Genomic DNA, 454,962 nt, shown 5'->3' with positions numbered 1-454,962 from the left:
GGACGGCCGCGCGATGGTCCACCCCATCGCCGGGACGAGGCCGCGCGGCGCGAGCCCGCAGGAGGACCGCGAACTGGGTGAGGAACTGCTCAAGGACCCCAAGGAACGCGCCGAGCACCTCATGCTCGTCGACCTCGGCCGCAACGACCTCGGCCGCGTCTGCGCGCCCGGCAGCGTCGAAGTCGTCGACTTCATGTCCATCGAGCGGTACTCGCACGTCATGCACATCGTCTCGACCGTCACCGGGCAGGTCGCCGAGGGCCGTACCGCCTTCGACGTCCTCACCTCCTGCTTCCCCGCGGGCACCCTCTCGGGCGCGCCCAAGCCGCGCGCCCTGGAGATCATCGACGAGCTGGAGCCCTCGCGGCGCGGCGTGTACGGCGGCGCCGTCGGCTACCTCGACTTCGCGGGCGACTCCGACACCGCGATCGCGATCCGCACCGCCGTGCTCCGCGAGGGCACCGCGTACGTGCAGGCGGGAGCCGGGGTCGTCGCCGACTCCGACCCGGCCGCCGAGGACCAGGAGTGCCGCAACAAGGCCGCGGCCGTGCTCCGCGCCGTCCACAGCGCCGACCGCCTGCGGGCCGCGCGGGGCGGTGAGGGATAGTGGACGGGTGACTGCTGTCCCGCACCCCCGTACCGACGCCCCCCCCGCGCCCGCGCAAGCGGCGGCCCCCGCCGCCCCGCGCGCCCCGCGCGGAGCGCGCCGCAGCCTCGCCGCCGCGCTCGTGCTCGGCGCCGCGGGCGCGGCGCTCGCCCTCCTGTGCTCGCGCCAGACCTGGGCACACGGCACAGCGACCGTCGTGGGCGGCACCCTGCCGCTCTCGGTCAAGGGCGGCGACGTCACCGGCGCGCCCGCGGCCCTCGCCATCGTCGGCCTCGCCTCGCTCTTCGCCGTCTTCGCCGTCCGCCGCGCCGGCCGCGTCTTCGTCGCCGCGCTCCTCGCGCTCAGCGGCCTCGGCACCGTCGTCGCGGGCGTCGTCGGCGCGCGCGACCACGGCGCGCTCGACGACAAGGCCGCCGAGGCGTCCGGGCACGCGGCGGCGACCGTCCACGCCTTCGGCGCCACCGCCTGGCCCTGGGTCTCCACGGGCGCCGGCGCCCTCCTCCTCGTCGCGGGCGTCCTCGCGCTGCTGCACGGCCGCCGCTGGCCGGCGATGTCCGGGCGCTACGAGCGCGGGGGCACCGCGCCCCGGCCCCGTACCCCCCGCCGCGCGGTCGACCCGGACCGTCCCGAGGACCTGTGGAAGGCCATCGACCGGGGCGAGGACCCGACCGGCGAACACTGAGCCGCGCTGCTCAGGGGGCCCACCCCGGTGCGCGCCGTCGCACCCCGTGCGCGACAATGAACGCGTAGATCCACCGTACCGAGGAGCAAGTCATGTCGAAGAGGAGCCACGGGCACACCCCGGCGGCGTGGACCGGCGTCCTGATCGCCTTCGTCGGGTTCATCGTTTGCAGCGTCTTCATCGTGATGTCCGTTCCTGTCGGCTTCTGGGTCGGGATCGGGATTCTGCTGCTCGCCGCGATCGTCGGCGGCGCCATGAGCGCGGCGGGCCTGGGCAACCGGCCCACCGGCAAGAGCGAGCTGGGCCACGGCGCCCACTGAGCCGCCGCACGAGGGCCACGGCGGGTGCGTGCGCCGCGCGGGCACAAGCCGCACAATGACCGCGTGACCACCCCGCCCGTACTCGCGCGCCCCGCCCGTCGTCTCGTCGCCCCCGCCACCGCCCTCCTCGGCGTGGTGGGGGCGTTCGCGTATGTCGGGGCCGTGGACCCGAACCAGCCCGGGCACTATCCCCCCTGCCCCCTGCTCCGTCTCACCGGGATCTACTGCCCCGGCTGCGGCGGGCTGCGCAGCGCGCACGCCGTCGCGCACGGGGACCTCGCCGCGGCCCTCCAGGACAACGCGCTCGCCGTCGCCGGGTACGGGATCGCCGCCGTGCTGTGGCTCGTATGGGCCGTCCGCGCCGCACGGGGCAAGGACCTCGCGGTGCTCCAGCCCCCGGCCGGGCTGCGCTGGGCGCTCGGCGCCGTCGTGCTCGTCTTCACGCTCGTACGGAATCTGCCGCTCGGCGGCTTCCTGCACCCCTGAGCCACCCGGTACGGCGAATCCGCTGGTCAGCCTCGCCACCGTCAACCGGATGCGCGGCTTACGCCCTGCGGCCGCTACCATCGCAGGAGGTCCACCGCCCCCCGTACCGCCGGGCCGGGCCGGGCCCGAACCACGTTCCCCCTCCCCGTGCGGGAGGCTTGAGAGGAGTCCGCCGGAGTGAGTGTGCTCGACGAGATCATCGACGGCGTGCGTGCCGACCTCGCGGAACGGCAGGCGCGCGTCAGCCTCGACGAGCTGAAGGAGCGTGCCGCCCGCGCCCCGGAGGCCCGCGACGGGCTCGCGGCCCTCGGCGGCGAAGGCGTGCAGGTCATCTGCGAGGTCAAGCGCTCCAGCCCCTCCAAGGGCGCGCTCGCCGCGATCGCCGACCCCGCCGCGCTCGCCGCCGACTACGAGGCGGGCGGCGCCGCCGTCATCTCCGTGCTCACCGAGCAGCGCCGCTTCGGCGGCTCGCTCGCCGACCTCGAAGCCGTCCGCGCCAAGGTCGACATCCCCGTCCTGCGCAAGGACTTCATCGTCACCTCGTACCAGCTCTGGGAGGCCCGCGCCTACGGGGCCGACCTCGCGCTCCTCATCGTCGCCGCCCTGGAGCAGCCCGCGCTCGAATCGCTCATCGAGCGCGCCGTCTCGATCGGCCTCACGCCGCTCGTCGAGGCGCACGACGAGGCCGAGGTCGAGCGCGCGGTCGACGCGGGCGCCCGCCTCATCGGCATCAACGCGCGCAACCTCAAGAACCTGAAGGTGGACCGCAACACCTTCGAGCGCGTGGCCCCCGAGGTCCCCGCGGGCGTCCTCAAGGTCGCCGAGTCGGGTGTACGCGGCCCGCACGACCTCATCGCCTACGCCAACGCGGGCGCCGACGCCGTCCTCGTCGGCGAGTCCCTCGTCACCGGGCGCGACCCCAGGACCGCCGTCGCCGACCTCGTCGCCGCAGGCGCCCACCCCGCGCTGCGCCACGGACGGGACTGACCCCTCCGCCATGACCACCGCTTCCCCCGCCCCCGCGACCCGGCAGGCCCCGTGCCCGTCCGGGGTCGCGGCGTGCGCGGCGGAGAGCGGCCCCGCGGGGCTCGCGCGGACCGGGCTCCTGCGGGAGCGGGCGGTGTGCGCGCAGGCCCGTGACCCGTACGCGCGGCTCGCCAGGGGCTGCCGCCCGCGCGGCTGCCGCGCCCCGGCCCGCCGCGTCCACGGCCGCCGGGTGCGGTACGTGATCGGGGACGAGCCGGGACAGGTCAACGGCATGCGATGGCGCCGCTTTGGCCGCTGAGGGCCCGACGCGGCGTGCCGCCCGTACCGTACGTGCCCGGGCGCGCACACGCCGTACCCTCGTGGCCACCGTGCCGTCCCTGACCACCTCTCCCGGGCCGCCCCCGCGCGCCCCGGTACCGGAGCGTCCATCCATGACACACGAGGCATCCCAGGGGCACGACTTCTTCGTGCCCGATCCCGAGGGCCTGAGCCCGAACCCCGAGGGCTACTTCGGCCGCTTCGGCGGCGCCTTCATCCCCGAGGCGCTCGTCGCCGCCGTCGACGAGGTCGCCGTCGCCTACGACAAGGCCAAGAGCGACCCGGCCTTCGCGGCCGAGCTGAACGACCTCCTCGTCCACTACACCGGGCGCCCCAGCGCGCTCACCGAGGTACCGCGCTTCGCCGAACACGCGGGCGGCGCCCGCGTGTTCCTCAAGCGCGAGGACCTCAACCACACCGGTTCGCACAAGATCAACAACGTGCTCGGGCAGGCGCTCCTCACGCGCCGCATGGGCAAGACCCGCGTCATCGCCGAGACCGGCGCGGGCCAGCACGGAGTCGCGACGGCGACCGCCTGCGCCCTCTTCGGGCTCGACTGCACGATCTACATGGGCGAGATCGACACCGAGCGGCAGGCACTCAACGTGGCCCGCATGCGGATGCTCGGCGCCGAGGTCGTCGCGGTGAAGTCCGGCAGCCGCACCCTCAAGGACGCCATCAACGAGGCGTTCCGCGACTGGGTCGCCAACGTCGAGCACACGCACTACCTCTTCGGCACCGTCGCGGGCCCGCACCCCTTCCCCGCGATGGTCCGCGACTTCCACCGCGTCATCGGCGTCGAGGCCCGCCGCCAGCTCCAGGAGCGCACCGGCAGGCTCCCCGACGCCGCGGTCGCCTGCGTCGGCGGCGGTTCCAACGCGATGGGCCTCTTCCACGCCTTCCTGCCCGACGAGGGAGTCCGCCTCGTCGGCTGCGAGGCCGCGGGGCACGGCGTCGCCTCGGGCGAGCACGCGGCGACCCTCACGGCGGGCGAGCCGGGGATACTGCACGGCTCGCGCAGTTACGTCCTCCAGGACGAGGAGGGCCAGATCACCGAGCCCTACTCGATCTCCGCCGGGCTCGACTACCCCGGCATCGGCCCCGAGCACGCGCACCTGCGCGAGTCCGGGCGCGCCGAGTACCGGCCCGTCACCGACGGCGAGGCGATGGAGGCGCTGCGGCTCCTGTCGCGCACCGAGGGCATCATCCCGGCCATCGAGTCGGCGCACGCGCTCGCCGGGGCCCTCGACATCGGCCGTGAACTCGGCCCCGACGGGCTCGTGCTCGTCAACCTGTCCGGGCGCGGTGACAAGGACATGGACACCGCCGCCAAGTACTTCGGCCTCTACGACGACGCGTCCGTCGTCGTGGACGGCATCGTCCGCGCCGACGCCGATGGGGAGCCCCAGTGACCACGCACCACTCCGGACAGTCCGCGCTGCTGAGCGCCACCCTCGCGGGCGCCCGCGCCGAGAACCGCGCCGCGCTCGTCGCGTACCTCCCGGCAGGTTTCCCGTCCATCGAGGGCGGAGCGAAGGCCGTACGGGCGGCGCTCGAAGGCGGCGCCGACGTCGTCGAGGTCGGCCTTCCGCACTCCGACCCGGTCATGGACGGCCCCGTCATCCAGACCGCCGACGACATCGCGCTGCGCGGCGGCCTCAAGATCAGGCACGTCATGGACACGGTCCGCCAGGCCTTCGAGGCGACCGGCAAGCCGGTCCTCGTCATGACGTACTGGAACCCGATCGACCGCTACGGCATCGAGCGCTTCACGCGCGAACTCGCCGAGGCGGGGGGAGCGGGCTGCATCCTGCCCGACCTGCCCGTGCAGGAGTCCGCCGAGTGGCGCGCGCACGCCGAGAAGCAGGGCCTCGCGACGGTCTTCGTCGTCGCGCCCAGCAGCACCGACAAGCGGCTCGGCGAGATCACGGCCGCGGGCAGCGGCTTCGTCTACGCGGCCTCGCTCATGGGCGTCACGGGCACACGCGACTCGGTCGGCGAGCAGGCCAAGGACCTCGTGACCCGCACCCGCGCCACCACCGACCTGCCCATCTGCGTCGGCATCGGCGTCTCGACCCCGGCCCACGCCGCCGAGGTCGCCGCCTTCGCCGACGGCGTCATCGTCGGCTCCGCCTTCGTCAAGCGCCTCCTGGAGGCACCCGACGAGGAGGCGGGACTCACGGCGGTACGGGAACTGGCGGGCGAACTGGCGAAGGGCGTCCGGCAGCGGGGCTGAGGGGCTGCGGGGGCCGGGGGCCGGCCGGGGATCATCCCAGCCGGGGCTGAGTCCGGCCGGGGACGCGCCTGGCCGGGGATGAGCGGATCGTCGTACCGCGCCCCGGCAACTCCGCACCCCGCGCTTCACTCGTCCGCGTGAAGAACCGGCCCGGCAGGCACGACTGCCGGGCCGGTTCGTTGGCGGGGGTGTGAGCGAGAAGAATCGTCAGGGAAAGCTGTCCGCGCGGGACCGCATCGCGGCCGACCGCCGACGCGAGGAGGCCCGCGAGAAGCGGCGCAAGAGCCTCGTGATGGGCGCCGTCGTCCTCGGGGTCCTCGTCGTCGTGGGGGGTGTCGGGGCCGCCGTCACGATGGGCAAGAAGGGCAGTACGGACGCGGCGGGGCCCGTCGTCGCGCCCAAGGGCGCGACGGGCGAGGACGGCCTCGCCATCCCGCTCGGCGAGAAGTCGGCCCCCTCCGTCCTCACCGTCTGGGAGGACTTCCGCTGCCCGGCCTGCGCCCAGTTCGAGAACGGCTTCCGGTCCACGATCCACGAGCTGACCGGCTCGGGGAAGCTCCGCGTCGAGTACCACCTCGCCACCCTCATCGACGGCAACATGGGCGGCAGCGGCTCGGCGACCGCGGCCAACGCGGCGCTGTGCGCGCAGGACGAGGGCAAGTTCCCCGCGTACCACGACGTCCTCTACGCCAACCAGCCCGCCGAGACGAGCGACCCCTACGCCGAGCCGGACAAGCTCATCGCCCTCGCCAAGAAGGTCAAGGGTCTCGACACGCCCGCCTTCCGCACCTGCGTCACCGAGAGGACCCACCGTGCCTGGGTCGCCAAGTCCCACGAGAAATTCCAGCAGGGCGATTTCCGCGGCACCCCCGCGGTCATCCTCGACGGCAAAGACGTCTTCAAGGACCCGAAGCCTGCCTTCACCCCGGAACGCCTGAAGGAGCTGGTGGAGGAGAAGGCGAAGAACTGAGCCACGCGCTCGGGAACGCCGCATCCGGCCCCCCGGAACGCCTCCCGGCCGAAGGAGGGAGTTCGGCGACACGGCCGCAGGCCGCACGGGCCCGCCCCACCGAAGGGCGACGTTACGGAGACGTTGCCAACACTCGGGCCCGCCCCGCTCCCGCCCCGCGATAGCGTGGACCGCGTCATGGACCTTGCCTACATCCCCAGCCCGTCGCGCGGAGTGCTGTACCTCGGCTCCATCCCGCTGCGCGGATACGCGTTCTGCATCATCATCGGCGTCTTCGTCGCCGTGCTCATCGGCAACCGGCGCTGGATCGCGCGCGGCGGCCGGGCGGGCACGGTGGCGGACATCTCCGTCTGGGCCGTGCCCTTCGGGCTCGTCGGCGGACGGCTGTACCACGTCATCACCGACTACGAGCTGTACTTCACCGAGGGCAAGGACTGGGTCAACGCCTTCAAGATCTGGGAGGGCGGCCTCGGCATCTGGGGCGCCATCGCCTTCGGTGCCCTCGGCGCCTGGATCGGCTGCCGCCGACGCGGTATCCCGCTCCCGGCCTGGGCGGACACGGTCGCCCCCGGCATCGCCTTCGCCCAGGCGATCGGCCGCTGGGGCAACTGGTTCAACCAGGAGCTGTACGGCAAGCCGACCGACCTGCCCTGGGCCGTGAAGATCACCAGCGACAGCGGCGGCCGCATCCCCGGCACGTACCACCCGACGTTTCTCTACGAGTTCCTGTGGTGCATCGGGGTCGGCCTCCTCGTGCTCTGGGCCGACCGCCGCTTCCGCCTCGGCCACGGGCGCGCCTTCGCGCTCTACGTCGCCGCGTACTGCGCGGGCCGCGGCTGGATCGAGTACATGCGGGTCGACAGCGCGCACCACATCCTCGGGGTCCGCCTCAACGTGTGGACGGCGATCATCGTCTTCATCGCCGCCGTCACCTACTTCGTGCTCTCCGCCCGGCTCCGCCCGGGCCGCGAGGTCATCGTCGACAAGGGCGGCGACGGGGACGAAGGGGACGGCGGGAACACGGCGACCTCGGAGCCGCGGGACGCCGAAAAGCCCGAGGCCGCGAAGGACACCGAGGACGCGAAGGGCACCGAAGACGCGAAGGGCGCTGAGGCCGCGAAGGGCGCTGAGGACGTCGAGGGCGCCCAGGGCAGCGGGGCGAAGACGGCCGGGGCCGGGGACGAGGCGGACGACACCGTCCCCGAGAACGCCGAGCCCTCCGGGTCCACCGCCTCGCTCAAGAAGAGCTGACCCCGGGCGCCACCGCCCCAGGCACGGCCCTTGGGCCACGGGCCACGACACTCCGCGGGGCGGGACGGATCACCTCCGTCCCGCCCCGTTCCGTACCGCACCGGGGGCCGGGGACCAGGCCCCCGGCCCTCACCTCACCCCACCCCGAGCCGCTCAGCGAGCGCCTTGGTGCGGCGCGCCACCGCGACGACCGCCGCGTCCACCAGGCGGCCGTCGGGAAGCGCGAGCGCGCCGCCGTTCCCGGCCGCCGCACGCAGCACCTCCTCCGCCGCCTCGACCTCGGCGCCACCGGGGCGCCAGGCGTGCTCGATGACCGAGAGCTGACGCGGGTGGATCGCCGCGCGGCCGAAGAAACCGAGGTCCCTGCCGTGCCGGCAGGAGGCCGCGAAACCCTCCTCGTCCCGTACGTCCGGGTACACCGACTGCGCGGGCGGCGCGAGCCCCGCCGCGCCCGCGGCGAGCACCACACGCCCGCGCGCGTGATCGAGCCCCGCGTCCCCGCGCGCCCCGAGCGCCGCCCGCAGGTCCGCCTCACCGAGCGCCACGCCCCGTACCGCCGGGTGCGCCGTCGCCACCTCGAAGGCGCGCTCGACCCCCAGCGGGTCCTCCAGGATCGGGTACAGCTCGGGGATCGGTGACCCGCCGCAGGCGACAGCGGCGCGCCGTACGTCCTCCGCGCCCCGCGACTTCGGCAGCCGCAGGCCCGACAGGTGCGGCAGCCCGACGAGCGCCGCCACGTCGTGGGCGCCCCAGGGACCGTCCAGGTGGTTGACCCGCACGTGCACGGGGACGGGGACAGGGGCCGAGAGCAGTTCGACGACGGCGGCCCGCGCGTGCTCCTTCCCGTCGGGCGCGACCGCGTCCTCCAGGTCCACGATCACCACGTCGGCCCCGGCCGACAGGGCCTTCTCGACCCGCGCGGGACGGTCGCCCGGCACGTACAGCCAGGTCAGCGGCGTGGTGGCCAGGCTGTTCTCCCTCGCCTCGTTCGTCATACCGCACCCGCCGCCCGCAGCCGCGCGATGTCCTCCGTGCCGAAACCGGCCTCGCCGAGCACCGCGTCCGTGTCCGCGCCGTGCGGTCTGCCCGTCCAGCGGATGTGCCCCGGTGTCTCCGAGAGCCGGAAGAGAACGTTCTGCATCCGCAGGGGCCCCAGCTCCGGGTCGTCGAACACGGGCAGCGAGCCGAGCGCCCCGTACTGCGGATCGGCCATGACGTCGGCGACGTCCTGCACCGGCGCGATCGCCGCCTGCGCCTCCTCGAAGGCGTCCACGACCTCCTTGCGCTCGCGCGCGGCGATCCAGGAGCCCACCGCCTCGTCGAGCACGTCCGCGTGCGCCGCGCGCCCCGCGCCGCTCCCGAACCACTCCTCGTCGATCAGCTCGGGGCGTCCCACGAGCCGCATGACCCGCTCGGCGACCGACTGCGCCGAGGTCGAGACAGCGACCCAGCGGCCGTCGGCCGTCCGGTACGTGTTGCGCGGGGCGTTGTTCGTCGAGCGGTTGCCCGTGCGCGGCTGGACGTAGCCGAGCTGGTCGTACCAGAGCGGCTGCGGGCCGAGCACGGTGAGGATCGGCTCGATGATCGCGAGGTCGACGACCTGGCCGCGCCCCGTGCGCTCCCGCCCGGCGAGCGCCGTCATGACCGCGTACGCCGTCGCGAGCGCGGCGATCGAGTCGGCGAGCCCGAACGGCGGCAGCACCGGCGGCCCGTCCGGTTCCCCCGTGATCGCCGCGAACCCGCTCATCGCCTCCGCGAGCGTCCCGAACCCGGGGCGCTTCGCGTACGGCCCGAACTGCCCGAAGCCCGTCACGCGCGCGAGCACGAGCCGCGGGTTGACCTCGCTCAGCTCCCGCCAGCCGAGGCCCCAGCGCTCCAGCGTCCCCGGCCGGAAGTTCTCGATCACGACATCCGCTTCGGCGACGAGCCGGAGCAGCACCTCGCGCCCCTCGGGCCTGGACAGGTCCGCCGTCGCGTTCCGCTTCCCGCGCCCGAGCAGCTTCCACCACAGCCCCACACCGTCCTTGCCGGGACCGTGCCCGCGCGAGGGATCGGGGCGCGTGGGGTGCTCGATCTTGACGACGTCCGCGCCGAAGTCCGCGAGCATCGTCGCGGCGAGCGGCCCGGCGAAGAGCGTCGCGAGATCGAGCACGCGGGTGCCGTGCAGGGGCCCCGGCTCCTCGGGCGCCTCGGGTCTGTCGGGCTCGTACGGGCTCGGGGCGGGGCCCGCCTCGTACGGACCGTCGGCGGCGCTCACGCCACCACCCCCGCGCTCGCGTCGATCTCGGCCCGGTCGGGCATCGAGGGCGCCGCGCCCGCTCGCTGCACCGAGAGCGCCGCCGCCGTGCCCGCCCACGCGAGCGCGTCCGGCATCGCGCGGCCCTCGCCGAGCGCGACAGCGAGGGCCCCGACGAAGGTGTCCCCTGCCGCCGTCGTGTCCACCGGGTCCACATCGGGCGCGGGCACGAGGAGCTGGGCCGCGCCCCGCGCCGCGTACAGGCAGCCGCGCGCGCCGAGCGTCACGACCACCTCGGGCACGCGGTCGAGCAGGACGCGCGCGGCCTCGGCGGGGTCGCCGCTCCCGGTCAACGCGGCGGCCTCGTGCTCGTTGGGGACGAGCAGGTCGGTCGCGGCGAGGAGACCGGGTGGCAGGGTCTGCGCGGGCGCGGGCGTGAGGACCGTGCGCACGCCGTGGCGGCGCGCGGCCTCGGCGCCCGCGAGGACCGTGCCGAGCGGGATCTCCAGTTGCAGGAGCAACGTGTCGGCGGCCGCGATGAGGTGCTCGTCGCCGGGCACGAGCCCGGTCAGGCTCGCGTTCGCGCCGGGGACGACGACGATCGCGTTGCCCCCGGCGTCGTCCACGACGATGTGCGCGGTGCCGCTCGGGCCGGGGACGAGCCGGAGCAGTTCGGTGTCGACCCCCGCGTCGGCGAGTTCCTGCCGCAGCCGGGTGCCGAAGGCGTCCTCGCCGACGGCACCGATCATCGCGACGGTGCCGCCCGCGCGCGCGGCGGCGACGGCCTGGTTGGCGCCCTTGCCGCCGGGATGGGTGCGGAAGCTGCGCCCGGTGACGGTCTCGCCGCGCTCGGGGGCGCGGGCGACGTGGGCGACGAGATCCATGTTCGTGCTGCCGAGGACCACGATGTGGCTCATGGCGTGGGGCTCCTGGTGGCGGTCGGGGGCGGCGCCTCGCCGTCCGTGGCGGCCACGTCCCGTACGAGGACGCGCTCCCCGGCGGCGGGGCGGCGGGCTGTCGTGTCGTCGGCGGCCTCGGGGGCGAGGGCGAGTTCCGTCGTGAGCCGGGCGAGCGTGTCGTAGTCCGCGCCGGTCTCGCCGGGACCGTTCCAGCTTCCCGTGACCGCTGTCCTCCATCGGTTCCCCAGCGGAGCGGTCCACACCCCGGGGACCCCGTGGAGCACTCCTGCGACGGACCCGGCCGTCGCTCCGTTCGAATCCGTGTCCCAGCCGCCCGACACGGTACGGGTCACCGCGGCCGTGAAGAAGTCCTCCTCCGCGCCCGCTTCGACCGCGAGCGCCGCGTGCGTGAGCGCGGCGGTGAGCAGCGCGGTGTTCGGGACGACATGGACCCAGTGCGTGCCCCGGTGGGCGGCGTGCAGCGCGTCCACGACGGTGTCGAAGTCCGCGTGGGCACGGGCGAGGGCGAGCGCCTCGCGGACGGCGCGGGCGAGGCGGGAGCCGGGCGGCACGACGCGCAGCCCGGTCGCGAGGCAGTGGTGGACGGCCCGCGCGCCCGCGAAGCCGCCGGGCCGTGCCGTCCCGCCGCCCCCTGCCGTCCCCGTCGCCTCGGCGAGCACGGCCGCGGCGAACATCGCCCCGTACACGCCGTTCCTGGTATGGCTGAGCACCGCGTCCCGCCACGCCTGTGCCGCCGCGCCCGCCGGGTCGCCCGGGTGCGTCCAGCCGTGCACGTCGGCCCTGATCAGGGCGCCGATCCACTCCCGGAAGGGGTTGCGGTGCCGGGCGGTCTCCGGGGGCTCCAGGCCGCGCAGGAGGTTCGCGTATGCGACCCGCTCGGCCGTGAAGAGCTTCCCCGCAGGCAACTGCTCCAGCCACAGCGCCGCGAGGTCCGCCGTCGTGAAGCCCCGCCCGTGCCGCAGCAGCAGCTCAAGGGTGAGGACGGGGTGGTCGAGATCATCGTCCTCGGGCGCCCCCGCGATGTTCTCGGCGAGGCAACTGCCCGCGCTGCGCCGGTTCCACGGGTACGCGGCGAGCAGGTCGGCCGGTACCCCGTGGGCCGTGAACCACGTCCGCAGCGGCCAGTTCCCCGCGGCGCGCGCGAGCGCCCTGATCCCGTCGAGCGGCAGCTTCTCGACCGGCTTGCCGAGCACGCACCCGGCCGCGCGCCCGCGCCAGGCGGCTTCGAGCCGCTTCTCCAGGGCCACGGGATCGCCGTCGTACACGCGCGCCCCCGGCCACTCGGGACACGCGGCGACGATCTCGCCCAGCTCCGTCGGCTCCGCGCGGTCCGCCGCCTCGGGCACCTCCGCGATCCTGGCCATCAACTCCTCGGCGAGCGCACGCAGTTCCCTCGGTACGGGGACGGGGGACGCCCCGGCCCGTACGGGAGCGGCGGTGCCGCCCGCCGCGTACCAGCGCGCCGCGATCCCGGCGACCTCGCGCCCCTCCTCGCCCGCCTGCCGCAGCTCGTGCCCGATCAGGTCCTCGGGCTGCACCCACGTGAGGCGCAGTCCCGCGCCCGTACGCGCTCCGCCCGCGTCCGTGCCGCTCACGCGCGTTCCCCCGCTTCCAGTGCCGCGAAGGCCGCCTCGTGCGCCCGTCGCCTTGCCAGGTCCCTGCCGTGGATCTCCCGTGCCACCGCCGTGAGTTCGGCCGCGGGGCCGTCGACGTCGAGGCGGCTCGCGCGGCACACCTCCTCGGCCCACTCCGCGGGGATCGCGGCGCTCCCGCCGAGCGCTCCCGCGAGCGCCCCGCCCATCGTCGCGATCGAGTCGCAGTCCCTGCCGTAGTTGACCGCGCCGAGCAGCGTGTCCCTGCCCCGCCCCCCGCACACGAGCAACATGCCGAGCGCGATGGGAAGTTCCTCGATCGCGTGCAGCCGCGAGGGCCTGCGCGCGCCGAGCGAGGGCGCCCTGTACTCCTCGCCCACCGTGTCGTACGGCGCGATCGCCGCGCGCAAACCGCCCTGCGCCGCCTCCGGTTCGCTGTACCGCTCCGCGACCGCGCACACCGCCTCGATCGCCGCGCGCGTCCCGTCCTTCGCGAGCCGCAGACACGTCTCCACGACGTCCCCGGGGCCCGCCCCTGGACGGCACGCCGCGGCGACGCCCGCCGCGAAGACCGCGGCCGCCTCGCGCCCGTACGAGGACTGGTGCGCGCCGGCGATCTCGGCGGCCTCCGCGTAAGCCCCTTCCGGGTCACCGGCGTTGACGAGCCCGACCGGCGCCATGTACATCGCGGCGCCGCAGTTCACGACGTTCCCCACGCCCGCCTCGCGCGGATCGGCGTGCGCGTAGTGCAGGCGCGTCACGAGCCACTTCTCGGCGAGGAACACCCGTTGCAGCGGCAGTGCCTCGGCCTCCAGCTCCGGAATCCACCGGGGATTGCCGATGAGGTCGGGCACGAGGTGCGCGGCGATCGCGTGCGCGTCCAGGTGGTCGCGGACCGTGCCGTAGACACGGATCAGCGCGTGCGTCATGAGGGTGTCGTCGGTGACGTGTCCGTCGCCCTTGTGGTACGGGGCCAAGGGGCGTGCCGTACGCCACTGTTCCCCCGCCCACGGGCCGACGATCCCCGTCACCCTGCCCCCGTGCCGCGCCACGATCTGCTCCGGGCTGTACCCCTCGACGGGCCCGCCGAGCGCGTCGCCCACGGCGGCGCCGAGCAGCGCGCCGCGGATGCGGTCGGCGAGTCCTGGCCCCGGTGCGGGGACGCCGCGGGCAGGGGGAAGCGGTGAGACTGCCGTCATGAGGGGGTGCCGTCCTTTCCCGCGCCCGCGGGGGGCGCGGTGGTCGTGTCGGGGAGGGGGCCGGGTACGAGCGCGTCGAGGCGCGCGGCGAGCGCGAGCAGGTCGGTGCCGGCGAGCCGGGGCACGGCGCAGCCGCTGAGCCACCGGCAGGCCGCGCGCCAGGGCGCGGGCACGACGGAGCCGAGCGCCCCGGTGAGGGCCCCGGTGAGCGCGGGCGCCGAGTCGGCGACGCGGGCCAGGCAGGCGGCGGCGGGGAGCGCGGCATCGGCGCGGCCGCGCGCGGCGAGCGTCAGCGCGAGGGCGACGGGCACGGTCTCCGCGGCCGCGACGCCGTAGCTGTAGACGTGGTCGACGATCTCGTGTTCGAGGACCGGCACGAGGGCGAAGGCGGAACCGTCCTCCCGCACGGCCGTGCGGGCGTACCCGAGCGCCTCGCGCGCCGCCCGCCCGATCGCCGTCCCCGCGGGCAGTTCGTCGAGCGCGGCCCCGACCGCCTCCTCCGCGTCCGCGCCGCCGAGCCCCGCGGCGACGGCCGCGGCGACGGCCCGCGCGCCGAGCACCCCGTCCCCGTCCTGCGTGTAGCGCGCGTCGAACTCGGCGAGCGTCGCTGCGGCCCGGGGCGCGCCGGCGTGGAGCGTCGCGAGGACGGCGGCGCGGACGCAGGCCGCGTCGTCGAAGTAGTGCGGATTGTCGTGCCCGCAGGCGGGAGGGGGGAGCCCCGCGGCGAGGTTCGCGAGCGAGGCGCGCACCGAGATGCGGGCCCGGAAGGCGGGGGGCGGCTCGGCGTGCGGGTCCCCGGGCGGGTCGGGGTCGGGTGCGGGTGCGGGGTGGGGTCCCTGCGCGGCGTGCGGCGCGGTGAGCTGCGCGGCGAGCGCCGTCCAGTGCCGGTCGAGCGCCTCCCGTACCCCGCGCTCGTCCGGCGGCACCGCGTCGAGCAGCGCGTACGCCGTCAGCGCCGCCCACTCCGCGTCGTCCGAAGGCCCGAGCCGCAGCGGCCCGGGGGCCTGGTTGAGCGCGACGGGCACCGGGAGCGTCGTCACGCCGCCCTGCTCGGCGAAGAGGTCCAGTTCGCGCGCCAGGCGCCGCGTCCACGCGGGCATCCCGTACGCGCGGTGCCGCCCGGCCGGCCACCCCGCCGCGTCCCCCGCGGCGAGCCCGAGCAGCACGCGGGCGGCGGGGGAGCGGGGAGCGGCGTCGGGCGCGGGCGTGCGGGCGGGGGCGTGGGGAACGACGGTGGGGGACTCTGCGGGGGCGCTCATGGCGTGGCTCCGGAGGAGGAGGGGAGGGCGGCGGGGCGGGGCGTACGGCGGGCCGCCACGAGCTGGTCGGCGAGGTCGAGTACGTGGCGGCCCGCCATCGCGGGGAGGCAGGAGCCGCGTGCGGGTCCGATGCGGTGGGCCCACTCCGGCGGGATCGCGTCGACGCCGCCCGCCGCCCCGGCGAGGGCGCCCGCGATCGCCGCGGTCGTATCGGCGTCGCGGCCCATGTTCACGGCGGCGAGCACCGCGGCGCGGAACGCGCCGCCCGCGAGCGCGTACGCGCCGAGCGCGAGCCCCACCGCCTCGGGCGCGAGGTCCGTCCACGGGTACGCGCGCACCACGACGGCTGCGCGCAGCGCCCGTTCCCCCTCGCGCGCGGCGACGAGGGCGCGGGCCAGCGAGCGGTACGTCCACGAATCGGCCGGTACGGAGCCGAGTGCCGCCTGCGTCACCTCGCCCGGCCCCGCGCCCGTCATCGCCACGGCGACAGCGGCGGCGACGGCCTGGCCGCCGTACACGCCCTCGCCCTCGTGGCTCACCGCGCCGTCCACGGCGACGAGCCGCGCCGCCTCGGCAGGATCGCCCGCCGCATAGACGCCGAACGGCGCGGCGCGCATCGCGAGGCCGTCGCTCCACGGGTGCCTGTGCTGCGCGCTCGCCGGGGCGCCGAGCCCGCGCCGCAGGTTCTCCACGGTGCCGCGCTCGCTGAACCCGGCGCCGCGGAAGGCCCCCGCGTCGATGTCGGTGAGCCACTCGCGCCAGGCCGCCTCCGCGTGCGCCACGGTGAGCCCGGCCCCGTACCGGACGAGCAGCAGGCCGGAGAACAGGGCGTACTCGGTGTCGTCGGTGCCCGCGGGCCGCTCCGCCACGTATCCCGTGATCCGGCCCCAGCGGCGCCTGATCTCGCTCGGCTTGAGGTTCTCGGCGGGTGCCCCGAGCGCGTCCCCGACCGCGAGCCCGAGCAGCGCGCCGCGCGCCCGCGAGGCCACGCGGTCCCGTGCCGTGCTCACCGTCGTGGCCATCGGGTGCCTCCTCGGACGATCTGCGGCGGGACCTCGCGTTCCGCTCCCCGTCCGCTGATCCTGCGTCATCCCCCGCGCTGTTCGGCCGACGTTCGAGGCGAAGGAGGGACGGCCGTGGGAGAGAACCACTCTTTCGGCGGTCGCGGGAGCGGGGGGCGACAGGAGGCAGGCGCACGGTCCGCGCGTGTGCGCCCGCCGTGCGCCGGGGGCCGCGTACGAGAGGCGTTCCGCGGCTCCGCCCGCCCCCGGTAAGTACGGCCTTCCTTGCTGGCAGCGGACATTTTTCGCGCGTATTTTCGAGCGTCCCGCTCCACTCGTACGCACTGTGAAGGACGGCCCCGGGCATGACCGCGCTCGACACCGCCACGACCACCCCGCCGCACCCCGAACCCACCCCCGCGACCTCGGTCCCGGCCCCCGCCGCCGGGGACTCCGCGCCCGCCTCGCCCGTCCCCGTCCCCCCGCACCCCCACCACCGCGACGTCAACGGCGGGTGGCTGCGGCCCGCCGTGTTCGGGGCGATGGACGGGCTCGTGTCGAACCTCGCGCTCATGAGCGGGGTGGCGGGCGGGGCCGTCGCGCCGCACACCGTCGTGCTGACCGGGCTCGCCGGGCTCGCCGCCGGGGCGTTCTCGATGGCGGCGGGGGAGTACACCTCGGTCGCCTCGCAGCGCGAACTCGTCCTCGCCGAGCTGGAGGTCGAGCGGCGCGAGCTGCGGCGCAACCCGGAGGAGGAGCTGGCGGAGCTGGCCGCCGTCTACGAGGCGCGCGGCGTCGAGCCGCGCCTCGCCGCCGAGGTGGCCCGCCAGCTCTCCGCCGACCCCGAGCAGGCCCTGGAGGTGCACGCGCGCGAGGAGCTGGGCGTCGACCCCGGCGACCTGCCCTCGCCGCTCGTGGCCGCCGGGTCCTCCTTCGTCTCCTTCGCGCTCGGCGCGCTCCTCCCCGTCCTGCCGTACCTCCTCGGCGCGAGCGCGCTGTGGCCCGCCGTGGCGCTCGCGCTGCTCGGGCTCTTCGGCTGCGGCGCCGTCGTGGCCAGGGTGACGGCGCGCAGCTGGTGGTACGGGGGACTGCGTCAGCTCGCCCTGGGCGGGGCCGCGGCCGGTGTGACGTACCTCCTGGGCAATCTCTTCGGGGCCGCTCTAGGATGAGGCGACTGAGCGCCTATACGGAACTTTGCATAAGTAGTCGTTACTTGGCGGTTTCAGTCACGCGACGGCAGGGCATGAGCCGTACGCGCCACGGGCAGCGTCGCCCGTTCCACGGCCTGCCGGGCACGACCCCCGCCCCCGGCCAGGCCCCCCGCCCGGTTCCGCCGGGCTTTTCAGGCCCCCGATCGCCCCGCTCGACCAGCACCCTGATCGGTGCCGCCACCAGACCGCCGCAGGCGGCCGGACCCACCCCCGTGGGCCGGTCGCCCTACGTGTCTCAGCACGACCCCAGAAGTACCGAAGGCGTACCGTCACCACCCCGCCGAGCTGCGGGTTCCTTCGGGTGACTGTCCGCATGATGGAACGCGGTATCCGGTTTCCGGGATTGCTTCCATCATGTAACCTGCTCGAAATTTCGCAGAGGGCCAACGTCGTCCCTCGGCACATGTCATATGCCACCGACGACGACGGGAGAGCCGATGCGTACTCCGCGCCCGCAGTCCCCGCGGACAGCGGCCAAGGGCTCCGCGGTCACCTCGACCTCCTGGGCCCACATGGACGCCCGCCCTGCCGCCCAGGGACTGTACGACCCCAGCAACGAGCACGACGCCTGCGGCGTCGGCTTCGTGGCGACCCTCACCGGCGAGGCGAGCCACACGCTCGTCGAGCAGGGACTCACGGTGCTCAAGAACCTGGAGCACCGCGGCGCGACCGGCTCCGAGCCCGACTCCGGCGACGGCGCGGGCCTCCTCTCCCAGATCCCCGACGCCTTCCTGCGCGAGGTCGCCGGCTTCGAACTGCCCGCCCCCGGCGCCTACGCCGTCGGCATCGCCTTCCTCCCCGACAACGAGCCCGACGAGGTCGCCGACGCCGTCGCGATCCTCGCCGGGGAGGAAGGGCTCACCGTCCTCGGCTGGCGCGAGGTCCCCGTGGCCCCCCAGCTCCTGGGCGCCGCGGCACGCGCCACCATGCCCGTCTTCCGGCAGCTCTTCGTCGCCGACGCCGGCACGGACCCCGCCACCGGCGCACCCGCCACGGGCATCGCGCTCGACCGCCGCGCCTTCCTGCTCCGCAAGCGCGCCGAACGCGAACTCGGCGTCTACTTCCCCTCGCTCTCCGCACGCACGATCGTGTACAAGGGCATGCTCACCACGGGGCAGCTGGAACCTTTCTTCCCCGACCTCTCGGACCGCCGCTTCGCGAGCGCCGTCGCCCTCGTGCACTCGCGCTTCTCGACGAACACCTTCCCGAGCTGGCCCCTCGCCCACCCGTACCGCTTCATCGCGCACAACGGCGAGATCAACACCGTCAAGGGCAACCGCAACTGGATGCGCGCCCGCGAGTCCCAGCTCGCGTCCGACCTCTTCCCCGGTGAGTCCCTGGAGCGGATCTTCCCGATCTGCACCCCCGACGCCTCCGACTCCGCGTCCTTCGACGAGGTACTCGAACTCCTCCACCTCGGCGGCCGCTCGCTCCCGCACAGCGTGCTCATGATGATCCCCGAGGCCTGGGAGAACCACGCCTCGATGGACCCGGCACGGCGGGCCTTCTACGAGTACCACTCGGCGCTCATGGAGCCCTGGGACGGCCCCGCCGCCGTCGCCTTCACCGACGGCGTCCAGATCGGCGCCGTACTCGACCGCAACGGTCTGCGCCCCGGCCGGTACTGGGTCACCGACGACGGCCTCGTCGTGCTCGGCTCCGAGGTCGGCGTCCTCGACATCGACCCCGCCAAGGTCGTCCGCAAGGGCCGCCTCCAGCCGGGCCGCATGTTCCTCGTCGACACCGCCGAGCACCGCATCATCGAGGACGACGAGGTCAAAGCCGCACTCGCCGCCGAGCACCCCTACGAGGAGTGGGTCGGGGCCGGCGAGATCGAGCTGCCCGACCTGCCCGAGCGCGAACACGTCGTGCACACGCACGCCTCCGTCACGCGCCGCCAGCAGACCTTCGGCTACACCGAGGAAGAGCTGCGCATCCTCATCGCGCCGATGGCCAAGGCCGGTGCCGAGCCCATCGGCTCGATGGGCACCGACTCGCCGATCGCCGCGCTCTCCGCCAGGCCCCGGCTCCTCTTCGACTACTTCACACAGCTCTTCGCACAGGTCACCAACCCGCCGCTGGACGCGATCCGCGAAGAACTCGTCACCTCGCTGCGCTCCACGCTCGGCCCGCAGGGCAACCTCCTGGAGCCCACGGCGGCCTCCTGTCGCGGCGTGACCCTGCCCTTCCCCGTCATCGACAACGACGAGCTGGCCAAGCTCATCCACATCAACGCCGACGGCGACCTGCCCGGCATGACCTCCGTGACGCTCTCCGGGCTCTACCGCGTCTCGGGCGGCGGCGACGCGCTCGCCGCCCGCATCGAGGAGATCCGCGCCGAGACCGACGCCGCGATCGAGGCCGGGGCACGCCTCATCGTGCTCTCCGACCGGCACTCCGACGCCGAGCACGCCCCGATCCCCTCGCTGCTGCTCACCTCCGCGGTGCACCACCACCTCATCAAGACCAAGCAGCGCTCCCAGGTCGGCCTCCTCGTCGAGGCCGGGGACGTCCGCGAGGTCCACCACGTCGCGCTCCTCATCGGCTACGGAGCCGCCGCCGTCAACCCGTACCTCGCGATGGAGTCCGTCGAGGACCTCGTCCGCGCCGGGACCTTCCTCCCCGACACCGAGGTCGAGCAGGGCATCCGCAACCTCATCAAGGCGCTCGGCAAGGGCGTCCTGAAGGTCATGTCGAAGATGGGCATCTCGACCGTCGCCTCCTACCGGGGCGCGCAGGTCTTCGAGGCCGTCGGCCTCGCCGCCGACTTCGTCGACACGTACTTCTCCGGCACCACGTCCAAGATCGGCGGCATCGGCATCGACGTCGTCGCCGAGGAGGTCGCCGCCCGCCACGCCAAGGCGTACCCGCCCACCGGCATCGCCTCGGCGCACCGCGCCCTGGAGATCGGCGGCGAGTACCAGTGGCGCCGCGAGGGCGAACCGCACCTCTTCGACCCCGAGACGGTCTTCCGCCTCCAGCACGCCACGCGCAGCCGCCGCTACGACATCTTCCAGAAGTACACGGAGCGCGTGAACGAGCAGTCCGAGCGGCTCATGACGCTGCGCGGCCTCTTCCACTTCAAGAGCGAACGCCCCGCGATCCCGCTCGACGAGGTCGAGCCCGTCTCCGAGATCGTCAAGCGCTTCTCGACCGGCGCCATGTCGTACGGCTCCATCTCCAAGGAGGCGCACGAGAACCTCGCCATCGCGATGAACCAGCTCGGCGGCAAGTCGAACACCGGCGAGGGCGGCGAGGACGCCGACCGGCTCTACGACCCCGCCCGCCGCTCCGCGATCAAGCAGGTCGCCTCGGGCCGCTTCGGCGTCACGAGCGAGTACCTCGTCAACGCCGACGACATCCAGATCAAGATGGCCCAGGGCGCCAAGCCGGGCGAGGGCGGGCAGCTCCCCGGCCACAAGGTCTACCCCTGGGTCGCCACCACCCGGCACTCCACCCCGGGCGTCGGCCTCATCTCGCCGCCCCCGCACCACGACATCTACTCGATCGAGGACCTCGCCCAGCTCATCCACGACCTGAAGAACGCGAACCCCCGGGCGCGCGTGCACGTCAAGCTGGTCTCCGAGGTCGGCGTCGGCACCGTCGCCGCCGGTGTCTCCAAGGCCCACGCGGACGTCGTCCTCGTCTCCGGGCACGACGGCGGTACGGGCGCCTCGCCGCTCACCTCGCTCAAGCACGCGGGCGGCCCCTGGGAACTCGGCCTCGCCGAGACCCAGCAGACCCTGCTCCTCAACGGTCTGCGCGACCGCATCGTCGTGCAGACCGACGGGCAGCTCAAGACCGGCCGCGACGTCGTCATCGCCGCACTCCTCGGCGCCGAGGAGTACGGCTTCGCGACCGCCCCGCTGGTCGTCTCCGGCTGCGTCATGATGCGCGTCTGCCACCTCGACACGTGCCCCGTCGGCATCGCCACGCAGAACCCCGTCCTGCGCGAGCGCTTCGCGGGCAAGCCCGAGTTCGTCGTCAACTTCTTCGAGTTCATCGCCGAAGAGGTCCGCGAACTCCTCGCCGAGCTGGGCTTCCGCACCCTCGACGAGGCCATCGGGCACGCCGAGTACCTCGACACGACCCGCGCGGTCGACCACTGGAAGGCGCAGGGCCTCGACCTCGCCCCGCTCTTCCACGTACCCGAGCTGCCCGAGGGCGCCGCCCGCCGCCAGGTCACCGAGCAGGACCACGGCCTCGCCAAGGCGCTCGACAACGAGCTGATCAAGCTCGCCGCCGACGCCCTCGCCGCCGCCTCGCCCGAAGCCGCCCCGCCGGTACGCGGCCAGCTCGCGATCCGCAACATCAACCGCACCGTCGGCACGATGCTCGGCCACGAGGTCACCCGCCGCTTCGGCGGCGCCGGCCTCCCCGACGACACGATCGACATCACCTTCACCGGGTCCGCCGGGCAGTCCTTCGGCGCCTTCCTCCCGCACGGCGTCACACTGCGCCTGGAGGGCGACGCCAACGACTACGTCGGCAAGGGCCTCTCGGGAGGCCGCGTCGTCGTCCGGCCCGACCGCGGCGCCGACCACCTCGCCGAGTACTCCACGATCGCGGGCAACACGATCGCCTACGGCGCCACCGGCGGGGAACTCTTCCTGCGCGGCCGCACCGGCGAGCGCTTCTGCGTGCGCAACTCGGGCGCCACCGTCGTCTCCGAAGGCGTCGGCGACCACGGCTGCGAGTACATGACGGGCGGCCGCGCCCTCGTCCTCGGCCCGACCGGGCGCAACTTCGCCGCGGGCATGAGCGGCGGCATCGCCTACGTCATCGACCTCGACCGCAACCACGTCAACGGCGAGTCACTCGGCGCCGTCACCGACGTACTCGACGACACCGACACCGCGTGGCTGCACGAGACCGTGCGCCGCCACCAGGAGGAGACAGGCTCCACCGTCGCCGCCAAGCTCCTCGCCGACTGGGACAGCGCCGTCCACCGCTTCAGCAAGATCATTCCCCGTACGTACCAGGCCGTGCTCGCCGCCAAGGACGCCGCCGAGCGGGCCGGGCTCTCGGAGAACGAGACCCAGGACAAGATGATGGAGGCGGCGACCAATGGCTGACCCCAAGGGCTTTCTCACCCACGGGCGCGAGGTCGCCCGCACCCGTCCCGTCGCCGAGCGCGTCCAGGACTGGAACGAGGTCTACGTCCCCGGCTCCCTGCTGCCGATCGTCTCGACCCAGGCGAGCCGCTGCATGGACTGCGGCATCCCCTTCTGCCACCAGGGCTGCCCGCTCGGCAACCTCATCCCCGAGTGGAACGACTACGCCTACCGCGAGGACTGGTCGGCGGCCGCCGAGCGCCTGCACGCGACGAACAACTTCCCCGAGTTCACCGGGCGGCTCTGCCCGGCGCCCTGCGAATCGGCGTGCGTCCTCGGCATCAACCAGCAGCCGGTGACGATCAAGAACGTCGAGGTCTCGATCATCGACAAGGCGTGGGACACCGGCGACGTCGCGCCCAGCGTCCCCGAGCGCCTCTCCGGCAAGACCGTCGCCGTCATCGGCTCGGGCCCCGCGGGACTCGCCGCGGCCCAGCAGCTCACCCGCGCCGGGCACACCGTCGCCGTCTACGAGCGCGCCGACCGCATCGGCGGGCTCCTGCGCTACGGCATCCCCGAGTTCAAGATGGAGAAGCGGCACATCAACCGCCGCATCGAGCAGATGCGCGCCGAGGGCACCAAGTTCCGCACCGGCGTCGAGATCGGCCGCGACATCGACGCGGCGAAGCTGCGCCGCCGCTACGACGCCGTCGTCATCGCCGCGGGCGCCACCGTCTCGCGCGACCTGCCGGTGCCGGGGCGCGAACTCAAGGGCATCCACTTCGCGATGGAGTACCTGCCCCTGTCGAACAAGGTGCAGGAGGGCGACTACGTCACCTCGCCGCTCTCGGCCGAGGGCAAGCACGTCGTCGTGATCGGCGGCGGCGACACCGGCGCCGACTGCGTCGGCACCGCGCACCGCCAGGGCGCCGCCTCCGTCACGCAGCTGGAGATCATGCCGCAGCCGGGCGCCGAGCGGAACCCGCTCACGCAGCCCTGGCCGACCTTCCCGATGCTCTACAAGGTCACTTCGGCGCACGAGGAGGGCGGCGAGCGGATCTACTCCGCAGGCACCACCCACTTCGAGGGCGACGAGGACGGCAACGTCCGCTTCCTGCACCTCGCCGAGGTCGAGTTCGTCGACGGCAAGCTCACCCAGAAGCCGGGTACCGAGCGGAAGATCCCCGCCGAGCTGGTCACCCTCGCGATGGGCTTCACCGGCACCGACCAGTCCAACGGCCTCGTCGAGCAGTTCGGCCTCGACCTCGACGCGCGCGGCAACATCGCCCGCGACGAGCACTTCGAGACCAACGTCCCCGGCGTCTTCGTCGCCGGGGACGCGGGTCGCGGCCAGTCCCTCATCGTGTGGGCCATCGCCGAGGGCCGTTCCGCGGCGCGCGGCGTGGACCGCTACCTGACGGGGGCCAGCTCGCTGCCGGCCCCGATCCGCCCCACCGACCGCTCCCTCGCGGTCTGAGACCGACCCTTCCGAGGGCCCTCACTGTCCCGTACAAAGGCGTACGGAACTGAGCGCGGCGCCCGCCTCGTCCCCGACCGGACGGCGGGCGCCGCAGCGCGTCCAGGGGCCCTCGGAACCGCCCCGTCCACCACCCGGCACCGCCCCGTCCACCACCCGGCGAACCGCCCGCCGACCACCCCCGCGCCACCCCCTGACCTGCGCCGCGACACGCCCGAGTGGCTTGGCTCACGCACGGGACGCCCTGTGCGTGTTAGGCTGGTGATGTTGCAGTTTTGGTACCCATAGAACTTTCTTATGTGCGCCTGACGGAATGCTTCGTCGGGCGCATCGTTTGTTTGGTCCCGGTTCTCCGGGTGGGGCTCATGGTGCGACACGGTGCGTGCACAGGGTACGTACCGCTCTCATCTCTCGACCTCTCAGGAGATTGATATGGCCACCGGTACCGTGAAGTGGTTCAACAGCGAAAAGGGCTTCGGCTTCATCGAGCAGGACGGCGGCGGCCCCGACGTCTTCGCCCACTACTCGAACATCGCGTCCTCGGGCTTCCGTGAGCTCATCGAGGGCCAGAAGGTCGAGTTCGACGTCACGCAGGGCCAGAAGGGCCTGCAGGCGGAGAACATCACGCCCAAGGGCTGATTTTTGCGCGCGGCCCTCACGGGGGCCGAAAACGCCGCGTGAGCGGGGCTCGCACCAGCAGGTGCGGGCCCCGTTTCCGTGCCGACGCCTTCCGCGCACGGGCGTCACCCCACCCGCCCGCCGCCCCCAGAGGAAGGCACCCGTATGACCACCCCCCAGGACCCCGCAGGCCGCCCCGCGGCCCGACGCCCCGCCCGCCGCCGAGGCGGCAGCACCGGCGCCACCGCCCGCACCGAGGCCCCCCGCTCCGCCCGCGCCGAAGGCTCCCGCACGGCACGCGGCGAAGCGCCCCGCACCGGCCGCGGAGAGCCCCGCGCCGCCCGCGGTGACGCCGCCCGCGCCCCCCAGCCCCGCCGTCGCGGCCCCGCGTCCGGCGGCTCGCGCGGCAGCGGCTCGCGCGGCGGCGCCAAGCAGGGCGGCGCCTCCCGCGACTTCGCCGCGCCCGAGCCGCGTACCCCCGCGCTCCCGCCCGTCGCGGCCTTCGAGGACCTCGACATGCCCGAGGCGCTCCTCAAGACCCTCGCCGCGCAGGGCGTCACGACGCCCTTCCCGATCCAGGCGGCCACCCTGCCGAACTCGCTCGCAGGCCGCGACATCCTCGGCCGGGGCCGTACGGGCTCGGGCAAGACCCTCGCCTTCGGCCTCGCGCTCCTCGCCCGTACGGCGGGCCGCCGCGCGGAGGCGCGTGCCCCGCTCGGCCTCGTCCTCGTGCCCACGCGCGAACTCGCCCAGCAGGTCACCGACGCCCTCACCCCCTACGCCACCTCGGTGAACCTGCGCCTGACGACCGTCGTCGGCGGCCTCTCGCTCACCAAGCAGGCGAACGCCCTGCGGCGCGGCGCCGAACTCCTCGTCGCGACCCCCGGCCGCCTGAAGGACCTCATCGACCGCGGCGACTGCACTCTCCAGGACGTCCGCACCACCGTCCTCGACGAGGCCGACCAGATGGCCGACATGGGCTTCCTGCCCCAGGTCACCCGGCTCCTCAACCAGGTCGAGCCCGAGGGCCAGACGATGCTCTTCTCGGCGACGCTCGACGCCAACGTCGACCGCCTCGTCCGCGACTTCCTCGACGACCCGGTCGTCCACTCCGTCGACCCCTCCGCGGGCGCCGTCACGACGATGGAGCACCACCTCCTGTACGTGGCCGACGCGACCGTCAAGCGCGCCGTCACGCACCACATCGCCGCCCGCGAGGGCCGGCTCATCATGTTCGTCGACACCAAGCACGGCGCGGACCGGCTCGCCAAGCGCCTCCTCGCCGACGGCGTCCCCGCCGCCGCCCTGCACGGCGGCCGCAGCCAGCCCCAGCGCACCCGCACCCTCGACCAGTTCAAGAACGGGCAGGTCACCGCGCTCGTCGCGACCAACGTCGCCGCGCGCGGCATCCACATCGACGCGCTCGACCTCGTCGTCAACGTCGACCCGCCCGTCGACCACAAGGACTACCTGCACCGGGGCGGGCGCACCGCCCGCGCGGGCGAGTCGGGCAGCGTCGTCACGCTCGTCCTGCCCGAGCAGAAGCGCGACACGCAGCGCCTCTTCTCGGCGGCCGGTATCCGCCCGCACACCGCGAACGTCACCGCGAGCGACCCGGAACTCACCCGCGTCACGGGCGCGCGCGAGCCCTCCGGCGTCCCCGTGGTCCTGGCCCCGCCCGTCACCGCGACCCCGCCCGCCCAGCGCGGCGGCGGCAGCGGCAGCGGCACCCGGAACGGCTCGGGCAGGCGGCGCGGCGGCGGTGGTGGTGGCGCGAGCCGGCGCGGCAGGGGCCGCGGCCCGCGCTCGCAGGCGAGCTGACGGGCCGGGCGGAACGCGTCTCCGTACGGGGCGTCCTGGGGTCATCCCGGGGCGCCCCTTCGGCGTAACCGTCACGCATCCCCGCCCGTCTCGTTGGGCAGACTCCCCGCCGACGCCCCAACCGGCGCCCCGGCCACCGGAGCACCCCCAGCGAAAGGGCCCCCCGTTGCCGTACCGCACCTTCGGCGCCGTCCTCGCCGCCATCGCGCTCACCTTCGGCGGCACCGCCGCCCACGCCGCGCCCCGCCCCGTCGTCGGCGGCGGCGAGGCCGCCCCCGGCGAGTACCCCTGGACGGTCCACCTCTCGATGGGCTGCGGCGGCTCCCTCTACGCCGATGACCTCGTCCTCACCGCCGCGCACTGCCTCGACGGGACGGTCAGCCCCGACCAGGTCACAGCGACCCTCGGCACCACCGACCTCGACAGCCCCGACGCGCTCACGGTGCGCGGCACACGCGCCGTCCTCGCCCCCGGCTACGACGGCGTGGGCAAGGACTGGGCGCTCCTCAAGCTCGCCGAGCCCGTCGACCTCCCCACCCTCCCGATCACCCCGTCGAAACGATTCGACAAGGGCACCTTCACCGTCGCGGGCTGGGGCGCCACCACGGAGAACGGCACCGAGGTCCGCACCCTCCGCGCCGTCGACGTCCCCTTCGTCGACGACCGCACCTGCGCCCGCACCTACGGCAAGGACCTCGTCCCCGCCGAAGAACTCTGCGCGGGCACCCCGAAGGGCGGCGCCGACGCCTGCCAGGGCGACTCGGGCGGCCCCCTCTTCCGCCCCGGCCCCTCCCGCGAACCCGTCCAGATCGGCATCGTCAGCTGGGGCCAGGGCTGCGGCCGCGCCCACACCCCCGGCGTCTACACCGAACTGAGCCACTTCCGCGAGGACATCGCGAAGGCGGCACAGACGCTGTGACGACGGGGGAGCGGGGGGGGGGGCAGCGCGGCGGCGGCGAGGCGGCCGGACGGCGGCGTCGCCGACGCCCCCGTGACGGCGGTACGGGCCTCTCGCGGGGGACGGATTCCTACGGCCGTGCGGCTTTCCGCGCCCGTGCGGCTCTTCGCGTGTCCGTGCGGCTCCTTCCCGTGTCCTGCGGGTCCCCGTGTCCGTGCGGCTCTTCGCGTGTCCGTGCGGCTCTTCCCGTGTCCGTGCGGCTTTCCGCGCGCCTACGGGCCGACTCAGCTCTCGACCGGCCGCAGCCGCACCGCCCCGGCCGCCGCTCCGCCGGAGCCCTCGCCCTCGGGACCCGCCAGCTCCAGGACCCGTAGCTCGTTCGCGCCCTCCGCCTTCAGGACGGGCCCGGGGACGAAGAGTTCGCTCTGCGGACCCGCCGACCAGTAGCGCCCCAGGCACACGCCGTTGAGCCACACGAAGCCCCTGCCCCAGCCGGGCAGCGAGAGCCACGCGTCCCCGGGGGCCGGGGCCGTGAACGTGCCCAGGTGCAGGCCGCGCGCGCCCGGAGCAGGCGGGGCGGCGAGGGGGAGCGGGGGCAGCGCCCCCTCCAGGTCCCGCAGCCGCAGCGGCGTCGCCCCGATGCCGTGCAGGTACTGCGTCGCGTGCAGCACACCGCCGGGTATGCCCTTCGGCTCGCCCACACGCGGCCCGTAGTTGACCCGGCCCAGCGACTCCACCCACAGCTCGACAGCGGCCCCGCCCCCGACCGGCGTCCCTGGCGCGACGCGGACCCCGTCCACGTACACCTCGCACAGGTCCCGTACCTCCGGCAGCCGCAACGGGCGCGGCGCGCGCGGGCCGGGGACGCGCAGCCGGTAGCGCACCAGGCCCCGGTCCACGCCCAGGTCATCGAACGACGGCGCCCACGCCGACACGTGCTCGTCCCCGCCCACGGCGTCCACGACCGCGCCGAGCGGCGCCCAGCCCGCCGGCCGTACGGACACCTCGGCGCCGAGCGCCGGGGGAGCGGGAGGCAGCGCGGGGAGCGGGGCATCGGCGTACGCGGCCAGGACCTCGCGCATGAGGTGGAACTTGCGCGTCGGGCGGCCCGCCTCGTCGACCGGCGCGTCGTAGTCGTACGAGGTCGTCGTCGCCGTGTACGCGCCGTCGTGCCACTCGCCGAGCCTGTTCGCGCCCTCCCAGCCGCCGTTGGAGCCGCCGTGCGCCATGTAGATGTTCACCGAGGCGCCCGCTTCGAGGATCGCCCGCAGCTCGGCCGCCGCGTCCGCCGCGTCCCTGCGCTCCACCGCCTTGTCCCCCCAGTGCGTGAACCACCCGCACCAGAACTCCATGACCATCAAGGGCCCGTCGGGCCGCGCCCGCCGCAGCGCGGCCAGCGCCTCCGCGCTCCCCGAACCGAAGTTCACCGTCGCGAGCACCCCCGGCACCGTGCCGCCCGACAGCATCCAGTCCTCGGGACCGTCCGACGTGCACAACGGCACCGACACCCCCACCTCACGAAGGAGCCCCGTCAGCCACTCCAGGTACACCGCGTCCGAGCCGAAACTCCCGTACTCGTTCTCCACCTGCACCATGACCACAGGCCCGCCCCGGTCCGCCTGCCGCTCCACGACCTGCGGCAGCAAGCGCCGGAACCAGCGCTCCACCGGCGCGGTGAAACTCGCGTCCCGCGTCCGCAGCGGACCCCTGAGCCACACGGGCAGCCCGCCGTTCTCCCACTCGGCGCAGATGTACGGGCCCGGGCGGACGATCGCGTACAGGCCCGCCTCCGCCGCCGCGTCCAGGAACCTGCCGAGCGCCGCCACGTCCTCGTACACGCCGGGCTCCGGCTCGTGCAGGTTCCACGGCACGTACGTCTCGACGCAGTTCAGGCCCAGCGCCCGCAGCATCCCGAGCCGGTGCGCCCACTGCCCCTCGTGCACCCGGAAGTAGTGCAAAGCCCCCGAAAGCAGCCGCACAGGGCGCCCGTCCACCAGGAAATCCCGCTCGCCGACCTCGAACATCGCCTACCCCTGTCCGCCCCGGTGCCCCGGCCACCGTAGGCTCCGTGTCCATGACCACCAGCAACGCCGAGGACGCCCGCGCCGAACTGCTCCGGCTGCGGGACAGCATCGACAACATCGACGCCGCTGTCATCTACATGCTCGCGGAACGCTTCAAGGCCACGCAGCAGGTCGGCCACCTCAAGGCCGCCCACCAGCTGCCCCCCGCCGACCCCGCCCGCGAGGCCCAGCAGATCGCCCGCCTCCGCCGCCTCGCCGAAAGCGCCAAACTCGACCCCGCCTTCGCCGAGAAGCTGCTCAACTTCATCGTGGCCGAGGTCATCCGCCACCACGAGCGCATCGCGGAGGAAGCGGGCGGCAAGAGCTGAGCGCTACGAGCGGCGCGGGGCAGGGAACACCGTGCCCCTCGCCCCCGTACCGCTACACCCCCGGCACCGACTCCACGTACCGGTACACCCCCTCCTCCCGCCGGTACACGAGCGTCACGGCCTCGTCGGCCCGCGCCCCCTCCCACCTCGGCACGGCCGAAAACCGCAGCTCCACCCCCAACTCCCCCTCCACCTCGTGCCGCTTCCCGTCCAGAGGACCCCCGAACAGCTCCACCACCGTCACACCAGCCACCTCGCTCCTCCCGCACAACCCGGACGCGCACAGTAGACCTCCCCGCCCCCGCACGTCCCCATGCCGCGCCCTGCCTCCCGCGTCCCCGCCAGTCTCCGGCAGCATGTCCCCATGTCCGTACTGACGCGCGACGAAGCGCACACCCGCTCCGCACTCCTCGACGTCCAGCGCTACGAGGTCCACCTCGACGTCACCCAGGGCCCCGACACCTTCGGGTCCGCCACCACCATCCACTTCACCGCCCGCACCGAAGGCGACACCTTCGTCGAGCTGAAGCCGGACACGCTCCACCGCATCACCCTCGACGGCACCCCGCTCGACCCCGCCCGCCTCGACGGCAACCGCTACCCCCTGCCCGCGCTCGCCGCAGGGGAACACACCCTCACCGCCGACGCCACCATGCGCTACTCCCGCACCGGCGAGGGCATGCACCGCTTCACCGACCCCAGCGACGGCGAGACGTACCTCTACACCCAGCTCTTCATGGAGGACGTCCAGCGCGTCCTGACCGCCTTCGACCAGCCCGACCTCAAGGCCGTCTTCGACCTCACCGTCACCGCCCCCGAAGGCTGGACCGTCCTCGCCAACACCGTCACCACCCACGACGGCCACGGCACCTGGACCGCGGCGCCCACCCCCCTCATCTCCACCTACCTCCTCGCCGTCGCCGCCGGACCCTGGCACTCCGTCCGCACCGAACACCGCGGCCTCCCCTTCGGCATCCACTGCCGCCGCTCCCTCGCCCCGTACCTCGACGCCGACGCCGAGGAGATCCTCGGCGTCACGCGCGCCCTCTTCGACCGCTATCACGAGAAGTTCACCGAGCCCTACCCCTTCGACTCCTACGACCAGGCCTTCGTCCCCGAGTTCAACGCCGGCGCGATGGAGAACCCCGGACTCGTCACCTTCCGCGACGAGTTCGTCTACCGCTCCGCCGTCACCGAGACCGAACGCCAGACCCGCGCGATGGTCATCGCCCACGAGATGGCACACATGTGGTTCGGCGACCTCGTCACCCTGCGCTGGTGGGACGACATCTGGCTCAACGAGTCCTTCGCCGAGTACATGGGCTACCAGACCCTCGCCGAGGCCGGCACCCGCTTCGCCGACACCTGGACCGAGTTCGCCGTCTCCCGCAAGACCTGGGGCTACGAGGCCGACCAGCGGCCCTCCACCCACCCCGTCGCCCCCGACGACGTCCCCGACACCGCCGCGGCCCTCCTCAACTTCGACGGCATCTCCTACGCCAAGGGCGCCTCCGCGCTCCGCCAGCTCGTCGCCTGGCTCGGCGAGAAGGACTTCCTCGCGGGCATCAACACCCACTTCGCCCGCCACAAGTTCGCCAACGCCTCGCTCGCCGACTTCCTCGACTCGCTCGCGTCGGCCACCGACCGCGACGTCCACGCCTGGGCCGAGTCCTGGCTGCGCACCACGGGCGTCGACACCCTCACCCCCGCGCTCGACGAGACCGGCACCCGCCTCACCGTCCGCCACGAGGGCACCCGCCCCCACCGCGTCCGCCTCGGCCTGTGGGACCTCGACCCCGAGGGCGCACCGCGCCGCCGCCCCGGCACCTGGCTCGACCTCACCCCCAGCACCCCCACCACCGTCACCGTCGACGCCCCCCGCCCCGCCCTCGTCCTCCTCAACGACCACGACCACACCTACGCCAAGACCGGCTTCGACGACGTCTCGCACGCCACCCTCACCGCACACCTCTCCGGCATCGAAGAACCGCTCAGCCGCGCCGTCATCTGGACAGCCCTGCGCAACGCCGTACGCGACAACCGCCTCGCCCCCGCCGACTACCTCGCCGTCGTCCGCACCCACCTCCCGCACGAGGACGACGCCGCCGTCGTCCGCGGCGTCCTCCAGTTCGCCCACATCCAGGTCGCCGACCAGTACACCGACGCCGCGCACCGCCCCGCGGCCCTCGCCCTCCTCGGCGACACCTGCCGCGACCTCCTGCGCCGCACCGAGGACGGCCACAACCCCTCGCTGCGCCTCACCGCCGTACGCAACCTCCTCCACCTCGCGACCCGCCCGGAGACCCTTCAGGACTGGTACGACAACGGCACCGTGCCCGGCGGCCCCGCCCTCGACCCCGAGCTGCGCTGGATGCTCCTCACCCGCCTCGCCGTCCTCGGCGCCACCGACGAGACCGCCATCGCCGCAGCACTCGACAGCGACCCCAGCGCCACGGGACACGAGGGCGCCGCCCGCTGCCGCGCCGCCCTGCCCACTCCCGAGGCCAAGGAAGCCGCCTTCCACTCCCTCTTCGAGGACGACACCCTCTCCAACTACCTGTTCACCGCCACCGCACAAGGCTTCTGGCAGCCCGAACAGGCCGAACTCCTCGCCCCGTACGTGGAGCGCTACTACCCGGCCGCCCTCGCCCTCGCCGCCCGCCGCGGCCCCGCGCTCGCCCAGGCGGCAGGCAAGACCGCCTTCCCCACGAGCGCCGTCACGCCCCAGCACCTCGCCCTCGGCGAGGAAACCCTCCGCACCGCCACCGACGCCACCCCCGCCCTGCGCCGCGCCCTCACCGACCAGCTCGACGACCTCCGCCGCGCCCTGCGGGTACGCGAGGGGGTGGGGGGCTGACGGTCGGCCACGGGGCCATGCAGCCGCGGGCCGTGCAGCCGCGGGGCCGTGCAGCCACGGGGCCATGCAGCTGCGGGGCCATGCAGCTGCGGGGCCGCGGGGCCACGGGGCTTATCGGGGGCTGAAGGGGAGCGGGGGTGTGCGGGGGTATGAGGGGGTGTGCGGGGGCGGGGTGCTTCTGGAGAGAGCGCCGCTCTCGTACTACCCGCGCCGCCGGCCTGCGTGCCGCCGGTCTGCGTGCCGCCGGCCTGCGTGTTGCGGGGCTGCGTGTTGTCGGGCTGCGTGCTCCCGGGCTGCCCGTTCCGCGAGCGGACGGCCCCCACCCGCCCTGGGGGGCGACCCCAACACCAAGTCTTCCGCACCCACAACCCCGCTCCGCCCCTCCGCTCAAATCTGTGGACAACTCCGCGAAACCCGGAAAACCGCTCACTCCCAAGAGTGAGCGGTTTTCCGCTTCAGGCCGAGTTATCCACAGGCAAGGGCGAACGCCACGCGCCACCCCGCCCCCGTACGCGCCACCCCGCCCTGTACCGCCGCCACCCCCGCCCCGCTGCCCTCGCGCCGCATTCCGTGCCGCCGCCCCGTCATCCCGCCTCGCACGCGCCGTCCCCGTACGCGCCCCCCGCGCCGCACGCCCCCGCCCCGCCGCACGCCCCCACCCCGCCGTACCCACCCCGCCGTACCCACCGGCCCCCACCCCGCACATCCGCCCCTATACCAGACCGACCCCGCCCAGAGGTGGATTCACCCCACCCCCATACCCCTTTCGGGTTCCGTTCGTTGGGCTCTGTGGACCTCGCACGCGCAGCGCCGGGCAGGCTGACCGCCGACCCGCAGACCCGAAGGACGAGCCGTCATGCCCCGCACCCTCCCGCCCCTGTCCGGCGGCCCGCACGGACCCGAGGCCCTGCGGCCCCTGCTCGACACCGTCCTCACCGCCCTCACCGACGGCACCCACCACCGCAAGGGCCCCCTCCCCGCCGGCGGACCCGCCCCCGTCGCCGCGGCCCTGCACACCGCGGCGACCCCCGTACTGCCCGAGACCGGCACCGACCCGCACACGGCACTCGCCACCCTCGTCACCGCACTCGCCGCCGGCGCCGCCGACCCCGCCCACCCCCACTGCGCCGCCCACCTGCACTGCCCCCCGCTCGCCGTCGCCACCGCCGCCGACCTCGCGGCGAGCGCCCTGAACCCCTCACTCGACTCCTGGGACCAGGCCCCCGCGGCCACCGCACTCGAAGAACACGTCACCCACACCCTCGCCGCCGAGATCTACCCCCAGGCCGTCGCCGCCCAGGCCCTCGTCACCACCGGCGGCACCGAGGCCAACCAGCTCGCCGTCCTCCTCGCCCGCGAAACCGCCCAGGACCGCGCGCCGCTCCTCCTCCACGGCGCCAACGCCCACCACTCCCTGCCCCGCGCCGCCTGGCTCCTCGGCCTCCCCCCGGCCCACCGCATCCCCACCCCCACCGGCCGCATCACCCCCGCCGACCTGCGCACCGCGCTCGAAGCCCACCGGGGCCGCCCCCTCCTCGTCGCCGCCACCGCCGGCACCACCGACGCGGGACTCATCGACCCTCTCGACGAACTCGCCGACCTCTGCGAAGAGTTCGGCGCCCGCCTGCACATCGACGCCGCCTACGGCGGCCCCCTCCTCTTCAGCCCCGCCCACCGCCACCTCCTCACCGGAATCGACCGCGCCCACACCGTCACCGTCGACCTCCACAAACTCGGCTGGCAACCCGTCGCCGCAGGAATCCTCGCCACTCGCGACCCGAACGACCTCACCCCCCTCACCCACCAGGCCGACTACCTCAACGCCGACGACGACACCGACGCCGGACTCCCCGACCTCCTCGGCCGCTCCCTGCGCACCACCCGCCGCCCCGACATCCTCAAGATCGCCGTCACCCTCCGCACCCTCGGCCGCGAAGGACTCGCCCACCTCGTCGACACCGTCCAGGAGCAGGCCCGCACCCTCGCCGCCCTCATCACGGACCGCCCCCACCTCGACCTCTGGGCACCCCCCACCCTCAGCACCGTCCTCTTCCGCCCCACCCACGCCACCGACCACGACCTCGCCCACCTCCGCCGCACCCTCCTCACCGAGGGCACCGCGGTACTCGGCCGCGCCCGCCTCGCGGGGCGCCTCTGGCTCAAGGCCACCCTCCTCAACCCCCACACCACCCCCCAGGACCTCACCGCCCTCCTCGACCTCGTGGAAGGACACACCCCCCGATGAACCTCCCGCCCCGCCCCTTCCGGAGCCACACCCCCGCCGTGCCCGCGCCCCGGGCCGCGGACCCCGTGGACCCCACCGAGGAACCCGAACCCCCCGAGACCGCCCCGGCCCCTGAACCCCCCACTCCCGCACCCGCAGCCCCCACCGACACTCCCCTCGACCTCGCCGGCATCGGCATCGGCCCCTTCAACCTCTCCCTCGCCGCCCTCGCCCACCACCTCCCCACCGGCACCGCGCCGCTCCGCACCGCCTTCTACGAGCAACGCCCCGCCTTCCACTGGCACCCCGGCCAGCTCATCGACGGCGCGACCCTCCAGGTCCCCTTCCTCGCCGACCTCGTCACCCTCGCCGACCCCGCCAACCCCTGGACCTTCCTCAACTGGCTCAAAGCGAACGACCGTCTCTACCCCTTCTACTTCGCCGAGCGCTTCCACATCCACCGCGCCGAGTACGACGCCTACTGCCGCTGGGTCAGTGAGAACCTCCCCGGACTCCACTTCTCCCACCAGGCCGACGCCGTCCGCTGGAACGCCGACCGCTCCTGCTTCGAGATCGACTACACCCAGCTCGACACCGACGGCGAAGCCCACGCCCTCGGCCGCACCCACACCCGCAACCTCGTCATCGGCATCGGCACCGCCCCCCACATCCCCGAACCCCTCCGCCCTCTCGCCGAAGCCCCCCACGTCCCCGTCGTCCACTCCGCCGACTACCTCGGCCACCGCGAACAACTCCTCACCGCGGGACACATCACCGTCATCGGCTCAGGACAGTCCGGCGCCGAGATCTTCCTCGACCTGCTCCGCCACCGCCCCCCGGGACACGAACGCCTCGCCTGGCTCGCCCGCACCCCCGCCTTCGCCCCGATGGAGTACTCGAAGCTCGGCCTCGAACACTTCACCCCCGACTACACGCGCTACTTTCACGCCCTCCCCGAAGCCACCCGCGACCAGCTCACCACCCAGCAGTGGCAACTCCACAAGGGCATCGACACCGACACCATCGCCGCCATCCACGACGAGCTGTACCACCGCACCCTGGGCGGCGGCTGGCCCGACGCCACGCTCACCCCCGGCGTCAGCGTCCGCACCGCAGGCCGCGTCGCCACCACCCAGATCGAACTCCACCTCGAACACCGCGAACAAGGCACCCGCTCCCGCCTCACCACCGACGCCGTCGTCCTCGCCACCGGCTACCGCGAACGCCCCCTCGACCAGCTCCTCGCCGGACTCGACCCCTACCTCCACCGCGACAACGCCGAACGCCCCCGCGTCGACGCCCAGTACCGCCTCCACCTCGACGACGCCATCACCGCCACCGGCTCCCACGTCTACGTCCAGAACGCCGAACGCCACACCCACGGCGTCGGCGCCCCCGACCTCGGCCTCGCCGCCCACCGCAGCGCCACCATCCTCAACGCCCTCACCGGCACCACCCCCTACGCCCTCCCCACCCGCACCGCCTTCACCACCTTCGGCCTCACCCCCCAACCCGCCCCCACCACCCGCCCCCACCACCTGGTCCGCCTCAACGAACAACCCTGAACACACACCGACGGCCCCGGAGAACCGCCCCCGGGGCCGTCGGCACACCCCACAACCTCAGAACACCGGCGTCCCCTCCCGCACCAACCGCCAGTCCACCGCGGCGAAATCAGCAGGGTCGACCGTCCCCGCCTCCCGCACCCACGCGATGATCGTGTTCCGGATCTCCTCCGAATTCGCCCACACCTGCGTCGACGCCGGCACATGCGGGAAGTTCCCGCCACCGCTCGCCCGGTAGTTGTTCACCGCCAGCACGAACCGCGCGTCGTCCGCGACAGGCGCCCCCTCGAACCTCAGGTCCACGATCCGCGCGCCGACCTCCTTCGCGATGTCGATGTCGTACGAAACCCCGGACACCACGTCGTAGTTGTAGTCCGGCGTCCCGTCCGCGTTCGTCAGCGCCGCCGGATCGACCGGCGCCCCCACCGCCGTCCGCACGAAGAACTTCGCCGAGAACTCCAAGTACTCCTTCAACTGCGCGCCCGTGATCAGCCGCGCCTCCAGCGTGTTCTCGAACGTGTACAGACCCGCCGCGTCCTTGATCGTCACCTCCCCCGCAGGGAACCGCGCCGTACGCGAGAACGGCGACGCCTGCGACAGGACGGGGACCTCCGCGTACTCCCCGCCCGCCAGCGCACCCCGCACCGTCTCCGCCTGCACATGGTTGATCAGATCGACCATCGGGACATCCTTGTACGTCCCCTCCGCCGTCGACATCTCCACCACCGACGAACCGATCACCTGATTCACGTACGCCACCACCTCACGGTGCTCCTTCACGAGCAACCGCGTGATCCGTACGTCCTCCTCCACCTCGTTCGAGTTCAGCACCCGCGAAGCCACCCGCTCCACCGACCACCGCCCCCGCTCCCACACCAGCGAGAAGTCGAAGACCGACAGCCGCTGCCCCCACTTCAACGGCTCCGAGAGCACCACCTCACGGCCCGAATCCGCGTTCACCACGCGCCGCTCCGGGATCTCCACGTGCGCGTGCCCCACCAGGATCGCGTCGATCCCCGGCACCCGCTCCGCCACCCGCGCCGAAGCGTTCTCCACGTACGGCAGCTGATCACCCCACGACGAGGAACCGTCCGCGCCCGAGTGCGCCGCCACGAGGACCACGTCCGCACCCATCGACCGCAGCTTCGGCACCCAGTACGCCGCCTGCTCCTCAAGACCGGGGAACTTCAGCTTCCCCCGCACGTTCACCTTGTCCCAGATCGCGATCCCCGGATTCGTCAGCCCCAGCACCGCCACCCGCACATCCCGCCCGTGCGGCGTCCGCAACCGCTTCATCACGTACGGGCGAAACGCCGGCCGGCCCGAGCGCGCGTCCACCGCGTTCGCACCCAGCAACGGGAAATCGCACTGCTCCTCGAACTTCCGCAGCACCTCGATCCCGTAGTTGAACTCGTGGTTCCCCAGCGCGGCCGCCTCGTACCCGATCGCGTTCATCGCCTTCGCCATCGGATGGACAGGGCCCCGCCGCGCCGTGATCGGATCGATCCGCGCGTAGTAGTACGAGAGCTGCGTCCCCTGAATCGTGTCGCCCGCGTCGATCAGCAGCGTGTTCCCGCGCCCCTTCTCCTTCCGCAGCCGGTTCACCAGCGTCGAGATCTTCGCGAGGCCGACGTCATTGTGCTCCGCGTCGTCGTACTCCTTATCGGTGAAATAATCCCAGTTCATCGCATTGCCGTGCAGATCCGTCGTCCCGAGTACCGAAAACCCGTACCGACGCGGCTCCTTGCCCCGCCCACCCCCCTTCGCCGCCTCGGCGGGCGCCGCCGCACCCAGCGCCACCGCCGCCCCGGTCGCCGCCGAAGCACCCAGGAACACCCTGCGATCCACGCTCATCACACAAACCCTCTCGTCCAACCACGGGGACAACGCGCGTAGATGATGGCCCGAAACGCCACTCCCGCAACACCCCCGCCACGTTGCGATCGGATGACCACCCCCGCACACCCGGACAAGCCGCTCATCGGAGACCGCGACCGCTCATTCAACATTTGTCAAATCCCATACACCCAAAGGCCGTTGACTCGTCACCACCGCCCAGCCCCCTACCCGCCGGTAAGCCCTAGGCTCGAAGCATGCGCCGAGCGAAAATCGTCTGCACCCTGGGCCCCGCCACCGACTCCTACGACCAGATCAAAGCCCTGGTCGAAGCCGGAATGGACGTAGCCCGCTTCAACCTCAGCCACGGCAGCTACGCCGAACACGAGGAGCGCTACCACCGCGTCCGCGAAGCCGCCGAGGAAACCGGCCGCAGCGTCGGCATCCTCGCCGACCTTCAAGGACCGAAGATCCGCCTCGGCCGTTTCCGTGAAGGCCCCGTACTCCTTGAACGCGGCGACACCTTCACCATCACCACCGAAGACGGCTACCAGGGCGACCGCACCAGCTGCGGCACCACCTACGCGGGACTCGCCGCCGACGTCACCCCCGGCGAACGCGTCCTCGTCGACGACGGCAAGGTCTGCCTCCAGGTCACCGCCGTCGAAGGCCCCCGCGTCCGCACCACCGTCGTCGAAGGCGGCATGGTCTCCGACCACAAGGGCCTCAACCTCCCCGGCGTCGCCGTCTCCGTCCCCGCCCTCTCCGAGAAGGACATCGAAGACCTCCGCTGGGCCCTGCGCACCGGCGCCGACATCATCGCCCTCAGCTTCGTCCGCAGCGCCCGCGACATCGTCGACGTCCACCGCGTCATGCGCGAGGAGGGCCGCCGCCTCCCCGTCATCGCCAAGGTCGAGAAGCCGCAGGCCGTCGAGAACATCGAGGAGATCGTCGACGCCTTCGACGGCATCATGGTCGCCCGTGGCGACCTCGGCGTCGAAATGCCCCTCGAAGCGGTACCACTCGTGCAGAAGCGGGCCGTCAAACTCGCCAAGCGGAACGCCAAACCGGTCATCGTCGCGACCCAGATGCTCGACTCCATGATCGAGAACAGCCGCCCCACCCGCGCCGAGGCCTCCGACGTCGCCAACGCCGTCATCGACGGCACGGACGCCGTCATGCTGTCCGGCGAGACCAGCGTCGGGAAGTACGCCGTCGAAACCGTCCGCACGATGGGACGCATCGTCGAAGCCGCCGAGGAGGAGATCCTCGACAAGGGCCTCCCGCCCCTCACCGACCGCAACAAGCCCCGCACCCAGGGCGGCGCGGTCGCCCGCGCGGCCGCCGAGATGGGCGACTTCCTCGGCGCCCGCTTCCTCGTCGCCTTCACCCAGTCCGGCGACACCGTCCGCCGCCTGAGCCGCTACCGCTCACCGATCCCGCTCCTCGCCTTCACGCCGGACCCGGCGACCCGCGCGCAGCTCAATCTCTCCTGGGGCGTGGAGACCTTCCTCGGACCGCACGTGGACTCCACGGACGCGATGGTCGAGCAGGTCGACGACATGCTCCTCAAGCTCGGCCGCTGCGAGCGGGGCGACGTCGTCGTGATCACGGCCGGCTCCCCTCCGGGGGTGGCGGGCACGACGAACCTGGTGCGGGTCCACCACGTCGGCGAGGACGACGCCCCGAAGTAACGGCGGACGGCGAGGAGGGGGCGACCTCACTCGCGGTCACCCCCTCCGCTGCTCTCCCCGGCGACCGCCCCGACAGCCGTCCCGGTACTCGTCTCGGTACTTGGGACCGATGTGGGTGTCCATGAGGGCGACGGAGGCTTTGCGGGCGACGGAGATGGTGTACGGGTTTCCGTGGCGGTAGCACTCGGTCCATTCGAGGCCGAGGAGGTCGAGAGTGTCGGTGTACAGCTCGCGGATGTCGTCGGACACATTGGTGAACCAGTAGCGCGGGTATTCGTACCGCTTTCGTTCGCCGGCGACGATGCGGGTGGTCCAGTTCGTGATCCGGCAGCCGTCGGATTGGATGAGGCCGCGGAGAAAGTCCCAGGGGTGTGCGTCGATAATTTCCTGTTGCCAGGACTCCAGGGCGATTTTCCGCTGGTGCTTCTTTCCCGGGCCGTGCTGGGGGAAGAGGTGGAACAGATGGGCCGAGTAGACCTTGATGTGGTGACAGCCCTTGCTTCGTACGCGGCACGTCGCCCGCTCGGGAAACACGAGACGTATCACTCGCTCGCACTCGTCCTGGATGCCGGGCCAGGCATCGTCAAGGGTGACCGTGAGGCTGGGTGTGCGGTGTTGTCTCGGGAAGCTGATGTGCCCGTCGCCGAGGTACAGGCCGGGCAGCTGGCTGTAGGCGCGTTTGTCCAGGGGCGCCGCGCGGTCGCAGGCGAAGCGGACGGTGCTTCTTTTCCTGCCGGGGCATTCACCCCGCTTGGCCCGGTCCTTGTGCTTCCAGTAACTGATGGTGCCGTAAGGGATATCAAGGCGCCGGGCCACGTCCGCATTGGGAATTCCGTCGCGCAGGAGCGTCAAGGCCGTTTGCCGCACTTCGAGGCTGTGGTGGGTCATGCGTTTATCGTGCGGGGCGCCGGAGATGACGACAGAAAAGCGGCGGGGATTCACTCGAAAGTGAATCCCCGCCGCTTCTTGTGCCGGGTGCGGGACTCGAACCCGCAAGTCCTTTCGGACGGATGCTTTTGAGACATCTGTGTATGCCGATTCCACCAACCCGGCGCAGCCAGAAAGGAGCATACCCGTTAACCCTGGCGCGGCGCACCTGGGTACCCTGTTTCCAGCAGTCCCCTGCCCTATAGAGGAGCCCCCGTGAGCGCCCCCGAGCCCGAGTCGTCCACCGCCGCCGCCCAGGGCGAGTCGTCACACGTCCCGCCCCTCACCACCCGTGTCGTCATCGCCGAGGACGAGGCGCTCATCCGGCTCGATCTCAAAGAGATGCTGGAGGAGGAGGGGTACACCGTCGTCGGGGAGGCCGGGGACGGTCAGTCGGCGGTGGAGCTGGCGCGCCGGCACCGGCCGGATCTCGTCATCCTCGACGTGAAGATGCCCGTGCTCGACGGGATCTCGGCGGCCGAGAAGATCGCCGAGGAGTCCATCGCGCCGGTCCTCATGCTCACGGCGTTCTCGCAGCGCGACCTCGTGGAGCGCGCGCGGGACGCCGGGGCGATGGCGTATCTCGTGAAGCCGTTCAGCAAGAGCGACGTCGTGCCGGCCATCGAGATGGCGGTCTCGCGGTTCACCGAGTTGCGGGCGCTGGAGAAGGAGGTCGAGGACCTCTCGCAGCGGCTTGAGACGCGCAAGCTCGTGGACCGGGCGAAGTCGGTGTTGCAGACGGAGTACGGGCTCACCGAGCCGGCGGCGTTCCGGTGGATCCAGAAGACGTCGATGGACCGGCGGATGTCGATGCGGCAGGTCGCCGAGGCCGTGATCGAGGACGCGGCGGAGAAGAAGGCGGCGAAGGAGCAGAAGGACACGTAGCCGCCCGGTACGCCGCCGGGGGTACGTACGGGGAAGGGGCGCCCACCACGCGGTGGGCGCCCCTTCCCCGTACGTACCCCCGGGCCGGTCAGTCCTCGCCGAGGTATGCCTTGCGGACCGACTCGTCGTGGAGGAGGTCGGTGCCGGTGCCGCTGAGGACGATCGAGCCGATCTCCATGACGTGGGCCTGGTCGGCGAGCGAGAGCGCGGCCTGCGCGTTCTGTTCGACGAGCAGGATCGTGGTGCCCTGTTCGCGGAGTTCGGCGATGGTCGCCATGATCTTCTGCATCATGATCGGCGAGAGCCCCATCGAGGGCTCGTCGAGCATGAGGAGCTTCGGCTTGGACATGAGCGCGCGGCCCATCGCGAGCATTTGCTGCTCGCCCCCGGAGAGCGTGCCTGCGGCCTGCTTCCTGCGTTCCCCGAGGATGGGGAAGAGGTCGTAGGCGTGCTGGATGTCCTTGGCGATGCCTTCGGCGTCCTTGCGGAGGAAGGCGCCGAGGCGGAGGTTGTCCTCGATGGTCATGCGGGGAAAGATGTGGCGGCCTTCGGGGGAGTGGGCGAGGCCGAGTGCGACGATCTGGTCGGCGCGGTATTTGTGGAGCGGCTTGCCGTCGAAGGTGATGGTCCCCGTGAGGGGTTTGAGGAGTCCGCTGAGGGTGCGGAGCGTGGTGGTCTTGCCGGCGCCGTTGGTGCCGATGAGGGTGACGACCTGTCCGGCCTCGACGGTGAAGCTGATGCCCTTGACGGCTTCGATCTTGCCGTAGGCGACGCGGAGGTTGTCGACTTCGAGGAGCGCGGTCACTCGCCGTCCTCCTTCGTGGTGCGGGGGGTCTCGGTCTTCGCGGCGGCGGCTTCGGCTGCCTGGACCTCGGCGAGGGCCTCGTCCTCGGGGGCGGTGTCCATCGGGGTGCCGAGGTAGGCGGCGATGACGCGTTCGTCGGCCTGGACGACCTCGGGGGTGCCTTCGAGGAGTTTCTGGCCCTGGACGAGGACGGCGACGCGGTCGCTGAGGTTGAAGATGAACCGCATGTCGTGCTCGATGACGAGGACGGCGGTGCCCCGGTCGCGGATGGCGAAGACGAGTTCCTCGGTGGCGCGGGTCTCCTGGGGGTTCATTCCCGCGGTGGGTTCGTCGAGGAGGAGGAGCCCGGGGTCGCTGGCGAGTGCGCGGGCGATTTCGAGCTTGCGCTGTTCGCCGTAGGGGAGGTTCCTGGAGAGGTGGTCGGCCTTGTGGGCGAGGCCGATGAACTCCAGGAGTTCCAGGGCGCGTGCGGTGGAGGCGGCTTCGGCGCGCTTGAACCCGGGGCCGCGCAGGAGGGCGGAGAAGAGCCCTTCGCGGGTGCGGGTGTGGCGGCCGACGAGGACGTTCTCCAGGACGGTCATGTTGGCGAAGAGCCGGATGTTCTGGAAGGTGCGGGCGATGCCGGCCTTGGTGACGAGGTGGGGTTTGGGCGGGAGGGTGGTGCCCTTGTAGGCGACGCGGCCCTCGGTGGGGACGTAGAGGCCCGTGAGGCAGTTGAAGAAGGTGGTCTTGCCCGCGCCGTTGGGGCCGATGAGGCCGACGATCTCGCCGCTGTTGACGGTGAGGGAGACGTCCCGCACGGCGGTGAGGCCGCCGAAGCGCATGGTGACGCCGGTGGCTTCGAGGATGGCGGTGCTGGTGGGGGCGGGGGTGTTCGTTGTGGTGGTCATGGTGGTCAGGCCCCCGCTGTGGTCGTGCCGGAGAGGGTCTTTTCGGGCTGGGCCTGTCCGGGGACGGTGGCTTCGTCCTGCTCGTGGAATTCGAGCTGTTTGCGGCGGTCGGGGACGATGCCTTCGGGGCGCAGGCGCATGAGGACGATGAGGGCGAGGCCGAAGAGGAGGAGCTGGTAGTCCTTCATGAAGGAGAGCTTCTCGGGGATGAGGAAGAGCAGGGCCGCGCCGATGAGGGGTCCGCTGATGGTGCCCATGCCGCCGAGGATGACGGCGGCGATGAGGAAGGCGGAGTTGGGCGGGGAGGAGCCGGCGAACTGGTACTGCTCGGGGGTCACGCTGTAGTTGACGTGGGCCTGGACGGTGCCCGCGAGTCCGGCGAGGGTCGCGCCGAGTGCGAAGGCGAGGAGCTTGAGGCGGAAGCCGTTGATGCCCATCGCCGACGCGGCGGTCTCGTCCTCGCGGATGGCGACCCAGGCGCGGCCGATGCGGGATTGTCCCGAGCGGTGGAAGACGAGGAGGACGATCGCGGTGAACAGGAGCATCAGCAGGAAGTAGTTGCCCGACCTGCCGAGGCTGAAGCCGAGGACGTCGTGGCCTTCGCCGAACTTGAAGCCGAACATTTCGAGGTCGGGGATGTTCGGGATGCCCTGGGAGCCGTTGGTGACATCGGGTCCGCTGTTGCCGTTGAGGTTGTTCATCGTGATCCGGAAGATTTCTCCGAATCCGAGGGTGACGATGGCGAGGTAGTCGCCGCGCAGGCGCAGGGTGGGTGCGCCGATGAGGACGCCGAAGACGAGGGAGACGGCGGCACCGGTGAGGACGGCGAGGGGGAAGGGGAAGTGCACGCCGATGGTGGACTGGGGGGAGCCGGAGACGAGGGCCGCGGTGTAGGCGCCGACGCCGAGGAAGGCGACGTATCCGAGGTCGAGGAGTCCGGCGAGGCCGACGACGACGTTGAGGCCGAGGGCGACGGTGGCGAAGATCAGGATGTTGGTCCCGATGAGCGCGTAGGTGTCGTTGTCCTGGGTGAAGGGGAAGCAGATCGCCGCGGCGAAGAGCGCGGCGAGGCTGACGGCGCGGTGGCGTGCGGTGAGTTGCGAGAGGCGCCGCAGGAGTCCCGCGCGGCCGAGGGAGAGGGCTCCGAGGGCGACGAGGATGAGGTAGCCGATGAAGAGTTCGCTGTAGCTGGTGTCGATGCCGTAGGTGAAGACGTAGAGCCCGACGCCGTAGGTGACGGCGATGAGGAGGATCTCGGCCCAGGCGGGGAGGGTGCGGGCCGCTGCCTTGGGGGCGGGGGCCTTGAGGGAGTGGGCGAGGTGGTGGAGCGCGTTGTCCTGGGGGCCGGGGGTGCGCGGGACGTCGTCGGTGAGGCCGAGGGCGGCGACGAGGGCGAGGGCGCTCCCGGCGAGGGATATCCAGGCGCCGGGGTCGAGGGCGATGAGGCCGTCGAGTTCCACGGCGATGGCGATGACGGTGTAGAGCGTCGTGCCGAGGGTGCCCAGTGCCATGAGGCGGACGGCGCTGTGGGGTCCGCCGGGGGTGATCCAGCGCAGTCCCGGGGTGCCGAGGGCGCTGAGGGTGAGGAGGAGGGTGAGGGCGGCACCGGTGAGGGTGATGAGCTGGAGGCCGCCGGGGTAGCCGGTGACGGTGAGGTCGCCGGGGAACTCGTCGGTGTAGGTCCAGGAGAGGAAGGTGCCGACGAGGGCGAGCGCGGCGCCCGCGAGGGTGCCGTAGCGGGCGGCGGGCGCGGGAAGGTTCAGGAGTCGTGTGTCTGTCATGGTGTTCACGCCCTGTCCGCGACGCGTTCGCCCAGGAGTCCCTGGGGCCTGATGAGGAGGACGACGATGAGGAGGACGAAGGCCCAGACGTCCTTCCAGGCGCCGCCGCCGAAGAGGTCCATCGCGGGTATGTCGCCCATGTAGCCGATGGCGAGGGATTCGGCGATGCCGAGGACGAGGCCGCCGAGCATGGCGCCGTAGAGGTTGCCGATGCCGCCGAGCACCGCGGCGGTGAAGGCCTTGAGGCCCATGATGAAGCCCATTTTGAAGCCGACCTGGCCGTTGTGGAGGCCGTAGCCGACCGCGGCGATGGCGGCGAAGGCGGCACCGATGGCGAAGGCCATGACGATGATGCGGTCGGTGTTGATGCCCATGAGCTTGGCGGTGTCGGGGTCCTGGGCGGTGGCCTGCATGCCGCGTCCGGAGCGGGTGCGGTTGACGAACCAGCCGAGGGCGAGCATGCAGACGGGGGCGGCGATGATGATGAAGAGGTCGCCGCGCTGGACGGTGGCGCCGAGGATGTCGAAGGCGTCGCCGTGGAATTGGGGGAAGGAGATGTCGGACTTGGCGTCGGGGTAGAAGGCCCAGACGAGTTGCTGGAGGAAGAGGGAGAGCCCGATGGCGGTGATGAGGGGGGCGAGGCGGGGGGCGCCGCGCAGGGGGCGGTAGGCGAGTCGTTCGGCGCCCATCGCGACGAGGACGGAGCAGAGGACGCCGCCGATGATCATGAGGGGGATGACGGCGGCGAGTGAGGAGCCGTCGGGGAGGAGGGTCCAGACGGTGTAGGCGCCGAATCCTCCGATCATGAAGATCTCGCCGTGGGCGAAGTTGATGAGCTGGACAATGCCGTAGACCATCGTGTAGCCGATCGCGATGAGTCCGTACATCGCGCCGAGGATGAGTCCGTTGGCCAGCTGTTGCGGCAGTTCGTGCACCGCAGGGCCTCCGTGGTGTCGGATAAGGGCGCCGCGCGGGACGCTGGTGCATCCCGCGCGGCGTGTGGTGGGTGCCCGGTAGGGGCGGGTGGGGCGGGGTGACGGGCCTCGGGGGCCGTGGAGGGGGTCCCCGTCAGCGGGTCACGGCTTGTAGACCTCGCTCTTCTTGGGCACCCACTTGCCGCCGGTGACCTGGTAGGCGGTCATCATCGTGTTGGTGGTGTCGCCGTACTCGTCGTACGAGACGTCGCCGGTGACGCCGGAGAACTTGACGGTGCTCATGGCGTCGAGGACCTTGGTGCGGGCGTCCGAGGGGAGCTTGCCGTCGTTGTCGTCGACGACCTTCTTGACGGCCTCGATGATGGACCAGGCGGCGTCGTAGGTGCCGCCGCCGTAGGCCTCGTAGTCGTCCTTGTAGTTGGCCGCCTCGTAGTCGGAGATGAACTGCTTGGCGGAGTCGAGCTTCTCGACGGGGGCGCCGACGGAGGTGGCGAGGTCGCCCTCCGCCTTCTTGTTGAGCTTGATGAAGTCGGCGCTGTAGATGCCGTCGCCGCCCATGAGCGGGATCTTGTTGCCGGCGTCCTTGAGCTGCTGGCTCAGGGGACCGGCGGCGGGGTACTCGCCGCCGTAGTAGACGGCCTTGGCGCCGGTCTTCTTCACCTTGGCGACGACGGCGTTGAAGTCGCGGTCGTCGGGGTTGACGTGGTCGGAGCCGACGATCTTGCCGCCGAGCTTGGTGAAGGTGTCCTTGAAGGAGGCGGCGAGGCCGGCGCCGTAGGGCTTCTGGTCGTCGAGGAGGTAGACCTCGTTGATCTTCGCCGTGTCGTGGAGGTACTTGGCGGCGAAGGAGCCCTGGATCTGGTCCGTGGTGGCGGTGCGGAAGTAGGTGGCGAAGGGCCGCTTCTTGTCGCCGGTCTTCCAGTTGTCGCCCTGGGTCAGCTCGGTGCCGGTGTTCGCGGGCGAGACCTGGGTGAGCTTGGCGTCGTTGAAGGGCTTCTGCATCGACTGGGCGACGCCGGAGTTCAGGGGGCCGACGACGCCGAGGACGGTCTTGTCGCCGATGAACTTGGTGGCGTTCTGCTGGCCGATGGTCGGCTGGGCCTGGTCGTCGAGCGCCTGGATCTTGAAGGTGACGCCGGGGACGAGGTTCTGCTTGTTGGCGATCTTGGTGGCGAGGTCGGCGGAGTTGCGGATGCCGAGGCCGAGCGCGGAGAGGTCGCCGGTGATGGGGGCGTCGACGCCGATGACGACGGTGGTCTTCTTGCCGCTGCTCGAACCGCCCTTGTCGTCGCCGGAGTCGTCGTCGCGGGAGCCGCAGGCGCTGAGGGTGAGTGCCCCGGTGGTCAGGACGGTGGTGAGGATGAGCAAGGAACGGTGTCGCACGGATGGGTCCTTTCCCTGGCGCGGCCTCCTCGCTGGAGGTGCCGTGTCGATCGCGCCGGGCAGGACGGTGGTGCTCGGTGGTGCGGTGGTGCTCGGGGTGGTGCTGCCCGGCGTAATGGTGACTGGCCGTGACTCTAAGCGCAGGTGAAGGGGTGTGGGGTGGAGAGCGGACAGGATGTGACTGTCTTGTTATGCGAGAAGGGTTCAGGGTCGGCGGAGTGGGGGGTGTTTGTTTCGCATCCTGAGAACTCCCTGCATGTGTAAGTAACTTAAGGGGGTTTTGGTGCTGGCGGCAGTCTGTCCCCTGCTGCCCGTGGTGGTGGGTGGGGGTCGTTTTGGTGCGTGAACGGGGTGTGCGGACCGTATTGCGTGCGTGTTACGCAACGTGACGAAAGCCGGGGTGCGGCGAGGGCGGTACGGGGGGTGCGCGGGGCGCTCGCCGGGTGGCCGGGGCGGGGCGGTGTCCGGTGGCCGGTGCGCGGGTGCGGAAATGCGAACGGCGGGGCCCGCGCCCGGTGTTGGGGCGGGCCCCGCCGCGGCGGGGAGGAGTGCTCAGGCGGTCGCGGGGGGTCGCGGGGCGTCGCGCAGGAGACAGGTCAGGCGGGAGGAGCAGACGCGTCGGCCGCTCTCGTCGGTGATGACGATCTCGTACGTGGCGGTGGAGCGGCCCCGGTGCACGGGGGTCGCGGTGCCGGTGACGAGGCCGCTGGAGAGACCGCGGTGATGGGTGCAGTTGAGGTCCACGCCGACGGCGACCTTCTCGGGACCGCCGTGGAGCATGGCGCCGACGGAGCCGAGTGTCTCGGCGAGCACGGCGGAGGCGCCGCCGTGCAGGAGGCCGTAGGGCTGGGTGTTGCCCTCGACGGGCATGGTGCCGACGACCTTCTCGGGGGCGGCTTCGACCACCTCGATGCCCATGCGGGTGCCGAGGTGACCGGCCGAGAAGTAGGAGGGGAGGTCGACGCCGAGGCTGCTGAAGCGGTCGAGGACTTCCTGGGGGAACTTCACACCGGGGTGCTCGCCCATGTGCGGCTCCGTTTCTGTCGCGTCTGCCGCGCGGCCCGCGTGGCCACGCCGCCCGCGGCGGGTGCCGCGCGCGGTTCTGTCCTATCAGGTGCGCTGAGCGAACGCTTAGTGCGGTTGGTCACGTACGCGGGCCCCCGGCGCGAAAAGGGCGTACGTGTGTCGTGAACGCGTGTGTGATCACGAGGAATCGGGCGCGAGCGGCCGGTCCCCCGCCCCGCTGTGCCCGGGCGGCAACGTCGTCGGCCGGACCGCCGGCCGCGTCCCCTGCTCCGCGCTCGGGGGTCTTGCGGTTCACGGACGCCGGGCTCCGCGCGGCGCACACGGCCCCCGCCTGAGACGGGCCACCGGGGCGCGGCCCCCGCGCGGACGTGCCCGCTCAGTCGGCGGGCGCGTCCGCGCGGGCCGGTTCGAGGCGCACGACCAGGGACTTCGAGGCCGGTGTGTTGCTCGTGTCGGCGGTCGCGTCGAGCGGGACGAGGACGTTCGTCTCGGGGTAGTAGGCGGCGGCGCAGCCGCGCGCGGTGGGGTAGTGCACGACGCGGAAGCGGGGCGCGCGGCGCTCGGTGCCGTCGCGCCACTCGCTCACGAGGTCCACGTACGCCCCGTCCGCGTACCCGAGCGCCGTGGCGTCCTCGGGGTGGACGAGGACGACGCGGCGGCCGTTGGTGATGCCGCGGTAGCGGTCGTCGAGCCCGTAGATCGTGGTGTTGTACTGGTCGTGCGAGCGCAGCGTCTGGAGCAGGAGCCGTCCTTCGGGCAGGCGCGGGAACTCCACGGGCGCCGCGGTGAAGTTGGCCTTGCCCGTCGCGGTCGGGAAGCGGCGTTCGTCGCGCGGGGCGTGCGGGAGGGCGAAGCCGCCGGGGTGGGCGACGCGCGCGTTGAAGTCGTCGAAGCCGGGGATCACGCGGGCGATGCGGTCCCGCACGCGCCCGTAGTCGGCGGCGAACTCCTCCCAGGGCAGCGGCGACCCGGGGCGGACGGCGCGGGCGATACGGGCCACGATCGCGGGCTCGGAGAGCAGCGTGGGGCTCGCGGGGGCGAGGCGCCCGCGCGAGGCGTGGACCATGCCCATCGAGTCCTCGACGGTGACGAACTGCTCGCCGCCCGCCTGGACGTCGCGTTCGGTGCGGCCGAGCGTGGGGAGGATGAGCGCGCGGGCGCCTGTGACGACGTGGGAGCGGTTGAGCTTCGTGGAGACGTGCACGGTGAGGCGGGCGCGGCGCATCGCGGCCTCGGTCACGGCGGTGTCCGGCGAGGCGGCGACGAAGTTGCCGCCCATCGCGAGGAAGACCTTCGCCTCGCCGTCGCGCAGCGCGCGGATGGCGCGGACGACGTCGTAGCCGTGGTGACGGGGCGGTGCGAAGCCGAACTCGCGCTCCAGGGCGTCGAGGAAGGCGGGTGCGGGGCGTTCGAAGATGCCCATCGTGCGGTCGCCCTGCACGTTGGAGTGCCCGCGCACGGGGCACACGCCCGCGCCGGGACGGCCGATGTTGCCCCGGAGCAGGAGGAAGTTGACGACCTCGCGGATCGTGGGCACGGAGTGCTTGTGCTGGGTGAGGCCCATCGCCCAGCACACGATGGTGCGTTCGGAGGCGAGGACGAGGCGCAGGGCGGCCTCGATGTCGGCGGGGGACAGGCCCGTCGCGGCGAGAGTCTCCTCCTGGTCGGCCTCGCGCGCTGCCTTCGCGAAGTCGTCGAAGCCGTGGGTGTGCGCGGCGATGAAGGACTCGTCGAGCGCGCCCTCGGTCTCCAGGATCAGTTTGTTGAGGAGGCGGAAGAGGGCCTGGTCGCCGCCGATGCGGATCTGGAGGAAGAGATCGGTGAGCGCGGTGCCGCTCGCGAGGCCCTTGGGGGTCTGCGGGTTCTTGAACCGTTCGAGTCCGGCTTCCGGCAGCGGGTTGACGCTGATGATCTTCGCGCCGCCCGCCTTCGCCTTCTCCAGCGCGGAGAGCATGCGGGGATGGTTGGTGCCCGGGTTCTGCCCGGCGACGATGATCAGGTCGGCCTGGTGGAGGTCGTCGAGCGAGACGCTGCCCTTGCCGACGCCGATCGTCTCCGAGAGCGCCGAACCGCTCGACTCGTGGCACATGTTGGAGCAGTCGGGCAGGTTGTTCGTGCCGAACTCGCGGGCGAAGAGCTGGTAGAGGAACGCGGCCTCGTTGCTCGTACGGCCGGAGGTGTAGAAGACGGCCTCGTCGGGCGAGTCGAGCGCGGTCAGTTCCTCGGCGACGATGCGGAAGGCCTCGTCCCAGCTCACGGGCGTGTAGTGCGAGGCTCCCTCGGCGAGGTGCATGGGCTGGGTGAGGCGGCCCTGCTGGCCGAGCCAGTAGCCGCTGCGCTCGGCGAGGTCGGCGACGGAGTGCGCGGCGAAGAAGTCCGGGCCCACGCGGCGCAGGGTCGCCTCCTCGGCGACGGCCTTGGCGCCGTTCTCGCAGAACTCGGCGGTGTGCCGCTTGTCGCCCTCGGGCCAGGCGCAGCCAGGGCAGTCGAAGCCGTCCTTCTGGTTGACGCGCAGCAGCGTGAGCGCGGTGCGCCTGAGGCCCATCTGCTGCCGCGCGACGCGCAGCGAGTGCCCGACGGCGGGGAGCCCGGCCGCGGCGTGTCGTGGGGCGCTGACGCGCGGTGCGTCCTGGGCCGGGTCGCTCGCGGGCGGCTTCGTCGCCATGTGGTCCCTCCGCTGCTCGTACGTACCGCCTCGATCCTCGCACGGCGGCGCGGGACCGTACGGGGGCGGGGCGGGGCTTTTCCCGGCCGTACGGGGGCGGGCGCGGCCGTCGCCGCGGCGGTACGGGGCGGTGGGGCGCCCCTCGCGGGAAGCGGGCGCCTCCCGTGCCCGGGCGCGCGAGCGATCGCCTGCCGCGTCGCGCGGTCCGGGCTGTCAGTGCTCCGTGGCAGGATCGGGGGCGTGGCACAGACAGCAGCGAAGAAGAAGTCCGCACCCGCCGAGCAGAGCCCCGCCAAGGGGGGTTCCGGCCGTCCCAGGCTCATGCTCATGGACGGGCACTCCCTGGCGTACCGGGCGTTCTTCGCGCTGCCCGCGGAGAATTTCACGACGTCCACGGGGCAGCCGACGAACGCGATCTACGGATTCGCCTCGATGCTCGCGAACACGCTGCGTGATGAGCGGCCCACGCATTTCGCGGTCGCCTTCGACGTCTCGCGCAAGACGTGGCGGGCCGAGGAGTTCACCGAGTACAAGGCGAACAGGGCGAAGACCCCCGACGAGTTCCGCGGGCAGGTCGAGCTGATCGGCGAGCTGCTCGACACGATGCACGCGGACCGCTTCGCCGTCGAGGGCTTCGAGGCGGACGACATCATCGCGACGCTGGCCACGCAGGCGGAGGCGGCCGGCTTCGACGTCCTCGTCGTCACGGGCGACAGGGACTCCTTCCAGCTCGTCTCGGAGCACACGACCGTGCTCTACCCGACGAAGGGCGTCTCCGAGCTGACCCGCTACACGCCCGAGAAGGTCGAGGAGCGGTACGGGCTCACGCCCGCCCAGTACCCGGACTTCGCCGCGCTGCGCGGCGACCCCTCCGACAACCTGCCGGGCATCCCCGGCGTCGGTGAGAAGACGGCGGCGAAGTGGATCACGCAGTTCGGCTCCTTCGCCGAGCTGGTCGCGCGCGCCGAGGAGGTCAAGGGCAAGGCGGGACAGAACTTCCGCGACCACCTGGAGGCCGTGAAGCTCAACCGGCGGCTCACCGAGATGGTCAGGGACGTGCCGCTCGGCAAGGGCCCCGAGGAGCTGGAACGCGCCCCGTACGACCGCAAGCAGCTCGCCGTGCTCCTCGACACGCTGGAGATCCGCAACCCCTCGCTGCGCGAGCGGCTCCTCGCCGTGGACCCGGGCGCCGAGCAGGAGCAGGAGCCGGTCACGGAGGACGTGGCGCTGGACGCGACGCTCGTGCCCGCGGGCGGCAGGCTCGCCCCCTGGCTGGAGGAGCACGGGCACGCGGTGCTCGGCGTGGCCACGGTCGACACGTGGAAGCTCGGCGCGGGCGAGGTCGCCGAGGTGGCGCTCGCCGCCGCGGGCGGGGCCGCCGCCTGGTTCGAGCCGTCCGCGCTCGACGAGGACGACGAGCGGGCCTTCGCCGCCTGGCTCGGCGACCCGGAGCGGCCCAAGGTCATGCACGACGCGAAGGGCCTCATGCGGGTCTTCGGCGAGCACGGCCTGCGCGTCGCCGGTGTCACGATGGACACGGCGCTCGGCGCGTACCTCGTCAAGCCGGGCCGCCGCACCTTCGCGCTCGACGCCCTCTCCCTCGAATACCTGGGCCGCGAGCTGGTCCCCGCGCAGGAAGCGGACGGGCAGCTCGCCTTCGGCGCCGACGACGAGACGCAGGCGCGCACGCTCATGGTGGAGGCGCGCACGATCCTCGATCTCGGCACCGCGCTCGGCGCGCGGCTGCCCGAGGTCGGCGCCGAAGGGCTCCTCACCGACATCGAGCTGCCCACATCGGCGCTCCTCGCGCGCATGGAGCGGGCCGGGATCGCCGCCGACAGGGACCACCTGGAGGAGATGGAGCGGCAGTTCGCCGGCGCCGTCGAGCAGGCCGTGCGCGAGGCGCACGCCGCGGTGGGGCACGAGTTCAACCTCGGCTCGCCCAAGCAGCTCCAGGAAGTCCTCTTCGGCGAGCTGAACCTGCCCAAGACCCGCAAGACGAAGACCGGTTACACGACGGACGCCGACTCGCTCGCCTGGCTCGCCGCGCAGACCGAGCACGAACTGCCCGTCATCATGCTGCGCCACCGCGAGCAGGCGAAGCTGCGGAGCACCGTCGAGGGGCTCATCAAGTCGATCGCCCCCGACGGCCGTATTCACACGACGTTCAACCAGACCGTCGCGGCCACGGGCCGGCTCTCCTCGACGGAGCCCAACCTCCAGAACATCCCCGTGCGCACCGACGAGGGCCGCGCGATCCGCCGCGGCTTCGTCGTCGGCGAGGGCTACGAGGCGCTCATGACCGCCGACTACAGCCAGATCGAACTGCGCGTCATGGCGCACCTGTCGGAGGACGAGGGCCTCATCGCCGCGTTCACCTCGGGCGAGGACCTGCACCGCACGGTCGCCGGGTACGTCTTCGGCGTCGAACCCGCCGCTGTCGACGCCGAGATGCGGCGCAAGATCAAGGCCATGTCGTACGGGCTCGCCTACGGCCTCTCCGCCTTCGGCCTCTCGCAGCAGCTCGGCATCGAGGCGGGCGAGGCGCGGGCCCTCATGGACACGTACTTCGAGCGCTTCGGCGGCGTACGGGACTACCTGCACCGCGTCGTCGAGGAAGCCCGCGCCACCGGTTACACGGCGACGATGCTCGGCCGCCGCCGGTACCTGCCCGACCTCAACAGTGACAACAGGCAGCGGCGCGAGGCCGCCGAGCGCATGGCGCTCAACGCGCCGATCCAGGGCACGGCCGCCGACATCGTGAAGATCGCGATGCTCAACGTGGACCGCGCGCTGCGCGAGGCGGAGCTGACCTCGCGGATGCTCCTCCAGGTCCACGACGAAATCGTCCTGGAACTCGCGCCGGGCGAACGCGAACCTGTCGAGGAGATCCTGCGCCGCGAGATGGCGGCGGCGGCCCGGCTGAGGGCCCCGCTCACGGTGTCGGTCGGCGTCGGCAGGGACTGGGAGGCGGCGGCGCACTGAGGCCGGGGCGGCGCGGGCCGTCGGGGCGGGCGGCGCGGACCGCCCCGCGCAGGGGCGGGCGGTACGGGTACGGGACCGGGGCGGCCGGGGCCGCGCGGCACACCCCGTACCCGTGCGCCCCGTACCCGTGCGCCCCGCACACCCCGTACCCACCCATGCCGTCATGCCCCATGCCGCCCGTGCGTGCGCGCTCACTCCGTGTCCGCGCGGGCTGAACGGGGGGCGAAGGGGCGGGGGCGAGATATGGCCAAGTGGTGAAAGCCGGTCACCCTCGACTGCCCCGGTGCGGGAAGTTGTCGTAGTGTCACCTGGGTCAACACGCCGGGGCGCGTGGCGGGCGGCGGACGGGAGGGGCGGACCGGGATGGCGGCGCAATTCGGGATACGGCTGCGTAAAGGGGCCGCGGCGACGGCGGTCACGGCGGCGGTGATGGCGGCGCTCGCCGGCTCACAGGGCCCCCACGCGACCAAGGACCTGTCCGACGGCGCCCGTCACTCGGCCGAGGCGGGCGACCAGGTCCCGCCGAGCGACGACCACTACTACACCGACCTGCCCCCGATCCGCCCGAGCGACCCCCAGTCCTCGCACGACCTGCCGGGCACCCGGAAGCCGGGCGGCGAGACCGACCCCGTCGAGGCCCAGGCCGGCATCCCTGCCACGGTGCTCGCCGCGTACAAGAAGGCGGAGGCGGAACTCGCCCGCACGCGCGGCGAGTGCCGCCTGCCGTGGGAGCTGCTCGCCGCGATCGGCCACGTCGAGTCGGGCCACGCGAGCGGCGGGAAGGTCGACGCGGACGGCACCACGGTCGGCAAGATCCTCGGCCCGCCGCTCAACGGCCAGGGCTTCGCGCTCATCAAGGACACCGACCACGGGCGCTACGACGACGACACGACGCACGACCGCGCGGTCGGCCCCATGCAGTTCATCCCCTCGACGTGGGCGACATCGGGGCGGGACGGCAACGGTGACGGCATCGAGGACCCCAACAACGTCTACGACGCGGCACTCGCCGCCGGTTACTACCTGTGCGGAGACGGCCGCGACCTCGCGACGAGCGACGGCATGCACGCGGCGATCCTCAGCTACAACCACTCGGCCGAGTACCTCGCGACGGTCCTGACCTGGTACGACTTCTACCGCGACGGCGCCCACGAAGTCCCCGACGGCACCGGGCCGGTGCCCAGCCGCCCGCACACCCCGGCCTCACCGAGCCCTTCGACGCCGCCCTCCACCCCGCCGTCCGTACGGCCGACGCCGCCCGGGCACAGCACCTCGCCCACGCTGCCGGACAGCTCCACGCCCCCCGCGACGAAGCCCCCCACGAGCCCGGGCACGCCGAGCACACCTCCCACGACGCCGCCCACCACCCCGCCCACCACGCCGAAGCCGCCCGCCGAGCGGGTCACCTCCCTCGCGAAGACCGGGCCCGCGACGCTCGCCACCCTCACCGGGCTCGACTTCGATGTGCGGCCCGCCGTGCGCGCGCTCGACAAGGAGGGCAAGCCGGTGGCCGGGCTCAAGGTCACCTTCGGCCTCGTCGGCGACACCGACGCGCGCTTCTCCGGCGCCAAGAGCGTCGTCGTCACGACGAACGCGCAGGGCACGGCGACGGCCCCGACCCTCACCGCGGGCAAGACCGCGGGCAGGTTCACCGTCCGCGCGAGCCTCGCGTCCGGCACACCCGGCCCGGTCGACTTCGCCGCCACGGTCACCGAACCTGCCGCCGACACCCTCAGCCCGGTGGACGACGAGGCCACGTACGAGGCGAAGGCGGGCGACGCCTTCGAGGAGAGCCCGGACCTCAGGGCCACGCTCGAAGGGAAGGCCGTCGCGGGCGTCCGCACGACGGTCGCGGTACTCGACAAGGACGGCGAGGAACTCGCCGAGGACACCGGCCCCTTCGTGCGCGACGCCGACGACAACGAGACCCGCGCCCTCACCCTCGTGAGCGACAAGGACGGCGTCCTGCGCCTGCCCAACCTCCACGCGGGGGACCAGCCGGGTACCTACGTCCTGCGGTTCACCGCGGGCAAGGCCACGGTGGACGTCGCCCTGAAGGTGACGGACCCGAAGCCGGAGGAACCCGGCGAGGGAGGCTCCGAGAGCCCGGAGCCCGGCACGGGGAGCGAGAGCCCGGCCGCGTAAGGCACACGCCGACGGTGGTCCCGGCCCGCGGGACCACCCCGGGCCCGGGGCCGCCACCGTCCGGGGCCGCCCCACCGCTCAGGGCCGCTCCGGCCACGCGTGCTTCGGGTACCGCCCGCGCAGATCCGCCCGCACGGCCCGGTAGCCCTCCGCCCAGAAGGACGCCAGGTCCGAGGTCACCGCGGCGGGCCGCCCCGCCGGGGACAGCAGGTGCACCAGGACGGGCACCCCCGCCACGCGCGGCGTCTCGCGCAAGCCGAACAACTGCTGCACCCGTGCGGCGAGCACAGGAGGCTCGCCCGCCCCGTCCTCGGGATAGGCGAGCCGCACCCGCCTCCCGTCCGGCAACTCCACCGATTCCGGGGCGAGTTCGGCGAACCGCCCCGCCTCGCCCGAGGCCCAGGGCAGCAAGCGCCGCAGCGCCTCGGCGACCCTCACGCGCGCCAGGTCGGCCCGCCGCCGCGCCCGCGACAGCTCCGGCTCCAGCCAGTCGTCGGCGCGCGCGAGGAGCGCCGCGTCCGACACGTCCGCCCACGGCGCACCGAGCGCCCCGTGCAGGAACGCCATCCGCGCCCGAAGGCCCCGCGCCGCCTGCGTCCACTCCAGGAGCCCGAGCCCGGTCTCCGCGAGCCCTTCGAGCAACGCCGCACGCACGCGCGCCGGTTCGGGCGCCGCCAGGTTCCGTTCGCGCAGCACGACCGCGCCGATGCGGCTCACCTCGCGGGCCCGTACGTCCCCGTCCGCCCAGCGCACCTCCTGCCCCTCCGTGTACAGCGGCGCGGCCGCCTCGCGGGCCGTCCGCTCGTCGATCGCCGCCGCGAGCCGTACCCGCGCCGACGCGGCGCCCGCGGGACGGTCGGCGACAGCGACGGCGAGCCACGCCGCCTCGCGCAGCCGCGACGCGCGCTCCGGCTCCGCGCCCGTACCGGAGACCATGAGGAAGCCCCCGCCGCGCGCCCGCGCGACCCGCTCCGGGTGCGCGAGCGCCGTCACGACACCGGCCGCCGCGTCCTCCGTGAGCAGCGCGTCGCCCGTGTCGGCGCCCGCCTGCCGCAGCGCCCCGCGCAGCCGCCGCACCTCCTGCCGCCACCGGCCCCCGTACCCGTCACCGCCCTGCCTGGCCCGCCGCAGCACGAGCGCCAGGTCATCCCCGTAGGCGCGCGGCGGCTCCTCGCTCAGGAGCGCCACGAACTCGGCGGCGAGCCGTCCCCCGACCTCCCCCGCCCCGTCGAGCAGCGCACGCCCCAGACGCGGGTGCAGCCCGAGGCGCGCGAGCCGCTCCCCGCGCGCCGTCGCCCGCCCGTCCGCACCCGTCGCGCCGAGCGCGGCGAGCACCGTGCGCGCGGCCGCGAGCGCACCGGCGGGGGGCGGGTCGAGCAAGGCGAGCGAGGACGCCTCCGGATCGCCCCAGCACGCGGCCTGGAGCGCGAAGGCGGTGAGGTCGGCGACGGCGATCTCCGGCGCGGGGAAGGACGCCATGCGGTGCTCGTCGGCCCGGTCCCAGCAGCGGTACGCGGTCCCCGGGGCCTCCCGCCCGGCCCGGCCCGCACGTTGCGCGGCGGCGGCGAGCGAGGCCCGTACCGTCGTGAGCGCGGCGAGCCCGCGCGCGTGATCGACCCGCGGCTCCCGCGCGAGCCCCGCGTCCACGACGACCCGCACCCCGGGCACCGTCAGCGAGGACTCCGCGACCGAGGTCGCGAGCACGACCCTGCGCAGCGCCCCCGGCCCCGCGAGCACCGCGTCCTGCGTCTCGGCCGGAGCCCGCCCGTGCACCTGCGACACCTCGATGCCGGGCTCCCCGGCGAGCAGCCCGGCGACCTTCGCGATCTCGCCGACACCCGGCAGGAAGCACAGCACGTCGCCCGTCCGCTCCGCGAGCGCCTGCCGCACGACCGCCGCGACGTGCTGGAGCTGCGCCGGGTCCACACGCAGCCCGTGCGGCGGCCTGAAGGGCCGCCGGGGCGGCACCCATACCGTCTCGACGGGATACGAGATCCCCTCCGCGCGCACGACGGGCGCGCCGTCCAGCAGCCGCGCCCAGCCCTCGGCGTCCGTCGTCGCCGAGGCCGCGAGCAGCCGCAACTCCGGCCGCAGCGCCGCCCGTACGTCGAGCAGGAACGCCGTCGCCGTGTCCGCGTCGAGGTGCCGCTCATGGCACTCGTCGAGGATCACGGCATCCACGCCCGCGAGTTCCTGGTCGCGCTGGAGCCGCTGGAGCAGGACACCCGTCGTGACGACCTCGACGCGGGTACGCGGCCCCGTGCGCCGCTCGCCGCGCACCCGGAAGCCGACGCGTTCGCCCACCTCCTCACCCAGCAGCCAGGCCATGCGCCGCGCCGCCGCCCGTACCGCGATCCTGCGCGGTTCGGCGACGAGCACGCGCCGCTCGGGCGTCCCGTCCCCGAGCAGCCCGGCGAGCGCGAGCGGCACGAGGGTCGTCTTGCCGCTGCCCGGGGGCGCGGTGAGCACCGCCGTACCGCCCGCGCCAGGCCCGTACAACGCGGAGGCGAGCGCGGGGAGCGCGGTGCGGACGGGCAGGGCGTCGAGCGCGGCGGTACGGATCACGGGGCCAAGTCTCGCGCAGGGCCGGGGGCGGGAGCGCCCGAGGGCCCCGCGGCGCACGGGGAAGCGCTCAGGCGTCCTTCTCGCACACGAAGATCGCCGTGCCGGGGATGAGGTGTCCGCGCAGCGGGGACCAGCCGCCCCACTCCTGCGTGTTCCACTCGGGCCACTCGGGCTCGACGAGGTCCACGAGCCGCAGGCCCGCGCGCACGACGTCGCGGACGCGGTCCCCGACCGTGCGGTGGTGCTCCACGTACACGGCCTCGCCCTCCTCGTCCTCCTCCACATAGGGAGTGCGGTCGAAGTACGAGCCCGAGACGCTCAGCCCCTCGGGGCCCGGCTCGTCCGGGAAGGCCCAGCGCATCGGGTGGGTCACCGAGAAGACGAAGCGCCCGCCCGGCCGCAGTACGCGGCGCACCTCGCGCAGCACCCGTACCGGATCGGCGACGAAGGGCAGCGCCCCGTACGCCGAACAGGCCAGGTCGAAGGAGGAGCCGGCGAAGGGCAGCGCGCTCGCGTCCGCCTCGACGAGCGGGAAGCGCGCGGAGTGCTCCTCGGCGATGCGCAGCGCGTGCTGGAGCTGGCGGTGCGCGAGGTCGAGCGCGACGGGCCGTGCGCCCTGCGCGGCGAGCCAGCGCGAGCACTGGGCCGCGCCCGCGCCGATCTCCAGGACGTCCTTGCCCGCCAGTTCCTCGGCGGGGCCGAGGAGCTGCGCCTCGACCTCGTCGAGCCCCTCGGGGCCCCAGACGAAACGGTCGTCGCCGAGGAAGGTGCCGTGCTCGGCCTGGTACTCGTCCGCGTTGCCGTTCCACCAGCCCCGGTTGGCGTGGCTGCTCTCGGTGACGCCTGCGGCACGCCGCGTCGCGGTGACGGTGTCGTCCTCGGCGGTCTCGCCTGCCGGGTCGAAGGGGGTCTGGGGGGCTTGGATGATGTGCTCCATCGTCGTACTGTTCGCTCCAGCCGTCGCCGCCGTGTCCTCAAGGAGGCGCCGTGTGCCGGGAATGCGGGGATCGCCCTCGCGTGGGCGCCTTCGCGCATTGACCCTGTCCGGCTGCCCCCGTATGCTACAAGTTGCGCTGCGAGCCTGCGCTCCTCAGACCTAGCAGGCGGTGCTCGCAACTGTTGTTTGTCTCGCGGTTCGAGGCGGCCGGCCCCCGGGGTGCGGCGGCCGCGGGCCGCTCGGGCTCCACAGTGCGAAATGGGCTCCAGCGCTAGCAGTGCCTACGACTTCAATGTCCGTACCGGAGCCCTTACCCACATGACGAGCAGCACCGAGACCACCGCCACCACCCCGCAGGTAGCGGTCAACGACATCGGTAACGAGGAAGCCTTCCTCGCCGCGATCGACGAGACGATCAAGTACTTCAACGACGGCGACATCGTCGACGGCGTCATCGTGAAGGTCGACCGGGACGAGGTCCTGCTCGACATCGGTTACAAGACCGAAGGCGTCATCCCCTCCCGCGAGCTTTCGATCAAGCACGACGTCGACCCCAACGAGGTCGTCAAGGTCGGCGACGAGATCGAGGCCCTTGTTCTCCAGAAGGAGGACAAGGAGGGTCGGCTCATCCTGTCCAAGAAGCGCGCGCAGTACGAGCGCGCCTGGGGCACGATCGAGAAGATCAAGGAAGAGGACGGCATCGTCACCGGTACCGTCATCGAGGTCGTCAAGGGTGGTCTCATCCTCGACATCGGCCTCCGCGGCTTCCTCCCGGCCTCCCTGGTCGAGATGCGCCGCGTCCGCGACCTCCAGCCCTACGTGGGCAAGGAGCTTGAGGCGAAGATCATCGAGCTGGACAAGAACCGCAACAACGTGGTCCTGTCCCGCCGTGCCTGGCTGGAGCAGACCCAGTCCGAGGTGCGCCAGACCTTCCTCACGACCCTCCAGAAGGGTCAGGTCCGCTCCGGCGTCGTCTCCTCCATCGTCAACTTCGGTGCCTTCGTGGACCTGGGTGGCGTGGACGGTCTGGTCCACGTCTCCGAGCTGTCCTGGAAGCACATCGACCACCCCTCCGAGGTTGTCGAGGTCGGCCAGGAGGTCACCGTCGAGGTCCTCGACGTCGACATGGACCGCGAGCGTGTCTCCCTGTCGCTCAAGGCGACGCAGGAAGACCCGTGGCAGCAGTTCGCCCGGACGCACCAGATCGGTCAGGTCGTCCCCGGCAAGGTCACCAAGCTCGTTCCCTTCGGCGCGTTCGTCCGCGTCGACGAGGGCATCGAGGGCCTGGTCCACATCTCCGAGCTGGCCGAGCGCCACGTGGAGATCCCGGAGCAGGTCGTCCAGGTCAACGACGAGATCTTCGTCAAGGTCATCGACATCGACCTGGAGCGCCGCCGCATCAGCCTCTCGCTGAAGCAGGCCAACGAGGCCTTCGGCGCCGACCCGGCCGCGGTCGAGTTCGACCCGACCCTGTACGGCATGGCCGCGTCCTACGACGACCAGGGCAACTACATCTACCCCGAGGGCTTCGACCCCGAGACCAACGACTGGCTCGAGGGGTACGAGAAGCAGCGCGAGGAGTGGGAGGGCCAGTACGCCGAGGCCCAGACCCGCTTCGAGCAGCACCAGGCCCAGGTCATCAAGTCCCGCGAGGCCGACGAGCAGGCCGCTGCCGAGGGCACCGAGGCGGCTCCGGCCGCCGCGGGCGCCAGCAGCAGTGGCGGCAGCACCGGCGGTTCGTACTCCTCGGACACCGGTGACAACTCGGGCGCCCTCGCCTCGGACGAGGCGCTCGCGGCCCTGCGCGAGAAGCTGGCCGGCGGCCAGAGCTGATCGCCTGACCGCACGCGGTAAGCGGTAGTACGAAGTCCCGGTCCCCCTTCCGGTGGGGGCCGGGACTTCGGCGTCTCCGGACGCGACGGTACGGGGCCGCCGCGCCCCCTCGCCGGGGCTGTGGCCCTCGCGGGCGTCGGCCCGGGGCGGGCGTTGCCCCCGGGCGGGCCTGGCCTCTTGCGGGCGGTGGCTCCTGGGGGCGGTGGCTCCTGTGGGCGGTGGCTCCTGTGGCGGTGCCCCTCGCGGGCGGTGGCTCCTGCGGGGGGGCCTTGGCGGCGGCGCGCCCCGTGTGGTGGGCCGCCTCGCCCTCGTACCGCCGCTCCGGCTCGTAACACCCGGAAACGTGTGCGATACAGCTGTGGGACGAGGCCCGTAACCCCGCGCTGCGAAGCTCCTCGCCATCCAAGATCACGCCCGGCCGCCACCGGCGCGTGTCCCGAGGGAGAGGAAGCCGCACGTGGAAGAGATGCAGCCGGGCAGCACTCGTCGTTCCTTCCTGCGCAATGTCGGTGTGACCGGCGGTGCGGGCGTCATGTTCGCCACGATGGGCGCCCTCGGGCTCGCCCCCGACGCGGCCGCCGCGGCCCGCCACGAACCGGAGTTCACCGCGCCGCGCACCGGCGACTTCACACTGCGCGGCAAAGCGGCGGCGAAGGTCGTCGTCATCGGCGGCGGCATCGCGGGGCTCGCCTCCGCCTACGAACTCGGCAAGGCCGGGTACGACTGCACGATCCTGGAGGCCCGCGAGCGCACCGGGGGCCGCAACTTCACCGTCCGCGGCGGGGACACCACCGTCGACCTGAACGGCCACCGGCAGACCGCCCGCTTCTCCAAGGGCCAGTACATGAACGCCGGGCCCGGACGCATCGCCCAGTGGATGAACACCCTCGACTACTGTCGCGAACTCGGCGTCCCCATCGAGGTCTTCACCAACACCAACGCGAGCGCCTACCTCTACAACGAGCAGGCCGGGATGACGGCCCCGACCCGCTACCGCACCGCCAAGGCGGACGTCTACGGCTACGTCTCCGAACTCCTCGCCAAGGCCACCGACACGGGCGCGCTCGACAAGGAACTCACCGCCGACGACCGCGAACGCCTCCAGAGCTTCCTCAAGTCCTTCGGCGACCTCGGCGCCGACCGCACGTACACGGGCAGCGAACGCCGCGGCTACCTCACCGATCCCGGCGCGGCCGGGAGCCCCGGCGAGGAACTCGGCGCCCCCGCCTCCGTCTCCGAGGTCTTCGCCTCCAACGTCGGCCGCTACTTCTCCTTCGAGTTCGGCTACGACCAGGCCATGCTCATGTTCCAGCCCGTCGGGGGCATGGACCGCATACCCGCCGCGCTCACGCGCGCGATAGGCGAGCGGCACATCCGTACCGGAGCCGCCGTCACCGACCTCAAGAACACCGCGCACGGCGTCACCGTCACGTACACGCAGGGCGGGCGCAGCCACCGTATCGACGCCGACTACTGCATCGCCGCGCTGCCGCCCAACATCCTCGCCAAGACCTCGCACAACCTCGGCTCCGCTGTGCAGAGCGCCCTGGAGGCGTGCAAGCCGTCATCGGCGGGGAAGATCGGCCTCGAATACCGCACCCGCTGGTGGGAGACCGAGCACCGCATCTACGGCGGCATCACCGAGACCGACATGGATCTCGACCACATCTGGTACCCCTCGCACGGCTACCACGACGACCGCGGCCTGCTCATCGGCTACTACAACACCGGCGCCCACGCCGACTCCTACGCGGCGCTCACGCCCAAGGAGCGCGAGGCGCGCGCCGTCGCCCAGGGCGTCAAGATCCACGGCGAGTCCTACCGCAAGCACCTCTCCTCCTCCTTCTCGCACCACTGGCGCCAGACCCCCTACCTCGAAGCGTCCTGGCACTCCCTCGCGGGCGGCCCCGACGCGCCCGCCTTCGCGCCGCTCAACGAGCCCGCGGGGCACGTCTACTTCGCGGGCGACTGGCTCAGCTACCTCGACGCCTGGCAGCACGGCGCGTTCTCCTCGGCGCGCAAGGTCGTGGGAAGCCTGCACCGCCGGGTGCTCAGCAGTTGAGGGAAGCCGAGGGGGTCCGAGGGACTTTCGAGTGGACTTCCTCGCTCCGGTTCTCCGGCCGGATGTGATCAAGTGTGATCAAGGGGGCGGTGCGGGAATGATCCGTGCCGCCCCCGGCGTTCTCGTCCACGGAGTAAGAGAGGACCGGAGGGCCTTACCGTGCTTGATCCGCAGGATTTGTACTCATGGGTGCCGAAGGGCCTGGCGGTGGTCGACACCGCGCTGGCCCAGGAGTCCGCCGGGCTCGTCATGCTGTGCCACTTCGACGGCTACATCGACGCGGGGGAGACCGGCGAGCAGATCGTCGAGCGGATGCTCGACACCCTGCCGCACCAGGTCGTCGCCCGCTTCGACCACGACCGCCTCGTCGACTACCGCGCCCGCAGGCCGATGCTCACCTTCCGCCGCGACCGCTGGACCGACTACGAGGAGCCTGTCATCGAGGTCCGCCTCGTCCAGGACGCGACCGGCGCCCCCTTCCTGCTGCTCAGCGGCCCCGAACCGGACGTCGAGTGGGAGAGGTTCGCCGCCGCCGTCGGGCAGATCGTCGAGCGTCTGGGCGTCCGCCTCGTCGCCGACATCTACGGCATCCCGATGGGCGTCCCGCACACCCGCCCCGTCGGCCTCACCCCGCACGGCAACCGCAGCGACCTCGTTCCCGGTCACCCGAGCCCCTTCGAGACGGCCCAGGTGCCCGGCTCGGCGGGCGCCGTCGTGCAGTACCGGCTCGGCCAGGCGGGCCACGACATCCTCGGCATCGCCGCGCATGTCCCGCACTACCTGGCCCGCTCCGCGTACCCCGACGCGGCACTCACCGCGCTCGAAGCCTTCACCGCGGCGACCGGGCTCGTGCTGCCCGGCCTCGTGCACTCCCTGCGCAACGACGCCCACCGCACACAGACGGAGATCGAGCGGCAGGTCCGCGAGGGCGACGAGGAACTCACCGCGCTCGTCCAGGGCCTTGAGCACCAGTACGACGCGGCCGCGGGGGCCCTCGCGCGGGGCAACATGCTCGCCGAGCCCGTGGACATCCCGACGGCGGACGAGATCGGCCGCGAGTTCGAGCAGTTCCTCGCCGAGCGGGAGGGGGACGCCTGAGGGGCCGGGGCGGAGCCGCCCGCGGGCGGGACGCGGGGCGCGCGCAGACGGCACGTGGGGTGCGGGCAGACGGGAGGCGGGGCGGGCGCGGGTGCGCGCAGACGGGAGGCGGGGCGCGCGCGGGTGCGCGACCCGCAGGCTCTAGGCTGCGCTCATGTCTTCGGTACTTTCGGTAGGGCTGACCGGCGGGATCGGCGCCGGCAAGAGCGAGGTGTCACGGCTGCTCGTCTCGTACGGGGCTGTGCTGATCGACTCCGACCGGATCGCCCGCGAGGTCGTCGAGCCGGGCACAGAGGGTCTCGCCGCGCTCGTCGCCGCCTTCGGCCCCGAGATCCTCGCCCCCGACGGCAGCCTCGACAGGCCGCGTCTCGGCGCGCTCGTCTTCGCCGACGAGGAACGCCTGCGCACGCTCAACGGCATCGTCCACCCCCTCGTACGGGAGCGCTCAGCGGCGCTTCAGGCGGCGGCACCCGCCGGTGCCGTCGTCGTCAACGACGTCCCGCTCCTCGTCGAGAACGGCCTCCAGTCCCTCTACGACCTCGTTCTTGTCGTCGACGCGCGCCCCGAGACACAGCTGGGGCGCCTGACCGGGGACCGCGGCATGAGCGAGGCCGACGCCCGCGCCCGCATGGCAGCGCAGGCCACGCGCGCACAGCGCCTCGCCGTCGCCGATGTCGTGATCCCCAATGACGGCACGCGCGAGGAACTGGCCGCGCGGGTGCGCGAGGTGTGGCAGTCGCTGGCACGGCGGGCACGGGGGGAGTCGTCCGCGCGGGGCGCGGTGGGGGACTGAGCGCCCGCCGCGCGGGGGAGGAATACGCGCGGGCGCCCGCGTGTTGCGCCCGTGCCGGGAGAGGAGGCCCCGCTGTGCCCGCGAACAGCCCCGAGGACCACGTCATCGACTACCGCGCCGCCGAGCATCTGCTCGCGGCCAAGGACCCGCGCGGAGCGATCAAGCTGCTCGACAACGTGATCGCCGCGCACCCCGAGAACACCGCCGCCCGCCTGCTGCGCGCCCGCGCCTTCTTCGCGGGGGCCCAACTGCGCGGCGCCGAGCTGGAATTCAGCCTCGTGCTGGAGCGCGAGCCGGACAATGCCTTCGCGCACTTCGCGCTCGCCCGCACTTTCGAGCGCGCCAACCGCCCCGAGGCGGCCCAGCGCCATTTCCGCCTCGCGGCGGCCCTGGACCCGCGGCCCGACTACCTGCGCGCGGCGAAGTTCGGCGGCGCGGGCGGGGCCGGGCAGGACTGAGAACCGTGCGCGGGGGCGGGGGCGGGGCTCGACGGCTCCTGCGGGGGTGTGTTGGGCGGACTGGGGGCGTGCCGCGGGGGTGTTGGGGCCGGTGGCTCCCGTGAGGCCGGTGGGGTGGGAGGTTCCCCCGGGGCTGCTGGGGCCGGGGGTTCTCGTGGGGCTGGTGGGGTCGGTCTGGACGGTCGGGTCCGTGGGGGCAGTCCGGGCGGCCGGGTCGGTGGGGGCGGCTCAGCGCCACGGCGACGGAGGCTGCCGGTCCTTGCGCAGCCGTACGGAGACGACGACGAGGTCGATCGTCACGAGCAGCCACAACACCGCGCTCACCACCGCCCACCCCGGGTGACCGGTGAGGACGAAGACAACCGTCGCGACGATCGTCACCACCTCGCCCCACACACTGAGCGCGAGCCGCAGCCCCAGCGGACTGCGCGCCGTGAGCGGCTCCGTGCCACTGCGCCCGGGTCGCTCGGTGTTCGCCCTGGTCAGATGGCCACCGGCGGCCGCGGACGTCCGGTGGTGGTGCGCATGGTGCGTTCCAGCAGGCATGACTTTCACCGCTCCCTCATCGGGGCTCTCCTTCCGGTGTACCTCGATCGGCTGAGGAAGGGAAACGGGGGAACCGGGGCGGCGGCCGAGCCGTTGCCCGGACAGGAGCGCCGCGGGACGAGGCGGGCGCCGAGGGAGGGAGCGGGCACATGGCGGGTGAGGGGACGACGACCGAGTACCGCCCGGGGTACGGGGCGAGCGGCCCGGGCGCGCTGACACCGGACGGCTGCGCGGTCGAGCTGTACACGCGGCTGCCGGTGAGGGACGAGCCGGACGTCATCGCCTCGGTCGCCCCGCCGGGGGCGCGTCTCCTGGAGCTGGGCTGCGGCGCCGGGCGGGTCACGCACCCGCTGCTGGAGCGCGGCTTCGACGTGACGGCGGTGGACGAGTCGGCGGCGATGCTCGACCGGGTGCGCGGGGCCCGCACGGTGTGCTCCCCGATCGAGCGGCTCGACCTCGGGGAGACCTTCCCCGTGGTCCTGCTCGCCTCCTTCCTCATCCACGCCGGGGACCCCGAGGTGCGGCGCGGCCTGCTGCGCGCGTGCCGCCGCCACCTCGCGCGGGGCGGCAGCCTGCTGCTCCAGCGCGAACCGGCCGACGCCCACGACCACCTCCCGCGCGAGCGGCACGACGAGGGCTTCACGACCAGGATCGTCTCCTCGGTGCCGTACACGAAGGGGCCGTACGCGGAAGGGGTCCGCCAGGTGCGCGCCGAGTACGAGTTCCCGGACGCGACATGGACGCAGACCTTCCTCTCGCGCCCCCTGGACGACGAGGCCTTCGCTGCGGTGCTCGCGGAGGAGGGGCTGCGTCCGGTGGAGCGGCTGAGCGAGGACGGGGTGTGGTGGCGGGCCGCGGCGGCCTGAGGCCCGGGCGAGGCGGGGACGCCGGATACGTGGGCTCCACCCGGGGCGGCGGGCAGGAGGCACGGATTCAGGAGGCGCGGACTCAGGAGGAGGTGGGGAATCCGGGGTGGGGGACTTCGGAGGCGCGGACTCAGGCGTTGGGGACGGTGTCCTCGGAGGCTGGGCCCGCCGTGCGGTAGGCGGCGATCTGCGTGTTCACCTGCCGCGGGGGGGCGAGGTCCTGGCCCTTGACGTGCGGGTCGCGGTCGATCCGCACGTCGCAGGCGCGCGGTGTCGTCGAGGTCCGGCCCTTGTCCGGCCCTCCGGGGCGATGAGCCCCCTGGCCGAAGGCGATCGACATGGGCGTCTCGGGCAGGCACATGGCGTCGTCGGCGCCGAACTCGGTGCCGGCGACGTCGTACGTGATCCGCTGGTCGTCGATCGTGAGGGCGGGTCGTGCCGGACGGTGCGGGACCGGCACTGGCGGGACGCGGTGTCCTGTCCTGGCTGACGGCCTCCCAGCGGTGCGGCCGGTAGGCCCCGCCCGCTCGCTCGCTCAGTCCCGCGCCCGTCCCGCCTCCCACTCGTACGACGGCAGCTGCGGCGCCCCGAGCGCCGCCGCCCCGCGCAACCGCTCCATCTCGCGCCGGTCGCGCTTGGTGGGCCGGCCCGCTCCCCGGTCCCTGACACCGGCGGGCGCGACGGCCTCGCGAGGCGGCGGGGGCGGGCTGTGGTCCTCGTAGCACGTGACCGCGACGGGCGCGCCGACGCGCTTGCGGAGCAGGCCACGTACGACGAGGACCCGGTCGCGCCCCTCGTGCCGCAACCGCACCTCGTCACCGACCCGGACCGCTGCCGCCGCCTTGGCCGGGGCGTTGTTGATCCGTACGTGCCCGGCCCGGCAGGACGCGGTCGCCGCCGACCGTGTCTTCACCATCCGCACCGCCCACAGCCACACATCGACCCGCACACTCCCGGTCTCCGTCCCCACCTCGCTCGCCATGCCCCCGAGCCTAAACGGCACCACCGACGACCGGCCCTGCTCGGCGGGTCAGTACGCCAGGAGCGGACTACTCCGGACGCTCGCCACGCTTTCGGGTGAGAGAGATGACGACTTCGGCGAAGTTATCCACAGATTTCGGCGGGTGGGGGCGAGGGGGGTTCGCGCCCTGGAAGAATTGATGCAGGGGCGCCCCCCTGGGAGGGCGGGGGTCTGTCCCGAGCCCCCCGCGCCCCACAGCAACCTTCCCACCCCAAGTCCCTCCCCCCACCCGCCCAACACGGCCTCCCCGCCTCCCCACCCGCCCATCCCTCGCTCCCCCCGCCCCGCCCCCTCACCCCACGCTCACTCCCGCCGCCTCCCGCAGCACCCCCCTCAGCATCTCCGGTGTCAGTCGGCCCGTGAACGTGTTGCGCTGGCTCACGTGGTAGCAGCCGAAGACGTCGAGCGGCTTGCCCCCGTCCCGTGCCGCCAGCCGGACACGGGCGCCGTGGCCGAAGGCCGGGCGCGGGCGCGGCACCGTCCAGGCCGCCGCCGTGAAAGCGGGCAGCGCCGCCTGCCAGCCGAAAGCCCCGAGGACAACTACCGCGCGCAGTGTGGGCCGCAGCAGAGCCAGCTCTTCCACCAGCCAGTGCCGGCACGTGTCGCGCTCCAGCGGCGTCGGCTTGTTCGCCGGGGGAGCGCAGTGCACCGGGGAGGTGAGCCGGGTCCCGTACAGCCGCAGGCCGTCGTCGGCCGTGTGCGCTCGCGGCGCGCTCGCGAGGCCGACGTCGTACAGGGCGCGGAAGAGTACGTCGCCCGCGCGGTCGCCCGTGAACATCCGCCCTGTACGGTTTCCGCCGTGCGCCGCCGGGGCGAGCCCGAGCACGAGCAGCCGCGCGTCCCCCGGCCCGAAACCGGGTACGGGCCGGGCCCAGTACTCCTCGTCCGCGAACGCCGCCCGCTTCACCCGGCCCACCTCCTCCCGCCAGGCCACGAGGCGCGGACAGGCACGGCACCGCGTGATCTCCGCGTCGAGCGTGTGCAGGTCCCCGCCCGCACCGTCGTGGACCCCGTCACCCAGAACCATGACCCCACCGTAGAACCCACCGCCCGGCCCCCCACGGAACGCGCCCCACCGCCAACCCCACCGCCAACCCCACCGCCCCGCCGCGCGAGCCGGCCCCGCCGCGCGAGCCCGCTCTGCCCCGCCGACCCGCGCCCGCCCACCCCGTCCCCCGGCCCCGTCCGGCCCACCACCGCACGCGCCCCGCCATCGCGCTGCCTAGCGTGAGGATCGTGAACGCCTACGAAGCGGCCGGTGGCCGGCCCCGCGCGGCGGGGGCCTCGCGCGCGGGGAGCCGCGGCACGAGCCGTACCGCCGTGCCCGGCGCGGCGTACCGCAACCTCGTCATGGCCACCGTCGGCTTCGGGCTGACCTTCTGGGCGTGGAACCTCATCTCCCCGCTCGGCGACCACTACAAGGGCCGGCTCGGCCTCTCCTCGTTCCAGCAGTCGCTGCTCGTCGCGATCCCCGTCATCGTCGGCTCGGTCGGCCGCGTCCCCGCGGGCGCGCTCACCGACCGCTACGGGGCGCGGATCATGTTCCCGCTCGTCTCGGCGCTCAGCATCATCCCGACGCTGCTGCTCGTCCCTGCCGGTGGCAACTACGGGGTGCTGCTCGTCGTCGCCTTCTTCCTCGGCCTCGCGGGCACGACCTTCGCGATCGGCGTGCCGCTCGTCAACTCCTGGTTCCCGCCCGAACGGCGCGGCTTCGCCGTGGGCATCTTCGGCATGGGCATGGGTGGCGTCGCCCTCTCCGGCTACTTCACGCCACGTATCGCCAAGCACGGCCAGGACCTGCCGTTCTACGTCGTCGCGCTCGGCCTCGCCGTCTACAGCGTGCTCGCGCTTCTCCTCATCGAGGACCACCCCGACCGCGTCGTCCCCGATCAGCCCCTCACCCGCCGCCTCGGCCGCGCCGGACGCCTGCGCGTCACGTGGGAACTCTCCGCGCTGTACGCGATCGGCTTCGGCGGCATCGTCGCCTTCGGCGTCTACCTGCCCACGTACCTCAAGAACTGGTACGGGCTCTCGGCGACCGACGCGGGCACGAAAGCGGCGGGCTTCGCCCTCGTCACCGTCCTGTTCCGGCCACTCGGCGGCCGCCTCGGCGACAAGATCCACCCCGCGATCGTCTCCGCGTGGGCCCTCGGGATCGTCGCGCTCGGCGCCATCGTGCAGGCCTTCGACCCCGGCCTCTACCCGGCGGGAACGATCTGTCTGCTCGTGATGGCCGCCGGGCTCGGCACCGCGAGCGGCAGCGTCTTCGCCCTCGTCTCACAGGTCACGCCGCAGGCCCAGGTCGGCAGTGTCACCGGCATCGTCGGCGCGATGGGCGGCCTCGGTGGCTTCGTACCACCACTGGTCATGGGCTCGATCTACAGCGCGAAGCACGCGTACTCGATCGGTTTCATGCTCCTGTCGGACCTCGCGCTCGCGGGCTGCGTCTACGCGTACGGGCGGATGCGCGAGGCCCGGCCCGACGGATAGCCGGCCCGTTGAAACGGCCCACGGCCCCGTACGCGCGAGGCGTACGGGGCCGTGGTGCACCACAGGCGTCAACCCGTCGTGTGCGGTGCGGGCGTCAGCCCGTCACACAGGCGTCAGGCCTTGAGCGAGGCCAGCGCCTCGTTGAACGCGGCCGACGGGCGCATGACCGCCGAGGCCTTCGCGGTGTCGGGACGGTAGTAGCCGCCGATCTCCGCGGGGGAGCCCTGGACGGCGATCAGCTCGCCGACGATCTTCTCCTCGTCGGCAGCGAGCTTCTCGGCCAGCGGCCCGAAAGCGGCCGCCAGCTCCGCGTCCTCGGTCTGCGCGGCCAACTCCTGCGCCCAGTACAGGGCCAGGTAGAAGTGGCTGCCGCGGTTGTCGATGCCGCCGAGCTTGCGGCTGGGGGACTTGTCCTCGTTGAGGAAGGTCCCGGTGGCGCGGTCCAGGGTGTCCGCGAGGATCTGGGCGCGCGCGTTGCCGGTCTTCTGCGCGAGGTGCTCGAAGCTCACCGCGAGCGCGAGGAACTCACCGAGCGAGTCCCAGCGCAGGTAGTTCTCCTTGACGAGCTGCTGCACGTGCTTCGGCGCCGAGCCGCCCGCACCGGTCTCGAAGAGGCCACCGCCGTTCATGAGCGGGACCACCGAGAGCATCTTGGCGCTGGTGCCCAGCTCCAGGATCGGGAAGAGGTCGGTGAGGTAGTCGCGCAGCACGTTGCCGGTCACCGAGATGGTGTCCTCGCCGCGGCGGATGCGCTCCAGGGAGTACGCGATGGCGTCCTCGGGCGACTTGATCTCGATGGTCAGGCCCTCGGTGTCGTGCTCCGGGAGGTACTGCTTGACCTTCGCGATGAGCTGCGCGTCGTGGGCGCGGGTCTCGTCGAGCCAGAAGATGGCCGGGGTCCCGGTGGCACGGGCGCGCGAGACGGCGAGCTTGACCCAGTCGCGGATCGGCGCGTCCTTCGCCTGGCACATACGGAAGATGTCGCCCGCGCCGACGGCCTGCTCCAGGACGGTCTCGCCGGCCTTGTTGAGCACGCGGACCGTGCCGGTGACCGGGATCTCGAACGTCTTGTCGTGACTGCCGTACTCCTCGGCCTTCTGGGCCATGAGGCCGACGTTCGGCACCGAGCCCATCGTGGCCGGGTCGTAGGCGCCGTGCGCGCGGCAGTCGTCGATCACGACCTGGTAGATACCGGAGTAGCTGCTGTCCGGAATGACCGCGAGGGTGTCCGCCTCCTTGCCGTCCTTGTCCCACATGTGACCGGAGGTGCGGATCATGGCGGGCATCGAGGCGTCCACGATGACGTCCGAGGGGACGTGCAGGTTCGTGATGCCCTTGTCCGAGTCGACCATCGCGAGCGCGGGGCCCTCGGCCAGCTCGGCCTCGAAGGACTCCTTGATCTTCTGGCCGTCGGCCAGCGCGTCGAGGCCCTTGAGGATGCCGCCGAGCCCGTCGTTCGGGGTCAGGCCGGCGGCCGCGAGCTGGTCACCGTACGCGGCGAACGTCTTGGGGAAGAAAGCACGCACGACGTGACCGAAGATGATCGGGTCCGAGACCTTCATCATCGTCGCCTTGAGGTGCACGGAGAAGAGCACGCCCTCGGCCTTGGCCCGCGCGACCTGCGCCGTCAGGAACTCGCGCAGCGCGGCCACGCGCAGCACGGCGGCGTCCACGACCTCACCGGCGAGTACGGGTACGGACTCGCGCAGCACCGTCGTCGAGCCGTCGTCGCCGCTCAGCTCGATGCGCAGGCTGTCGTCCGCCGGGATGACGGTGGACTTCTCGGTCGAGCGGAAGTCGTCGTGCGTCATCGTCGCGACGTTCGTCTTGGACTCGGGGGTCCAAGCGCCCATGCGGTGCGGGTGGGCCTTCGCGTAGTTCTTCACCGACGCGGGGGCGCGGCGGTCGGAGTTGCCCTCGCGCAGGACCGGGTTGACGGCCGAGCCCTTGATCTTGTCGTAGCGGGCGCGGACGTCCTTGTCCTGGTCCGTCTGCGGGTCGTCCGGGTAGTCCGGCAGCGCGTAGCCCTGCGCCTGGAGCTCGGCGATCGCGGCCTTGAGCTGCGGGATCGACGCCGAGATGTTCGGCAGCTTGATGATGTTCGCCTCGGGCGTCTGCGCGAGGCGTCCCAGCTCGGCGAGGGCGTCCTCCATGCGCTGGCCCTCCTCCAGCCACTCCGGGAAGCTCGCGATGATGCGGCCGGACAGCGAGATGTCGCGGCTCTCCACGCCGACCCCGGCGGTGGAGGCGTACGCCTCGATGACCGGCAGGAACGAGTACGTCGCCAGCGCGGGCGCCTCGTCGGTGTGCGTGTAGATGATGGTCGAGTCAGTCACCGGGTGCTCCGCTCCGTCTCCACTGTCTGCGTCTTGCTGGTACTGCGGGTGTTGCTCGTCTTGCGGGTCTTGCCTGTCTTGCTTCGCGTCTTTTCAATATTGCTCGATATCAAGATATCCCGAGAGGGCGGCTCTCCCGAAAGGGCCCTTCGTCCTGCGGACGGCGGCATCCCCACCCGCGTCACCCCTCGGGTACGCGGCGTGAGGGCCCGGTACGCGGGGGCCGCGCCACCGGTACGTGCTACCCGCGCCGCCGGCTACGTGCCCGGGCGTGCCACCGGCTACGTACCCGGGCGTGCCACCGGCACGTACCGCCACACCCCATCCCGCGCACGGCCCCGCGCTCGCGTAATCCCCTCGCCCCCGGCCGCACCCCTCTCGTACGCTGCCGGGATGCCCACCCCTGTACCGCTGCACGCGGACTCCGCCCCGCACGCCCACGGCCACCTCCCCACCGACGACGGGCACGAGCTGTACTGGGAGACCTGCGGCAATCCGGAGGGCCTGCCCGCCCTCGTCCTGCACGGCGGTCCGGGCTCGGGGTGCTCGCCTTCCTTCCGACGCTACTTCGACCCGGCCCGGTACCGGATCGTGCTGCTCGACCAGCGCGGCGCGGGCCGCAGCCGCCCGCACGCCTCCGATCCCGCTCACGACCTCACCACCAACACCACTCCGCACCTCATCGCCGACCTGGAGGCGCTCCGCGCGCACCTGGGCATCGACCGCTGGCTCGTCTGGGGCGTCTCCTTCGGCTCGGTCCTCGGCCTCCGGTACGCGCAACTGCACCCCGACCGCGTCCGCGCCCTCGTCCTCACCGGTGTGGCGACCGGCAGCCGCGCCGAGGTCGAGGTGCTGACCCGGGGCCTGGGCCGCTACTTCCCCGAAGCCTTCGCGCGTTTCCGCGCCGGAGTGCCCGAGGCCGCACGGGACGGCGACCTCGCGACCGCCTACCGCGAACTGCTCGCCTCGCCCGACCCGGCCGTCCGCGCCCTCGCCGCGCGCGACTGGACCGACTGGGAGACCGCGATCATCCCCGCCCCGCCACGTTCCTCCCCTCGCTACGAGGACCCCCGCTTCCGCCTCGGCTTCGCGCGCACCGTCACGCACTACTTCAGTCAGGACCACTTCCTCGGCGGCGACGAAGTGATCCTGCGCGAGGCCCACCGTCTGCACGGCATCCCCGGCACCCTCGTGCAGGGACTGCTGGACCCCGGCAACCTCACCGGCGCCGTCCACCGCCTCGCCGCCGCCTGGCCCGAGGCGAGCCTGCACGTCGTCAACGACGGCGTCCACGGCGCGAACGCCGAGATGGCCGGACACCTCGTCGCCGCGACCGACCGCTACGCGGACGAGGCCGGGGCCTGAGACACGCGCCGCCACGCCTCAGCCGAGGGCCGCCGGCAGCACCGCGTGCTCCGTGTAGACACCGAACGACCGGAAACCGAGCCGCCGGTACAAGCGCTCCCCCTCCTCGCTCGCCTGAAGCACCGCCGTCCCGAAACCCGCGGCACGCGCCGCCCCCAAGGCCGCGAGCGTCACCGCCGTCCCGTACCCCCGCCGCCGGAACCCCTCCCGCGTCGACACGTTGTACAACCCCGCGACCCCCTCCGACAGGAACACCTCCGCGCTCGCCACGACCTCCCCCGCCACCTCGCCCACGAAGAGCAGCGCCGGACAACCCGGGCGCGACAACGTCTCCACCGACTCCGCGTAGAAACGCCGCACCGTCGCCGCGGGTGGCTCCCAGTTCGCCGCGAGGACCGCGGCGAAACCGGCGAGGTCCTCGGGCGTCCGGACCCGCCGCACCACGAGCCCCCTCCGAGCCCCTGCTCGTGGCAGGGCGCGCCGCAGGCTGCGTGACATCCCCGCCTCACGCGCGGCCACGGGCGCACCAGCGGCGGCGAGCAGCGCCGACAACCCCTCGGGACGCGAGCCGGGCCCCACCCACCACGTGAACCGCCGCCCCGTCGTCCGCAACGCGGCGAGCGTCGCAAGGACCCGCGCCGACGAAGCCCGCCCCGGGAACCGCGCCCCCGCCACGACATTGAACGTGTCGTCGTCGAGCCCGCTGTCCGCGACGTGCACCTCCCCGCCCGGCGGCACGCTTACCGCCCGACCCGGGTGGCCGTGGTGCAGATGGCAGGCGTGCGCCACGAAGTTCCGCTCGGCCCGCCCCACCAGATCCCTCACGCGCAGACCTCCTCCGGCGCCCGCGGTACGGGCAGCAGCCCGGCCAGAGCGTCGGCGGGCACCTCGTAGGGCCGCTCGACGGGCAACAGCGCCCGCGCGGCGTCGAGTTCCCCCTCGCGCACGAGCCCGTGCACCTCCTGGGCGAGCGGTGTCACGTCCCGGATTCCGACGATCCACTCGTCCGCGTACCGGCGGCTCGCCTCTCCCGCGAGCCCCAGTTGCAGCGAGCGGTGCGCCAGCGGCCGCGAGTGGAAGTCCCGTTCCGGGTCCCACTGCACCCGCGCCGGCGCCTGGCGCACCGCCCACTGCCACGCCGCCCTGTCCTCGTGCACGCCCCGCACGTAGTGCGAAAGCGCCGCGTGCCGCAGGGCCCACAGAAATCCCTCCCGCGTGATCTCCACGGCGAGCACCGTCTCCTGCCCCTCCTTCGTCCCCCACCCGCAGCGGTACATCATCCACAGGAACGACGGCTTGACCCACGTCATCCGTCCCCGCCCCCACTCCGCAGGAAACCGCCCGTCGCGCGCCGCGGGACCACCGAGCGAGGGCCGGTACGCCTGGTAGACGGTGAGCGTCTCCTCCGTGTGCCGCGCCCGTATCTCGTACGGGGGGACAGCCCCCACAGCGCGGGGGACAGCCCGCCCGGCGCGCTCCCCGGGATGTTCGTAGCTCTCCATGCGCCGAGCCTGACGCCCGCGGACCAGCGCGGCAAGGCATTTCCGGCCGTGCGGTGTCCCCGGCCACACCGCCGTAACCCGCCCGTTTCCTCCCCACCTCACCCCTCCCGTACCCTTGGAGAAACAGCCACGGCCACCGCCGTCCGCAGGCAGCCGCGCGTTCGTACCGCGCGACGTACCCAAGACCTGCCGACGGGAGTGAGCTTGTCCGCACGCGGATTCCGCCCTCACCACCTTCTCCGTTTCCGCCACCGGCCCCTGCCCGCCTGGCTCGCCCACGCCCTGCACCTCCCGCGCGTCCCGGTGCCGCGTGGCGCCATGCTGCGCGGCCTGCTCGGCGCACTCCCGCTCGTTCTGGCCGTCGTCGCGGGCCAGCCGGGGCTCGCTGTCATGGCCGCGCTCGGCAGCCTGTTCGCCGCCATCAACGACCGGCCCGGCAGCCGCCGTATCGCGGGACTGCGCCTCGGTGCCCCCGCCCTCGCGGGCACCTGTGGTCTGCTGCTCGGCAGCGGCGCCACCGTGCTCCTCCCACACTCCACGCAGCCTCTCCTCCTGCCTCTCGTCCTTGCCGCGCTCGGCCTCTTCGCCGGTGCCGTGAGCGCGATCGGCCCGGTCGCCTCGGGCGTCGGCACCCAGGTGCTCGTCGCGACGGCCATCGGCGCAGGAATGCCCCTGCCCGAGCCGGGCTGGCAGCGTGCCCTCGCTTTCCTCACCGGAGCGGCCTGGCTCCTCACCCTGCGCCTCCTGCTCCCGTCCCCGGACGACGGAGCCCGCCACCCCTACCGCCTCGGCACCGAACGCGCCGCTGTCGCCTCCGTCTACACCGCGATCGCCGCTCTTCTCGACGCCACGGGTACCCCCGCCGCTCCCGCCCGCCGCTCCGCCCTCACCGCCGCACTCGACCAGGCCCAGGACGCCCTGCTCGCGCCCCGGTTCCGTCGCTTCGCGAGCAGCCCGGCCGAACGCCGCCTCCACGCCCGCCTCGATGCCGCTCTCCCCCTCGCGGAGGCCGCCACCGCCCTTTTCTGGGCCGGATGCCCGCTTCCGGCCCGTACCGTACGGGGCCTCCTCGCCCTCGCCGATGCCGCACGCCACGACACCGTGCCCGGACCCGTCCCGGCGCCCGAACGCGATGCCCCCGGCCTGCGCGCACTCGACGCGTCCCTCCTCTCCGCCCTCGCGGTCTTCGACTCCGACCCCTCTCCCGCCGCCCGCACCCCTCGCGGCGCCCGCGCCCGCCTGCGCGCCGCGATACGCCGTGCCACCGGACCGGCGGGGCGCGAGTACGGAATCCGCGTCGCGCTCAGCATGGGTGCCGCCACCGCCGTCGCGCAGACCCTCCACCCCGAGCACTGGTACTGGCTTCCCGCCACCGCCGTCTTCCTCGTCAAGCCCGACCTGGGCCCCCTCGCCTCACGCGTCCTGTGCCGGGTCGCCGGTACGGTCGCCGGAGCCGGGCTCTTCGTCGCGCTCACCGTCGCCGTGGCCCCCGTACCGCTGCCACCCGAGACGGGGCTCGTCGCCCTCGCCGCCGTCTGCGGGGCGCTCGTCCCGCTCGCCATGCGTCATTTCGCCCTCCAGACCGGTGTCGTCACTCTCCTCGTCCTCGCCCTGGTCGGTCTCGGCGGCGACACCCAGGCCACCTGGAACCGCCTCACCGACACCCTCCTCGCCTGCGGCATCGTGCTGCTCGCCGGACACCTCCCTCTCCCCGGCCGGGCGGGCACCGTCGCCCGCGGCCGACTCGCCGCCGCCTCGCAGGCCGCGACCGACTATCTCGGCCACGTGCTCAGCGGCTCGCCCGACCTGCCGGGCCGCTGGGCACTGCGTCGCGCCGCCTACCGCTCCCTCGCCCAGGCCCGCGCCGCCGTCGAGGTCTCGGCCGCCGAACTGCCCCCGCTCGCCCGCCGCAGTGCCGGAGCCGCCGAACTCACCGCCGTACTCGAAAGGCTCGTGGACACCACCACGGCCGCCGCCGTTCACGCCGACGACGCCGGCACCCTGCCCCCGCGCGACAGCGCCCGCCTCCGCGCCCTGCTCGGCGAACTCGGCGCCCACGCCCACGACCGGACCCCTGTGGCGCACTGACTACGCCAGGTCCGACCCCCGCTCAACATGCACTGTGGGTGCTGTTGCGTGCACCGTACGTCACCTTGGCGGCGGCGTGCGTTGAGTGAAAAATCTGCTCACACGGACGAGTGAGAGGTTTTGCGGATTTCTCGAAGTTATCCACAGATTGGCGGAGATGGGGGGAGTGGGTGGGTGGGGGCTGGGAGGATTGAATTGGGGTCGCCCCCCTGGGAGGGCGGGGGACTGCCCTTGTGCGGTCGTCCAGTCCAGTCCAGTCCAGTCCTCCAACCCTCGTGCGCAAGAGGGGCCCCTCCCGCGCAAGAGGCCCCTCGTGCGCGGGAGGGGCGGCAAGCAAGAAGTGGCAAGGGAAGGCCCCTCATGCAGGCCCCCCACGCCCCACCCCTCGCGACGCCATCACCCTCTCCATCGCTCCCCATCCACCCCACACCCGCGTCCACCCGTCGCCCCAGCCCCCTCACCTCCAGCATCCACCTCCTCCCTCGCCCCGTCCCTCCCGCCACCTCCACCACGTCCCAGCTGCCGCCCCTCGCCGTAGCGGTCCCGGGGCTCCGAGTGTCACACCCGCACCCGCCGCGCCAGGGAGCGCGTCGACCGGCTCACGCTCAGCTACTCCCTTACTCCCTGCGCATCGGTGAGCAGCCCTTCCATGCGTATTCGGCATATGCCTGTGGCCTCGACCGTCCCGGTAGTGCGAGCGCCCTCCCCGATCTCACCGCGCTCGGCCGCCGCGACCATCCCGCCCGGCTCACCTCCTGACCTGCCGCATCCCGCTCACCACCGCCCGGCCGGATGCGCCGCCGGTCGCGCCCCCCGCGACCCTCGCGGGCGACGTATGCCGTTACGAGCCGGGGCGAACAGGTGACGGTACGGTCACGGCGCCTACGCCGCGGGCCCTCGCTGCGTCATTCTCGACGCACTGTCCGGCGCGGCGTGACGTGGCGGCGGGTGCACTCGTTACTCCATGCGAGTGAGTGGAGGGTGGGGTTCGGGTGGACGCGTGTTGCGGCGGCGTCGACGGCAGGGGAGTGCGACCCGGGTACGACAGGACGGAGTTGCGGCCGTGAGGACTGAACGAGTGGTGCTGGAACGCTTCCCCGCGGGCGGACCGCGGGGCTCTTGGCCCGCCGAGGAATTCGCCCGTCAGCGACGCTGCGAGGGCACGGCGGCCGAGGTCGTCATGGATCTCGACCAGGACGCCTTCCTCGTCATCGTCCGCGCCCGCTCGGCGCCGGAATGATCCTTTTCTCGCGCTCCGGTTGAGCCTGCCCGCGTCATGGCGCGGCCGCTCCACGCAAAGCCGGGCCTGCTCGGGCGGGAATGGGAAGGGGCGCGACAAACTTCAGGGGATACGAGCTAATGTCCCGCCAGCCGCCAGCCGCCAGCCGCCAGCCGCCAGCCGCCAGCCGCCAGCCGCCAGCCGCCAGCCGCCAGCCGCCAGCCGCCAGCCGCCAGCCGCCAGCCGCCAGCCGCCAGCCGCCAGCCGCCAGCCGCCAGCCGCCAGCCGCCAGCCGCCAGCCGCCAGCCGCCAGCCGCCAGCCAGTGCTCGGGCGGACGGCGTCATGACCGGCGTGCCGGTCAGTCCGTCAGTCCTCCGCCTGTGTCGGTCGCGACCACGGGGGGAGGGTGTCGGTGAGGCGGCACAGTGTCACGTAGAGCGGGATCGGCGGGGTGTACGGCGCCTTGCCGGCAGGCTGGTGGACAAGCTGCGGCTCCCTGCGGGCGTCCGGTACGAGCGCCCCGGCCGCGTAGTGCACGGGCGCGGGCCACTCCAGGGCCACGTCGGACCCCGAGGGCACGATCCACCACCAGCGGCCGCCGTCCGCGAAGACGCAACCCATCCGGGGCAGCCGCCCCATCACCCGCCGGGCCAGCGCCTCCGGCACGCCCACCGCGTCCACGCCCATCGACGTGGTCATCCCGCTCGGCACCGTCAAACGCACCAGTGGCGTTCGCGCCGCTCTCCGGGGGGCCCTGCCCCGGCTGAGCGAGGCGAGCGTGTCGAGGCTCAGCGAGCCTGCCGTCCACGTGTGCATTCAGCGTGCCTCTTCCCAAGACAACTCGGCCCACACGACCAAGCCGGACCCCTGTTCCGCCTCCTGTGTCCCCCAGGTCAGGCTCATGGCGGAGACCAGGAAGAGGCCGCGCCCGTGCTCGTCCTGCGGGTCCTGGCGAGGGCTCGCGGGCTGTCTGCCGCACTGCCCCTCGTCGCGCACCGCTATGCGCAGTCGCGTCCCGTCCGTCGCGTCGCTCGCTCCGCCGACACGCCTGCGCGGGTCGTGGGGCTGTCGTGGGGCCGACTCGCGCTGCTCGACCTCACGCAGCTCGCACACGATCTGCCGACTGCCCGTGTGAACAAGGGCATTGGTGACGAGTTCGGAGACGATCAGGATCGCCGCCTCGCACGTCTCCTCGGGCGCCGACCAGCCGTTGAGCTGCGCACGGGTGAGCCGCCGGGCCTGGGCGGCGGAGCCCGGGTGAGCGGCGAGTTCGAAACTCGCGCAGCGCTCACCGATCTGGGGGGTGATTAACGGAGCGGACGGAATCACGTGTGCCACTATCGCCCCGGCGTGAACACTTGGCAAGGGTCACTCTGAAAAATTCAGAGTGCAGTGTGCTGGGGTTGCGGCGCATGGCACACTGCTCGGGAACTGTTCGCCAAGGGGAGGTCGACGTGAGCGAACCGAGGTCCGCGCCGACCGTGGGCCAGGTGGTGTTGGGGCGGCGGCTCCAGGACCTGCGCGAGCACGCGGGCTTCAGTCGCGAACAGGCGGCCAAGGTTCTGCGCGTCGCCCCGGCCACGGTCCGGCGCATGGAGACGGCAGAGGTCGCGCTGCGGATTCCGTACGTCCAGCTCCTCCTTCAGTCGTACGGGGCCTCGCCGGAGGAGGTCGAAACCTTCGTCACGCTCGCCGAGGACGCCAATAAGCCAGGCTGGTGGCAGCGTTACCACGGAGTGCTCCCCGGCTGGTTCAGCATGCACGTCAGCCTGGAGGGGGCCGCGAGCCTCATCCGCAACTACGAACCGCACTTCGTGCCGGGCCTGCTCCAGACCGAGGAGTACGCACGGGCCGTCATGCGGGCCGGTTCGCTCGGGCGCAGCGAGCCGGAGGAGATAGAGCGTCATGTCGACTTGCGACTGCGACGCCAGAAGCTCCTGGTACGCGAGGACGCTCCACGACTGTGGTACGTCCTGGACGAAACGGCGGTACGCCGTCAGGCGGGGGACGCGACGGTCATGCGCCGGCAGATCGACCATCTGCTCGACGTCACCGAGCTGCCCAATGTGACCCTCCAGATCGCCGAGTTCAGTGCCGGGCCCCACCCCGGCACCTTCGGTCCCTTCGTGCTCTTCCGTTTCCCCATGCCCGAACTCCCGGACATGGTCTTCGTGGAGTACCTGACCGGTGCCGTCTATCTCGACAGCCGGCCCGAAGTCGCCACGTATCTGGAGGTCATGGACCACATGGCGGCACATGCCGCCACTGCACAACGCACAAAGGAGATCCTGAGGGATGTCCGCAAGGAGCTGTGAATGGACCGCGTCCGGATATACAACGGCATGCCCGCCGCCCAGCTCGGCAACGCGGGATGGCGCAAGCCGTGGAGCGGCGGTAACGGGGGGAACTGCGTCGAGGCGATGAAGCTCGCCGACGGCAGGATCGCGTTCCGTCAGTCCTCCGATCCAGAAGGGCCCGCACTCATCTACACCCCGGCGGAGATCACCGCCTTCATCCAGGGAGCCAAGGCCGGGCAGGCCGACTTCCTCCTCTCCTGACCTCCTCCGCACCCGGGACCGCGTCCCGGAATCCTTTCCGGGGGCGTGCCACAGCGCGCCCCCGTTTTTCGTGCCCGCTCACTGGCTTCCGCCCCGCCCCCCCCGCTTCTCCGTGCCCGCCTCCCCAGCGCCCGCCCCCCGGCCGGCCGCGTGCCCTCTCCGCCGCCTGCCCGCCTGCCTGTCCGCCGTCCGCGTGCCCTCCGCCGCAGGCCCCCACCCGTGCGTCACGTGCCCCTTGCGTCACCATGAACCCGTGCGATTCGAAGCGATCACCTGGGAACGCCTGACCGAGGACCTCACCGAGCGACTGCTCACGACCACCCCCGCCGACGGCGGCGCCCATGTCAGGGTGGCCGTCGACGGCGCCCCCGCAGCCCGCCCCGAGGACCTCGCGGAGCGGCTCGCCGAAGCGCTGCGCGCCGCCGGCCGGCCCGCGTTGCCGCTCGCCACGAGCGGCTTCCTGCGCCCCGCCTCGCTCCGCTTCGAGCACGGCCACCACGACCCCGACAGCTACCTCGCCGGCTGGTTCGACATCCCGGCACTGTGGCGCGAGGTCTTCGCCCCCCTCGACCCCGGAGGGAGCGGTCGCGTCCTGCCCGACCTGTGGGACCCGGCCACCGACCGCGCGACCCGCACCCCGTACGTCACACTGCCGCCCGGCGGCTTCCTCCTCGTCCACGGCCCCTTCCTCTTCGGCCACTGGTTCCCCTTCGACCTCGGCGTCCACCTCTCCCTCACCGAGGCGGCACTGCGCCGCCGCACCCCGGAGGAGGAGCGCTGGACCCTCCCCGCCTTCGCCCGTTACGAAGCCGAACAGGAACCCATCGACGTGGCCGACCTCGTCGTCCGCACGGACGACCCGCGCCACCCGGCCCGTCGCGTCCCTCAGGGCTGACCCCCGCAAGGGTCCGCGCCAGTCCGGGCCGGGCAGTACGCGGCCCCGCGCCGTACACCTCGCACGGCCCCCGTACCCCCCGCTCAGGTCCGCCCGCCGCCCGACGGCTCTCAGAACAAGGGCTCCGGCAGTACTCCCTCCAGCGCCAGCAGTTGCCGCTTCGTCTCCACGCCGCCCCCGAATCCCCCGATCCCGCCGTCCCGCTCGACCACCCGGTGACAGGCCACGAAGAGCGGCAGCGGATTCGCTCCCATCGCCAGCCCCACCGCCTGCGCGGCGCCCGGCTGCCCCACCCTGCGCGCCAGCTCCCCGTACCCGACCACCGCCCCGAACGGCACCTCCGCCGCCAGGACCCGCAGCACCTCGCGCTGGAAACCGGTGACGAGCGACCAGTCCAGTGGTGGTGCGGCGAGGGCGCCGTCCCCCGCGAAGTACCGGTCCAGCGCCTTGCCCGCGGCCTCCACCGTGCCCGCCCCCGTCGCCGGGTCCTCCGGAGCGCCGAGGCGGGCGGCGAGCGCCGCCCGTTCCCCGGCCGCCGTCCGCGCGTTCGCATGGAAGGCGACCCGGACGAGGCCGGTGCCCGTCGCCGCCAGGAGGAGCGGGCCGATGGGGCTCTCCACCACCGCCGAGGTCCAGCCCCGGGGCCCCTCCGGCGCGTCGTCGTGCCCCGGCACGGGCTCCGGGGCCCCCGGCTCCGCGGACGTGTCACTGTTCATGCGCACACCGTACGACCGCCCACTGACAACGCCTCCGGCACGGCGGCTGACCAGGCGATTTCCGGTCAGCCCCCGTCGGTCCCCGGTCCTCGGCGCCGGTCCTCAGCCTCCCGTCATCAGCCCGCGGTCCTCAGCCAGCCCTCAGCCTTCAGCCAGCCCTCGGCCCTTCCCTCGCCCTCGCCGCCGAGCGCGTCGCGCACGACGTCGGGGGCGTTGCTGATGATCCCGTCCACGCCCTTGTCCGCGGCCGCCACCGTGTCGTTCGGGGTGTCGACGGTCCAGGTGAAGACCTCCAGCGGCTTGTCGTGCGGGCCCTTCAGCGCGTGCGCCGCCGCGACCCAGTCCGCGCCGATCGTCGTGTGCGAGGGATTGATCTGGTCGGCGAACCGGGAGTACTCGGGCAGCTCGGCCTGCGTCGGGGTACCGAGGAAACCGGTCTTCACGTCGGGCCGCTGCTTGTGCACCTCCTTGATGCTGTTCGCGTCGAAGCTCTGCACCACCAGGCGATTGCGCACGTGCCTGCGGTCGAGCCAGCCGTTGCTCCGCAGCTCGGCCAGGGTCTGGGCCTCGATGCCCGGGTAGAGATCGGGGCTCTTCAGTTCCAGGATCAGGTTCTGGTGGGTGCGCGTGATCCGGCTCAGGTACTGCTTCAGGGTCGGGATGCGCGTACCGGCGAACGCGGGGTCGTACCAGGTCCCCGCGTCGAGCCGCGCGATCTCCGCCGCGGTGAAGTCCCGCACGTTCCACGGCGCCCGGTCGGGGAAGACCTGCTCCACGTCGGTCGTACGGGTGAGGGTCGTGTCGTGCAGGACGATCAGCTCTCCGTCCTTGGTGCGCTGGACGTCGTTCTCCACCCAGCGGAATCCGAGCCGCGCCGCCTTGTCGACGGAGGGCAGGGTGTTCTCGGGGGCGTAGGCGGGCGCACCGCGGTGTCCCACGACGGTGATTCCGGCGGGAGTGTGCGCGCTGTCGGCTGCCGAGGCGGACGCGGCGGGGAGACCGACGAGGGCTCCGCTGCCGAGGATCGCGACGGTCACTGCTGTGGCGGCTCGTGCGGACAAGAAGGCTCCTGGAGTTCGCGGGATCACTGACAGTAGGAGCGTGACCGCTGCGGGGTGCGCGCAGACAGATGCGCGATGGCCACACCCCGAACGGAGCGCGACCGGTCGGACGCACGTCGCTACCACACCCGCGCGCCGCCAGGGAAAGCGCAGGTCAGAAAGGTATGGGCGCATACGAGGGCGCGCGCGGCACACGGGGCGCGCGGTCACCGCCCGTACCGCGACACGCAGCGGCCTCCCGCGGCGCGGGGACCCCCGGTGACCGGATCGCGGCCGGAATCGGACGGCGCGCCGCGCACGCCGGGGGCGCGCGCCTCCGTCGTACGCGCCCCCGCCCGTCCGTGCCCCCGCCCGTCCGTGCCCCCGCCCGTCCGTGCCCCCGCCCGTCCGTGCCCCCGCCCGTCCGTGCCCCCGCCCGTCCGTGCTGCGGCCCGTCCGCGCTCCCGCCCGTCCGTGCCCCCGCCCGTCCGTGCTGCGGCCCGTCCGCGCTCCCGCCCGTCCGCGCTCCCGCCCGTCCGCGCTCCTGCCGGGTCAGGGACGTGCCGCCCTCCGGGCGCCGGGCCGTTTGCCAGGCCGGTTGTCAGTGGTCGGTCGTACCGTGGATGACATGCGGCCCGTAACTCAGATCGAACGCACGGTGGCGCCTTTCGAGGTCGTCAGCCCGTACTCGCCCAGCGGTGACCAGCCCACCGCCATCGCCGAGCTGGAGAAGCGCGTCAAGGGCGGCGAGAAGGACGTCGTCCTGCTCGGCGCGACCGGCACAGGCAAGTCGGCGACCACCGCGTGGATGATCGAGCGGCTCCAGCGCCCGACCCTCGTCATGGCGCCCAACAAGACCCTCGCGGCCCAGCTCGCCAACGAGTTCCGCGAGCTGCTCCCGAACAACGCGGTCGAGTACTTCGTCTCGTACTACGACTACTACCAGCCGGAGGCGTACGTCCCGCAGTCGGACACCTACATCGAGAAGGACTCCTCGATCAACGAGGAGGTCGAGCGGCTGCGTCACTCCGCGACGAATTCGCTGCTCACCCGCAGGGACGTCGTCGTGGTCGCCTCCGTCTCCTGCATCTACGGCCTCGGTACGCCGCAGGAGTACGTGGACCGCATGGTTTCCCTCAAGGTCGGTGACGAGGTGGACCGCGACGAGCTGCTGCGCCGCTTCGTCGACATCCAGTACACGCGCAACGACGTCGCCTTCACGCGCGGCACCTTCCGCGTGCGCGGCGACACGATCGAGATCTTCCCGGTCTACGAGGAGCTGGCCGTCCGCATCGAGATGTTCGGTGACGAGATCGAGGCCCTCTCGCTGCTGCACCCGCTCACCGGCGAGGTCATCAGCGACGACCGGCAGGTCTACGTCTTCCCCGCCTCGCACTACATCGCGGGTCCCGAGCGCATGGAACGGGCGATCAACGGCATCGAGACGGAGCTGGAGCAGCGGCTCGCCGAGCTGGAGAAGCAGGGCAAGCTGCTGGAGGCGCAGCGGCTGCGGATGCGCACGACGTACGACATCGAGATGCTCCGCCAGATCGGCACCTGCTCCGGCGTGGAGAACTACTCGATGCACTTCGACGACCGCGAGCCCGGCTCCCCGCCGAACACCCTGCTCGACTACTTCCCCGAGGACTTCCTCCTCGTCATCGACGAGTCCCACGTCACGGTCCCGCAGATCGGCGCGATGTACGAGGGCGACGCCTCGCGCAAGCGCACCCTCGTCGACCACGGCTTCCGGCTCCCCTCCGCGCTCGACAACCGGCCGCTGAAGTGGGAGGAGTTCCAGAAGCGCATCGGCCAGGCGGTCTACCTCTCGGCGACCCCGGGGAACTACGAGCTGTCCCGCGCGGACGGCTTCGTGGAGCAGATCATCCGACCGACCGGGCTCGTCGACCCGGAGATCGTCGTCAAGCCGACCGAGGGCCAGATCGACGACCTCGTCCACGAGATCCGGGGGCGCACCGAGAAGGACGAGCGCGTCCTCGTCACGACGCTCACCAAGAAGATGGCCGAGGACCTCACCGACTACTTCCTCGAACTCGGTATCAACGTGCGCTACCTGCACAGCGACGTCGACACGCTGCGGCGCATCGAGCTGCTGCGCGAGCTGCGGGCCGGGGAGTACGACGTCCTCGTCGGGATCAACCTGCTCCGCGAGGGCCTCGACCTGCCCGAGGTCTCCCTCGTCGCGATCCTCGACGCCGACAAGGAGGGCTTCCTGCGCTCGGGGACCTCGCTCATCCAGACCATCGGGCGTGCCGCCCGTAACGTCTCCGGGCAGGTCCACATGTACGCGGACAAGGTCACGCCCGCGATGGAGCGGGCGATCGACGAGACCAACCGCCGCCGCACCAAGCAGATCGCGTACAACACCGAGCGCGGAATCGACCCGCAGCCGCTGCGCAAGAAGATCAACGACATCGTCGCCTCGATCGCGCGCGAGGAGGTCGACACGGACTCCCTGCTCGGCACGGGCTACCGGCAGGCGAAGGAGGGCAAGGGCGCCAGGACACCCGTGCCCGCGCTCGGCGGCAAGGCCAACGGCGAGGCGGGCAAGGCGGCGAAGGGCAAGAGCAAGGCCAAGGGCGCCAAGGGCAAGGCCGCGGCCGCGCCGACCGACCAGCCGGGTGCCGCGCTCGCCCAGCAGATCGAGGAGATGACCGACCGCATGCGGGCGGCCGCCGCCGACCTCCAGTTCGAGGTGGCCGCGCGGCTGCGCGACGAGGTCTCCGAGATGAAGAAGGAGCTGCGGCAGATGAAGGAGGCAGGAGTCGCCTGAGGGGTGCGGGCCGCCGCGGCCCACCGAGACGGACGCGAGCGCTGTGCCGGGCGCGGGGCCGTCACCAGGGCGGGCACCGCGTCCACGCGGCGTCACCCGGGCGGATGGTCCGTCCCCGGCCCCTGACCGGGTCACTCGCCCGGGTCACATCGAGCGCCCGCGTGTCCCGGGACGGCCACAATCCGCCGTACGGGGGCTGTGCCATCCCCCGCCGCCGTGCAAGGGTCGTGGGGCGGGCGCTCTACGGGGGAGCGCCCTGGTACGCAGGCACGGAAGGTGGGGACACGTGACGGTCAACTTGGCCAAGGGTCAGGGCATCAGTCTGGAGAAGGGCGACGGGGGAGCGCTGACGGCGGTCCGGATGGGGCTCGGCTGGCAGGCCGCCCCGCGCAAGCGGGGGCTGCTGGGGCTGGTGCGTCCCCGGGAGATCGACCTGGACGCCTCCGCGGTGCTCTTCAGCGGCAAGAAGTCGGTCGACGTCGTCTTCTTCCAGCACCTCACGAGCAACGACGGCTCGATCCGGCACACCGGGGACAACCTGGTCGGGGGCGCGGGACAGGGGGACGACGACGAATCGATCCTCGTCGACCTCCAGCAGGTGCCCTCGCACATCGACCAGATCGTCTTCACGGTGAACTCCTTCACCGGTCAGACCTTCCAGGAGGTCCAGAACGCCTTCTGCCGCCTGGTCGACGAGACGAACGGGCAGGAACTGGCCCGGCACACCCTGGCCGGCGGCGGCCCGTACACGGCGCAGATCATGGCGAAGGTGCACCGCGCCGACGGGGGCTGGCGCATGACCGCGCTCGGCACGCCCGCGCAGGGCCGCACCTTCCAGGACCTCGTACCGGCGATCCTGCCCCTGCTCTGAGAGCGCGCGAGGGGTGCCGGAGCGGCTGAGTGGGGCCCTTCCGGCACCTCTCCGGGCACCCCCGCCCACCTGCGTCTTTTGGATTCCTTTTACCTTCGCCTTTACATCTCTTGGGTATCGCCGTAGCTTTGTGGGCAGCGGAGGGGAGTACTCCTCAAGCGGCGTACCCGTCAATACGGACCGTTCAGGTCCCGGGGCGTCGGCCACGCGCCCACCGGCCGTGGTGGAAGAGACCTCCGGCAGCGACGAGCTGATCGAATGCCGTGACGTACTGCCGGAGGCGCAGTGAACATCTCTCTCACCGTGTGGCTGATCACGATCGTGGCCCTGCTGGCCATGATCGCGGTCGACTTCCTCATCGGACGCAAACCCCATGAGGTCTCCCTCAAGGAGGCCGGGATCTGGACGGTCGTCTGGGTCGCCCTCGCCTGTCTCTTCGGCGTCGGGCTCCTGGTCTTCGCCGGAGGCAAGCAGGGTGGCGAGTTCTTCGCCGGGTTCATCACCGAGAAATCGCTCAGCGTCGACAACCTCTTCGTCTTCGTGCTGATCATGGCGAAGTTCGCGGTTCCCGCGAAGTTCCAGCAGCGCGTGCTCCTCGTCGGCGTGCTCATCGCGCTGGCCCTGCGGACCGTCTTCATCCTCGCGGGCGCCGCCATGATCGAGAATTTCTCGTGGATCTTCTACCTCTTCGGCGCCTTCCTCCTCTACACCGCCTGGAAGCTCATCAAGGAGGCCCGCGAGGACGACGGGAGCGAGGAGGAGTTCGAGGAGAACAAGCTCCTCAAGTCCCTGGAGACCCGCTTCGGCGTCGCCGACAGGTACCACGGCACGAAGCTCTTCGTCCGGCAGCACGGCAAGCGGATCATGACGCCGATGCTCGTCGTGATCCTCGCCATCGGCACGACCGACGTCCTCTTCGCCCTCGACTCCATCCCGGCGATCTTCGGGCTCACGCAGGACCCGTACATCGTCTTCACCGCCAACGCCTTCGCGCTGATGGGGCTGCGCCAGCTCTACTTCCTCATCGGCGGACTGCTCAAGAAGCTCGTCCACCTCAGCTACGGCCTCTCGGTCATCCTCGGCTTCATCGGGGTCAAGCTCGTGCTCCACGCCCTCCACGAGAGCGGCGTACACGTCCCCGAGATCCCGACGGCCGTCTCGCTCGGCGTCATCGTCGCCGTCCTCGCGGTCACGACCGTCACGAGCCTGCTCGCCACCCGCAGGCAGCGCGAGGCCGGGAAGACCGCAGCGAGCGATCCCGAGCACGCCGCGGTGGGCACGGGCACCGAGCGGCAGCGGCACACAGACGCGGCCCAGCCGTCCAGGGACGGGGACGACGGGGCCGGACCGAGGCGCTGACCGCACGCGGCGCGCCTCACGCGTGGTCCTCGCCCGCTCATGGGGACGGGCGGGGACCACGCTTCTTCCTGCCGGGGACCGGCGTGATAGACCTCGGTCGAGCTTCAGCCCAGGACCGGAGGACCCCATGCCGCACACCTTCACGACCGCCCCGCTCATGGTGCTCAACGGGCCCAACCTGAACCTCCTCGGCAAGCGGCAGCCCGAGGTCTACGGCACCGACACGCTCGCGGACGTCGAGGCGCTGTGCGCCCGTACCGCGCAGAAGCTCGGCGGCCGCGCGGACACCCGGCAGAGCAACCACGAAGGGCAGCTCGTCGACTGGGTGCACGAGGCGCGCGAGCACCACTGCGGCATCGTGATCAACCCCGCCGCGTACACGCACACCTCCGTCGCCCTCCTCGACGCGCTCCAGGCCTGCGAGGGCCTGCCCGTCGTCGAGGTCCACCTCTCGAACATCCACAAGCGCGAGCAGTTCCGGCACCACTCCTACGTCTCGCTGCGTGCCGACGCCGTCATCGCGGGCTGCGGCATCCAGGGCTACGAGTTCGCCGTTGAGCGCGTCGCCGCGCTGCTGGGCTGACGGCTCCCTGCCGCCCGGAGGGGAACGGGCCCCGTACGGGAACGGGCCCCGTACGGAACGAGCATCCTTGCCCGTACGGGCGCGGGGCGTCACCAGCCCCGCGCCCGCCATTCCGCGAGGTGGGGGCGCTCGGCGCCGAGCGAGGTGTCGTCGCCGTGGCCCGGGTAGACCCAGGTCTCGTCCGGCAGGGGCGCGAAGACGCGCTCCTCCACGTCGCCGATGAGCTGCGCGAAGGCCGCCGCGTCGCCGTGCGTGTTGCCGACGCCGCCAGGGAAGAGGGAATCGCCCGTGAAGATGTGCGGGGCGCCGTCCGGGTCGTCGTAGACGAGCGCGACCGAGCCCGGGGTGTGGCCCCTCAGGTGCCGTACCCCCAGTTCCACCCGGCCCACCCGCACCACGTCCCCGTCGTCGAGCGGGACGTCCGTGGGCACCGGGATGCCCGCCACGTCCTCGCGCCCCGCGCACGTCAGCGCCCCGGTCGCGGCGACGACCTCGGCGAGCGCCTGCCAGTGATCGGGGTGCCGGTGGGTCGTGACGACCGTGCGCACGCCGTCGGGCCCGATGAGCCGGAGCAGGGTCTGTGGCTCCGCCGCCGCGTCGATCAGCAACTGCTCGCCCGTCTCCCGGCAGCGCAGCAGGTAGGCGTTGTTCTCCATCCGGCCGACGGCGACCTTGGAGATGATCAGCTCGCCCAGTTCGTGCGCCTCGGCGGGCCCGCCCACCCGCACCTTTCCGCTGTACGTCATGCGGCACACCCTAGAACGCCCCACTGACAGCCCCGGGGACCGCCCGTGACGGCGGCGTCCCGCGCGCCGTTGTGACGGTGGGCACAGTCGGGAGGGGGCCGGGCGCGTCCCCGGCGGGCCCTGCGCGTCAAGCCACCTCCGCCACCTTGACTCGTACGGGTGAAGAAGTCCGGAGGCGGCTCAAAATCGAAAGTGCGTGCTATACGCTCGGAGGTGCGGTCACGAGGCATGCTGGAAGGGACGACCGGGACGGGGTGGCAAACCCTGCGGAATCACCACGGTTCCCCCGGTGTTCTCGACAGGGGCGGTGGCGGCGCGATCGCGCAGGCGCCCCGTCCCCGTGACAGCCCATCGCCGGGACGGCGCGCGCGGACCGGACCGCAAGGTCCCGTACCGCGGGCACAGACCCGTCCGTGCCCGATGGTCCAGACATTTCCCGAAGCGGGGTGCGCCCGGCTTCACCGATCAGAAAGGTGCGGACCGGCGTGGCCGACCGTCTCATCGTCCGTGGAGCACGCGAGCACAATCTGCGGAACGTCTCGCTCGACCTCCCCAGGGACTCCCTGATCGTCTTCACGGGACTCTCCGGCTCGGGCAAGTCATCCCTCGCGTTCGACACGATCTTCGCCGAGGGGCAGCGGCGTTACGTGGAGTCGCTCTCCTCGTACGCCCGGCAGTTCCTCGGCCAGATGGACAAGCCGGACGTCGACTTCATCGAGGGGCTCTCGCCGGCCGTCTCGATCGACCAGAAGTCCACCTCGCGCAACCCGCGCTCCACGGTCGGCACGATCACCGAGGTCTACGACTACCTCCGCCTGCTCTTCGCGCGCATCGGCAAGCCGCACTGCCCCGAGTGCGGGCGCCCCATCGCCCGCCAGTCGCCGCAGCAGATCGTCGACAAGGTCCTCGGCCTGCCCGAGGGCAGCCGCTTCCAGGTCCTCTCGCCGCTCGTGCGCGAGCGCAAGGGCGAGTTCGTCGACCTCTTCGCCGATCTCCAGACCAAGGGCTACAGCCGCGCCCGCGTGGACGGCGAGACCATCCAGCTCAGCGAGCCGCCCCAGCTCAAGAAGCAGGAGAAGCACACGATCGAGGTGGTCGTGGACCGCCTCACCGTCAAGGAGAGCGCCAAGCGCCGCCTCACCGACTCGGTCGAGACCGCCCTCGGTCTCTCCGGCGGCATGGTCGTCCTCGACTTCGTCGACCTCGACGCCGACGACCCCGAGCGCGAGCGGATGTACTCGGAGCACCTGTACTGCCCGTACGACGATCTCTCCTTCGAGGAGCTGGAGCCCCGCTCCTTCTCCTTCAACTCGCCCTTCGGCGCCTGCCCCGAGTGCACCGGTATCGGTACGCGCATGGAGGTCGACCCCGAGCTGATCGTCCCCGACGAGGACAAGTCGCTCGACGAGGGCGCCATCCACCCCTGGTCGCACGGGCACACCAAGGAGTACTTCAACCGCCTCGTCGGCGCGCTCGCCGACGCCCTCGGCTTCCGCACCGACATCCCCTGGGCCGGACTGCCGCAGCGCGCCAAGAAGGCGCTGCTGCACGGGCACCGCACCCGCATCGAGGTCAGCTACCGCAACAGGTACGGGCGCCAGCGCACGTACACCACCGCTTTCGAGGGCGCGGTGCCCTTCGTGAAGCGCCGCCACTCCGAGGCCGAGAGCGACACGAGCAGGGAGCGCTTCGAGGGCTACATGCGCGAGGTTCCGTGCCCGAGCTGCCACGGCACCCGGCTCAAGCCGATCGTGCTCGCGGTCACGGTGATGGGGAAGTCCATCGCCGAGGTCTCCGCGATGTCGATCACCGACTGCGCGGACTTCCTCGCCGAACTGCGGCTCAACGGGCGGGACAGGAAGATCGCCGAGCGCGTGCTCAAGGAGGTCAACGAGCGGCTGCGCTTCCTCGTCGACGTCGGCCTCGACTACCTCTCGCTCAATCGCGCGGCCGGCACGCTCTCCGGCGGCGAGGCCCAGCGCATCCGGCTCGCGACGCAGATCGGCTCCGGTCTCGTCGGCGTCCTGTACGTACTCGACGAGCCCTCCATCGGGCTGCACCAGCGCGACAACCACCGGCTCATCGAGACCCTCGTGCGCCTGCGCGACATGGGCAACACGCTCATCGTCGTCGAGCACGACGAGGACACGATCAAGGTCGCCGACTGGGTCGTCGACATCGGCCCGGGCGCCGGTGAGCACGGCGGCAAGGTCGTGCACAGCGGCGAACTGCCCGGCCTGCTCAGCAACAAGGAGTCGCTGACCGGGCAGTACCTCTCCGGGCGGCGCGCCATCGCCGTCCCCGAGGTGCGGCGCCCCGCCGACCCCAAGCGGAAGCTGACCGTCTTCGGCGCGAAGGAGAACAACCTCCGCGACATCGACGTCTCCTTCCCGCTCGGTGTCCTCACGGCCGTCACCGGGGTCTCGGGCTCCGGCAAGTCCACGCTCGTCAACGACATCCTGTACACGCACCTGGCGAGGGAGCTGAACGGCGCCCGCTCGGTGCCCGGTCGGCACACCCGGGTCTCCGGCGACGACCAGGTCGACAAGGTCGTGCACGTCGACCAGTCGCCCATCGGCCGCACCCCGCGCTCCAACCCGGCCACGTACACCGGTGTCTTCGACCACGTCCGCAAGCTCTTCGCCGAGACCACCGAGGCGAAGGTGCGCGGCTACCTGCCGGGCCGCTTCTCCTTCAACGTCAAGGGCGGCCGCTGCGAGAACTGCTCAGGCGACGGCACGATCAAGATCGAGATGAACTTCCTCCCGGACGTCTACGTGCCGTGCGAGGTCTGCCACGGCGCCCGGTACAACCGGGAGACCCTGGAGGTCCACTACAAGGGCAAGTCCATCGCCGAGGTCCTGGACATGCCCATCGAGGAGGCGATGGACTTCTTCGAGGCCGTGCCCTCCATCGCGCGCCACCTGCGCACACTCAACGACGTCGGCCTCGGCTACGTCAGGCTCGGCCAGTCCGCGCCGACCCTCTCCGGCGGCGAGGCGCAGCGCGTCAAGCTCGCGAGCGAACTCCAGAAGCGCTCCACGGGCTCCACGGTCTACGTGCTCGACGAGCCCACGACGGGGCTGCACTTCGAGGACATCAGCAAGCTGATCAAGGTGCTGTCCGGGCTGGTCGAGAAGGGCAACACCGTGATCGTCATCGAGCACAACCTCGATGTGATCAAGACGGCCGACTGGGTCGTCGACATGGGCCCCGAGGGCGGCAACGGCGGCGGCACGGTGGTCGCCGAGGGCACCCCCGAGGAGATCGCCCAGGAGCCCGAGAGCCACACCGGCCGCTTCCTGAAGGAAGTACTCGGCACTCCTGCGGCCCCCGCGCCCGCCCGCAAGACCACCGCGCGCAAGCGGGCCACGAGCAAGACGGCCGGCCAGATCGTCACGGGCCAGGGCGCCGCACGCAAGGCGGCCGCCCCGCGGGCGACGAAGACGGCCAAGACCGCCAAGTCCGCGGCGGCGAAGCGGGCGACGGCGAAGGACTGAGTCCCTGGGGGAGGAGCACCTCCACCGGGGCGGGGCGGGGCGGGAGCGGCACACGCGGTACGTGTCGCTCCCGCCCCGCCCTCATGCGTGCCCGCGCCGGGGGCGGACCCGGCCTCAGCTCAGGCCGAGTTCGCGTGCGTACGGGGGCTGGGCCCCCGCGCGGGAACAGGTGAGCGCGGCGGCACGGGCCGCGAAGCCGAGGACGTCCCGCCAGCCCTCCTCGCCGAGCGCGGCCACCGCGTCACGGTGCAGCGGGCCGAGCGCGTCCATGCGGTGCAGGAGCGCCGCGTTCACCGTGTCGCCCGCGCCGATCGTGTCCACGACGTCGACGGGGACCCCCGGCACGGAAAAGTGCTCACCCTTACGGGTGGTGACGTGCAGCCCGTCCCCGCCCCGCGTCACGACGACGGCGGCAGGACCCGCCGTCGCCCACCCCGCCACGTCGTCCCCGAGCCAGGCGGCGTCCTCCTCGGAGAGCTTCAGCAGGTCGACGTACGGGAGCCAGGAGCGGAAGCGGGCCCGGTAGGCGTCGGGATCGGGGATGAGCCCGGCCCGGATGTTCGGGTCGAGCAGCGTGAAGACCCCCGCCGCCGACTGCTGCCGCAACAGCTCCTCGTACGCGCTCGCGCCGGGCTCCAGGACGAGCGAACACGTCCCGAAGCTGATCGCCCGCACCCCCTCGGGAAGCGCGCCGGGCACGGTGAAGAGCCGGTCGGCCGTGCCCTGCGCGTAGAACGAGTAGCCCGCCGAACCCTGCGCGGTGAGCGTCGCCACCGCGAGCGTCGTCGGTTCGGGGCCCCGTTGTACGGGAGCGGTGTCGACACCGGCCGTGCGCAGCCCTTCGAGCAGCGCCGTGCCGAAACCGTCCGTCGACAGGCGCGAGCAGAAGCCGACCTCGGCGCCGAGCCTGCCGAGCGCGACCGCCGTGTTGTACGGGCCGCCGCCCGGGCAGGGCACCAGCGGGGCCAGCGGCCCCTCCTCCGCCGGCCCCGAGGGGCGCGGCACGAGATCGATGAGGGCCTCTCCAGCGACGAGGAACACGGTGCATCCTTTCGCCCGGGCGGTGCCGGGAGGGACGTGCGAACGGGCCGCACCGAGTTTTCCACAGCGCCGGCCGCTCATCCGATGATCAACCCGGGTTCTCCACAGGCGGAGCCGGAGCCGCCCGGACTGTCGCAGGGCGCAAGTAGGGTGTGTGACATGGCCGATCCGTCCAGCTACCGCCCCGCACCGGGACAGATCCCGGACTCGCCGGGCGTCTACCGATTCCGCGACGAGCACCGCAGGGTGATCTACGTCGGGAAGGCCAAAAGCCTGCGCCAACGCCTGGCCAACTACTTCCAGGACCTGGCGGGCCTGCACCCGCGCACCCGCACGATGGTCACCACCGCGGCCTCGGTGGAGTGGACGGTCGTTTCCACGGAGGTCGAGGCGCTCCAGCTGGAGTACTCCTGGATCAAGGAGTACGACCCCCGGTTCAACGTCAAGTACCGCGACGACAAGAGCTACCCGTACCTCGCCGTCACGATGAACGAGGAGTTCCCGCGCGCGCAGGTCATGCGGGGCGCCAAGCGCAAGGGAGTGCGGTACTTCGGGCCCTACGGGCACGCCTGGGCCATCCGCGACACCGTCGACCTGCTCCTGCGCGTCTTCCCCGTACGCACCTGCTCCGCAGGGGTGTTCAAGAACGCGGCCCGCACGGGGCGCCCCTGCCTCCTCGGCTACATCGACAAGTGCTCGGCCCCCTGCGTGGGACGTATCTCGCCCGAGGACCACCGCGACCTCGCCGAGGACTTCTGCCACTTCATGGCCGGCCACACAGGCACCTACCTGCGCCGCCTCGAACAGCGCATGACCGAGGCCGCCGAGGACATGGAGTACGAGCGCGCCGCCCGGCTCAGGGACGACATCGGCGCCCTCACCCGCGCGATGGAGAAGAGCGCCGTCGTCCTCGCCGACGCCACCGACGCCGACCTCATCGCGCTGGCCCAGGACGAGCTGGAGGCGGCCGTGCAGATCTTCCACGTACGCGGCGGGCGTGTGCGCGGGCAGCGCGGCTGGGTCACCGACAAGGTCGAGGCGGTCACGACGGGCGACCTCGTCGAGCACGCCCTCCAGCAGCTCTACGGCGAGGAGCGCGGCGACTCGGTGCCGAAGGAGGTCCTGGTTCCCGCGCTGCCCGAGCCCGTGCAGCCCGTCCAGGAGTGGCTGAGCGAGCGGCGCGGGGCCCAGGTCTCGCTGCGCGTGCCCCAGCGCGGCGACAAGCGCGCGCTCATGGAGACCGTCGAACGCAACGCGCAGCAGTCCCTCGCACTGCACAAGACCAAGCGCGCCTCCGACCTCACGACCCGCTCCCGCGCCCTGGAGGAGATCGCCGCCGCACTCGACCTCGACGGGGTGCCGCTGCGGATCGAGTGCTACGACATCTCGCACCTCCAGGGCGACGACGTGGTCGCGTCGATGGTCGTCTTCGAGGACGGGCTCGCCCGCAAGAGCGAGTACCGGCGCTTCCAGATCAAGGGCTTCCAGGGCCAGGACGACGTGCGTTCGATGCACGAGGTCATCACCCGCCGCTTCCGCCGCTACCTCGCCGAGCGCGAGAAGACGGGGGAGTGGACGGAGGAGGAGCTGGACGGTCCGGTGGAGACCGGCGGTCTCGACGAGGACGGGCGCCCCAAGCGCTTCGCGTACCCGCCGCAGCTCCTCGTGGTCGACGGCGGACAGCCGCAGGTCGCCGCCGCGCAGCGGGCCCTGGACGAACTCGGCATCGACGATGTCGCGATCTGCGGGCTCGCCAAACGACTGGAGGAGGTCTGGGTCCCGGGCGAGGAGGACCCGGTCGTGCTCCCGCGCAGCAGCGAGGGCCTGTACCTGCTCCAGCGCGTCCGCGACGAGGCGCACCGCTTCGCCATCACCTACCAGCGCAGCAAGCGCGCCAAGCGCTTCCGGGCCGGTCCGCTCGACGAGGTCCCGGGGCTCGGCCAGGCCCGCAAGCAGGCCCTCCTCAAGCACTTCGGCTCGGTGAAGAAGCTGCGCGCGGCGACGATCGAGCAGATCTGCGAAGTCCCCGGCATAGGACGCAAGACCGCGGAGACGATCCTCGCCACCTTCGCCCGCAGCGAGCCGGGCGCCCCGGCGATCAACATGACGACGGGCGAAATCCTGGACGACGGTGCGGGGGAGGCGGCGGTCGAGCCGACGGAGCCGGACGACGCGCGGCCGTCGGCCGACGGCGAGGGGTCCCGCGACGGTGACGGCGAGCCCGTCGCACCACGGGCGGCGCGGGGACCGGAGCGTACGGGCGGTACGCCGGACGTGCGCGGGCGGGACGGGCACGACGAAGCGACCGGGACTCCCGGAGGGACGCGCGAGGAGCGCGAGCCGGAAGACCCCGGGGAGAGCGCGGGAGGTGGCCCGGCGCCGGAGGAACACGGTGCGGCCGGTCCGGCGCCCGCCGCGCCCCCGGAGGACGAGCGCGCCGAAGCCGCCGGGACCCGGGAACCGGGGCACGAGGAGCGAGAACCGGCGGGTGCGCCAGGGGCGGGTAACGAAAGGGATACGCCCCGTGAGCAAGGTGAGCCCGCGGGGCCTGGGACCGCTCCCGAGGGCGGCTTCGCGTCGCGGGGGACGCCGGGGCATTCGACGTGGCAGGCTTCGGCGAGCACGATGGAGTACGGAACCTCCGCGGGAGGACCCGGGGACGAGGGCGTCTCCGCGCACCCCGGAGCCCCCACGGACCGGGACGAGCGCACGCCGGACCACGGCGCCCCGGGCGGCAGGCCGACGGCAGGCCCGGCCGAGCAGGCGCACCCCGCCCCTGACCAGGGCGGCACGGGCGACGGCACCCCCGCCGGCGCCTTCGGCGCGCGGCGGGACGACGCGGACGACGACGGCCGTACGACGGACGGTGGCAGAACAGATGCAGCAGGAAGAACGGGACGGAGCGCAACAGGTGAGCACGGCCACGAGCAGTGAACCGGGGGAGACGGGGGAGACCCCGATCCCCGAGCTGGTGATCATCTCCGGCATGTCGGGGGCGGGCCGCAGCACCGCCGCGAAGTGCCTGGAGGACCTGGGCTGGTTCGTCGTCGACAACCTGCCGCCCGCGCTCATCCCCACGATGGTCGAACTCGGCGCCCGCTCCCAGGGCAACGTGGCGAGGATCGCCGTGGTCGTGGACGTCCGCGGCCGGCGCTTCTTCGACAACCTCCGCGAATCGCTCGCCGACCTGGAGAGCAAGCACGTCACGCGCCGGATCGTCTTCCTGGAGTCCTCCGACGACGCCCTCGTGCGCCGCTTCGAGTCGGTGCGCCGCCCCCACCCGCTCCAGGGCGACGGCCGCATCGTCGACGGCATCGCCGCCGAGCGCGATCTGCTCCGCGAACTCCGGGGCGACGCCGACCTCGTGATCGACACATCCAGCCTCAACGTCCACGAACTACGCGCGAAGATGGACGCCCAGTTCGCCGGCGAGGAGGAGCCGGAACTGCGGGCCACGGTCATGTCCTTCGGCTTCAAGTACGGGCTCCCCGTCGACGCCGACCTCGTCGTCGACATGCGCTTCCTGCCCAATCCGCACTGGGTCCCCGAACTGCGTCCCTTCACGGGACTCAGCGAGGAGGTCTCGAACTACGTCCTCAGCCAGCCCGGGGCCAAGGAATTCCTCGACCGCTACACCGAGTTGCTCCAGCTCGTCGCCGCGGGCTACCGGCGCGAGGGAAAGCGGTACGTGACGATCGCCGTCGGCTGTACCGGCGGGAAGCACCGATCCGTCGCGATGGCCGAGAAGCTCGCTTCGCGACTCGTCTCGGAAGGGGTGGAGACCGTGGTCGTCCACCGGGACATGGGCCGCGAATGAAGGGAAGGCCCGGTCGCGTCCGCCGCCTGCGCCGGCAGGACGCGGGCCCCGCGCCCCGGCCCCGGCGGCGCGGGACCCAGCCGAAAGTGGTCGCACTCGGCGGCGGCATGGGGCTGTCCGCCTCGCTCGCCGCGCTGCGCCGCATCACGGGCGAGCTGACCGCCGTCGTCACCGTCGCCGACGACGGCGGCTCCAGCGGGCGCCTGCGCGACGAACTCGGCGTGCTGCCACCGGGCGACCTGCGCAAGGCGCTCGCCGCGCTGTGCGGGGACGACGACTGGGGCCAGACCTGGTCCCGGGTGATCCAGCACCGCTTCGCGAGCCAGGGCGAGCTGCACGGCCACGCGGTCGGGAACCTTCTCATCGTCGCGCTGTGGGAGCAGCTCGGGGACCACGTGGCCGCGCTCGACCTCGTCGGCACCCTGCTCGGCGCCCACGGCCGGGTGCTCCCGATGTCGGCAGTCCCGCTCGAACTCCAGGCCCTGGTACGGGGACACGACCCCGAGCGGGCCGAGGAGGTCCAGCTCGTACGGGGCCAGGCCACGGTGGCGCTGACGCCCGGCGAGGTGCAGTCCGTGCACGTCGTGCCCACCGACCCGCCCGCCGTGCCCGAGGCGGTCGAGGCGGTGCTCGACGCGGACTGGGTCGTGGTCGGTCCCGGGTCCTGGTTCTCCTCCGTGATCCCGCACCTGCTCGTCCCCGAACTCCTCGACGCGCTCACCAGGACGAGGGCCAGACGGGTGCTTTCGCTCAACCTCGTTCCGCAACCGGGAGAAACCGAGGGCTTCTCCCCGCAGCGTCATTTGGAGGTTTTGGCCCGACACGCACCTAAACTCGCCTTCGACGTGGTGCTGGCCGACGAGGCAGCCGTACCTGACCGCGCCTCGCTCGTCGAGGCCGCAGAGCGGTTCGACGCAACGGTGGAGCTGGCCCCGGTCGCCCGGCCCGACGGCGTTCCGCGGCATGACCCGGAGCTGCTGGCAGCCGCGTACGACCGTATTTTTCGGATGCATGGAAGGATCGGCCCATGGCGATGACGGCGGCGGTCAAGGATGAAATCTCGCGGCTGCCCGTGACCCGGACCTGCTGCCGGAAGGCGGAGGTCTCGGCGATCCTGCGCTTCGCCGGGGGGCTGCACCTGGTGAGCGGGCGCATCGTGATCGAGGCGGAACTCGACACGGGCATCGCGGCCAGGCGGCTGCGCAAGGACATCCTGGAGATCTTCGGACACGCGTCGGACCTCGTGGTGATGGCGCCTTCCGGACTGCGGCGCAGCTCCCGCTATGTCGTCCGGGTGGTCAGCGGTGGCGATCAGCTCGCGCGGCAGACCGGGCTCGTGGACGGCAGGGGGCGCCCCATCAGGGGCCTGCCGCCGCAGGTCGTCTCAGGTGCCACGTGCGATGCGGAGGCCGCGTGGCGGGGGGCGTTCCTCGCCCGCGGTTCGCTCACCGAGCCGGGCCGTTCCTCCTCTCTTGAGGTCACCTGCCCCGGCCCGGAGGCCGCGCTCGCGCTCGTCGGTTCCGCGCGGCGGCTCCAGATCGCGGCGAAGGCGCGCGAGGTGCGGGGCTCCGACAAGGTCGTCGTACGGGACGGGGACGCGATCGGCGCGCTGCTCACCCGGCTCGGAGCGCACGAGTCGGTGCTGGCCTGGGAGGAGCGCAGGCTGCGCCGCGAGGTACGCGCGACGGCGAACAGGCTCGCCAACTTCGACGACGCCAACCTGCGCCGCTCCGCCCGCGCGGCGGTGGCCGCGGGGGCGCGCGTCGGGCGGGCCCTGGAGATCCTCGGCGAGGAGGTGCCCGAGCACCTCGCCGCGGCGGGCCGGCTCCGCATGGAGCACAAGCAGGCGAGCCTCGAAGAACTCGGCGCGCTCGCCGACCCGCCGCTCACGAAGGACGCCGTCGCGGGGCGTATCCGCCGCCTTCTCGCGATGGCCGACAAGCGCGCGACGGACCTCGGCATCCCCGGTACGGAGGCGTCCTTGACGGAGGAACTGGCCGACAGCATCGCGGGTTGAGCCGCCGTCGGGCCGTTACGGTGGCTGGTGGGCACTCACGAGCCGCGCCATGAGAGAAACGTGACGCCCCGTTCCCGCCCCGCCCGTCGGGCCCCATGACGCGGGTCGGCCCGCCCTGCGGCAGCGCGGCGCCATCGACGACGGGCCGTCAGGGCGCGAGCGCGCGGCCGCGTGCGGGAGGGCGGGGGTGCGGCGGGCGGTGTGTCCCCTCGTCACTTCGCGCGGGCGGTGTGTCGCCCCGCTGCCCCGCGTGCGGCCCGGCCTCCGGCCTGGCCGGGCGGGCGAGCCGGCGCGCTTGTACCTCTGTACGCGCGCGTACACCCGCGCGTGCCTCCCCCGTTGTGGACGCCCGGAACTTCGCGCCGCCGTACGGGGACAGGCGCGCTCCGCGCGGATGCTGCCGCCAATCCCCGGCGGGCGGCGGCGTGCTCAGGCGTCCCAGCCGCCGTACGGCACGGTGATCACCTCCAGGGCGTGGCCCGAGAGGTCCACGAAGGAGACGCCGCAGGTCGGCGTAGTGCCCGATGCCGCGCCGCGTGATCCGCGCGTACGCCACCGCGAACTCCTCACCGGAGGCGAGGAGGGCCGAGGAGGGCGAGGAGGGCGAGGAGGACCCACTCGGCGTCGATCGCCGGTCCGGGCAGGCAGGCGACGGGCCGTGGCCGTTCCCGTCCCGGGCGGCAATGCGGTTGCTCCCGCTAAAGCGAAGCGGACGCGGCGTCGGTAATCCGTCCGGCTGATCCTCCGGCCGCTCCCGAGAGGAATTCGTGGTGGGGGTGCGAGAGGTATTCCGGAAGGTGTTCCACGCTCATTTCCGTATCGCCCGCGCTCCTTTGTGCGCACGAACGAGCGGGAAGCGGAACGAGTGAGCGCAAGATGTTCGGAATTCGGTCACTGTTCCGTTCCTTGAGATGGAGGGCCGGGGTATCGGTGCAGGTCGGAACGGGTGGGAACGGGAGAGGAATGAGAGATTCCGCTTCCTTGGACGGGATGTTCGCCGCTTGTTCCCCGGGTGGCGGGGAAAGCGAAAAGGTGGTAGCGAAGGGGCGTTACTGACGGGTAGAAAGCGTCTCGGTCGCCAAGCCATGCTCAATGTCACCCGGCAGGCCCATGCGAGGTAGGGTCAGAGGCGGTCGGGGACATCCCATACAACTCGCCGGCGTCGAAAACCGGCGTACCAACGAGGAGATCGGTTCGTGACGATCCGCGTAGGCATCAACGGCTTCGGCCGCATCGGGCGCAACTACTTCCGCGCGCTGCTCGCGCAGGGTGCGGACATCGAGGTCGTGGCTGTCAACGACCTCGGTGACACCGCGACCACCGCCCACCTGCTCAAGTACGACACGATGCTCGGCACCCTGAGCGAAGAGGTCTCGCACACCGCCGACACCATCACCGTGGGCTCGCGCACCATCAAGGTGCTCTCCGAGCGCAACCCGCAGGACATCCCGTGGGGTGAGCTGGGTGTGGACATCGTCATCGAGTCCACCGGCATCTTCACGAAGAAGGCCGACGCCGAGAAGCACATCGCGGGCGGCGCCAAGAAGGTCCTGATCTCGGCCCCGGCCAAGGACGAGGACATCACGATCGTGATGGGCGTCAACGAGGACCAGTACGACGCGGCGAAGCACAACGTCATCTCGAACGCCTCCTGCACCACCAACTGTGTGGCGCCGATGGCGAAGGTTCTCGACGAGAACTTCGGCATCAAGCGGGGCCTGATGACCACGGTCCACGCGTACACCAACGACCAGCGCATCCTTGACTTCCCGCACAAGGACCTGCGTCGCGCCCGTGCCGCCGCCGAGAACATCATCCCGACCACCACGGGCGCGGCGAAGGCGACCGCGCTGGTCCTCCCGCAGCTCAAGGGCAAGCTGGACGGCCTCGCGATGCGCGTGCCGATCCCGGTCGGCTCGGTCACCGACCTCGTGGTCACGCTGGAGCGCGAGGTCACCAAGGACGAGGTCAACGCGGCCTTCGAGAAGGCGGCCCAGGAGGGCCCGCTCGCGGGCAAGCTGGTCTACACGACCGACCCGATCGTCTCCTCGGACATCGTCGGCACCCCGGCCTCCTGCACCTTCGACTCGGCGCTCACGATGGCCGAGGGCGACCAGATCAAGATCATCGGCTGGTACGACAACGAGTGGGGCTACTCGAACCGTCTCGTGGACCTCACGGTCTTCGTCGGCGAGAAGCTCTGAGCCGGTAAGCAGCACTGATCGCGGGCCGCTGAGGCACCTCGATGCGGACAGGGTCCGGGCGGCGCGACTCGCGCGGCACGGGCCCTGTCCCCGTGCGGGGCGACGGCAGCGGCGCCCGCGTTCCGCGTACGGGCCGAAGCCGCTCCGTACGCGCTGAGCCACCGCGCACGCGGAACGGCGCGCACAGGCCCGTACCCCGGGAGCCGGGCGGGCCCCGTACCCGGGCGGCGCGCGTCCCCCGTCCGGGGGACCGCGCCGCACCGCGCGGAGGGCGGCGACCTACGCTGCCTCTCGCGGCCGGCCCGGTCGCCCCGCCGCCCCAGCCGCCACCGCCGGCGCGCCCTTCGCCACCGTCAGCCAGCCAAGGAGTCTGCAAGTCCCATGAAGACGATCGACGAACTCATCTCGCAGGGAGTGTCCGGCAAGCGGGTCTTCGTCCGCGCCGACCTCAACGTGCCCCTCGCGGACGGTGTCATCACCGACGACGGCCGTATCCGCGCCGTCCTGCCGACCCTCGCCGCGCTCGTCGAGGCCGGTGCCAAGGTCATCGTCGCCTCGCACCTCGGCCGCCCCAAGGGCGCGCCCGACCCCGCCTTCTCGCTGCTGCCCGCCGCCGAGCGGATCGGTGAACTGCTCGGCCGTCCCGTGGCCTTCGCGCAGGACACCGTGGGTCCCGCCGCGCACGAGGCCGTGGACGGCCTGGAGCCCGGTCAGCTCGCCGTCATCGAGAACCTGCGCTTCAACCCCGGCGAGACCAGCAAGGACGACGCCGAGCGCGGCGACTTCGCCGAGCGGCTCTCGCACCTCGCCGACGTCTACATCGGCGACGGCTTCGGCGCCGTGCACCGCAAGCACGCCTCCGTCTACGACCTGCCGAAGCTGCTCCCGCACTACGCGGGTTACCTCATCGCCACCGAGGTCGGCGTCCTGAAGAAGCTCACCGAGGACGTCCAGCGCCCCTACGCCGTCGTCCTCGGCGGTGCCAAGGTCTCCGACAAGCTCGGCGTCATCGACCACCTCCTGGAGCGCGCCGACCGCATCCTCGTCGGCGGCGGCATGGTCTTCACGTTCCTCGCGGCCAAGGGCTACGAGGTCGGTGCCTCGCTCCTCCAGGAGGACCAGATCCCGGTCGTCCAGGAGTACCTCAAGCGCGCCGCGGAGAAGGGCGTCGAGTTCGTGCTCCCGACCGACGTCGTCGTCGCGCGCAGCTTCCCCGACCTCAAGGCCAAGGCGCCCACCGAGCACGAGACGGTCGCCGCCGACGCCATCCCCGCCGATGGCATCGGCCTCGACATCGGCCCCGAGAGCCAGTCGCTCTACGCCGCCAAGCTCGCCGACGCGAAGACGGTCTTCTGGAACGGCCCGATGGGCGTCTTCGAACACCCCGACTTCGCCGCCGGTACCCGCGCCGTCGCGCAGGCGCTCGTCGACAGCGAGGGCTTCACCGTGGTCGGGGGCGGCGACTCGGCCGCGGCCGTCCGTATCCTCGGCTTCGACGAAAGCGCTTTCAGCCACATCTCGACCGGCGGCGGCGCCAGCCTCGAATATCTTGAGGGCGCAAGCCTGCCCGGCCTCGCCGCACTGGAGGACTGAACACCCGTGACCACCCGCACTCCGCTGATGGCGGGCAACTGGAAGATGAACCTCAACCACCTTGAGGCCATCGCGCACGTCCAGAAGCTCGCCTTCGCCCTCTCCGACAAGGACTACGAGGCCGTCGAGGTCGCGGTCCTCGCACCCTTCACCGATCTGCGCTCCGTGCAGACCCTGGTCGACGGCGACAAGCTGAAGATCAAGTACGGCGCCCAGGACGTCTCCGCGCACGACTCGGGTGCGTACACCGGGGAGATCTCCGGTGCCATGCTCGCCAAGCTCAAGTGCACGTACGTCGCCATCGGGCACTCCGAGCGGCGCCAGTACCACCACGAGACCGACGAGCTGATCAACGCCAAGATCAAGGCCGCCTACAAGCACGGCCTGACCCCCATCCTCTGCGTCGGCGAGGAGGAGCAGGTCCGCGAGGCGGGCGAGCACGTCGCGCACACCCTCGGCCAGGTCGAGGCCGCGCTCAAGGACCTGCCCGCCGAGCAGGCCGCCACGATCGTCGTCGCCTACGAGCCCGTGTGGGCCATCGGCACCGGCAAGGTCTGCGGTCCCGACGACGCGCAGGAGGTCTGCGGGGCGATCCGCGGCAAGCTCGCGGAGCTGTACGGCCAGGAACTCGCCGACGCCGTCCGCATCCAGTACGGCGGCTCGGTCAAGGCGGCGAACGTCGCCGAGATCATGGCGCGCCCCGACATCGACGGCGCGCTCATCGGCGGTGCCTCGCTCGACACCGACGAGTTCGTCAAGATCGTCCGCTTCGGCGAGCAGTGAGGGCCTCCGCCTCCCGCACCGCCTGATCGCGGCTGTGAGCTGCGGTGAGTAGGCGCCGGGGCGGATCGCCAGTACCCTGACGGGGGCCGGACCGCGTCCGTGCGGCGCGCCGGCCCCCGTCCTCCGCCAAGAGACGGCCCCGCCCCGGCGGGGACCTCTCCCGAGAAATTCGCTGAAAGTAGGGTCAAGCCGTGGTTATGGGGTTCTCGATCGCCCTGATCGTCTTCAGCCTGCTGCTGATGCTGCTCGTGCTGATGCACAAGGGCAAGGGCGGTGGCCTCTCCGACATGTTCGGCGGCGGCATGCAGTCCTCGGTCGGCGGTTCCTCGGTCGCCGAGCGCAACCTCGACCGGATCACCATCGTGCTCGGTCTGTGCTGGTTCGCCTGCATCGTCGTGCTCGGGCTGCTGATGAAGTTCGACAACTGAGGGACGAAACACACCCACCGGGGAGCGCGCGCTCCTTGCCCGGTACGCCGCGGAAGGACGCGGCCTATCATGGTGACTCGCGCCCCGGGTGGGTGTAACTCCCTTCTGGGGGTGCGCGTTGGGCCGTGCACGTACACAAACCCCGTACGTGCACGAGGCGCCCGCGGCGGAGTGCGTGGCCCGGTCCCGGGCGCGGCGCCCCGCGGCACCATCACGCAGGGAGTTACGACCGTGGCAAGTGGCAACGCGATCCGGGGCAGCCGGGTCGGGGCGGGCCCGATGGGTGAGGCCGAGCGCGGCGAGTCGGCCCCGCGCCTGCGCATCTCCTTCTGGTGCGCCAACGGGCACGAGACGCAGCCGAGTTTCGCGAGCGACGCGCAGGTCCCCGACACGTGGGACTGCCCCCGCTGCGGTTTCCCGGCGGGGCAGGACCAGGAGAATCCACCGGACCCGCCGCGCAACGAGCCCTACAAGACCCACCTCGCGTACGTGCGGGAGCGGCGCAGCGACGCCGACGGCGAGGCGATCCTCGCGGAGGCGCTGGCGAAGCTGCGGGGGGAGATCTGAGGCGGAGGACCGGCGGCCCGGGCCGCGGAACGGGCCCGCTGCCGCGAAGACGTCGACGGCCGGGTACCTGAGGGCGCCCGGCCGTTCGCGTGCGCGGGGCAGGGCGACGTGCGTCGGGGCGCCTGGGATCTGCCGCGCCGATCCGGCCAAGGGTTCGCTGTTTCCGCAGGTCAGGGCGATTGTCCGTGGGTGCGGTTACAGTCCGCGCAGACGAGAGGCCGTGCGCACCCTGGCGTGCGGCGTGTCAGCGGGACGGGGGCAGGCGCCGTGGCGGAGGCAGCCGTGGGCGGGGCGCGCGAGAGCGCGCCCGCGTGGCGTGGCGGGTTCGGCCGGTTGTGGGGGGCGGCGGCCGTCTCGTCCTTCGGGGACGCCGTACGGGCCGCCGCGCTGCCCCTGCTCGCCACGACCCTCACGCGTGAGCCGCTGCTCATCGCCGCCGTCTCGGCCTGCGGGTACCTCCCCTGGCTGCTCTTCGGGCTGCTCGGCGGGGCCCTCGCCGACCGCGTCGACCAGCGGCGCGCGATGGTCGCCGTGGATCTCGTACGGGGCGTGCTCGTCGCGGTCTTCGCGGTCGCCGTCGCGAGGGGCCACGCCACGATCGGGCTGCTCCTCGCCCTCGCCTTCGCGCTCACGAGCATGGAGACCCTTTTCGACAACGCCGCGACGGCCCTCCTGCCCGCGCTCGTCCCACCGGAACAACTCGGCCGCGCCAACGGCCGGTTGATGACCGGGCAGCAGCTCGTCAAGACCGTCGCGGGGCTCCCCGCCGCGCCCCTGCTCCTGGCCGGGGGCGCCGCGCTGCCCTTCGCCACCGACGCGGCGAGCTACCTCGTCGCGGCCGTGCTCGTCGGCCCCCTGCGCCGGGTCCTGCCCGGGCGACCACCGAGACGCGCCGGGTCCACGCTGCGCGCCGAGATCGCCGAGGGCCTGCGCACGCTCGCCGGGGACCGGGCGCTGCGCGGGCTCTGCGCCGCCACGACGCTGTGCAACATCGGTGTCGCCTCGCTCGTCGCGACCCTCGTCCTCGTCAGCGGCCGCCACCTGCACCTCGGCACCACCGGGTACGCGCTCCTCCTCACGGCGTACGGGGTCGGCGGGATCTGCGGCGGCCTCCTCGCCACGCCGCTCGCGCGCCGCGTCGGTCAGGCCCGCACCGTGCTCCTCGCGGGGACCGGGCAGATCCTGTGCCTCCTCGTCCTCGGCCTCGCTCCCGGCGGGCTCGTGGCCGGGGCCGCCCTCGGGGTGTTCGGCGGGCTCGGCATGGCGTGGAACGTCAGCTCGCGCACGCTCATGCAGCGTGCCGTGCGACGGGAACTGCTCGGCCGGGTCTCTGCCGCCTTCCGTACGTGCGCGGTCGCGGGGGCGCCGCTCGGCGCGCTCACCGGAGGGGCCGTCGTGCGCTGGTGGGGCCCTGCCGCGCCGCCCTTCCTCGCCGCCGTGTTCTTCGTGCTCTCCGTCCTCGCCCTGCTGCCCGCCGTGCGGGCGGTGGCGGGTGGAGCGCCCCGGGAATCAGGGGGTGGCTCGCCGTTGCTGACGAAGAAGGACACCGGCGATGCCGGGGTACCCGTATCGCGCAGTGGCCAAGGCGGCCCGGACGACGCCTGATCGTTTAGGTTGGGGGCCGGCGGGGCGGTACGTATGGACGAAAGAAGGCAGAAGTCCCTGATGAACGCGGAAAGCCGGACCCGGCTCAACCAGACGCCCGAGTGGAACGCCCTCGGCAAGCACCGGGACGCCCTCGGCGAGGTGCGGTTGCGGGAGCTGTTCGACGCCGATCCCGAGCGGGCCTCGCGGTACCGCCTGACGGCCGGTGACCTCTATCTGGACTACTCCAAGCACCTCGTGACGGACGAGACGCTCGACCTGCTCCGTCAGCTCGCGCGGGCGACGGGCGTCGAGAAGCTGCGGGACGCGATGTTCCGCGGCGACAGGATCAACACGACCGAGGACCGCGCGGTGCTGCACACCGCGCTCCGCGCCCCGCGCGACGCCGTGATCGAGGTCGACGGCGAGAACGTCGTCCCGGCCGTGCACGCCGTGCTCGACAAGATGGCGGCCTTCGCCGAGCAGGTGCGCTCCGGGGCCTGGACCGGGCACACCGGCAAGCGCATCAAGAACGTCGTCAACATCGGCATCGGCGGCTCCGACCTCGGGCCCGCGATGGCCCACGAGGTGCTGCGCCCGTACACGGACCGCTCGCTGACCGTCCGTTTCGTCTCCAACGTCGACGGCGCCGACCTGCACGAGGCCGTGCACGACCTCGACGCGGCCGAGACGCTCTTCATCATCGCGTCGAAGACCTTCACGACGATCGAGACGATCACCAACGCGACCTCCGCGCGCTCCTGGCTCCTCGACGCGCTCGGCGCCGGGCAGGAGGCCGTCGCCAAGCACTTCGTCGCGCTCTCGACCAACGCGGGGAAGGTCTCGGACTTCGGCATCGACACGGCCAACATGTTCGAGTTCTGGGACTGGGTCGGCGGCCGGTACTCGTACGACTCCGCGATCGGCCTCTCGCTCATGATCGCGATCGGCCCGGACCGCTTCCGCGAGATGCTCGACGGCTTCCACCGGATCGACGAGCACTTCCGCACCGCCCCGATCGAGGAGAACGCGCCCTTCCTCCTCGGCCTCCTCGGCATCTGGTACGGGAACTTCCACGACGCGCAGTCGCACGCCGTGCTCCCGTACTCGCACTACCTCTCCAAGTTCACCGCCTACCTCCAGCAGCTCGACATGGAGTCCAACGGCAAGTCCGTGGACCGCGAGGGACGCCCGGTGCAGTGGCAGACGGGTCCCGTCGTCTGGGGCACGCCGGGGACGAACGGGCAGCACGCCTACTACCAGCTCATCCACCAGGGCACGAAGCTCATCCCGGCCGACTTCATCGGCTTCGCGCGGCCCGTGGACGAGCTGGAGCCGCAGCTCGCCGACCAGCACGACCTGCTCATGGCGAACTTCTTCGCGCAGACGCAGGCGCTCGCCTTCGGCAAGACCGCCGAGGAGGTACGGGCCGAGGGCGTCGCCGACGACCTCGTCCCGCACAAGACCTTCCGCGGCAACCACCCGACGACGACCCTGCTCGCGCCCGAGCTGAGCCCGTCCGTGCTCGGGCAGCTCATCGCGCTCTACGAGCACAAGGTGTTCGTGCAGGGCGCGGTGTGGGACATCGACTCCTTCGACCAGTGGGGTGTCGAACTGGGCAAGGTGCTCGCCAAGCGGGTGGAGCCGGCCCTCACCGAAGGCGCGGAGGTCCCGGGGCTCGACGCCTCGACGCAGGCGCTCGTCGCGAAGTACCGGGAGCTGCGCGGGCGCTGACGGCCCCGGGAAAAACCGTGTGCGGTGGCGGGGCGGGTCGGTGAGACTGGGCGCGTCCCGCCCCCGTACGAGAGGTGAATTCCTGTGGAGACCCATCCGGCCCTGGGCGCGCTCGCCGACCCCGCGCGGCTGCGGCTCTTCGCCCGCCTCGTCCTCGGCGAGCGCGTCGAGAACGCGCCGCGCGCCCAGCTCGTGCCGCTCCTGCACGCGGGCCTCGTCCGCCGCGACGGCGACGGCACGCTGCGGGCGCGCCCCAGCGCCTTCCGTACGGCCGCGTCCGACGCGGCGTCCACCGCCGCGTCCGGGCGGCTGCCCGCGTGGGTGCCCCCGCACCTGGCCGGGCACTTCCGCGAGGGCCGCCTCAGCTCCGTACCGGCGAAGCAGCGCGTGCGCGCGGAACTCCTGACGCGCCTGGCCGAGGCCGAGTTCGCGCCGGGCCGCGCGTACACGGAGGACGAGGTGAGCGAGACGCTCGCGCGCTACAGCGCCGACCCGTCCGCACTGCGCCGCTACTGCGTCGAGTACCGCGTCCTGACGCGCGAACGGGACGGGAGCGGGTACCGGCTGGGCGAGGGCGGGACGCGGGCCGCGCACCTGGCGGCGGTGGCCTGAGACGGTGGCCGTCGAGCTGGAGTTGCACGTGCGGCGGCCTCGGGGCGGGAAGCGGTCCCGTGAGTCGCTGTCGCACGGGTCGTATGCGCACGGTGAGGCCCGGGTGGCGGTGCTTCCCGCGTACGAGCCGCACGGTTCTTCGCGCCTCGCCTGGATCGACCCGTACGGTGACACGTTCTTCGACGAGCAGGCCGCGGAGATCGCGCACGGCGAGGCGCTCGCGTTGCTCGCGGAATGCCGGGACGCGCGCGGGCGGGCGGCGCTGGGCGACCTCGTCGAGGTGCTCGCCCGATGCGTGCGGACGCCGGGCAGCCGGGTGTGGTGCGCGGGGGACTGAGGGCGGGGTGTCGCGGGGGCCGGCCGAGGGCGGGACGCGGGCGGCGCACCTGGCGGCGGTGGCCTGAGGCGGTGGGGGACCGCGCACGGGGGTGCCGGTCAGGCGGTGACGCGGATCAGGGTCTGCTGGCCGGAGGCGATGAGTTTCTCCCGGCCGTCCTGGGTGCCGAAGACCTCCAGGCGGCACACGGTGAGCGTGCGTCCGGGGCGCAGCACCGTGCCCACCGCCACGATCTCCTCGCCGGCCGCGGGGGAGAGCAGGTTGAGTTTGTACTCGACCGTGAGGACCTCGGAGTCCTCCGGGAAGAGGGTGAGGGCCGCGTAGCCCCCCGCGCTGTCCGCGACGGCGCTCGTGGCACCGGCGTGGATGTAGCCGTGCTGCTGGCCGACCTCGGGGCGGTGGGGCAGCGCGATGTGGACGCGGCCGGGAGCGATGAGGGTCAGGCGGGCCCCGAGGTGGCGCATCAGTCCCTGGCGGGCGAAGCTGTCGCTGATGCGGGCGCGCGTCTTAGGGGACGCCTCCGCGTTCTCCTCGGGCACGGTGTTCTCGCGGGCGGGCTGCTCTCGCATCGTCTCTCCTGTGCGGTGGCGCGGCGGGAGACACACCCTAGGGCGGGTACGCGCGAAGGCCCGCGCCGGGGAGTCCGGTGCGGGCCTTCGCACGTATGTGCCGCTCAGGCGACGTCCCTCGGGTACAGCTCAGGAGGGAGCTTCGACGCCGCGTCCCGGTCCAGGAGCCACAGGGTGCGGCGGGTGCCGTAGGCGCCCGCGGCGGGGGCCTGGAGTTCGCCGGTGCCCGACAGGGCGATCCGGACCGCCTCGGCCTTGTCCTCGCCCGCCGCGAGGAGCCAGACCTCGCGGGCGGCGCGGATCGCGGGGAGAGTCAGCGAGAGGCGGGTGGGCGGGGGCTTCGGCGCGTTGTGGACCGCGATGACCGTGCGGTCCTTCTCGTGCACGCCGGGCAGCTCGGGGAAGAGCGAGGCCACGTGCGTGTCCGGGCCGACGCCGAGCAGGAGCACGTCGAAGGCCGGAACGGCACCGTGCGAACCGGCGCGCGAGGCCGCGTCGGCCAGCTCGGCCGCGTAGACCTGCGCCGCCGCGTCCGGCTCGTACGGACCGTCCGAAGCGGGCATCTCGTGGACCTGGCCCGGGTCGAGCGGCACCTGCGCGAGCAGCGCCTCGCGGGCCTGCGTCGCGTTGCGCTCGGGGTCGCCGTCGGGCAGGTAGCGCTCGTCGCTCCACCAGATCTCCAGGCGCCCCCAGTCGATCGCGTCGCGCCCGGGCTCCTCGGCGAGCGCGGCGAGCAGCCCGTTGCCGTTGCGGCCGCCCGTGAGGGCGAGGGAGGCGCTGCCGTTGGCCGCCTGGGCCTCGACGATCAGGGTGACGAGGCGTGCGGCGGCGGCGCGCGCCATCTCGGCCTTGTCCTGGTGCACGACGAGTTCGGGCGTGGTGCTCATGACGTGGTCGCCTTCTTCGCTGAGGCGGATGCCGCTGACTTGGCGGGCTTGCGCGCCGCCGTCTTCTTCGCCGCCCCCGTGCCGGGACCCGTGGCCCCCCGCGGTGCCGGTGTTCCCGACTCGGCGGTCTCGGCCGCCTCGGCCGCCGCCTCCTCGGGCGTCGGCGCCGTCTGCGCGTCCGCCGGTTCGTCGAGCTTGTCCACGCCGAACTTGAGCGCGGCCGCGTAGGTGTCGTCCGGGTCGAGCCTGCGCAGCTCCTCGGCGATCAGTTCCGCCGTCTCGCGGCGCTTGAGCGCCACCGCGCGGTCCGGCTGGCCCTCGACGGACAGGGTCGCGAGGGAGCCGTCATTGCGGTCCAGGACGACCGGGCCGCAATCCGTCTCCATGCGCACCGAGGTGAGCCCGGGGCCCTCCGAAGCGGTGCGCTTGACCGGGACGGCGAGGCGGTGGCCGAGCCACATCGCGAGGAGTTCGACGCTCGGGTTGTACTCCTCGCCCTCGACCTCGACGGCGGTGACCTCGCAGGCCACCTGGTCGAGCGCCGCGGCGAGCATCGAGCGCCACGGCGTGATGCGCGTCCACGAGAGGTCGGTGTCGCCGGGCGTGTAGGTCTCGGCGCGGGCCTTCAGCTCGTGGATGGGCTGCTCGGCCGCGTACGAGTCCGTGACCCGCCGCTGCGCGAGGGCGCCCAGCGGGTCCTTCGCCGGGTTCTCGGGCGCGTTGACCGGCCACCACACGACGACGGGCGCGTCGGGCAGCAGCAGCGGGAGCACGACGGACTGGGCGTGGTCGCCCACCTCCCCGTACAGCCGCAGCATGACCGTCTCGCCGGTGCCGTTGCCGGTGTCGCCACCGAGCTGGACCTCGGCGTCGAGGCGGGTCGTGGCGCGGTCGCGGGGGCCGCGCGAGACGCGCCTGATGACGACGAGGATGCGTGAGGGGTGCTCGCGCGAGGCGTCGTGCGCGGCGCGCAGCGCGTCGTAGGCGTTCTCCTCGTCGGTGACGATGACGAGCGTGAGCACCATGCCGACGGTGGGCGCGCCGAGCGAGCGGCGGCCCTCCACGAGTGCCTTGTTGATCTTGCTGGATGTGGTGTCCGTGAGATCGATCTTCATGGCCGCCTCCAGCTCCGTCCGTCACGTCGGAGCATGTCGTCCGCCTCGGTGGGGCCCCAGGTACCCGAGGGGTACTGGGCGGGCTTGCCGTGGCGGTTCCAGTGCTCCTCGATGGGGTCGAGGATCTTCCAGGACAGCTCGACCTCCTCCGTGCGCGGGAAGAGGTTCGCGTCGCCCAGGAGGACGTCGAGGATGAGCCGCTCGTACGCCTCGGGGCTCGACTCGGTGAAGGACTCGCCGTAGGCGAAGTCCATCGAGACGTCCCGTACCTCCATCGAGGTGCCGGGGACCTTCGAGCCGAAGCGCACGGTGACGCCCTCGTCCGGCTGGACGCGGATGACCAGGGCGTTCTGCCCCAGTTCCTCCGTGGCCGTCTGGTCGAAGGGGGAGTGCGGGGCACGCTGGAAGACCACCGCGATCTCGGTGACGCGGCGGCCGAGCCGCTTGCCCGTACGCAGGTAGAAGGGCACTCCGGCCCAGCGGCGGTTGTCGACGCCGAGCTTGATCGCCGCGTAGGTGTCGGTCTTCGACTTGGGGTCGATGCCGTCCTCTTGCAGGTAGCCCACGGCCCGCTCGCCGCCCTGCCAGCCCGCCGCGTACTGCCCGCGCACGGTGTCGCGGCCGAGGTCGGCGGGGAGACGCACGGCGCGCAGCACCTTCGTCTTCTCGGCGACGAGCGCGTCGGCGTCGAAGGAGGCGGGCTCCTCCATCGCGGTGAGCGCCATGAGCTGGAGCAGGTGGTTCTGGATGACGTCGCGGGCGGCGCCGATGCCGTCGTAGTACCCGGCGCGGCCGCCGATGCCGATGTCCTCGGCCATCGTGATCTGCACGTGGTCGACGAAGGAGCGGTTCCAGATCGGCTCGAACATCGTGTTGGCGAAGCGGAGCGCCAGGATGTTCTGGACGGTCTCCTTGCCGAGGTAGTGGTCGATGCGGAAGACCTGGTCGGGGTCGAAGACCTCGTGGACGATCGCGTTCAGCTCCTTGGCCGATTCGAGATCGTGCCCGAAGGGCTTCTCGATGACCGCGCGCCGCCAGGCGCCCTCGGGGGCGTCGGCGAGGCCGTGCTTCTTGAGCTGCTGGACGACGTCGGGGAAGAACCTCGGCGGGACCGAGAGGTAGAAGGCGAAGTTGCCGCCCGTGCCCTGGGCCTTGTCGAGTTCGTCGATCGTGGCCTTGAGGGTCTCGAAGGCCTGGTCGTCGTCGAAGGCGCCCTGGACGAACCGCATCCCCTGGAAGAGCTGCTGCCACACCTCCTCGCGGAAGGGGGTGCGGGCGTGTTCCTTCACGGCGTCGTGGACGACCTGGGCGAAGTCCTCGTCCTCCCAGTCGCGGCGCGCGAAGCCGATGAGGGAGAAGCCCGGCGGCAACAGGCCGCGGTTGGCCAGGTCGTAGACGGCCGGCATCAGCTTCTTGCGCGAGAGGTCCCCCGTGACGCCGAAGATGACCAGGCCCGACGGCCCCGCGATACGCGGGAGCCGTCGGTCCGCGGCGTCACGGAGCGGATTGGCTCCGTGCTGTGCGGTCAAGGTGATCAGCCCTCCGAGGGGGCGAGGCGCTTCAGCTCCGCCTCGGTCGACTTGAGCAGGTCGGTCCAGGAGACCTCGAACTTGTCGACGCCCTCCTTCTCCAGGAGGTCCACGACGTCGTCGTACGAGATGCCGAACTTCGCGAGCCCGTCGATGACGGCCTGCGCCTCCTCGTACGTACCGGCGATCGTGTTCCCCGTGATCCTGGCGTGGTCGCCCACGGCCTCCAGGGTCGCCTCGGGCATCGTGTTCACGGTGTTCGGAGCGACGAGCGAGTCGACGTACAGCGTGTCGGGCAGGGCCGGGTCCTTGACGCCGGTCGATGCCCACAGCGGACGCTGCTTGTTCGCGTGCGCCTTCTCCAGGGCGGCCCAGCGCTCGGAGGCGAAGACCTCCTCGTACGCCTGGTAGGCGAGGCGCGCGTTGGCGACGGCGGCCTTGCCCTTGGCGGCCTTGGCCTCCTCGGTGCCGATCGCGTCGAGGCGCTTGTCGACCTCGGTGTCGACGCGCGAGACGAAGAAGGAGGCCACCGAGTGGATCTTGGAGAGGTCCAGCCCCGCGGCCTTCGCCTTCTCCAGACCCGCGAGGTAGGCGTCCATCACGAGGCGGTAGCGCTCCAGGGAGAAGATCAGCGTCACGTTGACGCTGATGCCCCGGCCGATGACCTCGGTGATCGCGGGCAGACCGGCCTTCGTCGCCGGGATCTTGATGAAGGTGTTCGGGCGGTCGACGAGCCAGGCGAGCTGCTTGGCCTCGGCGATGGTGGCGCGCGTGTGGTGGGCGAGGCGCGGGTCGACCTCGATGGAGACCCGGCCGTCGGTGCCGCCGCTCGCGTCGAAGACGGGGCGCAGCACGTCGGCGGCGTCACGGACGTCGGCGGTGGTGATCATGCGGATCGCCTCCTCCACCGTGACGCGGCGCGAGGCGAGGTCGGTGACCTGGGTGTCGTACCCGTCGCCCTGCGAGATGGCCTTCTGGAAGATCGACGGGTTGGTCGTGACACCCACGACGTGCTGATCGTCGATCAGCTCGCTCAGGTTGCCGGACGTGATGCGCTTGCGCGACAGGTCGTCCAGCCAGATCGCCACGCCTTCGTCGGAGAGGCGCTTGAGTGCGTCTGTCATGGAAATTGCATCTCCTCGTAGAGTGTCTGTTCGCGTCAGCGCCGGGCGGCGTCGAGAGATTCCCGCGCGGCGGCGGCGACCGCCTCGCCGGTGAAGCCGTACTCGCGGAAGAGCAGCTTGCCGTCCGCCGAGGCACCGAAGTGCTCCAGCGAGACGATGCGGCCCGCGTCGCCCACGAAACGGTGCCAGGTCAGGCCGATACCGGCCTCCACGGCGACCCGCGCCTTGACGGCGGCCGGAAGCACGGACTCCCGGTACCCCGCGTCCTGGTCCTCGAACCACTCGACGGAGGGCATCGAGACGACACGCGCGGCCACGCCCTGCGCACGGAGCAGCTCACGCGCCTCGACGGCGAGCTGCACCTCGGACCCCGTCCCGATGAGGACGACGTCGGGCGTGACGGTCCTCCCCTCGGCGTCCTCGGCGTCGAGCAGGACGTAGCCGCCCTTCGCCGCGTCCTCGTTCGGCGCGTACGTGGGCACGCCCTGCCGGGTGAGGATCAGCGCGTGCGGGTGACCCTCGCCGTACACCTTGGTGTAGCGGCGCAGGACCTCGCGCCAGGCGATCGCGGTCTCGTTCGCGTCGGCCGGGCGGACCACGTTGAGCCCGGGGATGGCGCGCAGCGAGGCGACGTGCTCGACCGGCTGGTGGGTCGGGCCGTCCTCGCCGAGGCCGATCGAGTCGTGCGTGAAGACGTACGTGACCGGCAGCGTCATGAGCGCGGACAGGCGGACCGCGTTGCGCATGTAGTCGGAGAACGTCAGGAACGTACCGCCGAAGGCGCGCGTGTTGCCGTGCAGCGTGATGCCGTTCAGCTCCGCGGCCATCGCGTGCTCGCGGATACCGAAGTGCACGGTACGGCCGTACGGGTCGGCCTCGGGGAGCGGGTTGCCCTCCGGGAGGAACGACGAGGTCTTGTCGATCGTCGTGTTGTTCGAGCCCGCGAGGTCGGCGGAACCGCCCCACAGCTCGGGGATCACCGGGCCGAGCGCCTGGAGGACCTTGCCGGAGGCGGCGCGCGTGGCGAGCGAGGTGCCGGTCTCGAAGACGGGGAGGTGCTCCTCCCAGCCCTCGGGCAGCTCGGTCGCTGCGACGCGGTCGAAGCGGGCGGCGTGCTCGGGGTTGGCCGCGCGCCAGTCGGCGAAGCCCTTCTCCCACTCCGCGCGCTGCGCCTTGCCGCGCTCCAGGGCCCCGCGGGTGTGTGCGAGGACCTCGTCGGCGACGTCGAAGTGCTTCTCGGGGTCGAAGCCGAGGACGCGCTTGGTCGCCGCGACCTCCTCCTCGCCGAGCGCCGAGCCGTGCGCGGCCTCGGTGTTCTGCGCGTGCGGGGCAGGCCAGGCGATGATCGAGCGCATCGCGATGAAGGAGGGGCGCTCCGTCTCGGCCTGCGCGGCCTGGATCGCGGCGTAGAGCGCGGCCGGGTCGAGGTCGCCGTTGGCCTGCGGCTCGACGCGCTGCACGTGCCAGCCGTACGCCTCGTACCGCTTCGTGGTCTCCTCGGAGACGGCGGTCTCGGTGTCGCCCTCGATCGAGATGTGGTTGTCGTCCCACAGCAGGATCAGGTTGCCGAGCTTCTGGTGCCCGGCGAGCGAGGACGCCTCGGCGGAGATGCCCTCCTGGAGGCAGCCGTCCCCGGCGATCACGTAGATGCGGTGGTCGAAGGGCGAGGTGCCCTGCGGCGCCTCGGGGTCGAAGAGCCCGCGCTCGTAACGTGCCGCCATCGCCATGCCCACGGCGTTGGCCACACCCTGGCCGAGCGGCCCCGTCGTCGTCTCGACGCCCTTGGTGTGCCCGTACTCCGGGTGCCCCGGGGTCTTCGAGCCCCACGTGCGGAAGGCTTCCAGGTCCGGCAGCTCCAGGCCGAAACCGGCCAGGTACAGCTGCGTGTAGAGCGTGAGCGAGGAGTGGCCCGCGGACAGCACGAAACGGTCGCGCCCGGTCCAGTCCGGGTCAGCGGGGTCGTGCCGCATCACCTTCTGGAAGAGCGTGTACGCGGCCGGGGCCAGGCTCATCGCCGTGCCGGGATGGCCGTTGCCGACCTTCTGCACGGCGTCCGCGGCCAGTACACGCGCGGTGTCTACGGCCCGCTGATCCAGTTCGGTCCACTCGAAATCTGTGGTGGTCGGCTTGGTGCTCACCCTGAGTCAGGGCTCCTCTCCACATGTCGAATGCCGGTGACTTTGCGTACACCGGACGGCGTCGAGCCTACCCCTGGAAACGTCCGCGTCTCCGCGCCTGATTCCCAGGGTGCCGAAGACGGGCCCAATCCGCCTGTCGAAGCCCCACAACCCTTGTCCCGCCTGCCCAGAAAGCCTTCGCGGCACACCGCGACATCTGTGCCGCGACACGCTCATTCCAGCGCCCGCACGTGCGCCCGTGCGCTCATCCGCGCCGGGCCCCGCGCGAGGCGACCGAGCGTCACCGAAAGGGTCGCTCCGTACGGCGATCGGAGGGCGCGGCCGCTCCCGTGCGCGCCCTCGCCGGGGCCCGTGTCCGTCGCCGTCCTGCCCGCTCGCACACGCGCGCGGGATGCCCAACACGAGCGACCCCCGCGAAGGGCCGAAGAGGGGGGCCGTCTAGAGTGGCGTGGTACGCGTGAGCCCCCCTTTCCGGTGCCAATCCGGACGCTCTCGGGTGGGCTCGCTTGAGAAAAGTCTCTGTCAGGGGTGTGCGTGACGGCCGTTGAATCCCGTCCAGCGGGAGCGCTCGGGACGAGCACGGGCCAGCGGCCGACCGGGGCCCGGCTCAAGGGCTTCGTGGCGCTGACCAAGCCGCGGATCATCGAGCTGCTGCTCATCACGACCGTGCCGGTCATGTTCCTCGCGGAACAGGGCGTGCCCGACCTGTGGCTCGTCTTCGTGACGTGCTTCGGCGGGTACCTCTCCGCGGGCGGCGCCAACGCTCTCAACATGTGGTACGACCGCGACATCGACGCCCTGATGGACCGTACGTCGCAGCGACCGCTCGTCACCGGGCTCATCTCACCGCGCGAGGGCCTCGCCTTCGGCCTCGGTCTCGCCGCGGTCTCCACGGTGTGGTTCGGCCTCCTCGTCAACTGGCTCTCGGCCGCTCTCTCGCTCGGCGCGATCGTCCTGTACGTCGTCGGCTACACGATGATCCTCAAGCGCCGCACCGCGCAGAACATCGTGTGGGGCGGGGTCGCGGGGTGCATGCCGGTCCTCATCGGCTGGTCGGCCGTGACGGACTCGGTCTCCTGGGCCGCCGTCATCCTCTTCCTCGTCATCTTCTTCTGGACGCCGCCGCATTACTGGCCGCTGTCCATGCGCGTCAAGGACGACTACGCGCGCGTCAACGTGCCGATGCTCCCGGTCATCGCCGGGAACAAGGTCGTCGCCAAGCAGATCGTGCTCTACAGCTGGGTCATGGTCGTGGTCTCGCTCCTGCTCACGGTGCTCGGCTACACCGGCTGGTTCTACACGGTCGTCGCGCTCCTGTCGGGCGGCTACTGGCTGTGGGAGGCGCACGGCCTCCTCCACCGGGCCAAGGGCGAGATCACGGGCGCGAAGCTCAAGGAGATGCGGCTCTTCCACTGGTCGATCACGTACGTGTCGATCCTCTTCGTCGCTGTCGCGATCGACCCTTTCCTGCGCTGACCCGGGCGGGGGTGATCCCGCCAGGTGGCCCCGTCGTCCTTCTCCGGACGGCGGGGCCTCTTGTCGTACCGGTGGCTGTACCGGTGGCCGTACTGGTGTCCGTTCCCGTGGCCGTACCGGTTGTCGTACGCGGGCCTACTCGTGGGTAGCATGCCTGGCATGGCAGACAACACCGAGCAGAGCGCCACCGCGGCGACCGCGGCCCCCGCCGCCGACAAGCGGCAGGCCGCGCGCCTGGAGCGCAGGGCCGCGAGGCTCGCCAAGCAGATCGGGTCCTTCGCCCGCCGCCACGGCGGCGCCGAGGGACAGCTCGCCTACGTCGGGCAGCGCGGCACGCGCATCGTCCTGGTCGGCGAGGACGGCCGCTGGGGCGACCTCTTCGCGCACGACGCGGGCGTGGCGCGCGATGCCGTCGCACGGGCCGGGATCACGCTGCACGACGAGTTCGACGGCGACTTCGCCGCGAAGGTCACGACGGGCCCGTACGAGTGGAAGCGGATGGCGGGGATTCAGGTGGGTGGGTGAACCTTCCCGCGTGAGGGGCACCCGCCGGGCGTTTCGGGGCCCCACCAGGGGCCCCGCTCCTCACCCCCGAGAGACCTGAGCCCGGCGGGCGCCTCCGGACCGGGTGGCCTGGATACGCCGACACCGCGGGCCCCCTTCTCCGTTAGACCTCCCGAGGGCCGCCCGGACAGGCCGGGGGGCAGGACGCCCCGGGGGTCCCCATGATCGAGACACCGCCGCTGGTGGACCAGTACTGCCAGGGGGTGCGCCGCGAGGAGCTGGGCCTCGGGACCTTCGAGGCGCTGCTCGGGCCCGGGGGCGGGGCACCCGCGGCCGGGACGACCTTCTTCGACACGCAGACCGGGTTCGCGCTGCGCCGCTGGTGCCCGCCGCTGCTCGGCCTCGCGCCGCACAGCCCGCCCGCGCACTACCTCGCCAGGCGCAGGGAGCTGGGGGCCCTGGAGACGGAGCGGCGCCTGCTGCGCGGCAGCGGCACCGCCACGTACCTCGTCGACACCGGGCCGCCGCTCGGCCTCACCCCGCCCGGCGAACTCGCGGCGACCGCCGACGCGCACGCCCGCGAGATCGTGCGGCTCGAACAGCTCGCCGAACAGACCGCCGACACCTCCGGCAGCGTCGAGTCCTTCCTGCGCCACCTCGCCGAGTCCGTGCACGGCGCCGCGGCGACCGCGGTCGCCTTCGCCTCCGTGACCCCGCCCCTGCGCCGGGTCCCGCTGCTCCCCGAGCCGCCCTCGCCCGTCGAGGTACGGGCCGCTGCCGGCGCGTGGCTCGCCGCCAGGCAGCGCCCGCCGGGCAGCGCGGGCCCCGCCGATCCCGCCGGGCCCTCCCCGCTGCTCGGGGCGCACCTGCTGTGGCTCGCGCTCTCCTCGGGAAGGCCGCTCCAGCTCCACACGGGCGAGGCCCCGCCCGAGCCGCGCGCGCTCGACGCCTTCGCCACGGCGACCGCCGGGCTCGGCACCCCGCTCGTCCTGCTGCCCGGCTACCCCCACCACCGCCCGGCCGCCCGTCTCGCGGGACTGCACGCGCACGTCCACGTCGACCTGGGCCCCGCGCTCAGCGGGACGGGCGCGCGGGCCGCTGGGCTGCTCGCGGAGTTCCTGGAACTGGCCCCCTTCGGGAAGCTCCTCTACTCAAGCGGCGCGCGTGGCCTGCCCGAACTGCACGTCGTCGCCGCCCGGCAGTTCCGCGAGGCGCTGGGGCGGGTGCTCGGCGCCTGGGTCGCCGACGGCGCGTGGAGCGCGCGGGACGGGGAGCGGGTCGCGGGGCTGCTGGGGGCGGGGAACGCGCGGCGGGTGTACGGGCTGGAGGAGTGAGGGGCGCGGGCGGCGCGGGGGTACGGCGGGGGTGCCGGGGCCTCAGCTCGTACCGGCTCGCCTCACGCCGCCGTCAGCTGCGAGGTGCCGGTGGCGTCCTTGCGGGGCAGCGGGCCGGTGCCCGGCTCCGTGTGGGGGCGCTCGCGCAGGGCGAGGAGGACGCGCAGGGCGCCGATCCAGACGAGGGTCGAGCCGAGCATGTGGGTGCCGACGAGGATCTCGGGCAGGTCGGTGAAGTACTGCACGTAGCCGATGACGCCCTGGGCCATGAGGACCAGGAAGAGGATGCCCGCCTTGTTGCGCGGCCCCACCGGCGCGTCGACCGCCTTCAGGACGCCCCACAGCGCGGCCGTCAGGAGGCACGTCGCCCAGGCCAGCGCCGCGTGGACGCGTGCCGTGCCCGTCCAGCCGCCGAGCCAGTCCAGCGACATGCGCGGCACGTCGGACGAGTCGCCCGCGTGCGGACCCGTACCGGTGACCAGGGTGCCGACCGCGATGAGGAGCGCCGTCACGACGACGAGGACCCACGCGAGGCGCACGACCTTCGGCCCGGCGAGCGGGCGCGGTGCCGCGTCGCCCTCGCGGCTGCGCTGCCACATGAGGGCGGCGACGGCGATGAGCGCGGAGGAGAGCAGGAAGTGCGCGGCGACCGTGTAGGGGTTGAGGCCCACGAGCACGACGATCCCGCCGAGCACCGCGTTGCCCATGACGAGCCAGAACTGCGCCCAGCCCAGGCGCGTGAGCGCGCGGCGGCGCGGCTTCGCGGCGCGCGCGGCGATGATCGCCCAGCCGACGGCCGCGCACAGCACGTACGTGAGCATCCGGTTGCCGAACTCGATGACCCCGTGGAAGCCCATCTCGCGGGTCGTGGTGAGCGAGGTGTCCGTGCACTGCGGCCATGTCGGGCAGCCGAGCCCGGAGCCCGTGAGCCGCACCGCGCCACCGGTCACGACGATGACCACGGTCATCATCAGGGCGAGCAGCGCGGCCCGCTCCACGGTCCGCTGACGCGGCGTGTAGCGGGCGGCGATGAAGGCGAGCGGATTGCGTGCGGCCTCGGAGAGGTCGGCGGCAGTCATTTTCGGCACGGGCCTCATGCTAGGCCGTCGCTTGTGCACGGATTCACTTGGGTCGCATGTCGGGCACGGGAGCCTTCTCACGCCCCCGTGAGCAGCTCGGCGAGCGCCTTCGCGTTGGGGCGCGCGTCGCCGTAGGCGCACACGAGACGCCGGGCCCGGGGCAGGTCGTCGGGGCCGGCGGGCCAGCCGAGGCACACGACGAGCGCGTCCGGGTGGGCGTCGATGAGCGCGTCGAGCGCCTTCGCCTGCTCGGGGTCGGCGTGCGGGGTGCCGACGAGGATCACGTCGGCCGCTTCGGGCAGTACGGGACCGGCCGCGCTCTCCTCGGTGACCCTGCCCTCGGTCGCCTCGCCGCGCGCGAAGACCCGCGTGAGCCTCGCGCCGGGGGCACGGGCGAGGAGCGCGTCGGTGACATGGTCGCTGAGCTTCCCGCTCGCGATGTTGCGGCGGCGGCGTACGTCCACGAGGTGCACGGAACCGGTCAGCGTGCCCGCGACGTCGCCGCGCACGGTCAGCGCCAGGCGCGCCGCCGCTTCGCTCGCCTCGTGCCCCGCGGCCAGGACCGCCTCGTCGACGGGCGCGGTTCGGTGCCGCGCGCTCCACGCCGCGAGGTCCCGTACCCGCGCGGCCGCCTGCGCGAGGCGCGCCCGGGGCAGCCGCCCTTCGGTGACGGCGGCGGTGATCGCGTCGAGCGCGGTACGGAAGTCGCGCTCCCCGTCGTCGCTCCCGCCGTCCTCGCCGCGCAGCGGCATCCCGGGGTTGCCGAGGCAGACGAGGTCGACACCGGCGGCGAGCGTGCGCACGACGCCCTCCGCGAAGCCGACCGTGCGGCTGATGGCGCGCATGTCGATCGCGTCCGAGACGACGACGCCGGTGAAGCCGAGGTCCTCGCGCAGCAGGCGCAGCACCGCGGGGCTCAGGGTCGCGGGGGCGTCGTCGAGCGCGGGGAAGACGATGTGCGCGGTCATGATCGCCCGCGCGCCCGCGGCCACGGCGGCGGCGAAGGGCACGAGTTCACGGGTGCGCAGGGTCTCGGGGCTCACGTCGACGACCGCGAGCCCCGCGTGCGTGTCGGTCCTCGTGTCGCCGTGCCCCGGGTAGTGCTTGGCGCACGCGGCGACGCCCTCGGCCTGCGCGGCCGCGACGAAGGCGGCGACGTGCCGCCCGACGAGGTGCGGCTCGGCGCCGTAGGAGCGGACGCCGATGACCGGGTTGGCCGGGTCGGCGTTGACGTCGGCGACGGGGCCGAGGACGAGGTCGGCGCCGTGCGCGCGTACCTCCTGCGCGACCGAGCGCGCGACGGCGGCGGTCAGCGCCGGGTCGTCGGCGCGCCCGAGCGTCGCCGCGCCCGCGTGCGGGGAGCCGTCGGCGACGTGCAGGCGCGTGACGGTGCCGCCCTCCTCGTCGAGCGCGACGAGGACGTCACCCGCCGCGTGGAGCCGCGCGGCGAGCGCGGCCGTCTCCGCGCGGTCCGTGACGTTGTGCCCGAACCAGCAGACCGAGCCCAGGCCCTCGCCGATCGCGGCGAGCAGCCACGCGGGCGGCCCGCTCCTCCCCGTACCGCCGAAGCCCGGCATGAGGACGGTGTGCGCGAGGCGGCGCAGGTCCGGGTCCACGTCGGTCACTTACTTCACCGCTCCGGAGACGAGGCCGGAGGTCAGCCGGCGCTGGGCGAGTACGAAGACGACCATGACCGGGATCGTCACGAGCGTGGACGCGGCCATGAGCCCGCCCCAGTCGTTCGTGTTCTTGCCGAGGAACTGTTCCAGGCCCACGCCCACGGTCATCATGTTCTCGTCCGACATGAACGTCAGCGCGAAGGTGAACTCCTCCCAGGCCATGACGAAGGCGAAGGCGCTCGTCGCGATGAGCCCGGGCGTCACGAGCGGCAGCAGCACGGAGCGGAACATCCGCCACCACGAGGCGCCGTCCACGTACGCGGCCTCCTCGACCTCGACGGGGACGGCGGCGACGAAGCCGCGCAGGTTCCAGATCGCGAAGGGCAGCGAGAAGGCGGTGTAGACGATCGCGAGGCCGAGGAGCGAGTTGAGCATCTTCAGGTCCTTCATCTGAAGGAACAAGGGGATGACCAGGGCCTCGGCGGGGAGCATCTGCACGACGAGGATCAGCACCATGATCGTCGTGCGCATCCGGAAGCGGAAGCGGGCCATCGCGACCGCGCCGAGCAGCGCGAGCAGGCCCGAGGCCACGACCGTGATGAGCGTGACGACCGCCGAGTTGAGCATGAAGGTGCCGAAGCCGCCGTCGCCCAGCGCGTCCGTGAAGTGCGCGAAGGTGAAGTGGGTCGGGAAGAGGCTGTCGGTGCCGGAACTGGCGCGGCCGTTGAGGGCCGTCGAGAGCATGAACCAGACCGGGAAGAGGGTGAAGACCAGGAGCGCGACGACCGCCACGTACTTACCGGTCCTCGCCCAGCCGCGCCCCGGGGCCTTCGCCGCCTTCGCCGGGGCCTGCGCGGTCGTGCCCGCGGACTGCGGGACGGCGAGCTGAGCGCTCATCGCAGCTCATCCTCCTTGAACAGCATCCGCAGGTACACCGCGGTGATCAGCAGCAGGACAGCGGTGAGCAGGACGGCGATCGCCGCGCCGAGCCCGTACTCGTTCTGCGTGATGGCCTTCATGTACGACCACACACCCAGGTTGAGGATCTCCGGGTTGGTCCCGGAACCTCCCGGCATGAGGTAGATCTGTGTGAAGACCTTGAAGTCCCAGATGGTCGAGAGGATCGTCACGACGGCGAAGGCCGGGCGCAGCACGGGGAAGGTGATGTGCCAGAAGCGCTGCCAGGCGCTCGCCCCGTCGAGCCGCCCCGCCTCGTGCAGCTCGGGCGGCACGGTGGTGAGCGCCGCGAAGAGCGTGATGGCGATGAAGGGGAAGCCGTGGTGGATGACGTTCAGCTCGGCGATCCCGTAGAACGAGAGCCGCTCGGTGAACCAGTTGAAGCCGTCGGGGCCGAGGATGCCGACGTCCTGGAGGACGCGCCGGACGAGCCCCGAGTCGGGGTCGAAGATCCACACCCACACGTAGGTGCCCGTGACCGCGGGCATCGCCCAGGCGACGAGCGAGGAGCCGATGACGACGGCGCGCAGCTTGGGGCCGAGGTTCTGGAGCAGCAGCGCGACGAGTGTGCCGAGGACGATCGTGCCGAGCACGGCGAAGACGGCGAAGAGGACGGTGTTGGGCAGGACCGTCTTCCACAGGTACGAACCGCCGAGCACCTCGCGGTAGTTGTCGAGTCCGACGAAGCGGGGCCTGCCGGAGATGATCTCCTTGAGCCCGTACGTCTGGAAGGACAGGTACACGACCCGGATGATCGGGTAGAGCAGCAGGATCGCGATGACGAGCAGCGGCGCCGCGAGCAGCAGCCAGGGGCGCAGCCGCTTCATCAGCACCGTTTTGCGCGGTGGGCGCCGCGCGCCCGGCACTCCCGCCGCGGGGGCGGGAGCTGCCGGACGCGCGTCGGTGAGGGCGACGTTCCCCACGTCACTTCTCCTGAAGTGTCTTGGTGACGGCGTCGGACGCGGTCTTCGCGGCCTTGTCGACCGAGGTGCCGGTCAGGATCGACTGGACCATCTGCGGGATGGTCTTGTTGCCCTCGACGGTGCCCCAGCCCGGGGCGCTCGGCGGGGTCTTGCCGGCCTTGAGCATCGTCTCGGCGAAGGGCTTGACGAGCGGGTCGGTGCTCTCGGCGAAGGGCTTGAGCGCCGAGTTGGTGCTCGGGAAGTAGCCGGCCTGGTTGGCCCAGTCCTTGGCGAGCCGGCTCGTGGTCATCATGTTGACGAACTCCCAGGCGAGGTCCTGGTTCTTGCTCGTCTTGAGGATCGCGAGGTTGGAGCCGCCGAGTACGGCCGGGTTGATGCCGCCGTCCTTGCCCGGGATCGGGAAGGCGCCGATCCTGTCCTTGAGCGAGGGGTCGCCCGCGATCGCCGTCTTCGGGGTCCAGTTGCCCTGGATCACCATCGCCGACTTGCCCTTGACGAAGGAGTCGAGGACGTCGGTCTCGCGCCACGTGGTGGCGCCGACGCTGGAGGACTTGTCCTTGAGCGCGAGGCCCGTGTAGAAGTCCAGGCCGGCCTTCGACTCCTTCGCGTCGATGGCGCCGGTCCACTTGCCGCCCTGCTCGGTGGCCAGCTCACCGCCCGCGCCCCACACGAAGGGGATCGTCGCGTACGCCGCGTCGCCCGCGATGGGCAGCGGCATGAGCTTCGGCTCCTCCTTCTTGAGCGTCTTGACGGTCTGCTCCAGCTCGTCCCAGTTCTTCGGGACCGACAGCTTGTGCTTCTCGAAGACGTCCTTGCGGTAGATGATGGAGCGCACACCCGCGTACCAGCCGACGCCGTACTGCTTGCCGTTGTACGTGGCCGACTCCTTGAGCGCGGGCACGAGGTCCTTGCCGAGGCCGGACTTGTCGAGCTTCGCCGTGACGTCGGTGAGACCGCCGGCCGCGGCGAACTCGGGGGTCCACGTCGTGCCGATCTCGGAGACGTCGGGGCCGTCGCCCGAGGCGAAGGCGCGGACCAGGCGGTCGTGGGCGTCGGCCCACTGGATCTCCTGGACCTTGAGGCTCGCGCCCGTGCGCTTCTTGAACTCCTTCTTCGCGGCGGCGTAGAAGGTCGAGGCGTCCGGGTTGGTGCCCTTCATGACCCACCAGGTCAGCGACTTGCCGTCCTTCGAGTCCGAGGAGGAGCCGCCGGAGCTTCCGTCGTTCCCGCAGGCGGTCAGCACCAGGGCGGAGGCGGCGAGGGCGGCGACGCCTGCCGTGCGTATGAGTCTCATCGAGGTGTGTCTCCCTTGACGCGGCGAGAGGGCGGGCTCTGGCGGAAGCCGGTGAGGACGGGCGTGCCGCGGGCGCGGGGAAGCCCCCCGAATCCGGGCGTGCCCGGGGGCTGCCCTCTCGAACGACCGCATATGAGCTGCGGTGATGCGCCAAGTATGGAGAGGGGTAACGGGCGCGTCAATAAGTAACAGTGGCCGTGATGGGAGCGTTAGTTTTTGACATGGAGGCGGTTAGGCTGACACCCACAGCCACCAGGAGGAATCCATGAGCGAACGGCCCCCGCATGCCCAGGAGTCCGCCGAGCGGGCGGGGCGGGCAGCGGACGTACTGGTACGTATCCGGGGGGCCGTGCCGACGCTCCAGCCCGCCGAACAGCGCGTCGCCGCCGCCGTCCTGGACGATCCCGCCGCCGCGGCGCGCATGTCGTCGACGAGCCTCGCGGGCCAGGCGCGCACCTCCGTCACGACCGTCATGCGCTTCTGCCGCGCCATCGGGCTGCGCAACTACCCGCAGCTGCGCATCGCCCTCGCCTCGGCCGCAGCGCGCGAGGACGTCCGCAACAAGGACGTGCAGTGGGCGACGAAGGGGGACATCAGCGAGGACGACTCGCTCGCCCAGGTCGTCGACAAGATCATCTACAACGAGTCGGGGACCCTGGAGGACACCCGGGCCCAGCTCGATCTCGACGTCCTCGGGCGGGCCGTGGACGCCGTGGCGGGGGCGCGGCGCATCGACATCTTCGGGCTCGGCGCGAGCGGCTTCGTCGGGGGCGATCTGCACCAGAAGCTGCACCGCATCGGGCACATGGCCTTCGTGTGGACCGACGGCCACGCGGCGCTCACCGCGAGCGCGCTGCTCGGCGAGGGGGACGTGGCGATCGGGATCTCGCACACGGGCTCGACCGTCGACACGCTCGAACCCTTGCAGGCGGCGGGGGAGCGGGGGGCGACGACCATCGCGCTGACCAATTTCGCCAGGTCGCCGCTGGCGGAGTGCGCGGATCTCGTCCTGACGACGGCGGTGCGCGAGATGCCGTTCCGGTCGGGGGCGACCGCGTCGCGGATAGCGCAACTGGCGGTGGTGGACTGCTTGTTCGTGGGGGTGGCGCAGAAGTCGTACGCCGAGTCGACGGCGGCGCTCGCCCGGACGTACGGGGCGGTGAGGCACCTGAGGGGACGGTGACGTTCCGCGGGGCGGTGACGTTCCGCGGGGCGGCCTGTTTCGGGGGCTCCGCCGCCGAGCCCCGCTCCTCGAACGCCGGAGGGGCTGGATTCGGGTGCCGGTGGGGTTCGAGATGCGGGCGGTGGGGCGGGCGGGTTTACGGGGCGGGTGGGTTGGGGGCGGCTGGAATGTTGTGTCTGGAGAAGCTGATGATCGTTGTGGGACTGATGTCGGGGACCTCTATGGACGGGCTCGACGTCGCCGTGGCCGACCTCGCGCTCGACGCGGAGGGGACGCTCACGCTTGTTCCGCTCGCGGCCGAGGAGCACCCCTGGTCGCCGGAGATGCGGGAGCGGTTGCTCGCCGTGCTGCCTCCGGCCCGGGTGTCGCTGGGGGACGTGTGCGAGGTGGACACGCTCGTCGGGCGGGAGAGCGCCGCCGTCGTCAGCGAGGTCGTGCGCCGGTACGGGGGCGATCTCGTCGGCTCGCACGGGCAGACCGTCTTCCACTGGGTGAGCCCGCAGGGGCGGGCGCTCGGGACGCTCCAGCTCGGGCAGCCCGCGTGGATCGCCGAGGAGACCGGGCTGCCCGTCGTCTCCGACATCCGGGCGCGGGACATCGCCGCCGGTGGGCAGGGCGCCCCGCTCGCGAGCACGCTCGACGCGCTGTGGCTCGCGGCCGAGCCGGGGACGAAGCGGGTCGCGCTCAATCTCGGCGGCATCGCGAACGTCAGCGTGGTCGGGGCACCCGGGGAACCCGTGACCGCCTTCGACACGGGCCCGGCGAACTGCCTGCTCGACGCGGCGGCCCAGCGCCTGAGCGGCGGGCGGCTCGCGAGCGACATCGACGGCCGCATGGCGCGCGCGGGCGCGGTCCGTACGGATCTGCTCGGCCGGCTGCGCGAGGAGCCGTACTACCTGCTGCCCGCGCCGAAGTCGACCGGGCGTGAACTCTTCACGACGGAGTACGTGGCCGCGCGGCTCGCCGGACTGCCCGACGTCACCCCTGACGACCTGATGGCGACGCTCACGGAACTCACCGCGGTGACGGTCGCCGACGCGGTCCGCCCGTACGCGCCCACCGAGGTCGTCGCCTCGGGCGGCGGCGTACGCAACCCGGCCCTCATGGACCGGCTCCGCGCGCACCTCGCGCCCGCGGGGCTGACCACGAGCGACACGTACGGTCTCCCGGCGGGCGACAAGGAGGCGTACCTCATGACGCTCCTCGCCTTCCTGAGCTGGCACCAGATCCCGGGCGTCGCCCCGGGCGCGACCGGCTCCGCGGCCCCGCGCGTCCTCGGCCGCTTCTCCCCGGGCGCGGGCCCGCTCAGGCTCCCGGAGCCGGGGGTTGCGCCGAGGCGGCTCGTGGTGCGCCGGGCGGGGTGAGTGGGGGGTCCTCCGCGTGGGGCTGCCGCGTGACGCGGTAGAGCACGTTCGGGCGCAACGGGCCCTCCGGCGCTTCCGGGTCGTCGAAGTCGCCGTGCGGGTCGCGGGTCATGCCGATGCGCCGCATCACGGCCTGGGAGCGCACGTTCGTCGCGGTCGTCACCGCGAGGATCTCGGGGAGCCCCAGCGTGCCGAAACCGAAGGCCAGCACGGCCCGCGCGGCCTCGGTCGCGTAGCCGTGCCCCCAGGCGGCGCGGGCCAGCCGCCAGCCGATCTCCACTCCCGTGAACGGCAGGCCCTCGTCCACCCGGTCCAGGCCGGCGAAACCGATGAAGTCGCCCGTGGCCCGTACCTCCACCGCCCACCAGCCGTAGCCGCGCCGCGCGAACTCCGCCCGGAACCGCGCGACGGAGGCATCGCTCTGTGCGCGCGTGAGCGGCTCGCCCAAGTGCTCCCGGACCTCGGGATCGGCGTTCATCGCCGCCCACGGCGCGAGGTCGGACTCCTGCCAGGGGCGGAGCAGGAGGCGAGGCGTGCGCAGGGGTGTCATGCGGCTCAGTGAACGGGCGTACCCCCTGCGGGGGCAAGCCGATTTCCCCGCCGCGCCCCGCGGGGAAGCACCTCACTCCCAGCGGAAGAAGCGTCCCGCCGCGCCCAGTCCGAGCACCGTCCACACCGCCAGCACGATCAGGTCCTTCGCCGGGAGGCCGGCCCCGTGGTGCAGGACCTCGCGCAGGCCGTCCGAGAGGGCCGTGATGGGGAGGAGTTCGAGGACGGAGCGGACCGCGCCCGGGAACTTCTCCAGCGGGACGATCACGCCGCCCGCGACGAGCAGCAGGATGAAGACCAGGTTCGCGGCGGCGAGCGTCGCCTCCGCCTTCAGCGTGCCCGCCATGAGCAGGCCGAGGCCCGAGAAGGCCGCCGTGCCGAGGAGCAGGAGGAGGACCACCCAGGCCGGATTGCCGTGCGGGGACCAGCCGAGGGCGAAGGCGATGACGGTCAGCAGGATCACTTGGAGCACTTCGGTGACCAGCACCGAGAGCGTCTTCGCCGTCATCAGCGCCCAGCGCGGCAGCGGCGAGGCGCCGAGGCGCTTGAGCACCCCGTACCTGCGCTCGAAGCCCGTCGCGATCGCCTGGCCCGTGAAGGCCGTGGACATGACCGCGAGCGCGAGGACGCCGGGCGCGAGGAAGTCGACGCGCTCGCCGTCGCCCGTGTCGACGACGTCGACGGCCGAGAAGAGCACGAGGAGCAGGGCCGGGATGATCACGGTGAGCAGCAGCTGCTCACCGTTGCGCAGGAGCATCTTCGTCTCCAGTGCCGCCTGCGCCGCGATCATCCGCCCGACGGGAGCGGCACCGGGCCGTGGTGCGTACGTACCGGCGCTCATGCGCGCAGCTCCTTACCGGTCAGTTCCAGGAAGACGTCCTCCAGCGTGTGCCGCTCCACGGCGATGCCCTCCGGCATGACGCCGTTCTGCGCGCACCACGAGGTGACGGTCGCGAGGAGCTGCGGGTCGACGGTGCCGCCGACGCGGTACGTGCCGGGGGCGACCTCCACCGCCTCGCTGCCCGGGGGCAGCGCCTTGACCAGCGAGGCCACGTCGAGCCCGGGCCGGCCGGTGAAGCGCAGCGTGTTCTCGGCGCCGCCCCTGCACAGCTCCTCGGGGCTGCCCTGCGCGACGACCTTGCCGCCGTCCACGATCGCGACCTCGTCCGCGAGCTGCTCGGCCTCGTCCATGTGGTGCGTCGTGAGGATCACCGAGACCCCGTCGGCGCGCAGCTCGCGCACGAGGTCCCACGTCGCGTGGCGCGCCTGCGGGTCGAGCCCCGCGGTCGGCTCGTCGAGGAAGACCAGCTCGGGGCGGCCCACCACGGCCATCGCGAGCGCGAGCCGCTGCTGCTGGCCGCCGGACAGACGCCGGTAACTCGTCCGGCCGCACGAGCCGAGACCGAGGCGCTCGATGAGCGCGGGCACGTCGAGCGGGTGCGCGTGCAGCTTCGCCATGTGCCGCAGCATCTCCTCGGCGCGCGCGCCCGAGTAGACACCGCCCGACTGGAGCATCACGCCGATACGGGGGCGCAGCCGTGCCGCGTCGGCGAGCGGGTCGATGCCGAGGACCCTGACCCGGCCCGCGTCGGGACGCCGGTAGCCCTCGCACGTCTCGATCGTCGTGGTCTTGCCCGCTCCGTTGGGCCCGAGCACGGCGGTGATGCCGGGGGCCGCGACGAGGTCGAGCCCGTCCACGGCGGTCTTCGCCCCGTACCGCTTCACGAGGCCCTCGATCCGGAGCACGGGGGCCGCCGGGTCGGGTCCTGCCGACGGGCGGGGGACGCCCGGCCTGTCCCGCGTATCGCTGCCCGGCTTGTCACTGCGCATGGGCGAAGTCTAGGAAGGCGCCGGTGAGGGGCCGCGCGCGGGGCCACGCCCGAGCGAACCGGGCAAAGCGGTCGCGGCGTGATCAATTCGTGCCCTGGTGGGGCCAAAGGGGTCGCTCGTGGCGGCGTACCCTTGCTGAGCTGCGGTTTTACCCGCCATTCCGGCTCGCGAGCGCGCCTGATTAGGTCACCCTAAGTGACCGAAGCCACCACGAGGCCCTGACCAGCTCGCTTGTCCGGGCCCGAGGAATTACGCAACAATGGCGTTGTGAAATACGAGGGCGAGGTCTCCGAGGCCGCGACCGGTGAGCGCTCCACGCGCAACCGGGTCGTGCGCTCGATCCTGCACCACGGCCCCTCCACCGTCGCCGAGCTGGCCGAACGCCTCGGGCTCACCCAGGCCGCCGTCCGCAGGCACCTCGACGCCCTCCTCGCCGACACCGTCGTCGAGGCCCGCGCCCGCAGGGTCTACGGAGCCCGCGGCCGGGGCCGCCCCGCCAAGGTCTTCGCACTCACCGACTGCGGCCGCGACGCCCTGGACCAGTCCTACGACCAGCTCGCCGCCGAAGCGCTGCGCTTCATCGCCGCGCAGGGCGGCGAGAGCGCCATCGCCGCCTTCGCCCGCTCCCGTATCGAAGCCCAGTGCGAGGGGTACAGGGACGAGATCGAGGCGGCCGAGCCGGGCGAGCGCGCCCAGGTCCTGGCGAAGGCCCTGAGCGCCGACGGGTACGCTGCCACGGCGCGCGAAGCGCCCGGCCAGGGCCAGGGCGAGCAGCTCTGCCAGCACCACTGCCCGGTGGCGCACGTGGCCGAGCAGTTCCCGCAGCTGTGCGAGGCGGAGACCGAGTACTTCTCGCAGCTCCTCGGCACGCACGTGCAGCGGCTCGCCACCATCGCCCACGGGGACGGGGTCTGCACGACCTTCATCCCGCGCGGCAAGGCGCCACCACCCGGACCCGGGGAGCCCCCGCTCCCCGCGCGGCCCGAGGACACCACGACCACCCACACATCAGCAAGCACGGCCGGGAGGAACCCCGCATGACTCTCCCCACGGAGACTGCCCACCCCGAACTGGAGGGCCTGGGTAAGTACGAGTACGGCTGGGCCGACTCCGACGTCGCGGGCGCGAGTGCCCGGCGTGGCCTGAACGAGGACGTCGTCCGGGACATCTCCGCGAAGAAGAACGAGCCGGAGTGGATGACCAAGCTCCGGCTCAAGGGCCTGAAGCTCTTCGAGAAGAAGCCCATGCCGAACTGGGGCTCCGACCTCTCGGGCATCGACTTCGACAACATCAAGTACTTCGTGCGTTCCACGGAGAAGCAGGCGGAGTCCTGGGAGGACCTGCCCGAGGACATCAAGAACACCTACGACAAGCTCGGCATCCCCGAGGCGGAGAAGCAGCGCCTCGTCGCCGGCGTCGCCGCGCAGTACGAGTCGGAGGTCGTCTACCACCAGATCCGCGAGGACCTGGAGGAGCAGGGCGTCATCTTCCTCGACACCGACACCGCGCTCAAGGAGCACCCGGACCTCTTCAAGGAGTACTTCGGGACCGTCATCCCCGTCGGTGACAACAAGTTCGCCTCGCTCAACTCGGCCGTGTGGTCGGGCGGCTCCTTCATCTACGTGCCGAAGGGCGTGCACGTCGAGATCCCGCTCCAGGCCTACTTCCGGATCAACACCGAGAACATGGGCCAGTTCGAGCGGACGCTGATCATCGTCGACGAGGACGCCTACGTCCACTACGTCGAGGGCTGCACCGCGCCGATCTACCAGTCGGACTCGCTGCACTCCGCGGTCGTCGAGATCATCGTGAAGAAGGGCGCCCGCTGCCGCTACACGACGATCCAGAACTGGTCGAACAACGTCTACAACCTCGTCACCAAGCGGGCCGTGGCCTACGAGGGCGCGACGATGGAGTGGGTCGACGGCAACATCGGCTCCAAGGTCACCATGAAGTACCCGGCCGTCTACCTCATGGGCGAGCACGCCAAGGGCGAGACGCTCTCGATCGCCTTCGCGGGCGAGGGCCAGCACCAGGACGCGGGCGCCAAGATGGTCCACATGGCCCCGAACACCTCCTCGAACATCGTCTCCAAGTCGGTGGCGCGCGGCGGTGGCCGCACCTCCTACCGCGGGCTCATCGAGGTCGGCGAGGGTGCCCAGGGCGCGAAGTCGAACGTGCTGTGCGACGCGCTGCTCGTCGACACCATCTCGCGCTCCGACACCTACCCCTACGTGGACGTCCGCGAGGACGACGTGTCGATGGGCCACGAGGCGACCGTCTCCAAGGTCTCCGACGACCAGCTCTTCTACCTCATGAGCCGCGGGCTCACCGAGTTCGAGGCGATGGCGATGATCGTGCGCGGCTTCGTCGAGCCGATCGCCAAGGAGCTGCCGATGGAGTACGCGCTCGAACTCAACCGGCTGATCGAGCTCCAGATGGAGGGCGCGGTCGGCTGACGCCGGCCCCCGTCCGGGGTGCTTTCCGGGTACGGGCCCGCCGCCCACCCACGGCGGCGCGGCCCCGTACCGCCCCGGACCCCTTCCCGTACCCCATCCCCTGACCGCAGGAAGAGAGCACAACGACAGTCATGGCTGAGAGCATTCCGGTGGGTTCCACCACCGCCGGCCAGATCGCGGTGGCCGCGGAGTCGACCGTCGCCACGCGGATGAGCGCCCCGCCGTCCTTCGATGTGGCGGACTTCCCCGTGCCGCACGGCCGCGAGGAGGAGTGGCGCTTCACGCCGCTCGCGCGGCTGCGCGGCCTCCACGACGGCACCGCGAAGGCGGACGGCCGCGTGGAGATCGAGGTGAGTCTGCCCGCCGGGGTCACCCAGGAAACCGTGGACCGCGAGGACCCGCGCGTCGGCAAGGGCGGCACCCCCGTCGACCGCGTCGCCGCGCAGGCGTTCAGCGCCTTCGAGAAGGCCAACGTCATCACGGTCCCCAAGGAGGCCCGCCCCGCCGAGCCGATCCGTATCGCGGTACGCGGCCACGGCGGCGTCGCCTACGGGCACCAGGTCATCGAGCTGGGCGCCTTCGCCGAGGCCGTCGTGGTGCTCGACCACACCGGGGACGCGGTCCTCGCCGCCAACGTCGACTACCTGCTCGGCGACGGCGCCAAGCTCACCGTCGTCTCCGTGCAGGACTGGGGCACCGAGACCGTCCACGTCGGCCAGCACAACGCGCTGATCGGCCGCGACGCCTCCTTCAAGTCCGTCGTCGTCACCTTCGGCGGCGACCTCGTGCGCCTGCACCCCCGCGTGAGCTACACCGCGCCCGGCGGCGAGGCCGAGCTGCTCGGCCTGTACTTCACCGACAAGGGCCAGCACCATGAGCACCGCCTCTTCGTCGACCACAACGCCCCGCACTGCACATCGAACGTGAGCTACAAGGGCGCGCTCCAGGGCGAGGGCGCCCACGCCGTGTGGATCGGCGACGTCCTCATCGAGGCCGCGGCCGAGGGCACCGACACCTACGAGATGAACCGCAACCTCGTCCTCACCGACGGGGCCCGCGTCGACTCGGTGCCGAACCTGGAGATCGAGACCGGCGAGATCGTCGGTGCCGGGCACGCCTCGACCACCGGGCGCTTCGACGACGAGCAGCTGTTCTACCTCATGGCGCGCGGTATCGCCGAGGAGGACGCCCGCCGTCTCGTCGTGCGCGGCTTCTTCGCCGAACTGGTCCAGCAGATCGGGCTGCCCGACGTCGAGGAGCGCCTGCTCGCGAAGATCGGCGAGGAGCTGGAAGGAGCGGTCGGATGACCGGCTTCCAGCGCGCCTGCGGCCTCGCCGAACTCGACGAGGACACCCCCAAGCGCGTCGAGATCGGCGGCACCCCCGTCGCGGTCGTCCGCACCGAGGGCGAGGTGTTCGCGATCAGCGACATCTGCTCGCACGCGAACGTCTCCCTCTCCGAGGGCGAGGTCGAGGACTGCCAGATCGAGTGCTGGCTGCACGGCTCGGCCTTCGACCTGCGCACCGGCAAGCCCTCCGGGCTGCCCGCGACGCGACCCGTCCCCGTTTACCCCGTACAGATCGATGGGGACGACGTGCTCGTCTCCCTCTCCCAGGAGTCCTGAAGCACACATGGCTACGCTTGAAATCCGCGACCTGCACGTCACCGTCGAGGCGGACAACGCCACGAAGGAAATCCTCAAGGGCGTCGACCTGACCGTCCGCCAGGGCGAGACCCACGCCATCATGGGCCCCAACGGCTCCGGCAAGTCCACGCTCGCCTACTCGCTGGCCGGTCACCCCAAGTACACGATCACGGGCGGCACCGTGACCCTCGACGGCGAGGACGTCCTCGCGATGACCGTCGACGAGCGCGCCCGTGCCGGTGTCTTCCTCGCCATGCAGTACCCGGTCGAGGTCCCCGGCGTCTCCGTCTCCAACTTCCTGCGCACCTCGGCGACCGCCGTGCGCGGGGAGGCCCCCAAGCTGCGCACCTGGGTGAAGGAGGTCAAGGAGGCCATGCAGCGTCTCCAGATGGACCCCGCCTTCGCCGAGCGCAACGTCAACGAGGGCTTCTCCGGCGGCGAGAAGAAGCGCCACGAGATCCTTCAGCTCGAACTGCTCAAGCCGAAGATCGCGATCCTCGACGAGACCGACTCCGGCCTCGACGTCGACGCGCTGCGCATCGTCTCCGAGGGCGTCAACCGCGTCCGCGAGTCGGGCGAGGTCGGCACGCTGCTGATCACGCACTACACGCGCATCCTGCGCTACATCAAGCCGGACTTCGTCCACGTCTTCGTCAACGGCAGGGTCGCCGAGTCCGGTGGCCCCGAGCTGGCCGACAAGCTGGAGAACGAGGGCTACGAGTCCTACGTGAAGGGTGGCGTATCCGCGTGAGCGACGCCCATCAGGGGCTGACCGGTCTGCTCGACACCGAGGCGATCCGCAAGGACTTCCCGATCCTCGACCGCCGGGTGCACGACGGCAAGACCCTCGTGTACCTCGACAACGCGGCCACCTCGCAGACGCCGCGCCAGGTCATCGACACCCTCAGCGCGTACTACGAGCGGTACAACGCCAATGTCCACCGCGGCGTGCACGTGCTCGCCGAGGAGGCCACGGCGCTCTACGAGGGCGCACGGGACAAGGTCGCCGAGTTCATCAACGCGCCGAGCCGCGACGAGGTGATCTTCACCAAGAACGCCTCGGAGTCGCTCAACCTCGTCGCGAACATGCTCGGCTGGGCCGATGAGCCCTACCGCGTCGACCGCGAGACCGAGATCGTCATCACGGAGATGGAGCACCACTCCAACATCGTGCCGTGGCAGCTGCTCTCGCAGCGCACGGGCGCGAAGCTGAAGTGGTTCGGTCTCGACCCCGCCGACGGCACCCTCGACCTGTCGAACATCGAGGAGATCATCACCGAGAAGACGAAGATCGTCTCCTTCGTGCTCGTCTCCAACATCCTCGGCACCCACAACCCGGTCGAGCAGATCGTGCGCCGCGCCCACGAGGTCGGCGCGCTCGTGCTCATCGACGCCTCGCAGGCCGCGCCACACATGCCGCTCGACGTGCAGGCGCTCCAGGCCGACTTCGTCGCCTTCACGGGGCACAAGATGTGCGGCCCGACCGGCATCGGCGTGCTGTGGGGCCGGCAGGAACTCCTGGAGGACCTGCCGCCCTTCCTCGGCGGCGGCGAGATGATCGAGACCGTGTCGATGCACTCGTCGACGTACGCTCCGGCGCCGCACAAGTTCGAGGCGGGGACCCCGCCGATCGCGCAGGCCGTCGGGCTGGGCGCGGCGGTGGACTACCTCACATCGATCGGCATGGAGAAGATCGTCGCGCACGAGAAGGCGATCACCGAGTACGCGGTGCGCCGGCTCATGGAGGTCCCCGACCTGCGCATCATCGGCCCCACCACGGCCGAGGAACGCGGCTCCGCGATCTCCTTCACGCTTGGCGACATCCACCCGCACGACGTGGGCCAGGTCCTCGACGAGCAGGGGATCGCGGTCAGGGTCGGGCACCACTGCGCCCGGCCCGTGTGCCTCAGGTACGGAATTCCCGCGACCACGCGCGCGTCTTTCTATCTGTACTCCACGCCCGCCGAGGTCGATGCCCTGGTGGACGGCCTGGAGCACGTCCGTAACTTCTTCGGATGAGGGACGAGAGCCGGTGAAGCTGGATTCCATGTACCAGGACGTCATCCTGGACCACTACAAGCACCCGCACGGGCGGGGCCTGCGTCCGGGCGACGCGGAGGTGCACCACGTCAACCCGACGTGCGGCGACGAGATCACGCTGCGCGTCCGGTACGAGGGCTCCCGGATCGCCGACGTGAGCTACGAGGGCCAGGGCTGTTCGATCAGCCAGGCCAGCGCCTCGGTCCTGAACGACCTCCTGGTCGGCAAGGACGTCGACGAGGCGCGGCACATCCAGGGCACCTTCCTCGAACTCATGCAGTCCAAGGGGAAGATCGAGCCCGATGACGCGATGGAGGAGGTGCTGGAGGACGCGGTGGCCTTCGCCGGGGTCTCCAAGTACCCCGCGCGCGTCAAGTGCGCGCTCCTGAGCTGGATGGCCTGGAAGGACGCGACGGCGCAGGCGCTGGGCGAGATCGAGAGGAAGACGGCATGAGCGAGAACGAGACGGCGACGCTGAGCCCCGCCTCCGAGGAAGAGGTCCGCGAGGCCCTCATGGACGTCGTCGACCCCGAACTGGGGATCGACGTGGTCAACCTCGGTCTCATCTACGGGCTGCACATCGACGAGTCGAACGTCGCCACCGTGGACATGACGCTGACCTCGGCGGCCTGCCCGCTCACCGACGTCATCGAGGACCAGGCCAAGTCCGCGACCGAGGGCATCGTGAGCGAGCTGCGCATCAACTGGGTGTGGATGCCGCCGTGGGGCCCTGACAAGATCACGGACGACGGGCGCGAGCAGCTGCGCGCGCTCGGCTTCAACGTCTGAGACAGGCGCGTCAGCAGTACCTCCAGGAAGGGCCCCCGCCGTGTGCGGGGGCCCTTTCGCGTGGGCGGGGCGGGCCGGCGCGGGCGGAAGGCGGGGCGCGCGGGCGGAAGGCGGACCGGCGTGGGCGGCGCGGCGAGGCGGCCCGTGAAGGGGACTGTGTACACCCGTACGCAACGATGCGTACTCTCGTCCACATGGGTTACCTGCTGCTGACCGGCGCGATCCTCTCCGAGGTCGCCGCCACGACCGCCATGAAGTACAGCGAGGGCTTCACCCGGCTGTGGCCCTCGCTCGTCACCGCGAGCGGTTACGTCGTCTGCTTCGTCCTGCTCGCGCAGACCCTCAAGACCCTCCAGGTCGGTACCGCCTACGCCATCTGGGCCGGGGCGGGCACCGCGCTGATCGCGTGCATCGGCATGATGTTCCTCGGCGAGTCCGTGACCCCCGTACGGCTCGCCGGGATCGCCCTCGTCATCGGCGGGGTCGTCCTGCTCAACCTGGGAGGAGCCCACTGATGGCAGCGGCGCGGCGCTACGACCCCGACCGCAGGCAGCGGATCATCGACGCGGCGATCCGCGTCGTCGGGCGCTCCGGGATCGCGGGGCTCTCGCACCGCACGGCCGCCGCCGAGGCCGATGTCCCGCTCGGCTCGACCACGTACCACTTCGCGACGCTCGACGACCTGCTCGTCGCCGCGCTGCGCCAGGCCAACGAGAACTTCGCGCGGCTCGTGGGCGACCGCGGCACCCTCCAGGCGCCGCCGGGCGGGCTCGCCGCCGCGCTCGCCGGGGCGATGGGCGCCTGGCTCGCCGCGGACCGGACGGGGGCCGAGCTGGAGTACGAGCTGTACCTGGCCGCCGTCCGCAAACCGGTGCTCCGCCCGGTCGCCGCCGAGTGGAGCCGTGCCCTGGAGGAGCCGCTCGCCGCGCGCACCGATCCGGCGACGGCCCGCGCCGTCGTCGCGCTCATGGACGGGCTGTGCCTTCAGGTGCTGCTGACCGACAGCCCGTACGACGAGGGGTACGCGCGGGAGATGCTGGGGCGGGTGCTGCGGGAGTGAGCGCCTCCGCTTCGGCCGGTGCGGACGACCCCGGGCAATCGCCTGCGGAGGAGGGGCGGGGCATCGTACGGTGCGGGGCATGATCGCTCACGTGTGCGAAAAAGGGTGGCGTCCATGAAGCTGCTCGGCCCGCTGGTCCTGTTGCTCGTCGTGGTGCTGCTCGTGGTCCTCGTCGCCGGGCGGGGGCCCCGCGCCTGGGCCAGGCGCAGGCTCCTGCCGGTGCTCGGGGTGCTGCTCGTCGTCTATTTCGTGGGGCGCGCGGTCGCCGAACTCGTGGTGATCGACTGGGGTGATCCGTCGAGCTACGCCAAGGACTGGGGCGGCCCCCACCTCGCCGGGGTCCTCGCCGTGCACTGCGGACCCGGGCTGCTCGCGCTCGGGCTCGCCGGGTGGTGGTGGCGCGCGCGGCGCCGCCGGGCGGGCGCGGACCGGGGCGAGGGCGCCCCCTCCGCCTAGCGCCCGGCCGCTCCCGTACCGCCCCCGCTCAGGTGCCCGCCCGCTCCCGTACCGCCGCCAGTGCCGCGTCCACGCTCGCCACGACGTCGGGTACCGGGTACCAGACCTCGCGCACGACCCGTTCCCTGTCCACGAGCAGCGTCAGGCGCTTGAGGCGGCGGGTGCCCGAGGTGCTGAAGGTCGGCAGGCGCAGGGCGGCGGCCAGTTCGCCCGCCGCGTCCGACAGGAGCGGGAACGGGAGGCGCTCCTTCGCGGCGAAGGCGCGCTGCTCGTCGGGGCGTTGCGTCGAGACGCCGCGTACCGCGGCGCCCCGCGCCGTGAAGGCCTGCCACTGGTCGCGGTACGTGCACGACTCCAGCGTGCAGCCGCGCGCGCCCGGGATCTCCGCCCAGCCCGGCGGGTACGCGGCGGGGTCGGCGAAGGCGGCGGGGAAGAAGTAGAGGACCGTGAACTCCGCGTCGTCCGCGACCGGATCGAGCGGCGTGCCCGTCGCGTCGGGCAGCAGCAGCCGGGGCAGCACCGCCCCGCGCAGCCCGTGCACGCGCTCCGCCTCGCGCGATTCCCCGTCCGCCGTCGCCATCGTCTCCCCCTCGCCGAGCACCCACGTGTCGCCCCAGTCCTGGAGCGCGAGCAGCACCGGGAGCAGCGCGCGCCCGCGCGCCGTCAGCCGGTACTCGTGGCGCGGCGGGTGCTCCTGGTACGGGACCTTCTCCAGGACCTCCGCGCCCGTCAGCAACCGCAGCCGCTCCGCGAGCACCTTGCGCGAGAGGCCGAGGCCCGCGCGCAGGTCCTCGAAGCGGTGCGCGCCGCGCGCCACGTCCCGTACGAGCAAGAGCGTCCACGCGTCGCCCACGACACCGAGCGCCTGCGCCATCGCGCAGTGCGCGTCGTCGGGGCCGCCCCGTGCCGGCATGAGTACCACCTCTCCACCTGCTGAGTTCCTTTCGGGAACGTACCACGGGGGGTGGAGAGCACACGCGCGGTGAGACCGGTTCGCCTGGCGGGCGGTGCGACCGTTAGGTTGCCCTCATGACCGACACGACTGCTCCTCGCGCCACCGGCGCCGTCGCCGCCGGGCTCGCGACCCTCGCGAGCGACGGTTCCGTACTCGACACCTGGTTCCCCGCGCCCGAACTGAGCGCGGACCCGGGCCCCGCGGGGACCGAGCGGCTCGACGCCGAGCGTGCCGCCGCCCTTCTCGGCCAGGACGTGGCCGGTGCGCTCGCCACCGACCCGGTACGGGGCACGACGACCGTCGCCGTCCGCACGGTCATCTCCTCGCTCGATGACAAGCCGCTCGACACGCACGACGTCTACCTGCGGCTCCACCTGCTCTCGCACCGCCTCGTCCAGCCGCACGGCCAGAACCTCGACGGCATGTTCGGCCTGCTCCCCAACGTCGCGTGGACCTCGCTCGGTCCCGTCGCCGTGCCCGAACTGGAGGCGGTACGGCTGCGGGCGCGCGTGGCGGGCAGGCACCTCGCGGTGACCTCGGTCGACAAGTTCCCGCGCATGACCGACTACGTGGCACCGGCCGGGGTCCGTATCGGCGACGCGGACCGGGTCCGCCTCGGCGCGCACCTCGCCGAGGGCACGACCGTCATGCACGAGGGCTTCGTCAACTTCAACGCGGGCACGCTCGGCACCTCGATGGTCGAGGGCCGGATCTCGGCGGGAGTCGTCATCGGTGACGGCTCCGACATCGGCGGCGGCGCCTCCACGATGGGCACCCTCTCGGGCGGCGGCAACGTCCGCATCACGGTCGGCGAGCACTGCCTCATCGGCGCGGAGGCGGGCATCGGCATCGCGCTCGGCGACCACTGCGTCGTCGAGGCGGGCCTCTACCTCACGGCGGGGACGCGCGTGACCCTCCCGGACGGCCAGGTCGTCAAGGCCCGCGAACTCTCCGGCTCCTCGCACATCCTCTTCCGCCGCAACTCGGTCACGGGCACGGTCGAGGCCCGCCCGAACAACGCGGTCTGGGGCGGCCTCAACGAGATCCTGCACGCCCACAACTGACGGCCACCGCCTCCGCCGCCGCCCCCGGGGTTCCCGGGGGCGGCGGCGTCGCGTGCGCGGGCGGGGCGGAGCGGGACCGCGGGCCGCGCAAGAAAGGCGTGGCGGCGTCCTGGTGCGCGCGGACCGAGCGGTTCGCCTGGTACGGACGGCCCGGGCGGGGGAGCATGACCGCATGACAGGAAAAGCGCCGGGAAAGGCGCGTTACTCGATCGCCTCGAAGGATTCGTTGCTCTCGATCGGCTCGGAGGGCTCCGTGCTGTCGATCGGCTCGGTCGGCTCGGCCCTGTCGATCGGCTCGGTGGGCTCCGTGCTCTCGGTCGGGTCCGTGGGCTCGGCGCTCAGCGCGCTGTCGTTCGGGTCCGTGCTCTCGGCCTGCTCGGGGCTCTCGCTGCTCTCGGTGGGCTCGTTCGGCTCGCTGCGCGGGAACGGGGCCGTGTTCAACCGGCGGACCGGTGTCGCGGCCGCCGCCACGCTCGCGGTCGCGGGGGGCCTGCTGGCGCGGGCGCGGCGCTGACCGGGGAGGGGGTACGGGTACGGGGCGGCTGCCCCGTACCCGTACCCCCTCCCGTACCCCTACCCCTTCAGCACCCGCCGTGTGTCACGGCCTGAAGCGCAGCAGCTGGGGGTCGTGGTCGCTGTTCTGCTGGGCGAACTCGGCGTTGATGTGGACGCTGTCGTAGGTGAAGGACGTGATGCCCTTGCTCACCAGGATCTGGTCGAGGACCTGGCTGTTGCCCTGGTAGACGTAGGTGTAGCGCTCGGCGGCGGGGAGCTGGTCGATGCCGGAGCGCAGGACCTTGCCCTTCGTCAGGGTCTTCGTCGTGCCGGAGAACGCGAAGTCGTTGAGGTCCCCGAGGACGACGACGCGGGCCTTCTTGTCGAGCGCGGTGAGCTGGCGGACGAAGGCGTTGACCGAGGCGGCCTGCGCGTGGCGCTGGGTCTCGGAGACGCGCACGGGCGGCTGCTGGGCGGCCGTCAGGGGCTGGTCACCGCCCTTGGAGTTGAAGTGGTTGGCGACGACGAAGACGGTCCTGCCGCGGAAGACGAACTCGCCGGCGAGCGGCTTGCGGCTGTTCTCCCACGCCGGATTCGCCGGGTCCACGCGGCCCGGTGAGGCCGCGAGCGCCGGGGCCCCTTCGCGCTCCACGACGGCCGTCGCCGTCGTCGCGTCGCCGCCCGCGCGGTCGGTGAAGGAGACCCGGTCCGGGTTGTAGAGGAAGACCTGCCGGATGTTGCCGCCCGGCTCGCCGCCGTCCTTGTCGTTCTCCGGGTCGATCCCGCGCCACGCGTAGCGCGGACCGCCCGCCGCCACGATCGCGTCGGTGAACTTCTTCAGCGTCCGCTCCGCCGACACCGTCCCGTCGTCCGTCGCGCCGTTGTCGTCCTGCACCTCCTCGATCGAGACGATGTCGGGCGAGGCGAGGTGCGTGACGACGCCCTCGGCGAGCGCGTCGAACTTGTCCTGCGGGTCGCCCGGGTCGAGGTTCTCGACGTTGTACGTGGCGACGGACAGCTCGCTCTCGGCGCCCGGCTTCGCCGACTCCCGTACGAGACCGCCGTCCTTCACCTTCCCGATCGTCGTCGCCGCGATCGTGTAGCCGCCGTACTGGTTGAAGTCCATCGGGCCCTCGGTCGTGCCCGTGAGCGTGTCCCCGACGTTCGCGACGGGGAAGGGCTGCTGCGCGACGGGGGCGAGCTGCTGGATCTGGAGGCGGCCGCCGTTCTGCGCGTCGTAGGCCCCGTAGAGCGTGCCGCCGCGCGCCGTCCTGTTCTCGTGCGGCTTCAGCGTGACCCACAGCTCCGCGTACGGGTCCGTCGCGCCGACGACGCGCGAGGTGCCGATGCGGACGTTCATGCCCTCCAGGGACTCGTAGTAGTCCGTGGCGAACTTCGTGGGGCGCAGCGTGAGGCCGTTGATGTCGCCGTTGTCGCCGGCCCTGCCCTTCGGCGTGAACGCGGCGGGGACGGTGGCGGCCGTGAGGGTGACGGGGGCGGGGACCTTGTTGCCCGAGGAGACGACGGTGACGGTGGGCTTCTCGATCTCGGTGACGGACTGGTTGCCCGAAGCGGCGCCCCCCGGCACGTACTCGACGACGTCGCCCTCGACCCGTACCGCGTCACCGACCGCGACCGTCGGCGCCGAGGAGGTGAAGACGAAGATGCCTTCGCTCGTCGCCGGGTTCTTGTCCGGCTTCGTCTCCTGGAACCAGAAGCCGCGCGAGCCGTACGTGCGCACGCCCGTCACGACGCCGTTCACGCCGGTGACGTGCCGGCCGGAGTACGGCGAGACACGGGTCGTGCCCTGGATCGTGTGGATGCTCGGGCCGTCGGCGGGGGCGGCCGAGGCGGGGGCGGTGAGCAGCATGCCGGCCGCCAGCGCGGTCGCTGTGGCCGCCGCCACGGCGAGCGCCGCGTGACGTCGGGCCGGGTGACGTCGGGAGGGAACGGGCATGGGGCGCGACTCCAGGTCTGAGGGCGGCCTCCGGGCGCGAAGGCCCGTGAGGAAGGATGCGTACCGCGAGTTCTACGCGCGTCAATGTCCGTCCTGGGCGGGGGAGTTGTCAAGGTTGCGCCGGTGGCGTGCGGGCGAAGCCGAGGTGAAGGGTGAGGGGCGGCGGAGGGGGAGCGTACGGGGGTGGGGGGGGGACAGGTGGGGCGGGCGTGGGCGCGGGGGCCGCGGGGCGGGTCGCGCGGGGCTGCCACCCGAGGGCGCCCGGCCGTCTAGGCTGAGGGGCGCTGTTCCGTACGTCCGAGGAGAATCCGCCGATGCCCGCACTTCCCCCCGCGCTGCCCCCGGCCCGCCTGGAGTCCGAGCCGCTGCTCGCCAGGGCCGCGCTGGCCGCCCCGGTCCTCGCCCGCGCGGTCCGCCTGGCCCGCTGGGCGCACGCGGAGACGCGGGTCGGCGCCGGTGGCGAACTCGTCGAGGAACAACTGCCCGAAGCCGCCAAGGAACTGGGCCTGACAGGGCCCGACGCGGAGGCCGAGGCGAGCGAGGCGTGGCGCGTCGCCGTCGACACCGGGCTGGTGGAGGTCAGCGACCCGGAGGAGGACGGCGAGGAGTACGGGAGCGCGGCGCCCGGCGACGACCTCGCCCAGCTCACGTCGGGCAGCCCGCAGGACGCGCTCGGCCTGTGGCTCGGCGCGCTCGACACGCTCCTCGCCGACGCGAGCATCCCCGACATCGAGGACCTGGACGAGCTGACCGGCGCCCTGGAGGGCGGCGGGACCGTCGACTTCGACGCGCTGGGCTGGGACCCCGAGGAGGAAGCCGAGTTCGTCGACCAGGCGCTCCTGAGCCTCTACCTCCTCACCGTCTCCGAGGGCGGCTCCACGGACACCCCCGTGCCGCTGCCCGCGCTCGCCGCGGCGATGGTGGTGCCGGACGACATGCCCGAGCCGAGCGACGCGATCCTGGAACAGGTCTCCGAGACGATGGTCCGCCTCGACGCGAAGTTCCGGCTCCTCGAACCCTCCGGGCTGCTCGTCTACGAGCCGCTCGACGAGGCGCTGCTCGTGGAGGCCGACGCGGGCGAGCCCGTCGAAGCCGAGGAGGAGGACGTCTCGCGGTACGGGCTCGTGCACTACACGCCGCTCGGCCTGTACGGCGTCCACGAGCGCCTGGTCGAGGCCGGTATCGAAGCCCCGGTCGTCGGGGACCTGGCGGAGGCGGCGGCCGACGTGCTGCTCGCGGGGATCGCCGAGTACCCGGCGCCCTCGGTGCGCGCCGAGCTGGAGGGCTGGCTCGCGAGGCGCGAGGCGGTCGCCGCGGCGTCCGAGCTGCTCGCGGCCGCGAAGGGCGAGGACGCGGAGGCCCCGGTACGCAGGCTGCGCGCGCAGGAGGCGCTCGAACTCATCGGCGCGGGCGCCGAACCCGCGGTACGGGCCGTGCTCGATGACGCCGAACTCGGCGGCCTCGCCCGCGTGTGGCTCTCCGAGCGCGGGCTGCCCGACGTCCCGCCGCCCCCGGCCGACCTCGTCTTCTGGCTCACCGTCGACACGGTGGCCGCGCAGCTCGCCGTCGAGGGCGAATCGGCCGAACTCCAGGCCCTCGTGGCGGGCCTCGCGGCCCAGCACAGCGGCTTCTTCGACGCCGCGTGGCGCGTCCAGCACCCCGCGACGGCCGAGGTCCTTGAGGCGATGGGCCGCCTCCACCCCGACAAGCGCACGGCGAAGGAGGCCCGCAAGGCGGCCTTCAAGGCGAGGTCGGCCGCGGGCGGTTCCGCCGCGGGGCAGGGCGCCTCGTAACGGGGACGGGGCGGGGCGCCTCGTAACGGGGGCGGGGCGGGGCGCTCGTGGCGGTACGGGGGCGGGTCGCCCCCCTCGTACGGGGCCGCCCCGCACCGTACCGCCCCGCACCGTGCCCCCGTGCCGAACGGGGCAGCCCGCCGCGGACCCGGTGCCCTCCCCGCGCGCGCCGCTTTCCTAGGATCGTGGCATGAGCGGACGGGGTGGGGCGCGGGGGTTTCGGGGGCTCGTCGATCCGGCGACGCCTCCTGAACGGCCCGATACGCGGGGGCCTTTGCGGTACATCTGGTGGCTCGTGCGGCGGCAGCGGGGGCGGGTGCTCGCGGGCGCCTTCTACGGGAGCGCCTGGAGCGTCGCGCTGACGCTGCCCCCGTACCTCCTCGCGCGGGCCGTCGACGACGGGCTCGCCGCGGGGGACACGGGCGCCCTGCTGGGGTGGGCGGGCGCGCTGCTCGCGGTCGGCGCGGTGACCGCGTGGCTCGGCATCATGCGGCACCGCACGATGACGCGGGTCCGCATGGACGGCGCCTTCCGCACCGTGCGCCTCCTCGACGAGCACATCGGGCGGCTCGGCGCCACGCTCTCCGGGCGCGCCTCGTCCGGCGAGGTCCTGACCGCGGGCTTCACCGACGCGGCTCGCATCGCCGACGTGCTGACCATCACGGGTCCCGGCGTCGGCTCGGTCCTCGCGTACGGTGTCGTCGCCCTCCTCCTGCTGCGCGTCTCGCCGCTGCTCGCCGTCGTCGTGCTGCTCGGGGTGCCGCTCCTCGCGCTCCTCGTCGGGCCGCCGCTCGCGCGCCTGCGCGGCGCCGAGACCGCGTACCGCGATCGGCAGGGCACGCTCGCCGCGCGCCTCGTCGACCTCGCCGAAGGGCTGCGCGTGCTGCGCGCCTTCGGCGGCGGCGCGGGCTTCGCCGAGCGCTACCGCGCGGGCTCGCGCGAACTGCTCGACAGGGGGCTGCGGGTGGGCGCGGTCACGAGCTGGGTCGAGGCGCTGACCGCGGGACTGCCCGCCGTCTTCCTCGCCGTCGTCACGTGGCTCGCCGCCCGTCTCGCCGTGCGCGGCGAGATCACGACGGGCGAACTCGCCGCCGTCTACGGGTACGTCGCCGTCCTCGCCGTCCCCGTCGCCTTCTTCATCGAGGGCGCGCACTCCCTCACGCACGGCGTCGTCGCGGGCCGCCGCGTCCTCGCGCTCCTGCGCCTGGCCCCCGCCCACGCGGACCCCGCGCACGGGCGCGCCGCACCTCCCTTCCCCGCGCCGCTGCACGATCCGGAGACCGGCGTCACGCTCGCCCCCGGCCGCTTCACCGCGCTCGTGAGCGGCCGTGCGGCCGAGACGGCGGCGCTCGTCGAGCGCTGCGCGGGCCTCGCGCCCTCGCGTGTCACATGGGACGGCGTGCCGCTCGACGCCTACGCGCCCGCCGAGGTCCGCGCCCGCATCCTCCCCGCCGACCATGACGGCGCGCTCTTCGCCGGGACCCTCGGGGACGTCATCGCGGGGCGTGGCGAACCCGCGTCCGGCGCGGTGGACGCCGCCGTGCGCACCGCCGTCGCCGAGGACATCGTGCGCCTCCTGCCGGGGGGCGTCGACGCGCCCGTACGGGCCAGGGGCGTGGGACTCTCGGGCGGGCAGCGGCAGCGGGTCCTGCTCGCCCGCGCGCTCCACGCCGCGCCCGAGGTCCTGCTCGCGACCGAGCCGGCCTCCGCGCTCGACGCGCACACGGAGGCCCTGCTCGCGGCCCGCCTGCGCACCGACCGCGCGGGCCGCACGACGGTGCTCGCCACGACCTCGCCCTCGTTCCTTGGCCGCGCCGACGTCGTGCACTGGCTCGTGGACGGCAGGCTCGCCGAGAGCGGCACGCACCAGGAACTCATGGCGCGCTGCGCCGCCTACCGGGCCGTGGTGGCACGCGAGGAGCCGGAGGACGAGAGGAAGGGGACGGAGGAGGTGGCGGCCGGATGACGCACCCCGAGCCGACGAAGGCCCCCACCGAGGCCCCTGCGAAGGCCCCCGCCGAGGCCCCTGCGAGGAGCCCTGCGGAGGGCCTCGCGGAGGGCCTCGCGAAAGGTCCCGCGAAGGACTCCGTGGAGAGTCCCGCCCTCCCCGTCGCCTCCGGACGCGACGTCCTGGGCGCCGCGCTCGCGCTCGTCCGCGCCGACCGGCGCGGCTTCCTCGCCGCCGTACTGCTCAACGTGTGCGCGGTCGGGGCCGGGCTCGTCGCGCCCTGGCTGCTCGGCGAGATCGTCGAGCGGGTACGGGCGGGGAGCGGTGTGAGGACCGTGGACCGGCTCGCCGCCGGCATCCTCGCCGCCTCGCTCGCGCAGATCCTCCTCACCCGCTGGGCCCGTCTGCACGCCCACCGCTTCGGCGAGCGCGCGCAGGCCCGCGTACGGGAGCGCTTCGCCGCGCGCCTGCTCGGGCTGCCGCCCGCCGTCGCCGAACGCGCGGGCACGGGCGATCTCGTCGTGCGCGGCACGACGGACATCGCCACGGTGGGGACGACGCTGCGCGACGCGGGCCCCGAGGTCTTCGTCGCCGCCCTCCAGGTCCCGCTGATCCTCGGCGCCGCCGTCCTCGTGAGCCCGCCCCTCGGCGCCTGCGGCGTCCTCGGCCTCGCCGTCACGTGGGCAGCGGCGCGCTGGTACCTGCGCCGCGCGCCCGCCGCGTACCTCGCCGAGGGCGAGGCGAACGCGGCGCTCGCCGAGGAGGTCACGGCAAGCGCGGCCGGGGCCCGTACGACCGAGGTGTACGGCCTCGCGGAACGCCGCCTCGTCCGCGTACTCGACCGCGTCGCCGCCGCGCACCGCGCCCGCGAGGGCACCCTCGCGCTGCGCAGCGTGCTCTTCCCGGCCGTCGACTTCGGCGCGTTCCTGCCCGTCGCCGGGGCCCTCCTGCTCGGCGGACTGCTCCACGCGCACGGCCTCGCGAGCCTCGGCGCTGTCCTCGCCTGCGCGCTCTACCTGCGCAAACTCTCCGATCCCGTCGACATCCTGTTGCAGTGGCTGGAGTTCCTGCAACGCGGCACGGCCTCCTTCGCGCGCGTCGAGGGCCTGGGGCTCGTCGGCGGCGAAGCGCCGGTCCCCGCGCCTCGCGCGCCCACCGGTGAGGGGACCCTGCGTCTGGAAGCCGTGCGGCACTCGTACGACGGCGACCGCGTGGCCGTGCGCGATGTGGACCTCACCGTGCGGCCCGGTGAACGCCTCGTCGTGGTGGGCCCATCGGGCGCGGGCAAGACGACGCTCGGGCGTCTCGTGAGCGGGGCGGAGACCCCGAGCGGGGGCGCGGTGACGCTCGACGGGGTGCCGGTGCACACGCTGCCCCCCGGCCGCGTCGTCCTCGTCACGCAGGAGCACCACGTCTTCCTCGGCACCCTGCGCGAGAACCTCGCCCTCGCGGCCCCCGGAGCGGGCGACGCGGACCTGGAGAGCGCGCTCGCGACCGTGGGCGCGCACTGGGCACGGGAACTGCCCGCCGGGCTCGACACGCCGCTCGGGCCCGGGGGTCTCGCACCGGACGGCGCGGCGATCCAGCAACTGAGCCTGGCCCGCACGCTGTTGCTCGACCCCGGCGTCCTCGTCCTCGACGAGGCGACCTCGCTCATCGACCCCCGTACCGCCCGCCGTACCGAACGCGCCCTCGCGGCCGTCCTCGCGGGGCGCACCGTCATCACGGTCGCGCACCGCCTCCACACCACGCGCGACGCCGACCGCGTCGCGGTGATGGAGAACGGCGCCCTCACCGAACTCGGCACGCACGACGAGCTGGTGAGGGCGGGGGGCACCTACGCCGGGCTGTGGCGGGCCTGGCACGGCGAGGACGCGGGGTAGCGCCCGCGCGGGCGCCGCTCACTCCACGCGCAGCCGCGCCCCCAGCTCCCTTTCATGTCCCACCTCGCGCACGGGGCCCGTCAGGCGCACCCCGTACCGCAGGCGGTGGTCCGCGCTCGACGCGGAGAGGCGGAACTCCAGCGCGCCCGGTTCGACCACGCGGCGGCCCGCCAGGCCGGTGAAGGAGGCCACGTCGGCGGGGATCTCGACGTGCACGCGGGCCGATGCCCCGGCGGCGAGCGGCACGCGGACCGCGCCGACGAGACGCTGTTCGGGCTGGACGACGCTCGCCACCGGGTCGTGGAGGTAGACCTGGACGATTTCCGTGCCCGCCCGCTCGCCCGTGTTCGTGACCGTCAGGGCGAGCCGGACCGTGCCGTCCGTGGGCACCTCGCGAGGGGTCTCGGCGCTCAGGTCCGCCCAGGAGAAGGACGTGTACGTGAGGCCGTGGCCGAAGGGGTAGGCGGGGCTCGGGTCCAGGGCCGAGACCTCGCTCGGGCCCGCGAGCGGGGCCCGCAGATACGTGCCGGGCTGCCCGTCAGGGGTGCGCGGCACGCTCACGGGAAGCCGCCCCGACGGCGCCGCCCGCCCGCTGAGCAGTGCCGCTATCGCCCGCGTGCCCTCCTGACCGGGGAAGAAGGCCTGCACGAGCGCCCCCGCCTCGTCCACGGCGCGGCCGAGGGCGTACGGGCGGCCCGCGAGCAGCACACCGACGACGGGCGTGCCCGTGCCGAGCAGCGCGTCCAGCAACTCCTGCTGCACGCCGGGGAGCGCGAGCGAGGGGGCGTCGCAGCCCTCGCCGCTCGTGCCCCGTCCGAAGAGCCCCGCGCGGTCCCCGAGCGCCGCGATCACCACATCGGCCCCGCGCGCCGCGTCGAGCGCCTCGGCGAAGCCCTCCGTGCCCTCGGTGTCGATCCCGCACCCGGCCACGGTGACGACGTCGCTGTCGGCGAACTCGGCGGCCACCGCCTCGTACAGCGTGGGCAGCGCGATGCCGGGTGCCACGTCCGGGTGCGCGCCCCCGACGTGCACGGGGAAGGCGTAGCAGCCGAGCACCGCGAGCGGCGCGACGGCCTGCGGCCCGATGACCGCGATCCTGCGCGGCGCGGCCAGCGGCAGCACGGGGCTCCCGTCCTGGGCCGCGTTGCGCAGCAGGACCAGGGACTCGGCGGCGAGCCGCGCCGACAGCTCCCTGTGCGCGGGCGGATCGAGGTCCACCGTGCCCCGTACCGCCTCGGGGCTCAGCTCGGCGCGGTCGCTCAGGGCGGGCGGTACGGGGTCGAAGTCCGCGTCCAGCAGGCCGAGTTCGGCCTTCTGCCGGAGCACCCTGCGGACCGCGAGGTCCACCGTCGCCTCGTCCACGAGCCCGGCGTCGAGCGCGGCGACGAGCGGGGCGCCGAAGGCGTCGACGGTGGGGAGTTCGACGTCCACGCCCGCGCGCAGCGCGAGCGCGGCCGCCTCGGCATGGTCGGCCGCGACGCGGTGGAGCGACTGGAGGAAGGCGATGCCGAAGTAGTCGGCGACGACCGTGCCTTCGAAGCCCCAGGTCTCGCGGAGCAGCCCGGTGAGCAGCGCCTCGTCGGCCGCGCTCGGCACCCCGTCCGTATCGGTGTACGCGTGCATGACGGAGCGCGCGCCGCCCTCGCGCAGCGCCGCCTCGAAGGGCGGCAGGACGACGTCGGCGCGCTCGCGCGGGCCCATCGACACGGGCGCGAGGTTGCGGCCCGCGCGCGAGGCCGAGTACCCCGCGAAGTGCTTGAGCGTCGCGATGATCCCGGCCGATTCGAGCCCGCGCACGTACGCGGCGCCGACCCGCCCCACGAGGTACGGGTCCTCGCCGATCGTCTCCTCGACGCGTCCCCACCGCAGGTCCCGTACGACGTCGAGCACGGGCGCGAGCCCTTGGTGCACGCCGACGGCGCGGAGCGAGTCGCCGATCGCCGAGCCGACCCGCTCGACCAGCTCGGGGTCGAAGGAGGCGCCCCAGGCGAGGGGCACGGGGAAGGTCGTGGCGCGCCAGGCGGCGAAACCGGCGAGGCACTCCTCGTGCGCGAGCGCCGGGATGCCGAAGCGGTTGCCCGCGATGACGCGGGCCTGCGTGCGCAGGAGCGAGAGCGCGCCGAGCCCGGGATCGACGGGGGCGGTGCCGAAGGGGCGGGTGAGCTGGCCCAGTCCGTGCGGGAGGAGGTCGTCGAGCGCGGGCGGGGCCTGCATGTCGTGCTGGTGCGGGGCGACCTCGCCGCCCTCGGGCGAGGCGCCGACCCACAGCCCGTAGAGCTGCGCGGCCTTCTCCTCGCGGGTCATCGCGGTGAGCAGCGCGTCGACGCGGGCCGCGCGCTCGGGGGTCAGGCGGGGGGCCTCGGGGCGTGGAGCGGGGGTCGTACGGGGCTTCTGGGGGGTCACGCGGGTGGTCACTTTCCTCCCACGCCCATCAGCCCCTGGATGAGGGCCCGGCGGGCGAACAGGTACACGAGCAGGACGGGCAGGGTGGAGAGGACGACGGCGGCGAGCAGCCCGGGAATGTCCACGCCGTACTGGGTCTGGAAGTTGTAGAGGCCGAGCGTGACGACCTTCGTGTCCTCGGACTGGGTGAGCACGAGGGGGAAGAGGAAGCCGTTCCACGCCTGGAGCGCCGAGAACACGACGACGGTCGAGAGCCCGCTGCGCGAGAGCGGCAGCACGAGCCGCAGGAAGACCCGCCACGTGCTCGCCCCGTCGAGCGTCATCGCCTCGTACAGCTCGTTGCTGATCTCGCGCATCGTGCCGGTCAGGATGAGCGTGCAGATCGGCAGGCAGAACGCGGCCGTCGGCAGGATCACCCCGATCAGGTTGTCGTAGAGACCGGCCTTCGAGATCACGTAGAACATCGGGATGATGACGGCCTGCGCGGGCACGGCGAGCCCGAGCAGGAAGAGCCGGAAGACGCGCAGCGTCCCCGGGCGCGCGCCGCGCACGACGGCGAAGGCGAGCGGCGGCACGAGCAGCAGCACGAGCGCGACGACGCACACGGTGACGACGGCGGTGTTGAGGAAGTAGCGGCCGAAGCCGTTGTCGAAGACGTTGAGGTAGTTGTCGAGGGTGACGTGGCGCGGGAGGCCGAGCGGTCCGCTCCTCTGGTAGTCGGGGCGCGACTGGAGCGTCGCCGCGAGCAGCACGTACAGCGGCAGCCCGATGAGGACGAGCCACACGAGCGAACCGAGACCGGCGAGGAAGTTGGGCCGCTCGCCCGGGCGGCGGGTACGGGCGCGTGCCGCCCCCGCGCGAGGGGGGCGCGTCCCCGGCGTCCTGCCCGGGGTGGTCCTCCGGGAGGCGGTGAGGCTCATATCCCCTCCTGGGTGCCGGTCATCCTGTCGTAGCCCGAGAGCCGGACGACGGCGAGCGAGATGAGCGTCGCGACGACCACGAGGAGCAGCGCGACCGCCGAGCCCGTCCCGTAGTCGAAGCTCTTGAACGCCTTGTCGTACATGTAGTACGCGGTGATCGTCGTATCGGTCCCCGGGCCGCCCTGCGTCAGGATGAGCACCGTGTCGAAGGTCGTGAGACCGCCGACGATCATGAGGATCACCGAGGTGATGACCGAGTTGCGCAGCTGTGGCAGCGTCACGTGGAAGAACTGCCGCCAGCGGCCCGCCCCGTCGATCGCCGCCGCCTGGTAGAGGACTTCGGGGATCGCGCGGGCGGCGCCCTGGTAGATGAGCGTGTGCAGCGGCGTGAACTGCCAGGCGGCGACGAAGACGAGCACGCCGATCGCCGTGGACTGCTTGCCGAAGAGGTTCCCGTCGCCGAAGAGCCAGCTCAGCTCGGAGGGGATGCCGAAGTTGGGGTCGAGCAGCGCGCGCCACAGGACCGAGACGGCCGTGGCCGAGAGCAGCAGCGGGACGAAGAAGATCGCGGACAGGACGGCCCTGTTGCGCTGCTTGCCCGCGGCCCACACCCCGAGCGCGATGCTCAGCGGGGTCTGCACGAGGACGCCGAGCAGCGTGAGCAGGACGCTCAGCCACACGCTGTGCAGCAGGACGGGGTCGTCGAAGAGCTTGTGCCAGTTGGTGAGCCCGTTGAAGTGCGGGGTGTCGAGCCCGCTCCAGTCGGTGAAGGCCAGGACGGCCACGAGGAGGAGCGGGACGAGCGCGAAGAGCGTGAAGAAGACGACGGCGGGGAGGGTCCAGGCGACGCCCGGGCGGGCGGCGAACCGCCCGGCCCGGGACGTGCCGCGGGCGCCGCCCGCCGGGGACGCGGCCGGGGCGTCCGCCCGGTGCGCCGTCGGCGCGGGGGAGGGGGAGGTCACGGTTCCTGCCGCCGTTCAGGAGGTGGTGAGGGCCTGCATGGCCTTGATGAAGCCGTCGGCGTCGAGCTGCCCGTTGGTGAACTGCTGGACGGCGCGGTGGATGGGCGTGATGTTGGCGGGCGGATACGCCTGGTCCCAGGAGAGCTGGAAGGAGGGGGCCTTGCCCACCAGGTCGAGCTGGTACTTCGCGTAGGCCGGGTCGTCGGTCTCGTCGAGGAACCGCTCGGTGTTCGTCGTGGTCGGCAGGTTGCCGATCGCGAGCTGCTGCTTGACGAAGTCGTCGGAGTACATGAGTTCGAGGAACTTCGCGATGGCGTCGGGGTGCGCGGCCTTCTTCGTGACCGAGTAGAAGTTGTTCGTGTTCCCGACGATGTTCGCCGCGTCGCCCTTGCCGCCCTCGACGCTCGGGAAGTTGGTCCAGCCGATGTTCTTCAGCTCGCCGGGGCTCGTCTCCTTGACGGTCGAGTACTCCCAGGAGCCCATCAGCTCGAAGGCCGCCTTGCCGCTCGCGAGGAGCTGCGCCGTGCCCTGGTCGGTCTGCTTCACGGAGTCGTAGTTGCTCCCGAAGGCGCCCGCGTCGACCAGCTCGCGCAGCATCGACAGGGCCTTCTTGCTCTCGGCGCTCTCCCACGCGCTCTTGTCGCCGGAGAGGGCCTTCTCGAACAGCTCGGGGCCCGCGACGCGGTCGTAGAGGTACTCGAACCACATGAGCGTGGGCCACTGGTCGCCGCCGCCGAGCGCGAACGGCGTGACCTTCTTCGCCTTGAGCGCCTTGACGACGTCGAGCAGCTCGTCCCAGCTCGTCGGCGGCTTCACGCCCGCTTCGTCGAGGACCTTCTTGTTGTGGAAGAGCAGCACGGGCTGGGTGCCGCGCATCGGCACGCCGTAGTACTTCCCCTCCACTTTCGCGGTGTTGAGGACCGAGGGAAGGAAGTTGTCCTTGAGGCCCGCGTCCTTCGCCATCATGTCGTCGAGCGGGCGGAGCAGGCCCGCCTTCACGAAGGGCTGGATGCTGCCGCCGCCCCAGTTGAAGAAGACGTCGGGCGCCTGCTTGGTGTTGATGATCGTCTGGAGCTTCTGCTGGTAGTCGGCGCCGGGGATGGTGTCGAGCACCGCCTTGACCTTCGAGGTCTTGTTGAACTCGGCGACGATCTTCTTCTCGACCTTGTTCCCCGCGTCGCCGTAGACGAGCACGTGGAACTCCTGCTTCCCGCCCGAGGAGCCGCTGTCCCCGCCACAGGCGGTCAGGCCCATGCCGAGCGCGAGCACCGCGATCCCGGCGACCGCGCGGGGGAACCTCATCGGCTTCATCGACTTCATCGCCTTCGCCGGCTGCATCGCCTTCATCGACAGACCTTTCGAAAGTGTCGGCATCTTTGCCGAAAGTTCTCTGCGCCAGGACGGTAGAAGGGCGCGGGGAAGCGGTCAATGGAGGGGTACGAGCGCGACCAAACCGTTATGTGCGTGCGGCGTCGGCGGTACGGAGCTGGGCGGTACGGGGCCGGGGCCGCGCCCGTGCGTGCGTGCCGCACGGGCCGTGTACCTCCGTAATCACCCCGCTGTCCCGGGGATTCGGCGTGTTCTATCCTTCGGTGCATGCGAGCTGAGAGCCCCGAGGGCACAGAGACCGCGCGCGCCGAGGAGCGCGGGGCGGGCCGGATCACGCTGGCCCAGGTGGGAGCGCAAGCGGGCGTCTCGCTTTCGACAGTTTCGAAAGTCCTCAACGGCCGTCCCGATGTGGCGGCCCCGACCCGGCGCAAGGTCGAGGACCTCCTTGAGGAGCACGGCTACCGCCGCCCGGCGCCGACCCCGCCCGACGCGCCGCTCCTGGAGATCGTCTTCCACGAACTCGACAGCACGTGGTCGATGGAGCTGATCAGGGGCGTGCAGAACGTCGCCAACGCGCACGGCATGAGCGTCGTGCTCACCGAGACGGGCACCCGGCACTCGCCGGGCGCCGACTGGGTCGAGGGGGTCCTGCGCCGCCGCCCGCTCGGTGTCGTCCTCGTCTTCTCGACGCTGCCCGCCGAACTCAAGAAGAAGCTGTGGTCACGGGCGATCCCCTTCGTCATCGTCGACCCCGCGGGAGACCCCGAGCCGGACGTCCCCTCGGTCGGCTCGGCGAACTGGGCGGGCGGCCTCGCGGCGACCCGCCACCTCATCGAACTGGGCCACCGCAGGACCGCCGTCATCACCGGGCCCGAGGACATGCTGTGCGCCCTCGCCCGCCTCGACGGCTTCCGCTCCGCGCACAACATGGCCCGCATCACGCCCGACCCGGAACTCCTCCGCTTCGGCGACTTCCACGTCTCATCGGGCCACCAGCACGCCCTCGACCTCCTGGACCGCCCCGACCGCCCCACCGCGATCTTCGCGGGCTCGGACCTCCAGGCGCTCGGCGTACTCGAAGCGGCCCGCGTCCTCGGCCTGCGCGTCCCGCACGACCTCTCCGTCGTCGGCTACGACAACATCCCGCTCGCGCAGTGGTCGAGTCCCGCCCTGACGACGGTCGACCAGCCCCTCGAACAAATGGCGGAGGAGGCGGCCCGCATGCTGTTGCGCCTGCGGCGCGAGGAGGAGGGCGAGACGCGGATCGAACTGGGAACGCGGCTGGTCGTGCGGGGGAGCACGGGGGCGCCGGGGGTCTGAGCGGTACGGGTCCCTGGCGCCGTTGCGGCCGGGGCGGGCGCGGGCCCCGGGCGGCCGCGCCGCGGCGCGTATCAGCGAACCGGTGGACGCCTCGCGTCCCTAATGCAAACATATGCGCCATGACGCATGAACATGCATTCGTGGCGCCTCTCGCCGCGCCCGCGCCCTCCTTCGCCACCCCCGCTCCCGCGCCGTCCCTCGCCACCCCGGCTCGCGCGCCTCTCGCCTGGCCGCTCGGCTTCCGCGCGTTCACCGCTCACGGCGGCCTGCGGGCCGAGGGGGACGACATCTCGGCCGTCGTCTCGGATCGCCCCGCCGTCAGCGCCGCGATGTTCACGCGCAGCCGCTTCGCCGGGCCCGCCGTGCTCCTGAGCCGCGCGCACGCGGCGGGGCGGCGGCTGCGGGCCGTCGTGACGCTCGCGCAGAACGCGAACGTGGCGACAGGCGCCGAGGGCGAGCGGAACGCGGCGGAGGTCGTGGCGCGCCTCGCGCCCGTACTCGGCACCTCCACCGGGGAGGTGCTGCTCGGCTCGACCGGCGTCATCGGGCGCCCGCTGCCGATGGTCGCGCTCAGGACCCGTATCGCCGCGCTGGGACCCGCCGTCTTCGGCGCCGCGCCGCTCGACGTCGCGCGCGCCATGATGACGACCGACACGCGGCCCAAGACGGCCGAACGGCGTGTCGGGGCCGCGCGGTTGGTGGGGGTCGCGAAGGGTGTCGGGATGCTGGAGCCCGACATGGCGACGATGCTCGCCCACGTCTTCACGGACGCGGCGCTCACCCCCGACGCGCTCGACGCGGCCTGGCGCGCGGCCGTGGACGACAGCTTCCACTGCCTCAGCGTCGACACCGATACCTCGACGTCGGACACGGCGGCGGTCCTCGCGAACGGCGCGGCGGGCCCGGTCGACGAGACCGCCTTCGCTGCGGCCCTGCGGGAGGTGTGCCTCGACCTCGTACGGCAGTTGGCGCGCGACGGCGAGGGCGCGACGAAGCTCCTGCGGGTCGAGGTGAGCGGCGCGCGCGACCGTGCCCAGGCCCGTGGCGTGGCCAAGAGCGTCGTCAACTCGCCGCTCGTGAAGGCCGCCGTGCACGGCGCCGACCCCAACTGGGGCCGTGTCGTGATGGCGGTCGGCAAGAACGCGGACGACACGGACATCGACCCCGCCCGCGTCACGGTCCGCTTCGGTGCCCTGCCCGTCTACCCCGCCGAGCCCGGCGCCGCGGCCCTCGCCGCGCTCACGGAGGTCATGCGGCGCGAGGAGGTGACGATCGGCGTCGGGCTCGGGATCGGGGAGGCGGAGGCGACGGTCTACGGCTGTGACCTGTCGGCGGGGTACGTGCGGATCAACGCGGACTACACGTCGTGAGACCCCCCGGGCGCCGGGCGCCGGGCGGCCCCGAGGCGCTACGCCTCCCGGGGGCCCCGCAGGCCCGCCCGGACGCCCGCGCGGTCGACGCCGAGCCTGTCCAGGAGGTCGGCGGCCGGGTCGGGACGGTCACGGTCGAGCAGGGCGAGCAGGAGGTGTTCGGGCGTGATGTGCCGGGCGCCCGCACTCCGCGCCTCGCCCAGCGCGCCCGGGACGACCGCGCGGGCGCCCGAGGTGAAGGGGGTGCGCTTGCGCGAGGCCGGGATCGCCGGGCGCTCGGCCCCGCGCGCGTCGATGCCGAGCGCGGCGAGCGCCGCCAGGTCGAGCGCGTCGAGCGTGGCGCGCGCGGACTCCGCGTCGGCGCCCAGGGCCTCGGCGGGGCCCGGCTGCCGGAGCACGCCGATGAGGAGGTGCTCGGTGCCGATGCGGCGGTCGCCGCGCCTGCCGGCCTCGGTCGCCGCGTCGGAGACGGCGGCCTTGGCGCCCGGCGTGAAGTGTTCGAACATGGTCGTCTCACTTTCCGTACTGGTGGCCGTACTTGGTATGGACCGACTGCCGGGAGACGCCGAGGGCGTCCCCGATCTGCTCCCAGGACCAGCCCTGCTCCCTGGCCCGTGCGACGGCCGCCGCCTCGACCTGCTCGCCGAGCCTGCGCAGCGCGCCCACGGCCCGCAGGCCCACGGCGGGGTCCTGCGACGCGAGAAGCGCGGAAATGTCTTCCGTTTCCATGCCTGTCAGTCTGGATTGACGGAAGGGGGATGTCAACCCGGACTGACGACGTCCGGACTGACGACGTCCGGACTGACGACGTCCGGACCGACGACGTCCGGACCGACGAGGTCGGTGTTCACGTCACGTCCGCAGGTACGAAGCCCCGTTCAGGTCCATGACCGTGCCGGAGGCCCAGGTGGCCGCGGGGGAGGCGAGCCAGCGGACCGCCTCCGCGATCTCCGCCGGCTCCGCGACTCGTCCGAAGGGGCTCTGGGCGCGGATCGTCTCGCCCTCCGCGCCGCTCAGCCGGTGCGCGACACGCTCCGTCGCGAAGAAGCCGGGGGCGACCGAGGCGACCGCGATGCCGTGCGGCGCCAGCGCGACCGCGAGCGACTGGCCGAGCGCGTGCACGGCCGCCTTCGTCGCCCCGTACGCGGGGTGCGCGGGCTCGCCACGGAAGGCGCCGCGCGAGCCGATGTTCACGATCCGCCCCCCGCGCCCGCCCGCGACCATGTGCCGGGCCGCCTGGTGGCTCACGTGCGCGGTGCCGAGCAGGTTGACCGAGACGTGTGCCTGCCAGGCGGCGACCCACTCCTCGTACGGCGTCTCCAGGGGCGGGTGCGGGGTGTTGACGGCCGCGTTGTTGACGAGCACGTCGAGCCCGCCGAGCCGCTCCGCCGCCGTGGCCACGACCGCCGCAGCGCCCTCGGGTGTCGCGAGGTCGCCGGGCACCACGGCGTGCCCCTCGCCGGGCAGTCCGGCCGCCGTCGCCCGCGCCTCGCTCGCGCGCGTACGGCAGTGCAGCGCGACCGTGTCGCCCTGTGCGGCGAAGGCGCGCGCGAGCACCGCGCCGAGGCCGCCGCCCGCGCCGGTCACGAGGACGCGGCGGCCGGTGGCGGGGAAGGGGAGGGGACGGGGGTTCGCTTGTCCGCTCGTCCGGGGGTCCGCTTGTTCGCTCATCGCCCGACCGTATCGAGCGCCCGGGGGATGTCCGGTGAGGGCTCGAACGGACACCGCCCGGGGGGTGTCCGGTGGGGGCTCGAACGGACAAAAGGTGCGAACAGGCTTAATCTGAACGTTCGTGTCGGCGAGAGCCGTACCTGCGGAAGGAATGAGGAGCGATGAGCGACGAAAGCGCCGTGGACAAGCTCAAGGGCAGGGCCAAGGAGGCCGTCGGCAAGCTCACCGGCGACCGGCGCAAGGAGACGGAGGGCAAGACCGACCAGGCGAAGGGCGGGGCGAAGGACGCGATGGACCAGGCCAAGGGCCGGGCCCAGGGCGTCAAGGACTCGCTGAAGGGGAACGGCGACGACCGGAAGTGAGCGCCCGCACGCGGTGGTGCTCCCGGGCGGGGGCACCACCGCGTGGCCGGCTCACAGCGCCTTCGCGGCCGGCTTCACCATCTCGCGGACCGTACGGGCCTTCGCGAACTCGCCCATCGCCGTCATGTCCCACTCGCCGGAGAACTGGCGGACGAGCTTCGCCATCATGACGCCCGTGCGGGCCTCGGCGTTGGTGAGGTCGAAGCGGACCAGCTCCTCGTCGGTCCTCGCGTCGACGAGGCGGCAGTACGCCTTCGCGACCTCGGTGAACTTCTGTCCGGTGAACGAGTTCACCGTGAAGACCAGGCCGGTGACCTCCTGCGGGATGCGGCCCAGGTCCACGACGATCACCTCGTCGTCGCCCGCGCCCTCGCCCGTCAGATTGTCACCGGAGTGCTTGATCGCGCCGCCGAGGATCGAGAGCTTGCCGAAGTAGCAGGCGTCGACGAGATCGCGCTGCGGGCCGTAGGCGATGACCGAGGCGTCGAGGTCGATGTCCTTGCCCCGGTACGCGGGCTCCCAGCCCAGGCCCATCTTGACCTTGGCGAGCAGCGGGGCACCGCCCTTGACGAGCGAGACCGTCTGGTTCTTCTGGAGGCTCACCCGGCCCTTGTCCAGGTTGATCTTCCCGGCGCCCGGCGCGGGCGGGGCGGGGGGCGCGGAAGGCGCGGGGGCCACCGGGGCCGCCACGGGGGCGGACGGGGCGCTCGGCGCGGCGGGTGCCTGCGGTGCGGCGGGCGGGCTCGGCGGGGCGGGTGCCTGCGGTGCGGCGGGCGCGGCCTGCGGCTCCTCCTCGACGCTCACGCCGAAGTCCGTCGCGATCCCCGCCAGCCCGTTCGCGTAGCCCTGGCCCACGGCGCGGGCCTTCCACACGCCATTCCTGCGGTACACCTCGACGACGACGAGCGCGGTCTCCGTGCCGAGCTGCGGGGGCGTGAAGGTCGCGAGCACCGCGCCGCTGTCCGCGTCCCGCACGGTCGCGGTCGGCTCGATGCCCTGGAAGGTCTGGCCCGCCGCGTCGGGGCTCGCGGTGACGACGATCTTCTCGATCGCGGCGGGCACCGCACCCGTGTCCACGGTGACCGCGTCGGGCGCCGTGCCCCCGCCGGAGGTGTAGGTCACGCCGGGGCCCGAGGGCTGGTTGTAGAAGATGAAGTCGTCGTCCGAGCGCACTTTGCCGTCGGCGGTGAGGAGCAGGCCCGAGACGTCGAGCCGCACCGGAGCGGTCACGTCGACCGCCACACGGGCGGCGCTGAGGGGGATGTTCGAGCCAGGGGTCATTGCGGTCATGTCAGCCTCAACGAACGACCCCACTTTGCCGTTCCCTTACCCGCGATTTTCTCACCGGACGGCTCAGCGGGGCGGCGCGAGGGCCGGCGGGGCGAGGGCCGGGGGCGAGAGCCGGGGGTGGGGAGGGCCGTGGCGGGGGCCGGGGCCGGGGAGGCCGGGGCGAAGGACCAGCCCCGGCCACGGCCCTCACCACCGCCCTCACCACCGCCCTCACCACCGCCCTCACCACCGCCCTCACCACCGCCCTCACCACCGCCCTCACCACGGCCCTCACCACGGCCCCCGCCCCCGCCACGGCTGCCCCCGGGGACACCCGTGGCGGGCGGCTCGTCAGCCGGCGGACGTACCGGACCGTTCGTCCTCGCTCGCGCTCTCCTCCTCCTGCGCGCGTTCGGCCTCAAGAGCCGCCTGCGCGGCGGCCCGCCGGGCCTCGATGTCGCGCGGGTCCTCGGCCTCCCTCGCCGACCTGGCCGCGTCGGCGAGATCCTTCGCCCTGTACTCGAACTCGTCCTTGATGCCCATCGGCACTCCTCGCGAAGCGGTGCTGCTTGCCTGTCGCCCCGGAAAACGCCCTCGCGCCATCCGGTCGCGGTCGTGCGGGCCGAACGGGGGACGCCCGGCCCGCCGCTGTCGCCGCCCGCTAACCCGCCTCCCCTGTCTCCCCTGTCTCCCGCACCTCCCGCAGCGCACCCACGAACGCCCGCGCCGAAGGGTGCGCCGTGGCGCCCGCGCGGGTCGCGAGGTGGCTGTGGCGGGCGAGGGGGAGCGGGGTGAGACGGACGCCGGGCGGGGGAGCGGCCGCCGCCGAGGCGGGGACGACGGCGACGCCCGCGCCCACGGCGACGAGCCGCAGCGTCGTGTCGTAGTCGTCGACGCGGTGCCAGGACTCGATCCGTACGCCGCTCGACTCGCCGAGCCGCGTCACGACCGCGTGGCACAGGGTGTCATCGGCGGGGAGCACCCACGGCGTCGCGGCGTGGTCGCGTACCGGATCGCCCGTCGTCCCGCTCGCACTCCCCTTCGGCGCCGCGAAGAGCATCGGCTCGCTGAAGAGGTGCTCCGTCGCGAGGCCCGGCTCCGGGGGGTGCGCGAAGCCCTCGTACGTGTGCACGAGCGCCACGTCGAGGCCGCCCGAACGGACCGCGTGGCCCGCGTCGGCGGGGTCGATCTCCCGTACCCACAGCGTGAGTCCGGGGTGGCTCGAACGGAGCGCGGCGAAGACCGGCGCGGCGAGCGCGCGCGCCGCCGAGGGCGAGAAACCGGCCCGCAGCGGCGCCTCCTCGCCCCGGTGCGCGCTCAGTTCGGCCTCCGCCGCCTCCAGGTGCGCGAGGATCACCTCCGCGTGCGAAACGAGCCGCGCGCCCGTCGGGGTGAGCGTGATCCTGCGGCCCTCGCGCGCGAACAGCGCGGTCCCGGTGGTCCTTTCGAGGAGCGACAGCTGTTGCGAGACGGCCGAAGGACTGTACGCGAGCGCCTTCGCCACCGCCGCGATCGTCCCGCGCCTGGACAGCTCGCGCAGCAGGCGCAACTGGTGCGGGTTGAGCATCGGCTCAGCTTACGAGCACCGTCAGTTCTTCCCGCTGGACCGCCCGGGCGCCCGGCGCCGACGATCGGCACATGACTCCCCTCTCCGGTCTCCACATCCCGCTCGTCACGCCCTTCGCCCCCGACGGCGCGCTCGACACGGACGCGCTCGAACGCCTCGCCCACGACGTGCTCGACGAGGGCGCCGCCGGGCTCCTCGCGCTCGGCACGACCGCCGAGGCCGCGACGCTCGACGCCGCCGAACGCGCCACCGTCCTGGCCGTCACCGCCCGCGTCGTCCGCGTGCGCGGCGTCCCCCTCACCGTCGGCGCGGGCGGCAGCGCCACCGCCGCGAGCCGTACGGCGCTCGCCGCGCTCGCCGACGTCCCCGAGGCCGTCGCCGCGCTCGTCCCCGTCCCCTCCTTCACGCGCCCAGGAGAGGCGGGCGTCCTCGCGCACTTCGCCGAACTGGCCGCGTCGAGCCCCGTACCGCTGCTCGTCTACCACATCCCGTACCGCACGGGTCAGGAGCTGAGCGCGGCGACGCTGCGGGAGATCGGCGCGCTGCCCGGCGTCGCCGGGGTCAAGTACGCGGCCGGGGGCGTCACCGAGGACGCGGTGGCGCTCCTCGGCGCGCGGCCCGCCGGTTTCGCGGTCCTCGCGGGCGACGACGTGTACGCCTCCGCGCTGCTCGCGCTCGGCGCCGAGGGCGCGGTCCTCGCCTCGGCGCACCTCGCGACCCGCGCGTACGCGGACCTCGCGGCGGCCTGGCACGCGGGCGACGCCCACCGCGCCCGTCCCCTCGGCCACCACCTCTCCCGTCTCTCCGAGAGCCTCTTCGCGGCCCCCAGCCCCACCGTCCTCAAGGCCGTCCTCCACGCGCGCGGCCGCATCCCGAGTCCCGCGGTCCGCCTCCCGCTGCTGCCCGCGCCGGGGGAGACGGTGAAGGCGGCGCTGGCGCGGCTTGACGAGGTGGAGGCGTACGGCTGACGCTCGCTCGAATGGCCGGACGACCGCACCGGCTCCGCCCCCGCCCCCGCCCCTCTCACCCCTCCCTCACTCCGCGCCTCTCACCCCCTCACCCCATCCCCGGCTCCACCACGATCTTCCGCCCCACTCCGGAGGCGAACTTCTCCAGCGCCTGCGGGTACGCGCTCAGCGGGAGCCTGTCGCTGATGAAGACCTCCGGGTCGAGGAGGCCCGTCGCGAAGAGTTCCGCCGCGCGTTCGTAGCTGTGGAGGACGGCCATTGAGCCCGTGATGGTGATCTCCTGGTTGTAGATGCGGTACGGCTCGATCGTCGCCGTCGTCGCGTAGTCCGCGACGCCGAACTGGAGGAACGTGCCCGCCTTCGCGACGCGGCTCAGGCCGTCCTGGATCGCCGCCGCGTTGCCCGTCGCGTCGACCACGAGGTCCCAGCCGCCGGGCCGGTCCAGGGCGTCGGGGCTCGTCGCCGTCGCGGAGCAGCCGAGGTGCGAGGCGGTCTTGAGACGTTCCTCGTTGAGGTCGACGACGTCCACCGCGACCGCGCCCGTCCGCTTGGCGAGTTCCAGCATCATCAGGCCCATCGTGCCGGAGCCGTAGATGAGGACGTGCGCGCCGAGCTGGGACTTGAGGACGTCGTAGCCGCGCACCGCGCACGACAGGGGTTCGATGAGCGCGGCGTCCTGCGTGCGGACGTGCTCGGGGAGCTTGACGCAGTTGGCGACGGGAGCGACCGCGTACTGCGCAGCGCCGCCCGTCGTCGTGACGCCGATCGCGGCCCAGCGCTCGCACAGGTTGTTGTGCCCCGTACGGCAGTAGCGGCACTCGTAGCAGTACAGGGACGGGTCGACGGCGACCCGGTCACCTGTGCGCAGCTCCGCGACCTCGCTCCCGAGCGCGACGACCGTCCCCGCGAACTCGTGGCCGGGCACGACAGGGAGCGTCGGCGCGAACTCGCCCTGGAGGATGTGCAGATCGGTCCCGCACAGCCCGCAGGCAGCGACCTCCACGACGACCTGGCGCGGTCCCGGGGTGGGGTCGGGGACCTCCGTGACGACGGCGTTCCCGACGGATTCGATGACGGCTGCCTTCACTTGACGGCTCCCAGCGACAGGCCCTGGACGAGTTTGTCCTGGGCGGCGAACCCTGCGGCGAGCACCGGCAGGGAGATGACGAGCGACGCGGCGCACACCTTCGCCAGGAACAGGCCCTGACTCGTGATGAAGCCGGTCAGGAAGACGGGCGCGGTCTCGGCGACGACGCCGGAGAGCACCCGTGCGAAGAGGAGTTCGTTCCAGCTGAAGATGAAGCAGATCAGGGACGTCGCGGCGATCCCCGGCAGCGCGATCGGGGCGACGACCCGCGCGAGGATCGTCGGGAGGCGCGCCCCGTCGAGCTGCGCCGCCTCGATGAGCGCGGTCGGGACCTCGGCGAGGAAGGACTGCATCATCCACACGGCGATCGGCAGGTTCATCGACGTGTAGAGGATGACGAGCAGCCAGATGTTGTCGAGGAAACCCGTGTTCTTCGCGAAGAGGTAGATGGGCAGGAGCCCCGCGACGATGGGGAGCATCTTCGTCGACAGGAAGAAGAACAGGACGTCCGTCCACTTCCGTACCGGCCGCAGCGACAGCGCGTACGCGGCGGGCAGCGCGAGCACCAGGACGAGCAGCGTCGAAGCGAGCGAGGCGACCGCCGAGTTGATGAGCGCGGGCCACGGGCTCGCGCCGCCGCCGCTGCCGAAGAAGTCGCGGTACGCGTCGAGGGTCAGCGAGGCGCCGAGCGCGGGCGGGTTCTTCGCCGCGTCGGGCTCCGAGTGGAAGGAGGTGAGGAGCATCCAGGCGATCGGCAGGAAGAACAGGATGCCGAGCAGCCAGGCGAGCAGCCCGAGCGCGCCGCCGCGACGGCGGGGGCCGCGCGGGGCGCGTACGGGCTTCGCCGCCGGTGTCGTACGGGGCAGGTCAGCGGTGGCCGTGCTCATGAGCGGCCCACCTCCTCACGGAAGAGCGACGAGACGACCCGCAGGACGAAGGTCGCGAGGATCAGCGAACCGATGACGACGAGGACCCCGCCCGCCGAGGCGAGCCCGTTCTCGTGCGCCTGGTAGAAGGTCTGGTAGACGGTGTACGGGAGGTTCGCGGTGCCGAGGCCGCCGGACGTGAGCGTGAAGACGGCGTCGAAGTTCTGCACGATGTAGATCGAGCCGAGCAGCGCGCCGAGTTCGAGGTAGCGGCGCAGGTGCGGCAGCGTCAGGTGGCGGAAGATCTGCCAGGCCCCCGCGCCGTCCATGCGTGCCGCCTCGATGAGTTCCGGCGAGCGGCTCTGGAGCCCCGCGAGCAGGATGAGCATCATGAACGGCGTCCACTGCCACACGAGGCTCGCCTCGACGGCGAGGAGCGGCGTGTTCGACACCCAGTCCGGTTGCGGCGCCCCGTCGCCGCCGATCCAGTGCAGGACGCCGTTGAAGAGCCCGTACTCCGGGTTGAACAGCACGTGCTTCCACAGCAGCGCCGCCGCGACGGGCACCAGCAGGAACGGCGCGATGAGCAGCGTACGGACGAATCCGCGCCCCTTGAACCTCCGGTCGAGCAGCAGCGCGAGACCGAGCCCGAGGACGAGGCTCACGAGCACGACGGAGACGGTCAGGACGATCGTCGTGAGCACGGACTTGCGCAGGTCCGGATCGCTCAGCACGTCCCCGTAGTTGCTGAACCACGTGAAGCTGCGCGCGTCCGGGTAGAGCGCGTTCCAGTCGAAGAGCGAGATCACGAGCGTCGCGACGAAGGGGAGTTGCGTCACGACGATCATGAAGACGAGGGCGGGCAGCAGCGGGGCGCGGGTCGCCCAGGCCCGGAGGCGGGAGCGGCGGGCGGCGTCCCTGTCGTGCGCGGGCGCGGCGGACGGCGGTGTCGGCGGGGTGGGCGGTGTCGGTGGTGTCGCGGTGGCGGTCGTCATCGTCCCTCGTACTCCTTCGACACCTCGGCGGCGAGTTTCTGGGATGCGTCGAGCGCCGCGTCCACGGACTTGCGGCCCGCTATCGCGGAGCTGAGTTCCTGGGAGACCTTCGTGCCGAGGTCGGTGAACTCGGGGATGCCGACGAACTGGATGCCGGGGGCCGGGCGCGGCTGGACGCCCGGGTCGCGGGGCTTCGCCGCCGCGATCGCGTCGCGCGTGACGTCGGCGAAGGCGCCGGCCTCCTCGCGGTACGCGGGCAGCTCGTACGTGGACGCGCGCTTGCCCGCGGGCACGTTCGCCCAGCCGTACGTCTTGCCGACGAGCGACTCGTACTCCTTGCCCGTCGCCCACTCCATGAACTTCCAGCCCTTGTCGGCGTTCCGCGAGGCCTTCTGGAGGCCGAAGGCCCACGTGTAGAGCCAGCCGGACGACTTCGTCTTCACCACGGGCGCGGGCGCGTAGCCGATCTTGCCCTTGACCGGGGACTTCGCCGCTTCGAGCGAGCCCGCGCCCGAGGTCGCGTCGTACCACATCGCCGTCTTGCCCTGCGTCAGGTTGTTGAGGCACTCGGCGAAACCGGACTGCGCCGCGCCCGACTCGCCGTGCTCGCGCACGAGGTCGACGTAGAACTTCGCCGCCTCGCGGAACTCCTTGTCGCCGAGCCGCGCCGACCAGTCCTTCGCGAACCACGTGCCGCCGAAGGTGTTGACGACCGTCGTGAGCGGCGCGATCAGCTCGCCCCAGCCCGGCAGCCCGCGCAGGCAGATACCGCGCATCCCCGGCTTCGCGCCGTCGACCTTCGCGGCGATGTCCGCGACCTGCTGCCACGTCGGGTGCGCGGGCATCGTCAGGCCCTTCTCGGCGAGCACGTCCTTGCGGTACATGAGCATCGACGACTCGCCGTAGAACGGCTCCCCGTACAGCTTCCCGTCGTCGCCGGTGAGCGATTCGCGCATCGGCCGGAGGATGTCGTCCTGGTCGTACGAGGGGGACCCGGCGACGTAGCCGTCGAGGTCGTGGAGCCAGCCGTTGCGGGCGTAGATGGGGATCTCGTAGTTCGAGAGCGTCGCGACGTCGTACTGACCCGCCTGGTTGGCGAAGTCCTGGCTGATCTTGTCGCGCACGTCGTTCTCGGGCAGCACGGTGAAGTTCACCTTGATGCCCGTGTCCTTGGTGAAGTGCGCCTTCGTGAGCTTCTGAAGCTCCACCATCTGCGGGTTGTTGACCATGAGGACGTTGATCGAGTCCCCGCCGGAGCCCGCGCCGCCCGCGCCCGCCCAGCAACCGCTGAGGAGGAGGGCGCTCGTGGCGAGGAGGGCGAGGGCGGGGCGGGGGCGCGTGCCGGTGCGGCGGAGGGTCCGGGGGGTCCCGGGTGGCCGGCGGCGGCTCGGAAGGCGCATGGCGACTCCGTAGGTGGGTGAGTGGGGATCGGTGGTGCGGGACTTCTTGCGGGGCTTCTCGCGGGTCTTGTGGGTCTTGTGGGGCTTCTCGCGGGGCTTCTCGCGGGTCTTGTGGGTCTTGTGGGGCTTCTTGCGGGGCTTCTCGACCGGGTGTTTCCGGGGGTGCCGGGGTACGGGGTGTCAGACGCGGAGGACCTGGGGGCCGAGCTGGGCGTAGCGGTGGGCCTCGGCGGTGGGGAGGCGGGCGTTGGTGACGATCGTGTCGAGGTCGGGGATCGCGGCGAAGCGGCAGAACCCGGCGGCGCCGAACTTCGTGTGCACGCCCGCGAAGACACGCCGCCTGGCCGCCCGTACCGCCTGCCGCTTCACCTCGGCGACGGCCGGGTCCGGCGTCGTGAGGCCGTGCTCGCGCGAGATGCCGTTGGCGCCGATGAAGGCCAGGTCGAGCACGAACCCCGAGAGCATCCGCGTCGCCCAGTGCTCCACCGTCGCGAGCGTTCCCGCCCGGACGCGGCCGCCGAGGAGCAGCACCGTCATGTGCGGGTCGGCCGCGAGCGCCCCCGCCGTCGAGAGCGAGGCGGTGACGACGGTGAGGGGGCGTTCGCGGGGGAGGGCCTCGGCGATGAGCTGCGGCGTGAAGCCCTCGTCGACGAAGACGGTCTCGGCGTCGTGGAGCAGCCCGGCCGCCGCGCGGGCGATGGCGCGTTTCTCGGGGACGTGCATCGTGGTGCGGTGGGCGAGCGTCGTCTCGAAGCCGGAACTCTCGACGGGGTACGCGCCGCCGTGCGTTCGGCGGACGAGGCCGTGGTCCTCCAGCGCCTGGAGGTCCCTGCGCACCGTCTCCTTGGCCACGCCCAAGTGCGTGGCCAGCGCGTTCACTTCGACCGAGCCGTCCTCGCGTGCCGCGCGCACGATCTCGCGCTGGCGCTCGGGGGCGCCGAGCCGGGCGGGGAGCCGCGTCCCGGGCCGGGGGGCGTCGGCCCGGGGGCGGTCGGCCCGCGGGGTGTCCGGCCCTGGAGTGCCCGGCTGGGGGGTGCCGGGCCGGGGGGTGCCGGACTGTGGGGTGTCGGCCCCTTGGTGGAGCGCCGTCATCGCCGCCTCGCCTTTCGGTGGTCACCGGCCCTGACCGGGACGCCCGGCGCTCGCACGCCGCCGCCCGTTCGGGCCGTACGCAGAGTTGTAGTGGCCGTGCCGGTGCCCGAACAGGCGCGGCACGGGGGGAATCCTGCCCGCTTGGGCCCGTACGAGTCCTCTCCCTTCGGGGGCGGCGATACGGGGTGAGCTGGCCTTTCGGTGCCCACGGGGCCCGGAACGGGCGGGCCGGGATGCCCGTTCGGGGGTGAGCGGTGGCCCGGGTCGTGCCCGTACGGGGTGCGGGGCGGGGCCGGGCGGTGGCCTGCGGCGGCCGCCCGAACGGCGACGCGCGAGCCTGAGGGCGGGCCCGAGGCGTCCACCGTGGCCGGAGACGGCGATCCCCCCGGGGGCCGGGGGCCGGAGGCCGGGGACGGCGGGGGCGGGGGCGGCGGGCCCGAGCAGTCGCATGACGGGGTCAGCGGCGGCCCGCGCCCGGGGCCCTGAAGGGGACCAGCAGGGCCGTCGCCGCCGCGAGCAGCGACGTGCCCAGGAACTGGGCGCGCGGGTCCAGGACCGTGACCAGGGCAGCTCCCGCGCCCTGGCCGAGTGCCGTCGGGGCGAACATGACCGTGTTCGCGGTGGCCGCGGCGCGGCCCAGAAGGTGCGCAGGGGCGCGTTTCTGGACCTCCGTCGCCGCCGCGACGAGGGGCAGGGGCAGGCCGAGGCCGCACAGTGGTGCGCCCAGCAGGGAGGCCGCCGGGTGGGCGAGGGAGTGGAGCGCGGCGCCCGCCGCCCACAGCGCGAGGCCGAGCGCGGTCGTACGGGCCGGGCCGAGTCGTCCGAGCAGCGCGCCCGCGCACAGCCCGGACACGACCGAGCCCGCGCCCTGCGCCGCCGAGGTCACGCCGAGCCACGCGGCCGGCAGGCCCATCGCCGCCATGAGCCCGTAGCCGCTCGCCGAAGCGGTGCCCGAGAGCGCCATCGCGGCGCCCGCCGCGAGGACGAGGCGGCGCGGGGCGGGCACGCGCGGCAGGAAGCGGGGGGCCGCGCGCCGAAGCGGGGGAGCCGCCACCCGTGCCCGTACTCGCGCGTAGACCAGTGCCGCCACGAGGAACGTGCACGCGTCGACGAGGACCACGCGGGGGCCGCCCCACAGCGTGTACACCCCCGCCCCGGCGAGCGGCGCGAGCAGCTTCATGCCCTCGTTGGCCGTCATCCGCAGCCCGTTGAAGGAGCCGAGCGCGCGCGGGTCGAGCGCGGTGGCGACGAGCGCGGACTGTGCCGCGTCCTCGATGACGCCGCTCGCCCCGTACAGCACGAGCACGGCGAGCAGGAGCCACACGCCGCCGGGCCCGTCCGCCCACGCGAGGAGCGGGACGAGCAGCAGCGCCGTCGCCACCTGGAGCCCCACGAGCAGCCCCCGCCGGGGCAGCAGGTCGGCGAGCGCCCCGAGCCAGGGACCTGTGAGGCTCGGCAGCCACAGCGCGAGCCCGCACAGCGCCGCGAGCGCGTCCGAGCCCGTCAGGTCCTTGACCCACACCCCGGCGACGAGGAACAGCGCCGAACTGCCGAGGCCCGAGACGGTGACGGCGAGGAGCAGGAGCCGGGCCTCACGGTCGCGCGCGAGCGTGCGGAGTGCGGAGGCGGGCACGTCGGGGGTGGCGGGGGTCGCGGGGGTGCCGGGGGTTTCGCTCGTCATGGCCCTGAGGCTCGGCCTGAGGGCCCCCTCACCGCATCGGGCACCTGCCCAGGAGGGGACCTCAGCGCGCCTCGCGCCCGGGCCCCGCCTCGCGCCCGGGCCCCGCCTCGCGCCCGGGTCCGCTCACGCCGCCCCGCCCGCCTTCCCCAGTGCCGCCGTCATCATCGCCTTCGCGACCGGCCCCGCGAGGCCGTTGCCGCTGACCTCCGCGCGTGCCGCGTCGGAGTCCTCGACCATGACGGCGACCGCGACCTGCGTGCCGTCGGCGCCCTTCGCGTACGAGGTGAACCAGGCGTACGGCGTCTCGCTGTTGTTCTCGCCGTGCTGGGCCGTGCCGGTCTTCGCGCCGACCGTGGCCCCCGGTATCGCCGCGTTGGTGCCTGTGCCCTTGGCGACGACGGTCTCCATCGCCGAGCGCAACTGCCGTGCGGTGTCCTCGCTCACGACGCGTCGCGTCTTCGCGTCCCCGTGGGTGCTCAGCACGTCCCCTTCGCCGTTCGTCGTGCGGTCCACCAGGTAGGGCTCGGCGAGTTCGCCGCCGTTGGCGAGGGCGGCCGAGACCTCCGCCATCTGGAGCGGCGTCGCGGTGACGTCGAACTGGCCGATCCCCGAGAGCGCCGTCTGCGCCTTGTCCATGTCCTTCGGGTACACGCTCGGGTAGGCGCGCACGGGCACGTCCTGGTCCTCCGTGTCGAAGCCGAACTTCTCGGCCATCGCGCGGACCTTGTCCTGCCCGAGGTCGACGGCCATCTTCCCGAAGACCGTGTTGCACGAGTACTGGAGCGCGACGCGTATCGAGGCGTTCTCGCAGGGCGCGGAGGCCGACTCGTTGGTGAGGTCCTTCGTGGACAGGGGCAGGTGGTACGGGTCCGGGCTGTCCGTGGGCGTGTCCACGGAGCCGTACAGGCCGTCCTCCAGGGCCGCCGCGGCGACGACGAGCTTGAACGTCGAGCCGGGCGGCAGGGGCTGGCGCAGCGCCCGGTTCACGTTCGGTTTGTCGGGGTCGGCGAGGAGCGCCTTCCACGCCGCGCCGTCGTCGCTCCCCGTGATCTTCGACGGGTCGTACGAGGGCGTCGAGACCATGCCGAGTATCCGGCCCGTGGCGGGGTCGAGCGCGAGCGCGGCACCCTTCTTGTCCCCCAGGGCCTCGTACCCGGCCTTCTGCACCGCCGGATCGATCGTCGTGACGACGTCCCCGGCCTTCGCGCGGCCGCGCGTCAGGGCGTCCACCGGGCTCTGGAGACGCGCGTCGGCGCCGTCGAGCAGGTCCTTGTAGACGCCCTCCAGCATCGTCTGCCCGTACGCCTGCGAGGTGTAGCCCGTCACGGGCGCGTAGAGCGGACCGTCCTTGTACGTCCGCTCGTAGCGCAGGTCCCCGCTGCTGGTCTCGCGCGAGCCCGTCACGGCGCTGCCGCCCACGACGATGTCGCCGAGCGGGTCGGCGTACCTGGCCATGACCGTGCGGCGGTTGTCCTCGTCGGAGGAGAGCGAGGGGGCTTCGTAGAACTGCACCCACGTCGCCCGCGCGAGGAGGGCCAGCACGAGGAGCAGCACGAAGACCGAGGTGTTCCTGATCGTCCTGTTCATCACAGAGAGGGACGAACGGGTGTGCGGGGCGGGTTCCTCGGCGTGCCGATTCTCAGCCGACTCTCATTCGATCGTGTGTACGAGGGAGACCGGTGTTGACCTGCGGGCACAGGGGCCGCCGCGCTGCTCCCCTCAGCCCCGTACGACCGCCTTCACGAAGCCGTCGGGGCGCTGTTCGTGCAGGGCGAAGCCCGCGTCGACCGCGTCGAGCGTCACCGTGTGTGTCAGCAGCGGCTCCAGCGTGAGGCGGCGGGCGCCCGCGAGGGCGAGGCCCTCGCGCAGGGCGGCGACGTGGCGGTGGCGCTGCGGCGTGAAGCCGTTGACGAGGGTCACCCCCCGGTACCACAGCTCCACGTCCAGCTCGCGGGGCCCGCTGTGGTGGTAGCCGCCCACGCACAGCACCCCGTGCGCCGCCGTGAGCCGCCCGGCCGTGCGCAGTCCCGCCGCCGCGCCCGTGAACTCCACCACCAGGTCGTACGCCGCGGACTCCGCCTCGTCGGGCGCGCACGTCTCGCGCGCCCCGAGCCCGTCGCCGAGCGCCCGCGCGGCGGGGAGCGGGTCGACACCCACGAGACGCGCGGGCCCGAGATCGGCGAGCGCCTGGAGCGCGATGAGCCCCATGAACCCGAGCCCCACGACCGCGACCCGCCGCCCGGCCACGTCCCCGCACCGCGAGAGCGCTTCGAGCACGCACGCCACCGGCTCCCCGAGGAACCCGTCCACCGGCACCCCCTGCGGCAACGGCAGCAGCCCGCGCGCGGGCACGTGCACGACGTCCGCGAAGGCCCCGTCCGCGAACCCCGTCACGAGATCACCCGCCGCCCAGCCGTGCACCCCGTGCCCCACCCCCACCACCTCGCCCGACAACTCGTGCCCGAGCCGCAGCGGCGCGTCCCCCGCGTACCCCGTCCACGCGGGAAGCTCGGATGCGCAGACACCCGAGACGCGCGCCGCCACGGCGACGTGCCCGGGCGGCGGCGGGGTGTCGGCGACGGTGACGAGCGCGCTGGTGCGCGGGGCGACGACGTGGGCGTAACGCATGGGTGCTCCTGGGGGTACGAGGGGGACGGGACGTCGGCGAGGGAGGGGCCGGGGGCGTACGGGCGCTCACGCCGTCGTGAGCGCGAGCCGCACCGCCCCCTCGACAGGCGGCGCGTCGAGCAGCACCGCGCGTGTCTTCGGCAGCGCGTCGCCGAGGGCGCGGGTGAACGCCGTCCACAGCGCGGGCTGCGCCGTGATCACCCCGCCCGCAGCGACGACACGCGCGTGGTGGGCGCCGCGCCGGGCGAGCCGCGCGACGAGCGCGGCGAGATCCGCGCCGCCGCGCGCGATGACGTCGCGCGCGAGGGCCGAGCCCGCCTCGGCGGCGGCGAAGACGGCGGGCGCGTGGGCGCCCCACGTCTCGACGCCGCCGTCCCAGCTCATCGCTGCCGCGAGCGCGTCACCGTCGCCCACCGCGAAGGCGTCGAGGAGAGCCGTGCCCAGCGGGTCGCCCGCCGCGCCCGCCGCCCCCTCGTCCAGCGCCGCGAGCCACGCCCGCGCCGCCTCGCGCACGAGCGCCGAGCCCGAGCCCTCGTCCCCGAGCACCCACCCCCAGCCGCCCGCCTTCAGGTACGCGCCCGTCTTTGCGTGCCGCCCCACCGCGATCGAGCCCGTGCCCGCCACGAGCCCGATCCCTTCGGCGAACCCAGCGGCGGGCACGAGGAGTTCGGCGTCGTTGACGACCGTGACGGGGATGCCGAGCAGGGCGCGCAGGTGCGTGGAAAGCTCCGCGCACATCGCGGGCGTCTCGCACGCGTGCGCGCCCACGGCGAGCCGCACGGGCAGCGTGCCTGCCGCCCCCGCGCCCGCCACGACCGCCCGCAGCCGCGCCGCCAGCCACTCGCCCGCCGCCTTGAGGTCGCGCGTCTGCCACCCCTCGCTGCGCACCGTCACGTCCGCGCGCACCCGCGCCCCGGTGACGAGCCGCACCCGGGTCTTCGTCCCGCCGACATCGACTCCTGCGACCACCTCCGCGCTCATATCGTCGCCGCCGTCTTCGTGTCGTCGTTGTCGAACACGAACTCCTCGATCACGAGGCCGCGCGCCCCCGCGAGCTCGGCGGCGAGCCGCTGCACGACCGCCGTCTCCAGGACCGTGCGCACCGCGCGCGAGGCGAGGCCGGGCAGCCGTACGACGTGCAGGGCGCCCTCCGCCGCGAGCGGCGCGGCCGTCACGGCGAGCGTCAGGTGCCCGGCACGGGCGAGCGAGCGCGCCAGCGCGACCTCGCGCCCGTCGCCGATGACGACGTGCAGCGTGCGGCCCGCCGACTCCATCGCGCCGTGCAGATACGTACGCGTCGCGAGCGCCGTCGACGGCACCCGCGCGACCTCGCGCAGGAGCAGCGCCCCCGCCTCGGCCGTACCGAGCGAGGCGCCCGAGCCGACGAAATCCGCCGCGACGACCCCGGCCCCGTGCGCGGTCACCTCGGCGACGACCGGGGCGAGCACCTCCTCGAACTCCTCAAGCAGCTCCCGTGTGCCCGCCCACTCGGCGAGCGCCCGCGCGCTGTCCCAGCCCTCCAGGTGCCGCGCGAGCATCGTGAGGCCGACGAGCGTGCCCGTGTAGCCGACCGTGGACGCGTAGCTGTCGGGCTCGTCCCCGAGGTCCACGCTCCACGAGGCGGCGGCGGCGAGCGGGCTCGGCACCGCGTTGACGAGCGCGCCCGCGCGCTCGCGGCCCGCCGCCTCCAGCGCCGCGAGCGTCTCGGGACTGCGCCCGGACTGCGAGACGCCGAGCACGAGGTCGGCGCCGTCGAACACGGGACCCGGGGTCAGGTCCCCCGCGAGCACACGCCGGGCGGGGTAGCCCGCCTCGCCCAGCAGCGTGACGGGCAGCGCGAGCGCCGCGTGGCTCGCGCCGATCCCGGCGAACACCGGGCGGCACGCGGCGGGGAAGGCGCCGGGGGTCCCCAGCTGCGCGGCGAGCCGCCGCGCGACGCGTTCCAGGGCGGCCGGTTGCGCGGCGCGCGCCTGACGGTAGGGAATCGTTCCCTCGGGCACGGACACGGTGGTTCCTTTCCACGGGCGCCCCGACCCCGCCGCGCGACGACGCGCGGCACGGGGGCAGGGGGCGTGGCTGGTGCGGTGATCGGTGGAAATGGGGTGCGGGAGGTACGGGGGCGGGGGTACATGGGCGGGGGTACATGGGCGGGCGGCGGCACGGGGCGGCGGCGGCCCGTACCGCGAGGAGCCCGGGGGACTCAGCCCTGCCCGCGCACGAAGACCGTGCGCAGCCGGTACCTGTCGCCCCGGTAGGTGAGTGTGGAGCGCAGCACGGGCCGCCCGCCCGCGTCGGTCATCGCCTGGTCCATGACGAGCACGGGCGCCCCTTCGCCGAGATCGAGGTACGGGGCGAGGCCGGCGGGGCAGCCGCGCGCCTCGATCATCGACTCGGCGTGCACGGGCTCGCTGCCCGCCGCGCTCAGCACCTCCACGAGCGAGGAGTCCGCGAAGTCGGTCGCGGTGAGCGCGGGCGCGAGGTGGAGCACCGTGAGGGCCTGGTCGACGCCGATCGCGAGGCCGTCGAGCAGCCGCACCCGGTCGAGCAGGAACAGCTCCGTGCCCGCGGCGACGCCGAACTCCTCCGCCTCGTCGAGCGTCGCCGCGCGCACCTCGGCGCGCAGCACCCGCGAGCTGGGCGTGAGCCCCTTGCGGCGCGCCGTCTCGGTGAAGGATTCGAGGGAGTTGGGCCACTCGCGGTCCTCGCGGCTCTCCCGCTCCTCGCCGCCCGCGACGTACCAGCCCCTGCCGTGCGAGGAGCGCAGCACGCCGCGTTCGACGAGGTGGTGCAGCGCCTTGCGCAGGGTCACGCGGCTGATCCCGAGCTGCGCGCACAGCTCCCGCTCCGACGGCAGTCTGCTCCCCGCCGGGAGCGTGCCTTCGCGCACGCGCCGCTCGACGGCGTCGGCCGCGCGCACCCACAGCGGTTCGTGGCTCGGGGCATCGAGGGGTGCCGCGTCCCCTGGGGTCGTCTTCACCGCTTGCCGGTCCTTCCCAACTCCGCGCGTCGTGCGCACCGTTGTGTGTCATGGTCCCATCCGGTACGGGGGCGTCCGCCCGCGTACCGGGCTGTCCGCCGGGCTCAGCCGGGCCGCGCGGCGAGCCGGTCGAAGGCCGCGTCCAGGTCCGCGGAGACCTTGCGGCGGGCCGGGTCCGCGTCGTACCACGCCAGGATCTCCGCGGCCCCGCGCCGGAAGCTCGTCTCCGGGGGGAGCCCGGGCAGGAGCCGGTGCAGCTTGGAGTTGTCGTAGACGAGCGAATGACGGAAGTCCTCGGTCAGTACGGGTCCCATCCAGTCGATCTCGCGGCCGATGTCCTCGCTGGAGCGGTGCACGAGGAGTGGTTCGGCCCCGGCCGCGCGGGCGAGCGTGGTGTGGATGGCGTCCCAGCTCAGCGGCGTGTCGGAGGTGATGTGCACGGACTCGCCCAGGAGCCGGTCGTCGCCGAGCAGCCCGGCGAGCGCGCGGGCGAAGTCCCTGGCGTGCAGCAGGTTCCACAGCGAGGTGCCGTCGCCGTGCACGACGACGGGCAGCCCGCGCCGCCAGCGGTCGATCGCGGTCCACCCGGCGAGCAGGGGCACGACCGTCTCGTCGTAGACGTGCGCGGCGCGCACGATCGTGGCGGGGAACCCGTCCCGGTAGGCGGCCTCGACGGCGAGTTCGCACTCCAGCTTGAGGCGGGGGTAGTCGAAGCTCCCCGCGCGGCGTGCCGAGGACTCGTCGACGGGCTGGCGCGGCGCGGGGCGCGCGTAGACGGAGCCGGTCGAGACGTACACGTAGGAGTCGGTGCGCGCGCGGAAGAGGCGCACCGCGCGGTCCACGTGCGCGGTGTCGTACCCGATGAAGTCGACGACGACGTCGAAGCGGGCGGTGCCGAGCGCGGCCCGTACCGCGTCCTCGTCGCCGAAGTCGGCGCGCAGCGCGCGGGCGCCCGCGGGGACGGGGCGGCGCGAGGTGCCCCGGGTCAGGACGGTCAGTTCGTCGCCGCGGGCGAGGACGGCGCGGGCGGCGGCGGAGGAGATGACGCCGGTGCCGCCGACGAAGAGGACACGCATGTCAGGACTCCTTCCGGGCGAGGCCGCGCGACACGAGGTGGTCGAGGGCCCCGCCGAGCAGCGGGTACATGGGGTGGTCGGAGCGGTCCATCTCGACGATGAGCCAGCGCACCGACGGGTTGGCGCGCGCGGCGGCGTCCACGTCCACGACGCCTTCGCCGAAGGGCACCATGCGGTCGTCCATGCCGCGCGCCGGGCCGTCCTTGAGGTGCAGGGACTCCAGGCGCGTGCCGAGCGAGGCGGCGACGGCCGCGGGGTCGGCGCCGCCCGTGTGCGCCCAGTAGACGTCGAGTTCGCACACGACGTCCGGGTCGAGCGCGTCCAGCAGCACTTCGTAGGCGCGGCGGCCTCCGTAGCCGTTGCGGAACTCGGCGAAGTGGTTGTGGTAGCCGATCCGCATCCCGCGCGCACGGGCGTTCGCCGCGCCTTCGTTGACGCGGGCGAGACCGGCGCGCAGGGCGCTCTCGCTCGTGAACTCCTCGGGCTCCAGGCTCCACACGAGCGTGTCGGCGCCCACTTCCTCGTACGTGTCGAGGATGCGCGCGGCCTCGGGCCCGGCGGGGAAGGGGGCGTGCGCGCTGCACAGCCGCAGCCCGAGCGCGTCGAGGCGCGCGCGGACGGTCGCGGGGGAGTGCCCGTAGAGGCTGATCGTCTCGACGGCGCGGTAGCCGAGCGCGGCGACGCGTTCGAGCACGCCGAGCAGATCGGTGCGGGCCTCCTCGTGGAGCGACCACAACTGCACGGCGGCGGGGGGCGGCTGGTGAAGGGCGGAAGTGCTCATGCGGTTCCTGTACGGGTCGGGTGCGGCGTGTCCGTGGTCTGCGGGGTCTGCGGCGTGTCCCCCGTGGGCGGAACGGGGCCGATGTGGCGCCCGTTGCCGAGCGGCCAGCGCGTCGCGAGGTTCTCGTACGCGTCCTCGCCGACCCCCGCCGCCCACAGCGCGGCCTGCCGCACGAGCTGGCGGAAGCCGGGGTTGCCCCAGGCACGCGGGTCGTGCCCGAGCGCGCAGTAGCAGACGCGTCCCGCGCCGTGCTCGCGCACGTAGAGCACGGGTTCGGTGCCGCCCTCGGGCGTGTCGCGCACCGCGAGGACGTCGAGACCGTCGGCGTACTCCAGCAGGTAGTACTCGTCGTCGATCGCGAAGTCGTCGAGGTGGCGCGTCACTTGGTGCGCGGCGGTGACGCGGACGCGGAAGCGGCCCTCGGAGCCGTGGCTCCCGTGCGAGAGGTAGCGCGAGCCGATGAGGCGGTGCGCGGCCGCGTCGGCGGCGATGCCGCCCGGCCCGTACCCGAAGAGGTTGCTCGCGTGCAGCACGACGAGGCCCTTGCCCGCGGCGACGAGCGCGGAGAGTGCCTCCTGCTGCGCGGGGTCGAAGACGGTGGACGAGCGGTAGAGCACGTACACGTCCGCGTCGGCGGTCGCGGGCAGCGGGTCGGTGAAGCGGTCCAGGCCCATCGCGCGGGCGGTGGGCAGCCCGGCCTCCGTGACGATCTCCTGGAGCGCCAGCGCGGCGCCGATCAGGTCGTGGTGGAGGTCGGTGCCCTCCACCACGACCAGGGCCGAGGCGGTGCCTCGCAGTCTCATGCGGAACCTTCCGTGTGGGGGGTGCGGGGCGGTCTCAGGCGGTGGCCTCCGCGGCCTTCGCGTACTCGCGCGCCATCGCGTCGCCGCCGCCGCGCTTGTACGCGGCGACCGCGCTCTTGAGGCTGCTCGCCGGCTTGCGCCCGTACGCGACGGCCTTGATGGCGTCCTGCATGTGCTGGTCGAGCGAGGCGCCCTTGGTGTTCTTCGTGTTCGAGTACAGGTGCGCGGCCGGGTCCTTGAGGAGCATCGGCACGACCTTCGACTGCCAGGCGTGGTTCATGCGGTCGACACCGGGCGCGCCCTGCGGGTAGCACAGGGTCTGCGGGCCGCCGACGATGTACGCGATCCCGAGGTCCTGTTCGCGCTGGCCGCGCTCGGTGAGGACGGGGATGCCCTTGCGCATCTCGTAGTCGGTGCCCTTCTCGCCGTAGTTGACGACGAAGGACTCCTTCGTGCCGAAGGGCGCGGCGAGGTAGTCGAGGACCCGCAGGAACTGGTCGACCTTCTTCCTGCTGCCGGTCTTCTTGAGCATCGTGATGGCGTACGCGCCGCTGTTCTCCCAGTACAGCGGGGTGCCGCCGTCCTGCGCGAACGGCGTCATCATCCCGAAGACGACCTTGCTGTCGTCCGCGACGAGACCGACCGAGCGGTTGCCCTCCTCCAGGAGGACGAGCTTGCCCGAGCGGAACAGCGCGTCGTGCTGCGTCTTGTTCATCGTCGGGCTGTCGGGGTGGTAGTAACCGGCCTTCCACAGCTTCGCCATCGCGTCGACGGCGTCGATGAAGGCGGGGTGCTCGTACATCGACACGAAGCTCCCGTCCTTCTCGCGCGTCCACTTGTTGGGCACGCCGAAGGCCATGAGCATCGTGTCGCGCAGCATCACCGTGCCGCCGCCCCCGAAGGCGTAGACGCCGCGCTTGGCGTCGGTGACCTGCTTGGCGAGCGCGGTGAACTCGGCGAGGTTCTTCGGGTTCGGGTCGCCGCCGGCCTTCTCGATGACGTCGGTCTTCGTGTAGATCATCGAGCCGAAGACCGGGTCCGACTTGGGCACGCCGTAGATGCGCCCGTTGAGGTAGCCGTTGGCCCAGGCCGCTTCCTGGATGCCGGCGAGGTTCGGGTACTTCTTCACCGCGTCGCCCGAGAGGTAGTCGCTCAGGTCGGTGAACTGCGCCTGCGCGAGCTGCGGCAGCCGCGAGACGTTGACGTACATCGGCACCGAGACGACGTCGGGCAGGTCGCCGCCCGCGACGAGCGCGGGGAACTTCTGCTCGAAGTCGGACGCGGGGACGATCGTCGGCTTGATGTGGACGTTCATCTCCTTGTTGAGCAGCTGCCAGTACGCGCTCTTGTTCAGCGGCGGCGTCGGCTGCCCGTACGTCATGAGCAGGACGTCGAAGTCCTGCCCGTCGCCCGCGGGGCCCTTGACGGAGGCGGGCCCGTCGAGCGGGAAGGAGTTGTAGACGTCCATGACGCCCTGCGCGTTGCCGGGCAGGTCGGGCGCGGGCTTGACCGGTTCGACGTACGTGGGCAGGGGCACCGCCTTGCGCGGCGCGGGCCCGGCGACGCCGCCCCCGGAGCCGGAGGAACAGGCGGTGAGCGAGGAGAGGGCGGTGCCGCTGACGGCGGCGAGGGCGGCGCCCTTGAAGAGGGTGCGGCGGCTGGGGAGCGAAGTCGTCATGACGGTGTGTGCTTTCGTGGCAGTGGGCTGGCGATCGGCACGGCGGGCTGCGCGGAGGGCGCCGGGGGCGCGGGGAGCGCGCGGGCGCGTGGACAGCGCGGGGCCGGTGCTCAGCCCTTGATGGCCCCGGTGAGCATCCCCTTGGACATGTGCTTCTGGAGGAAGGGGTACACGCACAGGATGGGAAGGGTGGCGATGACGACGAGCGCCATCTGCACGGACTGGGCCGCGGGTTCCTCGGTGCCGGGCAGCTGCTGGGAGGTCGAGGAGAGCCCGCCGCCGAAGATGAAGGAGCGCATGACGAGCTGGAGCGGCCACTTCTGGGTGTCGTTGAGGTAGAGCAGCGGGCTGAAGTAGTTGTTCCAGTAGCCGACCGCGATGAAGAGGCCGACGACCGCGATGACGGCCCGCGAGAGCGGCAGGACGAGCGAGAAGAAGATCCGCCACTCCCCGGCCCCGTCCATACGGGCCGCGTCGAAGAGTTCCTGCGGAATGCCCTGGATGAAGCCGCGCACGATGACGACGTTGAAGGCGCTCACCGCGGTGGGCAGGATCAGCGCCCAGTAACTGTCGAGCAGGTGCAGGTTCTTGACCATGAGGTAGACGGGGATGATGCCGGGCGCGAAGAGCAGCGTGAGCAGGACGTAACCGAGCAGCCCGCGCTGGAAGAGGCTGCCGCGCTTGCTCAGGCCGTAGGCGCACAGCACCGTGCACAGCAGGCTCACGAAGGTGCCGACGACGGTGACGCCGAAGCTGATCACCACCGAGCGGCCCACCTGGGTGCCGTCGAAGAGGTGCCGGTACGCCTCCAGGCTCACGTGCGTCGGCCAGATCACGTAGCCGCCGTTCGCGTCGATCTGCGCCTGCGTCGCGAGGCTCGTGGAGATGACGGTGAGGAAGGGGAAGAGCACGACGGCGCAGATCATGACGAGGGCGAGGCCCTTGAGCGCGACCGCGATCGGCTTCGGTTTGCCGGCCCACACCGGTCGGGTGGAACTCATCGCTGGTAGACCCCTTCCTCGCCGAGGCGGTGCGCGAGGGAGTTGGCGCCGAGCACGAGGAGCAGGCTCACCACGCCCTTGAGCAGCCCCGCGGCGGTGGCGAGGCCCCAGTTCCCGTCGACGACCCCGTTGAAGTACACGTACGTATCGAGGACTTCGGCGGCCTCCGGGCCCACCGCGTCCCGCTGGAGCAGCACCTGCTCGAAACCGACGGTGAGCGCGTCGCCGAGGCGCAGGATGAGCATCAGCACGATGATCGGGCGCATCCCGGGCAGCGTGACGTGCCAGAAGCGGCCCCAGGCGCCCGCGCCGTCCATCGTCGCCGACTCGTAGAGCTGCGTGTCGATGGCCGCGATCGCCGCGAGGAAGATGATCGTCCCCCAGCCCGCGTCCTTCCACACCGACTGCGCGGTCAGCAGGAGCTTGAACGTGCCCGGGTCGGCCATGACGTTGACACCGTGGTGCCCGTGCTCGGACAGGAAGCGGTTGATGACCCCGCCACCGCCAAGGACCTGCTGGAACAGGGCCACGATGATGACCCACGACAGGAAGTGCGGCAGGTAGATGACCGACTGCGTGAACTTCCGCGCCATCGGCATCGCGACCGCGTTGAAGAGCACCGCGAGCAGGATCGGCACGGGGAAGTAGAACAGCAGCTGGAAGAACGTGATCTGGAAGGTGTTGGAGACCGCCTGCCAGAAGGCGTCGTCCTGGAACAGCGCCTGGAAGTTGGCGAAACCGACCCAGGTCGACGGCAGCCCCGGCGAGTAGTCCATGAAGGCCACGGCGCTGCCGAGGAGCGGCAGATACGTGAAGGCCGCGAGCAGCAGGACGGCCGGGGCGACCATGAGCAGCAGGGGCGAGTCGCGGCGCGCCCTGCCGAAGAAGTCCCGCAGCCGGGCAGCGCGCGAGGGCTTCGCGGCGGGCGGGGCCTCGGGGGAGCCGTGGGTGCTGCCGGAGGCCCTGATGCCGGGCAGCGCTTTGGTGACGGCCAATGCGCACCTCTCTCGCTCGGAACTGCGCAAGTACCTGAAGAACGCCGGGAACGTACCACTGAGACCAGAACAAGACAACGGTTCTGACTGGATCAGGGCGCGAAGAGGTGCGGGCGCTACGGGGACAGGCCGAGTCGGTTGGGTGTGCTTGCCCGTATTCGTCCTGGCTGTTGGGGTGTTCACGGTGCGGTACGAGGAAATTGGCGCCGTATCAGGGATGGACAGGACGGGGTGGGATGGCGTTCTCTGGCCATGTTCGCGCCACGTCGATAGACCAAATGGTTTCAGTGGTCCTCTTCGTGTCCGGGCGTCGAAGTCCCCCCCCCGCGTACCGAAGGAGTGGCACGTCCCGCATGGCGACGACGATCCTCACCAACCACGTCGGCTACCAGACCGCAGGCAGCAAGAAGGCCGTCCTGCTTCTCCCGCCCGGCGAGCCCCCCGTACCCGGCGCCGACACCGCGCTCCTGCACGGCCCGCACGGCACCACCGTGCTGGCGGCGAGCGAGGAGAGCGCCGTCGACCACTGGTCCACCGGCACCTTCCGCGTCGTCGACTTCACGGCCCACACCACCGAGGGCACGCACCACGTCGAGTGGGCGGGGGTGTGCTCGCAGCCCTTCACGATCGGGGAGCGCGTCCTCCAGCAGGCCACGCTCTCCGACGTCCTGTACTACTTCCGCTCGGTGCGCTCCAGCGGCGCCATCGACCGCAAGGACCGCGCGGCACGCTTCTACGAGGACACATCGGGCCGCACGGTCGACGCGCGCGGCGGCTGGCTCGACGCCTCGGGCGACTACAGCAAGTTCCTCAGCCACCTCAACTACACGCGCATGATGAACCCGCAGCAACTCCCGCTGTGCGCCTGGGCGTTCATGGAGGCACGGGAAGCGCTCGCCGTGCACAGGCCCGCGCTCGTGCCCGTGCTCGGCGAACGCCTGCGCGACGAGGCGCTCTTCGGCGCCGACTTCCTCGTGCGCTTCCAGGACCCCGAGGGCTACTTCTACACCGCGATCTTCGACGCCCTCACCAAGGACCTCGACGAACGCGTCATCAACGCCCCCCTCGCCGACTCCGTGCGCACCACCCGCTGGCAGGCCGCCTACCGCCAGGGCGGCGGCCTCGCGATCGCCGCGCTCGCCCGCGCGAGCGCGCTCGACGACCACGGCGACTTCCCCTCCGCGACCTACCTGGAGGCCGCCAGGCGCGGCTTCGACCACCTCGAAGCGCACAACAAGGAGTACCTGTACGACGGCGAGGAGTCCGTCATCGACGACTACTGCGCGCTCCTCGCGGCGAGCGAACTCCTCGCCGTCACCCCCGGCGACCCGGTCCTCGCGGAGGCCGCCGAACGACGCGCCGCCTCGCTCATGGACCGCCGCAGCCCCGACGACGGGCGCGGCTTCGGCTTCCTCGTCGGGGACGTCGAAGGCCGCCCCTACTTCCACGCCGCCGAATCGGGGCTCCCCGCCCTCGCCCTGCTCCGCTTCGCCGAGATCCACCCGGGCTCCCCGCTCGCCGGGCGCGCCCGCGCCACCGCGCTCGCCCTGCTCGGGGACGCCGCCGCGCTCAGCGACGAGGTGCCCAACCCCTTCGGTTGCGTCCGTCAGTACGTCAAGCCCACGGACGGGCCCGCGCGCACGAGCTTCTTCTACCCGCACGAGAACGAGACCGGGTACTGGTGGCAGGGCGAGAACGCCAATATCTGCTCCGTCGCGTACGCCGCCGAGAAGGGCGCGGCACTCGACGCCTGCCCGCCGGAACTGCGTACGCGGCTGCTGAGGCTCGCCGAGGACCAGCTGCACTGGGTGCTCGGCCTCAACCCCTTCGACTCCTGCATGATCAAGGGCGTGGGGCGCAACAACGTCGAGTACCGCCCTGACTACCCCAACGTCCCCGGCGGCATCCTCAACGGCGTCACGGGCGGCTGGGACGACGAGCGCGACATCGCCTTCATGCCCGAGGAGCACCGTGCCACGGGCAACGGCTGGCGCTGGACCGAGCAGTGGATTCCCCACTCGGCGTGGTTCCTGCTCGCGATGGCGGCGGCGCGGTGACGTGGGACGGGGCGGGCCGGGCGGCCGTGTGGGACGGCGGGGCGGGGGGCCGGGCGGCTGCGTGAGTCCGTGTGGGACGGCGGGGCGGGGGCCGGGCGGCCGCGTGAGTCCGCGGGCCTCAAGCCGTCCGGCCCCGTCCGGCCCCCGCCCCGACCGCTTCGCCCCGCCCCGCCTCACTCCGCCACGGTCGCCAGGAAGTGGTCCGCGTCCTCCGGCCCCGCGAGCTGCCCCAGTTCCAGCCACGAACCGTCCGCGAACCGCAGCCGGAAGCGCGCGAAGCCGCGCGGCTGGCCCGCCTCGGCCTCGATCCGCGCCTCGTGCGCGGCGAAGCGGCTGTGCACCGTGAAGTCGGCGGCCCTGGTCGGCAGGAGCCTGCGCCCCGGCGAGGCGGCGAGGTGCACGCCGTCACGCGTCAGCAGGACGATCCGCCGGGGGCTGGGCGAGTACCCGTACCAGCGCAGCAGGAGCTGACCGGCCGTGCGCTCCCAGTCCCCGTCGAAGAACGGCGGCCGCTGCGGCGGCGTGTCCTCCCCGGTGGAGGACCCGTTCGCCGCGGACCTGCCCGCCTGGCGCCGTCCCGGGCGCCGGTCGAGCGCGTCGAGGAGCATGAACGGCACGACGACCACGAAGAACACGGTCCCGAGCACGTACAGGAGCCAGTGGTGCCGCCCCTTGAGCCGCACCTTGCCGGCCGCGCTCCGCACCTCGGCGGGCGGCTTCGGTATCGGGCCAGGCAGCTCGCACCACACGAGAGCCACCGGGTCGCCCCCCAGGAGTGAACGGGCCTGTCGGCGTACTTTGCGCTTTGCCATGCGGATGATCCTATGAACGCTCGGCGGCTGCGGGCGCGGTTTCGCGCGCATCCGCCCTCGGCAGCGCGTACGTCGCCACCGCGGCGCCCGCGAAGACCACGGCGGTGATCGCCAGGCTCGCCCGCGTCCCGCCGGCGAAACCACCCGCCACGAGCGAGCCGAACACCGCCGTCGCGAGCCCCGCCGTGTTCTGCCGCGCCGCGTTGAGCACTCCGGCGGCGACCCCCGCCTGCGCGGCGGGGACCGCCTCCATCATGAGCGTCGTGAGCGCGGGCACGGTCAGCGCGCAGCCGAGCGCGAGCGGTACGAGCGCGAAGGCGAGCGCCACGGAGGACGTCCCCGGACCCGTCGCGAGCAGCAGGAACAGCGCCCCGGCCGTCGCGAGCAGCTGCCCAGCGAGCATCGGCCGCCGCGCCCCGTACCGCGCCGTGAGCCGCCCCGAGACGACGTTCGTCGCCGCGATGAGCGAGGTCATCGGCAGGAAGAGCAGCCCCGTCTCCAGCGCCGAGTTCCCCTGCGCCTGCTGGAAGAACAGGCTGTAGAGGAAGACGAGTCCGAAGAACCCCGTGCTCGCCGCGCTCCCCGCGAGCAACGCCGTCGCGGCCGTGCGCCCGCGCAGCAGCGCCGGCGGCACGGCGGGTTCGGCGGCGCGCCGCTCGGCCCGTACGAAACCGAGCGCGCCGAGCACGGCGAACCCCGCGGCGGTCCAGCGCACCGGGCCGTGCTCGATCACGGCGACCGCCAGCGCCGTCGCCGCGAGCACGGCGGTGAGCTGACCCGCGAGGTCCACGCGACGCCCCCGCACGACGGGCTCGGGCGGTCGCCCCGCGCGCACGAGGAGCACGAGCGCCACGAGACCGAGCGGGAGGGTCGCGAAGAAGATCCCGCGCCAGCCCCACGCCGTCGTCAGCGCCCCGCCGAGCACGGGAGCGAGCGCCACGGCGACCGAACCGCCCGTCGCCCACACCGCGAGCGCCCGCACCCGCGCCTCGGGGCGGCCGTAGGCGCGGCGCACCAGCGCGAGCGAGGAGGGCAGGACCACGGCGGCCGCCGCGCCCTGCGCGACCCGCCCGGCGAGCAGCCAGCCGAGCGAGGGTGCGCACCCGCACAGCGCCGAGGTCACGACGAAGGCCGCGAGCCCGGCGCCGTACGTACGCGCCGCGCCGAAGCGGTCGGCGAGCAGCCCCGAGGAGAGCATGAGCCCGGCGAAGGCGAGCGTGTACGCGTCCACGACCCACTGCGCCCCCGCGATCCCGCCGCCCAGGTCCTCGCCGAGCGAGGTGAGCGAGACCGTCACGGCGGAGGCGTCGAAGCTCGTGAGCGAGAAGCCGAGCAGCGCGGCGGCGAGGGCGACGGCCGGACGCGTGGCGCGCCCGGGTGAGGAGGGCGATCGGCTTGCGGACGAAGGGAGTTGCTTCCCCGTGGGTGCTGTCATACGGCCAGACTGCGGGCCCCGGCGCCGCTACAGTAGTGGCCCGAACGCCATGCATCCGGAGGTTCTGGCCATGTCCCTGTCCACGCCCGCGCCCCCGCGGCGGACCGCCCCGACGCCCGTTCCCCCGCCCCCGCCCTACCGCGCCCCGCACCGCGTCGCCGTCATCGCGCCCTCCCCCGTCTCGCTCTTCAACATCGCTCTCCCCGAACTCGTCTTCGGCCGCGTCGACGTGGGCGGACGCCCGGGCTACGAAGTCACCGTGTGCGCGGTGCGGCCCGGTCCCGTCCCCACGACCGGCGGGCTCGACCTCACCGTGCGGCACGGCCTCGACGCCGTCCGTACCGCCGACACCGTCGTCGTCGCGGGGACAGGGCACCGCTTCGCGCCCGAGCCCGAGGCCGTCGCCGCCGTGCGCGACGCCGCGGCGGCGGGGCGGCGCGTCGCCTCGATCTGCTCGGGGGCCTTCGTCCTCGCCGAGGCCGGTCTCCTGGACGGGCGGCGCGCCACGACGTACGCGGACCTCGCCCACGAACTGCGCGCCCGCTATCCCGCCGTCGACCTCGCAGGGGACGTCCTCTTCGTCGACGAGGGCCGCGTCATGACCTCGTCCGGCTACGCGGCGGGCATCGACCTGTGCCTGCACATGGTGCGGACGGACTACGGGGCGGCCGTCGCCAACGACGTCGCGCGCCGCACCCTCGTCGCCCCCGTGCGCCCCGGCGGGCAGGCGCAGTTCGTCAGGACCCCGCTGCCGCCCGAGCGCGGCAGGCGCTGCGCCGACACGCGGGGCTGGGCGCTCGCCCGCCTCGACCAGCCGCTCGGCCTCGCGGACCTCGCCCGGCACGCGGGTGTCAGCGTGCGCACCCTCACCCGGCGCTTCCAGGCGGAGACGGGCGTGAGCCCGCTCCAGTGGCTCCTGATCCAGCGTGTCGAGCGCGCGAAGGAACTCCTGGAGACGACGGAGCTTTCGATGGACCGGATCGCCGAGGCGTGCGGGCTCGGCAGCGCCGACTCGCTCCGCAAGCACCTGCTCCAGCGCGTCGGCCTCACCCCGAGCGCCTACCGGGCGCAGTTCACACGGCTGAGCGCGTTGAAACACGGCGGAGCGCGTGAAACACGGCGGAGCGCGTGAACCGGGGGCGTGAACCCGGGGCGTGAAACCGGGCGGCAGGGAGCCGCGCGAAGCCCGTGCCCCCCGGGGCCCGCCCCCCTCACGCGTAGTCGTCGAGCGCCCCGCCGTGCTCGTCCACCCACCACGCCACGCGGCAGTCCAGGCACGTGTACCGCCAGCGCAGCGTCCCGCCGCCGCCCGGCGTCCCGGTCTTGGTGAGGATGACGTGGGTGTCCGCGCACTTCACACAGCGCACCGGAAGCCTGCGCCCGGTACTCCCGGAGCCGTACGCGTCGGACCACCCCTGTCGGCTCATGTCGGCAATTGTGCCAGTGCCCTGACGCCGCCTCGCCCGCTTCCGGCGCGCGGGCTCGGCGCGCCTGTGCTGACATGGGATCACACCTCCGGGATCACCCTCCGGGAGCACGCCCCACCGGACAGGAGCAGCGATGGAGCACCACATGCGCGCCGAGTACGCCGAGGGCGACACGCCCGGCGACCCCGAGGCCCCCGTGCGCAAGTGGCACATGGTGCGCGGTGCCGAGGAGCCGCGCACGCTGTGCGGCCTCCTGCTCGACCCGGCGGCGGCCACCCAGTCCGCCGACGCCTGGGGCACCCCCGCCGGGCGCCCCTTCTGCAAGACGTGCGGCGCGCTCTACCTGCGGGAAGTGCCCTGAGGCCGCGGTGGGGAATGAACGAGGGGCCTGCGGCGTTCGTGCGTGCGAAGGGGTCACCCGCGCCTCGGGGCGGCCCGTTCTCTTACCCGTACGCATGACACGAAGAGAGCAGAGAGCCGATGGCGACACCTCTGGCGGCCCCGACCCCCTCCCCCCTGCGCGTGGAGATCTGGACGGACATCGCCTGTCCCTGGTGCTATGTCGGAAAGGCTCGCTTCGAGCGGGCGCTCGACGGTTTCGCGCACCGCGAGCAGGTCGAGGTCGTGCACCGCTCCTTCGAGCTGGACCCCTCCTTCCCGAAGGGCGAGACGGTGCAGGTCCTGTCCATGCTGGCCAAGAAGTACGGCATGAGCGAGGAGCAGGCCAGGCAGGGCGAGGCGCGGCTCAAGGAGAACGCGAACGGCGAGGGGCTCGCCTACCTGGACGAGGGCCGCGACAGCGGCAACACCTTCGACATGCACCGCCTGCTCCACCTGGCCAAGGACAAGGGCCGCCAGGACGCGCTGATCGACGGCCTCTACCGGGGCAATTTCGCCGAGGAGCGGAGCCTCTTCGGCGACACCGAACGCCTCGTCGCGATCGCCGTCGCCGCCGGGCTCGACGAGGCCGAGACGCGCGCCGTGCTCGCCGACCAGGAGAAGTACGCGGCCGACGTGCGCGCCGACGAGCGCGAGGCCGCCGAACTGGGCGCCAACGGCGTGCCCTTCTTCGTCCTCGACCGCCGCTACGGCGTCTCGGGCGCCCAGCCCGTCGAGGTCTTCGCGCAGGCCCTCCAGCAGGCGTGGGACGCGCGGCCCCGGCTGACCCCCGTCGCCGCGGTGGCCGGTGCCGACGAGGCCGGCGTGTGCGGCCCCGACGGGTGCGCGGTCCCGCCGCGGGGCGAGGCCGAGGGCGCCTGACGCCCCCGGGGCCCCAGCCGCGTGGGCCCCCGGCCACGTACCGCCGCCGCGCCCCCCTCCGTGCCTCCGCACCCCTTCGCACCGTGGACGCGGGCCCGTCGCCCCACCACCATGACCGCATGGAGAATCTCGCACCCGAGGAGTACCGACCCCGCCGCATCCACCTGAACACCGCGAGCAGCGGGCTGCTCGCCCGCTCCGCCGCCGAGGCGATCCGGGCCGCCGTCGAGCGCCGCGAGTACGGGGGCGAGGCCGACGCCATGCCCGCGGTGACCGCCGCGCGCGCCGCCTTCGCCCGCCTCGCGGGCGTGCCCGTGAGCCGTGTCGCCGCGGGCACGTCCGTCGCGACCTGCGCCGCCCTCGTCGCGGCCGCCCTCCCCGAGGGTGCCGAAGTCCTCACCGCCGAGGGCGATTTCGCCTCCGTCGTGAACCCTTTCCACGTCCGTCCCCGGCTCAGGGTCCGCACCGTCCCGCTCGACCGCGTCGCCGACGAGGTGCGCCCGGGTACGGCGCTCGTCGCGGTCTCCTCGGTGCAGTCAGCCGACGGCAGGCTCGCCGACCTGCCCGCGATCCGCGCGGCCGCGCGTGCCCACGGCGCCCGTACCTTCGTCGACGTCTCGCAGGCGGCGGGCTGGCTCCCGCTCGACGCGGCGGAGGACGACTTCACGGCGAGCGTCGGCTACAAGTGGCTCGGGACCGCCCACGGGGTGGGCTTCCTCGTCGTGCCCGAGGACCTCGGCGGGCTGCGGCCGCTGCTCGGCGGCTGGCTGAGCGCCGCGGACCCGTGGGCGAGCACGTACGGACCGGTCCGCGAACCGGCCCCCGACGCCCGCCGCTTCGACACCGCGCAGCCCCTCTTCTCCTACGAGGGCGCGGCCGAGGCGATGGGGATCGTCGAACGGCTCGGCGTCGCGCGCGTCCACGCCCACGATCTCGCGCTCGCCGCGCGCTTCGTCGCGGGGCTGCGCACGCTCGGCCACGAGCCGCTGCCCGCTCCCGGTTCGGCCATCGTCTCCGTGCCGGGGCTCGGTGAGCGGCAGGCGGACCTCGCGCGCGCGGGCATCGAGGTCTCGGACCGCGCGGGCAATCTGCGCGCGGCCTTCCACCTCTACAACACGGCCGCGGACGTCGACGCGCTGCTCACGGCGCTGGGCTGAGGCGGCGGCAGGGCGTACGGGGCGGGCCGGGCGCGCGGGACGGGCCGGGCGCGCGAGACGGGAGGCGGGGCGCGCGAAGGCGGGGCCGCGCGCTCCGTGGCGCGCGGCCCCGCCCCCGTACCGGAACGTCCCCCGTCCTCAGCGGATCGGCGTGAAGTCCCGTGCCCCGATGAACTCGGGCCGCCTGATCGGCGCGGCGAAGGGCTCGACCGCGGCGTTCTCGACGCTGTTGAAGACGAGGAACACGTTGCTGCGCGGGAACGGCGTGATGTTGTCCCCCGAGCCGTGCATCGCGTTGCAGTCGAACCAGGTCGCCGAACCCGCCTTGCCGGTGAAGAGCTTGATGCCCCACTTCCCGGCCATCTCGGTGAGCGCCTCGTCCGACGGCGTGCCCGCGTCCTGCATCTGGAGCGACTTCTTGTAGTTGTCCTTCGGCGTCTCGCCCGCACAGCCCAGGAAGGTCTTGTGGGAGCCGGGCATGATCATGAGCCCGCCGTTGGTGTCGTAGTTCTCGGTGAGCGCGATCGAGACCGAGACGGCGCGCATGTTCGGCATGCCGTCCTCGGCGTGCCAGGTCTCGAAGTCCGAGTGCCAGTAGAAGCCCGAGGCGCCGAAGCCCGGCTTGACGTTGATCCGCGACTGGTGGACGTAGACGTCCGAGCCGAGGATCTGCCGGGCGCGGTCCAGGAGGCGCTCGTCGCGCACGAGGCGTGCGAAGACCTCGCTGATCCTGTGGATCTCGAAGACCGAGCGGATCTCCTGCGACTGCGGCTCCACGATGGAGCGCTCGTCGGCGCGGATCGCGGGGTCGGAGACGAGCCTGTCCAGCTCGGCGCGGTAGACGGCGACCTCGTCCGGCGTGAGCAGCTCGGGGATCGCGTGGAAGCCGTTCTCCTCGAAGGAGGTGAGGTCACCGGCGCTGATCGGCCCCTGCGCACCCGGCGCGGACCACACGACGGGGTCCTGGCGCGGCGTGGACACCTCGGTCCTGCCGCGGGTCGGGTAGAGGTCCGTGATGTTCTCGCCGGTCTTCTCGTGGGTGACGGTCATCTCGTTCAGTCCTCCTCGGTCAGCAGCGGGTAGACGCCGTTCTCGTCGTGCTCCTCGCGCCCGGTGACGGGCGGGTTGAAGACGCAGATGCAGCGGAAGTCGCTCTTGGGCCGCATCGTGTGCAGGTCGTGGTTGTTGAGCAGGTACATCGTCCCGGGCGTGATCCAGTGCTTCTCGCCCGTGGTCTCGTCGGTCAGCTCCGCCTCGCCCTCGACACAGAGCACCGCCTCGATGTGGTTGGCGTAGTGCATCGTCGTCTCGGTGCCGGCGTACATGATCGTTTCGTGCAGCGAGAAGCCGACCTTCTCCTTGGCGAGCACGATGCGCTTGCTCTCCCAGGTGCCCGACTCGGCGACGATGTGCCGGTCGGTGCCCTCGATGTCCTTGAACGAGCGAATGAGCACGGTGTTCCTGTGCCTCTCTTCCGTGGTGCGGTGGTGTTTCCACGGGTACGGGGCGGAGCCGCGTCGCGTCGGGCGGCCCCGGCCCCGTACCGGATCTCGGCGGTCGCGCGGACTCAGGCGGTCTCGCGGACCGAGCGGGCGAGGATGCGCAGTCCCTCGTCCAGTTCCTCGGCGGTCGTGGTGAGCGCGGGCAGCAGTTTGACGACCTCGCTGCGCGGGCCCGATGTCTCCAGGAGCAGCCCGTGCTCGAAGGCGCGGCGGCACACCTTCGTCGCCTGCTCGGCGTCCTCGAACTCCATGCCCCACACGAGGCCGCGGCCCCGGTAGGAGGCGCCGAGCTGGGTGTGCTCCAGGCAGATCGCGCGCAACGCGGCCTCGACCTGCTCGCCGCGCGCGAGGGTCTGCTTCTCCATCTGGCCGTCGGCCCAGTAGGCCTCCAGGGCGGCGGCCGCGGTGACGAAGGCCGGGTTGTTGCCGCGGAAGGTGCCGTTGTGCTCGCCCGGCTCCCACACGTCAAGCTCCGGCCGGAACAGGCACAGCGACATCGGCATCCCGTAGCCGCCGATGGACTTCGACAGCGTGACGATGTCGGGGGTGATGCCCGCCTCCTCGAAGGAGAAGAAGGCGCCGGTGCGGCCGCAGCCCATCTGGATGTCGTCGACGATGAGCAGCATGTCCTGCCGCTTGCACAGCTCCGAGAGCGCGCGCAGCCACTCGGGCCGCGCGACGTTGATGCCGCCCTCGCCCTGCACGGTCTCGACGATCACCGCGGCGGGCTTGTTGAGCCCGGAACCCTGGTCTTCGAGCAGCCGCTCGAACCAGAGGAAGTCGGGGGTCTGCCCGTCGAGGTAGTTGTCGAAGGGCATCGGCGTGCCGTGCACGAGCGGGATGCCTGCGCCCGCGCGCTTGAAGGCGTTCCCGGTGACGGCGAGGGAGCCGAGGGACATGCCGTGGAAGGCGTTGGTGAAGGACACGATCGACTCGCGGCCCTTGACCTTGCGGGCCAGCTTGAGCGCGGCCTCGACCGCGTTGGTGCCCGTCGGGCCGGGGAACATGACCTTGTAGGGCAGGTCACGCGGCCGCAGGATCACGTTCTGGAAGGTTTCGAGGAAGGCCCGCTTGGCGGTGGTCCCCATGTCGAGGCCGTGCGTGATGCCGTCGCGCTCGATGTAGTCGATGAGCGCGCGTTTCAGGACCGGGTTGTTGTGCCCGTAGTTGAGGGCGCCGGCCCCGGAGAAGAAGTCCAGGTACGCGTGGCCGTCCTCGTCGTAGAGGCGGCTGCCCTGGGCACGGTCGAACACGGCGGGCCAGCTTCGGCAGTAACTGCGCACCTCCGACTCAAGGGTCTCGAAGACGCTCAGGGCGGGCGGGGCGATGGTCACAGCTGTCTCCTGGGAGGAAGGGAGTGGAGCGGAGCAGGGAGTGTGGACTGCGGTACGGGTACGGATGCGGGGCCGTGGTGCCGGTCGGCGGTACGGGCCCGGGGGTGCCGTCCGGGGTACGGGCCGCCGCCGGGTGGGGGCGGCCCGCGGGGTCCGGCGTCCGGCTCAGACGGCTCCGGCGCGCGCGGCGTCGCGCGGGGCGAGGGTGAGCGGGCCGATGCGGTACAGCACTTCGGGCTCGTGTCCGGCCTCGTCGTCCGCGGGGAACAGGTGCGCGTCGAAGAGCACCTCGCGCTCCAGGCCCGCCCCTTGCCGGGCGGCGAAGGAGGTGAACAAGCGCTCCGATGGCACGTTGCCGGGGGTGATGGTGGTCTCCAGGCCGTGCAGCTCCGTGCGCGCGGCGACGCGCGCGGCGAGCCCGTCGAGCAGCGCGGCGGCCAGGCCCCTGCCCTGCTGGGACGCGGCCACGGCGACCTGCCAGACGACGAGGACGTCCGGGCGCTCGGGCCGGATGTAGCCGGTGACGAAACCGACCGGGTCCCCGGCGGCGTCCCGTGCCACCACGGAGGTCGCGGCGAAGTCGCGACACCACAGCAGGTAGCTGTACGAGGAGTTCAGGTCGAGCTTTCCCGAGTCGCGGGCGAGGCGCCACAGCGCGGCGCCGTCCTGCACGCGTGGGCCGTCAAGGCGTAGTCCCTCCGGCATTTCCCGGAACGCGGCACGGGGTGCGGTGAGGTCTGCTTGTGCGGCGGTCATGGGATTTGAACTTACCCAGCAGGCGCAGAAAATGCATCGGGTGCCAGGGTTGGGTGAAAGGCCGTTCTGTGTTATCGCGCGTGCGGGTGCTCGGGCGCGAAATCCCTCGCAAAATGCCTGGTATGCGGCGGGCATAGGGGATGAACGGGGCTTTTTTGTGGGCTCGGTCACAAAAAAGTAACACCCGTGGAACCTGTCCGAATTATGGAAAATGTGCGGGGGGCAAAACTTCTTGTTTAGCCCCCGGGAAAGCGGGCAGAAGAAAATGGGAAGCTGCGCGCAAGAATGCACGGGGAATTAATCCGGAGTTTATATCGTGCCGAATATGTGCGGGGTATTTCCGGAGTCCGTACGGGGATGAAGCGGGACGTGCGCGGAGGTGGCACCGGGTGCCGGGTGCCGGGTGCCGGGAGCTGGGGAAGCGCCCCCGGCACCCCCGCCCGCGCACCGCGGGGTCTCACGCCTGCCCGGCCGCCCAGGTCTCCGCCACCGCGCGGTCGGCCGCCCGCGGGTCGCCCGGCTCGCCCGTCGCCTCGGCCCACGCGGCGGCGAGCGCGCGCAGGCTGTCCCGTACGACGTTCTCCGCCGCCAGTGGACCGTAGTGGTTGACGCGGATCATCTCGGCCGCGAGCGCCCCGCCGCCCGCGGCGAGCGGCAGCGAGGGGTGCGCGGCGAGGGCCTTCGCGACGAGCGTGCCCGCGTCGGGCCCGGTCTCCGTGACGGGCACCCTGATCGTCGTCGCGACGGGCGCGGCGTCGCGCGCCTCGGTCACGTACGGGGCCAGCGGCGTCCCGAGCGCGGCGAGCCCGGCCCGTACCGCGGCGGCCGCCCGCGCGTGCCGCCCGCGCACGACGTCGGGGCCCTCGGCGGCGAAGCGCTCCAGGCAGGCTTCGAGCGCGAGCATCTCCAGCTGGGCGGGGGCGTGCGGGAGCGCCTTGCGGCCCGCGTCGATCCAGCGGTGCTTCCAGTCGAGCAGCGAGAGGTACGAGCCGCGCGGGCCCGCCTCGTTCGCCTCCAGGCGCTCCCACGCGCGCGGGCTCAGCGCGGCGACCGAGACCCCGGCGGGCCCGCCGAGCGCCTTCTGCGCCCCGATCACGCACAGGTCCACCCCCCACTCGGCGGGCAGCAGCGGCTCCGCGCCCACGGAAGCGACGGCGTCGAGCATGAGCACCGCCCCGTGCTCGCGCACCACCGCGCCGATCTCCGCGACCGGGTTCGTGTTGCCCGTCGCCGCCTCCGCGTGCACGAGCGAGACGAAGTCCGTCTCCGGGTGCGCCGCCAGCGCCTCGCGCACCTGCGCGGCGCTCACCGCCGTGTCGAAGGGCACGGCGAGGTCGTGCACGGTGGCGCCGCAGTCGCGCAGCCAGTTCCCGAAGGTCTGCCCGTACGGGCCCGTCACGATGTTCAGCGCGACCGTACCGGGACCCGCGACGCCCCGGATGCACCCCTCCAGGGGCAGCAGCGCCTCCCCCTGCATCACGACGAGTTCGTGTCCCCCGCTCCCGGGCGCTCCGAGCCCGAGGAGGGCGGCGACCTTGCGTTCGACCGTGGCGAAGTGGTGGGCGGTCAGGGGAGTGAGGTCAAGCAGGGGGTGTGTCACGAGGGGACTCTTTCTGCGTGCGTTGCGTGCGTTGCGTGCGGTGCGCGTGTGGTGCGGGCGGTGGCCCGCGTACGGGCTCCGCGTACGGGCTCTGCGGTGGTGTGCGCGCGCACGGCCGCGGTGAAGCGGGGACGGGCGGTCGTGCGGGCCGGTTGTGAGGGTACTCAGGGGGTCCGGGGAAGTGGGCGGGGCAGGCCGCCTTCTAGGGTGCCGGTCATGAGTGATGCGAGCGGAGCGACGCCGGTGCTGCGGGTGAAGGGGGCCGTCCTCGTGGGGCCCGAGGACGTGCGGGACGAGGTGTGGGTGGTCGGTGGCCGGGTCACGTTCAGCGCGCCGTCCGGGGCGCGGGACGTGCGGACCGTCGAGGGCTGGGCGCTGCCGGGGCTCGTGGACGCGCACTGCCACGTCGGGCTCGACGCGCACGGTGCGGTGCCCGCCGAGGAGGCCGAGAAGCAGGCGCTCACCGAGCGGGACGCGGGCGCGCTCCTGCTCCGCGACGCGGGCTCGCCCTCGGACACGCACTGGACCGACGCGCGCGACGACCTGCCCCGCATCATCCGCGCCGGGCGCCACATCGCCCGTACCCGCCGCTACATCCGCGACTTCGCGCACGAGATCGAGCCCGGGGACCTCGTCGCGTACGTGGCGCGCGAGGCGCGGCGCGGGGACGGCTGGGTCAAGCTCGTCGGCGACTGGATCGACCGCGAGGAGGGCGACCTGACGGCGTGCTGGCCGCGCGGCGCCGTCGAGGCCGCGATCGCCGAGGCCCACAGGCTCGGGGCCCGCGTCACCGCGCACTGCTTCGCGGAGGACTCGCTCACCGACCTCGTCGAGGCGGGCATCGACTGCGTCGAGCACGCGACGGGGCTCACCGAGGACACCATCCCGCTCTTCGCCGAGCGCGGTGTCGCGATCGTCCCGACCCTCGTCAACATCGCGACGTTCCCGCGACTCGCGGACGGCGGCGAGGCCAAGTTCCCGCGCTGGTCGGCCCACATGCGCCGGCTCCACGCCCGCCGCTACGAGACGGTGCGCGCCGCGTACGACGCCGGGGTCCCCGTCTTCACGGGCACGGACGCGGGCGGCAGCCTCCCGCACGGCCTCATCGGTACGGAGGTCGCCGAGCTGGTGCGCGCGGGCCTGCCCCCGCTGGCGGCCCTGTCGGCCGCCGTCTGGAACGCCCGGGCGTGGCTCGGCAGGCCGGGCCTGGAGGAGGGCGCCCCCGCGGACCTGGTGGTCTACGCGACGGACCCGCGCGCGGACGTACGGGTCCTGACGGCACCTCGGCGCGTGGTGATGTCGGGGCGGGTGGTGGCGTAGCGGACGGCGCTCCTCGCACCTCGGGGGCGCGTGAGGAGCCGTCGAGCGCCCCTCCGTGCGGGGGAAGCACTGCTGTGACGTGGGCGAACGTCTGCGCAGGGAGACGATCCCTTTTTCGAACACCGTGCCGGAAACCACCCTTTAGGGTGAACGTGCTGCGGTACGTCGTTCTTTCACCCTCGTTCCGCGAGGATTCCCGCATCGAGGCCGCCGGCCCCCGTGTCCCCGGGACGCGCCGGCGGCTCCATCGTCTCTTGTGGGGGTAACACCGCTGTGAACAGCACCACCTTCGGCCTGCCCGTGCGCCGTCTCGCCGCAGCCACCACGGCCGCGCTCCTCGTCGGCGCGCCCGCCGTGCTCGCCACCGCGCCCGCCGCGCACGCCACCGAGGGCCACGGGGGGAAGTCCGGCGCCGTCGTCCTGCGCACCGGGCTCGACGTCTCCCTCCTCAGGAAGACCGTCGATGTGCCGCTCAACGTCTCGCTCAACGAGGTCACTGCCCCGGGCAACGCCGACAGGACCGCGCTCACCGCCACCCTCGACGGCGTCGACCAGGGCCGCCCCTTCCGCGTGCTCGACGCCCGCGTCGCCCACGCGAGGGCCACCGTCACGGGCCACAGGGCCGAGGGCTCCACCGAACTCGTCGGCGCCCGCGTCCACGTCCCCGGGCTCCCGCTCCTCTCGCTCATCGAGGTCGAGAAGGTCACGTCGAAGGCCGTGTGCGAGGCCGGGCGGCACCCCGTGGCCGAGGCGAACGTCCTCGGCCACGTCAAGGTCCTCGGCAAGACCGTGAGCCTCTCGGCGGGGGGCACCACGCGGGTCGAGGTCCCCGGCGTCGGGGAGGTCACGCTCGACCTCTCGAAGCGCACCACGACCGCCACCACGGCGGCAGCGGCGGCCCTGGAGCTGAAGGTCTCCGTCGACCCGCTCAAGCTCGGCGTCGCCCAGGTCGAGGGCGTCGTCACGCTCGCCGGAGCCACCTGCGAGACCCCGAAGGCCGACGGCGCGGCCCCCGGCACCCCCGCATCCGAGCCGCCCGCCTCGGCCCCCGCCGCCGACGACACCGGCACCGGCGGCTCCGACGACCAGGCGAGCCCGTCCCCGGCCGCGCGGGGAGGCGACCAGAGCGACGACAGGAGCGACGACAAGGGTGCCGAGGACGAGGGCACGAAGAGCAACGGCGCCAAGGGCACCGAGGTGACCACCGCTTCCGCCGGCTCCGGTGACGACGGCGGGAACCTCGCCGAGACCGGCGGCAGCTCGACGACCCCGTACCTCGCGGGGGGCGCCGCCGTCCTCCTCGTCGGCGGCGCGGGCGCCGTCTGGTTCGCGCGCGCCCGCCGCGCCTCGCGCGGCAACTGACGCCGTACGGGAGCGGGGCCAGGCCACCCCACAGGCCCGGCCACCCCACAGGCCAGGCCACCCCACAGGCCCGCGCCCCGCTCCCGCGGCGCCTCAGCCCCCCACCACCGCGCGCACCGCCGTCAGGAACCGCCCGCTCGTCGCGCGGTCCCGCACCGCGATCCGCAGCCACTCGTCGCCGAGCCCGGGGAACGTGTCCCCGCGCCGCACCGCCCACCCCGCGTCGCGCAGCCGCTCCCGGACCCGCGCCGCCCCCGGCAGCCGCACCAGCAGGAACGACGCGGCGGCGGGACCCACGACCCGCGCCCCCGGCAGCTCGGCGAGCCCCGCGGCGAGGAAGTCCCTGTCCCCGGCGAGCGCACGCGCCGCCGCCTCCGCCTCCGCGAGCGCCGCGGGCGCCGAGCACGCCTCGGCCGCCACGAGCGCGGGCGTCGAGACCGGCCACAGCGGCTGGGCCTCCGCGAGCCCGGCGAGCAGCGCGGGCGCGCCGAGCACGTACCCGACGCGCAGCCCCGCGAGCCCCCACGTCTTCGTGAGACTGCGCAGCACCACGAGCCCGGGGACGTCCGTGCGCGAGGCGAGCGACGCGCGCTCGCCGGGCACCGTGTCGATGAACGCCTCGTCCACGACGAGCGTGCGCCCGGGCCGCGCGAGCGAGGCGATGACCTCCGCCGGGTGCAGCACGGACGTCGGGTTCGTCGGGTTCCCGAGCACCACGAGATCGGCGTCGTCGGGCACGAGCGCGGGATCGATCCTGAACCCGTCCTCCGCGCGCAGCAGGACGCGCCCCACGGCGTGCCCCGCCGCGCGCAGTGCCGCCTCGGGCTCGGTGAACTGCGGGTGCACGACGACGGGCCGCCGCACCGGCAGCGTCCGCGCGAGCAGCACGAACGCCTCGGCGGCGCCCGCGGTGAGGAGCACCCGCTCCGGCGGCAGCCCGTGCCGCGCGGCGACCGCCGCGCGCGCCGCCCGGTCGTCCGGGTACGCGGCGAGCGAGCCGAGCGCGTCGGCGAGCCGCTCCCGCAGCCACGCGGGCGGGGTCCCCGCGCGCACGTTCACCGCGAGATCCGTGAGCCCGGACCCGCGCACCTCCACGTCCCCGTGGTGCCGCAGCTCGTACACGGCCATCCCCGGCTCCTTCCCTGGGTCCTCCGCCACGGCGCACGTCGCCCGCGCGGACTTCTGTTTCCTCACCAGCAGCCGCCCGCGCCCCCCGGCCTCCGCGAGCGCCGCCGCCTCGGCGACGGACGGCGTGCCGAGCGCGGCCCGCGCGGCGCGCGAGGGGCTGGGCACGCGGACCGTGGCCAGCGCTCGCGGCGCGTACGCCCGTAGCGGCACCCCGAGCCGCGCGGCGAGCGCCACGAGCGCGGGAGCGCCCGCACGCCGGTCGACGGTCGCCACCGCCCGTACCCGCCCTGGCGGCAGCCCGGCGGCGTCGAGCGCGCCCCGTACCAGCGCCTCCACCTCGGCGACCGTCGCGCCTGACGCCGCGCCGACACCCACCACGAGCGACGAGGTGCGGCGGGGCGCCCCGTCGGCTAGCAAAGAGGCATGGTCGTGCTCGTGGCCCTCGGCTCCTTCGTGATGACGCTGGTCGGCGGCTGGGCCGCGCACCACGTCACCGACCGGCGCCACCTCGTCCTGGGTTTCGCGGGCGGTCTCATGCTCGGCGTCGTCGGGCTCGACCTGCTGCCCGAGGCGATCGAGGGCGCGGGACGGCACGTGTGGGGGGTGCCCGCCGCGCTGCTCCTCTTCGTCGGGGGCTTCCTCACCGCGCACGTCGTCGAACGCCTCCTCGCCCTGCGCCGCGCTGCCCACGGCGCCAAGAACCCCGAGCAGGTCCCGCAGGTCGGCCTCGGCGCGGCGGCGGCGATGGTCGGGCACAGCGTCGCCGACGGCATCGCGATCGGTGCCTCGTTCCAGGTCGGCGAGGCCATCGGCTTCACCGTCGCGCTCGCCGTCATCAGCCACGACTTCGCGGACGGCTTCAACACGTACACGCTCACGCGCGCCACGGGCAACGCCCGGCGCAAGGCCTTCGCGATGCTCGGCGCCGACGCCGTCGCGCCCGTCGCGGGGGCCGCTTCCACGCTCCTGTTCACCATTCCGGGCGAAGCGCTCGCCTGCTACCTCGGCTTCTTCGGCGGCGTCCTCCTCTACATCGCCGCCGCCGAGATCCTCCCCGAGGCCAGCCACAGCCACCCGGCCCGCTCCACCCTCCTGTGCACGGTCGCGGGCGTCGCCCTGATGTGGCTCGTCATCGGTTTCGCGGGGGAGTAGCGGCACGGGCACGGGCACGGGCACGGGTACGGAGCGTTCCTCGCGCGCGGGGGTGCTCACCCCCGCCCCGTCCCCGCCGCCGTTCCGGCCCGCGCCGCCCGCGCCACGAACCGCGCCGCCGCCTCCGGCAGGCCCGCGGGGTGGGTGTGCAGGTAGCTCGCGTGCACCGCGCCCCGTACGAAGCCCTCCACGCGGGCGCGCGGCTGCCGCAGGCCCCAGGCCGGGCCGGGGCCCGCGGCAGGCTCGATCACCGTGCGGTGGAACTCGTGCCCCCGCGTCCGCGTCCCCGCGGCGGCGATCGCGCTGTCGCCCACGGCGACGGCCTCGCGGTACCCGAGCGTCAGACGCTCCGTCATGCGCGCCTCCGCTTCGAGCACGCCGCACATCGGCGCCCCGTCGAGCGCGCGCGCGAGGTACAGGAGCCCCGCGCACTCGGCCCACACCGGGCCCCCGGCGCGCGCGAGCCCCGCGACGGCCGCGCGCAGCGGCGCGTTCGCCGCCAGCTCGGGCGCGTACACCTCGGGGAAGCCCCCGCCGACGACGAAGGCGCGCGTCCCCTCGGGCAGTTCCTCCGCGCGCAGCGGATCGACGCGCACGACCTCGGCGCCCGCCGCGGTCAGCGCCTCGGCCTGCTCCGCGTACGAGAACGTGAAAGCGGGCCCGCCCGCGACCGCCACGACGGGCCGCCCCCCGCGCGGCACGGCGGCGACCGGCGGCTGCCACGGCACCGCGCTTCGTGTCGCCGCCGCCTGCGCGAGCCGAAGCAGCGCGGGCAGGTCGCAGCCCGCCCGTACGTGCGCGGCGAGCGCGGCGACCGCGTCGACCGCCTCCGCGCGCCGCTCGGCCGCGGGCACGAGCCCGAGGTGGCGCGAGGGCGTGAACAGCTCCTTCGTCCTGCGCAGCACCCCGAGCACGGGCACGCCCGCCTCGTCGAGCGCGGCCCGCAGCAACTCCTCGTGCCGGTCGGAACCCACCTTGTTGAGCACCACCCCGCCGATCCGCACCTCCGGGTCGAAGGAGGCGAAGCCGTGCACGAGCGCGGCGACCGAGCGCGACTGCGCCGAGGCGTCCACGACGAGCACGACCGGCGCCCCGAGCACCTTCGCGACCTGCGCCGTCGACGCCAGCTCGCCCTGCCCGGCGGCGCCGTCGTACAGCCCCATGACGCCCTCGATCACGGCGAGGTCGGCGCCGCGCGCCCCGTGCGCGAAGAGCGGCACGAGCGCGTCGGTGCCGCACAGGTACGCGTCGAGATTGCGCCCGGGGCGCCCCGTCGCGAGGCCGTGGTAGCCCGGGTCGATGTAGTCGGGCCCGACCTTGTGCGGCGAGACCGTGAGCCCGGCGGCGCGGAAGGCCGCCATGAGCCCGGTCGCGACGGTCGTCTTGCCGCTGTTGGAGGAGGGCGCGGCGATGACGAGGCGCGGCGGCAGGGGGAGCGGAGCGGAGTGGGGCTGTGGGGTCATCGTGTGCTGCTTTCGGGGCCCGGGACTGCTGCCGGGGAACGGATCGGCGGTACGGGGCGGGACGCCGGGGGTACGGGGCTGGGACGCGGCGGTACGGGGCGGCGCGGCGGTACGGGGGCGCGGGGCGGCGGTGCGGGGGCGCGGGACGGCGGTGCGGGCGGCGGTACGGGGGCGTGGCCGACCGGCCCCGTGGTCACCGGCGGGGCGGCGCGAAGCCTCCCGCCACCCCGCCCCCGGGGACCGTCACCACTCGATGCCCCGCTGCCCCTTCTGCCCGGCGTCCATCGGGTGCTTGATCTTCGTCATCTCGGTCACGAGGTCCGCCGCCTCGATCAGCTCCGGCGGCGCGTTGCGCCCCGTGACGACGACGTGCTGGTTCCCCGGCCTGGCCCGCAGGGTCGCGACGACCTCGGCGGTGTCGATCCAGCCCCAGTGCAGCGGATAGGCGAACTCGTCGAGCACGTACAGCTTGTACGTCTCGGCCGCGAGGTCCCGCTTGACCTGCTCCCAGCCCTCACGGGCCTTGTCCTCGTTGGAGTCCTGGCCGTCGCGCTGCACCCAGGACCAGCCCTCGCCCATCTTGTGCCAGGCGACGGTGCCGCCCTCGCCCGATGCCCCGAGCACACGCAGCGCGTTCTCCTCGCCGACCTTCCACTTCGCCGACTTGACGAACTGGAACACGCCGATCGGCCAGCCCTGATTCCAGGCCCGCAGCGCGAGCCCGAACGCGGCCGTCGACTTGCCCTTGCCCGGGCCCGTGTGGACCGCGAGGAGCGGCCTGTTGCGCCGCTGGCGCGTCGTCATTCCGTCGTCCGGCACGACGGCCGGCTGTCCCTGCGGCATTACGCTGCCCTCCTTGTCGTGGCGGCGCCCTGTCCGCCCCGTACGTCCTTCACGAGCCCCGCGAGCGCGTCCGCGCGCAGCGCGTCGAGCGTCACCGCGCTCCCGCCGAGCCGCCCCGCGAGATCGGCGGCGAGCCCGAGCCGTACGGGCCCCGCCTCGCAGTCCACGACCACCGAGGCCGTCCCTTCCGCCGCGAGCAGCCCGGCGGCGCGGCGCGCGAGCGGCAGCGGCTCGGGGCCGCCCGTCGCCCGCCCGTCCGTCACGACGACGAGCAGCGCGCGCCGCGCGGGATCGCGCAGCCGCTCGATCCGCAGCACCTCACGCGCCTTCAGGAGCCCCGCGGCGAGCGGCGTCCTGCCCCCGGTCGGCAGCGAAGCGAGCCGCGCCGCCGCCGTGTCCACGGACGACGTCGGCGGCAGCGCGAGAGCCGCCTCGCGCCCGCGGAACGTCACGAGCCCCACCTTGTCGCGCCGCTGGTAGGCGTCGAGCAGCAGCGAGAGCACCGCGCCCTTGACCGCGCCCATCCGCCGCCGCGCCGCCATCGACCCCGAGGCGTCCACGACGAACAGCACGAGATTGCCCTCGCGCCCCTCCCTGCTCGCGAGCCGCACATCGTCCTTGCGCACCACGAGCCCGGGACCGCTGCGCCCGCGCGCCCTCTGGTACGGCGCCGCGGCGCGGACCGTCGCCGCGAGGTGCAGCGAGCCGAGCGCGCCGCCGCGCGGGCGGTACGAGCCCGTCGTCCTGCCGTGCGCGGTCCGCGCCCGCGACCGGCGCCCCGCGGCGCCCTCACCGAGCCCGGGAACGCTCAGCTTCTTGGTACGGAAGGGTGCGGAGGCGGGAGCGGCGGGCTGCTCAGCCGCGCCCGCCGCGCCTTTTCCCTCGGCGTCCGAGGGGGACGCGGGGGCCGAGGGCGCCGTGGGGCCGGTGGGCGCGTCGCCGCCGGGTGCCTCGGAGGGGCCGTCCTCGCTCCCTCCGGTACGGTCCCGGCCCGTGCGGTCATCGGGACCCCCGCCCTGCGGCGGGACACCGCCCCCGCCGCCCGGCCCGTCCGGCCCGTCACCGTCCCCCGGCCCCTCCGGCTCCTCCTCCGGCCCCGCGTTCTCCTCAAGGACCTCGTCGAGCTTGTCCTCGTCGAGCCCGGGCGCGTCGAAGGGGTTGCGGCGGCCGCGGTGCGGGAGCGCGAGCAGCGCCGCCCGGCGCACGTCCTCGGCGAGCACGGTGTCGCGGCGCGCCCAGGCGGCGAGCGCGGTCGCCGTACGGGCCATGACGAGGTCGGCGCGCATGCCGTCCACCTCGAAGGCGGCGCACGTCGCGGCGATCTGGCGCAGCGCGGTGTCGCCGAGCACGACGCGGGGCAGCAGCGCCCGGGCCTCGGCGATACGGGTGCGCAGGGCCGCCTCGTCCTCGGCGAAGCGCGCGGCGAACGCCGCGGGATCGTCCTCGTACGCCATGCGGCGCCGTACGACCTCGACGCGCTCGTCCGTCTCGCGCGAGGCGGCGACCTCGACGGTCAGCCCGAAGCGGTCCAGGAGCTGGGGGCGCAGCTCGCCCTCCTCGGGGTTCATCGTCCCGACGAGCAGGAACCGCGCCGCGTGCCGTACGGAGACGCCTTCGCGCTCGACGGACGAGACCCCCATCGCCGCGGCGTCGAGGAGAAGGTCCACGAGGTGGTCGCCGAGGAGGTTGACCTCATCGACGTAGAGGATGCCGCGATGCGCCGCGGCGAGGAGCCCCGGCTCGAAGGCCTTGACGCCCTCGGCGAGCGCCCGCTCGATGTCGAGCGCGCCGATGAGCCTGTCCTCGGAGGCCCCGACGGGCAGCTCGACCATCCGCGCGGGGCGCGGCGCGCCCGCACCCGTGTGCGGCCCGTCGGGGCACCGGGGATCGGGAGCCGCCGGATCGCAGGAGAAGCGGCACCCCGCCACGACGTCGACCGCGGGCAACAGCGCGGTGAGCGCCCGCACGGCGGTGGACTTGGCGGTCCCCTTCTCGCCGCGCACGAGCACGCCGCCCACGCGGGCGGAGACGGCGTTGAGCAGCAGGGCGAGCCGCAGATCGTCCTGCCCGACGAGCGCGGTGAAGGGATAGGGATGGTCGGGGGTGTGGGTCATGGGGGTCTTCCTTCCAAGCGGCGTCACGAATGGGGCCCCTCCGGGGAGCGGGGAGCGGAATCCTGGGCCGGAGCCCCGGGAGGTCACCCGGGTGCCCCCGGCGGCACGAAGGGCAGGCCCGGCGGAGCCCCCCGCTCGATCAGCCGCAGCAGCGCCGCGGTGTCCGCGTGTTCCTCGATCAGGTCGGCCAGCCCCTCCAGCTGCTCCTCGCGCAACGCCCCGAACTCCGTGTCGGGCGCGGGAACGAAGCGCCGCCCCGCCTGCGCGGCGACCCTCCGCAGGAAGGCACGCCGGAAGCCGTCGCTCTCCAGGGAGCCGTGCCAGTGCGTCCCCCACACGGCGCCCACCCGGCAGCCGTCCAGGAACGGCTCGTCGCCGCCCCGCACCTGCGCGATCCCGTGATGGATCTCGTACCCGTCCACGGCCTCGCCGAGCGCCGTCCCGGAGGGCCTGGCCAGCGTCTTCTCGCGCGCGAACCGCACCCGTACCGGCAGCAGCCCGAGCCCCGGCACGGTCCCCGCCCGCGACTCCACGTCGTCCTCGATCAGCTCCCCGAGCAGCTGGAACCCGCCGCAGATCCCCAGCACGGGCCGCCCTTCGGCCGCCCTCGTGGCGAGCGCGTCGGCGAGGCCCCGCTCCCGCAGCCACGCGAGCGCCCGCACCGTGCCGCGCGTCCCCGGTACGACCACGAGGTCCGCGTCCACGAGGTCCTGCGCCCGGTCCACGAACCGCACGACGACGCCGGGTTCGGCGGCGAGCGCGTCCACGTCGGTGAAGTTCGACATGAGCGGTACGGCGCACACGGCGACCCGCAGCACCTCGTCCCCACAGGGCTCGGCGAGCCGCGACTCGCGCACCGCGCCCCGCAGCGAGACGGCCATGCCGTCCTCCTCGTCGATGCCGAGCCCCGGCCTGAAGGGCAGCACCCCGAAGGTGTCGCGGCCCGTCAGGTCCCGCAGCATCCGCAGGCCCGGTGCGAGCAGCGAGACGTCACCGCGGAACTTGTTGACGAGGTACCCGGCCACGAGCGCCTGGTCCTCCGCCGAGAGCAGCGCCGTCGTCCCGAAGAACGAGGCGAAGACCCCGCCCCTGTCGATGTCCCCGACGACCACGACGGGCAGCCGCGCGGCCCGCGCGATCCCCATGTTGACGAGGTCGGTACGGCGCAGGTTGATCTCCGCCGGGCTCCCCGCGCCCTCGCAGATCACGGCGTCGTACGTGCGCCGCAGCTCCGCGAGGCAGTCCACGACCGTCCCGAACAGCTCCGACTGCTTCCCGCCGTGGTAGCCGCGCGCGCTCAGCTCGCCGAGCGGCTTCCCGAGCAGCACGACCTGGCTGGAGCGCTCCCCGCCCGGCTTGAGCAGCACCGGGTTCATGAGCGCGCTCGGCTCGACGCGCGCGGCCTGCGCCTGCATCGCCTGCGCGCGGCCGATCTCGGCGCCGTCCCGCGTGACGAAGGAGTTGAGGGACATGTTCTGCCCCTTGAAGGGCGCGACGCTCACCCCTCGCCGTACGAGCCACCGGCAGATCCCGGCCGTGACGACACTCTTGCCCGCGTCGGAGGTCGTGCCCGCGACGAGCAGCCCGCCCCCGGTCACCGCGCACGCCCGGGGACGTACCGCGACACGAGGAGCCGCGCGGCGACGCACACCCCGAGGGCCGCCCACGTCACGCGGCGCGAGAGCCGTACGGCCCGCTCCACGTCCGGCACGGCGACGGCCCGCCCGCGCCGCGCGTTGAGCACCGGCCTGTGCTCGACCCGCCCCCCGTACGACAGCGTGCCGCCGAGCCGCACCCCGAGCGCGCCCGCGAAGGCCGCCTCGACGGGGCCCGCGTTGGGGCTCGGGTGCCGGTGCGCGTCCTCGCGCACCGCGGCGAGCGCGGCACGCGGCCCGCCGCCCGCGAGCGCGGCGAGCCCTGCGGTGAGGCGCGCGCCGGGGAAGCCCATGAGGTCGTCGAGCCGCGCGGCCGACCAGCCGAAGCGCAGGTACCGCAGCGACTTGTGGCCCACCATCGCGTCGAGCGTGTTGACGGCACGGAAGGCGAGGAGCCCCGGCACCCCGCCGAGCGCGCCCCACACGAGCGCCCCGACGACCGCGTCCGAGGTGTTCTCGGCGACGGACTCGACGACGGCGCGCGCGATCCCCTCCGCGTCGAGGTGGCGCGGATCGCGCCCGCACAGGTGCGGAAGGCGCTCGCGCGCGGCGGCGAGGTCTCCGGCTTCGAGCGCGGCGGCGAGCGCCCGCCCCTCGCGCGCGAGCGAGGTACCGCCCACGACGGTCCAGGTCACGAGCGCGGTGAGCGCGGCGGAAGCGACGGGAGAGCGGCGCGCCGCGGCACGGGACACGACGGCCCCGAGCGCGGTGGCGCCGCCCGCGCACAGCAGCGTGTGCAGGGCGCCCGCGCCCCGGTGGTCGCGCCACAGCGCCTTCTCCGCGAGGCCCGCGAGGCGCCCGTAGACGGCCACGGGGTGAGCGCGGCGCGGGTCGCCGAAGAGGGAGTCGCCGAGCAGACCGGCGGTGGCGCCGACCGCGAAAACACGTCCGGCAGGCATGGCGTCAGTCCGCCGTCACGCCTCGCGGGGGGGACAGGAGGGCTGGCGGGTGCGCACTGCGGCGGATGCCGGGCATGAGGGGTGTCCTACTCTCAGGGTCCGCGCCCTGGTACGACGTGATTCGGCGCCGGGAGTTCCTGACTTACGGGGATCACTCCCCGCTCACAGTGGCGGGACCGCGCCGGATTCGCACCGGTACTTCCTCCACAGCCGCCGAAATGGCCCCGGCAGTGCATCACGCCCCGAGACCGGGCGTCAACTCGCACTTGACGCAAGAGGGGCATACCGGCCGGGCCGGGACGCCGGGTCCCCGCGCCTCCTCCGCCGCCCCGGCACGCGAAAGCCCCGCGCCGCCCCCTGCCGGGAAACCGCGCGGGGCCCGTGCCGCCGCTCCGTCTCAGCCCACGATCACGTAGATCCCGAAGGCGACCGCGGCGAGGCACACCCCGAAGCACGCGTACGCGCCGAGCCGGGCGAGCAGCGCCCGGCCGCCCGCGCCCGTACCGCCGCCCGTCCCCGTACCGCCGCCCGCGCCCGCGCCGCCGTCCTCCGCCGTCGCCGCCGAGGCACGCGAGAGGCCCGCGATGCCGAGGGCGAAGGCGCCGACGAGGCCCACCGTGACGAGCAGGCTCACGCCGAAGACGGAGCCGAGTGCCGCCCAGTCGATATTCATGCGGGTTCCTTTCAGGCCGCGGTGCCGGAGCCCGCGGTGTGGCGCGGGGCCTCGGCCGTCGTCGGCGGGGCGGGGAGTTCCGCCGTGAGCGGGGGGTGGGCCGTGGTCAGCGCGTCCGGCGCCACGGCCGCCGTCGGCTGGAGCGGCACCGTGAGCGTCCCCGCGGGCGGCGGCGCGACCGAGGCGAGTGCCTGCGTGACGATCCCGGCGGGTTCGGCCTCGCCGGTCACGTCGTGGTGGCTCACCGGCTGGCGCCGCGACAGTACGTAGATCGTCGCCGCGCCCGCGAGGAGCAGCACCCCGGTGAGCGCGACGCCCCACGTGCCCTGCCGGGTCAGGAATTCGGCGCCCGCGCCCACGAGCGCGGCGGCGGGCAGCGTGAGCACCCAGGCGATGGCCATCCGCCCGGCCGTCGACCACCGCACCGTGCCGCCCTTGCGCCCGAGCCCCGCGCCCATCACCGAGCCGGAGCACGCCTGGGTCGTGGAGAGCGAGAAACCGAGGTGCGAGGAGGCGAGGATGACGGTCGCCGCGCCGGTCTGCGAGGCGAAGCCCTGCGGCGGCGCGAGATCGGTGAGCCCGGTGCCCATCGTGCGGATGATGCGCCAGCCGCCGAGGTACGTGCCGAGCGCGATCGCGCACCCGGCCGAGAGGATCACCCACACCGGCGGGTTGGAGCCGGGCTTGAGCACGTCGCCGGTGACGAGGGCGAGCGTGATGATGCCCATCGTCTTCTGCGCGTCATTGGTCCCGTGCGCGAGCGAGACGAGCCCGGCGGAGGCGATCTGCCCCACCTTGTAGCCCTTCGCGCCGGTCTTCTCGTCGACCTTGCGGGTCAGCCGGTACGTCAGCCGGGTCGCCGCGAAAGCGGCGAGACCCGCGACGACGGGCGCCGCCACGGCCGGGATCACGATCTTGGTGACGATCGTGCCGCCATTGACGCTGGAGAAGCCCGCCGACATCACGGCGGCCCCGATGAGCCCGCCGAAGAGGGCGTGCGAGGAGCTGGAGGGCAGGCCCAGCAGCCATGTGAGGAGGTTCCACAGGATCGCGCCGACGAGCGCCGCGAAGATCACTTCCGTCCTGAGCCCGGACTCGTCGACGATTCCCCCCGAGATCGTCTTGGCGACCTCCACCGAGAGGAAGGCACCCACGAGGTTGAGCGCCGCGGACATCGCCACGGCCGTCTTGGGCTTGAGGGCGCCGGTGGAGATGGTCGTTGCCATCGCGTTGGCGGTGTCGTGGAAACCGTTCGTGAAATCGAACACGAGAGCGGTGACGATCACGATCCCGAGGAGAAGCGTGATGTGTTCCATTTACCCAGGCTTCTGTTGGACGTCAATGTCACGCCGAACGTAAGCAATCCGAGTGAACGGAAGATGAACTGGGGCGGGCGCTGTGGTGACTCGAACCGGAGCGCGCCGGCCCGGGCGCGGCGCACGGGCCGCGCCCGGACCCCTGGACGCGCCCCGCCGGGTTCCGCTTGCGCCCCGCGCACCTGCCGCGGCCGCTCCCTCGCGGCGCGCCGCTCACCCGTCCGTGAAGCGCTCCAGATCCCCCTCGGACCCGTTGAACACGTTCTGATCCCCGGGCAGCGGCCCCTTCACCGCGTACTGCCACACCGTCCAGTACCTCCACCCCGCGGGCAGTTGCCCCGGGTCGTCCGCCCAGTTCGCGAGCCACAGCGGGTGCGTGGCGGCGAAGGCGGTACTGCGCCCGGTACAGGTGTCCCACCAGTGCGCGCTCGTGTAGATCAGCGGCCGCCGCCCGGTCAGCCGCAGCGTCTCGTCACTGAAGTCGCTGATCCACGCGCGCATCTTCTGCTTGCTGATCCCGTAGCACTTGTGCGCGCTGTTGTACGGGTTCGCCTCCAGGTCGAGGGCGGGCGGCAGCGTCCGCCCGTCGGGCCGCCAGCCGCCCCCGTTGCGCACGAAGAAGGCGGCCTGCTCGGTGCCGGAGGAGCGGTCGGGCAGCGCGAAGTGGTACGCGCCGCGCAACAGCCCCGCCTTCGCCGCGCCGTCGTACTGCTCGCGGAAGGTGGGGCTGCGGTACGTCGTCGACTCGGTCGCCTTCACGTACGTGAACCGCGCGCCCGCGGCGCGCGCCTTGGCGAAGTCCACCTTCTCCTGGTGCGCGGAGACGTCGTGCCCGTGCGGCCCCGCGGGCCCGGCGGCGAGTGCGGGGGTCGCGGAGAGCGCCACGGCGGCGAGGACGGCCGGGCCGAGCAGGGCGGAACGGGTGCGGCGAAGACGCTTCATGTGGCCCCCGGTGACGAGAGGACGAACGGAAATTCCGGCGAGCGTAACGGCTTATCGGTATACAAAGCGGGAAATAAGCTCGTGATTTGCCGCACTCATCCGTTCGTGTCCGCGCCGGAGCGGCTGCGAGGATGACGGACATGACACGGACCCCGTCACCTGGGACCCGCGCCGCGTGGGCGGAACTGCTCGCCACGGCGCGCCGCAGCGTCACCGACGGACTCGTCACCGGCACCTCGGGCAACCTCTCGGTACGGGTCCATGACCCCGCGCTCGGCACGCTGATCCTCGTCACACCGACGGGCGTCCCGTACGAGGCGCTGGGCGCGGACGACCTGGTGGCCGTCGACCCGGCGGGCCATCAGGTCATCGGCACTTTGCGCCCGACGAGCGAACTCCCGCTCCACCTGGCCGTCCACCAGGACCGCCCGGAGGCCAAGGCCGTGGTCCACACGCACGCGGTCCACGCGACGGCGGCCTCGCTCCTGGTGGACGAGGTCCCTCCCGTCCACTACGTCACCGCCCTGTTCGGCGGCCCCGTCCGCGTCGCCCCGTACGCCCGCTACGGCACCGCGGCCCTCGCCGAGGCGGTCCGCACGGCCCTGACCGGCCGCACCGCCTGCCTCCTCGCCCACCACGGCACCCTCACCCTCGCCCCCGACCTCGCCACGGCCTACGCGCGCACCACGCAGCTCGACTGGCTCTGCCACCTCTGGCTGACGGCCGCCGCACTCCCCGGCCGCACCCCCCGCGTCCTGTCCCCGCAGGAGCTGACCGAGGCGGCCGGCGCACTGAGCGGCTACGGGCAGCCGAGCGCCGGGCCGGGGGACTGACGCCCTTCCCGCGGAGGACGGGGGCCCGGGGCCGGGGACCGGGAGCGTCCGGGCGGGCGCGGGTACGGCTTCCCGGCGGGGGCCGTGCGGGCTTCCCGGCGGGGCCGTGCGGTGCGCCGCGGGGTGTTCCCGGTGGGCGGCGTCTGGTGCGTGGGCGGCGTCTGGTGCGTGGGCGGCGTCTGGTGTGTGCGGGGTCCGAGGCCCGTGCGGGTTCCGGGGCCGGTGCGGTGATGCCGCCGGGCCGGGGTGCCCCGCCCCCGTTCTCCGCACGGTCGCCACTGCGCCGCACGGGCGCACTGCCCGCCCCCGGCGGGAGGAGCGGCCGAGAAGGGGAAGACGCCTGGAAGGCGCTCCCACACCGTGGTGCCCGGAGAGGAATCGTCCCGTGCCGCAACCGAGCCGTACCGGCCTGCCCCGCGTCCCCGCCCCGCACCACCTCAGCCGTCACCTCACCCGCCGCCTCCCCGCCCGCCTCCGCCTGGTCGTCGTCGCCCGGCACCTCCCCGTGGTCGGCCCCGCCCTCACCGCCCGCAGGCTCCTGCGCCTCGCGCGCCTGGCCCGCCGCCACCGCCCCGCCCGGCGCCGCCCCGCGAAGGGCTGGCGCCCCGCGTCCCCGCCCCGCCCGGCCGGAACGCACGCCCGCCCGGCGGCCGCGCCCCCCTCACCCACCCGCGGCCGTCCGGTGGCCGGGTCACGGGGGCGGGCGGAGACTGGCGGGGTGCGCACCGTGAAGACCACCGCCCAAGCGACCGCGGCGGCACTGACCGCCCTCCTCGGCGCAGGTGCCGCGGCCGTCGCCGCCGGGCGCCTGGCGGGCGAGGCGGGCCTGCGCCCCCGCCCGGGCCGCCCCCTGCCGACCGAGCCGAAACTCACCGTGCACACGGCGACCGCCGACCGCATCACGCTGACCCGCGCCCTCGCCTCGCTCCGCCCCGGCGTCTACGGCCTCGCGGGCGAGGACGGCAGGCACGCCGCGGTCGGCGGGGTGCTGGAGGCCGAGGCGCACAGGGCCGACACGGTGGTACGTGAACTGCTCGACGGCGAGGGGGAGTTCACACCAGGCACGCATGCGCGACTCACCCCCCAGGTGTACACGGGCACCCCGCGGACGGCCCTCGGCCTCGCCTACGAGGACGTCGAGATCCCTGGCCTGCCGGGCGCGCTGCCCGCCTGGTTCGTCCCCGCGGCGCGCGCGACGTGGGTGATCGCCGCGCACGGACTCGGCACGACACGGGAACACGCCCTCGTGCTCATGGACTTCCTGCACCGGCAGCAGTTCCCCGTGCTCGACCTGTCCTACCGCGGCGACCCGGGTGCCCCGGCCGCCGCCGGCGCGCTGTCGCGGTTCGGCGCCGAGGAGTGGCAGGACCTCGAAGCGGCCGTGCGGTGGGCGGTGCGGCACGGGGCCCGCCGGGTCGTCCTGCTCGGCTGGTCCACGGGTGCCGCGATGGCGCTGCGCGTGGCCGCACGCTCGGAGCACCGCGAGCGCATCGCCGGCCTGGTCCTCGACTCACCGGTCCTGAGCTGGCAGTACGCGCTCGAAGGGCTCGCCAGGGCCCGCCGTACCCCCGGCTTCGTACTGCCCCTCGCCGTGCGGGCGGCGCAGGGCCGCGCGGGCCTGCCCGCGGAACGGGTCGACAGGGCGGCCGACCCGCACGCCCTGCGGGTCCCGGTCTTCCTCGCCCAGAGCGAGGACGACGCCCTCGCCCCGTACCCCCTGGCCCGCGCCTTCGCGCGCTCGCGCCCCGACCTGATCGTGACCCACACGGTCGACAAGGCCCCGCACGGCGCCGTCTGGAACCGCGACCCGAAGTCCTACGAGGAATCCCTCCGCCGCTTCCTGACCCCCCTCATGTGAACCCCGTCATGTGAACCCCGGGCCGGATGCGCGCCCCCTGGCCGGGCCGCGTCCGCCCGGTCACGACCGCTCCCGCGCGTTCCGTCGCGACGCCGTTGCACGAAAGCGAGCAGGCCTTGTCCCATCACCTCGATTCCCCCCTCGCACGCCAGGATCCCCGCCTGGACATCACCGACCTGTACGTGTTCCGCGGCGAGACGGGCACGGTGCTCGTCCTCGACCACAGCCACTCCGCCGCGGGCGAGGACATCCCCAGGGGGCCGCACCCCGAGGGCAGGTACGAGTTCAAGATCGACACGGACGGGGACGCCGTCGAGGAGGTCGCCTACCGCTTCACCTTCGCCGAGGCCGACACGGAGGGCGTCCAGCGCTACGAGGTGCGCCGGCTGGACGGCGCGGAGGCCCACGACGACTCCGCGGAGGGCACGGTGATCGCCCGGGGCCGCACCGGCGAGACGGTGGACCTGCCCGGCGGCGGCCGGGCCTGGGTCGGCAAGGCGGGCGATCCCTTCTGGATCGAGCCGGACGTCCTCCACCAGGTCGGCCACGCCTTCCAGGACGGCACGAAGGCCGACCTCTCCGGCTGGGACCCGGCGAAGGCCACGAACGCCTTCGCCGGGCACACGGTCCACGCGATCGTCCTGGAGCTGTCCGACGCCGAACTCCTCCCGCTCGCGGGCGAGGACCGCCGCATCGGCGTGTGGGCGCTCGCCTCGCTCGCCACCGACGCGGGCGGCTGGCGGCCCGTCAACCGGGCCGGACTGCCGATGATCCACCCGCTCTTCGCGCAGTTCGACGCCGCGCTCGGCGACCGCCTCAACGAGAACACCCCCGCCGAGGACCGCGCCCTGTACGCCGAGAGGCTGACCCGCTCCGTCGCCTCCGTCGTCCGCGCCTACGGCACGTCGGACGAGCCCGAGGCGTACGCGAAGGGCTTCGTGGACCGCGTCCTCCCGAACGTTCTCCCGTACGAGGTCGGCACCCCCGCCACCTACGGCTTCGCCCGCTGGAACGGCCGCACCCTCACCGACAACGCCCCCGACGTCATGTTCTCCCTCGCCGCCAACACCCCCCTGGGCCTGGGCATCGACAAGAACTCCGTCACCAGCGAACCCCGTACGACCTTCCCGTACGTCCCCCCGGCCCCCTGAGCATCCCGGCCCCTCCGGCGTGTGAGGGACCGGGGCCGGGGGGCGGAGCCCGACGAGGCCGACGCACGGCAGCGCCGACACCCCGCCCGCAGGGGCTACGGCCCCTTTCGTCCCGGTCTCACGCATTCCGTTTGGGCTTTCGGCCCGTCAACGGGGAGACTGCCTTGCGTGACGTCCCGTATCCCGCGCGACTCCAGGCTCCGACTCGTCGGCCGCGCTCCGCTCGCGGCTCCCGTCCGTACGGTCGCGGAAGGGCGGCCACGCCGCCCCGCTCCCCGCCCGCCGGAGGGCACCCCGCCGCCCGCCGAACTGGCCCGCGCGGCCCGTACCGTCCTCGCCGGCGCCGCCGCGCTCGCCCGGTGGAGCGCCGAAGCGCTCCGCCCCGCCGCCACCGGCCCCCTGCGCACCCCACCACCGGCCCACCGCGGCCATGAGGGCACGCTCAGCCCCGCCCAGTCCGCCGAAGCGGCCGCCGCGCTCGGCCTCGATCCCGCCGAGGTACGCGCCCACTGGGACGCCGCCAGGCTCGCCGGTCTCGTCGAGACCCACGGCGGCCACGCCCGCCCCGGCTGGCGCCTTCGCGCCTGGGACCGTGACGACATGGCCGTCCTGCGCGGCTGGGTCGCGCTCTTCGACGCCTGGTCGCTCTTCCACCCGGCGCACGCCGAGAACCCGGCGCCCATCGATCCCACGGCGGTCGCCGAGGTCGTCGAGGCGATGCCGCAGCTGCTCTCGGTGCTTCAGCTCTCCGCGGGGACGGCCTCCCGCGAAGAGCTGCTCGACCTCCTCGAACAGCGGATCACCGAACTGCGTGACGCGCGGTGCGAACTGCCCGCGCCCGGCCTCACCGCGCCCGCGCCCGCCCCGCTCCCCGAGCTGTTCGACTGGGCGCTCGACCGGCTCGCCGGCGTCGGCGCGCTCACGCTCCCGAAAGGGGACGGGGGCGAGATCGCGCTCACCCCGCTCGGCAGCTGGGCGGTGTGGGTCAAGCTCGAACAGATCTGCGTCGCCGCGCAGTCCCCGGCCGGGAACATCGAGCAGTCCGCCGAGGACATGCTGCGCGGCTGCGTACGGCTGCGCCCGGGCGAGGCCCGCGCCGAGTACCGCGCCTGGATCGCCGCCCGCACCGTCGGCACCGCCGTACAGGAACTCCTCGACGCCGCGCGCGGCGACGACGCGCTCCTGCGCCAGCTCGCCTTCGACGCCCTGCGCGCCGTCGGCGCCCCCGCCGAGCCCGGCGTGCGCGAGGTCAGCGGGGAGCTGCCGCTGCGCCCGTACGCGCTGCTCTGGCTCGCCGAGCAGGAGGGCGGCGACGCCGAGGACGCGCACGCGCTCCTCACCCGCGAGGAATCCACCTGGTTGTGGATCGACACGGCGGCGGCGCTCAACGACCACGGCGACACCGAACTCCTCGTGCGTCACATCGAGGCGGCCGACCAGCCCACGATCCCCGCCCTCCTCGACGAGGTGCGCGCCGCCGGTCACCCCCTCACCGTCCAGGTCCTCCTGGCCCTCGCCTCGGCCCACCCCGACCCGGCCCTCGCCAAAGCGGTCCGAAGGGCCGCCTTCCAGGTCCACACGGGGGGCTGAGACGCGAAGCGGCGCCGAATCCGGCCAGGACCACCGCGATCCGGCCTCTCCGGTGGGCGCGGGGCCCGGGGCCGGCGGCGGAGCCCCGCGGGGCGGGCCCGCGGGCAGGGCGGGCCCGTGGGCGGGGCACCCCGCGCGCCCTGGTTAGACTGGACGCTATGGCCCTCCTCCTCGCGCATTAGCGGCGGCGCGCTCCGCCTCATCCGCCCGACCGCCGTTCCTCACGCCCAGGAGTACGTCCATGATCACCGCCACCGGCATCGAGCTGCGCGCCGGCGCCCGCATCCTCATCGAGAACGCCAGCTTCCGCGTCGCCAAGGGCGACCGCATCGGGCTCGTCGGCCGCAACGGGGCGGGCAAGACCACGCTCACCAAGTGCCTCGCGGGCGAGGGCCAGCCCGCCGCCGGGTCGATCACCAGCTCGGGCGAGGTCGGCTACCTCCCGCAGGACCCCCGTACCGGCGACCTCGACGTCCTCGCCCGCGACCGCATCCTCTCCGCGCGCGGCCTCGACGTGACGCTGCGCAAGATGCGCGAGAACGAGGAGCGCATGGCGAACGGGCAGGGCGCCACGCGTGAGAAGGCGATGAAGCGGTACGAGCGCCTGGAGACCGAGTTCCTCACCAAGGGCGGGTACGCGGCCGAGGCCGAGGCCGCGACGATCGCCGCCGCGCTGAGCCTGCCCGACCGCGTGCTCGGGCAGCCGCTGCACACCCTCTCCGGCGGTCAGCGCCGCCGCATCGAACTCGCCCGCATCCTCTTCTCCGACGCGGACGTCCTCCTCCTCGACGAGCCGACCAACCACCTCGACGCCGACTCGATCGTGTGGCTGCGCGACTACCTCAAGACGTACCGCGGCGGCTTCATCGTGATCTCCCACGACGTCGAACTGGTCGAGACGGTCGTCAACAAGGTCTTCTACCTCGACGCGAACCGCTCGCAGATCGACATCTACAACATGGGCTGGAAGCTCTACCAGCAGCAGCGCGAGGCCGACGAGAAGCGCCGCAAGCGCGAGCGCCAGAACGCCGAGAAGAAGGCCTCGGCCCTCAACGCGCAGGCCGACAAGATGCGCGCCAAGGCGACCAAGACCGTCGCCGCGCAGAACATGGCGCGCCGCGCCGAACGCCTGCTCGCGGGCCTGGAGGACGTGCGCCAGTCCGACAAGGTCGCCAAGCTCCGCTTCCCCGACCCCTCGCCCTGCGGCAAGACCCCGCTCACCGCTGAGGGCCTGTCGAAGTCGTACGGGTCCCTGGAGATCTTCACGGACGTCGACCTCGCGATCGACAAGGGCTCCCGCGTCGTCATCCTCGGCCTCAACGGCGCAGGAAAGACGACGCTCCTGCGCCTCCTGGCGGGCGTCGAGAAGCCCGACACGGGCGAGGTCGTCGAGGGTCACGGACTCAAGCTCGGCTACTACGCGCAGGAGCACGAGACACTCGACCCCGAGCGCACCGTCCTGGAGAACATGCGCTCATCGGCGCCCGACCTCGACCTCGTCGAGGTGCGCAAGGTGCTCGGCTCCTTCCTCTTCTCAGGCGACGACGTCGACAAGCCCGCCGCGGTCCTCTCCGGCGGCGAGAAGACCCGCCTCGCGCTCGCGACGCTCGTCGTCTCGGCCGCCAACGTCCTCCTCCTCGACGAGCCGACGAACAACCTCGACCCCGCCAGCCGCGAGGAGATCCTCGGCGCCCTGCGCACCTACAAGGGCGCCGTCGTCCTCGTCACCCACGACGAGGGCGCCGTCGAGGCCCTCTCGCCCGAGCGGATCATCATGCTCCCCGACGGCATCGAGGACCTCTGGGGCGCGGGCTACCGCGACCTCGTCGCCCTCGCCTGAGCGGCTTCCCGGCCGTTGTTCCGCCCCGCCGGGCACCCGTGATCACTTTCCGCACGGCCGAATGATCGAGTCCTCATCGATCATTCGGCCGTGCGGGAACTCCGTCATCTGGGTGAGAACACCTCGTATCCGGGAGTGTCGGCGAGTGATATTCCCGGCCCACCGAAGTTTCCGCACCTATTCCGTTCACACCCCTCCCACCAGCGGTTTCCCCGAGTAATTCCGGATGTGTGCTCGGCGGCACACGGACGGAACCCGGAATTCCGCCCCTGCGGACCGCAGTGCTTTACCCAAAGCTTCTCCTGTGGACCTTGCCGAATGGGTGGCCAGGATTGCCGACAGGGGTGATCATGAGAGTCCAGAGCGCACTTCCCATGAGGAGGCACGGGTGGCCGAGACTCTGAAGAAGGGCAGCCGGGTGACCGGCGCCGCGCGCGACACGCTCGCGGCAGACCTGAAGAAGAAGTACGACGGCGGAGCGAGTATCCGGGCACTGGCCGAGGAAACGGGCCGGAGTTACGGATTCGTCCACCGCATGCTCAAGGAATCGGGCGTGACGCTGCGCGGACGCGGCGGAGCGACCCGGGGCAAGAAGACGAGCGGCGAGAGCTGAGCAGTCGCCGCACGTCCCGACACCTCGCGGCACCTCGCGAGGAGTGGGCTCCACGCGGTGACCACCCGGGTGTCCGGACCTCCGGCCGGGTGGTTACTGTGCAGTCACTTACGACGGCACAGGCACCCGGAGGCCCGCGATGACCACACCTGCCCAGGACACGGCAAGCCCCGCACCCGGCGACATCCTCTTCGAGGAGGACGGCGTACGCCTCGACGTGCGGGACGAGACCGCCACCGTCACGCTGACCAACCCGGCCAAGCGGAACGCCCAGACCCCCGCGCTGTGGCGGGCGCTCGCGCGCGCCGGGAGGGAACTCCCCGGCAGTGTGCGGATCGTGGTGCTGCGCGGCGAGGGCCAGTCCTTCTCCGCCGGGCTCGACCGGCGCGCCTTCACCCCCGAGGGCTTCCCCGGCGACATCTCCTTCTTCACCCTCGCGAAGGCCCCGGAGGCCGAACTCGACGCGACGATCGCCTTCTACCAGGAGGCCTTCACCTGGTGGCGGCGCCCCGACCTCGTCTCGGTCGCCGTCGTCCAGGGCCACGCCATCGGCGCGGGCTTCCAGCTCGCGCTCGCCTGCGACCTGCGCGTCTGCGCCGAGGACGCGCGCTTCGCGATGCGCGAGACCAGCCTCGGCCTCGTCCCCGACCTCACCGGCACGAGCCCGCTCGTCGGCCTCGTCGGCTACGGGCGCGCGCTGGAGATCTGCGCGACGGGACGCTACGTCGACGCGGCCGAGGCCGCCCGCATCGGCCTCGCCAACCTCGTCGTGCCCGCCGACGCGCTCGACGCGGCCGTCACCGAGTTCACGACCGCCCTCCTCGCGGCCCCGCGCAACGCGGTCAACGAGACGAAGGCGCTCCTCCAGGGCGCCGTGCACCGCCCCTTCGACGAGCAGCGCGCCGCCGAGCGCCAGGCCCAGGGCCGCCGCCTGCGCGAGCTGATGGGCGACGGCGAGTAGGCGAACGGCCGGGCACGGGCCCTTCGCGGGGCGATCTCGCGTACGGGACGAGGAACGGGGATCTCGCGTACGGGCCCGTGCGCCTCCGCGCGCGAGGCCCCCGCGCGCGAGGTTCCGTATGCGAGGTCACCCCCGCCATCCCGTCACCAGCACCGCCACCTCCGCGCCCGCCCCCAGTACCCCGCCCGCCGCCGCGCGCACCGCGCTGACGGTCTCGGGCAGCGGCCGCGCGCCCGAGGCGATCAGCTCGACCCGCACCGCGCGCTCCCCGCTCGCCGTGGGCCCGATCCGCACCGCGCGCCCCGCGGGGCCGAAGCGCCGCGCGAGCCCCGCGACCCCCGCCACGGCGAGCACCGCGCGCCCCACCTCCGCCTCCTCCCCGTCGCCGTCCGGCTCCTCCTCGGCGGCCTCCTCGTCCAAGGACGCGGGCTCCGGGGCCTCGTCGAGCAGCTCGGCGACCCGCAGATCCACCGCGTCGACAGCGAGTCCGAGCCCCTCGCGTGCCGTCTCGGCCAGCGCCTCGCGCAGCGCGTCCGTCACCTCGGTGAGCGGCCCGGCCGCATGGACCCCGCACACGGCGGTGAGCCGCAGCGGCCCGGGCGCCGAGGCCGTCGCCGGCACGGGGAAACCGGCCCCCGCCGCGGCGGCCTCCTCGCCCTCGGCCCCCGCCGCGGCGCCCTCCTCGCCCTCGGCCACCGCGGCGAAGCCCACTCGGCCGAGCGCGACCCCCGGCACCGCCTCACCCGTTCGGCGCAACGCGGCCGAGGCCGCCGATTCCGTCAGCCAGGCCCCGCCCGTGCCCCCGACCAGCGGCAACAGCCTGCCCAGAGCGAGCTGATCACGTACTGTCCGGTCCCATCGCCGTTCCGTCATGGGACCAGCGTGCCGCACCGGACCCCCGCGCCGGAGCGCGAAGTACCGCGTGGCCCCTTAGTGTGCTCGAAAGGAGTGCCCTCTCCGTGCCCCTTTTCGTGCCCCTTTCGAGGAAGGCTGGAGCGCCATGAGTGAGAACACCCAGAACCAGAAGAACGACGAGGCCGCGGTGCGCGGCAAGACCACGATCGCGGACGGCGTCGTCGAGAAGATCGCCGGTCTCGCGGCCCGCGACGTCTACGGTGTGCACGCGATGGGCAGCGGCGCGGCCCGCACCTTCGGCGCGATGCGCGACCGCGTCCCCGGCGCGAGCAACTCCAAGTCGGTCACGCGCGGCGTCAAGGCCGAGGTCGGCGAGAAGCAGGCGGCGATCGATCTGGAGATCGTCGTCGAGTACGGCGAGCGGATCGCCGAGGTGGCGCGCGCGGTGCGCGAGAACGTCGTCACCGCTGTCGAACGGATGACGGGCCTGGAGGTCGTCGAGGTCAACATCCTCGTCAGTGACGTGAAGCTGCCCGATGAGAGCGATGACGACGACGACAACGCCGGTTCGCGCGTCCAGTGACGCGTCAACGGCTCGAACGGGAGAGGACACCATGAGCTGGGCCGTACTCGGTCTGATCGTCGGCATGGCGCTGGGCTTCGCCGGGTACTTCGGCGGGTTCGGTGCCTTTCTGCTGGTCGCGGCGCTGGGCGCCGTGGGTTTCGTCGTGGGCCGGTTCCTGGACGGGGACCTGGAGCCCGGAGAGTTCTTCCGGCCGCGCGATCGCGGCGACCGGCGGTGAGGGGGAGTGCAGGGTCAGGACGCCGTCGAGCCCGCTGAGCGCGGGGCGACCCGTATCGCCGACCGCGTCGTCGCCAAGATCTCCGCGCAGGCGGCCCGCGAGGCCATCGCCCCCGTGCCACCGGGCGCCCGCGCCCCGCGCACGGCCGTCTCCGTGCACCGCGAGACCGCGCGTGTCAGGGTCAGCGTCGAACTCGGCTACCCGAGCGACCTCGGAGCCCAGTGCGGCGCGGTGCGCCGGCGGGTCACCGAACGCGTCGGCGACCTCGCGGGGATGCGGGTCCCCGAGGTCGCCGTGCAGGTCGAACGGCTGCACCTCGTCCCGCAGTTGTCGCCCGCGCCCGTACCGCGGGCCGGGTCCACGCCCGAGGCCACGCCGGAGGCCGAGGAACCATCCCCGGAGGCAGCCCCGTGAGCACAGCGGACAGCCCGCACCCGCCTGTCCTGGAGAAACCGGAGAAGACGGGCGCCCACGCCGCGGCGCCCCTGCCCGACCCGGACGCACCCCCCGTGGCGCGCGCCGGGCGCTTCTGGGCGGCCCGCCGCGTACCGGCCACGATCCTCGCCCTGATCCTGACCGGCGCCTCGGGGCTCTTCCTCTACGACGTCGTCGCGGTGCGCGCCGGGCACTCCGCGATGAGCTGGCGCAAGGAACTCGCCAAGGGACTCGCCGACCACCGCCTCGACGACACCTGGGTCCTCGTCGGCGCGGGCGTCGCCGCCGCGCTCGGCCTGTGGCTCCTGTTCCTCGCCCTCACCCCGGGGCGCCGCCGTCTCCTGCCGATGCGCAGGCCCTACGCGGGGGTGCGCGGCGCACTCCACCGGCAGGCCGCCGCGATGGTCGTACGGGACCGGGCCACGCAGGTCTCCGGCGTCCGCTCGGCCCACGTCACCGTCCGGCGGCGCAAGGTCACGGTGCGCGCGCTCGCGCACTTCCGCGAACTCGACGAGGTACGGGCCGAACTCGCCCAGGTCCTCGGCTCCACCCTCACGGAACTCGGCCTCGCCCGCACCCCGCGCCTCGTCGTGCGGGTACGGCGCCCTGGGAAGGACTGAGCGGCATGCTGCGCACCCTCAACCGCGTCCTGCTCGCCCTCGCCGGGCTGGTCCTCATCGCGCTCGGCGGCTCCGTGCTCGCCGTGGGCTACGGCGTCGACCCGCCGCACTGGTGCGTGCACCAGAGCGAGCACGACGTCCTGCTCACGGCGGGGGAGCGGACCCGCTGGCGCGAGGAGGGCTGGTGGTGGCCCGTCCTCATCGCCGCGCTCGCCGTGCTCCTGCTGCTCGCCCTGTGGTGGCTCGCCGCGTGTCTGCGCCGCAGGCACCTCTCCGCGCTCCCGCTCGACACGGGAGGCGGCGACAGCGCGAGCCTGCGCGGCACGGCACTCGAACAGGCCCTCGGCGCCCACACCGAACGCCTCGACGGCGTCGAACGCGCCCGCGTCCGCCTCCGCGGCCGCCCCGGCGCCCCCGTCGCGCACCTCCACCTGACCCTCGCCCCCGACGCGTCCCCGCTGCTCGTCCAGCACCACGCGGTGACCGAGACGCTGAAGGCGGCGAAGGAGGCGACGGGCCGGGGGGAGCTGCGCGCCGAGGTCCGGATGAACGGCGCACCGCACGGCGCGGAGCGCGTGCAGTAACTCAGAACCCGTGCCGGGCCCCGCCGTCGACGGGCAGCATCACGCCGGTCACGTACGAGGCGGCGGGGGACAGCAGGAAGGCGGCCGCCCGCCCGAACTCCTCCGGGGTCCCGATCCGCCCGAGCGGAATCCCGGCCGAGTCCGCCGGACCCCCGTGCAGTTCGCGGGTGCGGTCCGTGTCGATCTTGCCGGGCAGGACACCGAAGACGCGGATGCCCCGGGGGCCCAGCTCGCGCGAGAGCGATGCGGCCACACCGGCGAGGGCGGGGCGCAGGCCGTTGGAGAGGGCGAGGCCGGGAACGGGCTCGTACACCGAGGACGAGAGCACGAAACCTATCGCGCCGCCCTCGCCCAGCTCGGCCGCCGCCGTCCGCGCGAGCCGCACCGCGCCGAGGAAGACCGATTCGAAGGAGGCGCGCCACTGCGCGTCGTCCAGGTCGCCGAGGGAACCGGCCGGCGGCCCGCCCACGCTCACCAGGACGCCGTCGAAGCGCCCGAAGCGCTCCCGCGCGGTCGCGACGAGCCGCCCGGCCAGCTCCGGGTCGGCGTTGTCCCCGCCGACCCCCACCGCGTTCGCGCCCAGCTCCGCCGCGGCGGCGTCCGCGCTCTCCTGCTTCCTGCCCGTCACGACGACCCTCGCGCCGTCGGCCACGAGTGCCTCGGCGCTCGCGTACCCGAGGCCACGCGTGGCCCCCGTGACGACGTACCCACGGTCTTTCAGCCCAAGATCCATGAGCGCCATTCTCCACCGGCCTCCTGCGTCGCGCGCCGCCCCGGGATCAGTCCTGCGTTCCCCTCCTCGTCCCCGCCTCCGTCGCCGCCCCCGCGCTCCCGCCCCGCCCCGCGAGACCGAGGGCCGTGCCGACGAGACCGATGTGGCTGAAGGCCTGCGGGAAGTTGCCGAGCTGCCGCCCCGCGCGCACGTCGTACTCCTCGGCGAGCAGCCCCACGTCGTTCGTGTACGAGAGCAGCTGCTCGAAGAGCGCCGTCGCCTCCTGTGTGCGTCCGGCGAGGTGGAGCGCGTCGGCGAGCCAGAAGGAGCACACGAGGAAGGCGCCCTCCTCGCCCGGCAGCCCGTCCACCTCGCCCCGGTCCGGGCTGTACCGCAGCAACAGGCCGCCTTCCGCGCCGAGTTCGCTGCGTACCGCCTCGATCGTGCCGAGTACGCGCGGGTCCTCGGGCGGCAGGAACCCGGCGCGCGGGATGAGGAGCAGCGCCGCGTCGAGCCCCTGCGAGCCGTACGACTGCGTGAAGGTGTTCCGCACCGGGTCGTAGCCCTTCTCGCACACCTCCGCGTGGATCGCGTCCCGCATCCGCCGCCAGCGCGCGACGTCCCCGCCGAGCTTCGGCTCCGCCTCCATCGCCCGTACGGTGCGGTCCGCCGCGACCCACGCCATGACCTTGGAGTGCACGAACTGGCGGCGCGGGCCGCGCACCTCCCACAGGCCCTCGTCCGGTTCCCGCCAGGCCTCCTCCAGGTACTCCATGAGCTTGAGCTGGAGCTGCCAGGCGTGGTGCTTGGTGCGCAGGCCCGCGCGGTCGGCGAGGTAGAGCGAGTCGATGACCTCGCCGTAGACGTCCAGCTGGAGCTGGTGCGCGGCGTCGTTTCCGACGCGCACGGGCGCGGCTCCCTGGTAGCCGCTGAGCCAGGGCACCTCGAACTCGGGGATGCGTCGCTCGCCCCCGAGCCCGTACATGATCTGGAGCGTCGAGGGATCGCCCGCGACGGCGCGGAGCAGCCAGTCGCGCCAGGCGCGCGCCTCGTCGAGGTACCCGGCGGCGATCATCGCGCCGAGCGTGAGCGTCGAGTCGCGCAGCCAGCAGTAGCGGTAGTCCCAGTTGCGCACGCCGCCCGGGGTCTCGGGCAGCGAGGTCGTGGGCGCGGCGACGATCCCGCCGGTGGGGGCGTAGGTGAGGGCCTTGAGCGTGATGAGGGAGCGGACGACGAGATCGCGGTACGGGCCCTCGTACGCGCACTTCGCGACCCATGCGCGCCAGTCGGCGAGGCTCTCCTCCAGCGCCTCGTACGGGTCGATGAGCCGCGGGTGCTTCTTGTGCGAGGGGTACCAGGTGAGGACGAAGGCGACCTTCTCGCCCGCCGTGAGCGCGAACTCGGCGTGCGTGCTGAACTTCTCGCCCCAGCTCGGCACTTCGGGCTCGCTGCGCAGCCACACCGCGTCGGGCCCCGCGACGGCGACCCGGTGTCCGTCGACCTTGCGCATCCACGGCACGATCGAGCCGTAGTCGAAGCGCAGCCGCAGCGTCGAGTGCATCGTCACCTCGCCGTCCAGGCACTCCACGATCCGTACGACGTCGGGCGCCTTGTCGCGCTGCGGCATGAAGTCGGTGACGCGGACCGTGCCCCCGGGTGTCTCCCACACCGAGTCGAGGACGAGGGAGTCGCTGCGGTAGGCCCGGTGGGTGCAGTCGCCCGCGCCCTTCGGGGCCAGGAGCCAGTGCCCGTTGTCGTGCGAGCCGACGAGCGCGGCGAAGCAGGCCGCCGAGTCGAAGCGGGGCAGGCACAGCCAGTCCATCGAACCGTCGCGCCCGACGAGCGCCGCGGTCTGGTGGTCGCCGATCAGGGCGTAGTCCTCGATGCGCCGGGCGCCTGCCGGGTGCGGGATGTCCTCGTTGCGTTGGGCCACGGGAAGCGGCTTCCCCGCCGCCACCGCCCCCAATCGAACGCACGCCCAAAAGGCCGCACGTCACATGCTCAGACCCCGGCGGGCTCCGGCTCGGCCGCACCCGCGGTGGCCGCCTCGCGCGCCGCCGCCTCCCTGTCGCGCCGCTCGCGCCGTACGAGAATCCACCAGCCGACGGGGACGGCCGCGGAGAACATCCACCACTGCACCGCGTACGCCATGTGCGGGCCGATGCCGCTGTGGTCGGGCTCGGCGAGCAGCTGCGGCGTGTGTCCCGCGGGCTTCGGGTCGATCTGCTCGATGTACCCGCCGAGGACCTGCCGGTGCAGGCGGGCGCTCTCCTCCGCGCTGTCGATCAGCATGATCTGGCGCGGAGGCAGGTCGCTGAGGTTCTTGATGCCGCTCGCCGCGCTCGTCTCGTCGGCCTTGAGCCGCCCGGTGACGGTGACCTCGCCCGAGGGCGGCGCGGGGATCTTCGGGAAATCGGTCTGCGCGCCGTTCGCGGGGATCCAGCCCCGGTTGACGAGCAGCACCTTGCCGTCGCGCAGCACGAGCGGGGTGAGGACGTGGAAGCCGATCGAGCCGTCGTCGTTGGTACGGCGGCGGACGACGACCTCGTGCGCGGTGTCGAAGCGGCCCGTCCCCGTGACACGCCGCCACACCTCGGCGGTCGGCACCGCGTGCCCGGGCGAGGTCAGTTCCTCGGCGGGCACGGGCGGGGCCTCGACCGCCGCCGTGATCCGCTCGTTCTGCGCGACCTTGTGCTCGTGACGGTGGAGCTGCCAGAAACCCAGCTCGATCATCACGGGGATCAGGACGAGGCCGACCAGGGTGATGATCAGCCACTGCCACGACAACAGGAAGCGGTACACCCCATGAAGGTACAACTCGCCCGACCTGTCCCCGGGGGCCGGGGTGGTGTGTCCTGGACCGGCACGGCCGGGGCCGGTGTGTCCTGGACCCGGCACGGCGGGACCGGCACGGCGGGGGCGGGGCGGCGGGACCGGCACGGCGGGACCGGCACGGCGGGGCCGGGGTGGTGTGTCCTGGACCGGCACGGCCGGGGCCGGTGTGTCCTGGACCCGGCACGGCGGGACCGGCACGGCGGGGGCGGGGCGGCGGGACCGGCACGGCGGGACCGGCACGGCGGGACCGGCACGGCGGGGGCGGGGCGGCGGGGGCGGGGCGGGCGATGCGGCGCGCCGCCGCCCCGCTCAGCCCTCCACGCGCTGCGCCGCGGGTGCCACGTCCCGCAGCAGCTGCCCGAAGGCCGCCTCGTCGATCACCGGGGTGCCGTACTGCCGGGCGCGGACCGTCTTCGACGTGCCCGAGTCGGGGTCGTTGGTGACGAGCAGGCTCGTGAGCCGCGAGATGCTGCCCGCGACGTGCAGCCCCGCCTCCGTGGCCCGGTCCTCAAGGAGTTCCCGCTCCGTCGACGTGTCGCCGGAGAAGGCGACCCGCATCCCCTGCACGAGCGGCTGCCCGTCCTGCCAGCGGCCCGGGTTCGGGTACGGGCACGGCGGGCGCTTGCGCGAGGGGCGCCAGTTCCCCGCCGCCGGGCGGGACCCGTACGCGCCCCCGTACTGGCGGCCGATGGCGGGGCGGACCGGGCTGTCGGACCACTCGGTGAGCGGCCGGCACTCCAGGAGCGGCAGCCGTACGTTCCCGAGCGCGGCGGCCCGCAGGCTCGGCCGGAAGGCCTCGGCGAGGACCCGCGCGTCGTCGAGCGCGTGGTGCGCGCGGCGCTGCTCGACGCCGAAGTGCGCGGCGAGCGTCTCCAGTTTGTGGTTCGGCAGCGGGAGCGCCAGTTCCTTGGCGAGCGCGATCGTGCACAGGCGGCGCCGGACGGGAGCGGTGATCCCCGCCCGCGCGTACTCGCGCGCGAGCATCGACCAGTCGAAGACCGCGTTGTGCGCGACGAGTACCCGGCCTTCGAGCCGCCGGGACAGCTCGTCGGCGATCTCGGGGAAGAGTGGCGCGCCCTCCAGGACCTCGCTCGTCAGTCCGTGTATCCACACGGGGCCCGGGTCGCGCTCCGGATTGACCAGCGTGTACCAGTGGTCCTCGACCTCGCCGCGCGCGTCCACGCGGTACACGGCGGCGGAGACGATCCGGTCGTCGCGGGCCAGACCGGTCGTCTCCACGTCGACCACCGCGTACCCCTCGGGGTAGGCGGACGGCCAGGAAGTGTCGGTCGTACGGTCTTCGAGCATGGTCACTGAGGATACGGGGCCGGTCCGACAGCGCCCGCGCCCCGGCCCCTGGCCGGTACCGAATCAGGTGTGATGTCCGGATTGTGTGCCGCGTCGTGCCGGACGCCCGTTCGCCGCGCGGCGGTACGGGAACTGGCGTGCGGTCAGCGGGGGAGTGCCCGCGGGACACGGGCCACCGCCGAAAAGCCCGCCCCGCGCCCCGCGAGGTGTGAAGATCACGCAATGACTCAGGGAGAGCGGCAAGGGCGTCACGAGGAGAGCCACGGCGCGGCGCTCGGCTCCAGGCTCAACTGGCTGCGCGCCGCCGTGCTCGGCGCCAACGACGGTGTCGTGTCGACCGCCGGGCTCGTCGTCGGTGTCGCGGGCGCGAGCGCGGAACGGAGCACGCTCCTGACCGCCGGGCTCGCCGGGCTCCTCGCCGGTTCGATGTCGATGGCGGCGGGCGAGTACGTCTCGGTGAACACGCAGCGGGACGCCGAGAAGGCCGCGCTCGCCGTCGAGCGGCGCGAACTGCGCGAGGACCCCGAGGCCGAACTCGACGAACTGACCCGCCTCCTCGCCGCACGCGGACTGAGCCACGAGGTCGCCCGTGAGGCCGCCGAACAGCTCACCGCGCGCGACGCGCTGCGCGCCCACGCCGACGTCGAACTCGGCATCGACCCCGACGCGCTCACCAACCCCTGGCACGCCGCCTGGGCGAGCTTCCTCGCCTTCACCGCGGGTGCCCTGCTCCCGCTCCTCGCTATCGTGCTGCCCCCCGAGAGCGCCCGCCTCGTGGTCACCGTCTGCTCCGTGCTCGCCGCCCTCGTCCTCACCGGCTGGACGAGCGCCCGCCTCGGCGGCGCCCCGCCGGGCCGCGCGGTCATGCGCAACGTGGCGGGCGGCGCGGCGGCGATGGCGATCACGTACGCGGTGGGGGCGCTGCTCGGCGCGACGGGGGCGGCCTAGCCGGGGTACCGCTCCGACTCCCTTGGCGCGCGCCGGACTTACCGCGAGTAATACTCGTCGGTAACGACCTCTGTTCAAGCACCGCCCGGGGCCCTTACCTTGCCGGTATGCCGAACCTGCCCGATGTCGTGCTGTGGTCCGTACCGGCGTTCGTCCTGCTCACCGTCGTCGAGATCGTCACCGTGCGCCTCCACCCCGACGAGGACGACGCCGGGTACGAGGTGAAGGACGCCGCGACGAGCGTCACGATGGGGCTCGGGAGCCTCGTCACCGACTTCGTCTGGAAGATCCCGATCGTCGCCGTGTACTCCGCGCTCTACGCGCTCACGCCGCTGCGGATACCCGTGCTGTGGTGGACGGTCCTCCTCATGCTCCTCGCGCAGGACTTCTTCTACTACTGGTCGCACCGGGGCCACCACGTCGTCCGCGTCCTGTGGGCCTGCCACGTCGTGCACCACTCCAGCCGCGCCTTCAACCTGACGACCGCGCTGCGCCAGCCCTGGACGAGCCTCACGTCCTGGCCCTTCTACCTGCCGCTCATCGCGCTCGGCGTGCACCCGGCCGCGCTCGCCTTCTGCACCTCGGCCAACCTCGTCTACCAGTTCTGGATTCACACCGAGCGCGTCCACAGGCTCCCCGCGCCGATCGAGTACGTCCTCAACACGCCCTCGCACCACCGCGTCCACCACGCCTCGCAGGGCAGCTACCTCGACCGCAACTTCGGCGGCATCCTCATCGTCTGGGACCGCCTCTTCGGCTCCTTCACCCCCGAGACGGAACGACCTGTCTACGGGCTCACGAAGAACATCGCCACGTACAACCCGCTGCGCGTCGCGACCCACGAGTACGTGGCCATCGCCCGCGACCTGCGCGCGGCCCGCACGTGGCGCGACCGGCTGCGGCACCTGGTGAACGGGCCGGGGTGGCGGCCGGAGGAGCCACAGGGCGCGAACGGTACGGGCGCGGGTACGGGCGCGTCCCCCGCCGCGAGCCCCGCCGCGGGCCGGCTCCCGAGCCCGGCTCGCACCGAGGCCGCCGGGTAACCGCCGCCCTCCGTCCGCCGCTCTCCGTCCGTCCGCCGCCCTCCGTCCGGGCCGCCCGCGACGCTCTCGACCTCACGCGGGCAGCCTGCGGCCGGGCCGCACGCCGGCCTTCCCCTCGTCCCTGACCCTCGCTGTACGCGGCGCCGCCCCGCCCGCGCGGACGGCGCCGGCTCCCCGGCGCTTCAGGCTCTCCGGATCTCCTTCAGGCTCTCCGGCCCTCCTTCCGGCGCTCCGGCGCTCCTGCGCTCCGGCGCTCAGCGCTCCGGAGCAGGAGATGTGAAGGGCTCGTGATGCCGCTCGGCGCGACGAACGCCCCGTCATGTCGCCGAACCCGCCCTCGACCGACCCCTGTTCAGGCAGGCAACCCACGCGTATCTTCACACGATCGCTCAAGTTTGCATTTTAATGGCACTTTACGTGATGGTCATTCACGCAATCTTTGCAATCACTTGCCACGCCAGTGCCAGGGGAGCCCTGTGAACAACTCTTCGGTCCGTCGCGCGTACGACGGGCGCGAAACGAGACGCGTCAGACGAAGAAGGTGGACGAGGACCATCTCCGTGGTGACGGCGTCCCTTCTGCTCGGCGGTGTCCTGAGCGCCGAGACCGCCTTCGCGGTCGGCTCGCTCAGCCTGCCGAAGCTCGACACCACCCGGCCCGTGCCGGTGTCCCCGGTCGAGGCGAAGAAGCCCGGCGGCGCGGACGATGCCGCCCGCGACGCCGGCTCCCCTGCCGGCAGGGCGAAGTGGCCCGCCGCGGGTACCGCCGAGGTCGCGCTCCCCGGCGAGCGCGGCGCGACGCGGCGGGCCGGCACGCTCCCCGTACGCCTCGGCACACCGGAGAAGGAGGCGAAGACGGGCAAGCGCGGCACCCGGCCCGCGCGCGCCCAGGTCCAGATACTCGACCGCGCCACGGCCGACACGCTGGGAGTCGAGGGCGTCCTGCTCGCGGTGCGCGCCTCGGAGGGCGGCCAGGACGCGAAGGTGCGTGTCTCGGTCGACTACTCCGCCTTCGCGCACGCCTTCGGCGGGGGCTGGGCATCGAGGCTGCGGCTCGTCCGACTCCCCGGATGCGCCCTCGCAACACCGGACGCGAAGGGCTGCGGAGCGGGTACCGCGCTCGCCACCGAGAACGACACGGGGGCACGGACGCTGACCGCGGACGTACCCGTCGACGCCACCCCGGAGGAGCCCGGCCCCTCCCGGGACACCGGCGCCCCGGTCTCGGCCGTGCCCGGCGGAAGGGCGAAGTCCGCCACCGGCTACGGCGCCGCCCCCGGCGTGACGCTGCTCGCGGCCTCCGCCGCTCCCTCCGGCTCGACGGGCGACTACAAGGCGACCCCACTGAGCCCCTCGGGCAACTGGGTCTCGGGTGACTCGTCCGGCACCTTCGGCTGGAGTTACGAGATCCAGACCCCTGAGGTGCCCGGCGGCACGGAGCCCGAGCTGTCCCTCGGCTACTCCTCCCAGTCGCTCGACGGCCGTACGGCAGCCACCAACAACCAGGCCAACGCGGTCGGCGACGGGTGGTCCCTCACCGAGAACTACATCGAGCGCCGCTACGTCCCCTGCAACGAGGACATGACGGGCGGCAACAACAAGGCCAAGAACGGCGACCTGTGCTACAGCACCGAGAACGCCACCATGTCGCTCGACGGCCAGTCGCACGAGCTGGTACGGGACGACACGTCCGGCGCCTGGAAGCTGAAGGACGACGACGGCACCCGGGTCGAGCTGCTGACCGACACCGCGCGCGGCAACGGTGACAACGACGGCGAGTACTGGCAGGTCACCACGACCGACGGTACGCGCTACCACTTCGGATACAACCGCCTGCCCGGCTGGTCGTCCGGCAAGCAGGAGACCGACTCCACCTGGACCGTGCCGGTGTACGGCAACCACAGCAAGGAGCCGTGCTACAAGGCGGCCTTCGCCGACTCCTTCTGCCGGCAGGCCTGGCGCTGGAACCTCGACTACGTCGTGGACACCAACTCCAACGCCGCCGCGTACTTCTACACGACCGAGAAGAACAACTACGGTCGCAACGTGTCCGCGAGCACCGGCCTCGGTACCCCGACGGAGTACATCAGGGGCGGCTACCTGGACCGGATCGAGTACGGGCTGCGCCCGGACAATCTGTTCACCGCCGACGCGGCCGCCGCGAAGGTCGAGTTCACGGTCGCCGAACGCTGTCTTCCCGACTCCTCCTTCGACTGCGCGCCGGAGAAGATGACGGCCGCCAACGCCAAGCGCTGGCCCGATGTACCCCTGGACCAGATCTGCCGGACGGGCGAGACCTGCAAGGAGAAGATCGCCCCGACCTTCTGGACGAGCAAGCGGCTGACCGGCATCACCACGAAGGTGCTGTCCGGCTCCGCCTACCGGCCCGTGGACTCCTGGGCGTTCCGCCACCAGCTGCCCGACCCAGGCGACGGCTCCCCCGCCGCTCTGTGGCTGGCCGGCGTCACCCGTACCGGCCACACCGCCGCGCAGGACATCGCGCTGCCGGAGATCACCTTCAAGGGAACGCAACTGGCCAACCGCGTGGACGCCACCGGTGACGGCATACCGCCCCTGGTGCGCTACCGCGTCCACCAGATCAACACCGAGACCGGCGGTTCCATCGGCGTCACCTACTCGTCCCCTGACTGCACCCCGGCGAATCTGCCCGCGGAGGCGAGCAACACCCGGCGCTGCTACCCGGTCTACTGGTCCTCGGCGGACTCCCCTGCGGCGGACTACAAGCCGGTCAAGGACTGGTTCCACAAGTACGTCGTGACACAGGTACTGGAGAACGACCTGGTCGGCGGCTCGCCCACCCAGGAGACCGACTACACCTACGTCGGCGGCGCCGCCTGGGCCAAGAGCGAGGACGAGTTCACCAAGCCCGAGCACCGCACCTACAGCGACTACCGCGGGTACGGCGAGGTCCGCACGCAGGGCGGCAACGGCTCCGACGGGACCCGGCTGGACAGCCGCACCCGTTACTTCCGGGGCATCAGCGGCGCGAAGGTCGCCGACTTCGAGGGCAACGAGGTCGCCGACCACCCCTCCTTCCAGGCGATGGAGCGCGCGGAGATCGTCTACAACGGTTCCGAGGTGCTCTCCGAGGAGACCTCCACGCCGTGGCGCTCCGCCGTCACCGCGAGCCGCGCCCGCCCGGGCCTGCCCGCCCTGGAGTCGGACCGTACGGACGTCAAGGAGGAGACCGGCCGCTCGCCCCTGAAGGGCGGTGGCTGGCAGCGCACGAAGACGGAGCGCACCTTCGACTCCTACGGCATGGTCGCCACGGAGACCGACCACGGTGACACGGCCGGGCCGGGCGACGAGAGCTGCACCACCACCACGTACGCCCGCAACACCGCGGCGAACATCCTGGAGCTGGAGGCGGCGCAGAAGGTGACGGCCGGCACCTGTGCCGCGCCCGGCGAGCTGATCTCCGAGGAGCGCAGCTACTACGACGACGCGACCGTCCTGGGCGCCGCTCCGACCCGGGGCAACACCACGCGGGAGGACGAGAACGACGCCGAGGGCACCGGGTTCCTCACCGTGGCGAAGGCGACCTTCGACCGCTACGGGCGCGCGCTGACCACCACCGACGCGCAGAACCGGACGATGACCACGGCCTACACCCCGCCGACGGGCCAGGCCACGAAGACGGTCGTCACCAACCCGCTCGGCCACACGCTCACCACCCAGTACGACGTCACCCGGGGACTGCCCGTCAGCGAGACGGACACCAACGGCAAGGTGACGGAGGTCGCCTACGACGCGCTCGGCAGGGTGACGGGCGTCTGGGACGCGGGCCGCAGCAGGGCCGAGTTCCCCGACACGCCCGACAACGCGTTCTCCTACCGCATTTCGCGCACCGACACTCCTGTGGTCGTCTCGAAGGAGCTGCGCGGCGACGGCGGGTGGGACACCAGCTACGAGATCTACGACGGGCTGCTGCGCGAGCGCCAGACGCAGGCCGCCTCCGGCTCCGGCTCCGGCCGGGTACTGACCGAGACCCAGTACGACTCGCGCGGTCTGGAGTGGAAGTCCTTCGACGACTACTACGCGACAGGCGACGCCGAGGGGAAGCTGGTGGCCGGGGACGACACCACGTCGCCCGCGGTCGCGCGTACGGTCTTCGACGGCGCCGGGCGGCCCACGGACATCATCGCGATGAAGTACGGCACCGAGACGCGCCGCACGAAGCTGGTGTACGAGGGCAACCGCACCACCGAGATCCAGCCGGCCGGCGGCACCGCGAGCACCACGGTGACCGACGCGCTGGGCCGCACCACCGAGGTCGTCGAGTACACCAACGCGGCCCGTACCGCCTCGCAGTCCGTCACCTACGGCTACGACGCGCGCGGACAGCTCCAGAAGGTCACCGACCCCGCGGGCAACGTCCGGACCTACGCCTACGACTCGCGCGGTCGTGAGACGACGTCCGTGGACCCGGACTCGGGCACCCTGCGCACGCGCTACGACTCGCTGGACCGTCCCGTCGGCACGACCGACAGCCGGGGCGTCGAACTGTCCGTCACCTACGACGAGCTGGGGCGCCGGACCGCGCTCAAGCAGGGCACGAAGACGCTGTCCGAGTGGACGTACGACTCCGTCGCCAAGGGGGAGATCGCCGAGACCCGGCGCTACGTGGGAGACGAGGCCTACGTGGAACGGATCACCGGCTACACGGACGACTACCAGGCCACCGGGCTCAGCGTCACCATCCCTGCCTCGCAGGGAGCGCTGGCCGGCACCTACACCTGGGGTTTCGCCTACGACGAGATCACCGGTCAGCAGACACAGATCAACCAGCCGGCCCTCGGCGGCCTGCCCGCCGAGCGGGTGGTCACCCGCTACGGCACGGACGACCAGGCACAGGGCCTGACAGCGGGCGGCCGGATTCTGGTCAACTCCTCCGTCTACGACCCCTTCGGGCGGGCACTGCGCACCGAGTACAACGACAAGGCGCACCGGCTCTACCGCAGTTGGTCCTACGACGAGCACACCGGCGAACTGCTGCGGACCGTCACGGACCGTACGACGGCACCGTCCCGGGTCGAGGACGTCTCCTACGGCTACGACCTCGGGGGCAATGTCACCCGGATCACCACCAGGACCGGTCAGGACGCGTCCGAGAAGACGGACACGCAGTGCTTCGTCTCCGACGCGCTCCAGCGGCTGACCGAGGCGTGGACGGCGAAGGACACCTGCGCGGCGGCCCCGAGCGGCGCGACGGTCGGCGGTGAGCAGCCGTACTGGCTGTCGTACCGCTACGACGCGCTCGGCAACCGTACCCAGGAGACCCGCCACGACACGGAGGGCGCCACCGCCGAGGACGTGGAGCGCACCTACCACTACGCGAAGCCGGGCACCGGCCGGCCCGCCGCGCTGACCTCGGTGGACACGACCACGAAGGGGACGACCCGGACGACGGGCTCCTTCACGTACGACGACGCGGGGAACACGCTGACCCGCACGACGGACGGCAGGGAGCAGACCCTGGAATGGGACGCCGAGGGCCAGCTCGCCAAGGTCGACGAGCCGGGCGTGGGCGCCACCGAGTACACCTACGACGCGGACGGCGCACGCCTGGTCAGGAAGGACAGCGCGGGCACGACCCTGTACCTCCCGGGCGGCAACGAGCTGCTGCTCACCGCGGACGGCAGGAAGGAGGGCACCCGCTACTACTCCTTCGACGGCGACACCGTCGCGGGACGCTCGGGCGGCGCGGTGCAGTTCCTCTTCGAGGATCACCACGGCACGGCGACGACGGCCGTCGACGCGGCGAGCGAGGACGTGCAGCACCGTGCGCTGGCACCCTTCGGCGAGGACCGCGCCCAGGTGTCCGCGACCGCGGCGGCGGCCTGGATCGGCAGGGGCTTCGTCTCCGGCACGGAGGACAGGACCGGACTGACGCAACTGGGGGCCCGCGCCTACGACCCGGCACTGGGCCGGTTCGTCAGCGTCGACCCGATGATCGATGTCGGCGCGTCGCAGCGGATGAACGCGTACGCCTACGCGAACAACAACCCGGCGACCTTCTCCGACCCCGACGGCCTGTTCTGGGGCAAGCTGAAAAAGGCCGTCAAGAAGGCCGGCAAGGTGGTGAAGAAGGCCGCCAAGAAGGTCGGAAAGGTCACGAAGAAGGTCGTCAAGAAGGTCCACAAGGTCGTGAAGAAGGTCGTCAAGAAGACGACCCGGGCGGTGAAGAAGGTCGTCAAGAAGGCGGCCCGCTACACGAAGAAGGTAGTCAAAAGAACAATTCAGGTCACGAAGAAATACGCAAAGAAGACCTATCGCTATGTCAAGCGGACCACGAAGAGAGCCGGCGGGTATGTGAAGAAACAGGCCGGCCGGGCCTGGTCCGCGACGAAGAAGGCGACGAAGTCGGCCGCGCACCAGACGGTGAGAGCCGGGAAGGCCGCCGCGCGGACGACCGCGAGAGGCGTGTCGGCCGGGGTCGGCGCGACCGCCAGGGCCGCCGAAGCGACAGGCTCGGCGATCGCCTCGGGAGCGGCCGCCGTGGGCAACAACATCAAGGACAACTGGCGGGACTACGCGGGGGCGGCCGCCCTCGGGGTCTGCATCGCGGCCTCGGCCGGCGCCTGCGTGGCGGCCGGTATGGCGGTGGCGGGCGCGAAACTCGCCGCCTCGAAGATCGATCCCCACATGGACACCGACTGGAACACCTTCGTCAAGGACTCGGCGTTCGCCGTCGGCGGCGGCGCGGTGGCCGGGGCATTCGGCAGGGCGGTCGGGGGCGGCACGTTCCGCGGCGCCCTGAAGGCGAGTCCCGTCACGGCGAGCATCCGGGAGACGCTGGGCAACGGCGCCCTCAACTTCGGGATGTCGTGGGCCGGCTGCGGAACGGGTAGCCTCGGCAAGGCCGCATACTGTTGACCAGGGGAAACGGGAGAAAAGTGACGCCTCGCACACTGCGCAGGAAGAGCCTGTGGACCCTCTCGGCGCTCGGCTGCTGCGGGCTGCTGGCCTTGGCCGTGGTCATCTGGGTGACCGCGGCGGATCAGGGCGACTCCAGGGGCGACACGCTCATGGTGTGCTCGGTGCTCCTGGCGCTGTGCTGGGCCCTGATCCGGATCGGCAGGTGCCGCGTGGAGATACGTGAGGGCGGGCTGGTCCTGGTCGACTGGTGGCGGCGCGAGTGGGTGCCCTGGGGCGCCTATATGCGGGTGGACACCAGCGACGGATTCGTCGTCGTCAGCCGCGGCGAGCGGGAACACACGCTCGTGGGTTTCGGGTCCTCCCTCGTCGAGGAGTCTCTCGAACGACGCGGCAGGGGTCTTCTCGGCAGGATGAAGCGAGAGATCCGCGAGGCCAGCGCGACGGCGTCCCCGGAAGCCCTTCGGGACCGGGAAGTGCTGGTGCGGCGGTGGGAGTTCATCCCCGCCGACCTGCTCCTGGCGCAGGTGCTGGTGTGCCTGGCCCTCACACAGACAGGCATCGTCCCCATGTGAGGCGACCGCCGTTGTGGTGCGACACCTCAGGAGGCCCTCTTCCCTTCCAGGCCGGGAAGAGGGCCTTCGCGCGTCGCGCTTTTCGCACGTCGCACCCGCGCGTGGAGTGAGCAGCCCGTGTGAAGGTACGGAAAAGGACGGTGAATACTCTTCGCCTCCAAGAGCGGGTAATATTCCAGCAATCCGCAGAAACCCGCGATCCGTGCGGGGGCCGGCCGGGTCGTTTTGCCGACCCCGCCGTGAAACGGGTGCAGTGACCCGTGGGGGGCTCACCGCATCACCCGCTCTGTGCGTCATCACCATTCGCTTGCAGATGCGTCACCGCCACCGGACAAAGCCCCGGCGGACAGGGTGACTTCTGGGGGAGGAACAGCATTGTCATCCCGACCGGGCCCGATCAGACCGCGCGGTGGCCGACGAGCGCTGGCGGCCGTCGTGGCCGCCGTCGCTCTCGCGGGGGCGTCCCTGCCCGCGACCGCCGCCTCCGCCGCCGCGGCCGACTCCTCGGCCGCCGTACCCGAATCGGCCGTGGAACGCGCGCTGATGCGGGCGGCCGAGAGCGGAAAACAGACCGAAGTCGTCGCGGAACGTGGTGAGTTCACCACCCTGTACGCCAACCCGTCGGGCAGCCTGACCCAGGAGACCAGCGTGGTCCCGCTCCGGGTGCGGGACCACGGGCGGCTCGTCGACGCCGATCCGTCCCTGGTCCGGGGCAAGGACGGCACGGTCCGTCCGCGTGCCACCTCCGTCGGCATGGAGTTCTCCGGCGGCGGCGACAAGGACATGGCCACCATCCGGCGCGACGGCCGCGGCATGTCCCTCACCTGGGGCGGCCCCGACCTGCCCGAGCCCACCCTCGACGGCGACACCGCCACCTACCGCGAGGTGTTCCCCGGCGTCGACCTGAAACTGCGCGCCTCGGTCACCGGCTTCCAGCAGCTCCTGGTCGTCAGGAGCCGGGAGGCCGCCGCCGACCCCCGGATACGGCGGCTCGACTTCCCGATCCGCACCGAGGGGGTCGAGGCCCGCACCGACACGGCGGGCAACCTCACCGCCGTCAACAAGGCCGGGCAGGAGGTGTTCACCGCCCCCACCCCGAGCATGTGGGACAGCTCCGGCATCCCGGCGGACCAGGAGCCGGAGCACGGCCACGACTCGGTCTCCGACGCGCTCGAAGCGAAGCCGGCACCCTCCGGCCGCTCCGCCTCCGGGGCGACGGCCAAGGCGCCGGGCACCTCGGCGCCGGGCGCGGAGAACGACGGCTTCACCGCCGCCGTCGGCGCGGCGGAGCAGCCCGTGCCCGCCGGCGTGCGGGACGACACCCTCACGCTGACGCCCCCCGAGGACCTGCTCGACTCGCCCGACACGGTCTTCCCCGTCTACATCGACCCGTACGTCTCCGGGGCCCGCAACAACTGGACCGCGGTCGCCAAGGCGTACCCGAACACGTCGTACTGGAACAAGTCCGACAACGTGGCCCGAGTCGGCTACGAGTCGGACACCGGTGGGACCTGGCGCTCCCTGTTCACCCTGGACACCCGCAACCTGTCCGGCAAGAACGTGGTGAAGTCCACTTTCCGGATCAAGAACACCCACGCGTGGTCGTGCACCAAGAAACCCGTGGAGCTGTGGGCCACCAACCCGATCAGCTCCGCCACCACGTGGAACAAGCAGCCCACGTGGGCCACCAAGCTGGGCACGGTCACGGACGCCAAGGGCTGGTCGGGCTCCTGCCCGGCCGGCAACCTCGAATTCGACGTGAAGGCCAACGCGGTCAAGGCGGCCGCGGGCAAGTGGGCCACCATGACCCTGGGCCTGCGGGCGAGCGAGTCGGACACCTACGGCTGGAAGAAGTTCGACGCGAAGACGGCCGTGCTCTCCACGGAGTACAACTCGCCGCCGGCCGTGCCCTCCGGTCTCGACACCGTCCCGAGCACCAAGAACGCGGCGGGGTGCGGGAACACCGCACCCTACGGGCTGATCGGTGACACCGACATCCAGCTCACCGCCAAGGGCAGCGATCCCGACGGCGGCGCCGTGCAGGTCAAGTTCCACCTGTGGGCCACCGGCCACCACCCCAACGACGACCCGAAGGGCGTGCTGATCGTCAACCAGACGGTCAGCGTCACCTCGGGGACGGTCGCCAAGCTCACCGTCGCCAAATCCAAGCTGACGCCCTATCTCGCGGTGGCCAAGGGCAACTTCTCCTGGAAGGCCCAGGCCTCCGACGGGTCCCTGACCAGCGACTGGAATCCGACCACGGGCGCCCCCGGCTGCCGGTTCGTCTTCGACCCCGAGCGCCCCAGCACCCCGCCGTCGGTCGACTCGGCGCAGTTCCCCTCCGGTGACAGCGGCTGGCCGACGCAGACCGGCACCGTCCGCACCAAGGGCGCCTTCACCGTCGGCCCCGGCGGCGCGGGCGACATCGACTCCTACGAGTACTGGTCCACGGTGGACCCGACCGTGCGGAAGGCGAGCCCCGCCGCGGTCAACGGCTCGGTGACCGTGGAGCTGACACCCACCAAGGCCGGCCCGCACTACCTCTACGTGCGCAGCCTGGACAAGGCCGGCAACCGCTCCGACGTCCGCGCCTACCTGTTCTACGCCAACGGCTCGCAGGTGGACGACAAGGACGGCGACCTCAACGGCGACGGCCACCCCGACCTGTGGGCCGTCGACGGCGCAGGGACCCTCCAGCGCTACTTCGGCGACGGCACAGGCAACGCCATCGGCGCCAGCGCGCCCGCCTCCGCGCCCGGCTACCTGACGGACACCCTCGTCACCCGGCGCGGGGACTGGACCGACGACGGCTACGAGGACCTCGTCACGCTCGCGCACGACCTCGCGACCCGGAAGGACCGGCTCTGGATACGGCCCAACGACGGCGCGGGCGGGCTCGACACCGGCGACAGCCGTGAGCTGCGCACCTGGGAGAGCGTCAACGACCACTGGCAGGGCGCGGACCAGATCCTCGCCGTCGGGGACGTCGACGGGCCGCTCGACATCGACGGCGACGGCGTCATCGGCCCCGACGACCGGCCGGGCCACCCCGACCTGCTCGTCAAGAAGGGCGATGAGCTGTGGCTCTACTTCGGCTCCGCCTCCGGCTACCTGGACGAGTACATCGACCAGCCGCCGGTCCTGCTCGGCAACGGCGGATGGGCGGGACTCGACCTCGCCGCCCCCGGCACGGTCACCGAGGGCGCGGGCGGCACCGGGATCGTCGCCCGGGACCGCGGCGACGGCCGGCTCTACCTGTACGCGCCCACCGGGCCCTCCGGCGAAGGGCTCGGTACGGAGGCCGGCCGCACCCAGATCGGCACGGGCTGGACGGCGACGGCGCGCCCGCTGTACACCGTGGTGCCCGACATCAGGGGAGACGAGAAGGCCGGCGGCTGGGCCGTCGCGAACACCGGCGAGCTGCTGACGTACCCCGTCATGAACGGACCGGGTACGGCCGTCGCCACCGGCTTCGGCGCCTTCAGGGCCCTGACCTGAGCCGGTACTGAGCCGGGCCGGTCACCGGCACCGGCTCGCCCGCGCAGGGGACCCGTCGTGCGAGGCCCGCGCCCAACTCACGGGCCTCGCGCGGCGGGGAGCCGCTCACCACCGGATCGGCAGCGGCAGCGCGGTGAGCAGCGCCGATACGAGCACGACGAAGGCGAGGACGAGCAGTTCGGCGCGCGCGGGCGCCACCGTGTCCCTGCCCGCGCGAAGGCGCCGCCGCGCCCGCCAGGCCAGCGCGGCGATCCCCGCGACGAGCACGGTCTTCGCGAGGAGGACACGCCCGTAGGCGGTCTCGGTGAGCTGCGCGGCGACCGTGCCGGGCGGCATCCGGCGCAGGGTGCTCACGACGCCCGTCACGGTGAGCGCGGCGAGCAGGTACGCCGCCGAGCGCGCGTACCGCCCGAGCAGCCGCGGCCCCGCACCGCCGGGCAGCCGCGGCACGGTCCGCAGCACGGCGAGCAGGCCGCCCGCCCACAGGGCCGCGCAGCTCAGGTGCGTGAAGGTGAGGAGGGAGCCGAGCCACGGTGTGGAGGGCTCGGGGTGGGCCCGCACGGCCTCGGCGAGCACGACGAGCGCGAGCGGCAGGGCGGCGAGAGCGCGCCGCCGCCCGAGCGCGCAGAGCCAGGCGGCCGCGAAGGCGTTCACTTCGAGCAGCGCGAGCCGCCCGTCCCCGCTCTGCGCGAGCGCCCCGGGGTCGAACGCGGCGGCGGAACGGGGCAGCAGGTTCCCCGCGGCGACGATGACGGCGAGCCCGCACGCGGCGAGGGTCCCGAGCAGGGCGGCGAAGGGGGCGAGGGTGCGGGGGAGCGGTACGGGGCAGGGCGCGGCCCCGCGTACGAGCCGCCCGAGCCACACCTCCCCGGCCTGCACGCACAGCGCCGCGAGCATGACCCCGCGCAGCCACCCCACTTCGCGCACGGCGGGAGCGGCCGCCTCCCCGGTCCCGCGCAGGGCGAGGCCGGGCCCGAGCAGGGGCACGAGAAACACCCCGACGACGAGCAGCCCGAGGAACACCCCCGACCGCCGCACGGCCCCCGCCCTGTCGTACGCCCCCGCGACCACGCCCGCCCCCTCGTCCGCGCCCACCCGAGGATCTTCCAGGACGAACCGGACGCCCCGCAAGCGATTCGCCCGAAGTGAGGGCCTGTGGGGCGGAGTTGAGGGCGGGCCGCACGGCGCCCGCGGACCGGCCGCCGGGGCGTGACGCAGCGCGTCGGCGCTGTCAGGAGGGCCGGGGCGCGTGTGCCGGGCGCGGTGCCGAGGCCCGCACGGCCTCCCGCGCCTCCGCTTCGCCGGGACGCGCCCGCACGCAACAGCCCGCCCCCTCCCGCGGCACCCCGCGCTTCCGCGTCACCGCACCCCCGCCGCCCACTCCGCCCCGTCCGCCCCGCTCGGCACCGGGGGCCGCGCCCAGTCCGCCGGGCCGCCCTCGTACGAGAAGGCCGGGAGCGCGTACCGCAGGCGGCCCCAGGCGCTGTCGCGTGCGGTCGTGCGCTCGTCGGGCGGCGGCGGGACGGACTCCGGGAGCGGGCCGCGAGGGCTGTCCAGGAGCCAGGCGGCGGTACGGGCCAGGGCGAGGCGGACGAGGCGGGAGCCGCCCGTGCGGGTCTGCTCGGTCAGGGCGCGCAGGACCCCGGCGGCCAGGAGATACCCCGTGCCGTGGTCGAGGGCCTGGGCGGGCAGCGCGCCCGGGCGGCCCTCGCGGTTCGCCTCGACCGCGGCGACACCCGTCGCCACCTGCACCAGACTGTCGAAGCCGCGCCGTTGCCCCCACGGACCCGAGCGCCCCCACGCCGAGACCTGCGCGAGCACGACGCCGGGGTGCCGTGCGGCGAGCCCGTCGGGCGTGAGCCCGAACCGCTCCAGGGCCCCGGGCCGGTAGCCGGTCACCACGACGTCCGCCGTCGCGAGCAGTTCCTCGAAGCGCCGCAGCCCCGCACAGTCGGCCAGGTCGAGCAGCGCGCTGCGCTTGCCGAGCCCCGTATCGGCCTGCTGGTCGGCGAGTTCGGGCAGCCCGGGCGGGTCGATGCGCAGTACGTCCGCGCCGAGCAGCGCGAGCGTACGGGTCGCTACGGGGCCCGCGAGCACCCGCGTGAGGTCGAGCACGCGCACCCCGGCGAGCGGCAGCCCGTCGGCGGGCTCGCCGAACACGCGCACGGGCGCGTCGTCGATACGGCCCGCGCTCACGAGCGGCAGCGCCTCCAGGACCTTCGCCTGCGGCCCTGCCCGCCACTCCTCGGGCGCCCGCAGCGCCACGGCGAGTCCCCCGGCCGCGTACACGGCCTCCTCGGTCTCGCGCGCCGCGCGCCGCCGCAGCACGGCGGCGACCTCCTCGGGCCCGGCTCCCGCGTCGAGCCCGAGCGCGCTCAGCAGCCGCTCGCGGTGGTGCGGGTAGTTGGCGTGGGTACGGACCCAGCCGTCGGCCGTGCGCCAGAACCGCGAGAGCGGCGCGAAGTTCTCGGGCGCGCGCCCGTCGACCCGCAGGAGCCGCTCGCTCGCGAAGGCGGCGGCCACGGCACGGTCGTCGATCCGCACCTCGGGCACGGGTCCGCCCTCGCGTACGGAGACGAGTTCGGCCGCGGCCAGCCCGCAGGCCCCGGCGCAGGCGGCGGCGAGGTCACGGACGGGGAGGCGCGCGGGGAGCACGGCGGTGTCCTGATGGCGGGTGACGCGGGCGAGCAGAGCGGGGTCGCCACTCAGTGCCGCCCAGGCGGAGGCCAGACCGGGTGAGGCGTGAGAATGCATGGCGCCACTATGGCACTGAGTGCCACAACGGGGAAGAAGTTCGCGGTACGCGAAGGCGCGGTACGCGAAGGGCGGGGCCGCCCACTGCGGGCCGCCCCGCCCCCGTACCGCCGCGCCCCGCGTGCTGCCGACGCGCCGCTTCCCGCGTTACTTCACCGGCTTCCCGCGTTACTTCACCGCGTTGAGGGCGTTCGCGAGCCCTTCGCCGTAGAAGCCGTTCTTGCTCTTGCCGCCCTCGCACACCGCGTCGATCTCGCCGTCGCCGTCGATGTCGTACGGCGCCCCGCAGGCCGTGTCGTCGGCGCCCGCGTACAGGAGCGCCTTGACGAGGGCCGCGGGGGCGTGCGGGTGGCGGGACTTGATGAGCGCGGCGACACCGGCGACGTGCGGGGACGCCATCGACGTACCGGCCATGTAGCCGTAGCCGCCACCGGGCAGCGTGCCCAGGATGAGGCCGCTCGTGGCCGGCGGGGCAGGGGTCTGGTAGACCGTCGAGTCGCCGCCGGGCGCGGCGATGTCGACCTTGCCCTTGCCGTAGTTCGAGAACGAGGACTTCAGGCCCTTCGCGCCCGTCGATGCGACCGTGACGACCCCGGGGAGCTGGGTCGGGATGTCGAAGCACTTCGCGGTGTCGACGACGCGCTCACCGGGCGTCGAGTCGTTGGGGCTCGACGGGTCGGTGATCTTCTTGCGCGCGAGGTCGTAGTTCTCGTTCCCCGCGGCGGCGACGTTCACCGTGCCGCGCAGTTCGGCGTAGGAGGTGGCCCGCGTGATCGCCTCGACGAGGGCCTTCTGGTCCGGGTCGTTGGTGCAGTTGAAGTACCACGGGTCCGTGTAATAGCTGTTGTTGGTCACGTCCACGCCGTGGTCGGCCGCCCACATGAAGCCGCACACGACGGCCTCCGTGTAGAAGTAGCCCTCGCTCGTGGAGACCTTGATCCCCGCGACCTTCACGCCGGGCGCGACGCCGCTCATGCCGATGCCGTTCTTCGCCGCGGCGATCTCCCCCGCCACGTGCGTGCCGTGCGGGCTCTCGGCCGCGCTCGGGCGCCAGGCCCCCTCGCTCGTATCGGGCTTGCCCCGCACGCAGTTGACGGAGGCGGCCCGGTCGAAGTTGGGCGCGAGATCGGGGTGCGTGTCGTCCACGCCCGTGTCGATGACGCCGACCGTCACCTTGTCGCTGCCGAGGTACTTCTCATGCGCCTTGTCCGCCTTGATCGCGGCCAGGTCCCACTGGAGCCCTTCCAGCGGGTCCTTGTCCGCGGCCTTGGCGTTGTTCCTCGCCGCGGCGGCCACGTCCGCGTCGGAGAGCTTGATGGGGCTGCCCGTGTCGGTCGTCGACTGGGCGGGCAGCGGAGCCGTCCGCGTCGCCCCCGCGCTCTGCACCCCGAGCACCTTGCGGATCGCGGGCGCGAAGCCGGTCCTGTCGGAGTGTGCGACGATCACGCCGATCTTGTCGTACGCGTACACGACGTCGCCGCCCGCTCTCTCCACCGCCTTGCGGTAGAAGGACGAACCGGCGAGCCCGGGCAGCACGTTGACGACGTAACTCGTCGGAGTGCCCACCTCGCTCACGGTGGGGGCCGCGGCCGTGGCGGCCGTGGCGGGCACCACGGCGAGCGCGGTGGCGAGGCCGAGCCCCACAGGTATCGCGAGGGCGCGGCGGGAACGGACGAAGAGCACCGGCATGGGGTCTCCAGTTCGGGTACGAGGCGTCTGCGCTGAAGTGGTACGGGCCGTGCGGTGTGCCAAGCGCCGTACGGGGCGAGCCCTGCGGAGCGTCCGTACGGAGCGGGAGCGGAGCCGAGCGGTGACGCACCGGGGCGAAAGAGCAACGGGCCTGTCCAGCGGGTGCGTTCGGACAAGCGCGTGAGCCTCGGCAGAGTGAAGCTATTCCCCTCACCCGTGCTCGGCAATCTTTTCCCAAAATCAGGTGCCCTGAAAATTGGGTCGCGTTGAACCGGGTCGCGGGCGCCGCCGTGCCGTTGTGCAGGGGGCGGCAGCACCCGTCCCCGCGCACCCGTTGTCCAGAGAGCTACATGTCCAGTTCCTCACCCTTGTCCCCACCACCCGCCCCCGCATCGCGAGGAGATTCCGTGGCCACCGAGACGCCCGAGCCCCAGACCGGCTCGTCGCGCGGTGCCGACGCACCCTCGACGGAGCAGTTCGTGGAGGTGCAGGAGAGCGCCGAGTTCGGAGAACTCCGGCGTACGCACCGCTCCTTCGCCTTCCCGCTGACCGTCGCCTTCGTGCTCTGGTACCTGCTCTACGTCCTGCTGTCGAACTACGCCGGTGACTTCATGGGCACCAAGGTCGTCGGCAACATCAATGTGGCCCTGGTCCTCGGCCTCGGCCAGTTCCTCACCACCTTCCTCATCGCCTGGTGGTACTCCCACCACGCCGCCACCAAACTCGACCCCAAGGCGCAGGCGATCAAGTCCCGACTGGAGGGCCAGGAATGAGCCAGCCGCTCAGCCTCGCGACCGGGCTGCCGCTCGCCGCCGAGGGCGCCAGCGAGCACCGCCCGCTGATCATCACGCTCTTCGCGGTCTTCGTCGTCGCCACTCTTGTCATCACCGTCTGGGCGGGCCGCCAGACCCGCAACGCCGCCGACTTCTACGCGGGCGGCCGCCAGTTCACCGGCTTCCAGAACGGCCTCGCCGTCTCCGGCGACTACATGTCCGCCGCCTCCTTCCTCGGCATCGCCGGGGCGATCGCGCTCTTCGGCTACGACGGCTTCCTCTACTCCATCGGCTTCCTCGTCGCCTGGCTCGTCGCCCTCCTCCTGGTCGCCGAGCCCCTGCGCAACTCCGGGCGCTACACGATGGGCGACGTCCTCGCCTACCGCATGCGCCAGCGCCCGGTCCGCACCGCGGCGGGGGCCTCCACGATCGTCGTCTCGATCTTCTACCTGCTCGCCCAGATGGCCGGGGCCGGCGTCCTCGTCTCGCTCCTCCTCGGCATCACGAGCGACGGCGGCAAGATCGCGATCGTCGCGCTCGTCGGCGTCCTGATGATCGTCTACGTGACGATCGGCGGTATGAAGGGCACCACCTGGGTGCAGATGGTCAAGGCCGTGCTGCTCATCATCGGCACCGTCCTCATCACCGTGCTCATCCTGTGGAAGTTCCACTTCAACGTCTCCGAACTCCTCGGCAAGGCCGCGGAGAACAGCGGCAAGGGCTCGGCCTTCCTGGAGCCGGGTCTCAAGTACGGGGCGACAGCGACATCGAAGCTCGACTTCCTCTCGCTCGGCATCGCGCTCGTCCTCGGCACCGCCGGACTCCCGCACATCCTGATCCGGTTCTACACCGTGCCCACCGCCAAGGCCGCGCGGAAGTCCGTCAACTGGGCGATCGGCATCATCGGCGTCTTCTACCTCATGACGATCGTCCTCGGCTTCGGCGCCGCGGCGCTCCTCACGCCGAAGGAGATCACCGACTCCAACCCGGCGGGCAACACCGCGGCCCCGCTCGCCGCCCTGGAGATCGGCGGCGGCTCGGGCTCGACGGGCGGCGCGATCCTGCTCGCCGTCATCTCCGCCGTCGCCTTCGCGACGATCCTCGCCGTCGTCGCCGGGCTCACCCTCGCCTCGTCCTCGTCCTTCGCGCACGACATCTACGCGAACGTCATCCGCAAGGGCAAGGCCACCGACAAGGAGGAGGTCCGCGCCGCGCGCTGGGCCACCGTCGCGATCGGCATCGTCTCGATCGGCCTCGGCGCCCTCGCCCGCGACCTCAACGTCGCGGGACTCGTCGCCCTCGCCTTCGCCGTCGCCGCGTCCGCGAACCTTCCGACGATCCTCTACAGCCTCTTCTGGAAGCGCTTCACGACCCAGGGCGCACTGTGGTCGATCTACGGCGGCCTCGCCTCCTCGGTGCTCCTCGTGCTCTTCTCGCCGGTCGTCTCCTCCAAGCCCAGCTCGATGTTCCCCGGCGTCGACTTCGCCTGGTTCCCGCTGGAGAACCCGGGCCTCATCTCGATCCCGCTCGGCTTCCTGCTCGGCATCGTCGGCACCCTCCTCTCCAAGGAGGAGCCGGACAAGGGGAAGTACGCGCAGCTGGAGGTGCGTTCCCTCACCGGTACGGGCGCGCACTGACACCCCGTACGAGCCCGCACCGGCACCCGCACCGAGGCCGCGCCGTCCCCGCCCGCACCGCGGGTACGGCGCGGCCTTCGCCGTCCCGCCGCGCCTCCCGCCGCTCACGCGCCGCCCGCTCGCCGCCCCCGTCACGTACGCTCGAACCCCGGCCGTCGTACGAAAGGGAGGCGGGCCGCATGCTCCTCGACACCTACGGCAGGACCGCCACCGACCTGCGGGTCTCCCTCACCGACCGGTGCAATCTGCGCTGCACGTACTGCATGCCGGAGGAAGGGCTCCAGTGGCTCGGGAAGCCCGAGCTGCTCGACGACGAGGAGATCGTCCGTCTCGTCCGCGTCGCCGTGACCCGCCTCGGCGTCACCGACGTCCGCTTCACGGGCGGCGAACCCCTCCTGCGGCGCGGCCTCGTCGACCTCGTACGGCGCTGCGCGGCACTCGACCCGCGCCCGAAGCTGTCCCTCACCACCAACGGCATCGGCCTCGCCCGCACCGCGGCCGCGCTCGCCGACGCGGGCCTCGACCGCGTCAACGTCTCGCTCGACACCCTCGACGCCGGAGTCTTCCACCGCCTCACCCGCCGCGACCGCCACCACGACGTCCTCGCCGGACTCGCCGCCGCGCGCGCGGCCGGGCTCACCCCGGTCAAGGTCAACACCGTCCTCATGCCCGGGCTCAACGAGGACGAGGCGCCCGAACTCCTCGCCTGGGCGCTCGCCGAGGGCTACGAACTCCGCTTCATCGAGCAGATGCCGCTCGACGCGCAGCACGGCTGGAAGCGGACGGGGATGATCACCGCAGACGACATCCTCCGCTCGCTGCGCACCCGCTTCACGCTCACCCCCGAGCCGGACACGGCGCGCGGCTCGGCACCCGCCGAACGCTGGCTCGTGGACGGGGGCCCCGCGGTGGTCGGCGTGATCGGCTCCGTCACGCGCCCCTTCTGCGCCGCGTGCGACCGCACCCGCCTCACCGCCGACGGCCAGATCCGCACGTGCCTCTTCGCGACCGAGGAGACCGACCTGCGCGCACTCCTGCGCTCGGGCGCCGACGACGAGGCCGTCGCGGAGCGGTGGCGCACCGCGATGTGGGGCAAGAAGGCCGGCTCGGGCATCGACGACCCGTCCTTCCTCCAGCCGAGCCGCCCCATGTCGGCGATCGGCGGCTGAGCGGGCCGCTTCAGCCCTGCGCCTCTTCCCGCTCCTGCCACTGGGCGAGCGGCACGACGTCCTTCAGGAAGCCCCGCACCCCCAGGAACTGGCCCAGCGTCTCCCTGTGCTCCGCGCACGCGAGCCACGTCTTGCGCCGCTCCGGGGTGTGCAGCTTCGGGTTGTTCCAGGCCAGTACCCACTCGGCGGGCGCGCGGCAGCCCTTGGCGGAGCAGATGAGCGTGGGGTCGGCGGACGACATGACAGGACCGCTTTCGGTACGGGTACGGGGGACGGGTCTGGCCCGGGAAAAGGCGACGCCGGGCAGCCACGGGGGGAGCTGCCCGGCGTCGGTCCATCGCTCCGACGGGGGATGCGGAGCGCGCTGAAAGTATGGCACGAGCGCCCCGCCCGGGTGCAGCCGAACTCAGGGATTGGCGCGGAATTCCCCCCGGCACGTGCCCTTGCGCACGGGCCGTCCGGCCATCCCGCCGGGACCGTCAGGACCGCCGCTCACGAGAGCCGCCCGGGTCGGCGGGGGCCTGCGTGACCGTGCCCTCCAGGGCGGGTCGCTGCGGCGGCGGCACGTAGGTGCCGGGCAGTGAGGGCGCGTTCTCACGGCCCGCGTTGGCGATGACGACGGCGACGTACGGGAGGAAGGCGCCCAGGACGAGCGCCACGATCGCCACGTAGCGCTCCACGTTCCACAGCAGCATCGCCGCGATGACGGACGCGGTGCGCACCAGCATCGAGATGACGTACCGGCGCTGCCGGCCGCGCACGTCGTCCTGGAGTCCCGCGCGGGCCCCGGTGATCCGGAAGACCTCTTGCTCCGACCGCTTCCCCGCCACGTTCCACCATCCCTCGACGAACCAGCCTCACGGTACGCCGCGCGCCGCGTGCCGACGAGACCGGGGCCGCCGCGCGGGGCGCCCGGTGCCGTACGGACCGCTCCGGCGTGCGGCGTAGGAGATCCGGCACGAGACTGGGACACGCATGACGACCGGGCGGCGTCCGCCGCCCGGTGGACAGTGGACGGCAGCGGCCGAGGGAGTGCCACATGGGCTGGATCTGGGCGATCATCGTCGGCTTCGTCCTTGGCTTCATCGCCAAGCTCGTGCTCCCGGGCAAGCAGCACAGCCCGCTGTGGCTCGTCGTCGCGATGGGCACGATCGGCGGCCTCGTCGGCAACGCGATCGCCTCCGCCTTCGGTGTCCGCTACACCCACGGCATCGACTGGAGCCGCCACGTCTTCCAGCTCGTCGCGGCGATCGTCCTCGTCGCCGTGGGGGAGTCGGCGTACAAGGCGGTGAAGGGGAACAGGGTGGGCCGCTGAGGTCCGCGCGGCTACGGGGAGACAGCACCTGCGGCACGGGTACGGGGCCGCTCGCGACGTGTGCGCGAGCGGCCCCGTACCCGTGTGTCCCTCCCGCGGGAAACGCGCCTCGGGCTCCCGGGACCCTCAGACCCCGGTGACCTCCACAGCGGCCAGGTTCTTCTTGCCCCGGCGCAGGACGAGCCAGCGGCCGTGCAGCAGCTCGCTCGTGGCGGGAACGGCGTCCTCGCCCGCGACCTTCGCGTTGTTCACGTAGGCGCCGCCCTCCTTGATGGTGCGGCGCGCGGCGGACTTGCTCGCGACCAGACCCGTCTCGACGAGCAGGTCCACGACGCTCGCGGGCTCGGCCACGCGCGCGCGGGGCAGCTCGCTGAGCGCGGCGGCCAGCGTCGCCTCGTCCAGTTCCGCCAGCTCGCCCTGCCCGAAGAGGGCGCGCGAGGCCGCGACGACGGCCCGGGTCTGCGCCTCGCCGTGCACGAGCGTGGTCAGCTCCTCGGCGAGCGCCCGCTGCGCGGTCCGCGCCTGCGGCCGCTCGGCGGTGACGGCCTCCAGCTCCTCCAGCTCGGCGCGCGTGCGGAAGCTGAGGATGCGCGTGTACCGGCTGATGTCGCGGTCGTCGACGTTGAGCCAGAACTGGTAGAAGGCGTACGGCGTCGTCATCGTCGGGTCGAGCCACACGGCGCCGCTCTCGGACTTGCCGAACTTCGTGCCGTCCGCCTTCGTCATGAGCGGCGTCGCGAGCGCGTGCACCTCGGCGTCGGGCTCCACGCGGTGGATGAGGTCGACGCCCGCCGTGAGGTTGCCCCACTGGTCGCTGCCGCCCTGCTGGAGCACGCAGCCGTGCCGCCTGTACAGCTCCAGGAAGTCCATCGCCTGGAGCAGCTGGTAGCTGAACTCCGTGTAGGAAATGCCCTGTTCGGACTCCAGGCGGCGGGCCACGGACTCCTTCGTGAGCATCTTGTTGACCCGGAAGTGCTTGCCGATGTCGCGCAGGAACCCGATCGCGGTGAGCCCCGAGGTCCAGTCCAGGTTGTTGACCATGCGCGCCGCGTTCGGCCCGTCGAAGTCGAGGAAGGGCTCGATCTGCGCGCGCAGCCGGGTCACCCACTCCGCGATCGTCGCGGTGTCGTTGAGCGTGCGCTCCGCGGTCGGGCGCGGGTCGCCGATCTGGCCCGTGGCGCCGCCGACGAGGGCGAGCGGGCGGTGCCCGGCCTGCTGGAGGCGGCGCACCGTGAGGACCTGCACGAGGTGTCCGACGTGGAGCGAGGCCGCGGTCGGGTCGAAGCCGCAATAGAAGGTGACGGGACCGTTCGCGAGCGCCTTGCGCAGGGCTTCCTCGTCGGTGGACTGGGCGAAGAGCCCGCGCCACTTGAGGTCGTCGACGATGTCCGTCACGGTCGTGTACTCCTCGGCTTCGGTCGCGCACGGGCAGTGAGACCGCGCGCGGGACAGATACTCCAGTGTATGGGGGACCCGTACACGCTCCGGTACCGGCTTTCCCGCCCCCGCGCGCACCGCTCGCCTCTCCCCGCCGCCGCGAACTGTGGGAACCCCACCAATCGCCGCCGCACGTGCTGTCGGGGGCCGATTCGGTGGGTGCGCCCCGCTACCGATAGTTTCGAGCAGGACAAGTGCGGGACGAGACGGTCCCGGGGCTGCCGCCGCGCGGCGGTGGCGGCCCGTATCCGTCTTGTCCGTATCAGACCACCGTCGAAAGGGTGATCCGTTGAGCCGCTCGGTTCTCGTCACTGGGGGCAACCGGGGCATCGGCCTCGCCATCGCCCAGGCCTTCGCCGACGCCGGTGACCAGGTCGCCGTCACCTACCGCTCCGGGGAGCCGCCCGCCGGCTTCCTCGGCGTGAAGTGCGACATCACCGACGCCGAGCAGGTCGACCTGGCCTTCAAGGAGGTCGAGGAGAGGCAGGGGCCCGTGGAGGTGCTGGTGTGCAACGCCGGTGTCACCAAGGACCAGCTCCTCATGCGCATGTCCGAGGACGACTTCAGCTCGGTCGTCGACACGAACCTCACGGGCGCCTTCCGCGTCGTCAAGCGCGCCAACCGCGCGATGCTGCGGGCCCGCAAGGGCAGGGTCGTCCTCATCTCCTCCGTCGTCGGGCTGCTCGGCTCCGCGGGACAGGCCAACTACGCCGCGTCCAAGGCCGGGCTCGTCGGCTTCGCGCGCTCGCTCGCCCGGGAGCTGGGCTCGCGCAACATCACCTTCAACGTCGTGGCACCCGGTTTCGTCGACACCGACATGACCAAGGTGCTCAGCGAGGAGCAGCGCGCGGGGATCGTCGCGCAGGTGCCGCTCGGCCGCTACGCGGAGCCGAAGGAGATCGCCGCGACGGTGCGTTTCCTCGCCTCCGACGACGCCTCGTACATCACTGGAGCCGTCATCCCGGTTGACGGCGGATTGGGCATGGGTCACTGATCACATGAGCGGAATCCTCGCGGGCAAGCGCGTACTCGTCACGGGCGTCCTCACGGAGGGCTCAATCGCCTTCCACGCGGCCAAGGTCGCGCAGGAGGAGGGCGCCGAGGTGGTCCTCACCGGCTTCGGCCGCCTGAGCCTCGTCGAGCGCATCGCCAAGCGCCTGCCCAAGCCCGCGCCCGTCATCGAGATGGACGTCACCAACAAGGAGCACCTGGACGCCCTCCCCGGCCGTATCCAGGAGCACTTCGGCGACGACGGCCACATCGACGGCATCGTGCACTCGATCGCCTTCGGCCCGCAGCCGGTCTTCAACTTCCTCGAAGCCGAGTGGGAGGACGTCTCGACGGCCGTCCACGTCTCCGCCTTCTCGCTCAAGGCGCTCACGATGGCCCTCCTGCCGCTCATGCCGCGCGGCGGCTCGGTCGTCGGGCTCACCTTCGACGCCACGATCGCCTGGCCCAAGTACGACTGGATGGGTGTCGCCAAGGCGGCCCTGGAGTCGACGAACCGCTACCTCGCCCGCGACCTCGGCGCGAAGAACGTGCGGTGCAATCTCATCTCCGCCGGGCCCATCAAGTCGATGGCCGCGAAGTCCATCCCGGGCTTCGAAGAGCTGTCGGACGTGTGGAACACGCGCGCCCCGATCGGCTGGGAGATGTCCGACCCGGAGCCCGCGGGCCGCGGCATCGTCGCGCTCCTCTCGGACTTCTTCCCGCGCACGACGGGTGAGATCGTCCACGTGGACGGCGGCGTCCACATGATGGGGGCCTGAGCCCCTGGCGGTACGCGACAGGGCGTCCTTTCCCCCGTACGGGCCGTACGGGGGAGGGGGCGCCCTTCGTGCGCGTACGTGCCGCGCGGCTCGGCCCCGCGTGGCTCAGCCCCGCTCGGCCGCGGCCCGCGCCTCGCGCTCGGCGCGGTCGCCCTCGCCCAGGAGCGCGGGGCGGCACATGTACGGGATGCCGCCCGCCTCGTTCGCCGCCCGCTCGCCGTCCTGCTCGGTGATGGCCCGCAGGAGCGCGCGGTGGTCGAGATCGTGCTCGGGGGTCATGTCGCCGATGTCCTCGCGCAGCCAGTCCCGCAGCACCTCGCCGAGGTCCGCGTACACCTCGGTGATCACGGAGTTGTGCGAGGCGGCGACGACCGCGAGGTGGAAGGTCGCGTCCGCGACGACGAAGTCCTCCGCGTCCCCCGCCTTCCACGCGGCGTCCCTGCGGCGGAGGGCGCTCTCCAGGAGCCTGACGTCCTTCGCGGTACGGCGCTGGGCGGCGAGCCGCGCGGCGGTCGACTCCAGAGCGACCCGCAGCTCGGCGAAGTCGCGCGGGTCGGCGGCGGCGAAGCGGCGCTGCATGACCCCGGCCAGCTCGCTCGTCGCGACGACGTACGTGCCCGAGCCCTGGCGGATGTCGAGCAGCCCGTTGTGCGCGAGCGCCCGGACCGCCTCACGGACCGTGTTGCGTGCCACTCCCAGCTGCTCGACCAGCTCGGACTCGGTCGGGATGCGCGAGCCGATCGGCCACTCGCCCGAGGAGATCGGGGCCCGCAGGGCGGCGATGACCTGCTCGGAGAGAGCCGAGCGGCGCGGGGAAGACAGGGGCATGAGCGTCCTAGGAGTCGCGGGCTGACAGGAGGGGGCCGTGCGTGCGGGATGTCACCAGTATGGGAGGCGGGAGGACTGGACAGGTAAACATCCCATGATTCTATGATGGGCGCATGGCACCCGAGGAATCAACGTCCCTGCGCTCAGAAGCCGCCCCGTCCCCCGCCTCCGCTCCGGCCGGACCCGCTCCCGGCTCCACCCGGGCCAAGGGCCTGCTCGCGGTACTCATGCCGGTCGGGATCGTCCTCGCGGCGCTGAACCTGCGCCCGGCCATCACGAGCCTCGGTTCGCTCCTGGAGGAGGTGCGCGACGGCCTCGGCATGAACGGGACCCTCGCCGGGCTGCTCACCTCCGTCCCGCCGTTCTGCTTCGCGCTCTTCGGCTTCCTCGCCCCCCGGCTGTCCAAGCGCTTCGGCGCGGGGACCGTCGTCTGCGGCGGCATGGTCGCCATCACGGCCGGGCTCGTCATCCGGCCCTTCACCGGCAACACGGCCGGGTTCCTCGCCGCGACCGTCCTCACCCTGGCGGGCATCGCGGTGAGCAACGTCCTCATGCCGGTCGTCGTCAAGAACTGGTTCCCCGACCGCGTCGGCTCGATGACCGGGCTCTACTCGATGGCCCTCGCCATCGGCACCTCGCTCGCCGCCGCCGTCACGGTGCCGCTCAACGACGCCCTCGGCGGCGGCTGGAAGGGCGGCCTCGGCATCTGGGCCGTCGTCGGCGCCCTCGCCGTCGTGCCCTGGGCCGTGCTCAGCCGCCACGGCCGGGCCGCCGAGCGCGACGCGGCCGCGGGCCCGGTGGGAAGCGGGCCCGGCGACACGCTCAACGTCGCCCGCAGCCGTACCGCCTGGTCCCTCGCCGTCTTCTTCGGCCTCCAGGCCACCGCGGCCTACATCACGATGGGCTGGATGCCGCAGATCTTCCGCGACGCGGGCATCTCGGCGGGGACCGCCGGTGTGCTCCTCGCGGTGATCATGGCGCTCGGCATCCCGCTCGCCTTCGTCATCCCGCGTGTCGCCACGCGCCTGCCCCAGCAGGGTCCCGTCGTCGTCGTCCTCGGCCTGTGCGGCCTCGGCGGCTATCTCGGCCTCGCACTCGCCCCGGCAGGAGGGGCCTGGATCTGGGCGCTGCTCATCGGTCTCAGCAACTGCGCCTTCCCGCTCGCCCTCACGATGGTCGGCCTGCGCGCCCGCACCGGGCCCGGCGTCGTCAAGCTCTCCGCCTTCGCGCAGAGCACCGGCTACCTCATCTCGATTCCCGGACCGCTCCTCGTCGGCGTCCTCAACGACGCGACGGGCGGCTGGGGCATCCCGATCCTCTTCATGGCCTGCCTCATGGTCCCGCAGATCATCGTCGGCACCCTGGCGGGCCGTGATCGCACGATCGAGGACGAACACCTCGCCAGGACCGCCTGACCACCGCCCGCCCGGGACCACGGGGAGGCCCCGGGCGGGACCACGCGAAGAAGCCCCATAAACTACGCACATGCCCGTGCTCGAACCCAATCCCCAAGGCGGCCAGAAGAAGCTCCTCCTGGTCTTCGGCGCGATGATCGGCATCACGGTGGTGATCGGCATCCTCGCCAGCATCCTCGCCTGACCCCCCGACCCCCCTGTCCGGAACCCCGCTCCTCCGGGTCCCGCGCCCCCTGTCGGGAACCATGAGCGCCTGGCGGAAACTGCGGGTTCTCTGGGTTCCCGACCCCTGGCCTGAACCACGGGTCCCAGGCCGCGATCCCGGGTCCTCCGGAACTCCCGGACCTTCGGGGTCTCCCGGTCCTCCCGGGTCTCCCGGTTCTTGGCGGGGACTCGGGGGTGTCCGGAGCTGCCGCTCTCCGGCCGGAACTCCGGGTCTCCCGGGCCTCCCGGTTCTTGGTGGGAACTCGGAGGGGGCGTCCGGAACTGCCGCTCTCTGGCCGGAACTCCGGGTCTCCCGGGTCTCCCGGTCCTCGCCCGCAACCACGAGAGCCCGGCCGGGACTCCGGGGCCCCGCCCGCAATCACACTTCCCGGCCGGGACTCCGGGGCCTCCGGGCTTGGCCGAAACCCCGGGCCCGCCGGGTCTCCCGGCCCTGTCAGGAACCCCGGGCCACCCGGATCTCCAGGCCCCCGCCCGGAGCCCCTGGCCCTTGGCCCGCAGCCCCCTGGTCCTCTGTCCGGGGCCCCTGGTCCTTGGCCCGGAGCCTCTGGCCCTCTGTCTCGGTCCCCTGATCCTTGGCCCGGAGCCCCTGCCCCTTTGCCCGCAGCCCCCTGGCCCTCTGTCTGGAGCCCTCGGCTCCCCGCCCGGAGCCCCCGGCCCCCCCGCCCGGAGCCCTCGGCCCCCACCCGTCAGGTCCCCGCACTTCCGCGCCATCGTCCGGAACTCCGCGCCATCGTCCGGAACTCCGCGCCATCGTCCGGAACTCCGCGCCACCGTCCGGAACTCCGCCGCCCCGCCGTCCGTTCACGGCCCACAGGGGGCCCACCCATCCCCTAGGGAGTCCGTTCGAGCCGTCTCAGGGTTTTCTCAGGGACAACCCCTAAGGGTTCGGTCCGGAAAATATCAGGGTCGAGTGGGGGGAAAACCCGATAGGCGCGGGGCCTCCGGCGTCGTAGCGTCGTAGGTGAGCGCCGGACGTCCGTTGCGGCGCGTTCCGCGACCGGGGGAGACGGCCATGACCACGCAGGTGCACAGCAGGGGCGAGCCGAGCACACCCGCCCCCGTGCAGTCCCGGCTGCCCTGGTGGGCGCTCGCGCTGCCCACGCTCGCCTTCCTCGTCCTGCTCGCCCTCGTCGCGCACCCCGGTGAGGCGCACGCGGCGGTCACCTCCCCAGGGCTCGCCGGTCTTCTCGACCGGCTCGGCGCCTTCCTCGGCGGCCTCATCGGCTGAGCCGCGGCGGTCCCGTGTCACTCCTGCGGGGGGAGTGCGCAACTCCCGCCGCCGGACAGCCCCTTTCATGCGAAGCTGGGACGTATGAGCGCCGCTGTGTCCTCCGGGGGGATGTCCGCCCCCGCTCCCGCCACCACCCGTAAGCTCGTCCTGCTGCGTCACGCGAAGGCCGACTGGCCCGAGGGCTCCGACCATGAGCGACCGCTCGCCGAGCGGGGCCGCATGGACGCCCCCGCCGCCGGGCGCAGGCTCGCGGACCTCGGTATCGCCGCCGACCTCGCCCTGTGCTCCACCGCCCTCCGCACCCGTGAGACCTGGAAGCTCGCCGTTCCCGAACTCCCCGAGCGCCCCCGCACGGTCTACGAGGAACGGATCTACGAGGCCGCGCCGGGCGCCCTGATCGAACTCCTCAACGAGGTGAGCGACGAGGCCGCCACCGTTCTCCTCATCGGCCACAACCCCGGCGTCCAGGCGCTGACCGAGATCCTCGCGGGCCGCGTCGACGGCGAACGCGCGGCCCGCCTCAGCGGCCGCGACTTCCCCACGGCCGCTTTCTCGGTCCTGGAGTTCACCGGACCCTGGAAGTCCCTGGAACCGGGAGTCGCGACCCTCACCGATTACTGGGCCCCGCACGAGGCCTGAGCACACCCGTACAGACGCGGCCCCGCTCCGTACGCATCCCGTGCGCATCCCCTACGAGGGGGAGCGGGGCACGGACCCCGCGTATCCGCGGCGGGGCAGGGCCTCCAGGCACCCGGGGCGGGGCAGGGGCCCCGCATGTCCCGTGCGCCTCAGTCCTCCACCGCGCCGTCCGCCGCCTCGACCTCTTCCCTGGTGATCCCGAGGAGGTAGAGGACGGTGTCGAGGAAGGGCACGTTCACCGAGGTGTGCGCCGCCTCCCGCACGACGGGCTTCGCGTTGAAGGCGACGCCGAGCCCCGCCGTGTTGAGCATGTCGAGGTCGTTGGCCCCGTCACCGATCGCGACCGTCTGTGCGAGCGGCACCCCCGCCTGTTCGGCGAAGCGCCGCAGCAGCCGCGCCTTGCCCGCCCGGTCCACGATCTCGCCCGTGACCCGCCCGGTGAGCCTGCCGTCCACTATCTCCAGCGTGTTGGCGGCGGCGAAGTCGAGCCCGAGGCGTTCCCTCAGTTCGTCGGTGACCTGTGTGAAGCCGCCCGAGACCACGCCCACCTGGTAGCCGAGCCGCTTCAGGGTGCGGATCAGCGTGCGCGCGCCCGGCGTGAGCCGTACCTCCGCGCGCACCTTCTGCACGACCGAGGCGTCGAGCCCCGCGAGCAGCGCGACCCGCGCGTGCAGGGACTGCGCGAAGTCCAGCTCACCGCGCATCGCCGACTCGGTGACCCGCGCCACCTCCGCCTCGCACCCCGCGTGCGCGGCGAACAGCTCGATCACCTCGTCCTGGATGAGCGTCGAGTCGACGTCCATCACGACGAGCCGCTGTGCGCGCCGCTGGAGCCCGGCGGCGACCACGGCGATGTCCACGCCGAACTGCCCCGCCCGCGGCGCGAGCGCCGAGCGCAGGATGTCGGCGGGCACCCCTGACACGGCGAACTCCACGGCCGTCACGGGGTACTTGGCGAGGCGGAAGACACGGTCGATATTGGCGCCCGCCTCCGTGATGCGCGCGGCGATCGCGGCGGTCGACTCCGCGGTCAGCGGGTTCCCGAGGACCGTGACGTGCGAACGGCCCGTTCCGCGCGGCCTGTTGTCGCCCGTACCGGAGATGATCTCGGCCGAGAGGCCCGAGGACTCGGCCCAGCTGTGGACCGTCGCCCGCAGCTCGCCCCCGTGCCCGCCGGGGGGCTCGGTCACGAGGGCGCACAGCACGATGCGGCCCCGCGTGACGACCTGCTCGATGTCCACGACGTCCACGCCGTAACCGGCGAGGGTGTCGAAGAGGCCGGCGGTGAGGCCGGGGCGGTCCTTGCCGAAGATCTTGACGAGAAGAGTCGGCAGGTCCTCGGACGCCGACGCCGCAGACAGTGATGCGCTCATGGTGCCCCTACCGTATCGGCCGCCGCCGCGCCGGAGAACGCCGTCCCGCAGGCCGGACACCCGGGACGCCGCAGCCGTTACCCGGACGGAATCCCGTTCCGGCTTCCACCCCGGTGCCTTCGCCTGGAATAGTGCTGCCGCAGCCGAGCAGATCTTCCTCGGACGCGGAAAGCGACAAGCCCGTCGACGGGGCTATGCATGGGGGACATGGGCATATGGGGCTCGCGGTACCGGCACACGTACTGGAACTCAACGGCAGGACCTGGACGCTCGACCCGGCCAGGACGTACACGGTGGGACGTGATCCACAGGCAGACATCGTGGCCGACGACGCCAGGGTCTCCTGGCGCCACGCCACCCTCAGCTGGACCGCCTCCGGCTGGGCGATCGAGGACGGCGGCAGCACCAACGGCACCTTCAGGGAAGGCCGCCGCGTGACCCACGCGGTCCTCGCCCCGGGCACCGTGATCCATCTCGGCAACGCGAGCGACGGCCCGCGCCTCACCGCCCGCCCCGCCGAGCAGCCCGCGGCCGAGCAGCCCGCGGCCGAGCAGCCCGCCGCCGAGCCCGCCGCCCGCCCCGTGCCGCGGCAGCAGGACGCGCGGGGGCCCGTACCCCAGCGGCCCGTACGAGAGCAGCCCGCGCCTTCCTTCCAGCAGCCCGCCCCGCTCCCCGAGCAGCCCCCGCGCGCCCAGCCGCCGTCCCCCGACGCGCACCGGGGACCGGACCCCCGCCCCGTCGCGGGCCCCGACCTCGGCGCCCGCCCCCGCCCCGCCGCCGATCCGCGTCCCCGCCAGGGCGGCGGCCCCTCCTACGGAGACCGCAGCCCCACGACCTTCCACCAGATGGCGCTGGGCCGCCGGATGAGCATCGGGCGCGCCCTGGAGAACGACCTCGTCGTCTCCGACCTCCAGGTCTCGCGGCACCACGCCGAGTTTCACGCGACGCCCGAGGGCCGCTTCGAGATCCGCGACCTCGGCTCGCACAACGGCACGTACGTCAACGGGCAGCCGCTGCCGAAGTCCGGGAGCACCCTCCTGGGCCCGCAGGACACCGTCGGCGTCGGCCACTCCACCTTCCGGCTCGTCGAAGGGCGCCTGGAGGAGTTCGTCGACTCAGGTGAGGTCTCCTTCACGGCCCGCCACCTCACCGTCGAGGTCGACGGCGGCAAGCAGATCCTCAAGGACGTCTCCTTCGGCGTCCCCGAGAAGTCCCTCGTCGCGGTCATCGGCCCCTCGGGCTCGGGCAAGTCCACGCTGCTCAAGGCCCTCACCGGCTACCGGCCCGCCGACCAGGGCACGGTCCTGTACGACCAGCGCGACCTGTACAAGCAGTTCGCCGAGCTGCGCCAGCGCATCGGGCTCGTCCCGCAGGACGACATCCTCCACAAGGAGCTGACCGTCCGGCGCGCCCTGCGCTACGCGGCCAAGCTCCGCTTCCCCGCCGACACGAGCGAGCAGGAGCGCCAGGACCGCATCACCGAGGTGCTGCGCGAGCTGAAGCTCGACATCCACCAGGACAAGAAGGTCACGTCGCTCTCCGGCGGCCAGCGCAAACGCGTCTCGGTCGCGCTCGAACTGCTCACGAAGCCTTCGCTGATCTTCCTCGACGAGCCGACATCGGGTCTCGACCCGGGCATGGACCGCGACGTGATGCAGCTCCTGCGCGGGCTCGCCGACGACGGGCGCACGGTCCTCGTCGTGACGCACTCGGTCGCCGAGCTGTCACTGTGCGACAAGCTGCTCGTCATGGCGCCCGGCGGCTCCGTCGCCTACTTCGGGCCGCCTGCCGAGGCGCTCAACTTCTTCGGCTACACGAGCTGGGCGGACGTCTTCTCCGCCTTCGAGGAGTACCGGGACTACGACTGGGCGGGCCGCTGGAAGGGCTCGCAGCACTACCAGCTGTACGCGGCCGATGCGGACGTCGCCGCCTCGCAGCCCGTCCCCGTGGTCGGCCAGAGCCCCGCGGCGCTGCGCCCGAAGAAGCCGCAGGGGTGGTTCGCGCAGCTGTGGACACTCACCGTGCGCTACCTCGCCGTGCTGGCGTCGGACCGCTTCTTCATCGCGCTCATGGTCGTCCTGCCGGTGGTACTCGGCGTCGTCTCGGTGATCATCCCCGCGAAGTTCGGCCTCGCCCCGCCGACGCCGCCCTCGCGCTTCAACAGCGCGGCCGGGATGATCCTCATGATCCTCGTCGTGGGCATCTGTCTCGCGGGAGCGGCCAACTCCGTACGCGAACTGATCAAGGAACGGGTCATCTACGAACGGGAGCGGGCCACCGGGCTCTCCCGCTCCGCGTACCTCATGTCGAAGGTCCTCGTCCTCGGCGTGGTCACCGCGCTCCAGGGCGTCATCATGACCCTCATCGGCACGAGCAGCCGCGCGCTGCCCGAGGAGGGCCTCGTCCTTCCGCCCGCCGCCGAGATCGGTGTCGCCGTCATCGCGATGGGGCTCACGTCGATGGTCATCGGGCTCGTGATCTCCGCGCTCGTGCGCACGAGTGAGATGACGATGCCGCTCCTCGTGATGTTCGCGATCGTCCAGCTCGTCTTCACGGGGACGCTCTTCCAGATCTTCGACAGCCCGGGGCTCGAACAGCTCGCCTGGCTCATGCCCTCGCGCTGGGCCGTCGCCGCCGCGGGCGCCACGACCGACCTCTCCCACCTCATGCCGCCGTGGGACGAGAAGCACCCGGGAGACCTCGACCCGCTCTGGGAGCACACTGCGGCCCAGTGGGGCATGAACATCGCCGTCCTGCTCGGGATCGCCCTCGTCCTGCTCCTCGTCGTCTCGCGGCTGCTGCGCCGGCACGAGCCGGAGGTCATGCGGAAGTAGCGGGAGGAGCGGTACGGCGGCCTGCGGGGCGGTACGGCGGCGGCCTGCGGGGCGGTACGGCGGCCTGCGGGGCGGTACGAGGACGGGTGCCCGTACGGCGAGCGGTGCCTCCTGGCCCGTACGGCGTGCGCCGCCCCGTACCGCCGCCCCGCAGGCGGCCGTGCCTCGCCCGTCCCGTACCCACGCAGGCATGCCGCGAGGGCGGCACCCGGTCTCGGGTGCCGCCCTCGCGGCTGGTCAATAGGGGGCCGTGGGCACGACCCCGTCTCTCCCGCTCAGCACTCCCCGTACGCCGGGTCGGCGCGTGGTGGAGTCTCTGCCGGGGCTCCGCCGGGCTGGGCCCGCGCGGTCTCGGGGGAATGCTCAGTAGGCCGAGTTCACGTTGTCCATCGAGCCGTAACGCTCGGCGGCGTAGTTGGCGGCGGCGGTGATGTTCGCGACCGGGTCGTAGATGTCGTGCGAGGTGCCCTCGACGTGCCAGTGGTCGAAGGTCGGCTGGATCACCTGGAGCAGACCCTTGGAGGGGATGCCGTTCCTGGCGTTGATGTCCCACAGGTTGATCGCCCGGGTGTTGCCGGAGGACTCCCGCATGATGTTGCGGTGCAGACCCTCGTACGAGCCGGGGATGCCCTTCGCCTTCATGATGTCGAGCGACTCGCGAATCCAGCCGTCGAGGTTGTTCGGGTAGGTCTTGACGGCCTTGCGCTCGGCGTTGCGGCTCGCGGCCTGCTTGGTGGCGCGGTCCTTCGTGGCCTGCGCCTTCTTCTTCGTCTCGGCGGCCTTGGCCTGCTGCGCGGCCTTGATCTTCGCCTCGGCGGCCTTCGCCTGCTCGGAGGCGCCGGCCTGCTGGTTGGTGATGCTGGCGTGCAGCTCCTTGGCCTGCGCGTCGCCACCGACGACGGTGCGGTACGCGGCGGGCTCGGAGGCGGCGACGCTCTGCGAGGCGGAGCCGGAGCCGCTCGTCGCGGGAATCGCGATGCCGCAGGCGAGGACGGCGGCGGAGACGCTGCCTATACCCGCGAGCTGGAGCTTCTGGGCGCGGCTCAGGTTGCCGCCGCGCAGCGCGGCCGGAACGGCGCCCGCGACCTTGGCCTGGGCGGTGCCGACCTGCTCGCCGAACTTGCTGGAGGAAACGCGCTGCTGGATCGAGCCGAGCTGGCTGGTGACCTGACGACGACCGTCGTTGATTCGCTTCTGGGCGTTTCGCATGAAAGTGGAGATGTCAGACATGGCAGATGTGACCTCTTCGTGTAAGCGGGGGAGGCCGCTCTTGGCTCGGTGGGGGACGAATGGTTTTCCCGGCACTAACGCCGGGTAGAGACCGACGCCGAGCGACGGGTGCCATTGTTAGCGGCCGCAAAAATCCGTGGCAAAGATGTGACGTACGATGCTGCTTAGTTATCAAGGGTCCGTTTTGAGCCCTATGGGGCCGCAAAATCCCCGCTCGTATCGGACATACGGCATGTACTACGCAAGTTCGTACGTGACGCGCGCCCTATGCCCGTCCTCACAAGCCGCTCATCCGATTCTCACCAACCGTTGCTTCCGCAAAGCAGAGAGTGTGCGGAGAAGGGGCGCCTCCACCCCAGGACCTACGTCCCCGGTGCGGGCCACCCGGCCGCAAGGCCGATGCCCGCCGCAGGGCGCCCGGCTACGGTGAGCCCATGCCCCCCGCCACACCCACGGGCCTGCGCGCGGTCAGCTCCGCCCTGCTCGCGATGAGCAGACCGCTGGAGGTCCAGGACGTCCTGCACACGATCGTCGCCTCGGCCCGCGAACTCCTCGACGCCGAGTACGCGGCCCTCGGCGTCCCCGACGACCACGGCGGCTTCGCCCAGTTCGTCGTCGACGGGGTCAGCGAGGAGCAGTGGAAGGCCATCGGCCCCCTCCCGCGCCAGCACGGCATCCTCGCCGCCCTGCTCAAGGAGGGCCGCACCGAGCGACTCGTCGACGTACGCCGCGACCCCCGCTTCAAGCGCTGGCCCGCCGCCCACCCCGACATGAGCGACTTCATCGGCCTCCCCGTCCGCCACGGCGACGAGACGATCGCGGCCCTCTTCCTCGCCAACAAACGCTGCCCCCACCCCGAGAACACCTGCGGCTTCACCGAGGAGGACGAGGAACTCCTCGGGATGCTCGCCCAGCACGCCGCCATCGCCCTCACCAACGCCCGCCTCTACGAGCGCAGCCGCGAGCTGACCATCGCCGAGGAACGCTCCCGGCTCGCCCACGAGCTGCACGACGCCGTGAGCCAGAAACTCTTCTCGCTCCGCCTCACCGCCCAGGCCGCCACCGCGCTCGTCGATCGCGACCCGGCCCGCGCCAAGGAGGAGCTGCACCAGGTCGCCGCCCTCGCGGCCGAGGCGGCCGACGAACTGCGTGCCGCGGTCGTCGAACTACGTCCGGCGGCCCTCGACGAGGACGGCCTCGTCGCGACCCTGCGCACCCAGATCCGCGTACTCGACCGCGCCCACGCCGCCCGCGTCACCTTCCGCGGGGAAGGGGTACGGGCCCTGCCCGCGGCCCAGGAGGAGGCGCTGCTGCGCGTGGCGCAGGAGGCGCTGCACAACGCGCTCAGGCACTCCGGCGCCGCCCACGTCGACGTCGTACTGCGCCGAGCGGGCCGCGGCGCTGTGCTGCGCGTCACGGACGACGGGAGCGGCTTCGACCCGCGAGGGGTGCGCCGGGCGGGACGGCACCTCGGCCTCGTCTCCATGCGCGACCGCGCGGCGGGCGTCGGCGGCTCGCTCACGGTGGACTCGGCGCCCGGCAAGGGCACCACGATCGAGATGGAGGTACCCGGTGGCTGATACAGGGGAGCGGGCGGGAGCCGCGGAGCCGGCGCGTACGGACGCAGCCCGCACCGGAGCCCGTACGGAAGAGGAGAGGACGAGCGCCGCCCCCAGCGCGCCCCGCCCCATCCGGGTCCTCGTCGTCGACGACCACCAGGTGGTCCGCCGGGGCCTGCGCACCTTCCTGGAGATCCAGGACGACATCGAGGTGGTCGGCGAGGCCGCCGACGGCGAGGAGGGCGTCGCGCGCGCAGGGGAGCTGCGCCCCGACGTGATCCTCATGGACGTCAAGATGCCCGGCACCGACGGCGTCGAGGCGCTGCGCACCCTGCGGGCCCTCGGCAACGAGGTGCGGGTCCTCGTCGTGACGAGCTTCACCGAGCAGCGCACCGTCGTGCCGGCGCTGCGCGCCGGAGCGGCAGGCTACGTGTACAAGGACATCGACCCCGAGGCCCTCGCCGGGGCGATCCGCTCCGTGCACGCCGGGCACGTCCTCCTCCAGCCGGAGGTCGCCGGGATGCTCCTCTCGCAGGAGGAGCACGCCCCGCAGCCCCCGCGCGGCGGCTCGCTCACGGAGCGCGAACGCGAGGTGCTCGGGCTCATCGCGGACGGCCGCTCCAACCGCGAGATCGCCCGCGCGCTCGTCCTCTCCGAGAAGACGGTGAAGACGCACGTATCGAACATCCTGATGAAACTCGACCTCGCCGACCGCACCCAGGCCGCCCTGTGGGCCGTACGGCACGGCTACAGCGACTGAAGCGCCTGATGGGACGCGGTGTGCTCGGATGGTTGCACGAAAGGATGAGATTCATACCGACGGGTGCACCTCACCCGGACGGCGGAACGTACGGGGCGGACGCGCGTTCTCCAGTGCACCCCGGGGCGATGGGCCCCTGGGTACTCAGGAGGACGAGAAAGTGATCAACTTCAAGAAGGCCGCGACCGTGACCCTGGTGGCCGGGGGGCTGCTCGCCGCGGGTACCGGTATGGCCTCCGCCACCGACTGCCCGCCCGCGCACGGCGGCGGCCACGGCGGCCACCACGCCCCGGGCCACGGCGGCGGCAACCACGGCGGTGGCGGCAACCACGGTGGCGGCAACAACGGCGGCGGCGCGCACGCCGGTGGCGGCGCCCAGGCGAACGGCGTCGCGACGCGCTCCCCGGGCATCCTCTCCGGCAACCTCGTGCAGATCCCTGTGAACATCCCGGTCAACGTGAGCGGCAACACGATCAACGTGATCGGCCTGCTGAACCCGGCCTTCGGCAACAGCGCCGTCAACCACTGACACGCGCGCCGCCGTTCTTCACCCGAACGGTGGGTGAATGCGCCCAACCGGGCGCTGTCCCGTGACCCCACGCGCCCCCGGCGCGTTTCCCAGCGTGCGGCCCCGAGCCAGGGGCTGTGAAACGCATCTGTGGAGGAGTAACACCCATGAGCATCGCCAAGAAGGCAGTCCTGACCGTCGCCGCAGCCGGCCTCGCGGCCGCCGTCCCGGCGGGCGCCGCCTTCGCCGACTCCGGTGCCGAGGGCGCCGCCGTGAATTCGCCCGGCGTCGCCTCCGGCAACCTGGTCCAGGCCCCCATCCACGTGCCGGTCAACCTCTCCGGCAACAGCATCAACGTGATCGGCCTGCTGAACCCGGCCTTCGGCAACACCGCGGTCAACAGCTGACCGAAGCACCACCCCGCGGGGCCCGGCACGCCACCCAGGCGCGCCGGGCCCCGCGTCCGTACCCGGGGGACGGAAGGACAGCGGGACGGAGGGACAGCGGGACGGGGGGACAGCGGGACGGGGGGACAGCGGGACGGGGGGACAGCGGGACGGGGGGACAGCGGGACGGGGGGACAACGGGACGGCGGAGAGCCGGAGAAAGCCGACGCCACCGCGGAACACCGCCCAGCCCCCAGCCCCCCAGCTCACCTCTCCCGTTCCCGCTCCTCCACCATTCCGTTGTACGCGGCCACCAGCGCCCGCCGCGCCGTCCGCTCCACCGGGCGCAGCGCCTCCGCCCGCGCCGCCATCTCGCCCGCGCTCACCGCGGCCCCGTGCCCGCTCTCGTACGCGAGCGAGACGAGCGTCCCGATCCGCCGCCCCAGCTCCACGACCCGCACGGCGCGCGCCGGATACCCCGGCGCGAGCGCCTCGGTCGCCCCCGCCCCGTGCACCCGAGCCCGGTACGCCTCGATCGCCGCCTCGGCGACAGGACCCGAAGCCGCCACGTCGAGCCGCGAGAGCACCGCCGTCGCCTCGCGCATCGCCTCCGCCAGCTCACGCTCCGCCTCACCGAGCGAGGGCACGTCGGCGGGCGGCGCCTCACGCACCGGCATGCAGCGCCACTCCACCTCCACGTGCACATCGCCCGCGGGCCCCGCCTCGAAGACCTCGGGGACGAGCCCGTAGGGAACCCCCACCCCCACCACGGCCTCCTCCGCTTCGAGCGCGGCGGCATTGAACTCCGGCGGCCCCGAGAGCCCCAGCGGATGCCCGGGCGCGGGCAGCGCGAGCCGCAGCCCGCGCGCCCCGAGCGCCCGCAACCGCCCGAGCGCCAGCGTCAGCCCGACAGGGCCCCGCTCGCCCGGCAGTCCCGTGACCCGGTGCACGGCGTCCTCGCCGACGATCGCGCTCGCGGCGTCGTCCGGCGGTACAAGACCGGCGAAAAGTGCATTCCCCCAAGCGGCCAGCCGCCCGGAACGTGGTTCAACGCGCATCCCCCCAGCCTAAGGACAGGACAGGCCACGGCTTCCCCCGGCCGGTGGCGTAGGTTTTCTCCAGGGGACATCCCTGGGGGGCGGCGTCCGATCGACGCCGGCGACTAGCCGCGAGAGACAATGGGAGACACGGCGCTCATGAGCGATGTACTGGAACTGGTGGACGTATCGGTGGTCCGCGAGGGCCGGGCACTGATCGAGCAGGTCTCCTGGTCCGTGAAGGAAGGGGAGCGCTGGGTCATCCTCGGCCCCAACGGCGCCGGCAAGACCACCCTCCTCAACGTGGCGTCCAGCTACCTCTTCCCCACCACGGGCACCGTCCGCATCCTCGGCGACCAGCTCGGCCGCGTCGACGTCTTCGAGCTGCGCCCCCGCATCGGCGTCGCGGGCGTCGGCATGGCCGAGAAGCTCCCGCGCCGCCAGACCGTCCTCCAGACCGTCCTCACCGCCGCCTACGGCATGACGGCGACGTGGCAGGAGTCGTACGAGGACATCGACGAGCAGCGCGCCCGCGCCTTCCTCGACCGCCTCGGCATGACCGAGTACCTCGACCGCCGCTTCGGCACCCTCTCCGAGGGCGAGCGCAAGCGCACCCTCATCGCCCGCGCCCTCATGACCGACCCCGAGCTGCTCCTCCTCGACGAACCGGCCGCCGGTCTCGACCTCGGCGGCCGCGAGGACCTCGTCCGCCGCCTCGGCCGCCTCGCGCGCGACCCGATCGCCCCCTCGATGATCATGGTGACCCACCACGTCGAGGAGATCGCCCCCGGCTTCACGCACGTTCTCATGATCCGTCAGGGCAAGGTGCTCGCCGCGGGCCCGCTCGAACTCGAACTCACCTCGCGCAACCTCTCGCGCTGCTTCGGTCTGCCCCTCGTCGTCGAGCAGCAGGGCGAGCGCTGGACCGCTCGCGGCCTGCCCCTGGGCTGACGCGACGGGGCTCCGGCCCCTGCCCGCCCGCGAACGCTCCCAACGCCCCCTGTCCGCAGGGGGCGTTGCGCGCCTACCATGCTCCTGTGGACATCGACGCGTGGGTGTGGTGGCTGATCGGCGCGGTGGCACTGGGGATTCCCCTCGTGGTGACCGCCATGCCGGAGTTCGGCATGTTCGCCGCGGGTGCCGTCGCAGGCGCGATCGCGGCCGCGCTCGGCGGCGGCATCGTGATCCAGGTACTGGTCTTCGTCCTCGTCTCCGTCGCCGGAGTCGCCGTCGTACGCCCCCTCGCCGCCCGGCAGCGCGCCCAGCGCCCGCACCTCGCGAGCGGCGTCGACGCGCTCAAGGGCCGCCAGGCCGTCGTCGTCGAACGTGTCGACGCGAGCGGCGCGGGGCGCGTCAAACTCGCGGGCGAGATCTGGTCGGCCCGCCCCCTCGACACCGAGCAGAGTTACGAGCCGGGCCAGTCGGTCGACGTCGTCGACATCGACGGCGCCACGGCGGTGGTCATGTGAGCGCCCACCACCCGCGGGCACCGCGCCGCCCGCCACGATCCGGCCGAATCCCGGCGCTTTACCGCCCGGTAGGCCACGACCTGCGCGAAACGGCCCCGAGGGCCCCCACGTTCTGACAGACTCGCCGTCAAGATCCACCGCACGCAGGCTTGTCAGGCACCACGGTACGAAGGGCACGGACTCCGCGATGGCACCGATCATCATCGTCCTCATCATCCTGGTGGTGCTCGTCTTCATCGCCCTGATCAAGACGATCCAGGTGATCCCCCAGGCGAGCGCCGCCATCGTGGAGCGCTTCGGCCGCTACACCCGCACCCTCAACGCGGGGCTCAACATCGTCGTCCCCTTCATCGACACCATCCGCAACCGCATCGACCTGCGCGAACAGGTCGTCCCCTTCCCGCCCCAGCCGGTGATCACCCAGGACAACCTGGTCGTCAACATCGACACGGTCATCTACTACCAGGTCACCGACGCCCGCGCCGCGACGTACGAGGTCGCCAGCTACATCCAGGCGATCGAACAGCTCACCGTCACGACCCTGCGCAACATCATCGGCGGCATGGACCTGGAGCGGACCCTCACCTCGCGCGAGGAGATCAACGCGGCCCTGCGCGGCGTGCTCGACGAGGCGACGGGCAAGTGGGGCATCCGCGTCAACCGCGTCGAACTGAAGGCCATCGAGCCGCCCACCTCCATCCAGGACTCGATGGAGAAGCAGATGCGCGCCGACCGCGACAAGCGCGCCGCGATCCTCCAGGCGGAAGGCGTCCGGCAGTCCGAGATCCTGCGCGCCGAGGGCGAGAAGCAGTCCGCGATCCTCCGGGCCGAGGGCGAGGCCAAGGCCGCCGCGCTGCGCGCCGAGGGCGAGGCGCAGGCCATCCGCACGGTCTTCGAGTCGATCCACGCGGGCGACCCCGACCAGAAGCTCCTCTCGTACCAGTACCTCCAGATGCTCCCGAAGATCGCCGAGGGCGACGCCAACAAGCTCTGGATCGTGCCCAGCGAGATCGGCGACGCCCTCAAGGGCCTGAGCGGCGCGGTGGGCAACCTCGGCGGCCTCGGCAACCTCGGTGGCGGTGGCGGTGGCGGCGGCAGCGACGCCAAGGCGGCCCCCACCACGCCGGGGACCGGCGGCAAGCCCTTCCCGCGCGAACAGCGCCCGCCCATCGACTGAGGTTCCCCTCCCGTACGGCAGACGGCAGACGGCAGACGGCAGACGACAGCGGGGCGGCTCCCCGCCGGACCAGCGTCCGGCAGGGAGCCGCCCCGCCCTCGTACCCGGCGGCCTCCTCAGGCCACCACCCCGTGCCCCAGCCACTCCGGCAGGCCCAGCAGGTCGTCCTGCCCCAGCGCGAGCAGCATCGCGTCGGCCGGGGTCGGCTCGAACGGCTGCCGCAGCAGCGGCATCCCGGCCTGCTCGGGCGTCCGGTCCGCCTTGCGGTGGTTGTCCTCCGCGCAGGAGGCCACCGTGTTCAGCCAGGAGTCGGCCCCGCCACGGGACTTGGGCACCACGTGGTCCACCGTCGTCGCCCGCCGGCCGCAGTACGCGCACCGGTGCCTGTCCCGTACCAGGACGCCCCGCCGCGACCACGGCGCTTGTCTTCGGAACGGCACCCGTACGTACCGGCAGAGCCTGATCACCTGGGGCACCGGCAGATCCACCGTCGCTGCCCGCATCCGCAGACCCGGGTGCGCGCGCTCGACGACCGCCTTGTCGGTGAGGACCAGCACCACCGCGCGGTGCAAGGTCACCGTCGACAGCGGCTCGAAGCTCGCGTTCAGCACCAGCGTGTCCCGCATCTCGCCCACCTCCCCGCTCACCGGCCGCCCCCTGGCGGTCGGGATCAACTCTGGCCGGGCACAACGAGATGGACAACGCAATAAAAAGTGCCCTCCCCTGATCAATTCCATGACCGGGGGAGGGCAAACACGCGAGGCGAACCCCGCTGCGCTCAGCGGCGCTTCAGCTCGCCGGGATCTCGTACGTACCGATGAGCTGCGCGCGGCCCACGGTGTGGAAGTGCAGGTTGAAACCGACGACGGCGGGCGTCGCCGAGCCGTCGGGACCGAGCTTCTCCTGATCCACCGCGTGCACCGTGAAGACGTACCGGTGCGCCGGGTCGCCGGGCGGCGGGGCCGCTCCGCCGAAGTCCTGGCTGCCGTAGTCGTTGCGCGCCTGCACGGCCCCCGCGGGCAGCCCGGCGAAGGAGCCCGTACCGGCCCCGGCGGGCAGCTCGGTGACCGTCGCGGGGATGTCGAAGACCACCCAGTGCCAGAAGCCGCTGCCTGTCGGCGCGTCCGGGTCGTAACACGTCACCGCGTAGCTCTTCGTCCCCTCCGGCGCTCCCTCCCAGCGCAGGTGCGGCGAGGTGTTCCCGCCGTCCTGCGCCTGGGCGGTGCCGAGCGGCGCCCCCTCGGACACGTCGTCGCTGACCACGGTGAAGGCGGGCACCTGCGGCAACAGCTCGTAGGGGAGCGGTGGCCTCTTCTCACTCACGTCGCGAATCCTCCAGTACGGATGGAGCCGGGGCCTCGGGCGTGACGGCGGCCCACGGCGGTGGTGGCCAGCCTAGATCCGCCGGCCGCCCTGGCCGGTACCCCGCCCCGCCCGCACGGGAACCGGCCGGGGCGGGAACCCCTCGGGTCCGGAGACCGGCCGGGGTCAGAACCAGCTGCGGCGGCTGCCGACCTCGGAGATCCACTGGTGGAGATACGCGTCCCAGTCGGTCTCGCCGAAGGTGTGCAGCCCCACCCGGAAGGCGCGGAAGGAGTCGCTGCCCTCGGTGAAGAGCCCGTCCTTCTTGTCCATCTCCAGGACGACGTCCATCTCACGGTCGTCCGAGACGAAGCTCAGCTCGACCTGGTTGAGCCCCCGGTACTGCTGCGGCGGGTAGAACTCGATCTCCTGGTAGAAGGGGAGCCGCTGCCGCGTCCCCCGGATCGAGCCGCGCTCCAGGTCCGCGCTCTTGAAGCGGAAGCCGAGCCGCCCGAAGGAGTCGAGGATCGCCTCCTGAGCGGGCAGCGGGTGCACGGTGATCGGGTCGAGGTCGCTGGAGTCCACCGCACGCGCGATCTGGAGTTCGGTCGTCACACCGACGTTCATCCCCCGCAGGTGCTGCCCGGCGAAGGTCGTGATCGGCGTCTCCCACGGGATCTCCAGACCGAAGGGCACGACATGCGTCGCCCCCTCGTGCAGCAGGAAGGCCCCGCCGAGGCTCACCCGGTGGAACTCGATGTTCTGCTTGTACTCCGAGTCGCCGCTCTCGACCTCGACCCGCGCCTGGAGGCCCACCGAGAGCCCCTCGATCTGCTGATCCACGGCGCCGCCCTGGATACGGACCTCACCCTGCACCACGCCGCCGGGGACCACGTTCTCCTCGAACAGCACCGTCTCGACCTCGGCCCCACCGGAACCGAGACTCGCCAGCAGCTTCCTGAACCCCATGTGTCCGCCTCTTCCCTCGTCGACAATCCGTGGAGACGCGCCCGTGCGTCCGTACGAGCGCCCTGCGTCCGGTACGGGTGGCGCGCCGCAGGACCCGCTCATACGAACGCGCCTTCGGCCCTCCCGGTTCCAGCGCCGGCGAACCGGCCCTCCCGTACCCTCGGGGGTCATGCCTTCCGAACCAGCGCCCCCGGAGAACATGATCGCGGCCCACGACCGTACGCCGCTGCCCCGTTCCTTCTTCGACCGCCCGGTCCTGGAGGCGGCCCCCGCCCTCCTCGGGCGGCTCCTCGTCCGTGAACTCCCGGAGGGCCGCGTCATCCTGCGGCTCACCGAGGTCGAGGCGTACGCGGGCGAGTCGGACCCCGGCTCCCACGCCTACCGCGGCCGCACCGCGCGCAACGCCGTCATGTACGGACCACCGGGACACGCCTACGTCTACTTCACCTACGGCATGTGGCACTGCCTGAACGTCGTGTGCGGCCCGGAGGACTTCGCCTCCGGAATCCTGCTGCGCGCGGGCGAGGTCGTCGAGGGCGCCGAGATCGCCAGGCTGCGCCGCCCCACGTCCCGCCGCGACCACGAACTCGCCAAGGGCCCGGCCCGCTTGGCGACGGCCCTCGGCGTCGACCGCGCCCTGGACGGTACGGATCTGTGCGGCCCCGAGGGCGAACCGCTCCGCCTCCTCGCGGGCACCCCGGCCCCTGCGGCCCTCCTGCGCAACGGCCCGCGCACGGGCGTCTCGGGCGAGGGCGGGGTGCACCCCTGGCGGTACTGGATCGACGGAGAGCAGAGCGTCAGCCCCTACCGGGCCCACACCCCGCGCCGCCGTTCGGCCGCTCCTCGCGGGACGGCGGCCAAGGGGTCTTGACTCTCGCGGCCCGAACCCCTAACGTAGGACGAGCCGCTTGTGCCGGTAGCGCTCCATGCGATGACGGACAGTGGCACCTCTACTACTCAACGACTCAGGCCCGCAGGGGTCTGTTTTTCGGCGTGCCTTTATCGGCGTATCCGAAAATGAGTGGAAGCCCGATTAGGAGCTTCACGGAAAGTCGGTTAACGTAGTGGACACGCCGAAAGGGAAACGGAAAAGCCGAAAGGCCGGTCCGGGAACCGGAAAGCACCGAGGAAATCGGGCCCGAGAGAGTCTGATAGAGTCGGAAACACGAAATACCGAAGGGAAAACGCCCGGAGGAAAGCCCGAGAGGGTGAGTACGAAGGAAGCGTCCGTTCCTTGAGAACTCAACAGCGTGCCAAAAGTCAACGCCAGATATGTTGATACCCCGACCGACGGCCATTACGGCCTGAGGTTGAGGTTCCTTTGAAACAAACACAGCGAGGACGCTGTGAACCTGGGGGATTATTCCTCTCCCGGTTCCGCTCTCGTGGTGGTATCCCGATTACGGGAAAACATTCACGGAGAGTTTGATCCTGGCTCAGGACGAACGCTGGCGGCGTGCTTAACACATGCAAGTCGAACGATGAACCGCTTTCGGGCGGGGATTAGTGGCGAACGGGTGAGTAACACGTGGGCAATCTGCCCTGCACTCTGGGACAAGCCCTGGAAACGGGGTCTAATACCGGATACTCACTGCCTTGGGCATCCAGGGTGGTGGAAAGCTCCGGCGGTGCAGGATGAGCCCGCGGCCTATCAGCTAGTTGGTGAGGTAATGGCTCACCAAGGCGACGACGGGTAGCCGGCCTGAGAGGGCGACCGGCCACACTGGGACTGAGACACGGCCCAGACTCCTACGGGAGGCAGCAGTGGGGAATATTGCACAATGGGCGAAAGCCTGATGCAGCGACGCCGCGTGAGGGATGACGGCCTTCGGGTTGTAAACCTCTTTCAGCAGGGAAGAAGCGAGAGTGACGGTACCTGCAGAAGAAGCGCCGGCTAACTACGTGCCAGCAGCCGCGGTAATACGTAGGGCGCAAGCGTTGTCCGGAATTATTGGGCGTAAAGAGCTCGTAGGCGGCTTGTCACGTCGGTTGTGAAAGCCCGGGGCTTAACCCCGGGTCTGCAGTCGATACGGGCAGGCTAGAGTTCGGTAGGGGAGATCGGAATTCCTGGTGTAGCGGTGAAATGCGCAGATATCAGGAGGAACACCGGTGGCGAAGGCGGATCTCTGGGCCGATACTGACGCTGAGGAGCGAAAGCGTGGGGAGCGAACAGGATTAGATACCCTGGTAGTCCACGCCGTAAACGGTGGGCACTAGGTGTGGGCAACATTCCACGTTGTCCGTGCCGCAGCTAACGCATTAAGTGCCCCGCCTGGGGAGTACGGCCGCAAGGCTAAAACTCAAAGGAATTGACGGGGGCCCGCACAAGCAGCGGAGCATGTGGCTTAATTCGACGCAACGCGAAGAACCTTACCAAGGCTTGACATACACCGGAAACGGCCAGAGATGGTCGCCCCCTTGTGGTCGGTGTACAGGTGGTGCATGGCTGTCGTCAGCTCGTGTCGTGAGATGTTGGGTTAAGTCCCGCAACGAGCGCAACCCTTGTCCCGTGTTGCCAGCAAGCCCTTCGGGGTGTTGGGGACTCACGGGAGACCGCCGGGGTCAACTCGGAGGAAGGTGGGGACGACGTCAAGTCATCATGCCCCTTATGTCTTGGGCTGCACACGTGCTACAATGGCCGGTACAATGAGCTGCGATACCGCGAGGTGGAGCGAATCTCAAAAAGCCGGTCTCAGTTCGGATTGGGGTCTGCAACTCGACCCCATGAAGTCGGAGTTGCTAGTAATCGCAGATCAGCATTGCTGCGGTGAATACGTTCCCGGGCCTTGTACACACCGCCCGTCACGTCACGAAAGTCGGTAACACCCGAAGCCGGTGGCCCAACCCCTTGTGGGAGGGAGCTGTCGAAGGTGGGACCAGCGATTGGGACGAAGTCGTAACAAGGTAGCCGTACCGGAAGGTGCGGCTGGATCACCTCCTTTCTAAGGAGCACTTCTTACCTGATCTCTTCGGAGTGAGGGTCAAGGGGCCAGTACATCGGCGAGTGTTCGATGCTGGTTGCTCATGGGTGGAACGTTGACTATTCGGCACTCTTTGATTCTTGGGTCACTAGTACTGCTTCGGCGTGGAACGTGGGATCAGGAGGATTGAGGGTGTCGGGCACGTTGTTGGGTGTCTGAGGGTACGGCCGTTTGGTTGTTCCTCATGCCGACCCCAGTGAACTTGAGGCTTTTGGTCTCGGGGTGATGGGTGGTTGGTCGTTGTTTGAGAACTGCACAGTGGACGCGAGCATCTGTGGCCAAGTTTTTAAGGGCGCACGGTGGATGCCTTGGTACCAGGAACCGATGAAGGACGTGGGAGGCCGCGATAGGCCCCGGGGAGCTGTCAACCGAGCTTTGATCCGGGGGTGTCCGAATGGGGAAACCCGGCAGTCGTCATGGGCTGTCACCCGCTGCTGAATGTATAGGCAGTGTGGAGGGAACGCGGGGAAGTGAAACATCTCAGTACCCGCAGGAAGAGAAAACAACCGTGATTCCGGGAGTAGTGGCGAGCGAAACCGGATGAGGCCAAACCGTATGTGTGTGATACCCGGCAGGGGTTGCATGTGCGGGGTTGTGGGATTGCGCTTCAGTCGTCTGCTGGCGGCTGGGTGAGTCAGAAACCATCATGATAGGCGAAGGACATGCGAAAGGTCCGGCGTAGAGGGTAAGACCCCCGTAGCTGAAATTGTGATGGCTCACTTGCGTGACTCCCAAGTAGCACGGGGCCCGAGAAATCCTGTGTGAATCTGGCGGGACCACCCGCTAAGCCTAAATATTCCCTGGTGACCGATAGCGGATAGTACCGTGAGGGAATGGTGAAAAGTACCGCGGGAGCGGAGTGAAATAGTACCTGAAACCGTGTGCCTACAAGCCGTGGGAGCGTCGGACATCAGCTTGCTGGTGTCTCGTGACTGCGTGCCTTTTGAAGAATGAGCCTGCGAGTTTGCGGTGTGTTGCGAGGTTAACCCGTGTGGGGAAGCCGTAGCGAAAGCGAGTCCGAACAGGGCGGTTGAGTAGCACGCTCAAGACCCGAAGCGGAGTGATCTAGCCATGGGCAGGTTGAAGCGGCTGTAAGAGGTCGTGGAGGACCGAACCCACCAGGGTTGAAAACCTGGGGGATGACCTGTGGTTAGGGGTGAAAGGCCAATCAAACTCCGTGATAGCTGGTTCTCCCCGAAATGCATTTAGGTGCAGCGTCGTGTGTTTCTTGCCGGAGGTAGAGCACTGGATAGGCGATGGGCCTTACCGGGTTACTGACCTTAGCCAAACTCCGAATGCCGGTAAGTGAGAGCACGGCAGTGAGACTGTGGGGGATAAGCTCCATGGTCGAGAGGGAAACAGCCCAGAGCATCGACTAAGGCCCCTAAGCGTACGCTAAGTGGGAAAGGATGTGGAGTCGCAGAGACAACCAGGAGGTTGGCTTAGAAGCAGCCACCCTTGAAAGAGTGCGTAATAGCTCACTGGTCTAGTGATTCCGCGCCGACAATGTAGCGGGGCTCAAGCGTACCGCCGAAGTCGTGTCATTGCAGCAATACTCCCAACGGAGGCTGTGATGGGTAGGGGAGCGTCGTGTGCCGGGTGAAGCTGCCGCGTAAGCGAGTGGTGGACGGTTCACGAGTGAGAATGCAGGCATGAGTAGCGATTCACACGTGAGAAACGTGTGCGCCGATTGACTAAGGGTTCCTGGGTCAAGCTGATCTGCCCAGGGTAAGTCGGGACCTAAGGCGAGGCCGACAGGCGTAGTCGATGGATAACCGGTTGATATTCCGGTACCCGCTGTGAAGCGTCAAACATTGAATCCAGTGATGCTAAGCCCGTGAAGCCGCCCTGATCTCTTCGGAGTTGAGGGGAGTGGTGGAGCCGGTGACCCAGGCTGGTAGTAGGTGAGTGATGGGGTGACGCAGGAAGGTAGTCCATCCCGGGCGGTGGTTGTCCCGGGGTAAGGGTGTAGGGCGTTGCGTAGGTAAATCCGCGTAGCTTGTGCCTGAGACCTGATGCCGAGCCGATTGTGGTGAAGTGGATGATCCTATGCTGTCGAGAAAAGCCTCTAGCGAGTTTCATGGCGGCCCGTACCCTAAACCGACTCAGGTGGTCTGGTAGAGAATACCGAGGCGTTCGGGTGAACTATGGTTAAGGAACTCGGCAAAATGCCCCCGTAACTTCGGGAGAAGGGGGGCCACACTTGGTGATCCGATTTACTCGGTGAGCTGGGGGTGGCCGCAGAGACCAGCGAGAAGCGACTGTTTACTAAAAACACAGGTCCGTGCGAAGCCGTAAGGCGATGTATACGGACTGACGCCTGCCCGGTGCTGGAACGTTAAGGGGACCGGTTAGCTGACTTTCGGGTTGGCGAAGCTGAGAACTTAAGCGCCAGTAAACGGCGGTGGTAACTATAACCATCCTAAGGTAGCGAAATTCCTTGTCGGGTAAGTTCCGACCTGCACGAATGGCGTAACGACTTCTCGACTGTCTCAACCATAGGCCCGGTGAAATTGCATTACGAGTAAAGATGCTCGTTTCGCGCAGCAGGACGGAAAGACCCCGGGACCTTTACTACAGTTTGATATTGGTGTTCGGTTCGGCTTGTGTAGGATAGGTGGGAGACTGTGAAGCGGCCACGCCAGTGGTTGTGGAGTCGTTGTTGAAATACCACTCTGGTCGTGCTGGATGTCTAACCCGGGTCCGTGATCCGGATCGGGGACAGTGTCTGATGGGTAGTTTAACTGGGGCGGTTGCCTCCTAAAGAGTAACGGAGGCGCCCAAAGGTTCCCTCAGCCTGGTTGGTAATCAGGTGGTGAGTGTAAGTGCACAAGGGAGCTTGACTGTGAGACCGACGGGTCGAGCAGGGACGAAAGTCGGGACTAGTGATCCGGCGGTGGCTTGTGGAAGCGCCGTCGCTCAACGGATAAAAGGTACCCCGGGGATAACAGGCTGATCTTCCCCAAGAGTCCATATCGACGGGATGGTTTGGCACCTCGATGTCGGCTCGTCGCATCCTGGGGCTGGAGTCGGTCCCAAGGGTTGGGCTGTTCGCCCATTAAAGCGGTACGCGAGCTGGGTTTAGAACGTCGTGAGACAGTTCGGTCCCTATCCGCTGTGCGCGTAGGAATATTGAGAAGGGCTGTCCCTAGTACGAGAGGACCGGGACGGACGAACCTCTGGTGTGCCAGTTGTTCTGCCAAGGGCATGGCTGGTTGGCTACGTTCGGGAGGGATAACCGCTGAAAGCATCTAAGCGGGAAGCCTGCTTCGAGATGAGTGTTCCCACCTCCTTTGAGAGGGTAAGGCTCCCAGTAGACGACTGGGTTGATAGGCCGGATATGGAAGCCCTGTGAGGGGTGGAGTTGACCGGTACTAATAGGCCGAGGGCTTGTCCTCAGTTGCTCGCGTCCACTGTGTTGTTCCCAGACAACGAACAGCGTTGTCGGTTTGAACACCACTTAATTGAAAAGTGTGCTTGTTCGCTGACCCTGTTCAGCTCCGTACTTTGTGCGGGGGGTCTGAAAGGGTTTCGGTGGTCATAGCGTGAGGGAAACGCCCGGTCCCATTCCGAACCCGGAAGCTAAGCCTCAAAGCGCCGATGGTACTGCAAGGGGGACCTTGTGGGAGAGTAGGACGCCGCCGAACAATCTTTGAAGGACCCCTGGTCCCGGCGTACACGCTGGGACCAGGGGTCCTTTTTGTTTTCGTACACTTTTTCTGTAGGACCACCGCTCGTCAGGTATGCGGTGGCAGCCAGTCCCGAGGAGTTCCGCATGTCCCCCAACCCTTCCGACGAGCGTCCCGAGCGCCGAGGCCGCGACCGGGACGGCGGTGAGCGGGGCGGACAGCGCGGTGGCGGCTTCCGCCGTGACGGCCAGCGCGATGGTCAGCGCGGCGGCGGTTTCCGTCGTGACGACCGTGGTGAGCGCCGTGACGACCGTGGTGGGTTCCGCCGCGACGACCGTGGTGGGTTCCGCCGCGACGATCGTGGCGACCGTCGTGACGACCGGCCGCCGTTCCGCAGGGACGACCGTGGTGAGCGGCCTGCTTTCCGCAGGGACGACCAGGGCGGGCGTCCCCCGTTCCGTCGTGACGACCGCCGTGACGACCGGCCCTCGTACCGCCGCGACGACCGTGGCGACCGCTCCGGTTTCCGTCGTGACGACCGTGGTGAGCGCCGTGACGACCGTGGTGGGTTCCGCCGCGACGATCGTGGCGACCGTCGTGACGACCGGCCGCCGTTCCGCAGGGACGACCGTGGTGAGCGGCCTGCTTTCCGCAGGGACGACCAGGGCGGGCGTCCCCCGTTCCGTCGTGACGACCGCCGTGACGACCGGCCCTCGTACCGCCGCGATGACCGTGACGCGCCGCGTCGTGACGACCGCCGTGACGATCGCGGCGGGTTCCGCCGTGACGACCAGGGCGGGCGCCCTCCGTTCCGTCGTGACGACCGCCGTGACGACCGGCCCTCGTACCGCCGTGACGACCGCGATGCCCCGCGTCGTGACGACCGCCGTGACGACCGTGGTGGGTTCCGCCGCGATGACCGTGGCGACCGCCCCTCGTACCGCCGCGATGACCGTGACGCGCCGCGTCGTGACGACCGCCGTGACGACCGTGGTGGGTTCCGCCGCGATGACCGTGGCGACCGCCCCTCCTACCGGCGTGACGACCGTGACGCCCCCCGTCGTGACGACCGGCCCTCGTACCGCCGTGACGACCGGGATGCCCCGCGTCGTGACGACCGCCGCGACGACCGGGGCGGTTTCCGGCGTGACGAGCGGCCTCGGCGTGATGACCGCGGAGGGTTTCGCGGCGGACGGGACGGGCGCCCCTCCGGGCCTCGGCGTGACGACCGGCGCGATGACCGGCGTGGTGGTGGCGGGTTCCGCGGGCGCGAGGACCGCGGGGGCCGGGACCGGCGTGACGACCGTGGCGGCTACCGCGGCGACAGGGACCGTGAGCCCGTCAAGCGGCTGCCGATTCCCGAGGAGGTCACCGGCTTCGAGATCGACGGCGCGGTGCGCCAGGAGCTGATGAGCCTGCCCAAGACGCTCGCCGACGACGTGGCGCGCAACCTCGTCATGGTCGCGCAACTCATCGACGAGGACCCGGAGAAGGCGTACGGCTACGCGAAGGTCGCGCTGCGGCTCGCCTCGCGCGTCGGTGCCGTCCGCGAGGCGGCCGGTTTCGCCTCGTACGCGACGCAGCGCTACGACGAGGCGCTGAAGGAGTTCCGTACCGCGCGGCGCATGTCGGGCAGTGTGGAGCTGTGGCCCGTCATCGCTGACTGCGAGCGCGGGCTCGGGCGGCCCGAGAAGGCCCTGGAGATGGCCGGGGCGCCCGAGGTGCAGAAGCTGGACAAGGCCGGGCAGGTCGAGATGCGGCTCGTCGCCGCCGGGGCCCGCCGCGACCTCGGACAGCTCGACGCGGCGATCGTGACCCTCCAGAGCCCCGAGCTGGCCTCGCACGGCGTCCACCCGTGGACCGCGCGGCTGCGCTACGCGTACGCCGACGCGCTGCTCGCCGCGGACCGTACCGAAGAGGCGCGCGAGTGGTTCGCCAAGGCCGTCGAGTCCGACAAGGACGGTACGACCGACGCCTCCGACCGGCTCGCGGAGCTGGACGGGGTCGAGTTCACGGACGCCTACGAGGAGGACGCCGAGGCGGACGCGGGGGCCGGCGCCGACGCGCACGCCTCGGCCGAGGAGGACGCCGAGCCGGAGGCCGTACGGTCCGAGGACACGCGGGGCGCGGACGACGCGCGGCAGGACGACTGACCGTCGTGACGCCCTGAGGGGCTGAGCGGCGGAGACGAAGCGGGTGGTGCCCCCGAGAGGGGACGCCACCCGCTTTCGTGCGTTCGGAGCCGGTCAGATCGTCAGATCGCGAAGGACGAGTCCCGTCGCCGGTTTCGGGCCGAACGAGGTGGACTTGCGGGGCATACGGACCCCCTGCCCGGCCAGTTCGCGTACGACCGACTCGGGGACGGGATGGAGGAGGACGGCCGTGCCGTCCGTGCGCGCCGCCTGTTCCGCGACGGCCGCCGCGTCGTGCAGGTAGCTGATCGAGCCGGGGGCGTCGGGAACGTGCCACAAGTGGTCGAGAAGCGTCGTGTGCAGGACGGTCGCGTCCAGGGAACGCCAAGCGAGCGGCTGATCGGCCGGGACGGTGCGGTCGAGGAGCACGGGGTCGGGGCGGTCGACGAGGTGGAACGTGACGCCGTCGGTGAGGAGGAAGGCGTTGCCGTCCTCGGCGGCGTCCGCGAGGGCCTGACGGGCGTGCGGCAGTGGGCCGTCCACCTGGCGTACGCGGAAAGCGCCGTCCAGGGCCGAGAGGGCCGACTTCAGGGGGAGAGCGGGCAGGAGCCGGTGGATCGCGCGTACCCGCAGCGGATAGCGCGCCGTGTCCACCAGGAGGACGAGCCCTTCGTCCCAGGGGCCGGGGGAGGTGTGCTGCTGTCTCAGCCGCAAGTACGTCGCCCAGCGGTGGTGGCCGTCCGCGATGAGCGCCTGGCGCTGCGCGAGGTCGGCGCGTACCTCGGCGACCGCGGCCGGGTCCGTCACGGCCCACAGGCGGTGTGCGAAGCCGTCCTCGGTCGTCGTGGCGAGGAGCGGAGCCGTCCGTACGGTGTCCTCGACGACGCGTGCCGCGCCGGGGCCCTCGTCCTCGCGACCGTGGTACGTCAGGAGGAGCGGCTCCAGGTTCGCGGCCGTCGCGCGGAGGAGGTCGGCACGCTCGGCCACCACCTCGGGAATGACGTCCTCATGCGGCAGGACGATGCCCTCGGAGGGCTCCGAGAGACGCAGAGCGCCGATGACGCCGCGCTGGAGGATGCCGTCGCCGCGTTGCTCGTACACGTACAGCGCCGGTCGTGGGTCGATGGCCAGGATGCCGTCGGCGAGCCAGGCGCGCAGCGTGCGGGCGGCCCGCTCGTCGCGTACGGCGGGCGACTCCCCCTGCGGCAGGATGAGCCGCACGATGTTGTGCGGGTCGGCGTTCTCCAAGTGCAGCAGGCCGTCGGGGCGCACGACGACGTCGTACGGCGGAGAGGTCACGGCGGCGAGCGAGCGCACGCGCTCCGGGACGTAGCGCACGCCGCGGAAAGGTGACAGGTGCAGTCCGTTCTGCTCGGGCCCCGGAGAAGTCATCCGTGCATCGTATGCGCGAAGCGGGGGCGGACGGCGGGCGGTGCGCGGCGGCGCGAGCGCCCGTGCTGCGGGGAGCCGACGCCGGGCGGTGCGGTGGCGTGTGCGGGGCGGCGCGGCGGGCGGTAGCGGGCGGGTGCCCGGCGGTGCGGGGCGCGGGGATCGGGGATGATCGGGAAGACGGATGATCGTGCAATCGTGCACACGAACGCCGAGCGAGGAGTGCCGCACCATGACCGAGGATGTCCGGATCGCGACCGGAGCGAGTGAGGAACGGCTCGACGCGGTGTACGACACGGCGCTGCTCGACCTGGACGGGGTCGTCTACGCGGGCGGCGAGGCCGTGGCGCACGCCGTCGACTCGCTCGCCACCGCGCGCGAGGGCGGGATGCACCTCGCGTACGTCACCAACAACGCGCTGCGCCCCCCGGCCGCCGTGGCGGCGCACCTCAGCGAGCTGGGCGTCCCTGCGGACGCGTCGGACGTCATCACGTCCGCGCAGGCCGTCGCGCGGCTCATCGCCGACGAGCAGCCGGAGGGCGCGCGGGTGCTGCTCATCGGGGGCGAGGGGCTGCGGCAGGCGCTCGTCGAACGCGGCCTCGTGCCCGTCGACTCGGCCGATGACGCGCCCGCGGCGGTCGCGCAGGGGTACGGGGGGCCGGAATTCCCGTGGTCGCGCTTCGCGGAGGCAGGGTACGCGGTACGGGCCGGGGTGCCGTGGTACGCGTCGAACACCGACCTCACGATTCCCAGCGGGCGCGGGATCGCGCCGGGCAACGGGGCGGCTGTCGAGGTGGTGCGGATCGCTTCGGGCGGTGAGCCGAAGGTCGCGGGCAAGCCGCTCCCGCCGATGCACCGCGAAACGATTCTGCGTACGGGAGCGAAGCGGCCGCTCGTCGTGGGGGACCGGCTCGACACGGACATCGAGGGCGCGCACGCGGGCGGCGTCGATTCGCTGCTCGTGCTGACGGGTGTGACGGACGTGGCGGCACTGCTGCGTGCGGTGCCCGAGCACCGGCCGACGTATGTGGGGCGGGACCTGCGCGAATTGCTCGTGGGGCACGAGGCGCCGCGAGCGCAGGGCGAGGGAGTGTGGGCGTGCGGCGCGGCGCGGGGGCGCGTCCGCGACGGCGAGCTTGTGCTGGAGGTGGGCGACGAGGCGAGTCCGGGTGGCGGGGGCGCGCTGCTCGACGGGTTGCGGGTGTTGTGCGCGGCGGCGTGGAGCGCGGGGGGAGAGCAGGCCTTCGCGGGGGAGATCGCGGGGGCGGTGAAGTCCTGGGGCGCCTTGGAGGGCGCTTGAGGTGACGGAGGGGCGCTTGGAGTGAGGAGGAGGCGCGCGGGCGGCGGCGTGGCCGAACGGCTTGTGCGCGGGCACGTGCCGGGGGGATTCCGCGGGGCGCTCGGGGGTGTGGGGAGGGGCGCGAGGGGGCGTGCGGGTGTGACGAGGTGTGGGGGGGAGCGGTGGGGGAGTGGTGAGGGAGCGGCGGAGGCCCGGGGATGCGCGAATTCCTTTCACCCTGAAGGGTGAGGAGATTTTTGGGTTCGGCGAAGTTATCCACAGATTCGTGGAGCGGGGGGTGGGGGCGGGCGGGGGGTGCGAAAGAATGGTGTTGGGGCTGCCCCCGGGTGGGTGGGGGTGTGTCCGTTCGCAGCATGCTCACCCGTCGCCTCCCCGGAGACCGGCCGTCGACCGCTCCACCACCACGCCCCTCAGCGGTTTTGGCCCCTTCGGCGGGGTAGCGTCGGCGGCATGAGCGACGAGGAACCTGCGGACGGGGGAGCCGCGCCCGGGAGCGGGACCGGCGACTCGGCGGAGCCGGGGACGGGAACGGGCGCTGTGCCGGAGGCCGGCGCCTCGGCAACGGCCGCTGTCCCGCCGACGGCCGATGCCTCGGCGGAGCCCGGGGCTTCGGCGGAGGCTGGGTCCTCACCATTGGCCGGAGTTTCGCCGGAGGCCACCGCCCCGCCAACGGTCGCCGTCCCGCCAACGGTCGCCGTCCCGCCAACGGTCGCCGTCCCCCCAGCGACCGGCCCCTCGGCCCAACCTGGGCCCTCCGGTGGCGCCAGGCCCTCCGGTGGTGCCGGGTCCCCCGGTGCGGGGAGCTTCGCCGCGGCCGTGGAGGCCTTCGCGCGGGCCGTGGTCTCGGGCGAATCCGTGCCGGTGGATCAGCCGGGGCGGTCGGGGCAGGTCCCGGAGGGGCGCTCCGAGGGGCCGGGTGAGGGCGGTGATTCCGTACGGGGGCCGTCAGGGGATGACGTCCGCGGGTCCGGGCCCGCCCGGGAGAGTGGCGCGGCGGCGGGTACCGGTGGTGAGGGTGACCCTTCCGGTGAGTCCGGGGCGGAGAGCGGACCGCGGCCGCTCGGGGTGGTGCGGGCCGGGACCGGGGACGCGCGGGTGGACGGGCTGCTCGGGCGGCTCGCGGATCTGGACGAGTTGCCCGTTGCCGAGCATCAGGGCGTGTACGAGGAGACGCACGAGGGGCTGCGGGCCGTCCTCGCGGCGCTCGACGTGGCGCAGGGGCCGCCGCCCCCGGCCGCGCGGTGACCGCGGCGGGCGCTCTTGTCGGACCTCCGCCGTAGCATGCCCTCAAGGCGCGTGACCTGCATCGTCCCGCGTGCCCCGGCATCCCGTGCCGACGATGACCAGCAAGGAGCTGAACCGAACGTGGCAGGAGTGGCCCGCCGCCGCCTCGACGCCGAACTCGTCCGTCGCAAACTCGCCCGCTCGCGGGAGCACGCCAGCCAGCTCATCGCCGCCGGGCGGGTCAGCGTCGGCGGCGCGCTCGCGCTGAAACCGGCGACGCAGGTCGAGACGAGCGCCCCCGTCGTCGTCACCCCCGACGAGGACGACCCCGACTACGTCTCGCGCGGCGGGCACAAGCTCGCCGGGGCCCTGGAGGCCTTCGTGCCGCGGGGGTTGCGGGTCGAGGGGCGGCGCGCGCTCGACGCGGGCGCGTCCACCGGGGGCTTCACCGACGTCCTGCTGCGCGCGGGCGTCGCCCAGGTCGTCGCCGTCGACGTCGGGTACGGGCAGCTCGCCTGGTCGCTCCAGAGCGATCCCCGCGTCGTCGTCAAGGACCGCACCAATGTGCGCGAGCTGAGCCTCGACCTCATCGATGGCGAGCCTGTCGGCCTCGTCGTCGGTGACCTCTCCTTCATCCCGCTCGGCCTCGTGCTGCCCGCCCTCGTCCGCTGCTGCGCCCCCGACGCCGACCTCGTCCTCATGGTCAAGCCCCAGTTCGAGGTGGGCAGGGAACGGCTCGGCAGCGGTGGCGTCGTGCGCAGCCCCGAGCTGCGCGCCGAGGCCGTCAGGCATGTCGCCGGGCAGGCCGCGGGACTGGGCCTCGGTGTCCTCGGCGTCACCGCGAGCCCCCTGCCAGGTCCCTCAGGAAACGTCGAGTACTTTCTTTGGCTGCGCGCCGGGGCTCCCCCGCTCGACCCGGCCGACGTCGACCGAGCGGTTGCGGAAGGACCCCGATGACCGAGACCGCCAAGCCCGCCCACAGCAAGCCCGCCCACACCGTGCGGCCCGACGAGGGCCCGCGCACCGTCTTCCTCCTCGCCCACACCGGGCGTCCTGCCGCGATCCGCAGCGCCGAACTCGTCGTCCAGGGCCTCCTGCGCTGCGGCCTCGGCGTGCGGGTCCTGGAGGAGGAGGCCTCCGACCTGCCGCTGCCCGAGACCCCGCAGGTCGAGCTGATCCAGGAAGCCACGCCCGAGGCGCTCGACGGCTGCGAACTGCTCGTCGTCCTCGGCGGCGACGGCACCCTGCTGCGCGGCGCCGAACTCGCGCGCGCCTCCGGCGTCCCCATGCTCGGCGTCAACCTCGGGCGCGTCGGCTTCCTCGCCGAGGCCGAGCGCGACGACCTCGACCGCGTCGTCGACCGCGTCGTCACCCGCGCCTACGACGTCGAGGAGCGCATGACCCTCGACGTCCTCGTGCACAGCGGTGGCAGGCTCGTGCACACCGACTGGGCGCTCAACGAGGCGGCCGTGCAGAAGATCTCCCCCGAGCGCATGCTCGAAGTCGTCCTGGAGATCGACGGCCGCCCCGTCACCGGGTTCGGCTGCGACGGCATCGTCTGCGCGACCCCCACCGGGTCCACCGCCTACGCCTTCTCCGCGGGAGGCCCCGTCGTCTGGCCCGAGGTCGAAGCGCTCCTCATGGTGCCCATCAGCGCCCACGCCCTCTTCGCCAAGCCCCTCGTCACCTCGCCCACCTCGATACTGGCCGTCGAGGTCCAGGAGGGCGGCTCGCCGAGCGGCGTCCTGTGGTGCGACGGACGGCGGTCCGTCCCGCTGCCCTCGGGAGCGCGCGTCGAGGTGCGGCGCGGAGCCGTCCCCGTCCGCCTCGCCCGGCTGCACCACGCCTCCTTCACCGACCGGCTCGTCGCCAAGTTCGCCCTGCCCGTCGCCGGCTGGCGCGGCGCCCCCGCCTGACCCGGGACGGGCAGGGCGACACCGGAAAGACCCGCGAGGCGGGGGAGACCGGGGAACCGGCACGGTGCGTTCTCCTCGTACGGCCGTGTGTCGCTCGTACGCTCGTACGGGGGATACGCGGCCCCGTACGGGGGACGCGCCACCGTGCCGTCACGGCCGTGCGCACACCCGCACTCGTGTCAACCGGGCGGGGTGACGTCGCCCAGGGGGAAGAAAACCTCGTATGGTCATGTGCGTGTTGGAGGAGATGCGGATACGGTCGCTCGGCGTCATCGACGACGCGGTGGTGGAGCTGTCACCCGGCTTCACCGCCGTGACAGGTGAGACCGGCGCGGGGAAGACGATGGTGGTCACGAGCCTCGGGCTGCTGCTCGGGGGGCGTGCCGACGCGGCGCTCGTACGGATCGGCGCGAAGTCCGCCGTGGTCGAGGGCAGACTCACGCTGCCGCCGGGCTCGGCCGTGGCGCGGCGGGTCGAGGAGGCGGGCGCCGAACTCGACGAGGACGCGCTGCTCATCAGCCGTACCGTCTCCGCCGAGGGCCGCTCGCGCGCCCACCTCGGCGGCCGCTCCGTGCCCAACGGGATGCTCGCCGAACTCGCCGACGAACTCGTCGCCGTGCACGGCCAGACCGACCAGCAGGGCTTGCTCAAGCCCGCCCGGCAGCGCGCCGCGCTCGACCGGTACGCGGGCGAAGCCGTCGCCGCGCCGCTCGCCAGGTACCGCACCGCCTACCGCGGCCTGCGCGCCGTCGCCGGCGAACTCGCCGAGCTGACCACGCGCGCCAGGGAACGGGCCCAGGAGGCCGACCTGCTGCGCTTCGGTCTCGACGAGATCGCCGCCGTCGAACCGCTGCCGGGCGAGGACGCCGAACTCGCCGCCGAGGCCGAGCGGCTCGGCAACGCCGAGACCCTGCGCGCCGCGGCGGCGGGCGCACACACCGCGCTCGTCGGCAACCCCGAGGACCCCGAGTCCATCGAGGCCACCTCGCTCGTCGCCGGGGCGCAGCGCGCCCTCGACAGCGCGGGCGCCCACGACCAGGCACTCGCCAAGCTCGCCGGGCGCCTCGGCGAGATCGGCATCCTCCTCACCGACGTCGCCGGCGAACTCGCCGGGTACGCCGACGACCTCGACGCCGACCCGCTCCGGCTCGCCGCCGTCGAGGACCGTCGCGCCGCGCTCGCGCAGCTCACCCGCAAGTACGGCGAGAACAGCGACGCCGTACTCGACTGGGCCCGTACCTCCGCCGAGCGGCTCCAGGAACTCGAAGGCGACGACGAGCGCATCACCGAACTCGGCGCCGAGCGCGAACGGCTCGCCGCCGAACTCGCCGACCTCGCCGCCGAGCTGACCCGGGCCCGCACCGAGGCCGCCGCGCGCTTCGCCGACGCCGTCACCGCGGAACTCGCCTCGCTCGCCATGCCGCACGCCCGCGTCAGCTTCGCCGTCTCCGCGACCGAGGTCGACGAGGACAGCGAGGGCGTGCTCGTCGACGGGCGGCGCCTCGCCTACGGCCCGTACGGGGTCGACGAGGTCGAACTGCTCCTCGCCCCGCACCCGGGCGCGGCCCCCCGGCCCATCGCCAAGGGGGCCTCGGGCGGTGAGCTGTCCCGCGTCATGCTCGCCGTCGAAGTCGTCTTCGCCGGGACCGACCCCGTGCCCACGTACCTCTTCGACGAGGTCGACGCCGGGGTCGGCGGCAAGGCCGCCGTCGAGATCGGGCGACGCCTCGCCCGGCTCGCGCGCGGCGCGCAGGTCGTCGTCGTCACCCACCTGCCGCAGGTCGCCGCCTTCGCCGACCGGCAGCTGCTCGTCGAGAAGACCCACGAGGGGAGCGTCACCAGCTCCGGGGTCACGGTCCTGGAGGGCGAGGCGCGCGTGCGGGAGCTGTCGCGGATGCTCGCGGGGCAGGAGGACTCCGAGACCGCCAGGGCGCACGCGGAGGAACTGCTCGCCGCGGCGCGCGGGGACCGGAGCGACGACACGCAGGGGTGAGCGCCGTGCGGGAGCGGGGATGTCGTGGCCGATACCGGTCCGTGAAGGGCACACCGGCCCCCGCGCAGCTGGCATCCTGTCAGGCAGCAATGTCCGCGAGCCCGTAGCCGAGCAGCCGATCCAGGAGCGCCAGCCACCGTGAGCAGCCCGTCGAGCCGAGCAGGACACACTCCGCTGCGCACGGTGCAGGTACTCGGCGGCGGCAGCGCGGGAAGCAGCGTGCACGTGCGCTCGCTCGCCGCCGGGCTCGCCGCACGCGGAGTGCACGTCACCGTCTGCGCGCCCCACGCGCTGGAGACCGCCTACGATTTCACCTCCGTCGGCGCCCGTCACATTCACATTCCGCGCAGCGGCGACCCCGTCTCGCTCGCCGCGCTCCGCACCGTCTGCGCCGACGCCGACCTCGTCCACGCGCACGGCCTGCACGCCGGGCTGCGCACCGCGCTCGCGCTCGCCGGGCGCCGCGTCCCGCTCGTCGTCACCTGGCACACGCGCGGCCACGCCGAAGGCACCCGCGCGCACGCCCTGCGCCTCCTGGAACGCCGCGTCGCCCGTGCGGCGACCGTCCTCCTCGCCACATCCTCCGACCTCGTCGACCGCGCCCGCGCCCGCGGCGCACGCGACGCGCGCCTCGCCCCCGTCGCGCTCCCCGCGCCGCCCCCGCCGCCCGCCAGCGCCCCCGCCGAGCAGAAGGCGCGCGCCGACATCGGCGCGGTCGAACGGCCCCTCGTCCTCGCGGCCGGTTCCCTCGTACGGCACCGGGGGTACGGGGCGCTGCTCGACGCGGCGCGCGCGTGGCGGGCGCTCGCTCCCGTACCGCTGCTCGCCGTCGCGGGCGAGGGGCCCCTGCGCGGTGCGCTCCAGGCCAGGATCGACACCGAGGACCTCCCCGTGCGGCTGCTCGGCAGCCGCGACGACCTGCCCGCGCTGCTCGCCGCGACCGACGTCGCGGTGCTGCCGAGCCGCTGGGAGGCGCGCGCCCTGTTCGCGCAGGAGGCGCTGAGCCTCGGCGTGCCGCTCGTCGCCTCGGCGGTCGGCGGCATCCCCGAACTCGTCGGCGAAGCGGCCGAACTCGTCCCGTACGGCGATGCCCCGGCCCTCGCCGCGCGCGTCGCCGCCCTCCTCGCCGATCCCGTACGGCGCGCCGAGCTGGGCCGCGCGGGCCGACGGCAGGCGGCGGGCTGGCCCACCGAGGACGCGACGGTCGCGCAGGTGCTGAGCGTCTACGACGAACTGACGCACCCCGAGCCGCTGTTCTGACGGGCCCGGTGAGGCGCGGGCCCCTGCTCGCCTCTGCCACGCGCGGGCCCCGCCCGCCAGCTCACGCGTGCCGTCGGGCCCGCAGTGCGAGGCTCAGCGAGAGCACCGTGTGCGGGTCGTCGAGGTCCGTGCCGAGGAGTTCGCCGATCCGCGCGAGGCGGTTGTAGAGGGTCTGCCGGTTGAGGTGCAGGGCGCGCGCCGTCTCCGCCTTGCGGCCCGCGTGGTCGAGGAAGGTCTCCAGGGTCGGCAGGAGCGGGGGCCGCGCCGTGCGGTCGTGGCGCAGGAGCGGGCCGAGCGCGCGCTCGACGAAGGCCGCGAGGTCCGGCTGGCCGCGCAGCCGCCACAGGAGCAGGTCGATGTCGAGCCGCCGCGCGTCCCACCACGGGCGCGGGTCCAGGTCGGGGGCCGCGTCCGCCGCGTGCGCCGCGTGCCGCAGCCCCGCGGCCGCTGCCGCCCACCCGCCCGCCGGACCCACCACGACCACCGGCTCGGGGGCGCCGGGCCGCAGGAGCCCCGCCCGTTCCGTACCCGCCCGCAAAGCCGCCGCCGCCCGGTCGGCGAGCCCGGCCCGCTCCGCTTCCTCGCGCAGCCCGAGCAGCAGCGGCACGCGCCCCTCCACGGGCCGCACGCCCAGCAGTACGGGCACACCGAGCCCGCTCAGCTCCTCGTGCATGGCCCGTACGAGCTGCCCCCACCCCGCCCCCGGCGCCCCCGTCGTCTCCGGGAGCTTCATCACGAGCGGCAGGAGCAGACCGGTGGCCGGCCGGAAGCCGAGCACCGCGGCGCGCGCGGGCGCGTCGTCGGGGGCGGTGCGCGCCTGGGCGAGGTCGGTGAGGAAATCGCCCCTGCCGAGCGCCGCCAGCTCCTCCTCCTGCCGCGCCTGCATGAGCACCACGGCGAGGATGCCCGCGACGCGTTCCGTCGCGAGCCGGTGCGCGGGCCGCACCGGGCCCGCCACGGGAAGCAGTACGAGCCGGGCCCGCACCGCCCCCGGTGCCCCGGGCGCCGCGCCCGCCACGTCCACGAGCACCGAACCGGCGGGCGGCCCCCCGGCGCGCGCCGCCCTGCTGCCCCGCAGCCGCTCCCACACCGGCAGCGCCTCGCCCTCGCCCGGGCCGCCCCAGACCCCGTACAGCAGACCGCCGCCCGCCGTCTCCAGGAAGACCGGGTTGCCGACGAACGCCGCGAGCGCGGCGAGGACTTGGGGCACGCCCCCACCGCCGAGCACCGCCTCGGTGCACCGCCTGTGCACCTCCTCGGCCTGGCGCAGCACCGCGTAGTGCCCGTTCACGATCTCGGTGTGGATCTCCTCGGTCACCGCGACGAAAGGGACCTCGCGGTGGAGCTGCACGAGCGGGAGACCGGCCGCGCGGGCGGTCTCGACGAGAGCGGCGGGCAGGCGCGTGAAGCGCGGGCCCAGCTCGACGACGAGCGCCGCGATGCCGCGCTCGGCGAGCCGCCGCACGAAGGCGCGCTGCTCGGCGGGGCGGTCGCCGAGCCCGAGCCCCGTCGTGAGCAGCAGCTCGCCGCCCTTGAGGAGCGAGGCGATGTTCGGCACCTCGCCCGCGTGGACCCACCGCACGGCGCGATCGAGTCGTTCCCCGCAGGCCAGCACCTCCGGCAGCCCACCGCGCAGCCCCGGCAGCTCCAGCGCCCGCCGTACCGTGATCCCGCCCTGACTCTCCACGCGCGGACGCTACCGCGCCGGGCGCCGGGCCGTCATCCGCGCGCGTCGGCCGAGGTCACACCGTACGAAGGCCGGGGCAGCGCGCACGAAGGCCCCGGACCGTACGGGCCCGGGGCCTTCCTCCTGCCTGCCGTACGCGGCGGCCTGCCGCTCAGCCCCCGTACGCCCCGCTCGCCGTCAGGCGCAGGGCCGTGTCGATGAGGGGGACGTGGCTGAACGCCTGCGGGAAGTTGCCGACCTGGCGGCCGCGTACCGGGTCCCACTCCTCGGCGAGCAGACCGAGGTCGTTGCGGAGCGAGAGCAGGCGCTCGAAGAGCTTGCGGGCCTCGTCGACGCGGCCGATCATCGCGAGGTCGTCCGCCATCCAGAACGAACAGGCGAGGAACGCGCCCTCGTCGCCCGCGAGCCCGTCCACGCCCGCGTCGTCGCCGGTGGTCGGGTAGCGCAGGATGAAGCCGTCCTTCGTGGACAGCTCGCGCTGGATCGCCTCGATCGTGCCGATGACGCGCTTGTCGTCGGGCGGCAGGAAGCCCATCTGCGGGATGAGGAGCAGCGAGGCGTCCAGCTCCCGGGAGCCGTACGACTGCGTGAACGTGTTGCGCTCGGGGTCGTAGCCCTTCTCGCACACGTCCCTGTGGATGTCGTCCCGCAGCTCCTTCCAGCGCTCCAGGGGCCCGTCGGCGTCCCCGGACTCGATGAGCTTGATCGTGCGGTCCACGGCGACCCACGCCATGACCTTCGAGTGCACGAAGTGGCGGCGCGGGCCGCGCACCTCCCAGATGCCCTCGTCCGGCTCCGACCAGTGGTTCTCCAGGTACTGGATGAGCTTGAGCTGGAGCAGCGAGGCGTAGTCGTTGCGTGCCAGGCCCGTCATGTGCGCGAGGTGCAGGGCCTCGGTGACCTCGCCGTACACGTCGAGCTGGAGCTGCCCCGCCGCGCCGTTGCCGACCCGGACGGGCGTGGAGCCCTCGTAGCCCGGCAGCCAGTCCAGCTCGCTCTCGCCCAGCTCACGCTCGCCCGCGATCCCGTACATGATCTGCAAGTTCTCCGGGTCGCCGCCCACCGCGCGCAGCAGCCACTCGCGCCAGGCGCGGGCCTCGTCGCGGTACCCGGTGCGCAGCAGCGAGGAGAGCGTGATCGCCGCGTCACGCAGCCACGTGAAGCGGTAGTCCCAGTTGCGGACCCCGCCGATCTCCTCGGGCAGCGACGTCGTCGGTGCGGCGACGATCCCGCCCGTCGGTGCGTACGTGAGCGCCTTGAGCGTGATGAGCGAGCGGATCACGGGCTCGCGGTAGGGGCCGTGGTACGTGCACTGCTCGACCCATTCCTGCCAGAACTCCTCCGTCGCCGCCAGGGCCTCGTACGGCCTCGGCAGGGCCGGCGGGGGCAGGTGGCTCGCCTGCCAGGAGATGACGAAGTAGACCTTGTCACCGGGGCCGACCGTGAAATCGGAGTACGTCGTGAGGTCCTTGCCGTACGTCTCCGCGTCGGTGTCGAGCCACACCGAGTCGGGGCCCGATACGGCGACCGTGCGCTCGTCGACCCGGTGCACCCACGGCGTGATCCGCCCGTAACTGAACCGCATCCGCAGGCTGGAGCGCATCGGCACCCGGCCGCTGAGCCCTTCCACGACGCGGATGAGCTGGGGCGCCTCCTCGCGCGGGCCCATGAAATCGGTCACGCGCACACTGCCGCGCGGGGTGTCCCACTCGGACTCCAGGATCAGGGAATCCCCCCGGTACGTTCTGCGGTCGGCGTTGGGCGGCTGAGTACCGGGGGCGAACGCCGGTCCCAGCCGCCAGAATCCGTGCTCCTCGGTCCCGAGGAGACCCGCGAAGATCGCCTGCGAATCGAAGCGGGGGAGGCACAACCAGTCGACCGTGCCGTCCCGGCAGACCAGTGCGGCGGTCTGCAAGTCTCCGATGAGTGCGTAATCCTCGATGCGCCCGGCCACGTGCATCTCCAGTCGAACGGCCACGGCGCGCCCCTCTGCGGGGCGCCTCGCGCTGCGGTCAAGGGTGCGCCGCCGGGCTGCTGTTCCCAGGGTGGGCGGGGGGATTCTTCTGGCCTCCCCCCGTCGCCCACCTCCACCCCTTGTGAGGAAGCGCTTGCGCGGTCCAGTTTCGTGAGCCCGGCGGCGGATGTCCGAGCAGGATACGACGCCCCGTGGTGATCCGTGCGACTGTCGGGTCACGGCGGTAGGGCCGAATGGGTGAGGCTTGTGTTGTGGCGCGGTAAAAGCCGGGCGCGTTGGATGTGCCCGGTGCCCGTGCATACACGCAGCGTGCGGGCCATGCCCCCGTACGGACCGGGCGAAACCCGCGCCGCCGGAAAGCCCCGCCGACGCTGATACCCTGGTAGCCCGTGGACCGGTGGGCCCTTTACAGACCGTGAGACCCCCGCCCGCAGCGACGGACCTTCCCCTCCGGCACATCGAGCGCCGGCGCGGAACTCCGGTCCGCACTCCAGACCGCGACCACGGGAGCCCCCTCTTGGCCATGCCGAACCGCACCTCGTCCACGACGACCAAGCACATCTTCGTCACCGGGGGTGTCGCCTCCTCACTCGGCAAGGGCCTCACCGCCTCCAGCCTGGGGGCGCTCCTGAAGGCGCGCGGTCTGCGGGTGACGATGCAGAAGCTCGACCCCTACCTCAACGTGGACCCGGGGACGATGAACCCCTTCCAGCACGGTGAGGTCTTCGTCACCAACGACGGCGCCGAGACGGACCTCGACATCGGTCACTACGAGCGATTCCTCGACGTCGACCTCGACGGCTCGGCGAACGTCACCACCGGCCAGGTCTACTCGCAGGTCATCGCCAAGGAGCGGCGCGGCGAGTACCTCGGCGACACCGTGCAGGTCATCCCGCACATCACCAACGAGATCAAGGGCCGTATCCGGCGCCTGGCGACCGACGACGTCGACGTCGTCATCACCGAGGTCGGCGGCACCGTCGGCGACATCGAGTCGCTGCCCTTCCTGGAGACCGTCCGCCAGGTGCGGCACGAGGTCGGCCGCGACAACGTCTTCGTCGTGCACATCTCGCTGCTGCCCTACATCGGCCCCTCCGGCGAGCTGAAGACCAAGCCGACCCAGCACTCCGTCGCGGCCCTGCGCAACATCGGCGTCCAGCCCGACGCGATCGTGCTGCGCGCCGACCGCGAGGTGCCGCTGTCGATCAAGCGCAAGGTCTCGCTCATGTGCGACGTCGACGAGAGCGCCGTCGTCGCCTGCCCCGACGCCAAGTCGATCTACGACATCCCGAAGGTGCTGCACGGCGAGGGCCTCGACGCCTACGTCGTCCGCAAGCTCGACCTGCCCTTCCGCGACGTGGACTGGACCGTCTGGGAGGACCTGCTCGACCGCGTCCACAAGCCCGACCACGAGGTCACGGTCGCGCTCGTCGGCAAGTACATCGACCTGCCCGACGCCTACCTCTCGGTCACCGAGGCGCTGCGCGCGGGCGGCTTCGCCAACCGCGCCCGCGTCAAGGTCAAGTGGGTCACCTCCGATGACTGCAAGACCCCCGCGGGCGCCGCCGCCCAGCTCGGCGACTGCGACGCGATCTGTGTGCCCGGCGGCTTCGGCGACCGCGGTGTCGTCGGCAAGGTCGGCGCGATCACGTACGCCCGCGAGCACAAGATCCCGCTCCTCGGGCTCTGCCTCGGCCTCCAGTGCATCGTCATCGAGGCCGCCCGCAACCTCGCGGGCATCGAGGACGCCAACTCCACCGAGTTCGACCCGGCGACCGCCCACCCGGTCATCTCCACGATGGCCGAGCAGCTCGACATCGTCGCGGGTGAGGGCGACATGGGCGGCACGATGCGGCTCGGCATGTACCCGGCGAAGCTCGCCGAGGGCTCGATCGCGCGCGAGGTCTACGAAGGCCGCGAGTACGTCGAGGAGCGCCACCGCCACCGCTACGAGGTCAACAACGCGTACCGCTCGGAGCTGGAGAAGAAGGCAGGCATCGTCTTCTCGGGCACCTCGCCCGACGGCAAGCTCGTCGAGTACGTCGAGTACCCGCGCGAGACGCACCCCTACCTCATCGCGACCCAGGCCCACCCCGAACTGCGCTCCCGCCCGACCCGCCCCCACCCGCTCTTCGCCGGGCTGGTGAAGGCGGCCGTGGAGCGGCAGCGGCAGAACGCCTGAGCGGCCACCGGCGACACAAGGGGCGCCCCCGGATGCGTACGCGTGTCCGGGGGCGCCCCTTCGGTGTGCCGGTTTCTTCGCGGGGGCAGGCGGGCTGCGGGAGGATGAGGGCATGACGATCAAGGACAACTCCGAGCAATGGCGGACCACGGCGAGCGAGACGCCGTGGCGGGGCGCCAAGACGAGCGTGCGCAGCGACAAGGTCGTGATGCCCGACGGCGAGGTCGCGACCCGCGACTACCAGGTGCACCCCGGGTCCGTCGTGATCCTCGCGCTCGACGAGGAACGGCGCGTCGTCGTCGTCAACCAGTACCGCCACCCCGTACGCGAACGGCTGTGGGAGCTTCCCGCCGGGCTGCTCGACGTCCCCGGCGAGAACCCCCTGCACGCGGCCCGGCGCGAACTCTTCGAGGAGGCGCACCTGGAGGCCGAGGAGTGGCACGTGCTCGTCGACCACTACTCCTCGCCGGGCGGCTCCGACGAGGCGGTACGGGTCTTCCTCGCGACCGGGCTGCGCGACGCGGGCGAGGAGCGGTACACGCCGGACGGGGAGGAGGCCGACATGCGCAGCGCGCGCGTCCCCTACCAGGACCTCGTCCGCGGCTGCCTCGGCGGGGAACTCCACAACAGTTCCCTCGTCATCGGCGCCCTCGCGCTCGGCGCCCTCCTCGACGGCTCCGAGGACACCGAGGCCGCGCTCAGCGGGCTCCGCCCTGCCGACGCGCCCTGGCCCGCCCGCCCCTTCTGAGCACGCCCTTTCCCCGCCCTCCCACCACAGCCCCGGTCATCTGAAGAAATACTCATCCGATAGAGGGATCTTCACGCCAGGTCGTCGCGAGTTCGCCACGCACGGTGACGTACGCTCTGAGTCGCGCGTCCGCCCCGCCCGGGCGGGGCGCGGCTCGGTGAGCGTGCGGCTGAACGGGAGCGTGGCCCGTGACGGACCAGGTGGTGGACACCGGCGGGGCGAGCGGCGCCGGGGTGGCGGGTGCCGCCCCGGCGCCGGCCGGTCACGGCCACGTGACCGGCGAGGACACGCTCCTCGGCAGGGAACGCGAACTCGCCTCGCTCCACGAGGACATCGGTCGTACCGGGCTCGACACGCTCGCCGGGCACACCCCGCCGCGCGCCCGCGTCCTGCTCGTCGCCGGTCGCCCGGGGTCGGGCCGTACCGCGCTCGCCGAGACCTTCGCGGCCGCGCTCACCGAGCGTTATCCCGATGGGCTCCTGCGTGTCCGGCTCACCGACCCCGCCGGAGCCCCCGTCCCCGCGGGGGACGCCGCGCGCTCCCTCCTCACCGACCTCGGTGAACAGACCCCCGCGGGGGCCGCCGACGACGTCCTCACCGAACAGCTGCGCGCCGCGCTCGGCACCCGGCGCGTCCTGCTCCTCCTCGACGACGCGCACGACGCGGCGCAGGTGGACGAACTCCTCCCCGACAACCCCGCGTGCCTCCTCCTCGCCGTCGCCACCGGACCGCTCACCGGGCTCAGCGACGTCCGCCCCTGCACCCTCGGCGGCCTGGAGCGGCAGGCCGCCCAGCGGCTCGTCGAGCGGTACGCGGGCCCCGGACGGGCCGCCGCCGACCCGCACGCCGCCGAGCGGCTCGTCGAGGAGTGCCGGGGGCAGCCCGCCGCGCTCGTGCTCGCCGGCGGCTGGCTCGCCACCCGCCCCGAGTCCTCCTTCGCCGACCTCCTCGCCCGCCTGGAGGCGCACCGCGCGGCCGTGCCCCGCGCCCTGCCCGAACCCGCGGCGGACGAGGACGGCGGGCAGGGTACGGAGGACCTGCCGGACGCGGAAGTCCCGGGGCGCTCCGAAGCCTTGGAGGACGCGGACGGCGTGGGGGGTGCGCGCGTCGTGAGGGGTGCGCACGGTGTGGGGGGTGCGCGCGGCGTGGGGGGTGCGGCGCCGGCCCGCAGGATGACCGCCGCCACCGATCTCCCCGTCGAGCGGCTACTGCGCTTCAGCCACGACCAGCTCCCCGCCGCCGACCAGCGGCTCCTGCGCCTGCTCCACCTCGCCCCCGAAGGGCTCGCCGACGCGCACACCGCCTCCGCCCTCGCGGGCTGCTCCGTGCGGCACGCCGCCGAGCGCCTGGAGCACTTCGTCAGGCACGGGCTGCTGCGCCCGCTCCCCGGGCCGCGGCCCGCCTACGAGGTCCCCGGCTGCCTCGTCCCCGGGCTGCGCGCCCTCGCGCACGAGACGGACCGCCCCGCCGAACTCCAGCTCGCCCGCGCCCGCATGCTGGAGCGCACCGTGCGCCTCCTGCACTCCTGCCGCGCCACGAGCGAGCCGCTCGGCTCCCCGGCCCGCCGGCGCCTCGCCGGGCTCCCCTCCAGCCTGCGCTTCCCCGGCCCCGGGGCCGCCGCCGACTGGCTCGCCGAGCGGCTGCCCGCACTCCTGGCGGCGGCCCGGCTCGCCGTCGACGAGGGCGAGTTCGACACCCTCGCGCGCCGCTACGTCGCCGCGCTCGTCCGCGCGCTCGTCGCGCACAGGGGCACCGAGGCCGCGGCCCCCGAACTGTACGGGCTGCACCGCCTCGTCCTCGATGTCGCCACGCGCCGCGGGCTGCACCGCGAGGAGGCGGCCGCGCTCCTCAATCTCGCCGACCTCGACGCCCGTACGGGACGCACCCGCGACGCCCTCGCCCGCTACCGCGCGGCGCTCGACGCGGCCCGCACCGGGCGCGATCCGCACGCCGCGGGGCGCGCGATGGAGTCCCTCGCGGGCGCCCACCAGGAACTGGGCGACTGGGCGCGCGCCGCCGACTGGTACGGCAGGGCCCTCGCCCACCGCCTCGTGCGCGCCGAGGACGGCGAGGCTGCCCGCCTGTACGGCAAGCTCGCCGCGGTGCACGCGTACGCGGGGCGCTACGGGGACGCGCGGCGCAACTGGGGCTCGGCGATCGCCGTGCACAAGCGGCGCGGTGACGTGGCGGGGCAGGCGCGCGCGCTCGCCGAACTCGCCAGGGTCCAGGAGTACGCGGGGCGGCCCGAGGAGGCCCTGCGCACGTGTCAGGAGGCCGTCGCCCTCGCCGAGCGCGCGGCGGACGAACGGCTGCGGGCCGCTCTGCACGTACGGCTCGCCGACACCCTCGACCGGCTCGGCGACCCGGCCTCGGCCCGCCACCACAGGGGGCTCGCCGCGCGGCTGCTCGGACCGGGGGAGGCCGCGGTGCTGCGAGCGGGCGGGTAACGGACGCCGCGGGGCCCGCTGGGGGCGGCCTCGGGGGTGCCGACCGGGGTTCGCCTACGAAATCCGTGGCGCTCCCCGCAAAGAATGATGCTTTGGAAGGCTGGACAGCGGGAATCCCTTCATTAAACTGGCGGAGCCGCAGATCAGCGGCTCTCCCCTGTTGCGCCGCCGTGGATACGGGTATGTAGTGCTGTGCCCGCTTTGTCCCGGGCTCCCCCTAGTCAAGGATCGTGATCGACGATGAAGGTCGGCATCCCCCGCGAGGTCAAGAACAACGAGTTCCGGGTGGCCATCACCCCGGCCGGGGTCCACGAACTGCGCCGGCAGGGCCACGAGGTGTTCATCGAGACGGCGGCGGGCGAGGGCTCCTCGATCCCCGACGGGGAGTTCGCGGCGGCGGGAGCGGTCATCCTTCCCACGGCCGACGAGGTGTGGGCCCGCGCGGACCTCCTCCTCAAGGTGAAGGAGCCGATCGCCGAGGAGTACCACCGGATGCGCAAGGACCAGGTGCTCTTCACGTACCTGCACCTCGCCGCCTCGCGCGAGTGCACCGAGGCGCTCCTCGCTTCCGGGACCACGGCGATCGCCCTGGAGACCGTCGAGACCGCCGACCGCAGGCTCCCGCTGCTCGCCCCGATGTCGGAGGTCGCCGGCCGCCTCGCGCCGCAGGTCGGCGCGTACCACCTCATGCGGCCCGCCGGTGGGCGCGGCGTGCTCCCCGGCGGCGTTCCCGGGGTCGTGGCGGGCAAGGCCGTCGTCATCGGCGGCGGCGTCTCGGGGTGGAACGCGGCGCAGATCGCGATGGGCATGGGCTTCCACGTCAAGCTCCTCGACAAGGATGTCACCAAGCTCAAGGAGGCCGACAAGATCTTCGGCACCCGCATCCAGACCGTCGTCTCGACCGCGTACGAACTGGAGATCGCCTGCCTGGAGTCGGACCTGGTCGTCGGCGCCGTCCTCGTGCCCGGCGCGAAGGCCCCCAAGCTCGTCTCGAACGAGCTGGTCTCGCGCATGAAGCCGGGAAGTGTTCTTGTCGACATCGCGATCGATCAGGGCGGCTGCTTCGAGGACTCGCGCCCCACGACGCACGCCGAGCCCACCTTCCGCGTGCACGACTCGGTCTTCTACTGCGTCGCGAACATGCCCGGCGCCGTCCCGCACACCTCCACGCACGCGCTCACCAACGCCACGCTCCCGTACGTGCTCGAACTCGCCGGGCGCGGCTGGATCGAGGCGCTGCGCCGCGACGCGGCTCTCGCCAAGGGTCTCAACGTCCATGACGGCAAGGTGTATTACCGCGAGGTCGCCGAAGCGCACGGACTGGCGCACGCCGAGACCCACGCGCTCCTGGACTGACGTGCGCGCCCCCTTCCCCGGCCGCCGGGAGGCAAGGGGGGCGCGTCAACAGATGTCACGTTTCTCACGCCAACGGCCGGACCTTCACGAGCAGGTCCGGCCGTTGGCGTGCGGTGATGTGACGGTGATTGCGCAGGATTCTCCCAACTGTGCGGCCAGGTCACACTTCGAGGGTGTTTGACATGCCGAACTCGCCTGTGCCGAGGGGGTGATGCGCGGCCGTGCACCCTTGACACCCGCACGCGCGCACACCGACACATCGGGCCGGGTCCGGCGGATTGTGTTGCTGCGGAGTGGTGACACGCCATAGAGTCGCAAACCGTCGGCATGGTGCCACGCTGACCTATCCAGAAGTTTCCTGGTCGCCAAGGAGGTAAGACGACTTGTGAATGAGTCGACATTTTCTCCCGGGGGTGGCCGACCGGAGCTGGCCGCGCGGAGCGGTGGTTTCGCGAGCCCGTCGACGATCGGTCCCACCGGTTCCGTCGCCGTCCGCACCTTCGCGGCCCGCCAGGGTCTCCAGCCGACGCAGACCGCACACCAGAGCATGGATGGCCATATCGTGAACGCCATGGCCGGCGACCCGAGCGGCGACACGTTCGCCGACTACGAGGAGCTGCCCGAGGGGCACTTCTACGACCCGGACGCCGAGTACGAGCCGGACCCCGAGTACGCGGCCACGCTGGCCCCCGACGCCGCGCGGCAGCGCCGCGAGCGGATCGGCCCCACCGGGCGCCCGCTTCCCTACTTCCCGATCCCCGGGCCGCTCACCGACCACGGCCCGGCGAAGATCATCGCGATGTGCAACCAGAAGGGCGGGGTCGGCAAGACGACCTCGACCATCAACCTCGGCGCCGCGCTCGCCGAGTACGGCCGCCGCGTCCTCCTCGTCGACTTCGACCCGCAGGGCGCTCTCTCGGTCGGCCTCGGGGTCAACCCGATGGAGCTGGACCTGACGGTCTACAACCTCCTGCTCGAACGCGGGATGTCGCCCGACGAGGTGCTGCTCAAGACGGCCGTGCCCAATATGGACCTGCTGCCGAGCAACATCGACCTCTCGGCCGCCGAGGTCCAGCTCGTCTCCGAGGTGGCCCGTGAGTCCACGCTCCAGCGAGCGCTCAAGCCGCTCATGGCCGACTACGACTACATCGTGATCGACTGTCAGCCCTCGCTCGGCCTGCTCACCGTCAACGCGCTCACCGCCGCGCACAAGGTGATCGTGCCCCTGGAGTGCGAGTTCTTCGCGCTGCGCGGGGTCGCGCTGCTCACCGAGACGATCGAGAAGGTGCAGGAGCGGCTCAACCCGGAGCTGGAACTCGACGGCATCCTCGCCACGATGTACGACTCCCGCACGGTGCACAGCCGCGAGGTGCTCGCGCGCGTCGTCGAGGCCTTCGACGACCACGTCTACCACACCGTCATCGGCCGTACGGTGCGCTTCCCCGAGACCACCGTGGCCGGTGAGCCCATCACCACGTACGCGTCCAACTCCGTCGGCGCCGCCGCCTACCGCCAGCTCGCCAGGGAGGTGCTCGCCCGGTGTCACGCCGAGTGAGTCTGCCCGGAGCCGAAGAACTCTTCCGTACGACAGGGGGCATGGCCCTCCAGCCCTCATCGGGGCCGCGCCCGCAGCCGTCAGGCGCGCGGGGCGGGGCCGATGAGGCCGCGACCGAGGAGGACGCGGGCGAGCACCAGGGGCGGGAACCGGCGCAGGCGCCCGCGTCCGCGGACGGCGGTCCCGCGGTTCCCCCGCCGGTCCCCGGACTGCGCCCCGCGCGTCGCGCGGGCGCCGAGGCGGGCCCCACGGCCTCCGTCCCGCAGGCCAGGCAGCCCGGTGCCACGGGCACCGGAGGGACCCAGACCCCGCAGCAACCGCAGGGCCAGCCGCGCCGCCGGGGGCGGGGCGCGGGGCGCAGGCCGAGCGGCCGCGAGCGGCACGACGAGAAGATCACGGTGTACGTATCGGCCGAGGAACTCATGGACCTCGAACACGCCCGCCTCGTCCTGCGCGGCGAACACGGGCTCGCCGTGGACAGGGGCCGCATCGTCCGCGAAGCGGTCGCCGTCGTCCTCGCCGATCTGGAGTCGCGGGGCGACGCGAGCATTCTTGTCCGGCGGCTGCGGGGGCGCTGACGCGCGGGGCGGGAGCGGTGACCGCCCGGCGGTGTGCGGGTGTACGGGCTCACGGGTGCGGGGTGGTGGCCGGGCCGGGTGGTGGCGAGGCACGGGTGCCGTGCCGGGTGTGCACGGCGGGGGGTGGTACCGCGCGTGCCGGTCGGGGCGGGTCCGGTTCGCCTGCACATGCCGCGAGTCGGGGCGGGCCGCTCTCGGTGGACGGGGCGGCCCGGGCCGGGCAGCCGGTGTGCCCAGGCCCGCGGGGGCGGTGCCCGGAGGTAGCGTGCGGTGCGCACCGCCAGGACCCCGAACCCTCCAGGACCCACCCGTTATGCCGCCCACCCCCGAGTCCGACCCGCCCCGCCGAGGCCGTCGCCCCTTGGGCCGCGGCGGCGCCACGCGGCGCCTGCGGCTGGGGGAGGGTGCCCGCGGGACCGGGGCGCCACCGGAGGACGTACGCGGCGCGGACCCCTTGCCGCGGAGTGGGCCGGACGCGGGCGCGCCCCCGCAGGAGAGCACGACCGGGGAGACGGGCGCGCGGGGCGAGCCGCCCACGGAAGCGCCGTTCCCGCCGGGCGTACGAGCCGGGGCGCCCGGGGCGGGCGAACCTTCCCGCGCCGCGCGGACCGCCCCCGGGCCACCCGCCGCTCCCGAGTCGCCCGCCGCTCCCGGGTCGCCCGCCGCTCCCGGGCCACCCGCCGCTCCCGAGTCGCCCGCCGCTCCCGGGTCGCCCGGCCCCGCCGTCTCCGCGAAGGGTGCCTTCACGCTGCGGCTCGACAACTTCGAGGGGCCCTTCGATCTGTTGCTTCAGCTCATCTCGCGGCACAAGCTCGACGTCACCGAAGTCGCGCTCTCGCGTGTGACCGATGAGTTCATGGCGCACATCAGGGGGATGGGGAGCGAGTGGGATCTCGACCAGACGACCGAGTTCCTCGTGGTCGCGGCGACCCTGCTCGATCTGAAGGCGGCGCGGCTGCTGCCCGTCGCGGAGGTCGAGGACGAGGCGGATCTGGCGCTCCTTGAGGCGCGGGACCTGCTGTTCGCGCGGCTCTTGCAGTACCGGGCGTACAAGCAGGTCGCCGACATCTTCGCGGGGCGCCTCGCGCGCGAGGCGCGGCGCTTCCCCCGTACCGTCGCGATGGAGCCCCGCTTCGCCGAGCTGCTGCCCGACGTCGTCATCAGGATCGGGCCCGAGGGCTTCGCGCGGCTCGCCGTCAAGGCGATGCGGCCGAAGCCTGAACCCTCCGTGTACGTGGACCACATCCACGCGCCGCTCGTCTCCGTACGGGAACAGGCGGGGCTCCTCGTGGCGCGTCTGCGCGAGGTGGGCGAGGCCGACTTCGGGGCGCTCGTCGCGGACACCGACGACACCCTCACCGTCGTCGCCCGCTTCCTCGCGCTCCTGGAGCTGTACCGCGAGAAGGCGGTGGCGCTGGAGCAGGAGGAGGCGCTCGGTACGCTCACCGTCCGCTGGACCGGCGGCGAGGAGGACGCCGCGGCCTCCGCCGTCACCGACGAGTTCGACCAGGAGCACGCGCCATGAGCCAGGAAGCCATCGGTCAGGGCATCGACACGCACGTCGCGGCCGACGACGACCTCGTACCGGGACTCGCCGATCTCGATCTGCGGCCCGCCCTCGAAGCCGTGCTCATGGTCGTCGACGAGCCCGCGACCGAGGAACACCTCGCCAAGGTGCTCCAGCGGCCCGTGCGGCAGGTCGCCGGGGCGCTGCGGGCACTCGCCGACGAGTACACCGTGCAGGGGCGCGGGTTCGAGCTGCGGCTCGTCGCGGGCGGCTGGCGGTTCTACTCGCGGGCGACCTACGCGGCGGCCGTCGAGAGCTTCGTGCTCGACGGGCAGCAGGCCCGGCTCACACAGGCCGCCCTGGAGACGCTCGCCGTCGTCGCGTACCGGCAGCCGGTCAGTCGCGCGCGCGTTTCCGCGGTCCGCGGGGTCAATTGCGACGGCGTCATGCGGACCCTCCTCCAGCGCGGTCTGGTCGAGGAGGCGGGCACGGAACGCGAGAGTGGTGCGATCCTGTACCGGACGACGCACTACTTCCTGGAGCGGATGGGCCTGCGCGGCCTGGACGAGCTTCCGGAGCTGGCGCCCTTCCTGCCGGAAGCGGAGGCCATCGAGGCTGAGACACTGGAAGGTGTGCCGTCGTTCGATCCGGACGCCGAAGACGACGGCGCCGCGCACGGTCACGGATACACCGGGGCCGTCGAAGACGACCATCTCGACCACCTCGATCCGACGGAACACTGATGCGAAGCAGCGGCAGGGACAGCGGGCGCGGGAATTACCGGGGAGCCGGTAACCAGCGCGACGACAAGCAGAAGAGGGCGGGACGCCCCCGTCCCGAGGAACGCCGCTACGACGTGCCCGGAGCGCACGGCGGCAGCGAGGACAAGCGCACGGGCGGCAGGCCGGGAGGCGGCGCGGGCAGGCCCGGCGGCTCCGGCAAGAGCGGCGGCGCGGGGAAGGGCACGGGCTCCCGCGGCCCTGGCTCGGCCTCCGGCTCGCGCGGCTCGGGCGCGTACGGTTCGGGCTCCGGCTCGTACGGCTCCGGCTCGGACGCGTACGGCTCCGGTTCGCGCGGGACCTCAGGGGCGCGCGGGGACTCCGCGCGCGGTGGCGCCAAGGGCGGCCCGAAGCGCGGCACGAAGGACGGCCCGCGCCGCCCCCGTACCGCCGCCGCGCGGCCGCGTGAGCTGGACGCGAAGCTGGAGGAGCGCAACCGCGAGCGCTACGCCGAGAAGGACTCCAGGCCCAGGCCCCCGAAGACCTTCCCCGGCGCCGAGCAGGAGGGCGAGCGGCTTCAGAAGGTGCTCGCGCGTGCCGGGTACGGCTCGCGCCGGGCCTGCGAGGAGCTGATCGAGCAGGCGCGCGTCGAGGTCAACGGCGAGATCGTCCTGGAGCAGGGCCTGCGCGTGAAGCCGAGCGACGAGATCAAGGTCGACGGCCTCACCGTCGCCACGCAGTCGTACCAGTTCTTCTCGCTCAACAAGCCCGCCGGTGTCGTCGCCACGATGGAGGACCCCGAGGGCCGCCAGAACCTGGGCGACTACGTCACCAACCGCGAGACCAGGCTCTTCCACGTCGGCCGGCTCGACACCGAGACCGAGGGCGTCATCCTCCTCACCAACCACGGCGAGCTGGCCCACCGCCTGACCCACCCCCGCTACGGCGTGCGCAAGACGTACCTCGCGCACATCGTCGGGCCGATCCCGCGCGACCTGGGCAAGCGGCTCAAGGACGGGATCGAGCTGGAGGACGGCTGGGCGCGCGCCGACCACTTCAGGGTCGTGGAGCAGACCGGCAAGAACTACCTCGTCGAGGTGACCCTGCACGAGGGCCGCAAGCACATCGTGCGGCGGATGCTCGCCGAGGCCGGATTCCCCGTCGACAAGCTCGTGCGGACCGCCTTCGGGCCGATCACGCTCGGGGACCAGAAATCGGGCTGGCTGCGGCGGCTGAGCAACACCGAGGTCGGGATGCTCATGCGCGAGGTCGATCTGTAGACGGCCGTAGAAGGACCCGTACGGGGAGGGGCGGTGGGCCGGTGCGGCTCGCCGCCCCTCCCCGTACGGGGCGTGCCCGGCGTTCCGGGGGTGCCGGGTGTGCCCGGCGTTGCAGGCGTCCCCGGCGTTCCGGGCGTCCCCGGCGTTCCGGGTGTCGCGGGTGTCGCGGGGCGCGGCGGGCTCGCGCAAAGGGCTTGTGCGAGGTCCCGCACCCTCTTATCGTCAGTCTGACGATGAATGAAGAGACGACGTACGAGACGACGACGGCCCCCGGCCGCGACGACCGCCCCGCCACCGGTGCCCTCCTCGGCCTTGCCCTGGGCGACGCGCTCGGTTTCCCCACCGAGTTCAACGACGTGCTGCGCATCCTCGCGAAGTGCGGCCCCTGGCGCGGGATGGACCTCCCCGGGCCCACCGCCTGGATCTCCGACGACACCCAGATGACCCTCGCCCTCGCGCGCGGCCTGGAGACCGCCGCCGCGCGCGGCACGCTCGCCCCGGCGCGCTGCGAACGCCCCGTGCGCGAGGAGTTCGTCGACTGGTACCAGTCCCCGGACAACAACCGCGCCCCCGGCAACACGTGCCTGCGCGCCTGCCTCGTGCTCAAGAACCCCTCCGCGCCCTGGCAGGAAGCGAGCCAGACCCACTCCAAGGGCTGCGGCGCCAATATGCGCGTCGCGCCTGTCGCGCTGCTGCCCGGGCCCGGCCGCGAGACCCGCTCCGCGCTCGCCCAGTGGCAGGCCGCGCTCACCCACGGCCACCCCACCGCGCTCGCCGCGAGCGACCTCACCGCGCACACGATCCGGCTGCTCGCGGACGGCACGCAGCCCGCCGCGCTGCTGCCCCTGCTGCGCGCCTACGCCGAGGAGCACAGGACGACGTACCACGAGGCGTGGCTCGGGGACCTGTGGCGGCGGGCGGGCGACCCCTCGCCCGGCCGCTACGCCGCGCGCGGCTGGGACGAGTGCCTGGCGGTCGTCGACCGCCTCGCGGCGGCGCCCCGCGACCCCGAGCGCGATCCCTGCGAGCTGACCGGGGACGGGTGGATCGCGGAGGAGGCCTTCGCCACCGCGCTGCTGTGCTTCCTGCTCTTCCCCGAGGAGCCGCTGCTGGTCCTCAGGCGGGCGGCGTGCACGCGCGGGGACTCGGACTCGCTCGCCTGCGTCGCGGGGGCCTTCGCGGGGGCGTACGCGGGTGAGGCCGCGTGGCCGGGGGAGTGGGTGGAACGCGTGGAGCACCGCGACGAGCTGCGGGCGACCGGGCTGCGGTGGGACGGGGCGCGGCGGGGCTGAGGGCCTCCCGGGCCGCACGGTCAGCGTCGGTACGGTCAGCGCCTACGGGTCACCGCGGGGCGGAGGCGCGTCGGGCCGGTACGAGGCTCTACGGGGAACCTGAGGCCGAGGCGCGCCGGACCCGTACGAGGAAGTCCTCCACGCGGGCGTGGTCGGGCTCGGCGGGGAGCCGGGCCCGGTGCGCCGTCGTCTCCGTGGCGGAGAGCAGGCGCTCGACGCGGCCCGACCAGGACTCCCACGTCGTCTCGCCGCGCCTGACGGCGAGCAGCTCCTCGCGGTACGGGGTCATGTCGACCACGTACCTGCCCGTGCGCAGCAGCTCCCGTGCCGTGAGCAGCAGCCGCAGCAGGTGCATCGCGTGCTTCCAGCGCGGGGCGCCGTGGCCGCGCAGATCGGCGGCGAGTTTGCGGCCCTGCCGGTGCGCGTAGCGCGTGAGCGCCTCCAGGAGCGCGTGGGAGAGGAAGGCGTCCCGCAGCGCCAGCAGTTCGGCACCGACCGGCTCGGCGCCGAGGACGAGCGGCGAGTTCAGCGCCTCGACGACGTTCGGGTCCCCGCGCAGCGCGAGCGCGCAGGCCCGCTCCAGCTCCCAGCTCAGCTGCTCGGGCCCGGGCCCCTGGACGTGCGTGGGCGGTTTCTCGAAGCGCCAGTAGGCGGGCGTCGGCGCGAGGAAGATCCCGCGCAGGTCGGTGTCGCTCGCCGGGGTCGCGAGGCCCTGGGCGCGCGAGCCCGTGACACAGGCGTAGACGGTGTGGTCGCGGACGTAGTGGGCGGGGTCGGGGGCGGTGGGGTCGCGGACCGGCTCGGCGGGACTCATCCCGGGAGCGTAGGGCGTGGCGCCCGCGCGGGCCCGGTAATTTCCGGCGCGGGGCGCCCCGCCGGGTGACTACCCTGGTCAGGGGCCGCGCTCCGGCCCCGTACGCCACCCGCCGTACGCCCCCGCTCCGCCCCCGTGACCGCGCAAGGACCCGCCCTGTGAGAACCGCACTCGTCGTCGGCACCGGACTCATCGGTACCTCGCTCGCCCTCGCCCTGACCCGGCGCGGAGTGACCGTGCACCTCGTCGACCAGGACGCCGACGCGGCCCGCACCGCTGCCTCGCTCGGCGCGGGGACGACTGAGCCGCCCGCGGGGACCGCCGACCTCGCGATCGTCGCCGTGCCGCCCGCGTACGTCGCGGGGACCCTCGCCGGGCTGATGGGCGCGGACGCGGCGCGCGGCTACCTCGACGTCGCGAGCGTCAAGGGCGGACCGCGCCGCGAGCTGGAGGCCCTCGGCACGGCCCCTGAGCGGCTGCGCCGCTACCTCGGCACCCACCCGATGGCGGGCCGCGAGCGCTCCGGGCCGCTCGCGGCGACCGCCGAGCTGTTCGAGGGCAGCCCCTGGGTCCTCACCCCGGCGGGCGACACCGACACCGAGGTCCTCAACCAGGCGCTCGAACTCGTCGCGCACTGCCGCGCCGTGCCCGTCGTCATGGACGGCACCGCGCACGACAGCGCCGTCGCGCTCGTCTCGCACATGCCGCAGCTCATGTCCACGCTCGTGGCCGCGCGCCTGGAGCACGCCGACGACACGGCGGTGCGGCTGTGCGGGCAGGGCATCAGGGACGTGACCCGCATCGCGGGCTCCGACCCCGCGATGTGGATCGACATCCTCTCCGCCAACCCGGGTCCCGTCGCCGACCTGCTCGACGCGATCGGCGAGGACCTCGGCGAGGCGGTACGCGTCCTGCGGCTCCTGGAGTCCGCGGACCCCGCCAAGCGCACCGAGGGTGCCCAGGGCGTCGAGCTGCTGCTGCGCCGGGGCAACGCGGGCCGCGCGCGCGTCCCGGGCAAGCACGGCAGCACCCCGGCCGCGTACGAGATCATCGCCGTCCTCATCAGCGACCAGCCGGGCGAGCTGGCCCGCATCTTCGCCGACGCGGGGCGCGCGGGGGTCAACATCGAGGACGTGCGCATCGAGCACGCCACCGGGCAGCAGGCGGGCCTCGTCCAGCTCTCCGTGGCCCCCGAAGCCGCCCCGGCCCTCGCGGCGGCGCTGCGGGAGCGGGGCTGGTCGCTGCGGGCGTGAGGGACGGCGCGGGGGCGGCCGGTACGGGGCGGGGCGGCGCGTACGGACGGGAGCGGCGCTCGCCCACGGGCCCGGCCGGGCCGCGTACCCGACGACCCGTACCGCCCCGGTAACCTAGGTGTCCGCCATTCAGCCCAACCGCCGTCCCCGCGAAAGGTCCACCGTGGAATCCGTGATCGTTGCCATTGACGGCCCCTCCGGGACGGGGAAGTCCAGCACATCGAAGGCGGTCGCCGCCAAGCTGGGGCTGAGCTACCTGGACACCGGCGCCCAGTACCGGGCGATCACCTGGTGGATGCTGCGCAACGGGGTGGACGTCGCGGACCCGGCCGCGATCGCCGCCGCGGCGGGCAAGCCCGAGATCGTCTCGGGCACCGACCCGGCCGCGCCCACGATCACCGTGGACGGCACGGACGTCGCGGCCCCGATCCGGACCCAGGAGGTCACCTCGAAGGTCAGCGCGGTCAGCGCCGTCCCCGAGGTGCGCCACGTCATCACCGAACTCCAGCGCTCGATCGCCCGCGCCGCGCGCGGCGGCATCGTCGTCGAGGGCCGCGACATCGGCACGACGGTGCTGCCCGACGCCGACCTCAAGATCTTCCTCACCGCCTCGCCCGAGGCCCGCGCCGCGCGCCGCAGCGGCGAGCTGAAGGGCAAGGAGGCGAGCGACCTCGCAGCGACCCGGCAGGCGCTCGTCGCGCGCGACGCCGCGGACTCGGGCCGCAAGACCTCGCCGCTGGCCAAGGCGGACGACGCCGTCGAGGTGGACACCACCGACCTCAGCCTCCAGCAGGTCGTCGAGTGTGTCGTCACCCTCGTCGAGGAGAAGCGAGCCGGACGGTGACGTCCGCACGGGGGACGGCCCCCGCGGCCGCGGGGGCCTCCGAGCGCGGGGCCGCCGTGGGCCGGGGCATCGGCGTCGGGCTCATGCACGCGCTCTGGCGGCCCCGGGTGCTCGGCGCCTGGCGGGTGCCCGCGAGCGGTCCCGTGATACTCGCCGTCAACCACACGCACATGATCGACGGCCCGATGCTCATGGGTACCGCGCCCAGGCCCGTGCACTTCCTCATCAAGAAGGAAGCCTTCGTCGGGCCGCTCGACCCCTTCCTGCGGGGCATCGGGCAGCTCGCCGTGGACCGCTCGGGCACCGACCGCACGGCGGTCACGGGGGCGCTCGACGTCCTCGCCGCCGGGCACGTCCTCGGGATCTTCCCCGAGGGCACCCGAGGCGAGGGCGACTTCGCCGCGCTGCGCGCGGGGCTCGCGTACTTCGCGGTACGCAGCGGCGCCCCGGTCGTGCCGGTCGCCGTGCTCGGCTCGACGGACCGGGCGGGCAGGCTCGTACGGAAGCTGCCCGCGCTGCGCAGCCGCGTGGACCTCGTCTTCGGCGAGCCGTTCACGGCGGGGGACGGCAGCGGTCGCAGGACGCGGGCCGCGCTCGACGCGGCGACGACCGGCATCCAGGAGCGGCTGAGCGCGCACCTGGCGGAGGCCAGGCGGCTCACGGGGCGCTGAACCGCACCGCGCGCACCGGCGGGCGGTGCCCGTACGGGCGTGGTCCGCATCCGCTCCCGCGCTGAGCGACACTTGACCGGGGACCGAGAACGGTCCCCGACGACAGACGACAGAGGTACGCACTTCATGAACGACCACCACCCCTTCGAGGGCGAAGAGCACGGCGCGCTCGGGGACGCCGAGTACGAGCGGTTCATGGAGCTTGCGGCCGAGGAGGGCTTCGACGTCGAGGACGTCGAGGACGCCATCGGCGAGGCCGGGCACGGACCGCTGCCCCGGCTCGCCGTCGTCGGCCGCCCCAATGTCGGCAAGTCGACTCTCGTGAACCGCATCATCGGCCGCCGCGAGGCCGTCGTCGAGGACCGCCCCGGCGTCACGCGCGACCGCGTGACCTACGAGGCCGAGTGGGCCGGTCGCCGCTTCAAGCTCGTCGACACCGGCGGCTGGGAGCAGGACGTCCTCGGGATCGACGCCTCCGTCGCCGCCCAGGCCGAGTACGCGATCGAGGCCTCCGACGCGGTCGTCTTCGTCGTGGACGCGACCGTCGGCGCGACCGACACGGACGAGGCCGTCGTGCGCCTGCTGCGCAAGGCAGGCAAGCCCGTCGTGCTGTGCGCCAACAAGGTCGACGGGCCCTCGGGCGAGGCCGACGCCGCGATGCTGTGGTCGCTCGGCCTCGGCGAGCCGCACCCCGTGTCGGCCCTGCACGGGCGCGGTACGGGCGACATGCTCGACGCCGTGCTCGAAGCGCTGCCCGATGCCCCGAAGGAGACCTTCGGCGGCACCGGGATCGGCGGCCCCCGCCGCGTCGCCCTCATCGGGCGCCCGAACGTCGGCAAGTCCTCGCTGCTCAACAAGCTCGCGGGCGAGGACCGCGTCGTCGTCAACGAGCAGGCGGGCACGACGCGCGACCCGGTCGACGAGCTGATCGAGCTGGGCGGCGTGACCTGGAAGTTCGTCGACACGGCGGGCATCCGCAAGCGCGTCCACCTCCAGCAGGGCGCCGACTACTACGCCTCGCTGCGCACGGCGGCGGCGGTCGAGAAGGCCGAGGTCGCCGTCGTCCTCATCGACGGCGCCGACTCCATCTCGGTGCAGGACCAGCGCATCCTCACGATGGCGGTCGACGCGGGCCGCGCGCTCGTCCTCGCGTACAACAAGTGGGACACGCTCGACGAGGAGCGCCGCTACTACCTGGAGCGCGAGATCGAGCGCGAGCTGGGCCAGGTCGCCTGGGCGCCGCGCGTCAACATCTCGGCGCGGACCGGGCGGCACATGGAGAAGCTCGTGCCCGCCCTGGAGACGGCGCTCGCGGGCTGGGAGACACGCGTGCCGACCGGGCGCCTCAACGCCTTCCTCGGCGAGCTGGTCGCCGCGCACCCGCACCCGGTGCGGGGCGGCAAGCAGCCGCGCATCCTCTTCGGCACGCAGGCGGGGACCAAGCCGCCGCGGTTCGTGCTCTTCGCCTCCGGGTTCATCGAGGCGGGGTACCGGCGCTTCATCGAGCGGCGGCTGCGCGAGGAGTTCGGCTTCGAGGGGACGCCGGTGCAGATCTCGGTGCGCGTGCGCGAGAAGCGGGGACGCAAGAAGTGAACCGGCCCCTGCGGGGGCTCACGCGGGGCGGGTCCGGGGTCGGGTCCGCCCCGTTCGGCGTGCGGACGGGGAGGGGGGCGGCGTCCGCGCGAGGGCCGGCCGGCGACCGGCTCAGGTCCGAGGGCCGGCCGCGACCGGCTCAGGTCTCCGTGCGCCGCGGGGCCGGGGGGAGGGCGGCCCGGGGGTGGGGAGTGACGCGGTGCCAGTCGGCGGGGGGCTGGGGGGCCGGTGCGGCCCAGCCGTAGCCGGTGTGGACCGAGGCCGCGGGGGGCGTGCGCGGGGACTGGTGCTGGAAGAGGGGAAGGCCCAGCTCGTCCTCGCCGCCCCACTCGCCTGGCACGGTGCGGAAGAGACGGCGGTACTCGGCGAAGAGCGCGTCGTAGATGGGCGTCGCCGAGAAGGCGGGGCGGGGCTCCTGCGCGGGGCGCATGGCGGGGATGACGCGGTCGCGGGGCAGCTCGTAGGGGTGCACGTCCTGCCAACGACGAGGGCCGCGCGGGGATGCGGGCGAGTACCCCACCGGCTCAGCCGGGCGGGCGCGGAGCCGCTCTCCGCGCCCGCCCGCGCTCCCGCCCGCCCCCGGGGGGAAGCGCGCGGGAGGAGGGGGCCACGCGCGTCGCTCGGGCGCGTACCCCCGGTCGGTGCGCCGCCCACGGGCTCGGGGGACGCGGGCGGCCACGGGGTCCCTGGCGGGCGCTCAGGTGCCCGCGAGCGGCATCGCCGCGGCGACGAGCAGGCCCTGCGCCGCGGCCTTGTCGAGCGCCTCGCGGAGCAGGTCCTCGCGGGGCTGGCGGCCGATACCGCCGGCCGGGGCCGCGTAGACGAGGACGGCCTGCCGCTTGTTCGCCGCGGTGCGCCAGCCCTCGGTGACCTGGAGCGGCTGGTGCGCCTGCCACCAGGCGACGGGGGAGCCGCCGTCGGGGCCCGGCTGGAGCACGGCGTGCAGCTGGCCCACCGCGAGCAGCACCGACCAGCCGTGCAGGACCTGGGGCACCGCGCTCACCTCGTGGACCGGGGCGAAGCCCTGCTCCCGGAGCAGCGGCAGGAAGGCGTCGTCCGGACCCGTGGTGCCCGGCCGTGCGATCGGCCCCGTCGGCTCCACGACGAGCGCCGGGTGCAGCTCGCCGTCGAGCAGCACGAGACCGCTCGTGACGCCGAGCACCGCCTGCTGCGGCACCCCGGACTCACTCGCCTCGCTCGCCTCGCTCGCGGTGATCGAGGCGACGGCGCCCTGCAACTGCTCCTCGGTGACGCGCACGACCTGTGAGGGCAGGCAGCCCGCGTGGGCGAAGGCGAGCACGGCGGTCTCCTCGCCGACGAAGAGCACGGTGCTGGTGTGCTCGTGCTCCGCGTCCCCGGGAGTGCGGCAGGAGGTGCAGTCGTAGGCGCCGGGAGCACTCTCCCCGGCGAGCAGCCGATCGGCTTCTTCGTCACCGATCTCGGCGCGTACGTCGTCGGCGACGTCGAGAATGCGCGGCACGGGGGCTCCTCGGTCTCGTATACCCGCGTGCCCGGGGAGTCCGGCGCACGCACGTACCGGGCGGGTCCCGGCACACGCCCGGTCAACGGGCGACCGCAGCCCGGGTCACGCCGCACCCGGCGCGGAATGGCCGCCTCCGCTCCCCGCCCGCCCTCCGGGGGCCGTGCCCCGCCGCGCCCCACGTCAGCTGGGCTTCGTGCGGACGCACGCCGGAACGGTGGCGCGCGAACGACCGGACCCGTGTAGGGCAAAAGGGGTAAAGACGGAGCAAACGACCCGTCAGGTGTGGCTGAAAACAGTCGAACGAGCCTCGGAAACGCAGCCATCCGGCTGGACTTCTCCCCCTCCTGGCCCAGCGCCCGCCACCGCCCCGTGACCTGCGCGGGGACCGCCGGGTTGCCGACAGCGGCAGGGTTTACCTGCCACGCACCGGCAACAAGGACGTCAGGACGACCCAACCACGAGGCCCCCGCGGAGGTCTCACGTGGTGACAGGCAGGGCCTGGAAGGGCCGTGCGCGACGGCGGGACACACACGCAATGCAGATCTCCTTCCTCATCCACAACGGTTACGCCATCGGCGGCACCGTCCGTACCACCTACAACCTGGCGGCCCAGCTCGCCGAGCACCACGACGTCGAAGTCGTCTCGGTCTTCCGCCACAGGGACACCCCCGCCCTCACCCCCGACCCGCGCATCCGTGTGCGGCACCTCGTGGACCTGCGCCCCGACAGCCGGGGCTCCGACCTCCGCCATCCCCTGCTCGAACGCCCCACCACGGACTTCCCGCGCGGCGAGGTCCGCCACGCCAGGTACAGCGCCCTCACGGACGAGCGGATCAACGCCTACCTCGCCGGAGTCGGCTCCGACGTCGTCATCGGCACCCGCCCCGGGCTCAACGTGCACCTCGCCCGTCGCACCCGCCCGGGCCCCGTCCGCATCGGGCAGGAACACCTCACGCTCGGCGCGCACGGCCCGGAGCTGCGCGAGTGCCTGAAGGCCGCCTATCCGCTGCTCGACGGTTTCACGACGACCACCGAAGCCGACGCCCGCGCCTACCGCGCCGGGATGCACCTGCCCGGCGTGCCCGTGTGGAGCATGGCCAATCCGGTGCCGGCGCCCGCCCTGCCCCCCGTCACGGGCGACAGCAAATGGGTCGTCGCCGCAGGACGGCTCGCCGGCGTCAAGCGCTACGACCTCCTCGTGCGCGCCTTCGCCAGGGTCCGCGCCGAACGCCCCGACTGGCGGCTGCGCATCTACGGCGCGGGCAAGCAGGAGAAGAAGCTGCGCCGGCTCGTCCACGACCTGGGCCTCTACAACCACGTCTTCCTCATGGGTCCCGCGCACCCCATCGAGGCGGAGTGGGTCAAGGGCTCCATCGCCGCCGTCACCTCCTCGCTCGAATCCTTCGGCATGACGATCGTCGAGGCGATGCGCTGCGGGCTGCCCGTCGTCTCCACCGACGCCCCGCACGGCCCCGCCGAGATCATCGAGGACGGCGTCAACGGCCGCCTCGTCCCGGTCGACGCGGACCCGGAGACCTTCGCCGCCGGGCTGCTCCAGCTCATCAACGACGACGCCTTGCGGGCCAGGATGTCCGCCGCCGCGCTGCGCTCTTCGGCCCGCTACGACCCGGCGGCGATCGCCGAGCGGTACGAGTCCCTGTTCACCTCGCTCCGCGCCGCCCGGGGCCCGCGCCCCGCGGGACTGCTGCGCGGAGCCGTCCACCGCGGGCGCGCCCGGCTCCTCGGTTCGTCCCTGGCCTCCCGCGCCGCCGTCAGGAAGGCCCGCCCCGAATGAAGACCGCAGCGATCCCCCCGGCCCCGCGCCGCCCCACCGGCACCGCTTTCGCCGCCCGCCCCGACGCCCGGGTGCCGTGGAGCGCCGGCTGCGTCGCCGACGCCTCGGGCGCCCTCGCCTTCGTCGTCACGGAGTCCGAGGGACTCGCGGGGGCGCGGCTGTTGCTGCGGCGGCGCGGCGGCGCGGAGAGCGGCGGCGGTGCGGAGGCCGGCGGCGGTGCGGAGGCCGGCGCGCCGGGAGGCGAGGAGGTGCGGAGTGCCGATGAGGTGCGGGGTGCCGAGGAGGTGCGCCTGCCGTTCACGGGCACGCGTGGTGGCCCGCTGCGCGCCGTCCTGCCCGGCGACCTGCCCCTCGCCGAGGGCTTCTGGGAGGTGCACGCGGAGGCGCCCGGCCACGAGCCGGTACGTCTGCGCCCCGGGCTCGACGATCTGCGCGCGCTCGTCGACCGCGATCCGCGGGGCGCCGCGGCCGTCGCTGTCCACCTCCCGTACACGAGCAAGTACGGCAACCTCGCGCTGCGCGCCTGGCTGCGCGCCCCGCACGCCGAGGCGGGCGCGGTCCACGTCGCGCCCGCCGAGACGACGGTGCGCGGGCGGTGCTACGGGAGCGCGCCGACGGCCGCCGCGTACGCCGAGCTGCGGCCCGCGGACGGCGAGGGCGAGCCGGTGCGCGCGGAGCTGACGGGCGAGGGGCGCGACTTCCGGCTGCGGATCGCGCACGCGCCCCTCCTCGCGCAGGGACCGCGCCGCTGGCGGGTCGGGCTCAGGCCCGAGGGCGCGCGGGGGCCCGACATCAGGCTCGCCCGGCTGCTCGACGACCTCGTCGACAGGCACGCCGTCTACACCTACCCCGCCACCGCCCACGAGGGCCTGCGCGTGCGCCCGTACTACTCCAGCGGGAACGACTTCGCCGTCCGCGTCACCCCCGCGGCCCCCGCGGCCGAGCGGGCCGACTGAGAGGAAGCGGGCGAGGCGGCGGCCGCCCCGGCATTCGCCCGGGCGGCCGCGTGCCGCGCATTACGTGAGGATTTCGCGCCCCCTGCCCGGGGTCTTCGGGTGGGGGCCGCTTTCGCGCGCGGAACGGTTTATCGGGGGCGCGGGGAAGGGGCGGGAAGCGGGATAAGGGGGGACGGGAAAAGCGGGGGAAGAGTGCGGGAAGAGTGCGCGGGCATTCAGTCCGATATAACGGCGGGATAAGAAAAGCGACTCCGAACGTGTGACAAACCCCGCGCGAAACGCCCTCGGCGCACTGTGATCAAAGTGTGACCCCGCGCATCCGGCGCGTCCCCGCCCCAGGGGCGCTTCCCCCGCGCGCCCCGAGCCCCTAGCGTGGGTCGCATGGCAGCCTTCCCCCCGCCCCAGGAACCCAGCGACGAGCCCGCCGAGTACGTCGGCGTCGAGGCCGACGAGGCCGAACGACGCGCGCGTGCCCGGGGCTGGCGCACGGTGCGCGCGCTCGCCCCGGGCACGGTGATCACGATGGAGTACCAGACCGGCAGGCTCAACTTCGAGGTCGACGAGGGCCGGGTCCGCCGCTGCTGGAAGGGCTGAGCGCTCCCTCGCGGGTGCGGGCGAGCCCGTACCCGCGAGCCCGTACGTCCCTCAGCCGCCCGCCAGCGGGCGGGCCGAGCCGCCGCGTGGCTGATTGCGGTCGTGGGCCTGCGGGCGGCGCGTGCCGCCCGTGGGGGGCGCGGGACGGCTGTGCTCGGGGCGCACCGTCGCGCGCGGACCGTGGGCGAGGTCCTTGCGGGCCACCGCGGTGGCCCCGGTGGCGGGCACGGCACGCGGGCTCACCGGCGCGAGCGGCCGCGGCGTCGCCTCCGGCACCGTCTTCCGGCCCGCCGCACGGCGGCGGAGCCAGCTGTCTCGCACCCGGAGGATGAGCACCTCCACGCGCGCCACGAGCGGCTCGCACCACGGCAGCGCGAGGAGCACGAGGAGCCCGGCCGCCCAGCCGAGCACGACGTCGCTGAGCCAGTGCGTGCCCAGGTAGACCGTGGTCAGGCCGACGCTGAGCGAGACGATCGCCGAACCCGCCGACAGGTACCGTCTGGCCCGGGGGGTGGAGGCCAGATAAGCGAGGATTCCCCAGGTCACGACCGCGTTCGCGGTGTGCCCCGAGGGAAATATGTCCCCGCCGAGCCCCATCTCGTTCGAGCCGATGACGGTCGCGTAGTGCGGGCCGAGCCGTCCCATGCCGATCTTCGCCGCGCCGACCGTGATGTTGAGCAGGAGCAGCGAGGCCCCGAGCACGAGCAGCGGCCGCAGCGTGTGCTGCCGCCAGGAGCGCCAGCCCAGCCACGCGAGCACCATCACGGCGGTCGGGCCGCGCTGCCCGAGTACCACCAGGTAGTCGAGGAAGGCGTGCACTTCGGGCCACTGCTGGTAGGGCCGGAAGAACATGAGCTGCCAGTCGAGGCGCACGAGCCACGTCGTGGCCGCGACGGCGACGACGATCGCGAGGTAGAAGGCGAGCGTGGCGAGCAGCAGGACGAGCCGGTGCGGGCTCATCACGGGGACGTGCGGGTTGGCCGGCCGCTCCGGCTCGCGGTCGAGCCGGGCGAAGAGCCGCGCGAGGCGGCCGGGGGTCGGTTGGGTACGCACCCCATCGACGTTACAGCGGGTGAGTGTCAAAGCCGAACGAAACAGCCGTTTCGTGATGGGCATGTGATGTGCCGCGGCATGCGCGCCGGTGTTTATCGGACCGCATTCCCTAAAGCCCCGCCAAGGGCGGACGAGAGGCTCCCGATGGCCCCGCCCGCGTATTACCCCGCGGATTCCCGCGCTTTTCCCCGCCGTCCGTTTTCCGTTCACCCCGCCCGCCCCGCGAGCCTCACGCGCCCCCTCGCACCACCCCGGCCCCCCTCACCCGCCCGCCCCGCCGGACACGGCCGCCGCACCGTACCCGGGTACGCCACCGCTCTCGCGTACGCTGCCGCATCGACGGCCGCGGGGCGGGCACACGCACCGCACCCGCCCACACCAGGTACCGGAGGTACGTCCATGCCGGGGTCGAGCACGGGACGCGCACGGCGGTCCGCGCCCCTCGCACAGGCACCCCTCGCACAGGCCCCCCGCGCACAGGCGCCCGCCGCATCCGCGCGGCCGCCCGCTGTCCGGGCCCCCGCTCCCCGACCGGGTCTCGTCCTCGCCGTCCTGAGCCTGAGTCTCTTCCTCGTCTCGGTCGACGCCACCGTTTTGCACGTCGCGATCCCCGCCGTCACCGAGGACCTGCGCCCCGGCGCGGGACAGCTCCTGTGGATCGTCGACAGCTATCCCCTCGTGTGCGCCTCGCTCCTCCTGCTCTTCGGCAGCCTCGGAGACCGCGTGGGCCGCCGCCGCGTCCTGCTCGCCGGGTACGCGCTCTTCGCCGCCGCTTCCGCGCTCGCCGCCCTCGCGGGCAGCGCGCCCGTGCTCGTCCTCGCGCGGGCGCTGCTCGGCGTGGGCGGCGCGATGATCATGCCGGCGACGCTCTCGCTGCTCCGCGTCGTCTTCCCGGACCGCGGGGCGCGTGCCGTCGCGATCGGCGTGTGGAGCGCGGTCGCCGCCGTCGGCGCGGCGACCGGGCCGCTCATCGGGGGGCTGCTCCTCGCGCACTACTGGTGGGGCTCGGTCTTCCTCGTCAACGTGCCCCTCATGCTCCTGAGCATCCCGCTCGGCCGCGCGCTGCTCCCCGCGTCGAGGGGCGGCGGCGAGGGGCCCTGGGACCTGGCAGGTGCCTTCCTCGCCGCGGCGGGGCTCTTCTCCTGCGTGTACGGGATCAAGCGGGCAGGTACGGGCGCGGGACCGCTCGAAGCGGAGGTCTACGGGCCGCTGCTGCTCGGCGTCGTGCTCCTCGTGCTCTTCGTACGGCGCCAGCGCACACGCCCCCGTCCGCTGCTCGACCCGCGCCTGCTCGCGGCGGGCGGCTTCCTCGTCCCCGCCGGTTGCGTCGTCCTCGCGATGCTCGCGCTCGTCGGACTCGAACTGATCGCTGCGCAGTACCTCCAGCTCGTCCTCGGCCTCGGTCCGCTCGCGACGGGGCTGCGACTCCTTCCGCTCACCTTCGCCGCGGTCGCCGCCGGTCTCGCGGGCGCGGTGCTCCTGCGGCGTCTGGGCCCCCGGCTGATGGTCGCGGGCGGCTTCTGTCTCACCGCCACGGCGGTGCTGCTCCTGACGGGGATGGGTCAGCGGGACGACGCGGTGCTGCTCACGGCCGGTTTCGTCCTGCTCGGACTCGGCCTGGAGACGACGCTGTTCGCCGCGTACGAGGCGATGCTCCACGAGGCGCCGCGCGCGTGCGCGGGCGGCGCCGCGGCCTTCGGCGAGACGGCCTACCAGCTCGGCGCGGGCCTCGGCATCGCGCTCCTCGGCAGCGTCATGAACGCGGCCTACGCACCCGGGCTCCGCGCCGTGCCGGGCGTTCCTGCGGGAGCGCGCACGGCGGCGGGGCACTCACTGGGGGAGGCGTACACGGTGGCGGAACGGCTCGGCGGGCCGGCGGGTCAGGCCCTGCGCACGGCGGCGCGTACCGCCTTCGTGCACGGCCTGCACGTGACACTCCTGGTGAGCGCGGTACTCCTGGGCGCGGGCGCACTGCTCGCCCTGCGGCTGCCGAGGCGCGCGGCGGGGGCGGGCGCGGGGGAGAGGGGAGCGGGGGAAGGCGCGCCGTCCGGGGACTGAGGGCGGGGTACGGCGTACGGGGGGATGCCGTACCGCCCTCGGTCGCCCCGGGCGGCTAGCTCTGGTTGAAGAAGCCGTCACGGGGGCGGGCGCCTGCCGCTTCGCCCGCGACGATCTCCGTGCCGGAGGGGGTGAGGAGGAAGACGCGCGTGGCGACCTTCTCGATCGAGCCGCGCAGTCCGAAGATGAGCCCGGCCGCGAAGTCGACGACGCGCTTGGCGTCGGCGGGCTCCATCGCGGTCAGGTTCATGATGACGGGGACGCCGTCGCGGAACAGCTCACCGATGTGCCGGGCGTCGCGGAAGCTGTCCGGGGTCACGGTGCCGATCCTGCGCTCCCGTTCCTCGGCGGCCTGCGCGGCGACCCGCACGCGGGGGTCGGTGACCCAGCTCTCGCCGGGCTCGGGGCCCGCGTCGGGCTCGTCCGCGTAACCGTCGTAATAGCGTTCGGCCCCGGTGTCGTCGTCGACGAGCCCGAGCCAGGCACTTGCCTTGCGCACCGATCCCATTGACGCCTCCTCTCACATCACAGCGGTCCTTGTTCCCTGGGTTCCCTGTGTTTCCTGCCCCCATCGTCGTCCATCAGGCGAAGGGTGCGCCAAGGGGAGGGGGGCTTCTCGGTGTTTTCGTGACGGTACTGGTGCACAGTGCCCCGTGTCCTGCGCGGAGAACACCGGGGCGAGAGACCTGACGAGGGGTGAAAAACGATTCTTCACGCCCTTTGGGTACCTCTGGGTGATGCCGGGGAGCGTACGGGTGACGAAGGGACCGACGGTAACCGCCGGTACGATGCGGCGATCGTAGCGGCACGCGCTGGGCAATGGGGGGTCATTTCACGATGTTCGGGATGGTGCGGCCGTGCGCCCACAGCCTCGGTGACACGCTCAAGAACCGCTGGATGTCCCATATGTGCGGGCTGTGCCTCGCGCTGAGAGGGGATCACGGGCAGTTCGCCCGCGTCGCCACGAATTACGACGGCATCGTCATATCCGTGTTGACGGAGGCTCAGACGCCGCGCGAGCGGCAGGGGCGCCGCCTCGCGGGCCCGTGCGCACTGCGCGGGATGCGCGCGGCACGGGTCAGTAGGGGCGAGGGGGCCCGCCTGGCGGCAGCGGTCTCGCTCGCGCTCGCCGCGGTGAAGGTACGGGACCATGTCGCGGACGGCGACGGGGTGCTGGCCCGCCGCCCGGTCGCCGCGGCCGCCGGGCGGGTGGCGAGCGGCTGGGCCGAGGCGGCACACCGCTCGGCCGCGGGGCTCGGCTTCGACACGGGTGTCCTGCTCGCGGCCGCCGAGCGCCAGCCGGGGATCGAGGCGCTCGCGGGAGCGGGCACCTCGCTCCTGACGGTCACCGAGCCGACCGAGACGGCGACGGCCGCCGCCTTCGCGCACACCGCGCTCCTCGCGGGCCGCCCGCACAACGTGGCACCGCTCGCCGAGGCCGGCCGCCTCTTCGGCCGCCTCGCGCACCTCCTCGACGCGGTCGAGGACCAGGCCGATGACGCGGCGCGCGGCGCCTGGAACCCGCTCACCGCGACCGCGACCCCGCGCGTCGAGGCCCGCCGCCTCGCCGACGACGCCCTGCGCGGCATCCGCCTCGCGCTCGCCGACACCGACCTCACCGACCCCGCGCTCGCCCACCGCCTCCTCGTCCACGAACTGCCGCGCGCGGTCGACCGCGCCTTCGGCACGTCTTCCGCCCACACGCACCAGCACCCCGGCACCCCGGTTCCCGGGAACCCGTACACGCAGGACCCGCCGGGCGGCGGGGACGCGCCCGAGCCGCCGCGCACGCCGTCGGGGCGCGGTTTCTGGGCGGGATGCGGGGTGTTCCTCGCGCTGGCGTGCACGTGCCGCATGTGCTGTGCGGAGGAGTACGAGGGCCCGTGGTCGGGCAAGACCCGGCACGGCTGCTGCCACTACGCGGACTGCTGCGACGTCTGTGACTGCGACTGCTGCGGGTGCGATGGCTGCGGGTGCGACGGTTGCGGGTGCGACGGTTGCGGGTGCGACGGCTGTTGCTGCGACTGCTGAGCGCGGGGCGGGGGCGGCAGCGCGGGGCGGGGTGGCCTTGCGGGGCCGGCCTTGCGAGGTGGGCTCTGCGGGGCGGGCTTTGGAGGGCGGGCTCTGCGGGGCGGGGCGCCCGTGGCCGCGTGGGTGCCCCGCCCCCGTACTCGTCTCGTCGTCGGGCTCAGCGGATCTCGGGTGGGGAGATGCGCGAGGTGGGCAGGGCCGAGTCCGAGACGCCCCACTTCTTGAGGATCTTGGCGTAGGTGCCCTCGGCGATGAGGACGTTGACGGCCTTCTGGAAGGCGGGCGTGAGGTCGCTGCCCTTCTTGAAGGCGAAGCCGACGTCCAGGCGGTGGTACTCGTTGAGGAACTTCAGGCCCTGCTGCTGGCTCACCGCGTACCGCAGCCCGTTGATCGTCGACATGACGACATCGGTGCGGCCCTGCTGGAGCGAGCCCCAGATGGCGCCCTGCTCGGAGTAGGTCTTGACGCTGTACGGCTTCTTGCCGGCCTTCTCGCACAGCGACTTGTTCTGCTCCAGCGTCACCTCGAAGGTCGTGCCCGCGCCGGTGCCGATGTTCTTGCCGCACAACTGGGTGAGGTCCGTGATCTTCGAGAGCTTCTCGTCGGCGCGGGTCGCGAAGCCCTGGCCGTCGTTGATGTACGTGACGAAGTCGATCGTCTTGCGGCGCTCGTCGGTGACCCCGAAGTTGCCGGTGCCGACGTCGTACTTGCCGCTGCCGAGGGCGGGCAGGATCGCCTCGAAGCTCGCCTCCTGCCGGTCGATTTCGATGCCGAGGACCTTCGCGACGGCCTCGGTGATCTCCACGTCGACGCCCGCGGCGGTCCTGCCGTCCTCCAGGTACGTCGCGGTGGGCGGGGCGCCGATCGCGCCGCCGAGCGTGAGCTTGCCCGCCTCGGTGACCCGCTTCGGCAGCAGCTTGGCCGCCGCAGGGTCCTTCTTCACCCCGGAGACGACGTTCTGGGTCGGGAGTTGCCCCGCCTTCTTGTCGCCGGGCCCGGCCGCGGCCGCGGCCCCGCCGCCCGTACCCCCGCCGGACCCCGAGCCCGACGTGTCACCGGAACCGCAGGCGGTGAGCGCGGCGAGCGCGGAGGCGGTGAGCAGGGCGAGCACGGCGTAACGGCGCGCGGAACGAGGGGGAGGGGCACTCATGGCGGGACTCCAGAAGGGCAGGCGGAAGGGCAGGCGTGAGCAACGCGGGAAGGCGGGGGAGGGGCGCGAGGGGAGGGGTGAGCGCGTGAAGGCGGAGCCGTGAGGCGGGAGCGAGAGCGGGCACGACGGCGTGGCCGCACGGACGCGTCACGGCGTCACGGCACGTACCGCCTGACGAGGACGCGGAACGGCACGGCGACAGGACACCGGCGACAGCGGGGAACAGGGAGGAAGAAAGGGGCGCGAGCCCGGCCGCGAGGCCGTCGGCCACGAGGCCCGAAGGCCACCAGCTACGAGGCCGGAAGGGGCCGTCGGCTACGAGGCCGGAAGGCCGTCAGCTACGAGGCGCGCCACCGCAGCACGTACGACAGGACGCCGACCACACCCGACCGAAGTCGATGTGAGACCGCGTCACCAGACGCCGCTGCGACAGATTCATGCCGACCAGTGGAACAGGCGTGCGGCCCGCACGTCAACGAATGGAGACAGGCTGTTCAGGATGTGGGACGGAGGTGGGGGCCCGGGGGCTTGACAAGCGCGCGAGCGGCTCCCGTACTCTCGATGCGGGTCCGTGCTGAGGGGCGCGGGCCGCGTGAAGACGGGACACCGTGTGGCGGCTTCGCCACGGAGTTCCGCATGCCTTTCGACGGACCAGCCTCCGACGCACTCGCTTCTGACGCACCAGCCTCCGAAGCTCCCGCTACCGATACGCGCGCCCTTCCCGGCGTGCGCACCTCCGGGGACCGCCCGCAGGGCCCACCGCGCGAGCCGGGGCCGCCGCCCGAGCCGGGGAAACAGCCGGGGCCCGCGCTCCGCATCGTGCCCGTACGCCGTACGGGCCAGTGGATCGCCGCGCTCGTCGTGCTGCTCCTGCTCGCGATGGCGGTCAACTCGCTCGCGCGCAACAAGGCGTTCCAGTGGGACGTCGTCGCCGACTACTTCACGACCTCCGCCGTGCTGCGCGGCCTCGGGCTGACCCTGTGGCTCACCGCGCTCGTGATGACGCTCGGCTTCGTGCTCGGCACGCTGCTCGCGCTCGGCCGGATGTCGTCGAACCCGGTGCTGAGCTGGGTCTCCTCGGGGTACATCTGGTTCTTCCGCTCGACGCCGATCCTCGTCCAGCTGCTCTTCTGGTTCAACATCGGCGCCCTCTACCCGCACCTCGGGCTCGGCATCCCCTTCGGCCCCGAGTTCGTCACGGTGAAGACCGTCAACCTCCTCGGTCCCGTCACCGTCGCCGTGCTCGGGCTGACCCTCCACGAGGCGGCGTACGCCGCCGAAGTGGTGCGCGGCGGGCTGCTCTCGGTGGACAGGGGACAGATCGAGGCCGCGCAGTCGCTCGGCCTGAGCCCCTGGCGCAGGCTGCGCCGTATCGTGCTGCCGCAGGCGATGCGCGCGATCGTGCCCCCGGCGGGGAACATGCTCATCGGCGCGCTCAAGGGGACGTCGATCGTCAGCGTCATCGCCGTGCAGGACCTGCTCTACTCCGTGCAGCTCGTCTACCACCGCACGTACCAGGTCATCCCGCTGCTGCTCGTCGCCACGATCTGGTACGCGCTCGTGACGACCGTGCTCAGCGTCGGCCAGCACTACGTCGAGAAGCACTACGCGCGGGGGGCCGAGCGCTCATGACCGGGACAACTGTGAACGGGACATCGGTGAACGGGGCGCCGGGGAGCGGGGCGCCCGGAGACGTGGGGCCTGTGGGCGGGGCGGCCGGGGACGTGGGGCCTGTGGGCGGGGCGGCCGGGGACGCGGGGACTGCCGGTGGGGTGGCGGGGAGCGGGGCGGCGGGTGGCGGGGACCGGCCGGTCGTCGTGGTGGTCGGGGCCGGGCCCCGAGCGACCGGGCTCCTGGAACGTATCGCCGCCAACACCGCGGTCGGGTACGGCGGCGCGGACCCCGCCTTCGTCCTGCACCTCGTCGACCCGTACCCGCCGGGACCCGGGCGGATATGGCGGCGCGAGCAGTCGCCGCTGCTGTGGATGAACTCGATGGCCGAGGACACGACGCTCTTCACGGACGAGACCGTCGAGGTCGAGGGGCCCGTCGTGCCGGGTCCCGCGCTCCACGAGTGGGCCGGGATCGAGGGCCGTACCTTCCCCGACCGCCGCACCCAGGGCGCCTACCTGCGCTGGGCGTACGAGCGTGCCCGCGCCGCGCTGCCGCCGGGCATCGTCGTGCACGAGCACCGCACGCGCGCCGTGCGCGTCGAAGGGCCGCGCGAGGGGCGGCAGTCGGTGTGGCTCGCGGACCGTGAAGCACCGCTCACCGCCGACCTCGTCGTCCTCACGCTGGGCCATCAGGAAGCGGAACTCTCCGCTGAGGAACGGGAGTTCACCACGCACGCGGCGCGCGAGGGGCTCACCTACCTGCCGCCCGACTACACCGCGGACACCGATCTGCGCGGGCTGCGCGCCGGGGAACCCGTCCTCGTGCGCGGCCTCGGTCTCGCCTTCGTCGACCTCATGGTGCTGCTCACCGAGGGCCGCGGCGGGCGCTGGACGCCGGAGGGGCGCTACGTTCCCTCGGGCAAGGAACCGATCCTGTACGTGGGTTCGCGGCGCGGTGTGCCGTACCACGTCAAGCTCGGCTACCGCCTGGAGGGCGAACTCCCCAAGCTGCCGCGCTTCTTCGGCCCCGAGCAGACCGCCGAACTCCTCGCGCGCCCGGGTGCGCCGGACTTCCGCACCGACGTGTGGCCGCTCGTCACCAAGGAACTCGGCTGGGCGCACTACCACCGCCTGCTGGCCGTCCGACCGCACGCCTTCGCCGTCGACCGGGCCGCCTTCGAGACCGGGTACGCGGCGGCGGACCCGTACGACGGCAGCCTCGACGCCTTCGTCCGTACAGCGGTGCCCGACGCCGCGGACCGGCTCGACCTCGACGCGCTCGACCGGCCGCTCGCCGGCTGGACCGCGCGCGACCAGGAAGAACTACAGGCGCGGCTGCTCGCACACATCGACGCGGACATCGCGCGCCGCCACGACCCCGCACACAGCGAGGACCTGGCCGTCTTCATGGCGCTGCTCTCCGTCTACGGGCAGCTCATGCGGCTCGGCGACCTCGGGCCCTGGTGGCACGGCTTCTTCAGCTTCCTCGCCTCCGGACCGCCCGGACCGCGCCTGCGCGCGCTGCGCGGGCTCGCCGAGGCGGGACTCGTGCGCTTCCTGGGTGCGGACATGACCGTACGGGCCGTGGACGGGGCCTTCGAGGCGCGCTCGGCGAGCCTGCCGGAGCAGCCGGTACGGGCCAGGGCGCTCGTCGAGGCGCGGCTGCCGCAGCCCGAGGCGGGCCGCGTACGCGACCCGCTGCTGCGGGGGCTCTTCGCGGCGGGAGCGCTCGCGACCGAGGACGGGCTGCTCGCGGTGACGCCCGCGGACGGGCGGGTGCGGTGGAACGACGGCAGTACGCACCCGCGCCTGTTCGCGCTCGGCCCGCACACGGACGCGCGCGGCGCGGGGGCCTTTACCCGGCCGCGTACCAACAGCCCGGCCTTCCGGCAGAACGACGCGACGGCGCGGGCGCTGTTGGTGGGGGTGCGGGGGGACTCGGGGGCGGAAGAGGCGGGGCCGGATACGGGGCGGGATGCGGGTGTGGAAGTGGGGGCGGATGCGGGGGCGGCTGCGGGGGCGAAGCTCGGGCCGGATGTGGGTGGGGGTGGGGGCGTGGAGGTGGGTGCGGGTGCGGGTGTAGGTGCGGGTGCGGCGGGCGTTGGCTCCGGGTCTGTACCCGTATCCATGTCCGTACCTGCGCCACGGGGGGCGCCCGGTGTGCCGTCCGCCGGGCCTGAGTCCGATACCGGACCCGGACCTGCCCCTGACGCCGACCCTGGTCCCGGTCCGGGCCCCGGCCCGGAGCAGGCCCCCGGTTCCGCGTCTGTGCCGACCACCACCTCCGCAATGAAGGAGTCCGTCCGTTGAGTGCCGCAGGTTCGTCGAGTGCCGTAGACCCGTCGGGTGCCGTAGGCGCGTCGGGTGCCGTGGATGCGTCGGGTGCTGTAGGCGCGTCGGGTGTCGCAGGTGCGGCGGGTGTCGTGGATGGGCCGGGTGTCGCAGGTGCGGCGGGTGCCGCCGTCGCGCCCGCGCGGTTCATGGTGGAGATCAGTGGGGTCCACAAGAGTTTCGGGAAGCAGGAGGTGCTGCGGGGGATCGATCTCACCGTGCGCGCGGGCGAGGTGACCGTGGTGCTCGGTCCTTCGGGCTCGGGGAAGTCGACGCTGCTGCGCACCATCAATCACCTGGAGAAGGTCGACCGGGGGACCGTGCACGTCGACGGCGAGCTGATCGGTTACCGGCGGCGTGGGGACACGCTGCACGAGTTGCGCGAGCGCGAGGTGCTGCGGCAGCGGACCGCGATCGGTTTCGTATTCCAGAACTTCCACCTCTTTCCGCATCTGACCGTCGAGGAGAACATCGTCGAGGCGCCGGTGGCCGCGCTCGGGGTCCCGGTGCGCGAGGCGCGGGAACGGGCGCGGCGGCTCCTGGAACGGGTCGGGCTCGGCGAGAAGGCCGACGCGTATCCGCGCACGCTCTCCGGCGGGCAGCAACAACGCGTCGCCATCGCCCGCGCGCTCGCCATCGAGCCGCGCCTGCTCCTCTTCGACGAGCCGACCTCGGCGCTCGACCCCGAGCTGGTGGGGGAAGTGCTCGACGTCATCCGCGACGTCGCGCGCCAGGGCGCCACGATGATCGTCGTCACCCACGAGATCGGCTTCGCCCGGGAGGTCGCCGACACGGTGGTCTTTATGGATGAGGGGCGCATCGTGGAGCAGGGGACGCCGGACGAGGTGCTGGTGAGGCCGCGGGAGGAGCGGACGAAAGGGTTTTTGTCGAAGGTGTTGTGAGGGGGGGGAGGGCCGGTTGGTCGGTCGGTTCGGTCGGCCGGTTCGGTTGGTCGGTCTGGTTGGTTGGTCGGTTCGGTTGGTTCGGCCGGTCTGGTTGGTCGGCCGGTTCGGTTGGTTCGGCCGGTCTGGTTGGTCGGCCGGTTCGGTTGGTCGGCTCGGTTGGTCCGGTCAGTTCGGTTGCCTCGGCCGTTCCGGCTGGCTGTCCCGAGTGCCCTGTGGGTGACCCGGGGGCAGACCCCCGCCCTCCCAAGGGGGGCGTCCCCGAGACCAATTCTTCCAGCCCCGCCCCACCGCCCCGCCCGATCCCGCCCCCTCCCCACGAATCTGTGGACAACTCCGCGGAAGTCGTCACGCCTCTCACCCTCACGAGTGAGCGCCGTCGCGAAACAACCCGAGTTATCCACAGGCTCCCCGCCCCCAACGCCCCCCATCCCCACCGGCGCCCCGCCCCCAACGTCCCCCCCATCCCCACCGGCGCCCCACCCGAACGCGCCCTCTCGCTACCGGCTCCCCGTCCCCAACGCCCCCCATCCCCACCGGCGCCCCGCCCGCAACGTCGCCCCCAAGTCCACCCGCTTCACCCGAAAGAGAGCCCCCCATGCCCACCCCCGACTTCACGCCAGAACCCGTCCCTGCCCCCACCCCCGGCCCCACCCCCGACCCCACCCGGCCCCCCGCCACGGGCTCCCCCGCCTCCCCGTCCTCCCTCCCCGCCACCCCGTCCGCCGCGCCCCCCACCCCGCGCCGCCTTCACCTCGCCGCCGCCATCGATCTGCCCGGGGCCACTCGCGCCGACGCGTTCCTTCCGCTCGCCCGTTTCGCCGATGAGGGGCTGCTCGACTTCCTCACGCTCGGCGACTCCTTCGCCGTGCCCGGGCTCGACGCGCTCTCCGTGCTCGCGCGGCTCGCGCCAGAGACCCGCCGGGTGGGCCTCGTGCCGACCGTGACCACGACGCACACCGAGCCCTTCCACGTGCAGGCGGCGCTCGCCACGCTCGACTGGGTCAGCCAGGGGCGCGCCGGGTGGCGGCCCGGGGTCTCCACGAGCGGGAACGAGGCGCGGCTCTTCGGGCGGCGGGAGGCCGTGACGGCCCGCGAGGCATGGGAGGAGGCGGGTGAAGTCGTCGAAGCGGCCCGGCTGTTGTGGGACAGCTGGGAGGACGACGCGGAGATCAGGGACATCCCCAGCGGCCGCTTCGTGGACCGCGACAAGCTCCACTACGCCGACTACTCCGGCACGACCTTCTCCGTGCGCGGCCCCTCCATCGTGCCGAGGCCGCCGCAGGGCCACCCCGTGATCGTGGCCGACGTGGCCGATCCGGTGCGGCGGGCCTTCGCGGTCCGCCACGCCGACGTACTCCTCGTCGAGGCGAGCGGTCGCGAGCAGGCCGCCGCGCTCTCCGCCGAGGTACGTGATGAAGTGGCGCGTGCCGGGCGGGAGCCCGCCGACGTACGGGTCCTGGCCTCGCTCACCGTCGAGCTGAGCGGCGGCGAGCAGTCAGCCGAGCCCGGGCACGGCGGGGGCGGGCCCCGGCCCACCGCGCACGGCCCGCACTACCGGGGCGGGCCCGTCGACCTCGCCGAGCTGATCGGCGACTGGTACGCGGCCGAGGCCGTCGACGGCTTCCACCTGCGCCCCGCCGAGCCGGGGCGCGACCTCGAACGCCTCGTCAACGGCACCGTCGCGCTCCTCCAGCACCGCGGCGTCTTCCGCGCCTTCCACCCCGGCAGCACCCTGCGCGAACACCTCGGTCTCGCCCGCCCCGCCAACCTCCACCTGACCGCCCGAGCCGCCTGACCGCCCGAGCCGCCTGACCGCCCGAGCCATCCGAGCCGCCCGAGCCATCCTGGCCGCCCGAGCCACCCGAGTCCGAGTCACCGGAGCCACCGCATGAGCCACCAGCGCCCGCCCCAGCAGTCCCCCCGCTCCCGGCCCCAGGGCCGCCACCGCCCGCTCCACCTCGCCGCCCACTTCCCCGGCGTCAACAGCACCACCGTCTGGTCCGATCCGCGCTCCGGCTCGCAGATCGCCTTCGATTCCTTCGTCCACCTCGCCCGCACCGCCGAGCGCGGTCTCTTCGACTTCTTCTTCCTCGCCGAGGGACTGCGGCTGCGCGAGCACAAGGGCCGCATTCACGACCTCGACGTCGTGGGCCGCCCCGAATCGCTCGCGGTCCTCAACGCCGTCGCGGCCGTCACCCAACACCTCGGTCTCGCCGCCACCGTCAACACCACCTTCAACGAGCCCTACGAACTCGCCCGCCGTCTCGCGAGCCTCGACCACCTCAGCGGCGGTCGCGCCGCCTGGAACGTCGTCACGTCCTCCGACGCCTTCACCGGCGAGAACTTCCGTCGCGGCGGCTACCTCGACCGCGCGGACCGCTACACCCGCGCCGCCGAATTCGTCGCGACCGCACGGGAGCTGTGGGACAGCTGGAGCCCGGACGGTACCCCGCGCCCCTTCGCCCACCACGGGCGGCACTTCTCCGTCGAGGGCGAGTTCACGCTCCCGCGCTCCCCGCAGGGCCACCCCGTCGTCATCCAGGCCGGGGACTCAGCCGAGGGCCGCGACTTCGCCGCGAGCGCCGCCGACGTCATCTTCACGCGCCACGGCACGCTCGCGGCCGGGCAGGAGTTCTACGCCGACGTGAAGGGCCGCCTGCCGGGGTACGGGCGCACGGCCGACGACCTCAGGATCATGCCCGGGGTCACCGTCGTCGTCGGGGACACGGACGCCGAGGCGCAGGAGAAGGCCGCGGAGATCCGCCGCCTCCAGGTCTCCCCGCAGAACGCCCTGCTCGCCGCCGAACAGGTCTGGGGCACCGACCTCTCCGGCTTCGACCCGGACGGGCCGCTGCCCGCCTTCGACCCGGTCGTCGACTCGGACGTCGTCCAGGGCCGGGTGCGGCAGGGCGATCCGCGCGCGCTCGCCGAGAAGTGGCGCGCTCTCGCCCGTACCAAGAACCTCTCGCTGCGCGAGACGGCGATCGAGGCGACGGGACGGCAGTCCTTCATCGGCTCCCCCGCGACGGTCGCCGAGGCGATGAGCCACTTCGTCGACTCGCGCGCCGCCGACGGATTCATCCTCGTCCCGCATCTCACTCCAGGCGGCCTCGACGAGTTCGTCGAGCGGGTCGTGCCCCTCCTCCAGGAGCGCGGCGCCTTCCGTACGGCGTACACGGGCCCGACCCTGCGCGACCACCTCGGCCTGCGCCACCCCGCCACCCGCGACACCCCGAAGGACACCGCCGCATGAGCCTCGTACAGAACGACACCGCCCCGGCCGACGCCGCTCTCGCCGCCCCCGCGCCAGGCGGCTCCGCCCCGGCCGACGCCGCTCTCGCCGACTGGCGGCAGTGGCGTGCCGCGCGCGCCCAGGCCCTCACCGCCCCCTGGGGCCCGCTCTCCGTGACCGGCACGCACTGGCTCGACGACTACCCGGACGGACTGCTTCCGGACATTCCCGGGCGCTGGCGTGCGGCCGGGGAGCACGTCTCGCTCACGCGCGGCGCCGGACTGCTCGTACGGGGAAGGCCGTACGCGGGCGAGGCGCTGCTCGCCGCCGACGCGGGCCCCGCCGAGCGCGCCCAGGTGGCCCACCGCCGCCGCAGGCTCGCCGTGCTCGTGCGCGAGGGAGCGTGGGCGGTACGGGTGCACGACCCCGACGCGCCCGCGCGCCGCGCCTTCCCCGGGCTTGAGGTGAGCCCCTGGGAGGCGCGCTGGGCGGTCGACGGCCGCTTCGTCCCGTACGCGTCGGCGCGGACCGTGCGCGTGCCGAACGCGGACGGGCGCGAGCGCGGGCTCGGCCTCGGGGGTGAACTGCGCTTCTCCGTCGACGGATCGGCGTACGCGCTCCAGGTCACCGTGCGGCCGGACGGCGGCCTGTGGGCGGTCTTCGCCGATGCCACGAGCGGCGCGGGCAGCCACCGCTTCCGTTTCCTGAGCACCCCGGCGCCCGCCCCCGACGGCAGCGTCCCCGTGGACTTCAACCGTGCCGTGCTGCCGCCCTGCGCGCTCAGCCCGCATTTCCTGTGCCCGCTCCCGCCTCCGGGGAACACCCTCGATCTCGCCGTCGCCGCGGGCGAGCGGCGCCTTGTGAAGAAGGGCGGCGAGTAGCGGGGAAGGTCGTGAAGGAATTCTCAAGTGGACGGTGAGGTAAGGGAGTTGGAGGGGCCGTCGGGGCGGTGAGCGAGGCCGGAAGTCGCCCTTGTGCGGTCACGGCGTGGTCACAGAAACTCCCCAGCAGCGCCGGTTCGGTGCCCGTGTCCCGTGATCCGGGGCACGCGCCCCGCACCGCGCCTCACGGGCCTGACCCCCACGGCAGGCCCCCCGATTCCCCACTGGAGGAACCACGTGAGGACCAAGCGCACCACCCCCCGCACCGGCACCACGAGACGGACCCGGCTGATCGCCGTGGCCTCCGGCCTCCTGGCCACCGCCGCCTTCGCCGTCCCCGCCGCGCAGGCCGGTGAGGCGAAGACGTACTCCACCACCCAGCTCACCGCGGCGAGCGACGCCGTGCTCAAGGCCGACGTCGCCGGTACGGCGTGGAACATCGACCCGAGCAACGGCAAGCTCCAGGTCACCGTGGACAGCACCGTCTCGCAGGCCGAGATCCAGAAGCTCAAGGACGCGGCGGGGGTCAACTCGGGCGCCCTGGAGATCGAGCGCACCCCCGGCACCTTCAGCAAGCTCATCTCCGGCGGCGACGCCATCTACGCCTCGTCCTGGCGCTGCTCGCTCGGCTTCAATGTCAGGAGCGGCAACACCTACTACTTCCTCACCGCCGGGCACTGCACCGACGGCGCGGGCACGTGGTGGTCGAACTCCTCGCACTCCACCACCCTCGGCACCACCGTCGGGTCCAGCTTCCCCGGCAACGACTACGGCCTCGTGCAGTACACCAACTCCTCGGTCGCCAAGGACGGCACCGTGGGCAACGTGGACATCACGAGCGCCGCCAACGCCACGGTCGGCATGAGCGTGACCCGGCGCGGTTCGACCACCGGCATCCACAGCGGCACGGTCTCGGCCCTGAACGCCACCGTCAACTACGGTGCGGACGGCATCGTCAGCGGCCTCATCCGCACCAACGTGTGCGCCGAGCCCGGCGACTCCGGCGGCCCGCTCTACTCCGGCAACAGGGCGATCGGCCTCACCTCCGGCGGCAGCGGCAACTGCTCCTCGGGCGGGACGACCTTCTTCCAGCCGGTGACCGAGGCGCTCAACGCCTACGGGGTCAGCATCTACTGACCCCGAAGGCCCGGGCGGCAGGAGCCGTATCGGTGGTACGGGGAAGGGCGGGCCAGGGGCGCAGGCCCGCCCGTCCTCGTACCGCGCAGGCCCGCCCGTCCTCCTGCCGCACCGGCCCCCGTACCGCACCCGGCTACTCCGGTACCCGGCTACTCCGGTACCCGGCTACTCCGGTACCCGGCTACTCCGGTACCCGGCTACTCCGGTACCCGGCTCTCCGCCGCGAGCAGTGCCACCGCCTCCGCGGCGGGGCGGGCCGGGAGCCGCTCCCCGTCCCTGCGGCGCAGTGCCACCTCGCCCGCCGCCGCCTCGCGCGCGCCGAGCACGGCGAGGTGCGGGACGAGGCGCGCCTGCCGGACGCGTGCCGCGAGGGTTCCCGCGTGCGCCGGGTACCTCCGCGCCCGCAGCCCGGCCGCGCGACAGCGCCGTACGAAGGACTCCGCGGCCTCCTCCTGCTCCTCGCCCACCGCGAGCACGCCCACCTGCACGGGTGCGAGCCAGGCGGGGAAGGCGCCGCCGTGCACCTCGATCAGCCGCGCGAGGACGCGTTCGAGACTGCCGAGCACGCTGCGGTGCACCATGACGGGGCGCGGGCGCGAGCCGTCGGCGGCGCGGTAGTCGAGTCCGAAGGCGTCCGGCTGGTGGAAATCGGCCTGCACGGTCGAGAGGGTGAACTCGCGGCCCGCGGCGTCCCGCGCCTGCACGTCGATCTTCGGCCCGTAGAACGCCGCCTCACCACGCCCCTCCTCCCAGTCGAGCCCCTCGCCCGCGAGCGCCTCGGTGAGCGCGGCGGCCGACCGCTCCCACCTGCCTTCGGGGAGCCCGTACTTGGCGCCCTCGCCCGGCAGCGAGAGCCGGTAGCGGTGCGGGGTCAGGCCGAGGGCACGGTAGGCGGTACGGATGAGGGTGAGCGCCCCCGCGACCTCATCGGCGAGCGATTCCGGGGGGCAGAACAGGTGCGCGTCGTTGAGCTGGATCGCCCGCACCCGGGTCAGGCCGCCGAGGGTCCCGGACGGCTCCGCGCGGAACATGCCACCCAACTCGGCGATACGGAGCGGAAGGTCGCGGTAGCTACGGGCCTGGGCGCGGTAGATCAGCGCGTGGTGCGGGCACAGGCTCGGGCGCAGCACGAAGTGCTCGCCGCCGACCTCCATCGGCGGGAACATGTCCGCACGGTAGTGCGCCCAGTGCCCGGAGCGGACGTACAGCTCCTGTTTCCCGAGCGCCGGCGAGTGCACGTGGTCGTAGCCGGCGGCCACTTCGAGGCCGCGTACGTACTCCTCCAGCGCGTGCCGCACGCTCGCGCCGTCGGGGAGCAGGAAGGGGAGGCCCGCGCCGAGGAGCGGGTCGGTGCCGTAGAGGCCGAGCGCGCGGCCGAGGCGGTGGTGGTCGTGCTCCCGGGCGGGGATGTGGTCGGTCATGGTCTCGCTCCTCGGGGGTGCGGGAGCGGGTGACGGCGCGGAAAAGCCCCGGGGCACCCGCCCCGGGGCTTCGCTTCGGTACAGCTCTCAGCGCGCCGGGACGTACTCCGGCGTCGTCGTCCCCTGGTGGTGCGCGGCGGGCTGCATGCCGAGGAAGGTAGCGGGGCGCGGGGGAGAGGGCCACCGCTTTTCCGGTACGGGTGCGGTGCGCGAGTGCGGCGCGCGGGCGGGAGGCGCGGGCGGGGCGTACGGGCGGGCCGTACGGGTGTGACCTCTCCGTCACGCGAGGTCCCTGAGCTGTCCGCGACTCCTTCACCGGCCCTTCGCGCGGTCGCGAGGGCCCGCGAGGGGTCAGGGGCGAGAACCGGCCACGAGGCCCGAGTGGTGCGTCCCTCCGTCGCCGTACCGCCCCCACCGGGGCTTTCCGCCTGCGAGCCACGGCCGGTGGAGGCGTACTTGACAGCCGTGCGGGGCCGGTGCGGAGGCGTCCGTTCCTTCCGAACGCGCGGCCGGATATCGACCTTGTGTACGGCTGTGCGCCGTCGGAATAGTGGGCGGCGCACGGTGACATGGACGCGGCTTTTTCCCGTCCGACGGCACCGTGTGCGAACGCCTTCCGGTCCCGGCACCCCCACATCGCCGGGACCAACCCCCCACAGGAGGACGTGAAGTGACCGAACGACGGACCACCGTGCGGCGTGCCGCGATCGCGGGCACCGGAGTGGCCGCGCTGCTCGCGGCCGGATTCACCTTCCAGACCGCGAACGCCGCGGAGGCGACCCCCACCGCCCCGCACACTCTCTCCGCTCCGAAGGCCGAAAAGCTCGCCTCGCGCATCGCCCAGGACCTGGGTGCGCACGCGGCGGGCACCTACTACGACGCGCAGGCCAAGCACCTCGTCGTCAACGTGACGGACCAGTCGGCCGCGAAGACGGCCGAGGCGGCGGGCGCGAAGGCGAGAGTCGTCGCGCACACGCTCGCCGAGCTGAAGTCGGCGCGCTCCGCCGTCGCCAAGGAGGCCACCGCGATACCCGGCACCTCCTGGGGCGTGGACCCGGTCTCGAACAAGGTCGTCGTGACCGCCGACCGCACCGTCAAGGGCGCCCAGCTCCAGAAGCTGACCACCGCCGTCGAGAAGCTCGGCACCGCGGCGACGCTCAAGCAGTCCCAGGGCACCTTCAAGCCCTTCATCGCGGGCGGCGACGCGATCCAGGGCTCCGGCGGGCGCTGCTCGCTGGGCTTCAACGTGACGGTCGGCGGCGAGCCCGCCTTCCTCACCGCGGGCCACTGCACCGAGGCGATCAGCAGCTGGAGCGACGCGGACGGCAACCCGCTCGGCACCAACGCGGGCTCCGAGTTCCCCGGCAACGACTACGGGCTCGTGAAGTACAGCGGGAACACCGCCCACCCGAGCGCGGTCGACCTCTACAACGGCAGCAGCCAGACCATCACGGGCGCCGCCGACGCGACGGTCGGCCAGACCGTCACCCGCTCGGGCTCCACCACCGGAGTCCACAGCGGTGAGGTGACCGGGCTCGACGTGAGCGTCAACTACGGCGCGGACGGCATCGTCGACGGGCTCATCCAGACCACGGTCTGCGCCGAGCCCGGCGACTCGGGCGGCTCGCTCTTCGCGGGCAGCAACGCGATCGGCCTCACCTCGGGCGGCAGCGGCGACTGCACCTCCGGCGGCGAGACCTTCTTCCAGCCGGTCACCGAGGCCCTCGACGCCTTCGGTGCCGAGATCGGCTGACGCCCTTCGCCCGCACACCGCACACCCGGGTCCCGGTTCCGCCACGAGGCGGGGCCGGGACCCCGGCGTTCGTACGGGCCGGATTCCGCGCGGCGGGCCAGGCGCCGTACGGACCCGCCGCGCTCCCCGTCCGGAGGGGAACGCTCGCCCGGGGCGGTGAACCTGGGGTGTGTGCCGCCGGGGGTGCCGGGGGCACCCGCGAGGCGCTTGGATGCTGTGGCGGCCCCGTGGCCGTATGTGCCGCCCGGCGGGAAGGCGCATTCGCGACTCAGGGAGGCCGTTGTGCCATGTGACCGGATCGGACTGGCGGAGGTGCTGGCGGCTGCGGAGAAGGCCGCGCCGGTGGACTCCCTCGGTGTCGTGGCGCGCAATCTGCGCGAGCGCTTCGGCGCGCGCTACGTGTCGTTCCTGTTCGCCGACGTCATCGGCCGGAGCATGGTGCGGGTCAGCGAGGGGTGGGCCGAGCGGGAGAAGCACGACGCCGAGCGGGTCCCCCTCGCCGGCAGCGTCTACGACGAGGTCCTGCGCACCCAGGAGCTGGTACGGGTGCCCGCCGAGGGGGAGGGGCAGCGGGTGCTCGCCCCGGTCACCAACCGCGGCGATGTCATCGGGGTCCTGGAGCTGGTCCTCCCCGGGGCCGCCCCGGACGCGTCCGGCCACCCCGGACGGCACGACCGGTCCGGTCGGCCCGGTCAGTCCGGTCAGCCCGGTCAGTCCGGTCAGCTCGAACAGATCGAGGAGGCCGCGCACGCGCTGGCGTACATCGTCGTCACCGACCGCCGCTTCACCGACCTCTACCACCTGGGCCAGCGCACCACACGGGTGAGCCTGGCCGCCGAGATCCAGCGGCAGCTCCTGCCCTCGGCCCCTTCCTGCGAGGCCGCCGAGTTCACCCTCGCCTGTGCCTTGTTCCCGGCCGACGGCATCGCGGGGGACACCTTCGACTACACGCTCGACCGCGACACCCTCCACCTGTCCATCACGGACGCGATGGGGCACGACGTCGCGGCCTCGCTGCTGGCCACGCTGCTGGTCAACGCCTCGCGCGGGGCCCGCCGCGCCGGGGAGGGGCTCGCCGAACAGGCCCGCCAGATGCACCAGGCCCTCGTCGACCACGGCGGGCGGACGCTCGCCACCGGGCAGTTGCTGCGCATCGCCCTGGACGGGAGCGGCGCCCGGCTCGTCAACGCGGGCCACCTCTGGCCGCTGCGGCTGCGCGCGGGCACGGTCGAGGAGATCACCCTCCGCGTGGACCTCCCCTTCGGGGTCTCGGCGAAGGGCGACTACCAGGTGCAGGACCTCGACCTGCGCCCCGGTGACCGGCTCCTGCTGTACACCGACGGGATGCAGGAGCGCCGGGCGCAGAGCGTCGATCTGCCCGCCCTCCTCAGGGAGACCGCGGCCGAGCACCCCCGCGAGGTCGTACAGATCCTGGCCGAAGCGGTCGCCGAGGCGTCCGGCGGCCACCCCGAGGACGATGCCACCGCCCTGTGCCTGGACTGGCACGGGCCGCAGGAGCACCACGGCGCCTAGAGCCGGCCCGTCACTCCCCGTGCCCGTTCACCCGTCTGTTCGTACGCCCGCCGCGCTAATCGTACGAACGTTCGAGCAGTGGTTTATCGTGGTGCCCGAGGGATGAACCAGGGGGTGAGCACGAGCGTCCGAGGAGGTGCGGATGACCAGGTCTCCGGGCCTTTCGGGTCTCGGTTTCGCGCACCTGCGCACCGTCTCGGGGAACTCGGCGCGGTACGGGGCCTCGCACCCCGAGGCGCTCGCCGCGCGGGCCGCCGAGCGCGGCATGGACGCTGTCGCGCTCACCGACCGCGACACCGTCGCCGGGGCCGTGCGCTTCGCCAAGGCGTGCGCGGAGGAAGGCGTACGGCCCCTGTTCGGGGTCGATCTCGCCGTGGACGTACCCGCCGCGAAGGACGTACGGGGCGGCGGGCGGCGGCGCGCTCCCGTACGGGGCGGGGCCTTCGTCGACGAGTCCGCGCCGCGAGTGACCTTTCTCGCCCGTGACGGGGCCCGTGGCTGGGCCGCGCTGTGCGCGCTCGTGACCGCCGCGCACGCCCGCGGCGAGCGGCCCCCCGTGCTGCCCTGGGACGCCAACCACGGCGAAGGGCTCACCGTCCTGCTCGGCCCCGAGTCCGACATAGGGCGTGCCCTCGCCGCGGGCCGCCCCGACCGCGCGGCCCGCCTCCTCGTCCCCTGGCGCGAGCGCTACGGCGACGCGCTCCGCCTCGAAGCCGTCCACCACGGGCGCGGCGGTACGGGCCCGGGCTCCCTGCGCCTCGCCGCCCGCACCGTCGGCTTCGCCGCCGAGCAGGGCGTACGCCCCGTGCTCACCAACGCCGTGCGCTACGCCGACCCGGGCCAGGGCCGCATCGCCGACGTACTCGACGCGGCCCGCCGCCTCGTCCCCATCGACCCCGCCAAGGGCCTCGACAGCGGCGAACGCTGGCTCAAGGACGCCGGGCGCATGGCCGCCGAGGCCGAGCGGATCACGACAGCGGCGGGCTTCGGCCCGGACGCCGCCGCCGCGCTCCTGGCCCACACGGCCCGTACCGCCGCCGAGTGCCTCGTCGACCCCGAGGACGACCTCGGCCTCGGCTCCGTGCGCTTCCCCGAACCCCGCCTCGTCGGCGCGGGCCTGCGCACCGCGCAGCGCGCCCTCGCCTCGCGCGCCACCGCGGGGATGATCCGGCGCGGCTACGACAGGGGCCCGAAGGCACGCGCGTACTGGGAGCGGATGCACCACGAGCTGGACATCATCGGGCACCACGACTTCGCCTCGTACTTCCTCACCGTCGCCCGCGTCGTCGACGACGTGCGCGGGCTGGGCATCCGGGTCGCCGCGCGCGGCTCGGGCGCGGGCTCCCTCGTCAACCACCTCATCGGCATCGCGCACGCCGACCCGCTGGAGCACGGGCTGCTCATGGAGCGCTTCCTGTCCAAGCGCCGCTCCGTGCTGCCCGACATCGACATCGACGTCGAGTCCGCGCGCCGCATCGAGGTCTACCGCGCGATACTCGGCCGCTTCGGGCCCGAGCGCGTCGCGACCGTCGCGATGCCGGAGACGTACCGCGTGCGGCACGCGATCCGGGACGTCGGCGCCGCGCTCTCGCTCGACCCCGCCGACATCGACCGCATCGCCACCGCCTTCCCGCACATCCGCGCCCGCGACGCGCGCACCGCGATGGACGAGCTGCCCGAACTCGCCTCCGTCGCCGCCGAACGCGAGAAGTACGGGACCTTCTGGGAGCTGGTCGAAGGACTCGACGCCCTCCCGCGCGGCGTCGCGATGCACCCGTGCGGGGTGCTCCTGTCGGACGCCTCGCTGCTCTCGCGCACCCCCGTCGTGCCGACGAGCGGCGAGTCGCTGCCGATGGCGCAGTTCGACAAGGAGGACGTCGAGGACCTCGGGCTGCTCAAGCTCGACGTGCTCGGGGTACGGATGCAGTCCGCGATGGCGCACGCGCTCTCCGAGCTGGACCGGGCCACGGGTGAGGCCCCCGACATCGACGCGATCCCGCCGGGCGACGAGAAGACGTACCAGCTCATCCGCTCCACCGAGACCCTCGGCTGCTTCCAGATCGAGTCGCCGGGGCAGCGCGACCTCGTCGGGCGGCTCCAGCCGTCCACCTTCCACGACCTCGTGGTCGACATCTCGCTCTTCCGGCCCGGGCCCGTCGCCGCCGACATGGTGCGGCCCTTCATCGAGGCCAGGCACGGCCGCGCGCCCGTGCGCTACCCGCACCCCGACCTCGCGCCCGCCCTGGAGGAGACCTACGGCGTCGTCGTCTTCCACGAGCAGGTCATCGACCTCGTGCACACCATGACCGGCTGCGGGCGCGACGAGGCCGACCGGGTGCGGCGCGGGCTCTCGGACCCCGAGTCGCAGGGCCGCATCCGCTTCTGGTTCGCGCAGCGCGCCGCCGAGCGCGGCTACGACGCCGAGACCGTCACGCGCACGTGGGAGATCGTCGAGGCCTTCGGCTCGTACGGTTTCTGCAAGGCGCACGCCGTCGCCTTCGCCGTGCCCACCTACCAGTCCGCCTGGCTCAAGGCCCACCACCCGGCCGCCTTCTACGCCGGGCTGCTCACGCACGACCCCGGCATGTACCCCAAGCGGCTGCTCCTCGCGGACGCGCGGCGCAGGGGCGTGCCGATCCTGCCCGTGGACGTGAACCACTCGGCGCCCGCCCACCGCATCGAACTGGTGTCCGAGAGCGGGGTGTGGGGGATACGGCTCGGGCTCGCCGACGTGCACGGCATGAGCGAGGCCGAGGGCGAACGGATCGCCGCCGCGCAGCCGTACACCTCGCTCCTCGACTTCTGGCAGCGCGCCCGGCCCTCGCGGCCCGTCGCCGAACGCCTCGCGCAGGTCGGCGCGCTCGACGCCTTCGGCGCCAACCGTCGCGACCTCCTCCTGCACCTCGCCGAACTCCACCGCATGGGCAGGGGCGCCGCCTCGCACGGCACGCAGCTCCCGCTCTCCGGCGGCCGCCGCACCGCCCCCGCCGGGCTCCCCGACCTCGACGAGACCGAACGGCTCAGCGCCGAACTCGGCGTCCTCGGCATGGACGCCTCCCGCCATCTCATGGGCGATCACCAGGAGTTCCTGCGCGAACTCGGCGTCGTGTCCGCGCGCCGCCTGCGCGAGGCCCCGCACGGCACGACCGTCCTCGTCGCCGGGGCCAAGGCAGCGACCCAGACCCCGCCCATCCGCTCCGGCAAACGCGTCGTCTTCACGACACTCGACGACGGCACGGGCCTCGTCGACCTCGCCTTCTTCGACGACTCGCACGAGCGCTGCGCCCACACCGTCTTCCACTCCTGGCTGCTCCTCGTGCGCGGCACCGTGCAGCGGCGCGGCCCGCGCAGCCTCAGCGTCGTCGGCACCGTCGCCTGGAACCTCGCCGAACTCCTCGACCTGCGCGCCGAGGGCGGCCTCGAAGCGGTCTCCGCGAAACTCGCCGAACCCCTGGAGGAACAACCCGGCGAACCGGCATCGGCCGCGCGCCGCATCACCCTCCCCACCGGCTTCGAACTGAACCCCTGGGCCGACCTCAAACCGGCGGGCGCGGACTCGGCGGTGACGGGGCGCGGCATCGCACGGGCGAAGCTGTGGCACCGGAGCCAGGGGAGCGCGGGATGAGGGAGGCCGCGGAGAGGTACGGCGACGACGCGGGCCCGTACGGCGGGGACGGGCACGGCGGAGCCACCCTTGGTACCGGCGGGGCCACCCTTGGTACCGGCGGGGCCACCCTTGGTACCGGCGGGGCCGCTTCCGGCGCCGGGGAGTCCGCGACCGGTGTCCTCTGCGTCCGCTTCCGGCTCTCGCGCGAGGCCGACGCGCCCGACCTGCTGCCCGCGCTGCTCGCCACCGTCGAAGGACTCACCCCGCTCGTCCAGGCGCTCCCGCCCGACACCGCGCTCGCCGACGTGCGCGGCGCGCGCCGCTACTTCGGGCGCGACGTCGCCGAACTCGCCGCGCTCGTACGGGTGCGGACCCTCGCCCTGCACGGCGTCGTGTGCGCGATCGGCGTGGGCCCCACCCCGCTCATCGCCCGCATGGCCGCGCGCGAGGCCCGCTTCGGCACGACCGTCACCGTCACCGACGACGGGCTCGCCGCCTACCTCGACCGCAAGCCCGTCATCGCGCTGCCCGGCGTGGGCCCCGCCACCGCCCGCACCCTCTGCTCCTACGGACTCGACTCCGCCGGACGCGTCGCCGCGGCCCCGCTCGGCACCCTCCAGCGCATCCTCGGCGCCCGCGCCGGACGGGAACTGCGCGCCCGCGCGCACGGTATCGACCCCACCCCCGTCACTCCCGACGCGCTCTCCCGCGCCCTCTCCGCGCACCGCGCCTTCGACCGCGACGAACTCGACCGCGACCGCCAACGCCGCGCCCTGCTCTCGCTCACCGAGGAACTCGGCACCCGGCTGCGGACCGAGGACCAGGTGTGCGCGAGCCTCCAGCTCACCGTCCGCTACGCCGACCGCTCCACCACCGTGCGCTCCCGCGCCCTGCCCGAGCCCACCGCCCACACGCGGGCGCTCACCGCCACCGCGTACGGCCTGCACGAGGCGCTCGGCCTGCAACGCGCCCGGGTCAGGGGCCTCGTACTGCGCGCCGAGGGCCTGCGCCCCGCCACCGGGGCGGCCCATCAGCTCAGCCTGGACCCCGAGGACGACAAGGCCCACCGCCTGGAAGCGGCGGCCGACCGCGCCCGACGGCGCTTCGGCGCCGGGGCCGTGGTGCCGGGAACGCTGGCGGCCTGAGGCCCCTTCAGCCCGTCAGCGACTCCACTTCCGTCGCGTACAGCACGGCCGGGTCGAAGCCCATGCCGTTGAAGCCGCCGGCGAGTTCGAGGGAGAGGACCCCGTGGAGGCGGGTCCAGACGGTGAGGGCGCGCACGCGGGCCGCCGGGCTCGCCGGGTGGCCCCTGGTCCAGTCGCCGTGCTCGGCGAAGTACCCCTCGGCGGGCGTCAGGACGCCTGGGGGCCGGGTGGCCCCACCCTCCTGCGCCGCGCACACGTCGAGGAGCACCGCCATGATCTCCGACGCCGTCAGCGTCGTGTCCTCGGGCGCGTGGTAGCCCGGCAGCGGGGTGCCGTAGACGAGGAAGTACCGCTGCGGGTCGGCGAGCGCCCAGGCGCGCAGGGTGTCCGCGAGGCCCCGGAGGTCGGTGCCCTCCGCCGCGCGCGCCTGGAAGGCGTCGGCGAGGCTGCGGTAGGCGTCCCTGACGAGGTCGGTGATCAGCTCGTCGCGGCTGGCGAAGTACCGGTAGAGGGCCGGGCCGCTCATGCCGATCCGCTTCGCGATCGCGTTGAGGGACAGGGCGCTCGCCCCCGCGGTCGCTATCTGCTCCCAGGCGTGGCGCTTGATGTCCTCGCGCACCTGGGCGCGGTACCGCTCGCGGGACGTCTTCGGCTCGCTCACACGCGTCCTCCTCGGCTCGGCTCTTTCGTTAGAGGTTATCACTGTCGCTATTGACTCTCACGGTGGAAGTGAGTTACAACTTCTCACGAAAGCGAGAACGTCAAACGACAGCTTCTGTGGAGCGGGGAACGTCATGAGTGAGCGCGCACGTCTTGTCCAGGTCGTCCTGCCGGGCGTCGTGGAGCCGGAGGGCCTTCAGCTGCGGGACGCCGAGGCGCCCGTGCCGGGCGAGGGCGAGGTGGTGCTCGCGATGGAGGCCAGCGGGGTCTCCTTCGCGGAGCAGCAGATGCGGCGCGGCAGGTACTTCGACCAGCCGCCCTTCCCCTTCGTGCCGGGGTACGACGTCGTGGGCCGCGTCCACACGACGGGCCCCGGCGTCGACCCGGGGCTCGTGGGGCGGCGCGTCGCCGCACTCCTCAAGGTGGGCGGCTGGGCGAGCCGCGTCCGGGTCGCCGCCGCCGACCTCGTGCCCGTCCCCGAAGGGGTGAGCGCCGAGGAGGCCGAGACCGTCGTCGTCAACGGCGTCACCGCCTGGCAGCTGCTCCACCGCAAGGCCAAGGTGCGCGCCGGGCAGACCGTCCTCGTGCACGGCGCGAGCGGCGGCGTCGGCTCCGTACTCGTCCAGCTCGCACGGGCCGCGGGCGTCGAGGTCATCGGCACCGCATCGGCCCGCCACCACGAGGCGCTGCGCGCGCTCGGCGTCACGCCGGTCGACTACCACGACGGCGAGGTGGCGGCGCGGGTGCGGGAGCTGGCGCCAGGCGGCGTCGCGGCCGTCTTCGACCACGTCGGGGGCCCCGGCATCGTCGACTCCTGGCGGCTGCTCGCGCGCGGCGGCACCCTCGTCGCGTACGGGACCGCGTCGACCCGCGACGACACGGGCTCGCGGCAGTGGCCCGTCATCAAGCTCTTCGCGCGCCTCGGACTGTGGAACGTCCTGCCCAACGGCCGCGGCGCGGGCTTCTACAACATCTGGGCGGGGTCACGGAACAAGTCCCGCTTCCGCGCCCGCCTGCGCACCGACCTCACGGCGGTCCTCACCGCGCTCGGCCGGGGCGAGATCACCGCGCGCATCGCGGGGACCTTCCCCCTCGCGAAGGCCGCTGAGGCCCTGCGCCTCGCGGAATCGGGCACGGTGAGCGGCAAGATCGTCCTCACACCGTGAGGCCGGGCCGGGAAACGGCGGCGGCCAAGGGGCACCCCCGCAGGCCGCCGCCTCCCCGCCCCGCCGCCTCCCCGCCCCGCCGCCTTCCCGCCCCGCCGCCTTCCCGCCCCGCCGCCTTCCCGCCCCGCCGCCGCCCCGCTCCCGTCGTCGTCCTCTCATCCCGCGTCGGCGACCTCCCGCAGGTACCCTCCGAGCCGCTCGATCGCCGAGGGGTTGCGCGGGCTCTCCACGAGGTCCGCGTAGTCGAGCACGTACACGCGCTTGTTCTTGATCGCGGACACGTTCCGCAGCGGCGGGTACGACAGCAGGAAGTCGCGCTTCTTCTTCGCGCTCGTCGCCCCGTAGTCGTTGATGACGATGACGTCGGGGTTCCGCTCGACGACCGTCTCCCAGCCGACCGTCGTCCACGAGTCCTTGAGGTCGTGCAGGATGTTGACGCCCCCGGCCTCGCTGATGATCTGCTCGGGCGCCGCGTAGCGGCCCGAGGTGAAGGGCTGGTCCTGGCCGCTGTCGTAGAGGAAGACCGAGGGCCGTTTCGCCGGGGCCTTCGCCCGCACGGCGGCGACCGTCGCCTTGTACTCCTCGACCAGCTTCGTGGCCCGCGCCTCGACGCCGAAGATCTTCCCGAGATTCTCCAGGTCGGTGTAGAGCGCGTCGAGCGGCGGCATGATGCCGCGCGAGGTCCCCGTGCGCGCGTTGCGGCAGGACTCGGTGAGCAGGTACGTACCGATGCCCGCCTTGTGCAGCTCGTCGGGCGTCAGCGCGTTCTCGGCGAAGCCGTAGTTCCAGCCGGCGAAGACGAGATCGGCGCGCGCGGCGAGCACGTTCTCCTTGGTGACGCGGTCCTTCGCTATCCACTTCACCTTGTCGTACGCGTCCTTGTACGGCACGTCCTTCACCGCGCCCTTGTCGGCCGGCATGGCGTACCCGGCCATGCGGTCCTCCAGGCCGAGCGCGAACATCAGCTCGGTGATGCCGACGTCGTTGGTCACGACGCGCGCGGGCCGCTTGTCGTACGTGACCTTCTCGCCGCAGTTGGTGACGGTCACCGCCTTCGCCTTCGCGGCCCTGCCGTCCTCGTGCGCGACCTCCGCGCCGCAGCCGGTCAGCGTGAAGGCGGCGGCGAGGCCGAGCGAGGTCAGCGAGGTCAGGGAGAGGGTTCTGCGCACGGGGCACCTTCCGGAAGAGGGGGCAGCGGGTCGAAGAGGAACTGGGTCGCCCCCGTCTCCGGGTGGCGCACCCGATGCGCCCGTACGCCGAAGACCTCCGCGAGGAGCGCGGCGGTCAGCACCTCGTCGGGCGGGCCCGACGCGACGACACGGCCGCCGTGCAGGACGTGCAGGAGGTCGCAGTGCGCGGCGGCCAGGTTGAGGTCGTGCAGGGCCGCGAGCACGGTCGGGCCGCTCGCGCGGACCCGGCGCAGGACATCGAGCTGGTGGGCGATGTCGAGGTGGTTCGTGGGCTCGTCGAGCACGAGGACGCGCGGCTCCTGCGCGAGCGCGCGGGCGATGAGCACCCGCTGCTTCTCACCGCCCGAGAGCGAAGGGAAACCGCGCGCGGCGAGGTGCGCGACACCCGCGTCCGCGAGGGCCCGCGCGCAGATCTCGCGATCGCGCGCGGCGGAGCGCTCGCGGTGCGGGAGGCGGCCCATCGCGACGACCTCGGTGACCGTGAAGTCGAAGTCGGCGGCCGTCTCCTGCGGCAGCGCGGCGAGCACCCTGGCCGCCGCGCGCGGCGCGAGGCGGTGCACGTCCTCGCCCCCGACCCGTACGACACCCGCGTCGGGCCGCCGTGCCCGGTACACGCACCGCAGGAGCGTCGACTTCCCGCTCCCGTTCGGCCCGACGAGCCCCACGAAGGCCCCGGCGGGCGCGTCGAGCACGACGGAATCGACGAGCCGCGCGCCCGCCACATCGACCGAGACGCCTTCGACGTAGAGGCGCATGTCACTTCCTTCGGAGGGGACTTGGGTACATGCTCAGCGCCCCGTGAGCGCGTGCCCGCCGCGCCGCATGAGCAGCAGGAAGGCGGGCACCCCGAGCGCGGCGGTGACGACCCCGACGGGCAGTTCGGTGGGGGCGAGCAGCAGCCGCGAGAGCAGGTCGGCCCAGACGAGGAGCACCGCCCCCGCGAGCGGCGCGACCGCGAGGACCCGCGCGTGCGAGGCCCCGACGAGCATCCGTACGAGGTGCGGCACCATGAGCCCGACGAAGCCGATCGCCCCGCTCACCGCGACGACGGTGCCGGTCACGGCCGCCGTCACGACGAAGAGTTCGCGCCGCAGCCGGTCGGGCGGCACGCCGAGCGCCGCCGCCGTCTCGTCGCCCATCGCGAGCGCGTCGAGCGCCCCCGCGCGCGCCCCGAGCCACAGCAGTCCGGCGAGCACCGTCGCCGCGACGAGCGGCACCTTCGGCCACGTCGCCCCGCCGAGGCTCCCGAGCAGCCACATCATCGCCGAGCGTGCCGCCTCGCCCCGCTCCGCGCCGAAGACCATGACCGTCGTGACCGCCTGGAAGCCGTACGCGAGCGCGGTCCCCGTCAGGACGAGCCGCAGCGGGCTGAGCCCGAGCGGCGAGCGCGCGAGCGCGTAGACGAGGGCGGTCGCCGCGAGCGCCGAGACGAAGGCAGAGAAGGAGAGCGCCCACACGCCGAGGCCCGCGAGCGCGCCGAAGAGGATGACCGCGTTGGCGCCCACGGCCGCGCCCGAGGAGATGCCGAGCACGAAGGGGTCGGCGAGCGCGTTGCGTACGAGCGCCTGCACGGCGACCCCGACCGCGGCGAGCCCCGCGCCGACCACGGCGGCGAGCACGACGCGCGGGAAGCGGATCTCCCACACGATCGTGTAAGCCCCCGCGTCGTCCGCGCCGACACTCCCGCCGCTCAGCCCGGCCCACATCAGCCGCACCACCCGCCCCCAGCCGATCCCCGTCGCCCCGAGCGCGACCCCGCACACGAGCGAGGCGAGCAGCACGAGCGCGAGCCCGAGGAGCAGCGGGGGCACGGGTATCCGGCGGGAGCCCTTCACAGGCGTCCTGGGCACGCCGAGGGGCGCGGTGGTACGGGACATGACGGGCGCGCATCCTCCGGGTGGGCGGCCACCGGCGGAATACGCAGGGCGCCGGTGGGGCCCGGAGGGGCTTCGTGGCGGTCCCTGCTCGCAGTCCACGGCGAGCGGTCGACGGGGTCGGTCTCCTGCCGTGGGCGATCGGGCTCGCGCGGCCCCAGGACACCCCTGCGGGCCACGCACACCGTTGCGGGTCAGCGCCGGATTCCCACCGGCTTCCCCCACGAGAGGCCCGAGCAGGCTAACAAATCCCCGTCAGGGGCGAACCGCCGGGACGCCACTTACCGCCCGTCACCGCCGCTTACCGCCCCCCGCCCCGCTTCTCCGGCACCCGCCACCCCCGCTTCCCCGCCAGCTCCAGCGCCGCCGTGGGCCCGAACGAGCCCCGCGCGTACGGCAGGGGCACGCTCCCCGCCGCCTGCACGGGCGCGCACACCTCCCACAGCCGCTCGATCTCCTCCGCCCCCGTGAACCACGTCGGGTCGCCCGCGAGCGCGTCGAGGAAGACTCGCGCGTACGCCGTGAGCGGCGGGTCGTCGGGGAAGGCCGTGCCCTCGTCGAGCATGAGCGGCGCCCGGACGAGCCGGAACCCCGTCCCCGGCCGCTTCCCGTAGACCTCGACGCCGAAGCGGGGCGGGTCGGTGAGGTCGAAGACCCACTCCGAAGGCCGGTCGCAGGCCGCCCAGTCGGCCCCTGGCACCCGTGCCGCCTCGCGCAGCCCGATCGTCACCTGCTGCCGCGAGACGCCCATCGCCTTCCCCGTGCGCAGCAGGAACGGCACACCCTCCCAGCGCGGGTCGTCGATCCACGCGCGCAGCGCCACGAAGGTCTCGGCCGTCGAGTCGGGCGCGACCCCCTTCTCCTCGCGGTAGCCCTCGTACTGCCCGAACACCGTCTCGTCGGGCGCGAAGGGCCGCAGCTTCCGGAAGAGCGCGGTCCGCGCCTCGCGCAGCTCCTCGGCCCCGTACCGCTCGGGCAGGTCGAGCGCGAGGATGCCGAGGACCTGCCCGAGGTGGGTGGGGATCATGTCACGGAAGGTCCCCGTGGACTCCATGAAGGAGGCCCTGCCCTCGATGTCGATCTCCTCGGGCACGTCGATCTGCACGTACGCGAGGTGCTCGCGGTTCCACACCGACTCCAGCCAGCCGTTCGCGAGCCGCAGCGCGAGGAGGTTGCGCACCGCCTCCTTGCCGAGGAAGTGGTCGACGCGGAAGACGCGTTCCTCGGGCACGATCTCGTGGAGCCGCTTGTTGAGCGCGCACGCGCTCGCGACGTCCTCGCCGAACGGCTTCTCCATCACGAGCACCGCGTCATCGCTGAGCCCGGTCGAGCCGATCATGCCGAGCATCCCGGACATGCTCGCGGGCGGCACCGAGAGGTACAGGAGGGTACGGGTGTCCGCGCCGAGCCGTTCGCGGGTCTCGCGCACGAGCCCGGCCAGGCCCTCGCCGTCCTCGGCCGACGAGGTCTGGAAACGAAAGCGCGCGGTGAAGTCGTCGAGCCCGGCGGGAGCCTCGCCGCCGTGCGCCCCCTTCACCGCGTCCGCGACGATCCTCCGGAAGTCCTCGTCCGTGCCGGGGGAGTGCCGGCCCGAGCCGATCACGGCGTAGTCCCGCGAGGTGAGGCCGCGCGCGTGGAGCTGGAAGAGGGCCGGGTACAGCTTGCGCTTGGCCAGGTCTCCGGTGGAGCCGAAGAGGACCAGGAGCAGCGGACGGCCGTCGGCCGGGGAGTCGGAAGCCATGCGGGAAGCGCCTCTCGTACGGGGTCGGGCGGGGCCGCCGGGGACCGGGGCCCTGGGCTGACCGGGGTCGGGTACCCGTTCCCCAGCCTTGTGTGCCTGCCGCCTCGTCACCTCGCCGCCGGGGCCGCTCGGGTGAGGACCCTGCCCCGGCCGGAGTATCAGTGCTGGTCAGGGGCATTGTCAGTGCGCGGTGGCAGGATCGGCGGCGCACGGGTCACGCGCGGCGCGGGACCGGGGGACGTACGGGGAGAGGCGCGACCATGACGGAAGCGGGCACCGGCTGGGGTACGGGCACGGACTGGGACGCGGTCGCGCCCGGGTTCGACGCGGAGGCCGATCACGGCTTGCGCGATCCGGCGGTACGGGACGCCTGGGCGAGCCGCCTCGCGCGGTGGCTGCCCGCCGCCCCCTCCGACGTGCTCGACCTCGGCTGCGGCACCGGGAGCCTCTCCCTGCTCGCCGCCCGCGCCGGACACCGCGTCACCGCCTCCGACCGCTCCGCCGCGATGCTCGCCGAGGCCCGGACGAAGCTCGCGGGGACCGGCACGCGGCTCGTCCGCGCCGACGCCGCGCGCCCGCCGTTCGCGCCCCGCTCCTTCGACGTCGTCCTCGTCCGCCACCTGCTCTGGCTCTTCGCGGACCCGGCCGCCGTGCTGCGCCGCTGGTGCGGGCTGCTGCGACCCGGCGGGCGGCTCGTCCTCGTCGAGGGCCGCTGGAAGGGCGCGGGACTGCCGCTCGCCGAGGTCACAGCCCTCCTCGCGCCGCTCACCGAACGCCTCCACACCGAGCCCCTCAGCGGGGACCCGCGCCTGTGGGGCGGCCCCGTCACCGACGAGCGGTACGCGGTCGTGGCCGCCCCCGCGCCGCCCCGCAGGCACAGCGAGATCGTCGACGTCCACCTCCTTCTGCGGCGCGGCGGCGACGTCCTCCTCGGCCGACGCGCGAACACGGGCTACGCGGACGGCCTGTGGCACGCCCCTTCCGGGCACGTGGAGGAGGGCGAGGACGTCCGCACGGCGGTGCTGCGCGAGGCGTACGAGGAGACGGGCCTGCGGCTCGCCCCCGAGGACGTGCGCGTCGCCCTCGTCATGCAGCACGCGGCCCCCTCGGGCGACAGCCGCGTCGGCTGGTTCTTCGAGGCCGTGCACCCGGCGGGCGGCGAGCCGTACAACGCGGAGCCGCACAAGTGCGAAGCCCTGGAGTGGTTCCCCCTCACCGCCCTCCCGGACGGCCTCGTCGCCTACTGCGCGGCGGCACTCGACGCCTACCGCGCGGGCCACCGCTTCGTCCTCCACCGCCACGCCCCCGACGACCCGGTGGCGCGGGTGGCGGGCGTGCCGGGGCGGGCGGTGGCGCTGGGGGAGAGCGAGGCGCCTCCGGCGGGGTGAGAAAGGACGGGGGCCGCCCGCGGTGCCCCGGTGAGGGCTTCGCCGCCGGGGATCAGGAGGCCAGGAGGGCGAGGAAGGCCGTGCGGTCCCCGTCCTCGCCCGCCAGGGCTTCGAGGCGGGCCAGGGCTGCCCGGGCCCGCTCCGCCGCGTGCGGGTCCTCCGTGGGCAGACCGCTCGCCAGGAACTCGTCCTCGTCGAGGCGGAGGGGCGAGCCCCGGCCCGGTGGGGGCACCCACAGGTCGAGTTCGAGGTCGTCGACCCGCACCGACCCTTCCCCGCGCACCGCAGGGCGGGTCATGTCGCAGTACCAGCCCTTGAGTTCACCGGCCTCCGAGCGCACCTCCTTGATCGCGTACCACTCCGTCGTCCAGTAGTGCTCGGTGAGGACGTCGCCGGGCGCGAAGCACACGAAGCCGAAGTCGCGCGGCGCGGGCGAGGCCCACGCGGCCTCGGCGACGAGGTGCGTGCCGTCGTCGGCGAGCCGCCGGGCCGGGTAGCGCTTCTTGACGCTGCCCGCCTTGGTGAGGACGACCGTCAGGGTGTCAGCCGAGGGACTTGGCATGCCGCACCTCCGTCAGGCTCGGCACGTAGCCGAACCACTTGTTGATCGCGAGCATCGGCGCGTTCTCCGTGTCGTTGCTCGTGTACGCCTCCGTCAGCCCGGCGGCGCGGGCGCGGCTCAGCGCGTCGTGCTTGGCGAGCTTCGCGAGGCCGCGGCCCCGGTGGGCGCGCGCGGTCCCGGTCATCCCCGTGAAGTAGCGGCTCGCGCCGTCCGTGTGCGCGATGCTGAACGCCGCCGGGACGCCGTCCACGAGCGCGACCGTCGTCAGGTCCCGGTCGAGCAGCGGGTGGCCCCACGTCGTGGCGAGCCAGTCCTCGTAGTCGTCCAGATCCGCGCCGACGTCGCTCGGCTCGTCGGCCGTCGCCTCCGCGTCGAGGAGGAAGAGCGGGCGCGGGTCGGCGAAGGCGGCGGCGGGCCGCAGCTCGACCCCCCGCGGGGGCGGCGCGAGCGGCGGCGGCGGGGCCGTCAGGTCCAGGCGCTGGAACCGCGCGGAACGGGAGGGGGACCAGCCGGAGCGGCGCGCGAAGCCGAGGTTGCGGTCCCCGTCGAGCACCCAGCTGAAGGCCGTACGCGCGCCGATCGAGGCGAGGTACTCCTCGGCGGCGGAGACGAGCGCCGTCCCGGCACCCCGGCCCTCGTGCTCCGGGTGGACGTACACGTTGCAGAAGGCGAGGCCCGGTTCGGGGCTTTCGTGCGCGAGGCCCGTACTGCCCCGGCCGATCACCCTCCCCTCCTCGTCCTCGGCGAGCAGCAGCCGGTGGCGCTGCGCGGCGGGGGCACGGGTCGATTGCCACCGCAGCAGCTCCGGCGTCACCAGCATCGGCGGGACGGCGGCCCGCAGAACGGCGGTGATGCCGTCGAGGTCGGCGGGGTTGTCGGGATCGAGGTCACGCACACGAAGGGTCATCGGCGTGAACGGTAGGCGCGGGGCTCGGGGCGGCGCACCCGAATAAGCGCGGCCCCCGCGTCGGCCCCCACCGGCTCAGGGCCCCCTCACCCGACCCCCAGGTCCTGGTTCCCCAGCACCCCGGCGAGCGCCAGCCGCTCCGCGTCCGTCGTGCCCGGTTCCGCCGTGTAGACCATGATCCGCAGATCGCTGTCGTGGACCGTGAGGACGTCGCAGTCCAGGCGGATCTCGCCCACGTGCGGGTGCGCGATGGTCTTGCGCGCGCTCACGTGCGCGCCGACCGTGCCCGCGTCCCACAGCTCGGCGAAGCGCGGGCTGCCGGCGCGCAGTTCGGCGACGAGCGCGGCGGGGCGGGGGTCGTCCGGGTAGCGCTGCGCGACCGCGCGCAGGTCGGCCGCCATGCTCGCCTCGAAGGCGGACCGTTCCCGCGGGGTCATGACCGAGCGTGAGCCCGAGCCGAGGAAGTTGCGCCACACCGCGTTGCGCTCCCGGCTGCCGAGTGCCGACGAGTCGCCCATCAGCGCCTCGTACGGGGCGTTGGCGAGCAGCAGCGTCCACAGCGCGTCGAAGACGGCGACGGGCACCCCGGCGAGCCGGTCGAGAAGGCGCTGCACACTCGGCGGAATCCACCCGGGCACCGTCCCCGGACCCGGCGGGACGAGCCCGGCCGCGCGGTAGAGGTGGGCGCGCTCCTCGGGCGCGAGCCGCAGCGAACGGGCCAGCGCCTCGACGATCTGCGCCGAGGGGTGCGTGGCGCGGCCCTGCTCCAGGCGGGTGATGTAGTCCGCCGAGATCCCGGCGAGCTGGGCCAGCTCCTCGCGGCGCAGCCCCGGGGCGCGCCGCCTGCCGCCCACGGGCAGCCCGGCGGCCTGCGGGGCCACCCGGTCGCGCCAGCGCCGTACCGCCTGTCCGAATTCACCCGTCGCCATAGGGGCAGTGTGCACGCGCGCGGGCGCGTCGTGCCTGGTACCGCTGGTCCCAGGAAAACCGGACCACTGGCCGGGCGTACCCGGCGGCCGCACCGTGGAGACATGACCACTTCACTGATCACCGGAGCGAACAAGGGCATCGGGTTCGAGACGGCCCGCCGCCTGATCGCCGCCGGACACACCGTGTGGCTCGGCAGCCGCGATCCGGAACGGGGCCGCGTGGCCGCCGAGGAGCTGGGCGCCAGGGCGCTCGTCATCGACGTGAGCGACGACGCCTCGGTCGCCGCCGCCTTCCGTACCGTCGACGAGGCGGGGACGGGGCTCGACGTGCTCGTCAACAACGCGGGCATCGAGCCGCGCGCCGACGACGGCGGGCCGCTCGCCGCGCTCGACGCGAGCGCGGAGCGGCTGCGCACGGTCTTCGAGACGAACGTCCTCGGCCCGCTGCGCGTCACGCGGGCGTTCCTGCCGCTCCTGCGCCGCTCGGAGTCCGCCGCCGTCGTCAACCTGAGCAGCGGGCTCGGCTCGCTCGCGGGCGGCGGCGGGGCCCCGTACTACCCGAGCGTCGAGTACCCGGTGTCGAAGACGGCGCTCAACATGCTCACCGTCAAGCTCGCCCAGGCACTCCCCGGCATCCGCGTCACGGCCGTCGACCCGGGTTTCACCGCGACGGACCTCAACCACCACGCGGGCACGCAGACCGTCGAGGAGGGCGCGGCCGCCTCCGTGCGCGAGGCACTCGCGGGCAACGTGGGCGAGAGCGGCACCTTCGTGTCTGCCGACGGGCCCGTGCCCTGGTGACCGAAGGCCCGGGGGAGTGACCGGCGGGCTCAGCGCCGCTCGCTCCACCGCACCTCGTACGGGCCGAGGGCGAGGCTCCGCCCGTCCACCTCGGCCCGTACGGGCGTGGCGCGCGTGTTGACCACGAGGACGCGGTCGGCGTCGGCGAGGACGCGGACCGCGCGCCGCGCGGCGGGGGCGACGTCGACGGAGCGGTAGCGGGTGCCGGGCCCGAAGGCCCGCTGGAAGTCCTGGACGAGCCGCAGCATGGGCAGCGGCGCGCCGCCGTTCGCGCGTTCCGTGGACGTCCACAGGCAGCCCGCGCAGGCACCGGCCGCGCGCGTCTGCGGATTCCAGTAGAACGCGGTCGCGGCGCCGCCCTTCGCGAGCGCGATCATCCCGGCCGCCTGCACGGCGACACGCTTGTCCTCGCTCCAGCCGTCGCGGTCGTCGTTCTCGTCGCCCGGCTCGACGTAGTACTCGTTCCACCACAGCGGCAGCCCGCCGGTCTCCTCGCGCACCCACCGCCCGACGTCGGTGAACTTGTCGGCGGCGGTGAAGGTGTCCGGGACGAGGGCGTCGTCGGCGGTGTAGCTGGAGCCGTCGACGACGACGAAGTCGGCGCCCTTCTTGTGCGCGTTCCAGTACCGGAACGCCGCCACGACCCGCGCGTCGAGCGCGCCCCACGCCCCCGTCACGGCGGTCGAGCCGCCCCCGGCGCCGGGCGCGACGCTGTCCATGACGAGGTAGGGGCCGCCGACGAGGAGATCCTCGTCGACCTGCTTGAGCGCCGTCCACACCTTGTTGTAGAGCGCCGTGTACCCCTCGTGGTCCCAGCGGGCCGCTTCGTCGTTCCAGAAGCCCTTGAACTCGTTCCACACGACGAAGTGCCGTACGTCCGGGTAGCGGCGGGCGATCTTCGCCGCGAGGTCGGCGAAGTCCTGGTAGTGCGCCGGGTCGGGGGCCGTCTCCAGGGACTCCTCGCTCCAGTCGGTACGTCCTTCGGCGCCGCCCTTCATCCAGTCGGGGGCGCAGCACAGCGTGAGCACGGGGGCCGAGCCGCTCGCGCGCATGAGGGCGACACGACGGTCGAGTTCGGCGAAGTCGTAACGGCCGGGGGAGGGCTCGGGGTTGCTCGCGCCCCAGCCCATGACGTGCTGGTTCTGCGGCAGCGGCGCGGCCTTGAGGGCCTTCCTCGCGCGCCGCTCGGCCGCCGCGTCGCCGGAGTCGGCGCTGTACTGGGTGTGCGTGAAGCCCCAGCCGAGCGCGGGCCCTTCGCCCGGCCCGGCTCCCGCGCCGCCCGGCAGCGTGGTGATCAGCGTCAGCGCGAGCGCGACGAGGAAGGCGCCCACGCCGAGCAGGGCGGTGAGCCGCCACCGCCGTCCACCCGCCCCCGCCTGATGACGCCCCATCACGTCCACGATAGGCGGGAGACGTGGCGGTACGACAGCTTCCGCCGGAATCGGGCGGGCGGCTTCGGAGGCTCCGGCGCGGGACGGCTCCTCGCCCGCCCCGCCCGCCCCGCCTGCCGCTTTCGCCGCGTCAGTCCCCGTACGCCGTCCGCAGCGCGTCCTCGATCAGGGCGCGCGCCTCGCTCGCGTCGAGGCCGAGCCGCCGGGTCCGTTCCGCGTACGCGAGCGCCGTCGCCGCGGCCTCGCGGTGCGCGGAGTCACCGGCGGCCGCCACGACCGTGCCGTGCCGGCCGCGCGTCTCCACGACGCCGTCCGTCTCCAGGGCCCGGTACGCCTTGGCGACCGTGTTGACGGCGAGTCCCAGGTCCTGCGCGAGGCCGCGCACGGTCGGGAGCCTGTAGCCCACGGGGAGCGCGCCCGAGCGGGCCTGTTCGGCGATCTGCGCGCGCAGTTGCTCGTACGGGGCGAGGGCGGAGGCGGCGTCGAGCGCGATCTTCAGGGTCACGCGGACGATTGTGCCCCACCCACCCACTGACGGCTTGTCACCCGGCCCGCGTCGTGTATCGTTTATCGATAACATCGACTTTCGATAAACGGGGGCTGTCATGGCGGTCGACACGACGGAGGACAAGCGGCTGCTGGAGCCGATCGGCACGGTGACGTACATCGCGCTGCGGGTGATCACGTCGCTCTTCGTCGCGGGCCATCTCATCGGCCTCTTCCGGGGCTCCCTGGGCTCGTCCTTCGTGTGCGTCACCGACACCTCCAGCGGTGGGTCGGTGGGGGATGAGGGCTACTCCCCGTTCTCGCCGGCGCCGGGCGCCTCGGTCGACTACGTCCCCCGGTACTGTGTCGACCACCCCAGCGGCTGGCACCAGGCGCTCGACCAGGTCGACGTCATCCTGTCCGTGGGACTCCTGATCGGAGGGCTGTTCCTCCTCGACCGCACGCTGCGCGGCGCCGCGCGCGAGGGCGTGCACAGGTGGCGTACCGCCGCCCGGCTTCGGCTTCTCGGTTGCTGGCTGTTCTTCGGGAGCCTCGTCGCCGCCCTTGGCAAGGCTCTCGCGCAGGGGGCCCTGCTCGACGCCATGCGGACCGACACCCAGTTCGCCTCCGCCGTGCTCGGCCGCTGGGACACCCCCTGGCTCGCCCTCCTCACCGGGCTCGGCCTCCTCACCTTCGCCCGTGTCGTCCGCGCCGGAGCCGCCCTCCGCGAAGACCTGGAAGGGGTGGTCTGAGATGCCCCCACGACCACCGGCCGGAGCCGAGGAGCCGGAGCCGCACGCCATCTCCGTCCGCCTCGACAAGCTCCTCGCCGCACGCGGCATGACCGTCACCGAACTCGCCGCCCGCGTCGGCGTCACCAACGTCAACCTCTCGGTGCTCAAGAACGGCCGCGCCAAGGCGATCCGCTTCACGACGCTGACGCGCATCTGCGCCGTGCTCGACTGCCAGCCGGGGGACCTGCTGGTGTACGAGCCCGAGCGGCCGCCCGAGGACTGAAGCCCCCTCACGCCAGCGTCACGAACCGCTGCACGCACGCGGCGACCACGACCACCACGAGCGGCACCGCGCACCAGAACGAGACCCGCAGGAGCCGCTGCCGGCGCTTCGAGGGGCGGGCCGCGACCCGGGCGAGTTCGCGGGCGCCGAGGACGAGCAGCGCCAGCGCTCCAGCGAGCGCGCCCGCCACCGACCACGGCGTCCACGTCACGCGGGGGCCGCGCGGGCCCGGATCGGCGTGCGGGGGTGCCCCGGCGGGCGGGTCGGTGAGCGCGTAGACCGTCGCCTCGGCGTTGTGGAAGGCCGCGCCGACGTCGGGGCGCGCGTCGAGCGTCGTCAGCAGGCGCCGCTCCCACGTCGCGGGGTAGCCCGCGTCGTAGCGCAGCGAGAGGGACTGCGAGCGGCCCACGATCAGGTACGCACGCGGGCCCGCGTCCCGCAGCGCGCGCACGAGCCCGTCCACGAGCACCGGGTCGACCGGCGCGGCGACCGGCACGTACGTGACCTTCTCCATGTCGCGCGCGCCCCACGGGATCGCGGGCGTCACGTGCGCGACGGGATCGTCGCTGAGCCAGAGCAGCCGCGCGCTGGGCGTGTCGTGCGCGTACACCCAGTCCATCGCGGCGACCTCCCCGGGACGGGTGCGTTCGAAGGTCTCGTTGCCCCAGCGCGCCACGAGGAAGCCGCCGATGAGCACGAGGCCCGCGCACAGCACGGCGACGGGCGCGAGCGAGGCGCGCTCCTGGTCCCGCTCCCCGGCGTTCGCGCCGCTGCGCGGGAAGAAGGCGAGGCCGGCGAGGACGGCGGCGCCGGGCAGGGCGAACAGGAAGACGCGCAGCGCCATCTCGCCGCCGTACGACTGCATCCCGAACCCCAGGAAGGGCACGAGCGCGAGCACGGGCAGGACGCGTTCGCTGTAGCGCGCCTCGCGCCGCCGCCACCAGCCCGCGGCGCCGAGCGCGAGGACCCCGCCCGCGAGCGCGATCCGCGTGTAGAGCACGAGCTGGTGGCTCGAACTGCCGCCTTCGAGGCGGCCCGAGACCGACGAGGACACGTTCCCGCCGACACCGCCGAGCCCGCCGAACAGCTCGCCGAAGTGCCCCGACCAGTACGGTTCCGCGAACCACCCGAGCCACAGCACCACGAGCACCCCGCCAAGGAGCGGCAGCCCCCGCAGCTCGCACCGCCCGAGCAGCACCAGGAACGCCACGACGCCGAGCAGTACGAACGGCGTGAGCTGATGCGTGGGCACGCACGCCGCGAGCAGCGCGAGCAGGACGAGGACGAGCACCGCGCGCGCCCGCCGCCCGCTCGGCAGGACCTCCGCCTCGCCCGGCCTGCGATCCGCCCACAGCACGCGCGGGGCCCGGAAGTAGGCGAGCAGGAGCGCGAGGAAGAGGAGGTACAGGAGGGAGGTGAAACCCTGTGGCGAGAAGTAGTCCTGACCGACCCAGCCGCTCAGCGCGAAGACGAACAGCGCCGTCCACTTGCCGCGCCACGTCGCCCGCACCGATTTCAGGAGCAGCGCCATCGGGGCGAGCAGCGCGAGTTGCAGGAACGTGGGCCACCAGCGGATGACCTCGGTCAGGTCGCTCACGCCGCAGGCGCGCGCGAGGAACGCGGCCGCGGCGAAGAACCCCGGCCAGGACCAGCGCGCGTCGAGGTCGGGTACCGCGTCGCCCGTGCGGTCGATGTAGTCGAGGAAGCCGAGGTGCTGCCACGCGGTCGGGAAGCGCGGCGCCGCCTCGATCACGGCGGGGAGCGCGTGCAGCGAGACGACCGTCGCGAGCAGCGTCACGGTGAGCAGCAGCCGTTGCTGTCGCCGCATCCACAGCAGGCCCGCCAGGACGAGGACGAACAGCCCGGCACCCACGAGCGTCGGCACGGGCAGGACGGAGACGAGCCCGAGCCCGCCCATCCGGTCGAGATCGCGCTCCCCGAGCCGTGCGGCGGGCACCCAGTACAGCGTGAGGGCGGCGAGGAGCAGCGCCCAGAGGACGGCGGAGCGGACGGTGAGCCGCCCGCGTCTGGGCGGCGCGCCCGGCGAGGGCTCGGGAGCGGGCTCGGGTCCGGGTTCGAGGGCGGGCTCACGTGCGGGTTCCGCGCCCGTCGCCTGCGCGCCCCCGCTCTCCCGTACGGCCTCCGTCCCGGCACCCGGCTCCCGTACGGCCTCCGCCCTCGGCTCCCGTACGTCCGTCACCTCGGCGCCCGCCGCGCCTTCCGTCCGCGCCGCGCCGCCCTCGTCCCCCGTCACCACGTCTCCCTCAGGACCGCCGTCCCCGCGCCCCGCCGCCCGCAGGACGCGCCACAGCCGTACCCCCGCTATCGCCACGATCACCGTGAGCGAGGAGATCTCGGCGACCCCCGCGCCCACAAGCCCGAGCCGGGGCAGCAGCACCAGCGTGAGGCCCAGGACCAGTACGCACAACAGGCCCTGGAGCCAGGCCAGTTCAGCCGTACGGCTGCGGGCCCGCAGGACCCCGTAGTGCACCTCCATCACGACCCGCAGGGCCGCCCCCACCGCGAACCAGCGCAGGAGCGGCGTCGCCGCGTCCGCGTACCCCGCGCCGAAGAGCCGGAGAATCCGCGGGGCGCCGAAGAAGAGCACGACGCACACCGGGAGCATGATCCGCGCCATCCGCCCGAGCGCCGCGCGCGTGTGCGCGGCGAGCCGCGCGGGGTCGTGCGCGCCCTCGACGGTGAGCGAGGAACCCATGTTGACGGCGAGGAGGTTGACGGTGCCGCCGATCGTCGTCGTGATGTAGAAGTACGCGTTGTCCTCCGCGCTCACCTGCGCGGCGACCAGGACGGGCACGAGGTAGACGACCGCGAGCGAGAAGAGCGAGCCCGTCGAGTCGCCCGCGACGAACCGTCCCAGCTCGCGCAGCCCGGGCGGCCTGGCACGCGCGCCCGTCGCCTCGACGTGGCGCGGCACGAGGCGGCGCAGCACGAGCCAGCCGAGCGGCAGCACCGACACCGCGATCGAGGCGGCCCACGACACGAACACCCCAGCGACCGGGATCGCCGTCGCGAAGAGCACGAGCAGTCCGAGCTTCGCCGCCGAGAAGACCGTGTTCCCCACCGGCACCCAGCGCGCCGCGCGCAGCCCCGTCAGGACCCCGTCCTGGAGCGTGAGCAGCGCCCAGCCCACGACCGAGGCGACGAAGCCGAGCCCGAGCAGCGGGGTGCCGAGGAACGCGTACGACTCGCCCCACAGCCCGAGCGTCGCGAGGAACACCCCGGCGGCGAGCGCGACGAGGAGCGCGCTGCCCGCGTACACGCGCAGGATCAGCCGCCCCGTCGCGCGCCCCGCGACCGGGATGAACCGCGCGAGCGCCCCCGTCAGCGTGATCGCCGTGAGCCCCGCGATGAGCTTCATCGCCGCGATGGCCGCCGAGCCGTGCCCGACGTTCTCCTCGGAGTAGTACCGCGCCGCCACGAGCCAGAAGCCCACGCCGAGCACGGCCGAGACCCCGGTGTTGAGCATGAGCGCGTAGGCGTTGCGGAACAGCGGGCCGCCCCCCGCGCCCGGGGGAGCGGGGGGAGCGGCGGGACGCTCGGGTGCGGTCGTCGTATCCGTCACGTTCAGCGGGCCTTCCGGGTCGATCGGCGAAGGGCGCGCACGAGCCCGTACCCGCGTGTGAGGGCGCGGTCGCCCGCGTACGCACGGAGCAGTCCCCGGCCCTCGACGAGCCGGGCGAACTCGTCGGGCCCGGTGCGGCGCCGCACCGTCAGGCGCTCCAGCGCGTAGGGGCCCTGACGGCGGCGCGCGAGGCCGTTGCCGACCGCGAGGGCCTGCCGCCAGCCGGCCGCGCGCACCTCGCGCCGCACCCGGCGGTCCGCGTGCCCGAACGGGTACGCGAAGGACACCGGGCGCGTGCCGAGCCGCTCCCCGAGCAGCTCGGCGTCGCGCCGCACCTCCGCGCGCAGCGCCGGGCCCGTGAGCTGGTCGAGGTGCGGGTGGGTGTGCGTGTGGCCGCCGATCTCGACCCCCTCGGCGGCGAGTTCGGCCAGGCGCGGCCAGTCGAGCATCGGCCCGGGGGCCCCGCCCGGCTGGCCGCCCCTGCCGCGCAGCCATCCCGTCGTCGCGAAGAGCGTCGCGCCGAAGCCGTACGAGACGAGCACCGGCAGCGCGTACGTGTGCACCCCCGCGTACCCGTCGTCGAACGTCACCAGGACAGGGCGCCCCGGCAACTCCCCCTCCCCGCGCCACGCTTCCCCGAGCCGCGCCGCCGTGACCGGCGTCATCCCCGCCCCCGCGAGCAGCGCCATCTGCGTCGCGAAGGCGTCGGGCGTGACGGAGAGCCTGCGGGTCGCCGCGGGCGGATCGGGGTCGATCGCGTGGTACATGAGGACGGGGACGGGACGGTCCGCCGCGGGGTCAGTCGGCACGGCTCACCTCTCTCCCCGAGACCTCGGGGGCCGTTGCGGGCGCGGGCGCCGCTGCGGGCTCCGGGGCCTCCGGTACGAGGAGCGGTGCCGTCCCCGCGAGCGCGCCCGCCCGCCCGGCCCGTACCGCCCCCACCACGTACCCCCCGGCCGCGAGCGCGCCCCCCACGAGGATCGCCCCCGCGCGCGCCGCGCCCGCCAGGTCGCCGCGCAGCACGTCCCGCACGCCGCGCGCGATCCCGCGCGGCAGCACGCGCCCGGCCTGGCGGCGCTCTGAGGCGAGCCCCGCGCCCGCGCCGACGCTCCGCGCCACGAGCGCCTTCGACAGGCCCTCGGCCCACGTGCGCCGCCGGAAGTACGCGAAGCGCTCGCGCGCGGCCGGGACCCGGTGCCTGATGAGCGCCAGGTCGTCGATGAGCAGCACGGCGCCCGGGTGGTCGCGCGCCAGCCGGATGCACAGCTCGGTCTCCTCGCAGCCCAGCGGCCGCCGGTCGCCGTCCCGCCCGATCCCGGTCACGAAACCGCCGGTACGGGCGAAGGCCGCGCGCCGGAACGAGGCGTTGCCGCCCAGCACGTTGCGCACGGGGACGAGCCCGCGCGGCTGGCCCGCGTAGGTGCAGCCCACGACCCAGTCGAACTCCTCGGGGAACCACGCGGGCCGCCGCCCCGACGCCCACGCGGGCAGCGTCCTGCCGCCGACGGCGAGGACGCGCGGGTCGGCGTAGGCGGCGGTGAGGCGCGCGAGCCACGCGGGCTCCGCGGTCGCGTCGTCGTCGAGGAACGCCACGATGTCCCCGCGCGCCGCCACGATCCCCGTGTTGCGCCCGGCCGAGAGCCCGCGCGGGCCCGCGTTCGCCAGCACGCGTACGGGGGCACTCGCGGCGTAGCGCTCTCGCAGCCGCGCGAGCAGCGCCGGGTTGTGGTCCACGACGAGCAGCACCTCGCAGGCGGGCAACGACTGCGCGAGCACCGAGGCGACCGCGTCCCCGATGTCCCGCCAGCGCTCCTCGGTGTAGACGCAGACGACGACGGAGACGGACACACCCCGCCGGGCGCCCGCCGGCTCCGCACCCGTGACGGCGGCCCCCTCCGCCGCCGTCACGGCCGCTTCCCTCCGGGCCCAGGACGCCGCCGCCGTGCCGCGCGCCGCCCGCCGCGCTCCGTGAGGATCACGCGCAGCACGCGCAGCCCGTCCCGTACCGCGTGCAGATTGCTGTCGCCGTGGATGCGCAGGTACTCGTGGCTCGGGATCTCCTGGACCCGCAGACCCGCCTTCGCGACACGGATGTTGATGAGCGTCTCGACCTCGAATCCCGTGCAGTCCAGGTCGATGTCGTCCAGGCAGTGCCGCCAGAAGGCGTTGTAGCCGTAGCACAGGTCGGTGTAGCGGGCCCCGAACTTCGCGTTGACCGCGAAGCACAGGAAGCTGTTGCCGAGTCTGCGCAGCGTCGTCATGTCGTCCGTGCCGCCGCCGTTCGCGAAGCGCGAGCCCTTCGCGAAGTCGGCGCCCGACACGAGCGCCGAGACGTAGCTGACGATCTCGCCGCCGTCCGCCGAGCCGTCCGCGTCGACCATCACGATGATGTCGCCCGTGCACGCGGCGAACCCGGCCCGCAGCGCGTCGCCCTTGCCGCGGCCCGACTGCGCCACGACGGTCAGGGGCGACCACAGCGAGCGCGCCACCGCGACGGTGTCGTCCGTCGAGTTCCCGTCGACGAGGACCACCTCGTGGACCCAGTCGGGCAGCGACGTGAAGACGTACGGCAGATTCGCCGCCTCGTTCATCGCCGGGATGACCACGCTCACCTTCGGTGTGATCGCCATGTGGCTGCTGATCGCCCGGTAGCGCGCGGCGATCGCCTCGGCCTCGGCGACGGGCCCGCCCGTGCCTTCGTACGCGACGCCGCGCCGGCCCTCGTACGCCGTGCCGTCGGCGCCCTCGTACGCGAGTCCCTGGGCGGGCGGGGCCCCCTGCCCCGTGCCGCCGCCGTCCTTCGTCTCCTGCTCACCCGGCTGTGCCGGGCGCACGGAAGAAGTCATGGTGCCTCGATCCCTCTCGTCCGGTGGGGCCCGACTGCGCGGCCCCGGTGTCTGTCCGGTGCGAAAGGGGGGATTCGGGGCGTTCCCCGGCACCGCGGGCCGACGCGGGCGCACGGGGGTGGCGCCCGGCGCGGAAGCGGAGCGCGCGGGCGGCACGGCGTGCGGGCGCCGGGCACGGTGGTGCCGGGGAACTCCCCCCTCGTGGCGCGGCGCGGGGCCGGGGACGACCCCTCGCGCACCGTGGAGCAGGCCGAGCGGACCGGCCGTCAGCGCGCCGCGAGCACTGCTCGCGACGGCACCCCCCTCGTCAGGGCGTCCGGCACGGTGCGCGCCCCCTGGCGCGCGCCGCGCCCGACCCCTCGCCGCTTCCCGCGCGGACGGCTCGCGCCCGGCCCCGAACCCTCCCCCGGGGCCGTGCGGGCGCGCTGCCCTGCACGGGTGGTCGTGCGGTCTCGTCGTACGTCGGTGTTTTCCCTGCCCCGTTCCTCGCCCCGTGTCCTCGCCCCGTGTCCTCGGCCCGTGTCGTCGGTCCGTGTCCTCGGCCGGTGTCGTCGGTCCGTGTCGTCGGTCCGTGCCTTGCACGGTCGCGGTACGGGACGGCTCAGCGTCCCCCTGAACGCAGCCTCCCCACCCCTTTGAGCAGCCGGTCGGCCGGTGTGAAGAGCGCGGAGTGCGCCTGCACGGTGTTGCGCGCCGCCCGCGCCGGGGCGCGGCGCGCCCGGTAGGCGTAGGCGACCGGGTGGCGTCGCGCCGCCCAGCCCTCCAGCACGGTCAGGTCCCGCGTGCGGAGGGAGTCCTTGTACTCCTTGGGGCCGCGCCCCAGGTCCAGGTACGCGATGCCGTCGGCCGCCGCCGCGCGCGCCATCCGCAGATGGAGCACGAGCCCGGGCGAGTACTTCGCGTACGCGGGGTCGTAGGCGGGGAACCAGCAGGCGAGCACGTGCTCCGAGCGCAGCCCGAAGTGCGCGGCGACCGGGCGCTCGCCCGCGTACAGGACCGAGAGCAGCCCCGCGCCGCCCGGCGCCGTGGTCTGGAAGAGCCGGCGCACGAGCCCGCTGATCCACGGGTGCGCGAAGCGGTCCCCGCGCCCCGTCCTGCGGTACTGCGCCGACTTCCAGCGCATGAGCGTCGCGAGCGCCGCCGGGTCCCGCTCGTCGTGCACGTACCGCAACTCGCCGTGCTCACGCCCGAGTTTGCGTTCCTTGGCGAGCGTCGTCCGGGTGAACCTCGGCGAGCGACTGCGCAGCCCTTCGAGCGTGGGCTCCCAGCCCTCGTCGACGTCGAGCACGGGCGAGGCGTAGCGCCCCGACGCGTGCGCGGCGAAGGGTTGCGACTCGCCCGCGAGGTGGTCGAACTCGTAGACGCTCAGGCCCAGTCCGCGCAGCAGTACGCGCGGCTCCACCGCGAAGCCGGGCCCGTGCACGAGCCCCTGGCAGTCCGAGAGGCCGAGCCCGATCGCGCGGCCGACCCCGCCCGCTCCGTGCTGGAAGGGCAGGAAGGCGACGGGCTCGCCGTTCTCACGGACGACCCCGATCCGCACGCCGCGCCTGTGGTGGGCGACGGCGCGTGCGAACTCGGGGGAGAGGAAAGGGTTGGCGAGTTCCGTCGCCCCGGTCTGCGGGGCCTTGGCCTGGAGCGCCGACCAGACCGCGCGGTCCGCCTCGGTGAGCGTCCCCGGTCTGTGCACGGTGATGTCCACGTCACTCGCCCCCGCCGCCCGCTGCCCGTCGCGGCCACCGCGCGAGCGCGAGTCCCGCGAGGCTCAGCGCCCCGACCGCGAGCACCCCGCCCCGCACGGACCACACGTGCAGCATGAGCATCCCCTGCGCCACGAGCAGCAGCAGCGCCAGCGCCCCGCCCACGGCGGCGAGGGCGCGGCCGAGCGGGTCCAGGCCGCGCAGCGCGAGCGCGAGGACGAGTGCGGGGGCGCCGAGCAGGAAGGCGGGCACGAGGACGGCCCGCAGCACGCCGAGTACGCCGTCGACGCCTCCCGTACCGCCGGAACCGCCCGTGCCCCGCCCGCCGCTGACGCCTCCGGCACCGCTCAGGGCCAGTGCCGCCCCGGCCGCCAGGACGACCGCGGCCGCCCCCGCGAGCAGGAACGGGACGCCCTCACCGCTCCCGCACCGCGCCCGTCTTCTCCCGGTGCGTCGTCTCTTCTCCTCAATCCGGTCTCTCGTGCCGCTCTTGATGCCCTTGGTCCCGATGGTGTGCATGGGCCGCTTTGCCCCCCGAAGCGCCGGATGCCGGGCTTCAATGTCGCGCAGTCCGCGCGGCCCGTCAAGGGAAGTCCTGAGCAACGGAGTTGAGGGGAGCGGTGGGCCTGTGGCGGTCGTGTGGCCCAAGGAGAAGACGAGTTGAAACCTGGCGCAGGTGAAACTTTCCGCCCGGTAACTTCTTGGCATGCACACTCCCGCGACACGGCTGTGGATGGTACGAACAGGAGCGCAGAAATCCTGCTACACGGAGGTCCCATGAGATTCCCCCGCGTCACCGCGATCGTGTCCTCGCTCCTCCTCGCCGCCGGTGCCACCCTCGCCTCGGCCGCCACCGCCCACGCCGCCGCCCCCACGGGCTACGTGGCACTCGGCGACTCCTACTCCTCCGGGGTCGGCTCCGGTTCCTACGACAGCGCCAGCGGCGACTGCAAGCGCAGTTCCAAGGCGTATCCCGTCCTGTGGAAGGACGCCCACTCACCCTCCAGCTTCAACTTCGACGCCTGCTCGGGCGCTCGTACGGGTGATGTTCTCGCCAACCAGCTCGGCCACCTCAGCGCCTCCACGGGCCTCGTGACGATCTCCATCGGCGGCAACGACGCCGGTTTCGCCGACGTCATGACGACGTGTGTCCTCCAGTCCACCGACACGTGCGTCGCCAAGGTCAACACCGCCCGCGCGTACGTGCAGAACACGCTCCCCGCGGCGCTCGACAACGTCTACAACCAGATCAGCGCCAGGGCCCCGCAGGCGAAGGTCGTCGTGCTCGGCTACCCGCGCTTCTACCAGCTCGACGGGTCCTGCATCGCGGGCCTCGCCGAGGCCGAGCGCGCCGCCATCAACGGCGCTGCCGACCTCCTCGACACCACCATCGCCGCCCGCGCCGCGAGCCACGGCTTCTCCTTCGGCGACGTCCGCAGCACCTTCGCCGGTCACGAGATCTGCTCCGGCGACTCCTGGCTGCACAGCGTCGACTGGCTCAACATCGGCGAGTCCTACCACCCCAAGCCGGCCGGCCAGTCCGGCGGTTACCTCCCGGCCCTGACGCGGTACGCCCCCTGACGGTCCCTTCGTGCACGGTGCGGGGCGTCCACGCCCGAACGCTACGCGCGTGGACGCCCCGCACCGCCGGGCTCAGCCCCGTACCAGCGACCACACCAGCAGCGCCGCGACCACGAGCACCGCGATCCCCGCGCCGAGCAGCGCGCGGCGCGCAGCGCTACGGGGCGTGCCGTACACGGACTCCTCCGGCGTGACCTGCGCCGGTCTCCCTCCGGCCGGGGCCGCGGTTGCCTGGCCCGTCGCTCCCGCGTGCGCCCCGCGCCCTCGCCCCGGCGCCGCGTCCCGCTCCTCCGCGGGCTCCCTGCCCTCGGCCACCTCGCGCAACTGCCGGGCCGCCCGTTCCGGTGAGATCCGCAGCGCCGGGTCCTTGCGCAGCAGCCCTTCGAGCACGGGTGCGAGCGGACCCGCCTGCGCCGGGCGCGGCAGCGGGTCCTCGACGGCGGCCCGTACGGCCGCGAGCGGGGTCGCGCCCCGGAACGGCGGATCGCCTTCGACGGCCGTCCACAGCACGACGCCGAGCGACCACAGATCCCCCGCGGGTCCCGGCTCCGCGCCCTCGGCGCGCTCCGGGGCGAGGCTCGCGGGAGAGCCGACGACCTCGCCCGCGAGAGTGAGCCCGCGCGCGCCGCGCAGCGCGGCGGTGCCGAAATCGGTGAGGACCACGCGGCCGTCGTTGCCGAGCAGGATGTTCGCCGGAGTGACGTCGCGGTGCACGACGCCGACCGCGTGCGCGGCACCGAGCGCGTCGAGCACCGCGAGCCCGACGCGGGCCGCGCGCGCGGGCGGCAGCGGCCCGTCCGCCGCGAGGGCGTCGGCGAGGCTCAGGCCGCGCACCAGCTCCATCACGATCCACGGCCGCCCCTCGGCCACGACGACGTCGTACACCGTGACGACACCCTGGTGCCCGGAGCGCGCCGCCGCCAGCGCCTCGCGCTCGACCCGCGCGTAGAGCCGCTCGCGCTCCGCCGCGTCCACGCCGACGGGGACCCGTACCTCCTTGACCGCGACCTCCCTGCGCAACTCCTCGTCCCGCGCCTGCCGCACCGTCCCCGTACCGCCCTCGCCCAGCACGGCACCGAGCCGGTACCTGCCCGCGAGCAGCCGCTCCCCCGCGGTCCCCGCCCCGGGACCTCTCACGTCGCTTCCGCCCATCGCCCCGCCTCTCGTCGCGCCGTCCACTGTGACGACCTGTGACCACCGTTCCCGCGCCGGGCCCGGACTACTCGGCGATACGCGGGATTCGGGGAGACCTGTCCCTATTTCCCCTCTCTGGTACGACTCGCCCGGGAATGCTCCTTCGGGAATGAGGATGCGTCAACCTCCTTACGGGGTAGGTGAATCACAGGACCGGGATACAAGGTGTCAGCCGGGGACGATAGGGTTACCCTGCCCGGGGCCGGGTGCCTGACGACGGGTGGGGAGTGACATGGAACAGATAACGGTCCGCAGCAGGCCACGCGTGCCTGCCATCACGTACGGGAGCGGGGCGAGCAGCTCACGGCTCGACCGGCACCTCGCGGTGCTCGGCGGTCCCGCCGTCCCGCAGCGCGAGGCGGCGGAGGCCACTTCCCTGATGCGCGAGATCACCTCGCGCAAGGCGGCGACCGGACCCGCGGCACAGCCCGACAGCAGGACGCGGATGAGCAAGGTCTCACTCCTCGCCCCGCTCAAGAAGCTGCGCCGTACCCTCTTCGGCGGGCGCTGACCGGGGCGAAGCCCCGGCCCACCACCCGAGCCGCCCAACCCCAGGACCGGCCGCCGCCCACCGGGCGCCGGCCGGCCCACACCCCCCGCCGCGCACCCACGGCCCGTCCCACCCTCCCCGCACCGAGCGCCGAGCCCCCGCCGCACCCACCCCGGCCCAGGGCCCATTCGGCGCGGAACCCACCGACGGCGGGGCGCGCCCGGTGCCGCACCCCGCCGTCGCGCCGTGTCGTCATACCCCGGTGACGGCACGCCACCCCCGTCGCCGGACCACGCGTCCGGGACGGGGCACCGGAGGCGAGGTCGTCGCGCCGTCCTCGCCCCGCCCCTGGGAGGGGCGCCGCGCCCCCTGGAACGGGCCCCGCGCACCGGTGACCGTCTCCCGCGAACCTGTCGCCGCCCGTGACGACGGAGTGGGGCGCGCGTGTCCGTGGCGGCCGTGGGCGACCAGGACCGATCCGCCCCGCCGTGCGCCGGGGGCGGCGCCCGGCCGCCTTTGCCCGCCGCCTGCTTGAGCCCCGGTGCCGACACCCGCCGCACCGCCGTGACCTGCCTCGATAAGGTGGCCGGGCCGGTCAGGTGTGAGGAAGGGTGGCGGGGATGAGTGGTGGCGGGGTGCTGCGGTGGGCCGAGTACCGGGCCGTGCCGTGGCGAAACGGTGGCGGCACGACGCGGGAGGTCGCTTCGGGCAGGGTGCGGGAAGCCGGTGGGGAGGAGTTCGACTGGCGGGTGAGCGTCGCCGACGTGGACGCGGGCGGCCCCTTCTCCGCGTTTCCCGGCGTCGATCGCGTGATCACCCTCGTCGAGGGCTCCGGCATGGTGCTCACCGTGGACGGGGAAGCGCCGCGCCTCGTCGAGCCCTTGGTCCCCTTCGCCTTCCCCGGTGACGCGCGGACGGACTGCCGCCTGGACGCCGGGGCCGTGCGCGACATGAACGTCATGACCCGCAGGGGACGCGCATCGGGACACGTGCGGATGGTGCGGGTCGACGAGGGCGGCACGGAGCTGACGGGCGCCGCGGGAGAGATCCTGCTCGCCCTGGCCGTCACCGAGGGCGTGGCCCTCGAAGGGCCGGACACCCCGCTCGGCCGTCTCGACAGCGTCCGGGCGACCCCGGGGCAGAGCCTCGCGCTGCGCGGCACGGGCACGGTCGCCGAGATCAGGATCACCCCCGAGCGCTGAGCCGCAGGGCGCGCGCCGGGGGCGCTACAGGAGCGCGAACTGCCCCTCCGGCCCCTCCTCGCGTGTCTCCAGGACGGTCGCAGGCCGCCGTGCCGCCGGGGGCACGGGGAGCACCCCGGCCGCCCGCAGTTCCCCCGCCCCGACCCGGGCGCCCCCGTACGCGCCCGCCTCGCCCGCCGCCGCGAACTCCGCGCACGTCGCCGCCCGTTCGGCGTGCAGCGTCAGGTCCGTGAGCAGCGCCAGGAGGTCGGAGGTCCACTCGCGGGGCCAGGCGCGCGGCACGATCGCCGCGAGGCCCCGCCGCGCGGGGTCGCTCACGCGGGCGCCGAACCACCGGGTGAGCACGCGTTCGCCTTCGCTGTGCGCCTCCCAGGCGGCGGGCGCGACAGGGGCGACCACGCCCGCTTCGCCCACGCGCAGGGCGTGGTCCCCGGACTCGTAGGCCAGCGCGGGGAGTTCGCCGCGCGGTGAGAGGTCCAGCGCCTCGCGCACCCACGGGCGGTGCCCGCCCGGCAGCCGGGGGCGCGGGCCCGCGTGCGCCCCGTGGCCGCGCAGCGCCACCTCGCGCAGCGCGCGCCCGAGCGCCGTACCTGCCGCCCACTCCTCGTACGTTCCCGGGAGCCGCACCCGCCGCCCCGTGGCCAGCAGCCAGTCGAGCACGTCGAGCGGGGTCACGGGCTGCCCGTAGCGGGCCGAGAGGTGGGCGAGGAGGCCGGGGGCGAGGTTGGGCTCGCGGCCTCCGGGGCGGCGGAAGAGCGGGTGGACGCGGCTGCCCGCGCCCGCGCCGAAGGGGAGGAGCGCGGTGACGGTGAGCCGCGGGGCGCGCGGGTTGTCCACGAGGAAGAGCTGCGAGGCGTCGGCGACGCGCCACAACTCCGGGCGCGGGGCGTCGACGAGGCGGTGGTCGGGGAGCAGGAAGCGCTCCTCGTACGGGCCGAAGGCGACCCGTACGGGCTCGGGAGCCGGGCCCGACTCGCGCGCGAGCCGCCCCGTCCCCGTGGACTGCCCCGGGAGTTGCGCGACCGCCGTGTGCAGGGTCCTGGCGCGGCTCGGCACCAGCAGCGCCTCACGCGCCTCCTCGTCGCGCGCGGCGATGAGCGCGGCCCAGCGGGCGCGCGCGGTGCCGGGGTCCGTGGCGAGCGGCCAGTCGCGCCCCGCGCGCGGCGCGGGGACCGACCACGGCAGGACGGCGTCCAGGGGCAGCGGCTCTTCGTCGCTCACACGGTCCTCCGTACGGTCCCTCACACGGCCCATCGTAGGCAGCGGGCAGGCCCGGGGCGCCCGGCCTCTGGCACCTGAAAACTAACGTCGCTAGTTTGGCTCGGGGCTGACCGGGGCCTTCCCGGCCACCTGCCCCGCGAACGCCGGGCGACGACCCGCCACGCCCAGCCGCGCCCAGGAACGCCGAGCAGTACAGAGGAACGCCGAGCAACGCCGAGGAACGGAGTCAGACCGTGGTGCGTGCAGCCGTCCAGCCCGCCGTCGGGGCACCCCTGGAGATCACCCGTATCGACCTGCCGGAACCGGGGCCGGGGCAGGTGAGGGTCCGGCTCGCGGCCGCCGGGGTCTGCCACTCGGACCTCTCGCTCTCCAACGGCACTCTGCGCGTGCCGCTGCCCGCCGTGCTCGGCCACGAGGGCTCGGGCACCGTCATCTCGATCGGCGAGGGGGTCGGGAGCGTCCGCCCAGGCGACCCCGTCGTCCTCAACTGGGCCCCGTCCTGCGGGACCTGTGCCGCGTGCGGGCGCGGCGACGTGTGGCTGTGCGAGAACGCGCTCACCGGCGCGGGGGCCGCGTACGCCCGTACCGAGGACGGCACGCGCCTGCACCCGGGGCTCAACGTCGCCGCCTTCGCCGAGGAGACGGTCGTCTCCGAGGCCTGCTTGCTGCCCGCGCCCGAGGGCGTCGCGCTCGACGAGGCCGCGCTGCTCGGCTGCGCGGTCCTCACCGGTTACGGGGCCGTGCACCACGCGGCGCGCGTGCGCGAGGGCGAGTCCGTCGTCGTGTTCGGCGCGGGCGGCGTCGGTCTCGCCGCGCTCCAGGGGGCGCGCATCGCGGGCGCGGGCACCGTCGTCGCTGTCGACGCGTCACCCGCGAAGGAGGACCTCGCCAGGCGGGCCGGGGCAACGGAGTTCGTCCGCGCCTCGGAGACGACGGCCAAGGAGGTGCGGGCCCTGACGGGCGGTGGCGCCGATGTCGCGATCGAGTGCGTGGGCCGGGCGGTGACGATCCGTACCGCCTGGGAGTCGACCCGGCGCGGCGGGCGCACCACGGTCGTCGGCATCGGCCCGGTCACCGACGAGGTCCGCTTCAACGCGCTCGAAATCTTCCACTGGGGCCGGACACTCTCCGGCTGCGTCTACGGCAACAGCGACCCGGCCGCCGACGTGCCCGTCCTCGGTGCCCACGTCCGCGCGGGCCGCCTCGACCTGAGCGCCCTCGTCACCGAGCGCATCCCGCTCGACGCCATCCCGGACGCCTTCACGGCGATGCGCGAGGGGAAGGGGGCGCGGGCGCTGGTCGTGTTCTGAGGGACGGCGGCAGGGGGTGCCCGTCCCCTGCCCTCAGGCCGGCAGTTCCACCGTCGACACGACCCGTACGAGGCACGGCCTGCGCGGAGTCTGCGCGAAGCCGAAGCGGGGCGGCGGAGCGAGCGGGCCGGGCGCGCCGAGGTCCTCGCCGTCCCAGCGCGCGCCCGCCGCGGCGAGTCCCCACAGGTCGCGCGCCGCGTACCACTCACGCCGCCCGTTCCCCGCCGTGCCGTACGTGCGCACGCCGGGGAGCAGACGTGCGGGCAGGTCGGTCAGCCGCGCCCAGCCGGGGCGCACGGCGAGCCCCGGCGGCACGGAACGGAGCAGCGCGCCGAGCGGGGTGCGCCCTCCCGCGCGCAGCCGCAGGCGCAGCGGGCCCGCCGTCACGGTCCACGCGGGCCCCTCCCGTACGACGTCGACCGGCACGAGGCGCACCTCGTCGAAGCGGTACGTGGTCGCGACGAACTCCGCGACGTCCGCGCGCGGCGCGAGCAGCACCCGGTGCCCGTCGGGACGCGCCACCATCACGTCGCCGAAGGCCCCGAAGGGTGAGCGCGGCCAGTGACCGAGCACGAGCCGGGTTCCCGAAGCGGTGCCGAGCCCGGCGATCCAGCCGTCGAAGCGGAGCCGGCGGGGCGGGGAGAAGGGGGTGGGCCGCGAAGCGCTCGTGCGGGGCGGGCGGCTCGTGGGGGTCATGCGGGTCATGCGGGTCATGCGGGTCATGCGGGGGAGTCTGACGGGCGGGCGGCGGCAGGCGCGGGAGCACGCGCGGGGTGCCGGGGCCGGGCGCCCGCTCAGCTCCTTGCGCCCGCTCAGCTCCCTGCCGCGCCCAGTTCCGCGTACTGCTTCTCGAAGCCGTCGAGCAGTGCCCGCAGGCCCGTCGTGAAGGCGCGTTCGTCGACCGTGCCGCCGCGTTCGGCGAGCAGGTGGGCCTGCCCGAGGTGGGGGTAGGCGGCGGGGTCGTAGGCGCTCTCGTCGGGGACGAAGCCGCCCGCGAAGGAGCCGAGCGCCGAGCCCACCACGTACCAGCGCAGCGCGGCACCGATCGACGTCGCCTGCGCGGGCGGCCAGCCCGCCTCGGTGAGCGCGCCGAACACCGCGTCGGCGAGCCGCAGTGCCGCCGGGCGGCGGCCGGGGCCGCGCGCGAGGACGGGGGCGAGGTGCGGGTGCCGGGCGAGCGCGGCGCGGTAGGAGTGGGCCCAGTCGTCGAGCGCGGTGCGCCAGGGGCGGCCGTCGTCGAACATCGACAGGTCGACCCGCGCGCTCACCGAGTCGGCGACCGCGTCGAGCAGCTCGTCCTTCGTGCCGAAGTGGTTGTAGAGCGACGGGCCGCTCACGCCGAGTGCGGCGGCGAGCCGGCGCGTGGAGAGCGCGGCGAGCCCCTCCGCGTCGACGAGCGCGCGGGCGGCTTCGACGATGCGCCCCGTGCTCAGGAGGGGCTTGCGCGGTCGGGCCATGCGGCACATAGTAGGGCCGGAAACAAAAACTAGCAGTGCTAATTAAAGGCTGCGGCGAAAGGTGGAGGCGCGGCGTGGACCTGCGGCTGAGCGAGGAACAGGAGGCGGCCCGCACGCTGGCGCGGGACTTCGTGGCACGCGAGGTGGTCCCGTACGTACGGGAGTGGGACCGTGCCGAGAGCGTTGATCGGGGGATCGTCGCGAAGCTCGGCGAGGTCGGCTTCCTCGGCCTGACGCTCGACGAGGAGTACGGCGGCAGCGGCGGCGACCACTTCACGTACTGCCTCGTGACGGAGGAGCTGGGCCGCGCCGACTCCTCGGTGCGCGGCATCGTCTCGGTCTCGCTCGGGCTCGTCGCCAAGACGCTCGCCGCGTGGGGCGACGAGGAGCAGAAGCGCCGCTGGCTGCCCGGGCTGACGAGCGGCCGGTACGTGGGCTGCTTCGCGCTCACCGAACCGGGTACCGGGTCCGACGCGGGCGCGCTCACGACGCGGGCCGTGCGCGACGGGGACGACTGGCTGCTGACCGGCGGCAAGATGTTCATCACCAACGGCACGTGGGCCGACCTGGCCCTCGTCTTCGCCCGCTCGAACGACGCGCCCGGGCACAAGGGCGTCTCCGCCTTCCTCGTCCCCACGGACACCCCCGGTTTCGGGCGCCGCACCCTGCACGGCAAGCTCGGCCTGCGCGGCCAGGCGACCGCCGAACTGACCCTCGACGGGGTGCGCGTACCGGACTCGGCGCTCCTCGGCCCGGAGGGCAAGGGCTTCTCGGTCGCCATGTCCGCGCTCGCCAAGGGCCGCATGTCGGTCGCCGCGGGCTGCGTCGGCATCGCGCAGGCCGCGCTCGACGCGGCACTCGGCTACGCCACGCGGCGCGAGCAGTTCGGCAAGCCCATCGCCGGCCACCAGCTCGTGCAGGAACTCCTCGCCGACATCGCGCTCGACGTCGACGCCGCCCGCCTGCTGACCTGGCGCGTCGCCGACCTCGTCGACCGGGGCGAGCCCTTCACCGGAGCGGCGTCGCGCGCCAAGCTCTTCGCCTCCGAGGCCGCGGTACGCGCCGCGAACAACGCGCTCCAGGTGCACGGCGGGTACGGGTACATCGACGAGTACCCGGTGGGCAAGCTCCTGCGCGACGCGCGCGTCATGACCCTCTACGAGGGCACGAGCCAGATCCAGAAGCTCCTGATCGGGCGGGAACTGACGGGGGTCTCGGCGTTCTGAGACCGGGGGTCTCGGCGTTCCGAGACTCGCGGTTCCGCGGGGGAGGGGAGGGGTACGCGGCGACGGGCCGCCGTCGCCGAGGCGGGGGCGCCGCCGGGGGCCGCTACGGGCGCGGGGCGCCGCTCACGCGAGCGGCGCCCCGCGCCCCGTATCCCGAGGGCTCGTCAGCCTCGTCCCTCGGCCTGTTCCTCCGCGGCCGCGGTCCCGCGCCCGACCCCGATCATCCCGAAGGCCGTCAGGAGGGCCGCGGCGACGGCGGCGACGCCGCACACGAGGAAGGCCGTGGAGAAGCCGCTGCCGAGCGCGTCGAGCGCGAGCGGGTGGGCCGCGGCGCCGGGGGCGTGCGGCGGCAGGCTGTTGACCGCGACGGGCCCGCCCGCATCGGCGACGCGGGCCGCCGCGAGCGCCTGCCCGGCGGGCAGGTCCGCACCGTGCAGGTTCTTCGCGAAGTGCGAGCCCGCGTTGCTCAGGGCGACCGCGCCCACCACGACGGGCCCGAGCGCGAAGCCCAGGTCGCGCAGCATGTTGGTGCTCGCGCTCGCCATCCCGGCGAGGTGGCGCGGCACGCTGTCGAGCGCGACGGCCGTCACCGAACTCACCGTCAGCGCGAAGCCGACACCGATGAGCAGCGCGGGCGCGGCGAAGGCCCCGAGCCCCGGGTCGCGCACGTCGAGCCCGGCGCACCACAGGCAGCCGGCCGCCATGAGTGCGAATCCCGTCGTGAGCGGCCACGTGGGGGCCACGCGGTGCAGGAGCCGCGAGACGAGCGGGAAGAGCACGAAGGCGGGGCCCTGGAGGAGCAGGAAGGGCACGGCGACGCGCAGCGCGCTCTGGTGCTGCACGGGGCCGAGCCACATGCTCGTCGCGAAGCAGGCGCCGAGGAAGGCGAGCATCCCGACGACGGCGGCGACCGAGGAGACGGCGAAGGCCCGGTTGCGGAAGAGCCGCAGGTCGAGGATGGGTGACGCGGCGCCGAGTTCCACGACGACGAACGCGGCGAGGAAGCACGCCCCGAGGGCGAAGCCCAGGATCACGGGGAGCGTGCCCCAGCCGGACTCGGGGCCCTCCACGGCCCCGTACAGGACGAGGACGAGCCCGAGCGCGAAGGTGATCTGGCCCGGGACGTCGAACGCCCTGCCCGTCGGCGCTTTCGACTCGGTCGCGAGCGTCAGCGTCACGACGACGCTCGCCACCGCGAGCCCGACGAGGACCCAGAAGGAGCCCCGCCAGGAGCCGACCTCGGCGAACATGCCGCCGAGCAGCGGTGAGACGGCGGCACCCGCGGACAGGAAGCCGCTCCAGATCGCCACCGCGTGCGCCCGCCTGCGCGCCGTGCGGGCCACGGCGGTGACCGCCGTGAGCGAGCCGGGGAACATCGCCCCCGCGCCGAGGCCGTTGAGCGCCGCGCCGACCCAGAGGACCCGCACGCTCGGCGCGAGGGCGGCGACCGCGCTGCCGAGCGCGACGAGCCCGGTGCCGGAGGCGACGAGCCTGCGCCGCCCGAAGAGATCGCCGAGCACACCGAAGGTGAACTCGAAGCACACCACGGACATCATGAACGCGGCCGTGATCCACGTCAGCTGGGACCCGTGGGTGTGCAGGTCCTCCTGGAACTGGCCGTTGAGCGAGGCGGGCAGCGCGTTGGCCACCTGGGCCACGAACACCGCCGCGCAGGCGGCGGCCAGAGTTCCCGCGTAGCCGGAGCCTCCGGCGGGGGTGCCGGACGGCACGGCGGCCCCCGCGGTGGGGCCGGGGGACGTCGTCGTCCCGTTGTCGAGCGTCATCGCATGTCTCCAGTCGGGCGTGATGCCGTGGACAATGACATTGGCTTTACTCGACGTCAATGATTTGTGCAGGATCTAAAATGAGCTGCGTCAACGTAAGATCGTCATGCGAGGCGTACGCCGCCGTGGCAGGACGCTTAGGATTCGGGTATGGCGAACCTTCGTGAGGCGCAGAAACGCATGACCCGCCGCCTCCTCCTGGAGGCGGGACTCGACCTGTTCAAGACGAAGGGGTACGCCGCCACGACCGTGGACGACATCGCGACGGCGGCGGGGACGACGCGTGTCACCTTCTACGCGTACTTCGCCTCGCGCAGCGCGCTCATGAAGGCGCTCATCGACGAACGGCTCAACGAGGCCCTGCAGCGCGTCGTCTCGCCCGACCACGGCTCCACGGCGCTCGGCCTCGTCGCGACCGTCGCCGAGGGCACCCCCGAGGCGATCGCCGCGTGGGTGCGGCACACCTCCGACAGCTGGACGGAGATCCGCCCGATCATCCGCGCGGGCCGCCAGGCGGCCGTCGTCGACCCGGAACTCGGCGACGTCGTGGAGCGCTGGATGGAGGAGGCCATCAGCGACATCGAGGACGGCCTCACCCGCGCCGGGCGCTTCGCCCCGCACCAGCGCCGCTTCCGCGGTGTCCTCGCGATGGCCGAACTCGACTTCGTGGCACAGCAGGGCCACCGCGAGGAGTGGAAGCTCACGCGGGAGCAGATGGTGGAGGAACTGAGCGCGAGCTGGGTGCGCTTGCTGACCTGAGCGGCGGCGGTACGGGGCGCGGCGGTACGGGCGCGGGGGCGCGGCGGTACGGGTTCGAGGCGCGGCGGTACGGGTTCGAGGCGCGGCGGTACGGGTAAGAGGCGCGGCGGTACGGGCACCGGGCCGCCCTCGCGCGAACGCCCGCCCCGTCCCGCCCTCACAACCGTCCCGCCGCCTCGCGCAGCACGCCCCGCAGCCACTGCCTGAAGTCCTCGTCCGCCAGGCGCGGGTTGAGGACCAGGTCGATGCCGAGGCCCCCGGCGGGGAAGGGGAACTCCTCGACGCGCAGCGGGCTCAGGCCGTCCATCGCGACCGCGACCCTGTGGCGCAGCAGCGCGACGCCGCCCGCGCGCGCCACGAGGAACGGCACGAGGAGAAAGTCGGAGACCAACTGCCCCACGCGGTAGGGGATTTCGCGCTCCTCCAGGAGCCCGTACGGGAAGACGCGGCGCTCCGTGTCCACGACGACGTGCGGCAAGGTGCGCAGCAGGTCGAGCGCGCTCGCCCCGGGCGGCGCGCCCGGCCCCGCGACCACGACGCAGCGATCCTTGTACAGCCGCTCGCGCGGGTGCGGCGAGAAGTGCCCCTCCGAGATCAGCACGGCGTCGACGCCCTGATCGGTGAACGTCGCCTCGGTGGGCACGGTGAGCGTGCGCACCCGCAGTGTCGTGCGCGGGGCCCGCTCGGCGAGCACCGCGATGAGCGCGGGCGCCAGGACGAAGGCCGTGCTCGTCGTCATCGCGACGGTGAGGACGCGCGCGTCGCGCGCCGGGTCGAAGCCGGGCAGGTCCAGGAGCCGCGCGGTCTGCCCGAGCGCGGTGCGCAACGGGGCGAGGAGGGCCAGGGCGCGGGGGGTGGGGGTGAGCCCGGACCCCTGCCGCACGAGGAGGTCGTCCCCGAGGAGCCGCCGCATCCGCGCGAGGGCGTGGCTCATCGCGGGCTGCGAGAGCCCCACCCGCCGCGCGGCGCGCGTCACCGAGCCCTCCTCCAGGAGGGCGAGGAGAGGAACGAGGAGATTGAGATCGGCGGAGGCGAGCCGGTCGAGGGGGAGGCCGGAGACGCGCGCGTCGCCGCCCCGCACCCCGTCCACCGTTCCGTCCCGCGCCGGGCCCTCCTCCGCTGTCATGGCCCCGCACCCTACGCGCCGCCCGCGGCGAGCCGCCGCAGGCGGGGGACGGCGAGACGGTGGTCGAGCGCGGCCGCGGTGCCGCTCCGTGGCCAGCGCAGCAGCGCGGGCCCCCCTCCGGGCCCGCCCGCCACGTACTCCGCTTCGCCCGCGGGCGGCAGCGGGCCCGCGACCTTGAGACCGCGGCCGAACTGCTCGGTCCAGAAGTACGGGCGCGCGAGCGGCGGCGCCGAGGGGCCGTGGAGCAGGGCGTGCGCGGCGGTCCGCGCCTGGTCGACAGCGCTGTTCCACAGCGGTACGCGGCGGTGGCCGCCGGGCGCGGGAAGCGCCGCGAGGTCTCCCACGGCGGCGATACCCGGGCGGGCGAGCCCGTGCGCGTCGACCGGCACCGAGCCGTCGTCCGCCGTCAGGCCCGTACCCGCGAGCCATTCCGTGTGGGGTACGTCGCCGACGGCGCTCACCACGAGGTCCGCCGCGTGCGCGGTGCCGTCAGCGAGGCGGACCCGCCCGGCGTCCAGGCGCGCCCGCGCGGCGGTCTCGACGAGGCGGAGCCCCCACGCGCGGGCGGCACGCACGAGCACCCCCGCGAGGTGCGGGCCGAGCCTGGCCCGCAGCGGCGGCCCGTACGAGACGAGCGTGACCGCGCACCCGGCGGCGAGCGCGCCCGAGGCGATCTCCATGCCGAGCACGCCGCCCCCGACGACGAGCACCGAGGGCCGCGCGGCGAGCGCGCGCCGCAGCGCGAGCGCGTCGTCGAGCCCGCGCAGGGTCCACTCCCCGCCGCCCGGCGAGAGGCGGCGCGCGCGGGCCCCGGTGGCGAGGACGAGCGCGTCGTACGGGAGCGAGGCGCCGTCGTCGAGCGCCACGCGCCGCCGCACCGGATCGAGCGCGGTCACCCGCACGCCGCGCAGCTCCCGCGCCCCGTGCTCGCCGGGGGGCAGCGTGTGCGCCCCCGGATCGGCGCCGCCGAGCAGTGCCTTGGAGAGCGCGGGGCGACTGTACGGGGCGTGCGGCTCGTCGCCGACGAGCGTCAGTTCCCCGTCGAACCCGGCCTCGCGCAGCGCCCCGGCCGCGGTGAGCCCGGCGATGCCGTGGCCCGCGACGACGATGCGGCGGGGGAGCGGGCCGCGGGCCGCTGTCATACGAGCCTCAAGGCGGCGACCGGGCACACACGCGCGGCGGCACGTCCGTCCGGCGCCTCCGCTTCCGTCAACTTCTCCTGATCGATGACCAGTTCGCCCTCGTCGTCGAGGTGCATCAGCTCCGGTGCGGCCTCCTCGCACAGGCCGTGGCCCTCGCAGCGGGCGCGGTCGAGCACGATCCTCATGCGGGGACCACCTCCAGGACGGGGAGCGCGTCGATGCTCCGGGTGATGTTCGCGGGGACGCGGGTCTCGGGGCCGAGGACGAGGCGGTCGACGCGGCGCGCGAGGGCGCCGATCAGGGCGTGCGCCTCCAGGCGCGCGAGGCCCTGGCCCGCGCAGCCGTGCGGCCCGTACCCGAAGGAGAGGTGGTCGCGCGGCGCGCGCTCGACGCGGAAGGCGTCGGGGTCCGGGTAGTGGCGCGGGTCGCGGTTGCCCGCGCCGAACAGGAGCGCGAGCTGCGCGCCGCCGGGCACGAGGTACCCGTCGAGCACGGTGTCGCGGCTCGCGCGGCGGCCCCAGGCGTGGACCGGGGCCCAGTAGCGCAGGATCTCGGCGAAGGCGCCCGGTATCAGGGCGGGATCGGCACGGAGCAGGGCGAGTTGCTCCGGGTGGGAGCCGAGGAGCGCGAGGGTGTTGCCGAGCGCGGCGACGGTCGTGTCGACGCCCGCGCCCAGGTACTGGTGGATGATCTGCCCGGCCGTGCCCGCGGGGATCGCGCCGCGCGCCTCGGCCACGAAGATGCCCCGTCCGACGGAGCCGTCGGCGAGGTCCTCGGCCCGCACCCGCGCGCACCACTCGTACAGCTCGCCCGCGACCGGGAAGCTCTCGGCCGTGCGCGGGTTGAGCGGGCCGATGACCTGCATCGCCGCCTGCCCCCAGCGCAGCATGTTCGCGCGCGCCTCGCCCGTGAAGCCGATGAGGTCGGCGACGACCTCCAGCGGGAAGGCCCGCGCGAGCGCGTCGATCGCCTCGAAGGAGCCCCGCTCGACGAGCGCGGCCACGAGCGCGTCCGCCTTCGCCTCGATCCCGGGCCTCAGTCCGCGCAGGGCGCGCGGGGACAGGTTCTCGGTGAGCGTGGCGCGCAGGCGCGTGTGGTCCGGCGGGTCGGAGGCGAGCGAGGTGCCCGCGAGTGCCTCGTTGACCTGCGGGTTGAAGCCGATCGACGCCGAGGAGTACGACTCCCAGTCGGCGAGCGCGGCCCGGATTGTCGCGTACCGGGTCAGGACGTGGACGCCGTTCGCGGGCAGGTGCACGACGGGGCCCAGCTCCCGCAGCTCCGCGTAGACGGGATACGGGTCGAGGAGGACGTCGTCGGCGAAGAGGTCCACGGGGGACGAGGGCGGGGTCAGGGGCCGGGGCGGTGGCGGGGTGGTCATGGCCGCTCAGTGAAGTGTCCGGAGCCTCATCCGGCAAATGAATCCTTGGCATGGAGCGACATGCGCGATGTGCATGAACGGCCGCGTGACGCGCTCCGGCGGACGGCGTCCGGGCGGCGTCCGGGGGGCGTCCGGAGCCGTTCGGCATCCTCTTCGACCATTGTGTTTTCTCGATGTTCAATTCATTGACGTCATGTAAAGCGAATGGCTAGGGTGACTCCGCCACGGGGTGCCGCGCAGCGTCGCCGAGCACCCTCCACCGGACACGTGAGGCAGTCATGAGCGGCAAGAACACCACCGTGCACACCGTCCTGGGCCCGGTCCCCGCCGAGGACCTGGGCGTCGTCGCGGTCCATGAGGCGCTGCTCTCGGTGGTCCCGGGCGCCGAGCACGCCTTCGACGTCCGCATCGACCGCGCCGAGGTCTTCGAGACCCTCGCGGGGAAGCTCAAGGAGTTCCGCGCCGCGGGCGGCGGCACGCTCGTCGACGCGACCGGCATGTTCCACGGCCGCGACCTCCCCCTGTACGAGGCGCTCTCGCGCGCGACCGGGGTGCACCTCGTCGCCTCGACGGGCCAGGGCCCCGAGGAACTGCTCGGCGGCTACTTCCTCACCCCGCAGACCGATCCGCCCACCCCCTGGCCCGCCGAGAAGTTCGCCGACCTCTTCGCACGGGAGGTCACAGACGGCATGGTCGTGCCGCGCGTCGAACGCAGGGGCGCGGCCGGGCTCGTCGCGGTCGCCGTGACCCGTACCGGCATGACCGCCACCGACGAGAGCCTGGTCCGCGGTGGCGCCCGCGCGGCCCTCGCGACCGGCGTCCCGCTCTCGCTGCGGTACGGGGCCGACGCCGCGCACGACCTCGGTGTCGCCCTCGACGAGGGCCTGCCCGCCGACCGTGTCGTCGTCGCCGGACTCGACCGCCGCGACGCCCTCGCGTCCGGCGCGCCCGAGCAGGTCGCCCGCCGGGGCGCGTACGTGGCGATCGACCACATCGGCACGGAGGACGCCGTCTTCGCGAGCGAGGAGGAACGCGCCGCGCTGGTCGGCGAGTTGTTTGCCGCCGGGCTCGGTGACCGGGTCCTGCTCTCGGCCGGGGCGACGGGCGTCGCCAAGGGTCACCCAGGCAACGACACCCCGTACAGCCGCGTCCTCACCGCCTTCGTCCCGCTGCTCACGGCAGGCGGGGCGAGCGAGGACGACGTGCGGCGCCTGCTCGTCGCCAACCCGCGCGCGCTGCTCGCCGGGCGCTGAACCCGGCCGTGCGCCGGTCGCGTCGCCCCCTGGAAACGTCAAATCCCCTTACTCAAAGGTGAGTTCTGTGTCGCGAGTGAACACCGTCCTGGGGCCGGTCCCCGCTGAGGAACTGGGCTTCGTGGCCATCCACGAGCACATCGGCTACGGCATGCCGGGCTCCGAGCTGGACACGAAGTGGTGGAAGGCCCCCGAGCAGCGGTACGAGGAGACCGTGCCGAAGCTGCGCGCCTTCCACGAGAACGGCGGCGGCACCTTCGTCGACGCGACCGGCATCTGCAACGGCCGCGACGTCGACTCCTACAAATCGCTCTCCGCGAAGACCGGCGTCCACCTCGTCGCCTGCACCGGCTTCGTCGGCGGCGACACCGCGCTGCCGCACTTCGCCCGCGCCGATGTCGACTACCTCATGCGCCAGTTCGTCCACGAGATCACCGTCGGCATCGGCGGCACCGGGAGCCTCGCCGGTGTCATCAAGGTCGGCGTGAGCCGCGGCGGCCGCATGACCGACCTCGACAAGCGCATCTACCGCGCCGCCGCGCGCGCAGCCCTCCGCACCGGCGCACCCGTTCTCACGCACCTCGCGATCGACGCCGAGAACGCCATCGCGATCTTCGAGGAGGAGGGACTGCCCCTCGACCGGGTGCTCTTCGGACACGTCGACGACGGCGTCAACGCCGACAGGACCAGGGACGTCTGGATCGCCGAACAGGGCGCTCGCATCGGCTTCGACACCTTCGGGTACGAGACCGAGCTGCCCGACCCGCCGTTCTGGGCCCGCCCCCGGCAGGAGCGGCTCGACCACTTCCTCCGCTTCATCGGCGAGGGCCGCCTCCACCAGGTGCTCGCCTCGGCCGACGCCAATTGCAGCCCGCTCGGCTGGCCGGGCGTCAAGGGCCACAGCGTCAACTACCTCTTCGACGAGCTGCTCCCCGACCTGCGCGCGGCCGGTCTCGACGAGGCGGCGATCACGACGATCTTCGTCGAGAACCCGGCGTCCTTCCTGAGCCTCGCGCCGACCGCCTGAGCCTCGCGCCGACCGCCTGAGCCTCGCGCCGACCGCCTGGGCCGAGCGCGGCGGGGCCCGGCGCGGGGACGCGGCGCCCTCGGCCCCGCTTCCGCCCGCCCGCGTGCCCCGCGCCCGCGTACCCCGCGCCCGCGTTCCCGGCCCCGTGCTCCGCTCACCGGGCCCGCCCCTCCCGTACCCCCGCCTTCCCCGTACCAGAGAGAACCACCATGCAGCTCTCCGACCTGAAGCAGCTCAAGATCGCCGTCGTCGGCGCCGGTTACGGCGGCGCGGCCGCCGCCAAGGCGCTCAGCCTGCTCGGCGCGCACGTCGACGTGTACGAGCAGGCGAGCCGGATTCGCGAAGTCGGCGCGGGCATCGGCCTGCGGCCCGCCACCATGAACCGCTTCCGCGAGTGGGGCATCTTCGACGCCGTCGCCCGCGTCAGCTCGCCCAGCGACTACTTCGAGATCCTGTCGGCCGACGCCACGCCGATCATGAGCGAGTCGTGGCCGGGCATGGACGACTACGCCGAGCGGACCCGCACCCACCTCATCCACCGCGGCGACTTCATCGAAGCCCTGCTCGGCGTCCTGCCCGAGGGCATGGTCACGCTCGGCCACAAGCTGGAGGGCATCGAGGACAAGGGCGACCACGCGGTCCTCGCCTTCGCCAACGGCACGACCGCCGAGGCCGATCTCGTCGTCGGCGCCGACGGCATCAAGTCGGTCGTCCGCAAGCTCCTGTTCAGCGAGAAGGAGCCGGTCTTCTCCGGCGAGCACGCCTACCGCGCCGTCATCTCCGTCGACGACGCCGAGGGCATGGCCGCCGACGACAACCTGCGCATGTACATCGGGCGCGGCACCAAGATCTACCTCCTGCCGCTGCGCCACCGCGGCCAGGTCTCCTTCGACATCACCGCGCTGTGCCCGGACGGCACGTGGGCGCCCGAGGTCACGAAGGACGACCTCCTCGCGACGGTCCAGGGCTTCGACGAGCGCCTCGTCGCCCTCACACGCGGCCTCGACATGGACACCGTCAACATCCGCGCCGTCTACGACATCGACCCGGTCGACACGTGGCACACGGACTCCGTCGTCCTCGTCGGCGACGCCGCCCACTCGATGCTCCACCACCAGGGCCAGGGCGCCAACTCCGCGATCGAGGACGCGGGCGCGCTCGCCGACGCCCTCCGCGCCGCCGACACGCTGCCCGAGGCACTCGCCGCCTTCCAGGCCACCCGCAAGCCCGTCACCGACGAACTCCAGCGCATCTCCCGCGCGGGCTGGTCCGAGGCCGGGATCGACGACGTCTTCCCCGGCCAGAAGCCCGGGAGCCCCGGCCACGTCGCCGCGCCCGCGGCCCCCGCCGCCGGGAAGGAGTGACCCCCGTGCCCCTGCACCCCGAGATCGCGAAGTTCCTCGCCGCCCAGCCCGCCCCGCCCGCCGGGCCGGTCGACCCCGCCGCGCTCCGCGCCGACGAGGAGTCGCACGTCCCGCCGCTCGCCGAGCGCCTCCCGCTGCACGCCGTCGAGAACACGTACGCCGACGGCGTCCCCGTCCGGATCTACACGCCCGACGAGGCGGAGCGCCACGGACTGCTCCTCTACTTCCACGGCGGCGCCTTCTTCCTCGGCAGCCTCGACACCCACGACCACCTCGCCCGCTCCCTCGCCGAGGCCACCGGGCTCAAGGTCGTCTCGGTCGGCTACCGGCGCGCCCCGGAGCACGCCTTCCCCGCCGGGCTCGACGACTGCTGGACCGCCGTGCGCCGGGCCGCCGCCGCGCGCGAGCGCCTCGGCTGGGACGGCGGGACCTTCGCCGTCGCGGGCGACAGCTCGGGCGGCACCTTCGCCGCGGCCGTCGCCGCCCGCGCGCACGACGAGGGCTGGGACCTGATCACCCACCAGGTCCTCTACTACCCCTCGCTCGACCTCGACTTCGACGAGGAGCGGTACGCCTCGCTGCGCGAGAACGCGGTCGGCAACGGACTGGAGACCGCGGGCCTCAAGCCCTTCAACGCCTTCTACGTCGACAGCGGCGCCGACCCCGCCGACCCCCGCGTCTCGCCCGCCAAGCGCGCCGACCTCAGCGGGCTCCCGCCCGCGCTCGTCGTCACCGCGGAGTGCGATCCGCTGCGCGACGAGGGCGAGGCGTACGGGCGCAGGCTCGCGGACGCGGGCGTCGAGGCGAAGGTGCGCAGGTACGCGGGCGCCGGTCACGGCTTCGTGCAGCACTTCTCCTGGCTCCCCGAGTTCCAGGGCGTCTTCACGGAGACGCGGAACTTCCTGCGCCGCTGAGCCCGCCCCGGCGCCCCGGCCCCGTACGCGTACGAGAAGAGAGCCCCCCTCATGCCGCACCCGCACCCCGTCCCGATCCACCCCCTCGTCTCCCCCTGGGGCCGCTTCGGCCTCTACAGCTTCTTCATCGACGCGCCCGAACCCGCCGTCGTCGACACCGGGATCGCCGGCTCGCCCGCCGAGGGCATGGCGCCCGCGCTCGCGAAGCTCGGGCGGCGTATCGAGGACGTGCGCTGGATTCTCCTGACGCACGGCCACATCGACCACGTCGGCGGCGCCCACGCCCTGTGGGAGCTGACCGGACGCAAGGCCCGTGTCGTCCTCCACGAGGCCGACGCGCCGATGCTCCGCTCCCGGCGCGCCCACGTCCAGGAGTACGCCGCGGGGCGCGGCCGCTACCTGGGCGACCCCGAGGGCGAGGCCAAGGTGGCCGCCGCGGCCGAGGCCGTCATCTCCGGCGAGATGGAACCGCACGTCCTCGTACGCGGCGGCGAGACCCTCTCGCTCGGCGGCGACGTCACCGTCTCCGTGCACGCGATCCCCGGGCACACCCCCGGTTCGGTCGCCTACGCGCTCGAAGGCGGCCACGTCTTCACGGGGGACGCGGTCCAGGTCCACGGCGCGGCGAACGGCTTCCCCGGGTACGCGGACCCGGTCGCGTACCGCCGCAGTCTCACGTACCTGCGCGACGAGGTAGGACCCCGGCACCTCTACCTCGGGCACCCCTACCGCCGCGCCGACGGCACTCCCTACGGCGTCGCGCTCGACGCCGATGAGGCGCGCGAGGCGCTGAGCCAGAGCATCGAGGCGGAGCGGCGGGTCGGCGCCGCCGCCCACGACTGCCTCGCCGAAGGGCTCGCGCGGACCCCGTCCCCGTACTCGCCCTTCGCTTCCGTCGCCGCGCGCCTCGGCTACACCGGCGACCCGACGCGCGAACCCTCCCCGTTCTTCACCTCGCTGCACGGCTACCGCACCGCAGCCCCCGAGTCAGAAAGCACGCACGCATGAGCGACCAGCAGCACACCATCCGGGCGGGGGAGCAGACCGTCGCCGTCCGCAAGGACCTCCGCGTCCCGATGCGCGACGGTGTCGAACTCGCCGTCGACGCCTACAGCGACGTGGCCGACACGCCGCGCCCCGCCCTCATCGCGATGAGCGCCTACGGCAAGGAACTCCAGGCCCTCGCCCTCACCACGCCGCCCCAGCGCCGCCCGAGCCCCATGTGGGACGGCTGCATCGAGGCCGGCGACATCGCGCGCGTCGTCCGCGAGGGGTACGTGCACGTCATCGGCGACGTGCGCGGCACCGGGGACTCCGGCGGCGAGATGATCGGCAACTACAACTTCGGCGGCGTCCCGCAGGGCCAGGACCTGTACGACCTCGTCGAATGGGTCGCGGCGCAGCCGTGGTGCGACGGCAACGTCGGCATGATCGGCATCTCGTACTTCGGCTCGATGCAGGTCCTCGCGGCCGCCGAGCGCCCTCCGCACCTCAAGGCGATCTTCGTCAGCGGCGGCCACTTCGACTTCTACGAGACGACGTACCACGGCGGCGTCATGTGGTTCATGCCGCGCGCCGCGCGCGAGGGACGCGGGGGCGACTCCGGCATCGCGCACACGAACGTCACGTCCCGCATGGCGGAGCTGTACGGGCCCGAGGAGCTGAGGAAGCTCGTCGACGAGCGGCTCGACGACCCGGACGTGGCGGCCTGGCCGAACCTCGTCCACGTCCTCACGTACCCGAAGAACCGCGAGTTCTGGTTCGACATCGTCATGAACCCGCTCGACGGCCCCTGGTACGAGGACCGCAACCCGATCACGCTCGCCGCGCACATCGACATCCCCGTCCATCTCCAGATCGACCAGGGTCGCGGCTGGACCGTGGACGGCCACATCGAGCTGTTCAACACCCTCAAGGGACCGAAGAAGCTCGACATCGGCGCGTACCCGCCCATGCAGTCGCGCCCCTGGATCGAGGAGCACGACAAGATGTTCCGCTGGTACGAGTACTGGCTCAAGGGCATCGACAACGGCGTCATGGACGAGCCCGCCGTGAGCGTCTTCGTCGAGGGCTCTCGCGAGGTCGTCACCGCGGAGCAGTGGCCGCCGAAGCAGGTCGCGCACAAGCCGCTCTACCTGCGCCCGCGCCACAAGCTCTCCGCCGAGCCCGAGTACATGGGCGCCGAGCACGCCGCGCCCGACGGCTTCTACCAGGCGCCGCTGACCGTCACCGACAAGGTCGAGGTGCTGAGCTGGCGCACCGAGCCCTTCGAGGAGCCCGCCGAGCTGATCGGCACGGGCGCCGCGCACCTCTTCGTCGAGATCGACCAGCCCGACACCAACTTCATCCTCCGGCTGTGGGACGAAGCCCCGGGCGGCGCACGGCAGTTGCTCACGACCGGCTACCTCAAGGCGTCCCACAGAGAGCTGGACGAGGAGCGCAGCAGCGAGGGCGACCCCTACCACCCGCACACGCGCGCGGTGCCTGTCGAGCCGGGCGTCATCGAGGAGTACGTCCTGCGGCTCTACCCCTTCGCCGCCGTGCTGCGGCAGGGGCACCGCCTGGTCGCCGAGCTGTCGAACGACGAACCGCTCGCCGACGCGCACAACGCGCTGCTCCCGCCCGACGCCTTCCACCTCCCGGTGGGCCGCGCGGTCACCCACAAGGTCTACCGCGACGCGGCACACCCCTCCCGGCTCCTGCTGCCGTTCACGCGCCCCGAATGAGTAGCCGCTGAGTAGCCGCGCGGATGCCCGGCCGGACATCCGCGCGGCACGCTCGTGCCATGACCGACACACCTGCCAAGGCCGGGCCCACCGGGGCCTATTTCGGCCAGGCCATCGCCTCCTTCGCCGTCGCGCTCGTCGCCACGGCGCTCGGTATCCTCCGGCTCGAAGCGGACGCGTGGGTACGGGGTTTCCTCGCCGTCGCCGTCCTCTTCCTCGTCACCTCCGCCTTCACCCTCGCCAAGGTCATCCGCGACCGGCAGGAGGCGGGCCAGCTCATCAACCGCGTCGACCAGGCCCGCGTCGACAAGCTCCTCGCGGCCAACGACCCCTTCAACTGAGGAGCCCGCACCGGAGCCCGCACGGAAGGCGCTCCCTAAGCGCCCGCTCAGTTTTGGGGTTAGGGTGTGTCTCCGTGAAGCGGTTCCGTACGGGAAGAGGTGGGCGATGAGCGCGGCGCGGCGGCCCGAGGACGAGTCCGCGGTCGACGAGGCGGAGGACGCGCCCTGGTCCGACGTGACGCCCGACGCGGCCCGGCGGCTGCTCGTCGCCGCCGTCGAGGCGTTCGCCGAGCGCGGCTTCCACGCGACCACGACCCGCGACATCGCCGGGCGCGCGGGCATGAGCCCCGCGGCGCTCTACATCCACTACCGCACCAAGGAGGAGCTGCTCCATCGCATCAGCCGGGTGGGGCACGACAAGTCGCTCGCCGTCCTCAGCGAGGCGGCCGACGCGCCGGGCGGCGCGGACTCGCGCCTCGCCGAGGCCGTCCGCGCCTTCGTGCGCTGGCACGCGGCGCACCACACGACGGCCCGCATCGTCCAGTACGAACTCGACGCGCTCGACCCCGCGCACCGCACCGAGATCGTCGCGCTGCGCCGCCGCACCGAGGCGGTCGTACGCGGCATCATCGAGGACGGCGTGCGCAGCGGCTCCTTCGACGTGCCCGACGTCCCCGGCACCACGCTCGCCGTGCTCTCGCTCTGCATCGACGTGGCCCGCTGGTTCAACGCGGCGGGGCGCCGCACCCCGGAGCAGATCGGGGACCTGTACGCGGACCTCGTGCTGCGGATGGTCGGGGCGGCGCCCTCGGGGTCCGCTCAGAGGTAGAAGCGGCTCACCGACTCGGCGACGCACACCGGCTTCTCGCCGCCCTCGCGCTCCACGGTGAAGGCGACGGTCACCTGGGCGCCGCCCGTCACCTCGCGCACGTCCGTCACCGTGCCGGTCGCCCGCAGCCGCGAGCCGACGGGGACGGGGGAGGGGAAGCGGACCTTGTTGGTGCCGTAGTTCACGCCCATCCTGACTCCCGCGAGGTCCATGAGCTGGGGCGCGAAGAGCGGGAGCAGCGAGAGCGTCAGGTACCCGTGCGCGATCGTCGTGCCGAAGGGCGAGTCCTTCGCCGCGCGCTCCGGGTCCACGTGAATCCACTGGTGGTCCCCGGTCGCCTCGGCGAACAGGTCGATGCGCCGCTGGTCGATCTCGACCCAGTCGGTGTACCCGAGCTGCTCCCCGACCGCGCCCTTCAGCTCCTCAAGCGAGGAGAAAACCCTCGGCTCCGCCATGACTGCCACCTTCCGGCCTTCCAGGAAATATGTCTAAGCGCTTGCTCAGCATTATGCGTACGGGCTTCGCTGTCAACGGCGGTGGCCGCGCGGCCTCCCGTACCCTTGCCCGGGTGCCGCAGATCCCGGAAACCGTGCAGGAACTCACCGTCGGACAGCTCTCCGCGCGCAGCGGGGCCGCCGTGTCGGCGCTCCACTTCTACGAGGCCAAGGGGCTCATCACGAGCCGTCGTACCTCGGGGAACCAGCGCCGCTACGCGCGCGACATCCTCCGCCGGGTCGCCTTCGTCCGCGCCGCGCAGCGTGTCGGCATCCCGCTCGCCACGATCCGCGAGGCCCTTGCCGACCTCCCCGAGGAGCGCACCCCCACCGCGGAGGACTGGGCCCGCCTCTCGGAGCACTGGCGCACCGAACTCGACGACCGCATCCGCCGCCTCCAGCTCCTGCGCGATCACCTCAGCGGCTGCATCGGTTGCGGCTGCCTGTCCCTGGAGACCTGCGTCCTCTCCAACCCGGACGACGTCTACGGCGAGCGCATCACGGGCTCCCAGCTGCTTCCGGGGCGGCGGGGCAAGGAGTGATCCGGCGGCGGCGCGCGTGAGACGGCGCGACGCACACGGGGCGCGGGCGGGGCGTGCGGGGCGCGGGCGGGGCGTGCGGGGTGTGCGGGGTGTGCGGGGTGTGCGGGGTGTGCGGTCTAAGGCGTCCACGCCGCGCGCCGGGCTCCCCTCGTCGCCCGCCTCGCCCCCGCCGCCCCGCCACCCGCCTCCCTCCAGGTCGGTGACCTCGCCGCGTCGCAGGCGTTCCACGAGCGCTACCTCGGCCTCGTCCGCGCGCCCTCAGGACCCCCGCACGCCGTCGTCTTCGCGACGAAGCCGAGCGTCTTCGCGCTCCGCGACCTCGTCCCCGGCACCGATCCCGGCGCCGGTCGATGGCCCCTGCGGCCGCACCTTCACCCGCGCCGCCCCCGACGGCTACCGCGTCACGCTCCACGACCGCGCCTGAGCGGCCTCCGGCGTGTGCCCTGGCGGCGGCAGGGCGGCGGGGGCAGAGTGGGGCGCCTCGGCGAAGCCCCCCGCGGGCCTCCCCGCGCCTCCGCCCTCCCGCCCCAGGAGCCCCCATGACCCCAGGCACCCCGCCCGCCCGGCCCCCGCGCCCCGCGCTGTCCCTCAGCGGCGTCGTGCTGGACGCGCCCGACCCGCAGGCGCTCGCCGGGTTCTACCAGCGGCTGCTCGGGTGGCCGCTCGCGCAGCAGGAGGAGGGATGGGCGAAAATCGTGCCGGACGGCGGCGGTACGGGCATCTCCTTCCAGGCCGAGCCCTCGTACACCGCGCCGGTGTGGCCCGCCGAGCCGGGTGCTCAGCAGATGCAGCTCCATCTCGACTTCCAGGTCGAGGACTTGGCGGCCGCCGAGGCCCACGCGCTCTCCTGCGGCGCCCGCCTCGCCGCGTATCAGCCGGAGGACGACGTACGCGTGCTCATCGATCCGGTCGGCCACCCGTTCTGCGTGTTCCTCCAGCCGTACCTCACACCCCCACCAGCGTCCGCCCTTCCCCCCGCGCCCGCCGCACCGCCGCCGCGCTCAGCGCCGGGAGCGGGACCGTGATGCCGCAGCCCGTGCAGAGCGGCCCGAGATCCTCGCGCCACACCAGCGCCCCGCTCCCGCACACCGGGCAGTGCTCGCCCGGCTCCCGCTCCAGGGCCGCGATGAGCCGTCCGAGCACCTCGGGCAGCGGCGCGTCCGGGTGCGTCCCCGGGTCGGCGCACCAGGCGATACCGAAGCCGCCCCAGGTGCGCCGGTGCCAGTCGTCCACAGCGCCGGGGCGGCGAAGCCCCGCCCGCTTCTCGGCCCGCCGCCGGGTGGCGAAGGCCCGCTCGTGGGCGAGCCACACCTCACGCGCCCGCTCCAGCTCGTCCACCGCGCCGCGCAGCCTCGCGGGGTCGGGGGAGCGGTCCTCGGGGCCGAAGCCCCAGTGCGCGCACAAGTGGTCCCACGTGGCCCGGTGCCCGTAAGGGGCGAAGATCTCCAGGCACTTGCGCAGACTCCAGCGCCGCAGCGCCAAATCCGCCCGCGGATCGCGGGCCTGTCTCGCGAGACTCCGGAATCCGGCCATCAGCCCTGCACCTCCGTCATCCGTACCGGCACCGCTCTCGGGGTGCCGTCGTTCCGACGAGGCAGCCCCCCGATCGGCTCCCTCGAAGAAGCGGCGGCTTTGCGACGATCGTGCGAACAGGCCCACCGACCCATCCCCCCACGGTCCGTACCGGCGGTAACCTCCCGCTCACCCTTATCGGGAGCTTCACCCTCGTCGGGAGCGATTGGAGCCAGGATGCGGAGCCGCACCCCCCACCACGGCCGTCTCGTCGGCCGCGGTCCAGCGCACAACGCCCGTACCGCCTCAGCCCGTACCATCTCGGTCCGTGCCGCCTCGGTCCGTACCGCCTCAGCCCGTACCACCTCGGTCCGTGCCGCCGCCTCGTCACGCGTCACCCGTACCACGCGAAGAACCACCACCTTCGTCGCCGCCGCCGTGCTCGTCCTCACCGCGGGCCTGCTGAGCCCGCTCGCGGCCGGGACCGCCGTCGCCGCCGGTGACCCGGACGACTACTGCGACCAGCAGTGCGCGGACATCCTGCCGCCGGGAGCCAACGGCAACGCGACACTCGCCGAGATCCTCGCCCACAAGGTCTTCGGCACCCAGCCGAAGCACGCGGAGGATCAGCTCGCCGCCTATGACTCCCTCTCGTCCGGGTACCCCTCCCTCACGGACGCACAGCTCGGAAGTTTCTTCGACGACTCCTCCTTCGGGGTGAGCGCGGCGGACACCGAGTCCGTGACCTCACCGCGCGAGGACGTCACGATCACGCGTGACAAGAAGTACGGCATCCCGCACATCAAGGGCACGACGCGCTACGGAACCGAGTTCGGCGCCGGGTACGCGGCCGGCCAGGACCGCATGTGGCTCATCGACCTCTTCCGCCACATAGGCCGCGGCGAGCTGACCTCCTTCGCGGGCGGCGCGCTCGCCAACCAGGGCCTGGAGCAGGAGTTCTGGCCGCAGGCCCCGTACACCGAGGAGGACCTCCAGCGGCAGGTCGACTACATCCGCGCGCACAACGGCGCGCGCGGCGAGCAGGCCATGAACGACGCGCAGGCGTACATCGACGGCCTCAACGCCTACCGCGAGAAGTCCAAGAAGGGCCGCTACTTCCCCGGCGAGTACGACCTCACGGGCAAGATCGACCCGATCACGAACGCCGGAGACATCGAGCCGTTCAAGGTCACCGACATGATCGCGCTCGCCTCCGTCGTCGGCGGCCTCTTCGGCAACGGCGGCGGCGGCGAGGTCGACCAGGCGCTCTCGCTGCTCGCGGCGCAGCAGAAGTACGGGGTCGAGAAGGGCACCGAGGTCTGGGAGTCCTTCCGCCAGCGCGACGACCCCGAGACCGTCTCCACGATCCACGACGGCACCGCCTTCCCGTACGCCGAGAAGCCCGCGCACGCGGCCGGGCTCGCGCTGCCGGACGCGGGCTCCGTCACGAAGGAACCCCTCCTCTTCGACCGCACGGGCAGCGCGGCGCAGGCGAAACCGGCGAAGGACCCGGTGAAGGCGCCCAAGAGCCTCAAGCCCTTGCAGGGCGTCTTCGACGACGGCGTCCTGCCGGGCGACCTCTTCTCCGGGGACGCGAGCAAGAAGGGCATGTCCAACGCCCTCCTCGTCTCCGGCGAGCACACGGCGAGCGGCCACCCGGTCGCCGTCTTCGGGCCGCAGACCGGCTACTTCGCCCCGCAGCTGCTCATGCAGCAGGAACTCCAGGGCCCCGGGATCAGCGCGCGCGGCGTCTCCTTCGCGGGTGTCGGCATGTACGTCCAGCTCGGGCGCGGCCAGGACTACTCGTGGTCGGCGACGAGCGCCGGGCAGGACATCACCGATACGTACGCGGTCGAGCTGTGCGACACGGACGGCTCGGCGGCCACCAAGGACTCCACCGGCTACCGCTACCACGGCACCTGCACGCCGATGGAGAAGCTGGAGCGCGTCAACTCCTGGAACCCGACCCTCGCGGATTCCACGGCCAAGGGCTCCTACCGGATGCAGGTCTTCCGCACCAAGTACGGCATCGTGACCCACCGCGCCACGGTCGGCGGCAAGCCCGTCGCGTACACCTCGCTGCGCTCCACGTACCGTCACGAGGCCGATTCCATCGTCGGCTTCCAGATGCTCAACGACCCCGGCTACGTCAAGGACGCCAAGAGCTTCCAGGACGCGGCGAGCCACATCGCCTACGCCTTCAACTGGTTCTACGCCGACTCGCGGGACATCGCGTACTACAACTCCGGCTCCAACCCCGTGCGCGCCGCGGACGTCGACGGCACCTTCCCCGTGAAGGCCGAACCGGCTTACGAGTGGAAGGACTTCGACCCCACCGACAACACCTCGGCGCTCACCCCGCCGGACCAGCACCCGCAGTCGGTCAACCAGGACTACTACGTCTCCTGGAACAACAAGCAGGCCAAGGGCTACACGGCGGCCAACCCGAGCCTCGGCTCCGTGCACCGCGCCGACCTGCTCGACGACCGCGTCAAGGCCCTCACCGTCGCGGGCGGCGTCACGCGCGCCTCGCTCACCCGTGCGATGGCCGAGGCGGCCGTCACCGACCTGCGCGGCGAGGACGTCCTGCCGACCCTCCTCAAGGTGATCCGCAGCCGGCCGGTCACCGACCCGGAACAGGCGGCCGCCGTCCAGCAGCTGGAGTCCTGGCTCGACGACGGGGCACAGCGCAAGGAGACGTCGAAGGGGTCGAAGGCGTACGGGCACGGCGAGGCGGTGCGGATCATGGACGCGTGGTGGCCGCGCCTCGTCGAGGCCGAGTTCGCGCCGGGGCTCGGTGACGGGCTCTACGCCTCGCTCACCTCGCTCCTCACCGTCGACGAGTCCCCCTCGGCCGCACACGGCCCGACCGGGGCGCACGCGGGCTCGTCCTTCCAGTACGGCTGGTGGGGCTACGTCTCCAAGGACCTGCGCGCCGTGCTCGGCGAGGAGGTCGAGGGCCCGCTCGGCGCGGAGTACTGCGGCGCGGGCGACCTGAGCGCCTGCCGCACGACGCTCCTCACGACGCTCGCGCAGGCGGCGGCCGTTCCGGCCGACCAGGTCTACCCCGGGGACGACTCCTGCGCGGCGGGCGACCAGTGGTGCTCCGACGCGATCATCCACCGCGCGCTCGGCGGCATCACGCACCAGCCCTTCCCGTGGCAGAACCGGCCCACCTACCAGCAGGTCGTGGAGTTCCCGCGCCACCGCTGAGGAACGGCTGAGGTACGGGGAAGGGGCGACGACCCGCGCGGGCGCCGCCCCGGCCCCGTACCGCCGCCCCGACCCCGTACCGCCGCCCCGGCCCCGTACTCAGCCCCGGCCGTGTCCCGTCCAAGGGCCCGACGGGACAGGGGTGTTCACCTGTACAGCAGGTACTTCCGCCGCGTCCGCCGGAAGCGCTCGAGTTCCGTCTGCCACGCCGCCGTGATCGCCTCCGTGGAGGCGCCCGCGTCGACCATCTCGCGTACCGTCGCCGAACCGCTCAGCCGGTCGATCGCCAGGTCCTCGCGCCACGCGAAGTCCGGCCACACCTTCTTCGCCGTCACGAGCAGCCCGATCCCCGTCCGTACCGGGTCGAAGACCTCGCGGTCCGTGACGTGCGCCTGCACCCCGCCGATCGTCTCGCCCGTGAACTTCGAGAACGAGGGCGCGAAGTACGCCTCGCGAAAGCGCACCCCCGGCAGCCCCAGGGCGTTCGCCTCCGCCGCCCAGCGCGCGTCGATGCCCTTCGCGCCGAGGAGTTCGAAGGGCCGTGTCGTGCCACGCCCCTCGGAGAGCGTCGTGCCCTCGAAGAGGCACGTGCCCGGGTAGACGAGCGCCGTGTCGGGCGTCGGCATGTTCGGGCTCGGCGGCACCCACGGGAGCCCGCTCGCCTCGTAGAAGTCCGTACGGCGCCAGCCCCGCATCCGCACCGTCTCCAGACGGACCGGCTTCGCGAGGAACTCCCCGTTGAAGAGCCCCGCCAGCTCCGCGACCGTCATCCCGTGCTGCTGCGCGATCGGCTCGCGCCCCACGAAGCTCGCGAACTCCTTGTGCAGCACGGGCCCGTACGCCTCCCTGCCGCCCAGCGGATTCGGCCGGTCGAGCACGACGAACCGCTTCCCCGCGAGCGCCGCCGCCTCCATGCAGTCGTACAAGGTCCAGATGTACGTGTAGAAGCGCGCCCCCGCGTCCTGGATGTCGAACACCACCGTGTCCACACCCGAGGCCGTGAACACGTCCGCGAGGTCCTGCCCGCTCTTGAGGTACGTGTCATAGACGGGCAGCCCCGTCGCCGGGTCGGTGCTCTTCCCCTCCGAACCGCCCGCCTGCGCCGTACCGCGGAAGCCGTGCTCGGGCCCGAAGACCGCCGTCAGCCGGACGCGCGGCTCGGCGTGCAGGACGTCCACGAGGTGGCGCAGGTCCCTCGTCACGCCCGTCGGATTGGTGACGAGACCGACCGTTCTGCCCGCGAGCAGCCGGTAGCCGTCCTCCGCCAGGACCTCGAAACCGGTACGGGTGCCGCGCGGCGCCGCCGCGGCGGCGGGGGAGCCCAGCGCCGGGGCCAGCGCGCCCGCGCCCGCGAGCCCGCCCGCCGCCAACAGCCCTCTTCTGGACAGGTTCATGCCATGCCTTCCAAGATCGCCGGGTACGCGTGTGCTGCGCACGCTAACCCCTGCGCCCCCGCATGACCATGCTCCCCGCGCTCCTGCCACACCCCTTCCCCCACGACATACCGACTGGTTAGTCTGCCCGGGAGGGCCGCGACGGGCAGCGCGCGTCACCGGTCCGCGTCTCAGCGTCGAGTCGAAGGAGCCCCCCTCGTGGAATCCCTGAAGGACGCCGCCGTCGTCGTGACCGGCGCGGGAGCCGGGATCGGCGCGGCGCTCGCCCGCCGCTTCGCCGCCGAGGGCGCGCGCGTCGCCGTCAACGACCGCGACCCCGGGCGCGCGGCGGCCGTCGCCGAGGAGATCGGCGGGCTCGCGGTCCCCGGTGACGCCGGGACCGTCGCCGCGAAGGCCCGCGAAGCGCTCGGCGGGCGCGTCGACGTCTACTGCGCCAACGCGGGCGTCGGCGACCCGGGCACCGAGGCGGCCCCCGCACAGGCGTGGGCCCGCGCCTGGGACCTCAACGTCATGGCCCACGTCCGCGCGGCGGAGACGCTGCTCCCCGACTGGCTGGCACGCGGCACCGGCCGCTTCGTCTCGACCGTGTCGGCCGCCGGCCTCCTCACCATGATCGGCTCGGCCCCCTACAGCGTCACGAAGCACGGAGCGCTCGCCTTCGCCGAATGGCTCTCCGTCACGTACCGCCACCGCGGCCTGCGCGTGCACGCCGTGTGCCCCGAAGGCGTGCGTACGGAGATGCTCGAAGCGGCGGGCAGCGCCGGCGACCTCGTCCTGCGCCCCACCGCGGTCGAGCCCGCAGCCGTCGCCGACGCGCTCTTCGCCGCGATGGCCGAGGACCGCTTCCTCGTCCTCCCGCACCCGGGCACCGCCGCCTACTCCCGCGCCCGCGCCACGGACCCCGACGCCTGGCTGACGTCCATGAACCACCTCCAGCAGAAGTGGGAGGCCCAGAAGTGACCGCATCCCCCTACACGGCCAAGCCCTGGCTGGGCCTCCTCGACGAGGCCCAGCGGCAGCCCGTCACGCCGCCGCGCTCGGCCGTCCACGCCTTCCTCGCCGTCGCCGCCGCGCACCCGGAGCGCACCGCGCTCGCCTACTTCGACGGGCGCCTGAGCTACGCCGAGACCGCAGCGCTCTCCGCCTCCGTCGCCGGCCACCTCGCCGCGCGCGGCATCCGCCCCGGCGACCGCGTCGCGCTCATGCTCCAGAACACCCCGCACTTCGTGCTCGCGCTCCTCGGCGCCTGGCGCGCGGGCGCCGTCGTCGTGCCCGTCAACCCGATGTACACGACGGGCGAGGTACGGCACGTCTTCGGCGACGCGGGCGTGAGCGCTCTCGTCTGCTCCGACCGCGCCTGGGAGAAGTACCTGCGCGAAGCCGCCGAAGGCACCTCCGTGCGCTGCGCGCTCACCGCCGACGAGCACGGCTTCCAGACCCGCGAGGACACCCGCGTCCTCACCTGGGAGCCGCTGCCGCGCCCCGCGGACACCGACGACCTGGAGACGGTCGCCCGCGCCGGGCACGCGGCCCCCGCCATCGACCTCCCCGGCGGCTCCGACACCGCCCTCATCAGCTACACCTCCGGCACGAGCGGCACCCCCAAGGGCGCCACCAACACCCACGCGAACATCGCCTACAACGCCGAGCGCCAGCGCACGGGGTCCGGCATTCCCGAAGGTGCCGGCTACTTCGCGCTCGCCCCGCTCTTCCACATCACGGGCATGGTCTGCGAACTCGCCGCGTGCCTCTTCAACGCGGGCACGCTGATCCTCACCTACCGCTTCGAGCCCGGCACCGTGCTCGATGCCTTCGCCGAGCACCGCCCCGCCTACACCGTCGGTCCCGCGACCGCCTTCATGGCGCTCGCCGCCCGCCCCGAGGCGAGCCGCGACCACTTCTCCTCCTTCACGTACATCGCCTCGGGCGGCGCGCCGCTCCCGCCCGCGCTCGTCGACGGCTTCGCGGAGCGCTTCGGCCCGTACATCCACAACGGCTACGGGCTCACCGAGTGCACCGCGCCCTGCGCCTCCGTACCCCCCGGCCGCCGTGCGCCCGTGGACGAGGCGTCCGGCACGCTCGCGGTCGGCGTCCCGGGCCCCGACACCGTCGTGCGCGTCCTCGACGACGAGGGCCGTGAGGTCCCGCTCGGCGAGAGCGGTGAGATCGTCGTGAGCGGACCGCAGGTCGTCCCCGGCTACTGGCAGCGCCCCGAGGCCACCGCCGAGACCTTCCCCGGCGGCGAACTGCGGACCGGGGACATCGGCATCATGGACGCGGACGGCTGGCTCTACGTCGTCGACCGCAAGAAGGACATGATCAACGCCTCGGGCTTCAAGGTCTGGCCCCGTGAGGTCGAGGACGTCCTCTACGGCCACCCCGCCGTGCGCGAGGCCGCCGTCGTCGGCGTCCCCGACTCCTACCGGGGCGAGTCCGTCAAGGCGTACGTGAGCCTGCGCCCCGACAGCCCCGCCGACCCCGGCACGCTCATCGCGTACTGCCGCGAGCGCCTCGCCGCGTACAAGTACCCGCGCGAGGTCGAGATCCTGCCGGAACTGCCGAAGACCACGAGTGGGAAGATTCTGCGGCGGGAGCTGCGTTCCCGCTAGAACGGGAGCTGCGTTCCCGCGAGAACACGTACGCACGAACCGGGAGAGGCGGCGGCAGCAGTGGCCAGGACGACGGAGGGGGACACCACCCCCGTGCCCCAGCGGCTGCTCGCCGCCGCGACGCGGCTCTTCGCCGAGCAGGGGTACGACCGCACCTCGGTGCAGGAGATCGTGGAGGCCGCGGGGGTCACCAAGGGCGCGCTCTACCACTACTTCGGCTCCAAGGAGGACCTCCTCCAGGAGGTCTACGCGCGCGTGCTGCGCCTCCAGCAGCAGCGCCTCGACACGTACGTCAACGGCCCGGGGCCTGTCGCCGAGCGGCTGCGCGCGGCGGCGGCCGACGTCGTGGTGACGACGATCGAGAACCTGGACGACGCCGCGATCTTCTTCCGCTCGATGCACCACCTGAGCCCCGGCAAGAACAAGGAAGTGCGCGCCGAGCGCCGCCGCTACCACGAGCGCTTCCGCGCCCTCATCGAGGCGGGCCAGCGGGAGGGCGTCTTCTCCACGGCGACCCCCGCCGACCTGGTCGTGGACTACCACTTCGGCTCGGTCCACCACCTCGCCACGTGGTACAAGCCGGGCGGCCCGATGGGCCCGCAGGAGGTCGCCGACCACCTGGCGGACCTGCTGCTGCGAGCGCTGCGGCCCTGACACGGAACGAGGGGCCCACCACCGGGCGGGCCGAGGGGCCCACCACCGGGCGGGCCGAGGGGCCCACCACCGGGCGGGCCGAGGGGCCCACCACCGGCGGGCCCCTCGGCCTGTCACACGAACCTCTTCAGCTCCCGCCGCGCGAGCGAGCGCTGGTGCACCTCGTCCGGCCCGTCCGCGAGCCGCAGCGTGCGCGCGGCGGCCCACAGCTCCGCGAGCGGGTAGTCCTGGCTCACCCCGCCCGCCCCGTGCAACTGCACCGCCTTGTCGAGGATCTCGACCACCGTGCGCGGTGTCGCGATCTTGATGGCCTGGATCTCGGTGTGCGCCCCCTTGTTGCCCACCGTGTCCATGAGCCACGCCGTCTTCAGGACCAGGAGCCGCAGCTGCTCCACGGCGACGCGTGCGTCCGCGATCCACTCGCGCACGACGCCCTGCGCCGCGAGCGGCTTCCCGAAGGCCGTCCGTGCCACCGCCCGCTCGCACATGAGGTCGATCGCCCGCTCGGCCATCCCGATGAGGCGCATGCAGTGGTGGATGCGCCCGGGCCCGAGCCGCGCCTGCGCGATCGCGAAGCCGCCGCCCTCCTCGCCCACCAGGTTCTCGGCCGGGACCCGCACGTGGTCGAAGACGACCTCGGCATGCCCGCCGTGCGCGTGGTCCTCGAAGCCGTACACCCGCATCGCGCGCCGCACGTCGACCCCGGGCGTGTCACGCGGTACGAGGATCATCGACTGCTGACGGCGGATGTCCGGCCCGTCCGGGTCCGTCTTGCCCATCACGATGAAGAGCGCGCAATCGGGGTTCATCGCCCCGGAGATGTACCACTTGCGCCCGGTGATGACGTACGCGTCGCCGTCCCGCTCGATGCGCGTCTCGATGTTCGTCGCGTCCGAGGAGGCCACGTCCGGCTCGGTCATCGCGAAGGCCGAGCGGATCTCGCCCGCGAGCAGCGGCTCCAGCCACCGCTTCTTCTGCTCCTCCGTGCCGAACTGGTGCAGCACCTCCATGTTCCCCGTGTCGGGCGCGGCACAGTTCGTCGCGAGGGGCGCGAGGTGCGGGCTGCGCCCGGTGATCTCGGCGAGCGGGGCGTACTGGAGGTTCGTCAGCCCGGCCCCGTACGTGCTGTCGGGCAGGAACAGGTTCCACAGCCCCCGGCGCCGCGCCTCGGCCTTCAGCTCCCTGAGGACGTCCGTCGAGTGCCACGGCGAGTCGAGCGCGGCGCGCTGCTCCGCGTCGGTCCTCTCGGCCGGATAGACGTGCGCGTCCATGAAGGCGAGCAGGTCCGCCCGCAGTTCCTCGGTACGCGCGTCGAAGGCGAAGTCCATCGATCAGCCCTCCTTGAGGGTCGTGAGGCCGTGGTGCAGGAACACGGGGACGAGTGCGCCGATGCGGTCGAAGCCCGCGCCGACCGTCTGCCCCCGCGTGTAGCGGTAGTGGATGCCCTCCAGGATCACGGCGAGCTTGAACCACGCGAAGGCCGTGTACCAGGACAGCGCCGAGACGTCCCGGCCCGAGCGCGCCGCGTACCGCTCGATCAGCTCGCCCGGCAGCGGGTGCCCGGGCGCGGACGCGCTCGTCGAGACGGGCGAGCCCGGCAGCTCAAGGGGCGTGCTGTACATCGCGAGGAGGCCGAGATCGGTGAGCGGATCGCCGAGTGTGGACATCTCCCAGTCGAGTACGGCGGTGATGCGGTCGTCCGCGTCCACGAGGACGTTGTCGAGCCGGTAGTCGCCGTGCACGACCGTCGGCGCGGGGGAGCGGGGCAGGCGCGCCGCCAGGGCCTCCCTGAGGGGGTCGACGCCCGGCAGCTCGCGACTGCGCGAGGCGTCGAGCTGCTTGGCCCAGCGGCGCAGCTGCCGCTCCAGGAAACCGTCCGGGTGCCCGAAGTCCCCGAGCCCCGCCGCCTCCGGCTCCACCGCGTGCAGGTCCACGAGCGTGTCCACGAGCGAGAGCACGGTGGCGCGGGTGCGCTCGGGGCCGAGCCCGGCGAGCTGGCCGGCGGTGCGGTACGGGGTGCCATCGACGAAGTCCATGACGTAGAACGGCGCCCCGAGCACCGCGTCCGCCGCCTCGCCCTCGCACAGCAGCACGGTCGGGGGCACGGGCACGGGCGTACCGGCGAGCGCCGTCATGACGCGGTACTCGCGGCGCATGTCGTGCGCCGTCGCGAGCACGTGACCGAGCGGCGGGCGGCGCACGACCCAGCGCCGCGCCCCGTCGGTCACCGCGTACGTCAGGTTGGACCTGCCGCCCTCGATGAGCCGCGCCCGCAGCGGCCCCGCCACGAGTCCCGGCCGCTCCCTGTCCAGGTACGCGCGCAGCTGCCCGGGGTCCAGGCCCGGCGGGGGGTCCTCACTCATGCTCGACTCCTTCACTGGCTTCACCGCCACTCGTGTCACTGCCTGCGATCATCATGCCGACTAGTCGGTATGTCGTCCAGAGGTGGGGACGCGGGGAGGCGCGTGATCCGCCCCACGGGCTCGCACGGGCGGCCGTCAGCCCTCCGCCCGTACGGGCGGCCGTCAGCCCTCCTGCCCGAGCAGCGCGGCGAGCCGTGCCGCCTGCGCCCCCGCCGTGCCGCGCGGATTGCGCGGGCGCGCCGGGTCGTCACGCGTGAGCAGGAGCAGCCACACGAGCGCGATGAGCCGCCTGCACTCCAGGAGCCTGATCCGCTCGCCCGCGTCCAGCGGCACGAGCCCGAGGAACTCCTCGGCGTCGAAGACCGTGCCCGGGTCCACCCAGGAGCCGACGTGTTCGGTGATCTCGGCGAGTTCGAAGGCCCGGTCGCTGCGGCCGGACTCCTCGAAGTCCACGACGCGCACCTCCTCCCCGTCCCACAGGAAGTTGGCGAGGTTCCCGTCGCCCTGCCCGAGCACGGGTTCCAGCCCGGCCTCCTCGGCGACGGCCGGCCAGGGCCGCTCCAGCCACCGCATCCCCTCGGCGAGCACGGCGGCCACGCCCGGTTCGCGCGCGGCCGGGGTGCGGCGCGCGTACCACTGCCGGATGCGCGCCGTCGCCTCGGCCCGTCCCGCGCGCCGCTCGGGCAGCGCGGCGGCGGCAGCCGGCGGTACGGCGTCGAGCAGCCGCGCCACGGAGTCGGCGAGCGCCCCGAGCGCCGGCCCCGTCACGGGGGTGCCGCGCAGGGGCTCGCCGGGCAGCCTGGACATCACGAGGCCCGGGTGCCTGCCCTCGGTGCGGCGCACCGGGCGCGGGGCGAGCCCGGGCGCGTGCCGCTGGAGCAGGACGAGCGCCCGCCACTCGCGCTCGGCGGGTTCCGCCTGCGTGTCGTGGTACCGCTTGGTCACCTCGTCGGTGCCGAGCCGGAGTTCATGTGTGTGCCACCGGGGCGTCGTGCGCCGTACCCGTACCGTCACACTGTCAGAGGATCACAGGAACGGCCGCGAGCGCCAGGGTTCCGGCGCAGCAGGCGGCGAGAAGTGCGTACCGGGGCCCGAGCGCGGCCGGACGCGGCGCCGCCAGGGCCCGCGCGCGCCGCGTGGCGAGACCGAGGAGCAGGAGTACGGGCACGACGCAGGCCCCCCAGGCCAGGGGCGCCCCGTGCGCGAGCGCGGCCTTGAGCGCGAGCACCCCTGCGACGGTCGCGGAGAGCGCGGTGCGGCGCCAGGCGAGGCGGGTCCGCTCCGGCTGGAGCCCGGGATCGCGCGCCGGGAGCGGCCCGCTCATCCGGCGAGACCGAAGAGCACGACCACGACCATCACGACGGCGACAGCGGCGATGACGAGGCTGAGGAGCACGGGGAAGCGTGTGACCGGCAGGTCCTCGCCGCGCCGCATCGCGCGCTCGCAGCGCAGCCAGTGCACGACCGCGCGCAGCGCGCACAGCACCCCGCAGCCCAGCAGCGCGAGCGCGAGCCCCACGCGGAAGGCCCAGCGCAGGTCGGGGAGGAACTGGTCGACGGCGAAACCGCCGCCCACGAGGGCGAGCGAGGTGCGCAGCCAGGCGAGGAAGGTGCGCTCGTTGGCGAGCGAGAAGCGGTAGTCGGGGGTCGTGCCCTCGCGCGCGACACGGGCGGGGGAGAGGAGGCGGCGCAGCGGCCCCTCCGGCCGCTCAGCGCCCATCGTGCGCGCGCAGCCGCTCGTACGCGGCGAGCCCGTCGGGCACCCAGGGCCACGTGCCGATCCTGGCCGCCAGCTCCTCGTCCGTGAGGAAGTCGTGCCAGGCGACCTCCTCGGCCTGCGGCCGCACGGGCAGCGCGCACCGCACGTCGTAGACGGCCGACCACCAGGAACCCGCCGAGGCGTCCTCGTACAGGAAACGGAAGAGCGGTACGGGCCTGTCGATGCCGTGCACGCCCAGCTCCTCCTCCGCCTCGCGCAGCGCCGCCTCGTCGTAGGACTCACCGGCCCCCACGACACCGCCGACGAACATGTCGTAGTGCGAGGGGAAGACGAGCTTCGACGGCGTCCTGCGGTGCACGAAGACCCGGCCCCGCGCGTCCCTGACGCGGATGAACACGCACCGGTGGCGCAGGCCCCGCGCGTACACGTCCCCGCGCCGCGCCTGCCCGGTCACCCGGTCCTCCAGGTCCACGACGTCCAGGATCTCGTCGGCGGGATCGGCGGGGGTCTGATGCGCGGAAGCCATGCGCCCATCCAACCACCGCCCGCCCGCCGGGCGCGCCCACCCCTCCCGCGCCGCCGCCCGCCCCGGTGGGCCCGTCGCGAGGAGCGGGCCCCCGGTCGCGAGGGGCGGGCCCCCGGCCGCGTACCCCGCCGCGTCGGTCACCTCGCCGAGTGGCGTGCGGGACTACTGCCCCCTCACGTACTTCACGGTCGGCCCGGTCGTCCACCCGCCGTCCACGGCCAGCTCCGCGCCCGTCACGTACGAGGCGGCGTCCGAGAGGAGGAAGAGCACCGCCTGCGCGATCTCGTCGGGTTCGCCGACCCGGCCCATCGGGGTGTTCGGGTAGTTGCCCTCGCCCCGCTCGATACCGGTCACCGACGTCATCGGCGTGTACGTCATCCCGGGGTGCACCGAGTTCACGCGCACGCGGTCCGTGCCCAGCTCGACGGCGGCGACCTTGCTCAGGCCCCGGACACCCCACTTCGACGCGCCGTAGCTGGAGGTGAGCGCGAGGCCCATGAGCCCGGCGGCCGAGGAGATGTTGACGATCGAGCCGCCGCCCGCCTCCTTCATGGCGGGTATGACGGTGCGCATCCCGATGAAGACGCCCGTCAGGTTGATGTCGACGACCTTCCGGAAGTGCTCGACGCTCTCGCTCTCCAGCGGCTGCCCGGTCGAGACACCGGCGTTGTTGACGAGGCCGTGCACCCCACCGCACTCCTCCCGCGCGTAGGCGACGACGCGCCGCCAGTCCGCCTCGGACGTCACGTCGATGTGCTGGTAACGGGCGCGCTCGCCGAGCGCGGCCGCCGTGGCCTCGCCCTCCGCGTCGAGTACGTCGGCGAGGACGACGCGCGCCCCCGCGTCGACGGCCCGCCGCGCCGTCTGCGCGCCGAGTCCCCGGGCGCCCCCGGTGACGATGACGGTCTTGCCGGTCAGGTCGTGCTTCTCGTTCATGGTGGTGCTTCCTCCGGGGGTGCCTGGTTCGGGTTCGGGTGGTGTGCTGTTCGGGTGGAGCGGTGTTCAGGTGGTGGGGCCGGGCGCGGGTGCCGTCAGGACGGCGAGGCTCGTGCCCACGAGGTCGGCGAGGAACAACTCCTCGTCCGTGAGCGGCGTCGTTCCCGCCAGGTACTGCCGGGCCCGGTCGGCGAGCGCCGCGCCGATCAGGGTCAGGACGAGGTCGGTGCGCTCCAGGCGCAGGGGTCGGGGAAGCGCGGGCAGGCAGTCGCCGAGCCGCACGATGAGCCGCCAGTACGCGGTGCCGTCGAGCGTCGGGTGCGGTACCCCGGTCCGTACGCCGCTCTCATGGCTGAGCTGCGCCGAGATCCGCAGTCCGCGCAGTCCCCGGGTGCTCCCCAGCTCGCTCGCCTCGGCCCGGACGAGCGCGGTGAGGAGCCGTCGGGCCGTCGCGGGCACGCTGTCCTCGTCGGGCGCGGTCTCCTCGCCGGGCGCGGTCGCCCCGGGTGAGCCCTCCGTTTCGACGAGCCCCGCGAGGACGCGTTCGGTGCGCTCCTGGCGCGCGGCCATGACCGCGTCGAGCAGCCCCTGCCGCGAGCCGAAGTGGTACTGCACCGCCGAGGGGTTCCCCTGCCCGGCGAGCCGTACGACATCGCGGAGCTGGGCCCCGTGCACCCCTTGCTCGGCGAAGACCTCCTCCGCCGCGCGGATCAGCTTCTCGCGCGTGGAAGGGCCCCGCTCGCTTCCTGCGCTCCGTGGCGTTCTCGGTGACATACCCACCACATTAATACTGGCCATTATTAAAAGCGAACGCGTGCGCGAGCCGGTCCCCGAAGGGCTCCCGCTCACCCCGGTTGCAGGTCCTTCTCCGGTCGCGGAGGCTCGGCCTTCCCCGAGGGCATCGCGGGGTGGCGCCCCAGAAGCACGATCCCCACCACGATCGCCGCGAGCCCCGCCGCCTCGCCCGCGAGCGCCCCCGCGTCCATGCGGAGCTGGTCGCCGAGGAATCCGACCCCGCACACGATGCCGGCGAGCGGCTGGGTCGCCGAGAGCGCGGGCAGCGAGGTGCGCAGCGGCCCCGCCTCGAAGGCGCTCTGCACGAGGATGAGCCCGCTGACGCCGAGCGCCACGACGACGTAGGGCTCCCACGTCAGGACGAGCGCCCCGAAGCCGCCGTCGCCGAAGACCTCGCCGCTCACCCGCGTGAGGGCGTCCTGCACCCCGTACAGGAGCCCCGCGCCCGTGGCGAGGAGCGCGGGCGCGGCGGTGAGGCGCGAGCGGCTGGCGTAGGCGGCGAGGAGCAGCGCGATGCCGAGCATGAGGCCGATGATGAGCCAGCGCCGCAGCGGGTCGGTGATCGCGTCGCCGCCGCTCGGGCGCCCCGCGAGGATGAACGCGGCGACCCCGCCGGTGAGCAGGATGAGCCCGCTCCAGCCCTGGCGGCCGAGCGGCTGCCCCGTCTGCCAGCGCGAAAGCCCCATCGCGAAGAGGAGGTTGGTGGCGAGGAAGGGCTCGACGAGGGAGATCTCGCCGTCGCCGAGCGCGAGCGCGCTGAGGACCATGCCGGCGACCATGAGCCCGATGCCCGCGAGCCAGCGCGGCTTGCGGACGAGGACGAGCAGGATGCGCGGCGAGAGGAAGTCGCCGGGCGGGGCGTGCTGCGCGGCGTTCTGCTGGAAGACGAAGCCCGTGCCCAGGCAGAACGCGGCGGCCACCGCCAGGACCAGGACCAGTACCGACACGTCGCGCACCTCAACACCGGGTGGGGGGTGGCTGCCGAGCCGACGATATCGCCCCGCCGCCCGTTCCGCCCGACGGGTACCCGCCTCCGGACGGCCGATGCGGGGCCCTTCGGGCGGGTCGGGTACGAGGCCGTCGGGGTGGCGCGGCGCGAGGCCGTGGGCGCTGCGGTACGAGGCCGTGGGCGGTGCGGTACGAGGCCGTGGGCGCTGCGGTACGAGGCCGTGGGCGGTGCGGTACGAGGCCGTGGGCGGTGCGATGCGGGGTCTTCCCGACTGTTGACGCGACCCGGTGGCCCGGCCAGGATGCGACGGGAACTGACTCACCGGTAACCCCCGCCGAGCGGGCGGGACCCGCCGCCCCGTACGGCCCCCGTGCCCGCGGGCCTCACAGGACAGGAAGAGCCGCATGGCCTACGACGCGGACGTCATCGTGATCGGCGGGGGGCTCGCGGGGCTCGCCGCGACCGCCGAACTCGCCGACGCCGGGCGCAAGGTGATCCTCCTCGACCAGGAACCCGAGCAGTCGCTCGGCGGTCAGGCCCACTGGTCCTTCGGCGGGCTCTTCCTCGTCGACTCGCCCGAGCAGCGCAGGCTGCGCATCCGCGACAGCCGCGAGCTGGCGCTCCAGGACTGGATGGGCACGGCGGGCTTCGACCGCGAGGAGGACCTGTGGCCGCGCCGCTGGGCCGAGGCGTACGTCGACTTCGCTGCGGGCGAGAAGCGGTCGTGGCTGCACAGGATGGGCGTACGGCTCTTCCCCGTCGTCGGCTGGGCGGAACGGGGCGGCTACGACGCGGGCGGCCACGGCAACTCCGTACCGCGCTTCCACATCACGTGGGGCACCGGCCCCGGGCTGCTCGCGCCCTTCGTGCGGCGCGTGCGCGAGGCCGCGGCGCGGGGCCTGGTCGACTTCCGCTTCCGGCACCGCGTCACGGGGCTCGGGCGCGGCGCGGGCAGCGTGGACACCGTGAGCGGCGAGATCCTGGAGCCGTCGGGGGCCGCGCGCGGCACTCCGAGCAGCCGCACAGTGACGGGCTCCTTCGAACTGCGCGCGCAGGCCGTGATCGTCACGACGGGCGGCATCGGCGGCAACCACGACCTCGTCCGCGCGGCGTGGCCCGCCCGGCTCGGCACCCCGCCGCAGAAGCTGCTCTCCGGGGTCCCCGCGCACGTCGACGGGCTCATGCTCAAGGTCGCGGGCGATGCGGGCGGCCACCTCATCAACGGCGACCGCATGTGGCACTACACCGAGGGCATCCAGAACTGGGACCCGATCTGGGCCAGGCACGGCATCCGCATCCTGCCCGGCCCCTCCTCGCTGTGGCTCGACGCCGAGGGCAAACGCCTGCCCGTCCCGCTCTTCCCCGGCTTCGACACGCTCGGCACGCTCGACCACATCATGCGCACGGGTCACGGCTACACGTGGTTCGTGCTCAATCAGCGCATCATCGGCAAGGAGTTCACGCTCTCGGGTTCCGAGCAGAACCCGGACCTCACGGGCAAGTCCGTGCGCGGCGTCATCGACCGCGCCCGCGCGGACGTGCCGGGCCCGGTGAAGGCGTTCATGGACCACGGCGCCGACTTCGTCGTCGAGAAGGACCTCGGGGCGCTGGTACGGGGCATGAACGCGCTCACGGACGAGCCGCTCATCGAGGAGGAGGCCCTGCGCCGCGTCCTCGTCGAGCGCGACCGCGAGATCGCCAACCCCTTCACCAAGGACCTCCAGGTCACGGCGATCCGCGGCGCCCGCAAGTTCCTCGGCGACCGCCTCATCCGCGCGGCGGCGCCGCACCGCGTCCTGGACCCCGCGGCGGGCCCGCTCATCGCGGTGAAGCTGCACATCCTGACCCGCAAGTCCCTCGGCGGCCTGGAGACCGACCTGTCCTCGCGCGTCCTCACCGAGGCGGGCGACCCGCTCCCCGGCGTCTACGCGGCGGGCGAGGCGGCGGGCTTCGGGGGCGGCGGCGTCCACGGCTACCGCTCCCTGGAGGGCACCTTCCTCGGCGGCTGCCTCTTCTCGGGCCGCACGGCGGGCAGGGCGGCGGCGAAGGCGGTGGGCTGAGCCCCGGGGTACGGCCCGTCGGCGCTCCCGTACGGGCCACGGGCCCGCCCCGCACGTACGCGTACGCGCGAGGGGCGGGCCCGTGCCGCGTACGCGCGAGGGGCGGGCCCGTTTCCCGGACCCGCCCCTCGCGCGTACGCCTGCCGCCGCTACAGGACCAGCGACAGCAGCAGCACCATCACAAGGCCCATGACCGACAGGATCGTCTCCATGAACGACCACGTCTTGACGGTCTGGCCCACGTCGAGCCCGAAGTAGCCCTTCACGAGCCAGAAGCCCGCGTCGTTGACGTGGCTGAAGAAGAGCGAGCCCGCGCCGATCGCGAGGACCATGAGGGCCACGTGCGTCGTGGACATGCCGTCGGCGAGGCCGGAGGCGAGGCCCGCGGCGGAGACCGTGGCGACGGTCGCCGAGCCGGTCGCGAGGCGGATGATGACCGCGATGAGCCAGGCGAGCAGGAGCGCGGGGACCGACCAGTTCTTGGAGATGTCCAGGATCATCTGGCCCACGCCGCCGTCCACGAGCACCTGCTTGAAGCCACCACCGGCGGCGACGATGAGGAGCACGCCGGCGATCGGCATGAGCGACTTCTCGACGGTCTCGGAGAGCCGGTCCCGCGTGAAGCCGGCCGCGCGGCCCAGCGTGAAGAGGCCGAGCAGGCACGCCACGAGGAGGGCGAACATCGGGTTGCCGATGACGTCGAAGACGCGCTGCGTCAGGTCGGCAGGGTCGTCGATGATGATGTCGACGACCGCCTTGAGCAGCATGAGGACGACCGGCAGGAGCAGCGTCGCGACGGTGGCGAAGAAGCCGGGGGTCTTCTCCAGGTCGTCGCTCGCGCGCTTCGGCGTCATGTCCTCGGGGGCCCTCACGTCGACCCAGCGGGCCGCGTAGCGCGCGAAGAGCGGGCCCGCGACGATGACCGAGGGGATCGCGACGAGGATGCCGAGCGCGAGCGTGATGCCGAGGTTGGCGTCGAGCGCGTCGACGGCGACGAGCGGCCCGGGGTGCGGCGGGACGAGACCGTGCATGACCGACAGACCGGCGAGCGCGGGGATACCGATCCGCATGAGCGAGTAGTTGCCGCGCTTGGCGACCATGAGGACGACCGGGATGAGCAGCACGATGCCGACCTCGAAGAAGATCGGCAGCCCGATCACCGCGGCGATGAGCACCATCGCCCACGGCATCTTCTTCGGGCTCGCCTTGGCGATGATCGTGTCCACGATCCGGTCGGCGCCCCCGGAGTCGGCGAGGAGCTTGCCGAGGATCGAGCCGAGCGCGATGAGCACACCGGTACTGGCCACGGTCGAGCCGAGGCCCGTCGTGAAGCTGGTGATCGTTTTGTCGAGCGGGGCACCGGCCACGGCGCCGAGCACGAGCGCGCCGATCGTCAGGGCCAGAAAGGCGTGGAGTTTGAACTTCGCGATGAGGACGACGATGACGGCGATGCCGAGCACGACGGCTATCCCGAGCTGGGCGTTGCCCGCCGAGGTGATCGGCTCGGCGTCCGCTGCCAGCATCTCGACGCTGAGACTGGTCACGGTCTCTTCCTTGGGGGGAGTGGGGATGGGGAGGTGGGGGTGAGGACGGTGGGGGAGGGGGCTGTGGGGGAGGGGGCCGGTCGTCCGTGGGGAGGGGGACCGTCCCGGGGCACGGCCCGCGCGGGCTAGGGCGCGGGCTCGGGGGCGGGCGCGGAGGCCGGGGGCCTGAGGGCGGCGACGGCGCGTGCGGCGATCTCCTCGGGAGTGCCGCTCACGTCGACCTCGACCCCCTTCTCGTCGGGACCGAGCGGCTGGAGCGTCGCGAACTGCGAGTCCAGGAGCTTCGTCGGCATGAAGTGGCCCTGACGGTGCCCCATCCGGTCCTCGATGAGGGCCCGGTCGCCCGTGAGGTGGAGGAAGACGAGCCCGGGAGCCTCGGCGCGCAGCCGGTCCCGGTAGGAACGCTTGAGCGCCGAGCAGCTGACCACGCCGCCCTGGTCGGCCCGCCCATGCGCCCAGCGCCCGATGGCGTCGAGCCACGGGGCACGGTCCGCGTCGTCGAGCGGGGTCCCGGCGCTCATCTTGGCGATATTGGCCGGGGGGTGGAAGTCGTCGCCCTCGGCGTACGTGACGCCGAGCTGTTCGGCCACGAGTGGCCCGATGGTCGTCTTGCCGGTTCCGGCGACGCCCATCACCACGACGACAGGGGGGGTGCTCATCGCTGCCTCGTTGTCCTTCGCTGTCTTCTTCGACCTCGTCTGTGCACGCAACTGAAACCCATACGTCATACTTATTCAAGAGGGTGTGACGTAAAAGTCTTACGTATTGCGGAGTGCGCAACGCACCGTACCCTGAGCCCATGACTTCGCAGGACGGGGGCCTCCACGGCCGCGTACTCGACCACCTGGGCAAAGCCATCACGGGGGGCGAGTACCCGCCGGGCAGCGTGCTGCGCACCGACGCCCTCGCGGAGCGCTTCGAGGTCTCGCGTTCGGTGATCCGTGAGGCGATCCGGGTCCTGGAGGCGATGCGCCTCGTCAGCTCACGCCGCAGGGTCGGGGTGACGGTCCGTCCCATCGAGGAGTGGAACGTCTACGACCCGAGTGTCATCGGCTGGCGCCTCGCCGGTGCCGACCGCCCCCGCCAGCTCCGCTCCCTGACCGTCCTGCGCTCGGCCGTCGAACCGGTCGCGGCCGGGCTGGCCGCCCGCAACTGCACCCCCGAGGAGTGCGCGGCGCTCACCGAGGCCGCGCTCGGCATGGTCGCCACCTCGCACGGACGCCGCCTGGAGGCGTACCTGGTGCACGACGTCGAGTTCCACCGCATCGTGCTGACCGCCTCGCGCAACGAGATGTTCGCGCGCCTCGGCGACGTCGTCGCGGCGATCCTCACCGGACGCACCCGCCATCAGGTCATGTTCGAGGACCCGGACCCCGCGGCCGTGACCCTGCACGTGCAGGTCGCCGAGGCCGTACGGGCGAGGGACGCGGCCCGCGCGGAGGCGCTCACGCGCGAGATCACGGTGGGCGCGCTGCACGAACTGGACGTGCTGGCGCCCTGAGGGCCGGGCCGTTGCCCGGCCCGGGCGGGCGACGCTCAGTCCAGGAAGTCCCCGTCCACGTACACCCACTCCCCCGCGAGCCGCGTGAAGCGGCTCCGCTCGTGGAGCGCGCCGGGGCTGCCGCCCTCGCGGTAGCGGGCGCGGAAGGTCACGGTGCCGTCCTGGTGGAAGGCGCTGCCGCGCTCGCTCCCCTCGATCTCCAGACCCTCCCAGCGCGTCCCGGCGTCGAGCCCGAGCACCGGCGGACACGTGTCCGGGTGCCAGCTGCGCCGCAGGTACGCCTCGTCGCCCACGACGAAGGCGCTGTACCTGGCCCGCATGAGGTCCTCGGCCCGCGCGGCGACCCCGCCCGCGTGCAGCTTCCCGCAGTGCCCGGCGTAGGGGGCGGGGTCCCCGCAGGGGCAGGTGGCGGGTGCGGCGGAGGTACGGGCTGCTTTGCGAGGGGCCATGCCGCCCATTGTGCCGGGTGCGTGCCCCGCGCCTACCCGGGCAGGGAATCGCGCAGCCACGCGTCGAAGGTGGTCGGCGCGATCGTCGCGTCGCGCGGAGCGGTCAGCTCGCGCCCGGGGACGGCGGCGAAGATCCCCGCGCTCTCGTCGGTCACGACGGCCCGTCCGTCGGGGCGCAGGGCCAGTACGTGCCTGGCGAGGTCGTCGAGGTCGATGACCTCGGGCCCGGCGAGGTGCGCACGGGCCCGCGTCGGCCGCCCCCGCACGATGTCGACGAGCAGGCTCACGACATCGGCCACGGCGACGGGCTGGAGGGGCGTGGACGGCAGCCGCACGACCCCGCGCTCGGTCGTCCAGTCCATGACATCAGGGATGAACTCGTCGAACTGCGTGGCCCGCAGCACCGACCACGGCACCCCCGAGTCGGCGAGGGCCTGCTCCTGGTAGGTCTTCGCCGCGTAGTAGGGCACCTGGGGCACCTCGTCGCAGCCGACGACGGAGAGCACGACGTAGTGCTCCACGCCCGCGGCCCGCCCGGCCTCGACCATGTGCGTCATGGCCTGCTCCTGGAACCGCAGCGCGCTCTCGTCGAAGGCGGGCGGCGTGGACAGGTCCACGCACACCGCACACCCCTCCAGCCCCTCGCGCAGCCCCTCACCGGTCACGACATCGACCCCGGTGGACCGCACGAGAGCCACGCCCTGATGGCCGTCCGCCTGGAGATGCGCGATGAGCCGCGAGCCGACGCGGCCCGTACCGCCGATGACACCGACCTTCATGACGGCTCCCTCCCGGAGGTGGCGGGCTGGCGTGCCCTTCCACGCTAAGTCCGCCACGACGGGCCCGCCTCTCCTGGGGCGGGGCCTGGGAGCGGGCGGGGCGGGGGAGCGGGGGAGAGGGGCGGAACAGGGGGAGAGAGGCGGAACGGGGAGGCGGGGCGGAGCCCCTGCGAGGGGTCCGCCGCCTCCCGCGGACTACTCGCCCCGGTCGTCCGGCGTCACGTTCCACGCCGAGACGACCGGCCTGCCGTGCTCCGTCCCCAGCCGGCTCAGCGAGCCCACGTCCAGGCGGAAAAGCGCCCCGGCGGACACGTCGAGGCCGAGCCTGCGCGCGGTGAGCGCCCGCAGGAAGTGCGCGTGCGCGACCAGCACCACATCGCCGCCCTCGCCGTCGAGATCCGCGTCCCGCAAGGCCTTGTCGACCCGCGCGAGTACCCGGTCGGCGCGCTCGCCGACCTCCTTCGGCGTCTCGCCCGGGTGCTCGGCGGGACCCTGGTCGACCCCGTCGCGCCACAGATCCCAGTCGGGCCGCTCCTGGTGGATGTGCGCGGTCGTCACGCCCTCGTACGCCCCGTAGTCCCACTCGTGCAGCTCCGGGTCCGTGAACGTGTCGCCGAGCCCGGCCAGCCGCGCCGTCCGTACGGCCCGCAGCATCGGGCTCGTGACGGTGAGCGCGATCCTGCGCCGGGCGAGCAGCGGCGCGAGGGACCTCGCCTGCTCCTCGCCGCGCGCGGTGAGCGGCAGCTCCGTGTAACTCGTGTGCTTGCCGGTCAGGCTCCAGGCGGTCTCGCCGTGCCGGACCAGGATCACTTCACCCATAGGGCCACTCCTTGCTCGTACCCGGTCCAACCCTGCCATCGCACGCGCCATTCCATCCGGCGCCCCTCGCCCGCACGGCGCATGATGGTCCGTGTGATCAGCGTCCTGTTCGCCGTGCTGACGGCCATCAGCAACGGCACCGCCTCCGTGCTCCAGCGGCGAGCGGCCGCGACCGTCCCCGACAGCGACGTGCTGCACGTCTCGCTGATCGGGAAACTGGTGCGGCAGCGCGTGTGGCTCGCCGGGATCGGCATGGTGCTCGTCGCGGCGGCGTGCCAGGCGGTGGCGCTCGCGACGGGCCCCATCGCGGTCGTGCAGCCGATCTTCGTGATCGAGCTGCCCGCGACGCTGCTCCTGGCGGGCCACCTCTTCAAGGTCAGGCTCGGCGCGCGCGTCTGGACCGGGGTCGTCGCCGTGACGCTCGGCCTGGCACTCGGCATGGCGAGCGCGGCGCCGGGCGGCGGCACGGAACGGGCGCACGGACTGACGTGGCTCCCCGTCCTCGTCGTGACGGGCCTGTTCGAGGCGCTGGTCCTGGGCCTCGCGCTCAGCACCAGGGGCAACCCGCGCGCCGCCCTCCTCGGCCTCGCCGCCGCGTGCGGCTACGCGCTCACGGCGGCGCTCATGAAGGACGCGCTGGCCCACCTGGAGGGCGGCGGCGGACTCGCCGCGCTCTTCTCCAGCTGGCAGCTGTACGGAACGGCACTGGCCGGCGTCGGCGCGCTCTTCCTCCTCCAGAACGCCCTCCAGGCCGGCTCCCTCGCCGCTTCCCAGCCGATGCTGACCCTGGGCGACGCCCTGATCAGCATCGTCTACGGGGTGGTCCTCTTCGGCGAACACCTCCGCACCGGCTGGTGGCTCGTCCCGGAACTGGCCGGGGCTGCGGTCATCGCGGTGGGCGTGGCGGAACTGGCCCGCTCGCCCCTGGCCCAGGGAACCGTCACCCGCGGATGAAGACCGCCCGCTCCGCCCTCCCGCCCCCCGGAGCCGAGGGGCAGGAGGGGCAGGAGGTGCAAGAGGGGCAGGAGGGTGGTGGACCGGGCGCCCCGGGAGCCCCGCCCCCGCCGGACGCCGGTCCCTCGGCTACCGGCTCACCCGCTCCAGCAGCCCCGCCTCCGCGTCCGCGGCCACCCGCTCGCGCAGCTGGTAGTGGATCTTCTTGCCGGTCGACGTCACGGGCAGCGCGTCCACGAACCGGTAGGCCCTCGGCCTCTTGTAGGCCGCGAGCATCGGGTGCGCCCGGCAGTGCTTCTCCAGGTCGGCGACCGTCACCTCCGAGTCCTTCCGGACGACGTACGCGGTCACGAGCTGCCCCCACTCCGGGTCCGGCGCCCCGACCACCGCGGCGTCCGCGACGCCCGGGTGCTCGTTGAGCACCTCCTCCACCTGCACCGGGTGCACGTTCTCGCCGCCGGAGAGGATCATGTCGTCGCGGCGCCCGACGATCGTCACGTACTCGTCCTCGTCCCACGTCGCGAGGTCGCCGATGTACAGCCAGCCCTGCCGGAAGTTCTCGGCCTGCTCCTCGGGCCGCCCGATGTACCCGTAGCCGGACTTCGGCGAGCGCACGATCACCTCGCCGATCTCGCTGCCGTCCTTCGCCGCGAGGTCGTCCGGCTCGGCACGCCTGTCCTCGTAGACCTTCACGACGGCGACGTCGTCGTCGGTGCAGGCGCGGCCCGCGCTGCCCGCGTGGTCGGGCAGGTCGGCGGGGCGCAGGAACGTGTTCCAGAACGCCTCGGTCGTCCCGTACCCGTTGAAGATCCGCGGCGTGAGGACCTCCTGGTAGCGCAGGCAGGCGGCGCGGTCCAGGGGCGCGCCCATCGTCACGATGCCGCGCAGCGTGGTCAGGTCGCGCGGCCTGCGCTCCTGCGCGTCCGCGAGGCGCTCCAGGTTCGTCGGCGCGCCGATGAGGAAGGTGATGCCCTGCTTCTCGACGAGGTCGAGCACGACGTCCGCGTCGAAGTGCCGCAGCGGCACGACCTCGCCGCCCACGTAGAAGACCGGGTTGGGGCCGCCCGAGTAGAGCCCGCCGCGGTGGAACCACGGGGACATGTTGAGGGTGCGGTCCTCCGGCGAGAGCGGGAAGTGCATGATCACGTCGTGGGCCGAGAGCACCTCGACCGCGTTGTTGAGCGGCACGCCCTTGGGCAGGCCCGTCGTGCCCGAGGTGTACAGGCGCGTGGTCTCCGCGTAGATCCCGGCCTCGGGGGCAGGCGGCAGCGCCTGCCCCTCGCCCCGTTCGGCGAGTTGCACGAAGGGCAGCGAAGCGGGCAGCGGGTGGTCCCCGTCCTGCCCCGACGGCACGTGCACGACGAGCTTCGGCGTGTGCCCGGCCCGTTCCAGGGCCTGCCCCGCGGACTCGGCGACGGAGGTGTCGTAGACGAAGACGGCCGGGCGCCCGGTGTCCAGGATGTGCGCCGTCTCTCCCGGGGCGAGCCGGAAGTTGACCGGCGAACCCACCGCCCCCAGGCGCTGCGTGGCGAGCCAGAGCAGCGCGAACTCGGGCCCGTTGAAGAGCTGGTAGGCCACGAGGTCCCCGGGCCCGACCCCGTGGGCGGCGAGACCGGCGGCGAGCCGCTCGACCTCGTCGCCCAGCTCCGCGTACGTCCAGGTGCGCCCCGTGGCGGGGTCGGACATCGCGGTGGAACGGGCGTAGCGGTGCGTGTTGCGCGCGAAACCGGCCCAGTAGGTGAAGCGCTGCTCGAAGACGTCCCGGAAACCGGCCGGGTCGTAGGCGGGGGTGGTGTTCATATCTCTATCTCGCGTATCTCGCGTATCGCGGAAAAGGCCGTGTGCGGGGTGACGACCGCGGTCACGACGGGTGCTCAGACTGCTCTCAGCACGGCGACGCAGTTCTGGCCGCCGAAGCCGAAGGCGTTGACGGCCGCGGCGCGGACGTCCGCCTTGCGGGCGGTGTGCGGGACGTAGTCCAGATCGCACTCCTCGCCCGGGTGGTCGAGGTTGATGGTGGGCGGCACGACGCCGTCCCTGATGGCGAGCGCGGCGACCATCGCCGAGAGCGCCCCCGCCGCGCCGATGAGGTGACCCACCATCGACTTCGGGGAGCTGACGAGGAGGTCGTAGGCGCTCTTGCCGTACACCTCGCGGATCGCCTTGGACTCGGTCAGGTCGTTGATGCGGGTGCTCGTGCCGTGCGCGCAGATGTAGTCCACGTCGCTCGCCTCCGTACCCGTACGCTCCAGCGCCTGCCGCATCGCCGAGACGGCCCCGGCCCCGCTCGGGTCGGGCGCGCTCACGTGGAAGGCGTCCGAGGTGAGCGCGCCGCCGGCGACCTCCGCGTAGGGGCGCGCGCCGCGCGCGGCGGCGTGCTCGGCCGACTCCAGGACGCACACGACGGCGCCCTCACCGAAGACGAAACCGTCCCGGTCCGCGTCGAAGGGCCGCGAGGCCCGCTCGGGCTCGTCGTTGCGCTTGGAGAGCGCCCCCATGTTCGACAGGCCCTGGAACATGACCCGCGTGATCGCCGAGTCCGTCCCGCCCGCGAGCACCACGTCGGCCTCGCCCGACAGGATCAGCCGCCGCGCCTCCAGGAGCGCGTACACGCCGCTCGCGCAGGCGAGCGCGCTCGCCGTGACCGGGCCGCGCACCCCGAGATCGATCGCGACCTCGCAGGCCGGCATGTTCGGGATCACGGACGACACGAAGTACGGGGAGATGGTGCGCGGATCGGCGTGCATCTGGTCCACGGCCCGCTCGATGCCGTCCATCCCCGCGACCGCGTTGTTCAGGACGACACCGACGCGGCCCGCGTCCACCCCGTCCCCGCCGACCGTGAGCGAGGCGTCCGCGACGGCCTCGCGCGCGGCGGCGACGGCGAGCTGCGAGAACCGCGCCGAGCGGCGCTCGCGCTTGCGGTCCAGCAGCGCCGAGGGGTCGAAGCCCTTCACCTCGCCGGCGATCGTCGTCGGCAGCCCGGTCGCGTCGAAGGCGGTGATGGGCGCGATGCCCGACGTACCCGCGAGGAGCGCCTGCCACGTGCTCTCCCGGTCGTTGCCGACCGGGGTGAGGGCCCCGAAGCCCGTCACCACGACTTGTCGATTGGTCTGCACGTACTCCTCCTAGAAACAAGAACAGCGAAAATCCAAGACCCGGGGGCCGCACGGGCCCCGGGACTCCCCCTACCGCCCGTCGAGCAGCCGGTGCGCGGCGCGCAGGCCCTCGGCCGTCGCGCGCACCGCGTTGAGCGCGCCCGTGCCCGCGGCACCGCCCGCCACCTCGAAGGGCACCCCCGCGCGCCGCAGCGTCACCGCCACGTCCCGCTCGGGCTCCTGACCGGTGGCGAGCACCACGTGGTCGGCGGCGATCAGCTCCGTACCGCCCCGCGCGTCCCGCACCACGACCCCGTCCCTGGTGATCTCGTCGACCCCCGTCTCCGTCAGGAGCCGTACCCCGGCCGTACGCAGCTCGTCGAGCGCGACCCACCGCGTCGAAGGACCGATGCCCGCGCCCATCCGCCGCCCGCGCCGCACGACGGTCACCTGCCGGGGCACCGCGGAGGTGGTACGGGGCGCGAGCGCCGTCCCCGCGAAAGCGCCCGGGTCCGCCGCGGCACCCGCCCTCGCCGCGGTGAGCGCGTGCCGCGCGAGGAACGCCTCCGGGGTCCGCTTGAGCTGCGGGTCCGCGGTCAGCAGGTGGGCGAGGTCCACACCGACGCCGCCCCCGCCGATGATCGCGACCCGCGGGCCGAGGGCCTCCGGGTCGGCGAACGCCTGCGGGTAGTCGAGTACGTGCGGCAGCGCGAGCCCCGGCAGGTCGGGGCGGCGCGCGAGCACCCCGGTCGCGAGCACGACCCCGTCGAGCCCGCGCAGGTACGCGAGATCACGGTGCCCCACGCGGTGCCCGAGCCGCAGCGGCACGCCCAGCCCGGCCAGCTCCCGCACGTGGTGACGTACCGTCTCGCCGAAGTCCTCCTTGCCCGGCACGCGCGCCGCCCAGCGGAACTGCCCGCCCGGCTCGCCCTCCGCCTCCAGGACCTCGACCTCCTGCCCCAGCTGCGCGAGCGTCCGCGCCGCCTCCAGGCCCGCGGGGCCCGCGCCGATCACCGCGTACCGCCCGCGCCGCTCCCGTACCGTCAGCGGGAACTCGACCTCGTGCCCGGAGCGCGGATTGACCAGGCACGACACGCGCTCGGTGCCGAAGGACCTGTCGATGCACGCCTCGTTGCACGCGAGACAGACATCGACCGTGTCGGGGCGGCCCGCGCGCGACTTCGCGACGATCCCGGGGTCGGCGAGGAAGGGCCGCGCGAGCGCGACGAAGTCGACGTCCCCCGCGGCGAGCACCTCGTCGACCTGCGCGAGCCGCGAGTAGCGGTTCGACGCGATGACGGGCAGCGCGCCGTGCCCGGCCGCGCGCAGCGCCGCCTTCACATCCTTCGCGTACCCCGCCCACGTCCCCGCGGGGACCTGCGCCTGCACCGTCGGTACGGGCGACTCGTGCCACCCGATCCCGACAGCGAGCGCGTCCACACCCGCCCCGGCGAGCGCGACGGCGAGCGCGCCGACATCCTCCTGCGGCGTGCCGCCGTCGACGAGATCGGCGCCCGACATGCGGAACAGCACGGGGAACTCCGCGCCGACCGCCGCGCGCACCGCCGCCGCGACAGCGACGGGGAACCGGCGCCTGCGCTCCGCGTCCCCGCCCCACTCGTCGTCCCGCGTATTGGTGAGCGGCGCCGTGAACTGATTGATCAGATAACCCTCCGAGCCCATCACCTCGACCGCGTCGAAGCCGAGTTCCACGGCCCGCAGCGCGGCCCGCGCGAAATCGTCGACCGTCGCGCGAATCCGCGCCTCGCCCAGCTCCCGCGGTGTCGTGCGCGTGAAGCGGCTCGCGACGGGCGAGGGGGCCCAGCCGGGCCCCCCGTCCGTGCCGGGCGCGCCGGGCAGCGCGTAGCGCCCGGCATGGAAGAGCTGGAGCGCGAGGAGCCCGCCCGCCTCGTGCACGGCGTCGGCGGTACGGCGCAGCGCCTCCTCGTGCCCGGGCTCCCCCGCGATCCCGTACCCGGGACCGCCCGCGCCCTCCGGGTTCACCGCCGTACCGCCCGTCACGATGAGCCCGGCGCCGCCGCGCGCGCGTTCCGCGTAGAAGGCGGCGAGCGCGGCGCCCCCGTCGCCGAGCGCCTCCAGGTTCAGGTGCATCGCGCCCATGACGACCCGGTGCGGCACGCGCAGACGGCCGAGCGTGCCGGGGCGGAAGACGTGGTCGAACAAGATCCCTCTCCTCGCTTCCGGCCCCGGGGCACAACTCCCCGGGGTCTGGGTGATGAATGCCCGGCAGGCGGGGCGACTGATCCCGAAAGGCCCGTGATGAAGGGGTCTTTACGTGTCAGCGACTCGCGCGCCCCGCCCGCCGGGCGGGCCGCGTCAGCTCTCGCGCGTCGGCCGCGGCGGCAGTTGCAGTTCGGGGCCCGCGTCCGCGAAGAACGGCGGCGCCACGACGCTCAGCCCGCCGTCCACGACGAGCGTCTGCCCGGTGATGTAGCCCGAGCCCTCGCCGAGCAGGAAGTGGATCGTGTCCGCCATCTCCTGCACGGTCCCCGGCCGGTGCGCGGGGATGCGGTCGAGGACGCCCTGCATGTCCGGCATCCCCTTGACGTTGTAGAAGTACTCCAGCGAGTCCGAGTCGATGAGTCCGCCGTTCACGGCGTTCACATTGATCCCGTACGGCGCGAACTCGACCGCCATGAACCGCACCCACGCCTCGATCGCGGCCTTCATCGCGCCGAGCGTCGCGTACGTCGGGTACGCGCGGATCGACCCGTACGACGAGAGCGCCACGATGCGGCCGCCCTTGTCCATGAGCTTCACCGCCTCCTGCGCGCCGAGCACGAAAGGACGCAGGTTCATCGCGTACGAGCGGTCGAGGTGGTGCGGACCGAGGTCCACGATGTTCTTGAAGGCGCTCGCCGCCGCGTTCGACACGAAGTGGTCGAGCCGCCCGCAGCGCCGCGCGACCTCGTCGAAGAGCGCCTTGACGCCCTCGGTCGTCTCGACGTCCGCCCGCACGGCGAAGCCCTGACCGCCCGCCTCCTCGATGTCGGCGACGGTCTTCTCGGCGAGGTCCTGGTTCTTCTTGTAGTTGACGACGACGGTGCCGCCCTCGCGCGCGAGGGTCAGCGCGAGCGCGCGCCCGATGCCGCGCGAGGCGCCGGTGATCAGCGAGACGCTGCCCTGTGCGGTGCGGTCCTGCTCAGTGCTCATGGGAGCTGTGTTCCTTCGTGGTTCGTGCGGTTACGGGTACGGGGCGGGGCGGTCGCCGCCCGCTCAGCGCGCGTCCTGCGGAGCGGCCACCGGCGGCGTGCGGCGCAGCACCTCGCGGAAGACGACGGCCTTCTGCACCTCGTTCGTGCCCTCCTCGAAACGCTGCGCGCGGGCGTCCCGGTAAACACGTTCGATCTTCTGGCTCTTCCAGTAGCCGAGTCCGCCGTGGATCTGGAGGGCCTTGTCGGTGACGTTCGTGAGCATCGTCACGGCGTGCATCTTCGCCATCGACGACTGCATCGAGGCGTCATCGGCACCCTCCTCGAAGCGGCGCGCGGCGTGCAGCACGAGCTGCTTGGCGGCCTCGATGTCGGCGGCGTTCTCGGCGAGCATGAACTGGATCGCCTGGCGCTGGGTCAACGCCTTGCCGAACGTGACCCGGTTGCGGGCGTACTCCACGGCGAGCTGCTGCGCGCGCTCGGCGAGGCCCACGCAGCTCATCGCGACGGAGATCCGCGAGGGCGTCAGGAAGCCGCCGAGGAAGACGTCGAGCCCCTCGCCCTCCGCGCCGAGCCGGTGGTCGACGGGCACGGGCGTGCGGTCGAAGGTGAGCGAGGCGTGGTCCGTACCCGTGACGCCCATCGTGTTCGAGGTGTCCTCCACCGTCACGCCCGGCGCGTTGCGCGGCACGAGCAGCGCCACGGTGCCCTCGTGGCCCGTACTGCCCTCGACCCGCGCCGCGAGCAGGTAGTAGTCGCAGCGCACGCCGAAGGTGATGAGGTGCTTCTGCCCGGAGAGGTAGTACGTGTCGCCCTCGCGCACCACCGACGTCGTGATGTCCGCGCCCGTGCCGTTGCCCGGCTCGGTGAGCGTGAAGGCGATCTTGATCTCGCCCGTGATCGAGGGGATGACGAAGCGCTTGCGCTGCTCCTCGGTGGCGTGCCCGTCCATCGCCCGCCAGATCCCGTTGACGACGTGCACGATCATGCGGACCGAGCCGTGCGAGCGGGAGAAGATCTCCATCAGCTCCATCCAGCGCGAGAACGGCAGCCCGTGCCCCCCGTACTCCACCGGCGCCGCCATCCGCAGGAAGCCCAGCTCGTTCAGCTCGGCCCACAGCGCCTCCGGGACCTCCCCGGTCTCCTCGACGCGCTCCGCCCAGCGCTCGCCGGGGCCCTCCACCCACTCCTCGACCCGGGTGCGGAGCCGCTCGAAGGACTGCTCGTCACTCATGTGCTGCCTCTACTTCTTCTCGTACGGTCCAGCTGTGCGTCAGCGGGGGGCGCGGCCCTCCCGCGTACCGGGCCAACACGCCCGGAAGGGCCGGAGGGCGGCGCACCGCCCTCCGGCCCCGGGGACTTCAGTCCTCCTGCGGCCTCAGTTCCCTCGCTCTCTCGCGCAGTGCGAACTTCTGCACCTTGCCGATCGGGTTGCGCGGCAGCACGTCGAGCGGTTCGAGCCGTTCGGGCCAGTACTGCTTGGCCACCTGGTGCTCATCGAGGTACGCGCGCATCTCGCCGAAGCCGAGCCGCCGGCCCTCCTCGAACACCACGAAGGCGCACGCGCGTTCCCCGAGCCGCGGGTCGGGCATCGCGACGACGGCGACGTCCTCGACGGCCGGGTGCGCGAAGAGCAGCTGCTCGATCTCGGCGACGGGGATCTTCTCGCCGCCCCGGTTGATGACGTCCTTGACCCGCCCGGTGATCCGCAGATAGCCGGAGGCGTCGAGCGTCGCGAGGTCGCCCGTGCGGTACCAGCCGTCCTCCGTGAACACCTCGGCGGTCAGGTCGGGGCGGTCCAGGTAGCCGTCGAACACGGTGGGCGAGCGCAGCTCGAAGTTGCCCTCGACCCCGGCGGGGAGCACGTGCCCCTGGTCGTCCGTGATCCGCAGCTCGATCCCGTCGAGCGGCCGCCCGTCCGAACCCCAGCGCTGCGCGGGCTCGTCCCCGGGCGCCGAGAGCGCCCCGAGGCACGTCTCGGTCGTCCCGAAGGCCCCGCACACGTCCGCGCCGAGCACCCGCCCGGCCCGCTCGGCGAGCCCGCGCGGCACCTGCGCCCCCGTCGCGACGAAGATCCGCAGCTTGCGCGGCATGTCCCCGCCGTCCTCGACCGCCTTCACGAGGTCGGTGAGGAACGGTGTGGCCGCCTGCACGAAGCTCGCCCCGTGCGTGTTGAGCGAGGCGAGCGCCCGCTTCGCGTCCCACTCGGCCTGCGTGATCTGCGGGACACCGAGCACGAGCGCCAGCGTCATCCCGTACAGGAATCCCGTCTGGTGCGCGAGCGGCGAGGGCACCCAGATCGCGTCGTCGGCCCGCAGCCCGAGGTGCCTGATCTCCATCGAGACCGCACGCACGAGGTTCTGCGAGGGCTGCGTGACGCCCTTGGGCTCCCCGGTGGTGCCCGAGGTGAACAGGAGCTGCGCGGTCGCCTCGGGCGAGGGGACGTACGCGTCGAGCGCGGCCCGGTCCACCTCGGTGCCCGCGAGCGCCTTCTCCCAGTCGTGCACCGTGACACCCGAGCCGTCCGCCCCGGGCAGCGCCGCGCTCCCGCCGTCCTCGGCGAGCACGACGAGCTGGGCCAGCTCCCCGCGCTCCGTCGCGTCGAGCCCGAGCACCTCGTCGGCGGGCCTGCGGTTGCGGTACCTGTCGGCGACGACGAGCACCTTCGCCCGGGAGCGGCGCAGCACGAAGCCGAGTTCGCGTTCCCTGAAGAACGGGATGACGGGGCAGCACACCGCGCCGATCCGCAGCGCGGCGAGCGAGAGCACGACGAACTCGACGCGGTTCGGCAGCTGGTACGCGACATTGTCACCGGGCCGCACCCCGAGCCCGAGCAGCAGCGACGCCGCCCGCTCGACCCGCTCGTGCAGCTCCCGCCACGTCACGGTCTCGTCCCTGTCGGCCCGTACGTCGACGACCGCCACGTCGTGCGGACGGCTCGTGGCGCGCCGCCGCAGCCACTCGGGGAGCGTCACACGCGCGGCGAGGTCCGGCTTCGCGACCTCCTTCTCCAGGCGGCGCTGCCGGGGCCGCCCCGAGGGAGCCGGCCCGTCCTCGACGCTCATCGGCACGCCGAGTGTGTTCATCGCGTCGAGGAAGGTCGGGTACGAGATGCGGTACGCGTTCGGGTACGTCAGCGTCGAGTGGCCGCGCGCCCGCGAGGACGCCACGGCGAGCGACATGAGCACCCGGTGGTCGTTGAAGGAGGAGAGCTTCGCGCCCACGAGCCCTTCGACCCCGCGCACCCGCAGGGCGTCCCCGTCCAGTTCCAGGTCGCCGCCCATCGCGTTGAGCTGGAGCATCGCCGCCGCGCGGTCGGACTCCTTGAGCCGCGTGTGCGCGATGTTGTGGAAGACGGACTCGCCGTAGGCGAAGGTGCCGAGCGTCGAGAGGATCGGCAGCATGTCGGGCACGTCACGGCAGTCCACCGAGACGCCCTTGAGCATCGGCGCCTCCTGCCGGATACGGACCCCGCCCGCCGCCTCGTCCAGCTCCATCGGGACGCCCATCGCCCGCGCGATGTCGAGGAAATGGAACTCGGGGTGATCGGCCGGACCGCCCTCCAGGCGGTTCATGCCCTTGAGCAGGACGTCCGAGGGGTGCAGCGCGGCGGCGGCGATCCCGAAGGCGGCGGAGCCGATGTCGGGCGGCAGCGTCAGCTCGGTCGCCACGGCCGACTGCCCCGGCTCGACGTCGAAGCGCCGCCAGTCCTCGGAGACCGTGACCTGGAGACCGAACTGGCGCATCATCGCGACGGTCAGCTCCAGGTACGAGCGCTCGTTCAGCTCGCCCTCGACCTCGATCGTCGTGTGTCCCGTCGCGAACGGGGCGAGCAGGATGAGCCCGGAGATCCACTGCGAGAGCGTCCCCGCGATCCGGACGTGCCCGCCGCTCGGCCGCCGCGCGGTGACCTGCACGGGAGGACAGTCGTCCGCGGAATCGACCCCGACGCCCATCTGGCGCAGCGCGGCGAGCAGCGGGCCGACGGGCCGGCGGCGGAAGTACTTCTGCCCCGTCACCGCGACATCGCGGTCCGAGAGCGAGGCCAGGCCGATCATGAAGTAGAGGGTGGTGCCGGAGGAACCGGCCGACACCGCGGCGCGACGGGGGCGATAGCGCCCACCGAGACCGTGCACCACGAAGGTGTCGCCCTCGGTGGTGATCCTCACCCCCAGGCCGCGCAGCAATTGCACGGTGTACTGGACGTGCCGGGCGTCGGAGAGCCCGTGCACGCGGCTGACGCCCTCGGCGAGCGAGGCGAGGATCAGCGCGCGGTGCGCGTGGTACTTGGAGTTGGGGACGAGGACCTCACCAGTGAGCTGGTGCTGAATCCCTTTGACAAGAAGGTGCATGGGGTCGGGCTTCTCCCTGGCCAGGCGGGCACACCGAACCGCGCACGCACGCACGCCGCCCCTGCCGACCCCGCCCACGGCCGGTGGCCGGGCAGCGCGAACAGGGCCGCGGGGCATCCGTGGCTCGGTGATGGAGCCGTCTCGGGGACGGCAGTGGTTACGTTATGGAAGCGAAGCCTTACAGGCGTGCGACGTCGCCGTAGTCAGCGGCGCATAGCCCGTTCGGGGGACGGGAGCGGGGGGCTCTTGGGTACGCACGGACGGCAACATCCGGCAACGCCTGGAGAAACAGATCGGACGGCTGTCATGGCACGGGGCCTGGGTGGGGCCCGTAGGTCGTGGCAGGAGCCGAGGTGCGCTCACGCGGCCGGGCAGGGGCCGCGCACACATAAGCGTCCGGATGACCGGCCCACGCGAAACAACGCGTTGCTCAGTCACACAATCTTTATATCAATGCGCGATGCATCTAGACAGCCCAGGTCCCGCAATGTGGGCGCAACCATGCTGACCTGCGGTTTTCGCACACAAAGCTCGTTCGTGCGGCCGCGCATGTGAAGCCCGAAGTGCTCGTGTGGGCTCGTTTCGAGCCATCGTGGAGCAGCGTCGGAGGCGGCGCGGGGCGTGAGGGGCGCGGCGCGGCGTGCCAGCGGCGCGGGGGATGGCGGGTGGGGCATGCGAGCGGCGCGGGGCGCGGCGGGTGGGGCGGGCGAGCGGCGCGGGGCGTGGCGGGCGCGACCGTGCGGGCGTACGAAGCCGTACGGGCATACGAAGAAGGGCCCCGCTCTCGCGAGGCCCTCCGCTGTGTCCGAGGGGGGACTTGAACCCCCACGCCCGATAAAGGGCACTAGCACCTCAAGCTAGCGCGTCTGCCATTCCGCCACCCGGACAGGGTGTTCGCTCGGGGCTTTTCGGCCCTGGCGACGTGGAAAACAATACCAAACATCGGGGGGCGTTCGATCACCCCTGGTCGGCCCGGGGCCTGCCCCCGCTCCCGCCGCGGTCCTGCCCCCGTCCCGGCCTCCGTGTGAACGGCGTGTGTCCCGGGGGAGGGCGGTCTTGGGAGCGCGGTGGGGGGCGCGCGAGGATGGGGGGAGCGCGGCGCCGAGCAGCGCGCCGGCCGACCGACCGCCAAGGAGAGCAGCGTGAGCGAGCCGAGCACCGGAAGGGCGGCTTCGGGCCAGGACGAGGTCGTCGACCTCACCCGGGACCTGATCCGTATCGACACCAGCAACTACGGGGACCACTCGGGCCCCGGCGAGCGCGCGGCGGCCGAGTACGTCGCCGAGAAGCTGGCCGAGGTCGGGCTCGAACCGCGGATCTTCGAGTCCCACCCGGGCCGTGCCTCGGTCGTGGCCCGCGTCGAGGGCGAGGACCGCTCCCGCCCGGGCCTCCTCATCCACGGCCACACCGACGTCGTCCCCGCCAACGCGGCCGACTGGACCCACGACCCCTTCTCGGGCGAGGTCGCCGACGGCTGCGTGTGGGGGCGCGGCGCCGTCGACATGAAGGACATGGACGCGATGACCCTCGCGGTCGTCCGTGACCGGCTCCGCGACGGCCGCAAGCCCCCGCGCGACCTCGTCCTCGCCTTCCTCGCCGACGAGGAGGCGGGCGGTACGTGGGGCGCGCGCCACCTCGTGGACAACCACGCCGACCTCTTCGAGGGCGTCACCGAGGCGATCGGCGAGGTCGGCGGCTTCTCCTTCACCGTCAACGAGAAGCTGAGGCTCTACCTCGTCGAGACGGCCCAGAAGGGCATGCACTGGATGAAGCTCACGGTCGCGGGCACCGCCGGGCACGGCTCGATGATCCACCGCGACAACGCGATCACCGAGCTGTCCGAGGCGGTCGGGCGCCTCGGCAGGTACGAGTTCCCGATCCGTGTCACCAAGACGCTCCGCCACTTCCTCGACGAACTCGGCGACGCGCTCGGCACCGAGCTGGACCCCGAGAACATGGACGAGACCCTCGCCAAGCTGGGCGGCATGGCCAAGCTCATCGGCGCCTCGCTCAAGAACACCGCCAACCCCACCCAGCTCGGCGCCGGCTACAAGGTCAACGTCATTCCCGGTGAGGCCACCGCGCACGTCGACGGCCGCTTCCTGCCCGGCTACGAGGAGGAGTTCCTCGCCGACCTCGACCGCATCCTCGGCCCGCGCGTGCGCCGCGAGGACGTGCACGCGGACAAGGCCCTGGAGACCGGGTTCGACGGCGCCCTCGTGGACGCCATGCAGACCGCGCTCGGCGCCGAGGACCCGATCGCCAAGGCCGTCCCGTACATGCTCTCGGCCGGCACCGACGCGAAGTCCTTCGACGACCTCGGCATCCGCTGCTTCGGTTTCGCGCCCCTGCGGCTGCCCGCCGATCTCGACTTCGCGGGGATGTTCCACGGCGTCGACGAGCGCGTCCCCGTCGACGCGCTCCGGTTCGGCGTCCGCGTCCTGGACCGCTTCATCGACGCGTCCTGAGGGCATCGGTCCGAGAGCGAACGCGGGGCGCACCTCCCCGCGAGCGGCGCGCGCGCCGCGCCCGTACGCCCCCTGTCGCGTACGGACGCGGCGCGCGTTCCCGCAGGTGGGGCAGAACCGCCGAGGGCCCGGAGACCGGCCGGTAATCGAGTGCCTGTACCAATCCCACCGATACGAGTGAATGCACTCATCTGGTCGTAGCTCGATTACTCCCTCCTCGTTACAGGTGTTGCGGTCCGCGGCTGGGACCGCGCTGTCCACCTAGGAGGAAAAATGATCAAGAAGATCGTCGCCACGGTCGCGGCGACCGGCGGCCTCGTGCTCGCCGGTGCGGGCCTGGCCTCGGCCGACTCGGGCGCCCAGGGTGCGGCCGTCGGTTCCCCCGGCGTGCTCTCGGGCAACGTCGTGCAGGTTCCCGTGCACGTCCCGGTGAACCTCTGCGGCAACACGATCTCCGTGATCGGCCTGCTCAACCCGGCCTTCGGCAACACCTGCGTCAACGCCTGATCCAGGCATGACGTCACCCCCGGCCGGGGGTGTCCCCTGCGGCCCCGGAGCGCGCCACGCGCTCCGGGGCCGCGGCTCTCACCACATCGCGCACGCGCGAGGTGCCGTGCGCTTCGAAGCTGTGACTACGACAGGGAATTGCTATGCGACAGGTCACGCGCAAGGGCCTGATGACTGTGGCGGCCGCCTCCGGCGTGTTCGCCGTCACCGGTGGCTACGCGGTCGCCGACTCCGGCGCCGAGGGTGCGGCCGTGGGTTCGCCCGGCGTCCTCGCGGGCAACCTCGTGCAGGCACCGGTCGATGTGCCGGTCAACGTGTGCGGCAACACGGTGGACGTCGTCGGCCTGCTCAACCCCGCCTTCGGCAACGACTGCCAGAACGGCTCGGGCGGCCAGGCCGGTCCCGGCGGCTACGGCGACGAGGACGGCGGCGGCCAGCACGGCGGGGGCAGCCACCACAGCGGCGGCGGCGCCCACGCGAGCGGTCAGGCCACCGGCTCGCCGGGCGTCGGCTCCGGCAACGAGGTGCAGATCCCGGTGAACGTGCCGGTCAACGTCTGCGGCAACAACATCTCGGTCGTCGGGCTCCTCAACCCGGTCTTCGGCAACGACTGCGCCAACGAGACCACCCCGCGGCCCCCCCACCCCGGTCACCCGGAGCACCCGGGCACGCCCGAGAAGCCGGACACCCCGAAGACCCCGGACACGCCGAAGCCCCCCAAGGAGCACACCACGCCCCCGTCGGGCGGCTCCGTGCAGATCTCGGCGAAGACCCCCCCGGCGCCCACCCAGCAGCTCGCCGAGACCGGCAGCGAGGTCCCGGCGGGCGCGCTCGGCGCCGCGGCTGCGGGGATGCTCCTCGCGGGGGCCGTCGTCTACCGCAAGGCCCGCGCGAACGCCTGAGCCGCCGCCGTACGGAAGCACGCGTGAGCGCGCCCCCGCACACGGCATGCCGAAGGGCCCCGCTCCGGAAGAGCGGGGCCCGACAACACGAGGAGAGCTGGTCGCCCGTCCGGGTGAGGAACGGGGCCCCGGGCCTCAGCCGCCGCGTCCCCGTCTCACCACGTGGCCCGCGGCTGGCGGATGATCCTGCGCCGCAGCCGGACCCGGCGGCTGCCGTCGGGATGCAGCCTGAGGCGGTCCAACTCCCAGTGTCCGTACTCTGCGTGGTCTGTGAGCAGGCGCGTCGTGTCCTTGCGGCTGACGCCCCTGGGCACGTACACGTCGACAAATTCGTATTCCGGCATCGCATCTATTGTGCGGCCACCGGCCCGGTACGGATAGCGTCTGCACTATGTCTGATGCTGAGCAGCCCCCGGTTGCCGAGGTACGTGCCGCTGTCGAGGCGGTGAAGGCCGCGCTCGACCGTCACCTGGCCGCGGTCGAGAACCGCTCGGGCGAGGACGATCCCGCCGTCTACCAGGCGTTCAACGAGCTGGCCACCGCCGCGGAGACCTACGACGAACTGCTCTACGAGCGCTACGACGAGGTCACCCCCTTCGAGATCCCAGGGGCCGAGGACTCCTTGCCGCCCTACACCGGGCCCGATGACCCCAGCGCGCTCAGCGTGCTGATCCGCAGGGACTACACCGTCGCCCGCCCCGACCTCCTGCTCGGCCAGGCCGAACGCGTCGCCGATCTGCACCCGGAGTCCCCTGGCGCAGGACTGCACGCGGCGCTCGGCGTCCTCTTCGGCGAGTACGAGCCGGACGAGATCGCCTCACGGCACCGGGAGTTCGGCCTGGAGGAGGGCGACTCGACCCTGTGGGTCGCCGCCACCGACGACCCGCCCGAGCCGGGCGAGTGGCTCGACGCGCCCTTCGACGGCGCCGATCCGCAGTCGGTCATCTGCCGCTTCGACGTCAGCGCCGTCTTCGACGACGACCCCGAGGACGACGTACGACCCGCCCACCGCCCGGGCCTGCGCGGCCGCGGCGGCGAGGCGGAGGACGAGATCGACGAGGTCGAGGACGAGCTGCTCTGAGGGGCCGCTCCGGCGCGGGAAGCGGGGGTACGGGCACGAGGCGGTCGCCTCCCGGCTCCGTACCCCCCGGCGCCTGAAGCGGGCCCTCAGCCCTCCGCGGGCCTGCTCAGCAGCGTCGTGAGGCGGGTCAGGCGCGGGGCGGCGGGGCGCGTGGCCACCGCCTGCGCGAGGGCATCGCCGGTGCCCTGGACGACGGACAGGTGACGTTCGGCACGCCCGGCCGCCGTGTAGAACCACGTGCGGCTCAGGACGGGGACGGCGTCGCCGGGGACCACGACCACGACGGCGGCCCAGCGGTGCCCCACCGCCTGGTGCGCGGTGAGCGCCCAGGCGTGGCGCACCGTGCGCGCCGTGTCGGCGGGCGCGACGCGGACCGGGGCGCCCTCGCACTCCAGGCGCAGCCCCTCCTGATCCGCGCCGACGACCCGCCCGAGCGCCGTGCGCCCCGGCGTGGGCGACCACACGATCCGGTCCCCGGGATCGAAGCCGCCGAAGCGCCCGGGGCCCGGGTTGAGCCGCTCCTTGAGCGCCGCGTTGAGCACCCGCGTACCCGCGGCGCCGCCGTGCCCCGGCACGAGGACCTGGGTTTCGTCGGGGGCGACACCGAGGGCGCGCGGCACGGAGTCGGTGACGAGCTGCACCGTGCGGTGCACGGCCTCGCCTGGGTCGCGCACCGGGACCACCACGACCTCGTGCCCGCCCGTGCGCGGCACAGCGAACTCGCCGACGCCGAGCCCCGAGACGAACTCGCCGACCGGCCCCGGATCGGGCGTGCGCGAGACGACGTGCGGCGCGAAGCGCGCGGCGAGCAGGTCCCCGAAGACCCGCCCCGCACCCGCCGAACCGAGCACCCCGGGGTCCCCGCTCAGCACGAGCCGCGCCCCGTCGGGCACCGACTCGGCGAGCAGCGCGGCCTCCTCGACACCGAGCTGAGGGGCGTCGAGCACGACGAGCAGGTCGAGCGCGAAGCGCCCTTCCTCGTCGCGCGCGGGGCCCTGCCGCCCCGAGAGCAGGCCCGCGACGGTGAGCGCGGGCTCCTTCGCGCCGAGCAGCGCGGCGAGCGCGCGGCGGCCCTCGGCGGTGTGCGTCGCGGCGAAGGCGGCGAGGCCCAGGCCGCGCGCGGCCGCGACGAGCGCGGCGGCCTCGGCACGGGCGGCCTCACCTCCCGTGTGCAGGACGAGGGGGTGCGCGGCGGCGGCACGGATCAGCTCGGCCGCGCTGCCCCGGCCCGCCGCGTCGGCCGCGGGACCCCAGCCGTCCTGGGCGCCCGGATCGGCCGCGGCGATCCGGCCGAGCGCGTCCGCGAGGCTCTCCTCGGCGAGCGCGTACCGCTCCAGGCCGACGAGCACGGGAACCGGCGGCGCTTCCTCCTCCTCGCCCTCGGCGGGCGGGACACCGTCCTGGAAGAGCAGCGCGTCGCCCTCGGCGACCGCCTCCTGCACGGCCTCCTCGGCGTCGGGGACGCCGTGCTTGCCGAGCGCGGCGGCGAGTTCGCTCAGCTCGCGGACGGTGTGCCCGCGCAGCGCGGCCTCGTCCAGGAGCCGTACGGTCAGCGCCCGCCCGCGGCGTACGTCCCCCGGGCCCGCCTCGGCGCCGAGCAGGGCGCGCGCGAAGGCGTCGGCGTGCTCGGGCGTGACCCCTGTGAGCCGCAGCAGCTGCCAGGGATCGGACTCCAGCTCACTCGCGGCGCCCTCACCGAGCGCGCGCACGGCGGCGGGCGCGAGCGCCTCGGGCGCGCCCCCGCGCGCGAGCAGCGCGGCGACGGCGGAGAGCGCCGCGGGGTCAGGCGCCGAGGGGGCGGAGGGCACGGAGACCGGTTCGGCGGGGCGGGGCGGTGGGGGAGCGGTACGGCGGGGGGCGACGGGCGCCGCGGGCGCGTCGAAGGTCGCAGCGGGCCGCTCGCCCTGCTCGACCGCGCGGACGGCTGCGAGCAGTTCGGCGGCCTTCCCCGTGAGCTTCGTCCCCGCGGCGACGGGCTCCTCGCGCGCGGCCTTGCGCGCGGCGATCCGCGCCCGCTCGACCCGCTGCGCCGCCAGCTCCGCCTCGGCCTCGGAGAGCCGCGCGGCGCTCTCCCCCTCCGCTTCCTCCGCCCCCGCGGCGGCGGAAGCGGCCCCGTCCGCGGCGGGGGCGGAGACCTCGTCCTCCGCCGCGGGCGTCCCGGACTCGTCGGCGCCGGTCGCCTCCCCGGTGCCGGTCTCCTCCTGGGTACGGGGCGCGGCCGCGCCGGGCGCGTCCTCCTCCGTACCGGTGTTCCCGGCTGCCGGCTCCGTGCTCACAGCGTGCTCCAGTCCTGATCGGGATAGCGGTGCACGGGCGCGGACACGTCGTCCAGGGCCCGGCAGATCTCGTCAGGAAGACTAAGGCCCTCCACCGACAGCGCCTCGCTCAGCTGGCGCGCGGTGCGCGCCCCGACGAGCGGGGCGACGACCCCCGGGCGGTCGCGCACCCAGGCGAGCGCGACATGCAGCGGCGTCGCGGCGAGTCCCTCGGCCGCCGTGGCGACCGCCTCGACGACCGCCGACGCCGTCCCGTCGAGGTACGGGGCGATGAAACCGGCCATCGCCTCGTTCGCCCCGCGCGAACCCGCAGGGCTCGCCCCCTCGCGGTACTTGCCCGTGAGCACCCCGCGCCCCAGCGGTGACGAGGGCAGCAGCCCCACGCCGAGATCACGCGCGGCAGGCAGCACCTCGCGCTCGACGCCGCGCTGGAGCAGCGAGTACTCCATCTGCGTACTGGCGAGCCTGGTCCGCGTGCCCGCCCCGGCGAGCTGCCACGTCGCGGCCTTGGCGAGCTGCCAGCCGCTGAAGTTGGACACCCCCGCGTACCTGGCGCGCCCCGTGCTCACCGCGAGATCGAGTGCCTGAAGGGTCTCCTCCAGGGGCGTCACGGGGTCGAAGGCGTGCACCTGCCACAGGTCCACGTAGTCCGTGCCGAGGCGCCGCAGCGAGGCGTCGAGCGCGGCGAGCAGGTGGCCGCGCGAGGCGTTGAAGCGGCGGTCGGGGTCGGGGACGCTGCCCGCCTTCGTCGCGATCACGAGGTCACGGCGCGGCACGAGGGACTCGACGAGCTGCCCGAGCAGGTACTCGGCCTCGCCGTCCGCGTAGACATCCGCGGTGTCGACGAGCGTGCCGCCCGCCTCCCAGAAGACCTTGAGCGAGGCGGCCGCCTCGTGCTCGTCGGTGTCGCGGCCCCAGCCGAGGGTGCCGAGCCCGATCCGGGACACACGCAGGCCGGTGCGGCCGAGATGCCTCTGCTCCATGAACGCTGAGATTACGCGTCGGACGTCCGTTCGTGGGGTGGTGCGGGGCGAGGGTTTCGGCGGGGGCCCACGCGCGCGGGGGACGAAGCTCACTTCCTCGCACGTGTCGCTTCTCTGTCGCCCTGTACGGGGGAGCAGTAGAGTCCCCGCAGTAAACGTTACTGATCAGTAAGGGGAGTGCGCATGCGGCTCGGGATCAATCTCGGCTACTGGGGCGCGGGCATGGACGCGGACAATCTCGCGGTCGCGCAGGAGGCCGACCGGCTGGGATACGCGGTCTGCTGGGCCGCCGAGGCGTACGGCTCGGACGCTCCCACCGTCCTCGCCTACGTCGCGGCCAAGACCGAGCGCATCGACGTCGGTTCGGCGATCCTCCAGATCCCGGCCCGGCAGCCCGCGATGACCGCGATGACAGCGGCGACCCTCGACTCGCTCTCCGGCGGCCGCTTCCGGCTCGGCCTCGGCGTCTCGGGCCCGCAGGTCTCCGAGGGCTGGTACGGGGTCAAGTTCGACAAGCCGCTCGCCCGCACCCGCGAGTACGTGGAGATCGTGCGCCGCGCCATGAGCCGCGAGCGCCTGAGCTTCGAGGGCGAGCACTGGACGCTGCCGCTGCCCGGCGGCCCCGGCAAGCCGCTCAAGCTCACCGTGCACCCCGAGCGCCCGCACATCCCCCTCTACATCGCGGCGATCGGCCCGAAGAACCTGGAGCAGACCGGCGAGATCGCCGACGGCGCGCTCCTCATCTTCCCCGCGGCCGCGCACCTGGAGGAGACGGCGATCAAGCCGATCCGCGCGGGCCGCGAGAAGGCGGGCAAGACGATGGAGGGCTTCGACGTCGTGCCCACCGTGCCCCTCGCGATCGGCGACGACATCGAGGCGCTCGCCGACACCTTCCGCCCGTACACCGCGCTGTACGTGGGCGGCATGGGCAGCCGCAAGCAGAACTTCTACAACCGCCTCGCCCAGCGCATGGGGTACGAGAAGGAGGCGGCCGAGATCCAGGACAAGTACCTCGCGGGCGACAAGAACGGCGCCGCCGCGGCGGTCCCGCACAGCCTCATCGACTCCACGACCCTGCTCGGCTCCGTCGACCGCGTCGCCGACGGCATGCGCGCCTACGCGGCGGCCGGGGTCACGACCCTCACCCTCGCCCCCGCGGGCTTCACGCTCGACGAGCGCATCGCCGCGCTGCGCGCGGGCGCGCAGGCACTGGAGCGGGCCGGGGTGGCCTGAGCGCGGCCCGCGGGGGCCGCACGGACAAGGGGCGCGCGTCTCCCGTACGCGCGCCCCTTCGCGTACCGCCACCCGAACGGCCCACCCTCGCCGCCGCCCGCTTGCCGCACTCCGGGGCCGCGCCTTGACTCGTCGGGCGGGCACGTACGCGCCCCGATGTGGAGGTACGGAGATGCTTTCGGCCAGGAGTCTCTTCCAGGAGATCATCGACAACGACGAGACCTACCGGCTCTTCTGCTCGGTGGCTGCCAGCGGCGAGGCGCAGGGCGGCTGGGAGAACGGGCGGATCGCCGCCCTGCTCCCCGCGAGCATGGTGCATCTTGCCCCGAAGGTCGCCCGGCACGGCGCCGACGAGGACAAGCACGGGCGCATCTTCCACGGCCTCATGCGCCGCCGCGGCGTCGAGCCCGTCGACGTCCCGCCCGAGACCGACTACACGATGCTCCTCGAACGCGCGGGCATCGGCCTGCCGCACGCCAAGCTCAGCGCCGACGAGCCGCTGAGCGAGGAGGAGGTCATCACGTACCTCGCGCACAGCCGCGTCACCGAGCAGCGTGCGTCGGACCAGATGGACATGCTGCGCCGCCACTTCGCCGCGCACCCCGAGGTGGGCAACGCGGTGCGGATCATCTCGGCCGACGAGGACAACCACCTCGCCTACTGCCACGAGGAGTTGCTGCGCCTCGCGAGCGAGGGCCACGGCCGCACCATCCAGCGGGTCCTGCACGAGTGCGCCCGCGCGGAGAACCTCATCTACCGCGACGTGAGCCTCGCCGTCATGGACCACATCGGCCGCATCCTCGGCTGGTCCCGCCCCAAGGCCGCCGTCCTCGCCACCGCCATCCGCGGCGCCTACGCCTGGGAACGCGCGGTCGGCTGGCGCCGCATGGTGACCCTCACGATGCCCCAGCGCCGCGACGCCCTCGGCGGCCCTGCGACCCCGGAGCCCGAGTACGCCTGAGGCACCCGCCGCCGCACGACCCGCCCGCCCCGGAAGGGGGCGGGCGGTGTCGTTCAGAGCCAGCCGCGCCGCTTGAACTGTTTGTAGAGCACGACCTCAAGGACGATCATCAGGGCGATGACCGCCGGGTAGGACCACACCCAGTGCAGCTCCGGCATGTGGTCGAAGTTCATCCCGTAGATGCCCGCGATCATCGTCGGCACGGCCGCCATCGCCGCCCATGCCGAGATCTTGCGCATGTCGTCGTTCTGGCGCACGCCCATCTGCGCGAGGTGCGCGGAGAGGATGTCCGAGACGAGACGGTCCAGGCCCTCGACGGACTCGTTGACGCGGGTCAGGTGGTCGCTCACGTCGCGGAAGAAGGGCCGTACCGCGTCCTCCACGAAGGGCACGGCCGCGGAGAAGGGGCCGTTGCCGGCGAGCCGCAGCATCGGCATCGCGAGCGGGCCCGTGGCGCGCCGGAACTCCAGGATCTGCCGCTTGAAGTTGTAGATCCGCGAGGCCGTGCTCGCCCCCGTGCCCGAACCGGAGCCGCCGGGCGAGAAGACCGCGGTCTCCAGCTCCTCCAGGTCGTTCTGCAACTCGTCGGCGACCACCAGGTAGTGGTCCACGACCTCGTCGGCGATCGAGTAGAGCACCGAGGTCGGCCCGTGCCGCAGCATCTCGGGCTTCTCCTCCAGGCGCTTGCGCAGCTCCGCTATCGGCGTCCCGTCCCCGTGCCGCACGGTGACCACGAAGGAGTCGCCGAGGAAGAGCATCAGCTCGCCCGAGGAGACCATGTCGCTTTCGGCCGCGTACCGCACGGGCTTGAGGACGACGAAGAGCGAGTCGTCGTAGACCTCCAGCTTCGGGCGCTGGTGCGCCTTGAGCGCGTCCTCGACGGCGAGCGGGTGCAGCTTGAACTCGTCCGTGACGCGCGTGAACTCCTCCTCGCTCGGCTCGTGCAGGCCGATCCACACGAAGGCGTCGCCGGCGGCACGGGCGGCGTCGAGCGCGTCGGAGAAGTCGCTGGGGCCGTCCGTGCGGTGGCCGTTCCGGTAGATGCCGCAGTCCACGATCACCACCCCATAGTGCCCTGCCCCCCGGGGGCGTACGTGGCCGGTGGGCGTACGCGCGAAGGCTCGCGGGTGCTGCCGGTGACCCGATTCCCGCTCCACGTAAGGTGGAACGCATGACCACCCTCATCCTCGTGCGCCACGGACGGTCGACCGCCAACACCGAAGGGGTGCTTGCCGGGTGGATGCCCGGCGTCGCCCTCGACGAAAAGGGGCGGGAGCAGGCCGCGGCGCTGCCGGGGCGGCTTGAGGGGCTGCCGCTCGTGGCCGCCGTGTCGAGCCCGCTCCAGCGGTGCGAGGAGACGCTCGCGCCGCTGCTCGCCGCGCGTCCCGGGCTGCCGCTGCACTCCGAGGAGCGGATCGGGGAGTGCCACTACGGGGACTGGACGGGCCGCAAGCTCAAGGAACTGAGCGGCGAGCCGCTCATGGACGTGGTCCAGAACCACCCCTCCGCCGCCGCCTTCCCCGGCGGCGAGTCGATGCGCGCGATGGCCGCCCGCTCCGCCGAGGCGGTACGGGAGTGGAACGCGCGCCTCACCGAGGAGCACGGCGAGCAGGCGATGTACGTCATGTGCTCGCACGGCGACATCATCAAGTCCCTCGTCGCCGACGCGCTCGGCCTGCACCTCGACCAGTTCCAGCGCGTTCACGTCGACCCCTGCTCCGTGACCGTCATCCACTACACGCGGTTGCGCCCCTTCCTCGTCCGCCTCGGTGACACCGGTGACCTGGCGGGACTCAGGCCCCGCGCCGAGGGCGGGGAGCAGGGGCAGGCCACGGTCGGCGGCGGCGCGGGGGCGGCCTGATCGTCACCGGCAGTAGGCTGTTCGGTACCCGTGGCCCCGTGGGCCCCGCGATCCCGACGTTCGATCCCAAGGAGAGTCAAGGACGTGTCCCGTCAGGTGTTCCTCTACGACCCGCCGGAGCGCTTCGTGGCCGGTACGGTCGGGCTCCCCGGGCGCCGTACCTTCTTCCTCCAGGCTTCGGCCGGTGGCCGGGTCACCAGCGTCGCCCTGGAGAAGACCCAGGTCGCGGCGCTCGCCGAGCGCATGGACGAGCTGCTGGACGAGGTGGTGCGGCGCAGCGGCGGCAATGCCGCCGTCCCGGCCGTCGCGCCCACCGAAGTCGCCGATTCCGCCCCTCTCGACACCCCCGTCGAGGAGGAGTTCCGGGTCGGCACGATGGCGCTCGCCTGGGACGGCGACGCCGAGCGCATGATCGTCGAGGCCCAGGCCCTCGTGGAACTCGACGCCGAATCCGAGGACGAACTCGCCGCCGCCGAGGAACAACTCCTCCAGGACGACGAGAACGGTCCGCCCATGCTGCGGGTCAGGCTCAGCGGCTCCCAGGCCAGGGCCTTCGCCAAGCGCGCACTCGACGTCGTCAACGCCGGCCGCCCGCTGTGCCCGCTGTGCAACCTGCCGCTCGACCTCGAAGGACACGTGTGCCCGCGACAGAACGGATACCGCAGGTCGGCGTGAGCGAGCCCACCGAAGCCGAAGCCCTGGACGCCGCCACCGTCCGCGAGATCCTCACCCGGGGCGAGCTGACCGTACGCGGGCAGATCACCCGCGCGTCCAACGCCGTCCTGCTCTGCGACGCCGTGCTCGACGGGCGGCGCCTCGCCTGTGTGCACAAGCCCGTCGCGGGGGAGCGGCCCCTGTGGGACTTCCCCGACGGCAACCTCGCCCGCCGCGAGGTCGCCGCGTACGCCGTGTGCGAGGCGATGGGCTGGGACTTCGTACCGCCCACCGTGCTCCGTGAGGGGCCGTGGGGCGAGGCGATGACACAGCTGTGGATCGAGACGGCCGACGACGGAGGCGGGCTCCTCGCCCTCCAGGACGCCGAGGAGCCCGAGGAGGGCTGGAAGGCGATCGGCCTGGCCGAGGTCGAGGAGGACCGCACCGCCCTCCTCGTCCACCGCGACGATCCCCGCCTGCGCCTCCTGTCCGTGCTCGACGCCGTCATCAACAACGCCGACCGCAAGGGCGGCCACCTCCTCGCGACCCCCGGGGGCCGCCTCCACGCCATCGACCACGGCGTCACCTTCCACACGGACAACAAGCTGCGGACCCTCCTGTGGGGCTGGGCGGGCGAGCCGCTGCCGCAGGAGTCGCTGGCGGCCCTGGCGCTCCTGACCGGGGCCCTGGAAGGCCCCTTGGGCGAGCTGCTGGCCCCCCTCCTCACGGAGGCGGAGATCACGGCCCTGGGCGCCCGCGTCGCGAGCCTGCGCGAGACGGGCGTCCACCCGGAGCCGAGCGAGGAGTGGCCGGCGATCCCGTGGCCGCCGGTGTAGGACCACCCGGGCCCTGGCCCACCGGTTCCGGCCCGTCGGGCGCTGGAGGACCCCGCCGCAGGCACCGGACCACCCCGGATGGGGTGAACCCGGCCACCGGGCCCACCCCCGGCCGGTTAACCTCGACATATGCATTCCTGGCCCGCTTCCGAGGTCCCCGCTCTTCCCGGCGAGGGCCGAGACCTCCGAATACACGACACAGCGACCGACGGTCCCGTGACGCTCACCCCTGGCGAGGTGGCCCGTATCTACGTCTGCGGGATCACCCCGTACGACGCGACACACATGGGACACGCGGCCACGTACAACGCCTTCGACCTCGTTCAGCGGGTCTGGCTCGACTCCGGGCGCCAGGTGCACTACGTGCAGAACGTCACCGACGTCGACGACCCGCTCCTGGAGCGTGCCGTGCGCGACGGCGAGGACTGGACCGGGCTCGCCGAGCGCGAGACCGCCCTGTTCCGCGAGGACATGACCGCCTTGCGGATGCTGCCCCCGCGCCACTACATCGGCGCCGTCGAGGCGATCCCCGGGATCGTCCCGCTCGTCGAGCGGCTGCGCGAGAGGGGAGCGGCGTACGAACTGGAGGGCGACATCTACTTCTCGGTCGCCTCCGACAGCCACTTCGGCGAGGTCTCGAACCTTGATGCCGAGGCGATGCGGCTGCTGTCCGCCGAGCGCGGCGGCGACCCGGAGCGTCCCGGCAAGAAGAACCCACTGGACCCGATGCTGTGGATGGCCGCCCGCGAGGGCGAGCCGAGCTGGGACGGCGGCAGCCTCGGCCGCGGCCGCCCCGGCTGGCACATCGAGTGCGTCGCCATCGCCCTCGACCACCTCGGCATGGGCTTCGACGTGCAGGGCGGCGGCTCCGACCTCGCCTTCCCGCACCACGAGATGGGCGCCTCGCACGCCCAGGTCCTCACCGGGGAGCACCCCTTCGCGCGCTCCTACGTGCACGCGGGGATGGTCGGTCTCGACGGCGAGAAGATGTCGAAGTCCAAGGGCAACCTGGTCTTCGTCTCGCAGCTCCGCAAGGACGGCGTCGACCCGGCCGCCATCCGCCTCGCCCTGCTCGCGCACCACTACCGCGCGGACTGGGAGTGGACGGCCGAGGGCCTCCAGGAGGCCGTGGACCGGCTCGCCCGCTGGCGTGCCGCCGTCTCGCGGCCCGACGGCCCCTCGGCGGAGGCGCTCGTCGAAGAGGTACGGGACGCGCTCGCCGACGATCTCGACTCGGCCCGCGCCCTGCGCGCCATCGACCGCTGGGCCGCACGCCAGCAGGAGACCGGCGGCGAGGACACGGGAGCGCCCGGGCTCGTCTCGCGCACGGCCGACGCCCTCCTCGGCGTCGCCCTGTGACCCGTACGGACTAGCGGGAGCCCGCATAACAGGGCGGAGGGGCGAGGCGCCGACCGGCACCTCGCCCCTCCGCCGTACGTACGGCCCCCCTGCGCGGGGCGGACTCAGTCCTCCCCTGATCCGTCCTCGTCGTCCGGGCGCTTCCGCTTCTTCTCCTCGGAGGACTCGGGCTCGGACTCGGCCGGGGACTCGGGCTCGGCCGGGGGCTCGGACTCGGCTTCGGGCCGCGCCGATTCCGGCTCCGCGGACTCCTCCGGCTTCTCGTCCGGCTTCTCCTCCGGTTTGGGTTCCCTCGGCTCCTCGGCCCGCGCCGGTCGCGTGGACCGCGCCCGCTCGCCGCCGGGACCCGTGTCCCGCCCGAAACCGCCCTGGGCGGGTCCCGCACCCGGCTCCCTGCGCCGCAGGTACCGCTCGAACTCCCGCGCGATCGCCTCGCCGCTCGCCTCGGGAAGCTCCGCGGTGTCCCGCGCCTCCTCGAGCGACTGCACGTACTCGGCGACCTCGCTGTCCTCGGCCGCGAGCTGATCGACGCCGAGCTGCCAGGCCCGCGCGTCCTCGACCAGCTCGCCGAGCGGGATGCGCAGGTCGAGCAGGTCCTCCAGACGGTTGAGGAGGGCGAGCGTCGCCTTCGGGTTCGGCGGCTGCGAGACGTAGTGCGGCACGGCGGCCCACAGGCTCACCGCGGGGACCCCGGCGTGGGTGCACGCCTCCTGGAGGATGCCGACGATGCCCGTGGGGCCCTCGTACTTCGACTCCTCCAGGTCCATCGTGCGCGCCAGATCGGGATCGGACGTGACCCCGCTCACCGGGACGGGACGCGTGTGCGGCGTGTCGCCCAGGAGGGCGCCGAGCACGACGACCATCTCGACGCCCAGCTCGTGCGCGAAGCCGAGCAGTTCGTTGCAGAAGGAGCGCCAGCGCATCGAGGGCTCGATGCCGCGCACGAGGACGAGGTCGCGCGGGCGTTCACCGGTGATCCGGACGACGGAGAGCCTGGTGGTGGGCCAGGTGATCTTCCGGGTGCCGTCCTCCATGAAGACGGTGGGCCGGTTGACCTGGAAGTCGTAGTAGTCCTCGGCGTCGAGCGCGGCGAAGACCTCGCCCTTCCACTCCTGCTCCAAGTGCGCGACCGCGGTGGAGGCGGCGTCACCTGCGTCGTTCCAGCCCTCGAACGCGGCCACCATGATGGGGTCGATCAGCTCGGGGACCCCTTCGAGCTCGATCACCCACCGCCTCCTTCGGACGTGTTCCCAGACATACGCCCCACCTTACGGCGTGGGCGGGAGACCACCGCAGTCCCCACCTCCGCAGTCGCCTGCGAGGAGAACGCCCGATCACTGCCCCGCAGGCCCCGGCTTACTCCTCCGCGCCTGCCCCGTCCTCCTCCCACAGCGTGCTCGGCGCCTCGCGGCGCACGACGGGGAGCACCTCCTCGGCGAAGCGCTGCAACAGCTCCAGCTGCTCGCCGCGTGCGAGCCCGTAGCCGTCGACGCTGATCGACTGGAGGTCGTGGCGGTACGAGGCGTGGAAGCCGAGCAGCTTGTCGATGACCTGCTGCGGCGAGCCGATGAGCTGGGGTCCTTCCGCGATGGCCTCCTCGATCGTGGCGAAGGGCGTGTTGTACCCGGCCCTGCCCGCGAGGTGCGGCTTGAAGTTCTGCCGTACGGACGCCTCGTACAGCTCCCGGTAGCGGCGTATCGCCTCCCCGGCCGTGTTCGCGAGGAGCAGCCCGCCGGAACCGGCGGCGACGCGGGCCTTCGCCGGGTCGTGCCCGTGGGAGGCGAACCGCTCGCGGTAGTGATCGACGAGACGTACGTACGCCTCGCGCGGCTGGATCGCGTTGGCGGTGAAGAGCGGGTCGCCGTGGCGCGCGGCCAGTTCGGTGGAGTGCAGGCTCGTCGCCGAGCCGTGCCAGACCGTCGGCGGCCCGGCGAAGGGGCGGGGCACGGTCGTGACGTTCTTGAGCGGCGGCCTGAACTCCCCTTCCCAGTCGACGCCCTCCTCGCGCCACAGCCGGCGCAGCAGCTCGTACTTCTCCGCCTGGAGGTCCCACTGGCGTTCCTCGTCGAGGCCGTAGAGCGAGAAGTGCCCGGCCTCCGCGCCCTTGCCGATGACGAGTTCGAGGCGCCCGGCGGCGAGCTGGTCGAGCGTCGCGTAGTCCTCGGCGACGCGCACCGGGTCGAGGATCGCGAGCACCGTCACACCGGTGAGCAGCTTGATCCGCTTCGTACGGGCGGCGATCGCGCCGAGCACGACGGTGGGCGAGGAGGAGAGGAAGGCCCCCGCGTGCCGCTCGCCGACGGCGAAGGCGTCGAAGCCGAGCGCCTCGGCGGCCTCGGCGAGCGCGAGCACGTCCGTGAACCTTTCGGCGGCCGGACGCAACGAAGCGGTGAGGGGGTGGGGCGCGTGCTGGATGAGGCTGAGCACCTGAAACTTCATGACGACCACTGTGCGCGGCGAGTGTTGCGGCACTGTGGCGGCGGTACGAAGGCGGGAGGGGTACGGATGGAGGAGCGGGACGGGTACGAGGCCGGAGCGGCGGTACGGAGCGGGGAGTGGGTACGGGAGCGGGGCGGCCGCTTGTCCGCGTACCGCCCCGCCCCCTCCCGTACCGCTCCCCGAAGGGCCTCAGCCCTTGCGCTCCGCGAGGACCTTCGCGACCCGCTCGCGCAGCGCGTCGTCCGCGAGCCCGCGGATCGTCAGCGTCGTTCGGCGGCGCAGCACGTCGTCCGGGGTCTCGGCCCACTCCTGGTCGCGGGCCCATACGACCTGCGCCCAGATCTCCGGGGCCTCCGGATGGATGCGCTCGCCCAGCTCGGGGTGCTCGTTGGCGAGGCGCGCGATGTCGAAGGCGAGGGAGCCGTAGTGCGTCGCGAGGTGCTGGGCGGTGTCCGCGGCCATCTCGGTGCCCGCGCCCTGGTGGTCGACGAGCAGCCGGTGCTTGACGGCGAGCGGGTTGGCGACACCAGGCAGCGGCATCTTCGACGGCAGCTCGGAGATGGGCTCCATGTCGTCCCCGAGCGGGTGCCCGGGGAGCGAAGCGAGCTTGTTCATGACCGTGCGGCCGATGTGCCGGAAGGTCGTCCACTTGCCGCCCGCGACGGAGAGCATCCCGCCCTTGCCCTCGGTCACGACCGTCTCGCGCTTCGCCTTCGATGTGTCGCCGGGACCGCCGGGGAGCACGCGCAGTCCCGCGAAGGAGTACGTGATGAGCGAGCGGTCGAGCTGCTGGTCCCGTACCGAGAAGGCGGCCTCGTCCAGGATCTGCGTGATGTCCTTGTCGTTGACCGCGACATCGGCCGGGTCGCCCTCGTACTCCTCGTCGGTCGTGCCGAGCAGGAGCATGTCCTCCCAGGGGAGGGCGAAGGTGATGCGGTACTTGTCGATCGGCGTGGCGAGCGCGGCGTTCCACGGCGAGGTGCGCTTGAGGACGAGGTGAGCGCCCTTGGAGAGCCGCACCGAGGGGGCGGCGTTCGGGTCCTCCATCCGGCGCAGGTGGTCCACCCACGGGCCTGTCGCGTTGAGGACGAGGCGCGCGTTGACGCCGAACTCGGTGCCGTCGGTGCCGTCGCGCAGCTCGGCACCGGTGACGCGCCCGTTGGTGAAGCGCAGTCCGGTGACGGCCGCGTGGTTGAGGACGACGGCCCCGGCCTCGACGGCCGCGCGGACGGTCATGACGGCCATGCGCGCGTCGTTCATCTGGTCGTCGCCGTAGACCGCGACGGCCTTCAGGTTCTCCGTGCGCAGCTCGGGCACGTCGCGCTGGGCGCGCGCGGGCGAGAGCAGGTGGCCGACGCCGTCGCCGAAGGCGGAGAGCGCCGAGTAGGCGAAGACACCCGCGCCGAGCTTCGCCGCGCCGTGCGGGCCCCCCTTGTAGACGGGCAGGTAGAAGGTGAGCGGATTGGCGAGGTGCGGAGCGACCTGCCGCGAGACCGCCCGCCGCTCGAAGTGGTTCTCCGCGACGAGCTTGACCGCCCCCGTCTGGAGGTAGCGCAGCCCGCCGTGGAGCAGCTTCGAGGAGGCCGAGGAGGTCGCGCCCGCGAAGTCGCCGCCCTCGACGAGCGCGACGCGCAGCCCGGACTGGGCGGCGTGCCAGGCGGTGGAGATGCCCAGGATGCCGCCGCCGATCACCAGGAGGTCGTAGCTCGCGCGGGCGAGCTGTTCACGGGTCTCGGCGCGGCTCGGACCTGTTCCCGTGGCCGGGTGGGTCCCGAGGCTCGGCAGGTGCTGGACGGTGGTCATGTCGTGCTCCTCGTCATGCGTTCCGGAGGTGGTCGCGGGGCCCGCCTTCTGGGCGGGGCACCCGCGGCGCCCTCCGGTGATCCGGGTCGGTCCCCGGAGGGGGCCGGGAGCAACCCCGGGCCGGGGCGGGACGTCTTCGTCGCCGCCGCGCGCCCGGGGTCTCCCGGTGGGGGTTCAGCTCTCGTCGTCCAGCCAGCCCATCGTCCGCTGGACGGCCTTGCGCCACTTCTTGTACTCGGCCTCGCGGGTCTCCTCGGGCATCTTGGGCGTCCACTCCGCCGCCCTGCGCCAGTTGGCCCGCAGTTCCTCGACGTCGTTCCAGAAACCGACCGCGAGGCCCGCCGCGTACGCCGCTCCCAGACACGTGGTCTCGGCCACCATCGGCCGCACCACGGGCGCGTCGAGCACGTCCGAGAGCGTCTGCATCAGCAGGTTGTTCGAGGTCATGCCGCCGTCCACCTTGAGGGCGGTCAGGTCGACCCCGGAGTCCTTCTTCATCGCGTCCGCGATCTCCCTGGTCTGCCACGCGGTGGCTTCCAGGACGGCGCGGGCGATGTGCGCCTTCGTCACGTACCGGGTGAGCCCGGCGATCACGCCGCGCGCGTCCGGGCGCCAGTACGGGGCGAAGAGCCCGGAGAAGGCCGGGACGAAATAGGCGCCGCCGTTGTCCTCGACGGAGAAGGCGAGCGTCTCGATCTCGGCCGCGGAGTTGATGAGGCCCATCTGGTCCCGCATCCACTGTACGAGCGAGCCCGTGACCGCGATCGACCCCTCCAGGGCGTACACCGGCTTCTGGTCGCCGATGCGGTAGCCGACCGTGGTGAGCAGTCCGCTGTAGGAGTTGATCGCCTTCGTGCCGGTGTTGATCAGCATGAAGGTGCCGGTGCCGTAGGTGGACTTCGCCTCGCCCTCGGCGAAGCACGTCTGCCCGAAGAGCGCGGCCTGCTGGTCGCCGAGCGCCGAAGCGACGGGGATGCCGCCGAGCACGTCGCCGAGCAGCCCGCCCTTGACCTCGCCGTAGACCTCGGCGGAGGAGCGGATCTCGGGGAGCACCGAGGTCGGCACGCCGATCGAGGAGCAGATCTTCTCGTCCCACTCCAGCGTGCGCAGGTTCATCAGGAGGGTGCGCGAGGCATTGGTGACGTCGGTGACGTGCACGCCGCCGTTGACTCCGCCGGTCAGGTTCCAGATGACCCAGGAGTCCATCGTGCCGAAGAGCAGGTCGCCGCGGTCGGCGCGCTCCTGGAGCCCTTCCACGTTGTCGAGCAGCCAGCGGATCTTCGGGCCCGCGAAGTACGAGGAGAGCGGGAGGCCCGTCTCGCGCCGGAAGCGGTCGGCGCCGACGTTGCGGCCCAGCTCGCGACAGAGCGCGTCGGTACGGGTGTCCTGCCAGACGATCGCGTGGTGCACCGGCTGACCGGTGTGCCGGTCCCACAGCATCGTGGTCTCGCGCTGGTTGGTGATGCCGATCGCCTTGACGTCGTCCTTGGTGATCCCGGCCTTGCGGATCGCCCCGGCGACGACCTCCTGCACGTTGTCCCAGATCTCGGAGGCGTCGTGCTCGACCCAGCCCGGCTTCGGGAGGATCTGCTCGTGCTCCTTCTGGTCGACGGCGACGATCCGGCCGTCGCGGTCGAAGACGATGCAGCGGCTCGACGTGGTGCCCTGGTCGATCGCGGCGATGAAGGGGCCTGTGCCGTGTCCTGTGGTGGGGGTGCTCATGAGTGGCGCTCCTGTTACGTCATACGTCGGTGTACGTCGTGGCCTGGCGGGGGACGTGCCGCGCACGTCGTACGTCCCCGGTCCGGCCGCGGCCTCTCAGGCGAAGGTGATCTTGTAGAGCCCGCCGGCGGCGGCGGCGCCGATCAGCGGCGCGACCACCGGAATCCACGCGTACCCCCAGTCGGAGCCGCCCTTGTTCCGCAGCGGCAGCAGCGAGTGGATGATGCGCGGCCCGAGGTCTCGTACCGGGTTGATGGCGTACCCCGTGGGACCACCGAGCGAGAGGCCGATGGCCGTCACGACGAAGGCGGTGATGAGCACGCCGAGGGTGCCGAGGCCGTTGCCGTTGTCGTTGAGGCCCTGCGTGAGGATGGCGAAGACCAGTACGAAGGTGGCGATGATCTCGGTCGCGACGTTCTGCACGACATTGCGGATCTCCGGGCCGGTGGAGAAGACACCGAGGACCGGGCCCGCCTTCGGGGAGGCCTGCTTCTCGATGTCCACGAGCCCTTCCTCGCCCTTCGGGCCGGGGCCCACGAACTCGGGGTCGGAGAGGTGGGCCTTGAACTGCCCGTAGTAGGTGAACCAGACGAGCACCGCGCCGATCATGGCGCCGAGCAACTGCGAGCCCATGTACAGGGGGACGTCGCTCCACTTGGTGCCGCCCTGGATCGCGAGCCCCAGCGTGACCGCCGGGTTGAGGTGGGCCCCGGAGGGCCCGCTCGCGATGTAGGCGCCCGTGAGCACCGCGAACCCCCAGCCGAACGCGATGGCGACCCAGCCCGCGTCGAACGCCTTCGACTTCTTGAAGGTGATGGCGGCGACCACGCCACCGCCGAGGAGGATCAGTACGGCGGTCCCGATGGTCTCGCCGTAGAAAATGTCGAGGTTGGACACCAGCGACTCCTTTGTCCTTCGTCCAGGGGTGGCGAACCCCTTCTCCCCGGGGGGTTGGCCACCTCCACTGAAGAAGGGGCGCCGCCGACCCGTGGCGTCTGGCCACCCTAACGCTGATTCTCGTCAACTGTTCGACAATGCCGACCAATGACCGGCAGTTTTCTCCTCCGGCCGCACCTCGTCAACCCTCCTGCGCGCGGGATCACGGCTCACGCGCTCCCTCAGTGTGGTGTGCGACACACGGCGGGGCGAGTGGGCGGAGCCGTCCCGTGCGGCGCTCCAGGGCTTTTGCCCCCGTACGCGAAGGAAGCGCCCGCCCTCACGCGAAGACGGGGGCGTACGGCGAATGGGTGACGGGGGCGGGGGAGGAGCGAGGTGGTGGAGGCCGTGAGGCGCGGCTGCGGCGCGGCGTGCCGCCCGTGCGGGCGGGCGGACAGGCGGCGGCGCCTCCCGGCGCGCGGGTCTGCGCGTGCTCGGCGGGTGGGCTGCTCCGCCGGCGGGTGTGTCGGGCGGGTGGGCCTGCTTGGCGGGTGGGCGTATACGGCGGCGTTCCCCGCCCCTCATACGGCGGCGTGCCCCGCCCCTCCGGCCGGAAGCGCTAGAAGCGCGCCGCGCCCAGGTCGCGCGACACGGAGCGGGCGCATTCGCGGACGGCGGCGATCAGTTCGGGGCGCAGGGTGCCGTCGGGGCACAGCCGCTCGACGGCGCCGGTGACGGCGACCGCGCCGACCGGGAGGGCGCGGCGGTCGTGGATGGGGGCGGCGACCGAGGTCACGCCCTCCCAGGTCTCCTCCAGGTCGGAGGCCCAGCCCCGCTTGCGCGTCTCCTCAAGGACGGCGGTGAACTCCTCCGCCCCCGTCACCGTGCGCGCCGTGAAGGACTTGCGCTCGTTCTCCAGGGCCTCGCTGCGGGCCACCGGATCGAAGGCGGACAGCACCTTGCCGAGCCCGGTCGAGTGCAGCGGCTGCATCGCGCCCACCTCCAGGACCTGTCGGCTGTCGTCGGGCCGGAAGACGTGGTGCACGACGAGCACGCCGCCCAGGTGCAGCACCCCGAGGTGCACGCTCTCGCCGCTGGAGCGTGCCAGGTCGTCGGTCCACACGAGGGCCCTGGCCCGCAGCTCGTGCACGTCGAGATAGCTGTTCCCGAGCCGCAGCAGCTCCGCGCCCAGCTGGTACCGGCCCGAGGCCGCGTCCTGCTCCACGAAGCCCTCGGCCTGGAGGGTGCGCAGAATGCCGTGCGCGGTGCCCTTGGCGAGCCCGAGGGTCGCGGAGATGTCCGACAGCCCCAGTCGCCGCTCGCCCCCCGCAAGCAGCCGCAGCATCGCCGCTGCCCTTTCCAGCGACTGGATGTTCTTCGCCATCGCCCGGTCTCTCCTCAGTTCTCCGCAGGCCGGCGCCGCCCGGACCCTCCACGTGCGCACCCATGATCCCGCACGTTGCCTACTCCTCATGGTCGGCCATGCTGAACATCATGCGCCTATGTCGAAGAGACGTCACGGCGCAGTGCGCGAAATCCAGCCCTTCGGGCGAGGGGGGGCGAGGTCCGGGGCGGAGCCCTGCCGCGTCCACCCGGTGGAACGGTCCGACGCGTGGAAGGGCTCGCCCGCTAGGCTGCCCGTATGCGCCGCCCGCGAGGGCGCCGCACAGCCGACAGCCGTCGCACTTCTTGGGAGCCCCACATGGCCTCGTCGCCAGCCGCGTCCACCGACAGCACCAGCCGCGTCACCGCCCTCCGTCAAGCCCTCGCCTCGCGGGTGGTTGTTGCTGATGGGGCGATGGGGACGATGCTTCAGGCGCAGAATCCGACGTTGGAGGACTTCCAGGATTTGGAGGGTTGTAATGAGGTTTTGAATGTGACGCGTCCGGACATCGTGCGTGCGGTGCATGAGGCGTATTTCGATGTGGGTGTCGATTGTGTGGAGACGAACACTTTCGGTGCTAATCATGCTGCTTTTGGTGAGTACGAGATCGCGGATCGTATTCATGAGTTGTCGGAGGCGGGTGCGCGTCTGGCGCGGGAGACGGCGGATGCGTACGCGGCGCGTGATGGGCGGGTGCGGTGGGTGCTGGGCTCGATCGGGCCGGGTACGAAGCTGCCGACGCTGGGGCATCTTCCTTTTGGTGTTCTGCGGGATGGTTTCCAGCAGAACGCGGAGGGTTTGCTCGCGGGGGGTGCGGACGCGCTGATCGTGGAGACGACGCAGGACTTGTTGCAGACGAAGGCGTCGGTGCTGGGGGCGCGGCGTGCGTTGGAGGCGCTGGGTGTGGAGGTGCCGCTGATCGTGTCGCTGGCGTTCGAGACGACGGGCACGATGCTTCTGGGTTCGGAGATCGGTGCGGCGCTCACCGCGCTGGAGCCTTTGGGGATCGATGTGATCGGTCTGAATTGCTCGACGGGTCCGGCGGAGATGAGTGAGCATTTGCGGTATCTCGCGAGGCATGCGCGTATTCCGCTTGCGTGTATGCCGAACGCGGGTCTGCCGGTCCTGACGAAGGAGGGTGCGCATTTCCCGCTGAGCGCGCCGGAGCTGGCGGACTGGCAGGAAAGCTTTGTCCGGGATTATCAGTTGTCCTTGGTGGGGGGCTGCTGTGGTTCCACGCCGGAGCACTTGCGTCGGGTTGTCGAGCGGGTTCGGGGGATGGAGCCGGGGGTTCGTGAGCCGCGTCCCGAGCCGGGTGCCGCGTCGTTGTACCAGGCGGTTCCGTTTCGTCAGGACGCGTCGTATCTGGCGATTGGTGAGCGGACGAACGCGAATGGGTCGAGGAAGTTCCGGGAGGCGATGCTGGAGGGCCGCTGGGACGATTGTGTGGAGCTGGCGCGTGAGCAGATCCGTGAGGGCGCGCACATGCTCGATCTGTGTGTCGATTATGTGGGCCGTGATGGTGTCGCGGATATGCGGGAGCTGGCGGGCCGGTTCGCGACGGCGTCGACTCTTCCTCTTGTCCTGGACTCGACCGAGGTGGGTGTTCTGGAGGCCGGGCTGGAGATGCTCGGTGGGCGGGCCGTGATCAACTCGGTGAATTACGAGGACGGGGACGGGCCGCAGTCGCGTTTCGCGAGGGTCACCTCGCTGGCGCGTGAGCATGGTGCGGCGCTGATCGCGCTCACTATCGATGAGGAGGGTCAGGCCCGTACCGCCGAGGCGAAGGTGGCTGTCGCGGAGCGTCTGATCGCGGACCTGACGGGGAACTGGGGGATTCATGAGTCGGACATTCTCGTGGACTGTCTCACGTTCACGATCTGCACGGGGCAGGAGGAGTCGCGCGGGGACGGGATCGCGACGATCGAGGCGATCCGTGAGCTGAAGCGGCGTCATCCCGGTGTGCAGACCACGCTGGGTCTGTCGAACATCTCCTTCGGTCTCAATCCCGCCGCGCGTATCCTGCTGAACTCGGTGTTCCTGGACGAGTGCGTGAAGGCGGGGCTGGACTCGGCGATCGTGCACGCGAGCAAGATTCTGCCCATCGCCCGGTTCAGTGAGGAAGAGGTCTCGACCGCTCTCGATCTCGTCTACGACCGGCGGGCGCCGGGCTATGACCCGCTCCAGAAACTCATGCGGCTCTTCGAGGGGGCGACGGCGAAGTCGCTGAAGGAGGGGAAGGCGCAGGAGCTGGCCGCGCTGCCTCTGGACGAGCGGCTCAAGCGGCGCATCATCGAGGGTGAGCGCAATGGTCTGGAGGCCGATCTGGAGGAGGCGCTGCGGGCTCGTCCGGCGCTCGACATCGTCAACGCGACTCTTCTGGACGGGATGAAGGTCGTGGGGGAGTTGTTCGGGTCGGGGCAGATGCAGTTGCCGTTCGTGCTGCAGTCGGCGGAGGTCATGAAGAGCGCGGTGGCGTATCTGGAGCCGCATATGGAGAAGTCCGACGCGCAGGGCAAGGGCACGATCGTGCTGGCGACCGTGCGGGGTGATGTGCATGACATCGGGAAGAACCTGGTGGACATCATCTTGTCGAACAACGGCTACCGGGTCGTCAATCTCGGGATCAAGCAGCCTGTTTCCGCGATCCTGGAGGCGGCGGCGGAGCATCACGCGGATGTGATCGGGATGTCGGGGCTGCTGGTGAAGTCCACGGTGATCATGAAGGAGAACCTTCAGGAGCTGAACCAGCGGGGCATGGCGGCCGATTATCCCGTGATCCTGGGGGGCGCGGCGCTGACCCGCGCGTATGTGGAGCAGGACCTCCACGAGATCTACGAGGGCGAGGTGCGTTACGCCCGGGACGCTTTCGAGGGCCTGCGCCTGATGGACGCCCTGATCGGTGTCAAGCGGGGCACTCCCGGCGCGGTCCTGCCCGAGCTGAAGCAGCGCCGGGTACGGCCCGCGGCGAGCGCGAGTGTCACCGAACCCGCGGACGCCGCGCGAGAGGGACGCACGCGTTCGGACGTCGCGACGGACAACCCCGTGCCCACGCCCCCGTTCTGGGGCAGCCGTGTCGTCAAGGGCATCGGGCTCAAGGACTACGCCTCCTGGCTCGACGAGGGTGCCTTGTTCAAGGGCCAGTGGGGGCTGAAGCAGAACCGCACCGGTGACGGCCCCGGCTACGAGGAACTCGCCGAGATTGAGGGCCGCCCCCGCCTGCGCGGCTGGCTGGACCACCTCCAGACCGAGAACCTCCTCGAAGCCGCCGTGGTCTACGGCTACTACCCCTGCGTGTCCAAGGGCGACGACCTCATCCTGCTCGGCGAGGACGGCTTCGAGCGGACCCGGTTCACCTTCCCCCGCCAGCGACGCGGGCGCCGGTTGTGCCTCGCGGACTTCTTCCGCCCCGAGGAATCCGGCGAGACCGACGTCATCGGTCTCCAGATCGTCACCGTCGGCTCCCGTATCGGCGAGGCCACCGGGAAACTCTTCGCCGCCGACGCCTACCGCGACTACCTCGAACTGCACGGCCTGTCCGTCCAGCTCGCCGAAGCCCTCGCCGAGTACTGGCACGCCCGCGTCCGTTCCGAACTCGGCTTCGCCCACGAGGACCCCACCCACGTCCAGGACATGTTCGCCCTCAAATACCGAGGCGCACGCTTCTCCCTCGGCTACGGCGCCTGCCCCGACCTCGAAGACCGCGCCAAG

General features: G+C 73.0%; 380 protein-coding genes, 2 tRNA genes, 3 rRNA genes, 1 pseudogene and 2 riboswitches (2 of these 388 only partly in view). Of the genes and pseudogenes, 205 read left to right on the top strand and 181 right to left on the bottom strand.

All coding sequences use genetic code 11. The annotated features are described in order from the left end of the window. The 10 genes from ACQYWQ_RS06180 to lgt form a co-directional block, all read left to right on the top strand. Positions 1-607, top strand: partial view of an anthranilate synthase component I gene (locus ACQYWQ_RS06180; protein ID WP_431032880.1) — the 3' end only. It extends 899 nt beyond the left edge of the window; 607 of the gene's 1,506 nt are visible here — the last part of the coding sequence; its start codon lies beyond the left edge, outside the window; the stop codon is at positions 605-607. A gap of 7 nt (positions 608-614) precedes the next feature. Beyond that, on the top strand, positions 615-1,289 hold the full coding sequence (locus ACQYWQ_RS06175; protein ID WP_431032878.1) for a TIGR02234 family membrane protein: 675 nt from the start codon (positions 615-617) through the stop codon (positions 1,287-1,289). 92 nt (positions 1,290-1,381) lie between these two features. Further along, entirely contained in the window at positions 1,382-1,609 is a 228-nt protein-coding gene (locus ACQYWQ_RS06170; protein WP_431032877.1) for an HGxxPAAW family protein, read from the top strand. 63 nt (positions 1,610-1,672) lie between these two features. Then, the gene (locus tag ACQYWQ_RS06165) at positions 1,673-2,095 is read left to right on the top strand and encodes a DUF2752 domain-containing protein (protein ID WP_431032876.1); all 423 of its coding nucleotides are present in this window, start codon (positions 1,673-1,675) and stop codon (positions 2,093-2,095) included. 177 nt (positions 2,096-2,272) lie between these two features. After that, positions 2,273-3,082, top strand: a complete 810-nt coding sequence (trpC, locus tag ACQYWQ_RS06160) for an indole-3-glycerol phosphate synthase TrpC (protein WP_431032875.1) — start codon at positions 2,273-2,275, stop codon at positions 3,080-3,082. Positions 3,083-3,092: 10 nt separating this feature from the next. Further along, entirely contained in the window at positions 3,093-3,380 is a 288-nt protein-coding gene (gene trpM, locus ACQYWQ_RS06155; protein WP_431032874.1) for a tryptophan biosynthesis modulator TrpM, read from the top strand. A 133-nt stretch (positions 3,381-3,513) separates the two neighbouring features. Beyond that, entirely contained in the window at positions 3,514-4,812 is a 1,299-nt protein-coding gene (trpB, locus tag ACQYWQ_RS06150) for a tryptophan synthase subunit beta (RefSeq protein ID WP_431032873.1), read from the top strand. Beyond that, positions 4,809-5,636 (top strand): tryptophan synthase subunit alpha, encoded by an 828-nt coding sequence (gene trpA, locus ACQYWQ_RS06145; protein WP_431032872.1) that lies wholly within the window; start codon positions 4,809-4,811, stop codon positions 5,634-5,636. Before trpB ends, trpA begins: the two co-directional genes overlap by 4 nt. A 190-nt stretch (positions 5,637-5,826) precedes the next feature. Further along, the gene (locus ACQYWQ_RS06140) at positions 5,827-6,606 is read left to right on the top strand and encodes a DsbA family protein (RefSeq protein WP_431032871.1); all 780 of its coding nucleotides are present in this window, start codon (positions 5,827-5,829) and stop codon (positions 6,604-6,606) included. A 177-nt stretch (positions 6,607-6,783) separates the two neighbouring features. Continuing rightward, a complete protein-coding gene (lgt, locus tag ACQYWQ_RS06135; RefSeq protein WP_431032870.1) occupies positions 6,784-7,857 on the top strand; it encodes a prolipoprotein diacylglyceryl transferase in 1,074 nt (357 codons plus the stop codon). A gap of 134 nt (positions 7,858-7,991) precedes the next feature. Here the strand turns inward: lgt and ACQYWQ_RS06130 are convergent, their stop codons facing one another. The 7 genes from ACQYWQ_RS06130 to ACQYWQ_RS06100 all read right to left on the bottom strand — a co-directional run bounded on the left by ACQYWQ_RS06130 (position 7,992) and on the right by ACQYWQ_RS06100 (position 16,085). Then, positions 7,992-8,852: an HpcH/HpaI aldolase/citrate lyase family protein gene (locus ACQYWQ_RS06130; protein WP_431032869.1), complete on the bottom strand. Its 861-nt coding sequence runs from the start codon at positions 8,850-8,852 to the stop codon at positions 7,992-7,994. Further along, positions 8,849-10,024, bottom strand: coding sequence for a CaiB/BaiF CoA transferase family protein (locus ACQYWQ_RS06125; RefSeq protein WP_431039077.1), 1,176 nt, complete (start codon positions 10,022-10,024; stop codon positions 8,849-8,851). The genes ACQYWQ_RS06130 and ACQYWQ_RS06125 overlap by 4 nt, the downstream gene beginning before the upstream one ends. Positions 10,025-10,110: 86 nt before the next feature. Beyond that, complete coding sequence (gene rbsK / locus ACQYWQ_RS06120) at positions 10,111-11,010, bottom strand: ribokinase (protein ID WP_431032868.1); 900 nt, start codon at positions 11,008-11,010, stop codon at positions 10,111-10,113. Further along, complete coding sequence (locus tag ACQYWQ_RS06115) at positions 11,007-12,608, bottom strand: ADP-ribosylglycohydrolase family protein (RefSeq protein ID WP_431032867.1); 1,602 nt, start codon at positions 12,606-12,608, stop codon at positions 11,007-11,009. Before ACQYWQ_RS06115 ends, rbsK begins: the two co-directional genes overlap by 4 nt. Then, the gene (locus tag ACQYWQ_RS06110) at positions 12,605-13,804 is read right to left on the bottom strand and encodes an ADP-ribosylglycohydrolase family protein (RefSeq protein WP_431032866.1); all 1,200 of its coding nucleotides are present in this window, start codon (positions 13,802-13,804) and stop codon (positions 12,605-12,607) included. The genes ACQYWQ_RS06115 and ACQYWQ_RS06110 overlap by 4 nt, the downstream gene beginning before the upstream one ends. After that, positions 13,801-15,063 carry an ADP-ribosylglycohydrolase family protein gene (locus tag ACQYWQ_RS06105; protein ID WP_431032865.1) on the bottom strand — a complete coding sequence of 421 codons (1,263 nt, stop codon included), beginning with the start codon at positions 15,061-15,063 and terminating at the stop codon, positions 13,801-13,803. The genes ACQYWQ_RS06110 and ACQYWQ_RS06105 overlap by 4 nt, the downstream gene beginning before the upstream one ends. After that, positions 15,060-16,085, bottom strand: coding sequence for an ADP-ribosylglycohydrolase family protein (locus ACQYWQ_RS06100; protein WP_431032864.1), 1,026 nt, complete (start codon positions 16,083-16,085; stop codon positions 15,060-15,062). The genes ACQYWQ_RS06105 and ACQYWQ_RS06100 overlap by 4 nt, the downstream gene beginning before the upstream one ends. Positions 16,086-16,429: 344 nt before the next feature. Between ACQYWQ_RS06100 and ACQYWQ_RS06095 the strand changes: the two genes are divergently transcribed. The 6 genes from ACQYWQ_RS06095 (at position 16,430) to ACQYWQ_RS06070 (ending at position 27,164) form a co-directional block, all read left to right on the top strand. Further along, positions 16,430-17,233 (top strand): VIT1/CCC1 transporter family protein, encoded by an 804-nt coding sequence (locus ACQYWQ_RS06095; RefSeq protein ID WP_431032863.1) that lies wholly within the window; start codon positions 16,430-16,432, stop codon positions 17,231-17,233. A 479-nt stretch (positions 17,234-17,712) separates the two neighbouring features. Further along, complete coding sequence (gltB, locus tag ACQYWQ_RS06090) at positions 17,713-22,350, top strand: glutamate synthase large subunit (RefSeq protein ID WP_431032862.1); 4,638 nt, start codon at positions 17,713-17,715, stop codon at positions 22,348-22,350. Beyond that, positions 22,343-23,806, top strand: a complete 1,464-nt coding sequence (locus tag ACQYWQ_RS06085; RefSeq protein WP_431032861.1) for a glutamate synthase subunit beta — start codon at positions 22,343-22,345, stop codon at positions 23,804-23,806. Before gltB ends, ACQYWQ_RS06085 begins: the two co-directional genes overlap by 8 nt. A 432-nt stretch (positions 23,807-24,238) precedes the next feature. After that, entirely contained in the window at positions 24,239-24,445 is a 207-nt protein-coding gene (locus ACQYWQ_RS06080; RefSeq protein WP_008748518.1) for a cold-shock protein, read from the top strand. A 144-nt stretch (positions 24,446-24,589) separates the two neighbouring features. Further along, complete coding sequence (locus ACQYWQ_RS06075; protein ID WP_431032860.1) at positions 24,590-26,245, top strand: DEAD/DEAH box helicase; 1,656 nt, start codon at positions 24,590-24,592, stop codon at positions 26,243-26,245. A gap of 166 nt (positions 26,246-26,411) precedes the next feature. Next, positions 26,412-27,164 carry a S1 family peptidase gene (locus tag ACQYWQ_RS06070; protein ID WP_431032859.1) on the top strand — a complete coding sequence of 251 codons (753 nt, stop codon included), beginning with the start codon at positions 26,412-26,414 and terminating at the stop codon, positions 27,162-27,164. Positions 27,165-27,427: 263 nt separating this feature from the next. Here ACQYWQ_RS06070 and ACQYWQ_RS06065 read toward each other — a convergent pair whose 3' ends face one another. Next, positions 27,428-29,167, bottom strand: coding sequence for a beta-galactosidase (locus ACQYWQ_RS06065; protein WP_431032858.1), 1,740 nt, complete (start codon positions 29,165-29,167; stop codon positions 27,428-27,430). Positions 29,168-29,217: 50 nt separating this feature from the next. Between ACQYWQ_RS06065 and ACQYWQ_RS06060 the strand changes: the two genes are divergently transcribed. Next, positions 29,218-29,535 carry a chorismate mutase gene (locus tag ACQYWQ_RS06060; protein ID WP_010261206.1) on the top strand — a complete coding sequence of 106 codons (318 nt, stop codon included), beginning with the start codon at positions 29,218-29,220 and terminating at the stop codon, positions 29,533-29,535. A gap of 52 nt (positions 29,536-29,587) precedes the next feature. Here ACQYWQ_RS06060 and ACQYWQ_RS06055 read toward each other — a convergent pair whose 3' ends face one another. Further along, positions 29,588-29,779: a hypothetical protein gene (locus tag ACQYWQ_RS06055; protein WP_431032857.1), complete on the bottom strand. Its 192-nt coding sequence runs from the start codon at positions 29,777-29,779 to the stop codon at positions 29,588-29,590. A gap of 120 nt (positions 29,780-29,899) precedes the next feature. Between ACQYWQ_RS06055 and pepN the strand changes: the two genes are divergently transcribed. The 3 genes from pepN (at position 29,900) to ACQYWQ_RS06040 (ending at position 36,181) form a co-directional block, all read left to right on the top strand. Next, positions 29,900-32,392 (top strand): aminopeptidase N, encoded by a 2,493-nt coding sequence (pepN, locus tag ACQYWQ_RS06050; protein ID WP_431032856.1) that lies wholly within the window; start codon positions 29,900-29,902, stop codon positions 32,390-32,392. A gap of 856 nt (positions 32,393-33,248) precedes the next feature. After that, positions 33,249-34,637 carry a pyridoxal phosphate-dependent decarboxylase family protein gene (locus tag ACQYWQ_RS06045; protein ID WP_431032855.1) on the top strand — a complete coding sequence of 463 codons (1,389 nt, stop codon included), beginning with the start codon at positions 33,249-33,251 and terminating at the stop codon, positions 34,635-34,637. After that, positions 34,634-36,181 carry a lysine N(6)-hydroxylase/L-ornithine N(5)-oxygenase family protein gene (locus ACQYWQ_RS06040; protein ID WP_431032854.1) on the top strand — a complete coding sequence of 516 codons (1,548 nt, stop codon included), beginning with the start codon at positions 34,634-34,636 and terminating at the stop codon, positions 36,179-36,181. Before ACQYWQ_RS06045 ends, ACQYWQ_RS06040 begins: the two co-directional genes overlap by 4 nt. 57 nt (positions 36,182-36,238) lie before the next feature. On the opposite strand, the gene ACQYWQ_RS06035 is transcribed toward ACQYWQ_RS06040, so the two are convergent. Then, positions 36,239-38,035 (bottom strand): bifunctional metallophosphatase/5'-nucleotidase, encoded by a 1,797-nt coding sequence (locus ACQYWQ_RS06035; protein ID WP_431032853.1) that lies wholly within the window; start codon positions 38,033-38,035, stop codon positions 36,239-36,241. A 239-nt stretch (positions 38,036-38,274) separates the two neighbouring features. On the opposite strand from ACQYWQ_RS06035, the gene pyk reads away from it, so the two are divergent. Further along, positions 38,275-39,711, top strand: a complete 1,437-nt coding sequence (gene pyk, locus ACQYWQ_RS06030) for a pyruvate kinase (RefSeq protein ID WP_431032852.1) — start codon at positions 38,275-38,277, stop codon at positions 39,709-39,711. Positions 39,712-39,747: 36 nt separating this feature from the next. Here the strand turns inward: pyk and ACQYWQ_RS06025 are convergent, their stop codons facing one another. After that, entirely contained in the window at positions 39,748-40,599 is an 852-nt protein-coding gene (locus ACQYWQ_RS06025) for a helix-turn-helix domain-containing protein (protein ID WP_431032851.1), read from the bottom strand. Between the two features lie 81 nt (positions 40,600-40,680). Further along, positions 40,681-40,764, bottom strand: a tRNA-Leu gene (locus ACQYWQ_RS06020). 90 nt (positions 40,765-40,854) lie between these two features. Here ACQYWQ_RS06020 and ACQYWQ_RS06015 point away from each other — a divergent pair. Then, positions 40,855-41,523, top strand: coding sequence for an ANTAR domain-containing response regulator (locus ACQYWQ_RS06015; protein WP_431032850.1), 669 nt, complete (start codon positions 40,855-40,857; stop codon positions 41,521-41,523). 88 nt (positions 41,524-41,611) lie between these two features. Here the strand turns inward: ACQYWQ_RS06015 and ACQYWQ_RS06010 are convergent, their stop codons facing one another. The 7 genes from ACQYWQ_RS06010 to ACQYWQ_RS05980 form a co-directional block, all read right to left on the bottom strand. Continuing rightward, positions 41,612-42,328: an ABC transporter ATP-binding protein gene (locus ACQYWQ_RS06010; RefSeq protein ID WP_431032849.1), complete on the bottom strand. Its 717-nt coding sequence runs from the start codon at positions 42,326-42,328 to the stop codon at positions 41,612-41,614. Beyond that, entirely contained in the window at positions 42,325-43,218 is an 894-nt protein-coding gene (locus tag ACQYWQ_RS06005) for an ABC transporter ATP-binding protein (RefSeq protein WP_431032848.1), read from the bottom strand. The genes ACQYWQ_RS06010 and ACQYWQ_RS06005 overlap by 4 nt, the downstream gene beginning before the upstream one ends. 5 nt (positions 43,219-43,223) lie before the next feature. Further along, positions 43,224-44,999 (bottom strand): branched-chain amino acid ABC transporter permease, encoded by a 1,776-nt coding sequence (locus ACQYWQ_RS06000; protein WP_431032847.1) that lies wholly within the window; start codon positions 44,997-44,999, stop codon positions 43,224-43,226. A 5-nt stretch (positions 45,000-45,004) separates the two neighbouring features. Next, on the bottom strand, positions 45,005-45,934 hold the full coding sequence (locus ACQYWQ_RS05995) for a branched-chain amino acid ABC transporter permease (protein WP_431032846.1): 930 nt from the start codon (positions 45,932-45,934) through the stop codon (positions 45,005-45,007). 141 nt (positions 45,935-46,075) lie between these two features. Continuing rightward, positions 46,076-47,302, bottom strand: a complete 1,227-nt coding sequence (locus tag ACQYWQ_RS05990; protein ID WP_431039076.1) for a branched-chain amino acid ABC transporter substrate-binding protein — start codon at positions 47,300-47,302, stop codon at positions 46,076-46,078. 567 nt (positions 47,303-47,869) lie between these two features. After that, a complete protein-coding gene (locus ACQYWQ_RS05985) occupies positions 47,870-48,343 on the bottom strand; it encodes a PaaI family thioesterase (RefSeq protein WP_431032845.1) in 474 nt (157 codons plus the stop codon). A gap of 376 nt (positions 48,344-48,719) precedes the next feature. Beyond that, positions 48,720-51,008 (bottom strand): FdhF/YdeP family oxidoreductase, encoded by a 2,289-nt coding sequence (locus ACQYWQ_RS05980; RefSeq protein WP_431032844.1) that lies wholly within the window; start codon positions 51,006-51,008, stop codon positions 48,720-48,722. A gap of 240 nt (positions 51,009-51,248) precedes the next feature. Here ACQYWQ_RS05980 and polA point away from each other — a divergent pair, with 240 nt between their 5' ends. After that, positions 51,249-53,993, top strand: a complete 2,745-nt coding sequence (polA, locus tag ACQYWQ_RS05975) for a DNA polymerase I (RefSeq protein ID WP_431032843.1) — start codon at positions 51,249-51,251, stop codon at positions 53,991-53,993. Positions 53,994-54,356: 363 nt separating this feature from the next. Beyond that, positions 54,357-56,138, top strand: coding sequence for a hypothetical protein (locus tag ACQYWQ_RS05970; RefSeq protein ID WP_431032842.1), 1,782 nt, complete (start codon positions 54,357-54,359; stop codon positions 56,136-56,138). Between the two features lie 78 nt (positions 56,139-56,216). On the opposite strand, the gene hrpB is transcribed toward ACQYWQ_RS05970, so the two are convergent. Together hrpB and ACQYWQ_RS05960 are read right to left on the bottom strand one after the other, a co-directional pair. Continuing rightward, a complete protein-coding gene (gene hrpB / locus ACQYWQ_RS05965) occupies positions 56,217-58,703 on the bottom strand; it encodes an ATP-dependent helicase HrpB (protein WP_431032841.1) in 2,487 nt (828 codons plus the stop codon). Positions 58,704-58,770: 67 nt separating this feature from the next. Next, positions 58,771-59,640, bottom strand: coding sequence for a class I SAM-dependent methyltransferase (locus ACQYWQ_RS05960; RefSeq protein ID WP_431032840.1), 870 nt, complete (start codon positions 59,638-59,640; stop codon positions 58,771-58,773). Between the two features lie 318 nt (positions 59,641-59,958). Between ACQYWQ_RS05960 and rpsA the strand changes: the two genes are divergently transcribed. From rpsA to ACQYWQ_RS05935, 5 genes are all read left to right on the top strand, one after another. Then, positions 59,959-61,473, top strand: coding sequence for a 30S ribosomal protein S1 (gene rpsA / locus ACQYWQ_RS05955; protein ID WP_431032839.1), 1,515 nt, complete (start codon positions 59,959-59,961; stop codon positions 61,471-61,473). Positions 61,474-61,930: 457 nt separating this feature from the next. After that, the gene (locus ACQYWQ_RS05950) at positions 61,931-63,535 is read left to right on the top strand and encodes a flavin monoamine oxidase family protein (protein ID WP_431032838.1); all 1,605 of its coding nucleotides are present in this window, start codon (positions 61,931-61,933) and stop codon (positions 63,533-63,535) included. Positions 63,536-63,694: 159 nt separating this feature from the next. Further along, positions 63,695-64,633 (top strand): PAC2 family protein, encoded by a 939-nt coding sequence (locus ACQYWQ_RS05945; RefSeq protein WP_431032837.1) that lies wholly within the window; start codon positions 63,695-63,697, stop codon positions 64,631-64,633. Between the two features lie 154 nt (positions 64,634-64,787). Beyond that, on the top strand, positions 64,788-65,426 hold the full coding sequence (gene coaE, locus ACQYWQ_RS05940) for a dephospho-CoA kinase (protein ID WP_431032836.1): 639 nt from the start codon (positions 64,788-64,790) through the stop codon (positions 65,424-65,426). Positions 65,427-65,500: 74 nt separating this feature from the next. Next, positions 65,501-65,884: a tetratricopeptide repeat protein gene (locus tag ACQYWQ_RS05935; RefSeq protein WP_431032835.1), complete on the top strand. Its 384-nt coding sequence runs from the start codon at positions 65,501-65,503 to the stop codon at positions 65,882-65,884. A 228-nt stretch (positions 65,885-66,112) separates the two neighbouring features. On the opposite strand, the gene ACQYWQ_RS05930 is transcribed toward ACQYWQ_RS05935, so the two are convergent. Then, positions 66,113-66,430, bottom strand: a complete 318-nt coding sequence (locus tag ACQYWQ_RS05930; protein WP_431032834.1) for a DUF6343 family protein — start codon at positions 66,428-66,430, stop codon at positions 66,113-66,115. Between the two features lie 149 nt (positions 66,431-66,579). Between ACQYWQ_RS05930 and ACQYWQ_RS05925 the strand changes: the two genes are divergently transcribed. Beyond that, positions 66,580-67,296, top strand: a complete 717-nt coding sequence (locus ACQYWQ_RS05925) for a class I SAM-dependent methyltransferase (RefSeq protein ID WP_431032833.1) — start codon at positions 66,580-66,582, stop codon at positions 67,294-67,296. A 130-nt stretch (positions 67,297-67,426) separates the two neighbouring features. Here ACQYWQ_RS05925 and ACQYWQ_RS05920 read toward each other — a convergent pair whose 3' ends face one another. From ACQYWQ_RS05920 to ACQYWQ_RS05910, 3 genes are all read right to left on the bottom strand, one after another. Then, complete coding sequence (locus ACQYWQ_RS05920) at positions 67,427-67,756, bottom strand: hypothetical protein (protein WP_431032832.1); 330 nt, start codon at positions 67,754-67,756, stop codon at positions 67,427-67,429. 75 nt (positions 67,757-67,831) lie between these two features. Then, positions 67,832-68,278 carry an RNA-binding S4 domain-containing protein gene (locus ACQYWQ_RS05915; protein ID WP_431032831.1) on the bottom strand — a complete coding sequence of 149 codons (447 nt, stop codon included), beginning with the start codon at positions 68,276-68,278 and terminating at the stop codon, positions 67,832-67,834. Positions 68,279-68,609: 331 nt separating this feature from the next. After that, positions 68,610-69,344 carry a uracil-DNA glycosylase gene (locus tag ACQYWQ_RS05910; RefSeq protein WP_431032830.1) on the bottom strand — a complete coding sequence of 245 codons (735 nt, stop codon included), beginning with the start codon at positions 69,342-69,344 and terminating at the stop codon, positions 68,610-68,612. 323 nt (positions 69,345-69,667) lie between these two features. Between ACQYWQ_RS05910 and ACQYWQ_RS05905 the strand changes: the two genes are divergently transcribed. Then, entirely contained in the window at positions 69,668-70,807 is a 1,140-nt protein-coding gene (locus ACQYWQ_RS05905; RefSeq protein WP_431039075.1) for a nitrate/nitrite transporter, read from the top strand. Positions 70,808-70,920: 113 nt separating this feature from the next. On the opposite strand, the gene ACQYWQ_RS05900 is transcribed toward ACQYWQ_RS05905, so the two are convergent. Beyond that, positions 70,921-73,143, bottom strand: coding sequence for an NADP-dependent isocitrate dehydrogenase (locus tag ACQYWQ_RS05900; RefSeq protein WP_431032829.1), 2,223 nt, complete (start codon positions 73,141-73,143; stop codon positions 70,921-70,923). Between the two features lie 393 nt (positions 73,144-73,536). Between ACQYWQ_RS05900 and pip the strand changes: the two genes are divergently transcribed. Then, on the top strand, positions 73,537-74,508 hold the full coding sequence (gene pip, locus ACQYWQ_RS05895) for a prolyl aminopeptidase (RefSeq protein ID WP_431032828.1): 972 nt from the start codon (positions 73,537-73,539) through the stop codon (positions 74,506-74,508). A gap of 18 nt (positions 74,509-74,526) precedes the next feature. Here the strand turns inward: pip and ACQYWQ_RS05890 are convergent, their stop codons facing one another. Together ACQYWQ_RS05890 and ACQYWQ_RS05885 are read right to left on the bottom strand one after the other, a co-directional pair. Beyond that, positions 74,527-75,246, bottom strand: a complete 720-nt coding sequence (locus ACQYWQ_RS05890) for a GNAT family N-acetyltransferase (RefSeq protein ID WP_431039074.1) — start codon at positions 75,244-75,246, stop codon at positions 74,527-74,529. A gap of 83 nt (positions 75,247-75,329) precedes the next feature. Continuing rightward, positions 75,330-76,010: a DUF4291 domain-containing protein gene (locus tag ACQYWQ_RS05885; protein ID WP_431032827.1), complete on the bottom strand. Its 681-nt coding sequence runs from the start codon at positions 76,008-76,010 to the stop codon at positions 75,330-75,332. A 318-nt stretch (positions 76,011-76,328) separates the two neighbouring features. On the opposite strand from ACQYWQ_RS05885, the gene ACQYWQ_RS05880 reads away from it, so the two are divergent. Together ACQYWQ_RS05880 and ACQYWQ_RS05875 are read left to right on the top strand one after the other, a co-directional pair. Next, positions 76,329-78,098: an FUSC family protein gene (locus ACQYWQ_RS05880; RefSeq protein WP_431039073.1), complete on the top strand. Its 1,770-nt coding sequence runs from the start codon at positions 76,329-76,331 to the stop codon at positions 78,096-78,098. A 1,063-nt stretch (positions 78,099-79,161) separates the two neighbouring features. After that, a complete protein-coding gene (locus tag ACQYWQ_RS05875; protein WP_431032826.1) occupies positions 79,162-79,338 on the top strand; it encodes a hypothetical protein in 177 nt (58 codons plus the stop codon). Between the two features lie 346 nt (positions 79,339-79,684). On the opposite strand, the gene ACQYWQ_RS05870 is transcribed toward ACQYWQ_RS05875, so the two are convergent. Together ACQYWQ_RS05870 and ACQYWQ_RS05865 are read right to left on the bottom strand one after the other, a co-directional pair. Further along, on the bottom strand, positions 79,685-80,134 hold the full coding sequence (locus ACQYWQ_RS05870; RefSeq protein WP_431032825.1) for a hypothetical protein: 450 nt from the start codon (positions 80,132-80,134) through the stop codon (positions 79,685-79,687). Continuing rightward, a complete protein-coding gene (locus ACQYWQ_RS05865; RefSeq protein ID WP_431032824.1) occupies positions 80,135-80,647 on the bottom strand; it encodes an ATP-binding protein in 513 nt (170 codons plus the stop codon). It lies immediately after the preceding gene. Positions 80,648-80,772: 125 nt separating this feature from the next. Here ACQYWQ_RS05865 and ACQYWQ_RS05860 point away from each other — a divergent pair, with 125 nt between their 5' ends. The 3 genes from ACQYWQ_RS05860 to ACQYWQ_RS05850 all read left to right on the top strand — a co-directional run bounded on the left by ACQYWQ_RS05860 (position 80,773) and on the right by ACQYWQ_RS05850 (position 82,771). Continuing rightward, positions 80,773-81,633: a helix-turn-helix domain-containing protein gene (locus ACQYWQ_RS05860; protein ID WP_431032823.1), complete on the top strand. Its 861-nt coding sequence runs from the start codon at positions 80,773-80,775 to the stop codon at positions 81,631-81,633. Then, positions 81,634-81,876, top strand: a complete 243-nt coding sequence (locus tag ACQYWQ_RS05855; RefSeq protein WP_007828494.1) for a DUF397 domain-containing protein — start codon at positions 81,634-81,636, stop codon at positions 81,874-81,876. A gap of 253 nt (positions 81,877-82,129) precedes the next feature. Beyond that, positions 82,130-82,771, top strand: coding sequence for a uridine kinase (locus tag ACQYWQ_RS05850; RefSeq protein WP_431032822.1), 642 nt, complete (start codon positions 82,130-82,132; stop codon positions 82,769-82,771). 110 nt (positions 82,772-82,881) lie between these two features. Here ACQYWQ_RS05850 and ACQYWQ_RS05845 read toward each other — a convergent pair whose 3' ends face one another. Continuing rightward, a complete protein-coding gene (locus ACQYWQ_RS05845) occupies positions 82,882-83,487 on the bottom strand; it encodes a methylated-DNA--[protein]-cysteine S-methyltransferase (protein ID WP_431032821.1) in 606 nt (201 codons plus the stop codon). A gap of 116 nt (positions 83,488-83,603) precedes the next feature. Further along, positions 83,604-84,524, bottom strand: coding sequence for a glycerophosphodiester phosphodiesterase (locus ACQYWQ_RS05840; protein ID WP_431039072.1), 921 nt, complete (start codon positions 84,522-84,524; stop codon positions 83,604-83,606). Positions 84,525-85,155: 631 nt separating this feature from the next. Here ACQYWQ_RS05840 and uvrB point away from each other — a divergent pair. The 4 genes from uvrB (at position 85,156) to aroQ (ending at position 90,134) form a co-directional block, all read left to right on the top strand. After that, positions 85,156-87,321: an excinuclease ABC subunit UvrB gene (gene uvrB / locus ACQYWQ_RS05835; RefSeq protein ID WP_431032820.1), complete on the top strand. Its 2,166-nt coding sequence runs from the start codon at positions 85,156-85,158 to the stop codon at positions 87,319-87,321. Positions 87,322-87,607: 286 nt separating this feature from the next. Next, positions 87,608-88,192, top strand: a complete 585-nt coding sequence (locus tag ACQYWQ_RS05830; RefSeq protein WP_431032819.1) for a TerD family protein — start codon at positions 87,608-87,610, stop codon at positions 88,190-88,192. A 285-nt stretch (positions 88,193-88,477) separates the two neighbouring features. Next, complete coding sequence (locus ACQYWQ_RS05825; protein ID WP_431032818.1) at positions 88,478-89,551, top strand: TerC family protein; 1,074 nt, start codon at positions 88,478-88,480, stop codon at positions 89,549-89,551. Between the two features lie 127 nt (positions 89,552-89,678). Continuing rightward, positions 89,679-90,134, top strand: coding sequence for a type II 3-dehydroquinate dehydratase (gene aroQ / locus ACQYWQ_RS05820; RefSeq protein ID WP_431032817.1), 456 nt, complete (start codon positions 89,679-89,681; stop codon positions 90,132-90,134). An 89-nt stretch (positions 90,135-90,223) separates the two neighbouring features. On the opposite strand, the gene ACQYWQ_RS05815 is transcribed toward aroQ, so the two are convergent. Further along, positions 90,224-90,880 (bottom strand): MBL fold metallo-hydrolase, encoded by a 657-nt coding sequence (locus tag ACQYWQ_RS05815; RefSeq protein ID WP_431032816.1) that lies wholly within the window; start codon positions 90,878-90,880, stop codon positions 90,224-90,226. A 485-nt stretch (positions 90,881-91,365) separates the two neighbouring features. Between ACQYWQ_RS05815 and uvrA the strand changes: the two genes are divergently transcribed. Beyond that, positions 91,366-94,380: an excinuclease ABC subunit UvrA gene (gene uvrA, locus ACQYWQ_RS05810; protein WP_431032815.1), complete on the top strand. Its 3,015-nt coding sequence runs from the start codon at positions 91,366-91,368 to the stop codon at positions 94,378-94,380. 114 nt (positions 94,381-94,494) lie between these two features. Here uvrA and ACQYWQ_RS05805 read toward each other — a convergent pair whose 3' ends face one another. Then, on the bottom strand, positions 94,495-95,421 hold the full coding sequence (locus ACQYWQ_RS05805; RefSeq protein WP_431032814.1) for a carbohydrate kinase family protein: 927 nt from the start codon (positions 95,419-95,421) through the stop codon (positions 94,495-94,497). A gap of 159 nt (positions 95,422-95,580) precedes the next feature. Here ACQYWQ_RS05805 and uvrC point away from each other — a divergent pair, with 159 nt between their 5' ends. From uvrC to ACQYWQ_RS05740, 13 genes are all read left to right on the top strand, one after another. Next, positions 95,581-98,355, top strand: coding sequence for an excinuclease ABC subunit UvrC (uvrC, locus tag ACQYWQ_RS05800; RefSeq protein WP_431032813.1), 2,775 nt, complete (start codon positions 95,581-95,583; stop codon positions 98,353-98,355). Beyond that, the gene (gene rapZ, locus ACQYWQ_RS05795; protein WP_431032812.1) at positions 98,300-99,238 is read left to right on the top strand and encodes an RNase adapter RapZ; all 939 of its coding nucleotides are present in this window, start codon (positions 98,300-98,302) and stop codon (positions 99,236-99,238) included. Before uvrC ends, rapZ begins: the two co-directional genes overlap by 56 nt. Next, positions 99,235-100,275 (top strand): gluconeogenesis factor YvcK family protein, encoded by a 1,041-nt coding sequence (locus ACQYWQ_RS05790; RefSeq protein WP_431032811.1) that lies wholly within the window; start codon positions 99,235-99,237, stop codon positions 100,273-100,275. The genes rapZ and ACQYWQ_RS05790 overlap by 4 nt, the downstream gene beginning before the upstream one ends. Further along, positions 100,266-101,255, top strand: a complete 990-nt coding sequence (gene whiA / locus ACQYWQ_RS05785; RefSeq protein WP_431032810.1) for a DNA-binding protein WhiA — start codon at positions 100,266-100,268, stop codon at positions 101,253-101,255. Before ACQYWQ_RS05790 ends, whiA begins: the two co-directional genes overlap by 10 nt. Before the next feature lie 1,196 nt (positions 101,256-102,451). Then, the gene (gene gap, locus ACQYWQ_RS05780) at positions 102,452-103,459 is read left to right on the top strand and encodes a type I glyceraldehyde-3-phosphate dehydrogenase (protein WP_431032809.1); all 1,008 of its coding nucleotides are present in this window, start codon (positions 102,452-102,454) and stop codon (positions 103,457-103,459) included. 381 nt (positions 103,460-103,840) lie between these two features. Then, positions 103,841-105,052 (top strand): phosphoglycerate kinase, encoded by a 1,212-nt coding sequence (locus ACQYWQ_RS05775; RefSeq protein WP_431032808.1) that lies wholly within the window; start codon positions 103,841-103,843, stop codon positions 105,050-105,052. A gap of 6 nt (positions 105,053-105,058) precedes the next feature. Continuing rightward, the gene (tpiA, locus tag ACQYWQ_RS05770; protein WP_431032807.1) at positions 105,059-105,835 is read left to right on the top strand and encodes a triose-phosphate isomerase; all 777 of its coding nucleotides are present in this window, start codon (positions 105,059-105,061) and stop codon (positions 105,833-105,835) included. Positions 105,836-106,026: 191 nt separating this feature from the next. Then, complete coding sequence (secG, locus tag ACQYWQ_RS05765) at positions 106,027-106,263, top strand: preprotein translocase subunit SecG (RefSeq protein ID WP_431032806.1); 237 nt, start codon at positions 106,027-106,029, stop codon at positions 106,261-106,263. Positions 106,264-106,494: 231 nt separating this feature from the next. Beyond that, on the top strand, positions 106,495-106,830 hold the full coding sequence (locus tag ACQYWQ_RS05760) for an RNA polymerase-binding protein RbpA (protein ID WP_078655075.1): 336 nt from the start codon (positions 106,495-106,497) through the stop codon (positions 106,828-106,830). A 267-nt stretch (positions 106,831-107,097) separates the two neighbouring features. Continuing rightward, the gene (locus ACQYWQ_RS05755; protein WP_431032805.1) at positions 107,098-108,435 is read left to right on the top strand and encodes an MFS transporter; all 1,338 of its coding nucleotides are present in this window, start codon (positions 107,098-107,100) and stop codon (positions 108,433-108,435) included. Between the two features lie 60 nt (positions 108,436-108,495). Further along, positions 108,496-110,148, top strand: coding sequence for a glucose-6-phosphate isomerase (gene pgi, locus ACQYWQ_RS05750; RefSeq protein WP_431032804.1), 1,653 nt, complete (start codon positions 108,496-108,498; stop codon positions 110,146-110,148). Positions 110,149-110,232: 84 nt separating this feature from the next. Then, positions 110,233-110,760: a DUF2087 domain-containing protein gene (locus tag ACQYWQ_RS05745; RefSeq protein WP_431032803.1), complete on the top strand. Its 528-nt coding sequence runs from the start codon at positions 110,233-110,235 to the stop codon at positions 110,758-110,760. 103 nt (positions 110,761-110,863) lie between these two features. Then, positions 110,864-111,097 (top strand): hypothetical protein, encoded by a 234-nt coding sequence (locus tag ACQYWQ_RS05740; RefSeq protein ID WP_431032802.1) that lies wholly within the window; start codon positions 110,864-110,866, stop codon positions 111,095-111,097. A 98-nt stretch (positions 111,098-111,195) separates the two neighbouring features. Here the strand turns inward: ACQYWQ_RS05740 and ACQYWQ_RS05735 are convergent, their stop codons facing one another. The 6 genes from ACQYWQ_RS05735 to tkt all read right to left on the bottom strand — a co-directional run bounded on the left by ACQYWQ_RS05735 (position 111,196) and on the right by tkt (position 118,459). Beyond that, a complete protein-coding gene (locus ACQYWQ_RS05735) occupies positions 111,196-111,666 on the bottom strand; it encodes a PaaI family thioesterase (RefSeq protein ID WP_431032801.1) in 471 nt (156 codons plus the stop codon). A 104-nt stretch (positions 111,667-111,770) separates the two neighbouring features. Next, complete coding sequence (gene pgl / locus ACQYWQ_RS05730) at positions 111,771-112,553, bottom strand: 6-phosphogluconolactonase (protein WP_431032800.1); 783 nt, start codon at positions 112,551-112,553, stop codon at positions 111,771-111,773. Beyond that, positions 112,550-113,668 (bottom strand): glucose-6-phosphate dehydrogenase assembly protein OpcA, encoded by a 1,119-nt coding sequence (gene opcA, locus ACQYWQ_RS05725; RefSeq protein ID WP_431032799.1) that lies wholly within the window; start codon positions 113,666-113,668, stop codon positions 112,550-112,552. Before opcA ends, pgl begins: the two co-directional genes overlap by 4 nt. Beyond that, positions 113,665-115,197, bottom strand: a complete 1,533-nt coding sequence (gene zwf, locus ACQYWQ_RS05720) for a glucose-6-phosphate dehydrogenase (protein ID WP_431032798.1) — start codon at positions 115,195-115,197, stop codon at positions 113,665-113,667. The genes opcA and zwf overlap by 4 nt, the downstream gene beginning before the upstream one ends. Before the next feature lie 5 nt (positions 115,198-115,202). Beyond that, positions 115,203-116,321 (bottom strand): transaldolase, encoded by a 1,119-nt coding sequence (tal, locus tag ACQYWQ_RS05715; protein ID WP_431032797.1) that lies wholly within the window; start codon positions 116,319-116,321, stop codon positions 115,203-115,205. A 35-nt stretch (positions 116,322-116,356) separates the two neighbouring features. Beyond that, positions 116,357-118,459 carry a transketolase gene (gene tkt, locus ACQYWQ_RS05710; protein ID WP_431032796.1) on the bottom strand — a complete coding sequence of 701 codons (2,103 nt, stop codon included), beginning with the start codon at positions 118,457-118,459 and terminating at the stop codon, positions 116,357-116,359. Positions 118,460-118,993: 534 nt separating this feature from the next. On the opposite strand from tkt, the gene ACQYWQ_RS05705 reads away from it, so the two are divergent. The 3 genes from ACQYWQ_RS05705 (at position 118,994) to ACQYWQ_RS05695 (ending at position 121,773) form a co-directional block, all read left to right on the top strand. Beyond that, complete coding sequence (locus tag ACQYWQ_RS05705) at positions 118,994-119,935, top strand: heme o synthase (RefSeq protein ID WP_431032795.1); 942 nt, start codon at positions 118,994-118,996, stop codon at positions 119,933-119,935. A 159-nt stretch (positions 119,936-120,094) separates the two neighbouring features. Beyond that, positions 120,095-120,460 (top strand): hypothetical protein, encoded by a 366-nt coding sequence (locus tag ACQYWQ_RS05700; protein WP_431032794.1) that lies wholly within the window; start codon positions 120,095-120,097, stop codon positions 120,458-120,460. 200 nt (positions 120,461-120,660) lie between these two features. Next, positions 120,661-121,773, top strand: coding sequence for an amidohydrolase (locus tag ACQYWQ_RS05695; protein WP_431032793.1), 1,113 nt, complete (start codon positions 120,661-120,663; stop codon positions 121,771-121,773). 62 nt (positions 121,774-121,835) lie between these two features. Here ACQYWQ_RS05695 and ACQYWQ_RS05690 read toward each other — a convergent pair whose 3' ends face one another. Genes ACQYWQ_RS05690 through ACQYWQ_RS05670 form a run of 5 tightly spaced genes read right to left on the bottom strand, consistent with a single transcriptional unit; the run spans position 121,836 to position 127,645 of the window. Next, complete coding sequence (locus tag ACQYWQ_RS05690) at positions 121,836-122,870, bottom strand: COX15/CtaA family protein (RefSeq protein ID WP_431032792.1); 1,035 nt, start codon at positions 122,868-122,870, stop codon at positions 121,836-121,838. A gap of 59 nt (positions 122,871-122,929) precedes the next feature. Further along, on the bottom strand, positions 122,930-124,477 hold the full coding sequence (locus ACQYWQ_RS05685; protein WP_431032791.1) for a glycoside hydrolase family 3 N-terminal domain-containing protein: 1,548 nt from the start codon (positions 124,475-124,477) through the stop codon (positions 122,930-122,932). Then, entirely contained in the window at positions 124,478-125,368 is an 891-nt protein-coding gene (locus ACQYWQ_RS05680; protein WP_431032790.1) for a carbohydrate ABC transporter permease, read from the bottom strand. Then, the gene (locus tag ACQYWQ_RS05675; RefSeq protein WP_431032789.1) at positions 125,365-126,351 is read right to left on the bottom strand and encodes a carbohydrate ABC transporter permease; all 987 of its coding nucleotides are present in this window, start codon (positions 126,349-126,351) and stop codon (positions 125,365-125,367) included. The genes ACQYWQ_RS05680 and ACQYWQ_RS05675 overlap by 4 nt, the downstream gene beginning before the upstream one ends. 1 nt (position 126,352) lies before the next feature. Then, a complete protein-coding gene (locus ACQYWQ_RS05670; RefSeq protein ID WP_431032788.1) occupies positions 126,353-127,645 on the bottom strand; it encodes a sugar ABC transporter substrate-binding protein in 1,293 nt (430 codons plus the stop codon). Positions 127,646-127,910: 265 nt separating this feature from the next. Here ACQYWQ_RS05670 and ACQYWQ_RS05665 point away from each other — a divergent pair, with 265 nt between their 5' ends. Next, on the top strand, positions 127,911-128,828 hold the full coding sequence (locus ACQYWQ_RS05665) for a MurR/RpiR family transcriptional regulator (protein WP_431032787.1): 918 nt from the start codon (positions 127,911-127,913) through the stop codon (positions 128,826-128,828). A gap of 188 nt (positions 128,829-129,016) precedes the next feature. Beyond that, positions 129,017-130,192 (top strand): anhydro-N-acetylmuramic acid kinase, encoded by a 1,176-nt coding sequence (locus ACQYWQ_RS05660; protein WP_431032786.1) that lies wholly within the window; start codon positions 129,017-129,019, stop codon positions 130,190-130,192. Here the strand turns inward: ACQYWQ_RS05660 and ACQYWQ_RS05655 are convergent. From ACQYWQ_RS05655 to ACQYWQ_RS05645, 3 genes are all read right to left on the bottom strand, one after another. Beyond that, complete coding sequence (locus tag ACQYWQ_RS05655; protein ID WP_431032785.1) at positions 130,134-130,742, bottom strand: GNAT family N-acetyltransferase; 609 nt, start codon at positions 130,740-130,742, stop codon at positions 130,134-130,136. The two genes, ACQYWQ_RS05660 and ACQYWQ_RS05655, sit on opposite strands and share 59 nt — an antisense overlap. 72 nt (positions 130,743-130,814) lie before the next feature. Next, the gene (locus ACQYWQ_RS05650) at positions 130,815-131,582 is read right to left on the bottom strand and encodes an ABC transporter permease (RefSeq protein ID WP_431032784.1); all 768 of its coding nucleotides are present in this window, start codon (positions 131,580-131,582) and stop codon (positions 130,815-130,817) included. Further along, positions 131,579-132,571, bottom strand: coding sequence for an ABC transporter ATP-binding protein (locus ACQYWQ_RS05645; protein WP_431032783.1), 993 nt, complete (start codon positions 132,569-132,571; stop codon positions 131,579-131,581). Before ACQYWQ_RS05645 ends, ACQYWQ_RS05650 begins: the two co-directional genes overlap by 4 nt. A gap of 267 nt (positions 132,572-132,838) precedes the next feature. Here ACQYWQ_RS05645 and ACQYWQ_RS05640 point away from each other — a divergent pair, with 267 nt between their 5' ends. From ACQYWQ_RS05640 to ACQYWQ_RS05590, 11 genes are all read left to right on the top strand, one after another. Next, positions 132,839-133,612 carry a helix-turn-helix transcriptional regulator gene (locus ACQYWQ_RS05640; RefSeq protein ID WP_431032782.1) on the top strand — a complete coding sequence of 258 codons (774 nt, stop codon included), beginning with the start codon at positions 132,839-132,841 and terminating at the stop codon, positions 133,610-133,612. Next, a complete protein-coding gene (gene sufB / locus ACQYWQ_RS05635; RefSeq protein WP_431032781.1) occupies positions 133,609-135,030 on the top strand; it encodes a Fe-S cluster assembly protein SufB in 1,422 nt (473 codons plus the stop codon). The genes ACQYWQ_RS05640 and sufB overlap by 4 nt, the downstream gene beginning before the upstream one ends. 131 nt (positions 135,031-135,161) lie before the next feature. Beyond that, positions 135,162-136,337, top strand: coding sequence for a Fe-S cluster assembly protein SufD (sufD, locus tag ACQYWQ_RS05630; RefSeq protein WP_431032780.1), 1,176 nt, complete (start codon positions 135,162-135,164; stop codon positions 136,335-136,337). Continuing rightward, complete coding sequence (locus ACQYWQ_RS05625; protein WP_431032779.1) at positions 136,334-136,654, top strand: non-heme iron oxygenase ferredoxin subunit; 321 nt, start codon at positions 136,334-136,336, stop codon at positions 136,652-136,654. The genes sufD and ACQYWQ_RS05625 overlap by 4 nt, the downstream gene beginning before the upstream one ends. 7 nt (positions 136,655-136,661) lie before the next feature. Continuing rightward, positions 136,662-137,426, top strand: a complete 765-nt coding sequence (sufC, locus tag ACQYWQ_RS05620; protein WP_431032778.1) for a Fe-S cluster assembly ATPase SufC — start codon at positions 136,662-136,664, stop codon at positions 137,424-137,426. Then, a complete protein-coding gene (locus tag ACQYWQ_RS05615) occupies positions 137,423-138,694 on the top strand; it encodes a cysteine desulfurase (RefSeq protein WP_431032777.1) in 1,272 nt (423 codons plus the stop codon). The genes sufC and ACQYWQ_RS05615 overlap by 4 nt, the downstream gene beginning before the upstream one ends. 13 nt (positions 138,695-138,707) lie before the next feature. Beyond that, positions 138,708-139,169: a Fe-S cluster assembly sulfur transfer protein SufU gene (gene sufU, locus ACQYWQ_RS05610; RefSeq protein ID WP_431032776.1), complete on the top strand. Its 462-nt coding sequence runs from the start codon at positions 138,708-138,710 to the stop codon at positions 139,167-139,169. After that, positions 139,166-139,504 (top strand): metal-sulfur cluster assembly factor, encoded by a 339-nt coding sequence (locus ACQYWQ_RS05605; RefSeq protein ID WP_431032775.1) that lies wholly within the window; start codon positions 139,166-139,168, stop codon positions 139,502-139,504. Before sufU ends, ACQYWQ_RS05605 begins: the two co-directional genes overlap by 4 nt. A 194-nt stretch (positions 139,505-139,698) precedes the next feature. Further along, entirely contained in the window at positions 139,699-140,019 is a 321-nt protein-coding gene (locus ACQYWQ_RS05600; protein WP_431032774.1) for a DMT family transporter, read from the top strand. Next, positions 140,019-140,564 carry a TetR/AcrR family transcriptional regulator gene (locus tag ACQYWQ_RS05595; RefSeq protein ID WP_431032773.1) on the top strand — a complete coding sequence of 182 codons (546 nt, stop codon included), beginning with the start codon at positions 140,019-140,021 and terminating at the stop codon, positions 140,562-140,564. Before ACQYWQ_RS05600 ends, ACQYWQ_RS05595 begins: the two co-directional genes overlap by 1 nt. 114 nt (positions 140,565-140,678) lie before the next feature. After that, on the top strand, positions 140,679-141,020 hold the full coding sequence (locus tag ACQYWQ_RS05590) for a hypothetical protein (protein WP_431032772.1): 342 nt from the start codon (positions 140,679-140,681) through the stop codon (positions 141,018-141,020). A gap of 28 nt (positions 141,021-141,048) precedes the next feature. Here ACQYWQ_RS05590 and ACQYWQ_RS05585 read toward each other — a convergent pair whose 3' ends face one another. Then, positions 141,049-141,933 (bottom strand): winged helix-turn-helix transcriptional regulator, encoded by an 885-nt coding sequence (locus ACQYWQ_RS05585; RefSeq protein WP_431032771.1) that lies wholly within the window; start codon positions 141,931-141,933, stop codon positions 141,049-141,051. A 116-nt stretch (positions 141,934-142,049) separates the two neighbouring features. Between ACQYWQ_RS05585 and dapD the strand changes: the two genes are divergently transcribed. Continuing rightward, positions 142,050-143,039 (top strand): 2,3,4,5-tetrahydropyridine-2,6-dicarboxylate N-succinyltransferase, encoded by a 990-nt coding sequence (gene dapD / locus ACQYWQ_RS05580; RefSeq protein ID WP_431032770.1) that lies wholly within the window; start codon positions 142,050-142,052, stop codon positions 143,037-143,039. A gap of 172 nt (positions 143,040-143,211) precedes the next feature. Continuing rightward, positions 143,212-143,553 (top strand): hypothetical protein, encoded by a 342-nt coding sequence (locus tag ACQYWQ_RS05575; RefSeq protein ID WP_431032769.1) that lies wholly within the window; start codon positions 143,212-143,214, stop codon positions 143,551-143,553. Between the two features lie 84 nt (positions 143,554-143,637). Here the strand turns inward: ACQYWQ_RS05575 and ACQYWQ_RS05570 are convergent, their stop codons facing one another. Beyond that, complete coding sequence (locus tag ACQYWQ_RS05570; RefSeq protein ID WP_431032768.1) at positions 143,638-145,491, bottom strand: endonuclease/exonuclease/phosphatase family protein; 1,854 nt, start codon at positions 145,489-145,491, stop codon at positions 143,638-143,640. Between the two features lie 314 nt (positions 145,492-145,805). Between ACQYWQ_RS05570 and ACQYWQ_RS05565 the strand changes: the two genes are divergently transcribed. From ACQYWQ_RS05565 to ACQYWQ_RS05555, 3 genes are all read left to right on the top strand, one after another. Continuing rightward, positions 145,806-147,284: a hypothetical protein gene (locus tag ACQYWQ_RS05565; protein ID WP_431032767.1), complete on the top strand. Its 1,479-nt coding sequence runs from the start codon at positions 145,806-145,808 to the stop codon at positions 147,282-147,284. Positions 147,285-147,474: 190 nt separating this feature from the next. After that, positions 147,475-149,250 carry an ABC transporter transmembrane domain-containing protein gene (locus ACQYWQ_RS05560; RefSeq protein ID WP_431032766.1) on the top strand — a complete coding sequence of 592 codons (1,776 nt, stop codon included), beginning with the start codon at positions 147,475-147,477 and terminating at the stop codon, positions 149,248-149,250. Further along, positions 149,247-151,115, top strand: coding sequence for an ABC transporter ATP-binding protein (locus ACQYWQ_RS05555; RefSeq protein WP_431032765.1), 1,869 nt, complete (start codon positions 149,247-149,249; stop codon positions 151,113-151,115). The genes ACQYWQ_RS05560 and ACQYWQ_RS05555 overlap by 4 nt, the downstream gene beginning before the upstream one ends. 18 nt (positions 151,116-151,133) lie before the next feature. Here the strand turns inward: ACQYWQ_RS05555 and ACQYWQ_RS05550 are convergent, their stop codons facing one another. From ACQYWQ_RS05550 to ACQYWQ_RS05535, 4 genes are read right to left on the bottom strand one after another with little or no spacing between them, the layout of a single operon-like run. After that, a complete protein-coding gene (locus ACQYWQ_RS05550; RefSeq protein ID WP_431032764.1) occupies positions 151,134-153,530 on the bottom strand; it encodes a glycoside hydrolase family 3 N-terminal domain-containing protein in 2,397 nt (798 codons plus the stop codon). After that, entirely contained in the window at positions 153,527-154,438 is a 912-nt protein-coding gene (locus ACQYWQ_RS05545) for a carbohydrate ABC transporter permease (RefSeq protein WP_431032763.1), read from the bottom strand. The genes ACQYWQ_RS05550 and ACQYWQ_RS05545 overlap by 4 nt, the downstream gene beginning before the upstream one ends. Next, the gene (locus ACQYWQ_RS05540; RefSeq protein WP_431032762.1) at positions 154,435-155,400 is read right to left on the bottom strand and encodes a carbohydrate ABC transporter permease; all 966 of its coding nucleotides are present in this window, start codon (positions 155,398-155,400) and stop codon (positions 154,435-154,437) included. Before ACQYWQ_RS05540 ends, ACQYWQ_RS05545 begins: the two co-directional genes overlap by 4 nt. Positions 155,401-155,415: 15 nt before the next feature. After that, positions 155,416-156,747: an ABC transporter substrate-binding protein gene (locus ACQYWQ_RS05535; RefSeq protein ID WP_431032761.1), complete on the bottom strand. Its 1,332-nt coding sequence runs from the start codon at positions 156,745-156,747 to the stop codon at positions 155,416-155,418. Between the two features lie 249 nt (positions 156,748-156,996). On the opposite strand from ACQYWQ_RS05535, the gene ACQYWQ_RS05530 reads away from it, so the two are divergent. Together ACQYWQ_RS05530 and argJ are read left to right on the top strand one after the other, a co-directional pair. After that, complete coding sequence (locus ACQYWQ_RS05530; RefSeq protein WP_431032760.1) at positions 156,997-158,049, top strand: LacI family DNA-binding transcriptional regulator; 1,053 nt, start codon at positions 156,997-156,999, stop codon at positions 158,047-158,049. A 119-nt stretch (positions 158,050-158,168) separates the two neighbouring features. Beyond that, the gene (argJ, locus tag ACQYWQ_RS05525; RefSeq protein ID WP_431032759.1) at positions 158,169-159,419 is read left to right on the top strand and encodes a bifunctional glutamate N-acetyltransferase/amino-acid acetyltransferase ArgJ; all 1,251 of its coding nucleotides are present in this window, start codon (positions 158,169-158,171) and stop codon (positions 159,417-159,419) included. 38 nt (positions 159,420-159,457) lie between these two features. Here the strand turns inward: argJ and ACQYWQ_RS05520 are convergent, their stop codons facing one another. The 3 genes from ACQYWQ_RS05520 to ACQYWQ_RS05510 form a co-directional block, all read right to left on the bottom strand. Beyond that, complete coding sequence (locus ACQYWQ_RS05520; protein ID WP_431032758.1) at positions 159,458-159,925, bottom strand: Clp protease N-terminal domain-containing protein; 468 nt, start codon at positions 159,923-159,925, stop codon at positions 159,458-159,460. Positions 159,926-159,932: 7 nt separating this feature from the next. Further along, a complete protein-coding gene (locus ACQYWQ_RS05515) occupies positions 159,933-160,148 on the bottom strand; it encodes a helix-turn-helix domain-containing protein (protein WP_431032757.1) in 216 nt (71 codons plus the stop codon). A 123-nt stretch (positions 160,149-160,271) separates the two neighbouring features. After that, positions 160,272-161,090, bottom strand: a complete 819-nt coding sequence (locus tag ACQYWQ_RS05510; RefSeq protein WP_431032756.1) for an SDR family NAD(P)-dependent oxidoreductase — start codon at positions 161,088-161,090, stop codon at positions 160,272-160,274. A 161-nt stretch (positions 161,091-161,251) separates the two neighbouring features. Between ACQYWQ_RS05510 and ACQYWQ_RS05505 the strand changes: the two genes are divergently transcribed. Then, complete coding sequence (locus ACQYWQ_RS05505; RefSeq protein WP_431032755.1) at positions 161,252-161,452, top strand: CsbD family protein; 201 nt, start codon at positions 161,252-161,254, stop codon at positions 161,450-161,452. A 51-nt stretch (positions 161,453-161,503) separates the two neighbouring features. Here the strand turns inward: ACQYWQ_RS05505 and ACQYWQ_RS05500 are convergent, their stop codons facing one another. The 3 genes from ACQYWQ_RS05500 to ACQYWQ_RS05490 form a co-directional block, all read right to left on the bottom strand. Beyond that, positions 161,504-162,733: a TerD family protein gene (locus ACQYWQ_RS05500; RefSeq protein WP_431039071.1), complete on the bottom strand. Its 1,230-nt coding sequence runs from the start codon at positions 162,731-162,733 to the stop codon at positions 161,504-161,506. Positions 162,734-163,072: 339 nt separating this feature from the next. Beyond that, on the bottom strand, positions 163,073-163,264 hold the full coding sequence (locus tag ACQYWQ_RS05495; protein WP_431032754.1) for a hypothetical protein: 192 nt from the start codon (positions 163,262-163,264) through the stop codon (positions 163,073-163,075). Positions 163,265-163,382: 118 nt separating this feature from the next. Further along, the gene (locus tag ACQYWQ_RS05490) at positions 163,383-164,288 is read right to left on the bottom strand and encodes a LysR family transcriptional regulator (RefSeq protein ID WP_431032753.1); all 906 of its coding nucleotides are present in this window, start codon (positions 164,286-164,288) and stop codon (positions 163,383-163,385) included. 71 nt (positions 164,289-164,359) lie between these two features. Here ACQYWQ_RS05490 and ACQYWQ_RS05485 point away from each other — a divergent pair, with 71 nt between their 5' ends. After that, positions 164,360-165,256 (top strand): dihydrodipicolinate synthase family protein, encoded by an 897-nt coding sequence (locus ACQYWQ_RS05485; RefSeq protein ID WP_431032752.1) that lies wholly within the window; start codon positions 164,360-164,362, stop codon positions 165,254-165,256. Positions 165,257-165,344: 88 nt separating this feature from the next. On the opposite strand, the gene ACQYWQ_RS05480 is transcribed toward ACQYWQ_RS05485, so the two are convergent. From ACQYWQ_RS05480 to ACQYWQ_RS05400, 17 genes are all read right to left on the bottom strand, one after another. Then, positions 165,345-166,343 carry a zinc-dependent alcohol dehydrogenase family protein gene (locus ACQYWQ_RS05480; protein ID WP_431032751.1) on the bottom strand — a complete coding sequence of 333 codons (999 nt, stop codon included), beginning with the start codon at positions 166,341-166,343 and terminating at the stop codon, positions 165,345-165,347. Beyond that, positions 166,340-167,230: a carbohydrate ABC transporter permease gene (locus ACQYWQ_RS05475; protein ID WP_431032750.1), complete on the bottom strand. Its 891-nt coding sequence runs from the start codon at positions 167,228-167,230 to the stop codon at positions 166,340-166,342. Before ACQYWQ_RS05475 ends, ACQYWQ_RS05480 begins: the two co-directional genes overlap by 4 nt. After that, on the bottom strand, positions 167,227-168,204 hold the full coding sequence (locus ACQYWQ_RS05470) for a carbohydrate ABC transporter permease (protein WP_431032749.1): 978 nt from the start codon (positions 168,202-168,204) through the stop codon (positions 167,227-167,229). Before ACQYWQ_RS05470 ends, ACQYWQ_RS05475 begins: the two co-directional genes overlap by 4 nt. Next, a complete protein-coding gene (locus ACQYWQ_RS05465; protein ID WP_431032748.1) occupies positions 168,201-169,604 on the bottom strand; it encodes an ABC transporter substrate-binding protein in 1,404 nt (467 codons plus the stop codon). Before ACQYWQ_RS05465 ends, ACQYWQ_RS05470 begins: the two co-directional genes overlap by 4 nt. A 180-nt stretch (positions 169,605-169,784) precedes the next feature. Beyond that, positions 169,785-170,696, bottom strand: a complete 912-nt coding sequence (locus ACQYWQ_RS05460) for a DeoR/GlpR family DNA-binding transcription regulator (RefSeq protein ID WP_431032747.1) — start codon at positions 170,694-170,696, stop codon at positions 169,785-169,787. Positions 170,697-171,153: 457 nt separating this feature from the next. Next, positions 171,154-172,377, bottom strand: a complete 1,224-nt coding sequence (locus ACQYWQ_RS05455; RefSeq protein WP_431032746.1) for an MFS transporter — start codon at positions 172,375-172,377, stop codon at positions 171,154-171,156. A 123-nt stretch (positions 172,378-172,500) separates the two neighbouring features. Next, positions 172,501-173,964, bottom strand: coding sequence for a peptidoglycan D,D-transpeptidase FtsI family protein (locus tag ACQYWQ_RS05450; RefSeq protein WP_431032745.1), 1,464 nt, complete (start codon positions 173,962-173,964; stop codon positions 172,501-172,503). A 132-nt stretch (positions 173,965-174,096) separates the two neighbouring features. Then, positions 174,097-175,005, bottom strand: a complete 909-nt coding sequence (locus ACQYWQ_RS05445; protein ID WP_431032744.1) for an alcohol dehydrogenase catalytic domain-containing protein — start codon at positions 175,003-175,005, stop codon at positions 174,097-174,099. 66 nt (positions 175,006-175,071) lie between these two features. Further along, entirely contained in the window at positions 175,072-175,986 is a 915-nt protein-coding gene (locus ACQYWQ_RS05440) for a BadF/BadG/BcrA/BcrD ATPase family protein (protein WP_431032743.1), read from the bottom strand. Beyond that, positions 175,983-177,005 (bottom strand): SIS domain-containing protein, encoded by a 1,023-nt coding sequence (locus tag ACQYWQ_RS05435; protein ID WP_431032742.1) that lies wholly within the window; start codon positions 177,003-177,005, stop codon positions 175,983-175,985. The genes ACQYWQ_RS05440 and ACQYWQ_RS05435 overlap by 4 nt, the downstream gene beginning before the upstream one ends. Positions 177,006-177,205: 200 nt before the next feature. Then, positions 177,206-177,982 carry a GntR family transcriptional regulator gene (locus tag ACQYWQ_RS05430; protein WP_431032741.1) on the bottom strand — a complete coding sequence of 259 codons (777 nt, stop codon included), beginning with the start codon at positions 177,980-177,982 and terminating at the stop codon, positions 177,206-177,208. A gap of 104 nt (positions 177,983-178,086) precedes the next feature. Beyond that, positions 178,087-179,058: an NAD-dependent epimerase/dehydratase family protein gene (locus ACQYWQ_RS05425; RefSeq protein WP_431032740.1), complete on the bottom strand. Its 972-nt coding sequence runs from the start codon at positions 179,056-179,058 to the stop codon at positions 178,087-178,089. A 1-nt stretch (position 179,059) separates the two neighbouring features. Continuing rightward, on the bottom strand, positions 179,060-179,839 hold the full coding sequence (locus tag ACQYWQ_RS05420; RefSeq protein ID WP_431032739.1) for a sugar phosphate isomerase/epimerase family protein: 780 nt from the start codon (positions 179,837-179,839) through the stop codon (positions 179,060-179,062). Continuing rightward, the gene (locus ACQYWQ_RS05415) at positions 179,836-180,642 is read right to left on the bottom strand and encodes a ThuA domain-containing protein (RefSeq protein ID WP_431032738.1); all 807 of its coding nucleotides are present in this window, start codon (positions 180,640-180,642) and stop codon (positions 179,836-179,838) included. Before ACQYWQ_RS05415 ends, ACQYWQ_RS05420 begins: the two co-directional genes overlap by 4 nt. 34 nt (positions 180,643-180,676) lie before the next feature. Further along, positions 180,677-182,320, bottom strand: a complete 1,644-nt coding sequence (locus ACQYWQ_RS05410; RefSeq protein ID WP_431032737.1) for a hypothetical protein — start codon at positions 182,318-182,320, stop codon at positions 180,677-180,679. Positions 182,321-182,430: 110 nt separating this feature from the next. Beyond that, complete coding sequence (locus ACQYWQ_RS05405; RefSeq protein ID WP_431032736.1) at positions 182,431-183,321, bottom strand: carbohydrate ABC transporter permease; 891 nt, start codon at positions 183,319-183,321, stop codon at positions 182,431-182,433. Beyond that, complete coding sequence (locus tag ACQYWQ_RS05400) at positions 183,318-184,316, bottom strand: ABC transporter permease (RefSeq protein WP_431032735.1); 999 nt, start codon at positions 184,314-184,316, stop codon at positions 183,318-183,320. The genes ACQYWQ_RS05405 and ACQYWQ_RS05400 overlap by 4 nt, the downstream gene beginning before the upstream one ends. 353 nt (positions 184,317-184,669) lie before the next feature. Here ACQYWQ_RS05400 and ACQYWQ_RS05395 point away from each other — a divergent pair, with 353 nt between their 5' ends. Beyond that, positions 184,670-186,373, top strand: a complete 1,704-nt coding sequence (locus tag ACQYWQ_RS05395) for a glycoside hydrolase family 9 protein (protein ID WP_431032734.1) — start codon at positions 184,670-184,672, stop codon at positions 186,371-186,373. A gap of 173 nt (positions 186,374-186,546) precedes the next feature. On the opposite strand, the gene ACQYWQ_RS05390 is transcribed toward ACQYWQ_RS05395, so the two are convergent. Then, positions 186,547-187,185, bottom strand: coding sequence for a hypothetical protein (locus tag ACQYWQ_RS05390; RefSeq protein ID WP_431032733.1), 639 nt, complete (start codon positions 187,183-187,185; stop codon positions 186,547-186,549). Between the two features lie 10 nt (positions 187,186-187,195). Further along, entirely contained in the window at positions 187,196-188,620 is a 1,425-nt protein-coding gene (locus ACQYWQ_RS05385; RefSeq protein WP_431032732.1) for an MFS transporter, read from the bottom strand. A gap of 70 nt (positions 188,621-188,690) precedes the next feature. On the opposite strand from ACQYWQ_RS05385, the gene ACQYWQ_RS05380 reads away from it, so the two are divergent. Further along, entirely contained in the window at positions 188,691-189,752 is a 1,062-nt protein-coding gene (locus tag ACQYWQ_RS05380) for a GlxA family transcriptional regulator (protein ID WP_431032731.1), read from the top strand. Positions 189,753-189,831: 79 nt separating this feature from the next. Here the strand turns inward: ACQYWQ_RS05380 and ACQYWQ_RS05375 are convergent, their stop codons facing one another. Further along, complete coding sequence (locus ACQYWQ_RS05375) at positions 189,832-190,047, bottom strand: hypothetical protein (protein ID WP_431032730.1); 216 nt, start codon at positions 190,045-190,047, stop codon at positions 189,832-189,834. 133 nt (positions 190,048-190,180) lie between these two features. Here ACQYWQ_RS05375 and ACQYWQ_RS05370 point away from each other — a divergent pair, with 133 nt between their 5' ends. The 3 genes from ACQYWQ_RS05370 to ACQYWQ_RS05360 all read left to right on the top strand — a co-directional run bounded on the left by ACQYWQ_RS05370 (position 190,181) and on the right by ACQYWQ_RS05360 (position 192,464). Further along, a complete protein-coding gene (locus tag ACQYWQ_RS05370) occupies positions 190,181-190,408 on the top strand; it encodes a hypothetical protein (RefSeq protein WP_431032729.1) in 228 nt (75 codons plus the stop codon). A gap of 155 nt (positions 190,409-190,563) precedes the next feature. Further along, positions 190,564-191,307 (top strand): DsbA family oxidoreductase, encoded by a 744-nt coding sequence (locus ACQYWQ_RS05365; protein WP_431039070.1) that lies wholly within the window; start codon positions 190,564-190,566, stop codon positions 191,305-191,307. 119 nt (positions 191,308-191,426) lie between these two features. Beyond that, the gene (locus ACQYWQ_RS05360) at positions 191,427-192,464 is read left to right on the top strand and encodes an aminotransferase class V-fold PLP-dependent enzyme (RefSeq protein WP_431032728.1); all 1,038 of its coding nucleotides are present in this window, start codon (positions 191,427-191,429) and stop codon (positions 192,462-192,464) included. A gap of 138 nt (positions 192,465-192,602) precedes the next feature. Here ACQYWQ_RS05360 and thpD read toward each other — a convergent pair whose 3' ends face one another. The 5 genes from thpD to ACQYWQ_RS05335 form a co-directional block, all read right to left on the bottom strand. Further along, complete coding sequence (gene thpD, locus ACQYWQ_RS05355; RefSeq protein ID WP_431032727.1) at positions 192,603-193,514, bottom strand: ectoine hydroxylase; 912 nt, start codon at positions 193,512-193,514, stop codon at positions 192,603-192,605. A gap of 5 nt (positions 193,515-193,519) precedes the next feature. Further along, positions 193,520-193,918: an ectoine synthase gene (locus ACQYWQ_RS05350; protein WP_431032726.1), complete on the bottom strand. Its 399-nt coding sequence runs from the start codon at positions 193,916-193,918 to the stop codon at positions 193,520-193,522. Positions 193,919-194,031: 113 nt separating this feature from the next. After that, a complete protein-coding gene (gene ectB / locus ACQYWQ_RS05345) occupies positions 194,032-195,300 on the bottom strand; it encodes a diaminobutyrate--2-oxoglutarate transaminase (protein ID WP_431032725.1) in 1,269 nt (422 codons plus the stop codon). Positions 195,301-195,465: 165 nt separating this feature from the next. Further along, entirely contained in the window at positions 195,466-196,056 is a 591-nt protein-coding gene (ectA, locus tag ACQYWQ_RS05340; RefSeq protein ID WP_431032724.1) for a diaminobutyrate acetyltransferase, read from the bottom strand. A 457-nt stretch (positions 196,057-196,513) separates the two neighbouring features. After that, positions 196,514-197,656 (bottom strand): aminotransferase class V-fold PLP-dependent enzyme, encoded by a 1,143-nt coding sequence (locus ACQYWQ_RS05335; RefSeq protein ID WP_431032723.1) that lies wholly within the window; start codon positions 197,654-197,656, stop codon positions 196,514-196,516. Positions 197,657-197,872: 216 nt separating this feature from the next. Here ACQYWQ_RS05335 and ACQYWQ_RS05330 point away from each other — a divergent pair, with 216 nt between their 5' ends. Next, a complete protein-coding gene (locus ACQYWQ_RS05330) occupies positions 197,873-198,976 on the top strand; it encodes an amidohydrolase family protein (RefSeq protein WP_431032722.1) in 1,104 nt (367 codons plus the stop codon). A 273-nt stretch (positions 198,977-199,249) separates the two neighbouring features. Then, positions 199,250-200,338: an SCO1860 family LAETG-anchored protein gene (locus ACQYWQ_RS05325; RefSeq protein ID WP_431032721.1), complete on the top strand. Its 1,089-nt coding sequence runs from the start codon at positions 199,250-199,252 to the stop codon at positions 200,336-200,338. 93 nt (positions 200,339-200,431) lie between these two features. On the opposite strand, the gene cobC is transcribed toward ACQYWQ_RS05325, so the two are convergent. Then, positions 200,432-201,883, bottom strand: a complete 1,452-nt coding sequence (gene cobC, locus ACQYWQ_RS05320) for an Rv2231c family pyridoxal phosphate-dependent protein CobC (RefSeq protein ID WP_431032720.1) — start codon at positions 201,881-201,883, stop codon at positions 200,432-200,434. Between the two features lie 6 nt (positions 201,884-201,889). Here cobC and ACQYWQ_RS05315 point away from each other — a divergent pair, with 6 nt between their 5' ends. Continuing rightward, a complete protein-coding gene (locus tag ACQYWQ_RS05315) occupies positions 201,890-202,618 on the top strand; it encodes a ZIP family metal transporter (protein ID WP_431032719.1) in 729 nt (242 codons plus the stop codon). A 56-nt stretch (positions 202,619-202,674) separates the two neighbouring features. Here ACQYWQ_RS05315 and ACQYWQ_RS05310 read toward each other — a convergent pair whose 3' ends face one another. The 8 genes from ACQYWQ_RS05310 to ACQYWQ_RS05275 all read right to left on the bottom strand — a co-directional run bounded on the left by ACQYWQ_RS05310 (position 202,675) and on the right by ACQYWQ_RS05275 (position 212,523). Beyond that, positions 202,675-204,081: a cobyrinate a,c-diamide synthase gene (locus ACQYWQ_RS05310; RefSeq protein ID WP_431032718.1), complete on the bottom strand. Its 1,407-nt coding sequence runs from the start codon at positions 204,079-204,081 to the stop codon at positions 202,675-202,677. Positions 204,082-204,324: 243 nt separating this feature from the next. Further along, complete coding sequence (gene cobO, locus ACQYWQ_RS05305) at positions 204,325-204,924, bottom strand: cob(I)yrinic acid a,c-diamide adenosyltransferase (RefSeq protein WP_431032717.1); 600 nt, start codon at positions 204,922-204,924, stop codon at positions 204,325-204,327. Beyond that, positions 204,924-207,038: a putative cobaltochelatase gene (locus ACQYWQ_RS05300; RefSeq protein WP_431032716.1), complete on the bottom strand. Its 2,115-nt coding sequence runs from the start codon at positions 207,036-207,038 to the stop codon at positions 204,924-204,926. The genes cobO and ACQYWQ_RS05300 overlap by 1 nt, the downstream gene beginning before the upstream one ends. An 83-nt stretch (positions 207,039-207,121) precedes the next feature. Continuing rightward, the gene (locus ACQYWQ_RS05295; RefSeq protein ID WP_431032715.1) at positions 207,122-208,636 is read right to left on the bottom strand and encodes a cobyric acid synthase; all 1,515 of its coding nucleotides are present in this window, start codon (positions 208,634-208,636) and stop codon (positions 207,122-207,124) included. Beyond that, positions 208,633-209,592 carry a cobalamin biosynthesis protein gene (locus tag ACQYWQ_RS05290; RefSeq protein WP_431032714.1) on the bottom strand — a complete coding sequence of 320 codons (960 nt, stop codon included), beginning with the start codon at positions 209,590-209,592 and terminating at the stop codon, positions 208,633-208,635. Before ACQYWQ_RS05290 ends, ACQYWQ_RS05295 begins: the two co-directional genes overlap by 4 nt. Before the next feature lie 112 nt (positions 209,593-209,704). After that, positions 209,705-209,836, bottom strand: a riboswitch (cobalamin riboswitch). Positions 209,837-209,989: 153 nt separating this feature from the next. Next, positions 209,990-210,265, bottom strand: a complete 276-nt coding sequence (locus ACQYWQ_RS05285) for a hypothetical protein (RefSeq protein WP_431032713.1) — start codon at positions 210,263-210,265, stop codon at positions 209,990-209,992. Positions 210,266-210,276: 11 nt separating this feature from the next. Then, positions 210,277-211,581 carry an inorganic phosphate transporter gene (locus ACQYWQ_RS05280; RefSeq protein ID WP_431032712.1) on the bottom strand — a complete coding sequence of 435 codons (1,305 nt, stop codon included), beginning with the start codon at positions 211,579-211,581 and terminating at the stop codon, positions 210,277-210,279. A 213-nt stretch (positions 211,582-211,794) separates the two neighbouring features. Further along, positions 211,795-212,523, bottom strand: a complete 729-nt coding sequence (locus ACQYWQ_RS05275; RefSeq protein ID WP_431032711.1) for a lysozyme — start codon at positions 212,521-212,523, stop codon at positions 211,795-211,797. A gap of 140 nt (positions 212,524-212,663) precedes the next feature. Between ACQYWQ_RS05275 and ACQYWQ_RS05270 the strand changes: the two genes are divergently transcribed. The 7 genes from ACQYWQ_RS05270 to ACQYWQ_RS05240 all read left to right on the top strand — a co-directional run bounded on the left by ACQYWQ_RS05270 (position 212,664) and on the right by ACQYWQ_RS05240 (position 221,369). Next, positions 212,664-213,356 (top strand): class II aldolase/adducin family protein, encoded by a 693-nt coding sequence (locus ACQYWQ_RS05270; protein WP_431032710.1) that lies wholly within the window; start codon positions 212,664-212,666, stop codon positions 213,354-213,356. 718 nt (positions 213,357-214,074) lie between these two features. Further along, a complete protein-coding gene (locus ACQYWQ_RS05265) occupies positions 214,075-215,214 on the top strand; it encodes an alpha/beta hydrolase (protein ID WP_431039069.1) in 1,140 nt (379 codons plus the stop codon). Between the two features lie 116 nt (positions 215,215-215,330). Further along, the gene (locus ACQYWQ_RS05260) at positions 215,331-216,365 is read left to right on the top strand and encodes a DUF4331 family protein (RefSeq protein ID WP_431032709.1); all 1,035 of its coding nucleotides are present in this window, start codon (positions 215,331-215,333) and stop codon (positions 216,363-216,365) included. Between the two features lie 168 nt (positions 216,366-216,533). Next, positions 216,534-217,955 (top strand): hypothetical protein, encoded by a 1,422-nt coding sequence (locus ACQYWQ_RS05255; protein WP_431032708.1) that lies wholly within the window; start codon positions 216,534-216,536, stop codon positions 217,953-217,955. A 241-nt stretch (positions 217,956-218,196) separates the two neighbouring features. After that, on the top strand, positions 218,197-219,795 hold the full coding sequence (abc-f, locus tag ACQYWQ_RS05250) for a ribosomal protection-like ABC-F family protein (protein ID WP_431032707.1): 1,599 nt from the start codon (positions 218,197-218,199) through the stop codon (positions 219,793-219,795). A gap of 388 nt (positions 219,796-220,183) precedes the next feature. After that, positions 220,184-220,408: a helix-turn-helix domain-containing protein gene (locus ACQYWQ_RS05245; RefSeq protein WP_431032706.1), complete on the top strand. Its 225-nt coding sequence runs from the start codon at positions 220,184-220,186 to the stop codon at positions 220,406-220,408. A gap of 139 nt (positions 220,409-220,547) precedes the next feature. Next, positions 220,548-221,369: an enoyl-CoA hydratase/isomerase family protein gene (locus tag ACQYWQ_RS05240; protein WP_431032705.1), complete on the top strand. Its 822-nt coding sequence runs from the start codon at positions 220,548-220,550 to the stop codon at positions 221,367-221,369. A gap of 126 nt (positions 221,370-221,495) precedes the next feature. Here the strand turns inward: ACQYWQ_RS05240 and ACQYWQ_RS05235 are convergent, their stop codons facing one another. Then, positions 221,496-222,242: a hypothetical protein gene (locus ACQYWQ_RS05235; RefSeq protein ID WP_431032704.1), complete on the bottom strand. Its 747-nt coding sequence runs from the start codon at positions 222,240-222,242 to the stop codon at positions 221,496-221,498. Positions 222,243-222,369: 127 nt separating this feature from the next. Here ACQYWQ_RS05235 and ACQYWQ_RS05230 point away from each other — a divergent pair, with 127 nt between their 5' ends. From ACQYWQ_RS05230 to amaP, 5 genes are read left to right on the top strand one after another with little or no spacing between them, the layout of a single operon-like run. After that, positions 222,370-222,807 (top strand): Asp23/Gls24 family envelope stress response protein, encoded by a 438-nt coding sequence (locus ACQYWQ_RS05230; protein WP_431032703.1) that lies wholly within the window; start codon positions 222,370-222,372, stop codon positions 222,805-222,807. 31 nt (positions 222,808-222,838) lie between these two features. Then, positions 222,839-223,027: a hypothetical protein gene (locus ACQYWQ_RS05225; protein ID WP_007828675.1), complete on the top strand. Its 189-nt coding sequence runs from the start codon at positions 222,839-222,841 to the stop codon at positions 223,025-223,027. A gap of 6 nt (positions 223,028-223,033) precedes the next feature. Then, a complete protein-coding gene (locus ACQYWQ_RS05220) occupies positions 223,034-223,441 on the top strand; it encodes a hypothetical protein (RefSeq protein WP_431032702.1) in 408 nt (135 codons plus the stop codon). Further along, positions 223,438-224,082 carry a DUF6286 domain-containing protein gene (locus ACQYWQ_RS05215; RefSeq protein ID WP_431032701.1) on the top strand — a complete coding sequence of 215 codons (645 nt, stop codon included), beginning with the start codon at positions 223,438-223,440 and terminating at the stop codon, positions 224,080-224,082. Before ACQYWQ_RS05220 ends, ACQYWQ_RS05215 begins: the two co-directional genes overlap by 4 nt. A 5-nt stretch (positions 224,083-224,087) precedes the next feature. Continuing rightward, positions 224,088-224,666 (top strand): alkaline shock response membrane anchor protein AmaP, encoded by a 579-nt coding sequence (gene amaP, locus ACQYWQ_RS05210; protein WP_431032700.1) that lies wholly within the window; start codon positions 224,088-224,090, stop codon positions 224,664-224,666. A gap of 1 nt (position 224,667) precedes the next feature. On the opposite strand, the gene ACQYWQ_RS05205 is transcribed toward amaP, so the two are convergent. The 4 genes from ACQYWQ_RS05205 to ACQYWQ_RS05190 form a co-directional block, all read right to left on the bottom strand. After that, positions 224,668-225,399, bottom strand: a complete 732-nt coding sequence (locus tag ACQYWQ_RS05205) for an SDR family oxidoreductase (protein ID WP_431032699.1) — start codon at positions 225,397-225,399, stop codon at positions 224,668-224,670. Between the two features lie 46 nt (positions 225,400-225,445). Then, positions 225,446-227,311 carry a glycoside hydrolase family 15 protein gene (locus tag ACQYWQ_RS05200; protein ID WP_431032698.1) on the bottom strand — a complete coding sequence of 622 codons (1,866 nt, stop codon included), beginning with the start codon at positions 227,309-227,311 and terminating at the stop codon, positions 225,446-225,448. Positions 227,312-227,379: 68 nt separating this feature from the next. Continuing rightward, positions 227,380-228,180: an SURF1 family cytochrome oxidase biogenesis protein gene (locus ACQYWQ_RS05195; protein ID WP_431032697.1), complete on the bottom strand. Its 801-nt coding sequence runs from the start codon at positions 228,178-228,180 to the stop codon at positions 227,380-227,382. A 342-nt stretch (positions 228,181-228,522) separates the two neighbouring features. Continuing rightward, positions 228,523-229,521: a DEDDh family exonuclease gene (locus ACQYWQ_RS05190; RefSeq protein ID WP_431032696.1), complete on the bottom strand. Its 999-nt coding sequence runs from the start codon at positions 229,519-229,521 to the stop codon at positions 228,523-228,525. A 222-nt stretch (positions 229,522-229,743) separates the two neighbouring features. Here ACQYWQ_RS05190 and ACQYWQ_RS05185 point away from each other — a divergent pair, with 222 nt between their 5' ends. The 5 genes from ACQYWQ_RS05185 to ACQYWQ_RS05165 all read left to right on the top strand — a co-directional run bounded on the left by ACQYWQ_RS05185 (position 229,744) and on the right by ACQYWQ_RS05165 (position 242,481). Continuing rightward, a complete protein-coding gene (locus tag ACQYWQ_RS05185; protein WP_431032695.1) occupies positions 229,744-230,469 on the top strand; it encodes a VIT1/CCC1 transporter family protein in 726 nt (241 codons plus the stop codon). Positions 230,470-230,576: 107 nt separating this feature from the next. Then, on the top strand, positions 230,577-231,512 hold the full coding sequence (locus ACQYWQ_RS05180; protein ID WP_431032694.1) for a sterol desaturase family protein: 936 nt from the start codon (positions 230,577-230,579) through the stop codon (positions 231,510-231,512). A 563-nt stretch (positions 231,513-232,075) separates the two neighbouring features. Next, positions 232,076-238,408, top strand: a complete 6,333-nt coding sequence (locus ACQYWQ_RS05175) for an RHS repeat-associated core domain-containing protein (RefSeq protein WP_431032693.1) — start codon at positions 232,076-232,078, stop codon at positions 238,406-238,408. Positions 238,409-238,428: 20 nt separating this feature from the next. Further along, positions 238,429-238,983 carry a hypothetical protein gene (locus tag ACQYWQ_RS05170; RefSeq protein ID WP_431032692.1) on the top strand — a complete coding sequence of 185 codons (555 nt, stop codon included), beginning with the start codon at positions 238,429-238,431 and terminating at the stop codon, positions 238,981-238,983. Between the two features lie 435 nt (positions 238,984-239,418). Then, positions 239,419-242,481: a VCBS repeat-containing protein gene (locus tag ACQYWQ_RS05165; RefSeq protein WP_431032691.1), complete on the top strand. Its 3,063-nt coding sequence runs from the start codon at positions 239,419-239,421 to the stop codon at positions 242,479-242,481. A gap of 105 nt (positions 242,482-242,586) precedes the next feature. Here the strand turns inward: ACQYWQ_RS05165 and ACQYWQ_RS05160 are convergent, their stop codons facing one another. The 3 genes from ACQYWQ_RS05160 to ACQYWQ_RS05150 all read right to left on the bottom strand — a co-directional run bounded on the left by ACQYWQ_RS05160 (position 242,587) and on the right by ACQYWQ_RS05150 (position 246,924). Then, positions 242,587-243,576 (bottom strand): CopD family protein, encoded by a 990-nt coding sequence (locus tag ACQYWQ_RS05160; RefSeq protein ID WP_431032690.1) that lies wholly within the window; start codon positions 243,574-243,576, stop codon positions 242,587-242,589. A gap of 264 nt (positions 243,577-243,840) precedes the next feature. Further along, positions 243,841-245,235 (bottom strand): CoA transferase, encoded by a 1,395-nt coding sequence (locus ACQYWQ_RS05155; RefSeq protein WP_431032689.1) that lies wholly within the window; start codon positions 245,233-245,235, stop codon positions 243,841-243,843. Positions 245,236-245,403: 168 nt separating this feature from the next. Next, positions 245,404-246,924, bottom strand: coding sequence for a S8 family peptidase (locus ACQYWQ_RS05150; protein WP_431032688.1), 1,521 nt, complete (start codon positions 246,922-246,924; stop codon positions 245,404-245,406). A gap of 407 nt (positions 246,925-247,331) precedes the next feature. Between ACQYWQ_RS05150 and ACQYWQ_RS05145 the strand changes: the two genes are divergently transcribed. The 3 genes from ACQYWQ_RS05145 (at position 247,332) to moaA (ending at position 250,503) form a co-directional block, all read left to right on the top strand. Next, positions 247,332-247,697, top strand: coding sequence for a DUF485 domain-containing protein (locus tag ACQYWQ_RS05145; protein ID WP_431032687.1), 366 nt, complete (start codon positions 247,332-247,334; stop codon positions 247,695-247,697). Continuing rightward, complete coding sequence (locus ACQYWQ_RS05140; protein ID WP_431032686.1) at positions 247,694-249,334, top strand: solute symporter family protein; 1,641 nt, start codon at positions 247,694-247,696, stop codon at positions 249,332-249,334. The genes ACQYWQ_RS05145 and ACQYWQ_RS05140 overlap by 4 nt, the downstream gene beginning before the upstream one ends. Before the next feature lie 179 nt (positions 249,335-249,513). Further along, complete coding sequence (gene moaA, locus ACQYWQ_RS05135; RefSeq protein ID WP_431032685.1) at positions 249,514-250,503, top strand: GTP 3',8-cyclase MoaA; 990 nt, start codon at positions 249,514-249,516, stop codon at positions 250,501-250,503. A 10-nt stretch (positions 250,504-250,513) separates the two neighbouring features. Here moaA and ACQYWQ_RS05130 read toward each other — a convergent pair whose 3' ends face one another. Next, positions 250,514-250,744: a hypothetical protein gene (locus tag ACQYWQ_RS05130; protein ID WP_431032684.1), complete on the bottom strand. Its 231-nt coding sequence runs from the start codon at positions 250,742-250,744 to the stop codon at positions 250,514-250,516. Positions 250,745-250,982: 238 nt separating this feature from the next. After that, complete coding sequence (locus tag ACQYWQ_RS05125; RefSeq protein WP_431032683.1) at positions 250,983-251,333, bottom strand: DUF3099 domain-containing protein; 351 nt, start codon at positions 251,331-251,333, stop codon at positions 250,983-250,985. A 209-nt stretch (positions 251,334-251,542) separates the two neighbouring features. Between ACQYWQ_RS05125 and ACQYWQ_RS05120 the strand changes: the two genes are divergently transcribed. Then, on the top strand, positions 251,543-251,818 hold the full coding sequence (locus ACQYWQ_RS05120) for a GlsB/YeaQ/YmgE family stress response membrane protein (protein WP_431032682.1): 276 nt from the start codon (positions 251,543-251,545) through the stop codon (positions 251,816-251,818). Positions 251,819-251,944: 126 nt separating this feature from the next. On the opposite strand, the gene tyrS is transcribed toward ACQYWQ_RS05120, so the two are convergent. After that, entirely contained in the window at positions 251,945-253,213 is a 1,269-nt protein-coding gene (tyrS, locus tag ACQYWQ_RS05115; protein WP_431032681.1) for a tyrosine--tRNA ligase, read from the bottom strand. A gap of 331 nt (positions 253,214-253,544) precedes the next feature. Here tyrS and fabG point away from each other — a divergent pair, with 331 nt between their 5' ends. Both fabG and fabI read left to right on the top strand, forming a co-directional pair. Next, a complete protein-coding gene (fabG, locus tag ACQYWQ_RS05110) occupies positions 253,545-254,249 on the top strand; it encodes a 3-oxoacyl-[acyl-carrier-protein] reductase (protein WP_431032680.1) in 705 nt (234 codons plus the stop codon). Positions 254,250-254,253: 4 nt separating this feature from the next. Next, on the top strand, positions 254,254-255,024 hold the full coding sequence (gene fabI, locus ACQYWQ_RS05105; protein ID WP_431032679.1) for an enoyl-ACP reductase FabI: 771 nt from the start codon (positions 254,254-254,256) through the stop codon (positions 255,022-255,024). A 105-nt stretch (positions 255,025-255,129) separates the two neighbouring features. On the opposite strand, the gene ACQYWQ_RS05100 is transcribed toward fabI, so the two are convergent. Then, the gene (locus ACQYWQ_RS05100; protein ID WP_431032678.1) at positions 255,130-255,852 is read right to left on the bottom strand and encodes a FadR/GntR family transcriptional regulator; all 723 of its coding nucleotides are present in this window, start codon (positions 255,850-255,852) and stop codon (positions 255,130-255,132) included. A gap of 113 nt (positions 255,853-255,965) precedes the next feature. Between ACQYWQ_RS05100 and ACQYWQ_RS05095 the strand changes: the two genes are divergently transcribed. The 4 genes from ACQYWQ_RS05095 (at position 255,966) to ACQYWQ_RS05080 (ending at position 259,362) form a co-directional block, all read left to right on the top strand. Then, the gene (locus ACQYWQ_RS05095; protein ID WP_431032677.1) at positions 255,966-257,267 is read left to right on the top strand and encodes a CynX/NimT family MFS transporter; all 1,302 of its coding nucleotides are present in this window, start codon (positions 255,966-255,968) and stop codon (positions 257,265-257,267) included. Positions 257,268-257,337: 70 nt separating this feature from the next. Further along, positions 257,338-257,451, top strand: a complete 114-nt coding sequence (locus tag ACQYWQ_RS05090) for an SGM_5486 family transporter-associated protein (protein ID WP_431032676.1) — start codon at positions 257,338-257,340, stop codon at positions 257,449-257,451. Positions 257,452-258,504: 1,053 nt separating this feature from the next. After that, positions 258,505-258,720 (top strand): hypothetical protein, encoded by a 216-nt coding sequence (locus tag ACQYWQ_RS05085; protein ID WP_431032675.1) that lies wholly within the window; start codon positions 258,505-258,507, stop codon positions 258,718-258,720. Positions 258,721-258,831: 111 nt separating this feature from the next. Then, positions 258,832-259,362, top strand: a complete 531-nt coding sequence (locus tag ACQYWQ_RS05080; RefSeq protein WP_431039068.1) for a SixA phosphatase family protein — start codon at positions 258,832-258,834, stop codon at positions 259,360-259,362. A 149-nt stretch (positions 259,363-259,511) separates the two neighbouring features. Here the strand turns inward: ACQYWQ_RS05080 and serB are convergent, their stop codons facing one another. Then, positions 259,512-260,735: a phosphoserine phosphatase SerB gene (serB, locus tag ACQYWQ_RS05075; RefSeq protein ID WP_431032674.1), complete on the bottom strand. Its 1,224-nt coding sequence runs from the start codon at positions 260,733-260,735 to the stop codon at positions 259,512-259,514. A 215-nt stretch (positions 260,736-260,950) separates the two neighbouring features. Here serB and ACQYWQ_RS05070 point away from each other — a divergent pair, with 215 nt between their 5' ends. After that, complete coding sequence (locus ACQYWQ_RS05070) at positions 260,951-263,569, top strand: FHA domain-containing protein (RefSeq protein WP_431032673.1); 2,619 nt, start codon at positions 260,951-260,953, stop codon at positions 263,567-263,569. Between the two features lie 363 nt (positions 263,570-263,932). On the opposite strand, the gene ACQYWQ_RS05065 is transcribed toward ACQYWQ_RS05070, so the two are convergent. Beyond that, the gene (locus tag ACQYWQ_RS05065; RefSeq protein WP_431032672.1) at positions 263,933-264,799 is read right to left on the bottom strand and encodes a transglycosylase SLT domain-containing protein; all 867 of its coding nucleotides are present in this window, start codon (positions 264,797-264,799) and stop codon (positions 263,933-263,935) included. A gap of 434 nt (positions 264,800-265,233) precedes the next feature. On the opposite strand from ACQYWQ_RS05065, the gene ACQYWQ_RS05060 reads away from it, so the two are divergent. The 4 genes from ACQYWQ_RS05060 (at position 265,234) to ACQYWQ_RS05045 (ending at position 268,033) form a co-directional block, all read left to right on the top strand. After that, complete coding sequence (locus ACQYWQ_RS05060) at positions 265,234-266,379, top strand: GAF domain-containing sensor histidine kinase (protein WP_431032671.1); 1,146 nt, start codon at positions 265,234-265,236, stop codon at positions 266,377-266,379. 109 nt (positions 266,380-266,488) lie between these two features. Beyond that, positions 266,489-267,118 carry a response regulator gene (locus tag ACQYWQ_RS05055; protein ID WP_431039067.1) on the top strand — a complete coding sequence of 210 codons (630 nt, stop codon included), beginning with the start codon at positions 266,489-266,491 and terminating at the stop codon, positions 267,116-267,118. Between the two features lie 160 nt (positions 267,119-267,278). Continuing rightward, a complete protein-coding gene (locus ACQYWQ_RS05050; protein WP_431032670.1) occupies positions 267,279-267,647 on the top strand; it encodes a chaplin in 369 nt (122 codons plus the stop codon). Between the two features lie 146 nt (positions 267,648-267,793). Next, positions 267,794-268,033 (top strand): chaplin, encoded by a 240-nt coding sequence (locus ACQYWQ_RS05045; RefSeq protein WP_431032669.1) that lies wholly within the window; start codon positions 267,794-267,796, stop codon positions 268,031-268,033. 245 nt (positions 268,034-268,278) lie between these two features. Here the strand turns inward: ACQYWQ_RS05045 and ACQYWQ_RS05040 are convergent, their stop codons facing one another. Beyond that, the gene (locus tag ACQYWQ_RS05040) at positions 268,279-269,070 is read right to left on the bottom strand and encodes a hypothetical protein (protein WP_431032668.1); all 792 of its coding nucleotides are present in this window, start codon (positions 269,068-269,070) and stop codon (positions 268,279-268,281) included. Positions 269,071-269,208: 138 nt separating this feature from the next. Here ACQYWQ_RS05040 and ACQYWQ_RS05035 point away from each other — a divergent pair, with 138 nt between their 5' ends. From ACQYWQ_RS05035 to ACQYWQ_RS05025, 3 genes are all read left to right on the top strand, one after another. Further along, positions 269,209-270,000 carry an ABC transporter ATP-binding protein gene (locus ACQYWQ_RS05035; RefSeq protein WP_431032667.1) on the top strand — a complete coding sequence of 264 codons (792 nt, stop codon included), beginning with the start codon at positions 269,209-269,211 and terminating at the stop codon, positions 269,998-270,000. A gap of 86 nt (positions 270,001-270,086) precedes the next feature. Beyond that, positions 270,087-270,518: an NfeD family protein gene (locus tag ACQYWQ_RS05030; protein ID WP_431032666.1), complete on the top strand. Its 432-nt coding sequence runs from the start codon at positions 270,087-270,089 to the stop codon at positions 270,516-270,518. 187 nt (positions 270,519-270,705) lie between these two features. Continuing rightward, positions 270,706-271,695, top strand: coding sequence for an SPFH domain-containing protein (locus ACQYWQ_RS05025; RefSeq protein WP_431032665.1), 990 nt, complete (start codon positions 270,706-270,708; stop codon positions 271,693-271,695). A gap of 116 nt (positions 271,696-271,811) precedes the next feature. Here the strand turns inward: ACQYWQ_RS05025 and ACQYWQ_RS05020 are convergent, their stop codons facing one another. The 3 genes from ACQYWQ_RS05020 to ACQYWQ_RS05010 form a co-directional block, all read right to left on the bottom strand. Then, entirely contained in the window at positions 271,812-272,321 is a 510-nt protein-coding gene (locus ACQYWQ_RS05020; RefSeq protein WP_431032664.1) for an HNH endonuclease, read from the bottom strand. A gap of 163 nt (positions 272,322-272,484) precedes the next feature. Continuing rightward, positions 272,485-273,018 carry a YbhB/YbcL family Raf kinase inhibitor-like protein gene (locus ACQYWQ_RS05015; RefSeq protein WP_431032663.1) on the bottom strand — a complete coding sequence of 178 codons (534 nt, stop codon included), beginning with the start codon at positions 273,016-273,018 and terminating at the stop codon, positions 272,485-272,487. 165 nt (positions 273,019-273,183) lie between these two features. Beyond that, positions 273,184-273,966, bottom strand: coding sequence for a sporulation protein (locus ACQYWQ_RS05010; protein ID WP_431032662.1), 783 nt, complete (start codon positions 273,964-273,966; stop codon positions 273,184-273,186). A gap of 199 nt (positions 273,967-274,165) precedes the next feature. Here ACQYWQ_RS05010 and ACQYWQ_RS05005 point away from each other — a divergent pair, with 199 nt between their 5' ends. From ACQYWQ_RS05005 to ACQYWQ_RS04980, 6 genes are all read left to right on the top strand, one after another. Beyond that, positions 274,166-274,837: a DNA-3-methyladenine glycosylase gene (locus ACQYWQ_RS05005; protein ID WP_431039066.1), complete on the top strand. Its 672-nt coding sequence runs from the start codon at positions 274,166-274,168 to the stop codon at positions 274,835-274,837. Between the two features lie 542 nt (positions 274,838-275,379). Next, positions 275,380-276,908: ribosomal RNA gene (locus tag ACQYWQ_RS05000) — 16S ribosomal RNA — on the top strand. Between the two features lie 315 nt (positions 276,909-277,223). Continuing rightward, positions 277,224-280,345 (top strand): 23S ribosomal RNA (locus tag ACQYWQ_RS04995). A gap of 132 nt (positions 280,346-280,477) precedes the next feature. After that, positions 280,478-280,594, top strand: a 5S ribosomal RNA gene (gene rrf / locus ACQYWQ_RS04990). Together the 16S, 23S and 5S rRNA genes form the textbook arrangement of a ribosomal RNA operon. A 207-nt stretch (positions 280,595-280,801) precedes the next feature. Next, on the top strand, positions 280,802-281,986 hold the full coding sequence (locus ACQYWQ_RS04985) for a hypothetical protein (RefSeq protein WP_431039411.1): 1,185 nt from the start codon (positions 280,802-280,804) through the stop codon (positions 281,984-281,986). Further along, positions 281,926-282,729: a tetratricopeptide repeat protein gene (locus tag ACQYWQ_RS04980; RefSeq protein WP_431039065.1), complete on the top strand. Its 804-nt coding sequence runs from the start codon at positions 281,926-281,928 to the stop codon at positions 282,727-282,729. Before ACQYWQ_RS04985 ends, ACQYWQ_RS04980 begins: the two co-directional genes overlap by 61 nt. Before the next feature lie 93 nt (positions 282,730-282,822). Here ACQYWQ_RS04980 and ACQYWQ_RS04975 read toward each other — a convergent pair whose 3' ends face one another. Continuing rightward, positions 282,823-284,100, bottom strand: coding sequence for a DUF1015 family protein (locus ACQYWQ_RS04975; protein WP_431032661.1), 1,278 nt, complete (start codon positions 284,098-284,100; stop codon positions 282,823-282,825). A gap of 229 nt (positions 284,101-284,329) precedes the next feature. Between ACQYWQ_RS04975 and ACQYWQ_RS04970 the strand changes: the two genes are divergently transcribed. From ACQYWQ_RS04970 to ACQYWQ_RS04945, 6 genes are all read left to right on the top strand, one after another. After that, positions 284,330-285,397 (top strand): HAD-IIA family hydrolase, encoded by a 1,068-nt coding sequence (locus tag ACQYWQ_RS04970; RefSeq protein WP_431032660.1) that lies wholly within the window; start codon positions 284,330-284,332, stop codon positions 285,395-285,397. 1,068 nt (positions 285,398-286,465) lie between these two features. Next, positions 286,466-286,642, top strand: coding sequence for a hypothetical protein (locus ACQYWQ_RS04965; RefSeq protein WP_431032659.1), 177 nt, complete (start codon positions 286,466-286,468; stop codon positions 286,640-286,642). 120 nt (positions 286,643-286,762) lie between these two features. Next, a complete protein-coding gene (locus ACQYWQ_RS04960) occupies positions 286,763-287,578 on the top strand; it encodes a TlyA family RNA methyltransferase (protein ID WP_431032658.1) in 816 nt (271 codons plus the stop codon). After that, complete coding sequence (locus ACQYWQ_RS04955) at positions 287,575-288,537, top strand: NAD kinase (RefSeq protein ID WP_431032657.1); 963 nt, start codon at positions 287,575-287,577, stop codon at positions 288,535-288,537. The genes ACQYWQ_RS04960 and ACQYWQ_RS04955 overlap by 4 nt, the downstream gene beginning before the upstream one ends. 223 nt (positions 288,538-288,760) lie before the next feature. After that, entirely contained in the window at positions 288,761-290,530 is a 1,770-nt protein-coding gene (gene recN, locus ACQYWQ_RS04950) for a DNA repair protein RecN (protein ID WP_431032656.1), read from the top strand. Positions 290,531-290,668: 138 nt separating this feature from the next. Then, complete coding sequence (locus ACQYWQ_RS04945; RefSeq protein WP_431032655.1) at positions 290,669-291,790, top strand: glycosyltransferase family 4 protein; 1,122 nt, start codon at positions 290,669-290,671, stop codon at positions 291,788-291,790. A 61-nt stretch (positions 291,791-291,851) separates the two neighbouring features. Here ACQYWQ_RS04945 and ACQYWQ_RS04940 read toward each other — a convergent pair whose 3' ends face one another. Both ACQYWQ_RS04940 and ACQYWQ_RS04935 read right to left on the bottom strand, forming a co-directional pair. Next, a complete protein-coding gene (locus ACQYWQ_RS04940) occupies positions 291,852-293,477 on the bottom strand; it encodes a PucR family transcriptional regulator (protein WP_431032654.1) in 1,626 nt (541 codons plus the stop codon). 151 nt (positions 293,478-293,628) lie between these two features. After that, positions 293,629-295,455, bottom strand: a complete 1,827-nt coding sequence (locus tag ACQYWQ_RS04935; protein WP_431032653.1) for a glycoside hydrolase family 15 protein — start codon at positions 295,453-295,455, stop codon at positions 293,629-293,631. Positions 295,456-295,975: 520 nt separating this feature from the next. On the opposite strand from ACQYWQ_RS04935, the gene ACQYWQ_RS04930 reads away from it, so the two are divergent. The 10 genes from ACQYWQ_RS04930 (at position 295,976) to ACQYWQ_RS04885 (ending at position 309,116) form a co-directional block, all read left to right on the top strand. Beyond that, positions 295,976-297,634, top strand: coding sequence for a CTP synthase (locus ACQYWQ_RS04930; protein WP_431039064.1), 1,659 nt, complete (start codon positions 295,976-295,978; stop codon positions 297,632-297,634). A gap of 112 nt (positions 297,635-297,746) precedes the next feature. After that, positions 297,747-298,382 carry an NUDIX domain-containing protein gene (locus ACQYWQ_RS04925; RefSeq protein WP_431032652.1) on the top strand — a complete coding sequence of 212 codons (636 nt, stop codon included), beginning with the start codon at positions 297,747-297,749 and terminating at the stop codon, positions 298,380-298,382. 188 nt (positions 298,383-298,570) lie between these two features. Then, positions 298,571-300,829 carry a tetratricopeptide repeat protein gene (locus ACQYWQ_RS04920; RefSeq protein WP_431032651.1) on the top strand — a complete coding sequence of 753 codons (2,259 nt, stop codon included), beginning with the start codon at positions 298,571-298,573 and terminating at the stop codon, positions 300,827-300,829. Positions 300,830-301,069: 240 nt separating this feature from the next. Continuing rightward, entirely contained in the window at positions 301,070-302,185 is a 1,116-nt protein-coding gene (gene ald, locus ACQYWQ_RS04915) for an alanine dehydrogenase (protein WP_431032650.1), read from the top strand. A gap of 547 nt (positions 302,186-302,732) precedes the next feature. Then, entirely contained in the window at positions 302,733-303,740 is a 1,008-nt protein-coding gene (locus tag ACQYWQ_RS04910) for a ParA family protein (RefSeq protein ID WP_239096405.1), read from the top strand. A 41-nt stretch (positions 303,741-303,781) separates the two neighbouring features. Next, on the top strand, positions 303,782-304,318 hold the full coding sequence (locus tag ACQYWQ_RS04905) for a hypothetical protein (protein WP_431039063.1): 537 nt from the start codon (positions 303,782-303,784) through the stop codon (positions 304,316-304,318). A gap of 313 nt (positions 304,319-304,631) precedes the next feature. Further along, positions 304,632-305,843 (top strand): segregation and condensation protein A, encoded by a 1,212-nt coding sequence (locus ACQYWQ_RS04900; RefSeq protein ID WP_431032649.1) that lies wholly within the window; start codon positions 304,632-304,634, stop codon positions 305,841-305,843. Continuing rightward, positions 305,840-306,568 carry an SMC-Scp complex subunit ScpB gene (scpB, locus tag ACQYWQ_RS04895; RefSeq protein ID WP_431032648.1) on the top strand — a complete coding sequence of 243 codons (729 nt, stop codon included), beginning with the start codon at positions 305,840-305,842 and terminating at the stop codon, positions 306,566-306,568. The genes ACQYWQ_RS04900 and scpB overlap by 4 nt, the downstream gene beginning before the upstream one ends. Further along, positions 306,568-307,824: a pseudouridine synthase gene (locus ACQYWQ_RS04890; RefSeq protein ID WP_431032647.1), complete on the top strand. Its 1,257-nt coding sequence runs from the start codon at positions 306,568-306,570 to the stop codon at positions 307,822-307,824. The genes scpB and ACQYWQ_RS04890 overlap by 1 nt, the downstream gene beginning before the upstream one ends. A 233-nt stretch (positions 307,825-308,057) precedes the next feature. Next, positions 308,058-309,116, top strand: coding sequence for an ADP-ribosylglycohydrolase family protein (locus ACQYWQ_RS04885; protein WP_431032646.1), 1,059 nt, complete (start codon positions 308,058-308,060; stop codon positions 309,114-309,116). A gap of 88 nt (positions 309,117-309,204) precedes the next feature. On the opposite strand, the gene ACQYWQ_RS04880 is transcribed toward ACQYWQ_RS04885, so the two are convergent. Continuing rightward, positions 309,205-309,930 carry a nucleotidyltransferase domain-containing protein gene (locus ACQYWQ_RS04880; protein WP_431032645.1) on the bottom strand — a complete coding sequence of 242 codons (726 nt, stop codon included), beginning with the start codon at positions 309,928-309,930 and terminating at the stop codon, positions 309,205-309,207. Between the two features lie 158 nt (positions 309,931-310,088). Here ACQYWQ_RS04880 and ACQYWQ_RS04875 point away from each other — a divergent pair, with 158 nt between their 5' ends. The 4 genes from ACQYWQ_RS04875 to der all read left to right on the top strand — a co-directional run bounded on the left by ACQYWQ_RS04875 (position 310,089) and on the right by der (position 314,291). Further along, positions 310,089-311,183, top strand: a complete 1,095-nt coding sequence (locus ACQYWQ_RS04875) for a prephenate dehydrogenase (RefSeq protein WP_431032644.1) — start codon at positions 310,089-310,091, stop codon at positions 311,181-311,183. A 163-nt stretch (positions 311,184-311,346) separates the two neighbouring features. Beyond that, a complete protein-coding gene (gene cmk / locus ACQYWQ_RS04870; protein ID WP_431032643.1) occupies positions 311,347-312,027 on the top strand; it encodes a (d)CMP kinase in 681 nt (226 codons plus the stop codon). Beyond that, a complete protein-coding gene (locus ACQYWQ_RS04865; RefSeq protein ID WP_431032642.1) occupies positions 311,985-312,698 on the top strand; it encodes a lysophospholipid acyltransferase family protein in 714 nt (237 codons plus the stop codon). Before cmk ends, ACQYWQ_RS04865 begins: the two co-directional genes overlap by 43 nt. Positions 312,699-312,824: 126 nt before the next feature. Further along, entirely contained in the window at positions 312,825-314,291 is a 1,467-nt protein-coding gene (gene der, locus ACQYWQ_RS04860; RefSeq protein WP_164282277.1) for a ribosome biogenesis GTPase Der, read from the top strand. Positions 314,292-314,430: 139 nt separating this feature from the next. On the opposite strand, the gene ACQYWQ_RS04855 is transcribed toward der, so the two are convergent. After that, positions 314,431-314,763, bottom strand: coding sequence for a hypothetical protein (locus ACQYWQ_RS04855; protein WP_431032641.1), 333 nt, complete (start codon positions 314,761-314,763; stop codon positions 314,431-314,433). Between the two features lie 225 nt (positions 314,764-314,988). Then, entirely contained in the window at positions 314,989-315,771 is a 783-nt protein-coding gene (locus tag ACQYWQ_RS04850; RefSeq protein WP_431032640.1) for a hypothetical protein, read from the bottom strand. A gap of 538 nt (positions 315,772-316,309) precedes the next feature. Here ACQYWQ_RS04850 and ACQYWQ_RS04845 point away from each other — a divergent pair. The 3 genes from ACQYWQ_RS04845 to ACQYWQ_RS04835 all read left to right on the top strand — a co-directional run bounded on the left by ACQYWQ_RS04845 (position 316,310) and on the right by ACQYWQ_RS04835 (position 319,119). Beyond that, entirely contained in the window at positions 316,310-317,569 is a 1,260-nt protein-coding gene (locus ACQYWQ_RS04845; protein WP_431032639.1) for a glycosyltransferase family 4 protein, read from the top strand. Beyond that, positions 317,566-318,525 carry a hypothetical protein gene (locus ACQYWQ_RS04840; protein WP_431032638.1) on the top strand — a complete coding sequence of 320 codons (960 nt, stop codon included), beginning with the start codon at positions 317,566-317,568 and terminating at the stop codon, positions 318,523-318,525. The genes ACQYWQ_RS04845 and ACQYWQ_RS04840 overlap by 4 nt, the downstream gene beginning before the upstream one ends. 381 nt (positions 318,526-318,906) lie before the next feature. Continuing rightward, complete coding sequence (locus tag ACQYWQ_RS04835) at positions 318,907-319,119, top strand: I78 family peptidase inhibitor (protein WP_431032637.1); 213 nt, start codon at positions 318,907-318,909, stop codon at positions 319,117-319,119. 51 nt (positions 319,120-319,170) lie between these two features. Here ACQYWQ_RS04835 and ACQYWQ_RS04830 read toward each other — a convergent pair whose 3' ends face one another. Beyond that, a complete protein-coding gene (locus ACQYWQ_RS04830) occupies positions 319,171-320,172 on the bottom strand; it encodes a phosphatase PAP2 family protein (protein WP_431032636.1) in 1,002 nt (333 codons plus the stop codon). 399 nt (positions 320,173-320,571) lie between these two features. Here ACQYWQ_RS04830 and ACQYWQ_RS04825 point away from each other — a divergent pair, with 399 nt between their 5' ends. Further along, positions 320,572-322,230 carry an MFS transporter gene (locus tag ACQYWQ_RS04825; RefSeq protein WP_431032635.1) on the top strand — a complete coding sequence of 553 codons (1,659 nt, stop codon included), beginning with the start codon at positions 320,572-320,574 and terminating at the stop codon, positions 322,228-322,230. A gap of 55 nt (positions 322,231-322,285) precedes the next feature. Here the strand turns inward: ACQYWQ_RS04825 and ACQYWQ_RS04820 are convergent, their stop codons facing one another. After that, a complete protein-coding gene (locus ACQYWQ_RS04820; protein WP_431032634.1) occupies positions 322,286-322,738 on the bottom strand; it encodes a cell division protein SepF in 453 nt (150 codons plus the stop codon). A gap of 311 nt (positions 322,739-323,049) precedes the next feature. Here ACQYWQ_RS04820 and ACQYWQ_RS04815 point away from each other — a divergent pair, with 311 nt between their 5' ends. Next, entirely contained in the window at positions 323,050-324,261 is a 1,212-nt protein-coding gene (locus ACQYWQ_RS04815) for a DUF5685 family protein (RefSeq protein WP_431032633.1), read from the top strand. A 157-nt stretch (positions 324,262-324,418) separates the two neighbouring features. Here the strand turns inward: ACQYWQ_RS04815 and ACQYWQ_RS04810 are convergent, their stop codons facing one another. After that, entirely contained in the window at positions 324,419-325,411 is a 993-nt protein-coding gene (locus ACQYWQ_RS04810; protein WP_431032632.1) for an ABC transporter substrate-binding protein, read from the bottom strand. 636 nt (positions 325,412-326,047) lie between these two features. Here ACQYWQ_RS04810 and ACQYWQ_RS04805 point away from each other — a divergent pair. The 7 genes from ACQYWQ_RS04805 to ACQYWQ_RS04775 all read left to right on the top strand — a co-directional run bounded on the left by ACQYWQ_RS04805 (position 326,048) and on the right by ACQYWQ_RS04775 (position 335,510). Beyond that, entirely contained in the window at positions 326,048-327,043 is a 996-nt protein-coding gene (locus tag ACQYWQ_RS04805; protein ID WP_431032631.1) for an amino acid ABC transporter permease, read from the top strand. Between the two features lie 140 nt (positions 327,044-327,183). Beyond that, on the top strand, positions 327,184-329,334 hold the full coding sequence (locus tag ACQYWQ_RS04800; RefSeq protein WP_431032630.1) for an FAD/NAD(P)-binding protein: 2,151 nt from the start codon (positions 327,184-327,186) through the stop codon (positions 329,332-329,334). 170 nt (positions 329,335-329,504) lie between these two features. After that, a complete protein-coding gene (locus ACQYWQ_RS04795; protein WP_431039062.1) occupies positions 329,505-330,257 on the top strand; it encodes an amino acid ABC transporter ATP-binding protein in 753 nt (250 codons plus the stop codon). A gap of 598 nt (positions 330,258-330,855) precedes the next feature. Further along, positions 330,856-332,055: an LLM class flavin-dependent oxidoreductase gene (locus ACQYWQ_RS04790; RefSeq protein WP_431032629.1), complete on the top strand. Its 1,200-nt coding sequence runs from the start codon at positions 330,856-330,858 to the stop codon at positions 332,053-332,055. A gap of 93 nt (positions 332,056-332,148) precedes the next feature. Further along, the gene (locus ACQYWQ_RS04785) at positions 332,149-333,513 is read left to right on the top strand and encodes an NtaA/DmoA family FMN-dependent monooxygenase (protein ID WP_431032628.1); all 1,365 of its coding nucleotides are present in this window, start codon (positions 332,149-332,151) and stop codon (positions 333,511-333,513) included. Then, entirely contained in the window at positions 333,510-334,373 is an 864-nt protein-coding gene (locus ACQYWQ_RS04780) for a DUF1684 domain-containing protein (RefSeq protein WP_431032627.1), read from the top strand. Before ACQYWQ_RS04785 ends, ACQYWQ_RS04780 begins: the two co-directional genes overlap by 4 nt. A 237-nt stretch (positions 334,374-334,610) precedes the next feature. After that, positions 334,611-335,510, top strand: a complete 900-nt coding sequence (locus ACQYWQ_RS04775; protein WP_431032626.1) for a S1 family peptidase — start codon at positions 334,611-334,613, stop codon at positions 335,508-335,510. Positions 335,511-335,707: 197 nt separating this feature from the next. Here ACQYWQ_RS04775 and thrS read toward each other — a convergent pair whose 3' ends face one another. After that, a complete protein-coding gene (gene thrS, locus ACQYWQ_RS04770; protein WP_431032625.1) occupies positions 335,708-336,931 on the bottom strand; it encodes a threonine--tRNA ligase in 1,224 nt (407 codons plus the stop codon). 670 nt (positions 336,932-337,601) lie between these two features. Here thrS and ACQYWQ_RS04765 point away from each other — a divergent pair. From ACQYWQ_RS04765 to ACQYWQ_RS04750, 4 genes are all read left to right on the top strand, one after another. Continuing rightward, positions 337,602-338,684 carry a S1 family peptidase gene (locus tag ACQYWQ_RS04765; RefSeq protein ID WP_431032624.1) on the top strand — a complete coding sequence of 361 codons (1,083 nt, stop codon included), beginning with the start codon at positions 337,602-337,604 and terminating at the stop codon, positions 338,682-338,684. 282 nt (positions 338,685-338,966) lie between these two features. Further along, the gene (locus tag ACQYWQ_RS04760; protein ID WP_431032623.1) at positions 338,967-340,217 is read left to right on the top strand and encodes a PP2C family protein-serine/threonine phosphatase; all 1,251 of its coding nucleotides are present in this window, start codon (positions 338,967-338,969) and stop codon (positions 340,215-340,217) included. A 142-nt stretch (positions 340,218-340,359) separates the two neighbouring features. Continuing rightward, positions 340,360-343,842, top strand: coding sequence for a DNA polymerase III subunit alpha (locus ACQYWQ_RS04755; protein ID WP_431032622.1), 3,483 nt, complete (start codon positions 340,360-340,362; stop codon positions 343,840-343,842). Then, positions 343,839-344,969, top strand: coding sequence for a DNA polymerase Y family protein (locus tag ACQYWQ_RS04750; RefSeq protein WP_431032621.1), 1,131 nt, complete (start codon positions 343,839-343,841; stop codon positions 344,967-344,969). The genes ACQYWQ_RS04755 and ACQYWQ_RS04750 overlap by 4 nt, the downstream gene beginning before the upstream one ends. A 7-nt stretch (positions 344,970-344,976) precedes the next feature. Here the strand turns inward: ACQYWQ_RS04750 and ACQYWQ_RS04745 are convergent, their stop codons facing one another. Continuing rightward, entirely contained in the window at positions 344,977-345,630 is a 654-nt protein-coding gene (locus ACQYWQ_RS04745) for a TetR/AcrR family transcriptional regulator (protein ID WP_431032620.1), read from the bottom strand. A gap of 133 nt (positions 345,631-345,763) precedes the next feature. On the opposite strand from ACQYWQ_RS04745, the gene ACQYWQ_RS04740 reads away from it, so the two are divergent. Next, entirely contained in the window at positions 345,764-346,795 is a 1,032-nt protein-coding gene (locus ACQYWQ_RS04740; protein ID WP_431032619.1) for a medium chain dehydrogenase/reductase family protein, read from the top strand. A gap of 155 nt (positions 346,796-346,950) precedes the next feature. On the opposite strand, the gene ACQYWQ_RS04735 is transcribed toward ACQYWQ_RS04740, so the two are convergent. The 4 genes from ACQYWQ_RS04735 to ACQYWQ_RS04720 all read right to left on the bottom strand — a co-directional run bounded on the left by ACQYWQ_RS04735 (position 346,951) and on the right by ACQYWQ_RS04720 (position 351,600). Then, the gene (locus ACQYWQ_RS04735; protein ID WP_431032618.1) at positions 346,951-347,964 is read right to left on the bottom strand and encodes an ABC transporter substrate-binding protein; all 1,014 of its coding nucleotides are present in this window, start codon (positions 347,962-347,964) and stop codon (positions 346,951-346,953) included. Further along, positions 347,943-348,740, bottom strand: a complete 798-nt coding sequence (locus ACQYWQ_RS04730; protein ID WP_431032617.1) for an ABC transporter ATP-binding protein — start codon at positions 348,738-348,740, stop codon at positions 347,943-347,945. Before ACQYWQ_RS04730 ends, ACQYWQ_RS04735 begins: the two co-directional genes overlap by 22 nt. A 33-nt stretch (positions 348,741-348,773) precedes the next feature. Continuing rightward, positions 348,774-349,862 (bottom strand): FecCD family ABC transporter permease, encoded by a 1,089-nt coding sequence (locus ACQYWQ_RS04725; protein ID WP_431032616.1) that lies wholly within the window; start codon positions 349,860-349,862, stop codon positions 348,774-348,776. Positions 349,863-349,981: 119 nt separating this feature from the next. Beyond that, a riboswitch (cobalamin riboswitch) is annotated at positions 349,982-350,080 on the bottom strand. Positions 350,081-350,160: 80 nt separating this feature from the next. Beyond that, positions 350,161-351,600, bottom strand: a complete 1,440-nt coding sequence (locus ACQYWQ_RS04720; protein WP_431032615.1) for a glucose-6-phosphate dehydrogenase — start codon at positions 351,598-351,600, stop codon at positions 350,161-350,163. 260 nt (positions 351,601-351,860) lie between these two features. On the opposite strand from ACQYWQ_RS04720, the gene ACQYWQ_RS04715 reads away from it, so the two are divergent. Beyond that, on the top strand, positions 351,861-352,988 hold the full coding sequence (locus ACQYWQ_RS04715; protein WP_431032614.1) for a methyltransferase domain-containing protein: 1,128 nt from the start codon (positions 351,861-351,863) through the stop codon (positions 352,986-352,988). Between the two features lie 52 nt (positions 352,989-353,040). On the opposite strand, the gene ACQYWQ_RS04710 is transcribed toward ACQYWQ_RS04715, so the two are convergent. The 3 genes from ACQYWQ_RS04710 to ACQYWQ_RS04700 form a co-directional block, all read right to left on the bottom strand. After that, entirely contained in the window at positions 353,041-353,550 is a 510-nt protein-coding gene (locus ACQYWQ_RS04710) for a DUF402 domain-containing protein (RefSeq protein ID WP_431032613.1), read from the bottom strand. Next, positions 353,531-354,457 carry a GNAT family N-acetyltransferase gene (locus ACQYWQ_RS04705; RefSeq protein WP_431032612.1) on the bottom strand — a complete coding sequence of 309 codons (927 nt, stop codon included), beginning with the start codon at positions 354,455-354,457 and terminating at the stop codon, positions 353,531-353,533. The genes ACQYWQ_RS04710 and ACQYWQ_RS04705 overlap by 20 nt, the downstream gene beginning before the upstream one ends. Before the next feature lie 86 nt (positions 354,458-354,543). Continuing rightward, positions 354,544-355,386 (bottom strand): helix-turn-helix transcriptional regulator, encoded by an 843-nt coding sequence (locus ACQYWQ_RS04700; protein ID WP_431032611.1) that lies wholly within the window; start codon positions 355,384-355,386, stop codon positions 354,544-354,546. Positions 355,387-355,488: 102 nt separating this feature from the next. Here ACQYWQ_RS04700 and ACQYWQ_RS04695 point away from each other — a divergent pair, with 102 nt between their 5' ends. Continuing rightward, positions 355,489-356,187, top strand: a complete 699-nt coding sequence (locus ACQYWQ_RS04695) for an SDR family NAD(P)-dependent oxidoreductase (RefSeq protein ID WP_431032610.1) — start codon at positions 355,489-355,491, stop codon at positions 356,185-356,187. A gap of 29 nt (positions 356,188-356,216) precedes the next feature. Here ACQYWQ_RS04695 and ACQYWQ_RS04690 read toward each other — a convergent pair whose 3' ends face one another. Further along, positions 356,217-357,578 (bottom strand): GH39 family glycosyl hydrolase, encoded by a 1,362-nt coding sequence (locus tag ACQYWQ_RS04690; RefSeq protein WP_431032609.1) that lies wholly within the window; start codon positions 357,576-357,578, stop codon positions 356,217-356,219. Positions 357,579-357,708: 130 nt separating this feature from the next. After that, complete coding sequence (locus tag ACQYWQ_RS04685) at positions 357,709-358,083, bottom strand: GntR family transcriptional regulator (protein ID WP_431032608.1); 375 nt, start codon at positions 358,081-358,083, stop codon at positions 357,709-357,711. 100 nt (positions 358,084-358,183) lie between these two features. Between ACQYWQ_RS04685 and ACQYWQ_RS04680 the strand changes: the two genes are divergently transcribed. Both ACQYWQ_RS04680 and ACQYWQ_RS04675 read left to right on the top strand, forming a co-directional pair. Then, the gene (locus ACQYWQ_RS04680) at positions 358,184-358,816 is read left to right on the top strand and encodes a hypothetical protein (RefSeq protein WP_431032607.1); all 633 of its coding nucleotides are present in this window, start codon (positions 358,184-358,186) and stop codon (positions 358,814-358,816) included. A 1-nt stretch (position 358,817) separates the two neighbouring features. Next, the gene (locus ACQYWQ_RS04675; protein ID WP_431032606.1) at positions 358,818-359,081 is read left to right on the top strand and encodes a helix-turn-helix domain-containing protein; all 264 of its coding nucleotides are present in this window, start codon (positions 358,818-358,820) and stop codon (positions 359,079-359,081) included. A gap of 7 nt (positions 359,082-359,088) precedes the next feature. On the opposite strand, the gene ACQYWQ_RS04670 is transcribed toward ACQYWQ_RS04675, so the two are convergent. The 6 genes from ACQYWQ_RS04670 to ACQYWQ_RS04645 form a co-directional block, all read right to left on the bottom strand. Further along, the gene (locus tag ACQYWQ_RS04670; protein ID WP_431032605.1) at positions 359,089-362,664 is read right to left on the bottom strand and encodes a lipopolysaccharide biosynthesis protein; all 3,576 of its coding nucleotides are present in this window, start codon (positions 362,662-362,664) and stop codon (positions 359,089-359,091) included. A 2-nt stretch (positions 362,665-362,666) separates the two neighbouring features. Then, a complete protein-coding gene (locus ACQYWQ_RS04665) occupies positions 362,667-363,431 on the bottom strand; it encodes a polysaccharide deacetylase family protein (RefSeq protein WP_431039061.1) in 765 nt (254 codons plus the stop codon). A 31-nt stretch (positions 363,432-363,462) separates the two neighbouring features. Continuing rightward, complete coding sequence (locus ACQYWQ_RS04660) at positions 363,463-364,512, bottom strand: glycosyltransferase family 2 protein (protein ID WP_431039060.1); 1,050 nt, start codon at positions 364,510-364,512, stop codon at positions 363,463-363,465. A 56-nt stretch (positions 364,513-364,568) separates the two neighbouring features. Next, on the bottom strand, positions 364,569-365,294 hold the full coding sequence (locus ACQYWQ_RS04655; protein WP_431039059.1) for a glycosyltransferase family 2 protein: 726 nt from the start codon (positions 365,292-365,294) through the stop codon (positions 364,569-364,571). An 817-nt stretch (positions 365,295-366,111) separates the two neighbouring features. Next, the gene (locus tag ACQYWQ_RS04650) at positions 366,112-367,209 is read right to left on the bottom strand and encodes a GNAT family N-acetyltransferase (RefSeq protein WP_431032604.1); all 1,098 of its coding nucleotides are present in this window, start codon (positions 367,207-367,209) and stop codon (positions 366,112-366,114) included. A 1-nt stretch (position 367,210) separates the two neighbouring features. Continuing rightward, positions 367,211-367,726, bottom strand: coding sequence for a hypothetical protein (locus ACQYWQ_RS04645; protein WP_431032603.1), 516 nt, complete (start codon positions 367,724-367,726; stop codon positions 367,211-367,213). Positions 367,727-367,984: 258 nt separating this feature from the next. Here ACQYWQ_RS04645 and ACQYWQ_RS04640 point away from each other — a divergent pair, with 258 nt between their 5' ends. Beyond that, on the top strand, positions 367,985-368,788 hold the full coding sequence (locus tag ACQYWQ_RS04640; RefSeq protein ID WP_431032602.1) for an SGNH/GDSL hydrolase family protein: 804 nt from the start codon (positions 367,985-367,987) through the stop codon (positions 368,786-368,788). A gap of 72 nt (positions 368,789-368,860) precedes the next feature. Here ACQYWQ_RS04640 and ACQYWQ_RS04635 read toward each other — a convergent pair whose 3' ends face one another. Next, positions 368,861-369,925, bottom strand: a complete 1,065-nt coding sequence (locus tag ACQYWQ_RS04635; protein ID WP_431032601.1) for a serine/threonine-protein kinase — start codon at positions 369,923-369,925, stop codon at positions 368,861-368,863. A gap of 289 nt (positions 369,926-370,214) precedes the next feature. Between ACQYWQ_RS04635 and ACQYWQ_RS04630 the strand changes: the two genes are divergently transcribed. Then, positions 370,215-370,493, top strand: coding sequence for a hypothetical protein (locus ACQYWQ_RS04630; protein WP_164284098.1), 279 nt, complete (start codon positions 370,215-370,217; stop codon positions 370,491-370,493). Between the two features lie 599 nt (positions 370,494-371,092). Then, positions 371,093-371,674, top strand: coding sequence for a HutD/Ves family protein (locus ACQYWQ_RS04625; RefSeq protein ID WP_431032600.1), 582 nt, complete (start codon positions 371,093-371,095; stop codon positions 371,672-371,674). Between the two features lie 24 nt (positions 371,675-371,698). On the opposite strand, the gene ACQYWQ_RS04620 is transcribed toward ACQYWQ_RS04625, so the two are convergent. Further along, positions 371,699-372,928 carry a type ISP restriction/modification enzyme gene (locus ACQYWQ_RS04620; RefSeq protein ID WP_431032599.1) on the bottom strand — a complete coding sequence of 410 codons (1,230 nt, stop codon included), beginning with the start codon at positions 372,926-372,928 and terminating at the stop codon, positions 371,699-371,701. Between the two features lie 200 nt (positions 372,929-373,128). Here ACQYWQ_RS04620 and ACQYWQ_RS04615 point away from each other — a divergent pair, with 200 nt between their 5' ends. Then, entirely contained in the window at positions 373,129-374,205 is a 1,077-nt protein-coding gene (locus tag ACQYWQ_RS04615) for a Zn-dependent alcohol dehydrogenase (protein WP_431032598.1), read from the top strand. 33 nt (positions 374,206-374,238) lie between these two features. On the opposite strand, the gene ACQYWQ_RS04610 is transcribed toward ACQYWQ_RS04615, so the two are convergent. After that, complete coding sequence (locus ACQYWQ_RS04610; protein WP_431032597.1) at positions 374,239-374,928, bottom strand: hypothetical protein; 690 nt, start codon at positions 374,926-374,928, stop codon at positions 374,239-374,241. A gap of 89 nt (positions 374,929-375,017) precedes the next feature. After that, a complete protein-coding gene (locus tag ACQYWQ_RS04605; RefSeq protein ID WP_431032596.1) occupies positions 375,018-375,662 on the bottom strand; it encodes a TetR/AcrR family transcriptional regulator in 645 nt (214 codons plus the stop codon). A gap of 74 nt (positions 375,663-375,736) precedes the next feature. Here ACQYWQ_RS04605 and ACQYWQ_RS04600 point away from each other — a divergent pair, with 74 nt between their 5' ends. Next, on the top strand, positions 375,737-376,888 hold the full coding sequence (locus ACQYWQ_RS04600) for an acyl-CoA dehydrogenase family protein (RefSeq protein ID WP_431032595.1): 1,152 nt from the start codon (positions 375,737-375,739) through the stop codon (positions 376,886-376,888). Positions 376,889-377,052: 164 nt separating this feature from the next. Here the strand turns inward: ACQYWQ_RS04600 and ACQYWQ_RS04595 are convergent, their stop codons facing one another. After that, positions 377,053-378,672: an MFS transporter gene (locus ACQYWQ_RS04595; RefSeq protein WP_431032594.1), complete on the bottom strand. Its 1,620-nt coding sequence runs from the start codon at positions 378,670-378,672 to the stop codon at positions 377,053-377,055. Positions 378,673-378,822: 150 nt separating this feature from the next. Between ACQYWQ_RS04595 and ACQYWQ_RS04590 the strand changes: the two genes are divergently transcribed. Next, the gene (locus tag ACQYWQ_RS04590; RefSeq protein ID WP_431032593.1) at positions 378,823-379,431 is read left to right on the top strand and encodes a TetR/AcrR family transcriptional regulator; all 609 of its coding nucleotides are present in this window, start codon (positions 378,823-378,825) and stop codon (positions 379,429-379,431) included. Positions 379,432-379,588: 157 nt separating this feature from the next. On the opposite strand, the gene ACQYWQ_RS04585 is transcribed toward ACQYWQ_RS04590, so the two are convergent. From ACQYWQ_RS04585 to ACQYWQ_RS04570, 4 genes are read right to left on the bottom strand one after another with little or no spacing between them, the layout of a single operon-like run. Beyond that, the gene (locus ACQYWQ_RS04585) at positions 379,589-380,557 is read right to left on the bottom strand and encodes a LysR family transcriptional regulator (RefSeq protein ID WP_431032592.1); all 969 of its coding nucleotides are present in this window, start codon (positions 380,555-380,557) and stop codon (positions 379,589-379,591) included. A gap of 11 nt (positions 380,558-380,568) precedes the next feature. Further along, a complete protein-coding gene (locus ACQYWQ_RS04580; RefSeq protein ID WP_431032591.1) occupies positions 380,569-381,699 on the bottom strand; it encodes an NAD(P)/FAD-dependent oxidoreductase in 1,131 nt (376 codons plus the stop codon). Further along, positions 381,696-381,884: a ferredoxin gene (locus ACQYWQ_RS04575; protein ID WP_431032590.1), complete on the bottom strand. Its 189-nt coding sequence runs from the start codon at positions 381,882-381,884 to the stop codon at positions 381,696-381,698. Before ACQYWQ_RS04575 ends, ACQYWQ_RS04580 begins: the two co-directional genes overlap by 4 nt. Next, positions 381,881-383,077: a cytochrome P450 gene (locus ACQYWQ_RS04570; RefSeq protein WP_431032589.1), complete on the bottom strand. Its 1,197-nt coding sequence runs from the start codon at positions 383,075-383,077 to the stop codon at positions 381,881-381,883. The genes ACQYWQ_RS04575 and ACQYWQ_RS04570 overlap by 4 nt, the downstream gene beginning before the upstream one ends. A 278-nt stretch (positions 383,078-383,355) precedes the next feature. Here ACQYWQ_RS04570 and ACQYWQ_RS04565 point away from each other — a divergent pair, with 278 nt between their 5' ends. The 8 genes from ACQYWQ_RS04565 (at position 383,356) to ACQYWQ_RS04530 (ending at position 391,471) form a co-directional block, all read left to right on the top strand. Beyond that, positions 383,356-384,330 (top strand): phosphotriesterase, encoded by a 975-nt coding sequence (locus tag ACQYWQ_RS04565; RefSeq protein ID WP_431032588.1) that lies wholly within the window; start codon positions 383,356-383,358, stop codon positions 384,328-384,330. A gap of 67 nt (positions 384,331-384,397) precedes the next feature. Then, positions 384,398-385,357 (top strand): phosphotriesterase family protein, encoded by a 960-nt coding sequence (locus tag ACQYWQ_RS04560; protein ID WP_431032586.1) that lies wholly within the window; start codon positions 384,398-384,400, stop codon positions 385,355-385,357. 209 nt (positions 385,358-385,566) lie between these two features. Then, positions 385,567-386,721, top strand: a complete 1,155-nt coding sequence (locus ACQYWQ_RS04555; protein ID WP_431032585.1) for an FAD-dependent oxidoreductase — start codon at positions 385,567-385,569, stop codon at positions 386,719-386,721. 5 nt (positions 386,722-386,726) lie between these two features. Next, a complete protein-coding gene (locus ACQYWQ_RS04550; protein WP_431032584.1) occupies positions 386,727-387,635 on the top strand; it encodes an alpha/beta hydrolase in 909 nt (302 codons plus the stop codon). Between the two features lie 51 nt (positions 387,636-387,686). Then, positions 387,687-388,643, top strand: coding sequence for an MBL fold metallo-hydrolase (locus ACQYWQ_RS04545; RefSeq protein WP_431032583.1), 957 nt, complete (start codon positions 387,687-387,689; stop codon positions 388,641-388,643). Further along, positions 388,640-390,361 (top strand): CocE/NonD family hydrolase, encoded by a 1,722-nt coding sequence (locus tag ACQYWQ_RS04540; protein ID WP_431032582.1) that lies wholly within the window; start codon positions 388,640-388,642, stop codon positions 390,359-390,361. Before ACQYWQ_RS04545 ends, ACQYWQ_RS04540 begins: the two co-directional genes overlap by 4 nt. A 59-nt stretch (positions 390,362-390,420) precedes the next feature. Beyond that, positions 390,421-390,702: a YiaA/YiaB family inner membrane protein gene (locus ACQYWQ_RS04535; RefSeq protein WP_431032581.1), complete on the top strand. Its 282-nt coding sequence runs from the start codon at positions 390,421-390,423 to the stop codon at positions 390,700-390,702. A gap of 106 nt (positions 390,703-390,808) precedes the next feature. Further along, entirely contained in the window at positions 390,809-391,471 is a 663-nt protein-coding gene (locus ACQYWQ_RS04530; protein WP_431032580.1) for a TetR/AcrR family transcriptional regulator, read from the top strand. On the opposite strand, the gene ACQYWQ_RS04525 is transcribed toward ACQYWQ_RS04530, so the two are convergent. Next, positions 391,462-391,926, bottom strand: a complete 465-nt coding sequence (locus ACQYWQ_RS04525) for a MaoC family dehydratase (RefSeq protein ID WP_431032579.1) — start codon at positions 391,924-391,926, stop codon at positions 391,462-391,464. The genes ACQYWQ_RS04530 and ACQYWQ_RS04525 overlap by 10 nt on opposite strands. 113 nt (positions 391,927-392,039) lie before the next feature. Between ACQYWQ_RS04525 and soxR the strand changes: the two genes are divergently transcribed. The 3 genes and pseudogenes from soxR to ACQYWQ_RS04510 all read left to right on the top strand — a co-directional run bounded on the left by soxR (position 392,040) and on the right by ACQYWQ_RS04510 (position 393,532). Next, positions 392,040-392,507 carry a redox-sensitive transcriptional activator SoxR gene (gene soxR, locus ACQYWQ_RS04520; RefSeq protein WP_431039058.1) on the top strand — a complete coding sequence of 156 codons (468 nt, stop codon included), beginning with the start codon at positions 392,040-392,042 and terminating at the stop codon, positions 392,505-392,507. A gap of 165 nt (positions 392,508-392,672) precedes the next feature. Next, positions 392,673-392,931: pseudogene (locus tag ACQYWQ_RS04515) on the top strand (VOC family protein); the annotation flags it as partial. Between the two features lie 115 nt (positions 392,932-393,046). Further along, positions 393,047-393,532, top strand: coding sequence for a VOC family protein (locus ACQYWQ_RS04510; protein ID WP_431032578.1), 486 nt, complete (start codon positions 393,047-393,049; stop codon positions 393,530-393,532). On the opposite strand, the gene ACQYWQ_RS04505 is transcribed toward ACQYWQ_RS04510, so the two are convergent. After that, positions 393,453-394,040: a hypothetical protein gene (locus ACQYWQ_RS04505; protein WP_431032577.1), complete on the bottom strand. Its 588-nt coding sequence runs from the start codon at positions 394,038-394,040 to the stop codon at positions 393,453-393,455. The two genes, ACQYWQ_RS04510 and ACQYWQ_RS04505, sit on opposite strands and share 80 nt — an antisense overlap. Positions 394,041-394,256: 216 nt before the next feature. Between ACQYWQ_RS04505 and ACQYWQ_RS04500 the strand changes: the two genes are divergently transcribed. Beyond that, a complete protein-coding gene (locus tag ACQYWQ_RS04500; RefSeq protein ID WP_431032576.1) occupies positions 394,257-397,232 on the top strand; it encodes a penicillin acylase family protein in 2,976 nt (991 codons plus the stop codon). 146 nt (positions 397,233-397,378) lie between these two features. On the opposite strand, the gene ACQYWQ_RS04495 is transcribed toward ACQYWQ_RS04500, so the two are convergent. Further along, positions 397,379-398,626, bottom strand: coding sequence for an exo-beta-N-acetylmuramidase NamZ family protein (locus ACQYWQ_RS04495; protein WP_431032575.1), 1,248 nt, complete (start codon positions 398,624-398,626; stop codon positions 397,379-397,381). Positions 398,627-398,824: 198 nt separating this feature from the next. Between ACQYWQ_RS04495 and ACQYWQ_RS04490 the strand changes: the two genes are divergently transcribed. The 3 genes from ACQYWQ_RS04490 to ACQYWQ_RS04480 are packed head-to-tail and all read left to right on the top strand — an operon-like array spanning position 398,825 to position 401,889. Beyond that, positions 398,825-399,586, top strand: coding sequence for an SDR family oxidoreductase (locus ACQYWQ_RS04490; protein WP_431032574.1), 762 nt, complete (start codon positions 398,825-398,827; stop codon positions 399,584-399,586). After that, complete coding sequence (locus ACQYWQ_RS04485) at positions 399,583-401,235, top strand: class I adenylate-forming enzyme family protein (protein WP_431032573.1); 1,653 nt, start codon at positions 399,583-399,585, stop codon at positions 401,233-401,235. The genes ACQYWQ_RS04490 and ACQYWQ_RS04485 overlap by 4 nt, the downstream gene beginning before the upstream one ends. 60 nt (positions 401,236-401,295) lie before the next feature. Next, complete coding sequence (locus ACQYWQ_RS04480) at positions 401,296-401,889, top strand: TetR/AcrR family transcriptional regulator (protein ID WP_431032572.1); 594 nt, start codon at positions 401,296-401,298, stop codon at positions 401,887-401,889. A gap of 113 nt (positions 401,890-402,002) precedes the next feature. On the opposite strand, the gene ACQYWQ_RS04475 is transcribed toward ACQYWQ_RS04480, so the two are convergent. The 9 genes from ACQYWQ_RS04475 to ACQYWQ_RS04435 form a co-directional block, all read right to left on the bottom strand. Further along, positions 402,003-403,217 carry an acyl-CoA dehydrogenase family protein gene (locus tag ACQYWQ_RS04475; RefSeq protein WP_431032571.1) on the bottom strand — a complete coding sequence of 405 codons (1,215 nt, stop codon included), beginning with the start codon at positions 403,215-403,217 and terminating at the stop codon, positions 402,003-402,005. Between the two features lie 3 nt (positions 403,218-403,220). Further along, on the bottom strand, positions 403,221-404,252 hold the full coding sequence (locus ACQYWQ_RS04470; protein ID WP_431032570.1) for a phosphotransferase family protein: 1,032 nt from the start codon (positions 404,250-404,252) through the stop codon (positions 403,221-403,223). Positions 404,253-404,414: 162 nt separating this feature from the next. Further along, a complete protein-coding gene (locus ACQYWQ_RS04465; RefSeq protein ID WP_431032569.1) occupies positions 404,415-405,266 on the bottom strand; it encodes a phosphotransferase family protein in 852 nt (283 codons plus the stop codon). A gap of 4 nt (positions 405,267-405,270) precedes the next feature. Continuing rightward, positions 405,271-405,576, bottom strand: a complete 306-nt coding sequence (locus ACQYWQ_RS04460; protein ID WP_431032568.1) for a DUF202 domain-containing protein — start codon at positions 405,574-405,576, stop codon at positions 405,271-405,273. After that, positions 405,573-405,971: a YidH family protein gene (locus tag ACQYWQ_RS04455; RefSeq protein ID WP_431032567.1), complete on the bottom strand. Its 399-nt coding sequence runs from the start codon at positions 405,969-405,971 to the stop codon at positions 405,573-405,575. The genes ACQYWQ_RS04460 and ACQYWQ_RS04455 overlap by 4 nt, the downstream gene beginning before the upstream one ends. Then, on the bottom strand, positions 405,961-406,497 hold the full coding sequence (locus tag ACQYWQ_RS04450) for an NUDIX domain-containing protein (RefSeq protein WP_431032566.1): 537 nt from the start codon (positions 406,495-406,497) through the stop codon (positions 405,961-405,963). Before ACQYWQ_RS04450 ends, ACQYWQ_RS04455 begins: the two co-directional genes overlap by 11 nt. A 162-nt stretch (positions 406,498-406,659) precedes the next feature. Then, entirely contained in the window at positions 406,660-407,433 is a 774-nt protein-coding gene (locus ACQYWQ_RS04445) for an SDR family oxidoreductase (protein WP_431032565.1), read from the bottom strand. Positions 407,434-407,499: 66 nt separating this feature from the next. Further along, positions 407,500-408,207 carry a TetR family transcriptional regulator gene (locus ACQYWQ_RS04440; protein WP_431032564.1) on the bottom strand — a complete coding sequence of 236 codons (708 nt, stop codon included), beginning with the start codon at positions 408,205-408,207 and terminating at the stop codon, positions 407,500-407,502. 71 nt (positions 408,208-408,278) lie between these two features. After that, a complete protein-coding gene (locus ACQYWQ_RS04435; protein WP_431032563.1) occupies positions 408,279-409,175 on the bottom strand; it encodes a DMT family transporter in 897 nt (298 codons plus the stop codon). A 406-nt stretch (positions 409,176-409,581) separates the two neighbouring features. On the opposite strand from ACQYWQ_RS04435, the gene ACQYWQ_RS04430 reads away from it, so the two are divergent. Beyond that, positions 409,582-411,237, top strand: a complete 1,656-nt coding sequence (locus ACQYWQ_RS04430; protein WP_431032562.1) for an FAD-binding dehydrogenase — start codon at positions 409,582-409,584, stop codon at positions 411,235-411,237. 149 nt (positions 411,238-411,386) lie between these two features. Here the strand turns inward: ACQYWQ_RS04430 and ACQYWQ_RS04425 are convergent, their stop codons facing one another. Both ACQYWQ_RS04425 and ACQYWQ_RS04420 read right to left on the bottom strand, forming a co-directional pair. Continuing rightward, on the bottom strand, positions 411,387-412,781 hold the full coding sequence (locus ACQYWQ_RS04425; RefSeq protein WP_431032561.1) for a GntP family permease: 1,395 nt from the start codon (positions 412,779-412,781) through the stop codon (positions 411,387-411,389). A 125-nt stretch (positions 412,782-412,906) separates the two neighbouring features. Then, the gene (locus ACQYWQ_RS04420) at positions 412,907-413,440 is read right to left on the bottom strand and encodes a gluconokinase (protein ID WP_431032560.1); all 534 of its coding nucleotides are present in this window, start codon (positions 413,438-413,440) and stop codon (positions 412,907-412,909) included. Positions 413,441-413,580: 140 nt separating this feature from the next. On the opposite strand from ACQYWQ_RS04420, the gene ACQYWQ_RS04415 reads away from it, so the two are divergent. Then, complete coding sequence (locus ACQYWQ_RS04415) at positions 413,581-414,282, top strand: FadR/GntR family transcriptional regulator (protein WP_431032559.1); 702 nt, start codon at positions 413,581-413,583, stop codon at positions 414,280-414,282. Positions 414,283-414,317: 35 nt separating this feature from the next. On the opposite strand, the gene ACQYWQ_RS04410 is transcribed toward ACQYWQ_RS04415, so the two are convergent. The 3 genes from ACQYWQ_RS04410 to ACQYWQ_RS04400 form a co-directional block, all read right to left on the bottom strand. Further along, positions 414,318-414,740, bottom strand: coding sequence for a YchJ family protein (locus ACQYWQ_RS04410; protein WP_431032558.1), 423 nt, complete (start codon positions 414,738-414,740; stop codon positions 414,318-414,320). 23 nt (positions 414,741-414,763) lie between these two features. Beyond that, a complete protein-coding gene (locus ACQYWQ_RS04405; RefSeq protein ID WP_431032557.1) occupies positions 414,764-415,510 on the bottom strand; it encodes an SDR family oxidoreductase in 747 nt (248 codons plus the stop codon). A gap of 195 nt (positions 415,511-415,705) precedes the next feature. Further along, positions 415,706-416,329: a histidine phosphatase family protein gene (locus ACQYWQ_RS04400; RefSeq protein WP_431032556.1), complete on the bottom strand. Its 624-nt coding sequence runs from the start codon at positions 416,327-416,329 to the stop codon at positions 415,706-415,708. A gap of 81 nt (positions 416,330-416,410) precedes the next feature. On the opposite strand from ACQYWQ_RS04400, the gene ACQYWQ_RS04395 reads away from it, so the two are divergent. Further along, complete coding sequence (locus ACQYWQ_RS04395; protein ID WP_431032555.1) at positions 416,411-417,283, top strand: DMT family transporter; 873 nt, start codon at positions 416,411-416,413, stop codon at positions 417,281-417,283. Positions 417,284-417,412: 129 nt separating this feature from the next. Here ACQYWQ_RS04395 and ACQYWQ_RS04390 read toward each other — a convergent pair whose 3' ends face one another. The 7 genes from ACQYWQ_RS04390 to ACQYWQ_RS04360 form a co-directional block, all read right to left on the bottom strand. Then, a complete protein-coding gene (locus tag ACQYWQ_RS04390; RefSeq protein WP_431032554.1) occupies positions 417,413-419,083 on the bottom strand; it encodes a class I adenylate-forming enzyme family protein in 1,671 nt (556 codons plus the stop codon). Between the two features lie 74 nt (positions 419,084-419,157). Further along, the gene (gene fabF / locus ACQYWQ_RS04385) at positions 419,158-420,402 is read right to left on the bottom strand and encodes a beta-ketoacyl-ACP synthase II (protein WP_431032553.1); all 1,245 of its coding nucleotides are present in this window, start codon (positions 420,400-420,402) and stop codon (positions 419,158-419,160) included. A gap of 69 nt (positions 420,403-420,471) precedes the next feature. Next, positions 420,472-422,565, bottom strand: coding sequence for an FAD-dependent oxidoreductase (locus ACQYWQ_RS04380; protein WP_431032551.1), 2,094 nt, complete (start codon positions 422,563-422,565; stop codon positions 420,472-420,474). A gap of 153 nt (positions 422,566-422,718) precedes the next feature. Continuing rightward, positions 422,719-423,555 (bottom strand): SDR family oxidoreductase, encoded by an 837-nt coding sequence (locus tag ACQYWQ_RS04375; protein ID WP_431032550.1) that lies wholly within the window; start codon positions 423,553-423,555, stop codon positions 422,719-422,721. 63 nt (positions 423,556-423,618) lie between these two features. Further along, a complete protein-coding gene (locus ACQYWQ_RS04370) occupies positions 423,619-424,788 on the bottom strand; it encodes an acyl-CoA dehydrogenase family protein (RefSeq protein ID WP_431032549.1) in 1,170 nt (389 codons plus the stop codon). A 127-nt stretch (positions 424,789-424,915) separates the two neighbouring features. Continuing rightward, entirely contained in the window at positions 424,916-427,906 is a 2,991-nt protein-coding gene (gene aroA / locus ACQYWQ_RS04365; protein ID WP_431032548.1) for a 3-phosphoshikimate 1-carboxyvinyltransferase, read from the bottom strand. Positions 427,907-428,708: 802 nt separating this feature from the next. After that, positions 428,709-428,793: transfer RNA gene (locus tag ACQYWQ_RS04360), tRNA-Leu, on the bottom strand. A gap of 255 nt (positions 428,794-429,048) precedes the next feature. Between ACQYWQ_RS04360 and ACQYWQ_RS04355 the strand changes: the two genes are divergently transcribed. The 3 genes from ACQYWQ_RS04355 (at position 429,049) to ACQYWQ_RS04345 (ending at position 431,783) form a co-directional block, all read left to right on the top strand. Next, positions 429,049-430,374: a M20/M25/M40 family metallo-hydrolase gene (locus tag ACQYWQ_RS04355; protein WP_431032547.1), complete on the top strand. Its 1,326-nt coding sequence runs from the start codon at positions 429,049-429,051 to the stop codon at positions 430,372-430,374. 273 nt (positions 430,375-430,647) lie between these two features. Continuing rightward, complete coding sequence (gene chpH / locus ACQYWQ_RS04350; RefSeq protein ID WP_431032546.1) at positions 430,648-430,881, top strand: chaplin ChpH; 234 nt, start codon at positions 430,648-430,650, stop codon at positions 430,879-430,881. Between the two features lie 143 nt (positions 430,882-431,024). After that, entirely contained in the window at positions 431,025-431,783 is a 759-nt protein-coding gene (locus tag ACQYWQ_RS04345; RefSeq protein ID WP_431032545.1) for a chaplin, read from the top strand. Positions 431,784-431,938: 155 nt separating this feature from the next. Here the strand turns inward: ACQYWQ_RS04345 and ACQYWQ_RS04340 are convergent, their stop codons facing one another. Then, positions 431,939-432,127: a DUF5703 family protein gene (locus ACQYWQ_RS04340; protein WP_009063724.1), complete on the bottom strand. Its 189-nt coding sequence runs from the start codon at positions 432,125-432,127 to the stop codon at positions 431,939-431,941. A 47-nt stretch (positions 432,128-432,174) separates the two neighbouring features. Here ACQYWQ_RS04340 and ACQYWQ_RS04335 point away from each other — a divergent pair, with 47 nt between their 5' ends. After that, on the top strand, positions 432,175-432,864 hold the full coding sequence (locus tag ACQYWQ_RS04335; RefSeq protein WP_431032544.1) for a hypothetical protein: 690 nt from the start codon (positions 432,175-432,177) through the stop codon (positions 432,862-432,864). An 86-nt stretch (positions 432,865-432,950) separates the two neighbouring features. Here the strand turns inward: ACQYWQ_RS04335 and ACQYWQ_RS04330 are convergent, their stop codons facing one another. Further along, positions 432,951-435,140, bottom strand: a complete 2,190-nt coding sequence (locus ACQYWQ_RS04330) for a helix-hairpin-helix domain-containing protein (RefSeq protein ID WP_431032543.1) — start codon at positions 435,138-435,140, stop codon at positions 432,951-432,953. Further along, positions 435,137-436,123: an aldo/keto reductase gene (locus tag ACQYWQ_RS04325; protein WP_431032542.1), complete on the bottom strand. Its 987-nt coding sequence runs from the start codon at positions 436,121-436,123 to the stop codon at positions 435,137-435,139. The genes ACQYWQ_RS04330 and ACQYWQ_RS04325 overlap by 4 nt, the downstream gene beginning before the upstream one ends. A 183-nt stretch (positions 436,124-436,306) precedes the next feature. Here ACQYWQ_RS04325 and ACQYWQ_RS04320 point away from each other — a divergent pair, with 183 nt between their 5' ends. Continuing rightward, positions 436,307-437,356, top strand: coding sequence for an LLM class F420-dependent oxidoreductase (locus ACQYWQ_RS04320; RefSeq protein ID WP_431032541.1), 1,050 nt, complete (start codon positions 436,307-436,309; stop codon positions 437,354-437,356). A gap of 172 nt (positions 437,357-437,528) precedes the next feature. After that, positions 437,529-438,317 (top strand): ferritin-like domain-containing protein, encoded by a 789-nt coding sequence (locus ACQYWQ_RS04315; protein ID WP_431032540.1) that lies wholly within the window; start codon positions 437,529-437,531, stop codon positions 438,315-438,317. Between the two features lie 53 nt (positions 438,318-438,370). Here ACQYWQ_RS04315 and corA read toward each other — a convergent pair whose 3' ends face one another. Then, entirely contained in the window at positions 438,371-439,378 is a 1,008-nt protein-coding gene (gene corA, locus ACQYWQ_RS04310; protein WP_431032539.1) for a magnesium/cobalt transporter CorA, read from the bottom strand. 110 nt (positions 439,379-439,488) lie between these two features. Between corA and ACQYWQ_RS04305 the strand changes: the two genes are divergently transcribed. The 4 genes from ACQYWQ_RS04305 (at position 439,489) to mshC (ending at position 443,027) form a co-directional block, all read left to right on the top strand. Then, entirely contained in the window at positions 439,489-440,178 is a 690-nt protein-coding gene (locus tag ACQYWQ_RS04305; protein ID WP_431032538.1) for a histidine phosphatase family protein, read from the top strand. Positions 440,179-440,262: 84 nt separating this feature from the next. Continuing rightward, the gene (locus tag ACQYWQ_RS04300; protein WP_431032537.1) at positions 440,263-440,853 is read left to right on the top strand and encodes a DUF3090 domain-containing protein; all 591 of its coding nucleotides are present in this window, start codon (positions 440,263-440,265) and stop codon (positions 440,851-440,853) included. Further along, on the top strand, positions 440,817-441,668 hold the full coding sequence (locus tag ACQYWQ_RS04295; protein WP_431032536.1) for an SCO1664 family protein: 852 nt from the start codon (positions 440,817-440,819) through the stop codon (positions 441,666-441,668). The genes ACQYWQ_RS04300 and ACQYWQ_RS04295 overlap by 37 nt, the downstream gene beginning before the upstream one ends. A 129-nt stretch (positions 441,669-441,797) precedes the next feature. Next, positions 441,798-443,027 carry a cysteine--1-D-myo-inosityl 2-amino-2-deoxy-alpha-D-glucopyranoside ligase gene (gene mshC, locus ACQYWQ_RS04290; protein WP_431032535.1) on the top strand — a complete coding sequence of 410 codons (1,230 nt, stop codon included), beginning with the start codon at positions 441,798-441,800 and terminating at the stop codon, positions 443,025-443,027. Positions 443,028-443,131: 104 nt separating this feature from the next. On the opposite strand, the gene ACQYWQ_RS04285 is transcribed toward mshC, so the two are convergent. From ACQYWQ_RS04285 to ACQYWQ_RS04260, 6 genes are all read right to left on the bottom strand, one after another. Then, entirely contained in the window at positions 443,132-444,253 is a 1,122-nt protein-coding gene (locus tag ACQYWQ_RS04285; protein WP_431032534.1) for a PAC2 family protein, read from the bottom strand. 130 nt (positions 444,254-444,383) lie between these two features. Continuing rightward, positions 444,384-445,466 carry an LLM class flavin-dependent oxidoreductase gene (locus ACQYWQ_RS04280; protein ID WP_431032533.1) on the bottom strand — a complete coding sequence of 361 codons (1,083 nt, stop codon included), beginning with the start codon at positions 445,464-445,466 and terminating at the stop codon, positions 444,384-444,386. A gap of 189 nt (positions 445,467-445,655) precedes the next feature. Then, complete coding sequence (locus ACQYWQ_RS04275) at positions 445,656-447,269, bottom strand: FAD-dependent oxidoreductase (protein ID WP_431032532.1); 1,614 nt, start codon at positions 447,267-447,269, stop codon at positions 445,656-445,658. A gap of 174 nt (positions 447,270-447,443) precedes the next feature. Beyond that, positions 447,444-448,991: a glycerol kinase GlpK gene (gene glpK / locus ACQYWQ_RS04270; protein WP_431032531.1), complete on the bottom strand. Its 1,548-nt coding sequence runs from the start codon at positions 448,989-448,991 to the stop codon at positions 447,444-447,446. Between the two features lie 96 nt (positions 448,992-449,087). Further along, complete coding sequence (locus tag ACQYWQ_RS04265; protein ID WP_431032530.1) at positions 449,088-449,888, bottom strand: MIP/aquaporin family protein; 801 nt, start codon at positions 449,886-449,888, stop codon at positions 449,088-449,090. Between the two features lie 598 nt (positions 449,889-450,486). Next, positions 450,487-451,251: an IclR family transcriptional regulator gene (locus tag ACQYWQ_RS04260; RefSeq protein WP_431032529.1), complete on the bottom strand. Its 765-nt coding sequence runs from the start codon at positions 451,249-451,251 to the stop codon at positions 450,487-450,489. Between the two features lie 318 nt (positions 451,252-451,569). Here ACQYWQ_RS04260 and metH point away from each other — a divergent pair, with 318 nt between their 5' ends. After that, a protein-coding gene (metH, locus tag ACQYWQ_RS04255; RefSeq protein WP_431032528.1) for a methionine synthase crosses the window boundary here: on the top strand, positions 451,570-454,962 show its 5' portion. The gene runs 129 nt beyond the window's last position; 3,393 of the gene's 3,522 nt are visible here — the first part of the coding sequence; it begins with the start codon at positions 451,570-451,572; its stop codon lies off the right edge, out of view.

The organism is Streptomyces sp. P6-2-1 (assembly GCF_050613165.1).
In the GTDB taxonomy this organism is placed as follows: Bacteria; Actinomycetota; Actinomycetes; order Streptomycetales; family Streptomycetaceae; genus Streptomyces.
Note: the sequence above shows the minus strand (reverse complement) of the source record. Positions and strands in the feature narration are given on the sequence as shown.

Excerpts from the sequence above, each read along its gene's own strand:
- ACQYWQ_RS04460 (WP_431032568.1), bottom strand. The coding sequence starts at position 405,576 with ATGAGCGGGCCGCTCCCGGCGCGCGATCCCGGGCTCCAGCCGGAGCGG.
- ACQYWQ_RS05455 (WP_431032746.1), bottom strand. The coding sequence starts at position 172,377 with ATGACGAGCGAAACCCCCGGCACCCCCGCGACCCCCGCCACCCCCGAC.
- ACQYWQ_RS04695 (WP_431032610.1), top strand. The coding sequence starts at position 355,489 with ATGACCACTTCACTGATCACCGGAGCGAACAAGGGCATCGGGTTCGAG.
- whiA (WP_431032810.1), top strand. The coding sequence starts at position 100,266 with ATGGCGATGACGGCGGCGGTCAAGGATGAAATCTCGCGGCTGCCCGTG.
- ACQYWQ_RS06130 (WP_431032869.1), bottom strand. The coding sequence starts at position 8,852 with ATGACGAACGAGGCGAGGGAGAACAGCCTGGCCACCACGCCGCTGACC.
- thpD (WP_431032727.1), bottom strand. The coding sequence starts at position 193,514 with ATGACCGTCACCCACGAGAAGACCGGCGAGAACATCACGGACCTCTAC.
- ACQYWQ_RS05465 (WP_431032748.1), bottom strand. The coding sequence starts at position 169,604 with ATGCGCCTTCCGAGCCGCCGCCGGCCACCCGGGACCCCCCGGACCCTC.
- dapD (WP_431032770.1), top strand. The coding sequence starts at position 142,050 with ATGACCGACACGACTGCTCCTCGCGCCACCGGCGCCGTCGCCGCCGGG.
- ACQYWQ_RS05980 (WP_431032844.1), bottom strand. The coding sequence starts at position 51,008 with ATGGCGACGAAGCCGCCCGCGAGCGACCCGGCCCAGGACGCACCGCGC.
- ACQYWQ_RS05065 (WP_431032672.1), bottom strand. The coding sequence starts at position 264,799 with ATGTCTGACATCTCCACTTTCATGCGAAACGCCCAGAAGCGAATCAAC.
- ACQYWQ_RS05690 (WP_431032792.1), bottom strand. The coding sequence starts at position 122,870 with ATGAGGCCCGTGCCGAAAATGACTGCCGCCGACCTCTCCGAGGCCGCA.
- ACQYWQ_RS05930 (WP_431032834.1), bottom strand. The coding sequence starts at position 66,430 with ATGCCTGCTGGAACGCACCATGCGCACCACCACCGGACGTCCGCGGCC.
- ACQYWQ_RS04475 (WP_431032571.1), bottom strand. The coding sequence starts at position 403,217 with ATGGACTTCGCCTTCGACGCGCGTACCGAGGAACTGCGGGCGGACCTG.
- ACQYWQ_RS05070 (WP_431032673.1), top strand. The coding sequence starts at position 260,951 with ATGGGGCTCGCGGTACCGGCACACGTACTGGAACTCAACGGCAGGACC.
- ACQYWQ_RS05905 (WP_431039075.1), top strand. The coding sequence starts at position 69,668 with ATGGCCACCGTCGGCTTCGGGCTGACCTTCTGGGCGTGGAACCTCATC.
- ACQYWQ_RS05585 (WP_431032771.1), bottom strand. The coding sequence starts at position 141,933 with ATGCCGGCACGGGGCGGCCCCGACGACGCGCACTGCGCGATGGCGCAG.
- ACQYWQ_RS04375 (WP_431032550.1), bottom strand. The coding sequence starts at position 423,555 with ATGAGCACTGAGCAGGACCGCACCGCACAGGGCAGCGTCTCGCTGATC.
- ACQYWQ_RS04470 (WP_431032570.1), bottom strand. The coding sequence starts at position 404,252 with ATGAGTGAGGACCCCCCGCCGGGCCTGGACCCCGGGCAGCTGCGCGCG.
- ACQYWQ_RS05225 (WP_007828675.1), top strand. The coding sequence starts at position 222,839 with ATGAGCTGGGCCGTACTCGGTCTGATCGTCGGCATGGCGCTGGGCTTC.
- ACQYWQ_RS06085 (WP_431032861.1), top strand. The coding sequence starts at position 22,343 with ATGGCTGACCCCAAGGGCTTTCTCACCCACGGGCGCGAGGTCGCCCGC.
- ACQYWQ_RS05390 (WP_431032733.1), bottom strand. The coding sequence starts at position 187,185 with ATGGCAAAGCGCAAAGTACGCCGACAGGCCCGTTCACTCCTGGGGGGC.
- ACQYWQ_RS05270 (WP_431032710.1), top strand. The coding sequence starts at position 212,664 with ATGACACGGACCCCGTCACCTGGGACCCGCGCCGCGTGGGCGGAACTG.
- ACQYWQ_RS04400 (WP_431032556.1), bottom strand. The coding sequence starts at position 416,329 with ATGGGTGAAGTGATCCTGGTCCGGCACGGCGAGACCGCCTGGAGCCTG.
- cobO (WP_431032717.1), bottom strand. The coding sequence starts at position 204,924 with ATGCCGCAGGGACAGCCGGCCGTCGTGCCGGACGACGGAATGACGACG.
- tal (WP_431032797.1), bottom strand. The coding sequence starts at position 116,321 with ATGACAGACGCACTCAAGCGCCTCTCCGACGAAGGCGTGGCGATCTGG.
- ACQYWQ_RS06065 (WP_431032858.1), bottom strand. The coding sequence starts at position 29,167 with ATGTTCGAGGTCGGCGAGCGGGATTTCCTGGTGGACGGGCGCCCTGTG.
- ACQYWQ_RS05290 (WP_431032714.1), bottom strand. The coding sequence starts at position 209,592 with ATGCCTGCCGGACGTGTTTTCGCGGTCGGCGCCACCGCCGGTCTGCTC.
- ACQYWQ_RS05010 (WP_431032662.1), bottom strand. The coding sequence starts at position 273,966 with ATGGGGTTCAGGAAGCTGCTGGCGAGTCTCGGTTCCGGTGGGGCCGAG.
- ACQYWQ_RS05700 (WP_431032794.1), top strand. The coding sequence starts at position 120,095 with ATGGCAGACAACACCGAGCAGAGCGCCACCGCGGCGACCGCGGCCCCC.
- ACQYWQ_RS04395 (WP_431032555.1), top strand. The coding sequence starts at position 416,411 with ATGATGGTCCGTGTGATCAGCGTCCTGTTCGCCGTGCTGACGGCCATC.
- ACQYWQ_RS05695 (WP_431032793.1), top strand. The coding sequence starts at position 120,661 with ATGATCGAGACACCGCCGCTGGTGGACCAGTACTGCCAGGGGGTGCGC.
- ACQYWQ_RS06080 (WP_008748518.1), top strand. The coding sequence starts at position 24,239 with ATGGCCACCGGTACCGTGAAGTGGTTCAACAGCGAAAAGGGCTTCGGC.
- abc-f (WP_431032707.1), top strand. The coding sequence starts at position 218,197 with ATGATCACCGCCACCGGCATCGAGCTGCGCGCCGGCGCCCGCATCCTC.
- ACQYWQ_RS05090 (WP_431032676.1), top strand. The coding sequence starts at position 257,338 with ATGCCCGTGCTCGAACCCAATCCCCAAGGCGGCCAGAAGAAGCTCCTC.
- ACQYWQ_RS04785 (WP_431032628.1), top strand. The coding sequence starts at position 332,149 with ATGAGCCACCAGCGCCCGCCCCAGCAGTCCCCCCGCTCCCGGCCCCAG.
- ACQYWQ_RS05180 (WP_431032694.1), top strand. The coding sequence starts at position 230,577 with ATGCCGAACCTGCCCGATGTCGTGCTGTGGTCCGTACCGGCGTTCGTC.
- ACQYWQ_RS04705 (WP_431032612.1), bottom strand. The coding sequence starts at position 354,457 with ATGACCCTTCGTGTGCGTGACCTCGATCCCGACAACCCCGCCGACCTC.
- ACQYWQ_RS05080 (WP_431039068.1), top strand. The coding sequence starts at position 258,832 with ATGTCCGCCCCCGCTCCCGCCACCACCCGTAAGCTCGTCCTGCTGCGT.
- lgt (WP_431032870.1), top strand. The coding sequence starts at position 6,784 with ATGGACCTTGCCTACATCCCCAGCCCGTCGCGCGGAGTGCTGTACCTC.
- ACQYWQ_RS06100 (WP_431032864.1), bottom strand. The coding sequence starts at position 16,085 with ATGGCCACGACGGTGAGCACGGCACGGGACCGCGTGGCCTCGCGGGCG.
- ACQYWQ_RS04645 (WP_431032603.1), bottom strand. The coding sequence starts at position 367,726 with ATGCACACCATCGGGACCAAGGGCATCAAGAGCGGCACGAGAGACCGG.
- ACQYWQ_RS05655 (WP_431032785.1), bottom strand. The coding sequence starts at position 130,742 with ATGACACCCCTGCGCACGCCTCGCCTCCTGCTCCGCCCCTGGCAGGAG.
- pyk (WP_431032852.1), top strand. The coding sequence starts at position 38,275 with ATGCGCCGAGCGAAAATCGTCTGCACCCTGGGCCCCGCCACCGACTCC.
- ACQYWQ_RS06035 (WP_431032853.1), bottom strand. The coding sequence starts at position 38,035 with ATGAGCGTGGATCGCAGGGTGTTCCTGGGTGCTTCGGCGGCGACCGGG.
- argJ (WP_431032759.1), top strand. The coding sequence starts at position 158,169 with ATGACGCATGAACATGCATTCGTGGCGCCTCTCGCCGCGCCCGCGCCC.
- ACQYWQ_RS05515 (WP_431032757.1), bottom strand. The coding sequence starts at position 160,148 with ATGGAAACGGAAGACATTTCCGCGCTTCTCGCGTCGCAGGACCCCGCC.
- ACQYWQ_RS04725 (WP_431032616.1), bottom strand. The coding sequence starts at position 349,862 with ATGTCCCGTACCACCGCGCCCCTCGGCGTGCCCAGGACGCCTGTGAAG.
- rpsA (WP_431032839.1), top strand. The coding sequence starts at position 59,959 with ATGACGAGCAGCACCGAGACCACCGCCACCACCCCGCAGGTAGCGGTC.
- ACQYWQ_RS06110 (WP_431032866.1), bottom strand. The coding sequence starts at position 13,804 with ATGACGGCAGTCTCACCGCTTCCCCCTGCCCGCGGCGTCCCCGCACCG.
- ACQYWQ_RS05440 (WP_431032743.1), bottom strand. The coding sequence starts at position 175,986 with ATGAGCGCGGAGGTGGTCGCAGGAGTCGATGTCGGCGGGACGAAGACC.
- ACQYWQ_RS04315 (WP_431032540.1), top strand. The coding sequence starts at position 437,529 with ATGCTTTCGGCCAGGAGTCTCTTCCAGGAGATCATCGACAACGACGAG.
- ACQYWQ_RS04755 (WP_431032622.1), top strand. The coding sequence starts at position 340,360 with ATGACCAGGTCTCCGGGCCTTTCGGGTCTCGGTTTCGCGCACCTGCGC.
- ACQYWQ_RS05285 (WP_431032713.1), bottom strand. The coding sequence starts at position 210,265 with ATGAATATCGACTGGGCGGCACTCGGCTCCGTCTTCGGCGTGAGCCTG.
- sufB (WP_431032781.1), top strand. The coding sequence starts at position 133,609 with ATGACTCTCCCCACGGAGACTGCCCACCCCGAACTGGAGGGCCTGGGT.
- ACQYWQ_RS05570 (WP_431032768.1), bottom strand. The coding sequence starts at position 145,491 with ATGCCCGTTCCCTCCCGACGTCACCCGGCCCGACGTCACGCGGCGCTC.
- ectA (WP_431032724.1), bottom strand. The coding sequence starts at position 196,056 with ATGACCGCCGCACAAGCAGACCTCACCGCACCCCGTGCCGCGTTCCGG.
- ACQYWQ_RS04975 (WP_431032661.1), bottom strand. The coding sequence starts at position 284,100 with ATGACTTCTCCGGGGCCCGAGCAGAACGGACTGCACCTGTCACCTTTC.
- ACQYWQ_RS04790 (WP_431032629.1), top strand. The coding sequence starts at position 330,856 with ATGCCCACCCCCGACTTCACGCCAGAACCCGTCCCTGCCCCCACCCCC.
- ACQYWQ_RS04880 (WP_431032645.1), bottom strand. The coding sequence starts at position 309,930 with ATGAGTCCCGCCGAGCCGGTCCGCGACCCCACCGCCCCCGACCCCGCC.
- ACQYWQ_RS05450 (WP_431032745.1), bottom strand. The coding sequence starts at position 173,964 with ATGAACAGGACGATCAGGAACACCTCGGTCTTCGTGCTGCTCCTCGTG.
- ACQYWQ_RS05650 (WP_431032784.1), bottom strand. The coding sequence starts at position 131,582 with ATGAGCGCCGGTACGTACGCACCACGGCCCGGTGCCGCTCCCGTCGGG.
- ACQYWQ_RS04370 (WP_431032549.1), bottom strand. The coding sequence starts at position 424,788 with ATGAGTGACGAGCAGTCCTTCGAGCGGCTCCGCACCCGGGTCGAGGAG.
- mshC (WP_431032535.1), top strand. The coding sequence starts at position 441,798 with ATGCATTCCTGGCCCGCTTCCGAGGTCCCCGCTCTTCCCGGCGAGGGC.
- ACQYWQ_RS04530 (WP_431032580.1), top strand. The coding sequence starts at position 390,809 with ATGAGCGCGGCGCGGCGGCCCGAGGACGAGTCCGCGGTCGACGAGGCG.
- ACQYWQ_RS04900 (WP_431032649.1), top strand. The coding sequence starts at position 304,632 with ATGCCGCCCACCCCCGAGTCCGACCCGCCCCGCCGAGGCCGTCGCCCC.
- ACQYWQ_RS06060 (WP_010261206.1), top strand. The coding sequence starts at position 29,218 with ATGACCACCAGCAACGCCGAGGACGCCCGCGCCGAACTGCTCCGGCTG.
- ACQYWQ_RS05025 (WP_431032665.1), top strand. The coding sequence starts at position 270,706 with ATGGCACCGATCATCATCGTCCTCATCATCCTGGTGGTGCTCGTCTTC.
- ACQYWQ_RS04495 (WP_431032575.1), bottom strand. The coding sequence starts at position 398,626 with ATGAACCTGTCCAGAAGAGGGCTGTTGGCGGCGGGCGGGCTCGCGGGC.
- ACQYWQ_RS05020 (WP_431032664.1), bottom strand. The coding sequence starts at position 272,321 with ATGCGGGACACGCTGGTGCTGAACGCGAGCTTCGAGCCGCTGTCGACG.
- ACQYWQ_RS04665 (WP_431039061.1), bottom strand. The coding sequence starts at position 363,431 with ATGTACCACGCGATCGACCCCGATCCGCCCGCGGCGACCCGCAGGCTC.
- ACQYWQ_RS05385 (WP_431032732.1), bottom strand. The coding sequence starts at position 188,620 with ATGACAGCACCCACGGGGAAGCAACTCCCTTCGTCCGCAAGCCGATCG.
- ACQYWQ_RS05310 (WP_431032718.1), bottom strand. The coding sequence starts at position 204,081 with ATGACCCCACAGCCCCACTCCGCTCCGCTCCCCCTGCCGCCGCGCCTC.
- ACQYWQ_RS05495 (WP_431032754.1), bottom strand. The coding sequence starts at position 163,264 with ATGGGCATCAAGGACGAGTTCGAGTACAGGGCGAAGGATCTCGCCGAC.
- ACQYWQ_RS06000 (WP_431032847.1), bottom strand. The coding sequence starts at position 44,999 with ATGACAGACACACGACTCCTGAACCTTCCCGCGCCCGCCGCCCGCTAC.
- ACQYWQ_RS05985 (WP_431032845.1), bottom strand. The coding sequence starts at position 48,343 with ATGGGCGAGCACCCCGGTGTGAAGTTCCCCCAGGAAGTCCTCGACCGC.
- ACQYWQ_RS04715 (WP_431032614.1), top strand. The coding sequence starts at position 351,861 with ATGACGGAAGCGGGCACCGGCTGGGGTACGGGCACGGACTGGGACGCG.
- ACQYWQ_RS05190 (WP_431032696.1), bottom strand. The coding sequence starts at position 229,521 with ATGCTCGAAGACCGTACGACCGACACTTCCTGGCCGTCCGCCTACCCC.
- ACQYWQ_RS05790 (WP_431032811.1), top strand. The coding sequence starts at position 99,235 with ATGAAGGGAAGGCCCGGTCGCGTCCGCCGCCTGCGCCGGCAGGACGCG.
- ACQYWQ_RS05505 (WP_431032755.1), top strand. The coding sequence starts at position 161,252 with ATGAGCGACGAAAGCGCCGTGGACAAGCTCAAGGGCAGGGCCAAGGAG.
- ACQYWQ_RS05530 (WP_431032760.1), top strand. The coding sequence starts at position 156,997 with ATGCGAGCTGAGAGCCCCGAGGGCACAGAGACCGCGCGCGCCGAGGAG.
- ACQYWQ_RS04680 (WP_431032607.1), top strand. The coding sequence starts at position 358,184 with ATGGCGGTCGACACGACGGAGGACAAGCGGCTGCTGGAGCCGATCGGC.
- ACQYWQ_RS04440 (WP_431032564.1), bottom strand. The coding sequence starts at position 408,207 with ATGTCACCGAGAACGCCACGGAGCGCAGGAAGCGAGCGGGGCCCTTCC.
- ACQYWQ_RS05590 (WP_431032772.1), top strand. The coding sequence starts at position 140,679 with ATGAAGCTGCTCGGCCCGCTGGTCCTGTTGCTCGTCGTGGTGCTGCTC.
- thrS (WP_431032625.1), bottom strand. The coding sequence starts at position 336,931 with ATGACCGACCACATCCCCGCCCGGGAGCACGACCACCACCGCCTCGGC.
- ACQYWQ_RS04535 (WP_431032581.1), top strand. The coding sequence starts at position 390,421 with ATGACCGACACACCTGCCAAGGCCGGGCCCACCGGGGCCTATTTCGGC.
- ACQYWQ_RS04620 (WP_431032599.1), bottom strand. The coding sequence starts at position 372,928 with ATGGGCCGTGTGAGGGACCGTACGGAGGACCGTGTGAGCGACGAAGAG.
- ACQYWQ_RS05885 (WP_431032827.1), bottom strand. The coding sequence starts at position 76,010 with ATGGAGAGCTACGAACATCCCGGGGAGCGCGCCGGGCGGGCTGTCCCC.
- ACQYWQ_RS04730 (WP_431032617.1), bottom strand. The coding sequence starts at position 348,740 with ATGCGCCTCTACGTCGAAGGCGTCTCGGTCGATGTGGCGGGCGCGCGG.
- ACQYWQ_RS04340 (WP_009063724.1), bottom strand. The coding sequence starts at position 432,127 with ATGCCGGAATACGAATTTGTCGACGTGTACGTGCCCAGGGGCGTCAGC.
- rapZ (WP_431032812.1), top strand. The coding sequence starts at position 98,300 with ATGCAGCAGGAAGAACGGGACGGAGCGCAACAGGTGAGCACGGCCACG.
- ACQYWQ_RS05415 (WP_431032738.1), bottom strand. The coding sequence starts at position 180,642 with ATGAGACTGCGAGGCACCGCCTCGGCCCTGGTCGTGGTGGAGGGCACC.
- ACQYWQ_RS05910 (WP_431032830.1), bottom strand. The coding sequence starts at position 69,344 with ATGGTTCTGGGTGACGGGGTCCACGACGGTGCGGGCGGGGACCTGCAC.
- ACQYWQ_RS04810 (WP_431032632.1), bottom strand. The coding sequence starts at position 325,411 with ATGAGTGCCCCTCCCCCTCGTTCCGCGCGCCGTTACGCCGTGCTCGCC.
- pepN (WP_431032856.1), top strand. The coding sequence starts at position 29,900 with ATGTCCGTACTGACGCGCGACGAAGCGCACACCCGCTCCGCACTCCTC.
- ACQYWQ_RS05140 (WP_431032686.1), top strand. The coding sequence starts at position 247,694 with ATGAGCCAGCCGCTCAGCCTCGCGACCGGGCTGCCGCTCGCCGCCGAG.
- ACQYWQ_RS04445 (WP_431032565.1), bottom strand. The coding sequence starts at position 407,433 with ATGAACGAGAAGCACGACCTGACCGGCAAGACCGTCATCGTCACCGGG.
- ACQYWQ_RS04700 (WP_431032611.1), bottom strand. The coding sequence starts at position 355,386 with ATGGCGACGGGTGAATTCGGACAGGCGGTACGGCGCTGGCGCGACCGG.
- ACQYWQ_RS04545 (WP_431032583.1), top strand. The coding sequence starts at position 387,687 with ATGCCGCACCCGCACCCCGTCCCGATCCACCCCCTCGTCTCCCCCTGG.
- ACQYWQ_RS04390 (WP_431032554.1), bottom strand. The coding sequence starts at position 419,083 with ATGAACACCACCCCCGCCTACGACCCGGCCGGTTTCCGGGACGTCTTC.
- ACQYWQ_RS04575 (WP_431032590.1), bottom strand. The coding sequence starts at position 381,884 with ATGAGGATCGTGCTCGACCGCGCCCGCTGCGAGGGCCACGGCCTGTGC.
- der (WP_164282277.1), top strand. The coding sequence starts at position 312,825 with ATGAACGACCACCACCCCTTCGAGGGCGAAGAGCACGGCGCGCTCGGG.
- ACQYWQ_RS05060 (WP_431032671.1), top strand. The coding sequence starts at position 265,234 with ATGCCCCCCGCCACACCCACGGGCCTGCGCGCGGTCAGCTCCGCCCTG.
- ACQYWQ_RS04275 (WP_431032532.1), bottom strand. The coding sequence starts at position 447,269 with ATGACCACCGTCCAGCACCTGCCGAGCCTCGGGACCCACCCGGCCACG.
- ACQYWQ_RS04610 (WP_431032597.1), bottom strand. The coding sequence starts at position 374,928 with ATGACCCGCATGACCCGCATGACCCGCATGACCCCCACGAGCCGCCCG.
- ACQYWQ_RS05185 (WP_431032695.1), top strand. The coding sequence starts at position 229,744 with ATGACTCAGGGAGAGCGGCAAGGGCGTCACGAGGAGAGCCACGGCGCG.
- sufD (WP_431032780.1), top strand. The coding sequence starts at position 135,162 with ATGGCTGAGAGCATTCCGGTGGGTTCCACCACCGCCGGCCAGATCGCG.
- ACQYWQ_RS05925 (WP_431032833.1), top strand. The coding sequence starts at position 66,580 with ATGGCGGGTGAGGGGACGACGACCGAGTACCGCCCGGGGTACGGGGCG.
- ACQYWQ_RS05595 (WP_431032773.1), top strand. The coding sequence starts at position 140,019 with ATGGCAGCGGCGCGGCGCTACGACCCCGACCGCAGGCAGCGGATCATC.
- ACQYWQ_RS05490 (WP_431032753.1), bottom strand. The coding sequence starts at position 164,288 with ATGCTCAACCCGCACCAGTTGCGCCTGCTGCGCGAGCTGTCCAGGCGC.
- ACQYWQ_RS05095 (WP_431032677.1), top strand. The coding sequence starts at position 255,966 with ATGGCACCCGAGGAATCAACGTCCCTGCGCTCAGAAGCCGCCCCGTCC.
- ACQYWQ_RS04955 (WP_431032657.1), top strand. The coding sequence starts at position 287,575 with ATGACCGAGACCGCCAAGCCCGCCCACAGCAAGCCCGCCCACACCGTG.
- ACQYWQ_RS04970 (WP_431032660.1), top strand. The coding sequence starts at position 284,330 with ATGACCGAGGATGTCCGGATCGCGACCGGAGCGAGTGAGGAACGGCTC.
- aroA (WP_431032548.1), bottom strand. The coding sequence starts at position 427,906 with ATGCACCTTCTTGTCAAAGGGATTCAGCACCAGCTCACTGGTGAGGTC.
- ACQYWQ_RS04845 (WP_431032639.1), top strand. The coding sequence starts at position 316,310 with ATGCAGATCTCCTTCCTCATCCACAACGGTTACGCCATCGGCGGCACC.
- ACQYWQ_RS05470 (WP_431032749.1), bottom strand. The coding sequence starts at position 168,204 with ATGACGACCGCCACCGCGACACCACCGACACCGCCCACCCCGCCGACA.
- ACQYWQ_RS05395 (WP_431032734.1), top strand. The coding sequence starts at position 184,670 with ATGGCGACGACGATCCTCACCAACCACGTCGGCTACCAGACCGCAGGC.
- ACQYWQ_RS04260 (WP_431032529.1), bottom strand. The coding sequence starts at position 451,251 with ATGGCGAAGAACATCCAGTCGCTGGAAAGGGCAGCGGCGATGCTGCGG.
- ACQYWQ_RS05410 (WP_431032737.1), bottom strand. The coding sequence starts at position 182,320 with ATGACGACTTCGCTCCCCAGCCGCCGCACCCTCTTCAAGGGCGCCGCC.
- gltB (WP_431032862.1), top strand. The coding sequence starts at position 17,713 with ATGCGTACTCCGCGCCCGCAGTCCCCGCGGACAGCGGCCAAGGGCTCC.
- serB (WP_431032674.1), bottom strand. The coding sequence starts at position 260,735 with ATGAGCGCATCACTGTCTGCGGCGTCGGCGTCCGAGGACCTGCCGACT.
- ACQYWQ_RS05665 (WP_431032787.1), top strand. The coding sequence starts at position 127,911 with ATGAGCGAACGGCCCCCGCATGCCCAGGAGTCCGCCGAGCGGGCGGGG.
- ACQYWQ_RS05040 (WP_431032668.1), bottom strand. The coding sequence starts at position 269,070 with ATGCGCGTTGAACCACGTTCCGGGCGGCTGGCCGCTTGGGGGAATGCA.
- ACQYWQ_RS04925 (WP_431032652.1), top strand. The coding sequence starts at position 297,747 with ATGACGATCAAGGACAACTCCGAGCAATGGCGGACCACGGCGAGCGAG.
- ACQYWQ_RS05870 (WP_431032825.1), bottom strand. The coding sequence starts at position 80,134 with ATGCACACGTGGACGGCAGGCTCGCTGAGCCTCGACACGCTCGCCTCG.
- ACQYWQ_RS04585 (WP_431032592.1), bottom strand. The coding sequence starts at position 380,557 with ATGACAGCGGAGGAGGGCCCGGCGCGGGACGGAACGGTGGACGGGGTG.
- ACQYWQ_RS04420 (WP_431032560.1), bottom strand. The coding sequence starts at position 413,440 with ATGAGCACCCCCCCTGTCGTCGTGGTGATGGGCGTCGCCGGAACCGGC.
- ACQYWQ_RS04690 (WP_431032609.1), bottom strand. The coding sequence starts at position 357,578 with ATGGGGCGTCATCAGGCGGGGGCGGGTGGACGGCGGTGGCGGCTCACC.
- ACQYWQ_RS06105 (WP_431032865.1), bottom strand. The coding sequence starts at position 15,063 with ATGAGCGCCCCCGCAGAGTCCCCCACCGTCGTTCCCCACGCCCCCGCC.
- ACQYWQ_RS04335 (WP_431032544.1), top strand. The coding sequence starts at position 432,175 with ATGTCTGATGCTGAGCAGCCCCCGGTTGCCGAGGTACGTGCCGCTGTC.
- ACQYWQ_RS05880 (WP_431039073.1), top strand. The coding sequence starts at position 76,329 with ATGCTGCGCGGCCTGCTCGGCGCACTCCCGCTCGTTCTGGCCGTCGTC.
- ACQYWQ_RS05045 (WP_431032669.1), top strand. The coding sequence starts at position 267,794 with ATGAGCATCGCCAAGAAGGCAGTCCTGACCGTCGCCGCAGCCGGCCTC.
- ACQYWQ_RS05545 (WP_431032763.1), bottom strand. The coding sequence starts at position 154,438 with ATGAGCCTCACCGCCTCCCGGAGGACCACCCCGGGCAGGACGCCGGGG.
- ACQYWQ_RS05155 (WP_431032689.1), bottom strand. The coding sequence starts at position 245,235 with ATGCATTCTCACGCCTCACCCGGTCTGGCCTCCGCCTGGGCGGCACTG.
- ACQYWQ_RS06075 (WP_431032860.1), top strand. The coding sequence starts at position 24,590 with ATGACCACCCCCCAGGACCCCGCAGGCCGCCCCGCGGCCCGACGCCCC.
- pgl (WP_431032800.1), bottom strand. The coding sequence starts at position 112,553 with ATGAGCACCACGCCCGAACTCGTCGTGCACCAGGACAAGGCCGAGATG.
- ACQYWQ_RS04825 (WP_431032635.1), top strand. The coding sequence starts at position 320,572 with ATGCCGGGGTCGAGCACGGGACGCGCACGGCGGTCCGCGCCCCTCGCA.
- aroQ (WP_431032817.1), top strand. The coding sequence starts at position 89,679 with ATGCCGCACACCTTCACGACCGCCCCGCTCATGGTGCTCAACGGGCCC.
- ACQYWQ_RS05845 (WP_431032821.1), bottom strand. The coding sequence starts at position 83,487 with ATGAACAGTGACACGTCCGCGGAGCCGGGGGCCCCGGAGCCCGTGCCG.
- ACQYWQ_RS04640 (WP_431032602.1), top strand. The coding sequence starts at position 367,985 with ATGAGATTCCCCCGCGTCACCGCGATCGTGTCCTCGCTCCTCCTCGCC.
- ACQYWQ_RS04605 (WP_431032596.1), bottom strand. The coding sequence starts at position 375,662 with ATGGCCCGACCGCGCAAGCCCCTCCTGAGCACGGGGCGCATCGTCGAA.
- ACQYWQ_RS05735 (WP_431032801.1), bottom strand. The coding sequence starts at position 111,666 with ATGCGAGAGCAGCCCGCCCGCGAGAACACCGTGCCCGAGGAGAACGCG.
- ACQYWQ_RS04930 (WP_431039064.1), top strand. The coding sequence starts at position 295,976 with ATGCCGAACCGCACCTCGTCCACGACGACCAAGCACATCTTCGTCACC.
- ACQYWQ_RS05300 (WP_431032716.1), bottom strand. The coding sequence starts at position 207,038 with ATGACCCACACCCCCGACCATCCCTATCCCTTCACCGCGCTCGTCGGG.
- ACQYWQ_RS05970 (WP_431032842.1), top strand. The coding sequence starts at position 54,357 with ATGGCGGCGCAATTCGGGATACGGCTGCGTAAAGGGGCCGCGGCGACG.
- ACQYWQ_RS04710 (WP_431032613.1), bottom strand. The coding sequence starts at position 353,550 with ATGCCAAGTCCCTCGGCTGACACCCTGACGGTCGTCCTCACCAAGGCG.
- ACQYWQ_RS05485 (WP_431032752.1), top strand. The coding sequence starts at position 164,360 with ATGACTCCCCTCTCCGGTCTCCACATCCCGCTCGTCACGCCCTTCGCC.
- ACQYWQ_RS04595 (WP_431032594.1), bottom strand. The coding sequence starts at position 378,672 with ATGACGCTCGACAACGGGACGACGACGTCCCCCGGCCCCACCGCGGGG.
- moaA (WP_431032685.1), top strand. The coding sequence starts at position 249,514 with ATGCTCCTCGACACCTACGGCAGGACCGCCACCGACCTGCGGGTCTCC.
- ACQYWQ_RS05330 (WP_431032722.1), top strand. The coding sequence starts at position 197,873 with ATGAGTGATGCGAGCGGAGCGACGCCGGTGCTGCGGGTGAAGGGGGCC.
- uvrB (WP_431032820.1), top strand. The coding sequence starts at position 85,156 with ATGCGGCCCGTAACTCAGATCGAACGCACGGTGGCGCCTTTCGAGGTC.
- ACQYWQ_RS05205 (WP_431032699.1), bottom strand. The coding sequence starts at position 225,399 with ATGGATCTTGGGCTGAAAGACCGTGGGTACGTCGTCACGGGGGCCACG.
- ACQYWQ_RS04780 (WP_431032627.1), top strand. The coding sequence starts at position 333,510 with ATGAGCCTCGTACAGAACGACACCGCCCCGGCCGACGCCGCTCTCGCC.
- ACQYWQ_RS04280 (WP_431032533.1), bottom strand. The coding sequence starts at position 445,466 with ATGAAGTTTCAGGTGCTCAGCCTCATCCAGCACGCGCCCCACCCCCTC.
- ACQYWQ_RS04590 (WP_431032593.1), top strand. The coding sequence starts at position 378,823 with ATGGCGAACCTTCGTGAGGCGCAGAAACGCATGACCCGCCGCCTCCTC.
- ACQYWQ_RS06045 (WP_431032855.1), top strand. The coding sequence starts at position 33,249 with ATGCCCCGCACCCTCCCGCCCCTGTCCGGCGGCCCGCACGGACCCGAG.
- recN (WP_431032656.1), top strand. The coding sequence starts at position 288,761 with ATGGTCATGTGCGTGTTGGAGGAGATGCGGATACGGTCGCTCGGCGTC.
- ACQYWQ_RS04740 (WP_431032619.1), top strand. The coding sequence starts at position 345,764 with ATGAGTGAGCGCGCACGTCTTGTCCAGGTCGTCCTGCCGGGCGTCGTG.
- glpK (WP_431032531.1), bottom strand. The coding sequence starts at position 448,991 with ATGAGCACCCCCACCACAGGACACGGCACAGGCCCCTTCATCGCCGCG.
- ACQYWQ_RS04630 (WP_164284098.1), top strand. The coding sequence starts at position 370,215 with ATGGAACAGATAACGGTCCGCAGCAGGCCACGCGTGCCTGCCATCACG.
- uvrC (WP_431032813.1), top strand. The coding sequence starts at position 95,581 with ATGGCCGATCCGTCCAGCTACCGCCCCGCACCGGGACAGATCCCGGAC.
- trpM (WP_431032874.1), top strand. The coding sequence starts at position 3,093 with ATGACCACCGCTTCCCCCGCCCCCGCGACCCGGCAGGCCCCGTGCCCG.
- ACQYWQ_RS05230 (WP_431032703.1), top strand. The coding sequence starts at position 222,370 with ATGAGTGAGAACACCCAGAACCAGAAGAACGACGAGGCCGCGGTGCGC.
- ACQYWQ_RS04510 (WP_431032578.1), top strand. The coding sequence starts at position 393,047 with ATGACCCCAGGCACCCCGCCCGCCCGGCCCCCGCGCCCCGCGCTGTCC.
- ACQYWQ_RS05360 (WP_431032728.1), top strand. The coding sequence starts at position 191,427 with ATGGAGAATCTCGCACCCGAGGAGTACCGACCCCGCCGCATCCACCTG.
- ACQYWQ_RS05855 (WP_007828494.1), top strand. The coding sequence starts at position 81,634 with ATGGACCGCGTCCGGATATACAACGGCATGCCCGCCGCCCAGCTCGGC.
- scpB (WP_431032648.1), top strand. The coding sequence starts at position 305,840 with ATGAGCCAGGAAGCCATCGGTCAGGGCATCGACACGCACGTCGCGGCC.
- sufC (WP_431032778.1), top strand. The coding sequence starts at position 136,662 with ATGGCTACGCTTGAAATCCGCGACCTGCACGTCACCGTCGAGGCGGAC.
- ACQYWQ_RS06095 (WP_431032863.1), top strand. The coding sequence starts at position 16,430 with ATGACCGCGCTCGACACCGCCACGACCACCCCGCCGCACCCCGAACCC.
- ACQYWQ_RS04890 (WP_431032647.1), top strand. The coding sequence starts at position 306,568 with ATGCGAAGCAGCGGCAGGGACAGCGGGCGCGGGAATTACCGGGGAGCC.
- ACQYWQ_RS05775 (WP_431032808.1), top strand. The coding sequence starts at position 103,841 with ATGAAGACGATCGACGAACTCATCTCGCAGGGAGTGTCCGGCAAGCGG.
- ACQYWQ_RS04455 (WP_431032567.1), bottom strand. The coding sequence starts at position 405,971 with ATGGGCGCTGAGCGGCCGGAGGGGCCGCTGCGCCGCCTCCTCTCCCCC.
- ACQYWQ_RS05240 (WP_431032705.1), top strand. The coding sequence starts at position 220,548 with ATGACCACACCTGCCCAGGACACGGCAAGCCCCGCACCCGGCGACATC.
- ACQYWQ_RS05660 (WP_431032786.1), top strand. The coding sequence starts at position 129,017 with ATGATCGTTGTGGGACTGATGTCGGGGACCTCTATGGACGGGCTCGAC.
- ACQYWQ_RS05500 (WP_431039071.1), bottom strand. The coding sequence starts at position 162,733 with ATGACCCCTGGCTCGAACATCCCCCTCAGCGCCGCCCGTGTGGCGGTC.
- ACQYWQ_RS05565 (WP_431032767.1), top strand. The coding sequence starts at position 145,806 with ATGCCCGCACTTCCCCCCGCGCTGCCCCCGGCCCGCCTGGAGTCCGAG.
- ACQYWQ_RS05370 (WP_431032729.1), top strand. The coding sequence starts at position 190,181 with ATGGAGCACCACATGCGCGCCGAGTACGCCGAGGGCGACACGCCCGGC.
- ACQYWQ_RS04405 (WP_431032557.1), bottom strand. The coding sequence starts at position 415,510 with ATGAAGGTCGGTGTCATCGGCGGTACGGGCCGCGTCGGCTCGCGGCTC.
- ACQYWQ_RS04805 (WP_431032631.1), top strand. The coding sequence starts at position 326,048 with ATGCCTTTCGACGGACCAGCCTCCGACGCACTCGCTTCTGACGCACCA.
- ACQYWQ_RS04540 (WP_431032582.1), top strand. The coding sequence starts at position 388,640 with ATGAGCGACCAGCAGCACACCATCCGGGCGGGGGAGCAGACCGTCGCC.
- ACQYWQ_RS04720 (WP_431032615.1), bottom strand. The coding sequence starts at position 351,600 with ATGGCTTCCGACTCCCCGGCCGACGGCCGTCCGCTGCTCCTGGTCCTC.
- ACQYWQ_RS05005 (WP_431039066.1), top strand. The coding sequence starts at position 274,166 with ATGATCGCGGCCCACGACCGTACGCCGCTGCCCCGTTCCTTCTTCGAC.
- ACQYWQ_RS04625 (WP_431032600.1), top strand. The coding sequence starts at position 371,093 with ATGAGTGGTGGCGGGGTGCTGCGGTGGGCCGAGTACCGGGCCGTGCCG.
- ACQYWQ_RS05035 (WP_431032667.1), top strand. The coding sequence starts at position 269,209 with ATGAGCGATGTACTGGAACTGGTGGACGTATCGGTGGTCCGCGAGGGC.
- ACQYWQ_RS05645 (WP_431032783.1), bottom strand. The coding sequence starts at position 132,571 with ATGCGCAGTGACAAGCCGGGCAGCGATACGCGGGACAGGCCGGGCGTC.
- ACQYWQ_RS05520 (WP_431032758.1), bottom strand. The coding sequence starts at position 159,925 with ATGTTCGAACACTTCACGCCGGGCGCCAAGGCCGCCGTCTCCGACGCG.
- ACQYWQ_RS05510 (WP_431032756.1), bottom strand. The coding sequence starts at position 161,090 with ATGAGCGAACAAGCGGACCCCCGGACGAGCGGACAAGCGAACCCCCGT.
- ACQYWQ_RS04450 (WP_431032566.1), bottom strand. The coding sequence starts at position 406,497 with ATGGCTTCCGCGCATCAGACCCCCGCCGATCCCGCCGACGAGATCCTG.
- ACQYWQ_RS04910 (WP_239096405.1), top strand. The coding sequence starts at position 302,733 with ATGGATGGCCATATCGTGAACGCCATGGCCGGCGACCCGAGCGGCGAC.
- ACQYWQ_RS04885 (WP_431032646.1), top strand. The coding sequence starts at position 308,058 with ATGAATGAAGAGACGACGTACGAGACGACGACGGCCCCCGGCCGCGAC.
- ACQYWQ_RS04345 (WP_431032545.1), top strand. The coding sequence starts at position 431,025 with ATGCGACAGGTCACGCGCAAGGGCCTGATGACTGTGGCGGCCGCCTCC.
- ACQYWQ_RS05375 (WP_431032730.1), bottom strand. The coding sequence starts at position 190,047 with ATGAGCCGACAGGGGTGGTCCGACGCGTACGGCTCCGGGAGTACCGGG.
- ACQYWQ_RS04570 (WP_431032589.1), bottom strand. The coding sequence starts at position 383,077 with ATGACCACCCCGCCACCGCCCCGGCCCCTGACCCCGCCCTCGTCCCCC.
- ACQYWQ_RS04565 (WP_431032588.1), top strand. The coding sequence starts at position 383,356 with ATGAGCGGCAAGAACACCACCGTGCACACCGTCCTGGGCCCGGTCCCC.
- ACQYWQ_RS05625 (WP_431032779.1), top strand. The coding sequence starts at position 136,334 with ATGACCGGCTTCCAGCGCGCCTGCGGCCTCGCCGAACTCGACGAGGAC.
- ACQYWQ_RS05100 (WP_431032678.1), bottom strand. The coding sequence starts at position 255,852 with ATGCCCCTGTCTTCCCCGCGCCGCTCGGCTCTCTCCGAGCAGGTCATC.
- ACQYWQ_RS04820 (WP_431032634.1), bottom strand. The coding sequence starts at position 322,738 with ATGGGATCGGTGCGCAAGGCAAGTGCCTGGCTCGGGCTCGTCGACGAC.
- opcA (WP_431032799.1), bottom strand. The coding sequence starts at position 113,668 with ATGAAGATCGATCTCACGGACACCACATCCAGCAAGATCAACAAGGCA.
- ACQYWQ_RS06170 (WP_431032877.1), top strand. The coding sequence starts at position 1,382 with ATGTCGAAGAGGAGCCACGGGCACACCCCGGCGGCGTGGACCGGCGTC.
- pgi (WP_431032804.1), top strand. The coding sequence starts at position 108,496 with ATGAACGCGGAAAGCCGGACCCGGCTCAACCAGACGCCCGAGTGGAAC.
- ACQYWQ_RS04750 (WP_431032621.1), top strand. The coding sequence starts at position 343,839 with ATGAGGGAGGCCGCGGAGAGGTACGGCGACGACGCGGGCCCGTACGGC.
- ACQYWQ_RS04905 (WP_431039063.1), top strand. The coding sequence starts at position 303,782 with ATGGCCCTCCAGCCCTCATCGGGGCCGCGCCCGCAGCCGTCAGGCGCG.
- pip (WP_431032828.1), top strand. The coding sequence starts at position 73,537 with ATGCCCACCCCTGTACCGCTGCACGCGGACTCCGCCCCGCACGCCCAC.
- ACQYWQ_RS05960 (WP_431032840.1), bottom strand. The coding sequence starts at position 59,640 with ATGGAGCACATCATCCAAGCCCCCCAGACCCCCTTCGACCCGGCAGGC.
- ACQYWQ_RS05680 (WP_431032790.1), bottom strand. The coding sequence starts at position 125,368 with ATGAGCGCTCAGCTCGCCGTCCCGCAGTCCGCGGGCACGACCGCGCAG.
- ACQYWQ_RS04505 (WP_431032577.1), bottom strand. The coding sequence starts at position 394,040 with ATGGCCGGATTCCGGAGTCTCGCGAGACAGGCCCGCGATCCGCGGGCG.
- ACQYWQ_RS04430 (WP_431032562.1), top strand. The coding sequence starts at position 409,582 with ATGGCCTACGACGCGGACGTCATCGTGATCGGCGGGGGGCTCGCGGGG.
- ACQYWQ_RS06025 (WP_431032851.1), bottom strand. The coding sequence starts at position 40,599 with ATGACCCACCACAGCCTCGAAGTGCGGCAAACGGCCTTGACGCTCCTG.
- ACQYWQ_RS05600 (WP_431032774.1), top strand. The coding sequence starts at position 139,699 with ATGGGTTACCTGCTGCTGACCGGCGCGATCCTCTCCGAGGTCGCCGCC.
- ACQYWQ_RS04500 (WP_431032576.1), top strand. The coding sequence starts at position 394,257 with ATGCGGAGCCGCACCCCCCACCACGGCCGTCTCGTCGGCCGCGGTCCA.
- ACQYWQ_RS04840 (WP_431032638.1), top strand. The coding sequence starts at position 317,566 with ATGAAGACCGCAGCGATCCCCCCGGCCCCGCGCCGCCCCACCGGCACC.
- ACQYWQ_RS05275 (WP_431032711.1), bottom strand. The coding sequence starts at position 212,523 with ATGAAGCGTCTTCGCCGCACCCGTTCCGCCCTGCTCGGCCCGGCCGTC.
- ACQYWQ_RS05605 (WP_431032775.1), top strand. The coding sequence starts at position 139,166 with ATGAGCGAGAACGAGACGGCGACGCTGAGCCCCGCCTCCGAGGAAGAG.
- ACQYWQ_RS04415 (WP_431032559.1), top strand. The coding sequence starts at position 413,581 with ATGACTTCGCAGGACGGGGGCCTCCACGGCCGCGTACTCGACCACCTG.
- ACQYWQ_RS04555 (WP_431032585.1), top strand. The coding sequence starts at position 385,567 with ATGCAGCTCTCCGACCTGAAGCAGCTCAAGATCGCCGTCGTCGGCGCC.
- ACQYWQ_RS05445 (WP_431032744.1), bottom strand. The coding sequence starts at position 175,005 with ATGCGTTACGCCCACGTCGTCGCCCCGCGCACCAGCGCGCTCGTCACC.
- ACQYWQ_RS04410 (WP_431032558.1), bottom strand. The coding sequence starts at position 414,740 with ATGGGCGGCATGGCCCCTCGCAAAGCAGCCCGTACCTCCGCCGCACCC.
- ACQYWQ_RS06005 (WP_431032848.1), bottom strand. The coding sequence starts at position 43,218 with ATGACCACCACAACGAACACCCCCGCCCCCACCAGCACCGCCATCCTC.
- trpB (WP_431032873.1), top strand. The coding sequence starts at position 3,514 with ATGACACACGAGGCATCCCAGGGGCACGACTTCTTCGTGCCCGATCCC.
- ACQYWQ_RS06040 (WP_431032854.1), top strand. The coding sequence starts at position 34,634 with ATGAACCTCCCGCCCCGCCCCTTCCGGAGCCACACCCCCGCCGTGCCC.
- ACQYWQ_RS05460 (WP_431032747.1), bottom strand. The coding sequence starts at position 170,696 with ATGACGGCGCTCCACCAAGGGGCCGACACCCCACAGTCCGGCACCCCC.
- ACQYWQ_RS05130 (WP_431032684.1), bottom strand. The coding sequence starts at position 250,744 with ATGTCGTCCGCCGACCCCACGCTCATCTGCTCCGCCAAGGGCTGCCGC.
- ACQYWQ_RS05405 (WP_431032736.1), bottom strand. The coding sequence starts at position 183,321 with ATGAGTTCCACCCGACCGGTGTGGGCCGGCAAACCGAAGCCGATCGCG.
- ACQYWQ_RS05150 (WP_431032688.1), bottom strand. The coding sequence starts at position 246,924 with ATGCCGGTGCTCTTCGTCCGTTCCCGCCGCGCCCTCGCGATACCTGTG.
- ACQYWQ_RS04815 (WP_431032633.1), top strand. The coding sequence starts at position 323,050 with ATGGGGGGTCATTTCACGATGTTCGGGATGGTGCGGCCGTGCGCCCAC.
- fabI (WP_431032679.1), top strand. The coding sequence starts at position 254,254 with ATGAGCGGAATCCTCGCGGGCAAGCGCGTACTCGTCACGGGCGTCCTC.
- amaP (WP_431032700.1), top strand. The coding sequence starts at position 224,088 with ATGCTGCGCACCCTCAACCGCGTCCTGCTCGCCCTCGCCGGGCTGGTC.
- ACQYWQ_RS04305 (WP_431032538.1), top strand. The coding sequence starts at position 439,489 with ATGACCACCCTCATCCTCGTGCGCCACGGACGGTCGACCGCCAACACC.
- ald (WP_431032650.1), top strand. The coding sequence starts at position 301,070 with ATGAAGGTCGGCATCCCCCGCGAGGTCAAGAACAACGAGTTCCGGGTG.
- ACQYWQ_RS04795 (WP_431039062.1), top strand. The coding sequence starts at position 329,505 with ATGGTGGAGATCAGTGGGGTCCACAAGAGTTTCGGGAAGCAGGAGGTG.
- ACQYWQ_RS04320 (WP_431032541.1), top strand. The coding sequence starts at position 436,307 with ATGCGGCTCGGGATCAATCTCGGCTACTGGGGCGCGGGCATGGACGCG.
- ACQYWQ_RS04835 (WP_431032637.1), top strand. The coding sequence starts at position 318,907 with ATGGCAGCCTTCCCCCCGCCCCAGGAACCCAGCGACGAGCCCGCCGAG.
- rbsK (WP_431032868.1), bottom strand. The coding sequence starts at position 11,010 with ATGAGCCACATCGTGGTCCTCGGCAGCACGAACATGGATCTCGTCGCC.
- ACQYWQ_RS05420 (WP_431032739.1), bottom strand. The coding sequence starts at position 179,839 with ATGAGCACTTCCGCCCTTCACCAGCCGCCCCCCGCCGCCGTGCAGTTG.
- ACQYWQ_RS05560 (WP_431032766.1), top strand. The coding sequence starts at position 147,475 with ATGAGCGGACGGGGTGGGGCGCGGGGGTTTCGGGGGCTCGTCGATCCG.
- ACQYWQ_RS05815 (WP_431032816.1), bottom strand. The coding sequence starts at position 90,880 with ATGACGTACAGCGGAAAGGTGCGGGTGGGCGGGCCCGCCGAGGCGCAC.
- ACQYWQ_RS05120 (WP_431032682.1), top strand. The coding sequence starts at position 251,543 with ATGGGCTGGATCTGGGCGATCATCGTCGGCTTCGTCCTTGGCTTCATC.
- ACQYWQ_RS04655 (WP_431039059.1), bottom strand. The coding sequence starts at position 365,294 with ATGGCGATCACACCGAAGGTGAGCGTGGTCATCCCGGCGATGAACGAG.
- ACQYWQ_RS05915 (WP_431032831.1), bottom strand. The coding sequence starts at position 68,278 with ATGGCGAGCGAGGTGGGGACGGAGACCGGGAGTGTGCGGGTCGATGTG.
- ACQYWQ_RS05280 (WP_431032712.1), bottom strand. The coding sequence starts at position 211,581 with ATGGAACACATCACGCTTCTCCTCGGGATCGTGATCGTCACCGCTCTC.
- ACQYWQ_RS05475 (WP_431032750.1), bottom strand. The coding sequence starts at position 167,230 with ATGAGCACGGCCACCGCTGACCTGCCCCGTACGACACCGGCGGCGAAG.
- ACQYWQ_RS05380 (WP_431032731.1), top strand. The coding sequence starts at position 188,691 with ATGTCCCTGTCCACGCCCGCGCCCCCGCGGCGGACCGCCCCGACGCCC.
- ACQYWQ_RS05315 (WP_431032719.1), top strand. The coding sequence starts at position 201,890 with ATGGTCGTGCTCGTGGCCCTCGGCTCCTTCGTGATGACGCTGGTCGGC.
- ACQYWQ_RS05535 (WP_431032761.1), bottom strand. The coding sequence starts at position 156,747 with ATGAAGGCGATGCAGCCGGCGAAGGCGATGAAGTCGATGAAGCCGATG.
- ACQYWQ_RS05085 (WP_431032675.1), top strand. The coding sequence starts at position 258,505 with ATGACCACGCAGGTGCACAGCAGGGGCGAGCCGAGCACACCCGCCCCC.
- ACQYWQ_RS05425 (WP_431032740.1), bottom strand. The coding sequence starts at position 179,058 with ATGCGTGTCCTCTTCGTCGGCGGCACCGGCGTCATCTCCTCCGCCGCC.
- ACQYWQ_RS05235 (WP_431032704.1), bottom strand. The coding sequence starts at position 222,242 with ATGACGGAACGGCGATGGGACCGGACAGTACGTGATCAGCTCGCTCTG.
- ACQYWQ_RS04525 (WP_431032579.1), bottom strand. The coding sequence starts at position 391,926 with ATGGCGGAGCCGAGGGTTTTCTCCTCGCTTGAGGAGCTGAAGGGCGCG.
- chpH (WP_431032546.1), top strand. The coding sequence starts at position 430,648 with ATGATCAAGAAGATCGTCGCCACGGTCGCGGCGACCGGCGGCCTCGTG.
- ACQYWQ_RS04580 (WP_431032591.1), bottom strand. The coding sequence starts at position 381,699 with ATGACAGCGGCCCGCGGCCCGCTCCCCCGCCGCATCGTCGTCGCGGGC.
- ACQYWQ_RS05555 (WP_431032765.1), top strand. The coding sequence starts at position 149,247 with ATGACGCACCCCGAGCCGACGAAGGCCCCCACCGAGGCCCCTGCGAAG.
- ACQYWQ_RS04675 (WP_431032606.1), top strand. The coding sequence starts at position 358,818 with ATGCCCCCACGACCACCGGCCGGAGCCGAGGAGCCGGAGCCGCACGCC.
- ACQYWQ_RS05575 (WP_431032769.1), top strand. The coding sequence starts at position 143,212 with ATGACAGGAAAAGCGCCGGGAAAGGCGCGTTACTCGATCGCCTCGAAG.
- ACQYWQ_RS05670 (WP_431032788.1), bottom strand. The coding sequence starts at position 127,645 with ATGAGACTCATACGCACGGCAGGCGTCGCCGCCCTCGCCGCCTCCGCC.
- ACQYWQ_RS04325 (WP_431032542.1), bottom strand. The coding sequence starts at position 436,123 with ATGGAGCAGAGGCATCTCGGCCGCACCGGCCTGCGTGTGTCCCGGATC.
- coaE (WP_431032836.1), top strand. The coding sequence starts at position 64,788 with ATGTCTTCGGTACTTTCGGTAGGGCTGACCGGCGGGATCGGCGCCGGC.